This is a genomic window from Micromonospora sp. NPDC047557 (assembly GCF_043205095.1).
Lineage (GTDB): Bacteria > Actinomycetota > Actinomycetes > Mycobacteriales > Micromonosporaceae > Micromonospora.
On sequence record NZ_JBIDDK010000001.1, the window covers coordinates 1,304,448 to 1,655,403 of the forward strand.

The following is a 350,956-nucleotide window of genomic DNA, read 5'->3' on the forward strand; positions in this document are numbered from 1 at the left end:
AGCGGATCGGCCCTGCCGGGCGGGCTCGCCCCGAAGTTCATGGACGTGTACGGAGACGTCCTCTACAACCTCTACGGGTCCACCGAGGTCTCCTGGGCGTCCATCGCCGGCCCTGCGGACCTGCGCCAGGCACCCACTGCGGCCGGCCGGCCGCCGCACGGCACCCGCCTGGAAATTCTCGACGAAGACGGTCAGCCGACACCGGAAGGTCGGGTCGGCCGCATCTTCGTCGGCAACGAGATGCTCTTCGAGGGCTACACCTCCGGTGCCAGCCGGGAGACCCGCGACGGCCTGCTCGACACCGGCGACCTCGGCCGGCTCAACGCCGACGGGCTGCTCTTCGTCGACGGCCGGGCCGACGACATGATCGTCTCCGGCGGCGAGAACGTGTTCCCGTCCGAGGTGGAGGACCTGCTCGCCCAACTACCGCAGGTACGCGAGGCCGCCGTGATCGGCGTACCCGACCCCGAGTACGGCCAGCGACTGGCCGCTTTCCTCGCCCTGCACCCCGGCGAGACCCTCGACCCCGAGGCGGTCCGTGAGTACGTCCGGCACTACCTGGCCCGGTTCTCCGTACCCCGGGACGTGGTCTACGTGAAGTACCTGCCCCGCAACGCCACCGGCAAGGTGCTGACCCGGGAACTACGCCGCTACTACGGCTGAGGCGGGAACCTCAGGTCGGGATCGTGATCCGGCCCTCGACCGCGGCGGTGGCGATGTCGGTGCGGTGCTGCGAGCCGGCCAGCTCCACCCCGTCCACCAGCGCGTACGCCGCGTCCCGGGCGGCCGCCAGGTCGGGGCCGGTGGCCGTACCGCAGAGGACCCGGCCGCCGGCGGACAGCAACGCGCCGTCGCTCGCCCGGCGGGCGGTGCCCGCGTGGATGATGCCCGGCCGATCCGCGCCGGTGATCACGTCGCCGGTGCGCGGCGCGGCCGGGTAGCCCTGCGCGGCGAGCACCACGGTCACCGCCGCGCCGTCGCGCCAGCGCAGCGGCGGGTGCTCGGCCAGTGTGCCGGTGGCCGCCGCGTGCAACAGGCCACCCAGCGGGGTCTCCAGCAGGGCGAGCACGACCTGGGTCTCCGGGTCGCCGAAGCGCGCGTTGAACTCGATCACCCGAGGACCGGCGGCCGTCATCGCGAGGCCCACGTAGAGCAGGCCCACGAACGGCGTGCCCCGACGGCGCAACTCCGCCAGGGTGGGGTGGACCACGTCGCGCATGACGTCGTCGACCAGGCCGGGCGGGGCCCAGGGCAACGGCGCGTACGCGCCCATGCCGCCCGTGTTCGGGCCCGTGTCGCCGTCGCCGATCCGCTTGAAGTCCTGCGCGGGCAGCAACGGCTGCGCCGCCTCGCCGTCGGTGACCACGAACAGGCTGACCTCCGGACCGTCGAGGAACTCCTCGACCACCACCCGGCCGCACTCCGCGGCGTGCGCCAACGCGGCGGACCGGTCGTCGGTCACCACCACGCCCTTGCCGGCGGCCAGACCGTCGTCCTTCACCACGTACGGGGCGCCGAACTCGTCCAGCGCTCGCGCGGTGCTGTCCTCGTCGGTGCAGACGTACGCCCGGGCGGTCGGCACACCGGCGGCGGTCATCACGTCCTTGGCGAACGCCTTGGAGCCCTCCAGCTGGGCGGCCTCGGCCGACGGGCCGAACACGGCGATGCCCTTGGCGCGTACCGCGTCGGCGACACCGGCGACGAGCGGCGCCTCCGGCCCGATCACCACCAGGTCAGCGGCAGTCTCCACGGCGAGCGCGGCGACAGCGGCCGGATCGGAGGCGTTCACGGCCCGCACCTCGGCGCCCGAGGCGATCCCCGGATTACCAGGCGCGGCAATCAGCGCCGAAACAGCCGGATCGCGTGCCAACCCGAGCGCAAGCGCATGCTCCCGCCCACCACCACCCACCAAAAGAACCCGCACAACCGAGCATCCTACTGTCCACCCCACCCACCCTCGGCCACAGCGCCGGTGATCAAGAGATTTGCGCCAGGCATCGACGCCTTTCTGACCCAAACCTCTTGATCACCTTCGGTGGGCGGCCGCGATCGCCTCTCGGACGGTGTGCGGGATGTACGCGGGGTGGAGGGTGTCCTGCCAGGTGAAACGAAGGATGGTCCAGCCGGCGTTGACCAGGCGGTTCTGTCGGCGGCGGTCCGCGAAAGCCGCCTCCGGAGTGCCGTGGGCGTCACGACCATCCGCCTCCGCGATCACCCTCGCGGCACGCCACCCCAGATCGCCGATGCCGAGGAGGTATCCGTCGTTGTCCCGTACCTCCAATTGCAGCGTGTCGGGCGGGACCTGGCCGTCCACGCACCGCAGCCTGGCACGTGTCTCCAGCGGCGACTGGGCCCGCCCGTCCGCCTCGACGAGATGACCACGTGCCGCGACCGCGCCCCGTCGGCCCTCGATCAGGCTCGGGATCACCGCCAGCTGCGCGGGGGTGATGCGACCCTGGCTCAGAGCCGAGTCAAGGACCGAGACAGCCGGGTAACGGTCAACCCGGAGAATGACGTCCGAGACCGTGCGGAGCGACGAGGTCGCGCGAACGCCCGCGACCTCGTCGATGTCACCGGGAGCCACGGTCACCTGGTGCACGACGAGCCACGGCGCGAGAGCGCGCTGCGGCCGAGGCCGATCAACCGGCACCGAGACGTGGACCAGAGGGGTACGGCGGAGACCGGCGATGCCGTGCAACTCCAACGCAGTGTCGAGGACGGCGAATGCGCCCGGGCCCAGCCCCACGACCGCCGCCCGTACACGTGCCCGCCGCAGAGTCGAATCGCTCAGCTCTGCGTCCGGCACGAAGCAGCCGCGCAGCAGCCGTCGCCACCTGCCCGACCGACACAACTGTCGGATCTGGCCCCTGGTCAGACCGGCGCGCAGCGCCTGCGCCAGGGTGACCATCCCGTCCTGCCCGGCTGCGACCTCGCAGAGAAGCTGGTGTGGTCCCACACCAACACCCTGCCCACCAACCGAACCCCACCGAAGCCCCTGTGGACAACCCCCGGCCCCCTGTGGATAACCCACCCGGCCCGGCCCTCGCCCGGCCCTCGCCCGGCCCTCGCCCGGCCCCGCCCCGCCCCGCCCCGCTGATCAAGAGCTTTGCGTCAGATTCGCGCGAGATTTTGACGCAAACCTCTTGATCAACGGGGCGAAGAGGCGACGGTCGGGGGGCCGGGGGGGCTGCCCGGGCGGGTGGGTGGGTGGGTTAGGGGAGGAGGGGGTGTTGGACTACGTTTTCTTCTCGGCCTGGGCCTACGCCGATGACGCTGACCCTGGTGTTGCAGAGTTCCTCTACGCGGGCGATGTAGCGGCGGGCGTTCTCCGGCAGCTCGTCGACGGTGCGGGCCTTGGTGATGTCCTCCCACCACCCGTCGAGCTCCTCGTACACCGGCGTGGCGTGGTGGAAGTCCGTCTGGCTCATCGGCATGTCGTCGACGCGCTTGCCGTTGATCTCGTAGCCGACGCAGATCGGCACCTTGGGCAGCCCGGTGAGGACGTCCAGCTTGGTGATGACCAGGTCGGTGACCCCGTTGAGGCGGCAGGCGTAGCGGGCCACGACTGCGTCGAACCACCCGCACCGGCGCTCCCGCCCGGTGGTGGTGCCGTACTCCGCGCCGATCTTGCGCAGGTGCGCGCCGTTGGCGTCGAACAGCTCGGTCGGGAACGGCCCCGAACCGACCCGGGTGGTGTACGCCTTGCTCACCGCGATCACCTGGTTGATCGCGGTCGGCGGGATGCCGGCGCCCACGCAGGCGCCACCGGCCGTCGGGTTGGACGACGTCACGAAGGGGTACGTGCCGTGGTCCATGTCCAGCATGGTGGCCTGGGCGCCCTCCAGCAGCACCGTCTCACCGCGGTCCAGCGCGTCCCAGAGCATGGCCCGGGTCTCGGCGATGTACGGCTTGAGCCGCTCCGCGTACTCCAGGTACTCCTCGACGGTGGCCTCAAGGTCGATCGCCTTGCGGTTGTAGACCTTGAACAGCATCTGGTTCTTCTCGCGCAGCGCGAGTTCCAGCTTCTTGCGCAGGATGCCCGGGTCGAGCAGGTCCTGGAGCCGAATGCCCATCCGGGCGACCTTGTCGCCGTACGCCGGGCCGATGCCCCGGCCAGTGGTGCCGATGCGGGACGAGCCGAGGTACCGCTCGACCACCCGGTCCAGAGCCCGGTGGTGCGGCATGATGAGGTGCGCGTCACCCGAGATCCGCAGCCGGGACACGTCCACGCCACGCTCGGCGAGACCGTCAATCTCGGCGAGCAGCACCTTCGGGTCGACCACCACGCCGTTGCCGATGATGATCATCGCGCTCGGCGAGAGCGCCCCGGAGGGCATCAGGTGCAGCGCGTACTTCTGGCCGTCCGGGGTGATGACCGTGTGCCCGGCGTTGTTGCCGCCGGAGTAGCGCACGACGTAGTCGACCCGCTCACCCAGCAGGTCGGTAACCTTGCCCTTGCCCTCGTCGCCCCACTGAGCGCCGATGAGCACGATCGCTGGCATCTTTTCCGCCTCCAGAAGGCTCGGGTGCCAGGTGGCGACCGGTTGGCGAGCCCGGGGTGTCAGGTTAACAAGTAGTAACGGCGCGACCGGCAGGGGTCGCGTCGAGAGGCAGGAGGCTCCTTCCGTGTACGACGTGGTGCTGCTCACCCTCGCATCGGAGCGCGACGCTCCCGGGGGCTGCGGCAGCGGCGGGGCCTGCTGCGGCGGCGCGACCGAAACCGAGACCGCCGTCAAGGGGGCTGACGGGGCTGCCGCTGGCACGGCGACCGACGCCGGCACCGACCCGGGCGAGACGCCCGCGGACGCCGACCGGTGCGCCACCGACCGGCCCCGGGTGCCGGTGCTGGCCTGCGCCGACGCCCTGACCGCCCGAGGCGCGCGGGTGCAGACGGTCACCGCCCGCTCGGACGCGGAGATCGACGCGGTGTTGGCCCAGCTCGACGGTCCGGCCCGCCCGGACGGCCTCACCTGGCCGGATTCGGACGGCAAGACCCGGCTGGTCGTCGCCACGGCGAGCGACGCGCAGTTGCGCGCCGTCCTGCGCCGGCTCGTCCGGCGGTACGCCCCACCGCCGAGCCGCCGTCCGGCTGACCTGCGTGGTGACCGGACCCTGCCCGACCTGCCGCCGGTCGCCGTACTTCCTCTCGACCCGGCGCGCGGCGGCACCCACCGGGACCTGGCCGCGCAGCTCGGGCTGCCCCGCGACCCGGCGGCCGTGGCCGCCGCCGTGTTGGACGGCACGCCACGCCGGCTGGACCTGCTGCGCAACGACGGCGGCTCGGTGACCCTGGACGGCGCTCTGCTCGGCGCCGCCGACGACGCGGGCCGCCCGCTGCACTGGCGGGCCCGGGTGGAGGTGGACGACACCATCCTCACCGACGGCGACGAACCGCTGCTGGCCTGCGCGATCGGCAACGCCGGCGGGTACGCGTCGCTCGACGACGTGACGCTGCTGGCCGCACCGGACCCGGCCGACGGCCAGGTCGAGGTCGCGGTGGCCGTCCCGGTGGTCGTCCGCTCGGCGTTCGGACGCAAGCGGGTACGCCTGGAGGTGCGGCGGGCCCGGGGACGGGCCGTGTCGGTGCTGCCCCGGGAGGGAAAGGTGCCCTACCTCGACGACGGCGTCGAGGGTGAGCTGACCCGCAAGCGCTCCTGGTGGGTCGAACCGGGCGCCTGGGCGGTCTGGGTGGTCTGACCCCGACTGCGCCGACCGGCCCCGGTCGGCCGGTGGGCCTATCCTCGCAGGAGGACTGGGGAGGAACCGTAATGGACAAGAACGCCGACCGGGCGCAGGTGCCCGGCCAGCAGCCGGTGCCGGAGCGGGACATCGAACCACTCTGGCCGCCGGATCCGGCCGAGCGGGGCGCGGGTGACGTGGTGCCGCCGTGGGCGGCCGTCGCCGAGCGGCGGGACGGCCCACCACCGTCCGCGCCGCCGTCGGCCGTCTCGCCGCCGGTGACCGCGCCGCCGACCGGCCGTCCGCCGGTTCCCGGGCAGCCGGGGGCCGCAGCCCTGCCGCTGCCGTCTCCGTCGGACTACCCGTCCCTGACCGGGGCGGTGCCGCCGCCGAACGGCTGGGGAGCCACCGGCCCGAGCGGGGCGGGTACGGGCTGGGCGCCGGCGCAGCCGAGCTGGCCACCAGCCGACGCGCCGGCCACTCCGCCGACGCCGCCCGCGCCACCGGCCCCGGCCACTCCGCCGGTGCCACCCGTTCCGTCGACAGCACCGGTTCCGCCGGCGGTGAATGCTCTCGTCGGGCCGGGTGCTGACACGTCGCCGCCGACCTCCGGCACTCCGGCCACCGGCACGCTGTCGTGGGCCACCCCAGCCGGAACGACGGCCACCCCAGCCGGAGCGACGGGCACCCCAGCCTCAGCGACGGGCACCGCAACCGGGGCGACGCCGGCCGACGAGCCTGTCCCAGGTCCGGTCACCGACCCGCCGGTCGCGTCGGGCGGCGTCGACCTGGACCTGCCGTTCTCCCTGGACCGCCCGGCGGCAGCAGCCCTGCCCACCGACCGACCGATCCCGGCAGGCCCGCCCACCGCAGGTCCGGTGACGGCAGATCCCAGCACGGCAGGCCCGACCACCGCAGGCCCAGCCACGGCAGACCCGCCCGCCGCAGGCCCGAGCACCGCAGGCCCGGCAGCGGCGGTGCCGGGGCCGCAGGCTGGCGGAGCAACCGGCACCGGAGAGGACGGCCCTGCCGTCGGGGCGGCGCGGCCGCCAACCGAGTCGCCCTGGGCGTATCCGCCGCAGCGGCCGGCCAGCCCACCTCCGTCGGCCGAGGACCAGGCCACCGTCGCGCCGCCGCCGATTCCCGCGCCGCCCGTCCCACCGCCACCGCCCACCGTCGACCAGGGCACCGGAGCGGGGCAGACGTACGCCGGGCAGACCTACGCCGGTCAGACGCACTCGCCGACGATTCCCGGCCAGGCCGGCCCGGCACCTGTCGAGCCGCCGCAGCAGGGCGCGGTGGCGACCCCGCCGCCAGGCCCGTTCCCGCCGTCGCCCGGCTGGTATCCGCCGCCCTGGCAGCAGGGCGCGGCCGCGGTTCCACCGGCGCCGCCTCAGCAGTACCAGGAGATCGACCCGGTGGCGCGGGTGCCGGCCACCGGTTACCCGGACGCCACCTGGACTCCGGAGACCACGGCCGCGCCGACGGCCGAGGACTTCGCCCGCCGCCGGCAGGTACGGCCCGCCGACCCGGTGGCCACCATGGGCGTACGCGCGGTGGTCAACAAGATGGGTCTGCTCCGGCTCTCGCCGGGGCGGCATGAGCAGGAGCTCAAGCGGGACATCGAGATGGTGCGCCGCAACTTCGGCGGGCTGCGGCAGGTGACCGTGGTCAACCCGAAGGGCGGCGCCGGCAAGACGGTGGCCATCCTGCTGCTGGCCATGACGTTCGGGCAGAAGCGCGGCGGCTACGTGCTGGCCTGGGACAACAACGAGACCCAGGGCACGCTCGGCATGCGGGCCCAGCAGGACTTCCACTCCCGCACGGTGCGGGACATGCTGCGCGACCTCGGGCAGTTCCAGGGCGCGCACGGTCGGGTCGGTGACCTGTCGCAGTACGTCCGCTCGCAGGGCGAGGGAATGTTCGACGTCCTGGCCTCGGACGAGTCGGCGACCGGTGGCGAGATGCTGACCGCTGCCGCGTTCGCCGAGATCCGCGAGGTGGTCAGCCGATTCTACAAGCTGATCTTCGTGGACACCGGGAACAACGTGCGGGCGCAGAACTGGCAGGCGTCGATGGATGCCACCGACCAGCTCGTGGTCACCATGTCGGCCCGTAACGACTCGGCGGAGACGGCCGCCCGGATGCTCGACCACCTGGAGCAGAGCGGCCGGCAGCGGCTGGTCCGGCAGGCGGTGACGGTGGTGTCGATGCCGCCGTCGCGCAAGGAGATCGACCTTCCGGCCATCCAGGAGCACTTCGCGGCCCGGACCAGGGCGGTGCTGCTGGCGCCGTACGAGCGACTCATCGACAGCGGCGAGCCGATCCGGTACGGCGCGCTCTCCTCGGCCACCCGGGACGCCTGGTTGAAGATCGCCGCCGCGGTCGCGGAAGGGTTGTAGCCCGTCGAAGGCCGGCCCGACTCCGGGCCGGCCTTCGACGGCGGTGTCAGTTGCTGGCCAGCGCGTCCGCCGCGGCCGGGTCGCAGTCGCGCAGGAACTGTGCGCAGCGGGCCGCCTCGTCGGCCTCGCCGATCTCGTCGGCGGCCCGGGAGAGCAGGTACAGGCAGCGGAGGAAGCCCCGGTTGGGCTCGTGCGACCACGGCACGGGCCCGTGGCCCTTCCAGCCGTTGCGGCGGAGCTGGTCCAGGCCCCGGTGGTAGCCGGTGCGGGCGTACGCGTACGCCGTCACGACCGCACCGGCCGCGAACGCCCGGGCCGCGAGCTCGGCCCAGGCGGCGCTGTAGGTCGGGAAGCGGGCCGCCACCTCGGCGAACGCCTCGTCGGTGCCGGCCTCCTGGGCGGCGGCCAGGGCGGCGTCGGCCTCGTCGTTCGCGGGCAGGAGGGTGGCCGGTGGCTCCGGCAAAAGGTTCTGCATCGCCCCATTCAACCCGCTGGACAGGGCGACACGCGAGCGGGTCGGCCGACACGTTCCGCTGAACGGCTGAGGACTTCATCACGCCTGCGGCCTATGCCGCCGCCAGGTGTTTTCCATTACAACTAATGGTCCGGAGCCTCCCCAGGACCCGGTTACGCAGGAGCCCGGTGGCCACGACCACCGGGCTCCTGTCGCTTCCACCCCGCCCGGGGTTTGGCAGGCCCCACCGAAGGGGCAGGATGGCCGCGTGCCAACCCCACCTCCCACCGACGTCATCGAGCCGCACCTGCACGCGGACGAGATCCAGACCCGGGACGAGTTCGACCGGCAGCTGGTCACCGGCCGCCTGACCGGGCTGACCGTGCAGGGACTGCGCCTCGACCTCGCCCCGGTGCCCGACCTGACCGGCGTCGAGGTCACCGGCACCCTCTTCGTCGGCTGCCGGTTCGCCTCCCGGGAGGTCGGCGCCGACCTGGTCCGGCGCGGCGCGAACGTGGTGCCGCCGTTCTCCGGGCTGCCGTACCCGACCCAGCCGGCGCACCTCTACACCCCGGACGACCTGGCCGCCGGGTTCGCCGAGGGCGGGTTCGCCGGGATGTACGACACCCGGGTGTACGAGCACTACCGGGCGCACGGGGGCGCGCTGCCGGACGTGAAGGAGGCGCTCGGTCAGCGGCTGCACGACCATGGCGTGGACAACGCGCTCGCCGACGCCACCCGCGCCTGGCTGGGCGGGTACGGGCCGCAGTCGGTGGTGGGCATCATGGGTGGTCACGCGGTGCGGCGCGGCAGTGCGGCGTACCGGATGGCGGCCGTGCTGGGGTGGGAGCTGGCGCGGGCCGACCGGCTGGTGGTGACCGGCGGTGGTCCCGGGGTGATGGAGGCGGCGAACCTCGGCGCGTACCTGGCGGACCGGCCGGCGGCAGACCTGACCGCGGCGATCGACCTGCTGGCCACCGCGCCCGACTTCACCGACCACCACCGGTACACGGCCGTGGCGTTGACGGTCCGGCAGCGGTACGCGGGCGTGCCCCGCCAGCGCGCCGGGGACGCCGGGTGGGCGCGGGCCGGAGGGCTGGCCATCCCGACCTGGTTGTACGGGCACGAGCCGGCGAACCTGTTCGCGGGGCGGATCGCCAAGTACTTCTCGAACGCCATCCGGGAGGACACCATCCTGCGGCTCGCCCGGGGCGGCATCGTCTTCGCGCCGGGACGGGCGGGCACGGTGCAGGAGGTGTTCCAGGCGGCCACCAAGACCTACTACGGCACCGACGGCGCCAGCGGCGCGTACATCTTCCTGGACCGCGACTACTGGACGCGTGAGCTGCCGGTCGAGGCGCTGTTGCGCCCGCTGCTGGCCGCCTCCCCGTTCGGTGACCTGTCGTCGACGATCCACCTCACCGACGACGTCCGCGAGGCCGTCCGCCTGTTGACGACCTGACGACGACGGCCGGCTCCCCGAGGGAGAGCCGGCCGTCGGTGGAACGTCGTTACTTGGCCATCGTGGTGCCGGTGGAGCGCAGGTGCTCGCACGCCTCGACGACCCGGGCGGCCAGGCCGGCCTCGGCGGCCTTGCCCCAGGTACGCGGGTCGTACTGCTTCTTGTTGCCGACCTCGCCGTCGACCTTCAGCACGCCGTCGTAGTTGCGGAGCATGTGGTCCGCGACGGGCCGGGTGAAGGCGTACTGCGTGTCGGTGTCGATGTTCATCTTCACCACGCCGTAGTCGAGAGCCTCGCGGATCTCGCTCAGCAGGGAGCCCGAGCCGCCGTGGAAGACCAGGCTGAGCGGCTTCTCCTTGCCGTACTTGGCGCCGACCGCCTCCTGGATCTGGTTCAGGATCTCGGGGCGGAGCTTGACGTTGCCCGGCTTGTAGACGCCGTGCACGTTGCCGAAGGTCAGCGCCGCCATGTAGCGGCCCTTCTCGCCGAGGCCGAGCGCCTCGACCATGGCCAGGCCGTCCTCGACGGTGGTGTAGAGCTTGTCGTTGATGGCGTTCTCGACGCCGTCCTCCTCGCCACCGACGACACCGACCTCGATCTCAAGGACGATCTTGCCCTTGGCGGCCTCGTCGAGGAGCTGGGAGGCGATCTGCAGGTTCTCGGCGACCGGCACGGCCGACCCGTCCCACATGTGCGACTGGTACAGCGGCTGCTCGCCGCGCTTCACCCGCTCCTGCGAGATGGCCATCAGCGGCCGGACAAACTTGTCCAGCTTGTCCTTCGGGCAGTGGTCGGTGTGCAGCGCGATGTTGACCGGGTACTTCTTGGCCACCTCGTGCGCGTACGCGGCGAACGCCACCGCGCCGGTGACCATGTCCTTGATCGAGGGACCGGACAGGTATTCGGCACCACCGGTGGAGACCTGGACGATGCCGTCGCTCTCCGCGTCGGCGAAGCCCTTGAGCGCCGCGTTCAGCGTCTGGGAGGAGGTCACGTTGATCGCGGGGTACGCGTACCGGCCAGCCTTGGCGCGGTCCAGCATCTCCGCGTAGGCCTCGGGGGAAGCGATGGGCATGTGATGCGCTCCTTACTTACCACTCTCGGCCGTGCTGGCCGCTGTTGTTCACGTGTGCGCCGGACCGCGCTGTCCTCCGCCCGGCAGTATCCCGCAGGTGTGGAGCGCAGGACCAACCGAGGGGGGTGTCAGCCGCTCACCGGGTGTCCAGACGGTCCGGCACGATGACGCTGATCAGCCAGGTGACAACTGTCATCACGATCGCTCCCCAGAACGCCGCCCAGAAGCCGTCCACCTGGAACGGCAGGTCGAGCCCGCGGGCGACCCGGTCGGTGAGCAGGAAGAGCAGCGCGTTGACGACCAGCGCGAACAGGCCCAGGGTCAGCAGGTAGAACACGCAGCCGACCACCCGGATGATCGGCTTGAGCACCGCGTTGATCACGCCGAAGATGAGCGCCACCACGATCAGCGTGAGCACTGTGTTGCCACCCGAACGGCCGTGCACGTCGACGCCGGGCACGATCAGCGTGGTCACCCACAACGCGACAGCGGTGATCGCCAGTCGGATGAGGAAGCCCACGGCACCATCCTGGCATCGGCCCGCGCCGTCATGGGTTGATTCCGCCGACTCGGCTTGCGCGCGCGGCGCCGACACAGCCCGTACGGTGGGGAGAACCGTGCCCCGAGAACCCGGGAGGGACAATGGGTCAGCCCGATGAGGACTTCACCCCCGGCGACCACCTCGCCGCGGACGAACGCGACCCCGAGGCGGAGCCGGCCGACGCGGTCGAGCAGGCCACTGTTGTCGACCCGACCCACGTCGATGTCGAGCCGCAGCGCGGCATGGAGGTCGACGACTGGGACGCCATGGAGCAGGCCCGGGTGGTCACCGGGGACGAGGACGACTACCGCTGACCTGCTGCGCGACCGGCTGTCCGTTGCGGCAGAGGTGCTCAGCCGTTCGGGTCGTTAGACAAATATCGATAGAACTGGGTCACCGAAAGTGCCGGGGTCTTCCTAGGTTGGACGAGCGCCACCTCTATCTCCACGGGAGGACCCCATGCTCAAGCATTCGATCCGCTGGCTGGCGGGGCTGGGCGCCGCAGGCGCGTTGGTCGCCGCCTCGGCAACCCCCGCCGTCGCCGCGGCAACGATCGAGCCGTACTTCCAGGACTCCACCCTGGCCGTCGGCTCGACGAAGACCAATCGCCTGCTCCTGTACGCCGACGAGGCGACGACCCTCAGTGACGTCTCCGTGCGGTACGACTACCGCTCCCTGGCCGGCAAGATCACCATCGCCCCCGCCGACCAGCAGGAGTGCGCCACTCCGGAGCCTGGCGTTCTCGTCTGCGCGGAGCCCTTCGACGTCACCCTCAACGAGTTGCCGCCGCTCGGTAGCGGGATCTACCGCGGCGTGACCAAGCGGGTGGACATGACCGCCACCCAGGACGCGCAGCTGGGTGACTCTGGCGACGTCGTGGTCAGCTTCGAGGCGGCCGGCGGGCGGCAGGGCAGCTACACCTCGCGGGTCCGCGTCGGCGAGGGGGTCGACCTGGCCGGCGGGCCGTTCACCACCTTCTCCTCGAAGCCGGGCGGAAAGGTGGCGGTGCCGCTTGCCGTGGCCAACGTCGGCGACAAGACCGTCACGGGATTCGTCGCGGTCTTCGACCTGCCCTACGCGATCCGGACCAAGGATCGGTTCAGCAACTGCCTCTACTCCGAGGACCACCTGGTCTCCTGCCGGTTCGACCAGGAAATCCCGGTGGGAGAGGGGCTCACCACCACGTTGAACCTCGAACTCGCCAAGGACGCCTACGCCCCGAGCAACCTGTCCGGCTATGCCCAGTTCATGACCATTGCCGACTTCGAGGACCTGACCCGGGTACGCGAAGCCGTTGGCGCCCGAGAGGGCGCGCGTGGCAGCGGCCCGAAGCTGACCCTGACCGCGGCACCCAGCGGGATGCGGCAGGCCGACCAGACCGACGTCGGCCCGGGCTACGACTACACCGGCTGGATCATCAAGGTCACGGGCAGGAACGGCACCGACCTCGCGGCGATCGGCGCCACGCTCAAGGGCAGGGCCGGCGCTGTCGTCACGGCGACAGTCGGTTTCCGGAACAACGGCCCGGCGACGCTCGACGGAACGAACGCCGACTACGAGGCCGCCACCCACACGAACGTCGAGCTGCCGCCTGGCACGACCGCCGTCGAGGTTCCCGCCAATTGCCGGTTGCACCAGGGCACCCGGACATATGGCTGCGCCTCGGAGATGCTCCTGGTCGCCGGTCAGACGTACACCGTGGAGTTCCGGCTGCGCATCGACACGGTCATCCGCAACGCCAAGGGCGCGGTGCGGGTCAACGCACCCTGCGAATGCCCCGCCGGCGGGAGCTTCACCGACGACATCAAGCCGGCCAACGACCGGGCCGTGATCCTGGTCAACGCGGGCCAGGGCGGCGGCAGCGGCGACGGTGACGAGGGTGGAGGCAGCGGTGGCGGTGGTTCGCTGCCCATCACCGGCTCCCCCACCAGCCTGATCGCCGGCATCGGCGGCCTGCTGCTCGCCGCCGGCCTGGGCGGCTACCTGCTCGCCCGACGCCGCAACACCCACTTCGTCGCCTGACCCGCTCCACCTGACCGGCACCCCGCCGTCCTTTTCCTGGGCGGCGGGGTGCCGTCACTTTCCACGGAGTCACCGCGAGCGGTCGACCAGCTTCGGGTGGCGGGCCGTCCAGTCGCCGAGCCGGTCCTCCCGCAGCGCGGTCAGGAACTCCGGCGCGAGCCTCGGGTCGGTACGCAGGTAGCGGTCCTTCCCGGTCGGCCAGACGACCGGCAGGCCGATCCCGACCGGCTCGGCCGATCGCAGTGTGGAGGCGAGCCGCAGCAGGTCCAGCACGGCGGCCCGGTCGGGTGACACGACGAGGTCCGGGCCGACGGTGGTCAGCAGCTTCGCGAGGCGTACCGGATCGGTGAGCACGCCCTGGTCGGCAGTCTGGCGGACCAGCCCGGCGGCGAAGAGCCGGCCGTTGCGGTCCCGGTCCTGGCTCCCCTCGGGCAGACCGTAGCGCTGGCGGAGCAGGTCGACCGACGCGGCGCCGTCGAGACGTTGGCAGCCGGCCGGGAAGACCCGCTTCGTGTGGACGGAGCGCACCCGCTCGGGCAGGCAGGCCGGAACCCCGCCAAGGGCGTCGGTCAGCGAGCGCACCGCCCGGTACGTCAGCACCACGCCAGCGTCCACCCGGACCCCGGTCAGCTCGGCCACCGTACGCCGAGTCAGCTCGTACCCCTTGGTCAGCTCGGGGCGGGTGAACCCGGCGCCGAACGGGAACGCGGCGTTCAGCTTGTCGGTCCCCTGGCCCGGAATCGGCACCCCCAGGTCACGCGGCAGCGACACCAGGTAGGGGCGACTGCGGTCGGCCGGGATGTGCACCAACAGCACCGCGTCCGCGCGTGCCGCCGTCCGCCCGTCGCCGTCGATGCCGAGCAGCAGAATGTTCAGCGCGCCGGTCGGTGTCGGCCGACCCGACTCACCGAGCAGCTCGGCGGTGGGCGGCGGCCCCGCGCGCTCCGGGGTCAGCAGGGGCACCCCGAGCCCCAGCACCCCGAGCAGGGCCAGCGCGGTGCCACCAGCCTGCCAGCGGCGTCGGCGTCGGCGTCGTCCGATCGCCAGCCGGTCGATGGCGGCCCGCAGCGGGCCGGTCGGCGGGGTCAGCGGCTCGTGCCGGGCGAAGGCGGCCCGCAGGTCATCCTCGATCATGAGCGAACCTCCACATACTCGGCCCGGAGCGTGGCCAGGGCCCGGGAGATGGACGAACGTACGGTCCCGACGGCACAGCCGAGAATGTCGGCGATCTCGGCGTCGGGCAGGTCCTCGTAGTAGCGCAGCACGAGGGTGGCGCGCTGCCGGCGTGGCAGCCGGGACAGCCAGGTCCAGATCTGGTCCCGGTCCACGGCGGACTGGGCGTGGTCGGCCGACGCCGGCAGGGACTCGTCGGGCTCCCCGCGCAGCAGCACCCGACGCATCCACGAGCCGCGCTTCCAGTCGACGTACTGGTTGGTGAGCATCCGGCGCACGTACCGCTCGGGTGAGTCCGCGCGGACGACCCGCCGCCAGTTCAGCTGGACCCGGACCATCGTCTCCTGCACCAGATCCTGCGCCTGGTGCGGATCGCCGGTGAGCATCACCGCGTACCGCAGCAGCGGGGCAAGTCGCGTGTCCGCGAACTCCTCGTACGTCACTGCACCTCCCGGGGTCCTGCCTCAGATGACGGGAGTGGGCGGCCTGAACGTTGCGGTGACCGTGATCAACCTTTCGGTTCGTCTTGCCGACCAGGCGGTGATCAGGGGCGGCGTTGAACCTTAGCGATTCCTTAAGATCCGCAGGCTGCACCTGAATCCCCCACTTGGAGGAATCCCCACATGCTCACCCACTCCACCCGGCGCTGGCTCGCCGGCCTGGGCGTCGCAGGCGCGTTCGTCGCCGCCTCCGCCAGTCCGGCCCTCGCCGAGGAGCCCTCGAACGAGGTCTTCCTGTACGCCAACAACGCCCTCCTCGCCGCCGGCGGCGAGGCCAAGTCCGTCACGCTGCTGGCCTTCGCGGAGGCGCTGCCCGAGGAATTCACCGTCACGGTCGGCCGTGGCGCGGTGACCGACTTCGCCTCGGTCACCGTCGCCGACGGGGCGGACTGCACGGAGTCGGGCCCGGTCATCTCCTGCAAGTTCAAGGGTGCCGAGACGATCGACTACGTCCTCGATCTGACCGTCAAGGCCAAGGACTCCGCCAAGGTCGGGCAGAAGGGTGACCTCAACCTGACCCTGGCCGCGAAGGGCAGGCCGAGCGTCACCGTCATGTCCACCGTCGAGATCGGCGAGGGCGTCGATCTCAAGGCGGACGAGTCGCTCGAGGTTTCCGGAGCACCAGGCGCCACGGTGAAGGCGCCGCTGCGGGTCGCGAACGTTGGCGACAAGGCTGCCCGCAACACCGTGCTGCTCCTGAGCACCATGTCCAGCATCTCCCCTGCTCAGCGCTATTCGAACTGCTCCTACTCGAGTGAGTTCGGGGCGAACTTCGCCCACTGCGAGTTCAAGCAGGACATCGAGCCGGGTGCTGTCCTGCAACTGGACGCCTCGTCCGCGCTGAAGATCGCAACGGACACCTGGGCTCCCAGCACGCAGTACGGCTCGGGATTGTGGTTCGCCGATGGTGACTGGGCCGAGTTCCTCGCGGACTCCCCGTTCGAGAGCGGTGACTGGGAGAAGGGCACCGGTGCCGAGCTGACCCTGGTCCCGGCGCCGACCGCGCTGGCCCGGCAGCTCAAGCAGACCGACGAGGATTCCAGCAACAACTACACCGGGATCGTGGCGACCGTGACGGGCACCCAGCGGGCCGACGTGGCGGCCAACGGCACCCAGGTGGCCGGTGGCGTCGGCAAGACGGTCACCGCCAAGGTGGGCTTCGTCAACAACGGTCCGGCGATGGTCAACTCGTACTCGCCTGGTGAACTCACCACGGCCGCTGAAATCACCATCCCTGCCGGTGCCACTGTCGTGACCGCACCGGATGAATGCTCGCCTTTCGTGGACGGCGAGGAGATCGGCGGGTACGGCGAGCCGGGCGCTCGCGTCTACCTCTGCGAGTGGTACGAGACCCTGCACAAGGGTGACGTCGCCGTGTTCGAGTTCGGACTGCGCATCGACAAGCTGGCCGGCAAGGCGGGCTCCGTGCACCTGCTGCACTTCAACCTGGATGGCGAGGGGTCCACCATCGCCGACCTCAACCCGAAGAACGACACCGCGGCGTTCACCATCAAGGGCGCCAACGGCGGCCAGGGTGGCGGCGAGGGTGACGGTGGCGCGCTGCCGATCACCGGCCAGTCGACCGGCCTGATCGCCGGCATCGGCGCTCTCCTGCTCGCCGCGGGCGTCGGCGGCTACCTGGTGGCCAAGCGCCGCCGGACCCGCTTCGTCGCCTGATCCACCCCGCACCACCGGTGCCCCGCCGACCACACAGGTCGGCGGGGCGCCGTCGTTTACGGCCAGCGGGTGGTGGGGGCCGGTCCGGCGCGGCGCGGGCACCGGGCTTCGGTACCCTTTGTGGCCGTGGACACAGCTGAGAAGACCCGCGCTCTCACGGAGAGCGTCGCCCTGAACCCGCTCGATCCCAAGGACCTGTTGCAGACCTTCGGGCTGGTCGGCGTCTGGGTGATCCTCTTCGCCGAGACCGGCCTGCTGGTGGGCTTCTTCTTCCCCGGCGACTCGCTGCTGTTCCTCGCCGGCGTGGCAGCCTCGCCGGTGGCGGACGCCATCTTCGGTGACGGCACCCGGCTCTCGCTGGCGGGTCTGCTGATCGGCGGGCCGATCTGCGCGATCCTCGGCGCCCAGCTGGGGCACTGGCTCGGCGCGCGGTACGGCCGGCGGATGTTCGAGCGGCCCAACTCGCGGCTCTTCAAGAAGGAGTACGTCGAGAAGGCCGAGTACTACTTCCAGAAGTTCGGCCCGGCGAAGGCCGTGGTGCTGGCGCGCTTCATCCCGATCGTGCGGACGTTCCTCAACCCGGTCGCCGGGGCGCTCGGCATGCCGGCTCGCCAGTTCCTGATGTGGAACATCGTCGGCGCGGTGCTCTGGGTGGACGGCATCCTGCTGATCGGTTATCTGCTGGCCGACCGGATCTACAAGGCCATCGGCGACAAGATCGACCACTACATCCTGCCGGTGGTCGCCCTGATCATCCTGATCTCGGTGCTGCCGATCTTCTTCGAGTTCCTGCGTGACCGGCGGGCGCGCAAGCGCGGCGAGGCGGTCGCGGTGGTCGCGGCAGCCAGCGCCGCGGGCGCGGTCGACGCGGTACGCGAGAAGTTCGACCACGACGAGCACCCGCACGACCGTCGGCACCCGGGCCACGGCCAGGAGCGCTGATCCGAGATACGACGACGGCCGGCCCCCTGGTGAGGGGGTCGGCCGTCGGCATGTCAGGCCCGCCCTCCGGCGGTGCGGCCGAGGACGAGCAGGTATCACCTACCGGTGGCGCCACCCCTGGTTCGCCACCGGACACCGCCCCGGCGTGGGACGGTGCGCAGCGCCTATGTCAGCGGGCCTTCTTGGTGGCCCGCTTACGCGGCGGGGTCAGCAGGTCGGCGATCGTCGCGATCGCACTCGGGACCAGCCGGTAGTACGCCCAGACACCGCGCTTCTCCCGCTCCAGCAAGCCGGCCTCGGTGAGGATACGCAGGTGGTGACTGACCGTCGGCTGAGAGAGGCCGAGCGGCGCGGTCAAGTCACAGACGCACGCCTCGCCCTCGGGGGCCGACTGGATCAGGCTGAGCAGCCGCAACCGAGCGGGATCCGCAAGGGCCTTGAGGACCCCCGCGAGACGCTCGGCATCGGCACGTTCGATCGGCTCACCGGCAAGCGGCGAGATCTGAGGCATTGTCATTTCGGCCAACGCAGTTCCCACGTATTCCATCCTTCCACCAGCAGCATCGATCCGCCTGCATATCAGCAGATCCGAATCGGCAAACTTTTACGCCACAAGGCCGAGGTCAGCCAACGTATAGGCCGCCCTGTACGGCAATCCGGCGGCTCGCACCGCGTCGCCGGCGCCTCGATCAACAATAACCGCCACGCCCACGACTTCGGCTCCGGCCTCACGAAGCGCCTCGACAGCGGTCAACACACTTCCGCCCGTTGTGGACGTGTCCTCCACCGCCAACACGCGGCGGCCGGCCACCTCCGGTCCCTCGATCCGTCGCTGCAGACCGTGCGCCTTGCCCGCCTTCCGCACCACAAAGGCGTCGAGGGCGCGGCCGGTCGGAGCGGCGGCGTGCAGCATCGAGAGCGCGACAGGGTCCGCGCCCAGGGTGAGCCCACCGACGGCCTCGTACTCCCAGTCGGCGGTGAGATCGAGCAGCGCCCGACCGACCAACGGAGCGGCCTGGTGATGGAGCGTGACACGCCGGAGATCGACGTACCAGTCTGCCTCGCGCCCCGAGGAGAGCACGACCCGTCCGTGGACCACAGCCAGGTCGGTAATGAATTTACGCAGGTCGTCGTGGTCCCCCATGGCGATAGAGGTTACTGCGCAAGTCTGAACGACGTGTGCACGGCCCTCCCTGATCAGCCCCGCGAGGAACCGACGGTTGGCGATGTTCGACTACGCTCAGCGACCGACCTGGAGGCGGTGCGCCAACGCCCGACGACGGCGTCTACGGCGCGAGCGGGCTCCGACGCCTCAGCGCTCGTCGCGACCGATGCGACTGCGGGTGTCGCGGGCGACCGCCTGGAGCAGTCGGATCGGCGCGTGTCGCAGACCGGCGACCGCCACCTTGTACTTCCAGGCCGGGATGCTTACCAACTTGCCTTTTCGCAGGTCACGTAGGGCTTCGTCGACGACATCCTCGGCTCGCAGCCACAGCCACTCCGGGGTCTTCGACATGTTGATGCCGGCCCGTTCGTGGAATTCGGTGCGGGTGTAGCCGGGGCAGAGAGCCATCACCCGGACACCGAATGGGCGTGCCGACTGGCCGACGGACTCGCTGAAATTGGTGACCCACGCCTTGCTGGCCGAGTAGGTCGATCCGGGCATCACCGCGCCAAACCCCGCAACCGAAGAGACATTTATCACTGCCCCATCGCGCCGTTCGGACATCGGTCGAAGCGCCGCCAGGGTCAGTCGCATGACGGCGTGCACGTTGAGCCGGAGCAGCCGTGCCTCGTCCTCCGCTGTGGAGCGCAGGAACGGCTTGTTCAGGCTGATGCCGGCGTTGTTGACGAGCAGGTGGACGGGGCTGTCGGACGTCAGCCGCTGCTCGACGGTCGCGCAGCCGTCGTCGGTGGACAGGTCCGCCGACAACGTCTCCACGGCACGGCCGTGCCGGGAGCCCAGCTCGGCGGCCATCTCGCCCAGTCGGTCAGCGTCCCGGGCGACCAGCACCAGATGCCAGCCGTCGGCCGCCAGGCGGCGGGCGAAGGCCGCGCCGATGCCAGCGGTGGCACCGGTGATCAGGACCCGGCGCTCGGCGGTCGTGGGATCGAGCGTCACGGGCGGGTCCTCATCTGGGCGGGTACGGGGGCGCGGCGGACGCCGGCGGCGGCTGGTGCGGTGCGGGCGGAAACGCGTGTGGGGCGGACGGCGCGGTGGGTGACGTGGGGCGGTGTCGACCGAACCAGGCGTTCGCCGCCGGCAGGGTCAGCAGCGTTGCTACCACAAGGTAACCGAGGGCCTGCCCGACCGAAAGCCCGGCGTTGAGCGGGATCCACCAGGACGGGTACGCGTCCGAGATGAGGCCGAGCAACTCGGCGGTGGCCCGCTCGTCGGCGCCCAGCCGCAGCGGCGCGGCCCGCTCGCCGACGAGCACCGCCACACTGCAGCAGCCCGCGAGCAGGCCGAGCCCGCAGACCACCCAGGTGGCCACCCGCACGCCACGCCGACCCGTCAGCAGCCCGAGGGCCAGGCCGGCGAGCACGGGCACGGAGAGGGCCGCCACCACCGCGGTCAGCACCGCGGACGCCCGCAGCAGGGTCACCACGTCGTCGATCTGCTGCGGGCTCGCCGAGGTGTCCCGAGCGGCAGCCCGGAACGCGTCCACGGTCCGGCCCAGCACCGCCAGGTCGACGACGGCGTAGGCGAGCGCGCCCACCGCCATCACCAGCAGCACGGCCGAGGCCGCCAGGACCACGGCGGGCCGGCGCGGCGGTGCCGATTCGGGGTACGACACGACGGATCCCTCCGGTAGGCGTCGGGTTGCAACCTACTCGGAGGGATCGTCGGCGTCGTGCTTATCCAGCGGTCAACTGGTCGACGGCGGGGTCGGTCCGGGGCGGTCCGCCGGCGGCGTGTCGTCCGGCCGGTCGGTGCCGGACGGCGGCGCGGACGGCGGAGTGCCCGGCTGTTCCGACCCGGGTGCCTGACTCGGCGTCGACGGGTAGCCCGGCTCACCGGTCGACGGGTAGCCCGGCTCGCCGCTTGACGGGTAACTCGGCTCGCCGCAGGACGGGTAGCCCGGCTGGCCGGGAGCCTGCGGGTAACCGGGCTGGCCGGACGCCTGCGGGTAGCCCGGGTAGCTGGTGCCGGGGGTCGGGGGCTCCCACGCCGCGGCGGGCTTGCGGAAGAACTCGTTCGACTTGGGCAGTGCCAGCAGGATGAGCGCCGCCAGCAGCGCGAGCAGGCTGATCACGCCGAGCGTGATGCTGACCGGGGCGATCCAGGACGGCAGCGCCTCCTCGAGACGGCGCTGGACCTCCTCGCTGCTCGGCATGTCGCCACCGCTGTTTCCGCCGGTGGTGAAGCCGCCGCCCACGCCGTTGAGCACGGTGCCACCCGTGCAGCAGACCATGATGCCGCCGACGATCCAGGTGGTGATGCGCGAACCGTTGCTGCCCCGGTTGTTGAAGATGGCCAGCACGGCCAGCACGACCGCGAGCAGGAGCACGAGGATGCCGGCGCCGAGGGCGAACGCGAAGACGAAGTTCGCCACCTGGTCCGCGCCCTCGGCGGTACTGCCCGAGTAGGCGTCGCGGAGCACGTCGCGGGTCTTGCCGATGGTGGAGAGGGTGAGGATGAGACTGATCACCTGGCACGCCAGGAACAGGAAGAGCAGGTAGCTGGAAATCGTCACGGTGGATGGCCGCTGGCGGGCCGGCGTGCTCTGGGAATCGACCACGATTCTCCTTCCCTAGATCGGGCCCACACCGTATCGGCAACCGGCCACTCCGGCATGCCGTGCCGGACGCGGTGGGCGCGTCGGGTCGCTCAGCGCCCGTCGTCGGTGGGGCGGATCGCCAGGTCGGCGGGGTCGAGCAGGTCGCCGCGGGCGACCCGCCAGCCCTCTTCGCCGTACGCCTCGAAGGAGAGCCGGGCGTTCGGGCCCGACTGGTAGTCGTGGTAGCGCATCGTTCCGGCCGGCGGCAGGCCGGTCTCGCCGGTGGCGGTGTAGCGGGCCTGCCCGGTCTCGGCCCAGGTGTAGCGCAGCCCGCCGAGGTCGATGGTCGGGGCGCCGGGGGTGACTGTCGCGCCGGGCTCGGCGGTCCAGAGCACCAACTCCACCTCGGGATCGCCGTCGCCCTCGACGGAGAGCCGGTGTGGCGTGCCGGAGACGTCGTCGAGGAGGTGCTGCACCCAACTCCAGTCCCCCTCGACCAGGCGGATGGTGCCGCTCACGACGTACTCCCGCTGGCCGATCCGCACGCGATCACCCGGCGCCAGTCGATGGGCGCCGTCGAGGGTGGGCCGGGCGGCCGGCGGCACGCCGGTGGGCCGGGCCGCGGCCCGCCGCCGGGCCCGCACGACGACCACGAGCACGACCACGATGAGTACGACCACCGCCGCCATCAGGTACGCCAGTGACCCGTCCACCCGACCACCTCCCCAGGTACGTCGGCGCAGACGGTAACAACCTCGCGCACCGAATTGAGTCGCCTCGTGACCGAAAGCTCAGCTACCGACGGCAGCCGGGGTGTCGCCGGCCGTGGTCACTGTGGATGCCCGGATGCGGGCCACTCTCCCGTTCCGGGAGCGGCCAGCGGGCGACGTCGGGTGCGCGACCGGCCGGTACGGCGGCCGGGTCACGCCGCCGCGAGTCGCTGGGTGGCGTAGTCGCCGAGGGTGGAGCGCCCCATGACGCAGCCGACGAAGGTGGTGAACTCGGTGGGATCGTCCCGCAGCGACGTCCACGCCGCTCGGGCTGCCGCCGGGTCGACCCGCTCCAGCAGCGTCGCCGCGTACGCCCGGCCGGCGGGTGAACCCTCGGCGAGCAGCCGGTCGAGCTGCCGGCGCACCTCCTCGGGGTGGTCGCCGAGCGCGGCCTCGACGCGCTGGTACGCCTCGGTCACCGGCAGGATCGCACCGGCGATCCCCACCCCACCGAAGGCAAGCGTGTCGGCGGTGACCAACTCGTCCACCGCCGCACCAAGGTCCCGCTCCCAAGCCTTACGCATCCCGAACATGCCCCAACCCTTTCCCTCCCCGCCCACCTCTCACCCTGTTGATCAAGAGGTTTGCGTCATGGGAAGACGTCGCCATGACGCAAACCTCTTGATCACCGCGGTCAGGCCGGGGTTACCGTCAGGGTGTTGGTGGCGGGGGTCAGGTCTACCTTTACCGTGTTGCCGTCGCGGATCGATCCGCTCAGCAGGGCCTTGGCCAACTGGTCGCCGATGGCGGTCTGGACCAGGCGGCGCAGCGGGCGGGCACCGTAGATCGGGTCGTAGCCGTGCTCGGCCAGCCACTGACGCGCGGACTCGGTGATCTCCAGGCCGAGCCGCCGGTCGGCCAACCGCCGCCGCATCCGGTCCAGCTGGATGTCCACGATGGAGCGCAGATCGTCCCCGCGCAGCGCGGCGAAGACCACGATGTCGTCCAGCCGGTTGAGGAACTCCGGCTTGAAGTGCGACCGGACCACGGCCAGGACGCCCTCGCGGCGCTGCTCCTCGGCCAGCGTCAGGTCGCTGATCACCGACGACCCGAGGTTGGAGGTGAGGATCAGGATCGCGTTGCGGAAGTCCACCGTGCGCCCCTGACCATCGGTGAGCCGACCGTCGTCGAGCACCTGGAGCAGCACGTCGAAGACGTCCGGGTGGGCCTTCTCCACCTCGTCCAGCAGGATCACCGAGTACGGCCGGCGGCGCACCGCCTCGGTGAGCTGCCCGCCCTCCTCGTAGCCGACGTACCCGGGCGGGGCACCGACGAGGCGGGCCACCGAGTGCTTCTCGCCGTACTCGCTCATGTCGATGCGGACCATCGCCCGCTCGTCGTCGAAGAGGAACTCGGCGAGCGCCTTGGCCAGCTCGGTCTTGCCGACACCGGTCGGGCCGAGGAAGAGGAAGCTGCCCGTCGGGCGGTCCGGGTCGGCGACACCGGCCCGTGCCCGGCGTACGGCGTCGGACACCGCGCTCACGGCCTCGGCCTGGCCGACCACCCGGCCGCCCAGCGACTCCTCCATCCGCAGCAGCTTTGCCGTCTCGCCTTCGAGCAGGCGGCCGGCCGGGATGCCGGTCCACGAGGCGACCACCGCGGCGATGTCGTCCGCGCCGACCTCCTCCTTGAGCATCGCGCCGTCGGCCTGGAGCTGGGCCAGCTCCTCCTCGGCCTGCTTCAGCTCGACCTTGAGGGAGGGGATGCGGCCGTAGCGCAGCTCGGCGGCACGCTCCAGCTCCCCGTCCCGCTCGGCCCGCTCGGCCTCGCCGCCCAGGCGCTCCAGCTCCTCCTTGGCGGTGGAGAGCTTGGTGATGTGGCTCTTCTCGGTCTGCCAGCGCTCGGAGAGCACGGTGAGCTGCTCGCGCTTGTCGGCCAACTCCTGGCGCAGCCGCGCCAACCGCTCGGCGGACGCGGCGTCCGGCTCCTTGGCCAGCGCCATCTCCTCGATCTCCAGCCGGCGGACCGCCCGCTCGATCTCGTCCACCTCGACCGGGCGGGAGTCGATCTCCATCCGCAGCCGGGACGCGGACTCGTCGACCAGGTCGATCGCCTTGTCCGGCAGGAACCGGTCGGTGATGTACCGGTCGGAGAGCGTCGCGGCGGCGACAAGCGCGGCGTCGGTGATCCGGACGCCGTGGTGCACCTCGTAGCGCTCCTTGAGCCCACGCAGGATGCCGATGGTGTCCTCGATGGTCGGCTCGCCGACCAGCACCGGCTGGAAGCGCCGCTCCAGCGCCGGGTCCTTCTCGATGTGCTCGCGGTACTCGTCCAGCGTGGTGGCGCCGACCATCCGCAGCTCACCGCGGGCCAGCATCGGCTTGAGCATGTTGCCGGCGTCCATCGAGCCCTCGCCCTTGCCGGCGCCGACGACGGTGTGCAGCTCGTCGAGGAACGTGATGACCTGCCCGTTGGAGTTCTTGATCTCCTCCAGGACGGACTTCAGCCGCTCCTCGAACTGGCCCCGGTACTGGGCGCCGGCGACCATCGCGCCGAGGTCCAGCGAGACCAGCTTCTTGTCGCGCAGCGACTCGGGGACGTCGCCGGCCACGATCCGCTGGGCCAGGCCCTCGACGATCGCGGTCTTGCCGACGCCGGGCTCGCCGATCAGCACCGGGTTGTTCTTCGTACGACGGGAAAGCACCTGAATGACCCGACGGATCTCCGAGTCCCGGCCGATCACCGGGTCGATCTTGCCGTCGCGAGCGCTCGCGGTCAGGTCGACGCCGTACTTGCTGAGGGCCTGGTAGGTCTGCTCCGGATCGGCGGTGGTGACCCGCCGGTCTCCGCCCCGGACGGTCGGGAAGGCCGCGACCAGGGCTTCCTCCGTGGCACCGGCCGACTTCAGCGCGGCGGACACCGCGCCGCCCACCCGGGCCAGGCCGGCGAGCAGGTGCTCGGTGGAGGTGTACTCGTCGCCCAGCGGCCGGGCGATCTGCTCGGCGGCGCCGATGGCGTTGACGAACTCCCGGGCCAGCGTGGGCTCGGCGATGCTGGAGCCCCGCGCGGCCGGCAGGGCGTCGACCGCCCGCTGGGCGGCCCGGCGCAGCTCGGCGGGGTCGGCCCCGACGGCGCGCAGCAGGCCGGCGGCGGTCGAGCCGTCGGTGTCCAGCAGGGACAGCAGGAGGTGCCACGGCTCGACGGTGGCGTGGCCACGCTGGTTGGCCAGCGCGACGGCGCCGGTGATGGCTTCGCGGCTCTTGGTGGTGAGTTTCTCGGTGTTCATGGGCTCCCCCGGATCGGCGTTGTCCACTGGGTTGGACACAACCAGAGTTGAGCGTATTCCGCTCAACCTTACCGCTGTGACGCCCATCACTCCCGGCGCCGCCACCGCCAGTCGAACTCCCCGGCCGCCGGGGGCGGGCCGGGCAGCGGGTCGGAGTCCGGCGTCGTCGACAGGCCGCCGAGCAGCACCGCGAGCTGCCGGCGGCGCAGTTGGCGGGTCCGCTCCGCATCGGGTACGCGCACCGCCGCGCACGCCTCCAGCACCAGCCCCAGGTCCTGTACGACCACGTCGGGGCGCAGTCGCTCACTGGCGTGCGCCCGTTCGACGAGCGCGGTGGCCAGCTCGCTGGCGCGCAGCGCGTCCCGACCCATCTCCTCGGTCGGCGTGAAGGTGCCGGCCAGGTGGACGGTGAGCGAGTGCACGTCGGCGTCGACCACCGCGGCCAGGAACCCGGCGAACGCGGTCCAGTCGTCCGGCTCGGCGAGCGCCTCCTCGGCCACGGCGATGTAGCGGCGCAACCCGTCGTGGCAGAGCTGGCGCAGCAGGGCCTCCTTGCCCGCGTACCGCCGATAGAGCGCGCTGATGCCGACGCCCGCGCGGTCCGCGACGGCGGCGATCGGCGCCTTCGGGTCGTCGAGGAAGACCGCGCGGGCGGCTTCGAGAATCACCTCGTCGTTGCGGGCGGCCTGGGCGCGGCGGCCGGCCAGGGCCTTGGGAGACGTCGTCGACATGACCAGAGACTAACACTGGAACGGATCGTTCCGGTCTGCTACTGTGATTGCAGAACGAAACATTCCGTTCCGGAGGAGTTCGAGATGACCGCGATCCGTCCGTTCCGCGTCGAGATCCCGCAGAGCGCCCTCGACGACCTGGCCGCCCGCCTGGGTCGCACGAACTGGCCGGCGGAGCTGCCCGGCGCCGGCGACACGTACGGCATGAGCGCCGACCGGGTGCGCACGCTCGCCGACCGGTGGCGGGACGGGTTCGACTGGCGGGCCGTCGAGGCCCGGCTGAACGCCCACCCGCAGTTCGTCACGGAGATCGACGGCGAACAGATCCACTTCCTGCACGTCCGGTCGTCCCGGCCGGACGCCACCGCCCTGGTGCTCACCCACGGCTGGCCGGGCTCGGTGCTGGAATACCTGGACGTGATCGGCCCGCTCACCGAGCCGAGCGACCCGGCGGCGCCGGCCTTCCACCTGGTCATCCCGTCGCTGCCCGGCTTCGGGTTCTCCGGCCCCACCCGCAGCGCCGGCTGGAACCGCTTCCGCACGGCCCGCGCCTGGGCCGAGCTGATGAACCGACTGGGGTACGACAGCTACGGCGCGGTCGGCAACGACGCCGGCTCGATGGTCGCGCCGGAGCTGGGCCGGATCGACACCGAGCACGTCCTCGGCGTACACGTCACGCAACTCTTCTCGTTTCCGTCCGGCGACCCGGCCGAGTTCGCCGGGCTGTCCGAGGCGGACCAGGCGGCGCTCGGGCACCTCCAGTGGTTCTACGAGAACAAGTTCTCCTTCAACCAGGTGCACAGCCAGCAGCCACAGACCCTGGCGTACGGGCTGGCCGACTCGCCCGTCGGGCTGCTGGCCTGGAACGCCCAACTCTTCGACGAGAGCCTGGACGACGACTTCGTCCTGGCCAACGTGGCCCTCTACTGGTTCACCGGCACGGCCGCCTCGGCGATCCGCTTCTACTGGGAGGACGCGCACGCCGGTCCGCAGCCGTCCGAGCCGACCACGGCACCGACCGCGCTGGCCATGTTCCCCGGCGACTTCCAGTCCATCCGCCGCTTCGCCGAACGGGACCACGCGAACATCGTCCGCTGGACGGCGTACGAGACGGACGTCGAGGGACGCGGCGACGTCGGCGGCCACTACGCCGCTCACCAGGCCACCGATGTGCTGGTAGGCGACATCCGCGAGTTCTTCGCCAGCCTCCGCTGACCGCGCCGGTAGATCGACTCGCGGCCGCGCGTTCTAGATCGACACGAGATCGCTGATCTGGGGGTGTCCCGCCGCCTGGGATACCGCGATATCGGCGATCCCGTGTTGATCAGAGCGGCGCTTCCAAGATCTGCCTTCTGTTCACCTAGCGGTAGCCTGGGCGGGTGCGAGTACGTGTCGAGCAGACCGCCTTACCGGGGATCGGGGTACGCCACGATCTGGTGACGGAGTCCGGACGCCGCCTGGGCGTGGTCTCCCACCGCAATGGCCGCCGTGATCTTGTCCTCTACGACCCCGACGATCCCGACGCCTGCCAGGCGGACATCCCGCTGACGGACGACGAGGCGGAGGCGCTGGCCGACATCCTCGGCGCGTCGCTGATGCTCGGTCAGCTCTCCGGGCTGCGTGAGCAGGCTGCCGGTCTGCTCACCGAGCAGATCGCCATCCCGGCCGGTTCGCGGTACGTCAACCGGATGCTCGGCGACACCAAGGCTCGCACCCGCACCAGCGCCTCGATCGTGGCGGTGCTGCGCGATGGCACGGTGAACGTGTCGCCCGAGCCCTCCTTCCGCTTCGCGGCCGGTGACGTGGTGGTCGTGGTCGGGACCCGACAGGGTCTCGACGGCGTGTCCGCCATCCTCGCCGACAGTGACCCGGACGGCTGAGGCGGATGCACGATTTCAAAACGCTGCTCATCGAAGTCGGCGCGCTGCTGCTTTTACTCGGGCTCCTCGGCCGGCTCAGCCGCCGGGTCGGCCTCTCACCCATCCCCCTCTACCTGCTCGCTGGGCTCGCGTTCGGGCACGGCGGCCTGCTGCCGCTCGGCGCCAGCGAGGAGTTCTTCGCGGTCGGCGCCGAGATCGGCGTCATCCTGCTGCTGGTGATGCTGGGCCTGGAGTACTCGGCAAACGAACTCGTCGGCAACCTCCGCTCGGCAGCACCGGCCGGCCTGATCGACGGGGTCCTCAACGCGTTACCCGGCGCCATCTTCGCCCTGCTGCTCGGCTGGGACTGGGTGGCCGCCCTGGTGCTCGGCGGCATCACCTGGGTCTCCTCGTCCGGAGTGATCGCCAAGGTCCTCGCCGACCTGGGCCGGCTCGGTAACCGGGAGACCCCGGTGATCCTGTCGGTGTTGGTGATCGAGGACCTGGCGATGGCGCTCTACCTTCCGTTGGTCACCGCTGTGCTGCTAGGCAGCGGCCTGCTCGGCGGTGGCATCGCGCTCACCATCGCGGTGGGCACGGTGCTGATCGTGCTCGTGGTCGCCATCCGGTACGGCCACCTGATCTCGGCCGCGCTGTCGGCGAAGGACCCGGAGGCGCTGCTGCTCGGCGTACTCGGTCTGACAGTGCTGATCGCGGGTATCGCGGCGAAACTCCAGGTGTCGGCGGCGGTCGGCGCGTTCCTGGTCGGCATCGCGCTCTCCGGCCCGGTGGCCCACCACGCCACCGAACTGCTCTCCCCACTGCGGGATCTGTTCGCCGCCGTCTTCTTCGTCTTCTTCGGCCTGGTCACCGACCCACGGGACATCCCGCCGGTGCTGCTGCCGGCGCTCGCGCTGGCCGTGGTCACCATGGCGACGAAGACGCTGACCGGCTACCTCGCGGCCCGCCGCGTCGGCATCGCCGAACCCGGTCGCTGGCGGGCCGGTCTGGCGCTCGTACCCCGAGGTGAGTTCTCGATCGTCATCGCCGGGCTCGCGGTCGCGGCCGGCAGCGTCGAGCCGCGGTTGGCCGCGCTCGCCGCGACGTACGTCCTGATCACCGTGGTGACCGGGCCGATCCTGGCCCGGCTGCCCGACTTCCCGTGGTTCAAGCGGTGGTTGCGCAACCGCGCGGCGGCCCAGCGGCGGGAGCCGGTGCCGATCCACGACTGACGCTCAGCGCCGCTGCCGTGCCCTTGTCGAGGCGGCAGCGGCGCTGGCCAGGACACCCGAACGGCCGTTCGGGCCAGGCCGGCCGACGGATGCCGAATTGCTCCCTGCGGGTACTACCGCAGCACTCGACGGCGGGTTACCGTTTCGCCCCAGCAGCCACGGTCCGCAGGCAGCGTTGCCAGACGCGGGCGAGAGCGGAAGGTTGGCCGGTGAGCGTGCAGGAGTCGACGTTCCACGGTTTTGCCAACCCCGTCGATCCGACGCCGGCGGAGTTGCGAGCTTGGGCATTCCAGCCCGATTCGGTGCCGTTGTCCTCCATGCCACCCGACTGGGACCTCCTGGTCTCCGGCGACCGCCTGGTGCTGACGCTCTTCGAGCTGGCGATGGACCCGACCTGCCCCGCGCGGCGCTTCGCGCTGCACTGCCTCTACATCTACGCCGCGGACGGCATCCGGACGAACTTTCGTGCCCATCCCAAGCGCCGCTTCCGCAAGCTGGTCGAGCAGGCCGAGCGCGACGGCGACGAGCTGATGAGGATCTGGGCGCACAACGGCCGCGTCCTGCTGGCCCGGCCGGATCTCTTCGTCTACCGGGACTGGTGCGAGGGCGGCCTGGTCCGCGAAAACCGCCGCCTCGGCTGAGGCCGGGTACCAACCGCAAGCAGGCAGGCAGGCAGGCAGGCAAGGCGAACGGGCCGGGACCCCCCGTGGGTCCCGGCCCGCACGTCGGTCACCGGATCAGTCCTGCTTGCGCTCGGTCTCGGCTCGGGCCTGGTCGCCCTGGTCGGCGAACCGTCCCTCCTTGATCCGGTCGCGAAAGGTTGCCTCGGTGACCTTGTCGAACTTCTCGCGGACGGTGTCGGCCAGACTTTCCAACCGCTCCTCCGTCTGCTGAGCGACGCTCTTCGCCTGCTCCGTCATCGCTCCCCCAACCGCGCCGATAGGCCCGGATTAAGGCGATAGGACCCGTATCGACAGGCTAACGGAAACGGCCTGGCCCGCGCCGGGAAATCCGGCGCGGGCCAGGCCGAGGAGCTGGGTCAGCGGTCGGGTGTACGGCGGGGACGCCAGACCACCAGCGCGGTGGACGTGCGGTTGGTCGGCACCAGATCCCGGCCCGGGAAGCGGGCCAGCGACTCCAGCTCGGCCACCCGGCGGTACGCGGCGTCCAGCTCCGCCTCCAGCCGTGCGACCCGCTGCTGCGCCTGCTCCAGCAACCGCTCCAGCCCGATGATCCGCTTGACGCCGGCCAGGTTGATCCCGTCGTCCTGGCTGAGCCGCTGCACCTCGCGCAGCAGCACCACGTCCCGGACGCTGTACCGACGGCCACCGCCGGCAGCCCGGCCGGGCTGCACCAGCCCCAGCCGGTCGTACTGGCGCAGGGTCTGCGGGTGCATCCCCGCCATCCGTGCCGCCACCGAGATCATGAGCACCTTGGCCTCGTAGGCAGGGTCACCCGAACCGAGGAACTCGCCCGACATCCCGCTCACCTCCGCGTCCATCCCACCGGACTATCCGACCCGACGCACCCGGGCGTCGAGATGTTCCCGCGCCGCCGGCGGACTCTGCTCGGCGAACGCCTCCAGCGCCGCCCGCGCCTCGTCCGACAGACGGGCCGGCACCACCACATCCAGGGTGACCAGCAGGTCACCGGCCTGCCCGTCGCGACGGACCACACCCTTGCCCCGGGCTCGCAGCACCCGCCCGCTGGGCGTGCCGGGCGGAACCCGCAGCGTCACCGCGCCGTCGAGCGTGGGCACCCGCAGGTCCGTGCCGAGCACGGCCTCCGCGTAGGTCACCGGCACGGTCAACGTCAGGTCGTCTCCGGTACGCCCGAACAGCTCGTCCGGCCGGACCTTGACGTGCACGAACAGGTCACCGGCCGGGCCACCACGCTCACCGGGCTCACCGCGCCCGGCCAGCCTGATGCGCTGACCGTCGGCCACACCGGCCGGGAAGCGCACGTTCATCGTGCGGGTCTTGGTGACCCCGCCGCTGCCGTGGCACTCCGGGCACTTCTCCTCCACCACCGTGCCGACGCCCTGGCAGTTGCCGCACGGCTCGGAGAAGCTGAACGACCCCTGGTTGCGGGTCGTGACCCCGGCGCCGTGACAGACCGGGCAGGTACGCGGTTGGGTGCCGGGCTTGGCGCCGTTGCCGTGGCAGGTGTCGCAGACGCCGGGGGCGCGCAACGTCAGCGGCAGGGTCACCCCGCGCACCGCGTCGCCGAAGTCCAGAGCCACCTCGGTCTCCACGTCCCGGCCGCGCGCGGGACCACGCGGAGCGGCCTGCCCACCGGCCTGCCCGCCCGAGAAGATCGAGCTGAACAGGTCCTGGAAGCCGGCCCCGCCGAAGCGGCGGTCACCACCACCGGCGGCGCCACCGCCGAACAGGTCGGAGACGTCGAACGGCATCCCGCCCGGCTGGCCGCCCGCGCGGGCGTTGCGCCGGAACGCACCCGAGCTGAACAGCGAACGCATCTCGTCGTACTCCCGGCGACGGCCGGCGTCCGACAACACGTTGTACGCCTCGGACACGGCCTTGAACCGCTCCTCGGCCTTCGGGTCGCCCGGATTGTGGTCCGGGTGCGATTCCCGGGCCAGCTTGCGGTACGCCTTCTTGATGTCATCCGCGGAGGCGGCCTTGTCCACGCCGAGCACGGCGTAGAAGTCCTTCTCGAGCCAGTCCTTCGAACTCACCGGTCCACCACCTCCTTCCGACCGTCGTGGCCCGGCCGTCCCGTCCACCGCTGTGCGGGGGACGGGACGGCCCGGTCACTGTCTCGCACTATTCCGGATCCGCGACCGCGACCAGCGCGGGGCGCAGCAGCCGCTCACCGAGCTGGTAGCCGCGCCGCATGACCTGCACGCAGGTCGGCTCGCTGACCTCGGCCGAGGTCTGGTGCGCGACCGCCTCGTGCCGGGTCGGGTCGAACGGGTCGCCCTGCTCGCCGAAGGCGTTCAGGCCGAACTTGCCCAGCGCGGTGGTGAGCTGTTCCGCCACCGTTCCGAACGGCCCGACCAGGTCGCCGTGTTCCCGGGCCCGGTCCAGGTCGTCGAGGATCGGCAGCAGCGCGGCCAGCACCGAGCCGGTCGCCTGCTCCTGGACCAGGCTGCGGTCCCGGTCGACCCGCTTGCGGTAGTTGGCGTACTCCGCCGACACCCGCTGGAGGTCCCTGGTCCGCTCGTCCAGCTCGGCCCGGAGCGCCTCCAGCTCGGCGCCGAGTGACGTGCCACCGCCGTCCACCGGCTGCGCCGGGGCGTCCACCACCGGCGGGCCGGACGGCTCCGGCCCGTCGGTGGCGTTGACCTCGGCCTCGATCTCGTCGACCACGATCTCGGCGTCCTCGACCAGGCCCTCGGCCGGTACGTCGCTGCCCGCGTCCGTGGCGGTGCCCTCCGGCTCCGACGTGTCGGTCAGCTTGCGGTTGTTGCGGATGACGACCCGCTCCCCGTCGCCGGTGGCCGGCTTCGTGGGCGCGGAGCCACCCGGCGTCGACCCGGTGTCGCCCGGGTCGGCGGCTCGTGGCTTCTGCGTCATGCGGCTACCTCATCCCCTTCGCCGTGGATACGTGTCGGAGGCCGATGGTCACTTCTTGCCGTCCTCGTCCACGATCTCCGCGTCGACCACGTCGTCGGCGCCACCGGCGGCGCCGGCCTGCGGACCGGTCGCGCCGGTCGCACCCGGGCCGGCCTCGCCGCCCGGCTGCTGGCCCTGCTCGGCCTGCTGGGAGTAGAGCAGCGAACCAGCCTGCTGGGAGACCTGCGCCAGCTTCTCGTGGGCGGACTTGATCTTCTCGATGTCCTGACCGCCCAGGGCACCCCGCAGCTCACCGAGCGCCTCGTTGAGCTGCTCCCGGTTCTCGCTGGGCAGCTTGTCGCCGCTCTCGGCGAGGAACTTCTCGGTCTGCCACTGGAGCGCCTCGGCCACGTTGCGGGTCTCGGCGTCGTCGCGGCGGCGCTTGTCCTCCTCCGCGTGCTCCTCGGCGTCCCGGCGCATCCGCTCGATGTCGTCCTTCGGCAGCGACGAGCCGCCGGTGATCGTCATCTTCTGTTCCTTGCCGGTGCCCAGGTCCTTGGCGTGCACGTTGACGATGCCGTTGGCGTCGATGTCGAAGGCGACCTCGATCTGCGGCACGCCGCGCGGCGCCGGCGGGAGGCCGGTCAGCTCGAAGGTGCCGAGCTTCTTGTTGTACGCCGCGATCTCCCGCTCACCCTGGAACACCTGGATCAGCACCGACGGCTGGTTGTCGTCCGCCGTGGTGAAGACCTCGGAGCGCTTGGTCGGGATGGTGGTGTTGCGCTCGATGAGCTTGGTGAAGATGCCGCCCTTGGTCTCGATGCCCAGGCTCAGCGGGGTCACGTCGAGCAGCAGGACGTCCTTGACCTCACCCTTGAGCACACCGGCCTGCAGGGCGGCGCCGACGGCGACGACCTCGTCCGGGTTGACGCCCTTGTTGGGGTCGCGGCCGGTGAGCTGCTTGACCAGGTCGGTCACGGCGGGCATCCGGGTCGAACCACCGACGAGGATGACGTGCTCGACGTCGGAGATCTTGATCCCGGCGTCCTTCACGGCCTGCTCGAACGGGCCCTTGCAGCGGTCCAGCAGGTCCTGCGTCATCCGCTGGAACTCGGCGCGGCTGAGCGTCACGTCGAGGTGCAGCGGGCCGGCCGCGCCGGCGGTGATGTACGGCAGGTTGATGTTGGTCGTGGTGGCGGCGGACAGCTCGATCTTGGCCTTCTCGGCGGCCTCACGGAGGCGCTGGAGGGCCATCTTGTCCTGGCTGAGGTCGATGCCGTGCTCGCCGCGGAACGTCTTGACCAGGTGGTCGATGATCCGCTGGTCCCAGTCGTCGCCACCGAGGTGGTTGTCACCGCTTGTCGACTTGACCTCGATGACGCCCTCGGCGAGCTCCAGCAGCGACACGTCGAAGGTGCCGCCGCCGAGGTCGAAGACCAGGACGGTCTGCTCCTTGGAGCCCTTGTCCAGCCCGTACGCCAGGGCGGCCGCGGTCGGCTCGTTGACGATCCGCAGCACGTTGAAGCCGGCGATCTCACCGGCCTCCTTGGTGGCCTGGCGCTGGCTGTCGTTGAAGTAGGCCGGGACGGTGATCACCGCGTCGGTGATCTGCTCGCCCAGGTACGCCTCGGCGTCCCGCTTGAGCTTCATCAGCGTCCGGGCCGAGATCTCCTGCGGGGTGTACTTCTTGCCGTCGATGTCGACGGACCAGTTTGTGCCGACCTCGCGCTTGACCGAGCGGATCGTCCGGTCCGGGTTGGTCACCGCCTGGCGCTTGGCGACCTCACCGACGAGCACCTCGCCGTTGCGGGCGAACGCGACGATCGACGGGGTCGTCCGCGAGCCCTCAGCGTTGGCGATGACGGTGGGCTCACCGCCCTCGAGAACGCTGACGCAGGAGTTCGTCGTGCCGAGGTCGATACCGACCGCACGTGCCATCTTCGCTTCCTCGCTTCGTAAGGTTGTGCAGGTGGCGGGCATCGCCCGCGACTGCTCGGCGGGTGCCGCCCGCAGCGGACCCCACCACAAGTTGAGTGAACTTGACTCAATAGTGCCACGCGTTGGCGAATCGTCAAGTTGAGTTGAGCCGACCCGACGCAACCCAGCCGTTATTACCGTCCGGTTGTCTTCTCTTGCATCGGTCGGGCACGCTTTAGCGGTGACGACGCACGGCGATTCCGCCACCCGTTCCGGCGCGCCCGCCGTCGCAGCCCGCACCGGCCCGCCGGACGCCGCGGAGGAGCCGCCCGCCACCACCGGGGACGACAGCCTCCCCGGCGCGCTGTCGGGCCTGAAGGCCGCGATCGGCGCGACCCGCTATCCGCTCGCCCTGCCCTCCGCCAAGGCCGCCCGGCAGACCGCGAGCGCCCTCACCGACCAGCTCGACGACTACCTGCTGCCCCGGCTCGCCCGACTGGACGCCCCGCTGCTCGTGGTGGTCGGCGGTTCCACCGGCGCGGGCAAGTCGACCCTGGTCAACAGCCTGGTCAAGGCCCGGGTCAGCGCCGCCGGTGTGCTGCGGCCCACCACCCGCTCCCCGGTGCTGGTCTGCAACCCGGCCGACGCGTCCTGGTTCCGGCAGGGCGACCTGCTGCCCGGGCTGACCCGCACCACCGAGCCGAGCGACGATCCACGCTCCCTGCACCTGGTCACCGCCCCCGCTCTGCCGCCGGGTCTGGCCTTCCTCGACGCACCGGACATCGACTCCGTCGTCGACGCCAACCGGGCGCTCGCGAGCCAACTGCTCGCCGCCGCCGACCTCTGGCTCTTCGTCACCACCGCCGCCCGGTACGCCGACGCGGTGCCGTGGGAGCTGCTGCGCAGCGCGCGGGCCCGGGGCGCCGTGATCGCCATGGTGCTCGACCGGGTGCCCGCCGAGGCCAGCGACGAGATCGCCGCGCACCTGGCCGAGATGCTCGCCGCGCAGGATCTGGGCCGGGCGCCGCTGTTCGTCCTCCCGGAGACCTGGGTCGACGGTCAGGGGCTGCTGCCCGAGGGGGCCACGGCGCCGCTGGCCGACTGGTTCGCCCGGCTGGCCGCCGACGCGGACGCCCGCGCGGCGGTGGTCCGGCAGACCCTGGACGGCGCGCTGGCCGCCCTGCACCCCGCCGTCGAGGAGCTGGCCGACGCGGCCGACGAGCAGGTCACCGCCGCCGACGGGCTGGACGAACGGGTCCGGGCCGCGTACCGGGGTGCCGAACGGACCGTCGAGCAGGGCCTGCAGGACGGCCGACTGCTCCGCGGTGAGGTGCTGGCCCGCTGGCAGGAGTTCGTCGGCACCGGCGAGTTCTTCCGCACCTTGGAGGCCCGCATCGGGCGACTCCGCGACCGGGTGGTGGCCGCCGTCACCGGCCGGCCCGCGCCGGCCGCCGAGCTGCGCAACGCCATCGAGTCCCAGCTCATCACCCTGCTGCGGGGCGTCGCGTCCGAGGCCGCCGAATCCGCGTACACCGGGTGGAAGGCACACCCGGCGGGAGCGGACCTGCTCGAGCCGGGGCTCGCCCACCCGAGCGACGACCTGCCCGAACGCGCCGAACGGATGGTCCGGGACTGGCAACGCGGCGTGCTGGAGCTGGTCCGGGTCGAGGGCGGCGACAAGCGGTTCGTGGCCCGCACCGCCGCGTACGCGGTGAACGCCACCGGGCTGGCCGTGATGATCGCCGTGTTCGCCTCGACCGCGTTCATCCCCACCGGGTTGGAGGTGGCCACCGGAGCCGGCACGACTGTCGCCGCGCAGGCTGTCCTCCAGGCGATCTTCGGCGACCAGGCGGTGCGTACCCTCGCCGCGAAGGCCAGGGTCGACCTGGTGGCGCGGGTCCGGACGCTGCTGGACGCGGAGGCGGACCGCTTCCTGGCCCGCACCGCCGAAGCCCGACCCGCCGAGGCGGCCGGTGACGCGCTGCGGCGGGCCGCCGGACGGGTCGAGCTGGCCCGGCACCGCAGCGGCCTGGCCACCGGCGACGGCACTCCGCCGGTCGGCGACGAGGAGGGTTCGCGGTGACCAACATCGCCGGCCGGGTACGCGAGGCGTTCCGCGGCGACCAGCGGGTCGACCCGGACGCGCTGATCGCCCGCCTGGAGGCCGTACGCCGGTTCCTGACCGCAGTCGACGGCCTGCTGCCGGACGCCGAGCTGGTGCCCGCGCACACCCTGGTCGAGCGGGCCGGCACCCGGCTCGCCCTGTCCCGCGACCACACCGTGGTGGCCCTCGCCGGCGCCACCGGCAGCGGCAAGTCCAGCCTGTTCAACGCGCTGGCCCAGCTGGAACTCTCCCCCGTCGGGGTTCGCCGGCCGACCACCGGCGTGACGCACGCGTGCGTGTGGGGGCCACTGGAGGGCGCCAACCGGCTGCTCGACTGGACCGGGGTGCTGCCCCGGCACCGCTTCGTCCGGGAGAGCGCGCTCGACGCGGACGACGAGACGGCGCTGCACGGGCTGATCCTGCTCGACCTGCCCGACTTCGACTCGGTGCAGCGGTCCCACCGCCTGGAGGTGGACCGGCTGCTCGGCCTGGTCGACCAGGTGGTCTGGGTGGTCGATCCTCAGAAGTACGCCGACCGGGTGATCCACGACAGCTACCTGCGCGAGTTCCACCGGCACCGCGACGTCACCCTGGTCGTGCTCAACCAGGCCGACCGGCTGCCACCGACCGAGCTGCCCCGCGTCCTGGACGACCTGCGCCGGCTGCTCGACTCCGACGGGCTGACCGGCGTGCCACTGCTCGCCACCACCGCCATCGACCCGGCCGGGATGGTCGGGCTGCGCACCGCGCTGGAGCGTACGGTCGCCGAGCGGCAGGCCGCCCTGCGTCGGCTGGCCGGCGACGTCGACTCGGTCGTCGCCGGGCTGGACGAGCTGGTCGGCTCGGCCCGACCGGCGGATGGCCCGGACGGCACGGCCGTCGCCGCGCTGAACCGGGCGCTGGCCGGCACGGCCGGTGTGCCGGCGGTGACCGAGGCGGTGGAGCAGGCGTACCGGCATCGGGCCGGCGCGGCCACCGGCTGGCCGGTGGTGCGGGGCTGGCGCCGACTCCGACCCGACCCGCTGCGCCGGCTGCACCTGCCCGGCCCGACCGGCGGCGCGGCCGACCCGGCGGAGAGCCTGGTCGCGGCGACCTCGGTGCCTGATCCGACCGCCGCCCAACGCTCGGCGCTCGGCCTGGCGATCCGCGCGGTGGCCGACCGGGCCGCCGCCGACCTGCCCGCCGCCTGGCCGGCAGCGGTCACCTCCGCCGCCCGCTCCCGCCTGGGCGACCTGCCGGACGCGCTGGACCGGGCGATCGCCGGCACCGACCTCGGCCTGGGCCGGCGACCGCTCTGGTGGCGTGTCGTCGGCGGTGTGCAGTGGCTGGTCACCCTGGCCGCCGTGGTCGGGTTGGGCTGGCTGGTGCTCGGCTACGCGCTGCGGGCGCTCGGCCTGCCCGCGCTGGACAATCCGATGGTTGGCCAGGTGCCGCTGCCCACTCTGCTGCTGCTCGGCGGCCTGCTGGCCGGGCTGCTGGTGGCGGCGCTGACCCGCCCGGTGGTGCGCTGGGCCGCCCGGCGGGCCCGCGCCCGCGCCGAGCAGCGCCTGACGGCCAAGGTCGCCGACGTCGGCGCGGAGTACGTGCTCGCCCCCGTGCGGATCGTGCTGGCCTCCTACGCGCAGGCACGCGACGCGCTGCGGGACGCCGCCCGCCGCTGACGCCGCTGCGTACCCCCCGACCGGCGTAGGGTCGAAGCATGGCCACGCCTCAGACCCCTTACGACGCGGTGCTGCACGCCGCACGCGACGTGACCAAGCTGGAGTCCGCCCTCGACGCCGAGATGCTCGGCAGCGCGCTGCTGGGCAGTGTCTACGCGATCGCGGAGACCGACCGCGACACCGCCGTGCGGGAGTTCGTCACCGGGTTCCTCGCCGCCACCGCCCGCCGCCGGATCGCGGCGGCGACCACCATCCGGCAGGTCTTCGCCACGCTCGTCCCGACCGCCGAGGGCACCGAGCGGGTGCGTCCGGGCAGCCAGGCGCCCGCCTGGTCCGGGCAGCTCGGCCGGGTGCACCTGACCGGCAGCTGGGCGTACGGCGACGTGTACGGCGACCAGACCTCCTACCTCGCCACCTTCGCGTACGACGACGCGGCCGGTGGCCCGGAGCACGCCCTGGTGGCCCTGGTCGACCACAACATCGGGATCACCAAGGACATCTTCGTCGGCGGGCCGGCGGAGCGGATCCTCGACCAGGTCCGGCAGATGTGCGCCGACGACGAGCTGACCTGGTTTCGCACCGAGGACCCGTCCCGGCTGCGGGGTGAGGTGGCCCGGCACCTCTCGGTCACCGACGACCTGACCGAGCTGCCCGGCGAAGGTTCGCTCGCCACCGACCGCGCGCTGGTCGGCGCCCGGCTGGCGCTGCTCCCCACGGCCGCCGACCCGACCGGCCCGGCGGAGGTCGAGCCGCTGTCCGCCGCCGAGCGCACCGACCTGGTCCGGCGGTTCCTGGCGGCGCCGGAGGCCGCCCGGTTCGGGCTCGACAGCGTCGACGGCCCGGAACTCGCCTCGCTGCACTTCTGCCTGAGCCTGCTGCTGGACCACTCGGCGAGCTTCCCCGACGCCGACCCGATGCGCTGGAGCCCGGCGGTGGCCGGGCTCTTCCTGCTCGACTGGGTGCACCGCCGCGCCGTGCTGGACATGGACGACGCGGCGATGCTGCCCCGGGTGCTACGCGCCTGGGCCCGGTACGCGTCGCGGCAGCGCGGGCTGCCCGAGGCGGCCGCGACACGCACCGACGAGGCGATCGAGGAGATGGTGCCGGAGTTCGCCCGGCTCTACTCGACCGGCGAGCGGCGCAGCCCGGCCACGGCAGCGGTCGCGCAACTGATGGCCGACGGCGTGGACCCGGACGACCCGGCCGCGCTGGACGCCTGGATCGAGGCGAACCGGCACCGCCTCGCCGACGACGGCGCCTGACGGCCGCCGGGCGGGCGGCACCGCGCCGCCCGCCCAGCGACGGTCGCTCAGCGCAGCGAACCGAAGACGACCGCGGCGATCAGCGCGCCGAGCACACCGCCGGCGAGCACCTGCGAGACGGTGTGATCCCGCAGGCGTACGCGGGACCAGCCGACCACGGCCAGCAGCGGCGCGGCGACGAGGAACCCGCGCCCGAAGGTCAGCGCCAGGATCACCAGGGTGCCGGCGGAGACCGCCGAGTGGATCGACATCTTCCACCAGTGGCTCACCGACACGGCGACCACCAGGCCGACCAGCCCGGCCACCGCCAACGCCAGCAACGGCCGGGGCGCGCCGAGGACGACGAGCAGGGCGAGCCCGGCGGCGACCGAGCCGAGGCCGACCAGCAGCGGCACCCGGCGCTGCTCCCGACGGCCGATGTGGTGATCGGTGAGCCGACCGCGGCGGACCCCGCCGACGATGAAGGCGAACGGGATGCCGGTGACGAAGAGCGTCGCGAGCAGACCCCAGAGCAGGCCGCGGGCACTGCCCCGGGTGCTGTGCCAGCTCACGGCAACCATCAGCAGCGACACCAGCACGGCCGGGGCGGTCAGCTCGGTGACCAGTCGGGCGACCCGCAGCCCTGGACCGGGCCGGGCGGCGACCTGGCGGGGTTCCACACCGCCGCCCACGCCACCCCCTCCGGTACGCGCCTACCGCCGATCACCGCCGTCTCGGCGATGCCTGCTCGTCACCGTACCGCCGGGGAGTTTGTGGGACGCGTGGGTCCGGCCGGCGACGGACGCCCGGTTGGCGTCGCCGGGTCGGCCGACGTGGGCGGCGTGACCGGCGGTCGCGCGGTGACCGACGACGGTGGCGCCATCCGGGAGGTCGGTGCGTGCGGCGACGGCGGGGTGGTCGGCTCGGGCCGGGTGGTCGGCGGGCCGGGCATGGTCGACGGATCGGGGGTGACCGACGGGCCGGGCGTGCCCGACGGCGGGGATGTGCTGGCGGGTGCGGAGAGGGTGCTGGTGGGGACGGCGGTGGCGGTCGACGAACCGGTCGCGGTGGGCGTCGCCGCGTCGGTCGGCGTCGGGCTCGGCGGGGGTGTTTCGGTCGGGTCCGGATCCGGGTCCGGTGACCTGGTCGGCGCCGGCGACGGCGACGGGCTGGCTGGGTGCGGGGGTGGGGGCGCGGCCGGCGGGGCGCTCCGGGTGGGTCGCGGCGCCGGTGGCGCGGACACCACCCGACGGGCGGGCAGCCGGTCGTCGGCCGTCGGGCCGGACCACGACTCGTCCGGGAGACGCCAGGGAGCGGCGGGCACCCAGTCGGCGGTCGCGGTCGGGCCGGCGCTGGGAGTGCCCGGTGCCGGCAGCGCGAGCGGCGGCGGCTGACTGGTCACCGGCATCGGGATGACCACCGGCCCGACCGACGGGGTCGGGATGAACGGGGTGCTGGTGTCCGGTAGCGCGCTGCTGCCCGGGGTGGCCGAACCCGAGCTGACCGCGGCGAGGACGGGCATCGACGCGGTGCCCGCCAACAGTGCGACGGTGAGCAGGTAACCCCGGGAGGGGCCGCCCGCGCCGGGTGCCCGGTGTGACCCGATCACCCGGCGGTACCCGCCTGGCGACCGGTGGCGTCCGAGCATGGGTGTGCCGGGACCGTCACCTGGCTCGTCCACCGCACACCCCTTGTCGTCGCCGTCGGAGGCACGCCGAGGGCGTTCACCGGTGGGAATCCGGCTAATCACCCGATCGGCACGTTCCTGCGGTATTCAGCCTCGCCCAGTCACCCTGCGTCAGCCAACATCCACCGCGTGTCGACACGCGGCACTGACCGAACGGTGACGAATCATCACCGGATTGCCTGGTGGACGCAGGGCGGCACGATGGCGACAAAGAATGTCAAACCGTAGGCGGTCGGAATGCGGGGCGGGCGTACTGTGGGCGCGCTCACCTGCTCTGCGAATATGGAGCACGACGGCAACGCAGCCGTGACCTCCGCGCACCCTCGCGGCAGGCGCGGCCCGGCGCCGGCGCTCCCGAACCGGGTTCGGCCAGAACCCGGCTCACGCCGCGCGGCAACCCCCACCGGGGCTAGGCGCGGCCGCCAGGAACCGGTCCGGCAGCAGCCGGGCAGGCGCACGAGTTGCGTGGCCGGGTGATCCCCCGGTGCCGACGCAGACACGACAGGGAGAGACCGATGGCAAAGGGCGACCCCGGGGGCACCACCCGCAGCAGACGGGCAGCTCCCCGCTCCAAGAAGGGCGCGACCGGCGACCCCGAGCTGGTGCAGCTGCTCACCCCCGAAGGCGAGCGGATCGACAGCGCCACCGGGCCGGACGGCACCGAGTACCGTGTCGACTTCACCGACGAGGAGTACCGCGGGCTCTACCGCGACCTGGTGCTGGTCCGCAAGCTGGACGCCGAGGCGACCGCGCTCCAGCGGCAGGGCGAGCTGGGCCTCTGGGCCAGCCTGCTCGGCCAGGAGGCCGCCCAGGTCGGCTCCGGGCGCGCGCTGCGGACGCAGGACATGGCCTTCCCGACCTACCGGGAGCACGGCGTCCTCTACTGCCGGGGCATCGACCCGATCATGCCGCTCGGTCTGTTCCGCGGCGTCGACCAGGGCGGCTGGGACCCGAACGAGTTCAAGTTCAACATGTACACGATCGTCATCGGCGCGCAGACCCTGCACGCGACCGGGTACGCCATGGGCATCACCATGGACGGCAAGGTCGGCACCGACGACGGCGAGGCCGCGATCGCCTACTTCGGCGACGGCGCGACCAGCCAGGGCGACGTGAACGAGGCGTTCGTCTGGGCCAGCGTGTTCAACGCGCCGCTGGTCTTCTTCTGCCAGAACAACCAGTACGCGATCTCCGAGCCGCTGGAGCGGCAGACCCGCGTCCCGCTCTACCAGCGGGCCGCCGGCTTCGGTTTCCCCGGCGTACGGGTGGACGGCAACGACGTGCTGGCGTCGTACGCGGTCACCCGCACGGCGCTGGACAACGCCCGGCACGGGCAGGGCCCGAGCCTGATCGAGGCGTACACCTACCGGATGGGCGCGCACACCACCTCCGACGATCCGACCCGTTACCGGATCGCCAGCGAGGTGGAGTCGTGGCAGGCCAAGGACCCGATCATCCGGGTCAAGGCCTTCCTGGAGAAGCAGCAGATCGCCGACGCGGCCTTCTTCGCCGAGGTCGACGAGCAGGCCCGCCGCGAGGCGGTGCACCTGCGCGAGCGGGTGCTCAGCATGCCCAACCCGGAGCCGGTGACGATGTTCGACCACGTCTACCCCAACGGGTCGCCGCTGCTCGATGAGCAGCGTGCGCAGTTCAACCGCTACATGGAGTCGTTCGAGGGGAGCGCCCACTGATGGCCACGGAGACGCTCACCCTCGGCAAGGCCCTCAACACCGGCCTGCGCCGCGCCCTGGAGACCGATCCCAAGGTCATCATCATGGGCGAGGACGTCGGCAAGCTCGGCGGCGTCTTCCGGATCACCGACGGGCTCCAGAAGGACTTCGGCGACCAGCGGGTGATCGACACCCCGCTGGCCGAGTCCGGCATCATCGGCACCGCCGTCGGCCTGGCCATCCGTGGCTACCGGCCGGTCTGCGAGATCCAGTTCGACGGCTTCGTCTACCCCGCGTACGACCAGATCGTGTCGCAGGTGGCGAAGATGCACTACCGCTCGGGCGGCCGGCTCACCATCCCCATGGTCATCCGGATCCCGTACGGCGGTGGCATCGGCGCGGTCGAGCACCACTCCGAGTCGCCGGAGGCGTACTTCGCCCACACCGCCGGCCTGAAGGTGGTGACCTGCGCCAACCCGCAGGACGCCTACGTGATGATCCAGCAGGCCATCGCCTCGGACGACCCGATCGTCTTCCTGGAGCCCAAGCGGCGGTACTGGGAGAAGGGCCAGGTCGACCTGGACGCGCCGCTGTCCGACGCGTACCCCCTGCACTCGGCACGGGTGGTGCGGCCCGGCACCGACGTGACCCTGCTGGCGTACGGGCCGATGGTGCGGACCTGCCTGGAGGCCGCGACGGCCGCCGCCGAGGACGGCCGGGAGCTGGAGGTCATCGACCTGCGCTCGCTGTCCCCGCTGGACCTCGCCGCCGCGTACGAGTCGGTGAAGCGCACCGGCCGCGCGGTCGTGGTGCACGAGGCGCCGTCCAACATCGGCCTCGGCGCCGAGCTGGCCGCCCGGATCACCGAGGAGTGCTTCTACTCCCTGGAGTCGCCGGTGCTGCGGGTCACGGGCTTCGACACCCCCTACCCGGCCGCCCGGGTGGAGGAGGAGTACCTGCCCGACCTCGACCGGGTGCTCGACGCCGTCGACCGCACCTTCGGCTGGTGAGCGACATGTCCCGGATCAAGACGTTCAACCTGCCCGACCTGGGCGAGGGGCTGACCGAGGGCGAGATCCTGACCTGGCTGGTCAAGGTCGGCGACACCATCGAGCTGAACCAGCCGATCGTCGAGGTCGAGACGGCCAAGGCGGCGGTGGAGATCCCGGCGAAGTGGGCCGGGCAGGTGCAGGCGATCCACCACCCGGAGGGCACGACGGTCGAGGTCGGTACGCCGATCATCGCGATCGACACCGACCCCGGCGCGGGCCCGCTGGACACCACCGCGTCGACCACGGCCACGCCCACCGGCGACCTGCCCACCCCGTCGGCGGCCTCGCTGGCGGCCGTGGAGCTGGCCCCGGCCGAGGGCATGATCGAGCCGGGCCTGATCGGCGGTGCCGCCCCGGGCGGGCGGACGGCGGTGCTCGTCGGCTACGGCCCGCGTACCACCGCCGCGAAGCGCCGGCCCCGCAAGGGTGCCGTCCCGGCGCAGGCCGAGGCGCCGGTCGCGCCGGCACCGGTGGCACCGCAGCCGGTCGCGCCGGAGGTGGTCCGTAACGGGAACGGCGGTCCGGTGCCGGGCGGGCTCGTGTTGGCCAAGCCGCCGGTACGCAAGCTCGCCAAGGACCTCGGCGTCGACCTGAGCACGCTTACCGGGTCGGGGCCGCTGGGCTCGATCACCCGGGAGGACGTACAGCAGGCGGCGAGCGGTTCCGTGGCGGCGGCCGAGCCGGTCGCGGTCACCCGGGCCGCGACGAGCGCCGCGAGCTTCGGCGCTGACCGTGAGCAGCGCATCCCGGTCAAGGGCGTCCGCAAGCTCACCGCCGAGAACATGTCCCGCTCGGCGTTCACCGCTCCGCACGTGACGGAGTTCCTGACGGTCGACGTGACCCGGGCGATGAAGGCGCTGGAGCGCCTGCGGGGCCGGCGGGAGTGGCGCGACGTCCGGGTCTCGCCGCTGCTGCTGGTGGCGAAGGCCGTGCTGCTGGCGGTCAAGCGGCACCCGATGGTCAACTCGACCTGGGCCGGCGACGAGATCGTGGTCAAGGAGTACGTCAACCTCGGCATCGCGGCGGCCACCGAGCGCGGCCTGATCGTGCCGAACGTGAAGGACGCCGGCCGGCTCTCGCTGCGGGAGTTGGCCGACGCGCTGAACGGCCTGGTGCAGACGGCGAAGTCCGGCCGCACGTCGCCCGCGGACATGTCCGGCGGCACCCTGACCATCACCAACGTCGGGGTGTTCGGGGTGGACACCGGCACGCCGATCCTGCCGCCGGGCGAATCGGCGATCCTCGCCTTCGGCGCGGTGCGGGAGATGCCGTGGGTGCACAAGGGCAAGGTCAAGGCGCGGCAGGTCACCACGCTGGGCCTGAGTTTCGACCACCGGATCATCGACGGTGAGCTGGGCTCCAAGTTCCTGCGCGACATCGGCGACTTCCTCGCCGACCCCGAGGCGGCGCTGCTCGCCTGGACCTGACCGGTCCGAAACGCCAGCCACGGCCGGTGTGCCACGGGTTAACGCCCGGCACACCGGCCGTGTCCGTTGAGCGACGAAACCGTCGGCCACAAGCCCCGTTGACCTTTGATTGTTAGGCAGGTGTCCCAGCTCACCTAATAATCGATGGAAGTTGGCCGAGTTCTGCGGTTGAATAGATGCATCAGGGGCCGACAACCGAATAGCCAGGGGGACCCACCAATGAGCATGATCGAGCGAATCCGCAACCACCGCGACGCCAACCGCCGCGCCCGTGCCATCGAGCACGCGCTGCGCTCGGCCAACTCGCCGGCCGTTCGCGAGGAACTCCTCGTCATCGCCCAGCGTCACATGAGCTGACGCTCCACGACATTCCTCACCTCCTCCAGATCGATGGCCCATCCGGCTCGCCGGGTGGGCCATCGGCGTTCCGCCAGCACCTGACACCGGGATTCCGCCCTGCCGCAGCGCCCGGTACGGTGGGCTTCGGTCGCCGCCCGCCGGCCCGGCCGACGCCGAGCCGATAGAAGCTGCTCGACACCACCCGGCGACGGGGAGTGACGACCGGTGCTCCTTTGGACGCCTCGTGCGGCCACCGGATACGGTGCGGGGAGCCGGCACGGCGGTACGCCGGTGACGCCGGCAGCCATGCCGAGGAGACCGATCGGCACCGGCGGCCGACATGTGATGGAGGAGGCGCACCCATGACGTCCGAGGGCCCGCACCGCCCCGGCCAGGAGCCGGACGAGGTGTCACCGGGCGCCGGCGGACCGGCGCCGTACGGCGACCGCCCGGCGCAGCCGGACAACGGCTACAACGCCACCGGCCCCGAAATGGGCTGGGCGCCCCCGCCACCCGCGCGGCCGAACCCGTCCGCCCCGGCCTGGGCGACCCAGTCCGAGCAGCAGCCGAACCCCGCCTGGGGTGCCGCCGCCGCACCGCAGTCCAGCGACCCGGCGCAGCCCGCGTGGGCCACCGGCGGTGCCGCGCCGGAGCAGGGGCAGCCCGCCGCATGGACTCCCCCGCAGCAGGGCTGGACGCCGCCCGAGCAGGCTGCGCCCGCCTGGGCCGCCGGTTCCCCGGAGCAGCCCGACTGGGCACAGGCCCAGCCGGCCGCCCGGGGCGCCGCGCAGGTGCCCCCGGCCACCGCCGCGTGGCCCGCGCAGCAGGACGACCCGTCCCGCTCGGGCGGATGGGGCACCAACAGCCCGCAGGACGACCCGTCCGGGTCCGGTGGCTGGGCCGTCGGCGCCGCCGCCGCCGCGCGGGACGACCAGCCCGTCTGGACGCCAGCCGAGCAGGCCCCGCAGACCTGGGGTCAGCCCGCCGGGCAGGCCGAGCAGCCGTCCCCCGGCTGGGGGCAGGCCGAGTCGGCCGGTTCCCGTGGCGCGGCCCAGGTCCCGGCGGCGAACTGGCCCGCGCAGGAGGACCCGCAGCCCGCCTGGGGTGCCGCCGAGGGCCGCCCCCAGCAGCCGGACTGGGTGCTCGCACCCCAGGACCAGCCGGCCGAGCGTCCGGAACCGACCGCCTGGCCCCAGGCCGAGCAAGCCGGCCCTGCGGCCGCCCGGGCCAGCGTCAGCGTGCCCGGCAGCGACACGACGCCCGGCTGGGCCGCCGCCGGCCCGGACAATCCCGTGCAGGCCAACCCCGGCGTCGCGGAGGTTCAGCCGTGGGCGCCGGGCGAGGTGTGGGGCCGCGCCGAGGCGGAAGCCCAGTCGCGAGGCGGCTGGGACGCCGACCGGGCCGACGAGCCGCCGGCCTACCAGCAGGCGCCCGCGCCCGGCATCTCACCCGCCAACGCGGTGCCGCTACCGCCGCAGGAGCAGCGCGTGCCGGGCGCCAGCCTCGCCGCCGCCCCGCCGGCCGACTACGCGCCGTCGACGCAGTACCCCCCGATCCCCGAGCAGCCGGCATATGCCGAGCGGGAGGCCCCGGAAGCCGCGGCACAGTACGAGGCCGACCCGGCCGGCTGGGGCCGGGCCGAGGAGGCGTCGGCGAGCGCCGCCGCGGTGCCTGCTCCGCGTACGTCCCCGGAGTCGGGGGCGGGCCGCGCGGTCGTACCGGTCTCGGACGCCGAGTCGGCCGCCAGCGCGGCGAACCGCGCGTCGGCGAGCGCCTCGGTGCCGCTGGCCAGCCGGGTGATGCCCCCGGCCGACCAGGCCATGCGGCCGACCAGCGCCGCCACGCCACAACCCCGGGTGTACGGCCGCCCGGCCCGACCCGAGCCGGACAACGAGCCGGAGCAGGCAGCCCCGGAGGCGTTCCAGGCCGACCCGGCTCCCGAGCGTCCGGGCATGCCCGACTGGCAGCAGGACGCCGGCCGCCAGGGCGCGCCCGACTGGCAGCAGGACGCTGGTCGCCCGGCCATGCCCGACTGGCAGCAGGCGCCGGAGCGCCCGGCCGCACCGGACTGGCAGCAGGCCCCGGAGCGCCAGGGCCCGCCGGACTGGCAGAACGGGCCGGATCGGCAGCAGGGCTTCCCCGGTTGGGGCGACGATTCGCCTTCCGAGCCGCAGTTCGACGACCGGGAACGGTCGTCGGCGCCCAACGGGTTCGGCGAGCCCTCCTCGGCCGCTGCCGCGCCGCCGGCGTTCCCACCCGGTGTGCCGTCCTTCGTCGACGCGCCCGGCAACAACCGGCCGGTGAACGGCGTTCGACCGCAGTCCGGCGGTGAGCGCCCATCCGACCGCTTCGGGGCACCGGCCGCCGGCACCGCCGCGGTGAACGGCGCGCCGGGCTTCGGTGGGCCGGCCATCGAGCAGGCGCCGGGTGGTCAGTTCCCGGCCTTCCCGCCGCCCCAGCAGCCAGGGCCGTCCTGGGGCCAGGAGGCCACCGAATCGGACCAGGGCCGGTTCGACTCGTTCAAGCCGGAGGCGGACGAGCCCAAGGCGGAGCCTCCGGCGCCGAAGGTGCGCAACGGTCGGGTCCTGGCCGCGGTGCTGATCGCCGCGGTGCTCATCCTGGCGGTGCCGCTCGGCCTGCTGATGCTGCTCGGCAAGTTCGGCGGTGGGGACGACTCACCGGCCTTCGACCCGGCGGTCGGCACCTGCGTGAAGCAGGCCGGTCAGGGCGCCTCGGCGGTGGACTGCGGCGAGGCGGGCGCGTTCACGATCGTTTCCAAGGTGGACGCGAAGGACAAGTGCGCCGACCCTGCTCAGCCCCACGTGGTGCTGCCCGGCGAGGGCACCAACCGGGTGCTCTGCCTCAAGCCGGCCACCAAGTAGAACGCATCGACGGCGGAGCCACGGGCAACCGTGGCTCCGCCGCTCTCTGCTCGGACGCAGGGCGCCGACGCTGCTTCGAGGGGCCGCCCCCGGCCCGCACCTTGGTTGTGGCCTGTAGAGCTGCCCCGAATGTGGGGCGGACCAACCTCCCACGCTGCTGAGCAGCACTCCCGCGACCCCGAGGCGCCCGAGGCACTTGCGGCACCCGGCCGATACGGTCCCCTCGCCCCGGATGCGGGGCAGCTCGACAGGTGACGGGTGGTGGAGCGGTGCCTGTCCCGCGGGCCGACTCACCAAGGCCCGGCCGCCGCACCCGTCTCGGCCGGCCAGCACCACAGGCAGCGTGGCCCCCGCGATGGCCTGTCGTCCGGGTCACGGCGGCCGGGCCCGCGAGGCGTGGCAGGCTGACAGGCATGGGAACGACAGCGCGCGTACGGGCACCCGAACTACGGGGCCGGCAGTGGCTCAACACCGGCGGCAAGGACCTGACCTTGCAGGATCTGCGCGGCAAGATCGTCCTCGCTGATTTCTGGACCTTCTGCTGCATCAACTGCCTGCACGTGCTCGACGAGTTGCGGCCGCTGGAGGAGAAGTACGGCGACGTGCTCGTCGTGATCGGCGTGCACTCGCCGAAGTTCGAGCACGAGAAGGACGCCGACGCGCTGGCCGCCGCCGTCGAGCGGTACGGCGTGCACCACCCCGTACTCGATGACCCCGAGCTGGACATGTGGCAGCAGTACGCGGCCCGGGCCTGGCCGACCCTGTCGGTGATCGACCCGGAGGGTTACGTGGTGGCCACCATGGCCGGCGAGGGCCACGCCGAAGGGCTGGCCCGGCTGATCGACGAGCTGATCGCCACCCACGAGGCGAAGGGCACCCTGCACCGGGGCACCGGTCCGTACGTCCCGCCGCCAGCCCCGGAGACCGCGCTGCGCTTCCCGGGCAAGGCGGTGCTGCTGCCGGACGGCAACCTGCTGGTCTCGGACTCGGCCCGGCACTCCCTGGTCGAGGTGGCTCCGGACGGCGAGACGCCGGTTCGACGCATCGGCTCGGGCGAGCGGGGTCGGGCCGACGGTCCGGCCGAGGCAGCGACCTTCTCCGAGCCGCAGGGCCTCTGCCTGCTGCCCACGCACGTCGCCGAGGTGGCCGGCTACGACCTGGTGGTCGCCGACACCGTCAACCACCTGCTGCGCGGCGTACGGCTGGAGTCCGGCGAGGTGGTCACCGTGGCCGGCAGCGGCCGGCAGTGGCGTGCCTCGGTCGACGACCACGCGCACGACGCCCTCTCCGTGGACCTGTCGTCGCCGTGGGACCTGGCCTGGTACGACGACAAGCTGATCATCGCGATGGCGGGCATCCACCAGCTCTGGTGGTTCGACCCGATCAAGCGGACCGCCGGCATGTACGCGGGCACCACCGTGGAGGCGCTGCGCGACGGCCCGCTGGCCGAGGCGTGGATGGCGCAGCCGTCGGGGCTGTCCGTCTCCGCCGACGGCGCCCGGCTCTGGATCGCCGACAGCGAGACCAGTGCCCTCCGGTACGTCGAGAACGGGGTGCTGGGCACCGCCGTCGGGCAAGGGCTCTTCGACTTCGGGCACGTGGACGGGCCGGCCGAGTCGGCGCTGCTCCAGCACCCGCTGGGAGTGTGCGCGCTGCCGGACGGCTCGGTGCTGGTCGCGGACACCTACAACGGCGCGGTGCGCCGCTTCGACCCGGCCACCGGCCAGGTGTCCACGGTCGCGGACGGGCTGGCCGAGCCGAGTGACCTGGTGCTCACCCCGGCCGGTGAGGTGCTGGTGGTGGAGTCCGCCGCGCACCACCTCACCCGGCTGGCGCCGGGCGCGCTGTCGGCGGCCGGTGCGAGCACCGTGGACGGCCCCCGGCACCGCACCGAGCGCAAGCCGACCGACGTGGCGGCGGGCGAGGTCATCCTGGACATCGTCTTCACGCCCGCGCCAGGCCAGAAGCTGGACGAGACGTTCGGGCCGTCGACCCGGCTGGTGGTCTCCGCGTCCCCACCGGAGCTGCTGGTGGAGGGCGCCGGCACCGGCACCGAGCTGTCCCGTCGGCTGGTGCTCAACAGCGAGGCGACCGGCGGAGTGCTCCAGGTGACCGCCCAGGCGGCGACCTGCGACGCGGACGTCGAGCACGCGGCCTGCCACCTGACCCGGCAGGACTGGGGCGTCCCGGTGCGGGTGGTCGACGGCGCGGCGTCCCGGCTTCCGCTGGTCCTGCGCGGCCTCGACGCCTAGGCGGCGAACGGGGCGAGCGGGACGTCGGCGTCGATCAGGGAGGCGCGGACCAGCTCGGTGGCGGAGACCGCCCCCGGTGTGTCCCCGTGTACGCAGATCGACTCCACCGGGCAGGGGATCACGGTGCCGTCCACCGCCACGACGGTCCGTTCGGTGGCCATCCGTACCGCCCGGGTGGCCACCTCCTCCGGATCGGTGATCAGCGCGCCGGGTGCGCCGCGCGGCACAAGCGACCCGTTGGGCAGGTAGCCGCGGTCGGCGAAGGCCTCGGCGACCACGGGTAGGCCCGCGCCGACGGCGAGCTGGGCAAGCGTCGAGCCGGGTAGGCAGAGCACGGGCAGTTCGGGGTCGTGGCCGCCGACGGCGGCGACCACCGCCGCCGCTTGGGACTCGTCGGTGGCGGCCGCGTGGTAGAGCGCCCCGTGCGGCTTGAGGTAGCGGACCCGGGTGCCGAACAGCCGGCAGAAGGCGTCCAGCGCGCCCAACTGGTAGGTGATCTCGTCGCGCAGCTCGGCGAAGTCGTACGCGATGTGCCGCCGGCCGAAGCCGGCCAGGTCCCGGTAGCCGACCTGCGCGCCCACCGCGACGCCGCGCTTCGCCGCGCCGTCGCAGACCCTCCGCATGGTGGACGGGTCACCGCCGTGGAAGCCACAGGCCACGTTGGCGGAGGTCACCAGGTCCAGCAGCGCGTCGTCGTCACCGAGTCGCCAGATGCCGAATCCTTCACCCAGGTCAGCGTTGAGGTCCATGAAATCTGACGGTAGTACCTGGCCGGGCCTGCGCGAGCGGGGTCACGTCGGTGACCACCCCGATGACCGGGTAACCGCCGGTGGTCGGGTGGTCGGCGAGGAAGATCAGGGGTTGGCCGTCCGCCGGCACCTGTACCGCGCCGAGCACGATGCCCTCGCTGGGCAGTTCGCCGGCGACCGCGCGGGGCAGGGCCGCGCCGGCCAGCCGCGCTCCGACCCGGTTGCTGACCGGGCTGATCGTGTACGGGGTGCCGAACAGCAGGTCGAGCGCGCTCGGGGTGAACCAGTCGTCGCGGGGGCCGAGGCGCACGCTCAGGTGCAGTTCGGGCGCGGGCGCCGGGCCGACGGTCACGTCCACCGGCGCGGGTTCGGCCAGCGGCACACCCAGCGGCAGCCGGTCGCCGTCGCGCAGCACGGGTGGCCCGAGCCCGGCGAGGGTGTCGGTGGCGCGGCTGCCGAGCACCTGCGGCACGTCGATCCCGCCGGCCACGGCGAGCCAGCTCCGTACGCCCCGACGGGCGGGGCCGACGCGCAGCACGGTCCCGGCCGGCACGGTGAGCGGGCGGCCGATGTCGCCCGGCCGGTCCCCGGCGCGGACCGCCACCTCGGCACCGGTGAGCGCCACGGTGGCGGCATGGGTCAGCCGCAGTGTGCAGCCGGTCAGGGTGATCTCCAGGCCGGCGGCCTGTTCGGTGTTGCCGACCAGCCGGTTGGCGAGCCGCAGGGCGGAGGGGTCGAGAGCGCCGGAGCGGGGTACGCCGAGGTGCGCCCAGCCGGGTCGGCCCAGATCCTGCACGGTGGTGAGCGCGCCCGCGCGGAGCACCTCGATCTCGGCGGGCCGGGTCACGTCGTCGCCACCATTCGGACGCGGGTGCCGGGGCCGAGCCGGGCGGGCGGGTCGCCGTCGACGTCGAAGAGGGGCAGGTCGGTCCGGCCGACCAGCAGCCAGCCGCCGGGGGACGCGCTGGGGTAGATGCCGGCGTACGGGCCGGCCAGGGCGACCGAGCCGGCCGGCACTCGGGGGCGGGGAGTGGGCAGCCGGGGCAGCGCCAGGTCGGCGGGGAGCCCGGTCAGGTAGGGGAACCCGGGCGCGAACCCGCAGAACGCCACCCGAAACCGGGTGCTGGTCAGGCGGCGCAGCACGGCCGGCACGTCGACGCCCCAGTGGTCGGCGACGACCGGCAGGTCCGGCCCGTCGAACTCGACCGGAACGACGACCTCCGCGCCGTGGCCGCCGCCGATGGTCGTCTCGCCGGCCGCGACGCCGTCGCCTTCGGTGGCGGCAGCTGCGGCGGTGACCGCCGGCGCCCAGCGGGACAGCAGGTCGGCGGTGGCGGTGGGGTCGGGCAGGCCGTCGAGCAGGACGGTGCGGGCGGCCGGCACGATCTCGACGGCGTTCAGGTCACCCTGCTCGCGGCGGCGCCACAACTCGGCCCGCCAGGCTTCGACCAGGGCCGCCTCGGGAATGTCGGCCGGGGCGGTGCAGTCGAGCAGCAGAGCGTGCGCACCGGCGGGTCGGATCCGCATTTGCTCATCCTCGCCGATGCCGCGCCGACCCGGTGTTCACGGTGACGGTGCTCGGTGTCACCGGCCTGACTACTTGAAAGTAACCTACGGTGCCGTAACCTGATGTCGTGACCACCTCCGCCCCGCTTCGACTGAAGCCGGTCGACATCGGTAAGCCCCGGATGCGCGGCTGGCTGCACACGTACGCCTTCTTCGTCGCCGTGGTCAGCGGGATCGTGCTCTGCTCGATCGCCGCCACCCGGCCGGGCTGGGCACCCCTGGTGAGCTGCGTCATCTACAGCCTCACGGTCTGCGGGCTGTTCGGCACGAGCGCCCTGTACCACCGTCGGGTGTGGTCGGAGCGCGGCTATCAGGTGATGCGCCGGCTGGACCACTGCATGATCTTCGTGTTCATCGCCGGCACGTACACCCCGCTCTGCGTCATGCTGCTCTCGACCCGGCAGGCCACCATCATGCTGGCCCTGGTCTGGGGTGGGGCCCTAGGTGGTGTGGCGCTGAAGCTGGTCTGGCCGCACGCGCCGCGCTGGGTCTCCGCGCCGCTCTACCTGGCGCTCGGCTGGGTCGCGGTCGCCATGCTGCCGGACATCCTGCACGGCGGCGGCGTCACGGCGTTGGTCCTGCTGATCGTCGGTGGTGCCATCTACAGCGTCGGCGCGGTCTTCTACGCGCTGCGCCGCCCCAACCCGTGGCCCACCGTCTTCGGGCACCACGAGTTCTTCCACGCGTGCACGCTGCTGGCGGCGCTGTGCCACCACATCGCGATCTACTTCGCACTGTTCGCCTGAGGCAGACCTCCACACACGCGAGCCGGGGCCCCGCCACGCTGCGGGACCCCGGAGTGTGCGAGCGAGGGATCAGACGGGGCGACCCGGCCGACGCACCTCGCGGTACTCCCGCATGACCTGGTCGTCCTGGACCGGCACCACCCGGTCGGCCACCACGCGCTCCTCGCGGACCGGAGCGGCGACCACGGTGCGGCGGCGGCTGTTCCAGAAGTAGAGGGTGACGAGCAGGCCGGCGACACCGGCGAGCATCAGCACCCAGCCGACCACGGCCAGGTCCAGCCAACCCAGGTCGGCCTCCACGGCGAATGCGAAGATCGCGCCCAGCGCGATCAGGAAGATGCTGCCACCAATGCCCATGTCTCGCTCCTCGGCTCTAACCTGGCGTACGGTCCGCCGCGGCCGTTGGTAGGGGTGCGGCATCCCTGGACTTACCCCGGCAGGAAGATCGCCAATCGGGCAAGCTGGTGGTATGACGGACAGCCCCGCCGAGACGCGGACACTGGTGTTGCTCCGGCACGCGAAGGCCGAGCAGGGCAGCGAGAGTACGGACGACGCCGAGCGCCCGCTCAGCGCCCGCGGGGAGGCCGACGCGGCGGCGGCCGGCGCGTGGCTGGCCCACCACGATCTGCTGCCCGACGTGGTGATCTGCTCGACCGCCCGGCGCACCCGCCAGACCTGGCACGGCGTGGCGATGGGGATGGCCGGTTCGCCGCCGGAGGGTGGGCCGACCGGTCCCCGCCCGACCGTCCGTTATGAGCCCGGCGCGTACGACGCCCACCCCGAGGAGCTGTTGGCGCTGGTCCGTACCGCCGATCCGGCGGCTCGGGTCGTGCTGCTGATCGCCCACAACCCGGGCGTCTCGCTGCTGTCCGCGTTTCTCGACCCCGAGACGGTGGACGACGAGGGTTTACGGACCGCCGAGCTGGCGGTGCACCGCGGCGTGTCCGCCTGGGCGGAGTGGGGCCGAGGCGGGGCGCCGGTCGCGCAGCGGCACACCGCACGCGGCTGAGCCACCCGCCGGGCGCGACGGGTGGCTCAGGCGGGCGTGCTCAGGCGGGCGTGGGTCAGGACGGCGGCGCGGTCGGCGGCGGGGGGTCCGGCGGCGGTGGCATCATCGCCGTCGGATGGGACAGCCGGTTCTCCTCCACGATGAGGGTCCGGGCCCGCTTGCGCCGGTCCTGCCAGAACCAGAGGGTGGTCAGCAGTACGGCCAGCCCGGCCAGGATGAACACCCAGCCGACCGCGCGCAGGTCTATCCACCAGACGTTGGCCCTGATCGCGAAGGTCATGATCGCGCCGAGCGCGATGAGAAAGATGCCGCTTCCTACACCCATGTGCGCTGCACTCCCCCGTGCGGTGGCTCTGGGCGTTCCCTTTCGTGGTCACGGCGGGTTACCCGCCACGGCAGCGGCATACCCGACCGGGCTCAGCCAATGTCTCGGCCGTGAAGCCAGCGACGGCCGGCGGGGCGGTTGCCCCACCGGCCGTCGGTGTGTGTCGGTGCGGGTGCGACCCGGAACCGCTCAGCCGTGCCGTGGCACGGTCAGAAGGCCTCCTCCGGGAGGTCCATGATGTCGAGGTCGGCACCCTCGATGATCCGCCGGTCGGCACCGATGCGCGGCAGCACCTCGCGGGCGAAGAACCGGGCGGCGGCCACCTTGCCGGTGTAGAACGCCTTGTCGGTGGCGGAGACCTCGCCGGCCAGCGCCTTGAGCGCGACGTCGGCCTGCTTCTGCAGCAGCCAGCCGACGACCAGGTCGCCGATGGCCAGCAGGAACCGCCGGCTGCTCAGGCCGACCTTGTAGAGCGCGCGGGTGTCGCCGCCCTGCGCCTCGCCCAGCCAGCCGGTCAGCGTGCCGAGGATGTTCTGGATCTCGGCGAGCGCCTTGCCGAGCGCCTGCCGCTCCTCCTTGAGCTGGCCGTTGCCCGCCTCGGAGGAGATGAACTCCTGGATCTCGCCGGCGACCGCCATCAGCGCCTTGCCGTTGTCCCGGACGATCTTGCGGAAGATCAGGTCCAGGCTCTGGATGGCCGTGGTGCCCTCGTACAGAGTGTCGATCTTGGCGTCCCGGACGTACTGCTCCAGGGGGTAGTCCTGCAGGAAGCCGGAGCCCCCGAAGGTCTGCAGGGCCTCGTGGCCGAGCAGCTCATACGCCCGCTCCGAACCGACGCCCTTGACCAGCGGCAGCAGCAGGTCGTTGACCCGCTTGGCCAGCTTGGTGGCCTTCTCGTCGCCGGACGCCTCGGCGATGGCGACCCGGTCCTGCCAGGTGGCGGTGTAGAGGACCAGGGCGCGCAGACCCTCGGCGTACGACTTCTGCAGCAGCAGCGAGCGGCGGACGTCCGGGTGGTGGGTGATGGTGACCCGCGGGGCGCTCTTGTCCGCCTGCTGGACCAGGTCGGCGCCCTGCACCCGGTTCTTCGCGTACTCCAGGGCGTTGAGGTAGCCGGTCGAGAGGGTGGCGATCGCCTTGGTGCCGACCATCATCCGGGCGTACTCGATGATCATGAACATCTGCCGGATGCCGTCGTGCTTGTCGCCCAGCAGCCAGCCCTTGGCGGGTACGCCGTGCTCGCCGAAGGTCACCTCGCAGGTGTTGGAGACCTTCAGGCCCATCTTGTGCTCGACGTTGGTCGCGTAGACGCCGTTGCGCTCGCCCAGCTCACCGGTGGTCTCGTCGAAGTGGAACTTGGGCACCACGAAGAGGGACAGGCCCTTGGTGCCGGGGCCGCCGACGCCCTCCACGCCCACCGGGCGGGCCAGCACGTAGTGGACGATGTTGTCGCTCAGGTCGTGCTCACCCGAGGTGATGAACCGCTTGACGCCCTCGATGTGCCAGGTGCCGTCCGGCTGCTGGATGGCGCGGGTGCGGCCGGCGCCCACGTCCGAACCGGCGTCCGGCTCGGTGAGCACCATCGTGGAGCCCCACTGCTTGTCGATGAAGAGCTTGGCCCAGGCCTTCTGCCGCTCGGTGCCCTCGACGTGCAGCACGTGCGCGAAGGACGGGCCGGAGGCGTACATCCAGACCGGCGCGTTCGAGCCGAGCACCAGCTCGGCGAGGGCCCACCAGAGGGCGCGCGGGGCGTTGGTGCCACCCAGCGCGGGCGGCAGGTCCAGCCGCCAGAACTCGGAGTCCATGAACGCCTGGTAGGACTTCTTGAATGACTCCGGCAGCGGCGCGGTGTGCGTGGCCGGGTCGAAGACGGGCGGGTTGCGGTCGCTGTCCGTGTAGCTGGCGGCCAGGTCCTCGCGGGCGAGGCGGTCCACCTCGGCGAGGAAGCTCCGGGCGGTGTCGGTGTCGAGGTCCGAGTACGGCTCCTGGCCGAACGCCCGGTCCGCCCCGAAGACCTCGAACAGGTTGAACTCGAGGTCCCGAAGGTTGCTCTTGTAGTGGGTCATGCTCGCTGGCCCCGCTTCCGGACAGGTGTTACCGATCAGTAACCCCGACTGTATTACTCGCGGGTAGGCAGCGACAAGCCGATCACGTAAGTGACGGCGATTACACAGTTGCGCGCCGGACGCCCCGCTCAGCTCTCGGCGGCGCCGACCTCCCAGCTCGGCACGGCCGACGTCGCGCCCGTGCGGGCACCGACGTACTCCATCAGGACCAGGGCGATGTCGTCGTCCAGGTGCCCGTGCACCCACTCGACGAGGGCCGTCTCCAGCGACGCGAGCCCGTCGGCGACCGTGCCGTGCCCGAGCAGCCGCCACGCCCGGTCGGCGGTGGGGAAGAACTCGCCGTCCCGCCGAGCCTCGCCGAGACCGTCGGTGAACAGGAGCAGGCGGTCGCCGGGCTCCAGGCGTTCCACGCGGGGGCGCACCACCGGCATGAACCCGAGGGGCGGTGCCGGCGCCGGCGGCTCCAGCGGGATCACCGCGCCCCGGCGCAGCAGCAGCGGCGACGGGTGCCCGCAGTTGACGATCGTGAGCGTCCCGCCCCGCTCCTCCACCAGCGCGGCGGTCACGAAGTCCTCGTCGCCGACGTTGCGGGCCACCGCACGGTCCAGGTCGGCGACGACGGCGCGCAGGTCGGCCCGCTCGTAGGCCACGTGCCGGTACGAGCCGAGGACGATGCTGGCCAGCCGAACCGCGTCCAGGCCCTTGCCGCGCACGTCACCGATGATCATGCGGACGCCGTACGGGGTGTCGATCGCCTCGTACAGGTCGCCGCCGATCTCGGCCGTGGCGGTGGAGGAGATGTAGCGACCGGCCACCGAGAGCATGCCGACCTGCGGCCCGAGCGGGCGCAGCACCGCCTGCTGGGCCACCGAGGCCAGCTTGGTCAGTTCGGCGATCCGCTCCGCCTGCCGCTGGCGTATCGAGGCCACCGCCACGGCCAGCCCGCTCGCGACCGCGACGCCGACCACGTTGACCGAGGTCACCAGCATCATCCTCGGGTCGACCAGGGCGAAGCCCACCCCGATCAGGGTCGCCGCGGCACCCACACCCAGCACCACCCGCCAGGCCGCCAGGGCGGCGGCCAAAAGCGGGGCGGCCACCAGAAGCGCGACGTAGTGCACCCGACGGCCGTCGGCCAACTCCAGCCCCGAGACGATCGCGAGCAGGGCGAGGGCCGCGCCGAGGCCGGCGCGGGATCCGGGGCTCAGCGGGCTACGGCCCGACTGGAGGAGTCGCGTGGGTACGAGGGACAGCATGCCTGATCCACGTGAACCGGTGAATGAACCTGGCCCGTCGTCCGAGGATGTTCTGTCCGGCCGGCCCAGCCCTGTGGCCGGATCGGCCGCCCCGGCTGCGCTCAGCCCAGCACCTCGTAGCGAACGGTCAGCGCGCCCACGTCGGTCGAGGCGATGGTCGCGAACGCGGCGCGGGACAGGTCCAGGCAGCGACCGTCGATGAACGGGCCACGGTCGTTGATGCGCACGACTACCGACTTGCCGCTGCTCGGGTTGGTCACCCGGACCTTGGTGTTGAACGGCAGCGTCTTGTGCGCCGCGGTCAACTCGTTCGGGTTGAACGACTCGCCGTTGGCAGTGAGCTGCCCGTCCGAGTAGAAGGAGGCGCCACACGAGCCGCTCTGGAGCACCTTCGCCGCCGCTGTGGTCTTCTTCGCGGTCGGGCGCGGCTTCGGCGACTCGGAGCGGGCCTTGGCCCGGGAGGCGGCCTGCGGCGACCGGCTGGCGGACGGGCTCGCCGTCACGCTCGGCGAGGCGCTGGCGCTCGGTGACGCGGTCGGGGAGCTGGGGGCGAGGCTGGCGGGGGCGGTGGTCGGAGTGAGGTCGAGAGTCGCCTGACCCGACTGCCCGGAGCCCGAGGTCAGCTGGACGGCGCCGACGGTGCCCCCGACAGCGAGAGCGACGCCGACCGCAGCGGTGGCCGCGATGCCCGCCGGAGAGGAGAAGATGCGGGTACGGGAGTGCCTGCCTGCCACCGGCCGGTCCTTTCGTCGACTGAACAAACCGGGTCGGACCGTAACGAGAGAAGTACTTCCGAAGTCAACGTGATCATGGCGGTATGCCAGGATTTGCCCTGGTACGTATAGCCGATCATCCGAGCCGGGGTGGGTCGACCGGCCCGGGTGCGGCCGCGCCGAGCCCCCGTGCCGCACGATGGACAGATGCCCGCTGAGCTGACCGAACGCCTGGCCGCCCTGTTCCGGTGGATCGACCCCGGCCCGGACGCCAGCCACCTGGTCAGCGACATCTCCGGCTGGTGGCGCGACCCCACCGTGCTGGCCGAACTGGGACCGGCCCTGGTGGCGCCGTACCGGGCCGCCCGGCCGACCGTGGTGCTCGCCCCAGCGGTCACCGGCCTGCTGCTCGGGCCACTGGCCGCCACCGCCCTCGGGGTCGGCTTCGTGGCCGCCCACAAGCCCGGCGACGGGAGGTTGCCGGCCGGCCCGCTCACCTGGGCGCAGAGCCCGCCGGACTACCGGGGCCGGCAGGTCGACCTGGCCGTCCGGGACCGGCACCTCGGCCCCGGCGACCGCGTTCTGGTCGTGGACGACTGGGTCCGCACGGGAGCGCAGCTGCACGCCCTCTACGACATCTGCGCCAAGCGCGGCGCGCAGGTGCTCGGCACCGCCGTGGTGGCCGTCGACTGCCCGCCCGAGACTGCCACCGCACTGCGGATCACCGGCCTGATCGCCGGCACGGATCTGCCGGGTTGACCTGAAGCCCGCTTCACCTTCGACGATCGACGCATGAGCGACGGAATTCTCGACGAGGCGTACGACCGGCTGCACCGCACCGGACCCGAATACGAGGGCTGGCTCTCCAACCACGGCCCGATGGCCGTCGAGGCGCTGGCCCGGCACGGGCACGAGCAACGGGTGCACCGCTGGCTGGACGACTACCTCACCCGGCTCGACGAGCTGCCCCGCGGGCTGCGCCCGATCGACGACTGGCGGGCGGCGCTGGGCGACGCGAAGCGGGCCGGTGACTGGCTGGCGTACTTCGACCGGCACCTGCGCGAGCAGCCGTGGCGGGACGTGCTCGGCACCTGGTGGCCCCGACTGCTGCCGGGCATCGCCGCCGGCGCCACGCACGGGGTGATCCGGGTCGGGCACGCCGTACGCGCTCTGCACCTGCACGACGCGAACCCGCAGCGGCTCACCGAACTGGGCCAGGCCCTCGGCTACTGGGCGGCCCGCTGGCAGCCGGTGCCCGGCGCCGACCGGCTGCTCGCCTCGGTCACGTCGAACCCACCCGAGGCCCACCCGGACGCCACCGGGCCGGACGTGGCCGCCGCGCTGGCCGGGGTGCCCCGGATCGACGACCAGACCGGGGGCATCCGGGATCGGCTGGGTCGGTTGGTGGGCGTACCCCGATGGGAACCGGCGCTCGCGGCGCTGCGCCCTGCGCGGACGCCGACCGAGGCGGAGCGCGGGCTCGTCTCGCTCGTGCACCGCGCCGGCCTCGACTACCTGCGCTTCGGGCACGCGGAGCCGGTCATGCTGGTGCACGCGGTCACCGCGCCGACCGCCGTCCTGCGTACCCTGCCGGCTCTGGACCGGGCGCTGTGGGCGCCGAGCCTCGCCGCGGCCTGGGCGGCGACGGCGGCCGTGACCTCGGTGTACGCCCCGACCGACGGGATCGCCCCGCCGTCGGTGACCGCCGCGACCCCGGCGGAGGCCTTTGCCCGCGCGGCCCGACACGGCGACGCGCATGTGGTCAAGCTCGCCGACGCGGTCCTCGACGCCCACGCGGCCAGCGGTGACCAGCGGCTGCTCGACGCCGCGGGCTACGCCGGGCAGCTGATCTGAGCAGCGCCGGACGAATTGCGGCGACGGTGCCCGCCGCGCTGGCCTAGCCTCGGCAGGATGTGGCCTCGGATCGGTGACCTGCGCACGCTCACCCTCGGCACCCCCGGCGAGCTGCGGGCGAGCCTGAACACCCTGGTGCTGGCCGGCGTGAAGACCGCGACGGCCGGCCGGCTCGCCGAGTACGCGGAAGAGGGCGAGGAGTTGGAGCAGGTCGGCGAACGGCTCGCGCTTGTCGACGACGACGACGCGCTGGCCGGCGTCGTGGAGATCACCGGCGTCGAGGTGGTGCGCTTCGGCGACGTGCCGTGGGAGTTCGCCCGCGCCGAGGGCGAGGGTGACCGCTCGATCGAGGAGTGGCGGGCCGGGCACTCGGCCTACTGGGCGCGGCTCGGCACCCCCGTCGACGACGACACCCCGATCGTCTGCCTGCGCCTGCGACTGGTCTCCGGCGGCGAGGGCGGCGTGGCCACCGGAGACCTGGGCACCTGAGCCGGCGCTATCCGCGCAGCTCGGGCAGCAGTCGCGTCGCCACGTCGGCCAGGACGGCCTCGTCGCCGGCGTACCAACTGCTCGCTCGCGGCCAGTGCGTCACCACGTCGGTGAAACCGAGTTCGGCGGCCCGACCGACCTGGTCGGCGAAGAACTGCGCGCTGCTGAGCGAGAACACCGGCGCGGCATCCATCGACAGGTAGCGGTCCAGCGTCGCCGGGTCGCGGCCGGCCTCGTCCAGCGTCCGGTCCATCCGCGCCGACAGGGCCGACACGGTGCCCCACCAGCCCTCCACGTCATCGGCCTCGGTGCCGGTGGTCACCCAACCCTGACCGAACCGGGCCACCAGCCGCATCGACCGCGGGCCGTTCGCGGCGACCACGAACGGCACGCGGGGCTGCTGGACACAGCCCGGGTTGTTGCGGGCGTCCACCGCGGCGAACCAGTCACCGCGCCAGGTCGTGCCGTCCTCGCGCAGGACCAGGTCCAGCAGTTCGGTGAACTCGGCGAACCGGTCGACGCGCTGGCGCGGGGGAAGCGTCTCACCGCCCAGCACCGCCGAGTCGAAGCCGATGCCGCCCGCGCCCAGGCCGAGCAGCAGCCGGCCGTCCGAGACGTCGTCCACAGTGGTGATCTGCCGGGCGAACGCGGCCGGGTGTCGGAAGTTCGGCGACGCCACGAGCGTGCCCAGCCGGATCCGGGACGTCACCGTGGCGGCGGCGGTCAGCGTGGCCATCGAGTCGAACCACGGGCCGTCGACCAGGTCCCGCCAGCCCAGGTGGTCGTACGTCCAGGCGTGGTCAAAGCCCCACTCGTCGGCCTGCCGCCAGCGACGCTGCGCCTGGGCCCAACGCTGGTCGGGGAGGATCACGATGCCAATCCGCATGATCGCCAGACTAGCCGCGTCCGATGCACCTGCCTTAGCATCCCGATGGTGCGGACGACCCGGACGGTGGTGCGACCGGCGACCCGGTCAGACGTGCCGGCGCTGGTGGAGTTGCGCCGGGCCAACGCCGAGGCGCACCTCGCGCTGGACCCCGACGTATACCGGCTGCCGGAGCGCGAGGCGGTCGTTCGTCACTTCACCACGGTGCTGGGCGACCGGGCCGGCGGGGACGCCATTCTCGTCGCCGAACACGACGGACAGGTCGTCGGGATGGTCGAGGTGCTGCGCCTGGCCGAACCGCCCGCACACCAGATCCTGCGCCCGCAACCGTCGGCGCAGATCCACACGGTGGTGTCGAGCACCGCCCGGGGCCTCGGGATCGGCTCGGCGCTGCTCGACGCGGCGGCCCGGTGGGCGACCGAGAACGGAATCACGAGCCTCTCGGCGGGCATCCACCACCGCAACGACGGCGCGGTGCGCTTCTACCGCCGCCACGGCTACGCACCCTCGGGCACATTGCTCAACAAGCCCTTGTGTGTCCCAGGTCACAACCCTGCACCGTAGGGGCGTCCTGATCGGCTCCGACCTCGTTGCGAGCAGGCGCCCGGTGGGCGCCGCCCGAGGAGAGGGAAGAAGCGACATGACGAAGGTGACCGCACAGCTGTCGGTGTCGGCGGACGGCTTCTACGCCGGCCCGCTGTTCGACGGCCACGGCGACTGGATCGACTCGGCCGAGAGCGCCGGCTTCTTTCGGATCACCCGCTGGGCGACGGACGCGATGGCGTGGCGCGAGCGGCAGGGCTTCGCCGGCGGCGAGCAGGACGCCAACTCCGACGTGATGGCCGAGACGTTCGACGCGGCCGGCGCGTACGTCATGGGCCGGCGGATGGCCGACGGCGGTGAGGTGCCCTGGGGCGAGGAGCCGCCGTTTCGCGCGCCGGTCTTCGTCGTCACGCACCGACCCCGCGAGACCCTGCTGCGCGGTGGCGGCACCAGCTTCACCTACGTCACCGACGGCGTGGCGAGCGCGGTCGAGCAGGCGCGCGCAGTGGCCGGCGGCCGGAACGTCGCCGTGGCCGGAGGCGGCAGCCTGGTGCGGCAGGTGCTCAAGGCCGGCCTGCTCGACGAGTTGGAACTGCACGTCGTACCGGTCGTGCTCGGCACCGGTCTGCGGCTGTTCGACGCGGACCTCGACCTCGGCGACAAGGAGGCCATCGAGCTGACGCCGACCCGGGTCATCCCCACCCCGCAGGTCACCCACATCCGGTACGAGGTGAGCGGCCGCGCCCCGCTCGTGCTCGACGACCGGGGCCGCGGCGGCGGCCCGACCGCGACCACGAACTGACCCGCGCATCCATCAACGTCACGAGGAGCTTTTCATGCCACAACTGTTGCGGGTGCAGTGCTTCAACGTTTCACGGGACGGGTTCGGCACCGGCGAGGGGCAGAGCCTGGAACGGCCCTTCGGCCACGCCGACCCCACCCCGCTGTTCTCCTGGCGTTCCGCCACCGCCAGCTTCATCTACCGCACCGAGCCGGGCGGCACGCGCGGCCTGGACGACTACCTGACCCGCGACGCCGAGTGCAACATCGGCGCGGAGATCATGGGCCGCAACAAGTTCGGCCCCCAGCGTGGCCCCTGGGAAAACCACGAGTGGCAGGGCTGGTGGGGGGACAACCCGCCGTTCCACACGCCGGTCTTCGTGCTCACCCATCACGTACGGCCGTCGTTCACCCTGTCCGACACCACGTTCCACTTCCTCGACGCCAGCCCCGCCGAGGCCCTGGCCCAGGCCAAGCAGGCAGCCGACGGTCGGGACGTACGCCTCGGTGGCGGTGTGGCCGTCATCCGTGAGTTCCTCGAGGCCGACCTGGTCGACACGATGCACATCGCCGTCGCGCCCGTCGACCTCCACCGCGGCGAGCGACTGTGGGAAAGCCCCGACGAACTGCTCGACCGTTTCCACCTGGAGTCGGTGCCCAGCGCCAGCGGAGTCACCCACCTCCTGTTCTGGAGACGATGACCGCCCGCTACAGGCGGGAGAGCACCAGCAGCCGGTTGCCGTCCGGGTCGGTGACCCGGCCGGACCGCTCGCCCCAGGGCTGGTCGACCGGCTCCTCGGTGACCGTCGCGCCACCCGCGCGCAGAACGTGCACGGCCGCGTCGCAGTCGTCGGCGTACACGCACAACTCCCACCGGCGCGAGAGGGCAGGGTCGCCGGCATGCGGGTCGACGGCCAGGCCCAGCTCGCTGCTGCCCAGCCGCAGGGCCACGAACTCCGGCTCACCGTCCTCCGGAAACCGGTAGGTCAGCTCGAAGCCGACGACGTCCCGGTAGAACGCGATCAACCGCGGCAGGTCGGGCGTCGTCACGATGGGAAAAGCCTCGGTGAACACGCGACCACCTCCTGACCGGACCCTTACCGGTACGGGCGAGGCAGCCCACGCCGCGCGCTAAGCGGCAGGCACGTGCCCGGCGGCAACCGCGTGCAGGCCTCCGTTTACGAACACTGGCCGTGGATGCCACCGGGGCGGCGTGGGGCGGGCTGGGTCATCGCGTGCTCGTCGCGGCGGGCCTCCGTATGTGGGAAGCGGCGGTTGCGTCTGAGCAGCTCGCCGGCCGTTGACCATCGATAGTCGAGAGTCGAATGGGGAGTCGCCCGTGGTACGTCGGGGCTTGCCATATGCGTGCTACACGTATATAACTTCGCCATGAGTATGGGACAGGGGAGACTTCAGGCTCCCAGCTACTTCGTTCTTGCCTCGTTGCTCGACGGCCCGCGCCACGGCTACGCGATCCTCGGTCAGGTCGAGGCACTGTCCGAGGGGACCGTGCGGCTGGCCACCGGAACGCTGTACGCCGTGCTCGACCGGCTGCGCGGGGCTGAGCTGGTCGAAGTTGTGAGCGAGGAAATTGTCAATGGGCGCACCAGACGTTCTTACGCGCTAACTCCTGCGGGTCGCGAGGTCCTTCAAGCCGAGGCCGCCAGGTTGGCCGCTGCCGCGACCATAGTGACCGATCCCGCCAAGCGGTTGGCCGCTCAGTCCTCAGTGGTGAGGTTCGCGTGAGCGACAAGCTGGCTGGCCGGTACGAGATTCTGCTGCGCGCCTATCCGAGCCGGCACCGTCGGCAGTGGGGCGACGAACTGCTCGGAACGTTGATGATGCGAGCCGATTCCAGTCGACGCTGGCCGCCGGCTGGTGAGGCGGTAGCGCTGCTGATGTCCGGGGTGCGTGTTCGGCTGGACTCCGACAAAGACCGGACGCCACGAGCCGTCTGGGCCACTGGGCTACGTGTAGCGGTGATTATTCTTTTTGCGTCCCAGTTAGGGGACCTGATCATTCGGACCGTGCTGGACGGGCCTGCGGGTCGTGCCGGCCTCGGCGTGCTGACCTTCGGCGCGCTCGCCTTCTTCGCCGTACTGCGAGACCTTCGCTGGGTGGCGCCGCTGGCCGCGCTCGGGTGGCAAGCGACTTACGTGTGGTCGTACGACTCGGTGTCGTGGCCGGTGGCTACCGCGATCATTCTCCTAGTGGTCGTGGTTTTCATCCAGCGCACGCACCGAGGCGCGTTGCCAGCTCTCTGGTGGCTCGCTGTGCCGGCAATGACGGCGATGTTTTGGGGACCACAGTTGCTCTCGTCCGAACCGGTCTACCTCTTTCCCTACCAGCAAGTGATGATGCTGACTGTTGTGGCGCTATGCGCCGTCGCGACGGTGCTCGACTCGCGGGCACCGTTCGCAGCAGTAGGTCTTCTCCTGGCACAAGTCCTGAATGAGACAGTGGTCGTGGCCTTTACGTGGGCGGGCAACAATCCGACTAGCGAAATCTGGTATGCCGTTTCGGCGTCCTGGTGGAGCGCGATTATGGGCACCACAGCGGCAGCCCTGCTCGTCGGCGGGCATCTGGTCACTCGGCGCAGAGCCAGCCTGTAGGCCTCCCGGCCTTGGCGATCAGGCCGACACATTCGGAAAAGCCGGTCTCCCCGGCCAGACATCTGGAGTTCACCCCCTCATGCGGCCTCGCGTGGTTCTGGTGCTCGCCATCGTGGCGGTCCTCCTCGGCGGCATCATGCTGGTGTCCGCCGCGTACACCCGCCTCACCGGCGGCATCGGTGGCGGCGAGTGAGTCCGACCCTGATGGCCCGGATGGGCCACGCCTCGACCCGAGCCGTAATGATCTATCAGCACACCGCCCGTGAGCGGGATGAGCACATCGCTGACGCGCTCGGCTCGCAGATCAAGCAGAGCCAGGATCGGGCACGTAGCGGGCTCGGACAGCTCATGTAGGGGTAGCAACGATCAAGGCCCCAGCCAGGGAACCTCTCCTGAGCTGGGGCCTTGCGTTGGAGCGGGTGACGGGAATCGAACCCGCACTGTCAGCTTGGGAAGCTGATGTTCTGCCATTGAACTACACCCGCAGGCGGCACCACTGTACCCGAGTCGTCGAACCGGTGCACCCAGCCACCCCCACGGGCCGCGGGACGGCTTCACCTCGGGAAAAAATTTCGGGACGGCAAGATATGGCCGTTCTCAAATGCGTCGATGGGTTGTAACGTCTGCGACACGTTTCAGCCACGGCGTGACACACCCCCTGTCACGCCGCCAGAAAGAGGTGTGCCCATGGGACTTCGTCCCAACCTGCTGACCCGGCGTGCCGCCGGTGTCGCGTCGACGACCCTCGCGCTGCTGCTCAGCACCGCTGCGGTGGGCGTCGTTCCGGCTGCTTCGGCCTTCTCCGCGGCGCCGGGCGGCGCCTGCGCGGAGCCGGCCGACAGCCACGCCAACGCCCGGGTGAAGCCCGGCGCGGCGGCCACGCACGACCCGAACGAGCTGACCGCGAAGCAGATCCGCGAACGCGAGGCCGACCTCGCGGCGGCGTTACGCCAGCGCGCCAACTTCCGGGCGGGCGCCGGCGCCACGACGCTGGCCACCGTCACCATCCCGGTGGTGGTGCACGTGATCCAGGAGAACAGCACCCGGGCTGGCGGCAACATCCCGGACTCGATGATCACTTCGCAGATCAGCGTGCTCAACCAGGCCTACGCGGGCGGCACCGGCGGCGCTGCCACCGCGTTCGCCTTCCGGCTCGACAAGATCAACCGGGTGACGAACCCGGCCTGGTACCCGATCGTCAACGGCTCGTCGGCGGAGCGGTCGATGAAGTCGTCGCTGCGGGTGGGCGGCAAGAACACGCTCAACCTCTACCTCGGTGAGCTGAGCGACGGCCTGCTGGGCTGGGCGACCTTCCCGCAGCAGACCCTCAACACCATGGACGGCGTGGTCGCGCTGAACGAGTCCCTGCCGGGTGGCACCGCCACCAACTACAACCAGGGCGACACCGGCACCCACGAGGTGGGCCACTGGCTGAACCTCTACCACACCTTCCAGGGTGGCTGCGGCGGCTCCGGTGACAGCGTCAGCGACACCCCGGCCGAGGCGTCGCCGGCGTACGAGTGCCCGACCGGGCGGAACACCTGCTCGGCGACCGGCCTGGACCCGATCACCAACTTCATGGACTACACCTACGACTCGTGCATGTACCAGTTCACCGCGGGGCAGGCGAGCCGCATGCTGACCGCGTGGAACGCGTACCGCGCGGCGTAGCTCTCCTCGCGTACACCTGGTGCCGGCTCCGTCACGACGGAGCCGGCACCGGCGTTTTGTGGGACAGCAGGGCCGTGGTCAGGCGGCCGTGCACTGGACGTCACGGCTGCGGCGGGCCGGGCGGGTCGGCGGTACGGCGAGAGGCGCGGCCGGTGCGGGCGGGGCTTGCGGGTCCAGCCAGACCCGCACGGCCGGGCGGCTCGGGGTGACACCCGGAACGCCGGCGGCGTGCTGCTCGCGACGGGTCAACATCGCCACGTCGACGGTGAACTCGAACAGCCGCCAGTCGACCTGCGGCTCGGCCCGGGCGCTCTGCGCCAGTCGGGCCACCTGGACCGGGTCGGTGACCGGCCAGGCGTGGCCCGCCACGTACGCCTCGTCGTCGCTCTCCTCCGGAGGGAACGAGTGCAGCGCATAGCGGCCGTCCCGTTCGAGGTCGCGGCGCTTCGGCGAGTCGATGATGAAGCAGAACAGACCCTCGTCGGTGATGACCGGGGAGACCGGATGGACCCGGGGCCCGCCATCGGCGCGGACCGTGGCCAGGTAGCCGAAGCCCGGCCCGTACTGCTGCAGGAGAACGCGGATCCCGTCGGCGAGGCGGGGCTCGTCGGCGGCGAATTCGGACCAGGAAGCCATGCCGGCATTCTATCGAACAAATGTACGAGCAGCGACCTCGACGCGCTGGTCACCGGCACCAAATCCGGCCGATCCGGCCGACGCGGCTATGGTGGTCCGATGCTGCTCTCCGACCGTGACCTGGTCTCCGAGATCAAGGCCGGCACGCTGGGCCTGGAACCGTTCGAGCCCACCCTGGTCCAACCGTCCAGCATCGACGTACGACTCGACCGGCTGTTCCGGGTCTTCAACAACCATCTCTACACCCACATCGACCCGGCCATGCAGCAGGACGACCTGACCTCGGTGGTCGAGGTACCCGACGGTGAGCCGTTCGTGCTGCACCCGGGGGAGTTCGTGCTCGCCTCGACGCTTGAGGTGATCTCACTCGGCGACGAGCTCGCCGGCCGGCTGGAGGGAAAGAGCTCACTGGGCCGCCTCGGCCTGCTCACCCACTCCACCGCCGGGTTCATCGACCCGGGCTTCTCCGGTCACGTGACGCTGGAGCTGTCCAACGTCGCGAACCTCCCGATCACCCTCTGGCCGGGCATGAAGATCGGCCAGCTCTGCATCTTCCGGCTTTCGTCGCCGGCCGAGCACCCGTACGGCTCGGTGGTCTACGGCTCGCGCTACCAGGGTCAGCGGGGGCCGACGCCGAGCCGCTCCTGGCAGAACTGGCGTGCCTGGCCGACCCGATAGACAGCGGACGACGAGGGCCCGCCGCGGCGAGATCGCGACGGGCCCTGCTGCGTCCCGCGTTGGTCAGCCGGGGCGGCCGTAGCTGTGGATGGGCCCGTCGTCGACCTTCTTCATCTTGACGGGCACACCGGCCTGGGAGGCGTGCACCACCCAGCCGTCGCCGACGTACATGCCGACGTGGTGGATGTCGCTGTAGTAGAAGACCAGGTCGCCGGGGCGCAGATCGCCCCTGCTGACGTTCTTGGTCACCCGGCTCTGCGCGGCGGCGTTGTGTGGCAGCGACACACCGGCCTTCGCCCACGCGGCGAGCATCAACCCGGAACAGTCGTACGAGTTCGGACCCTCGGCACCCCACACGTACGGCTTGCCGATCTGGGCGCAGGCGAACTTGACCGCCGTGCCCGCGCCGCCGCCGGGGTAGCTGGCCGGGCAGGGCGCCGGACGCAGCGGACCGCCGCCACCGTTGCCGTACACCTTGAGGCGCAGCTTCTGCAGCCGGTCGATCTCTTCGTTGATCTGCTTCTTCTTGGCCGCCAGCTGCGCTTCGGTCCGGGTCAGCTGGGCCACCATCTCGTCGAGCGGCGCCTTCTGCCGGGCCAGCTCGTCGCGGAGATCAGCGACCTGCCGGACGTCCTGCTGCTGGTTGTGGGCGAACCGGTCGAGCATCTCGAGCTGCCCGACCACCTCGCCGGGCGACCGGCTGCCGAGCATCGTGTTGACGGTCGACAGGTTCTCGCCCATGTACGCGCGCACGGCCAGCGCGCTGACCTTGTTCATCGCGGCGTCGACCTGGCGCTCCAGGGGCGCGATGCGGGCGGCGAGCGCGTCGGCCTGCCTGCGCTTGACGGCCAGGTCCGCGCGGGTGGCGTTGTGCCGTTCGATGACCGGTTCGAGCTTGTTCCAGTCGGCGTCGATCTGGCGCTCGATCTCGGTGACTGACGGATCCGCGTGAGCCGCCGTGGCGCTGCCGGTCAGGACGACGGCTACGCCGACCAGGGCGGCGAGGGCGGTGGTGAAGCGGGACCAGCGTGGACGCGGCACGGTCGACGTCGGGTCGGCCGAGGCCGACCGTTCGGACGACGGCCGCGGGGCATGGAGGGCCACCGGGGTTCCGTACTCCTTCTTCCTGACCGCCTACCGGGTTAGCTGACGGGTTCGGGCGGGAAGTTGGCGCCCTACCGCATTGGCTGCGGATTCACCCCGGGGGAACCTGGGTCCCCGGCTCGCTCGCAAGCGACTCGGCGGTGTCGGTCCGTTACCGCCCGGGATGGGCAGACCTGCTACCGGGCCGACAAATGACCAGAGTAGAGACGGCCGTTACCGATCCGCAACCCGTGCGGCCGTGACACTCCGTACCGATTGGAGGAGGTCACCGAGCGTGCGTGAAGGTTTCTTTCGATGCAGTTTGAAATATGGAAAGGTATTGACGCGGACTCCCGACCAGCGCGAAGGTGACCACACAGTTACCAGTCAAATCTAGGGGGTTCGATGGAACGTCCAACCCTGCCCGCCGGCCGGCGCGCGTCGCTCGCGGTCGCCGTGGTCATCGCCACGGCCGCCGTACCGCTGAGCGCCGGCACCGCCTGGGCCGCACCGGCCGCCGACCGTCAGCAGCAGTACGCCGCCGCGTCGACTGAGTACGGCGTGCCGACCGCCGTGCTGCTCGGGGTCTCCTACCTGGAGTCCCGCTGGGACAGCAACGCCGGCACCCCGAGCACCAGCGGCGGCTACGGCCCGATGCACCTGACCGATGCCCGCCACGTGGCCGCCCTACCCGCGCGCGGCCACCACGACGCCGGCACCGAGGATCCGCGTGGCGACGACTCCCGTGCCGTCCTGGCACCCGCGCCGGCCACGGATCCCGCGCCGGCCACCGCCGCGATGCAGACCGTCGACGCCGCCGCCGCGCTGACCGGCGCCGCCCCCGAGGCGCTGCGCAGCGACGCGACGACCAACATCCGGGGCGGTGCGGCGCTGCTGGCCGCGTACCAACGGGAGGTGGGCGCCCCGGTCGGTGCCGGCACCGACCCCGCCACCTGGTACGGCGCGGTGGCCCGCTACGCCGGCGCGGACAGCGCCGACGCCGCGGCGGCCTTCGCCGACGAGGTCTACACCACCATCGGCGCCGGCGAGACCCGCGTGACCGACGACGGCCAGCGGGTCACGTTGCCGGCCCGCGCGGTCCAACCCCAGCGTTCCTGGCTGGACCGGCTGGGCCTGCGACGACTCGCCCGCCCGGACGGGCTGGAGTGCCCGCGGACGGTCTCCTGTGAATGGATTCCGGCACCCTACGAGGCGTTCGGCGACGGCGACTACGGCAACCACGATCTCTCCGATCGGCCCGCCCGGCAGAAGATCGAGTACATCGTCATCCACGACACCGAGGCGAGTTGGGCGACCACCCTGAAACTCGTCCAGGACCCGACCTACGTGAGCTGGCACTACTCGCTGCGCTCGGTGGACGGGCACATCGCCCAGCACGTCAAGACCAAGGACGTCGCCTGGCACGCCGGCAACTGGTACGTCAACGCGAAGTCGATCGGGCTGGAACACGAGGGCTTCGCCGCGCAGGGCACCTGGTACACCGAGGCGATGTACCGGACCTCGTCGAAGCTCGTCCGGCACCTCGCGCTGCGGTACGGCATCCCGCTGGACCGCCAGCACATCATCGGCCACGACAACGTGCCCGGCACCGTCGCGTCGACCGTGCGCGGGATGCACTGGGACCCGGGGCCCTACTGGGACTGGACGCACTACTTCGATCTGCTGCACGCGCCGCGACTGGACACCGGCACCCCCGCCACCGGGCTGGTCCGGATCGACCCCGACTACGCGACCAACCAACCGGCGTTCACCGGGTGCGTCACTCCTGGAACACCCTGCGCCCCGCGCGGCTCCTCGTCTGTGGTGCTGCACACCGCGCCGTCCGCGGACGCGCCGCTTGTCAACGACATCGCGCTCCGTCCGGACGGCACCCCGAACACGATGGACGTGTCGGACCACGGGGCCCGGGCCTCCGCCGGCCAGACGTACGCCCTGGCCGGCCGGCAGGGCGACTGGACGGCCATCTGGTACCTCGGGCAACGGGCCTGGTTCCACAACCCGGCGTCCGCGCCGACCGCCACCTGGACCGTCGGCGTGGTGGCCACCCCGAAGGCCGGCCGGACCACCATCCCGGTGTACGGGCGGGCGTACCCGGAGCAGGCTGCCTACCCTGCCGGCGTGCCCTACCAGGCGATCTCACCGCTGCAGTACACGCTGGCCGCCGGTCAGCGCTACGCCGTCGGCGCGGTGCTGGCCGGCGAGTACTACCGGGCCAGCACGTTCGACGGCTCCTCACCCGGCGACTGGACGGTGATCCGAGGTAACAACCGGTACGCGCAGATCCAGTTCGGCCACCGCATCATGTACGTCGACCTCGCCGACGTGCAGCTCCTGCCGTCCCCGGTGGGCGCACCCCGCTGACGAACGACATACGACGAGGGCCCCCGGTCATCCGACCGGGGGCCCTCGTTGCGTCCGCTGGATCAGCCGGGTCGGCGGAACCCGGCGATCGGCATGGTGGTGATGCTGGAAACCTGCACCGGTTTGCCGGCACGAGGCGCGTGCACCATCTGGTTGTTACCCAGATAGAGCCCGACATGGCTCAGACCGGAGAAGAAGAAGACCAGGTCACCGGGACGGGCGTCGGCGCGCGACACGGCCTTGCCCTCGTTCCACTGGTCACCCGTGTGGTGGGTGAGGTAGATCCCGGCCGACTTGTAGGCGTACTGGGTCAGGCCCGAGCAGTCGAACGAGTTCGGGCCGGTGGCGCCCCAGACGTACGGGTCACCGACCTGCTGGCAGGCGGTCTTGATCGCCTTCTGAGCGGCCACGGCGAGCACACCGTTGATGGTCGGGCAGCCGACGGTCTTGACCGTGGTCTTGGGCATCGACGCCTCGAGCTTCTTGATCTCGGCGTCGATCTGCTTCTTCTTGGCCGCCAGCTCGTTCTGCTGCTTGGTCTGGGTGGCGATCAGCGCGTCGAGCTTCTGCTTCTCGCTGTCGTACTTGGCCCGCACGGCCAGCACGCCCTCGACCTGCTTGCGCTCCTGCGCGGCCAGCCGGTCCAGGAGGGTGAGCTGCTCGGTGAGCGTGTCCGGCTTGGCGCTGATCAGCAGCGCGCCGATCTCCTGCGACGGGCCCGACATGTAGTAGCGGGACGCGAGGTCACCGACGCGGTTGAGCGCCAACTCGCTCTGCAGGGCCAACGGCTCGATCTTCTTCTGCAGGTCGGTCGACTTCTTCCGGTTGACCTTCAGCTGCGCCCGCACCTTGTTGTACTGCTCGATCGTGGGCTCCAACTGCTCCCACTTCTTGTCGATCTGCGCCTCGATCTCGTCGACCGTGGGCTCGGCCTGCGCCGGCACGGCGAGCATTCCGGCGCCGACCGCAGCGGCGGCGACCAGCACAAGCAGACGATGGGCGACCCGGCGCAGACCGCCCGGCCGAGCGGACAGTCCCGGGGCGTGACGATGAGGGGGCATGGTTGCCACCGGCACCGACTCCTTTGCAACCGACCGCCGGGCGCCTCGCGTGAGGGAAGGGCCGAGGCAGACGACCCACAGCGGTCGGTGCCCCACATTAGGGAAGCGTGGGGCCGGAATCAAGGCGAGGCGAGTCACCATCACTGTCACGCAACCGCTTGCACACCAAGGGTGTTTGCCAATTAACCAACGATTGCGGTCAATACATCGTCGAGCGTGACCACCCCGAGGGGACGCCGACCGTCGCTGACCAGCACCATGTGCCGCCGTTCGCGGCGCATGGCCAGCAGCAGATCGGCAAGCGTACGTTCCGGCGGCACCACCGCCAGCGGGCGGTAGACCTCCGCCGGCACCGGCGCCCGACGACCCTGCCCGGCGTACCCGAGCACGTCCTTGACGTGCACGAAGCCCAGTACGCGCCGGGTGGACCGCTGCACCACCGGGAACCGGGACCGGCCGGTCCGGGTCGCCAGCACCTCCAGCGACGCCGGGGAGACGTCCTCGGCCACCGTGACCACCGTCGACCACGGCTGCAACGCATCCGCCGCCGTCCGGGTGTGCAGGGCCAGGGCCCCGGTGATGCGGGCGTGCTCCTCGGCGTCGAGCAGCCCCTCCGTACGCGCCTGCGACACCAGCCCGGCCAACTCCTCGGCGGTGAACACCGTCTTCACGGCCTCGGTCGCCTCGATCCGCCAGAACGCCAGCACCCGGCGGGCCGCCCACTTCATCGCCAGCAGCAACGGCTTGGTGGCCACGCAGAAGGCCAGCATGGCCGGGCCCAGCCAGAGGGCGGAGACCTCCGGACCGGCCAGCGTGATGTTCTTCGGCACCATCTCGCCGACCACCGTGTGCAGGAAGACGACGACGCCGAGCGCGAGCACGAACGCCACCGGGTGCACCGCGCGCTCGGGCAGGCCGACCGCGTGGAACGGCGACTCCAGCAGATGAGCCAGCGCCGGCTCGGCGATCGCGCCGAGGCCCAGCGAGCAGACCGTGATGCCGAGCTGCGCACCGGCGATCATCAGCGGGATCTGGTTCATCGCCGACAGCGCCCAGCGGGCCCGCTTCGAGCCGACCGCCAACGGTTCGATCACCGTGCGCCGGGACGCGATCAGCGCGAACTCGCTGCCCACGAAGAACCCGTTGCCGAGCAGCAGCAGCACGGTCACCAGCAGCTCAGTCATCGGTGTCCGGCTCCGCCGGGCGCAGCACCCGGACCTGCTCGATCCGGTGCCGCTCCACCTCCACCACGGTGAACTCCCAGCCGTCCGCGTCGACGGTCTCGCCGGCCAGCGGGATGTGCCCCAGTCGCGCCATCAGGAAGCCGGCAAGCGTCTCGTACGGCCCCTCGGGCAGCCGGAAGCCCGTCTGCTCGGCCAGTTCGTCGGAGCGCAGCACCCCGTCGACCAGCACCGTGCGCTCCCCGCCCGGCACGGTCAACTCGACCGGCCCGGTGTCGTCCACACTGGCCGGATCGAACTCGTCGGCGATCTCCCCGACCAGCTCCTCGACCAGGTCCTCGATCGTCACCACGCCGTCCGTGCCGCCGTACTCGTCGACCACGATGGCCAGGTCAGCCCCGGCCGCCTTCAACGCTGCCAGCACGCCGTCCAGGTCCAGGCTCTCCGGCACGTACACCGGCTCCCGGGCCACCGACCCGACCATGGTCGACGCCCGCGCGGCCAGCGGCACGCCCAGCGCGTCCGGCACGCCGGCCACACCCGTGACCAGGTCCAGGGTCTCCTCGTACACCGGGAAGCGGGTCCGTCCGGTCCGCCGCGACTCTTCGAGCAGCTCGGCCACGGTGGCGGTGGCGCGCAGCGCGACCACGTCGACCCGCGGGGTCATCGCCTCGGCCGCCCGTTTGTCGCCGAACCGGATGGTGCGGCGCAGCAGCATCGCCGTGTCCGTGGGCAGCGCGCCCGCGCGGGCCGAGATGGCGGCCAGCAGGCCCAGCTCCTCCGGTGAGCGGGCGCTGGCCAGCTCCTCCTGCGGCTCCACGCCGAGCGCCCGGACCAGCCGGTTCGCCGAGCCGTTCAGGCCCCGGATCACCCAGCCGAACGTCCGGGAGAAGGTGTGCATCGGCCCGGCGGTGGCCAGCGCGGCAGGCATCGGTTGGGCCAGCGCCGCGTTCTTGGGCACCAGCTCGCCGAAGAGCATGGAGATCAGCGTGGCCAGGGCCAGCGCCAGGAACGGAGTGAAACGCTCGGTGCTCTCCCCGGCGACCGGGCGCAGCAGCGGGGTGAAGATCCGGGCCAGGGCGGGCTCGGCCAGATAGCCGGTGAGCAGCGCGGTGATGGTGATGCCGAGCTGCGCTCCGGAGAGCTGGAAGGACAGCTCACGCAGCGCGGTGCGGACCGTCAGGGCGGCCTCGTCGCCGGCGGCGGCCCGGCGGTCGATCTCCGCCCGATCGACCGTGACCAGGGCGAATTCGGCCGCGACGAAGAACGCGTTGCCAGCGGTCAGCGCAACGAAGCCGACCAGTGGCAGCAGCGTGGTCCAGAGCAGGCCGTCGATGTCGCCTCACCTCGGCCGCGATTGTGCCACGCCGGGCGCGCGACGGCCGGGCCCCGGTCGGGCGCGGCGGCGGCACCCCGTGGGCGCCGCCGCCGTCCGATGATTTTCGCGGTACGCCTCAGCCGGCGACCGGCGCGGACTCCTTGTCGCCCCGCGGCTGCTCCGGCTTGACCGAGCGCAGCAGGACGCTCGCCACGTCGATCACCTCGACCTGTTCGCCGGCACCCTTGCCGTTGACCCCGTCGTTGAGCATCGTCGAGCAGAACGGGCAGCCGACGGCGACGGTCTTCGCCCCGGTGGCCATGGCCTCCTCGACCCGGTCCACGTTGATCCGCTTGCCGATCTTCTCCTCCATCCACATCCGGGCGCCGCCGGCGCCGCAGCAGAAGGAGCGCTCGCTGTTGCGCGGCATCTCGGTGATCTCGCCCTCGATGGCGTCCCCGAGCACCTCGCGAGGGGCCGCGAAGATCCGGTTGTGCCGACCCAGGTAGCAGGGGTCGTGGTAGGTCACGCCGCCGTCGACGGGCTGCACCGGGGTCAGCTTGCCGGTGGACACCAGGTGGGCCAGCAGCTGGGTGTGGTGGACCACCTCGAACTCGCCGCCGAGCTGGCCGTACTCGTTGCCCAGGGTGTTGAAGCAGTGCGGGCAGGTCGCGACGATCTTGCGCTTGGCCTTCTCCCGGCCCTCGAACGCCTCGTTCAGCGTCTCCACGTTCTGCTGGGCGAGCATCTGGAAGACGAACTCGTTGCCGATCCGTCGCGCCGGGTCGCCGGAGCAGGTCTCGCCCTCGCCGAGGATCGCGAACTTCACGCCGGCCTCGTTGAGCAGGGTGGCCACGGCGCGGGTGGTCTTCTTGGCCCGGTCCTCGAACGCGCCGGCGCAGCCGACCCAGAACAGGTACTCGAAGTCGTCCACCTCGCCGACCCGGGGCACCTCGAAGTCCAGGCCCTTGGTCCAGTCTTCGCGGGTGTTCTGCGGGGCGCCCCACGGGTTGCCCTTGTTCTCCAGGTTGCGCAGCATCACGCCGGCCTCGGAGGGGAAGCTCGACTCGATCAGCACCTGGTAGCGGCGCATGTCGACGATGTGGTCGACGTGCTCGATGTCGACCGGGCACTGCTCGACGCAGGCGCCGCAGGTGGTGCAGGACCAGAGGACGTCCGGGTCGATGACCCCGCCCTCCTCGGCGGTGCCGATCAACGGCTTGTCGGCCTCGGCCAGGGCCAGCACGTCCAGGTGCGCGAGCTGCGCCTGGGTGGCCTTCTCCTCGCCGGTCAGGTCCTTGCCGCCACCGGCCAGCAGGTAGGGCGCCTTGGCGTACGCGTGGTCGCGCAGACTCAGCACGAGCAGCTTGGGCGACAGCGGCTTGCCGGTGTTCCAGGCCGGGCACTGCGACTGGCAGCGACCGCACTCCGTGCAGGTGCTGAAGTCCAGCAGACCCTTCCAGGTGAACTGCTCGACCTGGGCGACGCCGAACTGGTCCTTCTCCGGGTCCGCCTCCTCGAAGTCGAGCGGCTTGCCCTCGCTCATCATCGGGCGCAGCGCGCCGAGGCCGGAACCGGCCGGCTTGGTCGGCTCACGCTTGAAGAAGATGTTGGGGAACGCCAGGAACCGGTGCCAGGCGACGCCCATGGTGACGTTCAGCGAGATGACGATCAGCCAGGTCATCGAGATAATGATCTTGATGAGCGCGGCGACGCTGGCGCCGTCCTGCCAGTCGGGCAGCACCGCGCCGACCGCGTGGCTGACCGGGGTGGCCCAGACCGGGTACTCGAAATGGTCGGTGGCGACCTTGAAGCCCCGGATCACGAACCCGAAGATCAGGACCAGCAGCACGATCCACTCGACGAAGTAGCCCTGCCACATGGTCGAGCCGGTGAACCGGGAGCGACCGCCCGGCCGGGTGGGCCGGTTGCGCAGCCGGATCGCCATCAGCACCAGGATGCCGACCAGGCCCAGCACGCCGATGACCTCGGTGGCCAGGCCGAAGATCGTCCAGTGCCCGATGATCGGCAGCCCGCCGGTCGGGGTGACCACCTCGAAGTACGCCTCGAGCACCAGCAGTGACAGCACGATGAAGCCGACCATCACGAACCAGTGCGCGGCACCCACCACGCCCCACTTGAGCATGCGGGTGTGGCCGGCGGTCTCCACCAGCATCTTCTTCGTGCGGGCACCCTTGTCGGTGAACCGCTCCGGAGCGGGTTGCCCCAGCCGGATGACGGCCGTCATCTTCATGACCGCGCGCACCGCCAGCCACACCGCCACGGCGGTGATGCCGGCCGCGAGGATCGTGGTGACGATCTGGACGCTGCCCATCGAGTTGGCCTCCCGGTCTGCTGCCTGTCGAGCGGTTCAGCAACCGGGACCGGGGCAGGACGAAGCCAGCGTCGCGCCGCTGCCACACCTGCGACCGGACCGGTCGATGACCTCGCTCCGCTCGGTCATGCAGTGCAGCCTACGCGCAAGGTTACCCAGCAGTAACGTGAGTCATCTCGCAGTAGGCCACGCTGCCTGCGGACACCATAGGGTGCCCCGCCCGGTCCCGCCGGGCAGGGGCGTGGCGGGTGACCTGGGTCCTTCGGCGCGGCGGCGCCCAGGCCCAGCGTCAGCGGGAGAGGCTCAGCGCCAGCGCGAGAGCAGCACCAGCGACGCGACCATCGCGCCGAAGCCGACCGCGAGGTTCCAGTACTGCCACGAGGCGACCGGGTACTCCTGCTCGGAGAGGTAGTAGACGACCAGCCAGCCGATGCCCGCGACGATCAGGGCGACCGCGGTGATCGGCAGCCACACCGGGCTAGGCTTGCGCGACGCCGCCGTCGTCGTCGGACGGACGTCCGTCGGCGGGGTGTACACCTTCTTCTTGCGGACCTGAGACTTGGGCACGGCGCTCTCCAGAGGGGGTGACGACCTCGTCCGGCCTGACAACCGGACGCGGAGGCGACGGTTCATGGCCAATAATGTTCGACAGCTAGCGTAGTCCCGAACGGCCGCCTGGACCACGAATGGGGTCAGGCAGGTACATGGAGTGACCGAAAAGGGCGGGACTGTTCGCATCACCGGCCCGGCCGGCACGAACCGGTCCCCGACACGCGGAAGGAACGCTCGGTGGAGTACACATCCGGCGCCGCCTCCTGGCAGAAGGCCCTCCGACGGGCCGTCGCCGGGCTGCTGCCCCGGCGACCACGCCAACGGCGACCAGGCTGGTCGATCGGGGTGCCCCTGATCGCCGCCGCGGCGGGGCTGCTCTTCACCACCACCGCGACCACGGCGGGCGGCACCGCTCTCCGCGAGGACCGGCGGCCCCAGCTCAACCAGCTCATCGAGGAGCGCGAGCAGCAGGTCGAGGCGAGCGAACGCCGCGCTGCCACCCTGCGCGACGAGGTCCAGCAACGCACCGACACACTTGCCGGCTCGGACGCCCCGATCAAGGCCCAGCAGGCCCGCGCCCAGGGCAGCCTCAAGGCGGCCGGGTTCACCGCCGTCACCGGCACGGCCGTGACCGTCGAGCTGAACGACGCGCCCCAACACGACGACGAGGCCCACTCCGACGCCACCAACGACGACCTGGTCGTGCACCAGGGCGACGTACAGGCCGTGGTCAACGCACTCTGGGCGGGTGGAGCGGAGGCCATGTCAATCATGAACGTCCGCGTGCTCGCAACCAGCGCGGTACGCTGCGTCGGTAACACCCTGCTGCTCCATGGTCGGGTGTACTCCCCACCGTTCAAGATCGTAGCAATCGGCGATCCCGCTGCCCTCCAGCAGGCCCTCGCCAGCTCTGAGGGAGTCCGGTTGTTCAAGGACGCAGTCGACGACTATCAACTCGGCTACAAGGAGTCCGTCTCCACGGTGACCATCAAGGCCTTCGAGGACTCGACCGCGCTGCGCTCGGCGACGGTGCCCAGGTGAGCAGCCCGGACGAACGCCGCGACGGGCGACACCGGGACCAGGCCGACGACCCGACCGCCTTCCTGCCCAAGGTCGACCGACCCGAGCCGACTCCGGAGCGGCCCGAGCCGACGCCGGGCCAGGCTCGGACCGGCAACTGGCCCGAGCCCGTGCTGCCCGGCCGGCCACGGTCGCCGCGTCCGGCGGAAGCTCCCGAGCCGCCGAGCACCGCCGGCCCGCCTCCGGCCGACCGCTCCGCCCCGCCGCGGGCGGGCCTTCCCGGCTCCGGCCCGCGCGCCGACCACCCTGCCCCGCCCAGCGCCGGCCGACCTGACCCGCAGCGCGCTCCACACCACCCGAGCCCGGCGGCACCGCCGCCCTGGCCGGGTGGCGCAGCGCCCGGCTCGTCTCCGCGCGGCGGGCCCGGCCAGCCCCCCGCCGCCGCTCCCGGCCGACCGACCGCGCCCTCCGCGCAGGGGCCGGTCCGGCCGGCCGCCCCGGGCAACGACCACGCGCGCGGCCCAGCCCCCGGCGCCGCGCCGATCCGCCCGGCGACCGCCGGCGGCCCGTCCGGCGCCTCGACTCCTCCCGGCGGCGCGACCCAGTCCGGCGGCGATGCGCCGACCGCGTTCATCCCGAAGGTTGGCGCGGGTCCCGCACGCCCGACCGGCGCGGCGGGCACCCCGGTCTCTCCAGCCGGGCCGGGCCGACCCGCCGACCCGAACGCCACCGCCCTCATCCCCGCCGTACCGTCCGGGCCGGCACCCCGGCCTCCGGCCATGGACTCCACGGCGCTGATGGGCGCCGTCCCCCGTACGTCGACGCCGGATGAGCCGGCCGGCGCGGACGACAGCGCCGCCGAGCCTCCCCGACCCCGTCGGGGCGAGCGGGTGGTCCAACTTCGGCCGCACCAGACCGGCGAGGGCTACAAGAGCGTCTACTCGGAGCTCACCCGCCCGTCGTTGGGTTCCCGGCTGCGGAGCGGCATCCGGGTCACCGGCGAGGTGCTGATCACCTTCGGCCTGGTCGTGCTGCTCTTCGCCGGCTACGAGGTGTGGGGCAAGTCGGCCATCGTCGACGCCCACCAGAACGACCTCACCAACGAGCTCGCCCAGGCGTGGGCTCCCGACGACGACCCCACGGTGGCCCCATCGGCCACCCCGAGCGTCAAGCCGTCTCCACCCGTGCACGGCAAGCCGATCGCGGGCCTCTACATCCCCAAGCTCGACAAGAACTGGGTGGTGGTCGAGGGGGTCACCCAGGCCGACATCCGATACGCCCCGGGTCACTACCCGACCAGCGCACTGCCTGGTCAGGTCGGCAACTTCTCCGTGGCGGGTCACCGCAACCGGGCCACCTTCTGGCGGTTGGACGAGCTGGACGAGGGCGACGCGATCGTGGTCGAGGGCAAGACCGACTGGTACATCTACCGGGTGGCGCGGACCCGCATCGTGAAGCCCACGCAGGTCGAGGTGGTGGCCCCGGTGCCCGGCGAGCCGAACAAGAAGCCGACCAAGCGGATGCTCACGCTGACCACCTGCAATCCGAAGTTCGACAACTACCAGCGCCTGATCATCCACGCCGAGCTGGACCGGACACAGCCCAAGTCGGCGGGCCGCCCGACGGAGCTGGGAGGCTGACCCGATGTACGCCTTCATCTGGCGTAAGCTCCCGTTCGGCCTGGCCGGCAAGCTGGTCGGTTCGGTGCTGCTCGCGGCCGCCACGGTGGCCCTGCTCTGGTACGTGGCCTTCCCGTGGGCCGAGCCGCTGCTGCCCTTCGACGACGTGCAGGTCACCCAGGACTCCGGCGTTCCGGGGGAGCCGGGCGGCGGAGACGCGGTGACCGGGGACACTCCGGCCGGTGACGAGCACGAGCTGCCGTACGACACCGACCAGAACAATCCCGCGCCGTCCACTCCGAGCAGGTGACCATGCGCGTCCTGGTGATCGACAACTACGACTCGTTCGTCTTCAACCTGGTGCAGTACCTGGGCCAGCTCGGCGTGGACTGCGACGTCCGCCGCAACGACGAGATCGACGTCGCCGAGGTCGGCCGGGTGGGCGCGGCCGGCATCCTGCTCTCACCCGGACCGGGGAGCCCCGACCGGGCCGGCATCTGCCTGGACGTCATCCGGGAGTACGCGGGCGAGCTGCCGATCTTCGGCGTCTGCCTCGGCCACCAGGCCATCGGCGAGGCGTTCGGGGCGACCGTGACCCGGGCCGCCGAGTTGCTGCACGGCAAGACCTCCGAGGTGCGGCACCACTCGGTCGGCGTGCTCGCCGGCCTACCCGACCCCTTCACCGCGACCCGCTACCACTCGCTCGCCGTGCTCCCCGAGACGCTGCCCGACGAGCTGGAGGTCACCGGCTGGACCGGCTCCGGTGTGGTGATGGCGATGCGGCACCGGACGCTGCCCATCGAGGGCGTGCAGTTCCACCCGGAGTCGGTGCTCACCGAGGGCGGCCACCTGATGCTCGCCAACTGGCTGGCCGGTTGCGGCCACCCGGAGGCGCTGGAGCGCGCCCCCGCGCTGGCCGCCGAGGTCGACGCCCGCCGCCGGGCCGCCTTCGCCGCCGCGTAGACCGGAACCGACCGGTCAGCTTCGCAGGGCGTCCCGCACGGCGGGGCTCACCGACGACCGGACCGCGGGCGGCCGGCCCCGGAACGCGTCCCAGGCGGCCTTGCCGCTGGCGAAGTAGTCGCGGACGGCCTTGCGGACGAGCAGGCCGGGCCCGCAACCATCGCATCGAGCGGTGACCCCGTCGACGTCGAGGCCGAGGTGCCGACAGAGCGTCACCGCCCGGGACAGGTGGTAGGACTGCGTCACGACCAGAGCCCGCTGGACGCCGTACACGTCTCTCGCGCGGGCGCAGCTGTCGTACGTGTCCAGGCCGGACGGGTCCGCCACCACCCGCCGGGGATCCACGCCGAGCTTCTCGGTCAGATACGCGGTCATCACCGTCGGCTCGTCGCCGGACGTGCCACCCCCGTCGCCGGAGACCAGCACCACCCGGGCCCGCCCGGTACGCACCAGCTCGGCGGCGGTCTCCAGGCGGCCGACGAGCCGTTCGCCCGGCTGCCGCCCGTCCGCCGTCACCGCGGTACCCAGGACGATCACGACGTCGGCGGCGGGAGCATCCGCTTCGCCGTACGTGTGCCCGCGCGCTCCGAACGTCGTCCACAGCCACGGGGCGCTGCTCAGGACAAGCAGGACCACGCCGACGGCGACCCCGCGCAGCAGATGCCGACGCCACCGGCCCGTCCTCGCACGATCGACGGCGGAGCCCGGCCGGAGGCTCCGCACCCAGGCGCGGACGGCTACTCCTCGGGAAGCCGGACCGGCGGCGGGAAGATCGGCTGACCGGAGCCACCACCGATGCCCGGCGTCGTCGGCGTGCCACTCGGCGTCGGCGTCGGCGTCACCGACGGGGTGGGCGTCTCGACGACCTTCTCCGGGATGCTGATCTCCAGGGTCACCGTCCTGCCCTGGGCCAGCTCGGTGCCGCCCTTCGGGCTCTGCGACTGGACGCGTCCGGCCTGATCGGCCGAAACCTCGTCACCGTCGCGGAACTTGACCTCGTAACCCGCCGCGCGAAGCTCCTGGGCGGCATCGTCCTTGGTGGAGTTGACGACGTTGGGGACCTTGTCGACGTTGCCCCGGGAGACCTCGACGGTGACCTTGCTGTCCTGGGCGACAGTGGTGCCCGACGGAGGGGTGAGCTTGACGACGATGCCCTTCTGCGCCGGGTTGTCGACCTGCTTCTCCTCGACCACCAGCCCCAGACCCTCGAGCTGGTCCTTGACGTTCACGAACTGCGAGTTGACCAACCCGGTGGGGATCTTGACATCCGGCTTGCCGTCGCAGATCTGGACGGTCACCCGGCTGCCCTCCTTCAGCCGGGCACCCGGTGCGGGATCCTGCTTGGCGACGGTGTCCTTCGTGCAGTCGTTGGCCAGGATCGGATCGCCCGCCACCGGCAGGAAGCCCGCATTCTGGATCTCGGTGAACGCCGCAGCCTGGGCCTTGCCGGCGAGGGTGGGCACCGACTTCAGGTCCTTGTCCTGCTGCTTACTCCACAGCAGGGCGGCGACCAGGGCGATCACCGCCAGCACGCCGACCGCGCTGAACAGGGCGATCAACCAGGAGGACGCCTTGCGCTGGCGCGGATCGCCGACCCGGGCCGGAATCTGCCGGGTCTGCGGGCCCGTGGCGGCGGGCGGGTAGCCGCCACCGCCACCGGCCGGGGCCATCGCCACCGTCTCGGCCTCGCGCAGCACCGGAGTGGCCAGCACCGGCCGGCCGGCGGCGGCGCGCAGCAGGTCGGCCCGCATCTCGCCGGCGCTCTGGTAGCGGTTGAGCGGGTTCTTCGACAGCGCCTTGAGCACGATCGCGTCGACCGCCGGGGTGACGTCCGGGTTGATGTCGCTCGGGGTCGGCGGAGTCTCCCGCACGTGCTGGTACGCGACGCTTACCGGGCTGTCCCCGACGAACGGCGGGTGCCCGCAGACCAGCTCGAAGAGGACGCAGCCGGCCGCGTACACGTCGGAGCGGGCGTCCACGGCCTCACCGCGCGCCTGCTCGGGCGACAGGTACTGGGCCGTGCCGATCACCGCGCTGGTCTGCGTCATGGTGGTCGCGCCGCTGGCCAGCGCCCGGGCGATGCCGAAGTCCATCACCTTGACCTGGCCGGTCTGGGTGAGCATGACGTTGCCCGGCTTGATGTCCCGGTGGATGATGCCGTGCCGGTGGCTGAACTCCAGCGCCGCGCACATGTCGGCGCAGATCTCCAGCGCACGGCGCGGCTGCAGGCGGCCCTCGGCCCCGAGGACCTCCTTCAACGTCCGTCCGTTGACGAACTCCATGACGATGAAGGGCAGCGTCTCGCCGGTCGGCGCGGTCTCCTCGCCGGTGTCGTAGACCGCCACGATCGCCGGGTGGTTGAGCGATGCGGCGTTCTGCGCCTCCCGGCGGAACCGCATCTGGAACGTCGCGTCCCGGGCGAGGTCGGTGCGGAGCATCTTGATCGCGACGTCCCGACCGAGCCGGAGGTCGCGACCGCGGTGCACCTCGGCCATGCCGCCGTAGCCGAGCAGCTCGCCGACCTGGTACCTGCCACCGAGCAGGCGGGCCTGCGCTGTCATCGCGTCTGTCGTCCTTCGCTCGTCGTCGTCCCGCCGTCACCCGGCCGGAGTCGTACCTCACGACGGTACGACGTCCGGGTCGCATCGTCGCGTCCGTCGAGCCGCAGCGCGCCGGACGTCACGGTCTGTGAAGCCGACGCCCCGGACGCACCGGTCTGCGACTGCTTCCGCAGGTTGTAGGAAATCACGCCGGAGCAGAGCAGGACCAGTAAGGCCAGCAGGATGGCGAGGAGCACCATCCCGGGCCGGGACCGACGCGGCTCGGGCGCCGGCAGCCCCGGGACGGCCTGCCGGGCGTACGCCGGTGGCTGTTCCTGCCGGGTCTGTGCCGGCGGCACCGCTGCGGCGCCGCGCGGGTAGCCGGCCGGGGCGACCGGCGGGCGCGCGTGCGGTACGGCCGGTGCGACAGCGGTGGGGCGGGGCTGCTGGGCCGGCGCGACAGTCGTCGGGCGCTGCCCGACGGGCCGGTGCGGGGCGTTCGGCGGCCGGAGTTGCTGCGCCTGCGGCACCTGGGCCCGGCCGGGCGCGGCGGGTGAGGACGGCGCACCGGAGACCGGGCCGGTGTGACCGCCGGCCCGGGCCTGCTGGGACAGCGCGGCCTTGAGCTGGCGGGCGACTCCGGCGAGCGCGGCGGCGCTCGGCCAGCGGGCGGCCGGATCCTTGGCCAGCGCCCGTTCCACCACCGCGCGGACCTGCGGCGGGATGTCGGACGGCAGCGGCCGGGGCGTCTCCCGAACGTGCCGCATGGCGATGTCGAGCGGGTTGTCGCCCTCGAACGGTCGCCGCCCGGCGAGGCACTGGTAGGCGACCACGCCGAGCGCGTACACGTCGGACGCCGGGGTGGCCACCTGACCGGTGGCCTGCTCCGGAGAGATGTACGAGGCGGTGCCGAGCACCGAGCCGGCGGCGGTGAGCTGGCCGACGATGTCGGAGCGGGCGATGCCGAAGTCGGTCAGCACCAGCGTGCCGTTCGGCCGGACCAGCAGGTTGCCCGGCTTCACGTCGCGGTGCACGATGCCCTTCTCGTGCGCGGCGTGCAGCGCGTCGGCGGCCTGCGCGACAAGCGCCATCGTCCGGGCCGGAGTGAGCCGACCGACCCGGCTCAGCGTGGACGACAGGGCGTCGCCCTCGACGTACTCCATGACCAGGAAGGCGATCTGCTGGTCGTTGCCGAAGTCGTAGACGTCCACCACGCCGGGATGGTTGATGGTCGCCATGGTCCGGGCCTCGCCTCGGAACCGCTCGGCGAAGTCGGGGTCGTCGAGCAGCGCGGGGAGCAGGCTCTTGACCGCTACCGTCCGGCCGAGCACCTGGTCGGTGCCGCGCCAGACGTCACCCATGCCGCCGCTGGCGATCCGCTCGTCGAGGCGGTAGCGGTTGCCGAGCTGGACGCCAGGGCTGAGCATGTCAGCGGCCCCCGGGGTCGTTGATGGCGGCCTTCATGATCTGGCCGCCGATCCGGGCCGCTTCGGCGCTGCCGCCGCTGCCGGCCTGCTCCAGCACGACACACACCGCGGAGACCGGGTTGCCGTTCTTGTCCAGGGCGAAGCCGATGAACCAGCCGTGGTCGGGCCGGTCCGGGGCGGACTGGGCGGTGCCGGTCTTGCCGCCGACCGTGTAGCCGCTGATCGCCGCCTTCTGGCCGGTGCCCTTCTGGACCACGCTGACCATCATGTCGCGCAGGTCGCTGGCGACCTGACCGCTGACCGGCTGACGCAGCTCCCGCGGCTTGGCGGTGTAGTAGCTGGTGGTCCGGTCCGGGGCGAGCAGCTGCCGGACCAGGTACGGCCGCATCTGGCTGCCACCGTTGGCGACCGACCCCGCGATCATCGCGCCCTGCAGCGGCGTCATCCGGACGTTGTTCTGACCGATCGAGGACTGGGCCAACGCGGCCTGGTCGGTGCTGCCGTCCGGGTTCAGCATGTCGCCGGTCCGGCTGGCCGCCGTCCGCAGACCGCCCTCGCCGAGCTGCCCGACCGTGAGGTCCTCCTGCTCGAAGCCGAACTGCCGGGCCTTTTCCTTGACCTTGTCGGCGCCGAGCCGTACGCCGAGCTGCGCGAAGCCGGTGTTGCACGACTCGGTGACCGCCTCCAGCAGGGTGACCTGCGGCTCGGGGCAGATCGACGGGGCGGCGTTGCGGATCGGGCTGCCCGAGGTGGGTGGGGTGTAGCTGGAGCGTGCCGGGATGAGGGTCGTCTTGGTGACGCCGTTCTCCAGCGCCGCCGCGGCGACCACGATCTTGAAGGTGGAGCCCGGGGGCAGCGTCTCGGAGAGGGCCCGGTTCTTCAGCGGGCCGTCCGGGTCCTGCTCCAGCTTGTTGATCTCCGCCGCGGCCGCGGTCGTGTTGTGGCTGACCAGCGGGTTCGGGTCGAAGCTGGGCATGGACACCAGGGCCTGCACCGCACCGGTCCGCGGGTCGATGGCGATGGCCGCGCCGCGTTTCGCGTCCACCTGGTTGTTGCGCATCTGCTCGTACGCCACGTCCTGCGCCCGCTTCGAGAGCGTGAGGAGCACGTTGCCGCCACCGGTCTCGTCACCGGTGAACATGTCCTTGAACCGGTCGCCGATCAACTGGTCGCTGGTGCCGGCCAGGAAGTCGTTCTCCACCTGCTCGATGCCGGTGTCGGCCAGGTTGACCGGCTTGTAGCCGAGCACGTGCGCGTACTTGGCCCCACCCGGGTAGGTGCGCTGGAACTTCAGCTTGCCGGTGGTCTCCTTGCTGGTGGCCACCGCCGTGCCGCCGGCCTCGATGTTGCCGCGCTTGCGCTTGTAGTCGGCAACCTGGACCCGGCCGTTGTAGTCACTGGTGCGGTACTCGTCGGCCTTGTACGCCTGGATCCAGTTGAGGTTCGCGAAGAGCAGACCGAACAGGACCATGACGACGATGCCGACACGGCGCAGGGGTGCGTTCACGGCTTGATCACCTCCGTGGGAGCACCATGCAACTGCTCGGGCTGGCCGCCCGAGGGCCGGCTCGCCTTGCCGGCACTGCCCGTCACCGTTCGCCGGGCCCCATCGGAGACCCGCAGCAGGACCGCGATGAGCAGCCAGTTCGCCATCAGCGACGAACCACCGGCGGACAGGAAGGGGGTGGTCTGGCCGGTCAGCGGAATGAGCTTGCTGATGCCGCCGACGATCACGAAGACCTGCAGGCCCAGGGTGAAGGCGAGGCCACCGGCGAGCAGCTTGCCGAACGAGTCACGGACCGCGAGCGCGGCACGCAGGCCCCGCTCCACGATCAGCAGGTAGACCACGAGCAGCGCGGAGAGGCCGAACAGGCCGATCTCCTCACCGATGCCGGCGAAGATGAAGTCGTTCTGCACCTCGGGCAGGATGTCCGGCTGACCGCCGCCCGGCCCGGCGCCGAAGAGCCCGCCCGTACCGAGGGCGAGCAGGCCCTGGACGAGCTGGTAGCCCTTGTCGGTCGGGTCGGCGAACGGATCCAGCCAGATCTCGGCACGCAGGTAGAAGTTGGCGAACGGCCCACCGACCGTCGAACCGAGGACGTACGCGAGGTAGGCGCCGCCGAAGAAGAGGAGCAGACCGATCAGCAGCCAACTGACCCGCTCGGTGGCGATGTAGAGCGTCACCACGAACATGCCGAAGTAGAGCAGCGAGGTGCCCAGGTCCTTCTCGAAGACCAACACCAGGAGGCTGATCAGCCAGACCACGACCACCGGGCCGAGGTCCCGACCACGCGGGAAGTCGATGCCGAGGAACCGCCGGCTGGCCAGCGAGAGCACCTCACGCTTGCGCACCAGGTAGTAGGCGAAGAAGACCAGCAGCGCCAGCTTGGCGAACTCACCCGGCTGGAGCGAGAAGCCGCCGACCCGGATCCACAGCTTGGCGCCGTTGATCTCGGAGATGCTGCTCGGCAGCACCGCCGGGAGCATCACCAGCACGATGCCGGCAAGCCCCAGGGTGTACGCGTACCGGGAGACCGACCGGTGGTCGCGCATGATGGCGAGCAGGCCCGCGGCGAGGATCACCGAGGCGAGCGTCCACGCGAGCTGCCGGCCGCCGATGCCGGCGAAGGTGGCCAGATCCTCCCGGTCGACCGGGGCGGCCTCACCCAGGTCGATCCGGCGCAGGAAACCCACCCCGAGGCCGTTGAGCAGGGCCACCGCCGGCAGCAGAGCCGGGTCGGCGAACGGGGCGAGCCACCGGATGACCAGGTGCAGGCCGAGGAAGACCGCGCCGAGGGCGGCGGCGGGCATCCAGAAGTCCGGGGTGACCGTGTCCAGAAGGTTCGCCTCGACGGTCGCCATGTACGCGGCCACCAGCACCATGGCCAGCAGCAGCAGGGACAGCTCGGCGTTGCGTCGGGACCGGGCCAGGCGTACGCCGGAGTCCCCGCCCGTGGTGGCGGGCGAGGGTGCCGGTGTGGCCGCTACGGTCACGGGTGGAGTCCTTGGGATCTCAGCCGACGCTCACTCGGGAGACCGGCAGCCGGCCGGGTCGAGCGCCGGCGGGGCCGAGTCGGAGGGCGTGGCGTCGGGTGTGGTGGTCGGGTCGGTCCCGGCGGCGGTGGCCGCGCTGGTCGGGCTCGCGCTGAGGACCCCGTTCACCGACGCGCCGGGGGTTGGGCTGGTGTTCGGCGTCGGGGACGTCGCGGGCGGGGTGGGCGTCGGGGTGCCGGCCGCCGCGCCCGGGTCGGGCGGGCAGATCGGCTTGAGGTTGGGGTTGGTCGGGGTGTCGCTGGTCAGCTCGGCGAGCTGGCGCTCGGCATCCGGCTCGTTCTTGGCCCGGATGCCCACCTTGACCGTGTCCTGAGCGGCGACCGTGAGGTCGTCCAACCGGGTACCGCTGGTGCGATGCACGGTGGACAGGTCCATCCCGGCGATCTGCCCCTGGATGCCACGGAAGACGGCGACCTGCCCTTCCTCGGTGGCGCCCACGTAGTACTGCCGCTGGGTGTACGTCCAGCCGGCGAAGGCCGCACCGCCGACGATCACCAGCAGGGCCAGTGCCATCACGGCGGTCCGCACCGGCCGGCGCTTCGGCCGCTCCGGCTCGTCGTCGGACGCGTTGGGCTCCTCGGGCGCCGCGGGGCGCGGCGCGGAGAGCGCCGAGGCCCGGGCGGCCGGGGTCGAGTCGTCGGCGGAGGTGGCCATGCCCCGGTCCCGGGCGGCGGCGCCGCCGACGATCGGGGTGGCCTCGACGATGTCGTGGTCGGTGGCGTCGGCGATGATCACCGTGATGTTGTCCGGACCGCCGCCGCGCAGCGCGAGCTGCACCAGCCGCTCGACGCACTGCTGCGGGTCGGTGTACTCCCGCAGGGTCTCGCCGATGGTCTCGGCGCTCACCACGCCGGAGAGGCCGTCGCTGCAGATGAGGTACCGGTCGCCGGGCAGCACCTGGCGCACCGAGTACTCCGGGTCGATGTCCCGGCCGTCGAGAGCTCGGGTCAGCAGCGACCGCTGCGGGTGACTGCTCGCCTCCTCGGCGCTGATCCGGCCCTCGTCGACGAGCATCTGGACGTACGTGTCGTCCTTGGTGATCTGGGCGAACTCACCATTGCGCAGCAGATAGGCCCGCGAGTCGCCGATGTGGACCATCCCCAGCTTGCTGCCGGAGAAGAGGGTCGCCGTCAGCGTGGTGCCCATCCCCTCCAACTGCGGGTTGGCGTCCACCGTGTCGCGGAGCTGTTGGTTGGCGGTGCCCACGGCCGAACGCAACGCGTCGACGAGAGCGTCCCCTGGGACGTCCTCGTCGAGCGGCGCCATGGCACCGATGACGATGTTGCTGGCGACGTCACCGGCGGCCATGCCGCCCATGCCGTCGGCAACGGCGAGTAGCCGCGGCCCGGCGTAGACGGAGTCTTGATTGCCGTCACGGATCAGACCGCGGTCGCTGTGGGCCGCATAGCGCAGGGTCAGAGTCATGGCCGTAATTCGAGGGAAGTGCGGCCGATCCGGATCGGCACGCCGAGGGGTACGGGGGTTGGTCCGGTGACCTTAGCGCGATCTAGGTACGTGCCGTTAGTCGAGCCGAGGTCCTCGACGAACCACTGGCCCTCGCGCGGCACGAGTCTCGCGTGCCGCGCGGAGGCGTAGTCGTCGGTGATGACCAGGGTGGAGTCCTCGGCCCGACCGATGGTGATCTGCGCTTCACCGAGGGTGATGCGGGTGCCGGCCAGTTGACCTGCGGTGACCACCAACTGGTGGGCCGCCCTGCCCCGCTTCACCTTCGCCGGTTTGGCCGCCTGCCCCGTCGAGGCGCCAACCGCGCGTGGTGCCGCCACCAGGCGACCGGACCGGGCCCCCGCGAAGAGATCCCGACGGATCACGCCGACCACCGTGAACACGAAGATCCACAGCAGGATCAGGAACCCGAACCGGGCAACGGTGATGACCAGTGCCGGCAAGGCGGCTCAGCCGTCCACGCGGAAGGTCAGCGTCGTGGTGCCGAGCTGGACCATGTCACCCGGGTTGAGGGCGACGGCGGAGACCCGCTGCCCGTTGACCATGGTGCCGTTGGTGGAGCCCAGATCGGTCAGCACAACCTGGCCGCCATCGAAATCCAGCCGGGCGTGTCGCCGGGAGATGCCGACGTCGGGCAGGCGCAGGTTCGCCTGGTCGCCGCGACCGATCACCGTCGACCCCATCTGGAGCGGGTAGGTGCGTCCGTCACCGGAGACCAGCCGCACGTTGCGGCCGCCACCGTGCCCGGGCGGCGGGCCGTAGCCGCCACCCTGGTCGTACGCGGGGTAGGCAGGCGGGCCGGCGTCGTAGCCGGGTGCCGACACGGGGGCGACCTCGCCGCCGGTGTAGACCTCGGCGGTGACCCGGAACATTCCCGTGTCCAGGCCCTCCCCCCGCTCGATCTCGACGATCACGTCGCCGTAGACCGTCCAGGCCTGCTCGCCGATGAACTCCGCCTGCGACTGGGCCAGCTCCTGGGCCAGCGCGGCGGCGTACGGCGCCAGACGACTGTGGTCGAACGGCGAGAGATCGATCACGTAGCGGTTGGGCACCAACGTGCGCCCACCGGCCAGGATCGCCTTGTGCGCCTCGGCCTCCCGCTGCATGGCGTTGAGGATCTCCACGGGGTGGACCACCCCTTTGAAGACCTTGGCGAAGGCCCCCTCGACCAGGCCTTCCAGACGCTTCTCGAAGCGTTGCAGCACGCTCACCGGCTCCTCCTCGGGTCCCGAGGACATGATGGTATCCGGCCGGCGCGCGCGCAGCTCACACGCCGCTCGGCCGGCTGCTCCCGGCCCGTTCGGAAGGACCGGGACTGCCGTGCTAATCTTTCGTCCGCCACGAACGGTAACCGCTCGTGGCGAGCGTCTGGGACAGCGTAGTATTCCCGGGGCCTGTTGGAGACAGCGGGTCCGGGGCGGCTACAGTGTCCCGGGTCGTGCCACGGGGATGTGGCGGAATGGCAGACGCGCACGGTTCAGGTCCGTGTGCCCGAAAGGGCGTGGGGGTTCAACTCCCCCCATCCCCACCACAAGACGAGGGCTCCGCGAATCGCGGGGCCCTTCCGTCATATCGGGGCGTGCCGGGCGTCACGCTATGCTCCGATGGTTTCTGCCTCCGATGGACCAGGAGTGGCGTGTGAGTGTCGCGTTGGTGACCGGGTCGGGCGGTCTGATCGGCTCCGAGGCGGTCCGGCACTTCGCCGGCCTCGGTCTGGACGTCGTCGGCATCGACAACGACATGCGTCGGTACTTCTTCGGTGAGGACGGCTCCACCTCGTGGAGCCTGGAACGGCTCGGCCGTGACCTGGGTAACTCCTACACCCACTTCGCGGTGGACATCCGGGACCGGGACGGCCTGGAGCAGGTGTTCAAGAAGTACGGCTCGAACATCGCCGTGGTGATCCACAGCGCCGCGCAGCCGAGCCACGACTGGGCGGCCAAGGAGCCGTACACGGACTTCGACGTGAACGCCGGCGGCACGCTCAACATCCTGGAGAACACCCGCCGCCACGCGATCGACGCGCCGTTCATCCACTGCTCGACAAACAAGGTCTACGGCGACCGGCCCAACAGCCTGCCACTGATCGAGCTGGAGACCCGGTACGAGCTGCCCGAGGACCACCGCTGGTACCAGGGCATCACCGAGGAGATGTCGATCGACCACTCGCTGCACTCGGTCTTCGGCGCTTCCAAGGTCGCCGCGGACGTGATGGTGCAGGAGTACGGCCGCTACTTCGACATGAAGACCGCCTGCTTCCGGGGCGGCACCCTGACCGGCCCGGCCCACTCGGCCGCCGAGCTGCACGGGTTCCTGGCCTACCTGATGCGCTGCGTGATGGAGGGCCGGACGTACAACCTGTTCGGCTACAAGGGCAAGATGGTCCGCGACGCGATCCACTCCCACGACGTGCTGACCGCGTTCGAGGCGTTCTTCCGGGCGCCCCGTTCCGCCGAGGTCTACAACCTCGGCGGCGGCCGGCACTCGAACACCTCGCACATCGAGGCGTTCGCGATCGCCGAGGAGATCACCGGCCGCGAGGCCAACATCAACTACGTCGAGCAGGCCCGCACCGGCGACCACCAGTGGTACGTGAGCAGCATGGCCCGGTTCGAGGAGCAGTACCCGGAGTGGAAGATCACGTACGACGTGCCGATGATCCTGCGGGAGATCTACGAGGCCAACGTGGACAAGTGGGTGCCGCAGCCATGACGGGCAAGACCAAGCGCAACGTGCTCGGCGTCCTCGTCGACGCCACCGACTACGCCACGGCGACCGACGCCGTGGTGACCGCGGCGCACGAGCGGCGGCCACTCGCGCTTACCGCGTTGGCCGTGCACGGCGTGATGACCGGTGTGCTGGATCCCGCGCACAATGCCCGGCTCAACTCCTTCGACGTGGTCACCCCGGACGGACAGCCGGTGCGCTGGGCGCTCAACCTGCTGCACCACGCCGGGCTCACCGACCGCGTCTACGGGCCGACGCTGACCCTGCACGTGCTCTCCCGCTTCGCCGACGAGGGGCTGCCGGTCTACCTGTACGGCTCGACCGAGGAGACGTTGGCCAAGCTGATCCCGGCGCTGGAGCGGATGTTCCCCGCGCTGAAGATCGCCGGTGTGGAGCCGTCGAAGTTCCGTGCGGTCCAGCCGGGCGAGGACGCCGAGATCGCCGACCGGATCCGGTCCAGCGGCGCCCGGCTCGTCCTGGTCGGGCTCGGCTGCCCGCGCCAGGAGGTCTTCACGTACGCCATGCGTCCGCTGCTCGACATGCCGCTGATGGCGGTCGGCGCGGCCTTCGACTACCACGCCGGGCTGCTGCGCCAGCCCCCGCCGTGGATGCAGCGCGCCGGCCTGGAGTGGTTCTGGCGGCTCGGTCTGGAGCCGAAACGACTCTGGCGCCGCTACGTGATCCTCAACCCCGCCTACCTGGCCCGGCTCGCCGGTCAGAAGACCGGTCTGTGGAAGGCCCGCCCGCCGGCCCCGGCCACCGAGCGGCCGGCCACCTTCGCGGTCTGACCCCGATCCCGTACGACACGAGGCCCCACCCGGCCAGCCGGGTGGGGCCTCGCTCGTGCACAACGGTCAGACGGTCAGGGTCCAGCTGTTGATGTAGCCGGTGTCGGCCGAGTAGGTGTCGCGCACCTGAAGTCGCCAGGTGCCGTCGGCGGCCTCACCGGACACGTTGGCCGTGTACGTGGTGTTCACGTTGTCGGCGCTGTCCGAGGTGCTGCTGTTCTTCAGCCGGTACGCGCTGCCGTCCGGGGCGAGCAGGTCGATGACCAGATCACCGCGGTACGTGTGCACGATGTTCACCGCCACCGTGGAGGCCGACGAGGCGTTGCGCCCACAGCCGGCGATCGTGATCGAGCTGGTCACCGCCGCACCGGCGTCCGGGATCGACACGTCGGTGCCGTTGGTGCCGGTGCAGCCGGTGGGAGGCGGCGGGGTGGTGCCGGTGCCCACGTACAGCAGCCGGTTCGGCGAGCCCGAGCCGGCGTTGCCCACCACGTTCGGGGTCGCGTTGGCCACCATCTGGTCACGGATCTGCTGCGGGCTCCAGCTCGGGTTGGCGCTGGCCAGCAGCGCCGCCGCGCCGACCACGTGGGGGGTGGCCATCGAGGTGCCGCTGATCGTGTTGGTCGCGGTGTTGCTCGTGTACCAGGCCGAGGTGATCGAGGATCCCGGCGCGAAGATGTCCAGGCAGGTGCCGATGTTGGAGAACGACGACCGGGCGTCCGAGCTGGTCGTCGAGCCGACCGTGATCGCCTCCGCGGTACGCCCCGGCGAGGTGTTGCAGGCGTTCGCGCCGTTGTCGTTTCCGGCGGCGAGGCCGTACGTGACACCGGACGCGATCGAGTTGCGGACGGCGGTGTCCAGCGAGCTGTTCGCGCCGCCGCCGAGGCTCATGTTCGCCACCGCCGGCTTGACCGCGTTCTGGGTGACCCAGTCGACACCGGCGATCACACCGGCGTTGGTGCCACTGCCGGAGCAGTTCAGCACCCGTACGCCGACCAGTTGGACGCCCTTGGCCACCCCGTACGACGATCCGCCGACGGTGCCGGCGACGTGCGTGCCGTGCCCGTTGCAGTCGTCGGCCGACCCGCCGTCCACGGCGTCGTAGCCGGAGGTGGCCCGGCCGCCGAAGTCGTTGTGGGTGAAGCGGATGCCGGTGTCGATGATGTAGGCGTGCACGTTGCTCGCCGTGTTCGGGTAGGTGTAGGAGCTGTCCAGCGGCAGGTTGCGCTGGTCGATGCGGTCCAGGCCCCAGGAGGGCGGGTTGGCCTGCGTTCCGGAGATCGACACGGTGTGGTTCTGCTCGACGTACGCGACGGCCGGGTCGGCGGCGATCCGTGCCGCCGCGCCCGCACTGACGGTGACCTCGAAGCCACGCAGCGCCGTGCCGTAGGTGCGGGCGACCCTTCCGCCGTGCCGGCCGGTCAGCCGCTGCGCGGTGTCACCGACCCGGCTGGAGGTCACGGCGGTGTCCTTGAGGACGACGATGTAGCTGTCCGGCACGGCGGTGGCTCCACCGGCCTCCCGGACGACGCCGACGGGCTCGGCGGCCAGGGCCGGGGTGCCGACGGCCAGTACGGTCGCGGCGGTCACCCCGACCAGTACGGACCTGCGTGGAAGACCCATCTCCCTACCTCCCTCCGACCGGCGGCGAAACGCGACCACCGGTACCACACCAATCGACGCTTGCCGATCAAGCCGAGGGTAGATCGATGAGGCCGGGCAGATAAACATGTCGAAACATCCATCACGTCGATGGGATGTCCCCTACGGGCTCGGCTTCCGGGGCCAACGGGGGTGCGGCCCGGATTCGCCGCGCTCCCGGACGGGGAAGAGTCTCCGACATGGAGAGTCAGCTGACCATCGTGTTGCCGGTCGCCGCCGTCTGGCTGGCCGCCGGGGTCCTGGCCGACCGACTGCCCCGGCTGCGCGACGCGCGTGCGCTGCGTCGGCGTACCGGATGGTTGCTGGCGCTCGCGCTGGCGGGCGTGGCGCTGGTCGCGGCCGTGTCCATCGGCGGGCTGCTCAGCGCCGGCACCGCGCCAGTCGACCGGGCCGGCACCGGGCTCACCCTCGCCACCGGCCCGGCGCTCGTGGTGGCCGTCTGCTCCGTACGACGGATCCGCCGCCTGCGGGCCGGGGCCGGGGCGTTCGACACCGCACCCGGGACACCCGCCCCGCACGGGCTGCGCGCCGCCGCGGCGCACCCGCTCATCGGGTTGCCGTTGCAGGCGACCGCCCTGGCGACGGTGCCGGCGGTGATCGCGGCGGCCGGCGCGGACCTCGGCGCCGACCCCGGGGTCACCGGGCCGGCGATCACCGTCGGCGCGCTCGCGGTGGCCGCGATCGGCGTCCGGCACGCGCTGCGGCACAGCCGGCTCACCGAGCGGGCTCAGCCCGCCGCGCCCCGGTCAGCGCGAGCGGCCGGACCCCTGCACGTATAGCAGTTCGAGGATCGCGCGGGTCGCCTCGAACCAGCGGTCCAGCCAGCCCGGCGGCGGGATGCTGCCCTTCGGCGGCAATTCCAGCAGCAGGCCGCGCAGCAGCGGGTGGTCGGCCAGCGAACCGGTCGGCTCCATCGGCCAGCCGGTCGGCGGGAACGACGGCTCGACCAGCGGGTTCGGGTCCAGCGACGGCAGCGAGAGCGGCGCGTCCGCCGCCTCCTGGGCGGTCGCCTCCCGCCCGTCCAACTCCTGGTCGGTCGAGACCACCTCGGTCAGTACGGTGTCCCGACGCGCCCCGCGGTACTTGCCACCGAACCGCTCCGGCTTGCCCGGACCGTTGGTGAGGTTCTCTGAACCGATCGTCGTCATCCGTCTCGCCTGCCTCGCTCGGGTGCGGGTCGGTGCGGCGGGTCGTCGACCAGCGCCGTACCGACCGGTTCAACGAGGCGGACCCGCTGTGGCGACGGGAATCCCGGCGGAACCTCGCCGAGCCCGGCCGTTCGCTCCGGGCCGGCGGCGTCCCGGGACACGGAGGGTCCCCGCCCGGTCGGGACCGGACGGGGACCTCGACTACTCACTCGGTCAGACCGAACCCAACACACCATCCCTGGTGCCGGCGACGAAGGCGTGCCAGTCGCCGGGAGCGAAGACCAGGGCCGGGCCAGTCTTGTCCTTCGAGTCCCGCACTCCGACCGCCCCGGTCACGTACGCCACCTCCACACAGTTGTCGCAGTTCGGCCCGCTCTTCGAGCTCTTGAACCACGTCGCCTGCGTCAGGTCCACGGGGAACCTCTTGGTCGCCATCTCGGCTCCTCTGCCAGTTTTGCGATGTGTGCGATGGACTCCTCTGGACGAATGGCCGCAGCGCGGATGTGATCGAAGATGAAGCTGTACTTCTGCAGTTCGTCGCTCTTCTCAAGGAATAGCCCACCCGTGGCGTTCTCCGCGTACACGACATCCGGATCACCGGGCTCGGGGAAACTGAGGATCGTGAAGGTCCCGTCCATGCCGGCGTGCGCACCCACCTCGAAGGGGAGGATCTGGAGCGTCACGTTCGGCAACTCGGCCACCTCGACCAACCGCCTGAGCTGGCCGCGCATCACCTCGTCCCCGCCCACCGGCCGACTTACCACCGCCTCATCGAGCACCACCCACAGATCGACCGGATCGTCCTGGGTCAACAACGACTGACGGCCCAGACGGACACGCACCCTCTGGTGTACCTGATCGGCGGTGAAGTCCGGACGGGCGGCTCGGATCATCGCCCCGGCGTACTCCTCGGTCTCCAACAGGCCCGGAACGACCTGCTGTTCGTACGCCCGGATCGAACTCGCCGCCGCCTCCAGCCCGACGTACGCACCGACCAGCACCGTGCTGTACGGGTGCCACCAGCCCTTCTGCCGCGCCTCCCGGGCGATCTGGACGAGTTCGTCGCTCTCGGCACCCACGACGCCGTAGATCCTCAGCATGTCCCGCACGTCGCGCGGGGTGGCCGTGGTGTGGCCCGTCTCGATGCGGGAGATCTTGGACGCCGAGCACTCCAACTGCTCGGCGACAACCTCGATGGTGATCCCGGCCGACTCCCGCTGCCGGCGCAGCTCGGCGCCGAGCCGCCGCCGTCGGATCGTCGGGCTGCGCCGCTCACTCATTGCGCGACCTCGGTGTCTCTGGTCCTCGCCGCTGGTTGCTCGACCCCACTCTCGGGCTACCTCCGGTCGACGCGCCACTGGCTGCCGCTCACCGGGGGCGCGACCGTCGACCGGCGAGCGTTCGCGACGAGGGGTGGTGCCGGTCATCGGCCGGCCGCGACGGGCGAAACCGGCCCTCAGTGTGCCGTCCGTACGCGGATGGCTTCAAGCGCCGCTTTGCGCGGCGAACTCACGTATCGGCAAAAGTCGACGTGCAACTTGCATGAAGCACGTCGCTGATGCAGTCTGTCCGTATGGCACGGATCACTCAGCGTCTCCGTCCGCTCTCCGGGTGTGGTGACCCCACCGACTCCGGATGGCCGGGCGGGGCGCGGGCCCGGCCGGCGCCACTCAGACCTGCGCCGGGGTGATGACCCCACCGCTGCAAGCCAGCTGACTGCGGCGGTGGGCGCGGTTCCCGGAAGCAGTCCGGTGATGGTCGGGTGGCGGCACGCCACCAGCGGGTACGGCCCGGCCACCATCACGCACCAACCGGTCCACGAGGCGCGATCCCGTCACCGGGCCGAGACATCCCAGACCAGTCACCCGCCGGCACGACGCCGGCTCTCCCTCCCCAGGAGCCCATGTGCTTCCCCGCTCCGGTGACGTTCTGCACGTGACTCGCGCGGCGAGTGTCCAGTTCCTCAGGCCGATCATGTTCCGGGTGATCCGGGTGCTCGACTGGCCGACCTACGACGGTTGGCTCTGGCTCGACGGCTACGAGCTCAACGCCGCCGGCGATGCCGTCAGCCGACGGTCGATCTTCGTACAGCGGGAAGGGCTGCAACAGGTGCAGGCCGCGCCGGAGCCCCGCCCGCACACCGTACGGACCCGACGACCGGTCGCCCGTACGCCGGTCAGAGTCGGCTGACCAGCGCGAACCGCCGCGGGTAGGCGTGCCGTCGCCATAGAATCGGTACGCCCACCCCGGCATGTTCCACCGCACGTCCAGGACCCTGAGCCTGGGATGGTCATGGTCAATCAGCCCGCCGTGCGGCGGCACCACCGCTCCCGTATCACCTACGCTCTCGGACTGCTCGCTCTCCTCGGCGCCGTGACCACCATGGTGGTCCTGGTCCGCGACCCGGCGTTGTCGTCCACCCGGCTGGCCGTTCCGGTGCCGGCCCCGGAGATCACCGTGGTCGACGCCGACCCGCCAGCCGACGATCCCGGCTGGATCAGCGCCGACGACTCCGACGGACGCGTCGGAGCGTCCGGCCCGGCCGCCGGTGCCGGTGCCGGTGGTCAGTCCGACGGACCGCAGGAACTCAGCGACGCCGCGCCGGCCGGGCACCCTGCCACGGACGTCCGCCGTTCGCTGTTCTGGTCCGGGATCTTCGGCCTCACCATCTCGCTCGCCGGCCTCGGCCTCGTCGGCACCCGTCGCCGGATGTGGTGAAGATCGGTCACGGCGTGGTAGTCACCGTCGGGCTCGGGCTGGTCCGGCTGGTCGCGGTCGAAGGCCGCGCCTGGGAGATCACCAGCAGCACCTCCTCGTCGGTCCGCACCGTCGCGCCGGCCTCCGGATCGGTGCTGACCACCGTCCCCGGCGGCAGCTCGGACGGGCGGTAGACCACTCGGTAGCTCAGGCCGAGCCGTTCCAGCAGCCCTTGGGCGGTGGCCTGCGGCAGGCCGGTCAGCGGCGGCACCGGTATCTGCGCCTCCCCGGTGGTCGCCGCCGGGCTGCTCGGCGTCGCGCTGCTGGGCGCCGCCGAGGTCGGGGCGCTGCTGCTGGGCGCGGCGCTGGCACTGGCACTGGCCGGCGGGACAGACGGCGTCGCCGGTTCGTCGGGGTCGTCGTCCCGGGCGTTGAGCACCACCCACAGGGCTGCCCCGAGCAGCCCGGCGAGCAGCAGAGCGAGTACGCCCCAGAGGATCGGCAGCCACCAGCGCCGGCCACCCTGCTCCTCGACGTACCAGTCCGCAGTCGGTTCGGCCGGTCGGGGCGCGCGCACCTCGGCCCGCCCGGACCACGGCGGCGGCGTCGACCGCTCCACCGGCATCCGCGCCGTCCGGTCGCCCGACGGCCCCGCGGCGGCCCGGTCGATCGGCATCGTCTCGTCCGGCGACCCACCACGACCACCCGAAGCGGCCCGGTCGATCGGCATCGTCTCGTCCGGCGACGCGGTGCGGTCCGGCGGCTGCGGCCGGTTGCCGCCGGAGGGCGGCAGGGGGCGGGTGCGGTCGTCCTCGGGCTCCCCGGCGGGCGGCTCCTGGCGGTCGTCGCTCATCGCACGTCCTTTCCCGAACCGGGCGGGCGCCATGGCCCTCGACCGTCAACCTAACCGCCCACGTCGACATCGCCCGGTATCGGTGCCGCGAACCGCGTGCCGCAGTCGGGTCAGCTGGTGTCCGACGGGGCAGGTCGGGTGGGTCGACGCCGCGAAGCGGTGCGGGTCAGAGGGTGGGCTTCACGATCGGCTGGCTCGGCGGGGCCGCCGCCCCACACCAGATGCTCACCTCGTCGTTCCAGCGGGCCGGGCCGTCCTCGGTCGGCTCCTGCCGGCTGACCTTCCCGCTGCGCCCGCTGCGGTAACGCGGGTAGAGCCCCTCCTCGACCAGCTCATCGGCCGCCTCGGCGCAGTCGTCGCCGACCACGTCCGGCACCTCGGCGGCGGGGGCCGGACCGGCCACCTGCAACTGGACGGTGGTGCCCCGGGCCACCTCGGTGCCCACGGCCGGCGAGGCGCTCTCCACCGTGCGGCCGGTGCCACCGCCGAAGACCAGACGCCAGCCCAACCGCTGCTTACGCAGCATCTCGCGGGCCTGCACGAAGTCGGCGCCGACCACCGGTGGCACGGTCAGCCCCGTCCCTTTCGTCGCGGAGGCGGTCGTCCGCGGGGCGGACGGCGTGGTCCGGCCGGCGGTCGGCCGGGACGAGGTGGCCCGGTCGGTCGGCGTACCGGCCGTGCTGGCCACCGCCTGCGGGTTCACCGGAGATTCGCCATCGTCACCGGCCAGCAGCCAGCCACCGGTCGCACCGACCACGGCCAGCAGCACCGCGACCAGCCCGCCACCGAGCAGCACGCTGGCCCGGCTTCCACCGCCGCCGGCCTGGCCGCCGGCGGAATCCTGCCGACCCGTGTTCGCGTCCGTCATACCGCCCACCGCCTCATGACCGGCGACCGTACCGTTAGCCGCCCATCACGTTGTGCCGACGGTCCATACCGGCGGGTCACTACGACTCGCCGCACCGACGACGGGACGTTACGCTGCCCGGCATGGCCAGACGGGGCTGGGGAGTATCGATCGTGACGGCGATCGGGGTCGCTGCCGGCGCGGGCGCCGCGCAGCTCGGCTTCGGCTACGGGCTCGGCGTCATCACCTGGACGCCCACCGACGCCGGGGCCAACGACACGGCCTGGGCGGATGGCCTCGCCTGGGCCAGCTGGCTCGCCGCCAGCTCGACCGTGCTCGGCGCGGTCTGCGCGCAGCGACTGCACCAGCGTGCCGTACCCCCAGCGGTTGACCAGCCGGCCACCGGCGCCGAGCCGACGGCACCCGCCCCGGCGACCGAGGCGGCGCTGCCGCAGCCGGCGGCGCTCGACGAGGGACGGCCGGCCCGGGTCGAGGGCACCGACGCGGCACGGGCCCGGCCGACCTCGGCGGTCGATCGATCGGCACCGGTGGCCGACACGCCGCCCGACGAGCCCGGCAGCCTGTTCCGCAGGCTGTCGCTGGCGCTCGGCGCCGCGCTCGGTGGACTGGTCACCGTGCTGCTGGTCGCCGTACCGGCCCGGGTCGCCGCGGGTGCCGACACCGGCACGCCGCAACGGGTCGCCGCCCTGCACGCGGTGCTGGGCATCCTGATCGGCGTGTTCGTCGCGCTCTGGGCGCTGCGCTCCCGCACCGCCGCGCTGAACGTCACCGCGACAGCCGCCTGGCTCTGGCTGCTCGCGGTGGTCTCGGTCATCGACGGGGTACGCGTCGGGCGCGGGCTCACCGGCGCTCAGCTCGGCACCTGGCAGCTCGACCCGGACCACGCCCGGTACTGGATCGGGGGCCAGCTCTACTGGCCCGGCGCGCTGCTGGCGCTCGTACCCGCGCTCCTGATCGGTGCGCTCGCCGCTCGGGGCGCCGCGCGGTCGGACGGGCACCGGATCGGCGCGGCGGCCTCCGGCGCGGCCGGTCCGCTGCTCGTCGCGCTCGCCTACCTGACCACCGTGCCGCGCTGGGTCACGCTGGGGCCCGCACAGTTCTCCACCCAGCTCATCGCCCCGTACGCGGTGATCGCCGGCGTCGGCGGCTCGGTGCTGGCCGCCGTCCTCGCCGAGCGGGCCGGCCGCAGGCGCGCCGCCCACCGACGGTCAGCCGCCGCCGACACGCAGCCCGCACCGACCGCCCCGATCGAGCCCGATCCGGCCACCCGTCCGGGCGCTCGGATCGACAGCACCGCGGCCGGCGCGACCGGACCAACTCCGCGCGACCGGGCGACCGGCGCTGGGCCGGACGGCGACGGGCCGGCGACGGACACCTCGACCGGTACGGCGCCTCGGCGCGGCAGGACCGCGACCGCGACACCCGTGACCAGGTCGGCGGCCCGGTCGGGCGACGCAAACGCCGCACCCCGGGTGCCGGCGCCTCGGCCGTCCCCGGACGACACGGCTGTGGCCGAACCCGCCACCACCGGGGCGACCGAGGACCCGGCACCCCGGCGTGCCCGTCCGCCCCGCAGGGGCACCCGCCCCACCGACTGACTCCCGGTCCGATCCCGCCGGCGGGTTGCGCTCAGTCGACGGGCCAGGTGTGGACCGGTTCGTTGGAGCGCTGGAGTTCCGCGTAGCGCTGCACCATGTGGTGCAGGGCGGCGCTGCGGTCCATGCCCCGTTGGCGCTCCGCCGCCCAGACCGCCTCGGTCTGCCAGACGGCGCCGTTGCGGCCGGTACGACAGCGCTGCTCGATGATGCCGAGCAGCCGGTCCCGCTGCGCCGGGTCGACGCCGAACCCGTCCAGGCCGGTCGCGGCGACGGGCAGCAACTGCTCCAGCACCAGCTTGGTGACCGGCACGTCACCGAACCGGGGCCAGTGCAGCACGGCGTCCAGACCACGCCGGGCCGCCGCGTGGAAGTTCTCCTCGGCCGAGCTGAACGTGAGCTGACTCCAGATCGGCCGGTCCGCCTCGGCCAGGCCACGGACCAGCCCGAAGTAGAAGGCCGCGTTGGCCAGCATGTCCACCACCGTCGGACCGGCGGGCAACACGCGATTCTCCACCCGCAGGTGCGGGCGGCCGTTCATGATGTCGTAGACCGGGCGGTTCCAGCGGTAGACGGTGCCGTTGTGCAGCCGCAGCTCGCCCAGTTGGGGCACTCCGCCGGCGTGCAGCACCTCCACCGGGTCCTCGTCCTCGCAGATCGGCAGCAGCGGCGGGAAGTACCGCACGTTCTCCTCGAACAGGTCGAAGATCGAGGTGATCCACCGCTCACCGAACCAGACCCGGGGGCGTACGCCCTGAGCCTTGAGCTCTTCCGGGCGGGTGTCGGTGGCCTGCTTGAACAGGGCGATCCGGGTTTCGGCCCAGAGTTGGCGGCCGTACAGGAAGGGCGAGTTCGCTCCGACCGCCACCTGCACCCCGGCAATGGCCTGGGATGCGTTCCAGTAGTCGGCGAAGCTGTCCGGCGCGACCTGGATGTGGAACTGGAGACTCGTGCAGGCCGCCTCGGGGGCGATCGAGTCGGTGTGCGTCTGCAACTGCTCGACGCCACGGATGTCGAGTTCGATGGCCTCGCCCCGGGCGCCGACGATCTGGTCGTTGAGCACCCGGTAGCGCTCGTTGGTGGAGAGATTGTCCTCGACCAGGTGACCCTCGGTGAGGGTGGGCAGGATGCCGACCAGGACGATCTTCGCGTCGGACTTGGCCGCGCGCTCGTCGGCCCGGGTGAGACTGCTGCGCAGGTCGTGTTCGTAGTCGGCGAGACCGGCGCCCTCGATCAGTCGGGGCTCGGCGTTCAACTCCAGGTTGAACTGCCCCAGCTCGGTCTGGAACAGCGGATCGGCGATGTCGGCGAGGATCTCCTCGTTGCGCATCGCCGGCTCGGCCCGCGAGTCGACCAGGTTCAGCTCGATCTCCAGGCCGGTCATCGGCCGGTCGGCGTCGAACCCGAAGTCGTCGAGCATCAGGGCGAAGACGTCCAGGCACCGCCGGACCTTCTGCCGGTAGCGGACGCGGTCCTCCCGGGTGAAGGCGCCCTGTGAGACGTCCCTGCCCATGTGTCCTCCCGACAGCCGGCGCGGTCGGGATCCTGCCGTCCCGGAAAGCGCATTGTGAACCATCCACGTTAAGAGCGCTCGCCTGGCCGGGGCCAGAGGCCGACGACGGTGATCCGACGCTGGCCGGAGCGGATGCGCTCGTGGCGCCATCTCTACCCCGTCGCTGCCGCGCCGGACCCCTTGGCGGTGCCAACAAGTCGTGACAAAACACACGCGCTCGGTACGGACGACGCCGGGCCCGCGCCGACGTGCGGCGCGGGCCCGGCGTGCCGGTGATCCGTGGGATCAGGCCTGGCGGACGGCCTCGCCCTCGATCTCGATCTTGATCTTCTTGCCGACCAGCACGCCACCGGTCTCCAGGGTGACGTTCCAGGTCAGGCCGAACTCCTCGCGGTCGATCTCGGTGCTCGCGGAGAAGCCGAAGATGTCCTGGCCGAACGGGCTGCGACCCACGCCCTCGAACTCGACCTCCAGCTCCACCGGACGGGTGACGTCCTTGATGGTCAGCTCACCGGTGAGCACGAACTCGTTGCCGCGGCGGGACTTGACGCCGGTGCTGCGGAACTCCAGGGTCGGGTACTTCTCGGCGTCCAGGAACTCGGGGCTGCGCAGGTGCGCGTCCCGGTCGCCCTGGGTGGTGTCGATGCTGGCAGCCTGGATGGTGGCGACGACCGAGGACTGCAGCGGGTCCTCGGCGACGGTGATGGTGGCGGTCGCCTCCTTGAACTCACCGCGGACCTTGCTCACCATCATGTGCCGGGCGACGAAGCCGACCCGCTTGTGCGCCGCGTCCAGCGCGTAGGTGCCGGCCGTCGGGATGGTGAGGCCGTCCCAGTCGCGGGTAACCGCATCGGTGCTGCTGGTCATGCTGGTGTCCTCCAGAAGATTGTTTAGTAGCCCAACGACTGCTTGAGCAAATATAACCGCAACAACATTCCCTCTGTCAAGGACTGGTAGGGTTAACGAGTGACCAACGTGTTCGACGACCCCCGGATCACCGCGGTTGGCCTCCTCTACGAGGTCCACGCCGGGCTCTCGGCCCGGTTCGCCGCCCAATTCGAGGAGCACGACCTCTCCGCGGTCGAGTTCGAGGTGATCACCCGGCTGGCCCGCTCACCCGGCAACCAGCTGCGGATGACCGACCTCGCCGCGCAGACGTCACTGTCCACCAGCGGGGTGACCCGCGTGGTGGACCGGATGGAACGCGACGGGCTGCTCACCCGCCGAGCCTGCCCGAACGATCGCCGCAGCTCGTACGCGGTGGTCACCGCGGCCGGCATGCAGCGGCTCGACGAGACGCTGCCCGGCCATCTGCGGATCATCGAGCAGTGGTTCACCGGCCAGCTCGACCCCGAGGCTCTGGCGGCCCTGCTCGACGGCCTGCGCCGAGTGCGGGACGCCGTCCATCCCGGTGCCACCGCGGGCAGCACCGATCGGGAAATGGCCGACGACTGCGACCCGGCCTGACCGCTGACACCCGGGCCTGACCAACCGTGGCCACCCGACCTGACCGACGGCGGCCACCCGGGTCGCCTGCGGCGGTCGAGCCTTATCGTCGGCGGCGGTCGAGCCGTGTCGGGGCGACGTCCGGGCGGTCGACCGAGGCGTACGGCGGGTGCCGGCAGCACCGGCAGAAAGACCGGCAGAACTGACTTTGCAGACCGGACAAACCTCTTGAAGAGCACCTTCCACCCCGGCAGCGGTGGCAGTCTTTCGTCCACCGGGGAATCACCGGGGGGTGACGGCGCGGGCGAACAGCGAGGGGTAGCACCAAGGGGGCTCTTCGCTCGCGCCACTCTCCATCGGGCCGGCCACCGGCGGGCGCCCAACTAGCGCTCGACGGACCCGCCCCGCGCGGCCATCAGCGCATAGAGCAGCCCGGACTCCTGCGGCAGCAACCGGATGCCACTCTCCTCGCAGACCCGGTCGAGACGATCGAGGACCGCCGGGTCCGACGTGCTCGCGGCGAGGCCCACCAGCGCCTCCACCACGTCCCGCCGATCGTGACCGGCCTCGGCAGCGGCGGCGAACCACTCCGCCGCCAGTTCCCGGTCACCCCGGTGCAGCGCCAGGTTCCCCTCGATCAGCGCACAGATCCCCGCCTCCGGCCCGCCCCAGGACAACACCGTGTCGTCCGAGCGCGGTCGCGGGAGTCCGACCCGCTCCACCCACTGCTGGCCCGGCACGACAACTGTCGCCTCGGCGCCCCCCGCGCGCAGCTCGGTGAGCACCTCGGTCGCCTCCGTGGCACGCCCGTCCTGCGCGAGCGCCAGCCCGACCGTCCCGAGCACCCGCCGCCGATGCCCCGGGTCACCCAACTCGAACAGTGCCGACGCCGCGCGCCGGCCCTGGTCGACGGCATCGGCGTACCGGCCCTCCAGGCGGGACACCTCGGCCCGGTTGGCCCAGGCCAACACCCGCAACCGCTGCTCACCACCCTCGGCGGCGAGCCGGTCCACGGCAGCCAGCCGGCGGCGTGCCGCGCCCAGGTCACCGATCCGGATCTCGTGCCAGGCGAGGCTGTTCTGCGCCACGGCCAGCTCCCGGGTCCGCCCGTTGCGGGCGGCGACCCGGAGCACCGCCTCGGCCTGCTCCCGGGCCTCGTCGTGCCCGCCGACGGTGGTCAGCAGCGCGCCGAGCACACTGCGCGCCTCCAGCTCGCCGGTCACGTCGCCGGCCTGCCGGAACGTCTCCAACGCGGCCCGCGCCGTCGGCAACTCGTCGACCTCGGCACCGTGCTCGGCGGCGAGCCGGGCCACCCCGAGGCTGGCCCAGCCACGCAGGATCGGGTCCGCGTCCGCGGTACGGGGGTCGGCCAGCAACCGCCGCAGCCACTGCCGCCCGGCGACATCGCGCCCCCGGAAGCGCCACCAGCGGGGCAGGCAGGCCGCCAGCCGGAGCGCGGTCAGCGGGTCGTCGGTGGCCGCGTGGGCCAGCGCGGTGCTGATGTCGCTGCTCACCTCGTCGAGCCGGTGCACCGCGTCGAGCATCCGGGGGCCGGCCAGTTCGGAGGCCGTCCGCGCCACGAGGCGGGCGACCACCTCCGCATGCCGACGCCGTACGCAGGTCAACTCACCACTGCCCACGGCCTGCTCGATGGCGAAGTCACGGACCGCGTCGAGCAGGCGGAACCGGAACGGTCCGGTGCCGCGAACGCTCAGCAGGCCGAGCTCGACGAGGCGGTCCAGCAGCGGGACCGGATCGATGGCGACCGTACCGTCCCGGTCGGCCTCGTCGGCGAGCATCTCCTCGGCCAGCTCCACCGACCACCGGTTGCCGAACATGGCGAGCCGCCGCAGCGCGTCGCGCTCATCCGGCGCGAGCAGGCGGTAGCTGGTCGCCACCGCGTCGCGCAGGGTCACCGCCACCGCCGCCCGGGTGGCATCGGTGGCATACGGGCGGCGGGTGGCCGCCTCCGGCCCGTCCCAGCGGTTACGGGCCGCCGGGTCGGTCGAGGTGGTCAGATCGAGCACGCGATCGCCGTACCGATCGAGAAGTTCGGTGAGGTCGAGCAGCCGGCCCCGGGCGGCCATCAGCTCGATGGCCAGCGGCAGGCCGCCCAGCCGACGGACCAGGGCGGCCAACGCCGGCAGCTCGTCCGGAGTCGGCGGCTCCCGACGGACCTGGGCGAGCCGCGCGATGAACAGCGCGACCGCCGGCCACGAACCGAGCGTGGCCGGCCCGGAGTGCTCGGCGTCCGGCGGCGGCACCTCGAGCGGTGCGACCGGCCAGACCCGTTCGCCGGGCAGCCCGACCGGGTGCCGTCCGGTGACCAGAACCCGCAACGACGGCAGCACGATGCCCAGCCGGTGCAGCGTCTCGGCCACCGGGCCGGGAGCGCGCTCGACCGCGTCCATGACCAGCAGTGCCGGCCGGCCGGCGAGCCGGGCGACGAGCTCCGGCAGCCGGGCCGCGCCGAGGACAGTCATCGTGGCGGCGAGCACGTCCGGTCCGTCCGAGCCCTCGCCGACCAGCACGCCGGCCACACCGCCCGGATGTGCGCGGGCGGCTGCGTGGGCAACGGCGAGCGCGAGCGCGGTCTTGCCGACCCCGGCCAGCCCGACCAGGCTCACCAGTCGGGGGCCGCGTTCCGCGGTCAGCATTCCGGCCAGCTCGGTGACGTCGCGGTCGCGCCCGATCAGGGCGACCGGCGGTGGGAGGGCCACCGGAGCGGCGGCCCGGGCGGCTCCGGCCGTCGACGTGACACCGGCGCCAACCCCGAGCGTGCCCGAGATGACGTCCGGCCGGGGCGACTCACCGCCGGCGGCGCCGCGGGCCGTCGCCAGGAACGCCGCCCGGGTCGCGCCGGCCAACTCCAACGCCGTGGCCAGCAACTCGACGGTGGTGCGCTGCGGCCGGACCGACCGGCCGCGCTCCAGGTCCCGCACCGTCCGCACGCCGACCCCGGCACGGGACGCCAGCTCCGCCTGAGTCAGGCCGGCCGCGCGCCGGTGCGCACGGAGCAGCTCCGGCAGCCCGCTACGACCGGCCGGGCTCCGCGACCGATCATGCTCCGGAGTCATGGCCACGAAGAGTACGGATCGACTCCGACCATCGGCAGTCGAACGTCGGTCTGCCGACGTCCGCTCGCCGAAAATCCGACAGCCGAACGGCTGGCCGGCCCACGACGGCAAGCCGGCCTCAGACAGCAAGCCGGTGGCGGGCAGGGACGGACGGAGCGGGACCGGGCCGCGTCCAGGTGCGGTGTGGGTGGTTCAGAGACCCAGGTCGCGGGCGATGATCATGCGCTGCACCTCGCTGGTGCCCTCGCCGATCTCCAGGATCTTGGAGTCCCGCCAGAACCGGGCGACCGGGTACTCGTTCATGAAGCCGTACCCGCCGTGGATCTGGGTCGCCTCCCGGGCGTTGTCCACCGCGATGGTGCTCGCGTGCAGCTTCGCGATGGCGGCCTGTCGCTTGAACGGCTCGCCGGCCAGCATCCGGGCGGCGGCGTCGTAGTAGGCCAGCCGGGCCGTGTGCGCCTTCAGCTCCATGTCGGCGATCTTGAACTGAATGGCCTGGTTGGCGCCGATCGGGCGGCCGAACGCCTCCCGCTCCTGCGCGTACTTGATCGACTCGTCGACGCAGCCCTGGGCGAGGCCGACGGCCAGTGCGGCGATCGCGATCCGGCCCTCGTCGAGGATCCGCAGGAACTGGGCGAACCCTCGGCCGCGCGCACCGAGGAGGTTGGCAGCGGGCACCCGGCAGTCGTCGAAGGTCAACTCGTGGGTGTCCGAGGCGGTCCACCCGACCTTGGAGTAACCGGGGGCCACCGTGAATCCAGGCGTACCGGTGGGCACGATGATGGTCGACAGCTCCTTGGAGCCGTCCGCGTTCGTGCCGGTCACGGCGGTGACGGTGACCAGGGCCGTGATGTCGGTCCCCGAGTTGGTGATGAACGCCTTCGACCCGTTGATCACCCACTCGTCGCCGTCCAGCACGGCCCGCGTCTGGGTGCCGGCGGCGTCGGATCCGGTGCCCGGCTCGGTGAGCCCGAAGCCCGCCAGCGCCTCGCCGCTGAGCAGCTTTGGCAGCCAGGTGGCCTTCTGCTCCTCGGTGCCGAAGCGGTAGATCGGCATCGCGCCGAGCGAGACCGCCGCCTCCAGCGTGATCGCGACGCTGGAGTCGACCCGGGCCAACTCCTCCAGGGCCAGACACAGCGCGAAGTAGTCGCCGCCCATCCCGCCGTGCTCCTCGCCGAAGGGCAGGCCGAACAGGCCCATCTTGCCCATCTGCCGGATCACCTCGTACGGGAAGGTGTGCTGCTCGTAGTGCTCGGCGATGACCGGGGCGACCACCTCGCGGGCGAAGTCCCGCACGCTCTCCCGCAGCGCCGTTTGTTCGTCGGTGAGCCGGAAGTCCATCTCATCCTCCTGTGTGGACGGCCACCCCGGCGCTCGTGACGCCGCAGGCGGATCGCTGTGGGGGTGGGGCGAGGGTCAGACCGGGGTCACGCCGTGCCGACGCCGGGAGAAGTGCCGGTCCTTCGTACGCGCGGCGGCGAAGCGGCGGACCAGCTCGCCACGCAGGTCGTGCGGCTCGACGATGGCGTCCACCACCAGCTCGCTGGCGAGCCGGACGACGTCGATGTCCTGCTCGTACTCGGCCCGCTTGGCGGCCACGAAGGCGGCCCGCTCGTCCGCGTCCTCGATCGCCGCGATCTTGTTGGCGTAGACGGCGTTCACGGCGGCCTCGGCGCCCATCACCGCGATCTTCGCGGTGGGCAGGGCGATTGTCGCGTCCGGCTCGAAGCCGGGGCCGGCCATCGCGTAGAGACCGGCGCCGTACGCCTTGCGGACCACCACGCAGATCTTCGGGACGGTCGCCTCGGAGATGGCGGTGATCATCTTGGCGCCGTGCCGGATGATGCCCTGCTTCTCCACCGCGCTGCCGACCATGAAGCCGGGTACGTCGCTGAGGAAGAGCAGCGGCACGTTGAACGCGTCGCAGAGCTGCACGAACCGGGTCGCCTTGTCGGCCGAGTCGACGAAGAGCACGCCGCCCTTGAACATCGAGTTGTTGCCGAGCACGCCGACGACCTGGCCGTCGAGGCGGCCGAACCCGATGGTCAGCTCCTTGGCCCACAGCGCCTGGATCTCGAAGAAGGAACCCTCGTCGAGCAGGCCCTTGACGTACCGCCGCATGTCGAACGCCTGCCGCTCGCTGGCCGGCACGAGCGCGGCCAGGTCGGCCTTCGCGGGCGCGGCGACCGCCGGCGCGGCCGGCGGCGCCTGGGTCCAGTTCGCCGGCAGGTACGACAGGTAGGTCTTCACCACGTCGAGCGCGTCGGCCTCGGTCTTGCAGAGGAAGTGCCCGACGCCGGACTCGGCGGTGTGCACCTTGGCCCCGCCCATCGCCTCCAGGGTGGTCTTCTCCCCGGTGACCATCTCGACCATGCGGTCGGAGCCGAGGTACATGCTGGCGTTGCCGTCGACCATGGCGACCACGTCGCAGAACGCCGGAATGTACGCCCCACCGGCGGCGCTCGGGCCGAACAGCGCGCAGACCTGCGGGATCGAACCCGAGGCGCGGACCTGGTTCCAGAAGATCTTGCCGGCGCCGCGCCGGCCGGGGAAGAGGTCGACCTGGTCGGTGATCCGGGCGCCGGCGGAGTCGACCAGGTAGACCATCGGTACGCCGGCGCCGTACGCCCGCTCGATGATCCGGATGATCTTCTCGACGGTCCGGGCACCCCAACTGCCGGCCTTGACTGTGGAGTCGTTGGCCATCAGGCAGACCTGCCGCCCGTCGATCGTGGCGGTGCCGGTGACCACGCCGTCGGCGGGCAGCCCGTCGGCGAGCGCGTTGGCGTAGAGGCCGTCCTCCACGAACGAACCCTCGTCGACCAGCAGCGCGACGCGTTCGCGGGCGAAGAGCTTGCCCTTGGCCTCGTTGGCCGCGTGGTACTTGTCCGCGCCGCCGGACCGGGCCCGCTTGCGCAGTTGCTCCAGCGCCTCACCGTCGAGCGTCACGCCGACTCCCTCGCCCGTACTGACCTGAACGATCGTTAGGCTATCGCATTCGCGCACCTCCCGGCGACCCACGACCGACGGACGCTCCTTCAAACGAAACATTGAAATCTATTAATCTCTGTGGATAGGCTCCTGGCACCCCCTCCCGGATAGGAGTCAGCGATGACCTCACGACTCGGTCGGCTCGCCGTCGCGTTTGTCGCGACGGCAGGTGCCACGCTCGGCGTCACGGTCGCCAACCCCGCGCCCGCGTCCGCCGCGATGACCATCTGCTACAACACCAGCCAGGCAGGCGCCTACGCCGGCACCGCCAACCAGGCCGCCTCGATCTGGAACAACGCCACCACCAACCTGACGCTCACCGCGAACTGCGGCTCCAACCTGCGGATCTACCAGATCACCGGCGGCGGCTCCTACGCCGTGCGGACCAGCCTCGGCAACGGCCGGGTCTACATCGACACCCAGCAGGCGGCGCAGTACAGCCCGCTGCGGATCATGACCCACGAGATCGGGCACATCCTCGGCCTGCCGGACAACTACAACGGCAACTGCGCGATCCTGATGTCCGGCGGCAGCGCCGGCACCAGCTGCACCAACCCGTACCCGAGCACCGCCGAGGCCAACCGGGTGAGCAGCCTCTTCGCCGGCACCCTCAGCGCCACTGAGCGCAGCACCGGCCGCAGCGCGGACATCTTCCGGGACAGCTGGCCGAGCGTGCTCACCCCGGTGAGCTGACCGACCTGGCACGACGAAGGGGCCGGCGAACACGCCGGCCCCTTCGTCGCGTCCTCAGCTCGGCATCGGCGTCAGCCGGGTACGCGGGCCGGCCCGCAGCACACCGGACGGAAGCTTCTTGCCGAGCAGCTCCTCGGCCAGCTCGGCCACCTCGATCAGGGCAGCCAGGTCGATGCCGGTGTCGATGCCCATGTCGTGCAGCATGTGCACGGCCTCCTCGGTGGCGAGGTTGCCGCTGGCCCCCGGGGCGTACGGGCAGCCGCCCAGGCCGCCGACGCTGGCGTCGAACTCGGTCACCCCCAGCTCCAGGGCGGTCAGCAGGTTGGCCAGCGCCGTACCCCGGGTGTTGTGGAAGTGCAGCAGCACCGGCACGTGCGCGTTGCGGTCGCGTACCGCGGTCAGCAGCTCACGGACCCGACGCGGAGTGGCCATGCCTGTCGTGTCGCCGAACGCCACCCGGTCCGCGCCGTCGCGGACCACGCGGTCGACGATGCCGGCGACCCGCAGCGGGTCGATGTCCCCCTCGTACGGGCACCCGAAGCTGGTCGCCACGATCACCTCGACCCGCGCGGACGCCCCGTGCAGGAGGTCGATCAGCTCGGCGATGTCGTCCAACGACTCGTCGGTCGAGCGGTTGACGTTGCGCCGGTTGTGCGTGTCGCTTGCCGACACCACCACCTCGATCTCGGTGAACCCGGCGGCCAGGGCCCGCTGCGCCCCCCGGGTGTTCGGCACCAGCGCCGAGTAGCGCACCCCGTCGGCCTTCGTGGCCCGCCGCCACACCTCGTCGGCGTCGGCCATCTGCGGGATCGCCAACGGGTGCACGAACGACACCGCCTCGATCCGGCGTACGCCGGTGCCCGACAGCGCGTCGAGCAGCCGCACCTTGGCGTCGGCGGGAATCGGCTCCTCGTTCTGCAACCCGTCGCGCGGCCCAACCTCGCGAATCGAAACGGAATCCGGCAACTGGCTCATGGTCACCTCGCTGTGACGTCGGATGGGGGCGGTGGTCGGTGCTGCACCCTTTGCACTGCTTCAACGGGCGCAACGGCGATCGTCCGGTATCCGGACATGCCGTGTTGCGTCCAGGTAAGCAGAGCAAAGGACGCGGGTGCCAGTGTCGCCCCGCCGACAGGGCACCAGCCCTGCGGCCCGGCGACGGCCCGGCAGGGTCAGCGCATGCGGGAGACGATGCCGGTGTCGTAGGCGCCGGAGCGGAACTCCTCGTTCTCCAGCAGCTCGGCGAAGAAGGGCACGTTGTTCTTCGGGCCCTCGATCCGGAAAGCGGCGACCGCGGCCTTCGCCCGTTCGATCACCTCGTCGCGGGTCGCGCCGCTGATGATCAGCTTGGCCAGCAGGCTGTCGTAGAACGGAGTGACGGTGTTGCCCTCGGTGTAACCCGAGTCCACCCGGACGCCCTCGCCGGTCGGCTCCACCCAGGTCCTGATCACGCCAGGGCCGGGCAGGAAGCGCTTCGGGTCCTCGGCATTGATCCGCAGCTCGATGGCATGCCCGCTCGGCGCGAGCGCGTCCGGGTCGAACGTCGGGGCCAGGCCGGCGGCCACCCGCAACTGCTCCTCGACCAGGTCGATACCGTAGACGTACTCGGTCACCGGGTGCTCCACCTGCAACCGCGTGTTCATCTCCAGGAAGAAGAACTCGTTCGTGGCCGGGTCGAGCAGACACTCGACAGTTCCCGCGTTGCGGTAACCCACGGCCTCGCCGGCGCGCACCGCCGCGGCCAGGAAACGCTGCCGCAGCTCCGGCGAGACCGCCGGGGACGGCGACTCCTCGACCAACTTCTGGTTGCGGCGCTGCACCGAGCACTCCCGTTCGCCGAGCGCCACCACCCGTCCGTCGGCCAGGCCGAGGATCTGCACCTCCACGTGGCGCACCCGGGGGAAGTACCGCTCGATCAACACCGAACCGTCGCCGAACATCCGCTCGGCGAACGCGCGCACCTTGTCGTACTCGGTGCGCAGCGCGGCCTCGTCGGCGGCCACGCCCATGCCCATGCCCCCGCCACCCGCGGCGGCCTTGACCATCACCGGGTAGCCGATCTCCGCGGCGGCCGTCACCGCCGCGTCCAGATCGGCGGCCGGGTCGGTGGTGCCGGGCGCGACCGGGACGCCGGCAGCCGCCATCAGGTTCCGGGCATTGATCTTGTCGCCCATCGCGGTGATCGCGTCCGCGCCGGGCCCGACCCAGATCAGCCCGCTCGCCTCGACGGTACGGGCGAACTCGGCGTTCTCGGACAGGAACCCGTAGCCGGGGTGGATGGCCTGTGCGCCGGTCGACTTCGCGGCGGCGAGGATCGCCTCGACGTTGCGGTAGCTCTGCGCCGGGTTCGGCGGGCCGATGAGGACGGCCTCGTCCGCCTCGGCGACGAACGGCAGGTCGGCGTCGGCCTCCGAGTACACCGCGATCGCGCGGATGCCGAGCCGCTTGGCGGTCCGGATGACCCGGCGGGCGATCTCGCCCCGATTGGCGACCAGCAGTGACTCGATCATGTTTCCTCCCGGCGTCCGGATGTTGGGACGATGCCAGGGAACCACGACCGGCCCACTCCTGACGAGCCGGGGCTCAGACGAGCAGCGCGGCCAGTCTCAGGCGAGCAGCGCGGCCAGGGTCGCGTCGCGAAGCAGTTCGGCGCGACGCCGACGGTCCACCTCGCCACCCAGGAACGGGGTCGAGTTCATCAGGCCGAACGCGGCGTGCGCCAACACCCGCGCCTCACCGTCGGGCATGCCCGGGTGCAGCGCGGTCAGCACCGTCACCCACTCCTCGACGTACATCCGCTGCAGGCGGCGGATCCGTCGTCGCGGCTCCTCCGGCAGGCGGTCCAGCTCGTGCAGGTGCAGTGCGATCACCGCCGGGTTGGCCAGCGCGAACTCGACGTGGAAGTCGATCAGTGACTCCAGCACGCCGCGCGGGTCGTCCGGATGCCCGGCGGCGCGTTCCCGGCCGCCGGTCAACAGCCCCTCGCTCACCGGGATCAGCGCGGCGGCCAGCATGGCCTCCTTGCCGGCGAAGTGGTGGTAGAGCGCCGGGCCGGTCACCCCGGCTGCCGCACCGATGTCGTCCATCGACACGCCGTGATAACCGCGGGCGGCGAACAGACCGACCGCGATCTCCAGGATCTCGTCCTTGCGGGACCGGCGCCGGCCCGCACCCGCCGCACCCCGTGCCTGCTGTTCCACCGTCACCGGGCAAGCGTAGACCGCGACCTGACCGCGGTGGGGCGGCGGTTACCGGTCGGTTGCGTGCGCCACGCCACCGGCCGGCACCCGCTCGGGCGGGGCCGACCGGTCGGCGAAGAGGTCTACTCGTCCGGGTCGAGGTCGTGCTCCGCGCGCAGCGCGGCGGCCTCCGTCTGTCGATCCAGCAGGTCCAGGGCGCGGGCCAGCAGCCAGGCCGTCTGGCGGACCGGACGCGAGCCGGCCGGGAGCCCACCGAGTACGCGGCGCAGCAGCGGCTCCGCCTCGGCCGGCCGGTCCAGGCGCAGCAGCAGCTCACCGACGAGGACCTCGACCTGGGCCGCCTCGCCGAACGCCTCGATCGACCGCAGCCGGTCCGGCACCCCGGCGAGCCGGTCCAGCGCCTCGTCCGGCCGCCCCTCGCCGACCAACACCCGCGCACCGGCCTCGGCCGCCATCGCCAGCTCGTACGTCACCGGCGGCTCCGGCTCCGGCTGCTCGGCCAACGCGGCCGCCAACCCGTCCACCAGCTCGATGGTCCGGACCGCCGCCGGTCGGTCGTCGGCCCAGAACCAGGCGTACGCCTCCCGCCGACGGGCTCGCAGCTCGTCCAACGGCAGGTCGGCGAGCCGGTACGCCGTGGCGGCGGCGGCGAACCGCTCGGCGGCAACCGCGTCCCGGTCGGCGTCGTAGAGGATCCCGCCGGCCTCCTCCAGCACCTGCGCCCGGTGCGGGAGATTGTCCGGGCCGTCCAGGTTGGTGGACAACTGCTCCAGCAGGGCCAGCGCCGGATCGATCTCGCCGAGCCCGGCGTACACGCCGGCCAGCAGGTGCCGACAGCGGTCGGCCTCCGCCTGGGCGCCCAGCCGGTCCAGGCCGAGCACGGCCTCCTCGGCGACCTCGGCCGCCTCGGCGAGCCGGCCCACCATGCGGTACGCGTTCGCCAGCTCCCAGCGCAGGAACGCGTCCCCCTCCGCGCCGCGCTCCACGCAGAGCGTCACCGCCTCGACGAAATCGTCCACCGCGTCGGCGGGCCGGCCGGCGGAGAGCAGCGCCCGCGCGCGGGCGACCCGGACGGGCAGCTCCGCGTCCGCCGGCGCCACCCGCAGCGCCTCGTCGCAGGCGGCCACCGCCTCCGCCGGGTCGTCGACCGTCCGTGCCCAGGCCAGGCAGGCCGCCGTGAGCAGTTCGCCGATGCCCAGCTCACGACCAATGCCGCGAGCCTCCTCGGCGGCGGCGCGGGCCTCGTCGACGCGGTCGGACTGCTCCAGCAGGTGCGCCCGGTGCAGCGCCATCCGAGCCGCCAGGTGCCGGTCGCCACCCGCGTCGGCCGGTGCCCGGTCCAGCGCCGCGAGGGCGTCCGCCCACCGTTGCTGGTGCAGCAGCGCCAACGCCAGTCGGTCGTGCCCCGCGGCCCGCTGCCGGGCGTCACCGAGCCGGTCCAGCACCTCGGCGGCCTCCCGGACCAGCGCGAGCCCCTCCTCGGCGTGCTCGTCGGCCCTGGTCAGCAGCACGCCGAGCCGCCCGGCGACCACCTGGGCGGGCACCTCCTCGCCCGCCGAGCGGTACAGGTCCAGCGCCGCCCGGTTCAACTCGACCGCGCCCTCGATGTCGTCCTCGTCGCCGCGCTCGGCGGCCCGCAGCGCCAGCCGGTGCGCGACCGTGCGCGCCGGCAGGTCGGCGGAGCCGAACCGGTCATCGCACGCGGCCAGCGCCGCCTGGAACGTGGCCCGGTCGTGTCGGCCCCAGCTCTCCTCGGCGAGGGTCAGCAACTCGTCCGCGTCGGCGTCGGCGGGCAGGGCGACGGCGGGTACCCCGACCCGCTCCCGACCAGGTCGGTCGGCGGACGCAGGCGTGGCCGCACCGAGCGCGACGGTCGATTCGTCCCCGGTCGGCCGGGCCGGACGGCGGCGGACGCTCGCGGAGAGCGGCAGGTGCTCGCCGCTGGGCCGGACGGCGAGCCGGCGGGCGATCCACTCCGACTGGTGCGAGGTGCCGTTGCGAGCGTCGAAGCGGGCGGCCAGCGCGGTCGCGGTCCCGGCCAGCTCGTCGGCCAGCGTCGGCGCGGGCACCTCGGCGGCCGGCCGGCCCTCGGCGGCCCGGCGGTACACCGTCGCCGTACCCGCCTGACGCAGCGCGGCGGCGGCGGTCGCCGCGAAGTGCATGGCGGCGGCCGGCGACGGCGGCCGGTCCAGCCAGTCCAGGTGCCGCTCGACCAGCTCGACCGCCCGCGCCTCGTTGCCGGTCAGCGTGCAGAACTCGATGTGGTCGCCGATGTCCCACAGGTCGGCGAGGTTGCCGCGCAGCTTGCGGTACGCCTCCCGGTGCGCGTCGCGCGCCGACTCACCTCGACCGGTACGCAGATAGGGCAGAAGCAGCGCCGTGAGGATCGCCTGCGGCTGCTCGGTGCAGGTCAGTCTGCCGGCGAGCACCGGTTCGGCCAGTGCCACCGCCTCGGCGTCCCGCCCGGTGTCGGCGAGGTAGCCCACCTGGCTCGTCGGGTCACAGCCGGCGCAGTCGGACAGGTCGTCGCGGGGCGTGGTCTGCCAGAGCCGGTACCAGTGCGCGGCGGCCTCGGCGTCGCCCACGTGGTCGGCGACCCGGAACCGGTGCTTGTGGACGGTCTGCAGGCTGTGCCCGCCGGCCCGGTAACGCCGCTCCATGTCGTCGAGCACCGCGTACGTGCGGTCCAGCGGCACCTCGGGGAACTTCAGCAGGCCGGACACCATGTACTTGAAGTGCCACAGCAACTGGTGCAGGTGGCGCTGGTGGTAGGGCTGCGGGTCGCGGTCGAACTCGGACAGGCACCAGGAGAAGGTCACGAACGACTTCGCCGGCTCACCGCCGTAGACGTACCCGGTGGTGGCCTGCATCCGGGTGACGAAGGCGAGGTGCCGGTCGTCGGCGGCGTCGACCCGGCGCAGCAGTTGCTCCAGCGCGGCGATCTGCCCCGCCCCGTACGGCATGTCGGCGATGCCACGCAGCACCCGCCACAGGTCCTCGTCGCTCATTGTCACTCCCGTCCCGGCACGGCCCGGCCGAGCAGGCCGAGGAAGGAATCGTTCAGCAGCGCGGCGTCGGCAGCGCGGATCGGATGGTGGCCGAGCAGCAGCGCCTGCCCGTACAGCGCCTCGATGGCGAGGCCGACCAGCTCCGGGTCGCCCAGCATCGTGACCCGCCGGACCAGCGGGTTGCGGTGATTGAGCACCAGTTGCGGGCGGTCCGGTGGGGCGGTGGCGGCGAGCGCGTCGAGCACTCCGCCCCACAGCTCGTCGGCGCGGTCGCGGCTGGCGGCGAGCTGGTCGTTGAACGCCGCCGACCGGCTGACCAGGTAGAGCGCGGGCAGCGAGACCGGGTCGTACGCCCGGATGACCACCTCGCAGCCGGACCGTTCGACGGCCCGCTGCGCGGCGGTGAGGAACGGCCGCAGCGCCAGTTCGACCTGCGGGTCGAGGGCCTCGAACCGGGTGGTGAGGTCGCTCGGCTCCAGCCGTTCGATAAGCACCGACCGGTCCACCGCCGGCAGCCGCTCGATCAGCTCGGTGTCGTACGTATAGCCGGCGTTCACCACCGCCAGGTCCTGTGCGGCGGCCACGGCGGCGAGTTGGCGGAACTCGTCGAGGCTGGCCGCGTAGCGGAGCACCCCGTGGCGTTCGCGGAACTCGGCGAGCGTGAGCGTGCCGACGTTGGTGTCCATCGGCCACCACCTGTCGACCAGCCGGAGCATCTCATCGTCGTGCAGTGCCAGCGCCTTCACGCCGAGGTGGTGCACCTGGAGGAACTCGGCCAGCCGGTGCGGGTCGTGTCGCGCCAGCCGGACCAGCCAGCCGCGTACCTGGTCGCCGAGCGCCTCCCGGGTCGCGGTGAGCAGGGTGTCCTCGTAGAGGGCCTCGCGGCTGGCCGTCGGGCGCAGCTCGGTCGCGTCGACCACGCAGTGCGCGAAGAACGCCCAGTCCGGCAGCAGGCCGTCCGCGTTCTCGGTGAGCAGCATCCGCTTGAGGTAGACGCGGTGCCCGGCCCGGGCCGCCGGGTTCACCGGGGTGGGCAGGATGACCGCGACACCGGTCAGCCCGGCCTCCGGCACGGCCAGCGGCAGCACGTCGAACGGCTCCACGCCGAGCGTCTCCCGGGCGTACCTGATCAACGCCGCGCGGTCGAGCGGCGTCCCCGGCGCGGTCGCCCACGGCGGTTCGCCGGTGGTGGTGACCGTGTCGCCGACCCGGACGGTGACCGGCAGCAGCGAGCCGTAGAGCCGCGCCAGGTCGGTGACGGTCGGGGTGGCGAACCACTGGTCGGCGTCGCGTCGGGGCACCAGAGTGACAGTGGTGCCCGGCTCGACGCGGGCGGCCTCCGGCGGTGCCACGGTCACGGCGTAGCGGCCGTCGGCGTACCCGGTCCACCGGACCGTGGGGTTGTCGCCGTGCCGGGTGAGCACCTGGATCTCGTCGGCGACCAGGAAGCAGGAGAGCAGGCCGATGCCGAACTGGCCGAGGAACTCGTGCCGGGAGAAGCCCAGCTCGTCGCGCTTGGAGCTACGGCCGATGGTGGCCAACAGCTCGTGCACCTGCGCCTCGGTCAGGCCGACACCGGTGTCGTACACCCGCAGGGTGCCGTCGCCGGTGATCTCCGGCGGCTCGATGCGGACCAGCGCCGGGGCGTCCGGCTCGGTCGTACGCCGGGCGGTGATCGCGTCCACGGCGTTCTGGAGCAGCTCACGGACGTAGACCCGTGGGCTGCCGTAGAGGTGATGGCTGAGCAGGTCGACCACGCCACGCAGGTCGACCTGGAAAGTGTGGTCCACGCCTGAGTTCTCCCCGGTCCCGATGCCGGCGCCCACCGTACCGATGATCACCGACGGCCCGCGTCCCCCTTTCGCCCGGCGGCTTGACCCTCGACCCGGTCGAACCGGCACGGTCGGCGGCATGACCTCCTCCGCTCTGGGCCGGGATTTCCGGCTGCTCTGGTCCGCCGCCGTCTCGTCCCGGTTCGGGGACGCGCTGCGTACGCCGGCTCTGGCCCTGCTGGCCGCGACACTGACCCGCGACCCTCGGATCATCGCGGCGGTCACCGTGGCCGGGCAGCTTCCGCCGCTGCTCTTCGGCCTGCTCGGCGGCGTGTACGCGGACCGCTGGGACCGCCGGCGGACGATGGCCTGCATCGACGGGGTACGCGCGGCGGTGGTGGCGGCGCTGGCCGTGGCGGTCGCCCTCGACCGGGCCGCCGTCGTGACGCTCCTGGCGGCCGCTTTCCTCCTCGCCGCGTTGGGCACCCTCTTCGACTCGGCCTCGTTCGCGCTGCTGCCTGGGGTCGTGTCGCCAGCCGCGCTGCCCCGGGCGAACGGACGGCTCCAGGCGGGGAGCGCGGTGGCCGGCGGCTTCCTCGGTGCGCCGGCCGCCGGTGTCCTCTTCGCCACCGCTCCCGCCCTGCCGTTCGCTCTGGACGCCGTCACCTTCGCGGTGGCGGCCCTGCTCGTGCTGGCCCTCACTCCGACACCCACCGTGGGCACGGGGCCGGCCGTCCGACGCCTGTCGGTGTGGAGCGAGATCGCCGAGGGGATGCGCTGGTTGCGCGGCGACCGGACACTGTGGCGGGTCACCCTGCTGGCCGCCGCGAGCAACCTGGCGATCAGCGGTCTGATGGCGGTGCTGGTGCTCTACGCGCTGGACGTGCTGCGCGTGCCGCCGGCCGGATACGGACTGTTCGCGGCGGGCGCCATTCTCGGCGGCGTGGGCGGGGCGCTCGGGGCGGGCCGGCTCGCCGCCCGGCTCGGCACGGTGCCCGCGCTGCGGGCGGTGCTCGCCGTGCAGACCGTCGCGCTGGTCGGGTTCGCGCTGGCCCGGCAACCGGTGCCGGGCGGGATCGCGCTTGCCGTCTTCGCCGCCGGCACCGTCGTGTGGAACAGCCTGTCGGCGTCGTACGGGCAGCGGCACGTGCCGGGTGGGCTGCTCGGTCGGGTGGGTGCCGCGCAGCGGATGGTCGGGCTGCTCACCGCACCCGTCGGCGCGGCGCTCGCCGGACTGGCTGCCGCCGCGTACGGGACGGTGCCGGTGGCGGCCGCCGCGGCCGGCACGTTCGCGCTGGTCACGCTGGCGGCGTGGCGAACGCTGCGGCCGGTCGCGTCGGTGCCGCCGGTCGCCGCCCCCACCGGCGGCCCGACAGCACCACAGCCGTCGCGCTGAACGGCACGTCGTCCACCTCAGCCCGCGCCGCGTTCGCGGTGGGACAGTCCGGACAGGCGCAGCGCGATCCGCTGCCGGACCGGGGGCACGGCGCCGAGCAGCCGCAGCAGCGCGTCGCGGGCCGGTCGGCGGGCCGGGGAGGTGGTGGCCAGCCGGGTCAGCCCGGCGGCGAAGCTCACCACGTCCTCGGCCATCGGGCGCTGCCGCGCGGTGTAGTCGTCGAGCAGCGTCTCCGGGCCGCCGGCGAGCACGTCGGCCAGCGCGGTGCCGAGGGCCACCGCGTCGCAGATGCCGAGGTTCATGCCCTGCCCACCGGCGGGGCTGTGCACGTGCCCGGCGTCGCCGGCCAGCAGCACCGGCCCGGCCCGGAAGGTGTCGGCGATCCGGTGGTGCACCCGGAACCGGGAACCCCACAGCACCTCGGTCACCCGGTCGGGCCGGCGGGTCGGGCCGCGCTCGTCGAGCAGCGCCTGGAGGTACGCCCGATCCGGCTCGGGCGGTGCCGTCGGCACGGCGGCGACCAGCCGGACCACGCCGTCCGGCAGTGGCGCCCAGACCAGCGGCCCGGGGCGGGCGAGGAACAGCGCGGCCTCGTCGCGGGGCAGCGCGCTGTCGACCCGCACGTCGGCGAGCACGAAGGACTCCTCGTCGCTGGGGCCGGCGAAGCCGATGCCGGCCGCCTGCCGGACCGTGCTGTGCAGGCCGTCCGCGCCGACCACGTACCGGGCGCGCAGGCCCGTACCGTCGACCCGCGCGAGCACCCCGTCGACGGTCGGATTCAGGTCGGTCAGCCGGCACGGCCGCCGCACCCGGACGCCGAGGTCGGCCAACTGCCCGACGAGCACGGCCTCGGTGACCGCCTGGGAGACCAGCAGGGCGTAGGGGAAACGGGACGGCAACCGGTGGAACGGAACCGACAGCAGCGTCCGGTCCCGGTCGCGGACCGTGAAACGCGGCGCACGCACCCCCTGGGCCACCAGTGGCGCCGCGACGCCGATCCGGTCCAGCACCTCCAGGGTGTACGCGTGCACGACGGCCGCGCGGGACGTCTGTGGCGGTTCGGCCTGCTGGTCCAGCACTGTCACGTCGACCCCGCGACGGGCCAGCGTCAGTGCGGTGGCGAGGCCGGTGGGGCCGGCACCCACCACCAGGACGTCGGTGCTCGTGGGCAGCATGGCCACCTCCGGAACGACTTGCGCCAACGTGTGTTGGCAAACGGTTGTTGGCAACGCTAGGACGGCGGTCGTTGTGTGTCAACAGCCGTTGGCATACGGTCGTTGGCATGACCGCGCCCGCCCACCCGACCCAGCCCCGCCGCTCGGACGCCACCCGCGCGGCGATCCTGCGAGCCGCCCGCGAGCGGTTCGCCGCCGACGGCTACGAGCGCGCCACGATCCGCGCCATCGCCGCCGACGCCCGGATCGACCCGTCGATGGTCATGCGGTACTACGGCAGCAAGGAGGGTCTGTTCGCGGCGGCGGCCGAGTTCGACCTCCGCCTGCCCGACCTGGCCGCCGTGTCGTCCGAGCAGCTCGGCGAGGTGCTGGTCCGGCACTTCCTCGCCCGGTGGGAGGGCGACGAGACGCTTGTGGCGCTGCTGCGGGCCGCCAGCACCAACCCGGGCGCGGCCGAACGGATGCGCGGCATCTTCGCCGAGCAGCTCACCGCGGCCGTGGCCACGTTCGGCACCGACCCGGCGCTGACCGCCCGACGTGCCGGCCTGGTGGCCAGCCAGATCCTGGGCCTCGCCTTCACCCGCTACGTCGTCCGGCTCCCACCGATGGTGGACGCCGAGCCCGAGGAGCTGGTCTCCTGGATCGCGCCGACCCTCCAGCGCTACCTGACCGGGCTGCCGCAGACCTGACCCAACCTTTTTCCCCTCCCCATGCGTCTGTCGGGTGACGCGCACCGTGGCGGCCGGAAGGGGTGCGGATGGGTTCGACGGCGAACGACGGCCGCGACGGCTACCTCGCCTTCGTGGAGAGCAACCAGCACCGCCTGCTGCGTGCGGCCTTCCTGATCTGCGGCAACCGGCACCAGGCCGAGGACCTTCTCCAGGACGCCCTGCTGAAGCTGGCGCTGCGCTGGACCTCCGTCCGCGACGGCGATCCCGCCGCCTACGTGCGCGCCATCCTCTACCGGGACGCGGTGTCGTGGTGGCGGCGTCGACGCCGGGAGTGGCTCAGCGCCGCACCGCCGGAGCAGGTGGCCCCCGACCGTGACGGTGCGCTGCGGCTGACCCTGCACGACGCGCTGGGGCTGCTGCCGCCCCGGCAGCGGGCCGTGCTGGTGCTGCGCTACTACGAGGACCTGACCGAGGTCGCGACGGCGGAGGCGCTCGGGGTGACCGTCGGCACCGTGAAGAGCCAGTGCCACATGGCGCTACGCCGGCTCCGCGAGGTGGCCCCCGATCTCACCGGAGATGGCCGACCGAGCCGGGGCGCGACCCGCGCCGGCGACCCGACCGCCGACCTGGAGGTGAACCAGTGAACGAGCGGGATCTGCGCCAACTGCTCGCCGTCAGCGTGGAGGACGTGCTACCCAGCAAGCCCGCGACGGCCGGCTGGGACCGGGCGCGGCGCACGCGTCGTACCCGACGGGTGCTCGGCGCGGCCATCCTGGCGGTGGTGCTGGTCGGCGGGGGCACGGTCGCCGTCCGCCGGCCGTCCGCCGCTCCGCCCCTGAACCACACGGTGGCGCCGACCGTCGAGCCCACCCACGCCGATCCCGTGCAGCGTCCGCCGACCGAGCTGACGTACCCACCCGATCCGCTGAACCGGCTGAGCGGCCCGGCGACCGTGCAACTGTCCGAGCGACCGGTCCAGCGGGCGCTGGCGCTGTTCCAGCCCGTCGACGAGGAGAACCGCGCGGACGGCCCGGTCCGGATCCTCGGCGACGACGGTGTCGTCCGCGGTCTCGACGTGGTGACGCTGGCGCCCACCCGGGACGCGGACGGCAACGAAGCGACCGCCGTGAAGCCGGGTGTTCTGTCGCCGGACGGCCGGTGGGCGGCCTTCGCGCAGACCAATGAGCTGATCATGGTGGATCTCACCACCGCGGGCGTACGCCGGATCCCGCTCGACGGCTACCTGGAGCTGGTGGTCTGGGCGCACGACCGGGTGCTGGTCGGCGGCGACAACCGGACGTACGCGGTGGAGCGCGACACCGAGGCGGCGAGCACCATCGACGTGTCGGCGTGGAACGTGGTGGCACCCGACCCGGAGGCCGGCCGCGAGGCGGCGCTGATCGAGGTGACCGGCGAGCGGGGTGGCCTGACGTTGCGCAGCCGGAGCGCCCGCGAGGCCACGATCCGCTCCGAACAACGGATCACCCATGACGCGCTGCCCTCGCCGTACCAGGTCAACGAGTTCTACGGCCGGGGCTGGCTGCACGGCGGCCGGTTGGCGAGCGCCGCGTGGATCACCAGCACCCCGATCGACGGCGCCGAGGGGGTGGCCGTGCTGGACTCCCGTACCGGCGAGGTGACCCACGTGCTCGACCTCGGTCGGGACCGCGGAAAGGGCTGCTGCCCGGTGCTGGGCTGGGACAACAAGGGCGCGGTGCTGCTCCGCCTGGAACCGGCCGCCCTGGCCCGCTGGGACCCGGAGACCGGCGCGATCACCGGCATCATCCGTGACCTGCGCGGCGTGTTGGCGCTGGCCGGCTGAGGCTCGTCGAGCGCTCAGCCGGCCGGGCCCGCCCCCTCAGGCGGCGATGCCGCCGGGCTGGTCGCCCTTCACGACAGGCGCCCGGACCAGGTTGCCCCACTCCGTCCACGAGCCGTCGTAGTTGCGCACCTGCGGGTAGCCCAGCAGGTGCCGCAGCACGAACCAGGTGTGGCTGGACCGCTCACCGATGCGGCAGTACGCGATCACGTCGTCGTCCGGGCTCAGCCCGAGCTGGTCGGCGTAGATGGCCTTCAGCTCGTCGGCGGACTTGAACGTGCCGTCCTCGTTCGCCGCCGACTTCCACGGCTTGCTGACCGCGCCCGGGATGTGCCCGCCGCGCAGCGCGCCCTCCTGCGGGTAGTCGGGCATGTGCAGCATCTCGCCCGTGTACTCGCCCGGGGACCGGACGTCGACCAGCGGCCGCCCGACGGCGATGTGCGCCATCACCTGCTCGCGGAACGCCCGCAGCGGGGCATCGTCCCGCAGCGGCACGGGGTAGTCGGCGCGGGGCCGGGTCGGCTTGTCGCGGGTCACCTCGCGCCCCTCGGCGATCCACTTCTGCCGGCCGCCGTCGAGCAGGCGCACGTCGGCGTGGCCGAAGAGCGAGAACACCCAGAGGGCGTACGCGGCCCACCAGTTGAAGTTGTCGCCGTAGAAGACCAGGGTGTCGCCCCGGCCGATGCCCTTGGCGGCACACATCTCGGCGAAGCTCGTCGCGTCGAGATAGTCCCGGGTGACCTGGTCGTTCAGGTCGAGGTGCCAGTCGACCTTGACGGCACCGGGAATGTGACCGGATTCGTAGAGCAGGACGTCCTCGTCGGACTCGACCACGACGAGGCCCTCGTCGCCCAGGTGCTCGGCCAACCAGTCGGTGGTGACCAGCCGCTGCGGGTCGGCGTACGACTGGAGGCGGGGATCAGGATCGTTCGGCACAGACATGATCCCCAAACTACGCCCCTCGCACAGAGCCGCGGGCGGGTACGACGACGAGGTCGCCGCCGTGCCCGCCCGCGCGAAGGAGCCCGATAGGTCAGAACTTGGCGGTGCAGTAGAGGATGTGCTTCTTGTCGTTGACCTGGTCGATTTCCTCGTCGTACTGGTAGAAGCAGGCGCGGGCGGTGTAGCCCTTGTCGTTCACCATCGCCGACCACGAACCACTCGTACGGAGGTTGTCGTACTGCTTGCGCAGCGACCCGCTGCTGTCGAAGCTCTGCACGAGCACGCCGGACATGTAGCCGAAGCTGCCCGTCTGCCGGGCCCAGGCGGTGCGGCAGAACGTGCTGTAGCGCAGCTCGACGTAGGTGGCCGTGTACTTGGTGTACGCGTTGTCCAGGTACCCGCAGCGCATGTACTTGCCGTCCACGGTGGCGATGTAGGTGTCCGGGTCCTTGCCGTCGCAGACCGAGCCGCAGCCGGACGTCGCGGCGGAGGCCGGCTGGCCGCCGATCAGACCCACGGTGAGTCCGACGGTCACGGCGGCCAGCGCCGCCGCCACGCGGGTCGTGAGCCGTCGGGCCCGGCTACGGTTCTGGGTGACAATCATCTACAAACCTCCAGTCAGCGCGGATTCCCGGACTGTAGGAGGACTGATCATCACCGCGTCATCGTTCCGGCACCGCGATGTCGGGCGCGGTACCGCTCGGCACGGCAGGGTGCTGTCTCGCAGGATCAGTCGGCGAGAGGGCCGAGCAGCGGACGTTTCGCGGTCACCGTGTCGCCGGACGACCGGCCGGTGAGCCGCCGCCTGATCCACGGGGCCAGGTGCTGACCGGCCCAGCGCAGGTCGGCCGCGCGGGCGGCCAGCCACGGCGATGGCGCCGGGTGCGGCGGGACCATCAGCCACTCCTCGTCACAGCCCACCCCGAGCGCGTTGAGCACCTGCCCGGCGACCCGCCGGTGCCCCGCCGGGGAGAGGTGCAGCCGGTCGGTGCTCCAGAGCATCGGGTTGAGGAACGTGTTGTCGGCGTACAGGTCGACCAGGATGGCGCCGTGCCGCTCGGCGGTCTCACCGACCGCCTGGTTGAGCAGTTCCACCCGGGGAGCGACGAGACGTTGACCGGGCAGCCGTGCCATCACGTCCGCGAATCGGAAGAGCAGCACGTCCGCGCCACCCGAGCGCAACTGCCGGACGACCTCGTCGAAGCGGGAGACCAGCGCGTCCGGGTCGAAGGTGCGCCGCAGCACGTCGTTGCCGCCGGCCGCGAAGCTGATCAGATCGGGCTTCATCGCCACCGCGGAGGGCACCTGCTCGGCCACCACGCTGGGAAAGAGCCGGCCTCGGATGGCCAGGTTCGCGTACCGGAAGTCGGGGCCGGCCTCGGCGGCGAGACGGGTCGCCACCAGATCCGCCCAGCCCCGGTAAGTGCCGTCCGGGTACGCGTCGTCCATACCCTCGGTGAAGCTGTCACCGACCGCGACAAAACTGCGCCAGCGCACCCGCGCCCCCCTCACGCCACCCGTTGCCTGCGGCGACCAGTCTGTCACCGGACCCACGTCGGCCGGTGCCCCGACCGGCCGAGGTGGCGGAGGTCATGCGACGGCGAACCAATCTCCTCAAGCAAGTGCCCATGATCGACACGGCATCGCCGATATCGCGGTATCAACCCGCCTCGGATACCGCGATATCGGTGCACTCGTGTCGATCACCGTCAGCGCTGAGCCTCGTGTCGCCTATCCGGCTGGTGGTGGAGTGCCCTGGCTCGCATTGAGGCCGCACAATGAGGGGCCGGTCACCGGACCGCGCAGTGGGGAGGGCCTAGGTGAGTCAGGCAAGCGAGCCGAGCCCCGCCGGGCCAGCCCCGGCGGCACCCACGTCGCCGCGCACCGCACGGACCCGTCAGATCCGACTCGTGGGGCTCATCGTCGCGCTGGCCGTCCTGGCAGCCGCCCTGGTCCCGATCGTCCTCGCGATGGGCCCGCCGACCCGGGACGAGTTGCTGGAGGACGCCGGCCTCAAGGGCAAGCAGCAGCTCGTCATCGGCGTGAAGGACGACCAGCCGGGCATCTCGCAGCGCCTCCCGAACAACGTCTGGAAGGGCTTCGACGTCGACATCGCGTACATGATCGCGAGCTACCTCGGGTTCGACCACTCCCAGGTGCGCTTCGTGCCGATCGAGAGCGAGGACCGGGCCCGTCGACAGGCCCAGGACGGCGAGGGGTTCGTCATCGTCGACCTGGTCATCGCGTCGTACAGCATCAACGACAAGCGCCGGGAGGAGGGCGCCGTCTTCTCGGCCGCGTACCTGAACACCGAGCAGTCGGTGGTGACGTTGAAGAGCTACCAGAAGCAGGTGAGCAGCCTGGAGGATCTGCGTGGGCTGACGGTCTGCTCGCTGACCACCTCGACGTCCATCCAGCGCCTCGCCGAGGCCGGCGCCTCGCCGGTGGGTCGAAACAGGATCAGCGAGTGCATCCAGGAGCTGTACGACGGCAAGGTGCAGGCCGTCACCACCGACGCGGCGATCCTCGCCGGCTTCGTTACCGGCGACCAGCCGGACGGCGACGGTCAGCACTTCCCGGTGACCCTCAAGAACGTGAAACCGCTGCGGCACTGGGACATCGGCTCGTCGCCCCAGGAGCGGTGGGGCGTCAACACCGGCCCCAACCAGGCCCTGCTCGACCTGGTCGACCTGGCGCTCTACAAGTCGGCCAAGGACGAGAACGACTCGGCCTGGGAGAACGCGTACAACGCCAACCTCCGTTGGCAGCAGGGATACAACCTCCCGCAGCCGGTCGCGGAACAGCAGCAACCCGATCCGAGGAAGGTGGAGGTGCGACAGTGGCCGTGGGAGAGGATCGCGCTACCGCCCCCGGCGTACCCCGGTTCACCACCGGCTCCGCCAAGGCGGTCGGCCCGCGCCGGATGGCGGGGGCGCGCCAGGCGCAGCAGTGGCTGCTGACCCTCCTTCCCACCTTTCCCGTCCTGCTCCTGGTGCTGCGGCTGTGGCAGCTCAGCCAACAGGACATGTCCACGATGCTGCTGCTGGTCCAGTACGTCAGTCCGCTCGGCTTGCTCAGTGCGCTGCTGATCGCCCTGGTGTGGGCGTTCCCCGTGGTCGTGCTCACCTTCGGCGTCCTCGGTCGACTGCTCCGGCTCAGTGCTCCGGACCGGTTCGACCCGGAACGGTCACTACTGGCCTCCGGGACGGCACGCACCCCCGGTTGGGTGATCAGCGCGGCGGTCGCGCTGGGGGCACTCACCTGGCAGCTCCGCTTCCTGCCGTCGCTGCTGATGCTCGGCCTGTGGCTGCTCGCGCTGCGTACCCGCTACCTGCATCCTGACCAGCCGACCCGGATCCTGCTGGTCAGTGTGGCCCTGCCGCTGGCCGCAGCGGTCCTGGCGTACACCGTGCTGGGCCCGGCCATCTGGACGGCGTACCAGGATGGCGAGATGGCCACGGCCGCGCTGCTGGCGCTGCCGCCCGCCGCCACCGTGCTGCTCACCGGCCCGATCCCCGCCTGGATCGCCCCGACGCTGACGCACAGTCTGGCGTTCACCGTCGCCGCGGTGCTCCCGGTAGTGATGGGCGCGGTCTTCCTCCGGGTGCCGCTGCTACCCACCGCCGCGGTCGAGGTCGTCCCGACGCAGTCGACCTCGCCGGCCCCGGACGTCGCGGCCTCGCCAGCCCCGGACGGACCGGCCTCGCCGGCCGTGGGAAGCACGCCCTCGGCAATCCCGGGCGCGTCGGCTGCTCCGACGAACGGCGGCACGGCAGGCCTGGACGGTGGGGACGGCCCGCCGACGGCCAACGGCGGCCCGCAGGTCGTGCTCGGCGCGCTCATCACGGTGACCGACACGTCGACGATCATGCTGGACCGGACCGCCACCGTGCGGTTCCTGCCGAACGGGTGGGTCGAGTCGCAGGTCCTCTGCCCCCAGCCGGCGGCGGTTCCGTACAGCCTGGTGTCGGTGCGGGGCTGGCCGGTGGAGGAGACCGCGCTCAACTGGATGATGCCCCGGCGGCCGGTCGCCGACCCGGACGTCCGCTGCGAGGGCCGCCTTCCCGGCGACACGTGACCCGGGACCGAATTGGATCGCCGCACCGGGACCGGCGGTCTTAGGCTGCCCGAATGCTGCTACGCATGTCGACCCTGTTGCTGCGGACCCTGCGCGAGGATCCGGCCGACGCGGAGGTGCCGAGCCATCGGCTGCTGCTGCGCGCCGGTTACATCCGTCGCGCCGCACCGGGCGGCTACACGTGGCTGCCGCTGGGCAAGCTGGTGCTGGACCGGATCACCGAGGTGGTACGTGCCGAGCTGACCGCGATCGGCGACCAGGAGGTGCACTTCCCGGCGCTGCTGCCCGCCGAGCCGTACCGGACGAGCGGCCGGTGGACGGAGTACGGCGACCTCCTCTTCACCCTCGCCGACCGGCGCGGCGCCGAGCACCTGTTGGCGCCCACCCACGAGGAGATGGCGGCGCTGCTGGTCAAGGACGTGTTCACCTCGTACCGGGATTTCCCGGTGACGCTGTTCCAGGTGCAGACGAAGTTCCGCGACGAGGCGCGGCCCCGGGCCGGTGTGCTGCGCGGCCGGGAGTTCCTGATGAAGGACGCGTACTCCTTCGACCTGGACGAGGCGGGGCTGCGGGACGCGTACGCCCGGCACCGGGCGGCGTACCAGCGGATCTTCGACCGGCTGGGCCTGGAGCACACGGTGGTGCACGCGATGTCCGGCGCGATGGGCGGCTCGGCGTCGGAGGAGTTCCTGGCCGCGACCCCGGTCGGCGAGGACACGTTCGTCGGCTGCACCGCGTGCGGCTACGCGGCGAACACCGAGGCCGTCGTCACCCGGGCACCCGCTGCCATCGACCTCGCCACCGCACCCGCGACGCAGGTGCACGACACCCCCGAGACCGCGACGATCGCCAGCCTGGTCGAGCTGGCGAACGGCCGCCGGCTCGGTGACCGGGACGACTGGACCGCCGCCGACACTCTGAAGAACGTCGTGTTGACCGTGCGTCAGCCGGGCGCCGAGCGGGCCGAACTCCTGGTGGTCGGGCTGCCCGGTGACCGGGAGGTCGACCTGAAGCGGCTCGGCGCCGCGCTGGAGCCGGCCCAGGTGGCCGTCTTCGACGAGTGGGCCGGGCATCCGGATCTGGTGCGCGGGTACATCGGTCCGCAGGTGCTCGGCAAGCTGGGCATCCGTTATCTGGTCGATCCTCGCGTGGTGACCGGCTCCGCGTGGCTGACCGGGGCGAACGAGCCGGGTCGACACGCGACGGGCGTGGTCTGCGGGCGGGACTTCACGCCCGACGGCACGGTCGAGGCGGCCGAGGTGCGCGCCGGCGACCCGTGCCCCGACTGCGGCGACGGCGAGCTGACCATCCGGCGGGGCATCGAGATCGGGCACATCTTCCAGCTCGGTCGCCGGTACACCGACGCGTTCGCGGTCGACGTGCTCGGGCCCGCCGGCAAGCCGGTCCGGCCCACCATGGGCTGCTACGGCATCGGGATCTCCCGCGCGGTCGCGGCCATCGCCGAGCAGCACCACGACGACCGGGGACTCGTCTGGCCTGCGGCGGTCGCGCCGTGTGACGTACACCTGGTGGTCGCCGGCAAGGGCCCGCAGCTCGACGCGGCGCTGGACCTCGGCGGGCGCTTGGCCGCCGCCGGCCTGCGGGTGCTTGTCGACGACCGGACGCACGTCTCGGCCGGGGTCAAGTTCACCGACGCGGAGCTGATCGGCATCCCCCGCACCGTCGTGGTCGGCCGCCGGCTGGCCGACGGGTACGTGGAGTTGCGCGAGCGGGCCGGCGACGGGCGCGCGGAGCTGCCGGTGGACGGTGTGGTGGAGCGGATCGTCGACGAGGCCCGCCGGGAGCGTGCGAACCTGGTGTAGCCACCGCGTCACGGGGTAGTGCAGTCGGATCGGGTGATACGTCTTCGGAGGATCTCATGACCGGTTACCGGGTCAGCGACGTGATGACCAAACAGGTCGTGTACCTGTCGGCCGAGACCACCCTGGACGAGGCGGCCAGGGTGATGAAGGAGGCGGACATCGGCGACGTGGTGGTCACCGACGGCGCCACCCTCGCCGGCATGCTCACCGACCGGGACATCGTGGTGCGGGCGGTAGCCGAGAACAGCTCACCGGCGGCCACCACCATCGGCTCGATCGTCACCCGCGAGGTGGTCATGATCGAGCAGCACTGCACGGCGGGTGAGGCCGCGGCGCTCATGCGAGACCGGGGCATCCGCCGGGTGCTGGTCTGCGACAGCGACCGCAAGCTGGTGGGGATCGTCTCGCTCGGTGACCTGGCCATGCAGCTCGACCCGACCAGCGCGTTGAGCGAGATCAGCGAACAGTCTCCGACCACGTGAGCCGTCGGCGCCGGCGGTAGCCTCGACACATGGCTGACATGCCGGCCCGACTGGCCGAGATCGTCGACGAGTTCGCCGCCGCGCCACGCGACCTGGTGCTGGAGATGCTGCTGGAGTACGCCGACGTCATCCCGCCGCTGCCCGCCGACGCCGCCGGGCACGAGGGCATGGAGCAGGTGCCCGAGTGCCAGACCGCGTTCTTCCTGCGCGCCCGGGTGACGCCGGACGGGACCGTCGAGACCCTGTTCGACTGCCCGCCCGAGGCGCCCACCACCCGGGCGTTCGCCGGGATCCTCGCCGAGGGTCTGGCCGGCGCGAGCGCCGAGGAGGTGCTGGCCGTGCCGGACGACCTCTACCAGCGGATGGGCCTGGCCCAGGCGATCAGCCCGCTGCGGGTGCGCGGCGGCACGGCGATCCTGGGCCGGCTCAAGCGGCAGGTCCGGGAACAACTCGACTGAGCGGGCCGTTGCCACCGATCATGGAGATCGAGATCTACGCCGACGTCGTCTGCCCGTGGTGCTACCTGGGCAAGCGCCGCCTGGACGAGGCAATCGCCCGCTACGACGGCGAGGTGACAGTCCGGTACCGGCCGTTCCAACTCGACCCGTCGCCGGTGCCCGAGCCGCTCCCGGTGGTCGACGCGCTGGCCGACAAGTTCGGCGGCCCGGAGCGCGCCCGGCAGATGGTCGCGCGGGTGACCGAGGCCGCGGCGGGTGACGGGCTTCGGCTGGACTACGACCGTGCGGTGGCCGCGAACACCTTCGACGCCCACCGACTGGTCGCCTACGCCACCGAGCACGGCCGGGCGGCCGAGATGGTGGAGGCCCTGTACCAGGCGCACTTCACCAAGGGTCTCGACGTCGGTTCCCGAGAGGTGCTGGCGACGATCGCCGGCTCGATCGGCCTGGACGCCGCCGACGCCCGCCGGTTCCTCGACTCCGACGAGCGGACCGCCGAACTCGCCGCCGAACTCGCGGCCGCCCGCGACCTGGGCATCACGAGCGTCCCGACGTTCGTACTGGCCGGGAAGTACGCGGTCAGTGGTGCCCAGGAGACGTCCACGCTCCTCGCCGCGCTGGCCGAGGTCGAGCAGCGGGAGGCCGCAGCGCGCTGAGACATCGACCGGGGCGATGTTTCACGTGCAACGGTATCGATGTCGGTGCCTGGTCAGGCCGGCCTGGCCAGGCCCTCGACCACCTGCGCGCCGGGCAGCGCGCCCAGCGCCGGCCCGGGCAGCGCGATCTTGCTATGCCGTACGCCGGACCCGATGATCACGTGCGGGGTGGCGATCACCCGCGCGTCCACCAGGATCGGCCACTGGGCCGGCAGCCCGATCGGGGTGATGCCGCCGTACTCCATGCCGGTCAACTCGACCGCGTCCGTCATCGGGGCGAAGCTCGCCTTGCGCACGTCCAGCGCCCGCCGGGCCACGCCGTTCACGTCGGCCCGGGTGGTGGCCAGGACGATGCAGGCGGCGTAGCGGACCACACCCTCGCGCTTTCCGGCCACCACGACGCAGTTGGCCGACACGTCCAGCCCGACCTCGTACGCCTCGCAGAACGCCGCCGTGTCGGCGAGGTCGGCGTCGATCGGCGCGACCAGCACGTCGTCGACGTCCACCGGCGCGTTGGCCGGCCACTGGGCGATGGCCTCCGCCACCGGCGCGGCGAGCAGATCGAGGCGGGCACGGGCCGGTTCGGTCTTCAACGTTCCCATCACGGGTGCGATCCTCGCACCCGCGCCGCCGGATCGCCCGCCGACTCCCGAGCCGTCTCGCGACACCACCTCCACGTCGCGGCTCAGCTGCCCGCGAGGAACGCGTTGTCGCGCAGGAAGGAACGGTCGCGGGCGGCCGCCAGCTCCTCCTCGCGTCGGGCTTTGGCCCGCTGCAGCTCCAGGTCCTCCAGCGCGTGCCGGACACCCAGCCGGATCACGCCGTAGAGGAAGACGAAACCGAAAACGTAGAGGATCACCGTGGTGACGACAACGAACATGACGTCACCGTAAGACGAACGTGAACCGGTATCCCTCTCATCTCCGCGCGGTTCCCCCGTACGTGTCCGCGAGGTGGTCGGCCCAGGTACGCACACCGCGAGGCAGCGCCTCGGTGACCAACCCACCGGCGCGCAGCTCGCGCCCGAGCCGGCCGGGGATTCGTACCGGCAGCAGCGGTCGGCGTGACCCGCGCGCCTCCCGCCAGGCACGGACCGCCTCGTCGAAGCGGAGCACCTGCGGCCCACCAAACTCCTCGGTGCCCCCGAGCGGGCCGGCTGCCACCCGGGCCGCGAGCCGGGCGGCCACCTCACCCGGGTCGACCGGCTGGGCGAGCACCGCCCGGTCGCCGAACACCGGGCCCAGCCGCGCGCTGGTCGTCAGCAGATCGTCGAGGAACTCGGGGAACTGGGTGGCGCGCAGCACCGACCACGGCACCGGGCCGGCCGCGACCACCTGCTCGGCTGCCAGCTTGTGCCGGTAGTACGGGATCGGCACCCGGTCCACCCCGACGATCGAGACGTAGACCAGGTGCTGGACGCCGGCCGCGCCGGCGGCGACCACCAGCCCACGGGTGCCCAGCACGTCCACCTGATGGGTACGCCCTCGGGGCGAGGACGCCAGGTGCACCACCGCCTCCACCCCGGTCACCGCCTCGGCCAGCCCGTCGCCGGTGGCCAGGTCGGCGACGACCCACTCGACGTCCGAGCCGGTACGCGGCCGACGGCTGCTGGCCCGGACGCTCATCCCGTCGTCGCGCAGCCGCGCCAGCACATGGCTACCCAGTCGACCACCCGCCCCGGTGACCAGAACCCTCATCGTCTCCTCCTGTTCCGCGGACCCGTCGTGCTGATGACGGCCGCGCGACTGCACACGTGACGGCTCACCCCGAACGGACCAGATCCAGCACGGTCAGGAGCGCGAAGAACGCGATCACGATCTCGTTGACGATCCAGGAGTGCCCCTCGGCCCACTCCCGCATCCGGGCCAGCACCCGCGCCGCCTTCTGACCGAGCAGCACCAACGCCAGCAGCGGCACCGCGAGCAGGAGCACGGTGAGCAGCACGAACGGCACCAGGTGCCACCAGGGGAGGTTGTGTCGGGCCACTGTCGCGCCGACCGTCGCCATGGTGAGGTCGTCGGTGGGTGTCACCACGAAGAGCAGGGCACCCATCCGTGCGGCCCAGCGCGGATCGGCGTGGCTCACGCTGCCCAACCAGCGCGGCGGTCCAGACCGGTTGCGGCGCAGCCAGACGACCAGGGCCAGGCACACCAGCAGCGCGAGCACCACCAGGTCGATGACCGGACCGCGATCGATCCTGCTGGCGGCCGCGCTGGCGTCGGTCGCCAACCCGCCCAGCAACCGGGTCAACAACCAGCTCACGGTCACCCCGACGGCGACCACCAGGCCGGCGCCGGCGAGGAAGCCCAGCGACGCGGCCCGGGGCCGGTCGGACGAGGCGAGGAAGACCGCCACGACCAGTTGGGTCCCGGCGACCATCACCACGGCCAGCGGCAGGACCGTCAGGAGGTTCATCGCCTGCCATCCTCGCGCCCGCCCGGTGCGGACACGTCGAATCCTCAGCCGATCACCCGCCCGGCCGTGTGGTCCCGTCCATCACCACCCGGCCGGCCAGCAGCGCGCCGACCAGTGCCAGACCGGCCGCCACCACCAGGGTCACCACGTAGCTGGCGGGGCCGGGCGCACTCCCGGCAGCGAGTACGGCACCGGTTAGCGCCAGCACGGTCGCCGCGAAGAGCGAGTCGCCCAGTTGCAGCGACGAGCTGTTGCGCCCCTGCTCGCCGGGCGCGGACAGCTCCAGGGTGAGCACCGACAACGACGGGTACAGCAGTCCCATGCCGAGCCCCGCCACCGCCCAGCCCAGCACGGCGACGGCCACCGGCAGCTCGGGTCGGACGGCCAACGCCACCGTCGCGATGCCGGCCGTGATGCAGCACAACCCGACGCGGGGGAAGCTGGCCCGGGAGGCCGGCGCCGGAAAACGGCCCTGAACCCAGGAGCCCACCGACCAGGCCAACGCGCCCACCGTGAGAACAAGCCCGGCGGCGGTCGGCGACAGCCCCCGCTCCCGGGAGAGCATCAACGGGATGACCACCTCCGCGCCGACGAACGCCGCCGACGCCAGACCGCGCAGACCGACCACGGTGGGCAGCCCGCGGGCCGCCCGCAGGAACCCCAGCGGCAGCAGGCGCGGAGCGCAGACCAGCAGGCCGGCCAGGGCGAGCGCGATCACCGCCAGGGCCGTCACGCCGCGCTGCTGTCCCCCGATGTGCAGCAGTGCGGCGCTCACGCCCGCCCCACAGGCCCAGCCGATGCGGGCCATCGCGCCGGCCGGCGGCCGGCTCGGCACGGTCCCGTCGAGCGACCGCAGGCCCGGATGGATCAGCAGCACCGCCGGGACGGCCACCGCCGGCACCACGAGAAAGACCCACCGCCAGCCCAGGTACTCGACAATCAGGCCGGCCAGCGCCGGCCCGACCAGCGACGGTACGACCCACGCCGCAGCGAACGCGGCGAAGATGCGCCGATGCAACTCCTCGGGGTACGCCTGCCCGACGATCACGTAGAGCGCCACCGAGAGCAACCCCGAGCCGAACCCCTGCACGACCCGTCCGACCACCAGCGCGGTCATCATCGGCGCGGTCCCGGCGATCAGCAGCCCGACCACGAACCAGCCGACGCCGTGCCACATCGGTCCTCGCGGCCCCCGTGCGTCACACCAGATCCCGGAAACGACCATGGCCAGCACGCCTGCGGCGAACGGGCCGCCGAACGCGATGCCGTACAGGGCCAGCCCGTCCAGGCTGCGCGCGACGGTCGGCATGGCCGTGCCGACCGCCAACGCCTCGAACGCCAGCAGCGACACCAGCGCGACGCTGCCCACCGTCATCGCCCGCAGCCGGGGTGCGAACAACCCGGCGGAGACCGGAACGGGGGTGGCGGTTCGGCTCGACATGCACCGAGCCTGCGACCTCAACCCGGATTCATGTCAACCGGGGGTGACCCGGCTCTCGTCAGGCGTCCTGGAGCGCCTCCCCGACGCCGCGTACCAGTCCCGAGAAGTGCTGGTCCGCCAGGAGATGCCCGGCGGTGATCACCAGGGCGAGCGGCCATTCGATCACCTGCAACGCGGCCAGCACGCCGAGCCCGGCGTAGTAGGCGATCTTGTCCGGTGGCGGCACCGCCAGCTCGCCCACCATTGGCAGCTCCACCCGTCGGCTGTACATCCGAACGTTCTCGTGTGAACCGTTGAGGTGTCGTGTCAGCGTGCTCATTCCGGCCTCCCCGTGTCCGGTGATGGTCGTCGGATTCCACCGCCCACCCCGTCCATGCGCGGCCAGCCCCGCAAAGTTCCGGTGCTCCGAGGGGCATAACGGACGCCAGGTCGGGAAGCCAGGCCGCCGGACGCGAGGCGTGGGAGGACGAGATGACCGACGGCACAAGCGACAACGGGGAGTCGGGTCGGCGTCCGTCCGGCCGTACGCCTCGATGACGGCGGCGGGTCGCGCCGCCGGCCGCCTCCTGCCGTCCATCGGCGTGCCGCACCTGGTCGGGGAGGCGTCCCGGACCGTCGGGTCGGCGGCGACCCGGCTGGCCCGGACGGTCGGGCTGAGCCGGCGTCGGGTCTGGTCCCGCCCCGGCCGGCACCACATCGAGGTGCACGGCGTCTGCCAGGACGGCGGCGACCGGTTGGCCCGGCAGGTGGAGGCCGCGCTGGAGCGGTTGCCCGGGGTGGCCTGGGCCCGGGTGAACGCCCCGTCCGGCCGGGTGGTGGTAGCCGTGCAGGCGCCCGAGCCGCGGCTGCGGGACCTCATCGCCACGATCGGGCGGATCGAGGAAACCTGCGACCACGAACCAGATCCGGAGATCCCGCCCCCACATCCGCCGGAGGAGGGGCCGCGTACGCCGCGCACCCTGGGCGCCCTCGCCTCGGACGCGCTGGGCCTGACCATCTCGGCGGCCACCCGGCTCCTGCCGTTCGCGCCACTGCCCGGCGAGGTCGCCGGCCTGCTGGCCGCTGCGGACCTGCAACCGAAGCTGCACGCCTTCGTCGGCAGGCGGCTGCGCTCCGACCCGCGCGCCGACGTCATCTTTCCGCTGGTCGAGGCGGTGGTGCAGGGTCTGACCGGCCGGTGGACGGGGATAGTGCTCGACGGCGCCCAACGGATGGTGCAGTGGGGGGAGGCGCGGGCCCAACTCGCCGCGTGGGAGAAGGCCGAGCCGCGGCTGACCGGCGACCCCGAGCGCGCCACCGCACGGTGGCCGACGGTCGACCGGCCCTGCCCGAAGCCGGACGGCCCGGTCGAGCGCTACATCAACCGGATGTTGACCGCCGGCGTGGCTGCCGCCGCGGCGGCGACACCGATCGCCGGGCGCAAGCGAGCCGCCGCGCTGGGCCTGTCCGCGCTGCCCAAGGCCCCGGGCAGCGGACGAGAGGGGTACGCGGCACAGCTCGGCCGGATCCTCGCCCGGCGCGGGGTGATCGCGATGGACCGTGGCGTGCTGCGGGAACTGGACCGGATCGACACGCTGGTGCTGGACGCGGCGGTGCTCGGCTCGGAGCGGGGCGTACTCGCCGACCTGGCTCCGGCGCCCGAGGTGGACGTCGACGAGGTGGCGGAGCGGGCGTTCGCGCTGTTCGACCCGAGCGACCCGACCGGGTCACCGGAGCTGGACGGCTGGCGGCTGGCACCCCTGGACCAATTCCCGGCGGGCGATCCCGGCGACGTGCCGGACGGCGAGCGGCTGCGCGCGGCCGGCGGGCAACTGCTCGGGCTCACCCACTCGGGCCGGCTCACGGCGCTGCTGCGGGTCGAACCCGAACCCGCGCCGGGTGTCGACGGCCTGCCGGCCGCTGCCCGCCACGCCGGCCTGAAGCTGATCGTGGCCGGCGGCGACGAGCAGCGGTACGGCTTCACCGACGCGCTGCTGCCCGGCGGAGACCACCTGGCCGACTCGGTACGCGGGTTGCAGCGCGACGGGGCGGTCGTGATGCTCGTCTCCGGAGACCGGGCGGCCCTCGGCGCGTCCGACTGCGGCCTCGGGATGTCCGCTCCGGACGAGCTGCCGCCGTGGGGAGCGCACCTGCTGGTCGGCACCGACCTGCGGGTGGTGGCCCTGGTCGTCGAGGCGACCGGGGCGGCCCGGCGGATGACGCGGCAGAACATCCGGCTCGCCATGGCGGGCACCGGCCTCGGGGCGCTGGGCGCGTTCACCGCCCCACCGACCCAACTGCCCCACAAGTCGCTCGTCGCGGTCAACGGCGCGGCCGGCCTGGCCTTCGCGAACGGGGTCTGGCGGGCCCGCCGGTTGCCCGACCGGTCGGACACGCCGGCGCCGGTGGCGACCGCCTGGCACCTGATGCCGGTCCGGACCGTGCTCGACCAGCTGGGCACCACGCCGGACGGGCTGACCAGCGCGGAGGCGCAGCGCCGACACGACGGCCAGGGGGCGGGCGGCGGCGACACACCCGCCGGTGGTGGCCTGCTGCGGGCGTTCCTGGACGAGCTGTCCAACCCGCTCACCCCCGTACTGGCCGCCGGGGCGGTGCTCTCCGCGTCGTTCGGCTCGCTTGTCGACGCCGCGCTGGTGGGCAGCGTCGTCGGTGGCTCGGCCCTGATCGGGGCGGTGCACGAACGCAACACCGAACGGTCGCTGGCGGAGCTGCTGTCGCGTTCGGCGGTGACGGCCCGGGTCCGCCGCGACGGCGTCGAGCGAATCGTCGCGGCCGAGGACCTCGTCCGCGGAGACGTCATCACCCTCGAATCGGGAGACTCGGTGCCGGCCGACTGCCGGGTGCTCGAATCGGTGGGGCTGGAGGCGGACGAGTCGTCGCTGACCGGCGAGTCGCTGCCGGTCGCCAAGAGCAACCGGCCGGTCGTCGCCGCGGCCATCGCCGACCGGCACTCGATGCTGTACGAGGGCACCACCGTCGCCGCCGGCCAGGGAACCGCCGTGGTGGTGGCGACCGGCGTCGACACCGAGTCCGGACGCAGCCTGGCGCTGGTCCGGCAGGCGCCCCCGACCAGCGGGGTGGAGGCCCGGCTCGGCTCGTTGACCAGCGCCGCCATCCCGTTGGCCGCAGGTTCGGCGATCGCCGTGGCCGGCGCGGGGCTGCTCCGGGGCGTACCGCTGGCCGAAACGGCGGCGACCGCCGCGAACCTCGCCGTCGCGTCGGTGCCGGAAGGGCTGCCGTTCCTGGTCAGCGCCGCGCAGCTGGCCGCCGCCCGGCGGCTGGCCGAGCACGGCGCGTTGGTCCGCAACCCCCGCACGATCGAGGCGTTGGGCCGGGTGGACGTGCTCTGCTTCGACAAGACCGGCACCCTCACCGAGGGCCAGTTGCTGCTCGCCGGGGTCGGCGACGGCGTCGGCGACCGGTACGCCCCGGTGGACCGGCTCGACGATCGACTCCGACTGACCCTCGCCACGGCGCTGCGGGCCACCCCCGCCGCGGCCAAGCCGGAGGAGTTGGCGTTGCAGACCGACCGGGCGGTCCGGCGCGGCGCCGCCACGGCTCAGGTGGTGGAGCAGACCGGCGCCGCCGGCTGGCGGGCTGCCGGCGGGCTGCCGTTCGAACCGTCCCGCGGCTACCACGCGAGCATCGGCGAGACCGACGGTCGCCTGCTGCTGAGCGTCAAGGGCGCCCCGGAGACGGTGTTGCCACGCTGCGCGACGCGGCGTACCGACGGCCGGCAGGAGCCGCTGGACGACGCCGGCCGCGCGGAACTGCACCGTCTGCTCGCCGACCAGGCCGGGGCGGGGCACCGGATCCTCGCCGTCGCGGAGTGCCAGGTGGACGCCACGCACATCACCGACTCCGACGTCCGAGGGCTGACCTTCGTGGGGTTCCTGGCCCTCGCGGACGGGGTCCGGGAGAGCGCCGCCCCGGCGGTACGCCGGATCCGGCAGGCCGGGGTCCACACCATCATGATCACCGGGGACCACCCGGCCACCGCCGAGGCGATCGCCGCCACCATCAGCGAGCACAACGAGCAGCGGGTGGTCACCGCCACCGAACTCGACCAGTTGGACGACGACGCGCTCGCGGAGCGGCTGGCCAACACCGATGTGGTGGCCCGCTGCACCCCGGCGCACAAGGTACGCATCATCCAGGCGTTGCAGAAGTGCGGACGGACCGTCGCGATGACCGGCGACGGCGCCAACGACGCCCCGGCCATCCGGCTGGCCGACGTCGGCATCGCCCTCGGCCAACGCGGCACGCCGGCGGCCCGGGCCGCCGCCGACCTGGTGGTCACCGACGACCGGTTGGAGACCATCATCGCCACCCTGGTCGAGGGTCGCGCGATGTGGTCGTCGGTCCGCCACGCGCTGAGCATCCTCGTCGGCGGCAACCTCGGCGAGATCGCGTTCAGCGTGCTCACCGCCGCGGCGACCGGCCGTTCCGCTCTCACCGGCCGGCAACTGCTGCTGGTCAACCTGCTCACCGACCTGGCGCCGGCGCTGGCCATCGCGGTCCGCCCACCCGCCTCGGACCGCACCGACGGGCTGCTCCGGGAGGGCCCCGACGCGTCGCTCGGTGAGACCCTCAGCAGGGAGATCGGGCTCCGCGCGGCGTCCACCACGCTGGGCGCGACCGTCGGCTGGACGTTGGCCCGGTACACCGGCCGTCAGCGGCGGGCCGGAACGGTCGCCCTCGTCTCGCTCGTCGGCACCCAGCTCGGCCAGACCATTCTGGCCGGCGGCACCAGCCCGGCCGTACTGGCGTCCACGGCGGCGTCGCTGGGAGTGCTGGTCGTGGTGGTGCAGACGCCGGGGGTGAGTCAGTTCTTTGGCTGCACGCCGCTCGGCCCGGTGGGCTGGACCATCGGCGCCGGATCGGCGCTCGGTGCCACCTTCGCCAACGGCGCGCTCACCAGACTGGTGGAGCACCTTCCGTCGGCACGACCCGACCTCGCCCAGCCCGCAGACGGCGACTGATCAACGTCTGGCCCGCGTGGACTCCACCAGTTGGGGTACCGGAGTTCGAGGAGGTGGGCATGATGGCCGAACATCCACAGGTGACGTTCGTCGGCACCGCGACGACGGTGCTACGGGTCGGCGGGTTCACCCTGCTCACCGATCCGAACTTCCTGCATCGCGGCCAGCGGGCGTACCTCGGGAAGGGTCTGTGGTCGCGCCGACGCACGGACCCGGCGCTGCGGATCTCCCAGCTTCCCCACCTGGACGCCGTGGTCCTGTCCCACCTGCACGGCGACCACTTCGACCGGGTGGCCCGCCGGGAGCTGGACCGGGAGCTGCCCATCGTCACCACGCCCGCCGCCGAACGCAAGCTGCGCCGCTGGGGCTTCCACGCCGCCGAGGGCCTGCCGACCTGGTCGTCACGAGAGCTGCACCGCGACGGTACGACCCTGCGGCTGACCTCGATGCCCGGCAAGCACGGCCCCGGCGCGCTGGACCGGCTGCTGCCCGACGTGATGGGCACGATGATCGACGTGGAACGCGGCGGGCGGCGCGAGTTCCGGCTGTACGTAACCGGCGACACGCTCAACCGTCCGCTGCTCACCGACATCCCCGAGCGCTACCCGGACATCGACGCGATGCTGATCCACCTCGGCGGCACGAAGGTCGCCGGAATCCTGCTCACCATGGACGCCCGGCAGGGCGCCGACCTGGTGGAGCTGATCCGCCCGAAGCTCACGGTGCCGATCCACTACGACGACTACCCGGTCTTCCGCTCCCCGCTGGCGCACTTCGTCGACGAGGCCCGCCGCCGGGGCTGGGTCAAGCAGGTACGCACCATCGCGCGCGGCGAGACCGCGTCGCTCGCCCCGCCCTCTGATCTCCGTCAGATTGATCGTGCTGACTAACCTGACGCCATGCCGTCGTTCCTGGCCAATGGGACTCGTCCGAAAGCCTGGCCGAGTCTGCCGCTGGCACTGCTGCTGCCGTGCGGCCTGCTGATACTGCTGGGCATCACCGACGACCGCGAGCCGCCCCCACCAGCCGGCGTGCTGATGCCTGCGACGGTGGTCGCGGTGGAACCGGCCCAGAACGCCCAAGGCCCCTACGTGCTGGTACGCGTCGACACGGCCGACGGGCCGACCACCTGCGGTATCTACGAGCGATCGTTCCCGGATCGGCGGCTACCCCCGCTGCACCAGCAACTGACAGTCGACTACACCCCGGCCAGCTGCGGGCCGATGCCGGTCAACACCGAGCTCCCCCGAGGCGTGATCGTCGCCATGGGGGCCACTGGATTGACGGCGTCGCTCTTTTGGCTCTGGGCCGGTCCGCGCTTTCAGCGGTTGGACCGCCGGCGGCGTTCCCGCTTCTGACGCCCTCCATCACTGCTCTTCGGCACGGAACGGGTCCCGGGCCGGACCCTGTTCGGCCCAACACAGACCACCGCGAAACTCCACGCCCGGAATACCGTCACCGAGCTGGCTGATGTCCACCACGGCTGCCAGGGAGGTGGCGAGGTCCGACCGTAGTTCCTCGACTGCCGTCTCGAGATCGTCCGCCTCTTCGGACCAGTCGATGTCGGCCGTGCGCAGGTCGGCGATCGCGTGGCCGGTGACCGCCGCGGGGTCGGTGACGACCACCTCGACCCGACAGTAGATGTGCACGGTGACGGGGGTTGGTTGCTCATCCATCCGCGGATCATGACAAGTGCGCTGCCCAACCCGACAGGTCATTACCGAGGCGGTCAGTGAGCGAGCCTTCCGGGGCCTTGCCAATCGCCAGACGACGGTAATATCCCCAGTCTTTGATCTACAACGGGGAGGAAGATCCACATGCGATGGAAGATCCCGGCGGGCGTTGCGATAGCGCTGGCCTTCATGGTTCCGGCGGCACCGGCGGTGGCGCAGAGCGTTACGCCGGGTCTCAACGAGAGCTGCCAGACGGTCGAGCGCAAGACGTTGAAGGACATCCGCGAGCTGTTCACCGTCGACCTGGACACCGCCACCAACACCCAGCTCCGCTTGCTGGCCAACCAGATCCAGGCCACGGCGAAGAAGGAGTCCCTGACCACCCTGCCTGACGCCATCCAGAAGCGGCTGGACGGAACCTCGGACGACCTGCGCGCCTTCCTCAAGAAGGATGTGCAGACCATCTGGACGATGGATCTGCAGATCCAGGTGGGGCAGACGATGACCGGCGCTGGCCCCAAGGTGAAGGAGGCCGCACAGAAGACGCTCGACGATGCGACCACCGATGGTTACCTGGCCTACCTGAACGAGGGCCTGTACGCCGCCCGTACGCTCGACTGTGCGGCCCAGCCGACGGCGACGGCGTCGCCGACGTCCCAGCCCACCGCGACGCCGAGCGCCACCTCGACCGTCCCGCCGACTGCCGCCACCTCCACGAGCCCGGTCGCCGGCGGCGGCGAGGGCGGTGGACTGCCCCTGACCGGGGCCGACACCGCGACCATTGCCGGCATCGGCGGTGCGCTCCTGCTCGTCGGCGGTGCGAGCATCGTGATCGCACGCCGGCGCCGCGCCCGCTTCGTGGCATAGCTCGTACTGACGCGCCCGGCCCGACGCATCGTCGGGCCGGGCGCGTCTTGCGTCGAACGCCCAGCGGAATGCGAAGACTTCACGCACAGCCCCGATGGCCGGGCTTACCTCCCAGCGGTCCTCAGCGAAGCGCTGGTGCCCGACGCGTGCCTCGCCTCGATCGGACGGGGCACCGCGAAGCGCCACTGCTCGACCCGGGCGAGCGGCCGTACCTACGATCAACTGGTGAATGACACCGTCGTCCTACACACGGTCGCGATGCCGCCCGCCCCCGCCCTCGTGCTTCGCCCCTGGCACATGAAGGACGTTCCCGCACTGGTCAGGGCGTGCGAAGATCCGGCGTTGCGCCGCTGGACGAACTCTGTCGTGAAGGACGACGCTGACGCGGTCCGGTGGGTGCAGGCCCAGCAGCGAGGCTGGGCAACGGGAGACCGATTCGGCTTCGCGGTCCTTGAACCATGCTCCGAGTCATCGCACGGGCAGCTGGTGGGCAACGTGGTCCTGAAGGACGTAGCCCCCGGCAAGCCGTCGGCCGAGGTGGGCTATTGGACTGCGGCGCACGCTCGCGGAAAGGGTGTGGCGCCGCGCGCCTTGGAGGCTCTCACTGGCTGGGCCTTCGACATTCTGGGGCCCGACGGGCTGACGCGCCTTGAACTCCTGCATCAGGTGGACAACCTGGCCTCGTGCCGAGTGGCGGGGAAGAGCCGGTACGACTTCGACAGAGTCCTGCCCGCAGCGCCACCTGCATTCCCTCTCGATGGCCATCTGCACGCACGACACAGGGATGCATGAAGTCCGCTCAGGCCGGGTGACTGAGTGAGTGAGTGCGAGGCCCAATGGGACTGCACCTGCGGGCAACGATGTTGCGGCAGGAGAACCGGCTCCGGGCGCCCGCCGAGATCAAGAAGCAGATCAACCGGGAAGTACTGGTGGAGCCCAGGGGACTCGAACCCCTAACCCCTGCCTTGCAAAGGCAGTGCTCTGCCAGTTGAGCTAGGGCCCCGTGAGCGGCGGCGGCCGTGCGTCGCTCGCCGCCGGCCGGACGTCAGCGCAGGTCGGGCGCGGTGGTCGCCTCGTGCCACAGGGCACGCTCGTCGTTGGCGGCCTTGACCTTGTTGAAGACGACGGCAGCCACGCCGACGACGCCGGCCAGGATCAGCAGCTTCTTGAACATGGGGCGACCCCTCGCGCTCGACTAGCGTCGGACGATGTGCGGTGGGGCTAGATGGAATCGAACCATCGACCTCAGAGTTATCAGCTCTGCGCTCTAACCGACTGAGCTATAGCCCCGCGTTGCGACGAGCAAGATTAACCCATCCGCTCTGCCGGCCCCAAATCGGGGTCCGAACCTGTGAGCCGGGCCGTCGCCGCCTGCAAAACCTACCCGAGTACGGGGCGCCGGAGCGACCGCATTCCGCGGTGCCCCGGCGCCCCGGTCTCACTCAGTCCCGCTCGGCGAGCGTCAGCTCGATCCCGCCGACCAGGTCGGCGCAGACGTTGTAGACGAACGCTCCCAGCGTCGCCAGCGCGGTGAACAGCACCACGTTGACCAGGCCGATCAGCGCCGAGCTGAGGATCACGCCCTTGGCGGTGATCTGGAACCCGTTGGTGCTCTGCCCACCGCCCGCGTTGACCAGGTCGCTGAGGCTGTCGTTGACGCTCTGGAACACGCCCATCGCGTCCAGCGCCAGGTAGAGCACCGACGTGGCGACCACCACGACGATGAACAGCACCACCGAGACGGCGAACGCGAACTTCATCACGGACCAGGGGTCGATCCGCTTGAGGTTCAGCCGGGCCCGGCGCGGTCCGCGGGACGCCGCCGAGCTGACCGAGGTACGCGCGGCGCGTACCGCCTCACCCACGCGAGCGGCCCCGACGGCCGACGCGTTGCCGATCCCCGGCGGCAGGCCACCACCGCTCGCGGGGCGACCGCCAGCGGCCGTACGCCCCGAGTCGGGCTGGGTCATGCCCGGCGTGATCCGCGGCTGGGTGCCGGTGGCCCCGGTCGATGTCGCCTGACCGGGCCGGGTGGTGATCGGCTGGGTGGTCGTCGGCCGAGCCGGGGGTGGGGCGGCCGCCGCGGGGGCCACCCCGGCGGACGTCGGTGCCTCGACAGCCGACGTCTCGGCCTTGGCGTCGCCCGATCCCCCGTCCTCGCCGGGCTGCTCCGGCGGAGGTGTCATGCCGGGAGCCCGGGTGAATTTCGGGGCAGGCGCGTCGGCGGGAACCGTGGCCCGGCCCACGGCCGCGCGGCCGGTCGCTGGTGTGCCGCCCTTGGCGGCCTCCTCGTCGACCGGGTTGGCCGAGGTCCCCGTGTTCCCCGACTTCGCCTGTGTCTCCGTCATTCAACTAGTCCTGTTCGTCAGGCTCGTCGGCATTGCGAGCAATCGCCACGATAGTCACGCCGTCCGGGAGGTCCATCAGCTTGACCCCCATTGTGTTCCGGTCACGCGTACGGCGTACAGGCTTCACCGGAGTCCGGATGACACCACCGTTGCTGGTGATCGCGAACAACTCGTCGTCTGGGTCGATCACCACGGCACCGACCAGACCACCGCGCCGTTCGGTGATCTTCGCAGTCAGCACGCCCTTACCTCCCCGGCCCTGCACCGGGTATTCCTCGATCGGGGTACGTTTCGCGTATCCCCCGTTCGTGGCCACCAGGACGTCCAAACCGTCCCGAACGACCTCCATGGCGAGCAGGACGTCGTCGTCCGTGAAGCGCATGCCGATCACGCCCGAGGTGGCCCGGCCCATCGGCCGCAGCGCCTCGTCGGAGGCGTTGAACCGGATCGCCTGCGCCTTCTTGGAGACCAGCAGCAGGTCGTTCTCCGGCGCCACCAGCGCAGCACCGACCAGCTCGTCCTCATCGCGCAGGTTGATCGCGATGATTCCGCCGGAACGGTTGGAGTCGAACTCCTCGAGCCGCGTCTTCTTCACCAGGCCGTTCTTCGTGGCCAGTACCAGATAGGGGGCTACCTGGTAGTTCGGGATTTCGATGATCTGCGCGATCTGCTCGTCGGGTAGGAAGGCGAGCAGATTGGCCACGTGTTGGCCCTTGGCTACCCTACTGGCCTCCGGCAACTCGTACGCCTTGGCCCGGTAGACCCGACCCTTGTTCGTGAAGAACAGGATCCAGTCGTGCGTCGAGCATACGAAGAAGTGGCTCACGATGTCGTCCTGCCGCAGCGTGGCGCCACTGACGCCCTTGCCGCCGCGCCGCTGCGAGCGGTACAGATCGACCTTGGTCCGCTTGGCGTACCCCGTCCGGGTGATCGTGACGACCACGTCCTCCCGGGCGATGAGGTCCTCCATGGAGACCTCGCCGTCGAACGGAATGATCTGCGTCCGCCGGTCGTCGCCCCACTTGGCGACGATCTCGCCGAGCTCCTCGGAGACGATCTTCCGCTGCCGCTCCGGCTTGGCGAGGATGTCCTTGAGGTCGGCAATCTCGATCTCAAGCTTGGCCAGATCGTCCACGATCCGCTGCCGCTCCAGGGCGGCCAGTCGGCGCAGCTGCATGTCGAGGATCGCGGTCGCCTGGATCTCGTCGATCTCCAGCAACCGGATCAGGCCCTGGCGGGCGTCGTCCACAGTCGGCGACCGCCGGATCAGCGCGATGACCTCGTCCAGGGCGTCCAGCGCCTTGCCGAGACCGCGCAGGATGTGCGCCCGCTCCTCGGCCTTGCGCAGCCGGAACGCGGTCCGCCGGCGGATCACGTCGATCTGGTGCTCGACGTAGTAGCGGATGAACTGGGCCAGGTTGAGCGTGCGCGGCACCCCGTCGACCAGCGCCAGCATGTTGGCGCCGAAGGTCTCCTGGAGCTGGGTGTGCTTGTAGAGGTTGTTCAGCACCACCTTGGCGACCGCGTCGCGCTTGAGCACCAAGACGATCCGCATGCCCGTACGCCCGGAGGACTCGTCGCGGATGTCGGCGATGCCGGCGAGCTTGCCCTCCTTGATCAGCTCGGCGATCCGCTCGGCGAGGTTGTCCGGGTTGACCTGGTAGGGCAGCTCGCTGACGACCAGGCAGGGCCGACCCCGCTTGTCCTCCTCGACCTCCACCACTGCGCGCATCCGGATCGAGCCACGACCCGTGCGGTACGCGTCCTGGATGGCGGTCGTGCCGACGATCAGGCCGTGGGTCGGGAAGTCCGGGCCCTTGACGATGCCGAGCAGGGCTTCGAGGGTGGTCTCCTCGTCCTCCTCGGGGTGCTCCAGGCACCACTGCACCGCCGCGCCGATCTCCCGCAGGTTGTGCGGCGGGATCTTGGTGGCCATGCCGACCGCAATGCCCTCGGAGCCGTTCACCAACAGGTTGGGGATCCGCGACGGCAGGATCGTGGGCTCCTTGGCCCGGCCGTCGTAGTTGTCCTGCAGGTCGACGGTGTCCTCGTCGATGTCCCGCAGCATCTCCATCGCGAGGGGGTCGAGCTTGCACTCGGTGTAGCGCATCGCGGCGGCCGGGTCGTTACCGGGCGAGCCGAAGTTGCCGTTGCCGTCGACCAGGGGGTAGCGCAGCGACCAGGGCTGCGCCATCCGGACCAGCGCGTCGTAGATCGCCGAGTCGCCGTGCGGGTGGAACTGACCCATCACGTCGCCGACGACCCGGGAGCACTTCACGTAGCCGCGGTCCGGCCGGTAGCCGGAGTCGAACATGGCGTAGAGGATCTTGCGGTGGACCGGCTTGAGCCCGTCCCGGACGTCCGGCAGCGCGCGCCCGACGATCACGCTCATCGCGTAGTCGAGGTAGGAGCGCTGCATCTCCACCTCGAGGCCGACCGGCTCGATCCGGTCGTGCGCGACCACGGCGGCGAGCGCCTCGGCGGGAACCTCGGGCTCGTTCGGTGTGGACTCGGGGGAATCGGTCACTGTATACCCTTATCAGACTCAGAGTCGTTTTCGTGCTGTGGATAACGGCTGTGGATACCGACCAAGCTGTGGATAACTCTGTGGATCGGCGAACCGGCCGGGTCTTGCCCGACCGGCCCGCCGAGGTCCGTCAGATATCCAGGAACCGCACGTCCTTGGCGTTGCGCTGGATGAACGACCGGCGCGCCTCGACGTCCTCACCCATCAGGACGCTGAACAACTCGTCCGCGGTTGCGGCGTCGTCGAGCGTGACCTGACGCAAAGTACGCGTCGCCGGGTTCATCGTGGTTTCCCACAGCTCGGGATAGTTCATCTCGCCGAGGCCCTTGAAGCGCTGGATGTCGTCCGGCTTGGCGTTCGGCTTCTTCTGCTGGCGCAGCGCGATGAGCCCGTCCCGCTCGCGGTCGGAGTAGGCGTACTGCGCGTCGTCGCCCTTCTTGTTCCACTTGATCTTGTAGAGCGGCGGAGCGGCCAGGTAGACGTGGCCCAGCTCGACAAGCGGACGCATGAAGCGGAACAGCAGGGTGAGCAGCAGCGTCTGGATGTGCTGGCCGTCGACGTCCGCGTCGGCCATCAACACCACCTTGTGGTAGCGCAGCTTCTCCATGTCGAAGTCGTCGTGGATGCCGGTGCCCAGCGCGGTGATCAGCGCCTGGACCTCGTTGTTCTTCAGGACCCGGTCGATCCGGGCCTTCTCCACGTTGAGGATCTTGCCGCGGATCGGCAGGATCGCCTGCGTGCGCGGGTCGCGACCCTGCTTGGCCGAACCACCGGCCGAGTCGCCCTCGACGATGAACACCTCGGACTCGCGCGGGTCGGTGGACTGGCAGTCGGCCAGCTTGCCCGGCATCGAGCCGGATTCCAGCAGCGACTTGCGCCGGGCCAGCTTGCGCGCCTGCTGCGCGGCGATCCGGGCACGGGCCGCCTGGGACGCCTTCGTGATGATCATCTTGGCTTCGGCCGGGTTGCGGTCGAACCAGTCGACCAACCACTCGTTGCAGACCCGCTGCACGAAGCTCTTCACCGGGGTGTTGCCGAGCTTGGTCTTGGTCTGGCCCTCGAACTGCGGGTTGGCCAGCTTGACCGAGATGATCGCCGCGAGCCCTTCCCGGATGTCCTCGCCGGAGAGCTTCTCGTCGCCCTTGAGCAGCTTCTTGTCGGTGCCGTACCGGTTGACCACGCTGGTCAGCGCGGACCGGAAGCCCTCCTCGTGGGTGCCGCCCTCGTGGGTGTTGATCGTGTTGGCGAAGGTGTAGACCGACTCGCCGTACGACTCGTTCCACTGCATGGCGATCTCGACCGACATGCCCTCCTCCTCGGCGCCGAACTCGACCACCGTCTTGTGGATCGGGTTCTTGGAGGCGTTGAGGTGCCGGACGAAGTCGGCGATGCCGCCCTCGTAGTAGAAGGTGACCTCGCGCTGCCGGCCGTCCTCCTCCTCGGCCACCCGCTCGTCGAGCAGGTGGATGCGCAGCGCGCGGTTGAGGAAGGCCATCTCCTGCAGGCGCCGATAGATGGTCTGGAAGTCGAAGTCGACGGTCTCGAAGACGTCGGGGTCGGGCCAGAAGGAGACCGCCGAACCGGTGCGGTCGGTGGTCTCGCCCTTCTCCAGCGGGCTCGGCTTGGAGTTGGTGTAGTGCTGCCGCCACACGGAGCCGGACTTGTGGATCTCGACGAACATCCGCGTGGAGAGCGCGTTCACCACGGAGACACCGACGCCGTGCAGACCGCCGGAGACCGCGTACGCCTTGCCGTCGAACTTGCCACCCGCGTGCAGGATGGTCAACGCGACCTCGACACCCGGCTTCTTCAGCTTCGGGTGCAGGTCGACGGGGAAGCCTCGGCCGTTGTCGGTGACCCGGACGCCGCCGTCGGCGAGTAGCACCACGTCGATGGTGTCGCAGTATCCGGCCAGCGCCTCGTCGACCGCGTTGTCGACGACCTCCCAGACGAGGTGGTGCAGACCGCGTTCGCCAGTCGACCCGATGTACATACCGGGCCGCTTGCGGACCGCCTCCAGCCCCTCGAGAACGGTGATCGACTCTGCGCCGTACTCCTGCTTGTCCTGCGCTGCCACCCTCGGCCACTTTCTCGCGTCGTCGGCGCCGGGAGGGCGCGTCGGGCGCGGGTTCGGCGGACAGGACGCGACGTCGGCGCGCGGACCGGTGCCGGAGACCTCCGGACAGCGGGTCGAACGCGCCGGTCGCCGCGGTTGCCCGCGGATCGCGATCGGCTCGACCCGGAGGGGAGAATGAACCTGGGCCACCGGCCCCGTCCCTCGCCCCGCACCCGGGTCTTCGTCTCGCTGTCAATCCTACTGTGCGCGGAGGACAGAACCACCACTCGGCACCCTCAACGAGGCGGCTGAGATGTCCGTAGCCGGCAGAACCCCATTACCCTCGACTCCCCCCACACGCCAGGCTCCGATCGGACGCGCCGCCCCCGGACGGGTTGACCCGCGCTCGGGCGGGTCGGGGGTCGCGGCCGGACCGTCCGTGCCGTACGTTTGCGGCGCCCCGGAAGCGGCCTTGATCTTTACCGGCCGGAACCGGGACGATCGACCCGATCGACCCGACACGTGCTCTCTAAGAGGTGACAGATGGGGCTGGACAACGTCGCGGTGCACTGGCCGCGGACCGGCCGCTTCTACGATCCGGTGGCGCCGGCCGAGTTCGTCGACTTCGGCGAGATCGTCGACCTGCCACGGATCTCCGCGCCGACGGCGGCGCTGGCCGAGCTGATCGCGAAGACCGGCACCGTCCGGGCGACCGCGTACACCGAGCTGGTGGATCTCCTGCTCGGCCTCGAAGGTGTGTTGTATGCCACAGACGCCGCCGCCGAGGACGAGGATCCGGTGATCGACCCGGACGGCTGCGCCTGGATCGCCGGCGGCATCGAGCGGTTCGTGGCCGGCCACCGGGAGTACGGCGAGACGGTCACCTTCGACTCGGTGAGCACGGTGCTGCGGGCGCTGCTCGGCGACGGCCGGCTGGCCGAGCAGCAGCTGCGCTGGCTGGAGACCCGACTCGACGCGCTGCGCGACGAGCGCGGTGATCCGCCGCAGTGGAACTTCACCTGCGCGGAGCTGGGCGTGCTGGCGGCGTTCTACCGACGCTGCGCCGAGCGCGGCTTCGCCGTCTACGCCGACGCCTGAGCGGCTGTCGCGCTCTGCGGGGCGGCCGGGTCGCCGCCGGGCCGGTTGGCCGCCGCGATCACCTGCGTGAGCACCGCGTGCAGGTGCTGCAGGTCCTCGACGGGCAGCCCGAGGCGTTGCACGATCGCGGCCGGGATCCGCTCGGCCTGGGCGCGCAGCGCGGCGCCGGTGGCGGTGAGGGTGACGGCGAGGCTGCGCTCGTCGGCGGCGTCGCGTTCCCGGCGCAGGTAGCCGGCTGCTTCGAGCCGCTTGAGCAGGGGCGACAGGGTGCCCGGGTCGAGCTGTAGCAGCCGGCTGAGGTCGCGGCCGGACAGCGGCGCGTGCTGCCACAGCGCCAGCATCACCAGGTACTGCGGGTGGGTCAGCCCCATCGGTTCCAGCAGCGGCCGGTAGACGGCCACCACGCTCCGTGCGGCGACCGACAGGGCGAAGCACACCTGTTGCTCCAGCGCCAACGGATCGACGCCCTCCGGCTGTCCGCTCATCGGTTGCTCGCTGACTGCATGCTGACTATCGTAGCGATCGTTGGTGTGCCAATCATTGGTGTGGCAACTGATCGCGTGTGGAGGGACTGCGGATGAGCGAGGACGGCACGGCGAACAGGACGCCGGGCGAGGGTGGTCGCCTGATGCGGTGGACGTTCCGGAACCTCGCCGGCCCGGCCGACGGGGTCGCGGGCGCCGTGCAGGGTGGCTCGGCCGAGGCCCGCGAGGCGTGGAAACGCGACCTGGCCGAGCGCAAGCGCTACACCCAGGAGCAGCGCGAGCGCAAGCGGGCGGCGCGCGAAGCCGACCGGCGGCGCTGAGCGGGCGGGGCTCAGCCGTACGTGTCGCGCGGCCCTCGACCGCGCACCCGGCGCGGCCCCTTCTGCCAGGACGGCGCGGCCGGGCCGTGGATGTGCAGCTTGCGCACCACGTTGTGACCGACCTCCTGGGCGATCTGCTTGAGCAGCGAGCCGGCGAGCAGCCGCAGCTGGGTCGCCCAGGCCGTCGAGCGCGCTTCCACGGTCAGTTCGCCGTTCTCCAGCTTGACCGGCCGGCTGTGCTGGGCGACCTCGGCGCCGACCACCCGCTCCCAGGCGCCGAACACGGTGGCCTCGGCGGCGGGCTGCTGCCAGCCGCGCGCCTTGACCAGCCGGTTCAGCACCGCGCTGAGGGGTTGCGGGTCGCGCGGGTCGGGGCCGGGGCCCGAATAGCCACGCAGCCGGCGCCCCGAACCGCCGGCGCCGTCCGCGCCGCTCCCGGGGGTACGCCGGGTGCGCGCCGCCGCCTGCCGGCGCGACAGCGCCGCGTCGAGCACCGCCCGGGCCAGCTCCGGCCCCGCCGGCCCGCCGCCGTCGACACCGGCCGCGCCGCTTCCGGCCGCGCCCGGACCGGCGGCGCCGTCTCCGGTCGCTCCCGACTTTGCGGTACGCGCGTTCGCGGCGTCACCGGCCTGCCGGCCGCTGCCGGTGCGGTTGGCGCCTGACCGCCTGGCGTCCGGTTCATCCGACACGACGTACCGTCCCCTCACCGACCTGATAGCGGGTGCCGCGCAGCGCGGCCGGCACGTCGTCGTCCACGGCGCAGGTGACCAGCAGCTGACTGGCCCCGCCGACCAGCTCCGCCAGCCGCTCCCGGCGCCCGGTGTCCAGCTCGGCGAAGACGTCGTCGAGCACCAGGACCGGTTCGATACCGTCGGCGCGCAGCAGGTCGTACCCGGCCAGCCGCAGGGCGAGCGCGAAGGACCAGGACTCGCCGTGGCTGGCGTACCCCTTGGCGGGGAGCGGACCGAGGGACAGGGCCAGCTCGTCGCGGTGCGGGCCGACGAGGGTGGTTCCCCGTTCGATCTCGGCGGTGCGGGAGGCGGCGAGCGCGGTCGTCAGCGCCTCCGCCAGCGTGGCCCGGTCGGTGGTCGGCTCGGCCAGCTCGATCGACGGCCGGTAGGCGATACCGGCCGCACCCCGCCCGGCGGCCACCGCGTCGTACGCCTTGGCGACGTGCGGGGTGAGCGCGGCGACCAGCTCCAGCCGCCCGGCGAGCAGCTCCGCGCCGTGCTGGGCCAGGTGGGTGTCCCAGACGGCGAGGGTGCCGAGGTCGCCGCCCCGAGAGCCGCCGGTCTTGCGGGCGAGGTACGCGGTGCGCAGCAGAGCGTTGCGCTGCTTGACGACCCGGTCGTAGTCGGCCCGTACGCCCGCATAGCGGGGTTGCCGGTTGACCAGGAGATCGTCCAGGTAGCGACGGCGCTCGGCCGGATCGCCGCGGACCAGTTCCAGGTCCTCCGGCGCGAAGAGCACCAGTCGCAGGGCGCCGAGCACGTCCCGCGCCCGCCGCGCCGGGGAGCGGCCCAGCCGCGCCCGGTTGGCCCGCCCCGGCACGATCTCCAGCTCGACGAGGAGTTCCCGGCCGTCGTGGACCACCGCGCAGCGGATCACCGCCGAGGTGGCGCCCATCCGGACCAGCGGCGCGTCCGTGGCGACCCGGTGCGAATCCAGGGTCGCCACGTAGCCGAGCGCCTCGACGAGGTTGGTCTTGCCGACGCCGTTGGCGCCGATCAGGACGTTCGCCCCCGGCTGGAGGTCGACGGCGACCCGCTCGTACGAGCGGAAGTCGACAAGTTCCAGCCGGTGGACGTACACAGGGTGTGGATACCGCTCAGCGCTTGTGGACGGCGTGGCCACCGAACTGCTGGCGCAGCGCGGCGACGGCCTTCATGGCGGGTGAGTCGTCCTGGCGCGACTGGAAGCGGGCGAACAGGGAGGCGGTGATGACGTTCAGCGGGACGGCAAGCCGGACCGCCTCGTCGACGGTCCAGCGCCCCTCGCCGGTGTCCTCGGTGTAGCCGCTCAGATCGGCCAGCTCCGGGTCCTCGTCGAGGGCCCGGTCCAGCAGGTCGAGCAGCCAGGAGCGGACCACCGTGCCCTCGCGCCAGGACTTGAACACGCCCGGGACGTTGGTCACCAACTCCGAGGCGGTCAACAGCTCGTAGCCCTCGGCGTAGGCGTGCATGAGGCCGTACTCGATGCCGTTGTGCACCATCTTCGAGTAGTGCCCGGCGCCGACGGGGCCGGCGTGCACGAAACCGAACTCACCCTCCGGCTTGAGCGCTTGGAAGATCGGCATGAGCCGGTCGACGTGCTCCTGGGCGCCGCCGACCATCAGCCCGTAGCCGTTCTGCCGGCCCCAGACGCCTCCGGAGACGCCGACGTCCACGTAGCCGATGCCGCGCTCGTTCAACCGCTCGGCCCGGGGAGCGTCGTCGCTGAAGCGGGAGTTGCCGCCGTCGATGATGATGTCGCCCTCGCCGAGCACCCCGGCGAGTTCGTCGATCGTGGCATCGGTGACGCCGGCGGGCACCATGACCCAGACCGCCCGCGGCGATTCCAGCTTCTGCGCCAGCTCGGCGAGGCTTGCCGCGTCGCTCAGCTGCGGGTTGTGATCGAAACCGACCACCTCGTGGCCGGCAGCCCGCAACCGCTCGCGCATGTTGCCGCCCATCCGGCCGAGTCCTACCAGGCCGAGCTGCATTTGTTCCTACCTCCGTGGATCTGGGTGTTGCTGGGCGCGATCAGCGAGACACGCGGATCGGCATGATGAGGTACCGATACCCCGGAATGGCCTCGCCATCCTCGCCGGCGGGTGAGATCACCGCGGGTTTGAAGGCGTCGACGAACGACAGCACGGCGGTCTGCGAGCCCAGGTTCGCCAGGCCGTCGATGAGGTACTGCGGGTTGAAGCCGATGGTCAGCGCGTCACCGGTGAAGGTGGCCTCCATCGCCTCGCTCGCCCGTGCCTCCTCGGAGCCGCCGGCCTCGACCACCAGCCCGTCGGCGCTGAAGCTGAGCAGCACCGGGGTGGTGCGCTCGGCCACCAGGGCGACCCGCTTGACGACCTCGATCAGGGTGCTGACCGACACCCGGGCCTCGGCGTTGTGGGTGGCCGGGAAGAGCGAGCGCACCGGCGGGTAGTTGGCGCCGTCGAGCAGCCGGCTGGTGGTGCGACGGGTGCCGCCGGCGAGGCCGACCATGCCCTCGCCCGCCGCGCCCTGAGCGAGGGCGAGGGTGACCTCGCCGCCCAGCGGGCCGAGCGCCTTGGCGGTGTCGTTCAGGGTGCGGGCCGGAACCAGGGCGTTGATGCTGACCTCGGGGTCGTCGGGCCGCCACTGGATCTCGCGCAACGCCAGCCGGTACCGGTCGGTGGCGAGCATCGACAGCGTGCTGCCGGAGAGCTCGACGCGGACGCCGGTCATCATCGGCAGCGTCTCGTCCCGGCCGGCGGCGATGGCCACCTGGGAGACCGCGGTGGCGAACGCCGCGGCATCGACGGTGCCGGCGCTCTGCGGCATCTCGGGCAGGGCGGGGTAGTCCTCCACCGGCATGGTGGGCAGGGTGAACCGGGCGCTGCCGCAGACCAGCTCGAGGTGGGCGCCGACCGCGGCGATGTCGACCGGCTTGGCCGGCAACGCCTTGGTGATCTCGGCGAGCAGGCGACCGGAGACCAGCGCGGCGCCGTCGGCGTCACCCTGCACCTCGACGGTCACCTGACTCGAAACCTCGTAGTCGAAACCGGAGACCCGCAGGTTGCCGTCGGTGACGCGGAGCATCACCCCGGCGAGCACCGGTACGGATGGCCGGTTCGGCAGGCTCTTCGCGGTCCACGCCACGGCCTCGGCGAGCGCGTCGCGCTCCACTCGGAACTTCATCAATGCCTCCGCGTCGACGTCAGCGACAACTCTCTCATGCCGACCGCTGCCTACCGTCCCGCCCGACCGTGCGGGTACCCATCGCACCTTAGGGCGCAGGGACATCGGCTGTGCGCCCGACCCCGTGGATCGTGTCGATGCTGACCGGCCTGTCCGGCAGCGTTCGGCCCGATCCACAGAAAGCCCAACGGTGATGATTGGTTTTTGTTCTCTTAGAAGAGATAACCCATCGTCTTCATCGCACCTGTGCAAACTGTGGAGAACTCGGGTCTGCGCAGCTCAGACAGGTTATCCACCGGTGAGTTGGCTGTGGAGAACCGGGGGTACAACTGCCTCGGGTGTCCACAGCCCGGCGACGACGGCCAGTTGTCCACCGTTGTCCACCGGTTGTCCACCGGTAATCCACCGACTTTCTCCCCATGCCTGTGGACGACCGAGAAGATCACCATTGCTGTTGTCCCCAGAACCTTCAACAGCTCGTACACAGGTCGACGATCATCGGTGGACAACCTGGTCGTTGTCCCCAGCCGTCCACAGCGTCGTACACAGGGTTTCTCCACAGCCTGTGGGTAACTGGCGGAGGACGGACCGTAGTTATCCACCGACGGTGGATAACGAGCTGTGGACAACGAGTGAGTATCAAGGTGGACACGGCGTCGATCCTGTGGTCTGCACCATGTCGAGGGTCAAGCCGAAGCCGCTCCGGGAGGCGAGCCGAGGCCCGCTGGAGACGAAAAAAAGACGCCCGGCCGGAGATCCGGCCGGGCGTGTCCGCCGCGTCGTGCGGCGTACCCCTCAGGTGTTCTGCTTGATCCGGTTGGTCAGCTCGGCGATCTGGTTGTAGAGCGAGCGCCGCTCGGCCATCTGCTGGCGGATCTTGCGGTCCGCGTGCATGACAGTGGTGTGGTCCCGGCCACCGAACGCCTGCCCGATCCGGGGCAGCGACAACTCGGTCAGCTCCCGACACAGGTACATGGCCACCTGGCGGGCGTTGACCAGGACTCGGGAGCGGGACTGGCCGCGCAGGTCCTCCAGGCTCACCCCGAAGTAGTCGGCCGTGGAGACCATGATCTGATCCGCCGTGATTTCCGGGCCGGCGCCGTCCGGGATGAAGTCCCGCAGCACCTCCTCGGCCAGCGACAGCTCGACGGTCGACCGCGTCAGGCTCGCGAACGCGGTCACCCGGATCAGCGCGCCCTCCAACTCCCGGATCGAGTTCGACACCCGGGAGGCGATGAACTCCAGCACGTCCGGTGGGGCGTACAGCCGCTCCTGCGCCGCCTTCTTCTGCAGGATCGCGATCCGCGTCTCCAGATCCGGCGGCTGGATGTCGGCGAGCAGACCCCACTCGAAGCGCGTCCGCAGCCGGTCCTCCAGCGTGGCCAACTGCTTCGGCGACCGGTCCGAGGTGATGACGATCTGCTTGTTGGCGTTGTGCAGGGTGTTGAAGGTGTGGAAGAACTCCTCCTGCGTACGCTCGCGGTTCTCCAGGAACTGGATGTCGTCGATCAGCAGGATGTCGACGTCGCGGTAGCGCCGCTGGAACGCGCTGGTCTTGTCGTCCCGCAGCGAGTTGATGAAGTCGTTGGTGAACTCCTCGGTCGAGACGTACCGCACCGACCGGGCGTTGCCGAGCGTCGTGGCGTAGTGCCCGATGGCGTGCAGCAGGTGCGTCTTGCCCAACCCCGAGCTGCCGTAGATGAACAGCGGGTTGTACGCCTTCGCCGGCGACTCGGCCACCGCCACGCTCGCCGCGTGGGCGAACCGGTTGGACGAGCCGATGACGAACGTCTCGAACATGTACTTCGGGTTCAGCCGGTTGCCGCCGGTGTCGGTGCCGGGCAGCCGGCGGTCGTCGCGGCCGCCCGCGCGGTGTTCCATCCCACTGCGGCCCGGACCGCTGTCCGTCGCACCGTCGCGGGGCAGCGAACGGATCACGTGCTGGTCCCGGGGGGACGCGGCGTCCTCGCGGTAGCGGGGCTCGTAGGGCCGGGTGTCGGGGCCGGGCGGGTCGAGGCGGGCCGCCTGCTCGTCGTACCCGCGCCGCTCGGGCGCCGGTCGGGGCGACCGCATCGGCTCGACGAAGGCCGCGCTGAAGAGGGCCTCCTGCCCGTCCCGGCTGGCGGGGATCAGGCCGGACCGGTGTCCGTCGACGGCCGACGCGGGAGGCGGACCCGCCGGCGCCGGCGGTACGGCGCTCGCGGGTGGGCGCTGCTGCTCACCGACGGCCTCGTCGGCCACACCTCGCCCGGTGTACTCGTCGCCGAGCGGGGCGGACGGCGGATCCTCGACGTCGAGCAGTCCCGGCTCGGGGGTGCTGCGGTAGACGGTGCCGGCCGGGCGCCCGGTGGCGTCCTCGGCCACCCGCACCGTCACGGCCACCTGGATCGGCCGGCCGAGCCGGCGGGTCAGCGCCTCGGTGATCGCCGGGCGGAGCCGCGACTCGATCACGTCCCGGGTGAACGCGTCCGGTACGGAGAGCAGCGCGGTGTCCTCGACGATCGCCCGGAGCCGGGTCAGCCGGAGGTAGGCACGTTGCTGGGCAGAGATGATCTCGTCGGCGAGCTCGTCGGTCGCCGCCAACCACACCGCGGCAAGGTCGGTCGTACCGGCCACCGTCGTGCCACCCCCTCGCCTCTGCTCCCGGCCGCCGCTGTCTGCCAGCCGGCCGTCCCGGGCCCGCCGCGTGCGCGGGTGGAACAACACCCACCCGGACAGCTGACCAGCGGTCGTCCACAGGTTATCCACAGCCTGTGTACCGACCGATTGTGGCCGCCCGCCGGGCGCGGGTGGGACCTGCCCCCTGCCTGGACGTGCGCTGAAGCGGGTTCACCGTGCCGAACGATTCACCAGCGTGTCCGGTCTTGCCTGCGCGCGACGACCGGAGCTTCCGACGCTCACCGCAATCGGGCACGGTAACAGCGTTGTCCCTGCCCCATCAACCGGCGACGCCGCAGCGGCCTTGTCGGCATCAGCGAAAACCGCCCCTTCGGTCCCGGGCGCGTCCCGATGTCCCCCGCTGTGGGTGTTTGACGGTCATTGCACCCCTGCGTAGGCTGGAGCGGCTGCTCTCTCGTCCTCTGCTAGGGTGATGGGTGCTTGCTGTCCGCGGTCGCATCCCCGCACCGCCGAGGTTCGGCTCCGCAGGGCAGCACCGATCGGTGGCCACCGTCGAGGTGGCCTGGACCACCCCACGACCCCGGCGATCCCGTCGCGCGGGGCGCGTACGAAAACGGAGAGCCTGACGTGAGCAAGCGCACCTACCAGCCGAACAACCGCCGGCGCGCGAAGACCCACGGCTTCCGGCTGCGCATGCGCACCCGTGCCGGCCGTGCCATCCTCTCGAGCCGCCGCGCCAAGGGTCGCACCACCCTGTCGGCCTGAGCCGACCGGGCCGGTCCGGGGGACGTGGGCAGTCGTGCTGGCCGCCGCACAGCGACTGCGGCGTAGCACTGACTTCGCCGCAGCGGTTCGCGGTGGCCGTCGCGTCGGTCGAGGCGCGGTCGTGGTCCACCTGACCATGCCGTCGGCCACCGGGACCAGCACAACGACCTCGCCGGAGCCGGCGCGGGACACCGTTGCGGAGCAGCCCTCCGCTCCGGCCCGCGCCGGCTTCGTCGTATCCAAGGCCGTCGGGAACGCGGTGGTCCGCAACAAGGTCCGGCGTCGACTGCGGGCGCTGGTGCGGGAGCGGCTGGGCGCGCTGCCCGCCGGCAGCACCCTTGTTGTCCGGGCGCTGCCCGCCGCGGCCGAGGCGTCGTATCCCCGGCTCGCCGCGGATCTGGACTCCGCCATCGCGGTTGCCCGCACGCCCCGGGAGAGGCGGTCCCGGTGAGCACCGACCCGACCGCCCCGCGCCCGACGTCAACCGGTGCCAGGGTGCTGATCGCGCCCATCATCGCGTACCGTCGGTGGATAAGTCCGGCACTGCCGGCTCGCTGTCGGTTCTACCCGTCGTGCAGCGCGTACGCCCAGGAGGCGGTGGCCCGGCACGGCGCGCTCCGGGGAGCCGCGCTGGCGGTCCGGCGGCTGTTGCGCTGCCACCCCTTCCACCCTGGTGGACATGACCCGGTGCCGGAGCCGGGCGGTCGCCGCCGTGCCGATGTGACTGGAGCACCGAATTGAGTCTCGACTGGATCTACTACGCGATTTCGTGGATCCTGCTGACCTGGCACTCCGCCTGGGACGCCATCGGGGTGCCCATCGACGCGGTGATCGGCACCAACTTCGCCTGGATCCTGGCCATCGTCTTCCTGGTGGTCTCCGTCCGGGTGATCCTGTTCCCGGTCTTCGTCAAGCAGATCAAGTCCCAGCGGGCGATGCAGGCACTGCAGCCCAAGGTGAAGGAGCTGCAGGAGAAGCACAAGGGTGACCGGGAGACGCTCCAGAAGGAGATGATGGAGCTCTACCGGAAGGAAAAGGCCAACCCGCTCATGGGCTGCCTTCCGATGTTTCTCCAGATCCCCGTCTTCCTGGGCCTCTTCCACGTGCTGCGCCGCCTCGACCCGTTCAAGTCGGAAGACAAGAAGACGATCTACGGCTGGACTGTCGACCAGTTCAACAGCGCCTCGCACGCGAAGCTCTTTACCGCGCCGCTGTCGGGCAAGTTCGGCTCCAGCGCCGACGAGCTGGCCCGTCTCGGCGCCAACGGCACCACGGTCAAGATCATCGCCGGTGTCCTGGTCCTGGTCATGATCGCGACCACCTACCTGACCAGCCGTCAGATGATCCTCAAGACCGGTTGGGCTGAGGACCCGCAGCAGCGGATGATCCAGCGGCTGATGCTCTACGGCATCCCCGCCTCGCTGTTGATCTCCGGCTCGATCTTCCCAATCGGTGTGATCATCTACTGGGTCACGAACAACCTCTTCACCCTCGGGCAGCAGCAGTGGGTGCTGCGGAAGTTCCCGCCGCCGGTGACCGCCAAGAAGGCCACCGCCCCCGCGGCCACTCGCAACCCGGTGCAGCCCGCCAAGTCGGGCGGCCTGTTCGGGCGCGGCAAGGCCGCCCCACCGGCCCCGGTCAAGGCGACCGCCCCGAAGGTGGCGGGCCCGAAGCCGGGCGCCAAGCCGGCCAACCCGAAGAAGAGCCGCCCGGCCAAGCGGCAGGGCTGACCCTCGTAGGGCCGCCGCCGGGCAACCGGCGGCGGCCCGACCCCGCACCGCGCAGCCGCCGTACGGCCGGCGCCGGGCGGAACCGACCGCGCGCGGCGCGGTCACGGGCGACACTGCCCGTACAGACGTGCCCGTGGGCACCGGCGACCTCCCGCCGGCCCCGGGAAACCAGCGGACCCGACGGTCCGGCCGAGCGAGTACGGAGATGAGACCGTGACCGAGACCAGCATCCCCCGCGCCGAGCAGTCCCTGGACGAGGAGGAGACCGCGACGCTCGCGGTGGACGGCGACGACACCGAGGACGACGAGACCGAGGCCGACGGCGACGACACCGAGGCCGCCGCCGGTGGTCGTGAGAAGAAGGCCGTGGGCGAGTCCGACCTGTTCCGGCAGAGCGAGATCGCGGCCGACTACGTCGAGGGGCTGCTCGACATCCTCGACTACGACGGCGACATCGACGAGCTGGTCGCCGGCGGCCGTCCGGTGGTCGAGGTGGTCGGCGCCCGACTGCAGAACCTGGTCGGCCAGCGCGGCGCCACCCTGGAGGCGCTTCAGGAGCTGACCCGGCTTGCCGTCTTCCGGCAGACCGGTACGCCGAGCCGCCTGCTGCTCGACGTCGGTGGCTACCGGGCGAACCGCCGCAAGGAACTCGCCGCCGTCGCCAAGAACGCCGTCGAGAAGGTCAAGGAGTACGGCGAGCCGGTGCGCCTCGATGCGATGTCCGCGTTCGAGCGCAAGTGCGTCCACGACGTCGTCAACGCCATGTCCGGCGTGGAGAGCGAGTCGGAGGGCGTCGAGCCCAACCGGCGCATCGTCGTCCGGCCGGCGGACTGACTCCGTTGACCCACGACGACACCACGGCTGACGCCGTGACCGGCCCGGGCGGCACGCCGTCCGGGCCGTCCGCTGTCCGGCGTGCCACCCCGGGCACCGACCCGACGGAGTACGACGAGACTGACGGCAGCCCGGCCTCGGCTCTCCCCGTCGACGGTTCGCCATCCACGGCCGCCTCGGCCGACGGCACACCGTCGCCGTCGGACGTCGCGCTGCCGCCCGAGCTGGCCCCGGCCGCACTGACCCTCTTCGGTGACCGGCTCGACCTGGCCGCCGCGTACGCCGAAATCCTGGCCACCGACGGTGTGGTCCGCGGTCTGATCGGCCCGCGCGAGGCACCCCGGATCTGGGACCGTCATCTCCTCAACTGCGCCGCGGTGGTCGAGCGCATTCCGACCGGGGCGAGCGTGCTCGACGTGGGCTCCGGCGCCGGTCTGCCCGGTCTGGTGCTGGCCATCGCGCGCCCTGACCTGACGGTCACCCTGATCGAGCCGCTGGCTCGGCGGACGTCGTTCCTGATCGAGGTCGTTGAGCGGCTCGGCCTGACCAGGTCGGTACGCGTGTTCCGCGGCCGCGCCGACGAAGCCGCCAGCGGATCGAGTGGTCGGGACCCGATCAGCGGCGACGTGGTGACGGCCCGCGCGGTCGCACCGCTGGACCGGTTGGCGACCTGGTGCCTCCCGCTTGCCGTGCGGGGTGGGCGGCTGCTGGCGCTCAAGGGGTCGTCCGCCGCTGCGGAGATCGAGGAGCACGCCGACGTCGTGGCGCGGCTCGGTGGCGGGGAAGCCGCCGTGCACCTCTGTGGTGTCGGAGTGATCGACCCGCCCACGACCGTGGTGGAGATCGTCCGCGAGCGGATGGTCGGTCCGGCCCGGCCTGCTGCCAGTAAGCGCTCCCGCGGCGGGCGAGCTCGCCGCCGCTGACCATCGCGCCATCGGGCGTCCGGTCGGAGGGTTGCCTCGTTGTACCGGTACGGATGGACGAGGGAATGAGAACCCGACGTGGACCGGCCGCGCCCGTCCGCCGTAGGCTGACCGCGCGTCGATAATGTGGAGCGGCCGACGGACGTCGCGGACTCCGGCCGCTCCCGAGGGGCCGTACGCTCCGGGGTGCGAGCGCGGGTGTGGCCAAGTTGACCGGGGCGCGGACCGACCATCCGAAGCGGGCAGGGATGACAGGTGCATGACGACGGCAGGTACGACGATCCACGCGTGACCGGGTCAACCAGCGACCCTGTTTCACGTGAAACCGACTACCCCAGCTGGTCGCCCGGTGCCACCGGGGCGTCCACCCCTCCGGCGGACAGCGATCCGCTGGTATCGCGGGACGACCCGGCGGTTCAATTCACCGGGTCGGAGACTTCCGAGCCGACGGCTGGGCGTCGAGCATCGGACGGACCGAGTCGACCGGTCAACGCCGCCGAGGTGCGACAGCCGCTCGGTCGGCGGAACACGGCTGCGGCGGTCCGCTTCGAGCCAGCAGTGCCGCACCAGCCGACCGCCGCTGCGGTACGCGATTCCGCACCGGTGGTTCCGGACGTACCGGTCGCTTCGACCGAGTCGCTGGCCGCGGTCGCGGCCGATCCCACGTACGTTTCACGTGAAACCCCGACGCGCGAAGAGGATGACCCACCGTTGGCTATGGAGGCGATGCGCGCCGTGCAGATCCTGAATCCCAGTGGCGAGGTGACCATGCCTCGACCGGACCGGACCCGGGTCATGTGCGTCGCCAACCAGAAGGGCGGCGTGGGTAAGACCACGACCACGGTCAACCTCGCGGTGGCGCTCGCCCTGCACGGCAACCGGGTGCTCGTGGTCGATCTCGACCCCCAGGGCAACGCCTCGACCGGCCTCAACGTGCCGCACCACACCGGCATCCCCGATGTGTACGACTGTCTGATCAACAGCGTGCCGCTCTCCGAGGTGGCGCAGGCGGTCGAGGGCATCCCCAACCTGTGGTGCGTACCGGCCACGATCGACCTCGCCGGCGCGGAGATCGAGCTGGTGTCGGTGGTGGCGCGGGAGTCGCGCCTCGACCGTGCGATCGCCGCCTACCCGGGCCAGTTCGACTACGTCTTCATCGACTGCCCGCCCTCGCTCGGCCTGCTCACGGTCAACGCTCTGGTCGCCGCGCAGGAGGTGTTGATCCCGATCCAGTGCGAGTACTACGCCCTGGAGGGGCTCAACCAGCTGATCAACAACATCAACCTGGTGCGGCAACACCTCAACCCGAAGCTCGACGTGTCCACCATCCTGCTCACCATGTACGACAGGCGTACCCGCCTCGCGGACGCGGTCGAGCAGGACGTCCGGAACCACTTCGGCGACAAGGTCCTCCAAGCGGTCATCCCCCGCAACGTGCGGGTCTCCGAGGCACCCAGCTACGGCCAGTCGGTGATGACCTACGATCCCGGTTCGCGGGGCGCCACGAGTTACTTCGAGGCCGCCCAGGAGATCGCCGAGCGGGGCGTCAAGGAGCCGGTGGGTCGGAATGCGTAGTGGGGACAAGTCGCTGGGAGGCGTGGCATGAAGAACCGTCCTCGGGGCGGTCTGGGACGGGGCCTGGGGGCGCTCATCCCGACCGGGCCGGTGCCGGGTGCCGCCGGCACCGTGACGGCCGAGCCGGAGAACGGGCATGTTGACGCCGACGACGGTGCGACGGCGGGGACCCTGTCGACGGCTCCGGTCGTATCGACAGTCCACCAGCCCGAGCCGACGCTCAGCCCCGTGCCGGGTGCCCGGTTCGCGGAGATCCCGGTCGACGCCATCGTGCCGAACCCGAAGCAGCCCCGCCAGGTCTTCGACGAGGAGGCGCTGGAGGAACTGAAGACCTCGATCCAGGAGGTCGGTTTCCTTCAGCCGATCGTCGTACGCCAGCTCGACGACGAGAAGTACGAGCTGGTGATGGGCGAGCGCCGTTGGCGGGCCGCCCAGGCGGTGGGCCGGGAGAACATCCCGGCGATCGTCCGGGACACCCGCGACGACGCCATGCTCCGCGACGCGCTGCTGGAGAACATCCATCGGGCTAACCTGAACCCGTTGGAAGAAGCCGCCGCGTACCAGCAGTTGCTGGAGGAGTTCGGTGCCACCCACGAGGAGTTGGCGCGCCGGATCGGCCGCAGCCGGCCGCAGATCTCCAACACGATCCGGCTCTTGAACCTGCCGGCCCAGGTGCAGCGCCGGGTTGCCGCAGGCATCCTGTCTGCCGGCCACGCCCGCGCGCTGTTGAGCCTCGACGACTCGGAGGCCCAGGAGCAGTTGGCGTTGCGCATCGTGGCCGAAGGGCTGTCGGTGCGGGCGACCGAGGAGATCGTGGCTCTCACCCTGAACGACGGCCCCGCGAAGGGCCAGGCCGCCAAGCGGCGACCAAAGCCGCACGCGCCCGCCCTCTCGGATCTCGCCGATCGACTGTCGGATCGCTTCGACACCCGGGTGAAGGTGGACATCGGCCGGAGCAAGGGCAAGATCACGATCGAGTTCGCCACGGTGGACGACCTGGAGCGGATCGTCGGCATCATCGGCGTACCGCAGGAGGAGGAGACGGAGGACTAAGCGTCCCGCCTCCCTCTACGGCCGCGCTACCCCTCGGGGTGCGCGGCCGTTCCGCATCCGTCCCCGTTTCACGTGAAACGGCACCACACGTTCAGCGGTCCGGACCCGTCTCCTCTCGACTGGCCGGCCCCGGCCCCGGGTGCCGGCCCGGCCGTAGGTGCCACTGGCGTGCGCCCATGAACGGTGCCATCTCGGTGCGGCGGACGAGGGTTCGGTAGGCCGGTCGGCACCTCGGCACCTCGGCACCTCGGCACCTCGGCACCTCGGCACCTCGGCGGCGCGGCGCCCAGACGTAGGGCCGAGGTAGTCGAGCCTCGGCGGCGCGGCGGCCACACCTAGGCCGAGATGGTGGACGCCTCGGCGGCGCGGCGGCCAGACCCAGGCCGGGATAGTCGAGCTTCGGCGGCGCGGCGGCCCGACCTAGGCCGGGAAGGTCGACGCCTCGGGGCGTGGTGTCGAGATGCCTAGGCGGACTTCGCGGGGCCTTGGCAGCGTGCTGCTGAAACCTCGGGAGTTGAAGGCCAGAGAGGTCGAGCGCCGCCACTGAGCGGAACCAGGGTGGGCCGGCCGCGAATGTCAGTGCGGGCCCGCGCCTGTGAGGCGCGGAGTGAGCGCCGCCGTTTGCGCGATGTCCGTGAGGGCTCGGCCGTGCGAAGTTCACCGAGGGCCGACCCAGCGCAGTGTCAGCGAGGGCGGCGCCGGGTCGGCTGGAGAAGCGCGCGGAACGGCTAACCCTCGCCACCGAAGCCAGCGAGGGGCGGAACGGGCGGCGGATGACCTACAGGAGCGATGAGGGCCATCGCAGAGCATCGGGTCGACCCGAGGCGCCCCCCTCCGTCCTCAGGCCGGCAGCGGCTCACTGAGAGGGCGCACGGGGGCACCTGCTCGTCTGCCCCGACGGGCGTGCCGTCGCGGACTGATTCAGAGCCATCCCGTTTCACGTGAAACGGCGACCAACGGCGCCAGCGGCCGCCAGACGGGCACACCGCCAAGGCCTCCGAACCGCCGGGCCAGGCGATCTCGGTGCCCCTGCGCCAACACCGCGACGACGGGTACGCCGGCAACGACCGAGAGGCCGAAAAGTTATCCACACCCGTTGTCCACAGGCACCCCTCGTTTCACGTGAAACCCCGCGTGAAAGCGGGTGTCAGCCTGTGGATGACGGCCTGTGTTCGCGATCTCGGCAGCCTGTGGATATCGCTCTGGCGATCAGCGCTGCCGGGAACAGCGATCGACGATGAACGCTGATCGGGAGGGTCGGGACCGGTCGAACAGGTAGGGGACAGCGGTGCCAGACTCGGTTAGGGTCAGCGTCGTGCACGACACCCCTCCCTCAGTCCCGGACTTCACCCAGTGGCCCTCGTTTCCCTTCGAGGGTGACCTCCGCGTGAAGCAGCTCGAAGACCCGGTCCCGGTCGAACCGCCACGCAAGGGCGAGGGCCTCCGGGAATGCACCGCCTGCAACGCGCCGGACGACGCCTACATCTGGGTGGGAGAGCGGTGGCGGGTCCGCGCCATGGACCGGCCGACCGGCCTGCCGATGGTGCTCATCCTGGAATCGCGGACCCACCTCGACCTGGGTGACCTGCCGAATCTGCTCGCCGCCGAACTGGGCGTGATGACGGTACGTCTGGAGCGGGCCATCCGGTCGCTGGACGGCGTGGCGCGGGTGCACGTCAACCGATGGGGCGACGGCTCCGCCCACCTGCACATGTGGTTCCTGGCTCGACCGTACGGCCGGCTTCAGTTGCGAGGGACCTTCCTGTCGCTGTGGGATTCGATCCTGCCGCCGATCTCCGAGGCGCAGTGGCGGGAAAATCTGGCGCTCGTCGCTGCCTGGCTCGCCGAGTTCGGTGGCCGGCCGTTGGCCGAGCCGCCCCGCATCCAGTGGCAGGCGCCGTCGAGCCTGCTGGCCCAGTCCGCGGCGGCGGCGGCCCACGCCGCAGCCGCCCAGGAGGAGGTCGTGTCGGTCATCGAGGCGGCCGAGGAGATCCCGGAGCCAGCAGTCGAGAGCGACGCCGACGCCGGCACCCCCGACCCTGGCGCCGACGGGGACGGGAACGGCGGCCCGAGGCCCCTGGCCCTGGACACCAGCCCGGGGGCCGCGTCCCCCGGCGGCCGCGGTGAGCCGGCGACCGGCGCCACGGCAGCGTCCGCGGCCGCGTCAACGAACTCCGACAGCGCGACTGCCGAAGACGTGGCCGAATCCGCGACGGCCCGCAAAGACGCCCCAGAGCCGGCAGGTGATCAGCCGCGCCCGGTCATTCCGTCCCCCCGCAGCGCCCCCACCACCGTCACCGACGCCGGGCGCATCCCACCCGACGTACACGCGCCACGCTGACCGCCGGTTCGGCCGTGGGTTGGCGAGAGTCCGCGGATGCGGCACCCGCCGACCGCACGGCCGGCGGGTAGTGCGATGGGTCGAGGTCAGGGTCAGGCCGTGCGGCGGGCGGCGGCCCGGGTCACCAGCGAGCCGAGGAGGCGGCCGAAGTCCAGGCCGGCGGCCTGGACGGCCAGCGGCAGCAGCGACGTCTCCGTCATGCCGGGCGAGACGTTGACCTCCAGCACGTGCGGCTGGCCGGCGGCGTCCACGATCACGTCGACCCGGGACAGGTCCCGCAGACCGAGCGCAGTGTGCGCGGCGAGAGCGACCTCGGCCACCGAGGCGGCCACCTCCGGCTCCAGCCGGGCCGGAGCGTGCCACGTGGTCCGACCGGCGGTGTAGCGGGCGGCGTAGTCGTACACGCCGTTGCGCGGCACGATCTCCACCGGCGGCAGCGCCTGCGGGCCGTCCCCGAGGTCGATCACGGAGACCGCCACGTCCATGCCGGGCACGTACCGCTCCACCAGGGCGGTCGAGTCGTACGCGAAGCAACCGACCATCGCGGCCGGAAGTGACGCGGCGTCCCGGACCACCGCGGCGCCCAGGCCCGAGCCGCCCTGCGTCGGCTTGACCATGAGCGGAAGACCGAGCCGGTCGGCGATCCGGTCCAGCACGGCGACCGCGCCCAGTTCGGAGAAGCGGTCGTGCGGCAGGGCCACCCAGTCCGGCGTGGGGATGCCGGCCTCGCGCAGGACCGCCTTCGCGGAGGGCTTGTCCCAGGCGAGCCGGGAGGCCCGGGCGTCACAGCCGACGTACGGGATGCCGCACAGGTCCAGCACTCCCCGCAGCGAGCCGTCCTCCCCGGTGGCGCCGTGCAGGGCGATCACGACCGCGTCCGGCGGGTCGGCCGCGAGGGCTGGCAGGAGTGCCACGTCGGCGTCCCGCAGCTCGGCCTCGACGCCGACGGCACGCAGAGCGTCGAGCACCCGACGACCGGAGCGCAACGACACGTCCCGTTCGTAGGAGAGCCCGCCGGCGAGCACCAGCACGCGCAGGTCGGCCGCGACGGCGGAATCGGTCACGGAGAAGCGCTCGGCAGCGGTCGTACCCATGCCGGCATCATGCCAAGTCGGGACCCGGCACGTCGGAGCCGGGCCGGCCCCGCCGGCCGGCGGCACCACCCACGGCGCCGAAGACGCGGCGCGTCGCGATCTCCTGCTCCATGACGCCGGCCAGTCGGCGGACGCCTTCGCGGATCCGCTCCGGGGGTGGGAAGCTGAAGTTCAGTCGCATGGCGCCGGTGCCCGTGCCGTCGGCGTAGAAGCCGGTGCCGGGCACGTAGGCGACCCGGGCGGCGATGGCGCGCGGCATCATGGCCTTCGAATCGAGCCCGTCCGGCAGGGTGGCCCAGACGAAGAGGCCACCGGCCGGGGTCGTCCAGCTGGTGCCCTCGGGCATCAGATCGGCCAGCGCGTCGAGCAGTGCGTCGCGGCGTTCGCGGTAGACCTCGCGGTAGACCTTGAGCTGCTCCCGCCACGGCATGGTGCCGAGGTAGGTCGCCACGGCGGCCTGCGCGTAGCCGCTGGGGCAGAGGATCTGCGCCTCGCTCGCGATGACCAGCTTGTCGCGGACCGCGTGGGGCGCGAGGATCCAACCGACCCGCAGGCCGGGAGCGAACGTCTTGGAGAAGGTGCTGAGGTAGAAGACACCGTCGCGCCGGCGGGCCCGCAGCGGCGCCGGGGCCTCACCCTCGAAACCCAGCTGACCGTACGGGTCGTCCTCGATCACGAGCAGGCCGGCGCGCTCGCAGATGTCGAGCACGCGTTCCCGGCGCTCCTCGCTGAGCGTCACGCCGGCCGGGTTCTGGTAGGTGGGGATGGTGTAGAGGAACTTGACCCGCCGGCCGGCACGGGCGAGGTCGGCGATGGCCGTCTCCAACGCCTCGGGGATCAGCCCGTCGGCGTCCATCGGCACGTGCACCACCTGCGCCTGGGCGGCCTGGAACACCCCGAGCGCGCCGACGTACGTCGGGCCCTCCGCGAGCACCACGTCACCGGGGTCGAGGAAGAGCCGGGCCACCAGGTCGAGCGCCTGCTGCCCGCCCACCGTGACCACCACGTCCTCGGGCGAGGCGCCGCACGCGGCGTCGATCCCGGAGAGCGACATCACCTCGCAGATCCGCTCGCGCAGCTCCAGGGTGCCCTGCCCGATGCCGTACTGAAGGGTGGTCGCACCGTGCTCGGAGCCGAGCCGACCCAGCATCTCGCCGACCGCGTCGAGCGGCAGCGCGGCGATGTACGGAGCGCCACCGGCGAGGGAGACGACCTCGGGTCGACTGGCCACCGCGAAGAGTGCTCGGATCTCGGAGGCGGTCATCCCGCGTACCCGCCGGGCGTACCGGTCGGTGTAGTCGTCGAGTGTCGTGCCGGTCATGACCTCACCTCGATCGCAGCTCGGGTGGCTCCCGCCCCGGGTACCCCGCACGCTCCTGACCATGGCGGACGGGACACCGATTGTCGATCCTAGTCCGCCGAGGCCAGCATGCCTCCGCGCCGGGACGGATCGACCACATGGCGGACCGTCCCCGGTGGGGTGGGCATTTGCGCGTCCCCTCCCGTCCGGTCGATCGGCGGCGTACGATCGCTCGTCGGGGGCAGGAAGGCGGCGCTGTCGTTCCATGCCGGCCTCACCACCGAGCCTATTGTGGGGATGCGCCATATGTCGCGACGTCTGGTCAGCCTGACCCTCGACACGCTGGAAGACCTTCCGCGCCCCTGCCGCCAGTGCGTCTACTGGGAGCTGGATCCGGTCTCGGCCGACCGGGCCTGCGCCGCCGGTGACCCGGGCCTGGAGAAGGAGGCGTGGGTCTCCCAGACCCTGCTGGAGTGGGGCTCCTGCGGCAAGCTCGCGTACGTCGACGGCATGCCGGCGGGCTTCGTGATGTACGCCCCGCCCGCCTACGTGCCCCGCTCGATGGCCTTCCCGACGTCGCCGGTCTCCGCCGACGCCGCCCTGTTGATGACCGCCAACGTGGTCGCCGCGTTCGCGGGTGGCGGGTTGGGCCGCATGTTGGTGCAGGGCGTCGCCCGGGATCTGACGAAGCGGGGGATCAAGGCGATCGAGGCGTTCGGCGACGCGAAGTTCGGTGACGCGGACGATCCGGCTGGCGGGTGCGTGGCACCGGCCGACTTCTTCCTCTCCGTCGGCTTCAAGACGGTACGTCCGCATCCCCGGTTTCCCCGGCTGCGCCTCGAACTGCGCACGGCGCTGAGCTGGAAGTCCGACGTCGAGTACGCGCTGGAGAAGCTGCTCGGGTCGATGAGCCCGGAGACCCTCCTCCGGCCGGTCCGGCCCGCCCCGGCCACCCGCTCCACCAGCGGCTGACGCGCTCGGTCGTCAGTCGACCACCGTGCCGGCGGTCACCACCGCACGCAGCTCGCTGACGTCGAGGGAGCCGGTCGGCACGTCCCGTTCGATCGGGTAGTACATCCGCTGCACCGCGGCCACGATCGCCTCCACCACCCGGTCCCGAAACCGGGGGTCGACGAGGCGGGCGCGGTCCACGGGTGACGTGAGGTAGCCGACCTCGACCCGGACCGCCGGCATCCGCGTCAGCCGCAGCAGGTCCCACGCCTTGGCGTGCGTACGGCAGTCCCGCAGCCCGGTCCGCGCCACGATCTCCCGTTGCACCAACCCGGCCAGCCGCTCACCGGTCGCCGACGTCACCCCGTTGTCGGTGCCGTAGTGGTACGTCGCCACCCCGTCCGCGTCCGGGTTGGCGTGCCCGTCCAGGTGCAGCGAGATGAAGACGTCGGCGCCGAGCGAATTCGCCAGCAGCGCCCGGTCGGTGTCCGGCAGGCACTTGTCGGGCGCGGGACCACGGGTGAGCTGGACCCGCACCCCGGACGCGGCGAGCCGCCCCTCCAGCCGACTCGCCAGGTCGTGTACGAGATCCGCCTCCGTCCAGCGCAGTGGCCCGTCCGGCACCACCATGCCCGGGTCGGTGCCACCGTGGCCGGGGTCGATGACCACCGTCTTGCCGACCAGGGCCGGCCCGGACTGGCGGATCGCGTCGGACTCGCGAAGCCACTGGGGGCGGCCGCCGACGACCTTGCGACCGATCCGGCGCAGCGCGTCCATGGTGTGTGGCCCGCAGGAGCCGTCGGGGGTGAGCCCGACCTCGCGCTGGAACTGGGCCACCGCACGGGAGGTCCGGATGCCGTAGATGGCGTCGGCGCGGCCGACGTCGTACCCCATCTCCAGCAGTCGTTCCTGCAGCGACCGGACGTCCTCACCGGTGAGCGGCTCGGGGATCGCGTGATAGAGGGTGCGGGCGCCGAGCCGCCAGCGTGCGGCGTCCAACGCCCCCCAGGTCTCCGAGCCGACCCGGCCGTCCACGCTGAGCCCACGGGACTGCTGGAACGCCCGCACCGCGCGTTCCGTGTCCAGGTCGAACTCGTCGGTGTGCGGACCGGCGGCGAGCAGGTCGAGGCCGGTGAGGATGGCACAAATCTCCGTGACCGCGGGTCCCCGGTCTCCGGCTCGGATCGGACGCACGCACGACCCCCTCTGCACGAATCTGGCTGGCCGGGCGGCCCCGGCTTGAGGTTATGCGTTCCGGGGCGACCAGGTGGCTCGGCCTGGAAAAACGCCGTTCCTGCCGGCCGGGGAGACAGCGAACCCCGCACCCGACGAGCGGGTACGGGGTTCGGTGGTGTCTCTGCGGATCAGAGGGCCGACTCGATGAGCCGGACCAGCTCGCCCTTCGGCTTGGCGCCGGCGATCGACTGCACGGGCTGGCCGTTCTTGAAGACGGTGAGGGTCGGCACCGACATGACCCGGTAGGCGCGGGCGGTCTCCGGGTTCTCGTCGATGTTGAGCTTGACGATCGTGACCTGGTCGCCCATCTCGCCCGCGATCTCCTCGAGCAGCGGCGACACCTTGCGGCACGGCCCGCACCACTCGGCCCAGAAGTCCACCAGCACCGGCTTGTCGGCCTGCAGCACGTCAGCGACGAAGCTCGCGTCCGTGACCGCCTTGGTATTTCCCACTATTGCCCCTCCTCCGGGATGTGTTTCCTGTTTCAGCTGAGCGTCGCGATGAACCGCTCGGCGTCGAGCGCGGCGGCGCAGCCGGTGCCGGCCGCGGTGATCGCCTGGCGGTAGGTGTGGTCGACCACGTCACCGGCGGCGAAGACGCCGGGCACGCTCGTCCGGGTGCTGGGGGCCTGGACCTTCACGTAACCCTCGTCGTCCAGCTCGACCTGGCCCTGGAAGAGCTCACTGCGCGGGTCGTGACCGATGGCCACGAACACGCCTGTCACGTCCAGCACCTTGGTCTCGCCGGTGTGCACGTTGCGGACCCGTACGCCGGTGACCTTGCCGTCGGCGCCCAGGACCTCTTCGACCGTGCTGTTCCACTCGACCTTGATCTTCTCGTTGCTCAGCGCCCGGTCGGCCATGATCTTGCTGGCCCGGAACGAGTCGCGCCGGTGGATGATGGTCACCGAGTCGGCGAAGCGGGTGAGGAAGCTGGCCTCCTCCATCGCCGAGTCACCACCGCCGACGACGACGATGTGCTGGTTGCGGAAGAAGAAGCCGTCACAGGTGGCACACGAGGAGACACCGTGGCCGAGGTATTCCTGCTCACCCGGCACACCCAGCGGACGCCAGGCCGAACCGGTGGAGAGGATGACCGAGCGGGCCCGGTAGGCGGTCTCGCCGACCCACACGGTGCTCACCGCGCCGGCGCCGGAGTCGCCGGTGTCGACCAGCTCGACCCGGGTCACGTCGTCGGTGAGGAACTCGGCGCCGAACCGCTCGGCCTGCTTGCGCATGTTGTCCATCAGCTCGGGGCCGAGGATGCCGTCGGCGAAGCCGGGGAAGTTTTCCACCTCGGTAGTGGTCATCAGCGCGCCACCGGACTGCACGCCCTCAATGATCAGCGGCTTCAGGTTGGCGCGCGCCGCATAGACCGCCGCCGTGTAACCGGCCGGGCCGGAGCCGATGATGATCAGGTTGCGGACCTCGTCCACTGCCGTCTCCCGAGTTGTGTGTGTTCGGCGTCGGCGCGCGCACCGATGCTGATCCGAGTGCCGACGCCTGGGGGGTGCCGGCAGCTGACTTCCAGAACGTCATCGTACGAAGCGGGGATTCCCGAGCCGGGCATCCGGTGGGTCACGTCACGTGGACGCTCATCGCACCGATGACCGCGGATTCACCCTACCCGCGCCGAATACCGGCTGTCCGAGCCGGACCCGGGTACGCCACACTCGGGGCCGCTCACCCAGGCCCAGCGGGCCCCGGTCGCGTCGGTGAACCGGATCACCAGCGCCTGCTCGCCCTGGAACCGCGCGTAGTCGATCACTTCCACGACCAGCGGGGCCGAGCCGTGCTCCGCCGCCACGGCCGACAGGCAGGCGGTCAACGCCGCCTCGCCGCTCAGCCGAGCCAGCTGGTCCGACCCTCCGGGGGCGGGCCGTCGACCCCCTTCGGCGTCCACCCCGGGCTGTTCGCGGGGACCGCCGCTGCTGTCTCCCAGCAGCGGCGACGGCCGTGTGGTCGCCGTCTGGCCGAGGGTCTGCGGGGTGTAGTCGATTCCGCTGTGCAGCGCGGGCGCGGAGGTGCGGGCCGCCCCGGCCGCCGCCGCACCCGCGGGTGCGCTGACCGGACGGTCCATGGCACCGGTGTCCGTGGTGTTCGTCGACAGTTGCTGGAGGCCCAGACCGACCGCGACGACGGCGGCCGCCGCGGCGGCCACCGGAGCGGCCCTTCGAGCCCAGCGCCGCTGCCGGCGACCCGGGCCGGTGGTTCTGCCGCCCCCCGATTCGGTCGGCGACGGGCTGCCGGGTCGACGGCCGCCCTGTGCCGGGACACTGACCGGCGTCGCGGGAGCAACCGGCTCGGGCGACCCGGTGGCGTCCGTGAGGGTGGCCGGGGCATCGGCCGTCGGGGTGTCGGCAGCGGCCAGCGCGGCGGCGATCCGTTCGGCGACGGCCGGGGGCAGCTCCGGGGAGGGCTCGGCCCAGCGGGCCAGCTCGGCGCGGACCTGCGTCACCGCGGGCGCCAACAGCGCGTACGCCTCGGCCCAGGCCGGGTCCGCGTCGACCAGCCGGGCGATCTGGGCCTGCTGTGGTGTGCCGTCCAACGCGCCGCCGAGGTAGTCAGCGAGCAGGTCGGTGTCGACCTCCCTGAACCCCTCGTTCGTCACGTGTCCTCCTGGCTGGCGTCCTGCCGGTACCGAACCGACCCCGATCCGACGCCCTCGGCCGGGCGCGGGTTCCCCGGCGTGACGCCGGGCACGTCCGCGTTCCGGCCGGCCGGGGCCGGCTGCGATGGCGTCGCCGGCCGCAGATGCCCGAGCAGCACGGCCAACCGTGCCCGTCCCCGGGCACAGCGACTCTTCACCGTCCCCTCGGCGACACCGAGGATGCGGGCCACCTCGGCCACCGGGTAGCCCTGCACGTCCACCAGCACCAGGGCGGCCCGCTGCTCGATCGGCAGCGCGGCGAGCGCGGCGCGGACGACGAGCGCCGTGTCATGGTCCTGCGCCGGCGCGGCCGGCTCGACCCCGCCGGTGCCCGATCCGTCGCCGGACCGGTTGCCGTCGGGCAGTGGCACGGTGGGGTGCGCCTGCCGGCGTCGGATCCGGTCCAGGCACGCGTTGACCACGATGCGGTGCAGCCATGTGGTGACGGCGGAGTCACCACGGAAGCGGGCGGCCGCCCGGTGTGCCGACAGCAGGGCGTCCTGGAGGGCGTCGGCGGCCTCCTCGCGGTCACCGAGCGTCCGCAGGGCCACCGCCCAGAGCCGGTCGCGGTGCCTGTGGAACAGCACCGCGAAGGCGTCCCGGTCACCGGCGACGTGGGCGCGCAGCAGCTCAAGGTCCGTTGCCGCGTCGCGCCCGTCCATCACCACGTCCAGCGGATGCGGTGCCCGGGTCGTGCTGGCCGGATCACGAACCCTGGACCGTAATCTCCTGCACGCCGAGCCGGAAGCCGTCCTCGTCGCCGATGGCCGGCAGCTCGGTGAACCAGAGCAGCAGGTAACGGTATTTCTCGTCGGCGTTGAAGCCGTTGAAGGTCATCGTGGTGCCGTCGTGCTCCTTCAGGACACCGATCTCGGTCTTGTAGTTCGCCACCATCTGCTTGTCGCCGTTGGAGGTCGACGGGTAGCCGGACGTGCCGGCGAGCAGCTTCGCGGTGGCGCCTCGACCGGAGAGCACGGCCTGCACCGACTTCACCGTGTGCGGCGAGCCCAGATCCAGCCAGACACCCATGCCGGCCTTGAGGTTCCCGTACGTGGCGTTCGGATAGCGGTCGGTCTCCCAACCCTTGTCGTTGTCGCCGTCGATGATCTTGTCGGCGCCGCCGAGTTCGTCGCGCTTGCTGCTGTCCGGGTCGATGATCCGGATGCCCTGTACGCCGAGGTTGCGGACCGTGGCGGCGGCCGGGGTGGCCTCGCCGGCCGGAGCGCTGGCGGTGGGCGTGGCCCCGGCGGTGTTCTGCGGGTCCTTGTCGTCGCCGCCGAGCGCGCTGATGCCGATGAGCAGACCGACCAGGGCGACCGCCAGCAGGCCGGCGATGCCGATGGCGACCTTGCGACCACCGGCCGCGGCCAGCGGGGACGGCTCGTCCTCGGTGTCGGCGGCGAACCGCAGCGGCCCGCCGTTGTCGAGGTAGTGCTCCTCCTCGGCGGGCACGTCCAGCCGGGCCAACTCGGCCGCCAGCACGTCGGACGACGGCGGAGCGATCTCGGCGTCGAGCAGATCCATGGTCAGGTCGTCCAGGTACGCGGGCACCCCGGCCCGAACCTGGCGGGGCGCAGCGAGGGTGCCCCCGGCGTCCCGGACCGCGTCCGGGATGGCGGCCCGACCATGGCCGGCGGTGGCGCCGCGCAGCGGTGCCTCGGCGTGCGGCCAGTGACCGGTCAGTGCGAAGTAGAGGACGCCGCCGACCGCCCGGATGTCACTCTCCTGGCTGTCGTCGCCGTCGGTGCGCGCGTCGGCCAGGACCACGCGACCCTCGTCGCTGATCATCACGGTGCCCGGGTGGACGTTGCCGTGCACCATCCCGGTGGCGTGCACCGCGGCGAGCGCGCTGGCGACGGCGTTGCCGATCGCGGTGGCCCGCGCCGGGTCCAGCGGACCCTCGGCGGCCAGGTCGCGCAACGACTGCCCGTCCACCCACTCACGGACCACGTACGCCCGCTCGGCCTCGTCGATCGCGTCGTAGACGCCGACCAGGTTGGGGTGGATGACGCGGCTGGCCGCGACAGCGGCCTGGAGCATCTCGGTGGCGGAGTCGCCACCCGGGTAGCGCAGCACCACGGCGACGGGGCGGCGCAGGATGACGTCGACTCCCCGCCATACCAGCCGACCCGCGCTGTCGTTGTTGATGTGCTCGACCAGCTCGTAACGTTCGGCGAGGATTTCACCGGCCGTGGGAGCACCGAAGGTCATGACCGGAGGAGCGCTCTCGTCCGCCTCCTGACCCTCGCCGACCTGGGTCACCCGTCCTCCCTCGGTGATCGTGTCGATCGATGGACCCGCACTGCTGGGCATGTGGCTTCCCGCTCTGCCGTCGAAGGAACCGGCCAACCGGTGTCGACGCGCAGCGTCGGCGCCTGCCGTACCCGTCGAGAGCGACCTTACCCGGGTTGCCCGTCTCCCCGACATGTCATCTTCTTGCCGTACCCGGCGGGGTGCCGGGAGTCGGGGAAGTCGTCCGGTTACGACCGTTGTCAGCCACGTTGCTGGCACATGTACTAGCCAATCTACGGCTTCACCGCAAGTGACCGACGCCGGGGCCGGACCTGGCGTGGTGACCTCGCCAACCGCCTGTTCCCGCCGATCGGGCGGCCACGCTCAGCCGTACGGTTGGTTATCCACAGGTCGATCCGGTTGTTGACCGGCGAATCGCGGAGTTATCCACAGGTGCATCCCCAGCCTGGTGATCCGTGGTCACGTTCCGTGTGGCTATGACTTTCGGTGCCCGGATCCTTGCGGTCAGCGACCGAGGCGGCGGCGGACCATGCCGACCACCTCGGTGATCTCCCCGATCCGCAGCACCATGGCGAGACCGAGGTACGTCCCACCGATCACCGCGCCACCGATCACGAGTTGGACGATGGCCTCCAGGCGTGTCGGCGTGTCGTCGCCAGGCAACAGCTTGACCACGAGCAGGCCGACCAGCGCCGCGCCGAGTGCCGCGACCAGGACCCGACCGCCGGTACGCATGATCGCCCCGAGGCCGATGCGCCCGACCCGGGGGCGCAGCAGCCAGGCGGAGCCGACCGCCGCCGCCAGGTAGGAGACCGCGTTGCCGATCATCATCCCGGCGCCGGCGAAGCTGGCGGAGAACGCCACGAAGAGCACGATCTGCACGCCGATCCGCAGCGCCACCACCGGAATGTTGATCAGCGCGGGGGTGCGGGTGTCCGGCAGGGCGTAGAAGGCGAAGGTGAAGAGCTGGCTCACCGCGAACGGAACCAGCGCCAGCGCGGCGGCGAGCAGCACGACGGAGGTGGCGGTGGCGTTGTTCTCGTTGAACGCGCCGAACCGGAACAGCGTGAACGCGATCGGCGTGGCGAGGACGGCGTAGCAGACTGCGATCGGCGCGAGCACCGCCGTGACCGTGCGGGTGCCGCGCGACAGGTCGGCGGCGACGTCGGCGTACCGGCCGTCGGCGGCGGCGGCGCTCATCCGGGGCATCAGCGCGGTGATGATCGAGACGGCGATGATCCCGTGTGCGGTCATCAGCAGCAGGAAGACGTTGTTGTAGATCAGCGGGCCGGCCGCGTTCTCCTTGCCGGCCCGGTTCAGCAGGTTGAACAGCACGATGAGGCCGACCTGGCTCACGGCGACGTAGCAGATCATCCACGCCCCGAGCCGGCCCAGCTCGCGTAGGCCGAGCGCGCGGAAGTCGAAGCGCAGCTTCCAGCGGAAGCCGACCTTGCGCAGCGCCGGCAGCAGACCCCCCGCCTGGACCGCGACGCCGAGCAGGGTGCCGCCGCCGATCAGCAGGATCCGCCCGGTGGTCATCTCCTCCGGACGGACGATCTCCGCGCCGAACACGGCGATGTAGAGACCCGCCGTCCCGATCACCACGAGGTTGTTGAGGATCGGCGCCCACATCGGCGCGGCGAAGTGCCCCCGGGTGTTGAGCACCGCGCTGATCAGCGCGCTCAGCCCGGAGAAGAAGATCATCGGCAGCATGAGACGGGCCAGCCCCGTGACCAGCTGCGAATAATCGCCACTCGACGGGCCGCTGCCATAGAGCCACGTCAGCGTCGAGGCGAAGGCGACCGCGAGCAGCGCCGCGACGCCGAGGGCGAGCACCGCCAGGGTGAGCAGCCGTTGGGCGTACGCCTGGCCGCCGTCGACGTCGACCTTGCGGCGACGCACCAGCACCGGAATCAACACGCTGGTGAGCACGCCGCCGAGCAGGAACTCGTAGACCATCCCGGGCAGGATCTGCGCGGTGGTGTACGCGTCACCGACAAGCGCGCCGCCAAGCGCCGCCGCGATGACCAGGTTGCGCAAAAAGCCCGTACCCCGGCTGACCAGGCTGCCGACCGCCATCACCGCGCTGTTGGTCGCGGCGCTCGCCTCGCCCACCTGCTCCTGCGGTGGGGCGGTCGACTCCATGGCCGGCTGGTTCAGGGGCTCGGCCGAAATGAACGTGGCGCCGTCGGAGGGGCGGACGTTGGCTCCCGCACCGCCGTCCGGCGCGGCGTTCGCGCTGCGGTAGAGCCCGCCGCTCATCTCCAGCCTCCCAGGGGTACGTCGAGCCGGGCGCCGACCCGCACGTCACAGACCATAGTCAACCCCTGCCCGATACCCGCGCCCGGCGGATCGGATCACACCCCGGCCCGATAAGCTGGCGATCCCATGTCCGAAGCCTCCGCTCCACACGCCGCCGACCGCCGCGAACTCACCGCCGCGCAGCGCAACGCCGTCGCCGAACTACTCCGGGTCTCTCCGGTCGCCGACGAGTTGGGCCGCCGCTTCGTCCGCGCTGGGCACGAGCTGCACCTGGTGGGCGGTTCGGTGCGGGACGCCCTGCTCGGCCGGCTCGGCGACGATCTGGATTTCTGCACCGACGCCCACCCCGACGAGACGCTGCGGATCATCAAGGGCTGGGCCGAGTCGATCTGGGAGACCGGCCGGGAGTTCGGCACCATCGGCGCTCAGCGCGACGGCCTCCGACTGGAGATCACCACCTTCCGCGCCGAGTCGTACGACCAGGTCAGCCGCAACCCGGTGGTGGTGTACGGCACCAGCCTCGACGAGGACCTGAAGCGGCGTGACTTCACCATCAACGCGATGGCCGTCAGCCTGCCGGAGCACCGCTTCACCGACCCGCACGGTGGGCTGGACGATCTCTCAGCCAAGGTCATCCGTACGCCGAGCACCCCGCGTGAGTCGTTCGGCGACGACCCCCTGCGGATGCTGCGGGCGGCCCGGTTCGCCGCCCAACTGCGCTTCGCCGTGCACCCGGACGTGCACGCGGCGATGACCGAGATGGCCGCCGACCTGGACCGGATCACGGCCGAGCGGGTGCGGGACGAGTTCACCAAGCTGCTCTGCGGCGCTGACCCGATCACCGGGCTGCGGCTGCTTGTCGACACCGGGCTGGCCGAGCGGTTCCTGCCCGAGCTGACCGGCCTGAAGCTGGAGATCGACGAGCACGCCCAGCACAAGGACGTCTACGAGCACACGCTGACGGTCGTCGAGAACGCCGTCTCCTTCGAGGAGGACGGCTGCGACTTCATCCTGCGGATGGCCGCCCTCATGCACGACGTGGGCAAGCCGGCGACCAAGTCCGTCGGGCCGGACGGCCGGGTCAGCTTCCACCACCATGAGGTGGTGGGCGCGCGGCTGACCAAGGCCCGGATGAAGGCCCTGCGCTACCCCAAGGAGATCACCGCGAAGGTGACCGCGCTTGTCGCGCTGCACCTGCGTTTCTACGGGTACGGGCGGGGCGAGTGGACCGACTCGGCGGTGCGCCGCTACGTCGCCGACGCCGGTGACCTGCTGCCCCGGCTGCACAAGCTGACCCGCTCGGACTGCACCACCCGCAACCGGCGCAAGGCTGCCCAACTCGCCGCCGACTACGACGCGTTGGAAGACCGGATCGCCCGGATCGCCGCCGAGGAGGACCTGGCCCGGGTCCGTCCCGACCTGGACGGCAACGCGATCATGGAGCTGCTCGGCGTACCGCCGGGGCCGGTCGTGGGGCGGGCCTGGAAGCACCTCAAGGAACAGCGCCTGGAGCACGGCCCGCTGGACCGCGACGCCGCCGAGGCCGAACTGCTGCGCTGGGCCCGCGCCGAAGGCCTGATCCCCTAACCGCCCGCCCGCCCCGCCCGCCCGCCCGGCGCGGCCGGGGCGTCGCTCCCGGAGTGAGAGCGACGCCCCGATCGGCGTTACCTGCTAGCGCGTCTCGACGGCCGTTCCGTCCACGGACGGGCCCTTGCCCGCGGGAGTGCCGTTGCCGCCGGGCGTGGACGCCGAGCCCAGCCGCGCCAGCAGGCCGGCCAGGTCGATGCCGGTCAGGTCGCTGCCGAGCTGCAGTCCCTGGGCGACGTTGCCGGCCACCGACTTCGTCAGCGACGACGCGCCGTCGGTGGAGATGACTGTCATCTTGTCGATCGCCCCGATCGGAGCGCTCGCCGCCTCGACCACCTGCGGCAGCACCTTGACCAGGAGGTCCAGCACCGCGGCCTCGCCGTACGCCGCGAACGCCTCGGCCTTGCGGGCCATCGCGTCGGCCTCGGCCTGCCCTCGGGCCAGGATCGCCGCCGCCTCGGCCGTACCCTCCCGCTCGACCGCCTCGGCGATCGCGGAGCGCCGCCGCTGCTCGGCCTCACCCTCCTTGGCACCCTCGATCGCGTTCGCCTCGGCCAGCGCGGCCCGCCGGGCCCGCTCGCCCTCACCGGTGAGCCGTGCCTGCTCGGCGGAGGCCTGCGCGGCGGCGATGACCGCCTGTCGCTGCGCGTCGGCGCTCAGCACCGCAGCGTTGCGGGCCGCCTCGGCCTCCTGCTCCACCTTGTACCGGGCGGCGTCGGCCGGCTTGCGCACCTCGGTGTCCAGTTGACGCTGCTTGAGCTCGGCGTTGCGCTCCGCCACCTTCTGCTGCTCGGAGAGGATCGCCTGGTCCCGCTCCGCCTGGGCGAGCGGGCCGGCCGCGGCCGACTTGGCCTTCGCCGCGTCGATCTCCGCCTGGATGCCGGCCTGCTTGAGGGCCAGGTTCCGGTTCGCCTCCGCGATGGCCTCCTCGGCGAGCAGCCGCTCCTGCTCGGCCTGCTGCCGAGCCCGCGCCTCGGCGATCGCCGCGTCCTTGAGCACCCGGGCCGCCTCGGGTCGCCCCAGATCCTGCAGGTACGAGCCCTCGGCGAGGATGTCCTGGAGTTGGAAGGTGTCCAGCACGAGACCCTGGTTGGTCATCGAGTGCTCGGCCTCCTCGGCCACCGCGCTGGCGAACGCCGCCCGGTCCCGGATGACCTCCTCGACGGTGAGCCGGCCGACGATCGAGCGCAGCGCGCCGGCCAGCACCTCCCGGGTGAAGTTGTCGATCTCGGCCTGCTGGTGCAGGAACCGCTGCGCCGCTGCCCGGATCGCGTCCTCCGTCCCGCCGACCTTGACGATCGCCACGCCGTGCAGGTCGGCTCGGATGCCCTGCTTGCTGACCGCGCCCCGGATGCCGACGTCGATCCGCCGGCTGGACAGGTCGAGCGACTGGAGCTTCTGCACCACCGGGAGCACGAAGACCGAGGCGCCCAGCACCACCTTCTGCCCGGAATTGTCGGTCGACCGGGCACCGTCGGCGGTCTGCGTGGTGCGGCCCTTGCGGCCGGTGACGATGAACGCCTCGTTCGGCCCGGCCACCTTGATCCGGGAGAGAACGAAGAACACCAGGACGAGCGCGAGGAGAACCGCGCCGCCGACAGCTATCAACAGGGGCATGGAGGGGAAGTCCCGTCTGCGAGGAGGAAATCAGTAGGTTTCGACGTGCACGCTGGTCTCGCTGAGCGCCTGTACGACGAATATCTGAGCGCCGACCGGGATCGGCTGGTCGGCGCGGGCGTTGAGCTTGACCGGCTGCCCGGCCACGCGTACCCGCACCTCGCCGTACCCGTTCATTGGCACCGGGGTCACCACCAGGCCGAGCGCGCCGACCAGGTCGTCCCGGGTGGGGGTGGGGTCGGTGCGCATGTTGCGCGCCGCCCGACTGAGCCGCGACGCCAACCACGCCGTGGGCACGGCCGCGAGCAGGCCGCCGGCCGCCGCACCCGCGATCAGCGCGGGGGTACGCGCGCCGAGCAGCTCGTTGACGATCGCCCCGCCGAACCCGAACGCGCCGGCGAACCCGGCGACCGTCTCGGTGGAGATCGGCCCGTCCACGTCGGCGTGCCCGAAGTGCAACAGCTCGCTGCCGAGCAGGGCGAGTGCCAGCACCCCGACACCCGCCCCACCGATGATCAGAAAGATGAGCGTCCCCGTGGCCACGACCCGCACGGTATCGACGTGGTGCAAGGTTCAACAGTTACCAAGGCGCGATGATGATCTACCGATGCGGGTCGCTGCCGCTGCGATCCGGCGGCTGAGGAGTGGCTTTCGGCTCGACGCTGGTAGCCGGGCCGGCGAAGGGGTCCGCGACAGGGACAATGGGTCGATGCGCTGGACCGTGCTCGACTCACCGATCGGCGAGTTCTCCGTGGCCACCGACGGCACAGGTGTCCGCGGAGCCCACTTCGGCCGCGTCGAGGGGGCGGCCGACGAGCCCGACGACCCGCTGTCCCGGCAGACCGTCGCCGAACTGCGGGCGTACTTCGCCGGCGAGCTGAGCACGTTCACCGTGCCCGTGTCGCCTCCGCGTGGCTCCGACTTCGAGCGGGCTGTGTGGCGGGAGATGACGCGCATCCCGTACGGCGAGACGTTGACCTACGGCGAGGTGGCGCGGCTGGTCGGGGATCCCGGGGCGGCGCGGGCGGTGGGGGTGGCCTGCAACCGCAACCCGATCCCGGTGATCGTGCCCTGTCACCGGATCGTCGGCGCGGGCGGCAAATTGGTCGGCTTCGGCGGGGGCCTGCCACGCAAGGTCAAGCTGCTGGAACTGGAGGCCGGCGTGGCCCTGCGACAGGCCTGGGCCTGACCGCGTTGCTCTGAGGCCCATCTGCTGATCGTTGGCGGCTGAGCAGCTCGACACGCCGAGCACCGCGCTGCCGAGGCGCCACCGATCGCCGCACCGCAGTGCCAGACGCGGCGAGGGGCCGGGTCCGACAGGACCCGGCCCCTCGGCCGTGCTGATGCTCAGCGGGTCAGCGCTCGACCTCGCCGGCGATGAACTCCTCCACGGCCTGGTGGGCGTCGTGGTCGGCGTACTGCACCGGCGGGGACTTCATGAAGTACGACGAGGCCGACAGGATCGGGCCGCCGATCTTCCGGTCCAGGGCGATCTTCGCGGCCCGGACCGCGTCGATGATGACGCCGGCCGAGTTCGGCGAGTCCCAGACCTCGAGCTTGAGCTCCGCGTTGAGCGGGGTGTCGCCGAACGAGCGCCCCTCCAGGCGGATGTACGCCCACTTGCGGTCGTCCAGCCACGGAACGTGGTCCGACGGGCCGATGTGCACGTCGCTCTTGCTCATCTCGTGCGGGATCTGCGAGGTGACCGACTGGGTCTTCGAGATCTTCTTCGAGACCAGCCGCTTGCGCTCCAGCATGTTCATGAAGTCCATGTTGCCGCCGAAGTTGAGCTGGTACGTGCGCAGCAGCTCGACGCCGCGGTCCTCGAAGAGCTTCGCGAGGGCGCGGTGCACGATGGTGGCGCCGACCTGGCTCTTGATGTCGTCACCGACGATCGGCAGGCCAGCGTCGGTGAACTTCTGGGCCCACTCCGGGTCGGAGGCGATGAAGACCGGCAGGGCGTTGACGAACGCGCAGCCGGCGTCGATCGCGGCCTGGGCGTAGAACTTGGCGGCCTGCTCGGAGCCGACCGGGAGGTAGCAGACGACGACGTCGACCTGCGCGTCGCGCAGAGCCTGCGCCACGTCGACCGGGGTGGCGTCCGACTCCTCGACGATCTCGCGGTAGTACTGGCCCAGACCGTCGAAGGTCGGACCGCGCTGCACGGACACGCCGGTCGGCGGCACGTCGCAGAGCTTGATGGTGTTGTTCTCGCTGGCGACGATCGCCTCCGCGAGGTCCATGCCCACCTTCTTGGCGTCCACGTCGAATGCCGCGACGAACTCCACGGCGTTGACGTGGTAGTCGCCGAAGGCGACATGCATGAGACCCGGGACGCGGTCGTTCGGGTCGGCGTTCCGGTAGTACTCGACGCCCTGAACCAGGGACGAGGCGCAGTTACCCACACCGACGATGGCGACGCGGACGGAGCCCATAGCGTCTGCCTCCTTCTTTTCTGTCACGGCCGCTCTTTCCTGGTCTCTCCAGGTGGAGGCGGGCTGTTGTCTTCTCGTCGGCCACCGGCCGTCCCGTGCGGGACCGTCGGGGCTCGGCCGGAGCGCTCGTTGGCGATGAGCTCCTCCAGCCAGCGGACCTCACGCTCACAGGCGTCCAGGCCGTGGCGCTGCAGTTCCAGGGTGTAAGCGTCGAGGCGCTCGGCCGCCCGGCCCAGCACGTCGCGAAGCCCTTCGCGACGTTCCTCGATCTTGCGTCGGCGACCCTCCAGAATGCGCAGGCGGGTCGCCTGATCGGTCCGGGCGAAGAACGCGAAGTGCACACCGAAACCCGTGTCGTCGTAGGTCTCGGGCCCAGCCTGTGCGATCAGCTGGGCGAAGCGTTCCTTGCCCTCCGCGGTGATTTTGTAGACCACCCGACCTCGTCGGCTCGTCAGCGCGGGAACCTCCTCGGCGGCGGCGGGCGTCTCGGCAGCTTCGGTGATCCATCCCGCCGCCTGCAACCTGCGCAGGGTCGGGTAGAGCGAGCCGTAGCTGATCGCCGCCCGGATCGCGCCGAGTTTGGCGGTCAGCTCCTTGCGCAGCTCATAGCCGTGCATCGGAGACTCCTGCAGGAGGCCGAGGATGGCGAATTCGAGCACGAGCCACCCTCTCTTTACCCTCCGGCGCGGAGCGGTAACCGCCGCGATGTATCGGACCGATACATCGCACGTTAGCGGGTCGCGTGGGCCAGGGCAAACCCCCGTTCCGGGGTCCCGCCGTCACGGATCGTGACCGTGGTCGCCTCGTCGGGCCGGACCGCGTACCCTTCTCCGCATGCGTACGCAGCGCCAGGTCGTCGACTACTCGCTTCAGAAGCGAGCAGTGCTGCGTGAGCTCCTGGCCGGCCGGGTCGGCACTTACGACGTCTGCGACGCGTCGCCGTACCTGAAGAACGCTGCCCGGTTCCACGGTGAACCGACCGACCGCCGCTGCCCCATCTGTCGCAGCGAGAACCTGACCCTCGTCCACTACATTTACGGGGACGAACTCAAGCAGTCCGCCGGACAGGCCCGCACACTGGCCGAGTTGCCCGTGCTGGCGATGACGCTACGTGAGTTCCAGGTCTTCGTGGTGGAGGTGTGCCTCGGCTGTGACTGGAACCATCTCGTCGAGCAGTACCTGCTCGGCCGGGACGGTCTCACGGGTGACGGCGACGGTGCTGGCGCTGGCGAACAGAACGCGGCGGGCGCCGAAGGCGCGGGTCGGCGGAGGCGAGAGGCGCAACGGTGATCTCAGTTGGTTCGACCGGCCCCGGGGCCGTGGACATGACCCGGGACGGCCGACCAATCGTTGGTCCGATTGGCCCGATTGATACAGCAATGACCTTGGCGAGCCGGCACCCCCGTGCCGGCGTCCCGGGTGAAGCAACTCACGGCAACCCGGTGGCGGCGCAGTCGCGTCCCACCGCGACCGGCAGGGTGTGAGGAATGAACTCGTACGGTGATCCCAGTTCTGCGCGCGGGCGGGCCCAGTACCCGGGCCCGGACGGCGACCCCGGACCGGGCGCGGACGACGCGTACCGCCGACCCGGCGGTGACTCTCGTGCAGGCGGCTGGTCCGCCTCGGAGCCTGCGGCACCCCCCGGCCGTGCCTCGGTGACACCGCGGGCCGCTGGCGGTCGTGCGTCGGTGGGTGGTTCGGCCTCCGTGCCGCCGCGCGGCGGTGGCGCGGCCGGGTCCGGGTCGGCGGGCTCGGCCACGCCGGGCCGGGGCGGCCGTGCCTCGGTGCCCGTGTCGCCGGCGCCGGGTGTGGCCGCGGGCCGTGCCGGCGCGGGCCGGGCCTCCGTTCCGGTGTCGCCGGCGCCGGGCGCACCCGCGGGCCGGGCGCGGGTCGGCACCGCCGCCGTCGGCGCCGCCTCGGCGGGCCGGGCCAGCGTCGGCTCCGCGTCGGTGGGTGGCCGCGCCGCGGTCGCCCGGGCGAGTGTCTCGCCGGTCTCCGGCGGGCCGGGCGGCCCCGGAGGGCCTGGTGGGCCGAACGGTCCGGGTCGCGGGGGCCGGGGCGGTCGCGGCGCGGGTGACCCGGCTGGGGCGGCTCGGGCCAAGAAGCGCAAGCGGATGAACCTGCTGATCGCCGGGTTCGCCGTCTTCATCATGCTCGCCGGCGTCGGTGTGGTCGGGTTCACCTACTACTCGACGAACGTCGTCATGCCCAACGAGTTGCCGCTGCCGCTGTCCACCACCGTGTACGCCAAGGACGGCAAGGTTGTGCTGGCCAAGCTGGGCAGCGAGAACCGCACCTTCGTCACCATCAACCAGATCCCGGAGCACGTGCAGCACGCGGTGGCGGCAGCCGAGGACCGGAACTTCTACCGGCACTCGGGCGTCGACTACAAGGGCATCGTCCGGGCCGCGTGGAACAACGTCTCCAACGGTGACAAGCAGGGCGCCTCGACGATCACGCAGCAGTACGCCCGCAACGCGTTCGAGAATCTCAAGGACGACACGTACGGCCGCAAGGTGAAGGAGGCCATCCTCGCCTCCAAGCTGAACGACGCGTACAGCAAGCCGGAGATCATGCAGCACTACCTCAACGTCATCTACTTCGGACGCGGCGCGTACGGCATCGAGGCGGCGGCACAGACGTACTTCGGCAAGTCGGCGATCAAGCTGACCCCCGCCGAGGGCGCGGTCCTGGCCGCATTGATCAAGCAGCCGGTCGCGACCGACACCCACAAGGGTTACGACCCGGCGGTCAACCCGACCGACGCCAAGACCCGGTGGGACTACGTGATCGACGGGATGAAGAAGGAGAAGTGGCTGGACCCCGCCACCCCGATCGAATACCCGAAGGTGCTGCCACCGAAGAAGGGCGGCAACGGCTTCGGCGTCGACACCCCCCGGGGCAACGTCATCAACTACGTCCGTCAGGAGATGGACGCGATGGGCCTCTGCTCCGACACCGGCGCGGAGGGCAAGACGAGCTGTGTCGACGCGCTGCGGGACGGCGGCTACCGGATCACCACGACCATCGATCCGAAGCTCCAGACGGCCGCCGAGAACGTCGCCATGCAGTCGAAGAAGGGCTCGGAGCTCAACGACCAGCCCAAGAACCTGATGGCGGCGGTGGTATCCATCGACCCGAAGAAGGGCCGCGTGCTCGCCTACTACGGCGGTGACAGCGGTGCCGACTTCGACTACGCCGGCAAGAACATCGACAAGAACGGCGACCTGACCGGTGGTCATTCACCGGGCTCGTCGATGAAGGTCTACACCCTGGCCGCCGCGATCGAGGCCGGCATCTCGGTGAAGTCGCACTGGGATCCCACGCCGTACAAGCCCGAGGGCTCCAGGGACCCGATCGGTAACGCCAACCGCACCAACCTCAAGTGCGGCAAGTGGTGCACGCTCGAAGAGTCGACGATCCAGTCGTACAACGTGCCCTTCTACTGGGTCACCAGGGAAATCGGCGCCGAGAAGGTGGTCGACATGGCCCACAAGGCTGGCGTCACCACGATGTGGGGCGTCGACCCGCCGAAGGCCTTCGATCTGTCGAAGAAGGGGCCGAACCCGTTCGACAACTACACCGGTTTCGGCAAGTACCCGATCACCGTGTTCGACCACGCGAACGCGATGGCGACGTTCGCCAACGACGGCAAGTACATCAAGGCGCACTTCGTCACCAAGGTGGAGCAGCAGGACAAAGACACCGGCAAGTGGAAGGTCGTCGGCAGCGAGCGGATCAAGCCCGAGCCGCGGATCGACAAGAAGATCACCGATGAGGTCACCGCTGTCCTGAAGCAGATCCCCGCCCCCAACCATCTCTCGCTGGAAGAAGGTCGCCAGGCCGCGGCCAAGACCGGCACCTGGGAGTACGACAACAAGGACAACGCGCACGCCTGGACGGTCGGCTACACCCCACAGATCGCCACGGCTGTCTGGGTGGGCAGCCGGGATCCGAAGAAGCCCCAGATCCGCCTCACGGGTGGTAAGCCGATCGGCGGTTCGACCCTTCCCGGCCCGATCTGGGAGAAGTACATGAACACCGCCCTCAAGGGGCAGGAGGAGATCCCCCTGCCCACCGTTACCGGCGAGGGCGACGCCACCAAGGGCAACGGCAAGGAGCCGGCAGCACCGCCGCCGCCCGTTCCGGGTGGTCCGGGTGGTCCGGGTGGTCCGGGTGGTCCGGGTGGTGGGCAGCCCTGTGACCCGCTGACCAACCCGTTCTGTCCGCGTACCGACGGCAACGGTCCTGGAGGCCCTGGCGGTCCCGGAAACGGCGGAAACGGTGGCGGGCTGCTGCCCGGCCTGCCCCCGACCACACGGGACTAGAACCACAGCGCACACGACGCCGCCGCCGGCCGGACGACATGTCCGGCCGGCGGCGGCGTTCTGCTGATCATCGAGCTGAGGTGGCCACCTCGAGGATTACCCGGAACTGATGAGCGGTCGGTGGTGCGGCGATGACGCTCGATGTCAGGCTGCCGTTGTCCCTTCTACCTGATCCGGAAAGACCGTGAAGCGACTGTTGGTCATCCCCGGCCTCGCCTCGGCCCTCGCTCTGACCTTTCTCGCCGGACCCACTCCGGCCCAGGCCGGGTCGGCCCAGCCCGTGCCCGCCTCCGATGTCGAGGCGGTGATCGCAGCGGGGCAGGGCACTGCCTGGTGGTGAGCCAGACCGGACGTCGTGATTCGGGGCGGGCGCGCCGGTTGGCGCGCTCGCCCCGAACTCGGTTCACGGCGCTAGCCGCATTATTTGTTGAGGAACTCCAAGGCGTTGGTGAGTATCTTCAGCGACTGCGTCGTCTCGGTTAATGCCCTGCGGAGGGCGTCAACCTCCTGGCTGGACTGCCGGGAGGTGTCAGGTTGTGTCGATGCGCCGACCAGACGAAGGTGCATCTCCTGGACCCCGACACCTGCACTGATGCCCAACTCGCCAGCGAGCCGCAACTTCAGCTGGTGTAGCAGCATCAACGCCTCGCCCGTGCGCGACCCAAGATGGAGGGCCTCGGCGAGCTGGCAGTGCAGCTTCTCGTGGTAGGGGTAGCCCTGGACCCAGGTATGTAGATCGGCGGTGACAGCGCTGTGCCGGCCACGGCTGAACTCCAACTCGACCAACGTCTCGATCGACTTGAGTCGGGATTCCTCCCAACGAAGAGCGTCGGCGCGCAGCGCGGGCGAGTCGATGCCCTCCAAGACCGACCCCTGCCAGAGGCCGAGGGCGGTGTAGAGGTGGTTCGCCGCGCGATCGAACTGCCCGAGTTGTTGAGCGTGCTCGGCTTCGGCGCAGAGCTTCCGGAACCTGAGCCCGTCGACCTGCTGCTCGTCCACCTCGAGGGCGTACCCCCGACCGATGCGTTTGATCTGCGCGGTACGTACTTGCCCAAGGAGACACCGGAGCTTGCCGAGCCGATTCTGGACCTGCTGACGTGCGGTGTTGGGGGGCTGCTCGCCCCATAACACATCGATGAGCCGGTCAATCGGTACTGGTCGGTTGGCGTCGAGTAGAAGGGCCGCGAGAAGTCTGCGATTCCGGTCCCCAGCAAGGGGTAGGACCATTACACCGGATCTAACGGTTAATGGTCCTAAAAACGACATTTCCAATTGAGCCCCCGTGTTACGTGCGGTGCGTTGGCCATTGCGAGCCGTGGATCAGCATAGCCAGCCGTGGATGTGCGTCAAGACTCAGTCAAGATCATGGGCGGCAGGCATGGCAGCCTTGAATGTGACTGATGTCGGGATATCGCGGCATGGTCCACGGTGCGGTTAGAGGGCGAAATCGCCTGCGTGTGGCCTCCGGGAACGGACAGCCGCCAGGGGTGGGTACAACGCTGGCCGACGACGCGACGGAGGGCCCGACAGGCCGGGGCCCATGCCGCAGGGGACCGACCGTGGGAGGTGGGCTTGTCGAGCCAGCTTCTGATCCCCGTGGATCCACATGAGAGGTCTCTGCTCAGCACGGCGTGACTGATCGCTCACCGAATGGTGCCGGTTCGCGACCCGGGCGGGCAGGGAGTACATGACTCACCGCTGCGAGTACGGCAGGATGCCTCTTCATGAGCACCCAGTCGACGCCCGGCATCGACGACGCCGGAACCACCGACCACCCGTCCCGCTCCGATGGGTTCGTCCGCGGCCTCTCCGGCGCCATCGGCGGGCCGCTCGGCGACCACGCGACGGCACTGGACCGGCCGGCCGGCCACGAGCGTCGGTTCTGGACCGTCGTCCGGATCGTCCTGGCGCTGGCCTGCCTCACGCTCGCGCTGCACTGGGTGCAGAAATCCCCGTGCCAGGACGGCGCCTGGCAGAAGAACGTCCAGTACACCCGGTTCTGCTACACCGACGTGCTCGCCCTCTACTACGCCGAGGGTCTCAATGAGGGCAAGGTGCCCTACCGGGACCACCCGGTGGAATACCCGGTGCTGACCGGCTACTTCATGGGGGCGCTGGGTCTGCCGGTGCACACCATCGGCGACGGCGACCCGAGCATCAACCAGGGCCAGTGGTTCTACAACCTCAACGCGCTCGTGCTCGGTGCGCTCGCCGTGGCCACCGTGGCGGTGATCCTGGCGCTGCGCCGCCGACGACCCTGGGACGCCGCGTTGTTCGCACTCGCCCCGGCGCTGGTGCTCACCGCCACCGTCAACTGGGACCTGCTCGCCGTCGGGTTGGCGGCGTTCGGTCTGCTGGCCTGGGCCCGACGACGACCAGCGGTGGCCGGCGTACTGCTCGGCCTGGCCGGCGCGGCGAAACTCTGGCCGCTGTTCCTGCTGGGGCCGATCCTCGTCCTGGCGCTGCGGGCCAACCGGCTCCGCGCCGCGCTCACCGCGCTCGGCGCGGCGGTGGTGGCCGTGGTGCTGGTGAACCTGCCCGCCTACCGGGCCAACCCCGACAACTGGGGTCGGTTCTTCGAGCTGAACACCACCCGGCCGATCGACTGGGGGACGCTCTGGTACATCGGGCGCTACCTCGACGGCAAGGTCGGAAACGACCCCGGCCAGCAGGGCCCGTTCGAATGGTTGAACGCCAACATCCCCGCCCTCAACACCATCTCGTACGCCCTGTTCGGGCTGGCCTGCCTCGGCGTGGCCGTGCTGGCGCTGCGGGCGCCGCGCCGGCCGCGCCTCGCCCAGCTCGCCTTCCTCGTGGTCGCCGCGTTTCTCATCTTCAGCAAGGTCTGGTCCCAGCAGTTCGTGCTCTGGATGCTGCCGCTGGTGGTGCTGGCCCGGCCGAAGTGGGGCGCCTTCCTGGCCTGGCAGCTCGCCGAGGTCTGCTACTTCGTCGCCTTCTACGGTGAGCTGCTCGGCGCGGCGACCAGCCGTCCGGTCTTCCCGGAGGGCGTGTTCGTGCTGGCCTCGACGCTGCGACTGGCGACCGTGGTGACCCTGTGCGTGCTGGTCATCCGGGAGATCCTGCACCCCGAGCAGGACGCGGTACGGGCCACCTATGCCGACGACCCGGACGGCGGCGTGCTCGACGGCGCACCGGACGCACCCTGGCTGGACCGTTGGCGCCGCCGAGCAACGACCACCGAACCCGAACCTGAGCCGGCCGTCACCACGTGAGAGAGCGTCAGAGTCGATAGACGACGGCGTCGCCGACGTCCTGGCGGGTGATGCCGAGCGACTCGACCGGCGCGTCGATGGTGATCTCCCACGGCGTGCCGGGCACCTGGCTGCGGAGCAGCACCACCGTGCGGACGCCGAACGTCCGCAGGTAGTCGATGCTCGTCTGGTCGGGGAACGACTGGCTCACCCGACGGACGTCGTCGAGCTGCCGAGGCGTGAAACCGCTGCCGCCGTTCACCACGTCCGGGAACCCGTCGGTCGACCAGAGCATCACGTGCTGGTCGATGCTCTGGTTGCTGGGCAGCACCAGCAGCGGTCCCTCTGCCGCGCGCATCGCCGCCGGCTGGGCAGGCACCACCGGATGCGGGGTGGCGTTCAGGCCTTCGAGTGTGACCAGCAGCAGCGGCAGCAGGGTGGCCATCCGCAGCCACGGCCCCGGCCAGGACGGGATCCGCTGCGCGGCCAGCTCACGGACCCGGTCGGTGAGGGCGGTGACCGCGCCCGCCGCGAGCAACGCGAGCAGCAACGTGGTCCACAGCATCAACCGGCCCGGGGTACGCAGCGCGTTCCAGCCCGGCGCGTGCTCGAAGAGCGGCACGTAGGTGAACGTGCCGTCGAAGAAGCGGGTGCCCATCGCGAAGGCCATCGTCACCAGCACCCCGACGAGCAACAGCAACCGGTGCCGTAGCCGCCAGACCGAGAAGAACAGCCCACCGGCGGCCAGCGCGTAGAGCACGAAGCCCGGCAGCAGCGTCATCTCCGGATGCCACGGCAGCGCCGCGCGGGCGCCCTCGTGCAACCCACCCCAGATCCGTGATTCGGCCGGTGCGGTCACGAAGCCGGACGCTGGCGGCGAGAAGATGCTGATGTCGCGGATCGTCCGCTCGGCGTACGGGTGCAGTTCGGTCACCTTGAAGTACGGGAACGCCATCAGCAGGCCCACCCCGGCGAAGAGCGCCCCACCGACCACATCGGCCACGAGGAGCCGGCGGCCGAACGGCAGCGCCCGGCCGGACTTCAACCGGCGAACTCCGAACAGCACCGCGACGACGAGCACCGCTCCGGCCAGGAAGTACGCGAACGGCAGGCCGATGCCGAAGCCGAGGCTGACCTGCCAGGCCGCCACCAGCCAGCCGGCGTACACCCAGCCGTCGTGCCGCCGCTCCGGCCGGTAGCCGTGCCGTAGCGACCAGCCGTGCCCCCGCGCGAGCATCGCGAGCGCCAGCGGGATGCCACCGTTGGAGAGCACGTGCAGGTGCCCGGCCTGGGCCAGCAACCACGGCGCGTAGGTGTAGCCGACCCCGGCCACGGCGGCGCCGATCCGACCGGCACCGAGCTGCCGGGCCAGCGCGTACGCCCCGAGCGTGGCGAGCGCGTGCGCCAGCACGAACATGATGTTGTAGCGCAGCACCGCGTCCTCGGGGCCACTGCCGAGCATCCCGGCCGGGGCGTAGCCGAGCAGCGTGTCGGAGAACGCGAAGCTCCACAGCTCCGGGAAGAACGTGTTGGACTGCCACAGTCGCGCCGGGTCGGCCAGCAGGATGTGCCCGGACCACGCCATCTGCCACGCCTGGAGGCTCGGATCCCAGGTGTCCTGCGGCAGGGTGTAGCGCGGGTAGCGCAGCGTCGGCCAGGTCATCAGCACGGCCAGCGCCAGCGCGCCGAGGGTGGCCAGGGTCCACTCGTGGACCAGGAAGCGGCCGACGGCGCGGGCGGCTCGGCTGAGTCGGCTGGGCCGCGGCTCCGGCGCCGAGGCGAACGCCTCCCAGCGTTCGGCCTCGACCGGCTTCGCGTCGCCCGGCTTCGCGTCGCCGTCGGCCTTTCGCCGACCGTCGGCGTCATCCGCCTTCGTACCCTCGGCCTCGTCGGCGTCCTTGACTGCGACGTCCTTGACTGCGGCGTCCTTGACCGCGGCGTCCTTGACTGCGGCGTCCTTGACTGCGGCGCCCTTCGTGCTGCCGCGCTTCGCGGCGGATTTCCTGCCGCCGACCTTGGCGATGTCGTTCTTCGTGGCGTCGCGCGCTGTTCGGCCGTTCGGGGCGATGGCGCCCTCGGCCCCAGCGGTGCCGGATGGCGCGTCATCGGCGTGGGGCGCGCTGGCCGCGTCGGTGTTGGCGGTCGCGTCGGTGGAGGACGTGGCGGTGGCGGGAGCCGGCGGGGCGGGAGGGTCCCCGGCGCGCGTCGACGCCGGTCGGCTCGGGGCGTCGTCGGTCGGAGTGGGCCGGGGGTTCCCGGGCTGTCCGGTGGTCATGCGCCCGGGCGCTCCGTCCCGAGCTGCTGACGGAGGAAGTCGATGTCGGCCGCCTGACCGGACACGCCCCCCGGGGTCTCGACGACCACCGGCGCCCCGGCGGCCCGGATCACGGCCACCACCAGCTCCGGGTCGATCGTCCCGCCATCGAGGTTGTCGTGCCGGTCCTGGCCGGAGTTGAACGCGCCCTTGGAGTTGTTGGCGTGCACCAGATCGATCCGACCGGTGATGGCCTTCACCCGGTCGACCAGGCCGAGCAATTCCTCGCCACCGGCGTACGCGTGGCACGTGTCGAGGCAGAAGCCGACCTCGTGGTCACCGATGGCGTCCCAGAGCCGGGCCAGCGCGTCCAGCCGGCGGGCGCAGGCGTTGTCGCCGCCTGCGGTGTTCTCGATGAGGACCGGGACGCCGAAGCCGCCGGAGTCCGCCGCGTACGCGAAGGTCTTGCGCCAGTTGTCGAAGCCGACCGCCAGGTCGTCCCCGGCGTTGACATGGCCGCCGTGGACGATCAGGCCCTTGGCGCCGATCTCGGCCGCCGCGGTCGCGTGCCCGAGCAGCAGCTTGCGGCTGGGGATCCGGATGCGGTTGTTGAGGGTCGCCACGTTGATGACGTAGGGCGCGTGCACGTAGAGGTCGACCTCGGCCGCGCGCAGCCGCTCGGCGTCCTCCCGCGGCTTGGGCGCCTTCCATCCCTGCGGGTCGGAGAGGAAGAACTGCACGGTGTCGGCGGACCGGGCGGCCGCCTCCGCCAGCGGGTCGGTCGAATCGACGTGGGCTCCGATACGCATGGCAGCGAGCCTACGTCGCGACCCCGACGGCTGCGGCGACGGCCGGTGCGGTGTCGTCGCTCGTCGCGTCACCCCGGCTGCTCGACGATCGTTGATGGGATGGAACCCGGCGAGCAGGGCCCGGGACTGCGCGTGGCGGGTCCGCCGCGCATGGCAGTCGGCGCTCGTCGGCCCGAGAGCGAGGTCATCCCCGCGGCGCGGCCCGGCGCCGCGGGGGCGACCCCTCGACGTACCAGATCTCCGCCGTTGCAGAATCTCGGAAAATTCTGCCTTTTGCCCCGACAAGGGACGAGAGCCGTTGTATCGTCAGATAACAACACGATAAAGCTCCGCGGGGCGTCTTCGGTCCAACCTCATCGGTGTGGTCGTTCCTCCCCAGGTCCCACCCAAGGAATGCGGACGGGACGCTCCGCGGCCTCGTTGACGGGGGCTCGCCACCGACCAGTGACGGTCGGGTGGTGGGCCCCCGTCGGCACGCCCGAGGCACTGGCCCGACCGCCCCGGGCATGATCGTCCGGACCGGGTATCCTGGTCAGGTTGTCCGCGTCCGGCCGGGTTCCCCCGGCACGTGCGGGCAGCGACGCACGACCTCCTGCCACGGAAGGACCGTGGCCGCTTAGCCCACAGGAGGTGAGCACGTCTTGCGTCATTACGAGATCATGGTGATCCTCGATCCCAGCCTCGAGGAACGCACCGTCGCCCCGTCGCTCGACACGTACCTGAACGTGATTCGGACCGCGGGTGGCTCGGTTGAGAAGACGGACGTGTGGGGCCGCAGGCGCCTCGCGTTCGAGATCAACAAAAAGGCCGAGGGCATCTACGCCGTCGTCGACCTGCAGGCTACGCCTGCTGCCGTGGCCGAGCTGGACCGTCAGCTCCGCCTGAACGAGTCCGTGCTGCGCACCAAGGTCATCCGGCCGGAGATGCGCTAAGCATTCAGTCCGGCATTCAACCCGGTTCGCCCGGATCAGCCTCCGCGACTCTGTCGTACGGCTCTGAGAGCCTGTACGACGAGACGCTGAGTGCGCGAGGAGATGGTCATGGCAGGAGACACCACCATCACGGTCATCGGCAACCTGACCGATGACCCCGAGTTGCGGTTCACCCCGTCCGGTGCGGCGGTCGCCAAGTTCCGGGTCGCTTCGACGCCCCGTTTCATGGACAAGACCACCAATGAGTGGAAGGACGGCGAGCCGCTCTTCCTGGCTTGCACCGTGTGGCGTCAGGCGGCGGAGCACGTCGCCGAGTCGCTGCAGCGGGGCGCCCGCGTGATCGTCTCGGGCCGGCTGCGTCAGCGGTCCTACGAGACCCGCGAGGGCGAGAAGCGCACCGTCATCGAGCTTGAGGTCGACGAGATCGGCCCGTCGCTGCGCTACGCCACGGCGAAGGTGCAGAAGATGTCCCGCTCCGGTGGCGGTGGCGGCGGCTTCGGTGGTGGCGGCGGTGGTGGCCAGGGTGGCGGCGGAGGCAACTTCGACGACCCCTGGGCTTCGGCCGCACCCTCTCCCGCGCGTGCTGGTTCGGGCGGCAACTTCGACGAGGAGCCTCCGTTCTAATGGCGCCGAGCGCCCGCGATCGCAAACCAGGAGCAAGGTCAATGGCCAAGGCTGCGGCACTTCGCAAGCCGAAGAAGAAGGTGAACCCGCTCGACAAGGACGGGATCACCTATATCGATTACAAGGACACGGCGCTGCTGCGCAAGTTCATCTCCGACCGCGGCAAGATCCGCGCTCGGCGGGTCACCGGCGTGACCTCGCAGCAGCAGCGGCAGATCGCCCGCGCGGTCAAGAACGCCCGCGAGATGGCGCTCCTGCCGTACACCGCAACGGCCCGCTGAGAGGAGGCACCGATATGAAGATCATCCTGACGCAGGAAGTGTCCGGCCTCGGTGCCCCGGGCGACATCGTCGAGGTCAAGGACGGCTTCGGCCGTAACTACCTGCTGCCGCAGGGCTTCGCGATCGCCTGGACCAAGGGCGCGGAAAAGCAGGTCACGGTCATCAAGCGGGCCCGTTCGGCCCGCGAGATCCGCGACCTCGACCACGCGAACGAGGTCAAGGGTCAGCTCGAGGGTCTCAAGGTCAACCTGAAGGCCCGCGCCGGCGACGGCGGTCGGCTCTTCGGCTCGGTCACCTCGGCCGAGATCGTCGACGCCGTCAAGGGCGCCGGCGGCCCGGTCCTCGACCGCCGCCGGCTGGAGGTGCCCGGTCACATCAAGTCGACCGGCACCTACCCGGTGAAGATCAAGCTGCACCCCGAGGTCACCGCGTCGTTCAACCTGAACGTCGTTCAGGGCTGACGACCAGCTGCACCACGACGAGGGCCCGCACCGATCGCTCGGTGCGGGCCCTCGCGCATGCCCTGGCGTGACCGGCTCGCCGTCAGCCGATCGGTTGACCGGTCACCGCGCTGATCAGCACCGTGGAGAGGCCACCGCCGACCACCGCGGCGGCCAGCGCGATGGTGGCCGACCGCCACGTCGTGCCGACCCGCCGCAGCAGGGCCGCCACCACCAGACTGCTCACCAGCGCCAACCCGAAACGCGGCGAGCCGGCCAGCAGCGACTCCAACGCGCGTGACCGGGCGGAGTCGCAGCCGCCCCCGCTGATGTCGGTGACACACCCGGCCGGGGCCTGCCCATCCAGCGTCAGCAACCACAGGAAGATCAGCACTGCCGGCACCAGGTAGCAGGCGGCGGTGTAGAGCAGCGGCCGGACGGACCCACCGGGATCCGGGTCGAGCAGGTCGTCCTCCAGACGACGCGCCCAACCGCCCGTCGCCACCGACTCCACCCGCCGTCGGACCGACGCCGCGCCGACCGGCGGCCGGTCCGACCGACGCCGGGCGCCATCAGGGGGTACGGGAGCACTGCGCGGTCGCGGAGCCGTGTAACCCACCACCGGCGACCGGGGTGCCGACGTCGTCGTATCCATCCAGCGCGGATCGTCGCCGGACAACCGCGTGCCGGACCAGAAACCGTTGTCCTGGCTTGACCACCCCTCGGCCGCCGTGAACCGGTCGGAACGGGGTGGGAGCGTCCGGTCCCACTGGTCGTCCTCGACCGCCGAGCGTTCCCACTGGCCGGTGCGGTCCGACCGCTCCCAGCCACCGATGTTCTCCGCCTGCGACCACTGCTCGCTCAGGTCGGCGCCGTCCGGGCCGGCCGGCGGCCAGGCGTGCACACCCGACGCGTCCCACGGGTCCACCGCGGGCGCGTACGACGGGTCCGGCTCCGCCGCCCGCTCCGATCCGCGTTCCCACGGATCCACCGCCGGACGCGTCCAGGACTCCTCCGCCGCCCGTCGGCTGCGTCGTGTCGGCCGGCTCGGCTCCGGACGAGACGTCCCGTCGGCCGGGTCGGACTCCAGGTCCCCACCGGACCAGATCACCTGGGGCCGGCCGACGGGCGCACGGCGGGGACGACGGTCCGGGACCGCGCCGGAGACCGGCTCCTCCTCTGCCGCGTCGGCACGCCGACGGCCGGCGTACCCCCCATCCTGCGGTCGGTCGAGCGTCCACTCCCGGGTGTGGTCCGAGTCGGGGCCCGCGCCGATCGCCGGCCGCTCACGCCAACCCGTCTCGACGGCACGCCGTCGGGCACCCGTCGCCTCGGTGCTTCGCCAGCCGCCTCCGGAACTCGGACGCTCGACCTCGAACTCGGGCTCGTCCTCGGGCGCGTCCTCGTCCTCGTCGGGCGCGGCGTGCCGGCCGCCGCCGTCGGCGTGCCGAACTCCCGACTCCAGCGCCCATCGCGGCAGGTAGGCGTCGACCGGTTCGTCCTGCCCACGGTCCAGCGCACGCCGCCGACTGGAGGTGCGATAGCGCGCGTCCTCGTCGTACGGCTCGACCGGAGCGGGCAGCATGGGGTCACCCCACGAGGCGGTCGGCGGGCGCTCGCGCGGGCTGCCCTCCCCGCGTCCCCAGTCCCGGTAACTCACGGCCGGAGTGTGACCCTTCTGAACCGAAAGCGTAATCCGCTGTCCAGGTGTAGCCGTTCGCTGGAGATAGTACGGGAAGATCGTGTCACAGAACCGACCGAAATATTCTCCTCCACAGGCTGGGGATCGCGTCTCAGCAGCTCAGCGGCCTGTGGCCGAGAATTCCCCAACCGTTGTCCACAGCCTGTGCACACCCTGCGCACATGCTTGTGCACCGGTGTCCACAGGTTGTCCCGAGGCCCGTCCACCGGGCTTGTTGAGTCGCTGACCTCGGGGTCCGTATGGTTGGCCCTCGACCGCCGGCGCGATGGCCCCCGATCGACCGGCCTGGTCGGAGGAGAACTGTCGTACCCCGGCGGTAGAGCTGGGACCGGATCCGACGCAGTGGAGGGGGGACCCGTGTCGGTCACCGACGACAGGCGGGCGGAGTCACGGCCCGGCGGCGGCCAGCCGCCCGTGCAGCGGGACGGCCAGTTCGACAAGACCCCGCCCCAGGACGTCGCGGCCGAGCAGTGCGTCCTCGGCGGCATGCTGCTCTCCAAGGACGCCATCGCTGACGTCGTCGAGATCCTCAAGACCAACGACTTCTACCGGCCGGTGCACGCCACCATCTTCGACATCATCCTGGACATCTACGGCCGGGGTGAGCCGGCCGACTCGATCACCGTTGCGGCGGCTCTCGCCGACTCCGGCGACCTCGTCCGCGTTGGCGGGGCGCCCTACCTGCACACCCTCATCGCCAGCGTGCCCACCGCCGCGAACGCCGCCTACTACGCGCGGATCGTCAGCGAGCGGGCGGTGCTGCGCCGGCTGGTCGAGGCCGGCACCAAAATCGTGCAACTGGGCTACGGCACCGCCAGCGGCGGCAGCCGCGACGTGGACGACGTCGTGGACCTCGCGCAGCAGGCCGTCTACGACGTCACCGAACGGCGGGTCAGCGAGGACTTCGCGGTCCTGGCCGACATGCTCCAGCCGACGCTCGACGAGATCGAGGCGGTGGGTGCGCAGGGCGGAATGATGACCGGTGTGCCGACCGGCTTCACCGACCTGGACCGGCTGCTCAACGGCCTGCACGCCGGCCAGTTGATCATCGTGGCCGGCCGACCTGGTTTGGGTAAATCTACGGCAAGTATGGACTTTGCTCGAAATGCTGCTATTCGTGCCAACCAGGCCGCCGCCATCTTCTCGCTCGAAATGAGCAAGGTCGAGATCGTCATGCGACTGCTCTCGGCCGAGGCGCGGGTGCCGCTGCACGTGCTGCGCAGCGGGCAGCTCTCCGACGACGACTGGACCAAGCTGGCCCGGTGCATGGGCGAGATCAGCGAGGCGCCGCTCTTCGTCGACGACACCCCGAGCATGAACCTCATGGAGATCCGGGCGAAGGCCCGCCGGCTCAAGCAGCGACACGACCTCAAGATGATCGTCGTCGACTATCTCCAGCTGATGACCTCGCCGAAGCGCACCGAAAGCCGGCAGCAGGAGGTCGCCGACCTCTCCCGTGGCCTGAAGCTGCTGGCCAAGGAGGTCGAGTGCCCGGTCATCGCGGTGAGTCAGCTCAACCGTGGCCCCGAGCAGCGCACCGACAAGCGCCCCCAGCTGTCCGACCTGCGCGAATCGGGCTCAATTGAGCAGGACGCCGACGTTGTCATCCTTCTGCACCGCGACGACTACTACGACAAGGAGTCGCCGCGGGCGGGGGAGGCGGATTTTATTGTGGCCAAGCATCGGAATGGGCCGACCGACACGGTGACGGTCGCGGCCCAGCTGCACCTGTCCCGCTTCGTCGACATGGCCATCGGCTGAGCGGTACCGGATCGGGTCACCCGAGTAGGGGGAACCAGCCCGCCGCCTCACCAAGCTCCACCCGGTCCCGGTCGGTGAGCGGGATTCGGCCGGTGGCCTTCAGCAGGAACTCCTGGTCGTCCCATCCGGCGGGGCGGACCGCGTCGTCGCTCAGCAGGCCGTCCATCGTGGAAACGGCGACGCGTATTGCCGTTGGGCCGGGTGGCGGCGCGTCCGGCAGCTCCGGCGTCAGGTCCAGGTGGTGCACGACGGCCTCGGTGGTCAGGGTGGCGAGGAAATCCGGTACGCGCAGCACGTGGCCCTGTGTGGTCACGTACCCCTGGGGGTCAGCCGACGCGGCGGCGCGGACCGCAGCCGGGGCGGTCTCTTCCCAGAGTCGGACGATGCCGGTCGGTCGGTCGAAGGCGGACGCCGACCGGCGGACCCACCAGGCGTGCCGAGCGGCCTGGTCATCGCCGCCCGGGAAGCCGCGCCAGTAGGACACGTCGTCCACGTCGGCGGGACCGTCGACGTGGCTGGCCAGGGCCACGAGTGCCCGCTGGGCGTCGCCGAGCACGTGCAGCAGCAGGTCCGCGACGAGCCAGCCCTGGCAGCGGGTCGCTCGTTGCAGGCGCGCGTCGTCCAGGCCGTCGACCACCGCCGTGATGCCGTCGTACGCCTGGGCGAGAGCCTCGTCCGGCCGGATCTCGGTCATGCGATGCAGCCTCGCATGACACACCTCGGCCGCCAACCATCGACGGCGTGGGCGATGGGCCACGAGTGACGTGCCCCCTGAGTCACAGTCGTGACTCAGGGGCACGTCGCCTCGGATGACTCAGCGGTGGGCTCAGCCGAACATCTCGTCGAGGAAGCCCTTGCGCTTCTTGTGCCGGTAGTGCCCGTGGTAGCCCTGGTGCGGCTGACCGTAGGCAGGTGCCGGCGGGTAGCCGTGCACGGGCGGCGGGGGCGGCGGCGGGGGGACCGCGCCGTAGCCGGGCTGGTGCTGCGCCGGGGCGTGCGGCGGCGGGTAGCCGCCCGGCTGCTGGACGGGCTGCGGCGGCGGGCCGCCGGCCTGCTGGCGGCTCCAGTTGGCCTCTGCCTCGAACAGCTTCTCCAACTCGCCGCGGTCGAGGAAGATGCCCCGGCACTCCCCGCACTGGTCGATGACGACACCGCTGCGCTCGTATTGACGCATCTCGCCGTGACACTTGGGACAGGTGAGGCTATTCATCACCCGACGGTACCTGGTCGAGCTAAGCGGTTGCTGTGAGCGCGTCGATGACCTCGTCGTCGGAGACCTCGTGGAAGTCGTCGTAGTAGACGCTCACCGCGCCGAAATCCGACGGGCGCTGCGCGCAGACGACCTGGTCGGCCTCGGCCGCCAGGAGTTCGTACGCCTCCTGCGCGCCGACCGGCACGGCCACCACCACCCGGCGCGCGCCGAGCCGGCGGACGACCTCGACGGCGGCGCGGGCGGTGGCGCCGGTGGCGAGACCGTCATCGACGATCACGGCGACGCGACCGGTGAGGTCCAGCGGTGGGCGACCGCCCCGGTAGAGCCGCTCGCGGCGCTCCAACTCGACCTGTTCGCGTTGGCTGACCTCGGCGATGTCGTCGCTGCTGAGGCGGCTGGCGATCGCGTCGTTGAGCACCTGCACGCCGGCCGGGCCGAGCGCGCCGAAGGCGACCTCCCGGGCCCAGGGCATGCCGAGCTTGCGAACGACCAGCACGTCGAGGGGGGCGCCGAGCCGTTCGGCGACGACCCGGGCCACCGGTACGCCGCCGCGGACGAGGCCGAGGACGACCGTGTCCGGTTCACCGACGAGGGCGGTGAGCCGCTCGGCGAGCACCCGGCCCGCCTCGGCGCGGTCGCGGTACGTGGTCATGCCTTCAGGTGTACGCCGTGCGGCGGCGTTTCGCCCGCCGGTTAGACCGATGTGGTCCGACCGGGCAGCCGGTCGGGCGTCGGGGTGGTCGGTGCGGCGTCCGGGCTGTGCAGGGCGGGTGCCCAGGTGAGCAGGGCCAGCGGGTACAGCAGGTACCCGAATCGGGTGGAGGGCATCAGCGCGATCGCGGCGAGGAGTCCGTACCCGCAGATCAGCGCGGTGGCGGCGGCCGTGCCCGGCGGGCGGCGCGCGAGTCGGACGGCGATGGCCACGCCGGCTGCGACCAGCAGGGCGGCGGCGATCAGCCGGCCACCGGGCAGCGTGGCGGCGATCAGCTGACCGGGGAACGGAGACTGCGCCGGGCTGGTGACCAGGCCGTGCCCGAGCGGGAAGCGCAGCACGTTCTCGGTAAGCGCGTCGCGGTCGACCAGCAGGGCCGGGAGCAGGGCGGCGACGGGTAACCCGATCGCGCCGGCCGCGACCCGGGCGCCGGCTCGCCGGTTCAGACCCCAGACGATCAGGACCAGGGCGATCGGCCAGGCGAACAGCTTCAGCGCGCCCGCCAACCCGACCGCGAGGCCGGCCCGGCCGGGCCGACCGGCGGCCGCGAGTGCGAGGGCCAGCAGGCAGAGTGCGAGTACGGGCATGTCGTCGCCGCCGGTGGCGAGGGTGAGCGCGCAGATCGGCAGGACGGTGGCGGCCTGCACGCCCCGCAGCAGCGCGGCATCGGACCGGTGCGCCCCGACGAGAGGGCCGCCGAGGGTGCCACGCGCGGCGCGCAGGGCGGCCACGGCCAGGGCGAGCGCCAGCGCGGTGCCCACCGCGAACCACACCCGGGCATCGGTCCACCAGGTGTCGGCGAGTGCCCGGGGCAGGCCGAACAGCGCCATGCCCGGTTGGTACGGCGTGTATCCGAGCAGTTGTTCACCGGCCGGCAGGGCGGCGATCGCGTCTCGGCCGAGGTACGGCGTGCCGTGCTCCAGCAGGCGGATGCCAGCCTGCTCGACGACCAGCACCTCCTCCTGCGCCCGGTCGGTGCGTCCGGTGGCCCGCTCGACGCTCTGCCAGAGCACGGGCAGCAGCGCGGTGCTCGCCCACGCGAAACCGGTCACCGCCCAGCGGGCCGGAAGGCCGGCCGGTCGGCTCGCCGGGTTGCGCCGACGCAGGAGGAGTTGAACGATCACCGCCAGCGTCGTGACCAGGTAGCCGACGGCGGCGACCGCACCCCAGGCGCGGTGCGGTAGCAGGGTCGACGTGACTGCGGTGATCGCCGCGAAGACGGCCGACACGGCGTAGAGGCCCAGGTCGAGGGCGAGCCCACCGGCGGCGGTGTCGAGCGTCCGCCAGCGGTGGCGGCGGGCGGTCGGGGCGTGGGCGATCACGGGCGCCAGTCTGGCAGACCTCGCTGCTCACCCGATTGTCCGCAGGGCTCGGGCCGGCCTCGGTCACACCCGGCGGCGGCTCCTCTGCTCGCCGTGTGGTGCTCGTGCCCCGCTCAGGCGGGGAGGTGGGGAAGGCGGTCGGGGCGGGAGCGCCCGGCCTGGCGGCGGGTCTGGCTCAGCCGGATCACCGCGCCGGTGTCGTGCAGCGGTGGCGCCAGAGTGCCGGGTTGGCCACCCGACCCGCGCTGCAACGCGGCGAGCAGGGTGCCGGCGGGCATCGGCCGGGCGAAGAGGTGGCCCTGGCCGGCCACGCAGCCCAACTCCCAGAGGGCGCGTCGTTGCGGCTCGCTCTCCACGCCCTCGGCGACCACCGCCAGGTCGAGGCTGCGGCCCAGGTCGAGGGTGGAGCGGATGACGGCCGCGGCCTCGGCGGAGCTCTCCATGGTCGTCACGAAGCTGCGGTCGATCTTCAGCTCGTGCACCGGGATCCGGGAGAGCAGAGAGAGCGAGGAGTAGCCGGTGCCGAAGTCGTCAAGCGCCAACCGCACGCCCTCGTCGCGTAGCCGGCTGAGCACCCGGTCGACCACGTCGAGTTGGCTGAGGGTCAACGTTTCGGTCAGCTCCAGCACCAGCCGGTCCGGCGGAAGGTCGTGGGCACGCAGCCGGGCCAGCACCGAGCCCGGGAAGCGTGCGTCGAGCAGGCTGCGCGGCGACACGTTGACCGCGACCGGTACGTCGAAGCCGGCGTCACGCCAGTTGGCCGCGGCGATCAGTGCCTGGTCGAGGATCGCCTCGGCGAAGGCCGGCAGCATTCCCGAACGCTCCACCGCCTCCAGGAAGCGCAGCGGATCGATCAGCCCGTGCGTGGGGTGGTGCCAGCGGGCCAGGGCCTCCGCGCTGGTCACCTCGCCGGTGCCCAGGTCGACGATCGGCTGGAAGTTGACGATGAACTCGTGGTCGGCGACGGCACGGGGCAGGTCGCCGCCGAGGGTGAGGCGGCTCAGGTCGGCGGTGTCCCGGGTCGGGGCGTACGAGGAGATCCGCTGCCCGGCTCGTTTCGCCTGGTACATCGCGACGTCCGCGCGGCGCAGCAGCTCGGCCATGCCGCCGCTGGCCGGGGCGACGGAGATCCCGCCGCTGGCCTCGACGCTGATGCGCATGCCGTCCAGCTCGAACGGCTCGTGCAGGGCGGCGAGCAGCGTCTCGGCCCGGTGCGCGGCCACCGCGGGGGCCGGCAGCCCGCGCAGGAGTACGGCGAACTCGTCACCGCCGAGGCGGGCCACCAGATCGCTGGACTGGGCGGCCCCGCGCAGCCGATCGGCGACCTGGACCAGCACCTGGTCACCGGCGGCGTGGCCGAGGGTGTCGTTGACCTCCTTGAAGTGGTTGAGGTCGATCAACACCAGTGCGGTCACCCCGTCGGCGTGCCGGGCACTGAGGTGCTCGGTGCCCCGGTCGAGGAGGTGCCGCCGGTTGGCGAGGTCGGTGAGCGCGTCGTGGGCGGCGGCGTACGCGTGCTCGTCGGCGACGCGGGCCAGCTCGGCGTACGCCTGGGCGTTGCGGACCGCCGTGCAGAGCGCCGAGGCGAAGGTGCGCAGGGTGTACTGCTCCCGCTCGGAAAGCTGCACCGGCCCACGGAAGCGCAGGCGCAGGACGCCGACGTCGACGGAGCGGTCGTGGCCTTCCAGCGGGGTGGGCACGACGGTGCCGTCCACGTCGGTGGACGTTCCGGTCGGTCCGTCGAAGGTGATGCCGCCGGTGCCGCCCCGAACGGTGCGGCCGCCGTCGCGCAGCTCGATCTCGACCTCGTCGGCGGAGAACAACTCGGCGGCCTGGGTGACGGCTGTGGTGAGCACGTTGTCCAGGTCGACCACGTTGAGCGCGTCGGTGGTGCGGGCGAGCCGCTGCCACGCCTGCTGCTCGGTGCGACCTCGGATGCGCGCGGAGTAGGCCAGGTGCAGGCTCAGGACCAGGGGCGGGACGGCCAGGAGCAGTCGAGGATCCTCCCGGAGGATGAGCAGAGTGAAGGCGGCCACCACGAACCGCACGGCGAAGCCGGCCAGCCGGAGGTCGAAGTGGTTACGGAACTGCCGGACGATGCGGGTGCCCGATGCCAGGGCGATGACCGGAATGGCCAACAGGTCGTCGAGGATCGCGGCGGTGAGGTAGACCGCCCCGAGGAAGAGGAAGAGGTCCCATAAGCCGTCGGGTGGCCAGCGCTCGCCGAGGAGGACGACCATCAGCGTCGTGCCGCCGGCCACGAGGGTGTGCTTTGCGATGCCGAACGCCGTCTTGATGGCGGTCAGCCGGGTGAGGATCGAGGCGCAGGCGATACCGACGCCGGTGGACAGGATTACCCAGGGCTGCGGGGCCAGCGCAAGCCCGAGAACGATAGCGGTCTCCACCCAGGCGAACGAGAAGGTCGTAGACCTGATGCGAAGGTTTGCCCGGACGACTGCCCCGGAGGCGATCATCAGGACGAGCGCCGCAATTGTCGAGAGGTCGCGCGCGCTGTCTGGTGGGTTGCGGCTTGTCGCGATCGCCGCGATCGTGGCGACGGCGCTTGCCAGCACCACCAGCACCCCGACGAGCGTCAGCAGACGGAGATCGAGATCCCTGCGACGACGCGTCGTCCGGCCCACTCAGCCTCACCCGTAACCCACAGTTGATATCCGCTGACGGGCAGCGTACCCCGCTGCTGGCGAGTCAGGTCCACTCGGTGCTACGCATTTGACACCCCTTCACGTTTGAGGATCTGCGTTGGGTGAAGCTGGATCAGGTCCACTCGGTGCTCTTACGCATCGTTCGACCCCCTTTGCCGCTACGCGGGGCTTTCGCGGGCGCCCCTCTTTCGTGGGGCTGAGACTAGGAGCACCGACGCGCAGAAGGGAATAATTAATGTCGGTATGCGCAACATTAGCCAAGCTGGCGTGGATATGTCACTTTCTGTCCGCGCTCCTGAGCGGAGCGCTCAAACCTGGCGTGGCCGGTCGGGACAGCATGGACATTGGCTCGCGAGTTGCAGGCTGCATTCAGTGTGGCGAGGATCGACTGCAGCCTCATCCGCACTTTGGGTTACTGCCGGAGGCGAACCGGGTCGTTTGTGGGCAGGTGCCGCACGCATCATTTCAGCTGATGCCGGGGTTTGCGATGTAGGCGGAGGTCGGAGTTGGCCCCGTAAGCTAGCTTCGTTGCGTGATCGACTGGATACGCCGTCGCGGTTGACGTTGGGGGGCGCGTGGACATTCGAGTTCTCGGCGGTCTCTCGGTGCAACTGCCCACGCGCACTTTGCACCTGGGGACGCCAAAGCAGCGGACGGTCTTCGCCATGCTCCTCCTTCACCCGGGTCAACTGGTGCCGGTGGACGATCTCGTCGACGAGTTGTGGATTGATTGCCCACCGCGATCAGCGGTTGCGAATGTGCTGAGCTATGCCGCCAATCTGCGTCGGACCTTCGAGGCTTTCCCGTCCGGCCGAGGCGTCATCGTGCGACAGCGGAACGGCTATCGGCTCGACGTGTCGCCTGAGCTGATCGACCTTTTCCGCTTCGAGTCGGACCGAAACGCCGGTCGGGAGGCGCTGGCGGCCGGCTGCCTGGATCAGGCTCGGGATCTGCTGGGTCGCGCGGTGGCGCGGTGGCGCGGCCCGATGCTCGCCGGCACCCCACTCGGGCCCGTCCTGACCGCCCGAGCTGTGGCCGCCGAAGAGGAACGCCTGTTGGCCACGGAACTCCTCGTCGATGCCCAACTGCGCTCGGGCCTGGACCACCTTGCAATTCCGTTGCTACGGGAGGTGGTCGCTCGTCACCCGCTTCGTGAGTCGGCGTACGTCCTGCTCATACGGGGCCTGCACGAGCGCGGGGACAACGCGGAGGCGCTCACCGCGTACGACGAGATCCGGACCCGGTTGACCACCGAGTTGGGGGTGGGGCCCGGGGTCGACATCGAAGAGTTGCGGCGCAGGATCGCCACCGCGAGTTCGAGCCACGTGTCAGCCGTCGCCTCGCGATCCGGAATCCGGCCAGGACGCTTCGCGTCGGCTGCGCCCGGCCTGACGGATGACGGCACAACCGACGAGCGGGTCCAGGTCAAGCCGGTGGATCATCTTCCCCGGGCGGTCGCCGACTTCGTCGGGCGGGAAGACGTGCTGGCGCGGCTGCTGGCGGAGACTCGGCGGGTCGAGGAGCGCGTGCCCGCCGTGCACATCATCGACGGCATGGCGGGCAGCGGTAAGACGGCGCTCGCCGTGTACCTGGCCCGCCAGCTCTCCATGCGTTATCCGGACGCGACGTTGTTCATCGACCTGTGCGGCCACGGTGCGAAGACCAGGGTCGAGCCCGCGAGCGCCCTGGTCACCCTGCTTCGTCAGCTTGAGGTACCGGCGGAGCGGATTCCGGTCGATTTCGACGCCAGGGCGGAGTTGTGGCGGCGTGAGCTGGGTCGCCGAAGGTCCGTGATCGTCTTGGACAACGCCGCGAGCAGCGAACAGATCCTGCCCCTGCTGCCGACGGAGCCGACCGCGGTCGTGCTGGTGACATCGCGGCGGCGTCTCTCCCATCCGGACGTCACGCCTTCGCAGACGCTGCCGGTCCTGAGCCTGAAGGAGAGTTCGGAACTTCTCGCGCTCAGTGTCGGTCGGGCACGTGTCGAAGCCGAACCGGAGGCTGCCGCCGAGGTGGTCCGTTTGTGCGGTCACCTCCCCCTGGCGATTCGGCTGGCGGGCGCCCGGCTGGCGCACCGGCGCGCCTGGCGGCTGGCGGACCTCGCCGCGCAGATGGCCGGCGCGACACCCGCGCTGCTCCAGCTGGCTGGCGAGAGCAGCACTGTCACCGGTGCGTTCGCCGCCTCCTACGAACCTCTCCCGGAGGCGACCAGGCGAGTGTTCCGGTTCCTGGGCCTGTACCCCGGCAATCGGTTCAGCCCTCCGGCCGTCGCCGCACTGACCGGCCTGACGGTGGCGGACGCTCGGGCGGCGCTGGATGACCTCGTCGACCGGAACCTGGTGGAGGACCTGGACTCGAGCCGGTATCGACTGCACGACCTCATGCGCCAGTACGCCGTGCAGCTGTGCTCGCGTACCGACTCCTCAAGCGCCCGGCGGCTCGCTCTGGCGCAGCTGCTCGACTTCACGCTGGAGGCGGCCCTGCGGGTCGCCGAGGCGCTGGAGCCCGGCTTCGTCAGGTCGCAGGTCATTCTCTTCCCGTTCGACCGGCCCGAGTTGATCGAGGCGATCGGGGAACCGACCGTCGAATGGTTGGAGACGGAGCGGACGGAGCTGGTGACGATGGTGTCGACAGCGCTGGAGTCGGGCTTCAACGAGCACGCCTGGCGGCTGGCGCGCGTTCTCTGGAGGTTCTGCTACATCCGCGGCTACTTCGAGGACATCATCGTGTCCCACCAGAAAGGGCTGGCTGCGGCCGAGGCGAGCAGAGACGTCACTGCGATGGGGTTGATGAACAACTACCTCGCCTCCGCCTACGTCCGGACCGGCGACAACCGCAGGGCGCTCGACCACCTGACTCGCGCGGTCGAGCTCTCCCGCACAACTCACGACCAGCTGAACACCGCGCGCTACCGCGCCAACCTCGCCGCTGTCTACTGGTCGAGCGGGCATCTGGCCGAGGCGGTGACGCTCGGTCAGGAGAGCCTGCGTGACTACAAGGGATACGGCAACGTCGGAACGCCGATGGTGCTTCCCAACCTCGGCATAGCGCTCACCGCGCTGGGCCGCTACCAGGAGGCGTTGCGGATACACCGCCGACACCTCGCGTGGGCCCGGACGAACTCCAACGAATTCCACGTGCTCAACGCCCTCAGCCACATCGGCGCCGTGCGCACAAGGATGGGCGATTTTCCGCAGGCGATCCGGATACTCCGGGCCTCGTTGGCGCTGCGTGACCGCACCGGCCACCGCTACGCCGAGGCGGAGGTGCGCAGTGACCTCGGAATCGCCTATCGCGGCCTCGGGCGACTGGCGGAAGCTCAGCAGCAGCATGAGATGGCCCGGGATCTCGCGGCTGATGTCGGGGAGCGTCACGTCGAGGCCGGCGCGTTCAACGAGCTTGGGCACACCCTGAGGGCGCGGGGGCGCCACGACGAGGCGGCCGAGATGCACCGGGTTGCCCTGCAGTTGGCGACCCGGATCTCGCATCCGTACGAGCAGGGGCGCGCACTGGCGGGCCTCGCGGAGCATTTCACTGCCGTCGACCCGGCGGAGGCGCGGCGGCACTGGGAGCGGGCGTTGGCGATCTTCCGCTGGATGGGCGTGCCGGAGCGCCGCGAGGTCGAGCGCCGCCTCGCCGAACTGGGTTCGGCCCTCGTCGACGTGGGACGTTGACCTGCCGGACGGCGCTTATCGATTTCTTATCGCCAAGCTCGGTAGCTTCTGGACCGTATCGGCGAACGGGGGAGGTTCTGCCCGTGGGCAGAACCGGGTCGTCGACACGCGCCCGCCGCCAGGTCCCCCCAGCGACCTCGGCGGCGGGTCCAGCGAGGGAAGGGCGCGGCCCGGTGAGCGCTGTCGCACCCGGCGAGTGCCGGGCCGCCGCCCTTCCGAGCACCGGGCGTCGTACCGCACCGATAGGCTCACGGCCGTGACCGAACCCGCGCAGCTCAGCCACGTCGACCGTGCCGGCGCGGCCCGCATGGTCGATGTCTCCGCCAAGCCGGTGACCGGCCGGGTGGCCGTCGCGGCGGGCCGTTTGCGCACCACGCCCGAGGTCGTCGACCTGCTGCACCGCGACGGGTTGCCCAAGGGTGACGCGCTGGCGGTCGGCCGGCTCGCCGGCATCATGGGGGCCAAGCGCACTCCGGAGCTGATCCCGCTCTGCCACCCGATCGCCCTGCACGGTGTCACCGTCGACCTGCGGCTGACCGCGGACACCGTGGAGATCACCGCCACCGCTCGCACGGCGGACCGGACGGGAGTCGAGATGGAGGCGCTCACCGCGGTCGCGGTCGCCGGCCTGGCGCTGATCGACATGGTCAAGGCGGTTGATCCGGCGGCCTCGGTGGAGGCGGTCCGGGTGCTGCGCAAGGAGGGCGGCAAGACCGGCGAGTGGGTCCGGCCGGAGGATCGGCCGTGATCCAGGCCCGGGTGATCGTGGCGTCCAACCGGGCCGCGGCCGGCGTCTACGCCGACACCAGCGGCCCGCTGCTCGTCGCCGGCCTACGCGAGTTGGGCTGTCAGGTCGACGAGCCGGTGGTGGTGCCCGACGGCGAGCCGGTCGGCGCCGCCCTGCGGGCCGCTCTCGACGACGGTGTCGACGTGGTACTGACCAGCGGCGGCACCGGGATCACCCCGTCCGACCGGACGCCGGACGTGACCCGGGCTCTGTTGGACTACGAGATCCCCGGCATCGCCGAGGCGATCCGGTCGCACAGTCGCGAGCGGGTGCCCACCTCGGTCCTGTCCCGGGGCCTGGCCGGGGTGGCCGGCCGGATGCTGGTGGTCAACCTGCCCGGCTCGACCGGCGGCGCTCGGGACGGGTTGGCGGTGCTCGGGCCGATCCTCGGCCACGCCGTCGACCAGCTTCGCGGCGGCGACCACTGATCGGTCCGCGCCGGCGACCACCGGCCGGTCCGCGCCGGCGACCACCGGCCGGTCCGCGCCCAGGCCCGGCGGGCGTCGGTCCGCCCCGATAGGCTCGGTCGGTGAGCACGGAAACCGCACCAACCGCGGACCGGGTCGCCGCGCCCCCGCCGGCAGGGTGGGAGGAGGCGCGGTCCCGGGTGTACGCGGTGGGTCTGGCCGCCGCGCTGCCTGCCGTCGCCCGGCCGTTGGTCGACACCGACGGGCTGACCCTGGCTGAGCCGCTGACCACCCGCACCGACCTGCCCGCGTTCCCCACCTCCAGCGTGGACGGCTGGGCGGTGCGCGGCACCGGGCCGTGGCGCGTCGTCGGGCGTGTGCTGGCCGGCAACACCCCCACGCCACTCGCCGAGGACGGCACAACCGTCGAGATCGCGACCGGGGCCATGGTGCCCGAGGGCGCCACCGCCGTGCTGCGCATCGAGGAGTCCACCGTCACGGGCGGCCTGGTCAGCGGCACGCCGCGGCCGACGCCGGAGTGGCGGCAGCCGGGCGAGGAGGCGTACGCCGATGAGGAGCTTCTGCCGGTCGGCACGCCTGTCGACCCGGCGGTGATCGGCCTGGCCGCCTCCTGCGGGCACGACACGCTGCGGGTCCGGCGGGCGCCGCGCGCCGCGCTGCTGGTCTTCGGGGACGAGTTGCTCACGGCCGGCCCGCCGGGGGCGGGCCGGGTGCGCGACGCGCTGGGCCCGGCGGTGCCCGCGTGGCTACGTCGGTACGGCTGCCACGTCCGCCCGTCGGACGTGGTGGGCCCGGTCGCCGACACGCTGCCCGCGCACGTGGCGGCGGTGCGCGCGGCGCTGACCAGCGCCGACCTGGTCTGCACCACCGGTGGCACGATGCACGGCCCGGTCGACCACCTGCATCCGACCCTGGAGGCGCTGGGCGCCGACTACGTGGTCAACACGGTGGCGGTCCGGCCCGGTTTCCCGATGCTGCTGGCCCGGCTGGCCGATCACGACGGGCGGGTCCGGTTCGTCGCCGGCCTGCCGGGCAACCCGCAGTCCGCCATCGTCGCGCTGGTGTCACTTGTCGCGCCGCTGCTCGCCGGGCTCCAGGGTCGCTCGATGCCGGTGTTGCCCCAGGCCACGCTGGCTGAGGCGGTGCCCGGGCGCGGCGACCACACCCATCTCGCGCTGGTGCGCCTGGACCGGGCCGCCGGCACGGCGTACCCGGTGCGGCACGTCGGGTCGGCGATGCTGCGCGGGCTCGCGGGCGCCGACGGGTTCGCCGTCATCCGACCGGGCACCAACGGTGCGCAGGGTGATCGGGTGCCGATCGTGCCGTTGCCGCTGCTGCCCGGGGAGCGGGCGTCGTGACCGCGCCGGCGATCACCGTCGTCGAGGTCACCGACCAGCCCCTCGACCTCGCCGCGCACGAGGCGGCGGTCGCCGACCGCCGGGCCGGCGCGGTCGTCTCCTTCCAGGGCGTCGTACGCGACCACGACCACGGGCGTCCGGTGGTGAGCCTGGACTACGAGGGGCACCCGAGCGCCGCGCAGGTGCTGCGCGAGGTGGCCGCCGAGATCGCCGCCGATCCCGACGTCTACGCGGTGGCCGTCTCGCACCGGGTCGGGCCGCTGGCCATCGGTGACGTGGCGCTGGTCGCCGCGGTGAGCACGGCGCACCGCGCCGCGGCCTTCGCGGCCTGCGCCCGGCTGGTCGACGAGGCCAAGGCCCGGTTGCCGATCTGGAAACGGCAGGTCTTCGCCGACGGCACCGAGGAATGGGTCAACTGTCCCTGACCGCTCAGCGGCGGCCGTTGACCAGCACGGCCCGGGCGAGCCGTTCGCCGTAGAACGCCGGCTCGGCGCCGGGCCGCCAGGGCAGCGCCGCGACCAGCACGATCAGCGCGAGGGCCAGCGAGTTCTCCATCAGCGCCCCGAACAGACCGTCCTGGTAGTGCGACACCTCCGGCAGTTGGTGCTCGTACGGCCAGATGGGCGAGATCAGGAAGAGCAGGTAGAGGCCGACGGCGGCGACGCCGTGCCGGAACCCGGTCAGAGTGGGATACCAGATCGGCGGGCGAAGACCGTTGAGCCCGCTCAGGCCACCGAATGCGGCGCCCTGGCCGGTGCGCTGCCCCAGACCCCTGCTCGCCTCCCGTCGACGGACGGCGGCGTCGGCCAGCACGATGATCGCCGGGATCACCCAGACGAGGTGGTGCGTCCAGGAGATCGGGCTGATCACGTTGGCGGTCAGGCCGACCAGCGTGAACGCGGTCAGCTCGTCACCGTCGGCGCGTGAGCTGGCCGCCCGGGACAGACCCACCGCCAGGATCAGCACCGAGAAGGCGAGCCAGAGCAGCCCGGGAGTCTCGATCGAGTCGTACAGCCGGGCCAGCAGGCCGGCGAGCGACTGGTTCGGCGTCATGTCGGCCGCGCCGACCCGCTCGGTCTGCCAGAGCACGCTGCCGAAGTACGTCCGCGACTCGTCGCCGACGATCGCGAAGGTCCCGATCGTCACGCCGATCGTGGTGCCGATCGCGGTGGCCGCCACCCGCCACTGGCGGGTGATCAGCAGGTAGGCGATGAACAGCGCCGGGGTGAGCTTCACCGCCGTGGCCAGGCCGATGCCGGCGCCCGCCCAGGCGCCACCGTAGAGGAAGCGCAGCAGCGGGCCGTCGGTCGCGGCGTAGTGGGTGCCTCGGCGCGAGCGCCACCGCAGCCCGATCAGATCCGCCATGATCAGTGCGAACAGCAGGAGGTTGACCTGGCCGTAGCCCAGCGTCTCCCGGCTGGGCTCGATGGCGAGCGCGAGCGGCACCGCCAGGGCCACGGTGAACCACAGTGGCCAGGCCAACCGGTCCACGATGGGGCGCAGCAGTCCGGTCAGCACCAGTGTCAGCGCCGCGATGCTGGCGAGGGCGTTGACCATCCCCGCCGCGTCGATCGGCAGCTGCGCCATGGGCAGCATGACGAGCCCGGCGAACGGTGGGTAGGTGAAGCCGAGCGTGGTGCCGGGCGCGATGAACTCGTAGAGCTCATGACCGCTCGCCCACCACACCACCGCACCGTGGTAGATCTTCATGTCGAAGAAGTTGTACGGTCGCCCGAACTCACCGATGGCGAGCCATGCGGCATAGGCGACGGCGGCCACGATGGCGCCCCGTACGACGTTCCTGCGATCGATCCCCCGCGTCATGCGTTGAACTGGGGCGAGGCGGTCCGCCCGTCTACCGACAGCCGTCGGCATGGCGTGGCCACCCCCGTACCAAGGTCGTCCTACCCGTCCAGGTCCTGCACGGAGCCTAGAACGGCGCCTCACGTCAGTGCCTCCCGCGTTATGCGACCGTGTCCGATCCCACACATGTTTTTGACATTTCCACCGCGTTAACGCCTACCGGGTGGTTCAGGTAATTCGTGGCCTTAGCGGGGGGTGGGGGTGACACCGAAGCAGATCGAGGCAGGTCAGCCGGGGAGTCGACGCGCGGTGGCCGCTGACCGGACGGCGATCCGGGCCTCGCGGCGGGCGGTACGGACGGCGCGCTGCATGGAACGTCGAGAGTGGCCGATGCGGTGACCCGTACGCCAGCGGATGCCCGGCTTGCCACCGGTGTCGGCGGCGGCGAGCAGGAGGCCGCCGAAGAGCCCGAGATTCTTCAGGGTGTGGATCTCGTTGTTGTTCTTGGCGATCGGGTCGTCGTTCTTCCAGAACGGATGCCCGGCGAGGGTGACCGGCACCAACGTGCCGGCGAGAACCAGCGCGGCGGGCCGGCTGAACCGCCCGGTGGCCAGCATCAGCCCGGCGCCGACCTGCACCGCCGCGTTGAGTCGGATCAACGTCTCGGTCTCGGTGGGGAAGTTCGGGTGCGCCTTCTGCAGGAGCGGCGCGACCCGGTCGGTGACCGGCTTGGCGGTCTCCGCGAGCCGGTGGGGGTTGCGGAAATTGCGGTACCCGCTGACCACGAAGATGCCGCTCAGCATGGCGCGGGCAAGGGAGCGTACGGGCGTCATGGATCAGTCATACCCCGTCGGGGCGTTTGCTACCCCGGCAACCGCCGGATCCGGATCGGTCGGTGTGCACGTGCGCCACGCCGATTCGAGCGACCATCGCTGATGGACGGGCCGTCACGGGTAACGTCGCGCGGGTGACGACGCTGCGGCTCCGCCCCGAAGGCCCGGCCGATACCGGCCCGGTGCGTCGGGTGCTGGCCTCGGCGTTCGCCCGACCGGACGTGCAGACGCCGCCGGAGGTGGGGCTGGTCGACGACCTGCGCGGCACCGACGCCTGGCTACCCGAGCTGGCCATGGTTGCCGAGTACGGCGGCGAGGTCGTCGGATACTCGCTGCTCACCCGGGTGCGGGTGCGGCCCGATGGCGGTGCCGTCGCGCCGGCCCTGGCGCTCGGGCCGGTGGCGGTCGCGCCGCACCGACAGCGGGTCGGGCACGGCAGCGCGGTGGTGCAGGCCGCCCTGGACGCCGCCACCGAGTTGGGCGAGCGGCTGGTCGTGGTCCTCGGTGACCCGGCCTTCTATCGCCGCTTCGGCTTCGGACCGGCCGCGGAGCTGGGCCTCACCAGCCCGTGGGCCGGGCTCGGGGAGCCCTGGCAGGCGCTGGTGCTGCCGCCGTCCACCAGTGAGGAGGGTCCACCGCCGCGTGGCGAGGTGGTCTTCCCGGCGCCCTGGTCCAGGGTATGAACGCGCTGACGGGCGCGGCGGTCAGGTTGGCTGGGTGCGCAGGTACCGGCCGAAGTGCGGAACGGTGAAGGCCACCGTGCCCCGTTCGCCGGAGTAGATGAGCCCCTTCTTGATCAGCGCGTCGCGGGCCGGGGAGAGGCTGGCCGGCTTCCGGCCGAGAGCGCGGGCGATCTCGGAGGTGGGCACCGCGGCGTCCATGTCGTCACGGGCCACGCCGCCGGCCTCGCCCTCTACCAGGGACAGCGTGGCCATCGCCCGCATGTATTCGCGCTCGGCCGGGGTGGCCCGCTCGAACCGGGAGCCGAAGAAGCCGACCGCCAGCTCGGCCTCGGCCTCGGGGGCGGCGACCCGGACGTCGGCGGCGGTGATCGGCGACCGTGGCGCATGATCCCAGGTCGCCTTCCCGTACGCCTGGACGAAGTACGGGTAGCCGCCGGACTTCTCGTAGAGCAGGTCGAGCGCCTTCTGCTCGTACTCCACCTCCTCGCGCTCGGCCGGCGCGCAGAGCGCCTGGTCGGCGGCGATCCGATCGAGCCGGTCGATGCGCTGGTAGCGGAAGAGCCGCTCCGAGTACGACTTGGCGGCGCTGAGCACGGCCGGTAGGTGCGGCAGCCCGGCGCCGACGACGATCAGCGGCGCACCGATCTGGGACAGCTCGTGGCAGGCGGCGCAGAGCGCGGAGACGTCCTCCGGCCCGAGGTCCTGCATCTCGTCGATGAAGAGCGCGACGCCGGTGCCCACGTCACTGGCCACGGCGGCGGCGTCGCTGAACAGCTCGACCAGGTCGATCTCGATGTCGCCGGAGTCGGCCCGGCCACTGGCGGCGGGCACATCGATGCCGGGTTGCCACCGGTCGCGCAGCTTCGACGGGGCTCCGGCACGGCCGGTCGGTGTGGACCGCTGGGCGAACGCCTTGAGCACCCCGAGGAAGGCGTCGATCCGGTCCGGGGCGCGGTGCCGGGGGGCGAGTTCGCGGACCGCCATGTGCAATGCGGCGGCGACCGGGCGGCGCAGGGACTGGTCCGGGCGAGCCTCGATCTTGCCGCTGCCCCAGAGCCGGTTGATCGCCTGGGAACGCAGGGTGTTCAGCAGGACGGTCTTGCCGACGCCGCGCAGGCCGGTGAGCATGAGGCTGCGTTCGGGTCGACCGCGGGCGATGCGCTCCAGCACGATGTCGAAGACGTCCAGCTCCCGCCCCCGCCCGGCGAGTTCGGGCGGGCGCTGGCCGGCGCCCGGGGCGTACGGGTTGCGGACCGGATCCACGCATCGCAGAGTATCGGGCCCTCTAGCTGCGAAGCTAGATATGGATAGATGAGGCTACCGGCGTGTTGCGGCCGTCGAGATAAAACTAGGGCTGTCTAGCGTCCACGCTAGACAGCCCTAGTTTGCGCAAGGATCACCGCTTCTTCAGGCAGAGCACGTAATCGAACACGTCGATCGCGTTGTCGTGCACGTAGTTCGCCGTCGCCTGCGGCGCGAGGGTCTCGCACCGGTCCCCGTCGGTGGTCGCCGGGATGCGCAGCAGCACCTGGTAGGTGTTCGGGCCGCACGGCACCTTGCGCAGGTCCGCGTCGTCCTCGCTGCCGTCGTTGACCACGCAGTCCCCCTTGGCGAACTCCTCCTCGTCCGGGGACGGCAGGACGGGGCTCGGGGCGTCGCTGGGCAGGCCCGGTGGGACGACAGGTGCGCTCAGCGACGGGGCTGGCGCGGCAGAGTCGCTGTCGCTGTCGGCGACCTTCCACGCCGCCCAGCCGACGAGGCCGAGACAGGGACAGAGCAGGAGCAGGACCACAAGCGCGACGATGAGGGCGATCTTCCCGCCGCTCCTCTTCGCCGGCGGGGCGGGTGGCATCCCGTACCCGCCGGGCGCCTGCGGAGGCCACGGCGCCGCCGGCTGGCCGGGGGCGGGCCCGGCGGGTGGGAACGGCCCCGGCGGTGCGTCCCACTCCGAGGGCTGCGGCGGCGGACCCCACTGCGCAGGCTGCGGCGGCGGGCCCCACTGCGCCGGCTGCGGCGGCGGACCCCACTGCGGTGGCTGCGGTGGCGGCGGACCCCACTCGGGGACGGTCGGGTCGACCGGGGGCGGGCCATCGGGGCCGGTCGGCGGGCGCTGGTACGGGTCGTCCGGCTGCCCGGAACCCGATGGTCCGTAGGTCGTCATGTCATCCCCAGGGGGTGGGTGGTCAGCGCTGCTTCAGGCAGAGGACGAAGTCGAGGGTGTCCAGCTCGCTGTCGAAGAAGTACCAGTTGGTGTAGCCGTCGACCTTGGCGCACTTCGCCTCGGCGTCGCGTTCGCCGCTGGTCGCGCCGTCGATCCGGCGCAGCACCTCGTACGACTTCGCCGTGCAGCCGCTGATCAGCAGCTTGGGCTTGCCGCCGGCCGCCCCGTCGTTGCGCACACACTGGCCGACCTTGACGAACCGCGGGTCGGCCGACGACTCCGGCGCGGCGGCGCTCGGCACCGGCTCGGCCGGCTCGGTCACGTCCGCGCTGGGCGCCCCGACACCTGCCGAACCGGTCGGCGCGGCCACCGGGGCGGCCGGGTCGTCGGACCGGCCGAGAAACCAGTACGCGCCGCCACCGGCCAGCGCCAGCAGCACCACGACGGCCACCACCGCGATCAGCGGCCCTCTGCCGCGCCCGGACGGGCCGGGTGCGGGGTCGCCGCCGTACGGGCCGTCATCGGGCCGGAGCGGCACCCCGCCGTACGGCGGGTTCGCCTCGGTCGGCCGGTACGCGCCACCGTAGGGCGCCCCGGCCTCCCCGCCGTACCGTCCGCCGCCGTAGGGCGCACTGGACGGCTCAGCCCCGTACGGTGTCCCGCGCTCGCCGCCGTACGAGGGCCCGTCGCCGTACGAGGGCCCACCACCGTAGGGCCTCGCCGGTACGCCGCCGTACGGACCGTCGCCGTAGGACCCGGGTCGCTCCGCAGGGGCGGGCGGGTAGGACTGGACCGTCGGCGGGTAGGGCTCGGAGTCCGACGGATAGGGCTGCTGCGGCGGCCGGCCGGGCGTCTCGTCGGGCCGTTGCCCACGCCACGGGCCTCGAAAGCCCTCACCCGGTGGTCCGTAGTTCGTCATGCCGCCCTCCTGCACATCTGGTGAGAGGCCGGCCACCAATGCGCGACGCCGACTCCGAGGTCACCGTAGCGTGGTCCACCGATGAGCTCATCTCCACCGAGCGCCGCCGCCCTGCCCGGCCGCCGCGCCGCCGCCAAGCCAGCCCTGGTCTGGACCGCGTTGATCGTGGTCTACCTGCTCTGGGGGTCCACCTATCTGGCCATCCGGGTCGCGGTGGAGACGCTGCCGCCGCTGCTGTCGGCCGCCCTGCGGTTCGCCGTCGCCGGCCTGGTGCTGGCGGTGGTGCTGCGGTTGCGCCGTGGGCCGGGCGCGCTTCGCGTGCAGCGTCGGCAGCTGGGCTCCGCCGCGCTGGTCGGTGTGCTCCTGCTCGCCGGTGGCAACGGCCTGGTGGTGCTCGCCGAATCCGGGCCGCCCGGGGTGGCGGTGCCGTCCGGAATCGCCGCGCTGCTGGTGGCGACCGTTCCGCTGCTCGTGGTGCTCCTGCGCTCCGCCACCGGCGACCGGCCTGGAGTCTGGACGTTCGCCGGGGTCACGTTCGGCTTCGTCGGTCTGGTCCTGCTGGTGCTGCCCACCGGCAGCGCGGACGCGGTGCCGCTGGTCGGCGCGCTGACGGTGGTGGTGGGGGCCATCGCGTGGTCGGTCGGGTCGTTCCTGTCGGGACGGATCCCGGTGCCCGCAGACCCGTTCGTCGGCACGGTGTACCAGATGGTGGCCGGCGCGGTGGCGCTGGCCGTTGTCGCCGCCGGCCGGGGCGAGCTGAGCGAGTTCCACCCGGCGGCGGTCAGCACCCGGTCCTGGCTGGCGTTGGGCTACCTCATGGTGGCCGGCTCGCTGGTGGCCTTCACCGCGTACGTCTGGCTGCTGCAGAACGCGCCGATCTCGCTGGTCTCGACGTACGCGTACGTGAACCCGGCGGTCGCGGTGGCGCTCGGGGCGCTGCTGGTGGCCGAGCCGATCACTGGGCGGGTGCTGCTCGGCGGGGCGGTCATCGTCGCCGGGGTGGCCCTGGTGGTGAGCACGGAACGCCCGCGCCGGACGGCGCGGACGGTCGACCACCGGTAGCGTCCGGCAGATGTCGGCCGAGGCGCTGGTGGGGGTGGCGTTGCTCGGTGGGGTGGTCGGATTCGTCGTACACCCATTGGCCCGGCGCTTCACCACCCGGCCGGCGCTGCCTGCACGCGGCGCGTGGGTCTGGCTCGGACCGCCGCTGGCGGCCACGGTGTTCGTGGGGCTGGCCATCGCGCAGAGCGACGACCCGGCGCTGCCGGTCCTCCTCGCGGTGGCGGCGGTGGGGTTGGTGCTGGCCGTTGTCGACCTGGCCTGCCTGCGGCTGCCCGACCCGCTGGTCGCGGCGGCCGGGCTGCTGGCCCTCGGGGGTCTGAGTGCTGCGGCGCTGCTGTCCGGCGCTCCCGGCCGGCTGCTCGGCGCGGTGGGAGGTGCGGCGGTCTCCGGCGCGGCGCACGTGCTGCTGGCCCTTCTGCCCGGCTCCCGGCTGGGTTTCGGGGACGTGAAACTCGCCGCAGTCCTCGGCCTGCCGCTCGGTTGGCTGGGCCGGGACGCCCTGCTGGCGGGGCTGCTCCTGCCGCATGTGCTGCACGGCGGCCTGGTCCTCGGTCTGCTCGCCGCCCGGAAGGTGCATCGGAACACCCTGCTGCCGCTCGGCCCAGCCCTGCTGGCCGGCGCCTGGCTCGGTGCCCTCCTCGGCTGATCCCATCGGACACCGCAGCGGCCCGCAGCCGCCCGTGCCCGCCATCCTCGGTGACCGTTGCCCGAATGAGCGCCATACCTCACAGGAATATTTATGACTCTCAGGTATGGCGCTCATCGAGACGAGTCGGTCCTCGGCGTGCCACGCGAGGCCAGTCGGACCGAGCGGCTCAGATCAGGCGGAGTTGGCGGTCCTTGGGGCGGCGCGGCTCGGTTTCGCCGAACCGCTCGAACAGGCCCGGGTCGATCGCGGCGAGGAACGGCGAGGGTGCGCAGTCACGTTCCACGCCGTGTCGGGTCCGGCGGGCGGCGTGGCTGACGTACAGGCGGTCCTGGGCCCGGGTCAGGCCGACGAAGAGGAGCCGGCGTTCCTCGGCGACCGCGTCCTCGTCGGGTGTCGAGCCCGGCCAGCGCAGCGGCAGCAGCCCGTCCTCGACGCCGACCAGGAAGACCACCGGGAACTCCAGGCCCTTCGCGGCGTGCAGGGTGAGCAGGGTGACCGCCTCGGCGCGCGGGTCGAGCGCGTCCACCTCCGCGCCGGTTGCCAACTGCGACAGGAACGTCTCCAGGTCGTCTCCGCAGCGGCGGGCCAGCGGGGTCAGCAGGTCCACCGCCGAGCGGACGTCGTCGGGACGGACCGTGCTGCCGGCGCCGTCCAGGGTGGGCACCGCGAAGCGCTCGGCGACCACCTGGCCGGCCAGGCGCACCCGGGCGGCCAGCGAGCCGGCCAGCCCGTCGGCGTGCCGCAGCTCGCGGGCGATGGCCGCCACGCCGGGCCGGTCCCGCAGTCGGTCGTGCGAGCGCTTCTGAACCGGGATGTTGGCCCGGGTCAGGGCGTCCACGATCGGGGCGGCCTGCGCGTCGGTGCGGTACAGCACAGCGATGTCGGAGAACGACAGCGAGGTGGACCGGCCGTCGATCCGGCCCGAGTCCAACGAACGGTGGGACAGGCCGCCGACCAGCTCGTCGACGGTACGGACCACGAAGTCGGCCTCCTCGGCCACCGACGCCGCCGGGTACCGCCCGACGAGTGGGGCTTCCGGGTCGAGTCGGGCCGGGTCCAGCCGCCGGCCCCGCACCAGCGAGGACGGTGCGATGGCCTGCACGGCGGCGGCCAGGATGGGCGCGGACGAGCGGTAGTTGCGGTTGAGCCGGACCAGACGGGCGTCCGTGAAATCCTGCGAGAAGCGCAGGAAGTAGCCGACGTCGGCGCCTCGGAACGAGTAGATCGCCTGATCCGGGTCACCGATCGCGCAGAGGTTGCCGTCGGCGGGGCTGAGCAGCCGCAGCAGCTCGTACTGCACCGCGTCGACGTCCTGGTACTCGTCGACGAAGATCCACTGCCAGCGGTCCCGGTACCGCTCGACCAGCTTCCGGTCGGCCCGCAGCAGCTCCACCGGGAGACTCACCAGCTCGTCCAGGTCGACCAGGTCCTGCTTGCGCAGCAGCGCCGTGTAGCCGTCGAGATCGTCGCCGGCCTCCGACTTCGCCGCCGCCCGCTCGGCGTCGTCGGCGATCCGGAACCCGGCCGGCAGGCCCGCCGCGTCGGCGTTCTCCCGGAGGATGGTCAACCCCAGCGCGTGGAACGTGCCCACGGTGACGTCCTCGGCGACCGGGCCGAGCAGACCGTCGAGGCGGTGCCGCAGCTCCTCGGCGGCCCGTCGGGTGAACGTGATCGCGAGGCAGTGCTCGGGAAAGACGTTCAGCTCCGCGCACAGGTACGCGATCCGGTGGGTCAGCGTCCGGGTCTTGCCGGTGCCCGGGCCGGCCACGATGAGCAGTGGCCCACCGGGCGCGGACGCCGCCACCCGCTGCATGGCGTCCAGCCGGTCCAGCAGGCCGGTGCCGACCTCCTCCATGCCGGAGAGCATCGGCTCGAACGGTTCGTGCGGTGACGGCGGCGACGCGATCGGCGGCGCGGGCGCCGGGGTCGGCTTGCGCTTCGGTTCCGCCTTGGCCGCCGGGCGCTTGGCCGTGGCCTTGGCCGCCGGCTCCGCGGGTCGTCGCTGCGCCGGCACGGGTACGTCGAACAGCGTCTCCTGCGAGCCCAGTTCCGCCGGATCGAACAGCGTGATCACCCCGTACTCGCCGTCGTAACCCGGCACCCGGCGTACGTCGCCCCGCCGCAGCCGCCCGATGCCCTCCGCCAGCAGTTCGCCGCCGGCCTGCGCGATGTCCGACAACGGCGTCGTGGTCAGGATCTCCAACTCGGGGCCGAGCGCGGCGAGCAGCTCGTTGAGTCGCCCCTCGACCTTCTTCGACCGGGCACCCACCTTGTTGATCTCGCCAAGGATCTCGGCGAGCGGCACCAGGTGGGTGACCTCGCGGGCATGCGCCGGACGGTGCCCCTCGGGACGGTCGGCCAGCTCCTCGATCCTGCTGAGGACGCCCACGGTGAGCGGCTTGCCGCACTCGGGGCAGCGCCCCCCGGCGGCCCGGGTGCGCTCCGGGGACCAGTTGACCCCGCAGAGCCGGTGCCCGTCCGCGTGGTACTTGCCCTCCTCCGGGAAGAACTCGATGGTGCCGGCCAGGCCGTCGCCGGTGCGCAGCGCCTCCCGGACGGCGAAGTAGTCCCGCTCGGCGGTCAGCACGGTGGCCTCCCGGCCCAGGGCCGGCGGCGAATGCGCGTCCGAGTTGGAGACCAGTTGGTAGCCGTCCAGGCTGCCGACGCGCCAGTTCATGGCCGGGTCGGACGACAGGCCGGTCTCCACGGCGAAGATGTGCTCGGCCAGGTCGGCGTAGCAGTCGGCGATCGCGTCGAAGCCGGACTTCGAGCCCAGCGCGGAGAACCACGGCGTCCAGATGTGCGCCGGGACGAGATAGCCGTCCGGGCTCGCTTCGAGGGTGATCTCCAGCAGGTCCCGCGAGTCCAGGCCGAGGATCGGTCGGCCGTCGGAGCCGAGGTTGCCGATCCGGCCGAGCGCGGTGTTGAACCGGGCCACCGCTTCCAGGTCGGGCAGGTAGATGAGGTGGTGCACCTTGCGGGTCCGGTCGTCCCGCTTGTAGATGGTGGAGATCTCCACGCTCAACATGAACCGGACCGCGTCGGCGTCGGTCGTGCCGGCGAGTCGCGGCGGCAGCCGGCGGGCGATGTCGCGCTCCGCCTCCGGGGCGAGCCGGTAGAGCCCCGGCTCGGCCGGCCGCAGCGTCTCGGTCAGGTGGTCGTACCAGGCGGGGTGGGTGAAGTCGCCGGTGCCGAGCAGGGCGATGCCCTTGCGCCGCGCCCACCACCCGAGGGTCGGCAACGTCAGGTCACGGCTGCACGCGCGCGAGTACTTCGAGTGGATGTGCAGGTCCGCGACGAAGGGCGGGAGGCCACCGGGGGGTACGGCGCTGAACGGGGGCACGCCGCATCCTGTCACGCCCGCCGCGCGGCCCGCCTTCCGCCACGCGCGGACGTGACCTCCGCTATGCCGAGCGCAGCTCCACGAGACTGATCTGCGGCTTGGCGCCCACCCGCACCGGCGGGCCCCAGAAACCGGCGCCGTTGGTCACGTAGACCTTCGTGCCGTCGACCTCGCCGAGCCCGCTGACCACCGGCTGCGCCAGGCCGACGACCAGGTTGAACGGCACCACCTGCCCGCCGTGGGTGTGCCCGGAGAGTTGCAGGTCGACGCCGTAGCGGGCCGCCTGCTTCGCGGCGAGGGGCTGGTGCGCGAGCAGGACGACCGGGCGGCTCGGATCGCGGTCACCGAGGGCGGCGGCGAAGTCCGGACCGGCGGCGAGGCCGGTGCCCGCCGGGTCCGCGTCCAGGTCGTTCACGCCGGCCAGGTCGAGCACACCGCCCCGGGCCTGGATCTCCTGCCGACGGTTCTGCAGCACCCGCAGGCCGAGGCGGTCCACCTCCTGGACCCATTCCTCCACCCCGGAGTAGTACTCGTGGTTGCCGGTGACGAAGAAGTTGCCGTACCGGGAGCGCAGGTCACGCAGCGGTGCGGCGGCCGGGCCCAGCTCGGCGACCGAGCCGTCGACCAGGTCACCGACGACCGCGACCAGGTCGGCGTCGAGACGGTTGATCGCGGCGACGATCCGCTCGGTGTGCGCCCGCCCGCGCAGGGGGCCGAGGTGGATGTCCGAGACGGTGGCGATGCGCAGGCCGTCCATGCTGCGCGGGAGCTTGCCCAGCGGGATCTGCACCCGGTCGAGTTGGGGCGGGCCGAGTGCCGTGCGGACGCCGTACCCCGTGATGCCGGTGGCGGTGAGGCCGGCGAAGATGGCGGCTCCGCGGGCCAGCAGCAGACGGCGGGCCGGGTCGTGGTCCGGTGCCGTCACGGCGCCGGTGGCCGGCGGATCGGCGGGCCCGGCGGCGCCGACCAGCACCGGCTCGGGCGCGGCGGTGGTCGGCTCGGCGGCGGTCACCCGGCGGCGCAGCACCAGCCGGACGACAAGCATCGGCACTTCCAGCACGACGAGCGTGACCAGCAGGTAGAACATCACCGCGAGCCACAGGTAGCCGGGCCAGGCGAGCCAGTAGAGGCCGGCCTGCGTGCCGACGAGGGTGGCCGGCACGAGCACCGCCAGCACCAGGGCGGCGATCCCGCCGATCCGCCGCCAGTGACCCGGCGTGGTGGTGTCCCGGATGAGGCGCTTCCACAGGTAGAGGTGGACCAGGCCGGTGACCAGCGCCAGGACGCCCATGAACCCCAGAACCGCCAACATGTGTACGCCCCCCTCAGCCGCCCGCGAACGGGGGCAGGACATCGATCGTGGCCCCGCCCGGCAGGGGTGCCCGACGATCATGACAGGCGACGCCGTCCACGAGGAAACTGGCGACCCGCAGCACGGCGGCGAGCCGGTCGCCGTGCCGCTGGGCCAGCTCAGCGGTGAGGTCGTCGAGTGACCGACCGGCGGGGGTGACCTCCTCGGCGCGGCCGGCTGCGGCGCGCGCACCGGCGAAGTAGCGGATGGTGAGCGGTCTCGGCTGCACGGTCAACCCCCGATCGCGGACATCGGCCGGGTCGGCTGGAGGAAGGCGGGGTCGTCGATGCCGTGCCCGGCGCGCTTGCCCCACATCGCGGTGCGCCACCGCTGCGCCACCTCGTCGTCGGTCGCGCCGCCGCGCAGCGCCGCCCGTAGGTCGGACTCCTCGGTGGCGAACAGGCAGGCGCGGATCTGGCCGTCGGCGGTCAGCCGTGTGCGGTCGCAGTCGCCGCAGAAGGGCCGGGTCACGCTGGCGATCACGCCGACCCGGGCCGGGCCGCCGTCGACCAACCAGGTCTCCGCCGGTGCCGCGCCGCGCTCGGCCGGGTCAGGGCTGAGATCGAAATGGGTACGCAGGGAGGCCAGGATCTCCTCGGCGGTGACCATCGTGCTCCGGTCCCAGCCGTGCTGCGCGTCCAGCGGCATCTGCTCGATGATCCGTAGCTGGTAGCCGTGGTCGAGCGCGAAGCGGAGCAGGGCCGGCGCCTCGTCCTCGTTGACGCCCCGCATCAGCACGGAGTTGATCTTCACGGGGTTGAGCCCGGCGGCTGCCGCCCCGGCGAGCCCCGCCAGCACCGCGTCGAGGCGGGGACGGCGGGTGAGCTGGGTGAACCGGGCCGGGTCCAGGGTGTCCAGCGAGACGTTCACCCGGTCCAGGCCGGCCGTACGCAGCGCGGGCGCCGACCGGTCCAGACCGATGCCGTTCGTGGTGAGCGAGACCCGCGGGCGGGGGTCGAGCGCGGCTACCGCGGCCACGATGCCGAGCAGCCCGGGCCGGATCAGCGGCTCCCCGCCGGTGAACCGCACCTCGGTCACGCCGAGCCGCTCGACGGCCACCCCGACCAGCCGGACGATCTCCTCGTCGGTGAGCAGCTCCGGCCCGGCCAACCAGGGCAGCCCTTCGGCCGGCATGCAGTACGTGCACCGCAGGTTGCACTTGTCGGTGAGAGACACGCGCAGGTCCCGCGCGACGCGGCCGTACCGGTCGACGAGGACGCCGTCGGTCCGTGGGGCGACACTCACCGGTCGACCGTAGCGCGCTCGACGCTGCCCAGGGCGGCTCGGGCGAGTTCGACGACCGCATCGCGGTAGCCCGCGCCGAACAGCGCGGTGTGCACGAGCAGCAGATGCAGCTGATGCAGCGGCACCCGCTCGCGCCAACCGTCGGACAGCGGCCAGCTCTCCCGGTAGGCGGCCAGCACCCGATCCAGGTGCGCGACGCCGCCGAAGAGCGCCAGTTGGGCGAGGTCGGTCTCGCGGTGCCCGCCGTGCGCCGCCGGGTCGATCAGCCAGGCCCGCTCGTCGACGCCCCACAGCACGTTGCCCGGCCACAGGTCGCCGTGGACCCGGGCCGGCGGCTCGTCCCCGCCGAACTCGCCGACCCGGCCGAGCACCTGCTCGACCAGCGCGGCGTCGGCGCTGCTGAGCGCACCGCCGTCGACCGACAGCCGCAGGTAGGGGGCGAGCCGGCGGCGGGCGAACCACGTCGACCAGGGACCGTCGTCGGGGGTGTTGTCCTGCCCGAGCGCGCCGATGAAGCCGGCCCAGGCCGCACCGAAGGTCGGTGCGCCGGCCCGGTGCAGGGCGGCCAGCTCCCGACCGAGGCGTTCGGCCGCCTCCGGCGTCGGCTCGCCGGGCTCCACCCAGTCGAGCGCCAGCAGGTCGGGCAACGCCACGATCACCTCGGGTACGCCGATCGCGTCGGCCTCCCGCAGCCAGCGCAGCCCGGCGGCCTCGGCGGCGAAGAAGCCCTCGGGCACGGGCCGGTCGGCCCGCTCCGGCCAGGACTTGGCGAAGACCGAGTGACCGTCGTCCAGGGTGAGCCGGGCGGCAGCGCAGATGTTCCCTCCGGCGACCGGCGTCTCGCGGAGTCGCTGATGGGTCCGGAACGTCGGCAGGTGTGCCGGATGCGCGCGCAGGTACGCCAGGTCCATCAGCGCACGGTAGCCGCTGCCCATGACACCGCGGTGTCGTGTGCGCACATCGAAACACGTCCACCTGCACGAATACGTTCGGTAACTGTGGATAAGCCGCGTGTCATCCACAGGGTCTGGAAGGCTTCGCAGGTCGGACGCAGCCTTCCTGCATGACCTCGACCGAACGTGCGAAGCTCTCCGTCCGCTCGCCCGCCGACCTGATCGCCGCCGTGCCGTACCTGCTCGGCTTCCATCCCGCCGACAGCGTGGTCGCGGTGGCGCTGCGCGGCCGGCAGATCATCTTCGCCGCCCGCGCCGACCTGCCCGAACCGTCCACGGACCCGGTCGACCGTGCCCGACACCTGGCCGGGGTGATCTCCCGGCAGGGCGCGGAGGCGGCCACCGTGGTGGGCTACGGGCCACCTGACCGGGTGACCCCGAGCGTGGACGCGGTACGCGCCGCCCTGACCGGCGCCGGCCTGGAGGTGCTCGACGCGCTGCGGGTGACCGACGGCCGATGGTGGTCCTACCTGTGCACCGAGGCGGACTGTTGCCCACCCGAGGGTCGGCGCTACGACCCGACGGCCAACCCGGTGACCGCGTCGGCCGTGTTCGCCGGTCAGGTCGCCCTCCCCGACCGGGCGGCCCTCGTGGCGCAGGTGTCGCCGGTGGACGGCCCGGCCCGCGACGCGCTGCACGCCGCCACCGTCCGGGCGGAACGGCGGCTGGTCGAGCTGGTCGAGCAGGCGCCTGCCAGCGACCTGCTCGGCGGGCGTGCACTGCGTTCCGCCGGGGTGGCGGCGGTCCGTGAGGCGCAACGCCGGCAGCGGCGCGGCGAGCGGCTCGACGACGACGAGGTGGCCTGGCTGAGCCTGCTGCTGACCCACCTGCCCATCCGTGACCACGCCTGGGAACGCACCGACGGCCGCGACCGGGACATCGCTCTCTGGACCGACGTGCTGCGCCGGGCCGAGCCGGAGTTGACCGCCGCGCCCGGCGCGTTGTTGGCGTTCGCGGCCTGGCGAGCGGGGCAGGGGGCGCTGGCGGCGGTCGCGTTGGAGCGCACGCTGAGCCTGCACCCCGACTACTCGCTGGCCCTGCTCCTGGACGACCTGCTCCGGCGCGGTGTGCCGCCCTCCGAGCTGGACGGCTGGCCGTCGGTCGGGATGCCCGGCGTGGTCCGCCCCCGCAAGCGGAGCCGACGTGGCCGGCGCTGACCGGCGCGCGATCGGTCTCCGCCCGCGTACCCGCCAGCACGACCATGACCGGGTCACCGGATGGCCACGGCGTGTATCGCAAATTTGCTATGGTGGGTGCGCATGCCCTGGCTAGTCCTCTATCACCCGGAGGCGATCGTCGAGCTGCACGCACTGCCCGCAGCCGAGCGGGCGGCCATCGGTCACGCCGTCGAGAAGCTCGAGAGCCTTGGCCCCAACCTCGGCTACCCGCACTCGAGCAACGTCCGTAGCGCCGTCAACCTGCGCGAACTTCGCCCACGGGGAGGCCGCAGCCGGTGGCGCGCCTTCTATTCCGGCGTCGGCGCGGCGTTCGTCGTCGGCGCCATCGGCCCGGAGGCCGGTGTCGATCGGCGCGGCTTCAACAGGGCGGTCGCCGCGGCTGAAGGAAGGATCAAGGAGGTGGAGGAGGAGTGATGAAGGTTGGTGATCTCAAGACTTCGCAGCAGGTCGTCGATGAGAGCCAGGATCAGGACCCGGCATTTCGCGCCGAGTGGAACCGGACGGCCTTCGCTCGTGACGTTGCTCTCCGCATCGTCCGGTACCGCGCCGAAAACGGTCTGACCCAGACGGCATTCGCCCGCATGGTCGGCATGACTCAATCGGTCATCGCACGACTGGAGTCCGGTGATCAGCCGCCGTCCATCGCCACGCTCGCCAAGCTGTCCGCGGGGAGCGGCCTGGAGTTCGAATTCAAGATCTCTCACGGCATCGTCGAGGTCGAAGCCGCCTGATCGACCCGCCGCACCGACCGCTCGCGTCAGGCCGGCTGGTCGACCGTGATCCGCTGCGCGCCGGCGTAGACGTTCATGGTCGGGCCGCGCAGGAAGCCGACGAGCGTCATGCCCGCCTCCTCGGCCAGCTCGACGGCGAGGGTGCTCGGCGCGGACACCGCGACCAGCAGCGGCAGGCCGGCCATCCACGCCTTCTGGGTCAGCTCGAAGCTGGCCCGGCCGGACACCAGCAGCAGGTGCCCGGCCAGCGGCAGCCGGCGTTCCCGCACCGCCCAGCCGATCACCTTGTCCACGGCGTTGTGCCGGCCCACGTCCTCGCGGAGCACCACCAGCTCTCCGGCCGGGCTGAACAGCCCCGCCGCGTGCAGCCCTCCGGTGCGGTCGAAGCCGCGCTGGGCGGCGCGCAACCGGTCGGGCAGTTCGGCGAGGAGGGCGGCCGGCACGGTGAGCGGGTCCGCCGTGACGTCGAACAGCGACCGCGTCCGGATCGCGTCGATGCTCGCTTTGCCGCACACCCCGCAGGAACTGGTCGTGTAGAAGTTCCGGGACGGGTCGGTGGTCGGTTCCGGCACGCCGGGGGCGAGGACCACGTCCACCACGTTGTACGTGTTCGGCGTCTCCGCGCCGGCGCAGAGCTGGGCGGTCAGCACATCGTCGGTCGAGCGGATCAGCCCCTCGGTCAGCAGGAACCCGATCGCCAGGTCCAGGTCGTCGCCGGGGGTGCGCATGGTGACGGCGAGCGGCTTTCGCCGGCCCGGGCCCGCCGCGCCGACCCGGATCTCCAGCGGCTCCTCCACCGCGAGGGTGTCCGGCCGTCGGACGGCTGCGCGTCCGTCCGCCGCCGCGTCCAGGTCGATCCGTACTACGCCGCGTCGGTCAGTCGCCCGTCCCATCCCGCCATCCTGCACCCCGGCCCGGCACGCCCGCACGGCCGCCGGTCATCCGGCACCCGGCAGCGCACGCCGCCACCGGGCACCGGCAGGGCCCCGCCGGGCCCCGGGCAGCGCACGCCGCCACCGAGCACCCGGCACCCGGCACCCGGCCCGGCTACCGTGACCGGGTGGGGACGTACGCCGCCGTGGTGCTCGCGGGTGGGGCCGCCCGGCGGATGGGCGGGGTGGACAAGCCAGCGCTTCCGGTCGGTGGCCGGTCGATGCGTGACCGGGTGTTGGCCGCCGTGGAGGATGCCGCGCCGCGTGTGCTGGTCGGCCCGGGTGACGGTGTCGCGGACGGGGTGCGGATCACCCGCGAGGATCCGCCCGGCGGCGGCCCGGTCGCCGCGACGGCCGCCGGGCTGGCACTGCTCGATCCCGACTCGACGGTCGTCGCGTTGCTCGCCGCCGACCTCCCACTGCTCACCCGCGCCGCGATCGGCGACCTGCTGACCCACCTCGACGGGGAGCGATCGGTCGACGGGGTGTGCTTCGTCGACGCGGACGGCCGGCGGCAGTCGCTCTGCGGGGTGTGGCGCGTCGCCGCGCTGCGGGCCGGGCTGGCCCGGCTGGCCGCCGAGCGGGGTGGCAGCCTGGCCGGTGCTCCGGTACGGGCGCTGTTGGCTGGTCTCGCCGTCGGGGAGGTGCCGTGGGCCGGTGACGGTCCGCCGCCCTGGTTCGACTGCGACACTGACGAGGACGTACGCCGGGCGGAGGAGTGGGTGCGATGACGGTGCTGGACGAATGGGTCACGGCAGCCTGTGCCGAGGTGGGTCTGGACCCGTCCGAGGTGCCGGTGTTGGCGGTGCTGGACCTGGCCCGCGATGTCGCCCACCAGGTGCTGCGGCCAGGGGCGCCGGTCACCGCGTACCTGCTCGGGCTGGCCGTTGGCAGGGGTGCCGACCCGGCGGACGCCGCGGCCCGGCTCAGCGCCCTCGCGGCCGACTGGCCGGTCCGGCTGGGCGCCGACCCCGACGACCCCACCTCCTGACCCGCCGCGCCGCGACCAAGCCGTCTCCACGGCGAGAGGACGGTGGTGTCCGATCCCGGTCCGGGCTGATTCGACGCCCGGACGGCGTGGGTAGGGTGATCGGAACGGACGGAGGCGATCATGACGGCTGACCACCCCTCGGCGCCGGACGGTGAGCCCGGCGGCCCATCCGAGCCGGCGGAGTCGATCCTGCTCGACGAGCCCAGCACCACCGACCTGCGTGCCAAGGTGACCGAGGCGTGGCGGGAGTTCGCCCGGATGCTCGCCCTGCGGCTGCGGGAGTTGCCCGCCGGCGCGCACCTCGAACTGACCCTCGACCCCACCGCCTCCGGTACGGGGGATGCCGTCTACTCGATCAGCGTCGACGTGACCGGCGACGGCGGGCTGTCCGCTCGGGCCGTCGGCAACGCCGCCCTGCCGCAGGGCTACCGGCTGGACCGTGCCGCGGTGGCGGACATGGTGGCGCTGGGCTGGTCCCCGCCCGGGGTGGTGGCCGGCTCCGGCGGCTCGTTCGGGCTGGACGGTACGACGGCGGAGGCGGCCCGGATCGCCCCGCTGCTGTCCCGCACGCTGCGCGACGTGTACGGCGCCCCGCACCCCGCCTTTCTCGTCTATGTGGTGCACGACGCCGAGGGTGAGCCGTTGACGGTGGAGCCGCTGGGCACCGCGCGCAGCGAGTTCGGTCCGGACGCCGACGTCGAGGGTGACCTCCAGGAGGCGCTGGCCGAGGCGGCCGCCGAGCGGGACGACGTGCTCGACCTGGCGGACCGCGTCCGCACCGTCGTGTCCACGATGCTGAAGTCCGACGCCGAGCGGTTGCAGATCGACTCGGACGGCGACATCACCATCCGGGCCGGCTCGGCGATGGTCTTCGTGCGGGTGCGGGACAATCCATCCCTGGTGGACGTCTTCTCCCCGGTGCTCACCGAGGTCGAGCCGACCGAACGGCTCTACGTCAAGCTGTCGGAGCTGACCAACCGGATGCCGATCGGTCGCCTCTACTGCGCCGACGACACGGTCTGGGCGTCCATCCCGGTCTTCGGGCGCAACTTCCAGGCCACCCACCTCATGCTGGCGGTGCAGGTGATGACCGGCCTCGCCGACGAGTTGGACGACCGCCTGCACGGCGAGTTCGGTGGCAAGCGGTTCTTCGGTGAGGGCGACAAGCCGGTCCGGCGCGACGAGTCGGAGCACCGCACCGGCATGTACCTCTAGAGCACGTCCAGCAGGGTCTTGCCGACCGTCGCGCGCGCCTCGATGGCGGCGTGCGCGTCGGCGGCGCGTTCCAGCGGGAAGCGCTGGCCGATCAGCGGCCGGAGCTGGCCGGCCGCCGCGTCGGCCAGGGCCCCGATGGTGTACGCCCGCAGCCGCGCGGGCGGCACGTCCGGCCGGACCAGCGTGATGCGGCGTTCGGCGGCGGCCTCCGGTGCCACCGGGGACCATTCGCCGCTGGCCAACCCGAAGCTGATCATCCGGCCGCCCGGGGCCAGCAGCTCGAACGCCGTTCGGGCGACCGAGCCTCCGACGCCGTCGAACACCACGTCGACCCCGCCCACCGCGTCCCGGACGCGGTCGGCCCAGCCCGGCAGCCGGTAGTCGACCGCCACCTCGGCGCCCAGCCCGGGCAGCAGGTCCACCTTGCGCGGCCCGCCGGCCACGCCGATCACCCGCGCGCCGGCCCGCGTGGCGAGCTGGACGAGCATGCTCCCCACGCCACCCGCCGCGGCCTCGACCAGCACGCGATCACCGGGGCGGACGTCGACCGCCTCGACGAGCATGGTGGCGGTACGCCCGTCGGCCATCATGGCCACAGCCGCGTCCAGCGCCAGCCCGGCCGGCACGTCGATGGGCGCGGAGGCGTCCACCACGGCCCGTTCGGCGTACCCGCCGGAGCCGCCGGTGGCGCTGACCACCCGTTGCCCGATGCGGGCCGGGTCGACGTCCGGCCCGACGGCGGTGATCACTCCGCCGACGCCGTTGCCGGGGATCAGCGGCGGGGTGTACTGGAACGGCCCGGGACGCCCCGAGCGCTGCTGCGTCTCGACGAAGGTGATGTTCGCGTGCGCGACGTCGATGAGCACCTGGCCGGGGCCGGGGCTCGGGTCGGGCGCCGGGCCGGGCGTCAGCACCTCGGGACCGCCGAATTCACGTAACCAGATCGCCCGCATCAAGTCCCCCTCGGGTCGTGCCCAGGCCACCATGAGTCCAACACCTGAACCGGGCTTGAGGTCAAGCCCGGTTGGACGGCCCGACGCCGGGGGACTCAACCAGCCGGGACAGCACGATGGTGCTGCGGGTGGAGGTCACGAAGGACTCGGCGCGCAGCCGCTCCAGCGCCGCCTCCAGGTGGGCGATGTCGGCGGCCCGCAGGTGCACCAGCGCGTCCGCCTCACCGGAGACGGTGTACGCGCCGACCACCTCCGGGTGCCGGCGGGCGGCCACGCCGATCTGCGCCGGGGTGGTTCGACCGGCGCAGAACAGCTCGACGAACGCCTCGGTGGTCCAGCCGACGGCAGCCGGGTCCACGACGGCGGTGAATCCCCTGATCACGCCCGTGGCGCGCAGTCGGTCCACCCGGCGCTTGACCGCCGGGGCGGAGAGTGACACCCGGACGCCGATGTCGGCGTACGACGCGCGGGCGTCAGCGACGAGCAACGCAATGATCCGCTGGTCTACGGCGTCTATCTGCAACGTTCCGCCTCTGGGAAGCAATGGTTGTGGCTGTTACCAAAGTTCAACGGTACCTACTCTTGGTGACCGTGAACCAGCAGCGAGTCTCGCGAAAGCGGACATATCTCATGTGCTCGCCCGAGCACTTCGCGGTCGAGTACGCGATCAATCCGTGGATGGACGTGACCACCCCGGTCGACCGGGAGTTGGCCGTCAAGCAGTGGGACCGGCTGCGCGAGACGCTCGTCGGCCTGGGGCACGACGTGCATCTGCTCACCCCCGAGCCGGGCCTGCCCGACATGGTCTACGCCGCCAACGGTGCGTTCGTGGTGGACGGCAGCGTCTACGGCGCCCGGTTCAAGCACGAGCAGCGGGCCGCCGAGGCCGCCGCGCACCACGCCTTCTACGAGTCGCAGGGCTGGCGGTTCATCGCCCCGAGCGAGACCAACGAGGGCGAGGGTGACTTCGCCTACCTACCGGAGGCGCACGGCGGGCTGATCCTGGCCGGGCACGGCTTCCGCACCGAGATCCCGGCGCACGCCGAGGCGCAGGAGGCGCTGGGCCGCCCGGTGGTGTCGCTGCGCCTCATCGACCCGCGCTTCTACCACCTGGACGTGGCGCTCGCCTCCATCGACGACTCGAACGTCGTCTACTTCCCGGGCGCGTTCTCCGCGGCCAGCCAGCGGGTGCTGACCCAGCTCTTCCCGGACGCGGTGATCGCCGACGACGAAGACGCGATGGCCTTCGGGTTGAACCTGGTCAGCGACGGCGCGAACGTGGTGCTCAACAGCGAGGCCACCCGGCTGGCGGGCAAGCTCAAGGCCGCCGGCTACAACCCGGTGCCGGTCGAGCTGGCCGAGCTGAAGAAGGGCGGCGGCAGCGTGAAGTGCTGCATCGCCGAGCTGCGGCACTGACCCGAACACTGCCGCGTACGGCAGGGGCCGGCCTCCCGTCGGAGGCCGGCCCCTGCTGCTGCTTGTGGTGGGCGTTTCAGCCGAGCGTGGCCAGCTCGTTGATCAGCACGTTCGACATGACCTGACCGTCGCGCTGGACCTCGCGCAGGTACCACTTCTGCTGGGGGGTACGCGGCTGGTTGAACTGCCAGATGCCGCGCGGGCTGTCGATCTGGCCGATCCGGCCCAGCGCCAGGTTGACCTGCTGCGGGGTGGGCGACCCACCGGTCAGCTGGATCGCCTGGTCGAGCACCTGCGCCGCGTCGTACGACGCCATCGCGTAGGTCGTCGGCGTGGTCTGGTGCTTCTTGCGGTAGGCGGAGGCGAAGACCCGGTTCGACGTGTTGTTGAGGTCGGCCGAGTAGTTCAGCGCGGTCTGGATGCCGAGCGCGTCCCGCCCCAGGCCCTCCAGCACGGTGCCCTCGGTGAGGAAGCCGGGCGCGTAGACGGGGCCGGTGAACTGGTCGCGCAGTTGCTTGATGAACTCCACGGCGGCCGAGCCCGCGAAGAAGCAGAAGACGGCGGTCGGCTTCTTGCGCAGCGCCTTCTGGATGTCCGCCACGTAGGTGCCCTTGCCCGGGTTCGGGGTCGGGTTGGTGTTGGTCACCGGGTCGGCGATGCGCGGGTCGGAGGTGCCGAACTCCTGCCGGAAGCCCCGCACCACGTCCGGGCTACCCACGTTCTCCGGCATGATGATCGCGATCCGGCCGTTCGCCGGGAGCTGGTCGCGCAGGTAGCGGCCCAGCGCCCGGCCGGCCTCGTCCAGCACGTACGACGTACGCCAGATGTAGACGACGCTCTGCAGGCTGCTCGGCGAGGCGTTCGAGCCGATGAGCGGGACCCGGGCCTCCTCCACGGTGTCGCGGATACCGACCATCACCGCCGAGTTGACCACGCCGGTGAGCGCCAGCACGTTCTGCTTGAGCAGTTGGTCGACGGCGGCCTTGCCGGTCTTGGCGTTGTCACCCTCGTCGGCGGTCAGCAGCTCGACCGGATGCCCGCCCAACTGCTGGCCGTGCAGGTCGAGGAAGAGCTGGAAGCCGTTGGTGATGTCGTCACCGATGGACTTGAAGCCGCCGGCCTTCGGCGCGATCAGGCCGATCTTGATCGGGCTCTTGGCGGCGGCCGGCTTGCCATCGGTGTCGGAGCCGCACGCGGCGGCGAACCCGGTCGTTCCGAGCGCGGCCAACAGTTGGAGCGCCCGCCTGCGATTCATCTGCGACACCGAGTTCCTTCCAGGAGCGTTGCAGGGCAGAACACCGCCCCTCCGGCGTTCTACCTGCTCCGCGACGCTGCGTCAATTGGCTAGTGATCATCGTGCAGGGACCGCAACACAGCGAGCACCCGGGGCCACGCCGAAGACTCCGGGTCGATCAACCCGAAATGCTCACATCCGGGCAGTTCGACAAGGGAAATATCGGATCCTGCGGCACGAGCCGCCGCGACGAAGTCCCGGCTCATCGCCACCGGCACCTGCAGATCCGCCGAGCCGTGCATGACTACTGTGCGTGTTCGGATCGGTACCAATGATCGTGGATCGGCCGCCGCGTACCGGTCCGGAAAGTCGAGCGGGCCGCCGCCGAGCAGCGCCGCCACCGCACCCGCGTCCAGATCCAGCCGGTACGCCGCCGCGAGATCGGCCACCGGGGCCAGGGCCAGCACCCCGCGCACCGTCGACGGCGCGGTGGCCGCCACGTACAGCGCCAGGTGGCCACCGGCGGAGTGACCGATGACGATCGGCGCGGCCCCGCTCACCCGGCCGGGCAGCGCCTCGGTGGCCAGCTCGGGCAGCGCCGCGATCCCGGCCAGCGCGTCGGTCAACGTGCCCGGCCAGCCGCCGCCCGGCTGCCCCGTACGCCGGTATTCCACCTGCGCCACCGGGTATCCCTCGGCGGCGAGCGCGGCGGCCAGCGGGCCGGTGTGCCGGCGGTCGTACTCGGAGCGCCAGAAACCCCCGTGCACCACGACGACCAGCGGCCGGGCCGGGCCGCCGCCGGCCGGGCGGCGCAGGTCGGCAATCTGGTCCGGGTGGTCGCCGTAGGCCACCGTCAACTCCGGCTCCGGCGCGGGCCGCGTCAGCACGGCGCGTGGGTCGGCAGGCATGGCGCGACGGTAGCGCGCCCCGCCCGGGTGGTTCGGCCCCGGGAGTCGGTCCCGGGCGGCAGGGGTCGCGCCCACTGGGTAAAGATGGACCCCATGACCGAAGCGCGCTCCGCTGAGCAGAACGACCAGCCCGGCCCCGACGACTCCGGCCACTCCGGCACGGTGGTGGTGGTCGGTCCGGACGGCCGGCCGATCGGCACCATGCAGACCGAGGAGGGCCACGGCGAGGACCCGACCCGCCTGGTAGAGCAGCCGGCCAAGGTGATGCGGATCGGCAGCATGATCAAGCAGTTGCTGGAGGAGGTCAAGGCGGCCCCGCTGGACGACGCCAGCCGGCACCGCATGCGCGAGATCCACGAGCGCTCCATCGTCGAGCTCAAGGAGGGTCTCGCCCCCGAGCTGCGCGACGAGCTGGAGCGGATCTCGCTGCCCTTCACGGAGGACAAGGCCCCGAGCGAGGGCGAGCTGCGTATCGCGCACGCCCAGCTCGTCGGCTGGCTGGAGGGCCTGTTCCACGGCATCCAGGCGGCCCTGGTCGCCCAGCAGATGGCCGCGCGGGTCCAGCTGGAGCAGATGCGCGGCGGCCGGCAGGCGCTGCCCAGCGGCCCCGGCGGAGTGGTGCCAGGAATGCCGGGCATCGGCCAGCCGGGCGGCGGTGAGGGCCACAACACCGGCCAGTACCTCTGACCTGGCCGGTCAGTCCACCCCGAAGATCTTCTCCAGGTACGCCGCCACGCCGTCCTCGGAGTTCGCCCCGGTCACCTCGTCGGCGACCGCGAGGACGGCGGGGTGCGCGTTGGCCACCGCCACGCCGCGCCCGGCCCAGCTCAGCATCGGCACGTCGTTCGGCATGTCGCCGAAGGCCAGCACGTCCGCCGCGGGCACCCCGAGCCGGTCGCAGTACCAGTCGAGCCCGGCCGCCTTCGTCACCCCGGCCGCGGAGATCTCCACCAGACCCGAGTACGACGAGTGTGTGGCCTCGGCCAATCCCGCCACCGCTGCGCCGATCAGCTCGACGAACGTGTCCGGGTCCTGCTCACCCGCCCGGGCGAGCAGCTTCACCGCCGGAACCGACAGCAACTCCTCCGGCGTCTCGACCGGGCGGATCCGGTCGTGGTCGGCGTCCCAGCGCAGCGGGTAGTGCGCCTCGTGCCGCATCTCCCGGCTGTCCAGGATCTCCACCGCGAAGCTGATGTCGGGCACCTCGGCGCGTAGCCTGCGGGCCACCTCGGCCAGGTGCTGCGGCGCGAGCGGGTCGGCCCGCAGCACCTCGTCGCGTACCGGGTCGTAGACCACGGCGCCGTTGGCGCAGACCGCCGGCAGCGGCTCGGCCAGCTGGTCGTACACCATCTGGAGCCAGCGGACCGGACGGCCGGTGACCAGGACGACCGGCGTGCCTCGCGCGGTGAGCCGCGCGAGCACATCGGCGGTGCGCGGGCTGAGCGTGCGGTCGTCGCGGATCAGCGTGCCGTCGATGTCGGTGGCGACAAGCGCAGGGGTGTCTCGCATCACCGGGACAGTAGCCGGTCCAGGTACACCGCCACCCCGTCGTCGTCGTTGCGCAGGGTCACCTCGTCGGCGGCGGCCCGCAGCGCGGGGTGCGCGTTGGCCACCGCGACCCGGGACCAGCCGGCCCACTCGAACATCGGCAGGTCGTTGGGCATGTCGCCGAAGACCAGGACGTCGGCGGGGTCGACCCCCAGGCTCTGCGCCACCACGGTCAGGCCGGTCGCCTTGTCCACGCCGGGCGGGCAGATCTCGATGAACCCGAGCCCGGCCTGGGTGAGCGTGGCGACCTGCGGCGAGACGATCCGGCGGGCCACCGCCAGCAGCTCGTCGACGTGGTGGTCGGCGGTCCGGGCGAAGGCCTTGATCACGTCACAGGAGAGGCACTCGGCGCGGCTGCGCGCCTCGAACCGGTCCTGGTAGGGCCAGCTCTCGTGGTAGTCACCCCAGAGCGGGGCGTCGTGCTCGTCGGACGCCTCGACCATCACGGTCAGCGGGCCGACCTCGGCCTCCAGGTCGGCGAGCAGCCGGGCCAGCACCTCGGCGGGCAGCCGCTCGTCGCGGAGCACCACCGGGCCGGTCGGGTCACTCTGGTCGACCACCCGTCCACCGCCGGCCATCACCAAAAAGTCGGCGGCCCGGATGTCGTTGCGGGTCAGCTCGGTCAGGCGAGGGCCGCGTCCGGTCGCGCCGACCACCGGAATTCCGGCGGCCCGCACCCGGTCGAGCACCCCATGGGTGTACGCGGAGACGGTGTCATCGCTGCGGACCAGCGTCCCGTCGAGGTCGGTCGCGATCAGTTTGGGCAGTCCCGGGCGGGTCATCGTTCCTCCTTCGCCCGCCGCCGTCGCACCTGCCGAGGCCAGGGAAAGCGAGGCCCGGCGTGACGGCGGGCAGCAACCGTACCTCGGGAAACGGGCCCGAACCATGTCTTCCAGGCGAATCGGGCACCAACTCCAGGCCCGTTCCCCAACCTCCGCGATCTTGTACTTCCGGTCGCCGATACGCGGTGGAATGCGCCTTCTGCCGCCGCAGAAAGTGCCAGATCGGGGGGTCGGGGTCGGCCTGGCCGGCTCAGGTGGTGGGGTGTTCGGGGCGGGCGAACGGCGCCGCCGCGGTCACGGTCAGGTCGACCGGCGCGGGCGGGCCGTCCTCCTTCTCGACCGGGTCGAGGTGTCGACGGCGCCAGCCCTGCCCCGTCGTGGCCCCGGAACGGTTGTCCTCCGTCGGCGCGTTCGGGGCCAGCCGCAGGGCCGCGGCGAGCAGCACGCAGGCCACGAACGCCATCACCAGGCCGCGACCGTACTCGACCCGGAAGTTGTCCTCCGGCTCGTAGAAGTAGTTGCGCTGACCGGGGTCGTCGAGTGTCGCCGTCGCCGCGACCAGCAGTGCCAGCAGCGCCCCGCTGAGGGTGAACCCGACCAGTCGGGCGTTCGGCCGGACGGCCGCCGTGCCCCGCAGCGCCAATGCCACGGTGCAGACCAGCCCGAGCAGACCGACCAGGTAGCCGATGCCGAAGCCGCCGACGTCGGACACTCCGGCGGGCACGTCGATCGAGGTGGAACCGGCCGGGCCGCCGTTCGGCAGGGTCATCACCAGCCACTCGCCGAGCAGCGAGGCCACCCCCGCCACCGCGCCGAGCCCGGCGAGCAGCACGGGCAGGCGGGGATCCCGGGTGATGCCTGCCAGGGACCCGCCGAGGCGGCGGCGCCCAGTGGCGGGCTCGGCGGCACCCCACTCGATCACGGCCGGCCCGTCGGACGGGTCGCCCTGGCGCGGGATGGGCAGCTCCTCGGACATCGGCCATCCTTCCGCCGGTCGCGGGCCTGCGTCGAATCATGGCACAGAGGGTCGCGCTGGTGCCGCTGCCGAAACCGCCCGCGTCGCGCCTTCGCGAGGGGTGACGGGAATCGCACGGCAGGCGTCGGTGCCGGTCGGTCGCTCGGGAGGCACCTTTGGGCTAGCGTTCTCCTCATGCCTATCCGTACCGCTTCCGCACAATGGCAGGGCAATCTCACCGAGGGTTCCGGCACCGTCCGCACCGGTAAGGGCGGCCTGTCCGGCAACTACTCCTTCAAGTCGCGCTTCGAGGAGGGTGAGGGCACCAACCCCGAGGAGTTGATCGCCGCCGCGCACGCCGGCTGCTTCTCGATGGCGTTCTCGAAGGCCCTCGCCGACGCCGGCTCGACGCCCACCTCGGTCGAGACCACCGCCAAGGTCCACCTGGACAAGACCGACGCCGGGATGAGCGTGACCCGGATCGACCTGGAGACCGTCGGCCAGGTGCCCGGGGTCGACGAGGCGGAGTTCCAGAAGCTCGCCGAGGCCGCCAAGGCCAACTGCCCGATCTCCCGGCTGCTCTCGCCCGGCGCCGAGATCACCCTCACCGCTCGCCTGGCTTCCTGACCCGGCGACGCACGCCGCACGTTCACGGAAGGAGCCTCCGCCCGGTCCCGGGCGGCCGCTCTCTTTCGTGAACGCGCGGCCCCGGCCTGGGTGGCCGAGCGTGAGCCGGCCGATCCGTCCGGCGTCGGGCAGAATGGACGACGTGCCGGTGGACATGACTCGCGAGCGCTTCGAGGAGCTGGTGGCTGACGCCCTCGACGAGGTGCCCGAGGAACTGCTCGGCCTGATGAACAACGTGGTGATCCTGGTCGAGGACGACCCACCGCACACCGACCCCGACCTGCTCGGCCTCTATGAGGGGCACGCGCTCACCGATCGGGGTTGGGACTACGCCGGCGTGCTGCCGGACCGGATCTTCATCTACCGCCGTCCGATCCTGCGGATCTGCGACAGCGACGAGGACGTCGTCGACGAGGTCGCGGTGACCGTGGTGCACGAGATCGCCCACCACTTCGGGATCGACGACGCGCGACTGCACGCGCTGGGCTGGGGCTGACCCCGGCCGCGCACCGCGACCCGCCGGCCGCGCACCGCCACGCCCGAGCGCGGCACGCCGCTTCGCCGATGGCCCCTGGTTGCCGTGGTCGCCTACCGTCGGTGCAGCGACCGCGACCGTTTCAGGAGGCACCTTTCATGCGCAGCGAGCTGTTCTCGGCGGAAAATCTGGAGAAGGAGTCCGCGCAGGCCGGCATGCGGCTGCAGAACTCCAAGATGTTGAAGATCGAGCTCAACGGCGAGGCGATGGCCCGGGTCGGGTCGATGGTCGCCTACCAGGGCAACGTGCAGTTCCAGGCGCTGGGCTCGGGTGGGCTCGGCAAGTTCCTCAAGCAGAAGCTCACCGGCGAGGGCGTCCCGCTGATGAAGGTCACCGGCCAGGGTGACGTCTTCCTCGCCGAGCTGGCCAAGGACGTGCACATCATCGACCTGGAGCCGGGCGACGCCCTGTCCATCAACGGCTCCAGCGTGCTGGCCTTCGACTCGACCCTCCAGTACGACATCAGGATGGTCGGCGGCGCCGGGATGGCCTCCTCGTCCGGCCTGTTCAACTGCGTGTTCAGCGGGTACGGCAGGATCGCCATCACGACCAAGGGCACTCCGGTGGTGCTGAACGTGGACGCGCCGACGTACGTCGACCCGCAGGCCGCCGTCTGCTGGTCGGCCAACCTCCAGACCGGCTACCACCGGGCTGAGCAGCTCGGTCTTGGCACGCTGCTGGGCCGGCGCACCGGCGAGTCGTTCACGATGAGCTTCGCGGGTCAGGGCTTCGTGGTGGTGCAGCCGTCCGAGGAGCCGCCGGTCATGGGCAGCGGTCAGCAGCAGCAGGAGGGCGGTCTGCTCGGCGGTCTGCTGAGCTGACCACCGACGCGGGTACGGGCGCTCCCGGTCGCACCGGAGCGCCCGTACGCGTGTTGCTCGCCTGCTCGGCCGGTCAGCTCAACTCGCCGGTGCGCAGCCGGGCCAGCCAGGCCGCCGCATCGGCGTAGTCGACGTCGGAGAGGCCGGCCGGCGCGGGCACGGGCCGCTCGCCCGCCGCGTCGACCCAGCGATGCCGCGGGTACGACCCCAGGAAACGGACATCGGCGCACACCCGGCGCAGCCCCTGCAACGCCTCACCCAGGCGTACGTCGGCCACGTGGCCCGTGCAGTCGAGGAAGAAGACGTACCGGCCCAGGGCCTCGCCGGTCGGGCGGGACTCGATCCGGGTCAGGTTGACGCCACGGACGGCCAGCTCCATCAACACCGACAGCAGCGCGCCGACCCGGTCGTGGGCGATGTAGACGGCCAGCGAGGTGAGGTCGTCGCCGGTCGGCGGCGGGGGTGGCCCGGGACGGGCGACCAGGACGAAACGGGTCACCGCGTCGGGGTGGTCGGCGATCTTGTCGGCGAGCAGGGCGAGCCGGTGTCGGGCCGCCCCGATCGGCGCGCAGATCGCCGCGTCGTACTCGCCGGACCCGGCGCCGGCGGCTGCCGCGCCGTTGGAGAGCACGTCGACGATCACGGCGTCGGGAACGTGATCACGCAGCCAGCCCCGGCACTGGGTGGACGCCTGCGGGTGCGCCGCGACCGTGCGGACCGCCGACAGCGCGGTGCCCGCCCGCGCGGCGAGCACGAACTCGACCGGCAGGATCACCTCTCGGGTGATCACCAGCGGGTCGCCCTCGACCATCTCGTCCAGGGTGACGCCGACCGCCCCGCCGATCGAGTTTTCCAGCGGCACCAGCGCCGCGTCGGCATCTGAGGCCCGGACGCTGTCCAGTGCCTCACCGACGCTGCGGGCCGGCGTCCGGGTGCCGCGCTCGGCAGCGGGGACGGTGCGCAGGGCCTGCTCGGCGAAGGTGCCCTCCGGGCCGAGGTAGACGAAGCGCGTGGGCGGTGTTCCGGGCATGCCGACCAGACTACGCACCCGGCTGGACCACCGGAGCGGCATCGCAGGCGAGCGTACGGATCCCGGCTGGCCCGGTGGCGCGGACCTCGATGGTGCACACGTCGGTGCCGGCGGTGACCAGTTCCGGGGCGGCGGGCCGACCCCGGGTGACGACCTGAAGCTCCTCGTGCCCGGTCACCTCCAGCACGGTGTACTGCCAGTCGGCGGCGCACAGCGGCCCGGTGCGGACCCGGACCCGCACGTTGTCCGGGAGCACCGAGGCCCGGCCGCGCAGCAGCTGCACCACCCGCTGCCCGGTCGGACCGTTCCGGCAGGCCGTCGCGACCAGACCTGGCTCCGGGGTGGCCGACGGGGTGGAGATCGGTGGGGCGCTCGGCGCGGTGGTCGGCCTGCCGGTAGGGACGCCGGTCGGGCCGGGTGCCGTCGGGGTGCCGGCGCCGGTGGGCACCCCGGGCGGGTCGCGCAGCTCGGGAGGGGCGCCGCAGCCGGTCAGCGCCCCGATGGTGAGGAGCGCCAGCAGGGCCCCGGCCACGGGTAGCGCGCGAACCGCCACGGGTGTGCTGGCGGTTGTCGCCCGGGGCGGGGGAGCCGGGTGGCGGGGCGGGTCGAACGGCACGGGCCGATCCTCGGACATCGGGAAACGTCGTCGCGGCCGGGTGGCCGAGCCCATCGTAGGGCGAGCGGACGGCGGGGTGAAGCTCAGCCGAGGACGCGGTGCCCGGCGCGCTCCAGGGCGGCCGTGCCCTCGATCAACCGGACGGTCGGCACCAGCACGTAGTCGGTGTCGAAGGTGGAGAACGTGACCACGCTGACCCGGGCCGCGGCGAGCGGGTCGACGAGCGCCGCCAGTGTTCCCGTGGCGTCCACGCCCGTCGGGCCGACGACGCGCAGGCAGCGCCAGGTGGTCTCCACCACGGCCTGGGCGGGCACCCGGTCGGTCGGGCAGATCACCGAGATCCCGTCGGCCGTCCAGCTCACCGTGACCACGTCGGCGCGGCCCAGCCCACTCGACAGTGCGGCCGGCAGGGCGGTGTCGGCCCGCAACCGGCACACGGCGTACTCCCCCGGCAGCAGAGCGATATCGAGCATGAGGGCACCTTACGGCGTGGGTGTGGGCCCATCCCGCCATCGCCGCGTGCGGCGAACGACACATTGCGCCGCAGGTCAGACGGCGAACGACATATTGCGCCGCAGGTCAGACCTCGGAGAAGAAGGTGAGCGAGCCGGCCACGGCGCCGTTGGTGAGCACCGGGGTGGAGATCGCGTCGACCGTCGCGTCGGAGCTGTCCGGCGAGGCGGCCTGCACCCGCAGCAGCCCACGGGCGAGCCGGCCGGAGGAGAGCGCCAGCAGAGGCGGGATCTTGTCGATCTCGGCCTCGGTCAGCTCGCCCCGGTTGGCGGTGAAATCCAGCAGGCGCAGCCCGCCGTCGAGCAGCGGTCGCCCGATCAGGCCGGCCGGGTCGCCCAGACAGAGCAGCTCGCAGCCGGCGGCCGAGATCGCCACGACCCGGGTGTCGGCGTCGATCAGCAGGCAGGGCTCATCGGCCCGGTCGACCGTCGAGGACCACTGGCCGACGTTGTCGGACTCCAGCTCTGTCGAGGCCCGCGCCGACGGCACGAACACTTCCGAGAGCGAAAGTTCGACGTGGGCCACCGCGCCTCCTATGTCCACCGACGGACTGTCCACGCTAGCCGGTCGCCGACGGAATCACCGAGCGCACCAGGTCACCGGACCGCACAGCTCGAACGGGGGCGGCCGGCGACGGCGCGGGAGCCGGTGGGTAGGTGGGGGACCGGGGCCGCGTGGCGTCGCCGGTGACGTTACCGGTGGTGGGCCGGCTTGTCAGCGGCCGTTCGGCCCTCGTCGTACCACCGGTAGTCGGCCGATGGACGGTACGTGCCGTTCAGCCAGGTGCTCGGATGCTGTGCCACCCGGGACAGCTTCTCGGCAGTGGCCGGGCTGATCCGGCTGCCACCGGCAACGAGGAGTCGATCCAGTTCCCGGTGGGTGGCCATCAGACAGTCCTTCGGAAGGCCGTAGACGCTGATCACGCCGGAGCCCACGAAGGTCAGCACCGGCGTCACCGGGATGGTCAGCCCCACCGCGTCGGAGAGGGCCTTGCTGGCCCGCCTGGCGTCCCGGCGGGCCTCGGTGACGTACGGAGGCCGCTTGCCGTTGATCTGCACGACGTCCCCGGCGACGAGCACCCGGGCCCGGCCATGGTCGGCGATGGTCACCGCGAACAGGCCGCTCGGCCCGATGGCGAGGAACCCGGCGCGGTCGTCCTGGGTGCGGTCGAGCAGGACGTCCGCCACGTCGGTGCGGGGCCACTCGATGACGTGCCAGGCCGGCCCGAGATGGTCGAGCTGGCCGAGCGCGCGTGCTCCAGCCGCCTCCAGTCGACGGGCTCCCCGCTCGGCACGGCGGCGGCGGGCCCATTCGAGCGGTGTCGGACGGACCGGCTCCAGAGCCCCGGGCGACTCGACCCGGGGGTGGGGCACCGCGATGGGCGGCAGTGCCCTGGCGGTCGGTACGGCTCGTCGTGCGGGAAAGACAGTCATCGTCGTCGACCTCCGGCAAAAGGTCCCTCGAAGTTATGTCCTCACTACCCTACGTTGCCACTCCCGGTGTTCGGCAAGCCGGAGCGCCGGAGTGACTGTGGATGAATGCCATATTCATCCACAGTTCTTTTCTCGGATGCCGCCAAACCCTGCCCTACGCTGCGGGGGTGACCCACTACGTCGACAGTGAAGTCGGCCGGCTCGGCACCGTGTTGCTGCACCGGCCCGGCCCGGAACTGGCCCGGCTCACCCCTCGCAACAACGACTCACTCCTGTTCGACGCGATCCCCTGGGTCGGCCGCGCCCAGGAGGAGCACGACGCGTTCGCGGCCGCGCTGCGCGAGCGCGGGGTCGAGGTGCTCTATCTGGCCACCCTGCTGGCCGAGACGCTGGCCGTCGAGGATGCCCGCGTCGAGCTGACCGATGAGGTGCTGCGCTCCCGTCGACTCGGCGACACGCTCCGCGCCCGGGTCGCCGACCACCTCGCCTATCTGGACCCGGTCGCGCTGGCCGACGTGCTCACCGCCGGGCTCGCCCACGAAGAGCTGCGGATCAGCTCGGAACGGCCGGGCGGGCTGGTCTACACCCTGATGGACCGGCACGACTTCGTCATCGACCCGCTGCCGAACCTGCTCTTCACCCGGGACTCGTCGCTGTGGATCGGTGACCGGGTCGGTGTCACCAGCCTGGCCATGCCGGCCCGCCGCCGGGAGACCACCCTGACCGACGCCATCTACCGCCACCATCCGCGCTTCGCCGGCACCGAGTTCGTCTACCGCCCCAACCTGGAGCACCTGGAGGGCGGGGACGTCCTGCTGCTCGCACCGGGCGTCCTGGCGGTCGGGGTGGGCGAGCGGACCACCCCGGCCGGCGCCGAACGCCTCGGCCGGCAGGTCTTCGCCGCCGGGCTGGCCCACACCATCCTGGTGGTGCCGATCGCGCAGAAGCGCGCCACCATGCACCTGGACACCGTTTGCACGATGGTCGACGCCGACGCCGTGCTGATGTATCCGAACATCGCCAGCACGCTCTCGGCGTACACCGTGATCGCCGGCGCGGACGGCGAGGACCCGCGCGTGGACGGCCCGGCGCCCTTCCTGCGGGCCGCCGCCGATGCGATGGACCTGGATCAGCTCCGGGTCATCGACACCGGCCTGGACCCGGTCACCGCGGAACGCGAGCAGTGGGACGACGGCAACAACACCCTCGCCCTGGCGCCCCGGCTCTGCGTCGGCTATGAGCGCAACACCGAGACCAACGCGCAGTTGGAGCGGGCCGGCATCGAGGTCATCCCGATCGCCGGCTCGGAGCTGGGCTCGGGCCGGGGAGGCCCGCGCTGCATGTCCTGCCCGATCGTGCGCGACCCGCTGCCCGTCAACGGGTGAACGGGCCGCGCGTCGGGGTCAGCGGAGGGTGAGCTGACGGCCGAGCAGCCCCTGGCGGGCCCGCCGGCCGGCGGCGTCCAGCGGTTCGGTGGTGGCGAGCGCCTCCGCGTACCGCTTGGCGAACTGCGCGACCGGGTCCTCCCAGTCGTCGGCCGGAGTCTCCTCCGGCAGGTCCCACACCGGCACCAGCCGGCCGTGCGCGCGGAACATCCCGGCGAACTTGGTCTGCTCGCCGAGCGTCAGCGTGCCCGCCGCGCCGAGGCGGGCCAGCGCGTCCAGGGCGGCGTCCTCGTCGTCCGGGAGCACCCAGCGCACGTGCGCCTTCTCCGGGACCTGGCACCAGTACGCGGCCTTCGCGGCGGTCATCCGCACGGTCGGGTAGATGGCGGCGTTGGCCCGCTCCAGCGACGCCTGGACGCTCGGGTCGTCGGTCGCGCCGGGGTCGAGCCAGAACTCGAACCCGTCGTGCATGGTGATCTCCAGCGGGCCGTCCACCAGGATGTCCTGCAGTCGCGGCCCGGGACCGGGCAGCGGTGGTACGGACACCTGGCCGCCCGGCTCGGTCCGCAGCGCGCAGAGCAGCGCCTCGGCCAGGTCCCGGGAGACGTCGCCGGACTGCTGGTGGCGTTGCAGACCAATGAGCACCCGGCCGTCCGGCTTGCTCACCGCCGGCGCGGCCATCGGCAGCACCGTGGCCAGCGTGGCCGACCGGTCCCCGAATTCCTCGACGAGGGCGGGCGCCAGCCGCAGCGGCGCGGACGCGGCGGGCACGAGCTCGCGCAGCGCGATCCACTCGGACTCGTCGGCCAGCCCTTCGAACGGTCGCGGCACGAAGACGTCGCGCACCTTGTCCTTCCGGGGCGCGGTGTCGACGGCGGTTCGCTGGCTCTTTCGACGCTTGCTCACGGCGTCACAGCCTAAGGCCCCGCCCGTCCCGCCGTGGGCCGGACCCACCCAGCCCACCGCTTGTTGATCATGAAGTTGTTGTCACCGCGCACGGCGTGTCGTGGCAACAACTTCATGATCAACGATGTCAGGCGGCTGGTACCAGGTCGGGGTGGGCGGTGGGGGTTGGGGTGGGGGTGGGGTCGAACTCCGCCCAGACGCGCTGGCCCATGCCGTCGCGCTCGACGCCCCAGCGCGTCGCCAGGCCGGCCACGATGTGCAGACCCCGCCCGTCCGCGGCGTCCGGGCTGGCCGTGCGGATCCGCGGGCTGGTGGTCGCGCCGCCGTCGGTCACCCGCAACTGGATCCACGGGCCCTCGGCCGAGGCCCGCAGCCGCCACGCCACCCGGACCACGCCGCCGGGCAGCGGCCGGGCGTGCCGGACCGAGTTGCCCACCAGCTCGGCGAGCACCGCTATCAGATCCGCGAGAAGCGTTGGCGTCACGACGTCAGCCAGGTCGCCGGCGAGCCGGTGTCGCGCCAGCCGTGCGCCGGCGGGGTGGTGGGGAACCACCACGCACCACGCCCGATCCCTCACTGCCGCTGCCACCGTCGCCTCCACGTCGCGCCACCGTCGGTCAACCGCGCGGTAGCCGCACCTCTGCGACCGTACCGCCGTCGGTCCTCGGACGTAGGGATACCCATCCATTCTGTTGTTCAACGATCCGGCGGACGAGATAGAGGCCGAGCCCCGCTCCCGGGTAGCCGCGCCGGTCGCCGGACTCGCCCTGCCAGAACCGGTCGAACGCCCGCTCCACGTGCTCCGGCCGGATGCCGATGCCCCGGTCACTGACCCGGAACGCGACCAACTGGCCGTCCACCCCGGCGGTGATCTCGATGGGGGAACCCGGCGGCGAGTACTTGCCGGCGTTGGTCGCCAGCTCGGTCAGCACGGTGGCCAGGCTGGGCCGGTGGCCGAGCGCCTTGGGCAGGTCGGCGGGGAGGCGCAGCGTCAGCCGGTGCCGCAGCTCCGCCGGCAGGTCCACGATGGCGGCGCGCAACGCCTCACCGAGGTCGAACGGGGTCGGCGGGTCGTCCCCCGGCCCCGCCTCGGCCGCCGAGGAGAGCAGCCGGTCGACCAGCCGGGCCAGCTCGTTGGCGCGCTGCCCGATCACCCGGGCGGCCTGTCGGCGGTCTCCCTCGGTCAGCGACTCCCAGTGGTCGGTGAGGGTGTCTGCGTACCCCTTGATGACGGTGACCGGCGTGCGCAGCTCGTGGCTGGTGACCGCGACGAACAGTTCCCGGTCGTGATCGCGGCGCTGCTGGTCGGTGATGTCGCGGAAGGTGACCACCCGCAGCGCGCCCGGGCCGGGCAGGTCGCCGGAGGTGATGCGCAGCCAGCGCCCGTCCGGCAGCCGGTGGTCGCGGACCTGACCGGAGGGCGGCAACGGGAACGGCAGCGGGCTTTTCAACGCCTGCTCCGCCGTCCGGCCGGTGACCTGGGCGGCGGCCGGGTTCCAGAGCCGGACGTGGCCGTCCCGGTCGACCACCGCCAGCCCGTCGGCGAGTGCCGCCACCACCGGCCCGTCGCCGTGCACCGGCAACCCGCTCTGGTCGCCGTACATGTGCCCGACGCACGAGGCGAGGTAGGCGACCACCCCCCGCTGCTCTACGCCCGGCTCGTCGTCTCCCGCATAGAGGGCGTGCAGGCTGCCGACGGTGTGACCGCCGATCTCGGCTCGGGCCACCACCATCCGGCGTAACCCGCTGCCGGCCAGCTCAGCGGCGAGCTTGCCGCTGAGGTGGGCCACCCGAACCTGGGCCACCCGTGGCCCGGAGAGCAGGCAGACCGTGTCCGGGTCGTCCGCCGCGAGCGGTCGGCCGAGCGCCCACTCCGCCGCGCCGGTCGCCGCGATCACCCGGCCACCGGTCGGGCCGAACTCGACGAACGCCATTCCGGTCGCGTCGAGTGCGGGTTGGGTCGCCCGGAGAAGCTGGGTGAGGACCGGTAGGCCCGCGTCCCCAGCATTGATCGACTCGATCGCGACGGTGTGGCCGGCGAGAAGAGCGGGGAAATCGATACGCTCCGGCATGTGCCGAGTCTGCCCCGCCGGCCCGACTTTCGGCACCCCCGGTTGTGGCGTAGGCGTGGGCGTAGGTGCTGCCGGCGGTCGGCACGCTGGACGGCCAGCTCGGCGTCGAGGCCCGTTCAGCGGTCCCGTCGGGCCAGGACGTGCGCGGGGCGATCGGTGATGATCCCGTCCACCTCCTCGGCCAGCACCAACTCCACGTCGGCCGGCTCGTTGACGGTCCAGACGTACACCTGGTTGCCGGCGGCGCGCAGCGCGGGCAGCAGGTGCGGGCGGGCCCGGACCAGGCCGATGCCCGGCCCGGCGATGCGGGCGCCGAACGGCAGCCGGCCCAGCCGCAGCCAGGGCGGCAGCACCTCCAGCAGCAGCACCGTGGGCAGCGCCGGGGCCAGCTCCCGGACCCGTCGGACGGCCAGCGGGGAGAACGACATGACGGTGACCTGGACGGGGTCGTCCGGCGCCGGGTCGGCCAGCCCGTACCGCCGCAGCAGCTCGACCAGCCGCCGCTCCACGGTCGAGCCGTAGCGGGACGGATGCTTCGTCTCCACCAGCAGCCGGACCGGCCGCCCGGCGGCGAGCACCGCGTCGAGCAGCCGGGCCAGCGTCAACAGCCGGGTGTGCGACTCGTCCGGCGGCAGGTCACCGCTCGGAGCGCTGCCCGGATGCCAGGAACCGAAGTCCAGGGCGTCCAGCTCGGCGAGGGTCCGCGCGCTGACCAGCCCGCGGCCGTTGCTGGTGCGGTCCAGTCGCCGGTCGTGGACGCAGACCAGATGCCCGTCGCGGGTCAGCCGGACGTCGCACTCCAGCCCGTCGGCACCCTCGTCGAGGGCGCGCAGATACGCGGCGAGGGTGTGCTCCGGAAGGTCGTACGAGGCGCCGCGGTGCGCGAAGACCAGAGGACCGCCCATCCCGGCCGCCTCAGATGACCTGGCCGGGCTGCCCGTTCGCGTCGACCACCGGACGGCCGACCGCTGCCCACTGGCGCATCCCGCCGTCGGCGTTGCGCACCTGCTCCCAGCCGTTGTTGACCAGGTAGGCGACGACCTGGGCGGAACGTCCGCCGGAGCGGCAGATGACTGCCACGTCCCGGTCGGTGGGCACCTCGGCCAGCCGCGCCGGCAGCTCCATCATCGGCAGGTGGTGGGCGGTGGGCGCGTGGCCGGCCGCCCATTCGTCGGCCTCCCGCACGTCGAGCAGGTAGGTGTCGTCGGCGATCTCGGTCACGGGCACGGTGGGAACCTGGGGTCCGAACACAGGAAGCAACACTAGATCCTCGCGGGCCGGATCGGCACCGACTCGGCCGTCGGTACGGTCACAACCGGGTCACCCAGCGCGGATTGGCCTGCGCCCAGGCCGGTACGCGGGTCCCCCGGACCGCCTCGAAGAGCCCGTTGCCGCCGTTGTCGAGCACCACGTACGAAACCTGGTCGATGGTCTGTGGCGACGAGGGCACCTCAACGCCGCGCATCCCGTCGGGCGGCAGCGCGCGGAGCGCGAGGAGCAGATCCTCCAGAGGTACGCCGTTGGTGTCGACGGTCAACGAGCCGCCTACCGCGCGGAGCACCTGGTCCAGTTTGACGGGGTTGTTGCGCAGGTCGGCTTTGCCGGCGCTGTCCAGCATCGCCCGCAGGAGTTGCTGCTGGTGGCGCTGCCGGTCGAAGTCGCCGTTGGGCAGGTCGTAGCGCTGCCGTACGTAGTCCAACGCCTGCGCCCCGTCCATCCGCTGGCAGCCGGTGGGGAAGACACGGTTGGTGTGGATCGAGCGGACCTGGGTGTCCACGCACATCTGCACCCCGCCGAGGAGGTCGATCACCTTCCGGAAGCCGGAGAAGTCGATCAGCGCGGCGCCGTCGAAGCGGATGCCGGTGAGCCGGTTCAGGGTGACGGAGAGCAGTCGGGTGCCGGCCTGCCCGCCGCCGCCGTGCTCGTACGCCGCATTGATTTTGTCTGGACCGCCACCGAAGCCGTTCGCGGGCGGGATGGCGACCAGCAGGTCACGCGGGATGGAGACCAGGTATGCCTCCTGCCGGCCGGCGGGCACGTGCACGATGAGGATGGTGTCCGAGCGCTGGTCCGGTTCGCTGCTGCCGGCGCGTCGGTCGGTGCCGATGAGCAGGTAGTTGAGCGGCCCGTCCAGGTCGGTCCGGTCGGTGCGGGCGTCGGCGTCGAGGAGTTGCTCCTTGGTCACCGTACGGTCGTACCGGTGGGTCAGCGTCTTGAGCCCGATCAGGGCGAGCCCGGCCAGCAGGACGAGGGCCAGACCGACGCCGAGCAGGAGGCGTGACCAGCGGGCGCGGCGAGGCGCGGCCGGGCGTGCCCGGTCCGCTGCGTTCCGGCCCCACCTGGACGTGACCGCCTCCCCGCAGCCGATACGTGAAACCTGCTCACGTCAGGCTACGGGCGGTAGCGAACCGGTCGTCGGGCTTTCCGCGACTTCGAACGACGCGGCCTGAGGCGACGCAGCCCGAGGCGACGCCGCCTCAGGCGAGGCTGCGTGAAGCGACGCGGCGGCCGTCACTTGCGGCCGGAGATCACCTCGGGGTGGGTGAAGACGAACTCGGCGAGCTTGTCCTGCTTGACCGCCTGGAACATCTGCATTGTTTCCTCGTTCAACGCCTCACGGTTGTTGCCGTTGCCGTTGAAGCTGCCGTTGTTGGTCTTCAGCATGGTCAGCTCGTTCGCGGTGACCCCACGCATGGTGAAGATGAAGTTCTCGATCGGCACGCCGCCGGTGTCCAGGACGAACGCCTTGCCGGCCGCCTTGATCAGCTGGTTCAGCTTGGCCGGGTTGGTCAGCATGCCGCCGTCGGTGGCCTTGCGGGCCATCGCCTTGATCAGCTGCTGCTGGTTCTGCTGCCGGTCGTAGTCGCCGCCGGGGAGGCCGTAGCGCTGCCGGGCGTAGTCCAGGGCCGCCCAGCCCTCCATCTCCTGGCAGCCCTTCTTGTGCACGACAGGCGTCATCGTCTTGCCGGTCTTCTTGGCGTCCGCGTTCCACATGGGCTTGCCGTCGACGAACGACATGTGCTTCGACTTGACCTCGTAGCTCACACAGATCTTCACGGTGCCCAGGGTGTCGATGACGTTCTTGAAGCCACCGAAGTTGATGATCGCCGCGCCGTCGAAGCTGATCCCGGTGAGCCGCTTGATCGTCTGCGCCATCAACTGGGCGCCGCCCTCCCAGCCGCCACCGTTGCGGGCGCCGGCCTGGAACGCGGCATTGATCTTGTCGGTGCCACCGGGGTAGCCGCTCTTCTTGAAGGGCGGGATCTGCGCCTCGGTGTCGCGGGGGATCGAGATCAGGTACGCCTGGTCGTGCGAGGCTGGGATGTGCAGGATGATGATGCTGTCCGAGCGGACGTCGTCGGCGGCCCAACGCTCTCGCGCGTCCACGCCGAGCAGCAGCATGTCGATCGGGCCGTCCAGGCTCGCGCCACCCTCGGCGTCGGTCTTGCTGGCGTCACCGAGCAGGTTGCGCTGGGCGATGTCGCCGGTGGCCTGACCGATCACCACCTTGGTGCCGACGATCGCCACTCCGCTGCTGAGCATCAGCACCGCGCCGAAGATCACGGTCAGTCGGGCCCAGAGCGGATCCTTGCGCCGGGGCCGCTTCTTCGCCGGCCCCTTGCCGCCTGTCCGGCCGTTGTCGCCACCCGGCGGACGACCGCCCGGACCAGCGCCCGACGGGCCCGGCTGCACCGGTATGGACGCGGCGATCCGGCCGCTAGCTGCGGCGGATGTGGCGGACGAAGGGCGACGGCTGGCCTGAACCGGCATTCGTGCTCCAGCTCGTGATCAGGAGGGGGCGGCCCCACTGTACGTACATCAATTCGACTTTGCGAGTTCATCTGGACTCAATTGGGACGACAGGTTCCGTCAACCGGGCGATCGGCCGTACTCGATCACCGAAACGGTGAGTTCGTCTCGCGTCCGCCGACCGACCGCCCGTGCCGCCCTGCCGCTCAGCCGCCGTCGGTGTTCTTCGGCGGGTTGGCCTTGACCCAGTCCGCCATGGTGTCCGCCGACATGGCCCGGTACATCGCCAGCGCCTTCTCCCGGTCGGAGACCACCACCGACTCGCCGTTGATGGTGTCGCTGCCCGAGTTCGGGCTGGTCAGGAACGTGAGGTTCTGCCCGCGCAGGTTGCGGAACTGCACCGCCATGTCCGTCACCGAGAAGCCCTGGTCGACGGTCACCGCGGCGGTCACCGACTTGAGGAAGTCGTTGAGCTTCTTCGGGTTCGCCAGGGTGCCGGTGCTCGCCGCCTTGTCCATCAGCGCCCGGAGGAACTCCTGCTGGTGCCGCATCCGGGCGAAGTCACCGTCCGGGAACTGCTTGCGCTGCCGGATCCAGTCCAGCGCCTCCGCGCCATCCATGTGGTTGGTGCCCTTGGTGAACGTCCGGTACGGCTTGTGGATCGAGGTGATCGTCCGCTCCACCTTCAGGTCCACTCCGCCGAGGGCGTCGGTGACCTCCTTGAAGCCGCCGAAGTCGATCGCCATCACGTGGTCGATCCGGACGTCGGTGAAGCACTCCACGGTGCGGACCGCCAGCGGCAGGCCACCGAACGCGAACGCCGCGTTGATCTTCGCGCGCTGGCCGGAGCCGCAGTCCGCCCCGGCGCTCTGCGGGATCGGCACGTACAGGTCACGCGGGATGGAGACCAGGTACGCCGACTGGTGGTCGGCCGGGATGTGCATCACGATGACCGTGTCGGCCCGCCACTGGCTCTTGGTGTCGACCGGCGCGTCCGGGTCTCGGGAGTCGCTGCCGACCAGCAGGATGTTCAACGCGCCGTCGACGGGCTTCGCCGGCCGACCGCCGGTGATCTCCGCGAACGGGTCCGTGCGGGCCAGGTCGTTGTCGAGGTTGCGCGCGTACAGCCAGGCGCCCAGGCCGCCGAGCAGCGCCAACACCAGCACCGCGATTCCGGCCACCAGACCGATCCGTCCCCAGCGCGGCCGGGGGCCACGCCGTCCCGGCCCGCCGGCCCCACCGGGCCCGCCCGGTCCCGTCGGCCCCGACGGGCCGCCCGGACCGGGCTGCTGCTCGTCGTACGGCGGGTACCAGCGCGCCTCGCCGGGACGTGCGCGTCCGGAGGCGCCCCGGTCGGGGCTGGGCACCGAGGCGCGCCCGGCGCTGCGGTGCAGGTGCGGGTGAGGAACGCCGGCAGAGGTCGCTGACATGTAACTCAGGGTACGTAGCGGGAGCCACTACCGCCCTCAGGCGACACTCAGCTCGCGGTGCTCCGCCGTGAGCTGGTTACCCTAGCCGCGCCCGGAAGTACTCGATCGTGCGTCGCAGGCCGTCTTCGGGCGTCACGGTCGGCTCGTATCCGAGCAGGTCGCGGGCGAGGGTCAGATCGGGGCGGCGCATCTCCGGGTCGTCCGAGCTGCGGGTGATGTACGTCACCTGCGAGCTGCTGTCGGAGAGTGACACGATCAACTCGGCGAGTTGACGCATGGACATCTCGTGCTCGGTGCCGCAGTTGACCGGGCCGGTCTCGGTCGAGTCGAGCAGCAGCAGGATGCCCCGCACCAGGTCCTCGACGAAGCAGATCGACCGGGTCTGGTTGCCGGTGCCGTGCACGGTGATCGGCTCGTTGCGCAGCGCCTGGGAGATGAAGGTGGGGATGGCCCGGCCGTCGTCCGGGCGCATCCGCGGGCCGTACGTGTTGAAGATCCGGACGATCGCGGCGTCCAGCCCGCGGTAGCGGTGGTACGCCATCGTGGCCGCCTCGGAGAAGCGCTTCGCCTCGTCGTAGACGCTGCGGACGCCGATGGGGTTGACGTTGCCCCAGTAGGTCTCGCGCTGCGGGTGCTCCTTCGGGTCCCCGTACGCCTCGGAGGTGGAGGCCATCAGGAACCGGGCGCCGTCGGCGACCGCGCGCTCCAGCAGGTGCAGGGTGCCCACCGAGCCGACCCGGAGGATCTCCACGGGCAGTTGCGCGAAGTCGGTGGGGCTGGCCGGCGAGGCCATGTGCAGGATCGCGTCGAACCGCTCGGCCAGCGCCGGGTGGTGCGTCGGCAGGCCGTCGGAGAGGTCCGCCTCGACCAGGGTGAAGGTTGGCCGGTCGAGCAGGTGGGCGACGTTCTCCTTGGAGCCGGTGACGAAGTTGTCCAGCGCCACCACCGTGCAGCCCCGGGCGATCAGGGAGTCGACCAGGTGCGACGGGACGAAACCGGCGCCGCCGGTGACGAGAACGCGGTGACCGGAACCGAAGCGCTCAGCAACCTTCATGCCGGTCAGCCTACCGACCCCTGTTGAACGCAAGAGGCCCCCTGCTGACGCGTGGCGTCAACAGGGGGCCCGTGCCGCGGGTCAGTGGGCGCCGGCGCCGGTGAGGGCGCGGACCTCCAGCTCCGCGTACTTCTCCTCGTCGTGCTCCTTGGAGATGAGGGTGCCGATCCACCCGCACAGGAACCCGAACGGGATGGACAGGATGCCCGGGTTGGACAGCGGGAACCACTGCCAGTCGTGGTCCGGGAACATCGACGTCGCCGCGCCCGAGACCACCGGCGAGAAGAACACCAGCACCACTGCCGAGAGCAGACCGCCGTAGATCGCCCAGACCGCGCCGGAGGTGTTGAACCGCCGCCAGAACAGGCTGTAGAGAATCGCCGGCAGGTTGCCCGAGGCGGCGACCGCGAAGGCCAGCGCCACGAGGAACGCCACGTTGAGGTTCTGCGCGTAGATCGACAACAGGATGGAGATCGCGCCGATCACCAGGGCGGAGATCCGGGCGACCCGTACCTCCTGGCGCTCCGACGTCTCGCCCTTCTTCAGGACGTTCGCGTAGAAGTCGTGCGCCAGGCTGGACGAGGAGGCCAGGGTCAACCCGGCGACCACGGCCAGGATGGTGGCGAAGGCGACCGCTGCGATGATCGCCAGCAGGGCCGCGCCACCCAGTTCACCGCCGAAGAACTCCAGGCCGAGCGCCTCGGCCAACTGTGGTGCGGCCGTGTTGCCGGCCTTGTCCTGCGCGATGATCGCCGGACCACCCACCATCGCCGCCGCGCCGAAGCCGAGGGCCAGGGTGAGCAGGTAGAAGGTGCCGATGATGCCGATGGCCCAGAGCACGCTCTTGCGCGCCGCCTTGGCGGTCGGCACGGTGTAGAAGCGGATCAGGATGTGCGGCAGACCGGCCGTGCCGAGCACCAGCGCGATGCCGAGCGACAGCAGGTCCATCTTGTTGTAGAACGTCTGCGTGGAGTTCCCGGCGACCTCCACGCCGTACCGCAGGCCCGGTTCCAGGAGCTTGTCGCCCTTGCCGGAGGCCGCGGCGGCGGCGCCGAGCAGCTCCGACAGGTTGAAGTGGAACTTGGCGAGGACCAGCACGGTCATCAGCAGCGCGCCGGTCATCAGCAGGAACGCCTTGACGATCTGCACGTACGTGGTGCCCTTCATGCCACCCACGGTCACGTAGATGATCATCAGGGCGCCGACCATGATGATGGTCGCCACCTTGGCGGTGGCCGCGTCCATGCCGAGGAAGGTCGTGCCCGGCTTGATGCCGAGCAGCAGCGCGACAAGCGCGCCGGCACCCACCATCTGCGCCAGCAGGTAGAAGATCGACACGGTGATGGTGGAGACCGCCGCCGCCGTCCGCACCGGACGCTGACGCATCCGGAAGGCCAGCACGTCGGCCATCGTGTACCGGCCGGAGTTGCGCAGCAGTTCCGCGACCAGCAGGAGCGCCACGAGCCAGGCGACCAGGAAGCCGATCGAGTAGAGGAAGCCGTCGTAGCCGTAGAGGGCGATGATGCCGGCGATGCCGAGGAACGAGGCGGCGGACATGTAGTCGCCGCCGATCGCCATGCCGTTCTGGAAGCCGGAGAAGGAACGACCGCCCGCGTAGAAGTCGGTAGCCGTCTTGGTCTGCCGGCTGGCCCAGATCGTGATGCCCAGGGTCACCGCCACGAACACCAGGAACAGCGTGATCGTCAGGTTGCGGGCCGTGTGGTTGCCGGCCTCGGCCGCGAGGAGCGGATTAGCCGCGAGGACCGTCTTCATGGGTCACCTCCCCGATCTCGGCACGGATCCGGTCGGCGACCGGGTCGATCTTCCGGTCCGCGTACCGGGAGTAGAGCCAGGCGATCACGAACGTCGAGACGAACTGGAGCAGGCCGAAGACCAGCGCAACGTTGATGTTGCTGCCGAACAGCTTCGTGCCCATGAAGTCCCGGGCGTACGCGGAGAGGATGACGTAGAGCGCGTACCACAGGAAGAACGCGACGGTCATCGGGAAGACGAAGCCGCGTAGCGCGCGGCGCAGCCCGGCGAACTCGTCTGACTGTTGTACCGCCAGGTACTTGTCCGGCTGGGAAGCGGTCGGCGCGGGTGTGTCCGTGGACATCTGTGGATCACCACCTTCACAGGCGTCGGGGGTAGTTTCGCGCACCGTAGAGAGCACGCTCCCCGACGGGGAAGGCCGAGATCGACGCCGGTCGTCGAGTGCGCCGAGCGGTTGGCTGGCTGCGCCGAGTGACCCAGGTCACCCCGGTGACCGGTCGGTCGGTCGGGCCGCCCCGGTCAGCCCGGCAGCTCGTGGTAGCGCCCCCGGTAGTGCAGCAGCGGCGTGGCCTCCCCGGCCAGCTCGACCACCTCGATGGTGGCCTCCACCAGCAGAGCCCAGCCGTACTCCCGGGCGGTGTCCAGGCGGCAGCCCACCCAGCCGCCGGCGTCGGTCGGCACCGGCCCGTACGGCGTCTCGGTCCACGTGCCGGTGGCGAACAGCCCGCCCGGGGCGGGAAAGAGGCCGGCGAACCGGTCGGCGAGCTGGCGGTGCGCCGGGCCGAGCGGCGCGACCGCGAACCGGCCGGCCTCCTCGACAGCGGCCCAGAGGTCGGACTCCGCGTCGATCAACCCGAGCAGCCGGTCCGGCTCCCCCTCGGCGACCAGGGTGGACGAGACGGTCAGGCCCGCCGGGCCGGGCGCCGTCCAGAGGGTCACCGGCGCGGCGAGCCGGCCCCGCAGCCGGCGGACCGGCGACCGCTGCCCGGTCGGCACCGCGAACGGGTCGGTGTGGTGGATCTCGGCACCCGGCTCATGATTCACGTGAAACATTGTGCCGCCCCGGCCCCGCGCCCAACCCAGGAAGCGCTCGTGCAGGTCGGCGGGTCGCCCGTTGAGCCGGGCGAGCTGATCGCCCGCCTCCAGCATCAGGGTGCCGAGGTAGACCAGCAGCGCGGTGCGGTCGTGCCGGTAGTCGGCGAGCAGCGCCAGCCGCGCCGGCTGGCACGGCCAGAGCGCGCCGCAGCCCCGACACCGCCACAGCGGCCGCATCGGCACGTGCGGCCGGCTCACCAGCGCTTCCCGGTGCCTGCCGGCCGGCCTTCGCGCGGTCCGGTCGGAGGGCGATTCGCCGATGAGGCGTATGACTCAGAGGAATATTTATACCTCTGAGTCATGTCGCTCGCGGTGCTGTCCGGCTTCCGGACGCGACACGCCGCGTCCCGGCCCGGTCGCGACACGGCCACCGCCGGCCGCCTTACCCACGCCGGTGGCCCGTCCGGCACGGTCGTCGGCACCACGGCCTTCCTCCTGGAGTACGACCACCGCGCCCAGGGAACGTCAGAAGCTGCTGGTCCGGGAGGTGCCGCCGCATTGCGTCTTCCTGGTGGACGAGGCGGGCCTTCGTCGCCCCGTCGGTGGGCCTGCGGTGCTCGACGCCCAGCTCGGTCGACTGCAGGAAGTGGCAGACCTGCCATTCGTCCGGCTGCACGTCATTCCACTGGCGGTGGGCGAGCATGTCGGGCTCGGTGGTGGTTTTGTGCTCGCCGATCTGCCGGACCGGGACAGGGCGCTCTACCTGGAGAATGCCGTCCGGGGACACGTCATGGACGACCCGGAAATGATCGCCTTGATCGATCGCAAGTGGGATAGCCTGCTCGGCGAAGCACTGTCCACCGGCGCCTCGCTGGATCTGATCCGGAAGCTGAAGGTGACGCAATGACGATGAGCGAGCCAGGCTGGCGCACGTCGACCCGGTCGACCGACTCCGGCGGCAACTGCGTCGAGGTGGCGGACAATCTGCCCGGTGTCGTGCTGGTCCGGGACAGCAAGGATCGCTCCGGTCCGACGCTCACCTTCGCTCCGGCCGCCTGGCGTGACTTCGTCGCCCAGGCCGCTCAGGCCGCCCGGGGCACCGGTCGAAACGCCGGTTAACGACGCGGGGTGACCGTGGACAGCAGTTCCGGCTGACGGCGGTCCAGCACGTCACCGGCCAGGTACGCGCCCAGCAGCGCCGCCCCCAGCCCGTACGCCGCGCCGACCGGCAGGGCCAGCCAGAGCCAGGCGTCGCCGAGCAGCGCGGCGGCCACCACCATCGGCACCGCGACGACCGCCGTCGTGATCATGGACAGCAGGGTGAGCAGGCCCTTCGCCACGCCCGCGCCGCTGTTCATCGCGAACGGGTTGCTCGTCTCCGGCAGCGCGTACGCCCCGAGCACCGACACGAAGCTGTTCACCGCCAACCCGACACCGTAGGTGGCGGCCAGGCTGCCCACCATCAGCCCGATCCATCCCGGTCGAGCGAGCAGCGCCGACAGCACCACCGCGACGACCGCCAGCATCGGCAGGACGTACAGCGAGAACGCGGTCATCCGCGCGCGCAGCTCGACCCGGCCGGGCACGCCGGCCACGACGTTCGCCGCGTACGCGTTGCCGTCGAAGCCGAACTGGTTGGCCAGGGTGACCGACGCGAGCACGCCGACGAAGAGCAGCGAGATGGTGACCACGACCGGCGAGCTGTCGCCGACGGCCGCCGTGAACCCCGCCCCGTCCTCGGCCGCGAAGTCCCCGCCCGTGACATTGATCAACACGGGCACGAAGATGCCGACCACCGCGATCGTGATCAGGTTGGCCCGGCGACGGGCGTCCCGCCACCAGTAACGCGCCTCCCGGGCGACCAGCGCGCCGAACCGGTCCCGTCGGGCCCAGCCCGCGGCCCGGGGAAACAGTTGGGCGACCGCCCCGCCGGTGACGCCGCGCTGCGCGGGGGCCTTGCCGGTGCTCGCCGTGCCCACCATCGCCGACTCCAGCGAGCGGGACCACCAGGCCAGCAGGGCGACGATCGCCACCACCGTCATCAGCAGCTTGAGCGGGGCTGCCCACACCCGTCCCTGGGCAACGTCGATGCCGGCGGTCCACGGGGCCCCGAACGGCGTCCACCCGAGCACCGTCGCGGCACCGGTCAGCCGGGTCCAGTCCGTCTCGCGCAGCGCCGCCAGGCCGAAGACCTGCAACGGACCGAGCAGCGCGGCGGCCACCGCCAGCAGCACGGCCGCCAGATCCCGCACCCGGCGCGACCGCAACATACTGGCGAATGCGCTGGTCACCGCCCGGCTGGCGGCCACGCAGAGCAGCAACCCGGCGAGTACGCCGACCAGGGCCACCAGGCCGGCGGACCAGCCGCCCAACGCCCAGGCGGTCAGCACCAGCCCCAGCACGGCGACCGACATCGCCAGCACCGGCACGCTGACCAGCGCGGCGGCGAACAGGCCGGTGACCAGCGTGCGGCGCGGCAGCGGCAGCAGCGCGAACCGGGCCGGGTCCAGGGTCTCGTCCACGCCGAAGAAGACCAGGGGCAGCAGCAGCCAACCGAGCACCAGCAGGCCACCGCCGGCGGCCGCGACCAGCACCGCGTACCGGCCGTCGCCGGCCAGGCCCGGCGCGGCGAAGAGGAAGAAGGCGCTGGCCGCGAACCACAGCCCGACCAGCGCGCCACCGATGAACAGCGCGATCCGCCAGCCCTGACCCCGGAAGTTGTTGCCCATCACCCGCAGCTTGAGCCGCACGAAGTGCCGGGCGGAGACCGTCCGCGCCGGACCGGCGGGCGCGTCGGCGACGTTCACCGGGAGAGCCATGACAGCTCGTCACCGGTCGCGGTGCGCCCGCCGACCACCTCGACGAAGACCTGCTCCAGCGACCGGCCGCCGCGGACGTCCGCGATCGTGCCGACCCGCCTGATGGCCCCCTGGGCGAGGATCGCCACGTGCGAGCACAGCCGCTCGACGACCTCCATCACGTGACTGGAGAAGATCACCGTGCCACCGCCGGCCGCGTACCGGGTGAGGATGTCGCGGATCAGCGCCGCCGACACCGGGTCGACCGCCTCGAACGGCTCGTCCAGCACCAGCACCCGGGGACCGTGCAGCAGCGCGCAGGCCAGACCGATCTTCTTCTTCATGCCCGCCGAGTAGTCCACCACCAGCGTCCGGCCGGCGTCGCCGAGCGCCAGCACGTCGAGCAGCTCCGCGGCCCGCTGGTCGACCACCGCCGGGTCCATCCCCCGCAGCAGTCCGTGGTACGCCAGCAGCTCCGCACCGGTCAGCCGGTCGAACAGCCGTACCCCGTCGGGCATCACGCCGAGCAGCCGCTTGGCCGTGACCGGATCGCGCCAGACGTCCTGGCCGAGTACCCACGCCGAACCGGCGTCCGGTCGCAACAGCCCGACCGCCATCGACAGGGTGGTGGTCTTGCCGGCGCCGTTCGGGCCGAGCAGACCGTAGAAGGAGCCGGCCGGTACGTCCAGGTCGACGCCCGCCACCGCGATCGTGCCGTCGAACCGCTTCGCCAGGCCACGCAGCGCGAGCGCGGGATGCTCACCAGTCATGAGCCGACGTTATCCGGCACCCGCCAGTCCCGCCGTCCGGCGGCGGATGGACCTAGGGTCATCCCCGAGGCGGAGTTCGTAGCCTTCGCGCGACTTCTGAAGTAGTGTTGATGTCGTGTCAATGCCCTTGGAATCCGTGCCGTTCTCGGAACTGCTGCGGCAGCCGGCCGAGACGGCCGAGCGGCTGTCCCGCGCTCGTGCGGTGCGGCTGCGCCGCCGCGACGCCGCTGATCTGGTGCTGATGTCCGCCGATCGGGCGGCGGCCGAGGGTGAGGTGGTGGACCTGACCGCCAGGCTGCTGGCCAGCGTCGTGCGCCGGGACCCGACCCTGGTGCGTGAGGCACTGCCGACCGTGTTGCCGTGGGTGCGGTTCCTGCCGCCCGACGACCGTGAGCAGATGGCCAACGATTTCGTCGAGACAGCCGAGGCCGCCGCAGCTGTGGGAAATACGGCTGCCGTGTCCCAGTTGCTCGCCGAGTGGCGGCACACTGCCGAGATCCACGCGGACCCTGACCTGTACCGGGTCCTGGCCGCCCCCAGTTCCGGCGACTTCGGGGCGGTGCCCCGCCCGGCCGCAGAGTGAGCGCCAAGCGAGGCGACCGGGCAGCGCCACCACCCCGCCCCGGTGGCTACGTCCTGCGGTTCGCCACGAACGACGCGGCCAAGGGCTGGGAGGAACTGTGTCGCCAGGCCGCAGCCAACACCCGCGCCGCCTTCGACGCCATCGAATCCGACCCCTGCCCCTCCCCGCCGACCAGCCGGCATCACCCCCTGAAGGGCTCTCTCGCCACTGCCAGCCACAACGGGAAGACACTGCCGCAGTGGCAGTACGAGGTCACTGCCGGTGGCCGCATCTGGTACCTGCCCGACCACGACACCCGTACCTGCTGGGTCAAACACGCTGGCACGGGTCACCCCAGGGCGACCGACTGAGCATGCCCCTCGCCCCATCGCGATGTGGGGCTATCCAGGCGTCCGGATGCCCCCACATCGCCGATCTGGAGTGGATCAAGTTTACAGGCGCAACGCTTCGGGGGTGTGTAGGCGGAGCATGGTGGCGGCGACGTCGGCCGGCGCCCGTCGGCGGGTCGCCATCGACACCGCGACCATCACGGTGAACGCCAGCGGCACCGTCCAGGCGGCCGGCTGCGCGGTGAGCGTGGCGGGCCAGCCCGACAGTGGCGGGCCGAGCACGGTGACCAGCACAGCCCCGATCGCCGCCCCGCCGCCGGCCAGCACACCGGCGGCGGCGCCCAGGTCGGTCAGCCCTCGCCACCAGATGCCGAGCACCAGCAGCGGGCAGAAGCTCGACGCGGCGACCGCGAAGGCCAACCCGACCACCTGGGACACGTCCAGCCCGGAGACGTGCAGGGCCAGCGCCGTCGGCACACCCCCGGCGATGATGGTGGCCACCCGGAAGCCGCGCACCGAGCCCCGGCCGAGCACGTCCGTCGAGATCACCCCGGCGACGCTGGTCAGCAGCCCCGACGAGGTGGAGAGGAAAGCCGCGAACGCTCCCGCCGCGACCAGCGCGGCGAGCAGCCGCCCGACCAGCCCGTCACCGAGGGCCGCGCCGGGCAGCAACACCACCACCGCGTCGGTCTGCCCGCTGACGAGCAGCTGCGGTGTGTAGATCCGGCCCAGCACCCCGTACAGGGTGGGCAGCAGATAAAAGGCACCGACCAGGGCCAGGACCACAAGCGTCGTCCGCCGCGCCGCCGCGCCGTCGGGGTTGGTGTAGAAGCGGACCAGCACATGCGGCAGGCCCATCGTGCCGAGGAACGTGGCCAGGATCAGGGAGTACGTCCCGAACAGCCCCCGGTCGTCGTCGCCGGCCGCGCTGGGCAGCAACCAGTCCCCCGCGTCGGTGGCCACCCCGGACACCTCCGGCACCGGGTCACCGGCGGCGAAGGTCAGCTCGTCGCCGGGGCGTACCTCTCGGATGTCGCCGTCGGCCAGGGTGAGGGTCGCGCGGTGCTCGACCACGACGGTGGTCGCGGCCCGGAACGTCGGTCCGTCGGGCGGCGTCACCGCCGGGCGGCCGTCGGCCTGCCACTGCAACGCCAGGAAGATCACCGGTACGGCGAGAGCGGTCAACTTGAGCCAGTACTGGAACGCCTGGACGAAGGTGATCGCCCGCATCCCGCCGAGCGCCACGTTCGCGGTAACCACGGCGGCAACCAGAAGGGCGCCCACGGGGTACGGGGAGCCGGCCACCGTGGCCAGGGTCAGCCCGGCGCCCTGCAACTGCGGCACCAGGTAGAGCCAACCGATGAAGATCACGAAGGCCGTGGCGAGGATGCGCAGGCGACGGGACCCCAGCCGGAGCTCGCAGAAGTCGGGCAGCGTGAACGCGCCGGAGCGGCGCAGCGGCGCGGCCACGAACAGCAGCAGGGCCAGGTAGCCGGCGGCGAACCCGACCGGATACCAGAGGACGTCCACGCCGTACTTGAGGACCAGGCCGGCGATGCCGAGGAAGCTCGCGGCCGACAGGTACTCCCCGCCGATGGCGGCGGCGTTCCAGGTCGGACTGATCGCGCGGGACGCGACCAGGAAGTCGGACGTGGTTCGCGCCAGCCGCAGCCCGTAGAAGCCGATCCCGACGGTGACCAGCGTGACCGCGACGATGGCCGGAACCACGTAGTCGTTGCCCACGTCAGCGCTCCGGCCGCTGCACCAGGTCGGTGAAGTCCTGCTCGTTGCGCTCGGCCAGCCGCACGTACGCCCAACCCACCGCGATCAGGAACGGGAACGAGACCAGGCCGAGCAGCAGCCAGGGCAGGTTGACGCCGGCCACTGTGGTCCGGCCGAGCGACGGTGCGATGGCGAACAACCAGGGCAGCCCGCCCAGCCCGATGACGACCACCAGCGACAGCCGCAACGCCAGCGCGAGCTGGGCGCGGACCAGGCCGCGAACCAGCGCCTCGCCGACCTGGGTCTGCTGGGCCAACTCGGCGCGGGTCCGCTCGGAGCGGGTGTCCCGCCGGGTGATGTCGGCCAACACGATCCGGGCCCGCCGGGGCGGCGGTACCGCACCGCCCGACCCCACGTCAGACAGTTGCTCGGCCACCCCGGCAGTCTTGCCCGCCCAGCGCGATTGTCAAGCGCTCGCGCTCACCAGCGCACCTGAGCGGCACAGTTCGCCGCGCTGCTGGTCACCTGGGTCGCGTCCAGGACGGACCGGGCCCGTTCCCGGCCGAGGTTCGTGGCCCAGAAGCCGTCCTCGGGCAGCTCGAAGGCGATCTCCCGAAGCGCGCACGTCCGCATCGGCTCGGGCAGCCGGGCCAGGGCCGGTACCGCGTCGGCCGACAGCCCGGAGAGGTAGGTGAGGTCGAGGCGGCCGGTTTCGAGGTACCTGTCGACGTTCCGGTCCGCGATCAGTCGGTCCGGGTTGACCAGGGCCAACCCCAGCAGCGCCAGCACCGCGGTGCCGATCACCAGTCGCGGCAGCCAGTCGGCCCGTAGCCGCGCCACGGCGACGCCGACCAGGACGAAGAGCACTCCGAGCGACAGCTCGACGGTCGCCACGAAGAGCCGCAGCCGGGTGGCGCCGTACGCGTCGGCATAGACCTGCATGCGGTAGAGCGACGAGGCGACGACGACCAGGCTGAGTGCCGTGAGCACACCGAGCAGCACCCGGACCAGCAGCCGGTCGGCACGGGTGGCCTTCGGTGCCCGGCGGGCCGCGACGGCGATCACCAGCAGGGTGAGCGCGGTGACGGCGAGCAGTTGCCAGAACCCGCTCCGGGCGTACTCGGCGTAGGTGAGGCCGGCCGTACGCAACACGTGCCCCGCGCCGCCGAAGAACACGGTCAACTGCACCAGTACGAAGGCGGCGAACAGGGCGTCGAGCAGCACCAGCGGCAGGGCCCATTCCAGCCGGTGCACGGGCCGGCCCGGCTTCGCCCGCAGACTGTCCAGGTCGGGCGGCCGGCTGACCAGGTACGCGCCGCCGAGCAGGCCCAGGCCGATCAGCCCGAGGCGTACCGACCAGCCGACCACACCGCCCGGCGAGATGTCCGGCAGGAGGCCCGCCAGCAGATCGGCGAAGACCGCGTCGGCGGAGGAGAACAGCAGGCCGAACAGCGTCAGCAGACCAACCGAGATCGCCAGGCTGGTCACGATCCGCCCGATCCCGGGCCCGGACGAGCGGGTGCGGTGCAGCCCGCGTACCGCCCAGGGGAGCGCTCGGACCGTCGCGGCCGGCGGCAGCGTCACGGCCAGCAGCATCCCGAACGGGGTCCGGCCACCGGTCACCGCGAGCGTCGCGGTCACCGCGGCGGCGAGCAGGCAGAGCACGAAGAGCCAACCGGCGGCCCGGACCGTGCCGACGGCGATCAGCGCGACCGTCGCGCCCGCCCAGGCGGCCTGCACCGCCCGCCCCGGTGCCCCCGTGGCACCGGGACGGACGGTGTTCGCGGCCTCTGGCGGAACCGCCGCCGGGGTCGGACCCGGCACGGCGGTCGGAGCCGCCGGAGTGGTTGGTGCCGGTGCAGCGGTTGGCGTCGGTACAGCGGTTGGAGCCGGTACGGCGGTTGGCGTGGCGGCGGTGAGAGTCGGCGCAGCCGTCGCGGCTGGCGGGGCCGGCGTGGCCGCCGGTGGCCGCGCGGCGCTGGTGGCGGCCGTCGTGGCGGCGTCCGGGGTCGACGCGAGGGTGGTGGCTCCCGCCGTTGCGGCTGGCGTGCCGGCGGAGGTCGACTCGGCGGTGGCCACAGCGGGCGCAGTGGTCAGCGGCGGTGCCGGCGGTGCGCCCGGTGCGCTGGGCGGCAGTCCCGGTTGGGGATCCGGTGCAGGGGACGCGGTGCGTTCGGTCAGGTCGGTTCCGGCGGACGGCGTGCCGGACCGGACGACGACTTTGGCGGTGGCGAGCGCGGCGGTGGCCGCCAATGCGGCGACCAGCCAGCCCAGTCCGGGCCGGACCACCGTCAGCACCGAGGCGCCGACGACCGCCGCCGCCGTCAACACGCCCAGGAGCAGCGGATGGGCAGTGCCGCTCGGCCCCGGCCAGCGCCGCGCGAGCAGCGACGGTGGCCGTGGTGGAACGGACTGGGACGGCCAGGGCTGCGGCGGCCAGGGTTGGGGCCGGCCGGCCGTCGGCGGGGGCGTCGGCCCGGGCCCGACCCAGGGCTGGCCGGGCTGGCCAGGCTGAGCGGGCTGGGCGGGCTGGACGGGCTGGACGGCCTGGGCGGGCGGGGTGGGCTGCGGTCCGGTCGGTCCGGTGGCCGGTGCGGACGTGCTGCCGGGGCTGGTCATGCGGCCTCTTCTCGGTGTGGCCCGTTGCTCGGGATGGTGACCCGGATGCGGCAACCGGGTTGGGAGTTTCGGGCGGCTCCGGCCGGGTCGAGGACCCCGATCTGACCGCCGTGCAGCTCGACGACCCAGCGGGCGATGGCCAGGCCCAGGCCGGTCCCACCGCCGGCCGCCCGGTCGCCGCGGGTGAACCGCTCGAACACCCGGGAACGCTCGGCCGTCGGAATGCCCTGCCCCTCGTCGCTCACCTCGAAGTGGAGTTGGCCGGCGTGTTCCTCGGCGCTCACCCGCACGGTGCCGCCGGGTGGGCTGTGCCGCGCCGCGTTGTCCAGCAGGTTCGCGAACACCTGGTGCAGCCGCCACGGGTCCGCGCGTACGGTCAGCGGCACCGCCAGCTTGCGGAGCCGGAAGTCCACGTCGAGCCCCGCTCCGGCGGCGCTGGCGGTGGCGTGCTCCACCGCCTCGTCCAGGAAGTCCCCGACGTCGATGCGGACCCGGCGCAGCGGCACCACCCCGGCGTCGAGACGGGACAGGTCGAGCAGGTCGGCGACGAGGTGCCCGAGCCGTTCGGTCTGGGACAGCGCCGCGCGCAGGGCCGCGGGCTCCGGCTCGGCCACCCCGTCCACCATGTTCTCCAGTACGCCCTGCAACGCGGTGATCGGCGTACGCAGCTCGTGGGAGACGTTGGCGATCAGCTCGCGCCGGCGCTGGTCCGCCGCGTGCAGGTCCTCGGCCATCTTGTTGAACGCCTGGGCCAGCTCACCCACCTCGTCGCGGGAGGTGGCGCGCACCCGACGGGTGTAGTCGCCGCGGGCCATCGCCCCGGCGGCCGCCGTCATCTCGCGCAGCGGAGAGGTCATCCCGTGGGCGAGCACCTGCGAGGTGACCAGCGCGATGCAGATGACGGTGATCGAGGTGCCCGGCGGGAGCCAGCCGATGCCGTACCAGAAGTAGCCGATGGCCACCGCCCAGGAGGCGACCAGCAGGACGCCGAGCTTCATCTTGATCGAGCGGACCGGGTCCAGCGGGCGAGGCAGCGCCCGGTCCAGCCAGTCCACCACTCGGTGGTTGGTCACGCGGGCACCTCCAGGGCGTACCCGACGCCGTGCACGGTCCGGATGAGATCGGCGCCGAGCTTGCGCCGCAGGGCCTTGACGTGGCTGTCCACGGTGCGGGTGCCGGTGCCTTCGGCCCAGCCCCACACGTCGGCGAGCAGCCGCTCCCGGGGCAGCACGGTGCGGGGCCGCCCGGCGAGGTGGATCAGGAGGTCGAACTCGGTAGGTGTGAGGTGCACGTCCGCGCCGGAGCGCCGAACCCGCCGCTCGGCCTCATTGATTTCAATGTCGCCGAGCCGGATGGCGGGTGCCGCGGGGGTCGCGGCCCGTTCCATCCGGCGCAGCAGCACGTGTACGCGGGCGGCCAGCTCGCGCATCGAGAACGGCTTGGTCAGGTAGTCGTCCGCGCCGACCGCGAGCCCGACCAGCAGATCGGTCTCGTCGTCCCGGGCCGTGAGCATCAGCACCGGCACCGGCCGGACGGCCTGGATCCGCCGGCACACCTCCAGGCCGTCGAAGCCGGGCAGCATCACGTCGAGGACGACGAGGTCCGGCTGGCCGGTCCGGAACCGCTCGACCGCGCTGGGGCCGTCCGTGGCGATCTCGACGGCGAAACCCTCGGCGCGGAGTCGGGCGGCGACCGACTCGGCGATGGTGCGTTCGTCCTCGACGACCAGGACCCGGCGTTCCTTCATGGGGTCTGACTGTAGGGAGCCACCGTGGAGATCAGTGGGTGGCATTGTGAATAACCTGTGGAGAACGGTTCACCCCTGTGGATAACCCGAGGGTCACGACAGGTGGCCTCGGCGAACGCCCGAGCCTCGTTGTGGACGGACCGAGCGAGCCGCCGGGGTGGCCCGTGCGCCGGTTACTCCAGGCCGACGCGTACCGGGCGGGCCGTGGCGGAGCCGAGCCAGGTGTGCGGGTTGCCGTACCAGCACCAGCCCAGCTTCGGCGCGCCCTGGCTGATCCACAGGGCGGGCACCCGCTTGTCACCGCACCGGGAGCCGACCAGCGAGAAGCACCTGTTGCTGGCCAGCGCCTCCGGATGAAGCGTGATGAAGGCGAGCCCCTCGTCGATGGTGAGCGGCAGCCGATCCTGGGCGGTCATGCCCTCCATCGCCGCGGCCGGGGCGAGGTTGCGGAACTCCTCGCCACGGTCGACGTCGAAGAGCAGGTACGCCGGCCCGGCGGGCACCTCCAGCTCCTTGATCGGGTCGAAGCGCGGCAGGTCGTCCTCGGCGTAGTGCCGGTCGAGGAAGCCGGGCTTGCGCTTGCCGGCCAGGGTGGTGAGTGCGAGCCGAGACTCCACCCCGACCAGGTCCCGCGTGACGACCAGCAGGAACGGCACCCGGGCGTCGGTGGGCGCGGGCAGGCCGGCGGCGCCGTCGACCGCGCGGGCCCGCAGCGGCGCGACCAGATCGCAAAAGGCGCTCTCCGGCATCCCGGCCAGGGCCGGATAGCCCAGTCGCACCAGATGGTCGAGTTGGCGGTCGAACTCGGTCTCGGCGTCGAACGGAGTCTCGTGCACGGCGGCCTCCCGGTTGTCGTATCGCCTATCGTACAACGTACGGGAGAGCCGGGAGCATTCCCGCTTCAGCGACTCCAGTCCTGCTTCGCCGCCCTGACCAGCTTGTCCTTCAGCTCCCGGGTGTGCCGCCGGCTCACCGGCAGCTCGGTGGAGTCGACCACCACCACGTACCCGGAGTTCACCAGGCGCAGCTCCGCGATCAACTTCAACTGCACCAGGTACGACCGGTGCACCCGGACGAAACCGGCATCCGCCCACCGCTCGGCGAGCGTGGCCAGCGAGACCCGCACCAGGTGCGACCCCTCGGCGGTGTGCAGCCGGGCGTAGTCGCCCTGCGCCTCCACCCAGCGGACCGCCGAGCGCGGCAGCATCCGGGTGGTGCCGGCCAACTCGATCGGGATGGTCGGGTCCTCCTCGGCCCGGGCCAGCGCGGCCGGATGCGACGGCACCACCCGCGAGCCGATCACCCGGCGCAGCGACTCGGCCAGCCGTTCGGCGCGTACCGGTTTGCGCACGTAGTCCGTGGCGCCCAGGTCGAACGCGTCCACCGCCCCGTCGTCGTACGCGGTCACGAACACGATCGCCGGCGGCCGGGCGAACCGGCGCAGTACCCGGGCCAGCTCCATGCCGTCCAGGCCGGGCATCCGGATGTCCAGGAAGACCACGTCGACGTCACCGTCGCGCAGCAGCCGCAGCGCCTCGGTGGCGTCCCCGGCGGTGTGCAGACGGGCCACCCGGGGGTCGGCCCGCAGGTGGTACGCCAACTCGTCGAGCGCGGGCGGCTCGTCGTCCACCGCCAGCACCCGCAGGAAGCCGGTGGTCACGAGCCGGCCCGTACGCCCGGGTGGAACTTCGGCACCCGCATGCTCACCCGGGTGCCCGAGCCCAGCCCGGTCTCGACGACCAGACCGAAGCGGTCCCCGAAGACCGACCGCAGCCGCTCGTCGACGTTGGAGAGGCCGACGTGCTGACCCGGGTCGTCCCCCGGGTCGCCGGTGCTGCGGGCCAGCTCGGCGATGCCGGCGGTCAGCGTGGTCGGATCCATTCCCACCCCGTCGTCCTCCACCGTGATGTGGCATTCGGCGCCCGCGTCCCGGGCCTCGATGCTCACCATGCCCGTGCCCGGCTTGCGGGACAACCCGTGCCGGACGGCGTTCTCCACCAGCGGCTGAAGGCAGAGGAACGGGAGCGTCACCGGCAGCACCTCCGGGGCGATCTGCAACCGCACCTGCAACCGGTCGCCGAACCGGGCCCGCTCGATCGTCAGGTACCTGTCGATCGACCGCAGCTCCTCGGCCAGCGTGGTGAACTCCCCGTGCGCCCGGAACGAGTACCTGGTGAACTCCGCGAACTCCAGGATCAACTCCCGGGCCCGCTCCGGGTCGGTGCGGACGAACGAGCCGATAGCGGTCAACGCGTTGTAGATGAAGTGTGGGCTGATCTGCGCTCGCAACGCGCGGACCTCCGCCCTCGCCAGCCGCTCCCGTGACGAGTCCAGCTCGGCCAGGGCGAGCTGGTTGCCCGCCCAGTGCGCCGTCTCCAGGGTGGCCTGGACCAGTCCCGGCGCCGGCACGCCGTCGGCGATCGCCACCAGCGCGCCGACCACCCGGGCGTCCGCCCCGTGCAGGGGCGCGACCACCGCCCCGCGGATCGGGCAGTCGACCCGGTCGCACCGCAGGTCGGATTCCCCGAGCACCGTCGAGCGCCCGGTGGCCACCGAGCGCTGGGCCGCCGCGAGCAGTTGCGCACCGTGGTGCGTGCCGCGTCCGTCGAGGGCGAGCACCTCGTCGGCGTCGGTGAGCGCCAGCCCGACCGCGCCCACCAGGGCCCGCAGATGGCGTACGGCCTTCGTCGCGCCCGCCGCGCTCAGCCCCGCCCGCAGCGGCTCGGCGGCCAGCCCGGCGGTGTGCAGCACCTCGTAGGTGGCCCGTTGGGTGGCGGTGGCGATGCCGCGCCGGGCGCGCAGCCGCAGCACCGCCAGCAGGGCCGCGGTGAGCGCGGTGACCAGCGAGACGACGCCGACGACGGCGGAGAGGTTGCCACCCACGCAGCGATCCTGACGGCTCGCGGCCCTTAGCGCTAGTACGCGCCCTTGCGGGCGAGCACCACCCCGACGGTGCGCCACAGGATGCTCAGGTCGTACGCCAACGACCAGTTGTCGACGTAGTAGAGGTCCAGCCGGACGGCCTCGTCCCAGGACAGGTCGGAGCGGCCGGAGACCTGCCAGAGACCGGTCATGCCGGGGCGGACCAGCAGGCGACGCCGCACATCGCCCAGGAAGTCGCCGTCGTCGGCCGGCAGCGGGCGGGGCCCGACCAGCGACATCTCACCCCAGAGCACGTTGATCAACTGCGGCAGCTCGTCCAGCGACGAGGCCCGCAGGAAGCGACCCACCGGGAAGACCCGGGGATCCTGCTTCATCTTGAACAACATGCCGTCGGTCTCGTTCTGGTCGGTGAGGCTGGCCAGCCGATCCTCGGCGTCGACGTACATGGTCCGGAACTTCCACACCCGGAAGGTGCGCCCCTCGTGCCCCACCCGGGGCTGACGGAAGAACACCGGCCCGGGGTCGGAGATGCGGATCGCCACGGCGATGGCGACGAAGAGGGGGATCAGCAGCAGCAGGCCCAGGCCGGCGGCGACCCGGTCCATCAGGTTCTTGGCCAGCAGCGCCGGCCCGGAGAGAGTCGGCTCCTCGACGTGCAGCAGCGGCAGACCCTCGATCGGCCGGATGTGCACCCGAGGGCCGGCGATGTCGGTCAACTGCGGTGCGACCACCAGGTCGACGCCGGAGCCCTCCAACTGCCAGGCCAGCCGGCGCAGCTCGCCCGGCTCGGCGCTGGCCGACCCGCAGACGGCGATGGTGTCCCCGCCGACCTCACGGACCAGGGCCAGGACGTCGCGGCCGGCGTGCACCGGCACCGGGGTCGGCACCCCGCGGGCCGCCGCGTACCCGTCGGTGATGTGGATCGCGACCGGGACCAGCCCGGCGTTCGGGCTGCGGGTGACCGCCGCGTAGACCTCCAAGCACTCCGGCAGGGTGCCGACCAGCACCATCCGGTGTGCCGCCTGGCCGGCCCGACGACGGATGTAGTGCAGCGCCCAACGGGCCACGAAGCGGCCCCACAGGATCAGCAGGAGCGCCCCGAGCAGGGCCGTGCCGACCGTCCAGCGAGACAGCGCGGTCTTGGTGGCGAACGCGAGGAAGGAGACGCTGGCCGCGACCGTGACGGCGGCCCGGATGACCCGCTTGAACTCGTCCGGCCCGAGCCCCAGGTAGCGCCTGTCGTACGCCCGGTTGCTCCAGAGGATGACCACCCAGCCGAGCGGCAGCAGCAGGTAGGAGACGGTGTGGAACCAGGTCGGATCCTGGTTGGTGCCGGAGAAGCCGGAGGCGGCCTGGTCGAAGAGCTGGATCGCGATCCAACTGGCGAACGCCGCCGCGCCGAAGTCGAGCAGCAGCAGGATGGCCGTGTAGGGGCGGTGCCAGCGGGAGACACGGCGTCGCGCCCTGGCCCATGCCGACCGAGGGACGCCGTTGTGTGACGGCGGCGTCGGCGGCTGGATCTCGAAGCTGTCGACGTGCCGCACGAGTCTGCTCCGGCCTTCGTTGGATACCGGGCGCTGGAGGCTTGCCGTCACCTCACCCATGTCCTCCCGCATGACACGGGCCGCTCACTCGGCGTGAGGGCCCGGGTCGCCCACCGTCCCAGTCTCCCACGTGGGCTCCGACCGGTCGCCGCCCCGAAGGAGATTGGCGACCGATGGTGCCGGCGGGATCTGGCCGGCTCTGCACCATTTCAGAAGCCGGGGACCGGGCCACTATACCGATGGATGCGCGTGTGGCGAGAACGGTGGACGGGAGCTTCGGCTCAGTCTGGCCGATTCCGCTCCGTAGTCGCCGAGTGCAATTACTCACCGTACAAGGCGGGACAACCTTCGGTCAGCGAGCGGCTTGCCGCCCGTCTGGCACGTCGCGCAGTACTGCAGGCTCGAATCGGCGAACGACACCTCCCGGACGGTGTCCCCGCAGACCGGGCAGGGCAGCCCGGTACGGGCGTGCACCTTCAACCCGGACCGCTTCTCACCCTTCAGCTCGGCCGCACGCTGGCCGAGGGACCGCTCGACCGCGTCACCGAGCACCTGGCGGGTCGCCGCGTACAGGGTGGCGAGCTGGGCGTCCGTGAGCCGGTCGGTGATCGCGAACGGGGACAGCTTCGCGGCGTGCAGGATCTCGTCCGAGTACGCGTTGCCCACCCCGGACAGCACCGACTGGTCGGTCAACACCCCCTTGACCTGCCCGCGCCGACTGCGCAGTCGCTCGGTGAAGGTGGGCAGGTCGGCGGCGAGCGCGTCCGGGCCCAGCTTGGCCACCCCCGGCACCGCGGCCGGGTCGGTGACCAGGTACGCGGCCAGCTTCTTCTGGGTGCCGGCCTCGGTGAGGTCGAAGCCGGAGCCGTCGTCGAGCCGGACACGCACCGCGATCGGGCCCTTGCCGGGTCGCAGCGGCGTCGTGGCGGGAAACGCCTCCCGGTAGTGCAGCCAGCCCGCCCGGGCCAGGTGCACCACGAGGTGCAGATCACCCTCGACGACCACGTCGAGGAACTTGCCGTGCCGGCGGGCGTCGACCACCGCCCGACCAGCGACCGCGGCGGGTGCCGGGTCGTACGTCTTCAGGGCGCTGATCGCGGCGATCTCCAGCCGGTCGACACGCCGCCCCACCGCGCGCTGCCGCAGGTAACCCGCGAGCGCCTCAACCTCCGGTAGTTCGGGCACCAGCCAACGGTAGCCTTCTTTCCCGTGAGAATCGTGGTGGCGCACAACCGGTACCGGGAAGCTCAGCCCTCCGGCGAGAACACGATGGTCGACTCGGAGATCGCTCAGCTCAACGCCGCCGGCGTCGAGGTGCTGCCCTTCATCCGCAGCTCGGACGAGATCCCGTCGATGTCGAAGGCGGCCAAGGCGCTGCTGCCGATCTCGCCGATCTGGGCGCCGCGCGCTCAGCAGGACCTGAGCTGGCTGCTCACCGAGCACCGCCCGGACGTGCTGCACCTGCACAACCCGTACCCCCTGATCTCGCCCTGGGTGGTGCGGACCGCGCACCGGCACGGCGTGCCGGTGGTGCAGACGGTGCACAACTACCGGCAGGTCTGCTCGTCGGGGATCTACTTCCGCGACGGGGTGATCTGCCAGGACTGCAAAGGTCGGGCGCTGGGCGTGCCGGCGATCAAGCACCGGTGCTACCGCGACTCGACGGCGCAGAGCGCTCTGATGGCGACCACCCTGGCGGTGCACCGGGGCACCTGGCGCTCGGTGGACCGGTTCATCGCGCTCACCACGGCCATCGCCGACCACCTCCGCGATTACGGCATTCCGGACGACCGGATCGTCGTGAAGCCGAACGCCGTACCCGATCCCGGCCGGCCGGCCCCGCTGGGTGACGGCTTCCTCTACATGGCCCGGCTGTCGCCCGAGAAGGGTGTCGACCTGCTGCTGGACGCCTGGCGTCGCCATCCGGTGGGCACCCTGGGCACGCTGCGCGTGGCCGGTGACGGCGAGCTGCGCCCGCTGGTGGAGGCCGCCGCCGCCGAGCGACCCGACGTGGTCTACCTCGGTCAGCTCGACCGCGCCGGGGTACGCGCCGCGGTCGAGGCGAGCGCCGTGGTGATCGCGGCCTCGATGTGGCACGACGTGCTGCCGACCGTGATCATCGAGGCGCTGGCCAGCGGCCGGCCGGTGCTCGGCACCGCGTTGGGCGGTATTCCGTACCTCGTCGGAGCGGACGCCCCGCACGAGCCCGCCGGCACCGGCCCGGCCGAGACCGCCTCAGCGGTCGCCGGGGGCGGCGGGCCGGTCATGCCGGCCGGGATCGGCCTCGGCGAGGCCGGCTGGGTGGTGGCTCCGGAGCCGGCCGCGCTGGCGGCAGCCCTGCCGGTGGCCCGGGCCGGCGCGTCCGGACTCACCCTGGCCGCCCGCGCCCGCTACGAGCGGACCTTCCACCCGGACGTGGTCACCAAGCAGCTCATCGACATCTACGCGGGGATGGCCCACGCCGTAACGCCGTAACTTCGGAGCGCGGGAGGAGAGCACCTACTGTTCGCTCCCTTTGCTCTGCTTCAGCGGAGGAAACACCCGGTGTCCGGATATCGGACGCCACGTGTTTCCTGGGCTGAAGCAGAGCAAAGGAGGACTCGAACACCCTTGGTACCGGTCCGGGAGTGGCGCGGGCGGGGGATCAGCGCAGCGAGGCGCGGGCGGAGAAGGCGATGCTGGCCAGCAGGAAGCCACCGTTGACGATCGTGAACGCGATGATCACCCAGAGGACCAGCGCGGGGGCCACGGCCAGCACCAGGGCGGCCACGAAGACCACCGCGCCGTAGTCACGGACCAGCTTCACCAGGCGCACCGGCAGCGAGGTCGAGGTGACCATGCTGGCCGCGTTCGGGCCGGCCTGCATCACCGACGTCACCAGGTTGACCATCCAGGTGCCCGCGAAGGTCGCCACCAGCCAGGTCGGCGTCGACGGCTCCTGCGCCACGGCGGTGGCGGCCAGGGCGGCCACCAGGGCGATCTGCGCGGCCACGTCGCAGAGCACGTCGACGCGGGCGCCGGCCGCGCTGCCCTGGCCGGTCACCCGGGCGAGCTGCCCGTCGGCGCAGTCCAGGGAGTACGCGACCTGCCAGCCGACCAGGGCGAGCAGGCCGACCACCCAGGCCGGTACGTCCCCGTCGGCGACCGGGCCGGCGAGCGCCACCACGGTGATGGAGGTGGCCAGCCCGAGCACCAGGTTGGTGATGGTCAGCGCGGTCGGGCGCAGCCCGAGGCGTTGCGCGACCAGCGCGAAGACGGCCCCCAGCCACTGGCTGATCGATTCGCTGAACAGGCCGCCGCCCCGGTTCACCCGGTGGAAGTCGGCGACGGTGGGACGGGGGTCAGCCAAGCTGGTCGCGGATTGCACCGGCGTAGTCTGCCAGCCGCTCCCGCGTCTCGGTAGGCGACAGGGCCAGGTGCTCGAGGATCGTGTACCGGTCCGGGCGGGTACGCGGAGCGAACTGCACCGCCTCGACGAACTGGTCGTCGGTGAGCGTCACCTCGGCGGGAAGTCGGGGCAGGCCGTGCCGGGCGAGGCAGGCCGACATCTCCCCGAAGCGGCGCAGGTCGCCGCGCAGCCAGGTGCAGAACAGCGCACCCAGCCCGGCCAGCTCGCCGTGCGAGGCGGTCCCCGGGAAGAGCGAGTCGACCGCGTGCATGATCTCGTGGCAGCCGCCGCTGGACGGCCGGCTGGTGCCGCAGACCGCCATCGCCAGGCCGCTGGAGATCAGCGCCTCAGCCAGGACGGTGACGAAGGCGTCGTCGCTCATGTCGCCGGGGTGGTTGAGCACCGCTTCGGCGCCCGCCCGGGCCAGCGAGGCGGCCAGCCCGTCGACCGGTTCGCCGCGTACCTGCCGGGACAGCTCCCAGTCGGCCAAGGCGCTGATGTTGCTGATCACGTCGCCGATGCCGGCCCGGTTGTGCCGGTCCGGGCCGCTCTCCACGAAGTCCAGGTCGACGATCACCGCGATGGGGATGTGCACTCCGTAGGAGCCCTTGATCCCGTCGGTGATGAGGCTGGCCACCGGGGAGGCGATCCCGTCGTTGGCGAGGCTGGTCGCCACCGACACCATCGGCAGCCCTCGGCGGGTGGCCGCGTACTTGGCCACGTCGATCGTCTTGCCGCCGCCGATCCCGACCACCGCGTCGTACGACCGGGCGCGAAGTTTGCCGCCGAGGTCGTCGGCGGCGTCCAGGGTCGCCCCGGCGACCGTGAACACGTCGGCCGTCCGCAGCGACGGCCGGATCAGCTCCGCGATCTGCGCGCCCTGACCCGGACCGACCACCACCGCGACGTCGCCCCCGGAGGAGATCCGCCCGTCGGCCAGGATCGCGCCCAGGTCGGCGACCGCCCCGCGTCGCACGTCGATGTGCAGCGGGGTGAGGACGCTCCGAGCTAGTAGCGGCACGCGATCTCCCGCGCGCGGGCCAGGTCGGCGTGGTTGTCGACCTCGACCCACGGGACGTCGCCGATCGGCGCCGCCCGCACCTCCCCGCCCCGGTCGGCGAACTCCTGGTAGCCGTCCTCGTAGTAGAGGTTCGGGTCCCGCCGCCAGGTCGCCTCCAGCGCGTCGGCGAGCGCGTCGGCGACCTGCGGCTCGATCAGCGTCGCGCCGATGTACTCCCCGTACGCCTCGCCCGGGTCCATGATCTTGGTGATCCGGGTGAGCTGGCCGGCGGCGTCGAAGGTGGTCTTCATCTCCTCCTCGGCCAGCGGCTTGAGGGTGTCCACCGCGAGCAGGATGCCCGGGCCGCGCTCGGCCAGCAGGGTCTTCTCGATGCTCACCGGGTGCACGGTGTCCCCGTTGACCAGCAGCACCCCGCGCGCGAAGTACTCCCGGGCCAGCCAGAGGGAGTAGGCGTTGTTCCACTCCTCGGCCTTGTCGTTGTGCACCAGGGTGAGCGTGACCCCGTACTTCTTCTCCAGGTCGGCCTGCCGCTCGCGGACCGCGTCCGCCGCGTAGCCGACCACGATCACGATGTCGGTGAGCCCGACCTCGGCCAGGTTGCCCAGCGCGATGTCCAGGATCGTCGTCTCGCCGTCCACCGGCACCAACGCCTTGGGCAGGGTGTCGGTGTACGGGCGCAGCCGTCGTCCCGCTCCGGCCGCGAGCACCATTCCGATCATCGCGACATCCTCCCTCGTCCTGCTCCCCGTCACCGGTGGAGGATAGCGCCGGCCGGCCGTGCCGCTCCGGCCAACCGGGTCAGCCGGGCAGCGCCGCCAGGTCGGCGAGCATGGTCAGCCGCTCCTGGGCGTCGAGCGCGGCGTACGGGCCGGCCGCCCGGCGGTCGGTCTCCAGCTCGATGGCGAGCCGCTCGGGGCCGGCAGGCAGGGCGGCGACGCTGGACGCGGTGTGTCCGGCGGCCGTCCAGGCGGCGGCGTGCGCGTCGGCCCGGTGGTAGCGCAGCGTGCCGAGCCGGTTGAGCAGCAGCACGCCGGGCGGGGTGCCGTCCGGCTCGTGCGGGGGCGCCAGCGCCGCGAACGCCGACCCGTTCCGGTCGCCGTCGGTGTCGGTGTCGGCCAGCACCAGGGCGTACGTCAGCAGCCGGCCGAGCCCCGCCACGAGCCGCGTGACCCGTTCGTCGTGCCCGGCCCACAGCTCTTCGGTGACCTCGGCGTGCACCTGGTACAGCTCGGTGAGGAAGGCGGTGCCCCGCTCGGTGGCGGAGAGCGCCCCGTCCGGGCGGCGGTGGAGCATGCCGTACGCCACCTGCTTGTCCACGGCCCGGCGGACCGTGACCGGGTCGGTGTAACGGGTGATCGCCGCGAAATCCGGCCCATCGACAGTGCCGCCCGGCGCGGCGAGCCGGGTGCGCAGGTCCACCAGGAAGCCGTTCGCCGTCGGCCCGCCGTACCGCTGGCTCAGCTCGGCGCCGCCACCGTCGCGACCGGCCAGCATGCCGGCGCGGAACGTCCGGTCCACGGCCGGGGCGAGCAGCCCGGCGATCCGGTGCGGCGCCAGCTCGACGGTGTTCACCGAACGATCGACCGCAGGGCGGCGAAGCCCTCCTCCGCGATCCGCCGGATCAGGCCGTCGTTGACGTCGCGGTTCTCGTCCAGCACGGTCACCTCGTGCTCGGCCAGCCAGCGGTACTCGGTGTGCTTGCCCGCCTCCAGCCTCGGGTGGTCGAGGTCGCCGTCCACCCGGACCAGGAAGTCGTACTCGATGCGGGCCAGGCCGTCGTCGCCGACGTAGTGGTATTCGCCCACCTGGCCGAGGACGTCGGAGACGAGCCACCCGGTCTCCTCGGTGACCTCCCGGCGCAGCGCCTCGTCGATCTCCTCGCCCGGTTCCAGATGGCCGCCGACCACGTCCCAGCAATTGGGAAACAGGCGTCGCTGGGGTGAGCGGCGCTGGAAGAAGATTCGGCCGTCGTGATCGACGATCAGCGCGCCGGCGCAGCGCAGGGGCTCGGTGGACACGCTCCGACAGTAGCGAGCGGCCCGGCATCGCGACGATGCCCGGTCTTGTGCCGGAAACATCCACCGACGACCATGTCCGTACCGAATGCCACCGTCCCAAAGGGGTGATGTGTGATGCAGGTACGGGAAGCGATGTCCAGCCAGGTCCTCGTCGTCGGTCCGGAGCACACGCTGCGTCAGGCGGCCCGCATGATGTCGGCCCGCGGTGTCGGGTCCGCGGTCGTGATCGACCCGGACTCCGAGGGCGTGGGGATCATGACCGAACGCGACGTGTTGAAGGCCATCGGCGCCGGCCTCGACTGCGACACCGAACGCACCGGCGCCCACCTGACCTGGGACGTGGTCTACGCGGGGCCGGAGTGGACGGTCGCCGAGGCCGCCGCCGCGATGGCCCGCGGCGGCTTCCGGCACCTGGTGGTGCTCGACGGCCGGGAGGTGGCCGGGGTGATCTCGGTCCGGGACATCATGCGGGTCTGGGCGGAGAGCCAGGTGGCCGCCACGACCTGACCCGCGCAGGTGTGCCAGGCCGGATCGACGGGTAAGGATCCCTCGCGGGCGCGGAGATGCCGTGGCCCGTGGGGGAGGGCCCGATGCGTGACGCGGAGCGCCTGATCGAGCAGCAGTACGCGATGCTTCTGCGGCGGGACGTGGCCCGGCTGCCGGACCTGTACGCCCCGGAGGCGTTCTATGCCATGCCGGGTGTAACGGTCCGGCCGATCGAGCTGCCCGCACTGCTGCGCACCTGGACGGGCGCTTTCGCGGACCTGCGGGTCGACCCGTTGGGCGTGGTGCGCACGTCCGGCGGCGCGGCCGTTGAGCTGCGCCTCAGCGGCACCCACACCGGCACGCTGCACTCTCCGTACGGCACCGTCGCTCCGACCGGCCGGTCGGTGAGCTGGGAGGTTGCCGACGTGGTCCGGGCACGCCGGGGTCGGATCGTCGCGTGGCGCTCCTACTTCGACTGGAGCCAGCTCCTCGACGCGCTGGGCGTGCAGTTTGAGGGCCTTTCCCGGGCGACGCAGCACGACTCGCTCGCACTTCCGGTCTGATCTGACGGCGACCGGCCGAGCCGGGTCACCCGTCCCGGTGGCTCAGGATGCGGACATCGCCGTGCCGTCCGCGCGTCCCCCGCCGCCGCCCGTACGCTCAATATCCATGACCGCCGAGCAGCTGATCTCCTTTGCCCGTGGGGCGCCCTCGCTGGACATCGTCGATGTCGAGGGGCTCAAGGCCGCCGCCGTACGCGCCTTCGACGCCGACCCCGCGGGGGTCACGGCGTACGGCACCTCCGTCGGTTACCTTCCGCTGCGAAAGTGGATCGCCGAGAAGCACGGGGTGGAAGCCAACCAGGTGCTGGTCACCAACGGCTCGCTCCAGGCCGACGCCTTCCTCTTCGACCACCTGGTCCGTCCCGGCGACGCGGTGGTGGTCGAGCGTCCGACGTACGACCGCACGCTCCTCAACCTTCAGCGGATGGGCAGCGAGCTGCACGGCATCTCGGTCCAGCCGGACGGTCTGGACACCGCCGAGCTGCGCAAGCTGCTGGAGTCCGGGGTCCGCCCCCGGCTCGCGCACGTCATCCCGAACTACCAGAACCCGGCCGGCATGACCCTGTCGCTGGAGAAGCGCCGCGAACTGCTCGACCTGGCCGCCGAGTACGAGTTCACGATCTTCGAGGACGACCCGTACGCGGACATCCGCTTCCGCGGCGAGGCGCTGCCGTCGATGCTCTCGCTGGACACCCGCAACGTGGTCGTGCACGCGTCGAGCTTCACCAAGACCGTCTGCCCGGGCGTGCGGGTCGGCTATCTGGTCGGTCCGGCGGATCTGATCGCCGACATCGCCAAGAACGCGACGAGCCTCTACATCTCGCCCGGCATGGTGTCGCAGGCGATCGTGCACCAGTTCTGCGTCTCCGGCGACATCGACCGCTCGATCGAGACCGTTCGGGCGGCGCTGGGCGAACGCGCCCGGGTGCTGGCCGAGTCGCTGCGCCGGCACCTGCCGCAGGCGCGGTTCGTGGAGCCCGACGGCGGCTACTTCCTGTGGGTGGAGTTCCCCGAGGACGTGCTGGTGGACCGGCTCGCCCCGGCGGCGGCCGAGCGTGGTGTCGCGGTGGTCAAGGGCAGCGACTTCGTTCTCGACGGTGGGCGGCACGCCCTGCGGCTGGCCTTCTCGGCCGTGACAGCCGACAAGATCGACGAGGGTGTCCGGCGGCTCGCGGCGGCCGTCGAGGCTGTCCGGAGCTGATTTCTGTCGGGTTCCCGACAGAACGACGATGCCGGCCGTCCCGGGACTCCCCAGCGGGCGGCCGGCGGCTCACAATGCTGCGAGCGTCACCCGTCAGGTGTAGCGGGGGCCACCCCGCCGCCCCTCGGGCCACGCGTGCAGCACAACCCCCGCCCCCACGGGCGCCGGGTGGGCCGTGTCGTCCTTCACCCCCCGATGCGGCCCGGCCCGCCCGGCGCCGCACCCGCGACCGCCGTCACACCTGCCGGTGGCGACCACCGGCGTAGCCTGCAAGCCGCAGGCGAGCGCGGGGAGGTGTCGCGATGACGGATCGGGCAGAGCGGGGCCGGACGGTCCCGCTGAACACGTCCCGGGTGCTGCGACCCCGGGCCTGGCCGTCCCCGGTCCGGGCGGTGACCAGGATGCTCAACGCCGACGGATCGCCGCCCACCCCGGCCCCCACCGGCACCGGCCGCAGCGGGGTGGTCGACTGCGCGCTCTACATCGACGGCAAGCGGCAGCCCGGCGACTGGACGTACGCGGACGCGTTGGAGGCGGCACGCCGGGAGGAGCACGGCTTCGTCTGGATCGGGCTGCACCAGCCGGAGCTGGCCGAGATGACCGCCATCGCGGACACGTACGGCCTGCACGAGCTGGCCGTCGAGGACGCGGTGAAGGCCGAACAGCGACCCAAGCTGGAGCGGTTCAACGACGTCAGCTTCCTGGTGCTGCGCACCGCCCGGTACTGCGAGCACACCGAGCTGACCGAGACCTCCGAGGTCGTCGAGACCGGTCAGGTGATGCTCTTCATCGGCCCGAACTTCCTGATCAGCGTCCGGCACGGGGACGCCTGCCGGCTCTCCCCGGTCCGCGCCGACCTGGAGACCAAGCAGGATTTGCTGCTCCAGGGCCCGTGGGCGGTGGCGTACGGCGTGACCGACCGGGTGGTCGACCTCTATCTGGAGGTGGCCGAGCAGCTCGAGGACGACCTGGATCAGCTGGAGGCCGAGGTCTTCGACCGCAACAGCCACGGCCGGATTCAGCGGATCTACCAGATGAAGCGGGAGCTGGTGGAGTTCAAGCGGGCGGTGATCCCGTTGCAGCGACCGCTGATGAACCTGACCTCCCAGGTCAACCGCGACGTGCCCAAGGAGATCCGGCGGTACTTCCGGGACGTGCAGGACCACCTCAGCCGCACCGTCGAGCAGGTGAACTCGTACGACGACCTGCTGAACTCGATCCTGCAGGCGCGGCTGGCCCAGGTCACCGTCGACCAGAACAACGACATGCGCAAGATCGCCGCGTGGGCGGCCATCGCCGCGGTCTGGACCTCCATCGCCGGCGTCGAGGGCATGAACTTCGACAACATGCCCGAGCTGAAGATGACGTACGGCTATCCGGTGGCCCTGGCCCTGATGCTCGGTGTCTCCCTGGCCCTCTACCGCTGGTTCCGCCGCAACGGCTGGCTCTGACCCGCGACGGCGCGGGCCGGCGCGAAAGGCTCTGACCCGCGAAAGCGCCGGCGAGCGGGGAGAACCCGCGTCGCCGGCGCTCGCTGCGCTGCTGTGCCGGGGGTCAGCGGCGGCCGTTGGTGCGGGCGGTGTCCTTGCCCAGCGCCTTGGTGAGGTCGTCGGTCGGGCGTCCGGAGACGTCCGTGGCGCCCTCGGCGACCGACGGGACCTTGCCGGTCGGGCGGACACTGGTCGGCTTGGCCGTGTCGGTGGTGCTGGCGCTGTCGCCGCCGGCCACCGCCGAGCTGCCGGCACCGGTCATCCCGGCCATGGCGGACCCGTCGGTCCCCTTGGTCGCGCCCGGCGCGGCCGGCGTCGGCACCTCGATCGAGTCGACCTCGTCGCGCATCGGCTCCAGGGTGCGGGTCGGGTCGTACTCCGCCCACTCCTGCTGCTCCCGGCGGCGACGCAGGGCGACCGCACCGGCCAGGCCGGCGATGGCACCCGCGGCCAGCAGGCCGGTCATCATCGAGCCGCGACGGCGCGGCTGCTTCTTCTTACCGGTGATCCGCATGGTCTTCGACTTGGCCTTCCTGGTCAGCGGCCCTGCCTGCGTGGCGCCGTCCCGGGCCGCCGCCGCCAGCGGTGCCAGCGTGGTGAGTGTGGTTCCCCAGCCGGTCGCCGCGCGGTCGCGCACCTTCACCGCGGCCGGCCCGACGTAGCCCCGGGCCACCTGGACCCGCGGACCGACAGTCGCGCCCGCGCCCTTGGCCGCATGGTTGGCTGCCTGCATCAGGTGGCTGATGCTCTGGTTCAGCTCGGCCTTGGCGAGCTGGCCCTGGGACTGACGCCGCCCGATTCCAAACACGGTCCTACCTCCTGGGAGTTGTTCCTTCGTCATCCTCCACCTTCGGATGCCTCCGCGATGCCAGATCGGGCACATGGGAGGATCCGCATGGAACTGACCAACGAGTGAGGAGTACCCGTGGCCGAGGCTGTCTACGCCACCCTGCACACCAACGCTGGCCCGATCCGGCTGGAGCTCTTCGGAAACCACGCTCCGAAGACGGTCCGCAACTTCGTCGACCTGGCCGAGGGCAACCGGGAGTACACCGACCCGCGCACCGGTCAGCCGGGCAACGGGCCGTACTACGACGGCACCATCTCGCACCGCGTGATCAGCGGTTTCATGGTTCAGATGGGCGACCCGACCGGCACCGGTCGGGGCGGGCCGGGCTACAAGTTCGCCGACGAGTTCCACCCGGAGCTGCGCTTCGACCGGCCGTACCTGCTGGCGATGGCGAACGCCGGGCCGGGCACCAACGGTTCGCAGTTCTTCATCACGGTGTCCCCGACGCCGCACCTCAACAACCGGCACACCATCTTCGGCCAGGTCGCCGACGAGGAGTCGGTGAAGGTCGTCGACTCGATCGCGAACACCCCGACCGGCCCGAGCGACCGTCCGCTGCAGGACGTCGTCATCGAGCGGGTCGAGATCGAGCGGTCTGCCGCCTGACGAACCCGCGAGGTACCTTTGCTCGCATGATTGAGCGCTCCGGAGCACCGCGCCGGCAAGCGTCGGTGAGCCGCGCGGTGGCGGACGGAGGATCGGCCCGGTGAGCGAGTCCCCGCCGACCACCCCGGTCTGCTACCGGCACCCTGGTCGGGAGACCTACGTCCGGTGCACCCGCTGCGACCGGCCGATCTGTCCGGACTGCATGCGGGAGGCGTCCGTCGGGCACCAGTGCCCGGAGTGCGTCAACGAGGGACGTCGCACCGTCCGGCCGGCACGTACCGCCTTCGGTGGTGGTACGGCCGGCCGGCACGGCTACGTCACCAAGGGCATCATCGCCCTGAACGTGCTGGTCATGCTGCTGTCCATCGCCTCCGACCGGGGCGGGGACGCGGCCCTGGGCGGCTCCGGCTTCGGCGGTCTGATGGGCGGCGGCACCCCGCTGACCAACTGGGGTTCCGTGCTCGGGCTGGCGGTCTTCCCCGACGGCACACTCGGCGGCATCGCCGAGGGCCAGTGGTATCGGCTGGTCACCGCGATGTTCCTGCACTACGGCGTGATCCACCTGCTCCTCAACATGTGGGCGCTGTGGGTGCTCGGCCGGTCGCTGGAGGCCAACCTCGGGCCGCTGCGCTTCGGCGCGCTCTATCTGGTCGCGGGCCTCGGCGGTAACGTGGCCGCCTACCTGTTCAGCGCCCAGAACTCGGCGACGGCCGGCGCGTCCACTGCCGTCTTCGGCCTCTTCGCCGCGCTGATCATCATCGAGCGCAAGCTCGGTCGGGACATCTCGCAGGTGATCCCCATCCTGGTGATCAACCTGGTGTTCACGCTGACCGTGCCGGGCATCTCCATCCCCGGGCACCTCGGCGGCCTGGTGGTCGGCGGGGCGATGGCGGCGGTCCTCGCGTACGCGCCACGTGGTCGGCGCACGCTGGTGCAGGCCGTGGGCGGCGCGATCATCCTGCTGATCCTGCTCGGCCTGGTCCTGTTCCGCACCGCGCAACTGCTGAGCTGACGTGTCAGGGGTGCCGGCGGGCGGCGCGCAGCTCGGCGGCCACCTCCTCCGGGGTGGCGCCCAGGTCGTACCTGCCGAACAGGTGCAGCGACTCGCCCGCGTCGATCTCCAGGACCTCGCCGCTCACCCCCCACCGCTGCCGGCGGTCCACGGTGATCGCCTCGACCGTCGGCCAGGGCAGCAGCCGCCGGCCGGCGAAGCCGTGGATGACGGTGAGCCCCGCGGGATCGACCGCCAACCGGACCGGCGCCACCAGGTCCCGGACCGCCCAGGCGGCCAGCGCGGCGGCGGCCACACCGGCCACGACCAGCCGGATCGGGTCGCCGTCGGCGAAGAGCAGGCCGAGGGCGACCAGCAGCACCGCGCCGGCCAGCTTCGCCACCGGCAGGTTCGTCGGCACCCGCCACTGCCGCGCCGGGGAGATCTCGTCCACCCGCCCAGCATGCCAGCGGTGGGCGGCTGTCGGGAGTCGCGGCAGCTCGCCCCGCGGGCGGACGAGGGGTCCACGGACGACGTAGGATCGGGGCAGCCCAAGTTACCGGGGAGTAAACATGAGTGACGCGGTCATCGTCGGCGCGGTGCGCACCCCGGTCGGGCGGCGCAAGGGCAGCCTCGCCGGTGTCCACCCGGTCGACCTGTCGGCGCACGTGCTGCGCGCCCTGGCCGAGCGCACCGGCTTGGACCCGGCGCAGGTCGACGACGTCTTCTGGGGTTGCGTGTCCCAGGTCGGCGAGCAGTCGTGGAACATCGCCCGCAACGCGGTGCTCGCCGCCGGCTGGCCCGAGACGGTGCCCGGCACCACGCTGGACCGGCAGTGCGGCTCCAGCCAGCAGGCCCTGCACTTCGCCGCCGCGACAGTCCTCTCCGGCCAGGCCGACCTGGTGGTCGCCGGCGGGGTGGAGTCGATGACCCGGGTGCCGATGGGCTCCAGTGTGGCAGGCGGCATGCCGTTCAGCGACCAGCTCCGCGCCCGCTACCGGGGTGTCGAGGGCTTCGCCGACGACGCGCCGCTGCCGTTCAACCAGGGCGTCGGGGCCGAGCTGATCGCCCGCCGGTGGCGCCTCTCGCGTACGCAGCTCGACGAGTTCGCGCTGGCCAGCCACGAGAAGGCCGCCGCCGCGCAGGACGCCGGGGCGTTCGACCCGGAGCTGACCCCGGTGCCGCTCGCCGACGGCGGCAAGTTCACGGCCGACGAGGGCATCCGCCGGGACACCTCGCTGGACAAGCTCGGCGAACTGGCCACCCCGTTCCGCGCCGACGGCGTGGTAACCGCCGGGTCCGCGTCCCAGATCTCCGACGGTGCCGCCGCGCTCGCGGTGACCACGTCCGACTGGGCCAGCCGGCACGGACTGCGCCCGCTGGCCCGCATCCACACCGCCGTGGTCGCGGCCGACGACCCGGTCACCATGCTCACCGCGCCCATCCCGGCCACCGCGAAGGCGCTGCGCCGCGCGGGGCTGGGCATCGAGGAGATCGGGGTGTACGAGGTGAACGAGGCGTTCGCCCCGGTGCCGCTGGCCTGGCTCGCGGAGACCGAGGCGGACCCGGAGCGACTCAACCCGCGCGGTGGCGCGATCGCCCTCGGGCACCCGCTCGGCGGCTCCGGCGCCCGGATCATGACCACGATGCTGCAGCACATGCGGGACAACGGGCTCCGCTACGGCCTGCAGACGATGTGCGAGGGCGGCGGCATGGCCAACGCAACGATCGTCGAGCTGGTCTGACCTCGCCGCTCGCAGCCAGCCGAGGAGCACCGCGGGAAATGGTCTCGCCCCGCGTCGGGCACGCCGCCTAGGGTGCCCATCGTGACGACGATCGCCGACGAGCGCGCCCCCGACTGGTCCAGCGCGCAGTGGCAGGAGCAGGCCCGATCCTGGGTCGACGAGCAGCTGAGTCGGGCTGGCCGGCGGGTCACCGGGCCGGTGGAGCCCCGCGTCCGGCCGTGGTCGCTGGTCTGGCGGGTGCCGACCGACGGTGGGCCGGTCTGGTTCAAGGCCAACAACCGGGGCACGACCCACGAGGCGGTCCTGATCGCGACGCTGGCCGGGCTGGCCCCCGAGCGGGTGCTGGCCCCGATCGGGGTGGACCGGGAGCGGGGCTGGTCGCTGCTTCCCGACGGCGGCGAGTCGCTGCGTGACGTGCTGGGCCGCGACCCCGACCTGGCGCACTGGGAGCGGGCGCTGCCCGGGTACGCGGCACTCCAACTCGCCACCGCGCCGCGCGCCGATGAACTGGTCGCCCTCGGCGTACCGGACCACCGCCCGGAGGTGCTGCCCGGACTGCTCGCCGACCTGCTCGACGATCGCGAGTCGCTGCGCGTCGGCGCGGAGGGCGGGCTCGCCGTCTCGACGTACGAGCGGCTGCGGGCGGAGCTTCCGGCGTACGCGCAGCGGTGTCGCCGGCTCGCGGACATCGGCATCCCGGCCACCGTGCAGCACGACGACCTGCACGACGGAAACGTCTTCGCCGGCCCGGCCGGGTACCGCTACTTCGACTGGGGTGACGCCTCGGTGGCGCACCCGTTCGGCACGCTGCTGGTGACCCTGCGCTCCATCCGGTACGCCACCGCGTTGTCGGCGGACGACGCCAGCCTGGCCCGGCTGCGCGACGGTTACCTGGAGGCGTGGACCGACCGCTACGACCGCCACACCCTCGTCGAGGCCGCCGACCTGGCCATGAACCTGGGCGCGGTGAGCCGGTCGCTCTCCTGGCGACGGGCCCTGGACACTGCCGACCCGGCCCGCGCGGAGTACGCCGAGGCGGTGCCCGGATGGCTCGCCGAGCTGTTCGCCGCCACCCCACTTCAGCCGGAGCACTGACCGGCATCCGTCCTGGTCGGAAGTCGGACAGGCGGTGCGACACGAAGCGTGGAACTTCCAAAAATCCGACGTGACCCACATCACCGGCGTCGGGAGGTCGTTGGGCAGGTCATGGACGTCTTCTCCCGAACGTTCCTCCCGGCCGCCACCGAGGCCGGCCTGGCCGTACAGACCGTGAGCCGGCACATGCCGGTCTTCCGTCGCTGCGTCGGCTCGGGTGACGCCACCATCCTGGTCACCCGTTGCAGCCGGCCCGACCGCCCGGTCACCGGCGACTACCTGTTGCTGCTCACCCACCGCCGACTGGTGGTGACCCAGCAGACGAGGCTCCTGCACCGGCTGCGCCTGCACCTCAACACCGAGCTGCGCGAGCTGAGCAACGTCACCTGGAGCCCGGACCCCCGGCTGGGGTCGGTCGAGCTGGCCGCCACCGCGATCGACGGGATCCGTGAGCGGTTCCTCATCCGCACCAGCCACCCGAAGCAGGTGTGGCAGCTCGACGCGCTGCTCAACCACGCGTTCCGGACCCGCCTGCGGGCACCCCGCGAGCGGATCGTCGCCACCATCGGTGACACGCCGGCGGCCGCCCGACCCAGCGTGTTCCGCCCCGCCGTGGCGCGCTGACGCCCGGCGGGCCGGTCGTCCTTCACGCCTCCTTTACCGAACTCGAACACGCACCGATCGCGCCGAGCCGATCGGGTCGGCAATCATGGGCCGGTGACCCTCGAACCGCCGCACCGCGGGCTCGTCCTCGTGGTCGAGGACGAGCCGGCCATCGCCGACCTGGTCCGTCTCTACCTCACCCGCGACGGGTTCGGCGTGCACCTCGAACGCGACGGCGAGGCCGGCCTGAGCGCCGCCCGCCGGCTGCGCCCGGTCGCCTGCGTCCTGGACATCGCCCTGCCCGGTCTCCCCGGCACCGAGATCTGCCGCCGGTTGCGCGAGGCCGGTGACTGGACGCCCGTCATCTTCCTCACCGCCCGCGACGACGAGGTGGACCGGATCGTCGGCCTGGAGCTGGGCGCCGACGACTACGTCACGAAGCCGTTCAGCCCACGCGAGTTGGTCGCCCGGGTACGCGCCGTGCTGCGCCGTACCGCCGGTGGCCCCGAGGGCGCGGAACGACCGCGCGTCGTCGGCCCGGTGACCCTCGACCCGGCCCGGCGGACGGTCACCGCCGCCGGCGTACCGGTGCAGCTCACCTCCACCGAGTTCGACCTGTTGGCGCATCTCATGGCCCGGCCCGGCCGGGTCTTCACCCGGGAGGAGCTGCTGGCCGGCGTCTGGGGCTACGCCGCGCACGCCGGCACCCGCACGGTGGACGTGCACGTCGCCCAGGTGCGGGCGAAGCTCGGCCCGGCCAGCGTCATCCGTACCCACCGGGGCGTGGGGTACGCGGTCGATGCGTGAGCAGCCTGTGCGCTCCGAGTCGCCGACCATGGCGCTGCCGGTGGTCGGCGCCCGCCCACCGGCCGCACCCCGGCGCAGGCGGCTCGGCCGGACGCTGACCGCCCGCGCGGTGCTTGTCACCTGCGCGGTGGCACTGGTGTCGGTGCTCGTCACGGCCATCGTCGCGGTGCCACTGGCGATCCGCGGCGCGGAGCGACGCGACCAGCAGGCGCTCGCCGCGCAGGCCCGACTCGCCGCCGAGGTGTTGCGCACCCGGCTGGACCGGGGTCGCACCGCCGACGAGGAGCGGCTCATCCAGCAACTGCGCGACCAGGGCATCGACGCGTACCTGATCCGGCGCGGGACCGTCGACCGGTCGGGCCTGCCGGCCCGCGTGGTGCAGCGGATCGGGCAGGGCCGCAACGTGTCGGCCCGCCGCCCGGTCAACGGCCACCGCGCCCTGGTGGAGGGCCGGGCGCTGCCCGGCGGCAACGGGGTGGTGCTGTCCCGCGCCACGTCGAACGGGTTGTGGGCGCAGGTGCTGCTCAGCCTCTGGTTGCCGCTGCTGGCCGGGTTGGCCGCCGGCGTGGTGGCCGGCCTCCTGCTGGCCCGTCGCCTGGCCCGACCGATCCGCGTCGCGGCCACCGCCGCCGCCCGACTGCGCGCCGGGGACCGGGCCGTCCGGGTGCCGGTCGAACCGCCGGACGAGGTCGCCGACCTGGCCGAGGCGCTGAACGGCCTGGCCGCGGCCCTGACCACCAGCGAGGGCCGGCAGCGCGAGTTCCTGCTCTCCGTCTCGCACGAGCTGCGGACCCCGCTGACCGCGATCCGGGGGTACGCCGAGGCGCTGGCCGACGGCGTCATCGACGCGGACGACGCCGCCGGCACCGGTCGGACCATGCTGGCCGAGGCCCAGCACCTGGACCGGCTGATCGGCGATCTGCTGGCGCTGGCCCGGCTGGAGGCCGCCGACTTCCCGCTGGAACCGGTGCCGGTCGACCTGACCCGGCTGGCCGCCGAGGCCGAGCCGACCTGGTCGGGTCGGTGCGCCGCGGTGGGGGTGTCGTTCCGCGTGGAGACGCCCGGTCAGCCGGTGTCCGCGTACACCGATCCGGGTCGGATCCGACAGGTGCTGGACGGGTTGCTGGAGAACGCGCTGCGGGTCGTACCCCCGGGGGCGCCGGTGGTGCTCGCGGTCCGGCCGGTCGGTGCGGACCCGGCGGCCGGCGGTGTGCTGGAGGTCCGCGACGGCGGACCCGGCTTCACCGACGACGACCTGGCGGTGGCGTTCGAGCGGGGGGCGTTGCACGAGCGCTACCGCGGGGTGCGCAAGGTGGGCAGCGGGCTGGGGCTGGCACTGGCCGCCGGGCTGGTCCGCCGGCTGGGCGGCGAGATCGTCGCCGGTCACGCGCCCGAGGGCGGCGCCGCCTTCACTGTCCGGCTGCCCGGTGATCCTTACCTGACCCGAACATCGGCCTGACGGTCCGCTCGTGGACGCGAGCAAGGCTGAGGGCTCCACGGACGAGAGGGAGAGTCATGCCACGTTGGGGATTCGTCACCGGCACCACGGCGCTGCTCGCGGCGGTCGCGCTCGGCGTCAGCGGCTGCGGCGCGGCCGAGGTGGCCAGCCAGCCCGCGCGGGACGCCGCGGTCGAGGTCGCCGCCGCGATGGGTGTGGAGGGCCAGGCGCTGACCGCGATGGGCTTCGACGCCACCGACCTGGACGTGCAGACCGTCGCCGCCCCGGCCACCCCGACGCCGGGCGCCTCCCCGACGGCTCGGGACAAGGACCGGCAGAAGCGCGGCGAGGAGTGGCGCAAGCGCCACCAGGCCCGCGTGCAGCTGCGCAAGAACACCCTGCACGGCGAGGCGGTGGTGCAGACCAAGGACAACGGTACGCAGACGGTCGCCGTGCAGCGCGGCGAGGTGACCGCCATCGACGGTGACTCGATGACCGTCAAGTCCACCGACGGCTTCACGATGACCTGGACCTTCGGCGACGACCTGCGGGTCGTCGAGCGGCGCGCGACGGTGCAGCCGAGCGAGGTCAAGGTCGGTGCGAAGCTCGGTGTCGCCGGTGCCAAGGACGGCGACAAGGGCGTCGCCCGGCTCATCCTCATCCCGCGCGACAAGTGAGCGACCGGCCCCCGGGTGTACGCCCGGGGGCCCGTCACTGTCTCAGTAGACGCGGGAGCCGATGAAGTCGTCGTGACCGTAGCCGACCGGGTTGGCGAAGCTGCGCGACTCGTACGACCACTGCTGGCGGGTGCTGCTGGAGCAGGTGGCCAACCGCAACCGGGGGGTGCCCAGCCACGGGTTGTCGAACGCCACGCAGAGGTTGCTGGCGCTCGCCGGCTTGAGCTGGTTGCCGGCGAACACGAACTGCTGGGCGGCGGTGCCGTTGCAGTCGTAGACGTTGACCGCGGTGCCGGCGGTCATCGAGCTGTTGGAGACGTCCAGGCACCGGTCGTGGGACAGCTCCGAGTGCAGCGAGCGCCGGGCGGAGTCGTACCAGAAGCCCTGGTTACGACCGCCGTGACAGGTGTACGGCTGCTGGAGGGTGCCGTTGCGGGAGTCGTACCCCTTGCCGTCGACGCAGGTGCCGGTGGCGAGGTTGCGCAGTTGCTTGAACTCCAGCAGGCCCGGGTAGAGCACACCACTGCCGGTGCTCGCCGGGTCGACGCAGCTGGCCCGCTGCTGCCCCGAGTTCCAGAACTGCGTGATGCACTGGGCGAACATGCCGTGCCCGCGGGCGTTCGGGTGGAACGACTGCCGGGCGGCGTTCTCGTCCCAGATTCCCACCTCGATGTAGAGCCCGCGAACCGAGGTGTTGTCGGTGCACGCCTCGTGGCCGTGGAAGAGCCGGCTCGCGTCGAGGTAGCGGGTGCCGGTGTTCGCCGCGGCGGTTCGCAGCGCCGACTCGAACAGCGGCACCGCCTTGTTCCGGGCGAACGCGGCGTCGGCGAGGTAGAGCAGGCAACCGCCGGAGTACCAGCCGGGGAAGTTCGGGTTGTCCTCGACGTCGGGGCTGCCCGGGCTCGGGTAGGACATCAGCACCAGCTCGTAGTCCGAGCGCAGGTAGCCGGCGTTGGTCATGGTCTGCCGGATGTCGTTGAGCGCGTCGGTCACGGCCTGGCGGCTGCCGTCGGTGCGGATCGTCCACTGGTCGGTGTAGGTGGGGTAGCAGGCGCCCTGGAAGAAGACCCGGCGTATGGCGCAGTCGGTGGCGACCGGGCCGAACTGGATGGTGCCGTCGCCGTTCGCGCCGACCACCACCCAGATCAGCTTGACGTGCGTGTTGCGCGCCTTGATCCCGAGGTAGTCGCCCTGGTTCAGCTCGTTGTGCTGCGTCGGGCCACCGGCGATGAGGTTCCACGGCGTGGCGCCGGAGCAGGCGAGGTTGTACTGGGCGTCCGACGGGATGCCGGTGCGGAACACCGCCTGGTCGTATGAGCGGTCGCACCAGTTGCCGGCCTGATGGGTGCCGGGGACGTAGTTGCCGACGCCCTCGCCGGAGATCTCGCTGTCGCCCATGGTGATCAGTGCGGTGCGGCGTTGCTCGATCGGGCGGATCGCGGGGCTGCCGTAGAGGGCGGTCGCCTCGGCGGCCCGGATGGCCTCCAGGTTGGCCGGGAGTGGTGCAACGGCGGGTCGGTCGGCGGCGGTGGCGGGGGCGGCCGGTCCGGCGAGCATCGGCAGGACGAGAGCGGCGACGGCGACGGCGACGGTGGTGGCCCGTCGTCGGGTCGCGCGTTTGGGCCTGGCGGGGGTGGCAGGCATCGACACACTCCTTTCGGCTCAATCGTGGGGGGTCGATTGAGTTACCAGACGGTAACGTGCGGATCAATAGATGTGAATGCGCCTCGGATCCTTGCGCGCGGGATGCAGAACCGCCCGGATCGGACGATCCGGGCGCTGAGCCGGGGCTCGGCTCGGCCCGAGCATCCGGCGGTCAGCGGGCGGGCGGCAGGGCGTAGCCCACGTAGCCGCGGAACTCCAACCGCCAGCCGGCCGGAACCAGCTTGGCGCAGGCCGGCTGACTGCCGGTGCAGACGATCGCGTCCACCGAGGCCGGGTCGGCCGGCGGCCGTTCCGGCAGAACCGACTGCAACGACACCAGGTCCGGCGAGCCGTCGTCCGGCTGGCGCAGCAGCAGCCACCACGGGTACTCCCAGTTGTCGTTCTGCTCCACCAGCCCGATGCGCCGCGCGCCGCTGTCGCGGACCGCAGCCGCGGCCCAGCGGAACTCGTCGGCCCACTGTGGCCGGCGCAGGAACCGGGTGTCCCAGTCCGAGGTGGTGAAGACCGAGCCGGAGCCGACCAGCCGGCGTGGGAAGCCGTACGACAGCGCCAGCACCCCGGCCAGCGCCGAGGTGGCCAACACGGCGACGATCGCCACGGTGGCCACCGACCGTCGCCGTGCCGCCACTCGGGGCTTCGGGCTCGTGTGGCGGCGCAGGAGCGCGTCCAGCCACAGGCCGGCGAGCGGCACGGCGAGGACCAGGGCGTAGAGCAGCAGCCGGTTGCCCCACGGCTGCCACTTGAGCATCGCGGTGTGCAGCAGCACGGTGGTCAGCACCACGACGGCGTACGAGCGCAGCGGCCCCACCTGCCCGGGGTCGAGCCGGCGCGGACGGACGAGCGCGACCAGCGCGCCGAGCAACGCGAGTGCCCCGGCGATCGGGAACGCCACCCGGTCCTCGTCCGGATACCAGGCGGGCACCGGGAAGACCTCCCGACCGAAGGTGATCGCCCGGTCCTGAGGGTCGACACCTATCGCGTCCGCGCCACCGATGATCGCGTCCGCGCTGGCGTTGCGCAGCGGCGCCAACGGCGTGTCGAACGCCGTGTGCCCGATCCGCAGCGCGTTGACCAGGATCGACGCCGGATCGTGCCGTTCCATCGGGATCGACTCCCGCAGCCGCGGAGGACCCAGCGGATGCCCGAACTCGGCGGTCACCCGGGTCAGGAACGGGCCGACCACAAGCGCCGCCACCACCAGGATCAGCACCGAGCCACCGACGACGCGGACCACCGAACCGACCGGCCGAACCCGACCGGCGGCCGGTGCCAGGTCGGCCAGGGCCAGCCGGAGCTGGGCCAGTCCCCACAGCACCAGCAGCGGACCCACCGCGATCAGGCCACTGGTCTTGGTCACCGCCGTCAACCCGGTGGCCGCGCCCAGGCCCAGCAGCGTCCCCCAACCGGTCCGCCGACGCAGCCCGTCCAGGACGAGGGTCGCCGCGCACGCCACCCACGCCGCGCAGACCAGGTCGGTCTGCGTACTGGTCGCCTGTAGCACCACCATCGGGGTGCTGGCCAGCACGAATGCGGTGATCAACTGAGCCCGCCGGCCGCCGCCGAGCTGCGCGGTGATCCGCGCGGCCACCAGCAGGCAGAGCACCCCGGCGGCCCACTGCACCAGGTTGTGCAGCGCGTCTCCGCCGGTGAGCAGGCGCAGGTGCAGGAGCAGGTACTCCGCGCCGGGTGGAATGGTCACCTGCCGGTGGATGGCGGTGGGCCAGAAGTCCAGGTCACCCTGGGCCACCCAGTGCTCGACCTTGGGCAGGTGGTAGGTCTGCGAGTCGAAGTTGTTCGGCTCGGCCAGCAGCGCGACAAGCAACTCCAGCAGCACCAGTCCGCCGATGCCACCGGCGAGCAGCCGCTCGCCCCGACTCGCCGTACGCCAGATCTCGGCTGCCCTGCGCAGTCCGGCGCGTACCGCACCGGTCGGGACCGGCGTGGCGTCGTGCCCGCCGGATGGGCCGCGGTCGGCGAGCGGGACGGACGTCTCCGGGCCGGCGCCGGCGGTCACTGCCGCGCCGACCGGCACCCGCCGGGACGTCGCGGCGGGCACCTCGGCCGGCGGCGCCTCCCGGTGCCAGCGCAGGCCCACCGCCGTCGCGGAGGCGAGCAGGAAGAGCAGCCAGGCGGCGACGAACGCCGGCCGGGTCAGCGCGTGCAGCGCGCCGAGCACCTCGACGACCAGCACCGCGTACGCCCCGGCGACCACTGCCGCGCGCACCGCGGCGAGCCGTGACGGCGACACCGCGTCGACCCCGCGGGGCTTCGTCGCGACCGTGAGCAGGAGCACCGAGGCGGCGGGGAGCACCGCGAGCAGGGAGCCGGCAGCCGACATGGCGGGAAGTAAACACCATCGCGCTGAACCCGCCACGCCGGCTGTCCGACGGTGGCGGCCACCGTCGGGCTGACCAGCCAGGCTAGGCTAGGCCCGACGTGTTGTCGCCACCGTGGAGATTCCCGTGAAGCTCTCGATCCTCATGCCGGTCTACAACGAGGAAGAACGCATCGCGGATGCCCTCAAGCAGGCGTTGGCGGTTGACTACCCCTGCGAGATCGAGCTGGTCGTCGTCGACGACGGCAGCCGAGACGGCACCGGCGAGGTCCTCGGTCGCGCCGACGACGCCCGCCTGCGGGTGATCACCCACCAGCGCAACGCGGGCAAGGGCGCGGCCATCAAGACGGCGGTCGACAGCGCCGAGGGTGAATACATGGTCATCCTCGACGCCGACCTGGAGTACGACCCGCAGGACATCCCCAAGCTGCTCGCCCCGGTGCTCGACGGGCGGGCCACGGTGGTCTACGGCAATCGCACCTTCGGCAGCCACAGCGCCTACAGCTTCTGGTACGTGATGGGCAACAAGGGCGTCACGATGGCGGCCAACGTGCTCTTCAACTCGTACATCGGCGACCTGGAGACCTGCTTCAAGCTGATGCCGGTGGAGCTCTACCGGTCGCTGGAGGTGCGCTCGCGCGGCTTCGGCATGGAGGCCGAGGTGACCGGCAAGCTGCTGCGCCGCCGGATCCGCCCGTACGAGGTGCCGATCAGCTACCGGGCGCGGGGCCGCGAAGAGGGCAAGAAGATCACCTGGAAGGACGGCGTCGAGGCGATCTGGATCCTCGGTCGCGAACGCGCACGCCGCCGTCCCGCCGCGTCATCCGCGCGCTGATCCCAGGAACGCGCCGATCGTCCGCCGCAGACCTGCGGCGTCCAGGCCGTGCCAGCGGGCGTGGTCGGCGGCATCGCCGTAGCGCCGCAGATCGGCCCGGCCCACCCCGATCGTGAGCAGCCGGTGCGGCACGTCCGCCAGGGCGCGGCCGACGACCGCGCTCGACGTCCCCGCCAGGTACGGCTCGACCAGCACCAGGTCCGTCCCGGCCAGCGCCCGCAGCCCGGCCGTGTCGAAGGGCCGGGGAGTGTGGGTGTACGCGACCGTCACGTCCATTCCCGCGGTCGCGTCGAGCGTGGCATCGAGCATCGGCCCGACGGCCACGACGAGAGGCGCGTCCAGCCCGCCCCGCCGCAGCACCCGTAGTCGGTCGGCGTCCGGATACGCCTCGGCGTTGCGCTGCTCGGTGAGCCGCACGTATACCGGATCGTCGCTCGCCGCGGCGTCCCGGAGAAGCGGCGCGACCTCGTCCGGGTGACCGGGCACCCGCACGGTCCAGCCGTCGCCGAGCGAGTCGAACAGCGCCACGTCACCGGGTGACTGGTGAGTGCGGCCCTCCTCCGCGGCGTCGTACGAGGCGCCGATGCTGACCAGCACCGCGCTCACGCCCTGGTGGTCCAGATCCAACTTGATCTGCTCGTACGCCCGGTCGACCAGGAACGTCGCGTACGAGTGCACGATCGGGCGCAGCCCGGTCAGAGCCAGACCGCCGGCCACGCCGATCATCAGTTGCTCGCGGATGCCGACGTTGAGCACCCGGTCCGGGTGCCGGCGACCCGCCGCGGCGAACTGGCTGACCGAGATGTCGGCCAGCACGAGGGCGGTGCGGGGGTCCTCGTCGAGCAGGGCGGTGGTGGTGTCGATGAAGGCGGTTCGCATGGCGGTCATCCCTCGCTCTCGATGCGGGCGACCACCAGGTGCGGTCGCCCCCGTCGCTGCCCGGTCAGCGCCGCGTACAGGGCGTCATGGTCCCGGCCGTCGACCGTGTCGGCGGTCCAGCCGTTGACGGTGAAGCGGCTGGCGATTCCCCCGGGCCAGCCGTGAGTGGCCGAGGAGTTGTCCACCACGATCGCGGTGAGGCTGTCCAGGCCGGTCGCCCCCGCGTACGCGATGGCCTCGTGGTTGGAGCCCTCGTCCAGTTCGGCGTCGCCGAGCAGCACGTACACCCGGGGGGTGAGCAGGCCCTGGGCCCGCAGCCCGAGGGCGGTGCCGACGCCCAGTCCGAGCCCGTGGCCGAGCGAGCCGGCCCCGATCTCGACCCCGGGCACCAGCGTCCGGTCCGGGTGGTGACCGAGCCGGCTGTCCGGCCCGCCCAGGTCGTCGAGCCAGGTCTCCGGGATGAAGCCGTGCGCGGCGAGCACCGCGTAGTAGGCCGCCGGCCCGTGCCCCTTGGAGAGCAGGAAGCGGTCCCGCTCCGGGTCGTCGACGGCGTCGGGGCTGACCCGGAGCACCCGGTCGTAGAGGACCTGGATCACGTCGATGGTCGAGTGGGCGCTCGGCGCGTGTTTCTCGTCGCCGGTCAACCGCCGGATCAGGCCGGCGAGCCGGGCGCCGCTGTCGGTGGTGAGTGTGGTTGCCATGCCACTAGCCTCTGAGTTGAAGTGCACTTCAATTCAAGGACCGGTGATGCAGGACTCATTGACCATCGGCGAGCTGTCCGCCCGCTCCGGCGTGGCACCGTCCGCGCTGCGCTACTACGAGCGGCTCGGTCTGATCCGCGCCAATCGCACCGGCGGCAACCAGCGGCGCTACGCCCGCACCGAACTGCGACGGGTCGCCTTCATCCGGATCTCCCAGCAGGTCGGCGTCTCGCTGGACGAGATCCGCGCGGCGCTGGAGTCGCTGCCGAACAGCCGCACCCCCAGCCCGCAGGACTGGGAGCGGCTCTCCGCGAGCTGGCGCGGCCGGCTGGACGAGAAGATCCGGCTGCTCACCAAACTCCGCGACGACCTGGACGGCTGCATCGGCTGCGGCTGCCTGTCCCTGCAACGCTGCACGCTCTACAACCCGGGGGACGCGCTGGCCGGCGAGGGCCCCGGCGCCCGGCTCATGCTGCCCCGCGCCTCATCCGATGGTGAGTAGCACCTTCCCGACATGGTCGTTCGACTCGACCAGCCGGTGCGCCTCGGCAGCCTCGGCCATCGGCAGCCGCCGGTCCACCACCGGGCGGACCGCGCCGGCCTCGATCAACGGCCACACCTCATCGCGTACGCCCCGGACGATCTCCGCCTTCTCGGCCAGTGGCCGCGACCGCAGCGTGGTCGCCGTGACGCTGGCCCGCTTGGTCATCAGCGCACCGAGATCCAGCTCGGCCTTGCGACCACCCTGCATCCCGATCACCACGAGCCGGCCGCCGGTCGCCAGCGCGGCAACGTTCCGGCCCAGGTAGGACGCGCCCATGATGTCGAGGATGACGTCCGCGCCGTGGCCGTCGGTGGCCTTTCGGACCTCCTCGACGAAGTCCTGCTCCCGGTAGTCGATCGTGCCCGCCGCGCCCAGCTCGCGCAGGCGGGGGTGCTTGGCCGCGCGGGCGGTCGCCAGCACCGTAGCGCCGATGGCCGCCCCGAACTGGATCGCGAACGTGCCGATCCCGCTGCCCCCGCCGTGCACCAGCAGGGTGTCACCCGAGCCGAGCCGGCCCACCCCCACCAGGTTCGACCAGACCGTGCAGGCCACCTCCGGCAGCGCCGCGGCGTCGACCAGGTCGACGCCGGCCGGCACCGGCAGCAACTGCCCGGCGGGCACCCCGACGCGCTCGGCGTACCCGCCGCCGGCCAGCAGCGCACAGACCTCCTGGCCGACGGCCCAACCGGTCACCTCCGGGCCGATCGCGTCGATCACCCCGGAGCACTCCAACCCGAGGTACGGGGGCGCACCCGGCGGTGGCGGATACTGCCCCTGCCGTTGCAGCAGGTCGGCGCGGTTCACCGCGCTGGCCCGCACCGCGACGATCACCTCGCCCGGGCCGGGCTCCGGGTCGGGGACCTCGGCCCAGACCAGCGCGTCGGGTCCACCGGGCTGCGGAACGGTGATGGCTCGCATGGCCTCAGTCTTACCCGACGCCGCTGCGTGCCGCAGGCGGGGCTCGGTGAGGTGGCACCATGCATACGCCCTGCGCGCCGCATGATCCACGCCGTTCCGCCGATATGGGGGCATCCATTCGCCGGGACACCCCAATATCGCCGACGTCGAGTCGATCAATCGCCCTGCTGGCGGCTGGGGTGGCGGTGTCAGTGCGACTGGGCTCCGGACCGCAGGCGCGCCCCGCCACTGTGGACGCCCGTTCTGGGGAGGGACTCCGGGTGGCCGCGTGGCGGTCATGGCAGACTAGGCACGGCCGTACACCCTAGGGTGCCGGGCCGGGAGGGTTCGCCTAGTGGCCGATGGCGCTGGTCTTGAAAACCGGTAAGGCAGCGATGTCTTCGTGGGTTCGAATCCCACACCCTCCGCAGCGCGCCCCGCAAGAAGCACCCTGATCTGGGCGAGCGTTGGCCGAGGACGGGCCGTCGATGGCCGATCCGCCATCGCATCGTCGAAGGACCGGTCCGCGTAGAAAGTCTCGGCAGCGGCAGCCCCCACGGCGCTGTGCCAGCGGAGCGCTGCGCCCTTGGCGTCTCGAGTTCGGTCGGGCGGCAACGACCTGCGCATTCGAATCCCAAGCCCTACGCATAACCGTCTGTCGCGCTCTCCAATTCCGCGCTACCTGGCGACAGATGTGAATGCCTGAGAGGCAGGCGCATCAATCCCAGCGACCACTCGACAGATTCGTCGGGATGCTGAATACTGCTCGGGTAGTAGGGGCGGTTACATGCCATCACGGGAGGACTACTATGCAGCGATTTTCGCGTGCGCTGATCGCGGCCGCGACCTTTGTGGTCGTGGCCACCGGCGTCCCCACCACAGCTTCCGCAGCAGCCAGACCGGCAGGCGTTGGCACCGAGTCGGCTGCGGTCGCTTCCTCGAATTCCGATACGGGCGGTGTTCTCGTAACCACACCGCCGGCGCCCAGTGACATGGGAATCGCCGCGACGCCCACGATCTCGCCGTCCGTCCGCACGTCGACTGTGCTGCCGGGCGGCACCTACACCTGCGCCTACGGCTACTTCTGTGCGCAGGTCTGGTCCGGTGCCGTGTGGAAGATCTTCTATCTCTACGACTGCAAGATCTACGACGTCTACAACTGGACGGGTACGGGCTACTGGCGTAACAACCAGTCCAGCGGTGCCCCCAACCCGTACCTCCTCGGCTCCGAAGGCATCCCGATCCGGGTCCTCGCAAAGAGCCCGTCCACTGGTTCTGCCGACTGGAACCCTGTCTACTCCGTCTCGCCTTGCTACTGATCTGAACAAGGCAGGGGCGCGAATTCTGCCGAGGGCGGCTCCCTCAATTCGCGCCCCTGCCTATAATGACGTATCCGGCAATTACCCCCCAGGTAAAAGCGGATACGCGGCGATTTCCTGTGGGTTTGAATCCCACACCCTTGCTTCCGTGGACAGCGGAGCGCCCCGGAGCCGCGTGAACGCCGGCTTGCGTACGGGACCGCATTGGCCTGTCGATGTACGTGGGCAGTCTGCTCTTCGTTGTCACCGCCGAGTTGCCAGCCGTCGCGCCGACCTGACTGTACGAGCGGTTCGTGCCCTGGACCCGACGACCGACGAGGCCGGTCAGGGCGTACCGCTGGGCTTTTGTGTCCGTCTAACGACCTCCTCGTGGCACACCAGGCCGACGAGGAACGCGGTGAGCAGGCCGAAAGCATTGCCTCTCCGAGCCACCGGCAATCCCGGTAACCCCGGCGTCACTCCGGCGGCTTGGTGGCCCGTCGGTTGTCCCGGATGGTCTCCGCGGCCAAGCGGTCGACGGCGCGTCGGCGCTCCTCGGCGAGCGCCCGCTCGTCCGGCTTGCGCAGCGCGGTGACGACGGCGACCACAAAATCGCGCCAGATTCCTAGCAAGTATTCCCCCCGTGGAAAGTTGCAGGGTGCCAACCATAGCTTCCGGCCGATGCTGCCGGACAACCGACGCAGCCGGTCGTTCGTTGGCCCGGAACGGGGTATGAAGGGCAGGTATCTACCCAGACCGGAAGGACGCCGTCCCGATGACCCTCGAACGACCGATCGCCCCGGACCCGTACGAGCTGCTGCCGACCGTGCCCTCGTTCACCCTGACCAGTGACGACGTGCAGAACGGCGAGCCGATGGACGTCCGGCACGCGCACGGCAGCACCGGTGGTGAAAACGTTTCCCCGCAGCTGACCTGGTCGGACTTCCCCGCCGAGACCAAGAGCTTCGCCGTGACCTGCTACGACCCTGACGCCCCGACCGGCAGTGGCTTCTGGCACTGGGTGCTGGTGAACGTGCCGGTCGACGTCACGCAGTTGCCCACCGGCGCGGGCGCCGCGGCGGGCACCGACCTCGGCGGGGCCTTCTCGGTCCGCAACGACTACGGCGAGCAGGGCTACGGCGGTGCGGCGCCGCCGCCCGGTGACCGCCCGCACCGGTACGTCTTCGCGGTGCACGCCCTGGACGTCGACCGCCTGGACCTCACCCCGGACGCGAGCCCGGCCTACGTCGGCTTCAACCTGACCTTCCACACCCTCGCGAGAGCGGTGATCCGCCCCACGCACCAGATCAAGGAATGATCCGTACCCCGCGATCTTGCACGGTCCGCTCACGGTCGAGTGCAAGATCGCGGGGCGGGGTGAGGTCAGGCCGGGACGCGGGCCACGGCGAAGACGGACTGGCCGAACGGGGGTCGGACGACCTGCTCGGCGGCCTTCGTGGCGGGGAGGACGAGGGTGTCGTACACCTTGACCATCGGTCCCTCCTTCGGCATCAGCCGGAAGACCTTGGTGGCCATGAAGTAGCCGATCAACCCGAGCGCGTTGGCGTAGTGGATCTTCTCCACCGTCAGGCCGGCCTCGGTCATCGCCGCACCGAGCGTCTTCTTGGTGTACCGGCGGACGTGGCCGGTGGCGATGTCCGCCGGGCTCATGGCGAACTGGAACGCCGGCACGATGATGATCACGGCGCCGCCGGGGCGGACCAGGTCGCGCATGCTGCGCAGCGCGCCCACGTGGTCCTCGATGTGCTCCAGGACGTTGTACGAGACCGCGGCGCTGTAGTCCCCCCGGTCGCTGTGCGGGAGCAGCATCTGCCGGACATCGATGCCGGGCTGGGCGGCGAGGCGCTCCTTGAGCTGCACCAGCCGGTCGGGGTCGGCCTCCGTGGCGGTGAACCGGGGCAGCCGCTGCGACCATTCCAGCGCGTAGTCACCGAGGCCGCTGCCGATCTCGATCGGGTCGTCACCGAGGTACGGCACCGCCAGCTCGACGAACCAGCGGCGGTGGTTGACGGCCGTTGCCAGGCCCTCCAGCACCTCGGACTGGACGCGCTGATCCCCAGTGATTTCTGCCATGCGTCGATTCCTCACGATATGAACTCGACCCGTGCCTGGACCGACAGAGTGAATCATCCGCTTGGATGGCAGAAGAATCGGGGGAGCGGTTGGCCGAATTGCGGTCGGGGGGTGGGCACGTGATCGGCGGTCGGCGAACCCGGCACATAGTACGGCAGTACCCCGAAACATGTCACGGCACCGCCATACGCTGACTACCCTATGAATTGTCATGACTACTCCCGAACCGGACGCGCCCGGCGACGGCCCGGCCACCGCGTCGCCGGTGGAGGAGGCCGGCGGCGGCGATCGGTTGCGCCGTAACGGGAAGTGGGCCGACCTGGCCGCCGTGCTGAGCTTCGTGGTGCTCGGCTTCTGGGTCACCGGGCGCCTCTGGTGGGAACCGGGCAGCGGAGTGCGAGACAACCGCTCCGACCAGTCACAGTTCGAATGGATGATGGCGCACGGTGCGCGAGTGGTCACGCATTTCGCGTACCCGTTCCATTCCGATCAGATGAACGTGCCGGACGGCGTCAACCTCATGGCAAATACGTCCGTATTATCCATTTCATTGCCAATGACGCCGGTCACCCTGCTGTTCGGGCCACGTGCGGCGTTCCTGCTCTTTCTCACCCTCGGAATGATCGCCACCGCCACCGCCTGGTACTTCCTGCTCTCCCGCGTCCTGGTCGGAGCCCGGGGGCCGGCCTGGCTGGGCGCCGGCTTCTGCGCGTTCGCGCCGGCCATGGTGTCGCACGCCAACGGGCACCCGAACATCGTGTCGCAGTTCGTCGTCCCACTGATCATCTGGCGTACGTTGCGGCTCGCCGAACCCGGCCGCTGGCTGCGCAACGGGGTGCTGCTCGCTCTGGTGATCGTCTGGCAGGCGTTTCTCAACCTGGAGATCCTGCTGATGACCGCGATCGGGCTCGGCGTTATCGTCGGCGCGCTGGCCCTCGGCCGCCCCGCCCTGCGGTCACGCGCCCGGTCCTTCCTCGCCGGCCTGGCCGTCGCCGCCGTGGTCGCGGGTCTGCTGCTGGCGTACCCGCTGCATGTGCAGTTCTTCGGACCCGGCGCCTACTCCGGGCTGTCCAGCCTGATCCGCGGCTACTCCAGCGACCTGGCCTCGTTCGTCGCGTACTCCCGGGAATCGCTGGCCGGCAGCCCGCGCACCTCCGCCGGGCTGGCCAAGAACCCGACCGAGGAGAACAGCTTCTTCGGCTGGTCGCTGCTCGTGCTGGTGGTCGCCCTCATCTGGTGGCTGCGACGGTCGGTGGTGGTGCTCGCGCTGGCCGGGCTCGGGCTGCTCTTCGCGGTGCTCTCGCTCGGGCGGGAGATCCGCTTCGCGGGTCACGGCACCGGCGTGCCAGGGCCCTGGGCCGCGCTGGAAAATCTGCCGATCCTGCACTCGGTGGTGCCGACCCGGTGGGCGCTGGCGATCACCCCGATCGTCGGGGTGCTGCTCGCCTACGGGGCCGAACGCGCCCGCGAGCTGGCCCGTACGCATCCGGCCGCCCGGCCGCAGATCCGCTTCGCCACCGCGACCGTGCTGACGATGGCCCTGCTGCCGATCCTGCCCACCCCGCTGCCCGTGGTGAAGCTGGACCCGGTCCCCACCTTCGTGACCAGCGGGGCGTGGCGGCCGTACGTGGCTGGTGGGCGCAGTGTGGTGACGTTGCCGCTGCCGGACACGAACTACGCGGAGCCGCTGCGCTGGGCCGCCGCGACCCGGCTGGACATGCCGCTGGCCCGGGGCTACTTCCTCGGACCGGACACCCGCCCGAGCGCGGAGCCGCCGAAGGTCGCGCTGTTCACCGCGCCGCCCCGGCCCACAAGCAGTTTCTTCGCCACCATCCGACGGACCGGCGCGGTGCCGCCGATCACCCCGCAGGACCGGGTCAAGGCGGTAGACGACCTGCGCTACTGGCGGGCCGGCGTGGTGATCCTCGGGCCGCACGAGCACGAGATGGAACTGCGTCGCGGAATGACCGAGCTGACCGGGATACGACCGGTCTTCACCGGCGGCGTCTGGGTGTGGGACGTCCGGCCGCTGACCGACTGAGCGGGGCCGGCCCGGGCCAGCCGCGCGGGATCAGCCCTGTCGGACGCAGCAGCCCTGGCAGACCTTCGGGCTGGGCAGCGTGAAGGCCAGGCAGCAGGTGCGTCGCTGCACGCTCGGCTCACCGGTCGGGCCGGGCACCAGCTCGACCAGGTCAGCCAGGCCCAGCGCGCCGAGCAGGGTGTCGATGCTCTGCACCGTCGAGCCCGGCAGCGCGTCCGCGGCCCGCAGGATGCCGTGCGCGATGCCGGAGGCGACCGAGCCGAGCAGCGTCCGCGTGCCCACCCGCACCTCCGCCTGGATCGCCGCGATCAGCGGTGCCAGGTGGGCGTCGAGCAGGGAGGCGCGCAGCTCGGCCAGCAACTCGGCCTCGCCGGCGACGACGCGCACCTCCGGCAGGCCGGAGAGCGCCAGCGGGTCGCTCGGCAGCACGGCCACGGTGGTGCCATGGCGCAGGCCCAGCGTGAGCAGGGGCCGGTGGTCCTCGAAGTGGATCAGCACGTCGGACGGGTCGAGCAGCGGCACCCGGCGGGCCGAGGCCCAGCCGAGCACGACCGGCAGCGCGGTCCAGTAGCTGTACGACTTCCAGGCCAGCGCGGCGCAGGCGTGCGGGGTGCCGCCCCAACGGACGCTGGCCGCGTGCAGCAGCTCCGGCAGGCGGGTGCCGTCGATCAGGGTGGTGGCGGGCGCCCAACCGAACTCGTCGTCGACCAGCAGGCCGCGGGCGAGACCGGGAAGGTCGTCGGTGCCGAACATGGCCCGCAGCGCCGCGGTGACGGGGGCGAGCGGCGTGGCGGTCACGTCCCGCCTCGGCATCACCGCTGTCACCGTGTCATCCCCCGTCCGCGTGACCGGGAGCGTGCCCCGGCGGACGAGCAGCGTCGTCCTGAGCTAAGGCTAGCCTAACCACGCCTGCCGGTCTAAGGGAAGCCTTGCCTCGGTCGGATCGGGAGGTCCGGGTCACTCCGGCTCCCGGCGGGAGCAGCGCCCCGCGCCCGGCGTACTACCCGCACCCGGCCTCCGAAAACGCCGCCGCAGGATCGATCACCGTCGGTGGATTGTCAAGCGTTGTGTCGACAAGGTGGCAGATGCGTGTGCGCTTCGCCACGGAACGTGAAACTAATACTCCCGGCCACGAGGAAGCCGATGACGACGTCACCCCTCGAACGGGCTGCCGACTCCTTCGCGGCCGAGCTTGCCCGCCATCGCGCCGGGCGAGGCCTGTCCAAGAAGCAACTGGCCATCCTGATGGGGTTCGACCCGTCCTACGTCAGCCACGTCGAGGGGCGCCGACACCGCCCGACCGAGGACTTCGCCCGCCGTGCCGAGGCCGTCCTGGAGGCCAGCGGCGCGATCTGGCAGCGCTTCCGGGAGTACGACGACCTCCGGCACGCCCGGTCCGGCCAACCGCACCGCGAACCCCCGCTGCCCGGCCAGTGGCTGCCCCCCGGCACCGGCCTCGTCGTGGAGCGGGAACTGGCCACCCTCACCCACACCGACGACGCCTACCGGTGCGTCATCCGCCGCGAGCTCTACAACGCCGGCACCGAGCCGGTCACCCGCTACCTCGTCCGCGTCGCGGTGGACCGCTACCCGAACGACCCCGGTCGCTCCAACCGGCACCACCGGGAACACCCGCTCACCTTCGCCGAGCTGCAACTGCAGGCCCGCCGCGACGACGGCGCCGGCGACCCGGAGCCGATGCACTGGCGGGCGAAACACGACCGGGACGCCTTCAAGGAGATCTGGCTGCTCTTCGAGAACGGCGAACGGCGCTTCCCGCTCTACCCCGGCGACCGGGCCATCATCGAGTACGCGTACAGCGTCGGGCACGAGAAGTGGGGCCCCTGGTTCCAGCGGGCCGTCCGGCTGCCCACCCGGCACCTCGCCGTACGCCTGGATCTGCCGGTGGCCCTCGACCCGCAGGTCTGGGGCGTGGAGACCTCGCTCTCCGCGGAGGAGGGCCCGCTGCGGACGGCGCCGCAGCGTCGCGACGAGGGCGACCGGGCGATCTACGACTGGCAGACCGACGCCCCGCCGCTCAACGCCCGCTACCGGATGCAGTGGCGCTTTCGGGCTCGGCCGGACACCGACCCGGACGTCGGCCCCGGCGGCACCCGGGTCCGCCCCAGCGAGCGGATGCGCGGGATCGGCATCGTCCAGCGTGGGGCCGACCTCCTCCGCCAGCAGGTCCGGCAGTTCGACCTGCCCGGCGAGGAACAGGTGGCCCGGGACGTCGTGGACCGACTCACCATGGCGCTGTCCCGGCTCGACGAGCTGCACCCGTTCAGCAAGGGAGTGGGCATCGCCGCACCGCAGCTCGGCATCGGCCGTGCCGCCGCCGTGGTCCGACCCCCCGACCGGACGGCGGAACCGGTCGTCCTGCTCAACCCGCGGGTGGTCGACGCCGACCCGGAGACCGACGAGCAGTACGAGGGGTGCCTCTCCTTCTTCGACCACCGCGGTCTGGTGCCCCGACCGCTGCGACTCGACGTGGAACACGCCCAGTGGGACGGCAGCCGGATCATCACCTCGTTCGAGTTCGGCATGGCCCGGCTCGTCGCGCACGAGATCGACCACCTGGAGGGGCGGCTCTACGTCGACCGGATGGCGCCCGGCGTGCCGCTGGTGCCGGTGGAGGAATACCGGGAGACGGGGCAACCCTGGCGCTACTGAGCAGGGCGGGACCGGGGCGCGTGCCCCAGGGGGCAGGGGCACGCGCCCCGGTGTGGGGGGAGGAACGTCTAGAGATCGCCGAACGTGTCGTAGCGGATGTTCGGCGGCGGCACCTCGTCCGCGGCCAGCACCCGCAGCGTCGACCGCACCATCTGCGCCGACCCGGAGACGTAGCAGTCGTGCGTCGTCCACGGGCCGTACCGGGCTACCACGTCCGGGATGTCGCCCAACTCGCCGTCGAAGTCGGGATCGTCGCTGCACGCAGCGGTGACCGACAACCACGGGTGCGCGGCCACCAACTCCTGTAGGCCGGCCAGCCCGTACAGGTCCGCCGCGTGCCGGGCGCCGTAGAAGACGTGCACCCAGCGGGTCCGGTTGTAGCTTGCCAACTCCTCCACGAGCGCCTTGATCGGCGCCAGCCCGACGCCGCCGGCCACGCAGAGGATGTCCCGCTCCGAGGAGCGGTCCAGGGTCATCGACCCCATCGGCGCCGCCAGGCGCAGCAGGTGCCCCGGCTGGACGCGGCGGACCAGCGCCCCGGACACCCACCCCGCGCCGGGGCTCCGCACGTGGAACTCCAGCACGTTGTCGTCGTTCGGGGCGTTCGCGACCGAGTAGTTCCGCCACACCCGCGGGTGAAAGCGGGGCAGCTCCAGGCTGACGTACTGGCCCGCCCGCCAGGACAGCGGATGTTGCAGGGCCCGGCAGGTCAGCACGGCGACGTCCGAGCCGTGCCGCTCGTGGGTCAGCACCTCGGCGTGCCAGAACGGCGGGTTGTCGTCGTCGGCCGCCCCGGCCACCATCTTCGCCGCGATCGCCGCGTACGCGTCCCGCCACGCCTGGTCGTACTCCAGGTTCCAGCCGTCGCCGGCGGTGCTGCGCAGCGCATCGAGCAGCGCGACGCCCATCGTGGCGTAGTGCCGGTCGTCGACGTGGTACTTGCGGTGGTCCCGGCCCAGCGCTCGCAGGAACTCGTCGAAGCTCTCCGGGTCGTCCACGGTGTGGATCGCCGTGATGATCGCTTCCAGCAGGCGGTCACCCTGGCCGGTCATCTGCACCGGGAAGAGCTGCCGCAGGGCGGGGTCGAGCAGGAACAGCCGGGCGTAGAAGTGCCCGCTCAGCCGCTCCCGGTCCTCCTCGACGAGGGTCCAGCTCTCCTTCAGCAACCGTGCGACGTTGTCCACCGGTGCTCCTTCTCCAGACGGCAGCGGATCGGGCGCTCATAGAATCTCCACGGAGCGTGCTCACCGGTCGCACAGAATGTGCGATCGGTTCACGCCGGCCGATCGGCCGTGCCCGCGGTGCCGTCTGTCGGGCAGAGTGGTGCGGTGACCGTTGAGCTGACCCGCCCGGTGTCCCGCCGAGTACTGGGGACCGAGACGCTGCTGGTCCTCGGCCTCTCCCTCGGCCAGTCCGCGGTCTACGCGGTGGTCTCGATCATCGCGAAGCTGACCGCCGAGGGGCCGCTCTCCAAGCAGACCGCGTCACTGAACACCTCGGCGTCGGCCCGACCCTGGCTGGACCTGACGTACCAGCTCCTCGGCATCGTCTTCGCGCTGCTGCCCGTGCTGCTCGCCGTACACCTGCTCAGCCGTGACCCCGGCGACCCGGTGCGGACCCTCGGCCTGGACGCGCGGCGGCCCGGCCAGGACCTGGCCCGGGGTGCGAGCCTGGCCGCGCTGATCGGCCTGCCCGGCCTGGCCCTGTTCTGGGCGGCGGCACAGCTCGGCATCAACGCCACGCTGGTGCCGGCGGCCCTGCCGCACGTCTGGTGGGCGGTTCCGGTGCTGATCCTCTCCGCCGTGCAGAACGCCGTGCTGGAGGAGGTGATCGTGGTCGGCTACCTGGTCACCCGGCTACGCCAGCTCCAGTGGCGGCTCGCCGCGATCATCGCGGCCAGTGCGCTGCTGCGCGGGAGCTATCACCTCTACCAGGGCTTCGGCGCGTTCGTCGGCAACGCGATCATGGGCGTCGTGTTCAGCCTCTTCTACCTGCGAACCCGTCGGGTGCTGCCGCTGATCATCGCGCACACCCTGCTCGACGTGGTCGCCTTCGTCGGCTACGCGCTGCTGCCCCGCGACTGGTTCAGCTGGCTCTGACGCGGCCGGTAGGCCGCCACCGCACGGGCGGCGAGCCGGTCGGCCGCCGCCGCGTCACCCAACGTGGCGGCGACCACCGCCGCACCGGGCAACAGGCGGGACGCCAACCGCAACGCCACCCACCCGCCCGCCTGAGCGGTGAGCGGTGCCGCCAGCCGCCACGCGGCCTCCGCCGCCCTCGGCCAGGCTCCCTCGACCGGATCGCCAGTTGTCTGTGCCGCGAGCAGGGCCTCCTGGGCGCTCGTCGCGTCCGGATGCACCAGGGTGAGCACCAGCAGCTCGGCGGCCCGGTCAGGGTGCGCCGGATCCTTGCCGTACACCGCAGCCAGTCGCAACACCAGGTTGGCCTGCGTCCACAGCACCGAGGCCAGCTCGGCGAGCGGCGCGAAGAGCCCGGCCAGCGCGGCCGCTGCCCCTCCCGCGCCCGCCGCCCGCACGTACCGCCGGGTCGCCAGCCGCGCCAGGCCGTCCGCCGGAGCGTCCGGATAGCGGGCCCGCAGGCGCTGCGCCCACTCGGCGGCGCCCGGACCGAGCGCCCGGACCGCCTCCAGAGCCAGCAGCTCCGGCGCGAAGCCCGGGTGGTCGCGCAGGCGGGCGATCACCGCCCGCACATCCGATTCCGGGGTACGCCTCGAAGTCGGCACCGGGTCGTTCTCTGCTCCGGCCATGGCGGTCGAGGGCTGCGGTGCCGAGGTGGCTTGCGCGGGGGTCGCCTTGCGCGTGGTCGCCGGGGCGGCCTTCCTGGCTCGGGTGACCTTCCTAGCTGGGGTGATCTCGTCGGCCGGGGCGGTTTGCCTGGCTGGGGTGGGCTTTTGGGTGGAGGTGGCTCTCTTGGCCGGGAGGGCCTTCTCGGCTGAGGCGGCCTTCTTGCTGGGTGTGGCCTTCTTGCTGGGGGTGGCCTTGGGGGTTGCCCGCTTGTTGCCCGGCTGGTCCATTTCCGCTGCCGGGGTGCCGTCGGAAGGGCTGCTCTGGTCGGTGGCTGGGGCGGTCTCCGGCGGGCTGGCCTGATCATCTGCCGGGGTGTTCTCCGGTGGGCGGGCCTGGTCGCGGGCTGGGGTGTTATTCGGTGGGCCGGCCTGGCCCGCCGGTGAGGCGTCAGGTTGCGGGCTCGCCTGGTCGGCGGCGGGTGGGACGCTCGATGCCGGAGACGAGCGGCGCGGCTGGCGGGGCAGGGGGCGCTCGGGGTCCGGTGGCTGGAACAGCACCGCCGGGGCAGCCTTGGCCCGTCGAGGACGCGGGCTCACCGGAGCGGCTGCCGGCGGCGCAGTCGTCTCGTCGGGCTGCTCGGCGGCGGTCGGCGGCGTGAAGGTGGGCCGCGGAGAGCGCCGACGCGCTCTTTCAGCAGGCTCTCGACGGGTCGGCTCGCTCGGCGGCTGCTCCTGCATATCGATGGAGCGTAGTCCCGATCACGCCTTCGCACAGGGGTGAAACACGGGGACCGGGCCGTACCCCGGAAGTCGTTTTGCTCCCGGTGGGTGGCGACCTGTATCCTCGGGCGCGGTGGTCTGCGGATCACCAGGGAGACTTCGCCTAGTCTGGTCTATGGCGCCGCACTGCTAATGCGGTTGGGGTCTTAAAGCCCCTCCCGGGTTCGAATCCCGGAGTCTCCGCGCAAAAGCCGGGTGTGTACACTGGCTGAGCACGAGCGCCCGTAGCTCAATGGATAGAGCATCTGACTACGGATCAGAAGGTTAGGGGTTCGAGTCCCTTCGGGCGCACAAACAGCCCCCTAGCAGGCCGTCAAGGCAGCTAGGGGGCATCTTTGTGTCTAGATGCAGCCGTGTACAGGACCTTACTCTCCGTGCATAACCAAAGATCAACTTGCTCTGCTCCAGCTCTGAGCCTGGCCAGTACGCCCTGCACTCACTCCTGCGATGAAAAGAGCTGGAACCCGGCGCACCTTCGTTGGGGAAGCCAGTCGGAGAACACCCACGAGGCGTGGAGCCGTTCCGGAGCCGGCGCTCGGATTCCGGCCGCAACGGTTCGTGAGAACCGCCGGCGCGCGAATGCTGGTGAAGCAAAGAAGGTCCTAGCTGCGGAGTTTGGGGTAAGCCGCTGGTTCGTCTCGAGCGTCGCCCGGGGCAAAGTCAGACGACGCGCCCTCTTCTCCGATCGGGCCACCGCCCGGGGGTGCCACGTCAAGCGGACCCTGACTGCGGACGGCGGCGTGGGCGAGCCGTCTTCGGACGGCTCGCCCACGCTTTCGGTTCGTCAGGGGGTCACCCGGGTAGCCGGGCTGTCGCCGGGCAGGCCCGACATGTCGGCCTCGACCGGCGGCACCGGAGTGGCTCCGAGGACGCTGCCGTCCCTGGAGTACGCGGTGAGGGTGGCTGGCTGGTCCGGCGGTATCCGGGTGATGCCGGCGTTCGACGCGTCGAGGGTGACCGTGGCGGGGGGTGCGCCGCCGATCGTGACCGTGACGCGGGCCGCGTCGGGCGGGGCGATCACCCGCACCTGGTCCGTTGGCGTGCGGGTGCCGTTGTCGGCCCGGATCCGCCAGCCGATTGGTCGCTTGTCGGCGCCCTCGGCCGGCAGCAGCAGCCGCAGGTCGGTCGACCAGCCGGTTCGGTCGTCGCCGTGTCTGGCGTACGCGATCACCCCGCCGCCGGCAGGCTGCACGGTGAGCAGCGTGGCGGCTTGGCCGTGCCCGCTGCCCGACCACCGCACCCGCACCGTCGTCCCGGCAGCCGGGAGACGACTGTTGAGGAGTGCCGATTGAACGAAGTCGCGCAGGCTGGCATCGTCCAGCGGCGTACCTCGGGCGCCCCGTCGGGCGGCGGCGAGCAGGACGTCCATCTCCGGTCCGGTCGGGTCGACCACGTCGTACGGGCCGCCGCCCAGGCCCCCCTGGTAGAGCAGGTGGTCGCCACGGCTGACCCGGACGACGGGTTCGTTCCGAAGCGGCGCGGGGGGCAGGACGGCGAACCCGACCCCGCTGCCGTCCGCCCTGGCGAGGTCCTGGTACTCCAGGGTTCCCCTCGGTGTGTACCGAGGGTCGCCACTGATCATCACGGTGGATTCGGCCGGCCCGACGACGACCGCGAATCCGCCCCGGTCGGGACTGGCCTGCATCAGGGTCATTACCGGGTCGTCAACGTCCTCGCTGTGGCCGGCGTAGCGCATCTGTTGGGCGCTGGCCCCGGGCGGACCCACGTACCAGACCAGCGCCTGCTTGCTCAGTAGGCCGAACCGCAGCGGCACCGCGACCAGCGCGACCCGGTGGCCCGGCTGGTCACTGCCGTAGAGCAAACGGATCCGGTCACGATCGCCGACCTTCCAGAACCCGTCCGGGTTCGAGTCACCCAGCAAGGTGTCGGTGCTCATCGACGGATCGGTGCTGATTCGCGCCCGCAGCGTGTCCAGCCAGGCCTGATCGCCGGCCAGTGCGCCCCGGGGCGGCGCGTCGAGCAGCGCCGTCGGGGCGGCGGCGACCGCGATGCCGGGCGCCCAGCCGGGGAGGGGCACCACGTTGGTCTGGACCCCCACGAGCGCGACTCCGACCGCAGCGGCCACCACCGCCCGCATCAGCCGCGTCCGCCGGTGCCGTCGCTCGCGCCGGGCGAACCCCGGCCACGGGTCCTCAGGTACGTCGACGCCGTGCGCGGCCTGCCACAGCGCAGGACTGAGCGTCGAATCTGCGAAGCTCTCGGTCATGCCGGTTCCTCCTGAAGCCGTACCGGGGACTGGGAAGCGGGTGGGGCGAACTCGACCCGCATCCGGGCCAACCCGCGCGACGCCTGGCTCTTCACCGAGCCGATGGAACAGCCGAGAACCTTGGCGGTGTCCGCCTCGCTGAGGTCCTCGAAGTAGCGCAGCACCAGAACCGCCTGGGTTCTGGGCGGCAACCGCCGCAGCGCGGTGAGAAGCAGTTGCCGCTCCTCCACCTGCGCGTACGCGTCCGGCGTCGGCGCGCTGTCGGAGGTCAGCAGCGGCACCTCCAGCGGCCGCCGCCGACGCCGCCAGGAGATCGCCGTGTTGACCATCACCCGGCGTACGTAGACCTCCGGGGCGTCCCTGCGCAGTACCCGCCCCCAGCGCCGATGCGTCTTCTCCAACGCCGACTGCGCCAGGTCCTCGGCTGTTCCCCGGTCCCCGGTCAGCAGGTAGGCCGTTCGGAGCAACGGCCCCCACTGTCGTTGTACGAACAGCCGGAACTGTTCGTCGTCCTCGTGCCGACTCACGCCACCTCCAGGTCACATCCGCCTCGCGATCACGAGCGGATGCAGAGAGAGACGCGACCGGAGGCGTCCGGGGTTGAGTGAGAAACCGAACGTCGATACCGAGCGCTTCTGGGGCTCCGACCGGTCCGATCTGGAGTCCGCAGGGGCCCGGTGGCGTCGCAGAATCGCCCGCACGGCGGCGTTGTGGCGGTAGGGGATTGGGTCGTCGACGAGGCTACGGTTCGTGTGCCGGTGCGCGGCGACCAGCAACACCCGATCGGCGAGGTCAAGAGCCCACTGCCGGCCGGCCGGCTGTCGGCGATGCCGTCACGGACAGACACCAGGGTTCGAGACACCCCTCAATGCGTTCTGCCACGCTCACGCGGCGCTTGCCCGCTCTCGTACTGCTGCCTACGGTTCCGCAAACCCTGGCCCGCGGACCTCAAGAACTTGTCTAGGTTTCCCCGGGAGCATGGATGCACATGATCAACGTTGATAGCTTCGTCAACGCATTCAGCGCTTTTCTGCAGAGGGGAAACGACCGTATGAAACGCAAAGGACTACTTCGGGCGGCCGCGGCGTCGGCGGCGGCCATTGCGACGCTCGTATTGTCCGGCCCGGCGCAGGCTGCCGGTGACACGTGGACGTCTTCCGCCAGTCATATCGGCGACCTTTGCACCACCGGCGGAGTCACGCTCGGTCCTTGCTATGGCTCGGCATCGTTCGTGCACAACGGGGATCACCTGTATGTGTGGGACAACAAGGCCGACGGGCACTCCGTGGTGGTGCTCTACAACCGGTCGGACACCGGGGGCCAAATGAACGTCACATGGAACCACTACGGTGCCGGCACCCGCCTCGATCACAACATGGACATCCCCGAGAGCGGCTACATCATCTACCGGGTTTGCCTCGGTGAATATGGGGACCGGATTGTGTTGGATTGGACGTGCAGCCCGTACAAGAAAGAGTATGCGGCGTAAGTAAGGGGACCGAAGATGACGCGGAAAATAGTTATCCGGACGGCGGCGGCGGTCGCCGCCGCCTTCGCGACGATCGCGATCGCCAGCCCAGCGCAGGCCGCCGACACATGGACGAAGACGGGTCCCCACGCCGGGGACGTCTGCACGTACCCGATGAAGACCGGCTGTGACGGTTCGGCCTCTTTCGTGCACGACGGCGAGCACCTGTACGTGTGGGACAATGTGGCCGATGGAAACTCGGTCGTTGCCGAGTACTGGCGCGAGGACGTCGGGATCGGTCAGCGGAACCTCGCGTGGAACCACTACGGTGCGGGGACCCGGCTGGACCACAACATGAACATGGCCGAGGGCGTCGGGATCCGGTACAGGGTCTGCCTTGGCGATTACGGCACTGGCAAAATTTGGGCGTGCGGCGATTTGAAGGTTGAGTACGCGTGACTCGAGGCACCGACAACGCCGCGCCTTCCTCAACTCGGCCAGCAAACGCTTGACCCGTCGGCCGCGCCGGCCCGATCTCGTCGCGATAACGGGATCCGGGCGGCGCGGCAGGCGGACCGAGTGAGCCCGGCGATCCCCAAGCGCGCCCTGCTGCGGAGTCACTGCTTCTGTGGTCCGGCGGATCGCGCGACCAACCTTCGGGCGTCGTGGTTGTGGTGAAAGACAGTGCTATCGAGCGGCGACGTCGCCGTCGCGCTCGGTGTGCCTGCGCGTCTCCACGGCCAGCATGAGCAGGTCGGGAAGCCAGGGCTGGTCGGTGAGCAGCAGCACGGCGGCCTCGGGGACCGGCACCGCGCGGACCTCGACGATCTGTTCCGCGTCCTCCGGCATCGTCGGCGCCTGGACGATCGCGGCGTCCGCGGTGCACCACAGCCAGGCCTTCTCCGGATGCGGCTGGTGCGGCCGGTACGGCAGCGGGCGGTCGGTGACGCAGTGGTGCGCGCCCACCACGGTCAGCGGGCTGGTGAGGACCGCGCCCGCCTCCTCCAGCAGCTCCCGCCGGACGCAGTCCTCGACGCTCTCACCGGGTTCGCGTGTGCCTCCGGGGAGGAACCACACGTCGCGGTCGTCGCGGCACAGGATGACCTGATCGCCGCTGAACCCTACGACGTGCACGTTGGTGACCAGCGCGTCCGCCGGTGCCTCGGTGGTGAACTGGGCGTCGAGGCCGCCCCATTCCCACCGCTGCGGGGCGAACAGCCGGGGGTACGCGGCGGCGAGGCCGGAATCGGTCGGCATGTGCGGGGATCCTTCCTGCCGGGGCGGGTCAGCGGCTCGGAGCGTCGGGTCGCCGGGGCCCGGTGTGCGGCGTACCGCCGGAGGTCCGCTGTGGAGCGCTGCTGCCGGGCGGCCGTGCCCGCTGGGGAGGCGCCTGAGACACCGTGCCGCCCGTCGCGGGTGCGATGCCCCGCAGCCATGGCTGGCTGTTCTCGGCGCGGCGGTGCAGGGCGTCGGTCTCCCCGCGCGGCGCGGCGGCGTCAGGACCCCGCTGGGTCACGTTCCGGAACTGCTCGATGAAGGTCTTCTTGTCGTCCATCGACGTGACCTCGTCGAACTTCGTCCAGAACTGGGTCCGGGTGTCCTCGGGCAGGCGTGCCTCATGCATGAGATCGTCGAGGCGGCGGACGAGGCGGTGGTCGTCGCGGTGGACGAAACTGTCAAGGATCCGGTTCAATCCCGGTTCCACGTCGTCACCGCGGTTGATCCAGGAACGCACCTGCGTGGTGAACTGCTCACGTACCGCCGCTGCGTCGAGCGGAGCACCGTTGCTGACGTCCACCGCAGTGTCGTGGACGGCGAGCAACGCCGCGACCTTGCTCGCTTCGCGTACGGCGGGAGTGCGGTAGGGCTCGGCGATCAGCACGGGATTGCATCCCCAGGTCCGGTCCGGGGTGTCGATCAGACGGGTCTGGTCGGGCGCATCGTCCTTGATTCGTTTCGGACTGCTCAGCGGGCCCTGCAGCGCGTTCTCGATGACGCGGATCGCCGGTATGCTGGCGAAGGTCATAGCGGGATCGTCCGGAAGTGTTTTCAGACCCCCGTCGAGGCCGCCCTCGCGGTGCACCGCATAGCCCTTCTTGCTCCCGGGATGCGGATCGCCTTCGATACCGTAGTAGAACATGTACCGACCGGTGAACTCAGTCTTGGGATAGACCGCAGCGCACAGTTCCTGGATCGTTCCCTTGAGACAACTGTCGACGAAGGTGACCCGGCTGCCTTCCTTGCCCACCGGGATTCCATTGCCCCGCAGGTATCGGGTGAGTCGCTGGTAGGCGCCGTCGACATCCCGGTCGTCGATCGACTTGGAGATCTCCCGGTACGGCTGGAGCTGTGGGTACTCGGCCCCGCTGTTCCTTTCCTTGTCCTGAACCGCGGCCTCGGCGAGTGCTCGGGAGAGCACCACGTTGTGGCAGTGCGCGTCGAAGAAGTCGCGGTCCAGCGCACGGACGGCCACGCCGAGGCTGAAGCCGTCCCGTCCAACGAAGACGACCCGGGTGTTCGGGTCGGCGTCGACCGAGGCCCGCAGGTCATCGAGCATCTCCGTGGCGATGGAGGTGACATAGGGCCCGTGGTGCTCACGGAAGACGGCGTACGCCTCCGCGACCGCCGAACGGTCGCTCGCGGACTCCAGCCCGTACGCTTCGTAGATCGCGTCGAGGCCGGAGAAATCCTCGGTGGCCGCCACCTGTCACTCCCCTCGGTCGGGCCGCGACGCCGTCGACGACGGCTCGACGACCCGGGTGAGCCAGCGGACCAACGGCTCGTACTCCTCGACGGCCCCCCACCACAGGCGGACCCCGTCGTCGCCGCGCTGGAAGGCGCCCTCCCCGTCCACCTCGGTGCCCGCCTGTTCCACGTCGACGAAGGGCAACATCACGGCGGCGCTCAGGGCGACGGAGTCGCTGAGCACGGCGGCTGGATCCGACCGGTCGACCGTGTCGTCAAGCGCCTCGGCCAGCGCCATGGCCTGGCGGCGGCTGCGGTCGATGGACGGCCCGGCGTCTGCCGGCCCGGTGAGCACCAGGTCGAGCGCGGCGAGTCGGCCCTTTCGCACCGCGTCCAGCACGGTACGAGCGGCCGCAGGGCTTGCCGATCTTTCGCTGCCCGCCGGCTGCGTGACACGCAGCCGGCCGGCGAGGTCCGGATCGTGCTGGATCAGCTGCGCAAGGCGGAGAGGCTCTCCGAAGCTGACCCAGCGGATCGGCTGCCCGCTGTCGCCACAGGCGGACCGGACGACGGACGACACGTCGGGGGGCCGGCTCACGACCGTGACCTCGGCGCGGCCGGCGCCGTCCAGGAGGCGACGTGCCGCCGACCGGGCCGGCTCGTCGCCCACCATCACCAGGGCGAGCTGCGGGACGGCGCGCGCGGCGGCCGCCACCGCGAGGACGGTGCCCGGGCCCCAGGCGGAGGCGGCGTCGATGACGAGCGGAGATTCGCGCAGGTTCTCCGGCCAGTCACCGCCCTGCCCGAGCTGCCGGCTGCTCTCCGCCAGAGCGGTGCCGGGGAACAGCTCGCCGACCGCGCTCAGAGCTTCGTAGTCCTGCCGGGCCTCGTCGATGGCCTTACCCTCGTGCCTCGGACTTTCCGATGTCATCGCCTGCCCCTTGATGGCTGTGGTGACGTTGGTGGACGAACCGCCGGCGTCGGCTGGTGCGGCTGCTGTTGGTGCCGGCCCGCGACGGGCCTCGGCAGGTAGGCGACGGCGGCGGGCCGTCGCTCCTGCATCTCCGCCACGGACCTGGCCACTCCCGTGACCCTCTTGAGCAGGGCGTCCGGACCGTCGCGCAGCAGTTGATCGTACGGGACCCGCTCGGCCCGGCCGCCGTGACCAAAGGAGACCGTCAGGTCACTGGACGTGTCGCGGCGGTTGGCGCGGACGGAGACCTGCACGAGCGGGCCCGGCGATCCGATCAGGACCGAGCGGTGGGTGCGCTGGATGTCCGGGCTGATGCCGAGGTCGGCCACAGCGGAATCGACAAGCAGTTGGATCCGGTGGCCGGCGTCGCGGTCGAGTGGGTTCCCGAGGACGAGACGGTACGAATCCTTGGCGTGCCCAACGTCGCCGCGCTCGGGCTGGGCGGCCCGCAGGGCAGCTCGATCGGCCCAGACGGTCGCCGCCGCGCCGTCGCCACGGAGGAACCGGCGGAAGGACTGGCGAACGAACTCGTCGGTGGGGCGCACCCCGCGCGGCTCGCCGGTGTACTCGGCCGTGACCGCGGTCGCGCAGCGGTCCCACAGCGAGACGGTGAGATCCCTCCGGTCAAGACCGTCGGCCTGGCCGGGCAGGGCGTTGCAGGTGCGCGCGAACCACTCCGCCCGTTCCCGCGACACCGGGTTGGCCGCCAGGTGCGGGGTGCGCTCCAGGAGTTCCTCGCCGGTGAGGACTCCGGAACCGCTGGTGCTTCGGGCCCATGAGCGCACCTGATCGAGGTGGTCGGGGAGCAACCCGACCGCCGGGTCGATCGGCACGAGCAGCGTGGGTACGCCCGTGTCGAGGACACGCGCCTCCGCCCACCGCCGGTCGGCTTCCGTCAAGAAGTCGTCCAGCCAGGCGAACGGCATGCCGTCCGCCTCGGCCAGGACGCTCGCGGCCTTCCAGTTCACGCCGAACGGCACCGGACCGGCCAGAGCCCGGTCGATGACCAGGACGGGCAGCGAGTCGGCCAGCCCGACGACGGGCGCGACGTAGGCGTTCGCGGCATGGTTCCAGGTCGTCGCCCAGCGCAGATCGACAAGCCCCTCACTGACGAGGGCGTTCAGCATCTGTCCGTGCTCGGGATTGAGCTGCACCTGGTAACCATGCAGGTCATGGGGTGTGAAGCCCCGGTCGGCATGGTCACCGTCGGGGTTGAGGACCCCGTCGATGTCGAGCAACAGCCACGGCTTCACGGTGTCGTGGGCAGCGGGTCCCGTACCGCTCACCGGCCCCGCCCCGGCCGGAAGGCCTCCTGCCATCCCTGCGGCCGCCGGGGCGCTACGGCCGGAGGACGAGTCTGTTGGTGAGCGACGTGCAACGCGGCCGTCGCCGCGGTGGTGCCACGCGTGGGCGGTGCCAGGGTCCGGATGTTCTCGACCACCCCCTCGGCGGCGTGTCGCCAGGTGTGGTTCTGCCCAAGGTGCTCACGCAGGTCGGTGGCCCGACGCCGGGCCTCCGGCAGATCCTTCAGGACGGCCTCGGCGTGGTCGGCCCACACGGTGGGCAGTGTCGCCTCCGAGCTTCCCCGGGTGTTGACCACCGACGGAGCGCCCAGGGCCGCCGGCACCTCCTTCGGGTCGCCGAGGAACATTCCGACTCCGGTGTGGTTCCCGACCAGGACAGGCACGCCGTACCCCGCGGCCTCCAGCGGGGCCAGGCCGAAGTCCTCGTGCCGTGCCGCGTGGATCACCATGTCCGCCCCGCGGAGCTCGGCGGCCATGACGCTCGGGTCGGAGGTGTAGCCGCGCACCCGGACCGGGAAGCCGGCGATGTCGGACAGCACACGCTCCTGTTCCGCGACGTCGGACTTGTGCGCCCCCAGCATCGTCAGTCGGACGTCCAGGCCGCGCTTGTGCAGCTCGCCCACCGCGGCGGCGGCGATGTCGGCGCCCTTGAGGCGGTCGTCGGTGCGCGTGAAGACCAGCAGATTCAGCCGGGTCTGCTCGGGGTCGTACTGAGGTGGCGCCTCCAGGATCACTCCGGGGGTCATCTGCACCACCGGGGGCGGCTTCTCGCACATCCGGGCCAGGCGGCGGCCCTCGTCGGTCAGCAGCGGGCCCACCCCGACCACCAGGTCGGCCCGGGACACCAGGGCGCGTTCGGTCTCGGTGTGCTGGTTCGACTCCAGCGGTTCGCCACGGCCGCGGTCCATCTCGTCCGCCGTCACGTGGACGAAGTGCACCACCTTCGCGTGCGGGTAGAAGTTGTCGCGCAGGTAGGAGGCGGCCCCACCGGAGAACCGGCCGTGGCCCATGATGACGTCGACGTCCGCCGGGAGCCGGTCCGCCCGGAGCAACTGCGCCCGCGTGTCGGATATCCCCGGGATCGGGTCGAGCACCTGGATGTCGACCAGGGGATGCGACGGCGAGGGGACACTCACCCGGGCGGTCACCCGGTGCCCGAGCTCCGCGAGCGCTATGGAGATCTCCCGGTTGACGGCGATCGGGCCGCCGCCGATCCACTTGTCGCACAGCGTGAGCACGTTCAACGGGCGGGTCTGCGCCTCCGCCCGGCCCGGCGGCAATGGCACTGTCATCTCTGCTGCCCTCTTCTGGTGTCTGCGGATACCTGGTCGGCGGTCAGGGCACCGAAATCGTGCGGCGCGCGGTCGTGGCGACGGTCAGCCACGCATTCCCGTCGCTGCGTAGAGCCGGGCGACGAGCTCGTCGGCCACGTCGGCCAGTTGCACGGCGTCCGTGCTCACCGCGTCGGTGGTGACGTCGTGGCGGAGCCGGGCCGACAACTCCCGGAGCAGGGACGCGGCCACGAGCGCCTCGGTGCTGGCGATCTCGACGGACCGCGGTGGCTCGGCGTCACCCTCGCCCGCCAGCGTCCTGCGGGACAGGGCGGCCTGTTCAGCGAAGGTGAGGTTCTCCCGTACCGATTCGTCCCGCTCGTTCCAGAGGTATCGGTGCGTGCTGAGCATGCATCCCCAGGAATCTGACACCTTCGTCACCTTGTTGCCTCCATGTCGAACATCCTTACGCCAATGGGGAAGGTCATGGCCTCGTAGCTCATGGGACGCTCATCGACGCGACTGGCAGGACGAGGCTGGCGGGGCGCGGCAGCACCGGTGGCGCCTGCGCCGCCCCCGCGGTCCACGCACAGCAGACTCATGCAGCGCCCTCCCCCGAACGCACGACTGCACCGGCACGCCCCGGCGGTGGCCAGCTGCCAAATCCGCTCACGGTGCGTACAGAGCTGAGCATAGATCGACCTGTCCAATCACGACAGGCCGGGAAACCGCCGCAACGGCGTGTCCAGCCGCGTAACCGCGGATCCAGCCGTCGTCGACCGGCCGACACGGCAGCGGACCTCGGCGAACACCCTTCTGATCGATGCCCGTTGCTATGCTTCGGCGCCGGGGGACGATCGCGGGAGACGGGGATCCAGTGCTGAGAGAGCGGCTCCAGACGGCGGCGGTGATTGTTGCGCTCGCGGCGACGACCGCCGCGTGCAGCAAGGACGACCCGCCGTCACCGCCAGCCGCGTCGGCCCCCGCCGCCACTCCGTCGATGCCGACGTTCGACCCGCCGACCCGGTTCTCGCCCACCGGTACCGCGCTGGGCGAGGCCCGCCCCGGCGACGTCCTCCTGCACGGCACCACCGCGTTCATCTCCAGTGAAGCCCAGACCACGGTGGTGGAGGTCGGCAGCGGACGACGTCTGTCGGTGCTCACGCCGGAGCAGCCGCCGATCACCCGCAACCCGGCCACCGCCGGGCACCGGCCGGTGCTTGTCGACCTCTCCGGACGGCCCGCGGTGGTCGTGCCGTACGCGGTGGAGATCCCCGCCTCCGGCACCGTCGCGGCCCAGCAGGCCGTCGAGCTGCTCGTGATCGATGCGACCGACGGCCGGCTGACGAAGACCATGACGGTGGACGCCAAGCCGGCCGAGGGCGACTTCAGCCTGGTCGCCCGCGACTACGTCCGCGTGATCGGCGGTCGCGGCTCCGCCGTGGTGCTCGGCATCGGCAAGCAGGTGACCGTGGCCGTCGACGTCAGCACCGGCAACACCCTCTGGCGCGACAACGACTTCGACGCCTCGGCGCTGCTGGGGGACACCGTCGTCGGACTCACCGCCCCGGACACCGGCTACCGCCGGTCCATCACCGGACTCGCGTTGCTCGACGGCGCCAAGCGCTGGTCGGCGCTCACAGTCGCCAACGCCGAACTCGCCGCAGGCGGTCCGTCCTTCATCGTCGTGGTGGGTCAGCAGACCGACGGCAAGCGCTTCTACACGCTCATCAAGAAGGACGGCACCCTGGTCAACCGCACCAAGGGCGAGTACGGGGCGGGGCTGCGCTGCTCCTACGACGAGGCGGCGGTCACGGTGTGCGCGATCGGCAACTCGCAGCCGCTGTTCGCCCTGGACTCCACCACCGGAGACGATCTGTGGCAGCTGCCCGCGACGGGTCGCCGCGCCCCGCGGATGACCGCGGCGTGGCACGGCGCGGTCTACGGCACGGTGAACAACGCCGCAGTCGTCCTCGACGCGCGCACCGGCACGGACAGGGAAGTGTCGCCCGGGGTGGCTCCGGTGGCCGTTACGGTTCACGGGGGCCTCGCCGCCGACCCGTCGGACAGCACCGCGCTGGCGTTCCACCCGGCCCTCGGCTAGCCGGTACGGGCCGTGCGGCCGTCCCGGTGCTCAGCCCTCGGGCAGCTGATCGAGAACCTCACGCGGAGCTGCGACGGCCGGCAGGGTCCTGGGCTCGGTGTGCCGGCCGGGTTCGCACTTGGCGAACGGCCCGTACTCGGTGGTCATGTTCATCAGGTGCGGATCGAGGTGGTGCAGCCACCAGGTGCTCATGGTGTCGTCGATGCGGGCCCTCTCCCACTCGCGCCACATCGCGTAGAAGCGCGAGATCGCCTCCGGGTGCGCCCACCATCTGTCGCACCAGTAGATGCCGCTCTTGGGCCCGCTCAGGACGCGGCGCTCGACGACCTCGGCCAGATACAGCCGCATGAAGTCATCGAGGTTGCGGAACGCCGGCTCCGGCACCTCGTCGGCGGCCTGCTGCGGCTGTGCGGCGGCGCCCGCGGCTGCCTGCGGTTCCGGCTGCGTGTCGCCGCGCGGCAGAGCACCGGACAACTGCTCCAGGAGAGCGGACAGTTCGGCCACGGCCCTCTCCGAATCGCTCTGGCCGGTGGGCGTGGTCATCGCGGCTCCTGCACAGGGTTGTCGAACGACTGCACTTGCGGGTTGTCGGCCTGGAGACTCCAGTCGTTCCGGCTGTCCGGGTCCCAACGGGCGATGGATGCCTTGATGGCCTCGGCGTACGGACCGGTCTGCCAGGGGGCGGTACGGGCCAGCACCGGCGGCGCACCGGAGCTGTACACCACCATCCGGCCCCGGGGCAGCGCGTGCAGCTCGGCGACGTCGAGCACCCGCTGGCGGCGGGTCTGCCGTGACACGGACTGTTGACCGAAGCCGGAGCCGTTTGTCGACGTCGAGCGGGTCATGACGTCGTGCTCACCGATGAGGCGGGACAGCTCCTCGAGGAACTCGGGGTCCGCGACGCCACCGCCGTAGGTGCGCACGTTCGCCGCCGACCACAGCTTGCGCATCCCTTCGCGACCCCACACGTCGATGCCCTGAGCGTACGACTGCAGCACCGTGATGATCGGCAGGCCGTGCGAGCCGTAGTAGGAGTACAGCGCCGGCAGTTGGCGGATGCGGCAGATGTTGGCCGCCTCGTCGAGCACCGACATCAGCGGCGGGTCGAGGCGCCGGCCCTGCGAGGCGCGGGCGCGCAGCTCCCCCGCCCGCAACACGGCGTCGGTCAGCGCGGCGATCAGTGGCGCCGGTGAGCCCGGACCGCCCTGGCTGAGCAGGTAGACGGTGTCGCACGTGGCCACGAAGTTCTCGGGGCGGAACTGCCGGATCGTCGACGAGGCCGGCGGGCTGACCCAGGCGGTGACACTCGGCTCGGTCAGGCACATGAGCATCTTCTGCGCGCCGGCGTAGACGCCGCCGCGGGTCTGGTCCGGCATGTTGACCACACCGATTATCGAGTCGGCCGGCAACTGGAAGCCCGCACCGGTGAGGATGTCCGCCGGCGACTCGTCGCGTGGGTTCACCGCCCATCGGTACACGTCCAGGATGGACCGGCCGCCGACCGCGGCCGCCAGCAGCAGGTTGGCCACCAGCTCCTCGGCGCTGGGGTCGAAGAACGCGTCGCGCTGCATGCCGGGCTCGCGCTCGGCCGAGGCGAAGTGCTCGGCCAGCCGGCGCGCGTCGGTGATGGTGGCGATTCCGCCGAGCGGGTTCCACCACAGCTGCTGCGGCTGCCCCCAGACCTGCTGCGGGTCGAACACCCAGATCTCGCCACGGGTCGCGCGCAGTTCCCGGGTGGCGTCGATGATGTCGCCCTTGACGCTGGTGACAAGTGTCGGCCCGGGGTTGGACACGGTGGCCGGGATCGCACGGGCGGTCGTCTTACCGGTGCGGGGCCCCCAGATGTCGACGGCCATGTCCTCCCAGGACTGACGCAGCTCCATACCGCCGACCACGGTGCGTCCGATGAGGACGCCGGCGTCGTCGGGGGCGACGGTGCCGGCGTCGGCCAGGCTGGCCCGCAGCCGCTTCGCGGACGCGGTGACCCCGTCCGGGCTCAGGTGCTTCAGATCGCCGCGGCGGGCCATGTGCCGCGCAGCCTCGTCGACCCGGCTGCCCCGGAGCCGCCGCCCCTTGGTCAGCAGCAGCACACCGGTCGCCAGCGCCGCCACCACCAGCACCTCACCGACGGCCACCAGGGTGCACGCAACGGTCCACGTGATCCTGCCCGAGATCAGCGCCGCGGCGGCGCTGAACAGACCCTCGCCGTGATAGCCGGGTGGTTCGGTCAGCCGCAACGGAAGCCACACCGCCCCGGCCGCCGCCAGCGCGAGCACGGCCAGGCCACCGGCGATCAGGCCCGAGGAGTCGCTGCTTCCGCCAGGTCCCACTGTTCGGCTCATGTGCGCTTCCAACGGAAGTCGGTGTTGCCCAGCTGTTTCTCTATCTCGGTGGGTTCCAGGTGCACCGGGATGCCGGGCCTGGTCCCGACCTTGATCAGGAAGTTTCCGCGGCCGATCAGGACCTCTTCGTCCTCCGGCCCGGTCGTCCACGACGGCGGCGCGGACCACGACAGCACCTCGCTGCGTTCGGCCTGCGACAGGGGCCGTACCCGCGCGACGGCGTCGAGCTCCTGCTCGGAGCAGGCGCCGATCATGAGCACCGCGCACCGGTCGGCGAAGCCGCGGGCCTTGGCGCGGTCCTCCTCGTTCGGCAGAGCCTGCAGGTCGCCCAGCGAGTGGGTGATGAACGCGGTGCCGGTGCCCTTCGAACGGTTCAGGCGGGTCAGCGCGTCGATGCGGTCGACCATGCCGTGCCCGACCCGCAACGCGCGCCACATCTCGTCCAGGACCAGGAAGAATCGCCGCGGCGGGGCTAGGCCCAGGTCGGCCATCCGGTGCGCGGCCTCGACCTGACCGAAGCCGGCCGCCCAGGTGGTGACCAGGGTGGCGGCAGTCAGGGCCTGGTTGGTCTCGCTGATGCCGGAGATGTCCACGCACAGCGCGGTGGTGTCGAGCTCGATCGAGGCGGTGGTGTGGCCCTCGACTGTCGAGCCGAGCGGACCGTGGATCAGCGCTCGCAGCGTACGCCGCAGGTTTTCCGTCTCGAGGCGGTAGCGGTCCAGGTCGTGGTCGTCGTGCCACAGGGTCACCCACCGCACCTGCATGGGTGCCTCTTCGATGACCCGCAGCACGTCCGACAGCAGCGGCTGGGCAGTGCTCTCCCGCTCGGTCAGGTAACGCAGCGCGGCCGCCAGCACGGTTATCTCGTCCGACGCGAGCGGAGCGCCCCGGGTCAGGGTCGCCAGCACCAGGGCGGCGTTGAGCCGGCGGTCGACGATCTCCGCACGTAGCTGCTCGATCTCCTTGGGGTCCTGCACGTGTGCCAGCACCTGCTGCCACGGGCCGATGTCGAGCGGGTTGATCCGGTGCAGGCCGGGACCCACGCGCAGCACCCGCCCACCGAGCGCGGCGACCAGTTCGGCGTAGTCGGGTTTGAGGTCGCCCAGGATCAGCGGGGTCACGCCCTGGCCGACCAGGCTCAGCAGCATCCGCCGCACGCTTGTGGACTTGCCCATGGCCGGTTCGGCCTGGATCCACACCGACGGGTTGTTGATCAGCTTGGCACGTTCGTACCAGGAGATCGGGTCGAAGCACACCGTCGCGTTGGTGTAGCGGTGCCGGCCGAGCGGGGCGCCGATCGTCGGGGTGGACGAGCCGGTGCCGAACGGCCACAAGCCGCACACCTGCACCGTGGTGCCGCGGTACTCGGTGGGCGACTCGACCCACGACACCCGGCCGCCGCCGGGGCCGGCGTAGCCGAGTCGGGTGGGACGTCGGATCGGGATGACGGATCGGGGCATCAGGTCCGCCTCCTAGAACGGCACGGTGGCGTGCACGGGCAACACCACCCCGGTCGGCAGGGTCGCGGCGAAGGTCGCCGCCTGGGCCCCGTACATCGGGCGGAGCATGAGCCGCGCCTCGGCGGCCCGCGAGTCGATGATCCGGGTCGCCTCGTCGAGCTGCTCGACCGAGGAGACGGTGGCGGTGACCAGCACCGTGAAGCGCACGACGCCGGCACCGGAAGCCTCCTCCTGCGCGGCCTGCTCGGCCGCGCTGAGGTCGGCCAGGTCCCGGGCGGTGGCCTGGGACTTCTTCGTGGCGTTGAACCGGGCGTCGCGCTTGTCGGCTTCGACGAGCTTGGCCGACTCGGCCGGCGAGTACGGCCGGTAGATCAGTGACACCCGCTTGCGCAGCAGTTGCGGGTCGGGGTCGGTCAGCCGGGCGAACGTGTTGGCGAAGGTGACACCGCGGGGAGCCTCGACCATGCCCCAGGTCCTCGAGACCCCGGAGTCGTGGCGGTAGTAGTCCCAGCTCTCCCGCGCCGAGACCGGGCCGGCGTTCTCCCAGGTGAGGTCCAGGTCGGGGGTACGCGACAGTTCGATGCTCGTGCCGGGGTCGTACGCGGCGCGTACGGCCCGGACCAGCGACCGCGGCATCATCGGGCGTACGCCGCCGCCGCCGGCGGCCGAGAGCCCGGAGTGCAGGTTCGGCAGCCGTGCGGCGACCTCCCGGCACATGTCCTCGTGTGAGAGTTGCCGCCGGTTCGGAGGCAGCGTGTAGGTGAGCGAGACCCGGGTCTCCACGGTCGCCGACCCGGCCGGGTAGCTGCGTACCACTTCCTGGAGGACCTGGCGGGCCAGTTCCGGCGCCTGCGGCGACATCGTGTCGTTGACCTCGGTGGCCAGCCGCGTGCCCGGATCCGGGGTGCTCTCCACGGTGACCGCGGCCTGCACCAGGCCCGGTTCACGGCTGAGGTTGGACAGCCAGGCGGCCAGGTGCGCCACGCGCGCGTCGATGGCGCTCTGGTCGACCAGGTCCATGCCCTCGGGGTAACAGCGCAGCGTGACGGTGTAGTGCCGCGACTGTGGGATGACCACCACGCCGATGCGTCCGGACCGGCCCGTCTCGACCTCGTAGATCTGCGAACGGGCCAGAATGCCGGGCAGTTGGTGTGTCTGCGTCACCTTCGAGGCCACGCCGGACAGGTACAGGTGCTGTCGTCGTGAACGCCCTCGCCACCACGCGAACCGTGCCGCCATGACCTGAAGTCCGGTGCGCCCGTTGACGCGGATGGCCAGCGGGACCAGGACGGCCGCACCGCACAGCGCGGTCAGCAGGGCGGCCACGAGCGACACGGCGAGCATCAACACGGTCAGCAGGGCCAGGCCGAACATGATCAGCGTGCCGATGGTGCCCAGGCCGAACAGCCCGGCAGACACGCCGCGGCGCCAGTTGCCGTAGGCGCGCTGCTGCGACGGGTTCGGCGGTGCGGCAGTCGTCGTCACTGCTCAGCTCCTGTCGGTCCGGTCGCGCCCGCAGCAGCACCACCGATCTTCCTGATCGCGTCCGGGCCGGCCTTCGCGGCGGCCTGCCCGACCACGACGCCGGCGGCGATCGGGCCGGCCGCCGCGGCCAGTCCGCCGGCCGCTGCCGCACCACCGCCCGCTGCCGCACCCCCGCCGGCCGCGGCACCGCCGCCACCTCCGGCCATCGCCGGCCCGCCGGCGGGCAGCCCACCGCCGGTCGGTGCCGGTGCGGCAGTGGGACCGGGCCCGGAGCCGGAGGGGCGAACCGGAGCACTCTGTCCGCCACCGCCACCGCCACCGCCACCGCCACCGCTGCCACCTCCGCCGCCACCACCGCGGGTGGAGTTGAGCAGCATGGCGCCGTTGGCGATGGCTCCGGAGGCCGCCAGGCCACCTCCGCCGCCGCCGCCCATGGCGATCTGGCTGGTCGCCGGGGCCAGCAACTTGAGCAGGGCCGGCATCGCCACGATGCCCATGCACATCAGCACGATGCCAGTCAGCACGGTGGTGAGGTCCTTGCCGTCACCGATCATCCAGAACGCGGCCGCGTACACGGTCGCCGCGGCCGGCTTGTAGAGCAGCGCCGCCATCAGCCAGCTCATGTAGCGCGCCAGCATCGCGCGTCCGGTACCGGTCATCGCCGCCGCCGCGGCCAAGGGCATCAGTCCGCACAGCAGCACCTTGATCGCGGCGATGCCGATGCTCAGCAGGATCTGCGCGAACGAGATGAGCAGAAGCATGAACGCGATGGCGATCAGCGCGATGGACGTGAGGCCGTTGAAGGCGGCCACGCCGGCAGCGGGGGCGAACATCACCAGGCGTTCGCCGAGATCGCCGCCGGTCGAGGCGTCCACGATCCACGTGGAGTAACCGTCGCCGAACTCGCTGAGGAGCGCGACCGTCGGTACGCCCGCAGCGCTGATAAGCGTCAGCTGCAGCAGGCCGCGCCCGGCGTCGGTGGCAGCCTTGGCGTTGCGCTCCAACAGGATTCGCCCGGCCGCGATGAGCAGTGAGAACACCGCGACGGCACCGGTGATCCAGTAGGTGTACTCGCGCAGCCGATCGACCGCTCCCCCGGTGAGGACCGGGGACGGCACCGCAATCCAGCCGGCTATCAGGGTCTTCAAGGCCCAGGCCGCGGTTTCGCCCATGGCTTTCGCGAGGCCATCGAGCATCGACTCCGCGAACGAGGTGCTGACTCCGCCGACGAGGTCGCCGGCCGCGTCCGTGAGGCTGCAGTCCGCCTGCGTGATCGGATTGCACATCAGCGGGCCCCCCATTCCACGACGCCGTTCAGGTCGGTCACGGTGCGGCTCAACGAGGTCCAGGCGCCGCCGGGCGGCGCCACCATCTTCCAGTCACCGTCGCGCCACTGCAGCGTGGTCGTGACGATGAACCACCGTGCGGTGGTGCCGTTGGCCGACCGGTAGGCCAGCCCGATCACAGCGGTGTCCGGCGTGTAGGTCAGGTACAGGTAGCCCGCCAGCGGCGCCAGATCGCCCGGTTGCGCCGGTTGCTCCGGCTCCGCGGCGAGCGCCGCCTGCAGCGTGTCCCGGTCGGCGCTGGGCAGGAACTGCTGGGTCAGGGTCGGTTCCCACGAGGCCCGGCCAGCCGCGGCGCCCACCCGGCTGACCAGCTGCGCGGCGGCGATCAGCGCGCCCTCCGGCGTACGTGCGAAGCCCTTGGCCTGCGTGTCGCTGTGCTCGCGGGGCCCGGCTCGGTCGCTGAACGGCAACGCGGTGCCACGGACGACCTGCCAGGTGACGCCCGCTGGTGCGGTCACCGGGACGGCCGTGGACAGCTTGCCGGTGGTTTCCGGCTGCGGCGCCGCACTCCCCGCGGGCACCGTGGGCGCCGCCGCGCTGGGCTTGGCGTCGTCGTCGGACTGAACGGCGACGACGACTCCAAGTGCGACGATCACCAGCAACAGCACCGCGGCCAGCACGAAGCCCGGCCGCGTCCACGGCGAGGGCTCCTCTGCGTAGTCAGCCTGGTAGTTCTTCGAACGCATGGCGGTCCTTCCCCCCCGGTGATCGCCGTGCTCAGGTCAGCGCGTCGACCAACTGCGGCCCCACACCGAGCAGCACACAACCGGCCAGCCACCAGCCCAGCGCAGAGGTGTTGGTGTCGTCACCACGGCGGTGAGCGATCGCCATCTTGGCACCGATGAACATGGCGCCCCCGACGGCAACGGCCGTGACGAGCCACTTCACCCAACCAAGGATCGTCAGGATCTTGTCCGAGCCGGGGGGAGCGACGTTGCCCGGGTTTGGTGCGGCGATGATACCGGTCGCAGCGTCCTGCACGCTGGTGACCGCGTCGTGCAGATGCAGCAACAACGACATGAATCCTTCTCCTAGATCGAGACAGCTTCCACGATGGAATCGCGTAGCGCGGCGATGTCCGGTGGGGGGACGCCCAGATCGGCGGGCTTGTCGGCGGCCAGCAGAACCTCCTGCCAGCCGACGCGCCAGACATTCGGTGCCCAGCCACCCAGCAGCTGCAGACGCTCGTTGACGATCTTGGGTGGTCGACGCGGTGACGCGGCGACCGCGACGACCCCTCGCACCTGAGCGTGCACCGGGATGGCTCGCCGACGCCACTGCTCCACCGCGCCGGCCGCCGCCAACGTTCCCGCGGCACTGGCTCGGCAGACCAGCACGACATTGATCATCGGAGAGTTCGGCGGCAACATCGGCCACACCGGCCCGTAGTCGTAGCCGATCTGGGTCAACGTCGCAAGCGTGGTGGCACCGCTACCGCCGTGGCAGCCGACCCACCACACCGGAGGCCATCCGCTGGCAACAGCCTGCGGCGGCACCGGTACGGCGGAGAGGCCGGGCAGCGTGTCGTACCGCGTACGAATCTGCGCATTGACCGAGGGCACGTCAAGAATCGCCCTGCGCTCGACCGTGCATGTGATTTCCCCCGTACCTGACGTAACTTCGCGCCAGACAGTAGCACCCGGCTGCACGGCTATCGATATGGTGAATCCACATCGAGACCTGCGGGGCCGGTCCCTGACCATACGGTTCACAGTGGATACGAAGTAAGCGGTCAGCACGGGGGTAAAGCGGCTATGAACAGAGAAAGAGGCGGATCCGTGCAATATGGACTCGCCGTACGGGCGGCGGTATTCACCGTCGCGATACCGATGCTGCTCGCGATGCTGGCCGGCTGTTTCCGATCCGGGCCGACCGGCGGCGAGGTGCCGCAGAGCGGTGGCCCCACGCCGACCGTCGGCGGCACGCTCGCCAGCGCCACACCACCGGAGGCACTCGGCCGCGACGACGAGGACGACGACGAGGGTCCCGCCGCGCCGGTCGCCGAGGCGGCGCCCGCCGCGGCCGCCTTCGCCACCGCTTGGGCCCGGCCAGGGCTCGACGCGGCACGCTGGCTGGAAGGCGTCGCGCCGTTGTGTGTCCCGCGGTTCGCCGAGCAGTTGCGCACCGTCGATCCGGCCAACCTGCCCGCGTCCCGCATCACCGGCCGGCCCACGGCGGCCTACCCCGTCCGCGACGGCGGCGGGCAGTTCGCGATCCCCACGGATCGTGGGACGCTGCTGGTCAGTGTCGCCGACATCAAGGGTCGCTGGCTGGTCACCGGCAACGACTTCAAACGGGCCGGGCAGTGACCGACAAGAAGACGACAGGTGTGGTCGGCGCCGTCGTCGCGATAACCCTGATGCTGGGTGGATGTCTCATCGGATTGCCGCTGTTCATGATGGGCGGCGCGGCCAGCGCCTCGCCGTGCGGGCCGGTCCCCGTGTCGGTGCCCTCTGCAGGCGCCGAGGGCACCACCAAGTGGGACGGCAGCCAGGTCGCCAACGCCGCGATCATCGTCGCGGTCGGCCAGGAGATGAAGGTGCCGGCCCGTGGCCTGGTGATCGCCCTGGCCACCGCGATGCAGGAGTCCACGCTGCGCAACCTCGACTACGGGGACCGCGACTCCGTGGGCCTCTTCCAGCAGCGTCCCAGTCAGGGCTGGGGAACCGTGGCACAACTGACCGACCCCCGGTACGCCGCCGGCAAGTTCTACACGTCGCTGCTGAAGGTCGAGGGCTGGGAGGGCATGCGGCTGACCGACGCCGCCCAGGCCGTGCAGCGCTCCGGCACTCCCGAGGCATACCAGCAGTGGGAGGACGACGCGAACGCCCTGGCCGCCGCCATCCTGAAGGTCGGCAGCATCGAGGAACTGGGCGGGGGAGCACCCGGCGCACGCTGCGGGCCCGGCGCCTTCGAACCCGTCCCGGTCGGTCCGGGCGGCTGGGTGCAACCGGTACGGGCCGGCGTGGTCGCACCGTGGGGCCAGGACCGGGGCGACCACAGGCATGCCGGCGTCGACCTCGGCGCCGGGAAGAAGACGCCCATCCGGGCCGCTGCCGCCGGCGTGGTGTCGACGAGCAAGTGCAACGCCCCGGCCTGGCACGGCTGCGACACCGACGGATACCCCGGCCTCGGCGGTTGTGGCTGGTACGTCGACGTCCGCCACGCCGGCAACATCGCCACCCGCTACTGCCACATGATCCAACAGCCCTTCGTGCGGGTCGGGCAGACGGTCGCAGCCGGTGAGGTCCTCGGCCTCAGCGGCAGTTCCGGGAATTCCTCCGGCCCGCACCTGCACTTCGAGGTGCACCGCGGTGTCGCCCCTGGCCAGAGCCTGAGCTTCGGCAACTCGGTGGACCCCGTCGCGTTCATGGCGGGCGTCGGGGCTCCGCTGGGCGACTGACCGCCGGCGCGGCCCACTCCACCCGCCCACCACCTGTGCCCCGCGGCCGGTCCAGCAGATGCGGTGACGCTCGCCGCGTGCGCCGCGCCGGGGCAGCTCAGCGGATCGCTGATTGCGGTGCCCGGGTAGGCACGCGTTGCGGCTGCACCCGCCCCCGGCCCGCCACGCTCCGTGCGGCGGCCGAACGGTCCGCGCCGCGAGCCACCGCGCTGCGGGTCGGTCGGGGATAGGCCTTGGCGGCGGCCTGTGCGCCCCTGCCCTCCGCGGTTCCCGGCGCGGGGGCTCCGGTCGGGGCGGCCTGGCCGGGCGCCGCTGCCTGGCCGGCGACAGCCGCAGACTGCCCGGCCGCGTCGGCCATCTGCTCGTGGTGGGTCGCCTCAGCGGTGAAGTCCTGCTCCTGCGCGTAGGCGTGATCGGCGCGCGCCTCGGCGTAGGCGGGCACGTCGGTCCCCGGCGCGAGCCCCTGTTCGGCGTCCAGCCGAACGTCGTGCCACGCTCCGGCGAGATGCCTGTCGTCGGCGGCCGCCGCCCGATGCCAGGTCGCGTCGGCGTCGGCACCGGCGCGGCGGCCCTCGGCCTCCCGCTGTTGCGATGAACGGTCCGCGGGCCCACGGCCCTCGGTCGTGCTGCGCTCCGCCGACGAAGTCGCCGCGCGGGGCCCGGCGGCGTGCCGCTGCCGTTCTGCGGCGCCGCGCACGGCCCGGGACAGTGCGTCGCCCGTGTGGGTACGCGCACCCGGGCCCGGCACCCGTACGCCTGTCTCGGCGAGTCGTTCACCGGCGGCCCGACGCGCCATGTCGGCAGCCGGGTCGACAGCCTGCCAGGCGGTGGAGGCACGCCACAGCTCGGCAATGTCGGCGTTCGTGGCGTCCTGCCACCACTTCGGGTCCGCCGCGCGATTCCAGGTCGCCGCGTCCTGGCGGTACTGCGCGTGCAGTTGGTCGTGCACTTCACGGGTGCGGTGCGGGTCGAGGTGGGCAGCCTGTTCGGCCAGCTCACTGCGTACGTCGAATTGCCGGTCGCCGACGGCCTGGGCGAACTCGAGCTGCCGCTCGGTCACCGCACGCTGCTGCAGCAGCTGTTGGTGCTGCTGCTCGGCCAGGAAACGTCGGTACTCCATGATCGCCGTCAGGAGCTGCACGACGCCGCCCGCGACCTCCGCAACCGCCACGTGTCCGCCTCCGCCGCAACCGTGTGATGTGCCATCGCGTGCCGGCGGCGTCGGGACAGCCGGGCGGCACGCCTGGCACCGTATCGCGCTGTATCGAGGCGGCGCAGCCCCGTGCGTAGGCGACCGGTGCCGGTCACGGGCCGTCCGAGGCGCGGCTTCCCCGGTGGACTACTTGCGGTTCCAGACCGCGTCCTGGCCGGTGCTCGGGTCCTTGACGGTGAGGGTGCTGCCGTCGGTGCTCAGGACGCCGTCGGCCGATATCTTGGTGATGCCGCAGTCCAGCTCGAGCCGGTACTCCCGGTCGCCCTGGTCCTTCGTGGTGCCGGTGCAGGGGACGTCGATGTTGGCCGACACGGAGCCGTCGTCGCGCACCGTCATCGTGCGGGACTGGTTGTCCGCCATGATCCACGTGCCGGTCAGCGACGGATCGTCGCCACACCCGGCCGCCAGCAGGGCGAGCGCGAGTGCCAGCCCGGCAGATCCCCAGCGCTTGATCACGTTTCCTCCCCCAGGTGTGCCGCGTCCCACCCTACCGGCGGCGCAGCTCTGGGCCTGCCCACCCATGGACATCCGTCATCGCCGGAGCGTCGTCGAGATCGGACCGTCGCGGGAAGCGCCGGCGTGTGACCGGTGGGCGGTCAGGGCGCGGGCGATGCCAGTTCACGCCTGGGCGCGCGGACCGCTGTCGCACGGACGCGGGTCAGGGCAACTGGGCATCGAGTTCGTCGAGCGTGTCGCGGACGTACTCCCGCCCGATGCCGTCCGGGAGCGTCACACGGATCGCGTAGACGAGCTCGACGAATGCCTGCCGTACCGTGTTCAGTTCTGCCGCGGTCACCTCGATGCGGTGCCACGATGCGGTAGGCGACTTGGCGGGATCGTCGACGAGCCGGTGGGCGACGGTCCGGGCCAGCGTGTACGGGGTGCCGGTCCGCGCGTCCCACTCGTCGTCGCCCAACTCCTCCGCCGCGCACGCGACGAGCTGCCCCCAGCGGCGCAACTCCGCCGGATCGCCGCGGAGTTCGTACCCGGTGGGGTGCAGCCGCACGGCCGTGCGGGCGATCGGCACGTCGTCCAGGCCGACGCTCATCTCGCCGAGGTCGAACTGAACGCCCTGCCGCTGCCAGCCTCGCGCGACACCGAGAGCGCCCGCGTGGTCGGCACCGGCCAGCAGGAGCGCGCAGCTCACGGCCCGTTCGTTGCGTTCGATGGCGTGCATCAGCGCGGTGTGCCCGTGGTTATCGACCGCGTTCGGGTCAGCGCCTGCGGTGAGCAGCACGTCGACGGCGGCGTGGTCACCGCGCCGAGCCGCGAGGATGAGCACCGGAGTGCCGTCCGAACGCCGTGAGTTCGGATCAGCGCCGTGGCTGAGCAGCATGCGGATCGTGGCCGGCGCGACCGGTCCCAGCACCGCCTGGACGATCGGGGTCTCCTCGCCGGGCGTGGCGTCGGTGCCGAGTTCCAGCAGGTAGCGCAGAACCTCCAACGCCGCGGGTTGGGGTCGGCGCCGGGTGGCGGCGACCGCGGTGAAGAGCAGGCTGCTGCGGTCGGTGGCCTCGACGTCGAGGGCCCCCCGATCGACGAGCAGGCGGACGACGTCGAGGTGACCATTGCTCACCGCGGACCGCAGCGGCGACTGCCACTGTGGCCGCCTCGCCCGCAGGGACGCTCCCGCGTCCACCAGCAATCGGGCGATCTCCAACCGCCCCGCGCCCGCCGCCTCGGACAGCACTGTCGGGGTGAAGGGGCTGTCGGCGGAGTCGGGGTCGGCGCCCTCTGCGAGCGCTTTCGTCACGGCTGCCGGATCGGCGGCACGGACGGCCGCAACGAGCTCTGCATCACGATCCACGACGACGACCCTATGTGGTTGGTGTCGGCGGTACGCGCCCCTGAAGCGGCGGTTGGCCGGGGCGGCCGGGCGACTGAGAGCCGCTGTCTGGTGCTTTGCGGTGTCGGAGTACCTCCCTCAGGGCTTGACGTCTGGGGTGGTGGCACATCTAATTCATGTCGCGACATGAATGTCGCGACATCTAAGGAGTTCGCGGTGACACCGATCAAGCAGGTCACGGTTGTCAGCACCGGCACCGTCCAGATCCGCCCCGAGCACCGCGAGACGAACGGCACCCCGCTGATGTGGTGGCTCAACACGTCTCGCCGCTGGACCGAGCCCCTCCCGATCAACGTGTACGTCATCGAGCACGACAGTGGGTTGGTGCTGTTCGACACCGGCCAGGACCGGCGCTCGGTCACCGACCCGGGTTACTTCCCTGGCGGCCCGGCCGGGCACATCTACCGTCGTCTCGCCACGTTCGACGTTCCTGCCGGCGGGACCCTGACCGACCGGCTCCGCGAACTGGGCTACGACATCGCCGACGTCCGGGTGGCAGTCCTCTCCCATTTGCACCAGGACCACATCGGCGGCCTGCGGGAGCTGCCCAGATCAGCGCGGGTCCTGGTCGCCGCCGCCGAGCTCGCGGAGGTCGACAAGAGGTTCGCGGTGTTCGCGGGTTTGTTGCGTGATCACATCCACGTCCCCGGTGTCACCTTCACGGCTGTCCTCCCGCCTCGCGTCGAAGACCCCGCCATCGCGCCGTTCACGCACGCGTACGACGTCATGGGTGACGGCTCGCTGTTGCTGCTGCCCACCCCCGGGCACACGCCCGGCTCGATGTCGCTGCTGCTGCGCAGTGCGGGGCTGCCGCCCATGCTGTTCGTCGGTGATGTCACCTACGACGTGCGGCGGCTCGCGGCCGACCGCATCCCCGGAGTCGGCGACGCCGCCGGTCTGCACGAAACCACCCGGCGCGTCAACGCGTTGGCTGCCCGCTATCCGAGCATGCCGATTCTCGCCGCGCACGACCCCGCGGCGGCCGGGCTCCTGGCCACGGCGCTGCCTGAACACGGCACGATGCGGGTGTGAGAACAGCCGAACAGCTCCGCTACCTCATTCTCGCGGCACAACGAGAGGGCAACCGTCAGCTCACGGTGCTGCTGTCCGAGATCGGTGTCACGCCCGCGCAATCGGAAGCACTGCGCATCATCGGCGACCACGGACCGCTCGCCCTCCGGGAACTCGGCGACATGCTCGTCTGCGACACCGGCACCAGCCCGAGTCGCATCGTCGACCGACTCGTCGCCGCGGGTCTCGTGCGGAGAACCACAAGCGAACACGACCGGCGGCAGGTCAGGCTCACGCTCACCGAGCCGGGCCGGGACAGGGCCCGCCGCGTCGCCGAAATCGAGAATCAGCTGTACGACCTGCTCGACCAGGCCAGTGCGGGAACGGACATCGACGCGTTCATCGGTTTCCTGCACGGCTTCACCCGACAATCACCCGCCGGACTCGCCCTCGCGAACCGCCTCGCTGCCGAGAGCAAGCAGACGGACTGACCGCGTCGTCGAGGTGCGGCACGCACACAGGGGACACCATGACCTTTCACCTCGACCTGGACATCGCGGCCCCAGCAGGGCGGGTGTTCGATTTCGTCGCCGACTTCACCACCATGCAGCGGTGGTATTCGGCAGTGCGACGCGTGGAGCGCGTCGGCGGCGCTGGCGGCCTGGGAACCCGGTACGAGGTGTACCGAGACCTGCCCGGCGGGCCGGCCCGCAACGAGGTGTCGATCACCGCGTACGTGGAGGGCGAGGAGGTCACCTTCGCCTCGCTGACCGGGCCCACCCCGTTCGCCTATCGCTACCTCGTCCGGCCGTCCGACGGCACCACGAGACTCATCCTGGAGGGCACGATCAGCGCGGCCGGTCTCACCGGCCCGGCCGCACTCCTCGGACCGCTTGCCGAGAGGCTCTTCAAGGGCGGGATGCGGGACAACCTCGGCACGCTGAAACAACTCCTGGAGTAGTTAGCCCTTCGCCGTCACCCGCGACGGGCCGTGCTGTCGAGGCCGCCCGGGAACCCGCGCTCGTCAGGCCGGCACGTGACCGGCCGTCCAGCACGCCGAGTGGCTGTGGCAGGCGACGTACGACGTGAGGGCACCGTGCAGCGCGGCCCGTCGCGTGGCCGAGAGGCCGGCCGCGATGTTGTTGAGCTGGTGCGGGTCGACGGTCCTGTCGTAGTACTCCCGTTCGCCGTTGGAGTACTCGACGTAGGTGTAGGTCGCGGTCCGCAGAGCCTCGTAGGTGATCGGGCTGCCGTTGCGGCGGTCCTGGGCGTCGGGATCGTCCGCGGCCTGGTTGGGGCCGTGGTGCTCGATCAGCGCCCCGGTACGCCAGTTCGGCGCCGCCTCGCCCTGCGCGAGAGGAAGCAGGTTGCGCCCGTCGACGTGCGTGCCGACGTCGGCGGCGCCGATGCGCTGGAAGGTCGGTGCCAGGTCGATGTTCTGCACGATCTCGGCGCGCTGCGATCCGGGAACGACGCCCGGCCCGGCGACGACGAGCGGGACCCGCACATCGGTGTCGAAGGCGGTCTGCTTGCCGCCGGTCAACCGGTACTCGCCCATGTGGAAGCCGTTGTCGGAGCTGAACACGACATAGGTGTTGTCGGCGATGCCGCTGGTCGTGAGCTGGGCGCGCAGGTTGCCGATCAGCCGATCGACCGCCTGCACGGACTGGGCACGCTTGCGGAAGTTCGTGTCGAGGGTGCTCTTCTCCTGCGCGGTGAGCGGTCCGTTGTCGGCCAGCCAGGAGGGCGGGTTGGTGGGCAGCCGGTCGTACGCCGCGGTGCGCGGGGCGGTGAGCCCGGGGAAGTCGTCGAGGTCCTGGTTGGCCGGGGTGAACGGGCTGTGCGGAGCGAAGGTCGACACCTCCAGCAGGAAGGGCGTGTTGGCGGCCGCCGAGCGCTGGATGAAGTCCTTGCCCTTGCGGGACAGGACGTTGGTCAGGTAGTCGACCGGTTGGCTGCCGTAGTGGACGACGGTGTGGTTCTCGTTGAGGTCGTAGTTGTACTCGGAGTACCCGTTGCCGGCCACGTACCACTCCGACCAGCCGGGCGGGACGTACGGCAGCGCGCCTCCCTGCGTGTCCGCCGGCTGGTAGCCGTTGAGGTACTTGCCCAGGAATCCGGTCCGGTAGCCCTTGCCCTGCAACACGGTGGCGAAGGTCCGGTTCTCATTGCCTCGGCCCTTGAAGACCGCGAATCCGCCGTCGGCCCCGCCGTTGGTGAACACACCCGTGTCGTGGGGGAACTGGCCGGTGAGGATCGACGAGCGGGACGGGCAGCACAGCGAGTCGGTGACGGTGTAGTTGGTGAAGGTGACCCCGTCGCTCTGCAGTTGTTGGACCTGCGGCAGGTACGGCACGAGGTTCCACGCGAGGTCGTCGACGAGGACGAAGATGATGTTGGGCGCGGTGGCGGTGGGCGTCGGGGCGGGCTCCGCGGCGCGTGCCGGAGCCCACGCGGCGAGCAGAGCCAGCCCGGCCACGACGGTGGTGGCGAGGAGGCGTCGCTGGGTGATGGCCATGTCGCCAAGACTGACCGGAATTTGTCAGCATCTATTGAACAAGTGGTAATGATCTGATCAATGACCCGTCAGGCTGTTCACCGCACGCGTCATCGCCCCGTACCCGGGCAGCGCGGGGTTGCCCGTGAGGCTGCCGCCCAAGGGTGAACGATCGATCAAATGTGGCGCGAATTTGATCGCGGTGCGCATTTCTTCCGTGCGGACACATGTGGGCGCGGATGCGCCTGCCTCGATCGGAGGAATCGCATGATCAGCACCTCTCGCTCCCGTGTCCGAGCGATTGCGGTCGTCGGGATGGCCGGCGTCCTGACGGCGATCGGCGCGGTGACCCACCAGGCGTCGGCCGCCGAGGTCGCCGCGCCGGCCGCCGCGGGCACTGACGCCCGCCGGGTAGACATCCCGCGCATCGCCCCGGCGATCAAGCCACCGGCGGGATCCCGCCCGGTCGGCGCGTACGTCGTCACTCGCGGAACGCAGACCTACACCTGCGCCGGTGGCGTGTTCACCGGCGCGTCCGTACCGGAGGCTCAGCTGATCGGCACCGGTGGCCGGATCCACCACTTCAAGGGGCCGAGTTGGCAGTCCGAGCGCGACGGCTCGCTCATCACGGCGAAGAAGACGGCGGAGAGCCCGCGCCCGGGGACGATCCCCGAGCTGCTGCTGACTGTGGACAGCCGCGCCGGCAGCGGCGTTCTCGGTAACGTCGCGTACGTCAGCCGTCTGTTGACCTCGGGCGGCGTCGCCCCGGCGGGCGCCTGCGTCGACGGCGCGACGACTGCCGTGCCGTACGGCGCGGTGTACGTCTTCTGGGCCGCGAAGCGGTAACCGCGCCGTCTCCTCGACGGGACGGCGTCAGCGGTTGCGCCGGTGGTGGACGATCAGCGCCGCCGCGCAGAGCACCGCGGCCAGGCCGAACACCGAGCCGATCCACGGGTTGTCGATCACGCTCGAGAGCACCGCGTTGATTGCCGCGCTGATGAAGAGCACCAGCCACAGCAGCGGACGGAGCAGGCCGCCGGGCCGTTCCGGCGCGGCGGCGGGGGCCTCGATGATGCGGTACGGGTCGGTCACGACTGTCTCCCTCGGTGACGTTCGACGACACCATCGACGCTAGGCGGGCGACCCCGGCGGGGACGATCCCACCAGCTCGCCGACCGGCGGTACAGCAGGCTGTACTTTCCGCCGCGGACGCTGCCGGCCGTGCTCGCGGTGGCCTATGTTGGCGCGGGAGGTGGGCGGCGATGGCGTACGTGCGGGGCCGGGTGCGCGCCTCGGTCGACGCCCTCGAACACCTCGTCGGCGGGCTGGGCACCGCGCTGCTGGCATTGGGCGCGCTGTGCTGGGTGGTGGTGGTGGCACTGGCCTGCCTGATCGGGGTGGGTCTGCGGCTGGCGCCCGGCGCGTTGCGGACGGTGCGTTCGGTGGCCGATCGGGAGCGCGCTCGGCTGTCCCGTCGGGGCGCGACGATCCCGGCTCCCGGGCCGGTGCCGGAGGAGCTGCGGGAGGCGGTGCGTGACCCGTTCGTCCGCCGGGAGCTCGGCTGGGTCACGCTCCACTCGATCATCGGCCTCGTGTCCGGCCTGGTCGGCCTCGCCCTGCCGCTCTACGCCCTTCAGGACATCACGTTCCCGCTGTGGTACCGACTGGTCCCGCCCGAGGCCGGCGCACCGGGGATCGGCTGGTGGCGCATCGACGGGCTGTCCGAGGCGCTCGTGGTCGGGGTGCTCGGGGTGGGCTGGCTGGTCGCCGCGGTCGGGTTCGGTCCGGCACTGGCCCGCTTCCAGTCCTGGCCCGGCCGGTGGCTGCTGCCCCCGCCGCCGGGGGTCGACCTGTCGCTGCGGGTCGCCGCGCTGACCGCCACCCGGGCCGCGGCGCTGGATGCCCACGCCCTGGAGCTGCGCCGCATCGAGCGGTCACTGCACGACGGCACGCAGAATCGGCTGGTCGCGGTCAACGTGCTGCTGGGTGCCGCGCGCCGGGCGGTACGGCGCGACCCGGACCGGGCCGACGAGATCCTCGGGCAGGCGCAGGACGCGGCGGAACAGGCGCTCGGCGAACTGCGGACGGTGGTGCGCGGCATCCTGCCGCCCGTGCTGGACGACCGGGGCCTCGCCGGGGCGTTGGCGGGCCTGGCCGGCAGTTGCGCGGTTCCGTGCCGGCTCGCGGTGGACGTGGCCGTCCGCTGCGCGGCGTCGGTCGAGGCCACCGCGTACTTCGTGGTGGCCGAGGCGCTGACCAACGTGGTCCGGCACAGCGGGGCGAGCCAGGTGGACGTCGCCGTGCGCCGCGAGCACGGCCAACTGCTGGTCACCATCGAGGACGACGGGCGCGGCGACGCCGACGAGGCACGCGGCTCCGGGCTCACCGGCATCCGCCGGCGGGTCGAGGCGTACGACGGGCAAATGACGCTGACCAGCCCATCGGGAGGGCCGACGAGGATGCACGTGGAGCTGCCATGCGGATCGTGATCGCCGAGGACGACCCGCTGTTGCGCGAGGGTTTGGCGCTGCTGCTGCGGGCGGAGGAACTGGACGTGGTCGCCACCGCGGGCACCCCGGGAGAGTTCCTGGTCGCGGTCGACGAGCACGCGCCGGACGTGGCGATCGTCGACGTACGGATGCCGCCGACCCACACCGACGAGGGCATCGTGGCCGCGGTGGAGGCCCGCCGCCGCCGACCCGGCCTCGCGGTGCTGGTCCTGTCGGCGTACGTGGAGCAGGCGTTCGCCACCGAACTGTTCTCGGTGGGCGCCGCCGGGCTCGGTTATCTGTTGAAGGAACGGGTGGGCCGGGTCGAGGAGTTCCTCGCCGCGCTGCGTCGCGTCGCGGACGGCGGCAGCGTGATCGACCCGGAGGTGGTGGCGCAGTTGCTCGCCCGCAACCGCCGGCCGGACACGGCGCTAGCCGAGCTGTCGCCGCGCGAGCGTGAGGTGCTGGGGCTGATGGCCGAAGGGCTCGGCAACACGGCGATCGCCGAGCGGCTGTTCGTCACCGACGGCGCGGTGCACAAGCACATCCGCAGCATCTTCGCGAAACTCCAGCTCCCGCCGGACGACCGGGCCGACCGCCGGGTCACCGCGGTGCTGCGCTACCTGGACGGCGACCAACCGTAGCTCTGGTACGCCGGTACCGCCCGCCCGGCGCCCCGCTGTGGGGGCACCGGGCAGGGGCGGTGTTCAGAGGCTGATCCGGTCGAACTTCTCCCAGGTGCTGATCGACGTCCGGTTGGCGATGAGGGGCTTGGTGCCCTTGCTGTCCGCCACCACGTACCTGCCGTTGGCTGCGGCCCGCAGGCTGATCGTGCCGTCCGAGTTGTTGACGATGGTGAACTTCTCCCAGGTGCTGACCTTGGTCCGGTTGGCGATCAGCGGCTTGGTGCCCTTGCTCTCCGCGCTCACGTACCGGCCGTTGGCGCGTGAGCGGAGCGCGACGTAGCCGCCGCCCGCACTGATCACATCGAACTGCTCCCACCGGGCAACCGTGGTGCGGCTGGCGATCAGCGGCTTGGCACCGGCGCTCTCGGCCACCACGTAACGCTTGTTGGCCCGTGCGCGCAGGGCGACGGGGGGCGTGGCCACCGGCGTGCTGGTGAGCTTGGTGAGAGCCGCGTAGGTGCCGTTGAAGACGTTCTGGCTGTAGTTCCCGGGCTGGCTCGAGTCGCCGGCGGCGTACTGCCAGATGGTCTCCGCGGTCCAACCTGACGGCAGGGGCGGGCGAGCCGTGGTGTAGCCGGCGATGTCCAGCGGGTTGGCGCCGAACGACGCGTTCTTACCGGTGCAGGGGTTCCAGTAGTTGGTGTTCGTGTAGATCATCACGGGCCGGCCGATGCGTGCCTTGACCTGGTCGGTGAAGGACTTGATCCAGTCCGACATCTCGGTCGGGGTCAGCCCGTAGCAGGTGGGCGCGCCGGTCCAGTAGGGCCACTCGATGTCGACCATTGGTACGAGCGTCTGGCCGTCCTTGACGAACTTCGCGCTGTCGACGAAGAAGTTGGCTTCGTTGATCGGGTCGCGCTTGTCCGGGCGGGCGAAATGGTAGGCACCGACGAGCAGACCGGCGTCCTTGGCCGCCGCATAGTCCTCGGCGAAGTACGGATTGAGGTACGTCCTACCTTCCGTCGCTTTGACGTAGGCGAACTTGACGCCGCTAGCCGCGACCGCGGGCCAGTTGATCGGGCCGAGGTTGTGGTCGTGGCTGGAGACGTCAATGCCCCGGACCGTGTAACCCGTCGGGAGCGCGGCGCTCGCGGACATCGCGCCGCTGCGCGCGCCCGGGGCGACGCCGGCGTTCGGGTGGCCGCCACCACCGACGGTCGGGTCGGCGGCCTGCGCCGACTGCGTCACGCCGAGGGCCGTACCGACCGCGAGGCCGGCGGACAGCAGTACGCAGAGCAGTCTTCTAGACATGGTGGGGTGGGTTTCTCCTTGCTCGCGAGGTCGAGCTGATCGTCGACGTGACCGGAGGCTCGCTGCGTCCTGTCCTCGCCGCCGGTGGGGTGCGGCGGGTGGCTCCGTCGAAGCGGGCTCGCAGAGTATCCCCTGTTGATGGAGGGCCCCGCTGTCCGGTGGACCGCAAGCATCGATCAGCAGCAGGCAGCAGGCAGCGGGCCCGGCAGGTTGCCGGGCCCGCTGCGTGTCCTGCGTGGTGTCAGCGTTGCAGGGTGAGCAGGCCGGGGCGGTAGGGCAGGAGGCCGTAGTCGCCGCCGGAGTTGGGGGATCGGCCTTGGTAGAGCAGTTGGAGGTTGCAGGGGTCGACGGTGAAGGTTTGGTCGGCGCTGGTGCGGATGAGTTCGCCGTGGCTGATGTCGTTGGTCCAGGTGGCGCCGCTGTTGGCTTTGCCGGCGAAGGGGTTGCTTTCGGTGGCGGCTTGG

General features: G+C 71.8%; 336 protein-coding genes, 7 tRNA genes and 1 riboswitch (1 of these 344 running past the window's edge). Of the genes, 146 read left to right on the top strand and 197 right to left on the bottom strand.

Going from position 1 to position 350,956, the window contains the following annotated elements; translation table 11 throughout:
• Nucleotides 1-663, top strand: partial view of an AMP-binding protein gene (locus ACGGAQ_RS06130; RefSeq protein WP_393045063.1) — the final stretch only. Its footprint begins 900 nt before the window's first position; only the last 663 of its 1,563 coding nucleotides appear in the window; the start codon falls outside the window, past its left edge; its stop codon occupies nt 661-663.
• A gap of 10 nt (nt 664-673) precedes the next feature.
• Here the strand turns inward: ACGGAQ_RS06130 and purD are convergent, their stop codons facing one another.
• From purD to ACGGAQ_RS06145, 3 genes are all read right to left on the bottom strand, one after another.
• Nucleotides 674-1,924: a phosphoribosylamine--glycine ligase gene (gene purD, locus ACGGAQ_RS06135; protein WP_393045065.1), complete on the bottom strand. Its 1,251-nt coding sequence runs from the start codon at nt 1,922-1,924 to the stop codon at nt 674-676.
• A gap of 102 nt (nt 1,925-2,026) precedes the next feature.
• Nucleotides 2,027-2,956, bottom strand: a complete 930-nt coding sequence (locus ACGGAQ_RS06140; RefSeq protein WP_393045067.1) for a type IV toxin-antitoxin system AbiEi family antitoxin domain-containing protein — start codon at nt 2,954-2,956, stop codon at nt 2,027-2,029.
• A gap of 256 nt (nt 2,957-3,212) precedes the next feature.
• Nucleotides 3,213-4,502, bottom strand: coding sequence for an adenylosuccinate synthase (locus ACGGAQ_RS06145; protein WP_354853416.1), 1,290 nt, complete (start codon nt 4,500-4,502; stop codon nt 3,213-3,215).
• Between the two features lie 124 nt (nt 4,503-4,626).
• On the opposite strand from ACGGAQ_RS06145, the gene ACGGAQ_RS06150 reads away from it, so the two are divergent.
• Complete coding sequence (locus ACGGAQ_RS06150; RefSeq protein ID WP_393045069.1) at nt 4,627-5,697, top strand: hypothetical protein; 1,071 nt, start codon at nt 4,627-4,629, stop codon at nt 5,695-5,697.
• Between the two features lie 71 nt (nt 5,698-5,768).
• A complete protein-coding gene (locus ACGGAQ_RS06155) occupies nt 5,769-8,081 on the top strand; it encodes a chromosome partitioning protein (protein WP_393045071.1) in 2,313 nt (770 codons plus the stop codon).
• Nucleotides 8,082-8,127: 46 nt separating this feature from the next.
• On the opposite strand, the gene ACGGAQ_RS06160 is transcribed toward ACGGAQ_RS06155, so the two are convergent.
• On the bottom strand, nt 8,128-8,556 hold the full coding sequence (locus ACGGAQ_RS06160) for a DUF3151 domain-containing protein (RefSeq protein ID WP_354860259.1): 429 nt from the start codon (nt 8,554-8,556) through the stop codon (nt 8,128-8,130).
• A 247-nt stretch (nt 8,557-8,803) separates the two neighbouring features.
• On the opposite strand from ACGGAQ_RS06160, the gene ACGGAQ_RS06165 reads away from it, so the two are divergent.
• Nucleotides 8,804-9,997: a hypothetical protein gene (locus tag ACGGAQ_RS06165; RefSeq protein ID WP_355134055.1), complete on the top strand. Its 1,194-nt coding sequence runs from the start codon at nt 8,804-8,806 to the stop codon at nt 9,995-9,997.
• Nucleotides 9,998-10,046: 49 nt separating this feature from the next.
• On the opposite strand, the gene fbaA is transcribed toward ACGGAQ_RS06165, so the two are convergent.
• Together fbaA and ACGGAQ_RS06175 are read right to left on the bottom strand one after the other, a co-directional pair.
• Nucleotides 10,047-11,072, bottom strand: coding sequence for a class II fructose-bisphosphate aldolase (fbaA, locus tag ACGGAQ_RS06170; RefSeq protein ID WP_393045073.1), 1,026 nt, complete (start codon nt 11,070-11,072; stop codon nt 10,047-10,049).
• Nucleotides 11,073-11,208: 136 nt separating this feature from the next.
• On the bottom strand, nt 11,209-11,592 hold the full coding sequence (locus ACGGAQ_RS06175; protein WP_393045075.1) for a phage holin family protein: 384 nt from the start codon (nt 11,590-11,592) through the stop codon (nt 11,209-11,211).
• 122 nt (nt 11,593-11,714) lie between these two features.
• Here ACGGAQ_RS06175 and ACGGAQ_RS06180 point away from each other — a divergent pair, with 122 nt between their 5' ends.
• On the top strand, nt 11,715-11,927 hold the full coding sequence (locus ACGGAQ_RS06180; RefSeq protein ID WP_393045077.1) for a hypothetical protein: 213 nt from the start codon (nt 11,715-11,717) through the stop codon (nt 11,925-11,927).
• A 145-nt stretch (nt 11,928-12,072) separates the two neighbouring features.
• Nucleotides 12,073-13,635 carry an LPXTG cell wall anchor domain-containing protein gene (locus ACGGAQ_RS06185; protein ID WP_393045079.1) on the top strand — a complete coding sequence of 521 codons (1,563 nt, stop codon included), beginning with the start codon at nt 12,073-12,075 and terminating at the stop codon, nt 13,633-13,635.
• Between the two features lie 69 nt (nt 13,636-13,704).
• Here ACGGAQ_RS06185 and ACGGAQ_RS06190 read toward each other — a convergent pair whose 3' ends face one another.
• Entirely contained in the window at nt 13,705-14,769 is a 1,065-nt protein-coding gene (locus tag ACGGAQ_RS06190; RefSeq protein WP_393045081.1) for an LCP family protein, read from the bottom strand.
• The gene (locus tag ACGGAQ_RS06195; protein ID WP_354860244.1) at nt 14,766-15,251 is read right to left on the bottom strand and encodes a SigE family RNA polymerase sigma factor; all 486 of its coding nucleotides are present in this window, start codon (nt 15,249-15,251) and stop codon (nt 14,766-14,768) included. The genes ACGGAQ_RS06190 and ACGGAQ_RS06195 overlap by 4 nt, the downstream gene beginning before the upstream one ends.
• Before the next feature lie 180 nt (nt 15,252-15,431).
• Here ACGGAQ_RS06195 and ACGGAQ_RS06200 point away from each other — a divergent pair, with 180 nt between their 5' ends.
• Together ACGGAQ_RS06200 and ACGGAQ_RS06205 are read left to right on the top strand one after the other, a co-directional pair.
• Nucleotides 15,432-16,985, top strand: a complete 1,554-nt coding sequence (locus ACGGAQ_RS06200; RefSeq protein ID WP_393045083.1) for an LPXTG cell wall anchor domain-containing protein — start codon at nt 15,432-15,434, stop codon at nt 16,983-16,985.
• A gap of 120 nt (nt 16,986-17,105) precedes the next feature.
• Complete coding sequence (locus ACGGAQ_RS06205; protein WP_354860239.1) at nt 17,106-17,927, top strand: DedA family protein; 822 nt, start codon at nt 17,106-17,108, stop codon at nt 17,925-17,927.
• A 169-nt stretch (nt 17,928-18,096) separates the two neighbouring features.
• Here the strand turns inward: ACGGAQ_RS06205 and ACGGAQ_RS06210 are convergent, their stop codons facing one another.
• From ACGGAQ_RS06210 to ACGGAQ_RS06250, 9 genes are all read right to left on the bottom strand, one after another.
• The gene (locus ACGGAQ_RS06210; RefSeq protein ID WP_007454255.1) at nt 18,097-18,474 is read right to left on the bottom strand and encodes a helix-turn-helix transcriptional regulator; all 378 of its coding nucleotides are present in this window, start codon (nt 18,472-18,474) and stop codon (nt 18,097-18,099) included.
• A gap of 57 nt (nt 18,475-18,531) precedes the next feature.
• Entirely contained in the window at nt 18,532-19,071 is a 540-nt protein-coding gene (gene pyrE / locus ACGGAQ_RS06215) for an orotate phosphoribosyltransferase (protein ID WP_007454251.1), read from the bottom strand.
• A 168-nt stretch (nt 19,072-19,239) separates the two neighbouring features.
• Nucleotides 19,240-20,049, bottom strand: a complete 810-nt coding sequence (locus ACGGAQ_RS06220) for an SDR family NAD(P)-dependent oxidoreductase (RefSeq protein ID WP_393045087.1) — start codon at nt 20,047-20,049, stop codon at nt 19,240-19,242.
• A 10-nt stretch (nt 20,050-20,059) separates the two neighbouring features.
• Nucleotides 20,060-20,725 (bottom strand): hypothetical protein, encoded by a 666-nt coding sequence (locus ACGGAQ_RS06225; RefSeq protein ID WP_393045089.1) that lies wholly within the window; start codon nt 20,723-20,725, stop codon nt 20,060-20,062.
• Between the two features lie 72 nt (nt 20,726-20,797).
• Nucleotides 20,798-21,670, bottom strand: a complete 873-nt coding sequence (locus tag ACGGAQ_RS06230; protein ID WP_393045091.1) for a hypothetical protein — start codon at nt 21,668-21,670, stop codon at nt 20,798-20,800.
• A gap of 89 nt (nt 21,671-21,759) precedes the next feature.
• Nucleotides 21,760-22,362: a DUF4178 domain-containing protein gene (locus tag ACGGAQ_RS06235; protein ID WP_393045093.1), complete on the bottom strand. Its 603-nt coding sequence runs from the start codon at nt 22,360-22,362 to the stop codon at nt 21,760-21,762.
• A 209-nt stretch (nt 22,363-22,571) separates the two neighbouring features.
• Nucleotides 22,572-22,952, bottom strand: a complete 381-nt coding sequence (locus ACGGAQ_RS06240) for a hypothetical protein (RefSeq protein WP_393045095.1) — start codon at nt 22,950-22,952, stop codon at nt 22,572-22,574.
• Between the two features lie 101 nt (nt 22,953-23,053).
• A complete protein-coding gene (gene clpB, locus ACGGAQ_RS06245) occupies nt 23,054-25,645 on the bottom strand; it encodes an ATP-dependent chaperone ClpB (RefSeq protein ID WP_393045097.1) in 2,592 nt (863 codons plus the stop codon).
• Between the two features lie 86 nt (nt 25,646-25,731).
• On the bottom strand, nt 25,732-26,376 hold the full coding sequence (locus ACGGAQ_RS06250; RefSeq protein ID WP_393045099.1) for a TetR/AcrR family transcriptional regulator: 645 nt from the start codon (nt 26,374-26,376) through the stop codon (nt 25,732-25,734).
• An 84-nt stretch (nt 26,377-26,460) separates the two neighbouring features.
• Between ACGGAQ_RS06250 and ACGGAQ_RS06255 the strand changes: the two genes are divergently transcribed.
• From ACGGAQ_RS06255 to ACGGAQ_RS06270, 4 genes are all read left to right on the top strand, one after another.
• The gene (locus ACGGAQ_RS06255) at nt 26,461-27,591 is read left to right on the top strand and encodes an epoxide hydrolase family protein (protein WP_393045101.1); all 1,131 of its coding nucleotides are present in this window, start codon (nt 26,461-26,463) and stop codon (nt 27,589-27,591) included.
• 164 nt (nt 27,592-27,755) lie between these two features.
• Nucleotides 27,756-28,256 carry a cation:proton antiporter regulatory subunit gene (locus ACGGAQ_RS06260; RefSeq protein ID WP_393045103.1) on the top strand — a complete coding sequence of 167 codons (501 nt, stop codon included), beginning with the start codon at nt 27,756-27,758 and terminating at the stop codon, nt 28,254-28,256.
• A gap of 5 nt (nt 28,257-28,261) precedes the next feature.
• Entirely contained in the window at nt 28,262-29,467 is a 1,206-nt protein-coding gene (locus tag ACGGAQ_RS06265) for a cation:proton antiporter (RefSeq protein WP_393045105.1), read from the top strand.
• A gap of 209 nt (nt 29,468-29,676) precedes the next feature.
• Nucleotides 29,677-30,108, top strand: a complete 432-nt coding sequence (locus tag ACGGAQ_RS06270) for a hypothetical protein (RefSeq protein ID WP_266247753.1) — start codon at nt 29,677-29,679, stop codon at nt 30,106-30,108.
• A gap of 96 nt (nt 30,109-30,204) precedes the next feature.
• Here the strand turns inward: ACGGAQ_RS06270 and ACGGAQ_RS06275 are convergent, their stop codons facing one another.
• From ACGGAQ_RS06275 to dnaK, 5 genes are all read right to left on the bottom strand, one after another.
• A complete protein-coding gene (locus ACGGAQ_RS06275; protein ID WP_393045107.1) occupies nt 30,205-30,387 on the bottom strand; it encodes a hypothetical protein in 183 nt (60 codons plus the stop codon).
• A 119-nt stretch (nt 30,388-30,506) separates the two neighbouring features.
• Complete coding sequence (locus tag ACGGAQ_RS06280; RefSeq protein ID WP_030332087.1) at nt 30,507-30,947, bottom strand: heat shock protein transcriptional repressor HspR; 441 nt, start codon at nt 30,945-30,947, stop codon at nt 30,507-30,509.
• Between the two features lie 30 nt (nt 30,948-30,977).
• Nucleotides 30,978-32,165, bottom strand: coding sequence for a molecular chaperone DnaJ (gene dnaJ, locus ACGGAQ_RS06285; RefSeq protein ID WP_354860205.1), 1,188 nt, complete (start codon nt 32,163-32,165; stop codon nt 30,978-30,980).
• Nucleotides 32,166-32,253: 88 nt separating this feature from the next.
• The gene (grpE, locus tag ACGGAQ_RS06290) at nt 32,254-33,006 is read right to left on the bottom strand and encodes a nucleotide exchange factor GrpE (RefSeq protein WP_393045109.1); all 753 of its coding nucleotides are present in this window, start codon (nt 33,004-33,006) and stop codon (nt 32,254-32,256) included.
• 48 nt (nt 33,007-33,054) lie between these two features.
• Nucleotides 33,055-34,923: a molecular chaperone DnaK gene (gene dnaK, locus ACGGAQ_RS06295; protein WP_355134030.1), complete on the bottom strand. Its 1,869-nt coding sequence runs from the start codon at nt 34,921-34,923 to the stop codon at nt 33,055-33,057.
• A 220-nt stretch (nt 34,924-35,143) separates the two neighbouring features.
• Between dnaK and ACGGAQ_RS06300 the strand changes: the two genes are divergently transcribed.
• Genes ACGGAQ_RS06300 through ACGGAQ_RS06310 form a run of 3 tightly spaced genes read left to right on the top strand, consistent with a single transcriptional unit; the run spans nt 35,144 to nt 39,929 of the window.
• On the top strand, nt 35,144-36,985 hold the full coding sequence (locus ACGGAQ_RS06300; RefSeq protein ID WP_393045111.1) for an ABC transporter: 1,842 nt from the start codon (nt 35,144-35,146) through the stop codon (nt 36,983-36,985).
• Nucleotides 36,982-38,667, top strand: coding sequence for a GTPase (locus tag ACGGAQ_RS06305; RefSeq protein ID WP_393045113.1), 1,686 nt, complete (start codon nt 36,982-36,984; stop codon nt 38,665-38,667). The genes ACGGAQ_RS06300 and ACGGAQ_RS06305 overlap by 4 nt, the downstream gene beginning before the upstream one ends.
• 38 nt (nt 38,668-38,705) lie before the next feature.
• Nucleotides 38,706-39,929, top strand: a complete 1,224-nt coding sequence (locus tag ACGGAQ_RS06310; RefSeq protein ID WP_393045115.1) for a hypothetical protein — start codon at nt 38,706-38,708, stop codon at nt 39,927-39,929.
• 47 nt (nt 39,930-39,976) lie between these two features.
• On the opposite strand, the gene ACGGAQ_RS06315 is transcribed toward ACGGAQ_RS06310, so the two are convergent.
• A complete protein-coding gene (locus ACGGAQ_RS06315) occupies nt 39,977-40,600 on the bottom strand; it encodes a phosphatase PAP2 family protein (RefSeq protein ID WP_393045117.1) in 624 nt (207 codons plus the stop codon).
• A gap of 150 nt (nt 40,601-40,750) precedes the next feature.
• Here ACGGAQ_RS06315 and ACGGAQ_RS06320 point away from each other — a divergent pair, with 150 nt between their 5' ends.
• The 8 genes from ACGGAQ_RS06320 to ACGGAQ_RS06355 all read left to right on the top strand — a co-directional run bounded on the left by ACGGAQ_RS06320 (nt 40,751) and on the right by ACGGAQ_RS06355 (nt 51,217).
• Nucleotides 40,751-41,302, top strand: a complete 552-nt coding sequence (locus tag ACGGAQ_RS06320) for a hypothetical protein (RefSeq protein WP_393045119.1) — start codon at nt 40,751-40,753, stop codon at nt 41,300-41,302.
• 18 nt (nt 41,303-41,320) lie between these two features.
• Entirely contained in the window at nt 41,321-41,470 is a 150-nt protein-coding gene (locus tag ACGGAQ_RS06325) for a hypothetical protein (protein ID WP_393045121.1), read from the top strand.
• A 640-nt stretch (nt 41,471-42,110) separates the two neighbouring features.
• Nucleotides 42,111-43,286, top strand: coding sequence for a pyruvate dehydrogenase (acetyl-transferring) E1 component subunit alpha (pdhA, locus tag ACGGAQ_RS06330; RefSeq protein ID WP_393045123.1), 1,176 nt, complete (start codon nt 42,111-42,113; stop codon nt 43,284-43,286).
• A complete protein-coding gene (locus tag ACGGAQ_RS06335; RefSeq protein ID WP_393045125.1) occupies nt 43,286-44,275 on the top strand; it encodes an alpha-ketoacid dehydrogenase subunit beta in 990 nt (329 codons plus the stop codon). The genes pdhA and ACGGAQ_RS06335 overlap by 1 nt, the downstream gene beginning before the upstream one ends.
• Nucleotides 44,272-45,744: a dihydrolipoamide acetyltransferase family protein gene (locus ACGGAQ_RS06340; RefSeq protein WP_393045127.1), complete on the top strand. Its 1,473-nt coding sequence runs from the start codon at nt 44,272-44,274 to the stop codon at nt 45,742-45,744. Before ACGGAQ_RS06335 ends, ACGGAQ_RS06340 begins: the two co-directional genes overlap by 4 nt.
• Nucleotides 45,745-45,963: 219 nt before the next feature.
• Nucleotides 45,964-46,101, top strand: coding sequence for a hypothetical protein (locus tag ACGGAQ_RS06345; protein ID WP_007454215.1), 138 nt, complete (start codon nt 45,964-45,966; stop codon nt 46,099-46,101).
• A 344-nt stretch (nt 46,102-46,445) separates the two neighbouring features.
• On the top strand, nt 46,446-48,965 hold the full coding sequence (locus ACGGAQ_RS06350; protein ID WP_393045129.1) for a hypothetical protein: 2,520 nt from the start codon (nt 46,446-46,448) through the stop codon (nt 48,963-48,965).
• Nucleotides 48,966-49,378: 413 nt separating this feature from the next.
• The gene (locus ACGGAQ_RS06355) at nt 49,379-51,217 is read left to right on the top strand and encodes an NHL domain-containing thioredoxin family protein (RefSeq protein ID WP_393045131.1); all 1,839 of its coding nucleotides are present in this window, start codon (nt 49,379-49,381) and stop codon (nt 51,215-51,217) included.
• Here the strand turns inward: ACGGAQ_RS06355 and ACGGAQ_RS06360 are convergent.
• Genes ACGGAQ_RS06360 through ACGGAQ_RS06370 form a run of 3 tightly spaced genes read right to left on the bottom strand, consistent with a single transcriptional unit; the run spans nt 51,214 to nt 53,493 of the window.
• Nucleotides 51,214-51,966 carry a LamB/YcsF family protein gene (locus tag ACGGAQ_RS06360; RefSeq protein ID WP_393045133.1) on the bottom strand — a complete coding sequence of 251 codons (753 nt, stop codon included), beginning with the start codon at nt 51,964-51,966 and terminating at the stop codon, nt 51,214-51,216. The genes ACGGAQ_RS06355 and ACGGAQ_RS06360 overlap by 4 nt on opposite strands.
• Complete coding sequence (locus ACGGAQ_RS06365; protein WP_393045135.1) at nt 51,950-52,813, bottom strand: biotin-dependent carboxyltransferase family protein; 864 nt, start codon at nt 52,811-52,813, stop codon at nt 51,950-51,952. The genes ACGGAQ_RS06360 and ACGGAQ_RS06365 overlap by 17 nt, the downstream gene beginning before the upstream one ends.
• Entirely contained in the window at nt 52,810-53,493 is a 684-nt protein-coding gene (locus ACGGAQ_RS06370) for an allophanate hydrolase subunit 1 (protein ID WP_393045137.1), read from the bottom strand. Before ACGGAQ_RS06370 ends, ACGGAQ_RS06365 begins: the two co-directional genes overlap by 4 nt.
• Nucleotides 53,494-53,600: 107 nt before the next feature.
• Between ACGGAQ_RS06370 and ACGGAQ_RS06375 the strand changes: the two genes are divergently transcribed.
• Entirely contained in the window at nt 53,601-54,278 is a 678-nt protein-coding gene (locus ACGGAQ_RS06375; protein ID WP_393045139.1) for a hemolysin III family protein, read from the top strand.
• A 69-nt stretch (nt 54,279-54,347) separates the two neighbouring features.
• Here the strand turns inward: ACGGAQ_RS06375 and ACGGAQ_RS06380 are convergent, their stop codons facing one another.
• Nucleotides 54,348-54,635 carry a DUF6458 family protein gene (locus tag ACGGAQ_RS06380; RefSeq protein WP_393045141.1) on the bottom strand — a complete coding sequence of 96 codons (288 nt, stop codon included), beginning with the start codon at nt 54,633-54,635 and terminating at the stop codon, nt 54,348-54,350.
• 112 nt (nt 54,636-54,747) lie between these two features.
• Between ACGGAQ_RS06380 and ACGGAQ_RS06385 the strand changes: the two genes are divergently transcribed.
• Complete coding sequence (locus tag ACGGAQ_RS06385) at nt 54,748-55,287, top strand: SixA phosphatase family protein (protein ID WP_393045143.1); 540 nt, start codon at nt 54,748-54,750, stop codon at nt 55,285-55,287.
• A gap of 55 nt (nt 55,288-55,342) precedes the next feature.
• On the opposite strand, the gene ACGGAQ_RS06390 is transcribed toward ACGGAQ_RS06385, so the two are convergent.
• From ACGGAQ_RS06390 to ACGGAQ_RS06405, 4 genes are all read right to left on the bottom strand, one after another.
• Nucleotides 55,343-55,612, bottom strand: coding sequence for a DUF6458 family protein (locus ACGGAQ_RS06390; protein ID WP_007454197.1), 270 nt, complete (start codon nt 55,610-55,612; stop codon nt 55,343-55,345).
• A 209-nt stretch (nt 55,613-55,821) separates the two neighbouring features.
• Nucleotides 55,822-57,678 carry an acyl-CoA dehydrogenase gene (locus tag ACGGAQ_RS06395; RefSeq protein ID WP_393045145.1) on the bottom strand — a complete coding sequence of 619 codons (1,857 nt, stop codon included), beginning with the start codon at nt 57,676-57,678 and terminating at the stop codon, nt 55,822-55,824.
• 128 nt (nt 57,679-57,806) lie between these two features.
• Nucleotides 57,807-58,934 carry a PP2C family protein-serine/threonine phosphatase gene (locus tag ACGGAQ_RS06400; protein ID WP_393045147.1) on the bottom strand — a complete coding sequence of 376 codons (1,128 nt, stop codon included), beginning with the start codon at nt 58,932-58,934 and terminating at the stop codon, nt 57,807-57,809.
• A 101-nt stretch (nt 58,935-59,035) separates the two neighbouring features.
• The gene (locus tag ACGGAQ_RS06405) at nt 59,036-59,668 is read right to left on the bottom strand and encodes a septal ring lytic transglycosylase RlpA family protein (RefSeq protein ID WP_393045149.1); all 633 of its coding nucleotides are present in this window, start codon (nt 59,666-59,668) and stop codon (nt 59,036-59,038) included.
• Nucleotides 59,669-59,854: 186 nt separating this feature from the next.
• On the opposite strand from ACGGAQ_RS06405, the gene ACGGAQ_RS06410 reads away from it, so the two are divergent.
• Genes ACGGAQ_RS06410 through ACGGAQ_RS06420 form a run of 3 tightly spaced genes read left to right on the top strand, consistent with a single transcriptional unit; the run spans nt 59,855 to nt 61,990 of the window.
• On the top strand, nt 59,855-60,406 hold the full coding sequence (locus ACGGAQ_RS06410; RefSeq protein ID WP_393045151.1) for a phosphoribosyltransferase family protein: 552 nt from the start codon (nt 59,855-59,857) through the stop codon (nt 60,404-60,406).
• A gap of 33 nt (nt 60,407-60,439) precedes the next feature.
• Entirely contained in the window at nt 60,440-61,501 is a 1,062-nt protein-coding gene (locus ACGGAQ_RS06415) for a hypothetical protein (protein ID WP_393045153.1), read from the top strand.
• Nucleotides 61,502-61,558: 57 nt separating this feature from the next.
• Nucleotides 61,559-61,990, top strand: coding sequence for an ASCH domain-containing protein (locus tag ACGGAQ_RS06420; protein ID WP_354854983.1), 432 nt, complete (start codon nt 61,559-61,561; stop codon nt 61,988-61,990).
• Nucleotides 61,991-61,997: 7 nt separating this feature from the next.
• On the opposite strand, the gene ACGGAQ_RS06425 is transcribed toward ACGGAQ_RS06420, so the two are convergent.
• Nucleotides 61,998-62,876 carry an LLM class flavin-dependent oxidoreductase gene (locus ACGGAQ_RS06425; protein WP_393045155.1) on the bottom strand — a complete coding sequence of 293 codons (879 nt, stop codon included), beginning with the start codon at nt 62,874-62,876 and terminating at the stop codon, nt 61,998-62,000.
• 48 nt (nt 62,877-62,924) lie between these two features.
• Here ACGGAQ_RS06425 and ACGGAQ_RS06430 point away from each other — a divergent pair, with 48 nt between their 5' ends.
• From ACGGAQ_RS06430 to ACGGAQ_RS06440, 3 genes are all read left to right on the top strand, one after another.
• Nucleotides 62,925-63,440 (top strand): GNAT family N-acetyltransferase, encoded by a 516-nt coding sequence (locus ACGGAQ_RS06430; RefSeq protein ID WP_393045157.1) that lies wholly within the window; start codon nt 62,925-62,927, stop codon nt 63,438-63,440.
• 76 nt (nt 63,441-63,516) lie between these two features.
• Nucleotides 63,517-64,221, top strand: a complete 705-nt coding sequence (locus ACGGAQ_RS06435; RefSeq protein ID WP_393045159.1) for a dihydrofolate reductase family protein — start codon at nt 63,517-63,519, stop codon at nt 64,219-64,221.
• 34 nt (nt 64,222-64,255) lie between these two features.
• Nucleotides 64,256-64,900, top strand: a complete 645-nt coding sequence (locus ACGGAQ_RS06440; protein WP_393045160.1) for a dihydrofolate reductase family protein — start codon at nt 64,256-64,258, stop codon at nt 64,898-64,900.
• 7 nt (nt 64,901-64,907) lie between these two features.
• On the opposite strand, the gene ACGGAQ_RS06445 is transcribed toward ACGGAQ_RS06440, so the two are convergent.
• Complete coding sequence (locus ACGGAQ_RS06445) at nt 64,908-65,273, bottom strand: VOC family protein (RefSeq protein WP_393045162.1); 366 nt, start codon at nt 65,271-65,273, stop codon at nt 64,908-64,910.
• A 315-nt stretch (nt 65,274-65,588) separates the two neighbouring features.
• On the opposite strand from ACGGAQ_RS06445, the gene ACGGAQ_RS06450 reads away from it, so the two are divergent.
• Together ACGGAQ_RS06450 and ACGGAQ_RS06455 are read left to right on the top strand one after the other, a co-directional pair.
• A complete protein-coding gene (locus tag ACGGAQ_RS06450; protein WP_393045164.1) occupies nt 65,589-65,945 on the top strand; it encodes a PadR family transcriptional regulator in 357 nt (118 codons plus the stop codon).
• Entirely contained in the window at nt 65,942-66,811 is an 870-nt protein-coding gene (locus ACGGAQ_RS06455; protein WP_393045166.1) for a hypothetical protein, read from the top strand. Before ACGGAQ_RS06450 ends, ACGGAQ_RS06455 begins: the two co-directional genes overlap by 4 nt.
• 411 nt (nt 66,812-67,222) lie before the next feature.
• Here ACGGAQ_RS06455 and ACGGAQ_RS06460 read toward each other — a convergent pair.
• A tRNA-Gly gene (locus ACGGAQ_RS06460) sits at nt 67,223-67,296 on the bottom strand.
• 202 nt (nt 67,297-67,498) lie between these two features.
• On the opposite strand from ACGGAQ_RS06460, the gene ACGGAQ_RS06465 reads away from it, so the two are divergent.
• Complete coding sequence (locus tag ACGGAQ_RS06465) at nt 67,499-68,482, top strand: zinc metalloprotease (protein ID WP_393045168.1); 984 nt, start codon at nt 67,499-67,501, stop codon at nt 68,480-68,482.
• Nucleotides 68,483-68,560: 78 nt separating this feature from the next.
• On the opposite strand, the gene ACGGAQ_RS06470 is transcribed toward ACGGAQ_RS06465, so the two are convergent.
• Nucleotides 68,561-69,118, bottom strand: a complete 558-nt coding sequence (locus ACGGAQ_RS06470; protein ID WP_393045170.1) for a pyridoxamine 5'-phosphate oxidase family protein — start codon at nt 69,116-69,118, stop codon at nt 68,561-68,563.
• A gap of 99 nt (nt 69,119-69,217) precedes the next feature.
• Between ACGGAQ_RS06470 and dcd the strand changes: the two genes are divergently transcribed.
• Nucleotides 69,218-69,796, top strand: a complete 579-nt coding sequence (gene dcd / locus ACGGAQ_RS06475) for a dCTP deaminase (RefSeq protein ID WP_393045172.1) — start codon at nt 69,218-69,220, stop codon at nt 69,794-69,796.
• A 63-nt stretch (nt 69,797-69,859) separates the two neighbouring features.
• Here the strand turns inward: dcd and ACGGAQ_RS06480 are convergent, their stop codons facing one another.
• Nucleotides 69,860-70,900 (bottom strand): NlpC/P60 family protein, encoded by a 1,041-nt coding sequence (locus ACGGAQ_RS06480; RefSeq protein WP_393045174.1) that lies wholly within the window; start codon nt 70,898-70,900, stop codon nt 69,860-69,862.
• 13 nt (nt 70,901-70,913) lie between these two features.
• A riboswitch (cyclic di-AMP (ydaO/yuaA leader) is annotated at nt 70,914-71,050 on the bottom strand.
• A 234-nt stretch (nt 71,051-71,284) separates the two neighbouring features.
• Between ACGGAQ_RS06480 and ACGGAQ_RS06485 the strand changes: the two genes are divergently transcribed.
• Nucleotides 71,285-73,261 carry an N-acetylmuramoyl-L-alanine amidase gene (locus ACGGAQ_RS06485; protein WP_393045176.1) on the top strand — a complete coding sequence of 659 codons (1,977 nt, stop codon included), beginning with the start codon at nt 71,285-71,287 and terminating at the stop codon, nt 73,259-73,261.
• 62 nt (nt 73,262-73,323) lie between these two features.
• Here the strand turns inward: ACGGAQ_RS06485 and ACGGAQ_RS06490 are convergent, their stop codons facing one another.
• The 5 genes from ACGGAQ_RS06490 to ACGGAQ_RS06510 all read right to left on the bottom strand — a co-directional run bounded on the left by ACGGAQ_RS06490 (nt 73,324) and on the right by ACGGAQ_RS06510 (nt 79,723).
• Nucleotides 73,324-74,337: an NlpC/P60 family protein gene (locus ACGGAQ_RS06490; protein ID WP_393045178.1), complete on the bottom strand. Its 1,014-nt coding sequence runs from the start codon at nt 74,335-74,337 to the stop codon at nt 73,324-73,326.
• 167 nt (nt 74,338-74,504) lie between these two features.
• The gene (locus tag ACGGAQ_RS06495) at nt 74,505-75,506 is read right to left on the bottom strand and encodes a hemolysin family protein (protein WP_355063264.1); all 1,002 of its coding nucleotides are present in this window, start codon (nt 75,504-75,506) and stop codon (nt 74,505-74,507) included.
• Nucleotides 75,499-76,812: a hemolysin family protein gene (locus ACGGAQ_RS06500; protein WP_387181469.1), complete on the bottom strand. Its 1,314-nt coding sequence runs from the start codon at nt 76,810-76,812 to the stop codon at nt 75,499-75,501. The genes ACGGAQ_RS06495 and ACGGAQ_RS06500 overlap by 8 nt, the downstream gene beginning before the upstream one ends.
• Before the next feature lie 145 nt (nt 76,813-76,957).
• Entirely contained in the window at nt 76,958-79,156 is a 2,199-nt protein-coding gene (locus tag ACGGAQ_RS06505; protein WP_393045181.1) for a (Fe-S)-binding protein, read from the bottom strand.
• 303 nt (nt 79,157-79,459) lie between these two features.
• Nucleotides 79,460-79,723 (bottom strand): cell division protein CrgA, encoded by a 264-nt coding sequence (locus ACGGAQ_RS06510; RefSeq protein ID WP_007454145.1) that lies wholly within the window; start codon nt 79,721-79,723, stop codon nt 79,460-79,462.
• Between the two features lie 222 nt (nt 79,724-79,945).
• On the opposite strand from ACGGAQ_RS06510, the gene ACGGAQ_RS06515 reads away from it, so the two are divergent.
• The 4 genes from ACGGAQ_RS06515 to ACGGAQ_RS06530 are packed head-to-tail and all read left to right on the top strand — an operon-like array spanning nt 79,946 to nt 83,310.
• Nucleotides 79,946-80,749 (top strand): DUF881 domain-containing protein, encoded by an 804-nt coding sequence (locus ACGGAQ_RS06515; RefSeq protein WP_234588926.1) that lies wholly within the window; start codon nt 79,946-79,948, stop codon nt 80,747-80,749.
• On the top strand, nt 80,746-82,368 hold the full coding sequence (locus tag ACGGAQ_RS06520; RefSeq protein WP_393045183.1) for a class E sortase: 1,623 nt from the start codon (nt 80,746-80,748) through the stop codon (nt 82,366-82,368). Before ACGGAQ_RS06515 ends, ACGGAQ_RS06520 begins: the two co-directional genes overlap by 4 nt.
• Nucleotides 82,369-82,372: 4 nt before the next feature.
• Nucleotides 82,373-82,657, top strand: coding sequence for a hypothetical protein (locus ACGGAQ_RS06525; protein ID WP_393045185.1), 285 nt, complete (start codon nt 82,373-82,375; stop codon nt 82,655-82,657).
• A 2-nt stretch (nt 82,658-82,659) separates the two neighbouring features.
• Nucleotides 82,660-83,310 (top strand): aminodeoxychorismate/anthranilate synthase component II, encoded by a 651-nt coding sequence (locus ACGGAQ_RS06530; protein WP_393045187.1) that lies wholly within the window; start codon nt 82,660-82,662, stop codon nt 83,308-83,310.
• A 15-nt stretch (nt 83,311-83,325) separates the two neighbouring features.
• Here ACGGAQ_RS06530 and ACGGAQ_RS06535 read toward each other — a convergent pair whose 3' ends face one another.
• The 8 genes from ACGGAQ_RS06535 to ACGGAQ_RS06570 form a co-directional block, all read right to left on the bottom strand.
• Nucleotides 83,326-83,946, bottom strand: a complete 621-nt coding sequence (locus tag ACGGAQ_RS06535; protein ID WP_393045189.1) for a vancomycin high temperature exclusion protein — start codon at nt 83,944-83,946, stop codon at nt 83,326-83,328.
• 101 nt (nt 83,947-84,047) lie between these two features.
• Nucleotides 84,048-85,871 (bottom strand): Stk1 family PASTA domain-containing Ser/Thr kinase, encoded by a 1,824-nt coding sequence (gene pknB, locus ACGGAQ_RS06540; protein WP_393045191.1) that lies wholly within the window; start codon nt 85,869-85,871, stop codon nt 84,048-84,050.
• Nucleotides 85,868-87,277: a protein kinase gene (locus ACGGAQ_RS06545; RefSeq protein ID WP_393045193.1), complete on the bottom strand. Its 1,410-nt coding sequence runs from the start codon at nt 87,275-87,277 to the stop codon at nt 85,868-85,870. The genes pknB and ACGGAQ_RS06545 overlap by 4 nt, the downstream gene beginning before the upstream one ends.
• A 1-nt stretch (nt 87,278) precedes the next feature.
• Complete coding sequence (locus ACGGAQ_RS06550) at nt 87,279-88,784, bottom strand: peptidoglycan D,D-transpeptidase FtsI family protein (protein WP_393045195.1); 1,506 nt, start codon at nt 88,782-88,784, stop codon at nt 87,279-87,281.
• Nucleotides 88,781-90,271, bottom strand: a complete 1,491-nt coding sequence (locus ACGGAQ_RS06555) for an FtsW/RodA/SpoVE family cell cycle protein (RefSeq protein WP_393045197.1) — start codon at nt 90,269-90,271, stop codon at nt 88,781-88,783. The genes ACGGAQ_RS06550 and ACGGAQ_RS06555 overlap by 4 nt, the downstream gene beginning before the upstream one ends.
• A 30-nt stretch (nt 90,272-90,301) precedes the next feature.
• Nucleotides 90,302-91,756: a protein phosphatase 2C domain-containing protein gene (locus tag ACGGAQ_RS06560; RefSeq protein ID WP_393045199.1), complete on the bottom strand. Its 1,455-nt coding sequence runs from the start codon at nt 91,754-91,756 to the stop codon at nt 90,302-90,304.
• Complete coding sequence (locus ACGGAQ_RS06565) at nt 91,753-92,238, bottom strand: FHA domain-containing protein (protein ID WP_007454124.1); 486 nt, start codon at nt 92,236-92,238, stop codon at nt 91,753-91,755. The genes ACGGAQ_RS06560 and ACGGAQ_RS06565 overlap by 4 nt, the downstream gene beginning before the upstream one ends.
• A gap of 6 nt (nt 92,239-92,244) precedes the next feature.
• Nucleotides 92,245-93,033 (bottom strand): DUF3662 and FHA domain-containing protein, encoded by a 789-nt coding sequence (locus tag ACGGAQ_RS06570; RefSeq protein ID WP_007454122.1) that lies wholly within the window; start codon nt 93,031-93,033, stop codon nt 92,245-92,247.
• 207 nt (nt 93,034-93,240) lie between these two features.
• Between ACGGAQ_RS06570 and ACGGAQ_RS06575 the strand changes: the two genes are divergently transcribed.
• The 3 genes from ACGGAQ_RS06575 to ACGGAQ_RS06585 all read left to right on the top strand — a co-directional run bounded on the left by ACGGAQ_RS06575 (nt 93,241) and on the right by ACGGAQ_RS06585 (nt 95,310).
• A tRNA-Leu gene (locus tag ACGGAQ_RS06575) sits at nt 93,241-93,326 on the top strand.
• Nucleotides 93,327-93,391: 65 nt separating this feature from the next.
• The gene (locus ACGGAQ_RS06580) at nt 93,392-94,507 is read left to right on the top strand and encodes an NAD-dependent epimerase/dehydratase family protein (protein WP_393045202.1); all 1,116 of its coding nucleotides are present in this window, start codon (nt 93,392-93,394) and stop codon (nt 94,505-94,507) included.
• Nucleotides 94,504-95,310 carry a WecB/TagA/CpsF family glycosyltransferase gene (locus ACGGAQ_RS06585; protein ID WP_393045204.1) on the top strand — a complete coding sequence of 269 codons (807 nt, stop codon included), beginning with the start codon at nt 94,504-94,506 and terminating at the stop codon, nt 95,308-95,310. The genes ACGGAQ_RS06580 and ACGGAQ_RS06585 overlap by 4 nt, the downstream gene beginning before the upstream one ends.
• A gap of 66 nt (nt 95,311-95,376) precedes the next feature.
• On the opposite strand, the gene ACGGAQ_RS06590 is transcribed toward ACGGAQ_RS06585, so the two are convergent.
• Nucleotides 95,377-96,933 carry a S8 family serine peptidase gene (locus ACGGAQ_RS06590; RefSeq protein ID WP_393045206.1) on the bottom strand — a complete coding sequence of 519 codons (1,557 nt, stop codon included), beginning with the start codon at nt 96,931-96,933 and terminating at the stop codon, nt 95,377-95,379.
• Between the two features lie 218 nt (nt 96,934-97,151).
• Here ACGGAQ_RS06590 and ACGGAQ_RS06595 point away from each other — a divergent pair, with 218 nt between their 5' ends.
• A complete protein-coding gene (locus ACGGAQ_RS06595) occupies nt 97,152-97,751 on the top strand; it encodes a hypothetical protein (protein ID WP_393045208.1) in 600 nt (199 codons plus the stop codon).
• Here the strand turns inward: ACGGAQ_RS06595 and ACGGAQ_RS06600 are convergent.
• The 3 genes from ACGGAQ_RS06600 to ACGGAQ_RS06610 all read right to left on the bottom strand — a co-directional run bounded on the left by ACGGAQ_RS06600 (nt 97,719) and on the right by ACGGAQ_RS06610 (nt 99,400).
• Nucleotides 97,719-98,120, bottom strand: a complete 402-nt coding sequence (locus ACGGAQ_RS06600) for a hypothetical protein (RefSeq protein ID WP_363940550.1) — start codon at nt 98,118-98,120, stop codon at nt 97,719-97,721. The genes ACGGAQ_RS06595 and ACGGAQ_RS06600 overlap by 33 nt on opposite strands.
• A gap of 213 nt (nt 98,121-98,333) precedes the next feature.
• Nucleotides 98,334-98,555: a DUF397 domain-containing protein gene (locus ACGGAQ_RS06605; RefSeq protein WP_393045210.1), complete on the bottom strand. Its 222-nt coding sequence runs from the start codon at nt 98,553-98,555 to the stop codon at nt 98,334-98,336.
• Nucleotides 98,525-99,400, bottom strand: a complete 876-nt coding sequence (locus ACGGAQ_RS06610; RefSeq protein ID WP_354854929.1) for a helix-turn-helix transcriptional regulator — start codon at nt 99,398-99,400, stop codon at nt 98,525-98,527. Before ACGGAQ_RS06610 ends, ACGGAQ_RS06605 begins: the two co-directional genes overlap by 31 nt.
• 625 nt (nt 99,401-100,025) lie before the next feature.
• Between ACGGAQ_RS06610 and ACGGAQ_RS06615 the strand changes: the two genes are divergently transcribed.
• On the top strand, nt 100,026-100,310 hold the full coding sequence (locus tag ACGGAQ_RS06615; RefSeq protein WP_393045212.1) for a hypothetical protein: 285 nt from the start codon (nt 100,026-100,028) through the stop codon (nt 100,308-100,310).
• Nucleotides 100,311-100,412: 102 nt separating this feature from the next.
• On the top strand, nt 100,413-100,838 hold the full coding sequence (locus ACGGAQ_RS06620; RefSeq protein WP_393045214.1) for a hypothetical protein: 426 nt from the start codon (nt 100,413-100,415) through the stop codon (nt 100,836-100,838).
• Between the two features lie 7 nt (nt 100,839-100,845).
• Here ACGGAQ_RS06620 and ACGGAQ_RS06625 read toward each other — a convergent pair whose 3' ends face one another.
• Both ACGGAQ_RS06625 and ACGGAQ_RS06630 read right to left on the bottom strand, forming a co-directional pair.
• Nucleotides 100,846-101,670, bottom strand: a complete 825-nt coding sequence (locus tag ACGGAQ_RS06625; RefSeq protein WP_393045216.1) for a PASTA domain-containing protein — start codon at nt 101,668-101,670, stop codon at nt 100,846-100,848.
• 166 nt (nt 101,671-101,836) lie between these two features.
• Complete coding sequence (locus ACGGAQ_RS06630) at nt 101,837-102,538, bottom strand: PASTA domain-containing protein (protein WP_393045218.1); 702 nt, start codon at nt 102,536-102,538, stop codon at nt 101,837-101,839.
• Nucleotides 102,539-102,660: 122 nt separating this feature from the next.
• On the opposite strand from ACGGAQ_RS06630, the gene ACGGAQ_RS06635 reads away from it, so the two are divergent.
• Entirely contained in the window at nt 102,661-104,136 is a 1,476-nt protein-coding gene (locus ACGGAQ_RS06635; protein ID WP_393045220.1) for a hypothetical protein, read from the top strand.
• A gap of 31 nt (nt 104,137-104,167) precedes the next feature.
• Here ACGGAQ_RS06635 and ACGGAQ_RS06640 read toward each other — a convergent pair whose 3' ends face one another.
• Nucleotides 104,168-105,646: a glutamate--cysteine ligase gene (locus ACGGAQ_RS06640; RefSeq protein WP_393045222.1), complete on the bottom strand. Its 1,479-nt coding sequence runs from the start codon at nt 105,644-105,646 to the stop codon at nt 104,168-104,170.
• Between the two features lie 285 nt (nt 105,647-105,931).
• The gene (locus ACGGAQ_RS06645) at nt 105,932-106,513 is read right to left on the bottom strand and encodes a YceI family protein (RefSeq protein ID WP_393045224.1); all 582 of its coding nucleotides are present in this window, start codon (nt 106,511-106,513) and stop codon (nt 105,932-105,934) included.
• 99 nt (nt 106,514-106,612) lie between these two features.
• Between ACGGAQ_RS06645 and ACGGAQ_RS06650 the strand changes: the two genes are divergently transcribed.
• Nucleotides 106,613-107,113, top strand: coding sequence for a MarR family winged helix-turn-helix transcriptional regulator (locus ACGGAQ_RS06650; protein WP_393045226.1), 501 nt, complete (start codon nt 106,613-106,615; stop codon nt 107,111-107,113).
• Between the two features lie 362 nt (nt 107,114-107,475).
• Here ACGGAQ_RS06650 and ACGGAQ_RS06655 read toward each other — a convergent pair whose 3' ends face one another.
• From ACGGAQ_RS06655 to ACGGAQ_RS06665, 3 genes are all read right to left on the bottom strand, one after another.
• A complete protein-coding gene (locus tag ACGGAQ_RS06655; RefSeq protein WP_393045228.1) occupies nt 107,476-110,169 on the bottom strand; it encodes an ATP-binding protein in 2,694 nt (897 codons plus the stop codon).
• A gap of 192 nt (nt 110,170-110,361) precedes the next feature.
• Nucleotides 110,362-111,510 carry an acyl-CoA dehydrogenase family protein gene (locus tag ACGGAQ_RS06660; RefSeq protein WP_354854910.1) on the bottom strand — a complete coding sequence of 383 codons (1,149 nt, stop codon included), beginning with the start codon at nt 111,508-111,510 and terminating at the stop codon, nt 110,362-110,364.
• 75 nt (nt 111,511-111,585) lie between these two features.
• A complete protein-coding gene (locus ACGGAQ_RS06665; protein ID WP_354854908.1) occupies nt 111,586-113,118 on the bottom strand; it encodes an acyl-CoA carboxylase subunit beta in 1,533 nt (510 codons plus the stop codon).
• A gap of 162 nt (nt 113,119-113,280) precedes the next feature.
• Between ACGGAQ_RS06665 and ACGGAQ_RS06670 the strand changes: the two genes are divergently transcribed.
• Nucleotides 113,281-113,853 (top strand): snapalysin family zinc-dependent metalloprotease, encoded by a 573-nt coding sequence (locus ACGGAQ_RS06670; protein WP_393045230.1) that lies wholly within the window; start codon nt 113,281-113,283, stop codon nt 113,851-113,853.
• A gap of 54 nt (nt 113,854-113,907) precedes the next feature.
• On the opposite strand, the gene ACGGAQ_RS06675 is transcribed toward ACGGAQ_RS06670, so the two are convergent.
• From ACGGAQ_RS06675 to ACGGAQ_RS06695, 5 genes are all read right to left on the bottom strand, one after another.
• Complete coding sequence (locus ACGGAQ_RS06675) at nt 113,908-114,828, bottom strand: hydroxymethylglutaryl-CoA lyase (RefSeq protein ID WP_393045232.1); 921 nt, start codon at nt 114,826-114,828, stop codon at nt 113,908-113,910.
• Nucleotides 114,829-115,025: 197 nt separating this feature from the next.
• Nucleotides 115,026-116,363, bottom strand: coding sequence for an acetyl/propionyl/methylcrotonyl-CoA carboxylase subunit alpha (locus ACGGAQ_RS06680; RefSeq protein ID WP_393045234.1), 1,338 nt, complete (start codon nt 116,361-116,363; stop codon nt 115,026-115,028).
• 96 nt (nt 116,364-116,459) lie between these two features.
• Nucleotides 116,460-117,059, bottom strand: coding sequence for a TetR/AcrR family transcriptional regulator (locus tag ACGGAQ_RS06685; protein WP_393045236.1), 600 nt, complete (start codon nt 117,057-117,059; stop codon nt 116,460-116,462).
• A 116-nt stretch (nt 117,060-117,175) separates the two neighbouring features.
• Entirely contained in the window at nt 117,176-120,061 is a 2,886-nt protein-coding gene (locus ACGGAQ_RS06690; protein WP_393045238.1) for a hypothetical protein, read from the bottom strand.
• A 2-nt stretch (nt 120,062-120,063) separates the two neighbouring features.
• Nucleotides 120,064-121,851, bottom strand: a complete 1,788-nt coding sequence (locus ACGGAQ_RS06695) for an HSP90 family protein (RefSeq protein ID WP_393045240.1) — start codon at nt 121,849-121,851, stop codon at nt 120,064-120,066.
• Between the two features lie 121 nt (nt 121,852-121,972).
• Between ACGGAQ_RS06695 and ACGGAQ_RS06700 the strand changes: the two genes are divergently transcribed.
• Nucleotides 121,973-123,229 carry an MFS transporter gene (locus tag ACGGAQ_RS06700; RefSeq protein WP_393045242.1) on the top strand — a complete coding sequence of 419 codons (1,257 nt, stop codon included), beginning with the start codon at nt 121,973-121,975 and terminating at the stop codon, nt 123,227-123,229.
• A gap of 17 nt (nt 123,230-123,246) precedes the next feature.
• On the opposite strand, the gene ACGGAQ_RS06705 is transcribed toward ACGGAQ_RS06700, so the two are convergent.
• Nucleotides 123,247-124,404, bottom strand: a complete 1,158-nt coding sequence (locus ACGGAQ_RS06705; RefSeq protein ID WP_393045244.1) for an FAD-dependent oxidoreductase — start codon at nt 124,402-124,404, stop codon at nt 123,247-123,249.
• Between the two features lie 107 nt (nt 124,405-124,511).
• Between ACGGAQ_RS06705 and ACGGAQ_RS06710 the strand changes: the two genes are divergently transcribed.
• The 3 genes from ACGGAQ_RS06710 to ACGGAQ_RS06720 all read left to right on the top strand — a co-directional run bounded on the left by ACGGAQ_RS06710 (nt 124,512) and on the right by ACGGAQ_RS06720 (nt 126,897).
• Complete coding sequence (locus tag ACGGAQ_RS06710; RefSeq protein WP_393045246.1) at nt 124,512-125,093, top strand: TetR family transcriptional regulator; 582 nt, start codon at nt 124,512-124,514, stop codon at nt 125,091-125,093.
• 68 nt (nt 125,094-125,161) lie between these two features.
• A complete protein-coding gene (locus tag ACGGAQ_RS06715; protein ID WP_393045248.1) occupies nt 125,162-125,719 on the top strand; it encodes a SigE family RNA polymerase sigma factor in 558 nt (185 codons plus the stop codon).
• A complete protein-coding gene (locus ACGGAQ_RS06720; protein ID WP_393045250.1) occupies nt 125,716-126,897 on the top strand; it encodes a hypothetical protein in 1,182 nt (393 codons plus the stop codon). Before ACGGAQ_RS06715 ends, ACGGAQ_RS06720 begins: the two co-directional genes overlap by 4 nt.
• Before the next feature lie 36 nt (nt 126,898-126,933).
• Here ACGGAQ_RS06720 and ACGGAQ_RS06725 read toward each other — a convergent pair whose 3' ends face one another.
• The 3 genes from ACGGAQ_RS06725 to ACGGAQ_RS06735 all read right to left on the bottom strand — a co-directional run bounded on the left by ACGGAQ_RS06725 (nt 126,934) and on the right by ACGGAQ_RS06735 (nt 129,333).
• Nucleotides 126,934-127,836 carry a sulfurtransferase gene (locus ACGGAQ_RS06725; protein WP_393045252.1) on the bottom strand — a complete coding sequence of 301 codons (903 nt, stop codon included), beginning with the start codon at nt 127,834-127,836 and terminating at the stop codon, nt 126,934-126,936.
• A 91-nt stretch (nt 127,837-127,927) separates the two neighbouring features.
• Nucleotides 127,928-128,440 (bottom strand): DUF2690 domain-containing protein, encoded by a 513-nt coding sequence (locus ACGGAQ_RS06730; protein WP_393045254.1) that lies wholly within the window; start codon nt 128,438-128,440, stop codon nt 127,928-127,930.
• Nucleotides 128,441-128,565: 125 nt separating this feature from the next.
• Entirely contained in the window at nt 128,566-129,333 is a 768-nt protein-coding gene (locus ACGGAQ_RS06735; protein WP_393045256.1) for an SGNH/GDSL hydrolase family protein, read from the bottom strand.
• A gap of 323 nt (nt 129,334-129,656) precedes the next feature.
• On the opposite strand from ACGGAQ_RS06735, the gene ACGGAQ_RS06740 reads away from it, so the two are divergent.
• The 6 genes from ACGGAQ_RS06740 to ACGGAQ_RS06765 are packed head-to-tail and all read left to right on the top strand — an operon-like array spanning nt 129,657 to nt 135,333.
• A complete protein-coding gene (locus ACGGAQ_RS06740) occupies nt 129,657-130,796 on the top strand; it encodes a transporter substrate-binding domain-containing protein (RefSeq protein ID WP_393045258.1) in 1,140 nt (379 codons plus the stop codon).
• A complete protein-coding gene (locus tag ACGGAQ_RS06745; protein ID WP_393045701.1) occupies nt 130,682-131,914 on the top strand; it encodes a hypothetical protein in 1,233 nt (410 codons plus the stop codon). The genes ACGGAQ_RS06740 and ACGGAQ_RS06745 overlap by 115 nt, the downstream gene beginning before the upstream one ends.
• A 53-nt stretch (nt 131,915-131,967) precedes the next feature.
• Nucleotides 131,968-133,737, top strand: a complete 1,770-nt coding sequence (locus tag ACGGAQ_RS06750; RefSeq protein ID WP_393045260.1) for a proline--tRNA ligase — start codon at nt 131,968-131,970, stop codon at nt 133,735-133,737.
• A gap of 56 nt (nt 133,738-133,793) precedes the next feature.
• Nucleotides 133,794-134,219 carry a CBS domain-containing protein gene (locus ACGGAQ_RS06755; RefSeq protein ID WP_354854874.1) on the top strand — a complete coding sequence of 142 codons (426 nt, stop codon included), beginning with the start codon at nt 133,794-133,796 and terminating at the stop codon, nt 134,217-134,219.
• A gap of 29 nt (nt 134,220-134,248) precedes the next feature.
• Entirely contained in the window at nt 134,249-134,677 is a 429-nt protein-coding gene (locus tag ACGGAQ_RS06760) for a SufE family protein (protein ID WP_234584468.1), read from the top strand.
• Nucleotides 134,678-134,697: 20 nt separating this feature from the next.
• Nucleotides 134,698-135,333 carry a DsbA family oxidoreductase gene (locus ACGGAQ_RS06765; protein ID WP_393045263.1) on the top strand — a complete coding sequence of 212 codons (636 nt, stop codon included), beginning with the start codon at nt 134,698-134,700 and terminating at the stop codon, nt 135,331-135,333.
• Between the two features lie 53 nt (nt 135,334-135,386).
• Here ACGGAQ_RS06765 and ACGGAQ_RS06770 read toward each other — a convergent pair whose 3' ends face one another.
• The 6 genes from ACGGAQ_RS06770 to ACGGAQ_RS06795 form a co-directional block, all read right to left on the bottom strand.
• Nucleotides 135,387-135,935, bottom strand: coding sequence for a YbaK/EbsC family protein (locus ACGGAQ_RS06770; protein ID WP_354855012.1), 549 nt, complete (start codon nt 135,933-135,935; stop codon nt 135,387-135,389).
• Nucleotides 135,936-136,018: 83 nt separating this feature from the next.
• Nucleotides 136,019-136,213, bottom strand: a complete 195-nt coding sequence (locus ACGGAQ_RS06775; protein WP_355133941.1) for a hypothetical protein — start codon at nt 136,211-136,213, stop codon at nt 136,019-136,021.
• A gap of 37 nt (nt 136,214-136,250) precedes the next feature.
• Nucleotides 136,251-137,030, bottom strand: coding sequence for an SDR family oxidoreductase (locus ACGGAQ_RS06780; RefSeq protein ID WP_393045265.1), 780 nt, complete (start codon nt 137,028-137,030; stop codon nt 136,251-136,253).
• Between the two features lie 64 nt (nt 137,031-137,094).
• Nucleotides 137,095-137,748, bottom strand: a complete 654-nt coding sequence (locus ACGGAQ_RS06785; RefSeq protein WP_393045267.1) for a GAP family protein — start codon at nt 137,746-137,748, stop codon at nt 137,095-137,097.
• Between the two features lie 52 nt (nt 137,749-137,800).
• Nucleotides 137,801-139,189, bottom strand: coding sequence for an MFS transporter (locus tag ACGGAQ_RS06790; protein WP_393045269.1), 1,389 nt, complete (start codon nt 139,187-139,189; stop codon nt 137,801-137,803).
• 58 nt (nt 139,190-139,247) lie between these two features.
• Entirely contained in the window at nt 139,248-139,508 is a 261-nt protein-coding gene (locus ACGGAQ_RS06795) for a hypothetical protein (RefSeq protein ID WP_393045271.1), read from the bottom strand.
• Between the two features lie 214 nt (nt 139,509-139,722).
• Between ACGGAQ_RS06795 and ACGGAQ_RS06800 the strand changes: the two genes are divergently transcribed.
• Genes ACGGAQ_RS06800 through ACGGAQ_RS06810 form a run of 3 tightly spaced genes read left to right on the top strand, consistent with a single transcriptional unit; the run spans nt 139,723 to nt 145,529 of the window.
• Entirely contained in the window at nt 139,723-144,171 is a 4,449-nt protein-coding gene (locus ACGGAQ_RS06800) for an HAD-IC family P-type ATPase (protein ID WP_393045273.1), read from the top strand.
• Between the two features lie 59 nt (nt 144,172-144,230).
• Complete coding sequence (locus ACGGAQ_RS06805) at nt 144,231-145,061, top strand: MBL fold metallo-hydrolase (protein WP_393045275.1); 831 nt, start codon at nt 144,231-144,233, stop codon at nt 145,059-145,061.
• Nucleotides 145,062-145,070: 9 nt separating this feature from the next.
• Complete coding sequence (locus ACGGAQ_RS06810; RefSeq protein WP_393045277.1) at nt 145,071-145,529, top strand: hypothetical protein; 459 nt, start codon at nt 145,071-145,073, stop codon at nt 145,527-145,529.
• A gap of 9 nt (nt 145,530-145,538) precedes the next feature.
• On the opposite strand, the gene ACGGAQ_RS06815 is transcribed toward ACGGAQ_RS06810, so the two are convergent.
• Entirely contained in the window at nt 145,539-145,847 is a 309-nt protein-coding gene (locus ACGGAQ_RS06815; protein WP_393045279.1) for a hypothetical protein, read from the bottom strand.
• A 141-nt stretch (nt 145,848-145,988) separates the two neighbouring features.
• Between ACGGAQ_RS06815 and ACGGAQ_RS06820 the strand changes: the two genes are divergently transcribed.
• Together ACGGAQ_RS06820 and ACGGAQ_RS06825 are read left to right on the top strand one after the other, a co-directional pair.
• A complete protein-coding gene (locus ACGGAQ_RS06820; RefSeq protein ID WP_393045281.1) occupies nt 145,989-146,711 on the top strand; it encodes an LPXTG cell wall anchor domain-containing protein in 723 nt (240 codons plus the stop codon).
• A gap of 225 nt (nt 146,712-146,936) precedes the next feature.
• Complete coding sequence (locus ACGGAQ_RS06825; protein WP_393045283.1) at nt 146,937-147,503, top strand: GNAT family N-acetyltransferase; 567 nt, start codon at nt 146,937-146,939, stop codon at nt 147,501-147,503.
• A 135-nt stretch (nt 147,504-147,638) separates the two neighbouring features.
• Here the strand turns inward: ACGGAQ_RS06825 and ACGGAQ_RS06830 are convergent.
• From ACGGAQ_RS06830 to gyrB, 6 genes are all read right to left on the bottom strand, one after another.
• Nucleotides 147,639-147,714, bottom strand: a tRNA-Ala gene (locus ACGGAQ_RS06830).
• Nucleotides 147,715-147,756: 42 nt separating this feature from the next.
• Entirely contained in the window at nt 147,757-147,885 is a 129-nt protein-coding gene (locus ACGGAQ_RS06835; RefSeq protein WP_007453934.1) for a DLW-39 family protein, read from the bottom strand.
• A 42-nt stretch (nt 147,886-147,927) separates the two neighbouring features.
• Nucleotides 147,928-148,001 (bottom strand) — tRNA-Ile (locus ACGGAQ_RS06840).
• Nucleotides 148,002-148,153: 152 nt separating this feature from the next.
• Nucleotides 148,154-149,059, bottom strand: coding sequence for a DUF3566 domain-containing protein (locus ACGGAQ_RS06845; protein ID WP_393045286.1), 906 nt, complete (start codon nt 149,057-149,059; stop codon nt 148,154-148,156).
• A gap of 4 nt (nt 149,060-149,063) precedes the next feature.
• Entirely contained in the window at nt 149,064-151,586 is a 2,523-nt protein-coding gene (gene gyrA / locus ACGGAQ_RS06850; RefSeq protein WP_393045288.1) for a DNA gyrase subunit A, read from the bottom strand.
• A gap of 130 nt (nt 151,587-151,716) precedes the next feature.
• Nucleotides 151,717-153,663, bottom strand: coding sequence for a DNA topoisomerase (ATP-hydrolyzing) subunit B (gene gyrB, locus ACGGAQ_RS06855; RefSeq protein ID WP_393045290.1), 1,947 nt, complete (start codon nt 153,661-153,663; stop codon nt 151,717-151,719).
• 522 nt (nt 153,664-154,185) lie between these two features.
• Between gyrB and ACGGAQ_RS06860 the strand changes: the two genes are divergently transcribed.
• A complete protein-coding gene (locus tag ACGGAQ_RS06860; protein ID WP_234584449.1) occupies nt 154,186-154,740 on the top strand; it encodes a hypothetical protein in 555 nt (184 codons plus the stop codon).
• Here the strand turns inward: ACGGAQ_RS06860 and ACGGAQ_RS06865 are convergent.
• The gene (locus ACGGAQ_RS06865; protein WP_393045292.1) at nt 154,725-155,225 is read right to left on the bottom strand and encodes a MarR family winged helix-turn-helix transcriptional regulator; all 501 of its coding nucleotides are present in this window, start codon (nt 155,223-155,225) and stop codon (nt 154,725-154,727) included. The genes ACGGAQ_RS06860 and ACGGAQ_RS06865 overlap by 16 nt on opposite strands.
• Nucleotides 155,226-155,317: 92 nt before the next feature.
• Here ACGGAQ_RS06865 and ACGGAQ_RS06870 point away from each other — a divergent pair, with 92 nt between their 5' ends.
• Complete coding sequence (locus ACGGAQ_RS06870; RefSeq protein WP_354854848.1) at nt 155,318-155,545, top strand: hypothetical protein; 228 nt, start codon at nt 155,318-155,320, stop codon at nt 155,543-155,545.
• Nucleotides 155,546-155,556: 11 nt separating this feature from the next.
• Here ACGGAQ_RS06870 and ACGGAQ_RS06875 read toward each other — a convergent pair whose 3' ends face one another.
• The 5 genes from ACGGAQ_RS06875 to dnaA form a co-directional block, all read right to left on the bottom strand.
• Nucleotides 155,557-156,234 (bottom strand): DUF721 domain-containing protein, encoded by a 678-nt coding sequence (locus ACGGAQ_RS06875; protein WP_393045295.1) that lies wholly within the window; start codon nt 156,232-156,234, stop codon nt 155,557-155,559.
• Nucleotides 156,224-157,357, bottom strand: coding sequence for a DNA replication/repair protein RecF (gene recF, locus ACGGAQ_RS06880; protein ID WP_393045297.1), 1,134 nt, complete (start codon nt 157,355-157,357; stop codon nt 156,224-156,226). The genes ACGGAQ_RS06875 and recF overlap by 11 nt, the downstream gene beginning before the upstream one ends.
• A gap of 16 nt (nt 157,358-157,373) precedes the next feature.
• A complete protein-coding gene (gene gnd / locus ACGGAQ_RS06885; RefSeq protein WP_393045299.1) occupies nt 157,374-158,246 on the bottom strand; it encodes a phosphogluconate dehydrogenase (NAD(+)-dependent, decarboxylating) in 873 nt (290 codons plus the stop codon).
• Between the two features lie 40 nt (nt 158,247-158,286).
• On the bottom strand, nt 158,287-159,420 hold the full coding sequence (dnaN, locus tag ACGGAQ_RS06890; protein ID WP_357573711.1) for a DNA polymerase III subunit beta: 1,134 nt from the start codon (nt 159,418-159,420) through the stop codon (nt 158,287-158,289).
• Nucleotides 159,421-160,215: 795 nt separating this feature from the next.
• Nucleotides 160,216-162,168 (bottom strand): chromosomal replication initiator protein DnaA, encoded by a 1,953-nt coding sequence (gene dnaA / locus ACGGAQ_RS06895; RefSeq protein ID WP_393045302.1) that lies wholly within the window; start codon nt 162,166-162,168, stop codon nt 160,216-160,218.
• A gap of 498 nt (nt 162,169-162,666) precedes the next feature.
• Here dnaA and rpmH point away from each other — a divergent pair, with 498 nt between their 5' ends.
• The 9 genes from rpmH to ACGGAQ_RS06940 all read left to right on the top strand — a co-directional run bounded on the left by rpmH (nt 162,667) and on the right by ACGGAQ_RS06940 (nt 171,260).
• Nucleotides 162,667-162,804 (top strand): 50S ribosomal protein L34, encoded by a 138-nt coding sequence (rpmH, locus tag ACGGAQ_RS06900; RefSeq protein WP_007453904.1) that lies wholly within the window; start codon nt 162,667-162,669, stop codon nt 162,802-162,804.
• Between the two features lie 34 nt (nt 162,805-162,838).
• The gene (rnpA, locus tag ACGGAQ_RS06905; RefSeq protein WP_393045305.1) at nt 162,839-163,255 is read left to right on the top strand and encodes a ribonuclease P protein component; all 417 of its coding nucleotides are present in this window, start codon (nt 162,839-162,841) and stop codon (nt 163,253-163,255) included.
• Entirely contained in the window at nt 163,252-163,545 is a 294-nt protein-coding gene (gene yidD, locus ACGGAQ_RS06910; RefSeq protein WP_354854837.1) for a membrane protein insertion efficiency factor YidD, read from the top strand. Before rnpA ends, yidD begins: the two co-directional genes overlap by 4 nt.
• Nucleotides 163,542-164,534 carry a membrane protein insertase YidC gene (gene yidC, locus ACGGAQ_RS06915; RefSeq protein ID WP_393045307.1) on the top strand — a complete coding sequence of 331 codons (993 nt, stop codon included), beginning with the start codon at nt 163,542-163,544 and terminating at the stop codon, nt 164,532-164,534. Before yidD ends, yidC begins: the two co-directional genes overlap by 4 nt.
• 279 nt (nt 164,535-164,813) lie before the next feature.
• Nucleotides 164,814-165,368 (top strand): protein jag, encoded by a 555-nt coding sequence (locus ACGGAQ_RS06920; RefSeq protein WP_393045703.1) that lies wholly within the window; start codon nt 164,814-164,816, stop codon nt 165,366-165,368.
• A 224-nt stretch (nt 165,369-165,592) separates the two neighbouring features.
• Entirely contained in the window at nt 165,593-166,291 is a 699-nt protein-coding gene (gene rsmG, locus ACGGAQ_RS06925; protein ID WP_393045705.1) for a 16S rRNA (guanine(527)-N(7))-methyltransferase RsmG, read from the top strand.
• Between the two features lie 255 nt (nt 166,292-166,546).
• The gene (locus ACGGAQ_RS06930) at nt 166,547-167,866 is read left to right on the top strand and encodes an AAA family ATPase (RefSeq protein ID WP_393045309.1); all 1,320 of its coding nucleotides are present in this window, start codon (nt 166,547-166,549) and stop codon (nt 167,864-167,866) included.
• Between the two features lie 27 nt (nt 167,867-167,893).
• On the top strand, nt 167,894-168,919 hold the full coding sequence (locus ACGGAQ_RS06935; RefSeq protein ID WP_393045311.1) for a ParB/RepB/Spo0J family partition protein: 1,026 nt from the start codon (nt 167,894-167,896) through the stop codon (nt 168,917-168,919).
• A gap of 1,315 nt (nt 168,920-170,234) precedes the next feature.
• On the top strand, nt 170,235-171,260 hold the full coding sequence (locus tag ACGGAQ_RS06940; protein WP_393045313.1) for a hypothetical protein: 1,026 nt from the start codon (nt 170,235-170,237) through the stop codon (nt 171,258-171,260).
• A 92-nt stretch (nt 171,261-171,352) separates the two neighbouring features.
• On the opposite strand, the gene ACGGAQ_RS06945 is transcribed toward ACGGAQ_RS06940, so the two are convergent.
• Together ACGGAQ_RS06945 and ACGGAQ_RS06950 are read right to left on the bottom strand one after the other, a co-directional pair.
• Nucleotides 171,353-172,354 carry a D-alanine--D-alanine ligase gene (locus ACGGAQ_RS06945; protein WP_354854826.1) on the bottom strand — a complete coding sequence of 334 codons (1,002 nt, stop codon included), beginning with the start codon at nt 172,352-172,354 and terminating at the stop codon, nt 171,353-171,355.
• 7 nt (nt 172,355-172,361) lie between these two features.
• Nucleotides 172,362-173,675, bottom strand: a complete 1,314-nt coding sequence (locus tag ACGGAQ_RS06950) for a PLP-dependent aminotransferase family protein (protein ID WP_393045315.1) — start codon at nt 173,673-173,675, stop codon at nt 172,362-172,364.
• Between the two features lie 285 nt (nt 173,676-173,960).
• Here ACGGAQ_RS06950 and ACGGAQ_RS06955 point away from each other — a divergent pair, with 285 nt between their 5' ends.
• The gene (locus ACGGAQ_RS06955; protein WP_234588686.1) at nt 173,961-174,626 is read left to right on the top strand and encodes a GNAT family N-acetyltransferase; all 666 of its coding nucleotides are present in this window, start codon (nt 173,961-173,963) and stop codon (nt 174,624-174,626) included.
• A gap of 12 nt (nt 174,627-174,638) precedes the next feature.
• Here ACGGAQ_RS06955 and ACGGAQ_RS06960 read toward each other — a convergent pair whose 3' ends face one another.
• From ACGGAQ_RS06960 to murJ, 7 genes are all read right to left on the bottom strand, one after another.
• The gene (locus ACGGAQ_RS06960; protein ID WP_393045317.1) at nt 174,639-175,799 is read right to left on the bottom strand and encodes an N-acetylmuramoyl-L-alanine amidase; all 1,161 of its coding nucleotides are present in this window, start codon (nt 175,797-175,799) and stop codon (nt 174,639-174,641) included.
• Between the two features lie 170 nt (nt 175,800-175,969).
• Complete coding sequence (gene trxA, locus ACGGAQ_RS06965; protein ID WP_007453873.1) at nt 175,970-176,293, bottom strand: thioredoxin; 324 nt, start codon at nt 176,291-176,293, stop codon at nt 175,970-175,972.
• 32 nt (nt 176,294-176,325) lie between these two features.
• Complete coding sequence (trxB, locus tag ACGGAQ_RS06970; RefSeq protein ID WP_354854819.1) at nt 176,326-177,276, bottom strand: thioredoxin-disulfide reductase; 951 nt, start codon at nt 177,274-177,276, stop codon at nt 176,326-176,328.
• A gap of 182 nt (nt 177,277-177,458) precedes the next feature.
• The gene (locus ACGGAQ_RS06975; protein ID WP_393045320.1) at nt 177,459-178,451 is read right to left on the bottom strand and encodes a hypothetical protein; all 993 of its coding nucleotides are present in this window, start codon (nt 178,449-178,451) and stop codon (nt 177,459-177,461) included.
• The gene (gene sigM / locus ACGGAQ_RS06980) at nt 178,448-179,152 is read right to left on the bottom strand and encodes an RNA polymerase sigma factor SigM (protein WP_393045322.1); all 705 of its coding nucleotides are present in this window, start codon (nt 179,150-179,152) and stop codon (nt 178,448-178,450) included. The genes ACGGAQ_RS06975 and sigM overlap by 4 nt, the downstream gene beginning before the upstream one ends.
• Before the next feature lie 43 nt (nt 179,153-179,195).
• Complete coding sequence (locus ACGGAQ_RS06985) at nt 179,196-180,803, bottom strand: protein kinase family protein (RefSeq protein WP_393045324.1); 1,608 nt, start codon at nt 180,801-180,803, stop codon at nt 179,196-179,198.
• 444 nt (nt 180,804-181,247) lie between these two features.
• On the bottom strand, nt 181,248-183,005 hold the full coding sequence (gene murJ / locus ACGGAQ_RS06990; RefSeq protein ID WP_393045326.1) for a murein biosynthesis integral membrane protein MurJ: 1,758 nt from the start codon (nt 183,003-183,005) through the stop codon (nt 181,248-181,250).
• A 126-nt stretch (nt 183,006-183,131) separates the two neighbouring features.
• Here murJ and ACGGAQ_RS06995 point away from each other — a divergent pair, with 126 nt between their 5' ends.
• On the top strand, nt 183,132-184,592 hold the full coding sequence (locus tag ACGGAQ_RS06995) for a CCA tRNA nucleotidyltransferase (protein ID WP_355063358.1): 1,461 nt from the start codon (nt 183,132-183,134) through the stop codon (nt 184,590-184,592).
• A gap of 84 nt (nt 184,593-184,676) precedes the next feature.
• Here the strand turns inward: ACGGAQ_RS06995 and ACGGAQ_RS07000 are convergent, their stop codons facing one another.
• Both ACGGAQ_RS07000 and ACGGAQ_RS07005 read right to left on the bottom strand, forming a co-directional pair.
• Entirely contained in the window at nt 184,677-186,209 is a 1,533-nt protein-coding gene (locus tag ACGGAQ_RS07000; RefSeq protein ID WP_393045328.1) for a flotillin family protein, read from the bottom strand.
• A gap of 30 nt (nt 186,210-186,239) precedes the next feature.
• Nucleotides 186,240-186,761: a hypothetical protein gene (locus ACGGAQ_RS07005; protein WP_393045707.1), complete on the bottom strand. Its 522-nt coding sequence runs from the start codon at nt 186,759-186,761 to the stop codon at nt 186,240-186,242.
• A 157-nt stretch (nt 186,762-186,918) separates the two neighbouring features.
• Here ACGGAQ_RS07005 and ACGGAQ_RS07010 point away from each other — a divergent pair, with 157 nt between their 5' ends.
• Nucleotides 186,919-187,398 carry a methylated-DNA--[protein]-cysteine S-methyltransferase gene (locus tag ACGGAQ_RS07010; protein ID WP_393045330.1) on the top strand — a complete coding sequence of 160 codons (480 nt, stop codon included), beginning with the start codon at nt 186,919-186,921 and terminating at the stop codon, nt 187,396-187,398.
• Nucleotides 187,399-187,564: 166 nt separating this feature from the next.
• Here the strand turns inward: ACGGAQ_RS07010 and ACGGAQ_RS07015 are convergent, their stop codons facing one another.
• Nucleotides 187,565-188,644, bottom strand: a complete 1,080-nt coding sequence (locus tag ACGGAQ_RS07015) for an inositol-3-phosphate synthase (protein ID WP_139588081.1) — start codon at nt 188,642-188,644, stop codon at nt 187,565-187,567.
• Between the two features lie 23 nt (nt 188,645-188,667).
• Nucleotides 188,668-189,303, bottom strand: a complete 636-nt coding sequence (locus ACGGAQ_RS07020) for a PadR family transcriptional regulator (RefSeq protein ID WP_393045332.1) — start codon at nt 189,301-189,303, stop codon at nt 188,668-188,670.
• Between the two features lie 175 nt (nt 189,304-189,478).
• Between ACGGAQ_RS07020 and ACGGAQ_RS07025 the strand changes: the two genes are divergently transcribed.
• The 3 genes from ACGGAQ_RS07025 to ACGGAQ_RS07035 all read left to right on the top strand — a co-directional run bounded on the left by ACGGAQ_RS07025 (nt 189,479) and on the right by ACGGAQ_RS07035 (nt 193,312).
• Nucleotides 189,479-189,934 (top strand): DUF5318 domain-containing protein, encoded by a 456-nt coding sequence (locus tag ACGGAQ_RS07025; protein ID WP_354862693.1) that lies wholly within the window; start codon nt 189,479-189,481, stop codon nt 189,932-189,934.
• Between the two features lie 197 nt (nt 189,935-190,131).
• Entirely contained in the window at nt 190,132-192,972 is a 2,841-nt protein-coding gene (locus ACGGAQ_RS07030) for a transglycosylase domain-containing protein (protein WP_393045334.1), read from the top strand.
• A 184-nt stretch (nt 192,973-193,156) separates the two neighbouring features.
• Complete coding sequence (locus ACGGAQ_RS07035) at nt 193,157-193,312, top strand: hypothetical protein (RefSeq protein WP_393045336.1); 156 nt, start codon at nt 193,157-193,159, stop codon at nt 193,310-193,312.
• An 80-nt stretch (nt 193,313-193,392) separates the two neighbouring features.
• Here the strand turns inward: ACGGAQ_RS07035 and ACGGAQ_RS07040 are convergent, their stop codons facing one another.
• Nucleotides 193,393-193,971: a BTAD domain-containing putative transcriptional regulator gene (locus ACGGAQ_RS07040; protein WP_393045338.1), complete on the bottom strand. Its 579-nt coding sequence runs from the start codon at nt 193,969-193,971 to the stop codon at nt 193,393-193,395.
• Nucleotides 193,972-194,696: 725 nt separating this feature from the next.
• On the opposite strand from ACGGAQ_RS07040, the gene ACGGAQ_RS07045 reads away from it, so the two are divergent.
• Nucleotides 194,697-196,205 (top strand): glycosyltransferase family 87 protein, encoded by a 1,509-nt coding sequence (locus ACGGAQ_RS07045; RefSeq protein WP_393045340.1) that lies wholly within the window; start codon nt 194,697-194,699, stop codon nt 196,203-196,205.
• A gap of 7 nt (nt 196,206-196,212) precedes the next feature.
• Here ACGGAQ_RS07045 and ACGGAQ_RS07050 read toward each other — a convergent pair whose 3' ends face one another.
• Together ACGGAQ_RS07050 and ACGGAQ_RS07055 are read right to left on the bottom strand one after the other, a co-directional pair.
• Entirely contained in the window at nt 196,213-198,459 is a 2,247-nt protein-coding gene (locus tag ACGGAQ_RS07050) for a hypothetical protein (RefSeq protein ID WP_393045342.1), read from the bottom strand.
• A complete protein-coding gene (locus ACGGAQ_RS07055) occupies nt 198,456-199,247 on the bottom strand; it encodes a deoxyribonuclease IV (protein ID WP_393045344.1) in 792 nt (263 codons plus the stop codon). The genes ACGGAQ_RS07050 and ACGGAQ_RS07055 overlap by 4 nt, the downstream gene beginning before the upstream one ends.
• Nucleotides 199,248-199,888: 641 nt before the next feature.
• Here ACGGAQ_RS07055 and rpsF point away from each other — a divergent pair.
• The 4 genes from rpsF to rplI all read left to right on the top strand — a co-directional run bounded on the left by rpsF (nt 199,889) and on the right by rplI (nt 201,545).
• The gene (gene rpsF, locus ACGGAQ_RS07060; RefSeq protein WP_007453836.1) at nt 199,889-200,179 is read left to right on the top strand and encodes a 30S ribosomal protein S6; all 291 of its coding nucleotides are present in this window, start codon (nt 199,889-199,891) and stop codon (nt 200,177-200,179) included.
• A gap of 90 nt (nt 200,180-200,269) precedes the next feature.
• Nucleotides 200,270-200,803: a single-stranded DNA-binding protein gene (locus ACGGAQ_RS07065; RefSeq protein WP_234582687.1), complete on the top strand. Its 534-nt coding sequence runs from the start codon at nt 200,270-200,272 to the stop codon at nt 200,801-200,803.
• A gap of 41 nt (nt 200,804-200,844) precedes the next feature.
• The gene (gene rpsR, locus ACGGAQ_RS07070) at nt 200,845-201,084 is read left to right on the top strand and encodes a 30S ribosomal protein S18 (protein WP_007073789.1); all 240 of its coding nucleotides are present in this window, start codon (nt 200,845-200,847) and stop codon (nt 201,082-201,084) included.
• Between the two features lie 14 nt (nt 201,085-201,098).
• Entirely contained in the window at nt 201,099-201,545 is a 447-nt protein-coding gene (gene rplI, locus ACGGAQ_RS07075) for a 50S ribosomal protein L9 (protein ID WP_007453817.1), read from the top strand.
• A gap of 82 nt (nt 201,546-201,627) precedes the next feature.
• Here the strand turns inward: rplI and ACGGAQ_RS07080 are convergent, their stop codons facing one another.
• Nucleotides 201,628-203,184: a hypothetical protein gene (locus tag ACGGAQ_RS07080; protein WP_393045347.1), complete on the bottom strand. Its 1,557-nt coding sequence runs from the start codon at nt 203,182-203,184 to the stop codon at nt 201,628-201,630.
• Between the two features lie 399 nt (nt 203,185-203,583).
• Between ACGGAQ_RS07080 and dnaB the strand changes: the two genes are divergently transcribed.
• A complete protein-coding gene (gene dnaB, locus ACGGAQ_RS07085; RefSeq protein ID WP_355134582.1) occupies nt 203,584-204,987 on the top strand; it encodes a replicative DNA helicase in 1,404 nt (467 codons plus the stop codon).
• Between the two features lie 16 nt (nt 204,988-205,003).
• On the opposite strand, the gene ACGGAQ_RS07090 is transcribed toward dnaB, so the two are convergent.
• The 5 genes from ACGGAQ_RS07090 to ACGGAQ_RS07110 form a co-directional block, all read right to left on the bottom strand.
• Entirely contained in the window at nt 205,004-205,681 is a 678-nt protein-coding gene (locus ACGGAQ_RS07090; protein ID WP_393045349.1) for a maleylpyruvate isomerase N-terminal domain-containing protein, read from the bottom strand.
• 132 nt (nt 205,682-205,813) lie between these two features.
• Entirely contained in the window at nt 205,814-206,197 is a 384-nt protein-coding gene (locus ACGGAQ_RS07095; protein WP_393045351.1) for a zf-TFIIB domain-containing protein, read from the bottom strand.
• A gap of 22 nt (nt 206,198-206,219) precedes the next feature.
• Nucleotides 206,220-206,852: a phosphoribosyltransferase gene (locus tag ACGGAQ_RS07100; protein WP_393045353.1), complete on the bottom strand. Its 633-nt coding sequence runs from the start codon at nt 206,850-206,852 to the stop codon at nt 206,220-206,222.
• Between the two features lie 41 nt (nt 206,853-206,893).
• Nucleotides 206,894-208,234, bottom strand: a complete 1,341-nt coding sequence (locus tag ACGGAQ_RS07105) for a glycosyltransferase 87 family protein (protein ID WP_393045355.1) — start codon at nt 208,232-208,234, stop codon at nt 206,894-206,896.
• Between the two features lie 113 nt (nt 208,235-208,347).
• Nucleotides 208,348-210,876 carry a putative bifunctional diguanylate cyclase/phosphodiesterase gene (locus ACGGAQ_RS07110; protein WP_393045357.1) on the bottom strand — a complete coding sequence of 843 codons (2,529 nt, stop codon included), beginning with the start codon at nt 210,874-210,876 and terminating at the stop codon, nt 208,348-208,350.
• 719 nt (nt 210,877-211,595) lie between these two features.
• Between ACGGAQ_RS07110 and ACGGAQ_RS07115 the strand changes: the two genes are divergently transcribed.
• The 5 genes from ACGGAQ_RS07115 to ACGGAQ_RS07135 all read left to right on the top strand — a co-directional run bounded on the left by ACGGAQ_RS07115 (nt 211,596) and on the right by ACGGAQ_RS07135 (nt 217,569).
• A complete protein-coding gene (locus ACGGAQ_RS07115; RefSeq protein ID WP_393045359.1) occupies nt 211,596-214,571 on the top strand; it encodes a tetratricopeptide repeat protein in 2,976 nt (991 codons plus the stop codon).
• 256 nt (nt 214,572-214,827) lie between these two features.
• Nucleotides 214,828-215,319 (top strand): cyclic pyranopterin monophosphate synthase MoaC, encoded by a 492-nt coding sequence (gene moaC, locus ACGGAQ_RS07120; protein WP_354855775.1) that lies wholly within the window; start codon nt 214,828-214,830, stop codon nt 215,317-215,319.
• Nucleotides 215,316-215,786: a molybdenum cofactor biosynthesis protein B gene (locus ACGGAQ_RS07125; protein ID WP_393045361.1), complete on the top strand. Its 471-nt coding sequence runs from the start codon at nt 215,316-215,318 to the stop codon at nt 215,784-215,786. Before moaC ends, ACGGAQ_RS07125 begins: the two co-directional genes overlap by 4 nt.
• A 101-nt stretch (nt 215,787-215,887) precedes the next feature.
• Complete coding sequence (locus tag ACGGAQ_RS07130) at nt 215,888-217,144, top strand: molybdopterin molybdotransferase MoeA (protein WP_393045363.1); 1,257 nt, start codon at nt 215,888-215,890, stop codon at nt 217,142-217,144.
• Nucleotides 217,141-217,569, top strand: coding sequence for a molybdenum cofactor biosynthesis protein MoaE (locus ACGGAQ_RS07135; protein ID WP_354855778.1), 429 nt, complete (start codon nt 217,141-217,143; stop codon nt 217,567-217,569). The genes ACGGAQ_RS07130 and ACGGAQ_RS07135 overlap by 4 nt, the downstream gene beginning before the upstream one ends.
• A gap of 4 nt (nt 217,570-217,573) precedes the next feature.
• Here the strand turns inward: ACGGAQ_RS07135 and ACGGAQ_RS07140 are convergent, their stop codons facing one another.
• Both ACGGAQ_RS07140 and ACGGAQ_RS07145 read right to left on the bottom strand, forming a co-directional pair.
• Nucleotides 217,574-219,019, bottom strand: coding sequence for a glycosyltransferase 87 family protein (locus tag ACGGAQ_RS07140; RefSeq protein WP_393045366.1), 1,446 nt, complete (start codon nt 219,017-219,019; stop codon nt 217,574-217,576).
• Nucleotides 219,020-219,234: 215 nt separating this feature from the next.
• Entirely contained in the window at nt 219,235-219,780 is a 546-nt protein-coding gene (locus tag ACGGAQ_RS07145; protein ID WP_354855780.1) for a DoxX family protein, read from the bottom strand.
• A 134-nt stretch (nt 219,781-219,914) separates the two neighbouring features.
• Here ACGGAQ_RS07145 and ACGGAQ_RS07150 point away from each other — a divergent pair, with 134 nt between their 5' ends.
• Nucleotides 219,915-220,463: a GNAT family N-acetyltransferase gene (locus tag ACGGAQ_RS07150; protein WP_393045368.1), complete on the top strand. Its 549-nt coding sequence runs from the start codon at nt 219,915-219,917 to the stop codon at nt 220,461-220,463.
• Nucleotides 220,464-220,484: 21 nt separating this feature from the next.
• On the opposite strand, the gene ACGGAQ_RS07155 is transcribed toward ACGGAQ_RS07150, so the two are convergent.
• The 3 genes from ACGGAQ_RS07155 to ACGGAQ_RS07165 form a co-directional block, all read right to left on the bottom strand.
• Nucleotides 220,485-221,726 (bottom strand): AAA family ATPase, encoded by a 1,242-nt coding sequence (locus tag ACGGAQ_RS07155; RefSeq protein ID WP_393045370.1) that lies wholly within the window; start codon nt 221,724-221,726, stop codon nt 220,485-220,487.
• A 133-nt stretch (nt 221,727-221,859) separates the two neighbouring features.
• Nucleotides 221,860-222,315, bottom strand: a complete 456-nt coding sequence (locus ACGGAQ_RS07160; RefSeq protein WP_393045709.1) for a hypothetical protein — start codon at nt 222,313-222,315, stop codon at nt 221,860-221,862.
• A gap of 331 nt (nt 222,316-222,646) precedes the next feature.
• Nucleotides 222,647-223,162, bottom strand: a complete 516-nt coding sequence (locus tag ACGGAQ_RS07165) for a hypothetical protein (protein WP_393045711.1) — start codon at nt 223,160-223,162, stop codon at nt 222,647-222,649.
• A gap of 462 nt (nt 223,163-223,624) precedes the next feature.
• Here ACGGAQ_RS07165 and ACGGAQ_RS07170 point away from each other — a divergent pair, with 462 nt between their 5' ends.
• Complete coding sequence (locus ACGGAQ_RS07170; RefSeq protein ID WP_393045372.1) at nt 223,625-224,605, top strand: EamA family transporter; 981 nt, start codon at nt 223,625-223,627, stop codon at nt 224,603-224,605.
• Between the two features lie 10 nt (nt 224,606-224,615).
• Nucleotides 224,616-225,251 carry a prepilin peptidase gene (locus tag ACGGAQ_RS07175; protein WP_393045374.1) on the top strand — a complete coding sequence of 212 codons (636 nt, stop codon included), beginning with the start codon at nt 224,616-224,618 and terminating at the stop codon, nt 225,249-225,251.
• Nucleotides 225,252-225,420: 169 nt separating this feature from the next.
• On the opposite strand, the gene ACGGAQ_RS07180 is transcribed toward ACGGAQ_RS07175, so the two are convergent.
• The 5 genes from ACGGAQ_RS07180 to ACGGAQ_RS07200 form a co-directional block, all read right to left on the bottom strand.
• Nucleotides 225,421-228,597 carry a UvrD-helicase domain-containing protein gene (locus tag ACGGAQ_RS07180; protein WP_393045376.1) on the bottom strand — a complete coding sequence of 1,059 codons (3,177 nt, stop codon included), beginning with the start codon at nt 228,595-228,597 and terminating at the stop codon, nt 225,421-225,423.
• A 61-nt stretch (nt 228,598-228,658) separates the two neighbouring features.
• On the bottom strand, nt 228,659-229,909 hold the full coding sequence (locus ACGGAQ_RS07185; RefSeq protein ID WP_393045378.1) for a metallophosphoesterase: 1,251 nt from the start codon (nt 229,907-229,909) through the stop codon (nt 228,659-228,661).
• A gap of 13 nt (nt 229,910-229,922) precedes the next feature.
• On the bottom strand, nt 229,923-230,177 hold the full coding sequence (locus ACGGAQ_RS07190; protein ID WP_393045380.1) for a MoaD/ThiS family protein: 255 nt from the start codon (nt 230,175-230,177) through the stop codon (nt 229,923-229,925).
• A 2-nt stretch (nt 230,178-230,179) separates the two neighbouring features.
• Entirely contained in the window at nt 230,180-231,193 is a 1,014-nt protein-coding gene (moaA, locus tag ACGGAQ_RS07195) for a GTP 3',8-cyclase MoaA (protein ID WP_393045382.1), read from the bottom strand.
• On the bottom strand, nt 231,190-232,104 hold the full coding sequence (locus ACGGAQ_RS07200; RefSeq protein WP_393045384.1) for a fructosamine kinase family protein: 915 nt from the start codon (nt 232,102-232,104) through the stop codon (nt 231,190-231,192). Before ACGGAQ_RS07200 ends, moaA begins: the two co-directional genes overlap by 4 nt.
• Before the next feature lie 152 nt (nt 232,105-232,256).
• Here ACGGAQ_RS07200 and ACGGAQ_RS07205 point away from each other — a divergent pair, with 152 nt between their 5' ends.
• The 3 genes from ACGGAQ_RS07205 (at nt 232,257) to ACGGAQ_RS07215 (ending at nt 234,055) form a co-directional block, all read left to right on the top strand.
• The gene (locus tag ACGGAQ_RS07205; protein WP_393045386.1) at nt 232,257-233,303 is read left to right on the top strand and encodes a DUF4192 domain-containing protein; all 1,047 of its coding nucleotides are present in this window, start codon (nt 232,257-232,259) and stop codon (nt 233,301-233,303) included.
• 102 nt (nt 233,304-233,405) lie between these two features.
• A complete protein-coding gene (locus tag ACGGAQ_RS07210) occupies nt 233,406-233,738 on the top strand; it encodes a type II toxin-antitoxin system RelE/ParE family toxin (protein WP_393045388.1) in 333 nt (110 codons plus the stop codon).
• On the top strand, nt 233,738-234,055 hold the full coding sequence (locus ACGGAQ_RS07215; protein ID WP_393045390.1) for a multiprotein-bridging factor 1 family protein: 318 nt from the start codon (nt 233,738-233,740) through the stop codon (nt 234,053-234,055). The genes ACGGAQ_RS07210 and ACGGAQ_RS07215 overlap by 1 nt, the downstream gene beginning before the upstream one ends.
• A 26-nt stretch (nt 234,056-234,081) precedes the next feature.
• On the opposite strand, the gene fdhD is transcribed toward ACGGAQ_RS07215, so the two are convergent.
• Nucleotides 234,082-234,948 carry a formate dehydrogenase accessory sulfurtransferase FdhD gene (gene fdhD, locus ACGGAQ_RS07220; RefSeq protein ID WP_393045392.1) on the bottom strand — a complete coding sequence of 289 codons (867 nt, stop codon included), beginning with the start codon at nt 234,946-234,948 and terminating at the stop codon, nt 234,082-234,084.
• Nucleotides 234,949-235,115: 167 nt separating this feature from the next.
• On the opposite strand from fdhD, the gene ACGGAQ_RS07225 reads away from it, so the two are divergent.
• The 3 genes from ACGGAQ_RS07225 to ACGGAQ_RS07235 all read left to right on the top strand — a co-directional run bounded on the left by ACGGAQ_RS07225 (nt 235,116) and on the right by ACGGAQ_RS07235 (nt 237,193).
• Nucleotides 235,116-235,718 (top strand): molybdenum cofactor guanylyltransferase, encoded by a 603-nt coding sequence (locus ACGGAQ_RS07225; protein WP_393045394.1) that lies wholly within the window; start codon nt 235,116-235,118, stop codon nt 235,716-235,718.
• Nucleotides 235,715-235,978 (top strand): DUF6457 domain-containing protein, encoded by a 264-nt coding sequence (locus ACGGAQ_RS07230; RefSeq protein ID WP_393045396.1) that lies wholly within the window; start codon nt 235,715-235,717, stop codon nt 235,976-235,978. The genes ACGGAQ_RS07225 and ACGGAQ_RS07230 overlap by 4 nt, the downstream gene beginning before the upstream one ends.
• 120 nt (nt 235,979-236,098) lie before the next feature.
• A complete protein-coding gene (locus tag ACGGAQ_RS07235; RefSeq protein ID WP_393045398.1) occupies nt 236,099-237,193 on the top strand; it encodes a hypothetical protein in 1,095 nt (364 codons plus the stop codon).
• Here the strand turns inward: ACGGAQ_RS07235 and ACGGAQ_RS07240 are convergent.
• Both ACGGAQ_RS07240 and ACGGAQ_RS07245 read right to left on the bottom strand, forming a co-directional pair.
• Nucleotides 237,190-238,146, bottom strand: coding sequence for a zinc-binding dehydrogenase (locus ACGGAQ_RS07240; RefSeq protein WP_393045400.1), 957 nt, complete (start codon nt 238,144-238,146; stop codon nt 237,190-237,192). The genes ACGGAQ_RS07235 and ACGGAQ_RS07240 overlap by 4 nt on opposite strands.
• 61 nt (nt 238,147-238,207) lie before the next feature.
• Nucleotides 238,208-238,669 (bottom strand): Lrp/AsnC family transcriptional regulator, encoded by a 462-nt coding sequence (locus ACGGAQ_RS07245; protein WP_354855798.1) that lies wholly within the window; start codon nt 238,667-238,669, stop codon nt 238,208-238,210.
• A 59-nt stretch (nt 238,670-238,728) separates the two neighbouring features.
• Here ACGGAQ_RS07245 and ddaH point away from each other — a divergent pair, with 59 nt between their 5' ends.
• Nucleotides 238,729-239,562 carry a dimethylargininase gene (gene ddaH / locus ACGGAQ_RS07250; RefSeq protein ID WP_387180728.1) on the top strand — a complete coding sequence of 278 codons (834 nt, stop codon included), beginning with the start codon at nt 238,729-238,731 and terminating at the stop codon, nt 239,560-239,562.
• A gap of 76 nt (nt 239,563-239,638) precedes the next feature.
• On the opposite strand, the gene ACGGAQ_RS07255 is transcribed toward ddaH, so the two are convergent.
• Together ACGGAQ_RS07255 and ACGGAQ_RS07260 are read right to left on the bottom strand one after the other, a co-directional pair.
• The gene (locus tag ACGGAQ_RS07255; protein WP_393045402.1) at nt 239,639-240,826 is read right to left on the bottom strand and encodes an ABC transporter substrate-binding protein; all 1,188 of its coding nucleotides are present in this window, start codon (nt 240,824-240,826) and stop codon (nt 239,639-239,641) included.
• An 80-nt stretch (nt 240,827-240,906) separates the two neighbouring features.
• The gene (locus tag ACGGAQ_RS07260; RefSeq protein ID WP_393045404.1) at nt 240,907-241,704 is read right to left on the bottom strand and encodes an alpha/beta hydrolase family protein; all 798 of its coding nucleotides are present in this window, start codon (nt 241,702-241,704) and stop codon (nt 240,907-240,909) included.
• 84 nt (nt 241,705-241,788) lie between these two features.
• Here ACGGAQ_RS07260 and ACGGAQ_RS07265 point away from each other — a divergent pair, with 84 nt between their 5' ends.
• Nucleotides 241,789-242,391 carry a bacterial proteasome activator family protein gene (locus tag ACGGAQ_RS07265; RefSeq protein WP_393045406.1) on the top strand — a complete coding sequence of 201 codons (603 nt, stop codon included), beginning with the start codon at nt 241,789-241,791 and terminating at the stop codon, nt 242,389-242,391.
• 9 nt (nt 242,392-242,400) lie between these two features.
• On the opposite strand, the gene ACGGAQ_RS07270 is transcribed toward ACGGAQ_RS07265, so the two are convergent.
• The 3 genes from ACGGAQ_RS07270 to ACGGAQ_RS07280 form a co-directional block, all read right to left on the bottom strand.
• Entirely contained in the window at nt 242,401-243,213 is an 813-nt protein-coding gene (locus ACGGAQ_RS07270; protein ID WP_393045408.1) for an HAD family hydrolase, read from the bottom strand.
• Nucleotides 243,213-244,034: an HAD family hydrolase gene (locus ACGGAQ_RS07275; RefSeq protein ID WP_357808698.1), complete on the bottom strand. Its 822-nt coding sequence runs from the start codon at nt 244,032-244,034 to the stop codon at nt 243,213-243,215. The genes ACGGAQ_RS07270 and ACGGAQ_RS07275 overlap by 1 nt, the downstream gene beginning before the upstream one ends.
• 250 nt (nt 244,035-244,284) lie before the next feature.
• Entirely contained in the window at nt 244,285-245,010 is a 726-nt protein-coding gene (locus ACGGAQ_RS07280) for a hypothetical protein (RefSeq protein ID WP_393045410.1), read from the bottom strand.
• Between the two features lie 174 nt (nt 245,011-245,184).
• Between ACGGAQ_RS07280 and ACGGAQ_RS07285 the strand changes: the two genes are divergently transcribed.
• From ACGGAQ_RS07285 to ACGGAQ_RS07295, 3 genes are all read left to right on the top strand, one after another.
• Nucleotides 245,185-245,616 carry an OsmC family protein gene (locus ACGGAQ_RS07285; protein WP_007453754.1) on the top strand — a complete coding sequence of 144 codons (432 nt, stop codon included), beginning with the start codon at nt 245,185-245,187 and terminating at the stop codon, nt 245,614-245,616.
• Nucleotides 245,617-245,764: 148 nt separating this feature from the next.
• On the top strand, nt 245,765-246,112 hold the full coding sequence (locus ACGGAQ_RS07290; protein ID WP_354855823.1) for a metallopeptidase family protein: 348 nt from the start codon (nt 245,765-245,767) through the stop codon (nt 246,110-246,112).
• Nucleotides 246,113-246,249: 137 nt separating this feature from the next.
• Nucleotides 246,250-246,972 (top strand): AIM24 family protein, encoded by a 723-nt coding sequence (locus ACGGAQ_RS07295; RefSeq protein ID WP_234582643.1) that lies wholly within the window; start codon nt 246,250-246,252, stop codon nt 246,970-246,972.
• A 73-nt stretch (nt 246,973-247,045) separates the two neighbouring features.
• On the opposite strand, the gene pheA is transcribed toward ACGGAQ_RS07295, so the two are convergent.
• From pheA to ACGGAQ_RS07320, 5 genes are all read right to left on the bottom strand, one after another.
• Nucleotides 247,046-248,002, bottom strand: coding sequence for a prephenate dehydratase (pheA, locus tag ACGGAQ_RS07300; protein ID WP_393045413.1), 957 nt, complete (start codon nt 248,000-248,002; stop codon nt 247,046-247,048).
• A 10-nt stretch (nt 248,003-248,012) separates the two neighbouring features.
• Nucleotides 248,013-248,636, bottom strand: a complete 624-nt coding sequence (locus ACGGAQ_RS07305) for a hypothetical protein (RefSeq protein WP_393045414.1) — start codon at nt 248,634-248,636, stop codon at nt 248,013-248,015.
• A gap of 65 nt (nt 248,637-248,701) precedes the next feature.
• On the bottom strand, nt 248,702-249,091 hold the full coding sequence (locus ACGGAQ_RS07310) for an ACT domain-containing protein (RefSeq protein WP_393045416.1): 390 nt from the start codon (nt 249,089-249,091) through the stop codon (nt 248,702-248,704).
• A 106-nt stretch (nt 249,092-249,197) separates the two neighbouring features.
• Nucleotides 249,198-249,656, bottom strand: coding sequence for a hypothetical protein (locus ACGGAQ_RS07315; RefSeq protein WP_354855809.1), 459 nt, complete (start codon nt 249,654-249,656; stop codon nt 249,198-249,200).
• 167 nt (nt 249,657-249,823) lie between these two features.
• Nucleotides 249,824-250,564 (bottom strand): hypothetical protein, encoded by a 741-nt coding sequence (locus tag ACGGAQ_RS07320; RefSeq protein ID WP_393045418.1) that lies wholly within the window; start codon nt 250,562-250,564, stop codon nt 249,824-249,826.
• A gap of 167 nt (nt 250,565-250,731) precedes the next feature.
• Here ACGGAQ_RS07320 and ACGGAQ_RS07325 point away from each other — a divergent pair, with 167 nt between their 5' ends.
• Nucleotides 250,732-251,949, top strand: a complete 1,218-nt coding sequence (locus ACGGAQ_RS07325) for an arginine deiminase (protein ID WP_393045420.1) — start codon at nt 250,732-250,734, stop codon at nt 251,947-251,949.
• An 18-nt stretch (nt 251,950-251,967) separates the two neighbouring features.
• On the opposite strand, the gene ACGGAQ_RS07330 is transcribed toward ACGGAQ_RS07325, so the two are convergent.
• The 12 genes from ACGGAQ_RS07330 to ACGGAQ_RS07385 all read right to left on the bottom strand — a co-directional run bounded on the left by ACGGAQ_RS07330 (nt 251,968) and on the right by ACGGAQ_RS07385 (nt 264,206).
• A complete protein-coding gene (locus ACGGAQ_RS07330) occupies nt 251,968-252,855 on the bottom strand; it encodes a DUF5926 family protein (protein ID WP_393045422.1) in 888 nt (295 codons plus the stop codon).
• Nucleotides 252,856-252,982: 127 nt separating this feature from the next.
• Entirely contained in the window at nt 252,983-253,444 is a 462-nt protein-coding gene (locus ACGGAQ_RS07335) for an ATP-binding protein (RefSeq protein ID WP_393045424.1), read from the bottom strand.
• 28 nt (nt 253,445-253,472) lie between these two features.
• Complete coding sequence (locus tag ACGGAQ_RS07340; protein ID WP_393045426.1) at nt 253,473-254,927, bottom strand: ATP-binding protein; 1,455 nt, start codon at nt 254,925-254,927, stop codon at nt 253,473-253,475.
• Nucleotides 254,928-255,043: 116 nt separating this feature from the next.
• Complete coding sequence (locus tag ACGGAQ_RS07345) at nt 255,044-255,832, bottom strand: glycerophosphodiester phosphodiesterase (protein ID WP_393045428.1); 789 nt, start codon at nt 255,830-255,832, stop codon at nt 255,044-255,046.
• Nucleotides 255,833-255,842: 10 nt separating this feature from the next.
• Nucleotides 255,843-256,178 (bottom strand): rhodanese-like domain-containing protein, encoded by a 336-nt coding sequence (locus ACGGAQ_RS07350; RefSeq protein WP_039905019.1) that lies wholly within the window; start codon nt 256,176-256,178, stop codon nt 255,843-255,845.
• A gap of 58 nt (nt 256,179-256,236) precedes the next feature.
• Nucleotides 256,237-257,199, bottom strand: coding sequence for an LCP family protein (locus ACGGAQ_RS07355; protein ID WP_393045713.1), 963 nt, complete (start codon nt 257,197-257,199; stop codon nt 256,237-256,239).
• Nucleotides 257,200-257,438: 239 nt separating this feature from the next.
• Nucleotides 257,439-258,698: an LCP family protein gene (locus tag ACGGAQ_RS07360; RefSeq protein WP_393045431.1), complete on the bottom strand. Its 1,260-nt coding sequence runs from the start codon at nt 258,696-258,698 to the stop codon at nt 257,439-257,441.
• 185 nt (nt 258,699-258,883) lie between these two features.
• A complete protein-coding gene (locus tag ACGGAQ_RS07365) occupies nt 258,884-260,107 on the bottom strand; it encodes an LCP family protein (RefSeq protein ID WP_393045433.1) in 1,224 nt (407 codons plus the stop codon).
• Nucleotides 260,108-260,183: 76 nt separating this feature from the next.
• The gene (locus tag ACGGAQ_RS07370; protein WP_393045435.1) at nt 260,184-261,161 is read right to left on the bottom strand and encodes an NAD-dependent epimerase/dehydratase family protein; all 978 of its coding nucleotides are present in this window, start codon (nt 261,159-261,161) and stop codon (nt 260,184-260,186) included.
• Between the two features lie 81 nt (nt 261,162-261,242).
• A complete protein-coding gene (locus tag ACGGAQ_RS07375; RefSeq protein ID WP_393045437.1) occupies nt 261,243-262,934 on the bottom strand; it encodes a cation acetate symporter in 1,692 nt (563 codons plus the stop codon).
• Nucleotides 262,912-263,277, bottom strand: a complete 366-nt coding sequence (locus tag ACGGAQ_RS07380) for a DUF485 domain-containing protein (protein WP_393045439.1) — start codon at nt 263,275-263,277, stop codon at nt 262,912-262,914. The genes ACGGAQ_RS07375 and ACGGAQ_RS07380 overlap by 23 nt, the downstream gene beginning before the upstream one ends.
• Nucleotides 263,278-263,453: 176 nt before the next feature.
• Nucleotides 263,454-264,206 carry a flavin reductase family protein gene (locus ACGGAQ_RS07385; protein WP_393045715.1) on the bottom strand — a complete coding sequence of 251 codons (753 nt, stop codon included), beginning with the start codon at nt 264,204-264,206 and terminating at the stop codon, nt 263,454-263,456.
• Between the two features lie 91 nt (nt 264,207-264,297).
• Here ACGGAQ_RS07385 and ACGGAQ_RS07390 point away from each other — a divergent pair, with 91 nt between their 5' ends.
• Nucleotides 264,298-264,876, top strand: a complete 579-nt coding sequence (locus ACGGAQ_RS07390) for a Scr1 family TA system antitoxin-like transcriptional regulator (RefSeq protein WP_393045441.1) — start codon at nt 264,298-264,300, stop codon at nt 264,874-264,876.
• On the top strand, nt 264,873-265,088 hold the full coding sequence (locus tag ACGGAQ_RS07395; protein ID WP_393045443.1) for a DUF397 domain-containing protein: 216 nt from the start codon (nt 264,873-264,875) through the stop codon (nt 265,086-265,088). The genes ACGGAQ_RS07390 and ACGGAQ_RS07395 overlap by 4 nt, the downstream gene beginning before the upstream one ends.
• Here the strand turns inward: ACGGAQ_RS07395 and ACGGAQ_RS07400 are convergent.
• Nucleotides 265,085-266,788, bottom strand: coding sequence for an ABC transporter permease (locus ACGGAQ_RS07400; protein WP_393045445.1), 1,704 nt, complete (start codon nt 266,786-266,788; stop codon nt 265,085-265,087). The two genes, ACGGAQ_RS07395 and ACGGAQ_RS07400, sit on opposite strands and share 4 nt — an antisense overlap.
• The gene (locus tag ACGGAQ_RS07405) at nt 266,773-267,537 is read right to left on the bottom strand and encodes an ABC transporter ATP-binding protein (protein WP_393045447.1); all 765 of its coding nucleotides are present in this window, start codon (nt 267,535-267,537) and stop codon (nt 266,773-266,775) included. Before ACGGAQ_RS07405 ends, ACGGAQ_RS07400 begins: the two co-directional genes overlap by 16 nt.
• A gap of 121 nt (nt 267,538-267,658) precedes the next feature.
• Here ACGGAQ_RS07405 and ACGGAQ_RS07410 point away from each other — a divergent pair, with 121 nt between their 5' ends.
• Both ACGGAQ_RS07410 and ACGGAQ_RS07415 read left to right on the top strand, forming a co-directional pair.
• Nucleotides 267,659-268,120, top strand: a complete 462-nt coding sequence (locus ACGGAQ_RS07410) for a hypothetical protein (RefSeq protein ID WP_393045717.1) — start codon at nt 267,659-267,661, stop codon at nt 268,118-268,120.
• Nucleotides 268,117-268,470: a hypothetical protein gene (locus tag ACGGAQ_RS07415; protein ID WP_393045449.1), complete on the top strand. Its 354-nt coding sequence runs from the start codon at nt 268,117-268,119 to the stop codon at nt 268,468-268,470. Before ACGGAQ_RS07410 ends, ACGGAQ_RS07415 begins: the two co-directional genes overlap by 4 nt.
• Nucleotides 268,471-268,551: 81 nt before the next feature.
• On the opposite strand, the gene ACGGAQ_RS07420 is transcribed toward ACGGAQ_RS07415, so the two are convergent.
• The 10 genes from ACGGAQ_RS07420 to ACGGAQ_RS07465 form a co-directional block, all read right to left on the bottom strand.
• Nucleotides 268,552-270,192 carry a cation acetate symporter gene (locus ACGGAQ_RS07420; protein WP_393045451.1) on the bottom strand — a complete coding sequence of 547 codons (1,641 nt, stop codon included), beginning with the start codon at nt 270,190-270,192 and terminating at the stop codon, nt 268,552-268,554.
• Between the two features lies 1 nt (nt 270,193).
• A complete protein-coding gene (locus tag ACGGAQ_RS07425; RefSeq protein ID WP_354857349.1) occupies nt 270,194-270,607 on the bottom strand; it encodes a hypothetical protein in 414 nt (137 codons plus the stop codon).
• 44 nt (nt 270,608-270,651) lie between these two features.
• A complete protein-coding gene (locus ACGGAQ_RS07430) occupies nt 270,652-272,790 on the bottom strand; it encodes a DUF4153 domain-containing protein (protein WP_393045453.1) in 2,139 nt (712 codons plus the stop codon).
• The gene (locus ACGGAQ_RS07435) at nt 272,787-273,863 is read right to left on the bottom strand and encodes an ATP-binding protein (RefSeq protein ID WP_393045454.1); all 1,077 of its coding nucleotides are present in this window, start codon (nt 273,861-273,863) and stop codon (nt 272,787-272,789) included. Before ACGGAQ_RS07435 ends, ACGGAQ_RS07430 begins: the two co-directional genes overlap by 4 nt.
• Nucleotides 273,860-274,537, bottom strand: a complete 678-nt coding sequence (locus tag ACGGAQ_RS07440) for a response regulator transcription factor (protein WP_355063457.1) — start codon at nt 274,535-274,537, stop codon at nt 273,860-273,862. The genes ACGGAQ_RS07435 and ACGGAQ_RS07440 overlap by 4 nt, the downstream gene beginning before the upstream one ends.
• 173 nt (nt 274,538-274,710) lie before the next feature.
• Entirely contained in the window at nt 274,711-275,373 is a 663-nt protein-coding gene (locus ACGGAQ_RS07445; protein ID WP_393045455.1) for a DUF5701 family protein, read from the bottom strand.
• Between the two features lie 65 nt (nt 275,374-275,438).
• Nucleotides 275,439-276,197, bottom strand: a complete 759-nt coding sequence (locus tag ACGGAQ_RS07450; RefSeq protein WP_053651534.1) for a LytTR family DNA-binding domain-containing protein — start codon at nt 276,195-276,197, stop codon at nt 275,439-275,441.
• On the bottom strand, nt 276,194-277,420 hold the full coding sequence (locus ACGGAQ_RS07455) for a sensor histidine kinase (protein WP_393045456.1): 1,227 nt from the start codon (nt 277,418-277,420) through the stop codon (nt 276,194-276,196). Before ACGGAQ_RS07455 ends, ACGGAQ_RS07450 begins: the two co-directional genes overlap by 4 nt.
• Before the next feature lie 32 nt (nt 277,421-277,452).
• Nucleotides 277,453-279,024: a sugar transferase gene (locus ACGGAQ_RS07460; RefSeq protein WP_354857367.1), complete on the bottom strand. Its 1,572-nt coding sequence runs from the start codon at nt 279,022-279,024 to the stop codon at nt 277,453-277,455.
• A gap of 264 nt (nt 279,025-279,288) precedes the next feature.
• Nucleotides 279,289-280,149 carry an Fpg/Nei family DNA glycosylase gene (locus ACGGAQ_RS07465; protein WP_393045458.1) on the bottom strand — a complete coding sequence of 287 codons (861 nt, stop codon included), beginning with the start codon at nt 280,147-280,149 and terminating at the stop codon, nt 279,289-279,291.
• 24 nt (nt 280,150-280,173) lie between these two features.
• Between ACGGAQ_RS07465 and ACGGAQ_RS07470 the strand changes: the two genes are divergently transcribed.
• The gene (locus tag ACGGAQ_RS07470) at nt 280,174-281,439 is read left to right on the top strand and encodes a glycosyltransferase (RefSeq protein ID WP_393045460.1); all 1,266 of its coding nucleotides are present in this window, start codon (nt 280,174-280,176) and stop codon (nt 281,437-281,439) included.
• A gap of 169 nt (nt 281,440-281,608) precedes the next feature.
• Here the strand turns inward: ACGGAQ_RS07470 and ACGGAQ_RS07475 are convergent, their stop codons facing one another.
• The 5 genes from ACGGAQ_RS07475 to ACGGAQ_RS07495 all read right to left on the bottom strand — a co-directional run bounded on the left by ACGGAQ_RS07475 (nt 281,609) and on the right by ACGGAQ_RS07495 (nt 285,391).
• The gene (locus ACGGAQ_RS07475; protein ID WP_393045462.1) at nt 281,609-282,331 is read right to left on the bottom strand and encodes a CDP-alcohol phosphatidyltransferase family protein; all 723 of its coding nucleotides are present in this window, start codon (nt 282,329-282,331) and stop codon (nt 281,609-281,611) included.
• Entirely contained in the window at nt 282,306-283,373 is a 1,068-nt protein-coding gene (locus ACGGAQ_RS07480; RefSeq protein WP_393045463.1) for an iron-containing alcohol dehydrogenase family protein, read from the bottom strand. The genes ACGGAQ_RS07475 and ACGGAQ_RS07480 overlap by 26 nt, the downstream gene beginning before the upstream one ends.
• On the bottom strand, nt 283,361-284,092 hold the full coding sequence (locus ACGGAQ_RS07485; RefSeq protein ID WP_007453659.1) for a sugar phosphate nucleotidyltransferase: 732 nt from the start codon (nt 284,090-284,092) through the stop codon (nt 283,361-283,363). Before ACGGAQ_RS07485 ends, ACGGAQ_RS07480 begins: the two co-directional genes overlap by 13 nt.
• A 79-nt stretch (nt 284,093-284,171) precedes the next feature.
• Nucleotides 284,172-284,945, bottom strand: a complete 774-nt coding sequence (locus tag ACGGAQ_RS07490; RefSeq protein ID WP_393045465.1) for a hypothetical protein — start codon at nt 284,943-284,945, stop codon at nt 284,172-284,174.
• Nucleotides 284,942-285,391 (bottom strand): NUDIX hydrolase, encoded by a 450-nt coding sequence (locus ACGGAQ_RS07495; protein WP_393045467.1) that lies wholly within the window; start codon nt 285,389-285,391, stop codon nt 284,942-284,944. The genes ACGGAQ_RS07490 and ACGGAQ_RS07495 overlap by 4 nt, the downstream gene beginning before the upstream one ends.
• Nucleotides 285,392-285,505: 114 nt before the next feature.
• Here ACGGAQ_RS07495 and ACGGAQ_RS07500 point away from each other — a divergent pair, with 114 nt between their 5' ends.
• The 4 genes from ACGGAQ_RS07500 (at nt 285,506) to corA (ending at nt 289,092) form a co-directional block, all read left to right on the top strand.
• A complete protein-coding gene (locus ACGGAQ_RS07500; RefSeq protein ID WP_354857317.1) occupies nt 285,506-285,898 on the top strand; it encodes a CBS domain-containing protein in 393 nt (130 codons plus the stop codon).
• An 83-nt stretch (nt 285,899-285,981) separates the two neighbouring features.
• Complete coding sequence (locus ACGGAQ_RS07505; RefSeq protein ID WP_393045469.1) at nt 285,982-286,440, top strand: ester cyclase; 459 nt, start codon at nt 285,982-285,984, stop codon at nt 286,438-286,440.
• Nucleotides 286,441-286,546: 106 nt separating this feature from the next.
• A complete protein-coding gene (locus ACGGAQ_RS07510) occupies nt 286,547-287,641 on the top strand; it encodes a PLP-dependent aminotransferase family protein (protein WP_355063471.1) in 1,095 nt (364 codons plus the stop codon).
• Between the two features lie 302 nt (nt 287,642-287,943).
• On the top strand, nt 287,944-289,092 hold the full coding sequence (gene corA / locus ACGGAQ_RS07515; protein ID WP_393045471.1) for a magnesium/cobalt transporter CorA: 1,149 nt from the start codon (nt 287,944-287,946) through the stop codon (nt 289,090-289,092).
• Between the two features lie 103 nt (nt 289,093-289,195).
• Here the strand turns inward: corA and ACGGAQ_RS07520 are convergent, their stop codons facing one another.
• Complete coding sequence (locus tag ACGGAQ_RS07520) at nt 289,196-289,972, bottom strand: hypothetical protein (RefSeq protein WP_393045473.1); 777 nt, start codon at nt 289,970-289,972, stop codon at nt 289,196-289,198.
• Nucleotides 289,973-290,056: 84 nt separating this feature from the next.
• Between ACGGAQ_RS07520 and ACGGAQ_RS07525 the strand changes: the two genes are divergently transcribed.
• Together ACGGAQ_RS07525 and ACGGAQ_RS07530 are read left to right on the top strand one after the other, a co-directional pair.
• On the top strand, nt 290,057-290,587 hold the full coding sequence (locus ACGGAQ_RS07525) for a peptidylprolyl isomerase (RefSeq protein ID WP_393045475.1): 531 nt from the start codon (nt 290,057-290,059) through the stop codon (nt 290,585-290,587).
• A 100-nt stretch (nt 290,588-290,687) separates the two neighbouring features.
• Entirely contained in the window at nt 290,688-291,599 is a 912-nt protein-coding gene (locus ACGGAQ_RS07530; protein ID WP_393045477.1) for a rhomboid family intramembrane serine protease, read from the top strand.
• Nucleotides 291,600-291,603: 4 nt separating this feature from the next.
• Here the strand turns inward: ACGGAQ_RS07530 and ACGGAQ_RS07535 are convergent, their stop codons facing one another.
• Nucleotides 291,604-292,032 carry a PH domain-containing protein gene (locus tag ACGGAQ_RS07535; protein WP_393045479.1) on the bottom strand — a complete coding sequence of 143 codons (429 nt, stop codon included), beginning with the start codon at nt 292,030-292,032 and terminating at the stop codon, nt 291,604-291,606.
• A gap of 118 nt (nt 292,033-292,150) precedes the next feature.
• Between ACGGAQ_RS07535 and ACGGAQ_RS07540 the strand changes: the two genes are divergently transcribed.
• From ACGGAQ_RS07540 to ACGGAQ_RS07565, 6 genes are all read left to right on the top strand, one after another.
• Complete coding sequence (locus ACGGAQ_RS07540; protein ID WP_357575792.1) at nt 292,151-293,323, top strand: acetyl-CoA C-acyltransferase; 1,173 nt, start codon at nt 292,151-292,153, stop codon at nt 293,321-293,323.
• Between the two features lie 81 nt (nt 293,324-293,404).
• Nucleotides 293,405-294,418, top strand: coding sequence for an aminoglycoside phosphotransferase family protein (locus ACGGAQ_RS07545; protein ID WP_393045481.1), 1,014 nt, complete (start codon nt 293,405-293,407; stop codon nt 294,416-294,418).
• 111 nt (nt 294,419-294,529) lie between these two features.
• Nucleotides 294,530-295,042, top strand: coding sequence for a hypothetical protein (locus ACGGAQ_RS07550; RefSeq protein WP_393045483.1), 513 nt, complete (start codon nt 294,530-294,532; stop codon nt 295,040-295,042).
• Nucleotides 295,043-295,135: 93 nt separating this feature from the next.
• Complete coding sequence (locus ACGGAQ_RS07555; protein WP_393045485.1) at nt 295,136-295,828, top strand: response regulator transcription factor; 693 nt, start codon at nt 295,136-295,138, stop codon at nt 295,826-295,828.
• Entirely contained in the window at nt 295,821-297,287 is a 1,467-nt protein-coding gene (locus tag ACGGAQ_RS07560) for a histidine kinase dimerization/phospho-acceptor domain-containing protein (protein ID WP_393045487.1), read from the top strand. Before ACGGAQ_RS07555 ends, ACGGAQ_RS07560 begins: the two co-directional genes overlap by 8 nt.
• A 56-nt stretch (nt 297,288-297,343) precedes the next feature.
• Nucleotides 297,344-297,943 carry a hypothetical protein gene (locus tag ACGGAQ_RS07565; protein WP_354857291.1) on the top strand — a complete coding sequence of 200 codons (600 nt, stop codon included), beginning with the start codon at nt 297,344-297,346 and terminating at the stop codon, nt 297,941-297,943.
• A gap of 42 nt (nt 297,944-297,985) precedes the next feature.
• Here ACGGAQ_RS07565 and ACGGAQ_RS07570 read toward each other — a convergent pair whose 3' ends face one another.
• Together ACGGAQ_RS07570 and ACGGAQ_RS07575 are read right to left on the bottom strand one after the other, a co-directional pair.
• The gene (locus tag ACGGAQ_RS07570; protein ID WP_393045489.1) at nt 297,986-299,587 is read right to left on the bottom strand and encodes a ricin-type beta-trefoil lectin domain protein; all 1,602 of its coding nucleotides are present in this window, start codon (nt 299,585-299,587) and stop codon (nt 297,986-297,988) included.
• A 172-nt stretch (nt 299,588-299,759) separates the two neighbouring features.
• Entirely contained in the window at nt 299,760-301,946 is a 2,187-nt protein-coding gene (locus ACGGAQ_RS07575) for a glycosyltransferase family 39 protein (RefSeq protein WP_393045491.1), read from the bottom strand.
• 124 nt (nt 301,947-302,070) lie between these two features.
• Here ACGGAQ_RS07575 and ACGGAQ_RS07580 point away from each other — a divergent pair, with 124 nt between their 5' ends.
• Nucleotides 302,071-302,778 carry a glycosyltransferase family 2 protein gene (locus tag ACGGAQ_RS07580; protein WP_393045493.1) on the top strand — a complete coding sequence of 236 codons (708 nt, stop codon included), beginning with the start codon at nt 302,071-302,073 and terminating at the stop codon, nt 302,776-302,778.
• On the opposite strand, the gene ACGGAQ_RS07585 is transcribed toward ACGGAQ_RS07580, so the two are convergent.
• Nucleotides 302,764-303,657 carry a transketolase family protein gene (locus ACGGAQ_RS07585; protein WP_393045495.1) on the bottom strand — a complete coding sequence of 298 codons (894 nt, stop codon included), beginning with the start codon at nt 303,655-303,657 and terminating at the stop codon, nt 302,764-302,766. The genes ACGGAQ_RS07580 and ACGGAQ_RS07585 overlap by 15 nt on opposite strands.
• Nucleotides 303,658-303,662: 5 nt before the next feature.
• The gene (locus ACGGAQ_RS07590; protein WP_393045497.1) at nt 303,663-304,358 is read right to left on the bottom strand and encodes a transketolase; all 696 of its coding nucleotides are present in this window, start codon (nt 304,356-304,358) and stop codon (nt 303,663-303,665) included.
• A gap of 46 nt (nt 304,359-304,404) precedes the next feature.
• Between ACGGAQ_RS07590 and soxR the strand changes: the two genes are divergently transcribed.
• The gene (soxR, locus tag ACGGAQ_RS07595; RefSeq protein WP_393045499.1) at nt 304,405-304,860 is read left to right on the top strand and encodes a redox-sensitive transcriptional activator SoxR; all 456 of its coding nucleotides are present in this window, start codon (nt 304,405-304,407) and stop codon (nt 304,858-304,860) included.
• Here the strand turns inward: soxR and ACGGAQ_RS07600 are convergent.
• Nucleotides 304,843-305,820 carry an NAD(P)H-quinone oxidoreductase gene (locus ACGGAQ_RS07600; protein ID WP_393045501.1) on the bottom strand — a complete coding sequence of 326 codons (978 nt, stop codon included), beginning with the start codon at nt 305,818-305,820 and terminating at the stop codon, nt 304,843-304,845. The genes soxR and ACGGAQ_RS07600 overlap by 18 nt on opposite strands.
• 320 nt (nt 305,821-306,140) lie before the next feature.
• Here ACGGAQ_RS07600 and ACGGAQ_RS07605 point away from each other — a divergent pair.
• Together ACGGAQ_RS07605 and ACGGAQ_RS07610 are read left to right on the top strand one after the other, a co-directional pair.
• A tRNA-Ser gene (locus ACGGAQ_RS07605) sits at nt 306,141-306,227 on the top strand.
• A 381-nt stretch (nt 306,228-306,608) separates the two neighbouring features.
• Nucleotides 306,609-307,118 carry a hypothetical protein gene (locus tag ACGGAQ_RS07610; RefSeq protein WP_393045503.1) on the top strand — a complete coding sequence of 170 codons (510 nt, stop codon included), beginning with the start codon at nt 306,609-306,611 and terminating at the stop codon, nt 307,116-307,118.
• Nucleotides 307,119-307,573: 455 nt separating this feature from the next.
• Here ACGGAQ_RS07610 and ACGGAQ_RS07615 read toward each other — a convergent pair whose 3' ends face one another.
• On the bottom strand, nt 307,574-307,729 hold the full coding sequence (locus ACGGAQ_RS07615) for a hypothetical protein (protein ID WP_393045504.1): 156 nt from the start codon (nt 307,727-307,729) through the stop codon (nt 307,574-307,576).
• 143 nt (nt 307,730-307,872) lie between these two features.
• Here ACGGAQ_RS07615 and ACGGAQ_RS07620 point away from each other — a divergent pair, with 143 nt between their 5' ends.
• Entirely contained in the window at nt 307,873-308,415 is a 543-nt protein-coding gene (locus ACGGAQ_RS07620; RefSeq protein WP_393045506.1) for a YbhB/YbcL family Raf kinase inhibitor-like protein, read from the top strand.
• A 65-nt stretch (nt 308,416-308,480) separates the two neighbouring features.
• On the opposite strand, the gene ACGGAQ_RS07625 is transcribed toward ACGGAQ_RS07620, so the two are convergent.
• A complete protein-coding gene (locus ACGGAQ_RS07625) occupies nt 308,481-309,191 on the bottom strand; it encodes a class I SAM-dependent methyltransferase (protein ID WP_393045508.1) in 711 nt (236 codons plus the stop codon).
• 211 nt (nt 309,192-309,402) lie between these two features.
• On the opposite strand from ACGGAQ_RS07625, the gene ACGGAQ_RS07630 reads away from it, so the two are divergent.
• Complete coding sequence (locus tag ACGGAQ_RS07630) at nt 309,403-311,232, top strand: hypothetical protein (protein WP_393045510.1); 1,830 nt, start codon at nt 309,403-309,405, stop codon at nt 311,230-311,232.
• Between the two features lie 30 nt (nt 311,233-311,262).
• Here the strand turns inward: ACGGAQ_RS07630 and ACGGAQ_RS07635 are convergent, their stop codons facing one another.
• Complete coding sequence (locus ACGGAQ_RS07635) at nt 311,263-312,045, bottom strand: IucA/IucC family C-terminal-domain containing protein (RefSeq protein ID WP_393045719.1); 783 nt, start codon at nt 312,043-312,045, stop codon at nt 311,263-311,265.
• A 330-nt stretch (nt 312,046-312,375) separates the two neighbouring features.
• On the opposite strand from ACGGAQ_RS07635, the gene ACGGAQ_RS07640 reads away from it, so the two are divergent.
• Entirely contained in the window at nt 312,376-313,905 is a 1,530-nt protein-coding gene (locus tag ACGGAQ_RS07640) for a peptide deformylase (RefSeq protein WP_393045512.1), read from the top strand.
• Nucleotides 313,906-313,973: 68 nt separating this feature from the next.
• Here ACGGAQ_RS07640 and ACGGAQ_RS07645 read toward each other — a convergent pair whose 3' ends face one another.
• The gene (locus tag ACGGAQ_RS07645) at nt 313,974-315,089 is read right to left on the bottom strand and encodes a globin domain-containing protein (RefSeq protein ID WP_393045514.1); all 1,116 of its coding nucleotides are present in this window, start codon (nt 315,087-315,089) and stop codon (nt 313,974-313,976) included.
• Nucleotides 315,090-315,233: 144 nt separating this feature from the next.
• Here ACGGAQ_RS07645 and ACGGAQ_RS07650 point away from each other — a divergent pair, with 144 nt between their 5' ends.
• On the top strand, nt 315,234-316,004 hold the full coding sequence (locus ACGGAQ_RS07650; protein WP_393045516.1) for a CPBP family intramembrane glutamic endopeptidase: 771 nt from the start codon (nt 315,234-315,236) through the stop codon (nt 316,002-316,004).
• Here ACGGAQ_RS07650 and ACGGAQ_RS07655 read toward each other — a convergent pair.
• Nucleotides 315,965-316,648 (bottom strand): hypothetical protein, encoded by a 684-nt coding sequence (locus ACGGAQ_RS07655; protein ID WP_393045518.1) that lies wholly within the window; start codon nt 316,646-316,648, stop codon nt 315,965-315,967. The two genes, ACGGAQ_RS07650 and ACGGAQ_RS07655, sit on opposite strands and share 40 nt — an antisense overlap.
• Before the next feature lie 22 nt (nt 316,649-316,670).
• Between ACGGAQ_RS07655 and ACGGAQ_RS07660 the strand changes: the two genes are divergently transcribed.
• The 3 genes from ACGGAQ_RS07660 (at nt 316,671) to ACGGAQ_RS07670 (ending at nt 317,722) form a co-directional block, all read left to right on the top strand.
• A complete protein-coding gene (locus ACGGAQ_RS07660; RefSeq protein ID WP_393045520.1) occupies nt 316,671-317,012 on the top strand; it encodes a hypothetical protein in 342 nt (113 codons plus the stop codon).
• Between the two features lie 511 nt (nt 317,013-317,523).
• Nucleotides 317,524-317,614 (top strand) — tRNA-Ser (locus tag ACGGAQ_RS07665).
• A 35-nt stretch (nt 317,615-317,649) separates the two neighbouring features.
• Nucleotides 317,650-317,722: transfer RNA gene (locus ACGGAQ_RS07670), tRNA-Arg, on the top strand.
• 493 nt (nt 317,723-318,215) lie between these two features.
• On the opposite strand, the gene ACGGAQ_RS07675 is transcribed toward ACGGAQ_RS07670, so the two are convergent.
• Together ACGGAQ_RS07675 and ACGGAQ_RS07680 are read right to left on the bottom strand one after the other, a co-directional pair.
• On the bottom strand, nt 318,216-319,658 hold the full coding sequence (locus tag ACGGAQ_RS07675; RefSeq protein WP_393045522.1) for a hypothetical protein: 1,443 nt from the start codon (nt 319,656-319,658) through the stop codon (nt 318,216-318,218).
• Nucleotides 319,655-320,185, bottom strand: a complete 531-nt coding sequence (locus ACGGAQ_RS07680) for a SigE family RNA polymerase sigma factor (RefSeq protein WP_393045524.1) — start codon at nt 320,183-320,185, stop codon at nt 319,655-319,657. Before ACGGAQ_RS07680 ends, ACGGAQ_RS07675 begins: the two co-directional genes overlap by 4 nt.
• Before the next feature lie 455 nt (nt 320,186-320,640).
• Here ACGGAQ_RS07680 and ACGGAQ_RS07685 point away from each other — a divergent pair, with 455 nt between their 5' ends.
• On the top strand, nt 320,641-321,147 hold the full coding sequence (locus ACGGAQ_RS07685) for a hypothetical protein (RefSeq protein ID WP_393045526.1): 507 nt from the start codon (nt 320,641-320,643) through the stop codon (nt 321,145-321,147).
• A 15-nt stretch (nt 321,148-321,162) separates the two neighbouring features.
• The gene (locus ACGGAQ_RS07690) at nt 321,163-321,585 is read left to right on the top strand and encodes a hypothetical protein (RefSeq protein WP_393045528.1); all 423 of its coding nucleotides are present in this window, start codon (nt 321,163-321,165) and stop codon (nt 321,583-321,585) included.
• Nucleotides 321,586-321,813: 228 nt separating this feature from the next.
• Here the strand turns inward: ACGGAQ_RS07690 and ACGGAQ_RS07695 are convergent, their stop codons facing one another.
• The 6 genes from ACGGAQ_RS07695 to ACGGAQ_RS07720 all read right to left on the bottom strand — a co-directional run bounded on the left by ACGGAQ_RS07695 (nt 321,814) and on the right by ACGGAQ_RS07720 (nt 327,791).
• Nucleotides 321,814-322,383, bottom strand: a complete 570-nt coding sequence (locus tag ACGGAQ_RS07695; RefSeq protein WP_393045530.1) for an NUDIX domain-containing protein — start codon at nt 322,381-322,383, stop codon at nt 321,814-321,816.
• Nucleotides 322,384-322,411: 28 nt separating this feature from the next.
• Nucleotides 322,412-323,830, bottom strand: a complete 1,419-nt coding sequence (locus ACGGAQ_RS07700) for a hypothetical protein (protein WP_393045532.1) — start codon at nt 323,828-323,830, stop codon at nt 322,412-322,414.
• 3 nt (nt 323,831-323,833) lie between these two features.
• Complete coding sequence (locus ACGGAQ_RS07705; protein WP_393045534.1) at nt 323,834-324,742, bottom strand: hypothetical protein; 909 nt, start codon at nt 324,740-324,742, stop codon at nt 323,834-323,836.
• On the bottom strand, nt 324,739-326,070 hold the full coding sequence (locus tag ACGGAQ_RS07710; RefSeq protein WP_393045536.1) for an HAD domain-containing protein: 1,332 nt from the start codon (nt 326,068-326,070) through the stop codon (nt 324,739-324,741). The genes ACGGAQ_RS07705 and ACGGAQ_RS07710 overlap by 4 nt, the downstream gene beginning before the upstream one ends.
• Nucleotides 326,067-327,380 (bottom strand): glycosyltransferase family 4 protein, encoded by a 1,314-nt coding sequence (locus ACGGAQ_RS07715; protein ID WP_393045538.1) that lies wholly within the window; start codon nt 327,378-327,380, stop codon nt 326,067-326,069. Before ACGGAQ_RS07715 ends, ACGGAQ_RS07710 begins: the two co-directional genes overlap by 4 nt.
• Before the next feature lie 84 nt (nt 327,381-327,464).
• The gene (locus ACGGAQ_RS07720) at nt 327,465-327,791 is read right to left on the bottom strand and encodes a hypothetical protein (RefSeq protein WP_393045540.1); all 327 of its coding nucleotides are present in this window, start codon (nt 327,789-327,791) and stop codon (nt 327,465-327,467) included.
• A 475-nt stretch (nt 327,792-328,266) separates the two neighbouring features.
• On the opposite strand from ACGGAQ_RS07720, the gene ACGGAQ_RS07725 reads away from it, so the two are divergent.
• Nucleotides 328,267-329,463 carry a PQQ-binding-like beta-propeller repeat protein gene (locus tag ACGGAQ_RS07725; protein ID WP_393045542.1) on the top strand — a complete coding sequence of 399 codons (1,197 nt, stop codon included), beginning with the start codon at nt 328,267-328,269 and terminating at the stop codon, nt 329,461-329,463.
• 30 nt (nt 329,464-329,493) lie between these two features.
• Here ACGGAQ_RS07725 and ACGGAQ_RS07730 read toward each other — a convergent pair whose 3' ends face one another.
• Genes ACGGAQ_RS07730 through ACGGAQ_RS07765 form a run of 8 tightly spaced genes read right to left on the bottom strand, consistent with a single transcriptional unit; the run spans nt 329,494 to nt 337,745 of the window.
• Nucleotides 329,494-330,006 carry a DUF4913 domain-containing protein gene (locus tag ACGGAQ_RS07730; protein ID WP_393045544.1) on the bottom strand — a complete coding sequence of 171 codons (513 nt, stop codon included), beginning with the start codon at nt 330,004-330,006 and terminating at the stop codon, nt 329,494-329,496.
• A complete protein-coding gene (locus tag ACGGAQ_RS07735; protein WP_393045546.1) occupies nt 330,003-331,805 on the bottom strand; it encodes a type IV secretory system conjugative DNA transfer family protein in 1,803 nt (600 codons plus the stop codon). The genes ACGGAQ_RS07730 and ACGGAQ_RS07735 overlap by 4 nt, the downstream gene beginning before the upstream one ends.
• Nucleotides 331,802-333,265: an ATP/GTP-binding protein gene (locus ACGGAQ_RS07740; RefSeq protein ID WP_393045548.1), complete on the bottom strand. Its 1,464-nt coding sequence runs from the start codon at nt 333,263-333,265 to the stop codon at nt 331,802-331,804. The genes ACGGAQ_RS07735 and ACGGAQ_RS07740 overlap by 4 nt, the downstream gene beginning before the upstream one ends.
• A 12-nt stretch (nt 333,266-333,277) precedes the next feature.
• Nucleotides 333,278-334,750 carry an SCO6880 family protein gene (locus ACGGAQ_RS07745; RefSeq protein ID WP_393045550.1) on the bottom strand — a complete coding sequence of 491 codons (1,473 nt, stop codon included), beginning with the start codon at nt 334,748-334,750 and terminating at the stop codon, nt 333,278-333,280.
• Complete coding sequence (locus ACGGAQ_RS07750) at nt 334,747-336,036, bottom strand: hypothetical protein (RefSeq protein WP_393045551.1); 1,290 nt, start codon at nt 336,034-336,036, stop codon at nt 334,747-334,749. Before ACGGAQ_RS07750 ends, ACGGAQ_RS07745 begins: the two co-directional genes overlap by 4 nt.
• The gene (locus ACGGAQ_RS07755) at nt 336,036-336,782 is read right to left on the bottom strand and encodes a hypothetical protein (protein WP_393045553.1); all 747 of its coding nucleotides are present in this window, start codon (nt 336,780-336,782) and stop codon (nt 336,036-336,038) included. The genes ACGGAQ_RS07750 and ACGGAQ_RS07755 overlap by 1 nt, the downstream gene beginning before the upstream one ends.
• A gap of 31 nt (nt 336,783-336,813) precedes the next feature.
• On the bottom strand, nt 336,814-337,116 hold the full coding sequence (locus tag ACGGAQ_RS07760; protein ID WP_007453533.1) for a hypothetical protein: 303 nt from the start codon (nt 337,114-337,116) through the stop codon (nt 336,814-336,816).
• Between the two features lie 11 nt (nt 337,117-337,127).
• A complete protein-coding gene (locus ACGGAQ_RS07765; protein WP_393045555.1) occupies nt 337,128-337,745 on the bottom strand; it encodes a hypothetical protein in 618 nt (205 codons plus the stop codon).
• A gap of 129 nt (nt 337,746-337,874) precedes the next feature.
• Here ACGGAQ_RS07765 and ACGGAQ_RS07770 point away from each other — a divergent pair, with 129 nt between their 5' ends.
• Together ACGGAQ_RS07770 and ACGGAQ_RS07775 are read left to right on the top strand one after the other, a co-directional pair.
• A complete protein-coding gene (locus tag ACGGAQ_RS07770; protein ID WP_393045557.1) occupies nt 337,875-338,405 on the top strand; it encodes a hypothetical protein in 531 nt (176 codons plus the stop codon).
• Nucleotides 338,402-339,499: a M23 family metallopeptidase gene (locus tag ACGGAQ_RS07775; RefSeq protein ID WP_393045559.1), complete on the top strand. Its 1,098-nt coding sequence runs from the start codon at nt 338,402-338,404 to the stop codon at nt 339,497-339,499. The genes ACGGAQ_RS07770 and ACGGAQ_RS07775 overlap by 4 nt, the downstream gene beginning before the upstream one ends.
• 97 nt (nt 339,500-339,596) lie before the next feature.
• Here the strand turns inward: ACGGAQ_RS07775 and ACGGAQ_RS07780 are convergent, their stop codons facing one another.
• From ACGGAQ_RS07780 to ACGGAQ_RS07790, 3 genes are all read right to left on the bottom strand, one after another.
• A complete protein-coding gene (locus tag ACGGAQ_RS07780) occupies nt 339,597-340,670 on the bottom strand; it encodes a hypothetical protein (RefSeq protein WP_393045561.1) in 1,074 nt (357 codons plus the stop codon).
• A 168-nt stretch (nt 340,671-340,838) separates the two neighbouring features.
• Entirely contained in the window at nt 340,839-341,168 is a 330-nt protein-coding gene (locus ACGGAQ_RS07785; RefSeq protein WP_007453522.1) for a hypothetical protein, read from the bottom strand.
• Between the two features lie 202 nt (nt 341,169-341,370).
• Nucleotides 341,371-342,519 carry an ankyrin repeat domain-containing protein gene (locus ACGGAQ_RS07790; RefSeq protein WP_393045563.1) on the bottom strand — a complete coding sequence of 383 codons (1,149 nt, stop codon included), beginning with the start codon at nt 342,517-342,519 and terminating at the stop codon, nt 341,371-341,373.
• A 195-nt stretch (nt 342,520-342,714) separates the two neighbouring features.
• Here ACGGAQ_RS07790 and ACGGAQ_RS07795 point away from each other — a divergent pair, with 195 nt between their 5' ends.
• The 3 genes from ACGGAQ_RS07795 (at nt 342,715) to ACGGAQ_RS07805 (ending at nt 344,530) form a co-directional block, all read left to right on the top strand.
• Nucleotides 342,715-343,590: an N-acyl homoserine lactonase family protein gene (locus tag ACGGAQ_RS07795; RefSeq protein WP_393045565.1), complete on the top strand. Its 876-nt coding sequence runs from the start codon at nt 342,715-342,717 to the stop codon at nt 343,588-343,590.
• A gap of 65 nt (nt 343,591-343,655) precedes the next feature.
• Nucleotides 343,656-344,060, top strand: coding sequence for a MarR family transcriptional regulator (locus tag ACGGAQ_RS07800; RefSeq protein WP_393045567.1), 405 nt, complete (start codon nt 343,656-343,658; stop codon nt 344,058-344,060).
• Between the two features lie 38 nt (nt 344,061-344,098).
• On the top strand, nt 344,099-344,530 hold the full coding sequence (locus tag ACGGAQ_RS07805) for an SRPBCC family protein (protein ID WP_393045569.1): 432 nt from the start codon (nt 344,099-344,101) through the stop codon (nt 344,528-344,530).
• 63 nt (nt 344,531-344,593) lie between these two features.
• On the opposite strand, the gene ACGGAQ_RS07810 is transcribed toward ACGGAQ_RS07805, so the two are convergent.
• On the bottom strand, nt 344,594-346,087 hold the full coding sequence (locus tag ACGGAQ_RS07810; protein WP_393045571.1) for a sulfatase: 1,494 nt from the start codon (nt 346,085-346,087) through the stop codon (nt 344,594-344,596).
• 294 nt (nt 346,088-346,381) lie between these two features.
• Between ACGGAQ_RS07810 and ACGGAQ_RS07815 the strand changes: the two genes are divergently transcribed.
• Complete coding sequence (locus ACGGAQ_RS07815) at nt 346,382-346,912, top strand: DUF3455 domain-containing protein (RefSeq protein WP_393045573.1); 531 nt, start codon at nt 346,382-346,384, stop codon at nt 346,910-346,912.
• A 27-nt stretch (nt 346,913-346,939) separates the two neighbouring features.
• Here ACGGAQ_RS07815 and ACGGAQ_RS07820 read toward each other — a convergent pair whose 3' ends face one another.
• A complete protein-coding gene (locus ACGGAQ_RS07820; protein ID WP_393045575.1) occupies nt 346,940-347,158 on the bottom strand; it encodes a hypothetical protein in 219 nt (72 codons plus the stop codon).
• 170 nt (nt 347,159-347,328) lie between these two features.
• Here ACGGAQ_RS07820 and ACGGAQ_RS07825 point away from each other — a divergent pair, with 170 nt between their 5' ends.
• Together ACGGAQ_RS07825 and ACGGAQ_RS07830 are read left to right on the top strand one after the other, a co-directional pair.
• Nucleotides 347,329-348,555: a sensor histidine kinase gene (locus tag ACGGAQ_RS07825; protein WP_393045577.1), complete on the top strand. Its 1,227-nt coding sequence runs from the start codon at nt 347,329-347,331 to the stop codon at nt 348,553-348,555.
• Nucleotides 348,543-349,199 (top strand): response regulator, encoded by a 657-nt coding sequence (locus ACGGAQ_RS07830; RefSeq protein ID WP_393045578.1) that lies wholly within the window; start codon nt 348,543-348,545, stop codon nt 349,197-349,199. Before ACGGAQ_RS07825 ends, ACGGAQ_RS07830 begins: the two co-directional genes overlap by 13 nt.
• A 63-nt stretch (nt 349,200-349,262) precedes the next feature.
• On the opposite strand, the gene ACGGAQ_RS07835 is transcribed toward ACGGAQ_RS07830, so the two are convergent.
• Entirely contained in the window at nt 349,263-350,492 is a 1,230-nt protein-coding gene (locus tag ACGGAQ_RS07835; RefSeq protein ID WP_393045579.1) for a GH25 family lysozyme, read from the bottom strand.
• A gap of 241 nt (nt 350,493-350,733) precedes the next feature.
• Nucleotides 350,734-350,956 (bottom strand): non-reducing end alpha-L-arabinofuranosidase family hydrolase (locus ACGGAQ_RS07840; RefSeq protein ID WP_393045581.1); only part of this gene is annotated, 223 nt, incomplete at its 5' end.

Bases quoted from the DNA above. Each gene is read 5' to 3' on its own strand.
- ACGGAQ_RS06620 (WP_393045214.1), top strand. From the start codon at position 100,413: ATGGTCAATCAGCCCGCCGTGCGGCGGCACCACCGCTCCCGTATCACC.
- ACGGAQ_RS07520 (WP_393045473.1), bottom strand. From the start codon at position 289,972: ATGACGAAGGAACAACTCCCAGGAGGTAGGACCGTGTTTGGAATCGGG.
- dnaK (WP_355134030.1), bottom strand. From the start codon at position 34,923: ATGGCACGTGCGGTCGGTATCGACCTCGGCACGACGAACTCCTGCGTC.
- ACGGAQ_RS07705 (WP_393045534.1), bottom strand. From the start codon at position 324,742: ATGACATCGGAAAGTCCGAGGCACGAGGGTAAGGCCATCGACGAGGCC.
- ACGGAQ_RS06870 (WP_354854848.1), top strand. From the start codon at position 155,318: ATGAGCGAGGACGGCACGGCGAACAGGACGCCGGGCGAGGGTGGTCGC.
- ACGGAQ_RS07440 (WP_355063457.1), bottom strand. From the start codon at position 274,537: ATGAAGGAACGCCGGGTCCTGGTCGTCGAGGACGAACGCACCATCGCC.
- ACGGAQ_RS06410 (WP_393045151.1), top strand. From the start codon at position 59,855: ATGCCCGCTGAGCTGACCGAACGCCTGGCCGCCCTGTTCCGGTGGATC.
- ACGGAQ_RS06835 (WP_007453934.1), bottom strand. From the start codon at position 147,885: ATGTTCAAGAAGCTGCTGATCCTGGCCGGCGTCGTCGGCGTGGCTGCC.
- ACGGAQ_RS07410 (WP_393045717.1), top strand. From the start codon at position 267,659: ATGCCCTTGGAATCCGTGCCGTTCTCGGAACTGCTGCGGCAGCCGGCC.
- ACGGAQ_RS06495 (WP_355063264.1), bottom strand. From the start codon at position 75,506: ATGACTGAGCTGCTGGTGACCGTGCTGCTGCTGCTCGGCAACGGGTTC.
- ACGGAQ_RS07240 (WP_393045400.1), bottom strand. From the start codon at position 238,146: ATGCGGGCGATCTGGTTACGTGAATTCGGCGGTCCCGAGGTGCTGACG.
- ACGGAQ_RS06670 (WP_393045230.1), top strand. From the start codon at position 113,281: ATGACCTCACGACTCGGTCGGCTCGCCGTCGCGTTTGTCGCGACGGCA.
- ACGGAQ_RS06505 (WP_393045181.1), bottom strand. From the start codon at position 79,156: ATGGGCAGCGTCCAGATCGTCACCACGATCCTCGCGGCCGGCATCACC.
- ACGGAQ_RS07170 (WP_393045372.1), top strand. From the start codon at position 223,625: ATGAGCTCATCTCCACCGAGCGCCGCCGCCCTGCCCGGCCGCCGCGCC.
- ACGGAQ_RS06440 (WP_393045160.1), top strand. From the start codon at position 64,256: ATGCCACAACTGTTGCGGGTGCAGTGCTTCAACGTTTCACGGGACGGG.
- ACGGAQ_RS07345 (WP_393045428.1), bottom strand. From the start codon at position 255,832: ATGGGCGGTCCTCTGGTCTTCGCGCACCGCGGCGCCTCGTACGACCTT.
- ACGGAQ_RS06470 (WP_393045170.1), bottom strand. From the start codon at position 69,118: ATGGCTTCCTGGTCCGAATTCGCCGCCGACGAGCCCCGCCTCGCCGAC.
- ACGGAQ_RS06585 (WP_393045204.1), top strand. From the start codon at position 94,504: ATGACGGGCAAGACCAAGCGCAACGTGCTCGGCGTCCTCGTCGACGCC.
- ACGGAQ_RS06860 (WP_234584449.1), top strand. From the start codon at position 154,186: ATGGGGCTGGACAACGTCGCGGTGCACTGGCCGCGGACCGGCCGCTTC.
- ACGGAQ_RS07275 (WP_357808698.1), bottom strand. From the start codon at position 244,034: ATGACCCGCCCGGGACTGCCCAAACTGATCGCGACCGACCTCGACGGG.
- ACGGAQ_RS06420 (WP_354854983.1), top strand. From the start codon at position 61,559: ATGTGGCCTCGGATCGGTGACCTGCGCACGCTCACCCTCGGCACCCCC.
- ACGGAQ_RS06630 (WP_393045218.1), bottom strand. From the start codon at position 102,538: ATGACGGACGCGAACACGGGTCGGCAGGATTCCGCCGGCGGCCAGGCC.
- ACGGAQ_RS06660 (WP_354854910.1), bottom strand. From the start codon at position 111,510: ATGGACTTCCGGCTCACCGACGAACAAACGGCGCTGCGGGAGAGCGTG.
- ACGGAQ_RS07200 (WP_393045384.1), bottom strand. From the start codon at position 232,104: ATGGACCTGGCGTACCTGCGCGCGCATCCGGCACACCTGCCGACGTTC.
- ACGGAQ_RS07550 (WP_393045483.1), top strand. From the start codon at position 294,530: ATGGACGTCTTCTCCCGAACGTTCCTCCCGGCCGCCACCGAGGCCGGC.
- ACGGAQ_RS07030 (WP_393045334.1), top strand. From the start codon at position 190,132: ATGAACTCGTACGGTGATCCCAGTTCTGCGCGCGGGCGGGCCCAGTAC.
- ACGGAQ_RS07145 (WP_354855780.1), bottom strand. From the start codon at position 219,780: ATGACGCCCGTACGCTCCCTTGCCCGCGCCATGCTGAGCGGCATCTTC.
- ACGGAQ_RS07400 (WP_393045445.1), bottom strand. From the start codon at position 266,788: ATGGCTCTCCCGGTGAACGTCGCCGACGCGCCCGCCGGTCCGGCGCGG.
- ACGGAQ_RS07140 (WP_393045366.1), bottom strand. From the start codon at position 219,019: ATGCCGACGGCTGTCGGTAGACGGGCGGACCGCCTCGCCCCAGTTCAA.
- ACGGAQ_RS07270 (WP_393045408.1), bottom strand. From the start codon at position 243,213: ATGCGAGACACCCCTGCGCTTGTCGCCACCGACATCGACGGCACGCTG.
- ACGGAQ_RS07625 (WP_393045508.1), bottom strand. From the start codon at position 309,191: ATGGCAGAAATCACTGGGGATCAGCGCGTCCAGTCCGAGGTGCTGGAG.
- fbaA (WP_393045073.1), bottom strand. From the start codon at position 11,072: ATGCCCATCGCTTCCCCCGAGGCCTACGCGGAGATGCTGGACCGCGCC.
- ACGGAQ_RS07825 (WP_393045577.1), top strand. From the start codon at position 347,329: ATGGCGTACGTGCGGGGCCGGGTGCGCGCCTCGGTCGACGCCCTCGAA.
- ACGGAQ_RS07215 (WP_393045390.1), top strand. From the start codon at position 233,738: ATGAAGGTTGGTGATCTCAAGACTTCGCAGCAGGTCGTCGATGAGAGC.
- ACGGAQ_RS07575 (WP_393045491.1), bottom strand. From the start codon at position 301,946: ATGTCGGCTGCCGGCTCCCTGCTCGCGGTGCTCCCCGCCGCCTCGGTG.
- ACGGAQ_RS07280 (WP_393045410.1), bottom strand. From the start codon at position 245,010: ATGTCCGAGGAGCTGCCCATCCCGCGCCAGGGCGACCCGTCCGACGGG.
- ACGGAQ_RS07540 (WP_357575792.1), top strand. From the start codon at position 292,151: ATGAGTGACGCGGTCATCGTCGGCGCGGTGCGCACCCCGGTCGGGCGG.
- ACGGAQ_RS06280 (WP_030332087.1), bottom strand. From the start codon at position 30,947: ATGTCGGGCGAGTTCCTCGGTTCGGGTGACCCTGCCTACGAGGCCAAG.
- ACGGAQ_RS07460 (WP_354857367.1), bottom strand. From the start codon at position 279,024: ATGGGTGAGGTGACGGCAAGCCTCCAGCGCCCGGTATCCAACGAAGGC.
- ACGGAQ_RS07310 (WP_393045416.1), bottom strand. From the start codon at position 249,091: ATGCTCGATATCGCTCTGCTGCCGGGGGAGTACGCCGTGTGCCGGTTG.
- ACGGAQ_RS06465 (WP_393045168.1), top strand. From the start codon at position 67,499: ATGGGACTTCGTCCCAACCTGCTGACCCGGCGTGCCGCCGGTGTCGCG.
- ACGGAQ_RS06275 (WP_393045107.1), bottom strand. From the start codon at position 30,387: ATGACGGAGCAGGCGAAGAGCGTCGCTCAGCAGACGGAGGAGCGGTTG.
- ACGGAQ_RS07660 (WP_393045520.1), top strand. From the start codon at position 316,671: ATGGCGGTCGAGGGCTGCGGTGCCGAGGTGGCTTGCGCGGGGGTCGCC.
- ACGGAQ_RS07045 (WP_393045340.1), top strand. From the start codon at position 194,697: ATGAGCACCCAGTCGACGCCCGGCATCGACGACGCCGGAACCACCGAC.
- ACGGAQ_RS07185 (WP_393045378.1), bottom strand. From the start codon at position 229,909: ATGTTGGCGGTTCTGGGGTTCATGGGCGTCCTGGCGCTGGTCACCGGC.
- ACGGAQ_RS06450 (WP_393045164.1), top strand. From the start codon at position 65,589: ATGAGTATGGGACAGGGGAGACTTCAGGCTCCCAGCTACTTCGTTCTT.
- ACGGAQ_RS06325 (WP_393045121.1), top strand. From the start codon at position 41,321: ATGACCACCGGCCCGACCGACGGGGTCGGGATGAACGGGGTGCTGGTG.
- ACGGAQ_RS07675 (WP_393045522.1), bottom strand. From the start codon at position 319,658: ATGACCGAGAGCTTCGCAGATTCGACGCTCAGTCCTGCGCTGTGGCAG.
- ACGGAQ_RS07835 (WP_393045579.1), bottom strand. From the start codon at position 350,492: ATGTCTAGAAGACTGCTCTGCGTACTGCTGTCCGCCGGCCTCGCGGTC.
- ACGGAQ_RS06265 (WP_393045105.1), top strand. From the start codon at position 28,262: ATGCACGATTTCAAAACGCTGCTCATCGAAGTCGGCGCGCTGCTGCTT.
- sigM (WP_393045322.1), bottom strand. From the start codon at position 179,152: ATGGACGGGCGCGACGCGGCAACGGACCTTGAGCTGCTGCGCGCCCAC.
- ACGGAQ_RS06530 (WP_393045187.1), top strand. From the start codon at position 82,660: ATGCGCGTCCTGGTGATCGACAACTACGACTCGTTCGTCTTCAACCTG.
- ACGGAQ_RS06995 (WP_355063358.1), top strand. From the start codon at position 183,132: ATGTCCGAAGCCTCCGCTCCACACGCCGCCGACCGCCGCGAACTCACC.
- ACGGAQ_RS06700 (WP_393045242.1), top strand. From the start codon at position 121,973: ATGACCTCCTCCGCTCTGGGCCGGGATTTCCGGCTGCTCTGGTCCGCC.
- ACGGAQ_RS07370 (WP_393045435.1), bottom strand. From the start codon at position 261,161: ATGAAGGTTGCTGAGCGCTTCGGTTCCGGTCACCGCGTTCTCGTCACC.
- ACGGAQ_RS06680 (WP_393045234.1), bottom strand. From the start codon at position 116,363: ATGATCGAGTCACTGCTGGTCGCCAATCGGGGCGAGATCGCCCGCCGG.
- ACGGAQ_RS07740 (WP_393045548.1), bottom strand. From the start codon at position 333,265: ATGCCCCGATCCGTCATCCCGATCCGACGTCCCACCCGACTCGGCTAC.
- ACGGAQ_RS06640 (WP_393045222.1), bottom strand. From the start codon at position 105,646: ATGGGCAGGGACGTCTCACAGGGCGCCTTCACCCGGGAGGACCGCGTC.
- ACGGAQ_RS07395 (WP_393045443.1), top strand. From the start codon at position 264,873: ATGACGATGAGCGAGCCAGGCTGGCGCACGTCGACCCGGTCGACCGAC.
- fdhD (WP_393045392.1), bottom strand. From the start codon at position 234,948: ATGGGACGGGCGACTGACCGACGCGGCGTAGTACGGATCGACCTGGAC.
- ACGGAQ_RS07635 (WP_393045719.1), bottom strand. From the start codon at position 312,045: ATGCCGAGGCGGGACGTGACCGCCACGCCGCTCGCCCCCGTCACCGCG.
- ACGGAQ_RS06625 (WP_393045216.1), bottom strand. From the start codon at position 101,670: ATGAGCGACGACCGCCAGGAGCCGCCCGCCGGGGAGCCCGAGGACGAC.
- ACGGAQ_RS06570 (WP_007454122.1), bottom strand. From the start codon at position 93,033: ATGTCCTCGGGACCCGAGGAGGAGCCGGTGAGCGTGCTGCAACGCTTC.
- ACGGAQ_RS07320 (WP_393045418.1), bottom strand. From the start codon at position 250,564: ATGACTGTCTTTCCCGCACGACGAGCCGTACCGACCGCCAGGGCACTG.
- ACGGAQ_RS06425 (WP_393045155.1), bottom strand. From the start codon at position 62,876: ATGCGGATTGGCATCGTGATCCTCCCCGACCAGCGTTGGGCCCAGGCG.
- ACGGAQ_RS06435 (WP_393045159.1), top strand. From the start codon at position 63,517: ATGACGAAGGTGACCGCACAGCTGTCGGTGTCGGCGGACGGCTTCTAC.
- ACGGAQ_RS06385 (WP_393045143.1), top strand. From the start codon at position 54,748: ATGACGGACAGCCCCGCCGAGACGCGGACACTGGTGTTGCTCCGGCAC.
- ACGGAQ_RS07100 (WP_393045353.1), bottom strand. From the start codon at position 206,852: ATGACCACGTACCGCGACCGCGCCGAGGCGGGCCGGGTGCTCGCCGAG.
- ACGGAQ_RS06750 (WP_393045260.1), top strand. From the start codon at position 131,968: ATGCTGCTACGCATGTCGACCCTGTTGCTGCGGACCCTGCGCGAGGAT.
- ACGGAQ_RS06955 (WP_234588686.1), top strand. From the start codon at position 173,961: ATGTCGCGACGTCTGGTCAGCCTGACCCTCGACACGCTGGAAGACCTT.
- ACGGAQ_RS06545 (WP_393045193.1), bottom strand. From the start codon at position 87,277: ATGCTCAGCCCTGGCGTCCAGCTCGGCAACCGCTACCGCCTCGACGAG.
- ACGGAQ_RS07375 (WP_393045437.1), bottom strand. From the start codon at position 262,934: ATGAAGACGGTCCTCGCGGCTAATCCGCTCCTCGCGGCCGAGGCCGGC.
- rpsR (WP_007073789.1), top strand. From the start codon at position 200,845: ATGGCCAAGGCTGCGGCACTTCGCAAGCCGAAGAAGAAGGTGAACCCG.
- pknB (WP_393045191.1), bottom strand. From the start codon at position 85,871: ATGACAGCGCAGGCCCGCCTGCTCGGTGGCAGGTACCAGGTCGGCGAG.
- dcd (WP_393045172.1), top strand. From the start codon at position 69,218: ATGCTGCTCTCCGACCGTGACCTGGTCTCCGAGATCAAGGCCGGCACG.
- ACGGAQ_RS07505 (WP_393045469.1), top strand. From the start codon at position 285,982: ATGCGTGACGCGGAGCGCCTGATCGAGCAGCAGTACGCGATGCTTCTG.
- ACGGAQ_RS07730 (WP_393045544.1), bottom strand. From the start codon at position 330,006: ATGACCACGCCCACCGGCCAGAGCGATTCGGAGAGGGCCGTGGCCGAA.
- ACGGAQ_RS07640 (WP_393045512.1), top strand. From the start codon at position 312,376: ATGACGACGTCACCCCTCGAACGGGCTGCCGACTCCTTCGCGGCCGAG.
- ACGGAQ_RS07735 (WP_393045546.1), bottom strand. From the start codon at position 331,805: ATGAGCCGAACAGTGGGACCTGGCGGAAGCAGCGACTCCTCGGGCCTG.
- ACGGAQ_RS07690 (WP_393045528.1), top strand. From the start codon at position 321,163: ATGACGCGGAAAATAGTTATCCGGACGGCGGCGGCGGTCGCCGCCGCC.
- ACGGAQ_RS07565 (WP_354857291.1), top strand. From the start codon at position 297,344: ATGCCACGTTGGGGATTCGTCACCGGCACCACGGCGCTGCTCGCGGCG.
- soxR (WP_393045499.1), top strand. From the start codon at position 304,405: ATGCAGGACTCATTGACCATCGGCGAGCTGTCCGCCCGCTCCGGCGTG.
- ACGGAQ_RS07510 (WP_355063471.1), top strand. From the start codon at position 286,547: ATGACCGCCGAGCAGCTGATCTCCTTTGCCCGTGGGGCGCCCTCGCTG.
- ACGGAQ_RS07590 (WP_393045497.1), bottom strand. From the start codon at position 304,358: ATGGCAACCACACTCACCACCGACAGCGGCGCCCGGCTCGCCGGCCTG.
- ACGGAQ_RS06805 (WP_393045275.1), top strand. From the start codon at position 144,231: ATGATGGCCGAACATCCACAGGTGACGTTCGTCGGCACCGCGACGACG.
- ACGGAQ_RS06595 (WP_393045208.1), top strand. From the start codon at position 97,152: ATGGAGAGTCAGCTGACCATCGTGTTGCCGGTCGCCGCCGTCTGGCTG.
- ACGGAQ_RS07685 (WP_393045526.1), top strand. From the start codon at position 320,641: ATGCACATGATCAACGTTGATAGCTTCGTCAACGCATTCAGCGCTTTT.
- ACGGAQ_RS06715 (WP_393045248.1), top strand. From the start codon at position 125,162: ATGGGTTCGACGGCGAACGACGGCCGCGACGGCTACCTCGCCTTCGTG.
- ACGGAQ_RS06985 (WP_393045324.1), bottom strand. From the start codon at position 180,803: ATGCCCAGCAGTGCGGGTCCATCGATCGACACGATCACCGAGGGAGGA.
- ACGGAQ_RS06395 (WP_393045145.1), bottom strand. From the start codon at position 57,678: ATGACCCACTACAAGAGCAACCTTCGGGACCTCGAGTTCAACCTGTTC.
- ACGGAQ_RS06800 (WP_393045273.1), top strand. From the start codon at position 139,723: ATGACGGCGGCGGGTCGCGCCGCCGGCCGCCTCCTGCCGTCCATCGGC.
- clpB (WP_393045097.1), bottom strand. From the start codon at position 25,645: ATGAACACCGAGAAACTCACCACCAAGAGCCGCGAAGCCATCACCGGC.
- ACGGAQ_RS06770 (WP_354855012.1), bottom strand. From the start codon at position 135,935: ATGGGAACGTTGAAGACCGAACCGGCCCGTGCCCGCCTCGATCTGCTC.
- ACGGAQ_RS07570 (WP_393045489.1), bottom strand. From the start codon at position 299,587: ATGCCTGCCACCCCCGCCAGGCCCAAACGCGCGACCCGACGACGGGCC.
- ACGGAQ_RS06155 (WP_393045071.1), top strand. From the start codon at position 5,769: ATGGACAAGAACGCCGACCGGGCGCAGGTGCCCGGCCAGCAGCCGGTG.
- grpE (WP_393045109.1), bottom strand. From the start codon at position 33,006: ATGACGCAGAAGCCACGAGCCGCCGACCCGGGCGACACCGGGTCGACG.
- ACGGAQ_RS07815 (WP_393045573.1), top strand. From the start codon at position 346,382: ATGGCCGGCGTCCTGACGGCGATCGGCGCGGTGACCCACCAGGCGTCG.
- ACGGAQ_RS06345 (WP_007454215.1), top strand. From the start codon at position 45,964: ATGAGCATGATCGAGCGAATCCGCAACCACCGCGACGCCAACCGCCGC.
- ACGGAQ_RS06780 (WP_393045265.1), bottom strand. From the start codon at position 137,030: ATGAGGGTTCTGGTCACCGGGGCGGGTGGTCGACTGGGTAGCCATGTG.
- ACGGAQ_RS07265 (WP_393045406.1), top strand. From the start codon at position 241,789: ATGGACCCCATGACCGAAGCGCGCTCCGCTGAGCAGAACGACCAGCCC.
- ACGGAQ_RS07210 (WP_393045388.1), top strand. From the start codon at position 233,406: ATGCCCTGGCTAGTCCTCTATCACCCGGAGGCGATCGTCGAGCTGCAC.
- ACGGAQ_RS06815 (WP_393045279.1), bottom strand. From the start codon at position 145,847: ATGGATGAGCAACCAACCCCCGTCACCGTGCACATCTACTGTCGGGTC.
- ACGGAQ_RS07050 (WP_393045342.1), bottom strand. From the start codon at position 198,459: ATGACCACCGGACAGCCCGGGAACCCCCGGCCCACTCCGACCGACGAC.
- ACGGAQ_RS06945 (WP_354854826.1), bottom strand. From the start codon at position 172,354: ATGGGTACGACCGCTGCCGAGCGCTTCTCCGTGACCGATTCCGCCGTC.
- ACGGAQ_RS06255 (WP_393045101.1), top strand. From the start codon at position 26,461: ATGACCGCGATCCGTCCGTTCCGCGTCGAGATCCCGCAGAGCGCCCTC.
- ACGGAQ_RS06350 (WP_393045129.1), top strand. From the start codon at position 46,446: ATGACGTCCGAGGGCCCGCACCGCCCCGGCCAGGAGCCGGACGAGGTG.
- ACGGAQ_RS07630 (WP_393045510.1), top strand. From the start codon at position 309,403: ATGACTACTCCCGAACCGGACGCGCCCGGCGACGGCCCGGCCACCGCG.
- ACGGAQ_RS06705 (WP_393045244.1), bottom strand. From the start codon at position 124,404: ATGCTGCCCACGAGCACCGACGTCCTGGTGGTGGGTGCCGGCCCCACC.
- ACGGAQ_RS07205 (WP_393045386.1), top strand. From the start codon at position 232,257: ATGACCTCGACCGAACGTGCGAAGCTCTCCGTCCGCTCGCCCGCCGAC.
- ACGGAQ_RS07295 (WP_234582643.1), top strand. From the start codon at position 246,250: ATGCGCAGCGAGCTGTTCTCGGCGGAAAATCTGGAGAAGGAGTCCGCG.
- ACGGAQ_RS07380 (WP_393045439.1), bottom strand. From the start codon at position 263,277: ATGTCCACGGACACACCCGCGCCGACCGCTTCCCAGCCGGACAAGTAC.
- ACGGAQ_RS07385 (WP_393045715.1), bottom strand. From the start codon at position 264,206: ATGCGGCCGCTGTGGCGGTGTCGGGGCTGCGGCGCGCTCTGGCCGTGC.
- ACGGAQ_RS06590 (WP_393045206.1), bottom strand. From the start codon at position 96,933: ATGGGTCTTCCACGCAGGTCCGTACTGGTCGGGGTGACCGCCGCGACC.
- ACGGAQ_RS07010 (WP_393045330.1), top strand. From the start codon at position 186,919: ATGCGCTGGACCGTGCTCGACTCACCGATCGGCGAGTTCTCCGTGGCC.
- ACGGAQ_RS06485 (WP_393045176.1), top strand. From the start codon at position 71,285: ATGGAACGTCCAACCCTGCCCGCCGGCCGGCGCGCGTCGCTCGCGGTC.
- ACGGAQ_RS06370 (WP_393045137.1), bottom strand. From the start codon at position 53,493: ATGCGGATCCGACCCGCCGGTGCGCACGCTCTGCTGCTCGACTGCACC.
- ACGGAQ_RS06180 (WP_393045077.1), top strand. From the start codon at position 11,715: ATGGGTCAGCCCGATGAGGACTTCACCCCCGGCGACCACCTCGCCGCG.
- ACGGAQ_RS06635 (WP_393045220.1), top strand. From the start codon at position 102,661: ATGGCCAGACGGGGCTGGGGAGTATCGATCGTGACGGCGATCGGGGTC.
- ACGGAQ_RS07810 (WP_393045571.1), bottom strand. From the start codon at position 346,087: ATGGCCATCACCCAGCGACGCCTCCTCGCCACCACCGTCGTGGCCGGG.
- ACGGAQ_RS06675 (WP_393045232.1), bottom strand. From the start codon at position 114,828: ATGAGCCAGTTGCCGGATTCCGTTTCGATTCGCGAGGTTGGGCCGCGC.
- ACGGAQ_RS06820 (WP_393045281.1), top strand. From the start codon at position 145,989: ATGCGATGGAAGATCCCGGCGGGCGTTGCGATAGCGCTGGCCTTCATG.
- ACGGAQ_RS07485 (WP_007453659.1), bottom strand. From the start codon at position 284,092: ATGATCGGAATGGTGCTCGCGGCCGGAGCGGGACGACGGCTGCGCCCG.
- ACGGAQ_RS06785 (WP_393045267.1), bottom strand. From the start codon at position 137,748: ATGAACCTCCTGACGGTCCTGCCGCTGGCCGTGGTGATGGTCGCCGGG.
- ACGGAQ_RS06655 (WP_393045228.1), bottom strand. From the start codon at position 110,169: ATGACTCCGGAGCATGATCGGTCGCGGAGCCCGGCCGGTCGTAGCGGG.
- ACGGAQ_RS06145 (WP_354853416.1), bottom strand. From the start codon at position 4,502: ATGCCAGCGATCGTGCTCATCGGCGCTCAGTGGGGCGACGAGGGCAAG.
- ACGGAQ_RS07600 (WP_393045501.1), bottom strand. From the start codon at position 305,820: ATGCGAGCCATCACCGTTCCGCAGCCCGGTGGACCCGACGCGCTGGTC.
- ACGGAQ_RS07610 (WP_393045503.1), top strand. From the start codon at position 306,609: ATGCAGCGATTTTCGCGTGCGCTGATCGCGGCCGCGACCTTTGTGGTC.
- ACGGAQ_RS06775 (WP_355133941.1), bottom strand. From the start codon at position 136,213: ATGTTCGTTGTCGTCACCACGGTGATCCTCTACGTTTTCGGTTTCGTC.
- ACGGAQ_RS07695 (WP_393045530.1), bottom strand. From the start codon at position 322,383: ATGCCGACCGATTCCGGCCTCGCCGCCGCGTACCCCCGGCTGTTCGCC.
- ACGGAQ_RS06415 (WP_393045153.1), top strand. From the start codon at position 60,440: ATGAGCGACGGAATTCTCGACGAGGCGTACGACCGGCTGCACCGCACC.
- ACGGAQ_RS07025 (WP_354862693.1), top strand. From the start codon at position 189,479: ATGCGTACGCAGCGCCAGGTCGTCGACTACTCGCTTCAGAAGCGAGCA.
- ACGGAQ_RS07095 (WP_393045351.1), bottom strand. From the start codon at position 206,197: ATGAATAGCCTCACCTGTCCCAAGTGTCACGGCGAGATGCGTCAATAC.
- ACGGAQ_RS06760 (WP_234584468.1), top strand. From the start codon at position 134,249: ATGGCTGACATGCCGGCCCGACTGGCCGAGATCGTCGACGAGTTCGCC.
- ACGGAQ_RS07390 (WP_393045441.1), top strand. From the start codon at position 264,298: ATGACTCAGAGGAATATTTATACCTCTGAGTCATGTCGCTCGCGGTGC.
- ACGGAQ_RS06810 (WP_393045277.1), top strand. From the start codon at position 145,071: ATGCCGTCGTTCCTGGCCAATGGGACTCGTCCGAAAGCCTGGCCGAGT.
- ACGGAQ_RS06950 (WP_393045315.1), bottom strand. From the start codon at position 173,675: ATGACCGGCACGACACTCGACGACTACACCGACCGGTACGCCCGGCGG.
- gnd (WP_393045299.1), bottom strand. From the start codon at position 158,246: ATGCAGCTCGGCCTGGTAGGACTCGGCCGGATGGGCGGCAACATGCGC.
- ACGGAQ_RS07230 (WP_393045396.1), top strand. From the start codon at position 235,715: ATGACGGTGCTGGACGAATGGGTCACGGCAGCCTGTGCCGAGGTGGGT.
- ACGGAQ_RS07090 (WP_393045349.1), bottom strand. From the start codon at position 205,681: ATGACCGAGATCCGGCCGGACGAGGCTCTCGCCCAGGCGTACGACGGC.
- ACGGAQ_RS07160 (WP_393045709.1), bottom strand. From the start codon at position 222,315: ATGCCACCCGCCCCGCCGGCGAAGAGGAGCGGCGGGAAGATCGCCCTC.
- ACGGAQ_RS07055 (WP_393045344.1), bottom strand. From the start codon at position 199,247: ATGCGTATCGGAGCCCACGTCGATTCGACCGACCCGCTGGCGGAGGCG.
- ACGGAQ_RS06190 (WP_393045081.1), bottom strand. From the start codon at position 14,769: ATGATCGAGGATGACCTGCGGGCCGCCTTCGCCCGGCACGAGCCGCTG.
- ACGGAQ_RS06185 (WP_393045079.1), top strand. From the start codon at position 12,073: ATGCTCAAGCATTCGATCCGCTGGCTGGCGGGGCTGGGCGCCGCAGGC.
- ACGGAQ_RS07305 (WP_393045414.1), bottom strand. From the start codon at position 248,636: ATGTCCGAGGATCGGCCCGTGCCGTTCGACCCGCCCCGCCACCCGGCT.
- ACGGAQ_RS07560 (WP_393045487.1), top strand. From the start codon at position 295,821: ATGCGTGAGCAGCCTGTGCGCTCCGAGTCGCCGACCATGGCGCTGCCG.
- ACGGAQ_RS06525 (WP_393045185.1), top strand. From the start codon at position 82,373: ATGTACGCCTTCATCTGGCGTAAGCTCCCGTTCGGCCTGGCCGGCAAG.
- ACGGAQ_RS06160 (WP_354860259.1), bottom strand. From the start codon at position 8,556: ATGCAGAACCTTTTGCCGGAGCCACCGGCCACCCTCCTGCCCGCGAAC.
- ACGGAQ_RS06765 (WP_393045263.1), top strand. From the start codon at position 134,698: ATGGAGATCGAGATCTACGCCGACGTCGTCTGCCCGTGGTGCTACCTG.
- ACGGAQ_RS07340 (WP_393045426.1), bottom strand. From the start codon at position 254,927: ATGCCGGAGCGTATCGATTTCCCCGCTCTTCTCGCCGGCCACACCGTC.
- ACGGAQ_RS06935 (WP_393045311.1), top strand. From the start codon at position 167,894: ATGAAGAACCGTCCTCGGGGCGGTCTGGGACGGGGCCTGGGGGCGCTC.
- ACGGAQ_RS06390 (WP_007454197.1), bottom strand. From the start codon at position 55,612: ATGGGTGTAGGAAGCGGCATCTTTCTCATCGCGCTCGGCGCGATCATG.
- corA (WP_393045471.1), top strand. From the start codon at position 287,944: ATGACGGATCGGGCAGAGCGGGGCCGGACGGTCCCGCTGAACACGTCC.
- ACGGAQ_RS06845 (WP_393045286.1), bottom strand. From the start codon at position 149,059: ATGACGGAGACACAGGCGAAGTCGGGGAACACGGGGACCTCGGCCAAC.
- ACGGAQ_RS07830 (WP_393045578.1), top strand. From the start codon at position 348,543: ATGCGGATCGTGATCGCCGAGGACGACCCGCTGTTGCGCGAGGGTTTG.
- ACGGAQ_RS07430 (WP_393045453.1), bottom strand. From the start codon at position 272,790: ATGACCAGCCCCGGCAGCACGTCCGCACCGGCCACCGGACCGACCGGA.
- ACGGAQ_RS07235 (WP_393045398.1), top strand. From the start codon at position 236,099: ATGACGGCTGACCACCCCTCGGCGCCGGACGGTGAGCCCGGCGGCCCA.
- ACGGAQ_RS06560 (WP_393045199.1), bottom strand. From the start codon at position 91,756: ATGACTCTGACCCTGCGCTATGCGGCCCACAGCGACCGCGGTCTGATC.
- ACGGAQ_RS06310 (WP_393045115.1), top strand. From the start codon at position 38,706: ATGGCCACGCCTCAGACCCCTTACGACGCGGTGCTGCACGCCGCACGC.
- ACGGAQ_RS07805 (WP_393045569.1), top strand. From the start codon at position 344,099: ATGACCTTTCACCTCGACCTGGACATCGCGGCCCCAGCAGGGCGGGTG.
- ACGGAQ_RS06380 (WP_393045141.1), bottom strand. From the start codon at position 54,635: ATGGGCATTGGTGGCAGCATCTTCCTGATCGCGCTGGGCGCGATCTTC.
- ACGGAQ_RS07260 (WP_393045404.1), bottom strand. From the start codon at position 241,704: ATGCCTGCCGACCCACGCGCCGTGCTGACGCGGCCCGCGCCGGAGCCG.
- ACGGAQ_RS06360 (WP_393045133.1), bottom strand. From the start codon at position 51,966: ATGGACCTCAACGCTGACCTGGGTGAAGGATTCGGCATCTGGCGACTC.
- ACGGAQ_RS07015 (WP_139588081.1), bottom strand. From the start codon at position 188,644: ATGGGCTCCGTCCGCGTCGCCATCGTCGGTGTGGGTAACTGCGCCTCG.
- ACGGAQ_RS06790 (WP_393045269.1), bottom strand. From the start codon at position 139,189: ATGTCGAGCCGAACCGCCACCCCCGTTCCGGTCTCCGCCGGGTTGTTC.
- ACGGAQ_RS06690 (WP_393045238.1), bottom strand. From the start codon at position 120,061: ATGAGCGACGAGGACCTGTGGCGGGTGCTGCGTGGCATCGCCGACATG.
- ACGGAQ_RS06755 (WP_354854874.1), top strand. From the start codon at position 133,794: ATGACCGGTTACCGGGTCAGCGACGTGATGACCAAACAGGTCGTGTAC.
- ACGGAQ_RS06400 (WP_393045147.1), bottom strand. From the start codon at position 58,934: ATGCTGTCCCTCGTACCCACGCGACTCCTCCAGTCGGGCCGTAGCCCG.
- pyrE (WP_007454251.1), bottom strand. From the start codon at position 19,071: ATGGGGGACCACGACGACCTGCGTAAATTCATTACCGACCTGGCTGTG.
- ACGGAQ_RS07760 (WP_007453533.1), bottom strand. From the start codon at position 337,116: ATGTCGTTGTTGCTGCATCTGCACGACGCGGTCACCAGCGTGCAGGAC.
- ACGGAQ_RS06725 (WP_393045252.1), bottom strand. From the start codon at position 127,836: ATGTCTGTGCCGAACGATCCTGATCCCCGCCTCCAGTCGTACGCCGAC.
- ACGGAQ_RS07755 (WP_393045553.1), bottom strand. From the start codon at position 336,782: ATGCGTTCGAAGAACTACCAGGCTGACTACGCAGAGGAGCCCTCGCCG.
- ACGGAQ_RS07175 (WP_393045374.1), top strand. From the start codon at position 224,616: ATGTCGGCCGAGGCGCTGGTGGGGGTGGCGTTGCTCGGTGGGGTGGTC.
- ACGGAQ_RS06795 (WP_393045271.1), bottom strand. From the start codon at position 139,508: ATGAGCACGCTGACACGACACCTCAACGGTTCACACGAGAACGTTCGG.
- murJ (WP_393045326.1), bottom strand. From the start codon at position 183,005: ATGAGCGGCGGGCTCTACCGCAGCGCGAACGCCGCGCCGGACGGCGGT.
- ACGGAQ_RS07715 (WP_393045538.1), bottom strand. From the start codon at position 327,380: ATGACAGTGCCATTGCCGCCGGGCCGGGCGGAGGCGCAGACCCGCCCG.
- ACGGAQ_RS07620 (WP_393045506.1), top strand. From the start codon at position 307,873: ATGACCCTCGAACGACCGATCGCCCCGGACCCGTACGAGCTGCTGCCG.
- ACGGAQ_RS06210 (WP_007454255.1), bottom strand. From the start codon at position 18,474: ATGGAATACGTGGGAACTGCGTTGGCCGAAATGACAATGCCTCAGATC.
- ACGGAQ_RS06610 (WP_354854929.1), bottom strand. From the start codon at position 99,400: ATGAGTGAGCGGCGCAGCCCGACGATCCGACGGCGGCGGCTCGGCGCC.
- ACGGAQ_RS06240 (WP_393045095.1), bottom strand. From the start codon at position 22,952: ATGTTCGGGATGCGTAAGGCTTGGGAGCGGGACCTTGGTGCGGCGGTG.
- ACGGAQ_RS06710 (WP_393045246.1), top strand. From the start codon at position 124,512: ATGACCGCGCCCGCCCACCCGACCCAGCCCCGCCGCTCGGACGCCACC.
- ACGGAQ_RS06600 (WP_363940550.1), bottom strand. From the start codon at position 98,120: ATGACGACGATCGGTTCAGAGAACCTCACCAACGGTCCGGGCAAGCCG.
- ACGGAQ_RS06645 (WP_393045224.1), bottom strand. From the start codon at position 106,513: ATGACCAGCAGCACCGATGCGGTTACCCGCGACTGGGACGGCCTCACC.
- pheA (WP_393045413.1), bottom strand. From the start codon at position 248,002: ATGCCCGGAACACCGCCCACGCGCTTCGTCTACCTCGGCCCGGAGGGC.
- ACGGAQ_RS07365 (WP_393045433.1), bottom strand. From the start codon at position 260,107: ATGTCAGCGACCTCTGCCGGCGTTCCTCACCCGCACCTGCACCGCAGC.
- ACGGAQ_RS07750 (WP_393045551.1), bottom strand. From the start codon at position 336,036: ATGTGCAATCCGATCACGCAGGCGGACTGCAGCCTCACGGACGCGGCC.
- ACGGAQ_RS07585 (WP_393045495.1), bottom strand. From the start codon at position 303,657: ATGCGAACCGCCTTCATCGACACCACCACCGCCCTGCTCGACGAGGAC.
- dnaN (WP_357573711.1), bottom strand. From the start codon at position 159,420: ATGAAGTTCCGAGTGGAGCGCGACGCGCTCGCCGAGGCCGTGGCGTGG.
- ACGGAQ_RS07500 (WP_354857317.1), top strand. From the start codon at position 285,506: ATGCAGGTACGGGAAGCGATGTCCAGCCAGGTCCTCGTCGTCGGTCCG.
- ACGGAQ_RS06580 (WP_393045202.1), top strand. From the start codon at position 93,392: ATGCTCCGATGGTTTCTGCCTCCGATGGACCAGGAGTGGCGTGTGAGT.
- ACGGAQ_RS06250 (WP_393045099.1), bottom strand. From the start codon at position 26,376: ATGTCGACGACGTCTCCCAAGGCCCTGGCCGGCCGCCGCGCCCAGGCC.
- pdhA (WP_393045123.1), top strand. From the start codon at position 42,111: ATGGCAAAGGGCGACCCCGGGGGCACCACCCGCAGCAGACGGGCAGCT.
- ACGGAQ_RS07285 (WP_007453754.1), top strand. From the start codon at position 245,185: ATGCCTATCCGTACCGCTTCCGCACAATGGCAGGGCAATCTCACCGAG.
- ACGGAQ_RS06865 (WP_393045292.1), bottom strand. From the start codon at position 155,225: ATGAGCGGACAGCCGGAGGGCGTCGATCCGTTGGCGCTGGAGCAACAG.
- rplI (WP_007453817.1), top strand. From the start codon at position 201,099: ATGAAGATCATCCTGACGCAGGAAGTGTCCGGCCTCGGTGCCCCGGGC.
- ACGGAQ_RS06605 (WP_393045210.1), bottom strand. From the start codon at position 98,555: ATGGCGACCAAGAGGTTCCCCGTGGACCTGACGCAGGCGACGTGGTTC.
- ACGGAQ_RS06335 (WP_393045125.1), top strand. From the start codon at position 43,286: ATGGCCACGGAGACGCTCACCCTCGGCAAGGCCCTCAACACCGGCCTG.
- ACGGAQ_RS06355 (WP_393045131.1), top strand. From the start codon at position 49,379: ATGGGAACGACAGCGCGCGTACGGGCACCCGAACTACGGGGCCGGCAG.
- ACGGAQ_RS07000 (WP_393045328.1), bottom strand. From the start codon at position 186,209: ATGCCCCTGTTGATAGCTGTCGGCGGCGCGGTTCTCCTCGCGCTCGTC.
- ACGGAQ_RS06730 (WP_393045254.1), bottom strand. From the start codon at position 128,440: ATGATTGTCACCCAGAACCGTAGCCGGGCCCGACGGCTCACGACCCGC.
- ACGGAQ_RS06200 (WP_393045083.1), top strand. From the start codon at position 15,432: ATGCTCACCCACTCCACCCGGCGCTGGCTCGCCGGCCTGGGCGTCGCA.
- ACGGAQ_RS07405 (WP_393045447.1), bottom strand. From the start codon at position 267,537: ATGACTGGTGAGCATCCCGCGCTCGCGCTGCGTGGCCTGGCGAAGCGG.
- ACGGAQ_RS07360 (WP_393045431.1), bottom strand. From the start codon at position 258,698: ATGCCGGTTCAGGCCAGCCGTCGCCCTTCGTCCGCCACATCCGCCGCA.